The organism is Pseudomonas sp. GL_091, assembly GCF_057837725.1.
In genome coordinates this window covers 3,691,482-4,152,854 of record NZ_CM174451.1, presented here as the reverse complement: position 1 = coordinate 4,152,854, position 461,373 = coordinate 3,691,482, and the positions used below count along the sequence as shown (strand labels likewise).

Below are 461,373 nucleotides of genomic sequence, written 5' to 3'. Positions count from 1 at the left end.
GCGTTGCTGACCGGCCCGGCCCAGCGCCGGGTGCTGCAGGCCGTCAACGGTGCGGCGCGGGCGCTGGGTTTGCGTCCCGGCCAGTCCATGAGCGCGGCACAGGCCTTGAGCAAAGGCTTTGTCACGGCTGAATACGACGCCGCTGAAATCGAACACTGGCAGCAGTTTCTCGCCGCCTGGGCCTATCGCTTCAGTTCCCAGGTCAGCGTGCATTACCCCCGGGCCGTGGTGTTCGAGATCGAATCCAGCCTCGGCTTGTTCGGCGCCTGGCCGCAATTCGAAGCACTTTTGCGCCGTGAGCTCGGCGAGCTGGGGTTTCGGCACCGCATCGTGGCCGCGCCCAACCCGGTGGCGGCGCGGGTGCTGGCCAACGCCTATGACGGTCTGGTGGTCCCGGACGATCAAGCCTTGCAGCATCACCTGGGGCAAATGCCCGTCGACCGGATCGGCCTCGAAGCCTCGGTCGCCACGGCCTTGTCGCGCATGGGCTTGCGCACTTTGAGCCAGGTGCAGGCGCTGCCCCGGCATAGCTTGGCCCGGCGTTTCGAGGCCCAGGTGCTCAAGCATCTGGATGCCCTGTCGGGTTTGCGGCGGCTGGCGCTGGCGTTCTACCTGCCGCCGGACCGCTTCGATGTGCGCATCGAGCTCAATTTCGATGTGCAGTCCCATCAAGCCTTGCTGTTTCCGTTGCGCCGGTTGACCGGCGACCTGTCGGCGTTCCTCAGCGGTCGTGACAGCGGCGTACAGCGTTTCGACCTGCATCTGGAACACGCCGGGTTGCCGGATACGCTGATCAAGGTCGGCCTGCTCAGCGCCGAGCGCGATCCGGCGATGCTCTTCGAACTGGCCCGGGGGCGGCTGGAGCAAGTCCAGGTCGAGGCGCCGGTGCGCGGCTTTCGCCTGCGCGCCGAGGATTTGCCGACCTTCGTGCCCCAGCATCAGGAACTGTTCGACGATCGCCCGCAGCAGTCCTTGCCCTGGGAGCAACTGCGCGAACGCCTGCGTGCACGGCTGGGGGATGACGCGGTGCATGGCTTGCGCTTCCAGGCCGATCACCGCCCCGAGTGCGCGTGGCAGGCCCGTGCCGACAGCCAGCCTTGCGCGGTGCCGGCCGCGGTGAAACGGCCGGGCTGGCTGCTGACCGAGCCGCTGGCGGTGCATCAGGGCTCGGCGCGCATCCTCATGGGGCCGGAGCGTATCGAGTCCGGCTGGTGGGACGGTGACGATGTGCGCCGTGACTATTACCTGATCGAAACCCGCGCCGGCCAACAGGGCTGGGCCTACCGGGCGGTCGGTGAGGACGGCCCGTTGTGGTTGCAGGGCTGGTTCGCATGAGCATCGACTATGCCGAATTGCACTGCCTGTCGAACTTCAGCTTCCAGCGCGGTGCCTCCAGTGCCCTCGAGCTGTTCCAGCGCGCGAAAAAGCAGGGTTATCAAGCCCTGGCGATCACCGACGAATGCACCCTGGCGGGCATCGTTCGCGCCTGGCAAGCGGCGAAGTCCGTGGAGTTGCCGCTGATCATCGGCAGTGAAATACGCATCGAGAACGGCCCGAAACTGGTGCTGCTGGTGGAGAGCCTCGAGGGCTATCAGGCGCTGTGCCGATTGATCACCCGCGCCCGGCGGCGCACGCAGAAAGGCCAGTATCAGGTGCTGCGCGAAGACTTCAGCGAACCCTTGCCGGGATTGCTGGCGTTGTGGGTGCCGGACGCTGTCGATGCCTTTGAACAGGGCCGCTGGCTCAAACAGCTCTTCGCCGAGCGCCTGTGGCTGGCGGTGCAGTTGCATCGCGGTCAGGACGATGCCCGGCGCCTGAACGATCTGCTGACCCTGGCCAGGGAGTTGCACATTGCGGCCGTGGCCACTGGCGATGTGCACATGCACGCTCGCGGCCGGCGCGCCTTGCAGGACACCATGACCGCGATCCGTCATCACCTGCCGGTGGCCGATGCCGGGTTGCGCCTGCATCCCAACGGCGAACGCCATCTGCGCGGTCGCGATGTGTTGCAGGCGCTTTATCCGCCAGACTTGCTCGCGGAAACGCTGAACATCGCCCGGCGCTGCACCTTTGAACTTGGCCAGTTGCGTTACCAGTACCCCCGAGAACTCGTGCCGCAAGGGCACTCGGCCACCTCGTGGCTGCGTCATTTTACCGAGGAAGGCATCGAGTGGCGCTGGCCAAAAGGACCGAAAAGCGAAGTGCTGGTGCAGATCGACAAGGAGCTGCAACTGATCGCGGAGCTGGGCTATGAAAGCTATTTCCTGACGGTCCACGACATCGTCCGCTTTGCGCGCACCCAGCACATTCTGTGTCAGGGGCGTGGCTCGGCCGCCAACTCGGCGGTGTGCTTTGCCCTGGGCATCACCGAAATCGACCCGGATCGCACCACACTGTTGTTCGAGCGTTTTCTCTCCAAAGAGCGCAATGAGCCGCCGGACATCGACGTCGATTTTGAACATGAACGCCGCGAAGAAGTCTTGCAGTACGTGTTCCAGCGCTATGGTCGGGCCCGCGCCGCGCTGACGGCGGTAGTCAGCACTTACCATGCGGCCGGCGCGGTGCGTGATGTGGCCAAGGCCTTGGGCTTGCCGCCGGACCAGATCAACGCCCTGGCCGATTGTTGCGGGCACTGGAGCGATGAAACGCCTCCCGTTGAACGCCTGCGTGAAGGTGGTTTCGACCCCGAAAGCCCGGTGCTGCACCGGGTGCTGAGCCTGACAGGACAACTGATCGGCTTCCCCCGGCATTTGTCCCAGCACCCCGGCGGTTTCGTGATTTCCGAGCAGCCGCTGGACAGTCTGGTACCGGTGGAAAATGCCGCCATGGCCGAGCGCACCATCATCCAGTGGGACAAGGATGACCTTGACGCGGTCGGTTTGCTCAAGGTCGATATCCTGGCGCTGGGCATGCTCAGCGCGATTCGCCGATGTTTCGATCTGCTGCGCCGGCACCGGGGCCTGGACCTGAGTCTGGCGACCATTCCGTCCGAAGATGCGGCCACCTACGAAATGATCGGTCGGGCCGACACCATCGGCGTGTTCCAGATCGAGTCCCGGGCGCAGATGTCGATGCTGCCCAGGCTCAGGCCGAAGACGTTTTACGATCTGGTGATCGAGGTCGCCATCGTTCGGCCGGGGCCGATCCAGGGCGGCATGGTGCACCCGTACCTGCGGCGACGGAACAAGGAAGAGCCGGAGGCCTATCCGTCGCCGGAACTGGAAGTGGTGCTCAAGCGCACCCTCGGCGTGCCGCTGTTTCAGGAACAGGTGATGCAGATCGCTATCGTCGCCGCCGACTACAGCCCCGGCGAGGCCGACCAGCTACGTCGCTCCATGGCCGCGTGGAAACGCCACGGCGGGCTAGAACCGCACAAGGAACGGCTGGCCGCCGGGATGAAGAAAAACGGCTACACCGCCGAGTTCGCCGCGCAGATTTTCGAGCAGATCAAGGGCTTTGGCAGCTACGGCTTTCCCGAGTCCCACGCGGCCAGTTTTGCCTTGCTGACGTACGCCAGCTGCTGGTTGAAATGCCACGAGCCGGCGGCCTTCGCCTGTGCGCTGATCAACAGTTGGCCGATGGGGTTCTACAGCCCGGACCAGATTCTGCAGGACGTTCGGCGTCATCATTTGCAGGTTCGTCCGGTGGACGTGCGTGCCAGTGACTGGGATTGCAGCCTGGAGCCGATCGCCGGTGCGCAACCGGCGATTCGCTTGGGGCTACGCATGATCAAGGGCTTTCGCGAGGACGATGCCCGACGCATCGAGGCGGCACGCTCCAAAGGCGCGTTTGCCGACATCGCCGACCTCGGCGAACGGGCGCAACTCGATGCCCGCGCCCAAGAGCAGTTGGCCGATGCCGGCGCGTTGCGTGGCCTGGCCGGCGACCGGCATCGGGCACGCTGGGAAGTGGCCGGGGTACAAAAGCAGCTGGGCCTGTTTGCCGGCCTGCCGAGCCAGGAGGAGGACGTGGTGTCGTTGCCAAAGCCCACCGTGGGCGAGGACCTGCAAGCCGATTACGCCAGTGTCGGCACCACCCTCGGGCCACATCCGTTGGCCCTGTTGCGTGGTGAGTTGAAGGCGCGGCGCTGCCGCAGTTCGAAGGAGTTGCTGGACGTCGAGCACGGGCGGCCGGTCAGCATCGCCGGGCTGGTCACCGGCCGACAACGCCCGGCCACCGCCAGCGGCGTGACGTTCGTCACCCTTGAGGACGAGTTCGGCAACGTCAACGTGGTTGTGTGGCGCGACTTGGCCGAGCGCCAGCGCCAGGTGTTGGTCGGCTCGCAGTTGCTTAAGGTCGATGGGCGCTGGGAGAAGGAGGGCGAGGTCCGGCATCTGATTGCCGGACGCTTGAGTGACCTGAGCCCGTTGCTCGATGGCATCAGTGTACGGAGCCGGGACTTTCATTGAGTCACAGGGCTTCAGGCAGCTGAGCACCGGCAGCAAAGTCGGTGAGTAACTGTCCCGTTGCCACAGGGCGTTCGATCATGGGCAAGTGGTTGCAACCTTCAAGGGTGACAACCTGCCCGGCCCGATCATCGGGCAGACCGTTTTGCAGTGTCTCCAGGGCGGAGATATCGATCACCTTATCCTCGCGGCAGCCGATGCCAAGTACCGGCATAGTGAGCTGCGCCAGCCGATGATCCAGCGCGAGCCATTGGGACGGTGGACGGATCTGCGCCAGGGTGGACTCGATAAAGCTGCGTTGGCGCTGATTGCTCGCAATCGCATTTTCCACTTCCTGGTCGGACATCAGGGGAGGATTGAGATAGACAAGTCGGGCAGTGCGTTCTACGCCGGCACGGTCATCGTAGATAAACGGGTTGTCACCACCATTCAATGACCGGACGAAATCGTTTTCGATAAAGCTCAATCCCAACGGGCTGACCAGCGCAAGACGTGCAATACGCTCCGGCCTTTGGGCGGCAAACACGCCGGCAATGGCGCCCCCCATGGAATGGCCGACCAGATTGATTTCACGCAGGTCGAGCGCAAGCAAAAAATCATTGAGCCGTGCGGCTTGTGCATCAATGTCATAACTTTCGCCGGCAAGGCGCGTCGAATCACCCCAACCGGGAAGATCGGGAATGATCACGTGAAAGCGTGCGCCGAGGTCCTCGCCCAGCGTGCGCCAGGCATCCTTGTTTGAAGAAAAACCATGTACCAGCAACAGGACCGGACCGTTTTTTGCGCCCTCGTAATACGACCAGGTCGTGTCGCCTGCCAGGATCGATCGGGTCATCAAGGGGGTATCGGTTTGGTTGGCCGCCTGGGCGGTGCCCAGCAAGGCGAACGTGGCGGTGGCGACTGTTGTGGTGAGCAAGCGGGTGAGTCGACTGCTTCGGGTCTGATGGCGAGGCGTCAATCTTTCAAGAGCATCCATGTCATTGAGATCCTGATGACGGTTGTCGGTTTTTAGTCGTGCCAATGATTTGGCTGGTGAACTGAGAAGCAAGAGGGGGGATTTGAAGGGGGAGAGACTACGGCGGCAATGCTGGCACCTGAAAAATGTGCGACCTCAGATTTCAGATGCCAACGCAGGCAATCAGGCTAGTTCTTGGCCAGCGGCCAAAACCGCTCCCCACCCCCCGGCGCATCCGTCCAGGCCTGCAACGAACGCGTCGGCAAGTCGAAGTAATCCCGCGTGCGCGCATAGCCATGCCCGCCCATGCGTCCGATCGCATCCAGCCCCAACTGATCGATGTACAGGGTTTTTGGATCGATCAGTTCGTCCCGCACATGGGCCATCAGCACTTCACCAAAGATGATCTCCCGGGATTGGCCGATGGATAGCGCCATCATCCGCCGGCACTCCAGCGCCACCGGGGCTTCGCCGATGCGCGGGCATTTGACCGTGGTGCCGGGGATGGCGGTGAGGCCGGCGGCGGTCAGTTCATCGAAACCGGGGGCGAAAGGCACGGCGCAGACGTTCATGGCTTCCACCAGGGCATCGCTGACGATGTTCACGGTGAACTCCTGGTTGAGCTGAATGTTGCGGGTGGTGTCCTTGGGGCTTTGGTCGCCGTAGTTTTCCACGCCCAGCGCGAGGATTGGTGGATCGGCGGAAAGCGCATTGAAAAAGCTGAACGGCGCAGCGTTGATCCGGCCTTCGCCGTCGACGGTGGTGACCAGGGCAATCGGCCGTGGCACGACGCTGCCGATCAGAATCTTGTATTTGTCCCGTGGGCTCAATGTGCTGAAGTCGAAGCTTTGCATGGGCAGGGATCTCTAGAGAAGTGGATCAAACGCGCTCAGTGGCGCGTGGGCGCTGTAGTCGTCGGCGAACGGGATGGCTGGCTGGAACAGGCTCTTCCAGTCCGGCTGGCCGAAGGCCCGGTCGCTGTGGCTGCGCATCAGTTTTTCGAATTGGCGTTGGGCCTGGCGTTGCAGGGCGGGGTAGTCGACGCCCTCGACCTGGCCGTCCTGCATCACGCAACGGCCGTCGATGTAGCTGGCGATGCAGTCGTCACCGCGACCGGCCAGCACCAGATTCTTCAGCGGATCGAACAGCGGCCCCAGGTGCATCCCGCGCAGGTTGAACACCGTGATGTCGGCCTTGCAGCCCGGTGCGAGGCGACCGATATCGTCGCGGCCCAGTGCCTTGGCGCCGCCAAGGGTCGCAGCGTTGTACATGTCCAGCGTGCTGGTCAGCTCGTTGCCACCCTCCATCAGGCGAGCGATGTTCAAGCCCTGGCGCATGTTGTCCAGCAAGTCCGCCGGCCAGGTGTCGGTGCCCAGGGCGAAGTTGATGCCTTTGGCCCGATAGCGCCCAAACGAATTCAGTGCCTCGCCGTCCCGGGCAAACACCACCGGGCAATGCACCAGGCTGGCGCCGCCATCCACCAATCGCTGAAGGTCTGCATCGCCGTGGGTGTAAATGCCGTGGGGCAACAGACTGCGCGGGTTCAAAAGCCCAAGCTGTTGCAGCCAGCCCAGTGGCGAGGTGCCGCGCAGTTGCTCGACCATCGCCACCTCGCCGAGGCCCTGGCAGCAATGCAAACGCATTGGCGCGTTCAGTTCCTGGCTCAGTGCGGCGGTGCGTTGCAGCAACGCCGGGGTGCAGGTCTGGATGCGATCGGGCAGCAGCGCGCCGCGAATCAGGCCGTTGTGCACACCGTCGAAATCCCGGAAAAACCGTTCGGCGGCATCGAGGCCGGCCATACCCCGGTTTTCGTCCCAGTGGTGCGCCAGGGTTCCATCGGCCTGCCAGTAGCTCATGCCGCTCATGTAGCAAGGGCCGAGGTAAGTGCGCAGCCCCAGTTCGGCAGCCACGCCTGCCACCGCCGCAAATTCGTCGTAGGTCTCGGCCCACTCGCGGTAATACATCGAGGTGATCGGCATGGCCGTGGTGATGCCGTTGCGGATCAACTGCGTGAAGGCGTAGCGGTATTTGAAGACTTCTTCTTCGGGGCTGTAGCTTTCCCGCGATCCACGCGCCAGATACTGCGCCGACCACATCCGGCCCATGGCGCGCTCGTCGCCGTTGTCCAGGGTCAGCACCGTGGAATCGAGATCGCCGAGGGCGTCCAGATCGATGAAGCCGGGGCCGATCAGCGCGTTGCCGTAATCAATCCATTGATCCACCGGGCCCGGATAACCGCGTCCGACAAACTCAATGCACGAGCCGGCAAACACCACTTCGCCATCGCGCCACAGCACATGCTGCGTGCCGTCGAAACCGACCACACAACTGGCCCGCAAGCCGATACGCTTCACAGACGGCTTTCCAGCAAACGGCCACCCGCAGCAATCAACCGGCCCGTGCGATAGACCTGACGCAGCGGCCGCGAAACCACCGCCTCACCCACCGTTTGCACCGGCATCAACAGGAAGTCTGCCGGCTGGCCGATTTCCAGGCGATTGGCTTCGCAACCCAGCGCCTGGGCGCCGTTGACGGTCGCCGCCTCGAACGCCGCCGCCAGTTCTTCGTCCTTGCTCAAATCGAAACGGAACGCCAGCAGCATCGCCCGCTCCAGCATGTCGCCGTTACCCATGGGCGACCAGGCATCACGAATGCCGTCCGAGCCCAGGCACACATTCACGCCGGTTTCGCGCAGAGCCAGGAACGGCGGCACCGCACAGTCGGCAGGGGCTGAGCTCATCAGTGAAATGCCCAATGTGGCCAGACGCTCGGCCACCGGTTTGACCTGGTTCCACGGCAACATCCCCAGGCAGTACGCATGGCTGATCATTACCCGGCCTTGCCGGCCGAAGCGCTCGGTGTAGTCGGCGATCAGGGCGATCTGCCACAGACCCAGCTCGCCCTTGTCGTGCAGGTGAATGTCGACACCCCGGTCGAACTCGCTGGCCAGTTTGAACACGAAATCCAGTTGCGCGATGGGGTCGTTGTCGATGCCGCACGGGTCCAGGCCGCCGACGTTCTCCACACCGAGGGCCATGGCTTCGCGCATCAGTTCGGCGGTGCCGGGGCGACTGATCAAACCAGTCTGCGGGAACACCACAAGTTGCAGGTCGATCAGGTCGCGGTAGGTTTCACGCAGTTGCTGCATGGCCTCGACATGCCGCAGGCCGAATTCCGGGTCGATGTCGACGTGGCAACGCATGGTCAGCGAGCCGCGTGCGATGCAGTTTTCCAGCAGGGCGCCGGCTCGTTGTGCAATCGGTGTGGTGACTTCGCGCAGGATGCGGCGTTCGTTGGCGATGTAGTCCTTGAGGGTCAGGCCGGCGCTGTTGGGGCGCCAGGGTTGGCCCCAGAGGGTTTTGTCCAGGTGCACGTGGCTTTCCACCAGTGTGGGGGTGAGCAACTGGTTCTGGCCGTCGATGTCGGAGGTGAGCAGTTCAGTGTTCGACGCGGGGCGACGTTGGGTGAGGCGGCCGTTTTCGATCAGCAGGTCTTCGGCGGGGGCGCCGTAGGGGCGCACGTTGCGCAGCCAGCGGGGTTGGGTCATACAAACCTCAAGTTCAGTGTTGTGTGAGAGGGCCTCATCGCGAGCAGGCTCGCTCCCACAGTGGATCTTGGGCGTTCACAAAATCCCTGTGGGAGCGGGCTTGCTCGCGATGGCCGCAACTCGGTTTCAAGTCAGCCGATCAACCCTTGAGCTTGGCCCAAATGCGGTCCTGCAGCTCCCGCGCCTTGTTGCTGCATTCCTTTTCCGGACGCAGGCGCGAGGCGAATTCGTCGGGCATGTTGATGGCGTCCATCACTCGCCATTTGGCATCGATCAGCTTGTCGCTCTGGATGCCGTTGTCGTAGGCGATGGCGTTGGACACGGCGGCGGCGTTTTCCGGTTTCATCATCCAGTCGATGAAGATCTTCGCGTTGCCGGGGTGCGGTGCGCTTTTCGGCACGGCGAAGTTGTCCTGGAACATTGCCAGGCCTTCCTTCGGATACACGTACTTGATGGTGCTCTTCTGCAAGGTGGCCCGCGCTGTAGAACCGTTCCAGTTCTGCATCATGATCACTTCACCGGAGGCCATGCGGTCGACGGTGTTGTCCGAGCTGTACATCTTCAGGAAGGGTTTCTGTTTTTGCAGCAGTTCGAGGATGCGCTTGGCGTCCTGGGGGTTTTCGCTGCACTCGTCGACATTCAGATAGTGACTGGCGGCGTTGATCACGCTGCTGGAGGTGTCGAGGGCGGCGAGTTGGCCTTGCAGTTCCTTGCGCGGCTCGAAGAACTCTTTCCACGAGTCGTCGAGCTTGCCGCCGGGCACTCGGGCGCTGTCATAGGAGAACCCGGTAGTGCCCCACAGGTACGGTGCCGAGAACTTGCGGCCCGGGTCGAAGCTCGGGTCGCGGAACGCCGGTTTGACGTACTGGAAGTTGGGCAGGGCCGAGGCGTCGATTTCCAGCAGCAGGTCCTGGTTGATCAGGGTGCGCATGATCGATTGCGACGGCACGATCACGTCATACGCCGCGCCGCCGGCCTGCAACTTGGCCAGCAGGGTTTCGTTGCTGTCGTAGCCGTCCATGGTAACCTTGATGCCGGTCTCCTTTTCGAACTTGGCCAGCAGCTCGACCGGGTAGTAGTCGGTCCAGTTGTAGAAGAACAGTTCCTTGGGCTCGGCGGCCTGGGCGCCGAACGCGGTGAAGCAACTCAGGGCCAGACTGGCTACAGCGAAACACATGCTTTTTGTTTTCATGCTTTGCTCCAGGATCATTGGTTTTTGCCGCGCTGTCCCAGCCAGAAGGCCAGCACCACCAGCACGATGGAAATCACCAGCATCAGGGTCGAAATCGCGTTGATCTCCGGCGTCACACCAGCCTTGATCGCCGAGAAGATGTACACCGGCAGGGTTGTCGAACCGGGGCCCGCGACAAAGAAGGTCATGATGAAATCGTCGAGGCTGACCACGAACGCCAGCACCGAACCGGACAACACCGCCGGCCACAGCAGCGGCAAGGTCACCCGGCGGAACACCTGCCACGGGTTGGCGTACAGGTCGTTCGCCGCTTCCAGCAGGCTCTTGTCCAGGTCATTGAGCCGTGCTCGGATCGGCAGGTAGGCGAAGGGAATGCAGAAACCGATGTGGGCAACGATCACCGTCAGCAGACCGAGCTTGATCCCCAGCGCCATGAACAGCAGCAGGGTGGCCACGGCCGTGACGATCTCCGGCAGGATCAACGGCAGGTTGATCCCGCCCTCGACCATTTTCTGCCCGTAGAACGGCCGGTACGTCGCCAGCGCCGCGAGCAGGGCAATCGCGGTGGCGCAGACCGTGGCGATGCTGGCGACGATGATCGAGTTCAGCGCCGCGGTCTGGATCGACGGGTTGGCCAGGATTCGTCCGTACCAGGCGAACGAGAACTCGGTCCACACCGTCGCCGAGCGGTTGGCGTTGAAGCTGTAGGCGATCAGCACGAAAATCGGCAGGTACAGATAGGCCAGCATCAACAGGCTGACTTCACGGGTCAGGGGCAGTTTCTTCAGGTGCAGGGCGATCATGCTTGGGCTCCTGGGCGTTGGGTCTTGGCGGCATTGCGGCTATAGAGGGCGTAGAGCACCAGGGACAGCAACATGATCCCCAGTAACAGGAACGACAGCGAACTGCCCAGCGGCCAGTTGCGCGCGGTGCCGAACTGCTGCTGGATCAGGTTGCCGATCATCAGCGTCTTGCCGCCCCCGAGGATCGCCGGGGTAATGAAGGCGCCCAGGCTTGGCACGAACACCAGCAAGGCACCGGCAATCACCCCCGGCATCGACAGCGGCAGGATGATCCGGCGCAATGCGTGCCAGCGGTTGGCGCCCAGGTCGTAGGCGGCTTCCACCAGGCGCCAGTCGAGTTTTTCCAGGGTCGAGTAGATCGGCAGGATCATGAACGGCAGGAAGCTGTAGACCAGGCCGACGCTGACCGCGAAGTCGTTGTAGAGCAGGGTGATGCCACCGGCTTGCGGGAACAGCGCGTTGAGGCTCTGGGCGACCCAGCCGTGTTCACGCAGGATGATCAGCCACGCGTAGTTGCGGATCAGCAGGTTGGTCCAGAACGGGATGGTGATCAGCAACACCATCAGGTTGCGCCGCCGGGGTGTCAGGCTCGACATCCACAACGCCACCGGGAAGCCGAACAGGAAACACAGGACCGTGGTGCCACCGGCCTGGAACACCGAACGCAGCAACGCCTGGGCGTAGACCCAGTTCAGTTCCAGTTCACCGTCGAAACCTTCTTGGAAAAACAGCTGCACGTAACTTTGCAATTGCCAGTTGGCCTGCCAGTCGACGCCACCGTAGACGTTGCGCGGCAGCAGGCTGATGTAGCCCATGATGCCCAGCGGAATGGCGATCAGGGCCAGCAGGGTCAGAACCACCGGGCTGAGCAACAGCGCACGGTTGAGGGCTGGGGAAGTGCTGCTGACGCTCATCTCAGGCCTCCATCAACAGGCAGGCGTGGGGCGGCAGGTTGACCGCGACACGATCGCCCACCACCCGCCCGTGGTTCAGGCCCTCGTTGTTCTCGCGCAGCATGACCTTGATGTCGTTGTTCAGGCGGCATTGATAGAGCGTGGCCGTGCCGACATACAGCACGGCTTCGATCACACCGCGCAGATGATGCGGCTGCGTCGGCTCCACCAGTTGCGAACGCTCGGGGCGGAACGCCAGTTGCACCTTGTTGCCGTCAAAGCCCTGGGCCGGGCAGGGGATTTCCACGGGCATGCCGTTGGGCACGAAGAGATTTTCGTTCTGTTGACCACGTTTGATATGGCCGGGGAGGAAGTTGATGTCGCCGATGAATTGCGCAACGAACTGATGCTGCGGCCGTTCGTAGATTTCATTGGGCGTGCCGATTTGCAGGATCTTGCCGGCGGACATCACGGCAATGCGATCGGACAGGGTCAGGGCTTCTTCCTGATCGTGAGTGACGAAAATGAAGGTGATCCCGGCTTCTTTCTGCACGCGCTTGAGTTCGACCTGCATTTCCTTGCGCAGCTTGAGGTCCAGGGCCGACAGCGGTTCGTCCAGCAGCAGCACTTTGGGTTTCGGCGCCAGGGCTCGGGCCAGAGCCACCCGTTGCTGTTGACCGCCGGACAGTTCGGCCGGTTTGCGCTTGGCCAGGTGCTGCATTTGCACCAGCGCGAGCATCTCATTGACGCGCTGAGGGATGAGTTTGCGATCAAGGCCCTGCATCTCGAGGCCGAAGGCGATATTCTGCGCAACACTCATGTGCGGAAACAGCGCGTAACTCTGGAACACCGTGTTGACCCGACGCTTGAACGGCGGCAAATCGTTGACCGGCTCGCCCGCAAGGCGGATCTCACCGTCGCTGACATGCTCGAAGCCGGCGATGGTGCGCAGCAAGGTGGTTTTGCCGCAGCCGGAGGGGCCGAGCAGGGTGAAGAATTCGTTGTCGGCAATGTCGACAGAAACATTGTCGAGGGCTGGAGCAAGCCCTGGATCGTCTGAATATCGTTTTGAGACGTTTCGCACTTCAATTGCAACTGGATGACCCATAATGGTGCATTCCTCTAATTATTGTATGCAAAATCTGGATGCAATTTAGAAATACCCGGATTAATCTGCCCGTGCAAGCCCCTTTTTCAATGGCTGTTTATTCGCCAGGGTGGGTTGCACAGGGCGCAAGGAGTTGATGAATGACGGAAAAGAAACTGGAAACCACGGTCGACCGCGTCTACCAAGGGGTTTACGAAGCGATCAGCAAACGCTCGTTGCGTCCGGGCATGAAGCTTGGCGAAGCCTCTTTGGCCGAGCTGTTTAATGTCAGCCGCACGTCCGTTCGGGCCGCGCTCAAGCAATTGGAGGCCGACGGACTGGTCACCACCGAGCCCAATAAAGGTGCGTCGGTGTCGTTGCCGAGTGACGAAGAGATCCGTTCGCTGTTCGAAACCCGGCGATTGATCGAGATCGGTATCGTCAGCGAGCTGTGTCGTCGGCGTGATACCGCGGTGACCCAGGATCTGCGCGATCACTTGCTGCTGGAAGATGAAGCGCATCAGAGCGGTGATCACGAACGGCTGATTCACCTGCTCGGCGAGTTCCACATCAAATTGGCCCGCAGCCTGAACAACCCGGTGCTGCTCGACTGGTTCCAGAAGCTGATTTCCCGGGCATCGCTGTATGCCGCCGCGCTGGATGACGACAGCCACGAGGTCTGCCGCGACGACGAACACCTGCGGCTGATCGAGTACATCGAAGCGGGCAACCAGAACGCGGCCATCGAGTTGACCTGCATGCATTTGAATGGCATCGAGAAGGCCATTCTGGATGTCGCGGCCACGCTGAAAAGCAGTTACAACCCGCTAAAGCACTTGATCGAGGTCTAGACCCCTCTGAACAACAAACTGTAGGAGCGAGCCGGCTCCGGGCGGCGTTCCGACGATAACAACGGTACAGTCGACATGGATGTTGTCTGACGCACCGCTATCGCAAGCAGGCTCACTCCTACAAGGGTTCTGCAAAGGCCCGCAAGAATCAGCTATACCTCTATGAAGCGAATAGCGTGCAGGATGCTCGAAACAAACGGGTGCAAATGACCGGGATAGAGCCAAGCCATGCAGTTTCTAGAGGATAGCCACGGGTGCTCCGGGTGGAACGGCGAAATGGCCGGGCGCATTCGTGCGTTCGACTGGAGCCTGACCGAGCTTGGCCCGCTCGATTCATGGTCCAAGAGCCTGAGCAGCGCGGTGCAGTTGATGCTCGCGTCCCCGCTGCCGATGGTGATGCTCTGGGGGCAGTCCGGGTACATGATTTACAACGACGCCTACTCGAAGTTTGCTGGTGGGCGTCATCCGTACTTGCTGGGTTCTACAGTGGAGCTGGGTTGGCCAGAAGTCGCCGAATTCAATCGCCACGTAGTCGACACCTGCCTGGCGGGCAGCACCTTGTCCTATCGCAACAAAGAACTGGTGCTGCTGCGTGATGGGGTTCCGGAAGATGTCTGGATGGACCTCTACTACAGCCCGGTGGCTGACGATGACGGACGTCCGGCCGGGGTCATGTCCATGGTGGTGGAAACCACGGAGCGGGTGATATCCGAGCAACGCCGACAAGTGGCTGAAGACGCCTACCGCGCCGACAACGAACGGGTACGCCTGGCGCTGAACGCCGGTGCCTTGCTCGGTTCCTTTGTCTGGGACATCAAGACCAACGTGCTGTCGGGTGATGAGCGATTCGCTCGCGCGTTCTCTTATCCACCCGGGCAAGACTTGGGTAACCTGTCACAGGAGATCGTCGAAGGGCGGATCCATCCGGACGACCGTAGCTGGGTCCAGGAGCGGGTTACGCTGTCGGTCGAGACTGGCGAGCCCTACAACGTCGAGTACCGGATCCAGCGTCCCGACGGCAGTTACTTCTGGGTGCTCGCCAGCGGTTGCTGCGAATTCGATGAGCAAGGGGAGGCATTTCGTTTCCCCGGCGTGCTGATCGATATTCACGAACGCAAGATCGCCGAAGAATCCCTGCTCAAATTCACCCGCAACCTGGAGCAGCGGGTGGCCGATGAGGTCGAGGCGCGGCTGGCGGCGGAAGAGCAACTGCGCCAGTCACAGAAACTCGAAGCCATCGGTGGCCTCACTGGCGGTGTGGCCCATGACTTCAACAACCTGTTGCAAGTGATCGCTGGCAACCTGCACCTGTTGGCACGCCATGAGCCGAATAACCCCAATGTGCAGCGCCGGGTATCGGCGTCGATTGCCGCGGTCGAGCGCGGTGCCAAACTGTCCTCGCAACTGCTTGCATTCGCCCGTCGCCAACCGTTGTCGCCCGCGGTCTTCACGTTGCGGCAGATTTTCGATGGCCTGGCGGAACTGTTGCAGCGTGCCTTGGGTGAAACCCTTCAGGTGCACATGGCAGCGCCTGAGGATTCCTGGAATGTGTTTGTCGATCGCAATCAACTGGAAAACGCCATTCTCAACCTGGCGATCAATGCCCGGGACGCCATGCAGGGTGAGGGGACCATTGATCTTTGCGCGGACAACATCGTCCTGGGTCGCCAATTTTGCGCCGGGAAGGGCATTGCCGCCGGGGACTATGTGCGGGTGTCCGTGACGGACACCGGCGTTGGCATGCCGCCGCAGGTGCTGGCCCAGGCGTTCGAGCCGTTCTTCACCACCAAGGCCGACGGGCAGGGCACCGGATTGGGCCTGAGCATGGTGTTTGGCTTCGTCAAGCAGAGTGGCGGTCATATCGAAATCGCCAGCGACGTGGGGCAGGGGACTCGGGTGCAGTTGTACTTCCCGCGCACCTTGCGCGCGGCACCCAGCGAAACGCCGGGCCCTGATGTGCCGCAACGGGGCGGGCACGAACGCATCCTGGTGGTCGAAGACAATGAGGCCGTGCGGGTGTCGGCGGTGGAGTTGTTGCGCGAGGAGGGTTATCAAGTCCTGACGGCGACCAACGGTGACGTCGCCATGCAAATGTTACTGGAAGGGGCGACCGTGGACCTGATATTCACCGACGTGGTCATGCCCGGCCTGATCAAGAGTTCGGACCTGGCGGCCTGGGCGAAAGTGCAAGAACCATCGGTGGCCGTGTTGTTCACCTCGGGGCATACCCGCGACATCATCTCGCGTAATCACCAGCTCAGCCCCGACACTCACCTGTTGAGCAAACCCTACAATCCCGAAGCACTCAGGCAGATGGTGCGCATGGTGCTTAACGGCTGAAACCAGTGGAGGCGCCGGTGCAGGCAACGGTTTTATCGCCTGTGCGACAGGACGACGAACGGACACCGCTGGTCTGACAGGTGGTCGACAGAACGGGCAAACCGAGGCCATTCTGATAGTTGGTGAACGCAATTGATCGCGTTTCGCTGCCGATCAACAAACGGAGGTGTTCCATGCCGGTGCCCCATGACCTTTATCAGGATCTGAAACGCTCAAAGGAAGAAATCCAGCAGAAACGCACCAAGGATCCGTTACTGGATTCACTGCTTAACAAGTATTCCCAGGCGGATGCCGAAGTGGTGAAAGCAGAGGAGGCCAAGTCCAACGATGACACCGTAAGGAAGCTCAAGGAGACACGTTTGCTGGTCAAGGACAAGATCGTCAAGCAACTGGGCTCGACATCCTGACCCAGCATGCTGCCACCGACGACCGGTGGCTGAACAGTTGGAATGGCACAAAAAACGGCACCTCGAATGCCCAGAGACCGATGTTACGGCTCTCAACGAGGTGCCTCATGACCCGGCCCGAATATCCCAGTGAACTGAACGCTGTCTCTGTGGGAGCGAGCCTGCTCGCGATAGCGGAGGGTCAGTCACCAGTGTTGTTGAATGTGCCTCAGTCATCGCGAGCAGGCTCGCTCCCACATTGGGTCTTCAGTGTATTCAGATAGTGGTACTGCTCATTGCAATGCCTTGCTCAACGGCAATCGCACCATGTTCTGCGCTTTCAGCGAACCGAAATACAACCAGTCCCCATACTCGCGCACCGTGGTGATCGGTGAGTAGTTGTCGCTACTGCCGTCCTGCAGGTTGGCAATCACTTTGCCCTCAAGGTCCAGACCCAGGGCAAACCCGCGCTTTTCCACGGGTTTGGGCAAGACAGTCATGGCCCGCACGATCATCTTGCGCACCAATGGATGTGCGGCCGTGCCATCGAGCAAGGCGTTTCGGGGGGCATACAGGGCCACCCAGAAGCGGTCGTGGCCATTGAACGACAGGTTGTCCGGCAGCCCCGGCAGGTTGTCGATGAACAGGTCATGGGTGCCGGCCTTCGGACCGCTGAGCCAATAACGGCTGATACGGTAGGCACCGGTTTCATTGACCAGTACATAGGCATCGTCCGGTCCCAGGGTCACGCCGTTGGCAAACTCCAGCTTATCCAGCACAACCGAGGTCTTGCCGGTCTGGAAGTCGTAGCGCAGCAGTCGACCGTCGCCGCCGTGCTCGATCACGGCCTCTGCGTCGTGGCCATAGCCGAAGCGGCTCGAAGCATCGCTGAAATAAGCGTAGTGACCGGGCTTGTCGATGGCCACATCGTCGATAAAACCGAAAGGAACGCCGCCGGCTTCTGTGGTCAAGGCCACCAGACGCCCCTGGGCGTCGAGGGACAACAAGCCTTTGACGGCATCGGCGATCACCAGCAGACCATTGGGATGCCGGGCCAGGCCCAGTGGCCGGCCACCGGTAACGGCCAGGACTTTGGTGGTCTTGCCGTCCAGGCTCGTGCGGATCAGGCGTCCGTCGTGCAGGCCGGTGATGAGCGTGTCGTTTTCCAGCAACAAGGCTTCCGGCCCGTCGATGTCGGCGGCACCGACGCGTTCCACGTCCTTGAGCCGCTGATTGTCGGCGTAGATTCCGCTGGTGAGGGACGGCGCAGGTTGTGGTGTCCAGGCCACCGGTCGCACCTTGGTCGGCATCAGCAGCAGGAAGGCGCCGATGGCGACGATGGCCAGCAACAGACATTTGGAGGTTCTGCTCACGCGCCGACCCCCGTCGCCGCCAGATACTTCTGCGCCATGTCGCGCAACGCCAGCATCGACACCGCGGATTCCCGATCGATGCGCCGCTTGAGCAGCAACCGGTTGGCAATCCGCATCGCCAGGCCGCTGAATTGATACTCCAGGGTGCGGACGAAGCGTGTGTCCTCGCCTGTGGCATCGCATTCATAGGTCACCACCAGCGACAGGCCATGATCACCCCGGGCCTCAGCGCTCCAGCGCCGTCCGGGCAGGTACTCCGTCACCACCCATCTCAAGTGCCCGTCGCGGCCGCCGGCACGGATGTCTTCCTCGAAACGTGCGCCGGCATGCAACGGGCCTTTTGGCCCATCGATGCGCAGCGACGACGGATGCCATTGCGGCCAAAGGGTCACGGCGCTGGCGTAGGCAAGTACCTGGACCGGGTTTCCGGCAATGACAATCTGATGCTGCATGCGGGTCATGGGCGTTCTCGTCGGGTTGAGCGGCTCAGGTTCCGGTTCCCAATAGAGGGTGCCGAACAGGTAGTCCATCAGCGGGAAAACGATGTTGAAATTACGCTCCTGCATCAGTTCGCGGCGGTGATGCAGTTCGTGCAGCCGGCGCATCTGGCGGATCCACGGCAGCCGTGTGAGCGTGTTGCGCGACGGCAGATGCTCGCAGGCATGAAACACTTCATAAGTCAGGTAACCGAGGACAAGAAGGCCGCCGACCAATCCGGCGACGTTGGTATTGATATGCTTGAGCAGCCACCAGAGGGGCAGGGCGACGGCGAGGGTGTGCAGCACGATCAGCCACGCCGGAAACAGGATCACCCGCCAGTCGCGGGCGCTGTCGTAGGTCATGTGGCCGGGGGTGAAAAAGCTGTGGTGGTCGACTGCGTGACGGGCATAAAACAGCCGGGCGAAAGTCTTTTTATGATGCCCCAGGTGGCGATGCACCATGTACACACCGAGGTTGAACAACAGCAGCGTGACGGGCACCGCCAGCCATTCTGCTGGCCGCACCTGATGTACGGTGCTCCAGAAGACGCTGATCGCCAGTGCCCCGAACATCAGGACAAACGCGCCGTGCAGCCAGGGGTTGTAGAGCGGATGAATGTCGGCGCGGTAACGGCTGCGGAATCCTTCGGTGGTCTGCCTCACTGCAATCACCTGTCGTTTTTGTTATCTCTTTCAGATTAGCCGATCCCGGTGATTTGACGGGCCGAACCTTGAGGACACAACGGCCATGCTCCGGTGCAAACCGGTCTCAGGTCAGCGGGTCCCAGCGTTGCGACCAGTCTTCGTCGGAGTCGATGACCTTGCGCAGCAGGTCGAAGGCGCGTTGCAGCGTCGGCGAGTCACGATCGCGTGAGTAGACCAGATAGGTCGGGTAGCTGAATTCCGGAGCCTTGGGCACCCGTTCCAGGGCGCCGTTTTCCAGATAACTCTGCACGACGCGGGTGCGGAAGTAGCCACTGCCGCCGTTTTCAAGAAGGTACTGCAAGCCCAGCGGGCCAAGATTGAAACTCAGCGCAGCCTTGGCTTTTTCCGGCAGGGCAGCGTCGTGCTGGCGTCGGAATTCGCTGCCCCAATCGATGTACACATAGGGATCGGGCTTACCGGCCAGGCGCACGAGAATCAGCTTTTCTTCAAGAATCTGCTCGACCTGCAAACGCGGCCAATACTCGGGCTGATACACCAGCGCTGCATCCAGAACGCCCAACTCCAGTTGCCGCAGCAGGTTTTCGCCGTCGCGGATTTCCATGCGCAGGGCGTGGCTGGGGATATTCTTGCGGATTTCGCCGGCCCAGCCGAGCATCAGCGGGTTGCACAGGCTCACCTCGCCACCGATGTGCAGCACATCGTGAAAACCCTCGGGCAACGGCAAATCACGCCGCGCGGCTTCCCAGGTCTGCACCAGCTGATTGGCGTACACCACGAACGCTTCGCCGTTGGGCGTCAGGCGGGCGCCGGCTCGATTGCGCACGAACAGGGTGCTGCCCAGCTGGCTCTCGAGTTTTTGCACCCGTGCGGTGATCGCGGTCTGGGTGACATGGAGTTTTTCCGCGGCGGCAGCCAGGCTGCCATGGCGGACGATTTCGAGGAAGGTGCGGGCGAGGTCGATGTCCATGGGGCGGCCGGTGTGGGAAGTTCAGGCATTGTAAGAGCGGATACCTCACTGGCACCACTCATGCCCTGTGGCGAGGGGGCTTGTCGGAATGCCGCACCACCCCGTTCGGCTGCGAAGCAGTCGTCGATCCGAAGCCCCGCTATGTTTGAGCGGGTCTAAAGGGCCGCTTCGCGCCCCAACGGGGCGATGCGGCGACCCGACAAGCCCCCTCGCCACAAGGGACAGCGACAAGCAGGCAAAAACGACGAATCCCGCCACTAAGGGCGGGATTCGTTTGCAGCAGGCACGCTCCCGAAGATCGGAAGCCCAGTGCTTACGACGGGAACAGTTCGGACAGTTTCATCGCCAGCATCATGTCGCCTTCAGCGCGCAGTTTGCCGCCCATGAACGCTTGCATGCCGTCAGTCGAACCGTCGACGATGCCTTCCAGGGTTTCGCCGTCCATCACCAGGGTCACCTGGGCGTCCGGGTTCTCACCTTCCTGCAGTTCGCAGGTGCTGTTCTTGACGATCAGCGAGAAGTTCTTGGTGTCGTCGATGCGGAAACCGAAGACCAGGTCCAGACCGGCAGCAGCGGCTGGGTTGAACTTGGCTTTCATTGCTTGTACGGCGTCTGCTACGGAGGTCATGGTTCGATCCTTTCTTGGGTAATAAGAGCTGGGTGATTACAGCCAGGGTCACAATAGTCCGGACTCAGCGAAACGTGATGAGTTCCGGGGCCTTCAACAGTTGCAGGTGCGCATGACCGTTGAAGGAAGCCAGGGACACCTCGCGACCACGAAACTTAAGCTGGTTGAGCGAGGTGTTGACGATTTGCCAGTTCAATTCAAAGGCCTGCCGGGCAGGCATTTGCGTAATCAGGTGGAGCAGGGCGGTGATGGTGCCGCCGGATGTGAACACGGCGATTTTCTGGGTGTTGTCGGCCTGGTCGAGGATGCGATGCAAGCCGGCCTGCACCCGCTCGACAAACCCCAGCCAGCTTTCCAGGTCCGGTGTGTCATAGGTGCCGGCCAGCCAGCGTTCGATGATCAGGGCGAAGATACGCTGGAACTCACCACGGTTTTGCGCGGCGTTGCGCAGGATGTTCAGGGCTTCGGGTTCGTCCGGCAGCATGGCCGGCAATAGCGCGCGGATCACCGCATCGGCGTCGAACTCGTTGAAGGCGGAGTCGGTTTCCAGCAGCGGCACCGGCAGGCCCACCGCGGCGAATTGCTCCAGCGCGCTGTTGGCCGTGTGCTGCTGGCGGCGCAGGTCTCCCGCCAGGCAGCGGTCGAAGCTGATCCCGAGTTCGGCCAGGTGGCGGCCAAGGATTTCAGCCTGACGAATGCCGGTCGGCGACAGGACGTCGTAGTCATCTGCACCAAAGGAGGCCTGGCCATGTCGAATCAAATAGATGCTGCCCACGTCCGCGTCTTCCCGGTACGTTGAAGGTTTGGCGAGGTTATGAGGATGGCGGTGTGCTGTCAATGAAAAAACATACGCTTGTTTGAAATGCCCGTTACAGGCCGGGTGCCAGAGGTTTCATGGCTGGTCGCAAGGTCGGCGCATGGGTATGCTGGAGGTATCCCGCGCGCGTTCAAGCCGCGTATCGTTTGAGGAGTCCCTGTGGAGTTTTTTTCCGAGTACGCCATATTTCTGGCCAAGACCGTGACCCTGGTGATCGCCATTCTGGTGGTCCTGGCCAGTTTTGCGGCCTTGCGCAGCAAGGGGCGGCGCAAGTCGTCCGGCCAGTTGCAGGTCAGTAAGCTCAATGATTTCTACAAAGGGCTACGCGAGCGCCTGGAGCAGACCTTGCTCGACAAGGACCAGCTCAAGGCGCTGCGCAAGACCCAGGCTAAAACCGACAAGAAACAGAAGAAAAACCCCGAGGCCAAGTCCCGGGTGTTCGTGCTGGATTTCAACGGCGATATCAAGGCTTCGGCCACCGAAAGCCTGCGCCACGAAATCACTGCCTTGCTGACCCTGGCCACACCGAAGGACGAAGTGGTGCTACGCCTGGAAAGCGGCGGCGGCATGGTTCACAGCTATGGCCTGGCCTCCTCGCAACTGGCGCGTATCCGTGAGGCCGGCGTGCCCTTGACCGTGTGCATCGACAAGGTCGCGGCCAGCGGTGGCTACATGATGGCGTGCATCGGCCAGAAAATCATCAGCGCTCCGTTCGCGATTCTCGGCTCGATTGGTGTGGTGGCGCAGTTGCCCAACGTCAATCGCTTGCTGAAAAAGCACGACATCGACTTCGAAGTGCTGACCGCCGGTGAATACAAACGCACCCTGACCGTGTTTGGCGAAAACACCGAGAAGGGCCGGGAGAAGTTCCAGCAAGACCTGGACATCACCCATCAACTGTTCAAGAACTTCGTGTCGCGCTATCGCCCACAACTGGCGATCGATGAAGTGGCCACCGGCGAAATCTGGCTTGGTGTCGCGGCGCTGGACAAACAACTGGTCGACGAACTCAAGACCAGCGATGAATACCTCGCCGAGCGCGCCAGCAAGTCCGAGCTCTATCACTTGCATTACACCGAACGCAAAAGCCTGCCGGAGCGCATTGGCATGGCCGCCAGCGGTTCAGTCGATCGCGTGCTGCTGAGCTGGTGGAGCCGCTTGACCCAGCAGCGCTTCTGGTAACGCGCCAGGAGATATTGCAAAACATCCAGCCGGGGCATTTGCCCCGGCATTTTTTTGCCTGCGAATGCTTGCCCGATGTCCTCCACGGCCCGGCGAAATCTCTGTCGGCAGCAGGCGACCGTTCCTGCTTTCGGCAACGCGGTGGCTGGTTATGTTGGTGTTCCAAAAACAGTTGCCATGGAATGCACATGATTGACCATCAGACACCGCTTCATTCCGAACCTGCGCCGCTGCGCGAAACATTGAAATCTGTGGTGAGCACGGCTTTACCGCAGTCTCCCGAGCAGTTCGGTGCGCAGTTGATCAAGGAAAAATGGGGGCAAGACATCGACCCGCAAAACGCCCTGTTGGTCACCCTGGATTACCGCTACCGCGGGCACCCGCCGCAGGACGGCATCGAGCAAGGCCTGGTGGCAAGCACACAAACCCTGGTGCAGGCGTTGCTGGCGAACTACCAGACCGTCGGTGACGGGCGTTTTGCCGAAAGCCTATTGGGCTTGTTCACACCGCCTGATGTCGGCCCGTCCATTCGCATCGTGGAGCATGTCGATGAATTCGCCGACCACGGCAATGGCAATCACCATACCTATGAAGGTATCTATCGCCAGACCACGCCCCAGGTGTATGGGCCGGCAACGCAAATTGACCTCAGGCCAGCGGCGTTCAAACAGTGGGTGTGGGAACTGGATCTGCAATCCCGCTATCAGGCTTACCTGGATCGCGCCTGGCCCTCCGATAAGCGAATCGCCCTGGCGCAGCCTTACGACCTGAGAACCTCGGCCAAGGCCGCCTTTATCATGAGCGCCTGCCTGCAACATCAGGAGGGCAGTTTGAGTCGGGAAGGCCTGGCCCTGGCCATGCAGGCCGCCGGCTTGCCAGCGGAGCAGGCCTGGAGTGCGTTGACCATCGATCAGGTACAGGCGCCCACTCGCGTCAGCGCGCCGATCGAGGTCGGTCGGCTGACGATCTATCGCTACACCTCGGACGATATCTGGTGTTACCACCACCGTCACAGCGGCCGGGTCTTGTTGAATATTCCCGGCAACTCCTCACCCTTGCATGAATTCGCCGACTTGCAGCACCTGCGCCGATGGATCGTGGCCCAAGGCAGGGTTGCCGCCACACGGCAAGCGCTGGTCGCGCATTTTGCCGAGGACGATCGTGAGGACGGCACCTTCCATGCGGGCGTGTTGACGGCGTTGGAGGGCATGGTGGTTTACCCGAAGGAGCACTGGCTGAAAAAGAACGCGGGGTTCTTCAACAACGACGGTTTCTGGGACCCGCAGGACTACATCGACCTTGAGCGTGCGCCGACCGACACCGATCCGTTCGCGCAACTGGTGCTGACCATGAAGCAGGCCTCCATGGCCAGCGTCAAAACCATCCACAACGATGCCCAGGTCAATCGTGACAACCTGAGCGCGGTGGTGGAACCGCTTGTGCAGTGGATCAACCGGCTGGGGCCTTTGGCATTGTTCATCCCGGGAGGTGAGGGCGTCCTGGTGCTGGCCGGGCTGATCGACGCCGGTTATGGCCTCGATCAGGCCATCAACGGTAAAACACCGGAGCAGCGCTCCGAGGGCGTGACGCGCACGGTGTTCGGCTTGCTCAATGCGCTCCCGCTGGCCGGGGCGGTGGCGGCACTCAAGGGCGAAGAGAAAATCGCCGGAACGCAGCACGAGCCGGGGGAGCCCTGGAACGAGCCGCATCCCGAAATGCCGGCCGAGCCCACACCCGGATCGGTTTCGGCACCGGTATCGACACGAGTGGAGTTGATGCGTGGCGTTTGCGCACCGCTTGCTGCCTTCAGTGATGAGGTATTGGCGCAGATCGCCCGGATCAGCACGGTCGATGACGATATGTTGCGCCTGATGCAGACTGGCCGCGCGCCGACACCGTCGCTTGCCGACACCATCACTCGCTTCAAGCTCGATCAGGAACTCGAGGCCGTCGCCGATCCGCAAGCACGGGCCGGATTGTTCAACGCCCGCTATCAGGCGCTCCAACACTCGGACCAGGATTGGATACGCCTGTTTCAGCGCGAATACCAAGGTTTGCCGAAAAGTGCCATAGAGCAGATCCTCGACCGTTCGGGGGTCGACATCGATCGGCCCGTCGATGCTGACGAGACGCTGCAACTGTTCAAGCGCCTGGACAACAAGGCACGCGAATATCAGCAGCATGTACGACTCAATCGGGCCTATGAGGGCCTGTACTTGCGCTCGGTCAGCCATCCCGATTCCGATATCCTGGCGTTGCACTCCCTGGAGCGCCTGCCCGGTTGGCCGAAAGGCTTGCGCATCGAAGTGCTCGACGGGTCAATCAGTGGCCGGGTCCTGGACCGTTGCGGCCCGTTCGATTCCGCGGATTGCCGGCGCTTGATCAAGGTCGGTGATCTCTATCGGTATACGACGGTGGCGGCTACCGACAGTAAAGGTTCGGATCTGTTTGCCGCGCTGGTCGATCTATTGTCAAGGGAGGAGCGCGCGGCGATGTCGCTAAGCTCGCCCGACGCGGCCAGCCAGTTGCGCCTGCGCATTGGCGGGCATGCCTTGTCTCGCTCCGAGCTGATACATGGCTTGAATCGAATGGATTCGCGGTTGTCCTTCGAAGCCAGGGGGTTGCGCGGCGGCGGTTTTCCGAACACGCCACAGGGCGCTGTGCTGGCTCACGAAATCATGCGCTTGCAGGTCAAGGATCTGTATCCGGATTTCACCGAAGCCCAGGTGGACGAGTTGCTCCTGACGGCAGGTGAGCGGGCGCAAGCGCTGGTGGATCGCCTGATTCTCGAGATGCAGCAATTGCATGCCGATCTGCGCCACTGGGTCGACCAGGCCGTGCTGGATGTCGATGACATGGACGTGGATTTTCTCGCTGTGGGCGATGATGATGCCGCGGGCATGAGTCCTCAGCAGGTGGCGGCGTACAATGTCGAACTGATGCAAACCGTGATCGATTACGAGCGTGAAACGCGAATTGAACTGGGCGACGAGCTGATGAGCATCTGGCAAAAATGCCCGCCCCAGAGCAATAGAGTCATGTCTGGCGAGGTGTTCTGCGGTTACAGGCTGGATCTGGGGTACGAGGACTTCCATCGCTTGCCGACAATGAGCGTTCGCTTCAATGAAGTCGTCGAGCTATCGATGCAGGGGCTGCACCTTATCGAGCGCGAGAGCCTTAACGATTTTCTCGAAAGTTTTCCCAATCTGCACTCCCTGAACCTGGAGCGTGTCGACCTGCGTCGGCTCAATGCAGACGATCTGCTGGAGGGGGTATTGCCTGCACCGGTTCGGCAAATGACTCGACTCACAACGCTCAACCTGAGTTCAACCTTTCTTCAGCTTCAGGAGAACACGGCTTCGCAATTTCGTGATCTGGTGAGCTTGCAAGCGCTGGATCTGAGTGACAACCCTTTGACTGTCCCGCCCGTGGTATTGGGGTTGGATGAGTTGCGTGTATTGAACCTGAGAAACACCGAGATCAGCCATTGCCCGATTGGCATAGCCGATCAGCCGTACCTCACCTCGCTCGATTTACGTGGCAACCGGATCAGCCGGGTTCCCTACGCGATACTGAGTCAGGCGGTCTCCCGGGACCGGGTGAAACTGTGGGGTAATCCGCTGACGGATGAAGAGACGTTATTGCGCCTGGTCGATCATCGAGAGCGCACCGGTATCAATCTGTGGCTGAGTGAGCCGGGTGCCGATTACGGCAGTGCGACGCCCTGGCTGGAGGAGGGCGAAGAAAGCGTGCGCGAGGCGCGGCAACAGATCTGGCAACGATTGGCCGTCAAGCCATCGGGCAGTACGTTGCTCCGGGTCATGGACGGATTGCGCCTGACGGCGGATTTTAAGGTTGGCTATCGGTCGCTACAGGCACGCGTTTGGCGCTTGCTCCACGAGGCGGATACGTCAGAAGAGTTGTGGGGTTGGTTGCGGCAGTGCGTCGAAACGCGGATGGCCGATGCGCAGAATCCGTTCCGGTTGTTCGTGGTGCTGGAGGATCGAGTCCGGCTGTACCGCGATTGGGTCGCCATGGGGCGGCCGATGCCGCTGGCCGATTATCCGGTATTTTAGCGGGCAGGGTAAAACGCCTTGAACCCCGGGCCGGGGTTCAAGGCGTGACGGTCAGCGGCGACGGAACAGCGGTAGCGGTTCGTCGGTAGCTGCCTGATAGGACACCGAGAAGTCCTTGAGGCCTTCAAGGGCTTCGTGCGGGTCTTTGTCGGCGCGAATGGCGAACGCGTCGAAACCACAGCGATGCATGTAGAACAACTGGTCACGCAGCACGTCGCCAATGGCCCGCAATTCGCCCTTGAAACCGTAACGGTCACGCAGCAGGCGGGCGTTGGAGTAGTTGCGGCCGTCGGTGAATGCCGGGAAGTTCAGGGCAATGACCTGGAACTGCGCCACGTCTTCGCCGATTTCCTCGGCTTCTTCATCGGCGTCCAGCCAGATGCCCAGGCCGCCATCGCGGGCCAGGAGCATACGGCTGTGTTCGCGCCACAGCTGCAACGGCACGATGAGGTCGTCGCAGTTGCTGATCTCGTCGATGTTGAAATCCTTGGGCAGCAGGTGCCAGGTCTCGTCGACGACCTCGTTGTTCTTAATGATTCGCTGCATAGACACGCTCCTTGAAGAGGTCGATGCCAATACGCTGATAGGTGTCGATGAAGCGCTCGTCTTCGGTACGTTGTTCGATGTACACGTCGATCAGCTTTTCGATCACGTCAGGCATGGCTTCCTGGGCAAAGGACGGGCCGAGGATCTTGCCCAGGCTGGCGTCACGGCTGGCGCTGCCGCCGAGGGAAACCTGATAGAACTCTTCGCCTTTCTTGTCCACCCCCAGGATGCCGATGTGGCCGACGTGGTGGTGACCACAGGCGTTCATGCAGCCGGAGATGTTCAGGTCCAGTTCGCCGATGTCGAACAGGTAGTCCAGGTCGTCGAAACGGCGCTGGATCGATTCGGCGATCGGGATCGACTTGGCGTTGGCCAGGGAGCAGAAGTCGCCGCCCGGGCAGCAGATGATGTCGGTCAGCAGGCCGATGTTCGGCGTGGCGAAGCCTTGCTCGCGCAGCTCGCCCCACATGGCGAACAGTTTGTCCTGCTCGACGTCGGCCAGGATGATGTTCTGCTCGTGGGAGGTGCGCAGTTGACCGAAGCTGTAACGGTCGGCCAGATCGGCCACGGCGTCGAGCTGTTTGTCAGTGATGTCGCCCGGTGCAACGCCAGTAGGCTTCAGGGACAAGGTCACGGCCACATAGCCCGGCTTTTTGTGGGCCAGGGTGTTGCGCACGCGCCAGCGGGCAAAGCCCGGGTGCTGCTGGTCGAGCTCGGCCAGTGCGGCTGCCTGGTTGTCCAGTGCCTTGTAGTCCGGGTCGACGAAATGCTTGGCGACGCGCTGCACTTCGGCTTCGGTCAATGTGGTCTGGCCACCGCGAAGGTGCTCCATTTCCGCATCGACTTTTTGCGCGAAGACTTCAGGCGTCAGCGCTTTGACCAGGATCTTGATCCGCGCCTTGTACTTGTTGTCGCGACGGCCATAGCGGTTGTAGACCCGCAGGATGGCGTCGAGGTAGCTCAACAGGTCTTGCCACGGCAGGAATTCATTGATGAATGCACCGACCACCGGCGTACGGCCCAGGCCACCGCCGACCAACACACGGAAGCCCAGTTCGCCAGCGGCGTTGTGCACCGGCTCAAGGCCAATGTCGTGGACTTCGATGGCGGCACGGTCGGAAGTCGAACCGTTGACGGCGATCTTGAATTTGCGCGGCAGGTAGGCGAATTCCGGGTGGAACGTGGTCCACTGGCGGACAATCTCGCACCATGGGCGCGGGTCGATCAGCTCGTCGGCGGCGACACCGGCAAACTGGTCGGTGGTGACGTTGCGCAGGCAGTTGCCGCTGGTCTGGATCGCGTGCATCTGCACGGTGGCCAGCTCAGCGAGAATGTCCGGAATGTCTTCCACGGCCGGCCAGTTGAACTGCACGTTCTGCCGGGTACTGATGTGGGCGTAGCCCTTGTCGTAGTCGCGGGCAATTTTGGCCATCATTCGCGTCTGGCGCGAAGTCAGTTGGCCGTAAGGCACGGCGACTCGCAACATCGGCGCGAAACGCTGGATATAAAGGCCATTTTGCAGGCGCAGGGGGCGGAATTCTTCTTCGCTCAGCTCGCCTGCCAGATAGCGTCGGGTCTGATCACGGAACTGCTTGACGCGGTCCTCGATGATCCGCTGATCGTATTCGTCGTATACGTACATATAAGTCCTGTTCTCAGGCTTGGGCCGGTCGGAAACAGCGGCGTTTTTTGGCTTGCTGGCGTCCGATAAAACCTCGGCAATTCTGCGCGCACGGCCGCGCACTCCCAACGGAGCCGGGGCAAGATACCAGTTTGCAGTTATGCGTAAAAGTGATGTTTGAGCATATGTAAAGAACCAAATCGCCTAATGAGAATCGTTGTTGCAAAGACCCTGTTTGTGATGCGGGCAATCGTCGTCTTTACTCTGCTCGAGTCTTTATGCAATCACCGATAAAACCGACAAGAGGCGATGCAATGAGCAACCCAACCAAAGCACGGAAAAGCGATAGCACCGTTGATGCATGGGCAATTTTGTTCCTGATCATTCTGGTCGTGGGGACGGCGGTTTTCTGGGTCAGTCATCAATAAGCGACCCCGTCCGGGCCCGGTTCCGACGATTGTCTGACAAAAACCGGAAAAGTCGCCGTTTTACGGACGTTCGCTGGCTATAATGCACGGCGAATTTCCGGGGGCTCGGACGACCAATGTTGAAGTTTCTGTGTAGCGTATTACTGGCGCTGGGCATGGTCGTGGGACCCTGTGCCCAGGCGGCGTCAGTGCTGTTCCTGAACCCGGGAACCCCCACGGAAGCTTTTTGGGTGAGTTACTCGCAGTTCATGCAGGCCGCGGCGACCGACCTGGGGATGGACTTGCGCATTCAGTATTCCGACCGAGTCTCCGAAAACACCCTCCGCCAGGCTCGCGAAGCCCTTCAGGGCTACCATCGTCCCGACTACCTGGTCTTCGTCAACGAGCAATACATCGCCCCCGAAATCCTGCGGCTGGCCAAAGACAGCGGTGTGAAGCTGTTCATGGTCAACAATGCCCTGACCCCGGATCAGACGAAACTGATCGGTGCCCAACCTGACAAGTACCCCGATTTGCTCGGCAGCCTGGTGCCCAATGACGAGGAGGGCGGCTACCTGATGCTCAAGGAGTTGATCCGACAGCACGGCCCGGTGGCCCCCGGCCAGAGCATCGATTTGCTGGCTTTTTCCGGATTGAAGATCACCCCGTCCGCGCAGTTTCGCGAGAAGGGCTTGCGGCGTGCCTTGGCCGAGCATCCGGAAGTGCGTTTGCGGCAGTTGGTGTACGGCGGTTGGACCCGGCAACGCGCCTACGAGCAGGCCAGGTTGTTGTTCAAACGCTACCCGCAGACGTCGCTGGTCTGGGCCGCGAATGACGAAATGGCGTTCGGTGTGATGCAGGCGTATGTCGAAGCGGGAGGTGTGCCAGGCAAAGGCGCGTTGTTCGGCGCGATCAACACTTCACCCGCGGCGTTGCAGGCACTGCTGGACCATCGCCTGAGTGTGTTGCTGGGCGGGCACTTCAGTCTGGGTGGTTGGGCGCTGGTGCAATTGCATGATTACGATGAAGGCGTGGACTTCAGCCAGTACGGCGGCCGTGACCAACAGATTCGGTCGTTGCAACTGATCGATCGGACGCAGGCCAAACGGCTGCTGGCGATGGGCGCAGCGCAGGACTTCGGCGTGGACTTTCGCAAACTCTCGGCCAAGGGACGTCCCACGTCCTGGCGCTACCCGTTCACCCTGCAAACCCTGATGCACTGAGTCGCATCAAACCCCGGCCAGAAGCAGCACCAGCTTGACGATGCCGAACAGCATCAATGCAAACACCGCCGTGAACACAATCCCGAGAATCACGAAATGACTCGGCTTGCCGTGAGTGAAATCACGGGCCCGGTTCTTCCCGCTCTGCACCCCGAACGCTGCCGCCATGACGCTGTGCAGCATTTGCCAGAAGGTCGGCGGCTTGTTGTCGGCCGGATCGTTCATAAATCTCTCGCCTGAAAGTGGGTCCCCACAGCATAGCCAATCTGCCGATTCGTGCCGTAGCTGCCTGAAACAGTTTGTCTTGCCTTTTCGAACTTGCGGTAACTATGTACCGCAGGTGTTCAGGCCTGAGGTGGTGTCCTGTCGCTCCATTTACCAGGAGAGACAGTATGACCCTTTCATCCCGCACTTCGCCCCCGACGTCGAAGGTGCAGTCGCCTATTGAAGGTTCAGTGTTGAAGCCGTTGCTGCCAGGGAAAAGCAGCATGCACAGTGAATCGCTTGAACAAATGACTCCCGATTGGTTGGTCAGCGCCACATCCGCAAGGCGCGCCGCGATCAAAGATACCGCAACACGTCTGCCTGACTGGTACGTGCACGCATCCGGTGCGCAACAGCAGGCACTGAGGGCAAGTTTCAACGCCAGTTTTATCTCGCATACCCGGCTGGACCAGACAATGTCCGCGCTGCACGACGCCGAAACATTCGCCGGGCCGATATTGGCCAAGGCTCTCAAGGACAGGTTCTCGATCGACGTCGACGTGAACAAGACCTGGGTGTGCCTGCGGCGCCCCCTGGAGGTTGGCGTACTCGATATCGAAGTCTCGTCTTTCGAGGTGTTGAAGCTTTCCTTGCTCCAGGCGGCATTGCACAACTTCGAGGCATCGGAGTGTGAAGAAGGGGCCTTCCACCGTGGTTCCGGGTTCGTCGTCGAAACGCCGACCCCCGGTACATTCCAGGATGTTGCGCTGGGCATGACAGTCAGGCAGTTCTTGTCGCTGTGCCGAACGCTGGACATCGGCGCGCAGTATCAAACCTGCGTGAACGGGTTCTTCCAGCCAACCGATACGCGGGCGGAAGCCAGCCTGCGCGAGCAATTCATCGACAGCCAGAAAACCGCAATGAGGGCGGCAGCCGACCTGGCGTTGTTGAAAAAGGACATCGAAGCGCAAGACTACGTGATGATTCTTTCGGTCATTGGCGGGGAAGTCCATCCCCGGCTGGGCGACAGACAGGTCTGGTTCCGCGACCTCACCTTGATGAAGCGCCGGATAACCGGCTGTGTGGTGTTCAGCATCAGCGAGCAGTATCGCTACACCAGCGATTTCATCGTCTACATTCCCCATGATCCCGAACATCCGCTCAAGCGCTACACCTCGGCGCAGTTGCGGGACGAATTCAAGCGCCAGTTCACGGCCGGCAATTCACAGTCTGCTAGCGATGGCAGGCCGACCGCACACCAGCGTTTTTTCAGTCAGTTCGTGGCTTACGCCGACCGCCCTTACTACTTCAGCCAGTTCACCCGCAAGGCGGACGCTCCAAGCGATCCGTTGCACTCCATCTGGGTCAAGGTCGCCCGGTACATTCCGCCGGTCTCCACGTTCGTTGGTATCAAAGAGCTGCCCCCTGAAACCCAGGGCAAGCGCGAACCGGTGGAAGATCCTTACCTCGATCCATTGGGCACGACGCGTAAAGGCGTAGCCGGAATCTGGTCCGCCAACACCGATCTGTGGACTTATCTCTACGAGCAAAACCGCGCCAAGGTCATCGCCGATGCGCTTAGTCATGCCGTCCCGACCGCTGAGGTCGATGCGAAGGTTCGGGCGGCAAAGCTCAATCACCTGCTGGAAATCGGCATGCTGGGCTTGAACATGGTGTCGATGTTCGTTCCGGTGCTGGGCGAGATCATGCTGACGGTAATGGCCGGGCAATTGCTGTACGAATCGTTCGAAGGGGTTATCGAATGGAGTGAGGGTGATCGCGTTGCTGCCAAGGCACACCTGATCGATGTGGCGGAAAACCTGGCGTTGATCGCGGTGATGGCGGGGGCCGGCAAAGTGCTCGGCAAGATCGCGCCGGTTGCACCGGAGCCCGTGATCGAAGGGCTGGACGCCATCAAGCGCCCCGATGGCGCGACACGGCTGTGGAAACCCGACCTGAAGGCCTATGAGTGCAACGTTGAGCTGGGCGATGACATCGCCCCCAATGCCCTGGGACAGTTTCGTGCGAACCGCAAGACTTACATCCGCCAGGCCGGCAAGGTGTATGAGATCACCTTTGATTCAACGCTGAAAAAATGGCGCATCAAGCATCCGTCCGATGTCGGGGCCTGGCGGCCGATTCTCGAACACAACGGCCACGGTGCCTGGCGCCATACGCTGGAGCGTCCTCTTGAGTGGGAGCGCCTGACCCTGTTGCGGCGCATGGGGCATGCGACCGAGGCCCTGACTGACGAGCAACTGCTCACCATCGCCGATGCCAGCGGTACCAGTGACAATGCCCTGCGCAAGATGCACCTCGATCATCTGCCTCCACCTCCTGGGCTGGCTGAGTTGTTGGCGGCGTTCGAGGTTGGCCCGGGGAACACCGAGGCGGTCAAGGGGCCGGTGGCGATGCTGCGGCGTGCTTGCCCGGGGCTGAGTGAATCCGCTGCCAACAGGGTGTTGCTCGATGCCAATGCCGAGGAACTGGCGCGATGGCAAACGACGCGGCGGATTCCCTTGAACATGCTTGAAGAGGGCCGCTGGTATGCACGGCAAGGGCGCGTCAACCGCGCCTTTGCCGGGTTGCTTCTGGAGCGTATGGCGTCGGCGGGCAGCCGATGGCTCGCACTGCATTCCCTGGAAAAGCTGCCGGGCTGGTCCGACAGCGTGCGCCTGGAAGTCCGCGACGGTTACGTCGAGGGGCCGCTGATCGATGGCATTGGCAGTCAGACAGCCGACACGCGCAAATATGTGGTCAAGAAAGGACCGGCTTACCAGGCGTTTGATGAGCGCGGCGAGGAGCTCAACGGCATTCCTCGAAATGGTGACAACTTTTACCCGTCGATCATGCACGCCTTGCCCGATTCGGCGCGCCAGGCGCTGGGTGTTCCCCATGTGGCTCAGGGTAGTCATCTGCGCACGGCAATCATCGACTATGCCGTCGCCCATCGCGGCGAGCTGGCGCAACGTTTGGATACACGCACTGGCAAGCGTGCGACGTTCAAGCCTCCGGTTCGGGTCAACGAACGGTTGGTGGGGTACTACGCCAGCGGGCGTGGGCAAGGGATCAATCCTTCGCTGGCGACGCGGGTTCGGGATGTCTATCCGGCGCTGACCGAACAGCAGGCCAACGGATTTGTCCTGGCGCAGTTGCGTGCGGGAAAAACCGATGCGCAGATTTACGGTTTGTTGCAGGCCCGCCTGCGAGAGTGGGAGACGCTTGAGGCGACGCTCGATCAATGGGTAGGCGAGCCATCGTCGAGCTCTGCCTTGGAGCGCATGCTGGGCGGCAAGGCCTCGGTCGCGCAGAGTCTCAAGGATAGCTGGCGCAACTCGCCGTTGGCCGCAGAGCAGGCGCGCTTCACGTTGCTTGACCTGACCTGTGATGAAGCACTTCCTTCGTTGTCGGCGGATTTCTCCCATGTGCGTGATCTGTACGTCCGGGGCCGGTGTATCACGGACGCCAATGCCGATGCGCTGTTGGCCAATTTCCCCGGGTTGAGAAAACTACGGATCAACGCCACGGGCAACCAGTTCAGCAATGTGCCCGAGGTCATCGGCACGATGCCGGAACTTAGGGATCTGAGCCTGTATTCAGCCGCGCCCTACGCCGTCGACATGCCGTCGAGGCTGAGCGCGCTGACCAGGCTTGAGGACCTTACTGTCTATTGTTCGGGGTTCACGCCGATTGCGCTGGATGTCAGCCAGTTGCGCAATCTGCGCCGGCTGGATGTGCTGGCACTTCCGATGTTTGAATGGCCCGCCGGGATTCTTGAACTGCCGCACCTTGAGCGATTGAATCTCAAGGGCACCGGAATCCGAACCTTGCCTGACGGCATTTTCAACGGGCATGAAAAGCTCTGGTCCGGACTGTCGCTGGATTGGTCGAATGTCCTTCGTGAAAATTTCCGGCCAGCGTATGAGTACGCCAAAAGGCAATCCCCACACCTTGTTGATCTCGAGGAAATGGTCAGGGATTACAGCAAGGGTGAGTTGAGACGCCTTGGCGAGGGCATCAACGAGAATCACGATGCCTTGTTCAGTCGGTTTGTCGAGCAGTGGCAGGACGCCGAGGCGAGGTACGGGGCGATCGAAGCCTTGAGTGAGCAACACCATGTACTCAATCGCAACCTCAATGACTGGTCCTATCGTGCCCTTAAACTGCCAACCGCGATCAATGAAGTGACAGGTCGGACATTAGCGGCCAATTCCCTGAGAGCGTGCTGGCGCAACGGCGTATTCAAGCGTTACGGCGCTACAGCCAATGCCTCGGTGCTCGACTTGCCTAATCTGGGACTGAGTAGTTTTCCCGAGCTGCCGGCCGGCGCTTTCCCAGAGGTGAAAACGCTGTATTTGAGGGGGAGTAAAGCGCCTGCAGAGCAGATTCGCGATTTCATCAACGGGTTTTCCGACCTTCAAACACTCGACTTGCGTAGTTGCGGCCTGACCGAAATCCCCATCGGTCCCAACGATCTCGGAAAACTGACTCAGTTGGATCTCTCCAGTAACGGGATTGTTGTCGATTCAGGGATTCAACAAGGTCTCGATGGGTTGCAGACGCTCGAATATCTGGACCTTTGCAGCAACCCCCTGAACACCCTGGACGTCAGCGCAATGACTCGCCTCAAGGCCTTGAACCTGCGCGCGACAGAGCTGCGGGAGTGGCCGGCAGGTGCTCAGGATCTGCCGGAGTTGACCTGGCTGGATTTGCGCGACAGCAAGATTTCCGAGCTGCCGGTGGCGGTGCTGGAAAATGAGATATTGCTCAAAACCAATCTCGGCGGTTCGCCCTTGACCCCTCAGGCTGGTGCGATGCTCAAGACCGCCTGGCAGCGAATAGAAGTTGCCAGGGTGCTGCCAGAGGGTGCCCTGCAGCGGTTCGCCATGGAGCCGATACCGCTTGGTTTCCCGCCGTCCGAGAGTGGGTTTTCCATTGCGCAGCATTTGCTGGCGCTGCCTGAGGTTGCGGCGGGAGACGGCGCCGAGGTTCTCACAAAGCGCCTGCAACGTTTGAAGCCGACACTGGCGGATGATGAAGCCTTGCAAGCGCTGGAACAGATGCGCGAGCGCGGGGCGACCGAGGTGCAAATCAGCGAGCGCCTTGCCGGTTGGGAACAGACCTTTGATGCGCTTACGCATCAGTTGAATGGCTGGATCTTTACCCGGGGAGTGCGCGGCACAGGCTGGATGACGTCCTCAAGCATTCGCAGGGTGGGCGCCTTGCGCATCCTCGAATGCTGGCGCGAAGGCCTGACCGGCGTGGAGGGGGTTGCCAATGCCGCATTGGATCTGAGCGGCCTGCAACTGGGCGATCTCCCCACGTTGCCGGCAACGTTCGAGCACGTCGGTACGTTGAAACTGACCGGTGTAAAACTGACCCGGACAGGCTCCGACGGGTTCCTCGACGCCTTTACCCGGCTCAAAACCCTGGAACTCAATGGCAATGGGCTGGAGGCAATACCCGAGCCGGTCCAGCACATGGGGACGCTCGAGCGACTGGAACTGTCTTCGAACCGGCTGGACGATGCCGGGCACCTCTACGCCTCGTTGAGCAATCTGGAACGTCTGAAGCGGCTTGACCTGGGCTACAACGAACTGGACTCCTTCGATCTCGACGTTTTCGACGCGCTGGTGACACTCGATCTGCGCAATAACAATCTGACGCAATGGCCGGGCGGCGTGCTGGATGCCGCCCATCTCAGAGTCCTGAATCTAAGTGGTAACGACATCACATCGGTTCCAGCGCAGGCTCTGGATGGCAATCACAACGTCCTGATGATCGGCATCGATCTGAGCGACAACAACCTGGCGCTTGAGAGCCTCGAACGCTTGAGGGCTTACCGTGACTCGGGAGCACGCGACACCGTGCTGGGGCTCTCGCGCGCTGAACTCGACGAGCTGCTTGATGATGCTCACGACGAAGGCGACAGTGACAGCGTCGAGTCGGATGAAGAACTGCCTGACGTTGAGCCTGATTCCGAGCAAAAGGCCCCTTGGCTGGCCAATGCGCCCCCGGAGGAAGTGGCCGGTAAAAGCGAAATCTGGAATCGGCTGGCGGCTGAGCCGGACAATGCTGCGTTCTTTCATTTACTCTCGCGATTGCAGGACACCCGGGAGTTTCGGGTGGCCAATGCCGACTTGACGCGACGGGTCTGGACAGTGATGGAAGCCGCGGCCAGCAACAGCGAACTTCGGGAAGTCCTGTTCGCCAGTTCGAGTACCCATGGCACCTGCGTCGACGGGCGAATCCTCACGTTCAGCGGGCTGGAAAGCAAAGTGTTCACCCACAATGCCTTGCTCGACATTCCGCCTGGAGGCCTGAGTGTGAAGGGCGAAGCACTGCTGAAACTGTCCAGGCAGCTGTTTCGACTGGACAAGATCGATGATCTGGCGACCAAAGCCGCGGCTCATACCGGCGAGGATGAGGCCGAGGTGCGCCTGGGCTATCGAATCGGCCTGACGGAGGGCTGGGATGACGGCCTGATCCTGCCGGGTCAGCCGAAACACATGACGTATGCCTCGGGCGTCACGCGGCAACAACTGGCTGACGCCCGCGTGGAAGTCGTCAATGCGGAGCGGTCCGACGGGTTTTTCGAAGACTTGATCCAGCGCGACTATTGGGTGAGTTATCTCAAGGAGAAATACCCTGAAGTCTTTCGGGCACTCGATGAAGTGGAGAGTCAGGGAGGGGAGGATGATGGGGTTGAGAGCGCCGATGATGCCGCATTCATGAGTCAGCTTTTCGAACTGGCGGCGGCGCGCAACGCGAAGATGATCGAGTTGTCCCGCAAGGAGGTCTCGGAGCTGGCAGGTGAAGAACCGCAGCTCTGGACATCGACAGTCTGACGGCTGCCTTGACCGGCTCGGCCGCCGGATTACTACTGTAGGAGCGAGCTTGCTCGCGATGGACTCAAGAGCGCTGTGTTTAATCAGTAAACACGCGTTATCGTTAACGACCATCGCGAGCAAGCTCGCTCCCACAGTGGGTCACTCAGTTGTCGTAACCCAGGTTCGGCGCCAGCCAGCGTTCGGTCACGCTCAACTCCTGGCCTTTACGCGAGGTGTAGCTCTGCACCTGGTCCTTGTCGACCTTGCCCACGGCAAAGTATTGCGCCTGCGGGTGAGCGAAGTACCAGCCGCTGACCGCTGCCGCCGGGAACATCGCGTAGTGCTCGGTGAGGAACACGCCGCTGCGGCCTGCGCGCATTTCCTGGGCCTCTGGATCGAGCAGGGCGAACAGCTGGGCTTTCTCGGTGTGGTCCGGGCAGGCCGGGTAGCCCGGTGCCGGACGGATGCCGCTGTACTGTTCCTTGATCAGTGCCGCGTTATCCAGCGCTTCATCCTTGGCATAACCCCAGTAGTCTTTACGCACCTGCTGGTGCAGCCACTCGGCGCAGGCCTCGGCCAGGCGGTCGGCCAGGGCCTTGACCATGATCGAGTTGTAATCGTCGCCGGCGTCCTGGTAAGCCCTGGCCACTTCTTCGGCGCCGATCCCTGCGGTGGTGATGAATCCACCCACGTAGTCAGTCACTTCACTGCCCTTGGGCGCGACGAAGTCGGCCAGGGAGAAGTTCGGCTTGCCGTCGGTCTTGATGATCTGCTGGCGCAAGTGATGCAGCTTGGCCATTGGCTTGCCGTCATCGCCATAGAGCTCGATGTCGTCGTCATGCACCTGGTTGGCCGGCCAGAAACCGAACACCGCGCGGGCGCTGATCAGCTTCTCGTCGATCAGTTTGCTGAGCATTTCCCGGGCATCGTTGTACAGCGAGGTGGCAGCTTCGCCGACCACTTCGTCCTGGAGGATGCGCGGGAACTTGCCGGCCAGGTCCCAGGAGATGAAGAACGGCGTCCAGTCGATGTACTCGGCCAGAACGTTGAGGTCGATGTTGTCCAGCACCCGGGTGCCGGTGAAAGTCGGTTTGACCGGCGTGTAGCTCGCCCAGTCGAATTGCGGCTTCTTGGCGATGGCCGCGCCATAGCTCAGGCGCTCGGTGCGGGCGCTGCGGTTGGCGGTGCGCTCGCGAACCTCGATGTAGTCCTGGCGGGTTTTTTCGACGAAACCGGCCTTGAGCTCCTTGGACAGCAACTGCGTCGCTACGCCCACGGCGCGGGAGGCGTCGGTGACGTAGATCACCGCATCGTTGCTGTACTTGGGCTCGATCTTCACCGCCGTGTGCGCCTTGGAGGTGGTGGCGCCACCGATCATCAACGGCAGGTGGAAGTCCTGGCGCTGCATTTCGCGGGCGACGTGGACCATCTCATCCAGCGACGGGGTGATCAGGCCGGACAGGCCGATGATGTCGCACTTCTGTTCCTTGGCCACCTGGAGGATTTTCTCCGCCGGGACCATCACGCCGAGGTCGACGATGTCATAGCCGTTGCAGCCCAGCACCACGCCAACGATGTTCTTGCCGATGTCGTGCACGTCGCCTTTGACGGTCGCCATCAGGATCTTGCCCTTGGCTTGCGGCTTGTCGCCTTTTTCCAGTTCGATGAACGGGATCAGGTGGGCCACGGCCTGCTTCATCACGCGGGCGGATTTCACCACTTGCGGCAGGAACATTTTGCCGGCGCCGAACAGGTCGCCGACGATGTTCATGCCGGCCATCAGCGGACCTTCGATCACTTCGATCGGGCGAGCGAAGGACTGGCGCGATTCTTCGGTGTCTTCGACGATGTGGGTGGTGATGCCCTTGACCAGTGCGTGCTCCAGACGCTTGTTGACGTCCCAGTTGCGCCACTCTTCGGTCTCGGCTTCCTTGACGCTGCCGTCGCCCTTGTACTTGTCGGCGATGGCGAGGAGGGCGTCGGTGCCTTCCGGGGTTCGGTTGAGGATCACGTCTTCCACGGCGTCGCGCAGTTCCACCGGGATCTGATCGTAGATCTCAAGCTGACCGGCGTTGACGATACCCATGGTCAGACCGGCGCGGATCGCGTACAGCAGGAACACCGAGTGAATCGCCTCGCGCACCGGGTTGTTGCCGCGGAACGAGAACGACACGTTGGACACGCCACCGGAGGTTAGCGCATACGGCAGCTCGTCGCGGATGTAGGCACAGGCGTTGATGAAATCGACGGCGTAGTTGTTGTGTTCTTCGATACCGGTGGCGACGGCGAAGATGTTCGGGTCGAAGATGATGTCTTCCGGCGGGAAGTCCACTTCGTTGACCAGAATGTCGTAGGAGCGTTTGCAGATTTCCTTCTTGCGCGCTTCGGTGTCGGCCTGGCCGGCTTCGTCGAAGGCCATCACCACTACCGCGGCACCGTAGCGCTTGCACAGCTTGGCGTGATGGATGAACTGCTCGACGCCTTCTTTCATGCTGATCGAGTTGACGATGCCCTTGCCCTGGATGCACTTGAGGCCGGCTTCGATCACTTCCCACTTGGAGGAGTCGATCATGATCGGTACGCGGGAGATGTCCGGTTCGCCGGCAATCAGATTGAGGAAGGTCACCATGGCCTTCTTCGAATCGAGCATCCCTTCGTCCATGTTGATATCGATCACCTGGGCGCCGGCTTCGACCTGCTGCAGGGCGACTTCCAGGGCTTCGGTGTAGTTGTCTTCGCGGATCAGGCGGGCGAATTTGGCGGAACCGGTGATGTTGGTGCGCTCGCCGACGTTGACGAACAGCGAGTTGCGATCGATGGTGAATGGCTCGAGGCCCGAGAGGCGGCACGCCTTCGGGATGTCCGGGATTTCCCGCGGCGCATAACCGGCCACGGCCTTGGCTATGGCCTCGATGTGGCCCGGCGTGGTGCCGCAGCAGCCGCCGACGATGTTGAGGAAGCCGCTTTGGGCGAATTCTTCGATGACCTTGGCGGTTTCCGACGGCAACTCGTCGTACTCGCCAAATTCGTTCGGCAGGCCGGCGTTCGGGTGCGCGGAAACGTGGGTGTTGGCCTTGTTCGACAGTTCTTCGAGGTACGGGCGCAATTCGCGGGCACCGAGGGCGCAGTTCAAGCCGACGGAAATCGGTTTGGCGTGGGCCACGGAGTTCCAGAACGCTTCGGTGGTCTGGCCCGACAGCGTGCGGCCCGAGGCGTCGGTGATGGTGCCGGAAATCATGATCGGAAGTTCGATGCCCAGTTCTTCGAATACGCCTTGTACGGCGAAGATCGCGGCCTTGGCGTTGAGGGTGTCGAAGATGGTTTCGATCAGGATCAGGTCGGCACCGCCTTCGATCAGGCCTTTGGTGGACTCGGTGTAGTTCTCCACCAGCTCATCGAAGGTCACGTTGCGGTAGCCGGGGTTGTTCACGTCCGGGGACAACGAGCAGGTGCGACTTGTAGGACCGAGCACGCCGGCAACGAAGCGCGGCTTGTCCGGGGTTTCCAGGGTCTTGGCGTCGGCGACCTTGCGCGCCAGGCGTGCGCCTTCTACGTTTAACTCATACGCCAGGCCCTGCATGCCGTAGTCGGCGAGGGATATCTGGGTGGCGTTGAAGGTGTTGGTTTCCAGAATGTCGGCGCCGGCGTCCAGGTAGGCTTTTTCAATGCCGCCAATCACGTCCGGGCGAGTCAGTACCAACAAATCGTTGTTGCCTTTGACATCGCTCGGCCAGTCAGCGAAGCGTTTGCCACGGTAATCCTGCTCTTCGAGCTTGTAGCTCTGGATCATCGTGCCCATACCGCCATCGAGAATCAGGATGCGCTCTTTGAGGGCGTGCTTGAGAGCTTGAAGGCGTACGCTGCGATCGGACATTTGGACTACTCGGTAAGACCATGACGAAGGGCCGGGATGATAGCAAACCTGTGCGCTTTTAGAGCATGACTCGATTTTGCATGAATATCGTTCATGTTGGTAAGGATGACAGACCGGTAGAATCGCGGCGTTTTTTCAGGATTCAGGACCAGGGACATGTCGTATCGCTTCGTCATCAGCACATTGTTGTTGTTTTTAAGCTGGGGCGCTCTGGCGCAAAGTCCGGCGATTTCCTCTGCCATTTCATACAGCCGCGACATTCAACCGATCTTCACTGAAAAGTGCGTGGCCTGCCACGCCTGCAACGACGCCGCCTGTCAGCTCAACCTGGGCAGCGGCGAGGGCGCGGCACGGGGCGCGACGAAAATCCCGGTCTACGACGGTGACCGCCGCCAGGCCGTTGCGCCGACCCGACTGTTCTATGACGCCTCCGGCAAACAGGCCTGGCAGCAAAAAGGCTTTTATTCGGTACTCGATGCCCAGGGCAGCCAGGCTGCACTGATGGCGCGGATGCTGGAGCTTGGCCACAAAACTCCGTTGCAACCCAACGCGAAGCTGCCGGAGGACATCGTCCTGGGCCTGAACCGGGAAAATATGTGCGCCATGCCCGAGGGGTTCGACGGCTACGCCGCCAAGCATCCGAAGGAGGGTATGCCGCTGGCAGTGACCGGCCTGACCGACCAGCAGTACCAGACGCTGCAACGCTGGCTGGCGGCAGGCGCGCCGATCGATCAGCAGGCGCTGGCGCCCAGCGCCAGGGAAGCCTTGGAGGTGGTGCAATGGGAAAACCTGCTCAATTCGCCGGGCGCCCGGGAAAGTCTGGTGGGGCGCTGGCTGTTCGAGCACTGGTTCCTCGCCCATCTCTACTTCAAGGATGGCGAGCCTGGGCATTTCTTCCAGTGGGTGCGTTCGCGCACCCCGACCGGCCAGCCGATCGACCTGATCAACACCCGTCGCCCGAACGATGATCCGGGCACGCAGTTTTATTACCGCTTGTGGCCGGTGCAGGGCGTGATCGTGCACAAGACCCACATCACCTATCCGTTGAGTTCGGCGAAGCTGGCGCGGGTCAAGAGCCTGTTCTACAGCGGCAACTGGCAGGTCGACGCATTGCCGGGCTATGGACCGCAGAGCCGGGCCAACCCGTTCGCCACCTTCGAAGCGATTCCGGCCCAGGCGCGCTATCAGTTCATGCTCGATAACGCCGAGTACTTCGTGCGCACCTTTATCCGTGGGCCAGTGTGTCGTGGTCAGATCGCCACGGACGTGATCCGCGATAATTTCTGGGCGCTGTTCCAGGCGCCCGAGCACGACCTGTATGTCACCGATCCGAACTATCGCGGGCAGGCCACGCCGTTGCTGGCCATGCCGGGGCAAAATGACGACGTCGGCAGTGTCCTCAGCTTGTGGCACGACTACCGCGACAAGCGTAATGAATACGAAGCCTTGCGCCGGGACAGCTATGCCGACGAACCTGCACCGAGCTGGTCGACCCTGTGGGCCGGCAACGACAATGCGTTGCTGAGTATCTTCCGCCATTTCGACAGCGCTTCGGTGACCAAAGGCCTGATCGGCGACGTGCCGCAAACGATATGGCTGTTCGACTATCCGCTGCTGGAGCGCACCTACTATCAACTGGCGGTGAACTTCGATGTGTTCGGCAACGTGTCCCACCAGGCCCAGACGCGCCTGTATTTCGACCTGATCCGCAACGGTGCCGAGCAGAACTTCCTGCGCCTGATGCCCGCCGATTCGCGAGATGGCTACCTCGACGACTGGTATCAGAACAGTGGCAAATTCAAGATGTGGCTCGACTACGAGACCATCGATGACGACAAGCCGACCGCGCTGAAACTTAACCCGCAGGACCCCAAACGCGACTTCGCCCAGCAATTGCTGGCCCGTTATGGTGATCTCAATGCCAGGCCCGACCCGATCAACCGCTGCGACGGGGCTTACTGTTCGCGGCCGAACATCGATCCGGACCTGCAAAGTGCCGAGCAGACGCTAAGCCGACTGACCTCGCGTCCGGCCGCCGGGTTGAAAGTGATTGATCAACTGCCGGAAGCGACCATGCTGCGCATTGAAACCCGTAGCGGCAAACGCGAGGTCTACAGCCTGCTGCGCAACCGTGCCCACAGCAACGTCGCGTTTTTGCTCGGTGAATCACTGCGCTACCAACCGGGGCTCGACACCCTGACCATTTTCCCCGGCGTGCTCAGCAGCTACCCGAACTTCATGTTCAACATCCCGGCCGAGCAAGTGCTTGCGTTTGTGGATGCGATGGAAAATTCCAAGGACACCGACAGCTTCGAGAAAATCGTCCAACGTTGGGGAATACGTCGCAGCCATCCGCAATTCTGGCCTTATTTCCATGACCTGAGCCGCTACATCCACGAAACCGATCCGGTGGAAGAGGGTGTGCTGGACATGAACCGCTACGAGAACCTCTGAATAATCGCCGATCCCCTGTAGGAGCGAGCTTGGTCCGGGCGGCGTTCCGACGATGCTCTCAAGTGCGCCGCGCAAATCCGGGAGTGCGCGTTATCGTTGGCGACCATCGCGAGCAAGCTCGCTCCTACAGAAAATCAGGGGATTGTCGAAATCTTTCCCGACAAAAATACTAGGACTTTGTCCGGCGCGTTGATTGGCGTAAACTGCGCCCAAGCCTGCGAGGAGTTTCCATGACCGCTATTACCATCACTGACGCCGCCCACGATTACCTGGCTGATCTGCTCTCCAAGCAGAACACCCCGGGCATCGGCATCCGCGTCTTCATCACCCAGCCTGGCACCCAGTACGCCGAAACCTGCATTGCCTACTGCAAGCCGGGCGAAGAAAAACCCGAAGACACCGCGCTGGGGCTCAAAAGCTTCACCGCGTACATCGATCACTTCAGCGAAGCCTTCCTGGACGATGCCGTTGTCGACTACGCCACCGACCGCATGGGCGGCCAGCTGACCATCAAGGCGCCAAACGCCAAGGTACCGATGGTCAACGCCGACAGCCCGGTCAACGAGCGCATCAACTACTACCTGCAAACCGAGATCAACCCGGGGCTGGCCAGCCACGGCGGTCAGGTCAGCCTGATCGACGTGGTCGAAGACGGCATCGCCGTCTTGCAGTTCGGCGGTGGTTGCCAGGGCTGCGGCCAGGCCGACGTGACGCTGAAGGAAGGCATCGAGCGCACTTTGCTCGAGCGCATTCCGGAGCTCAAGGGCGTTCGCGACGTGACCGACCACACGCAGAAAGAAAACGCCTACTACTAAGGCGTTCGCTGCGAAACGAAAAAACGGCGCCCCGTGAGCGCCGTTTTTTTATGGGGAAATTTCGTTGGCCCCTTCGCGAGCAAGTCGAAGAGGGCCTCAGGGCCTGTAGAGATGCGCATACCCCGCGCGATACAGCGATGACTCACTGAAGTGGTCGCTGCCCAGCACCCGACCCACCAGAATCAACGCCGTACGACGAAAGCCCTTGGCTTCAACCTTCCCGGCAATATCCTCAAGCGTGCCCACCACCCAATCCTGATCCGGCCAGCTCGCGCGGTGAACCACCGCAATCGGGCAATCGGCGCCGTAATGGGGTAGCAGTTCTTCAACGATCTTCGCCAGGTGATTGACCCCCAAATGAATCGCCATGGTCGCGCCGTGCTGCGCCAGGCTGGAGAATTCCTCTCCGGGTGGCATGGCGGTTTTGTCGGCGTAGCGCGTCAGGATCACGCTCTGCGAAACGTTCGGCAGCGTCAGTTCTGCTCCTAAAAGCGCTGCGCAAGCGGCTGTGGCAGTCACGCCGGGTACGATTTCGAACGCAATGCCCAGCTCACGCAGATAGCGAATCTGCTCGCCAATGGCGCCATACAGGCTTGGATCGCCGGAGTGCACCCGAGCCACATCCTGACCTTTGGCGTGGGCGGTCTTGATCAGGTCGATGATCTGTTCCAGGTGCAGTTCGGCACTGTTGACCACCTGCTCGGCACAATGACCTTCCAGTACGGCGGCAGGTACCAGGGAACCGGCATAAATGATCACCGGACAGCTGCGAATCAGCCGCTGGCCTTTGACGGTAATCAGTTCGGGGTCGCCGGGACCTGCGCCAATGAAGTAGACGGTCATCGTCGGTTCCTGTGGGGAAAAAAGGGGCTGAACAGGGCTTCAGATGAAGAATGTTCATGATCAACGGTGGGGATTATCGGGGTTTTTATGCCGCGCCGGCCAATGCCAGTGTTGCCTGGGCGTATTTTTGTCGTGGAATCAGCAGTTTTGCCGGGGCCTGGGCCAGTTGTTCCGCCAGGGCCAGTGCGGCGCTTTCCGCCACGCCGTAGCAACCGGTGCGTTCAAACGCTATTTGCGATTGATGACTGAGTTGCGGTTCATAAGCGGCCAGTTGTTCACTGCTGAAATACATCAATTCCAGGCCAAGCTGCTGAGCCAGTTCGATTAACGCAGGTTCGTCGCGCTTCGAATCGATGCTGGCCAGCGCCTTGATTTCATGACGAGCAATCTGGTGTGCCTCCAACGCCTGATCGAGCAGCGCCAGCAACGTGCTGACGGGGCAGCCCCGTTGGCAGCCCAGGCCGACCACCAGGGTCGGCGCTGTGCTGACGTCAGTCATGCGTGGTATTGGCCATCGCTTTTGCGACGGAACAACCAGGCGCTGATCAGGCCCAGGGCCAGCCAGAACGCCACGTTGGTCAGTTGCGAAGCGATTTTGAACTGGGCTTCCAGCGCCTCTGGAGCAAGCATCGAATGCACTTCCGGTTGCGGTGCGCCAATCACATGGGGAACGGCGAGTATCGCCGCGCCGAGGACTTTCATCAGCCAGTGACGGCTGAACACGATCAGCGCGATACCGACGGCGGTGGAGGCGGCGGTACCGATCCACCACAGTTGCCGTTGTGCCAGGTCCGCTGCGGCAGTGCCGGGCAATTCAGGTGGCAGGCCGAGGGTCGGCGCGAGCACGAACGTCGCATAACCGGCCAGGCCCCAGAGCAGGCCTTGCGAGGTTTTGGTCGGCGCACGCAAGGTGTACAGGCCGGCCAGCATCAGGGCGAAACCGACGGCCACCACCAGGTTACCGCCGGTGGTCGACAGCACGCGCTGCCAGCCGTCTTCCGGTTCCCAGGCTTGTGCATCGTGGGTGTGGGCAGCCATGGCGCCATCGGCGTGTTGGTGAACTTCAGTCGCGACCGGTTCGGCTTTTTCGTAGGTTTCGGCCTGCAAAATCAGCGGGGCGACCCAGAAGCTTTGCAGCAGGGTCAGCAGCAGGGCGGCCAGCAGCCCGGTGAAACCTGCGGTTTGCGCAATACGCTTGATCATGTCGACAGCTCTCAATGGCACGGGAATGCGGAGCTGTGACGGGTATCGTGGGCGGCATTGTGCACCGCTTCGATGTGCGAGAAACCGGCGAAATACACAAGGCTTGCGCCCAGGATCGACGCGCAGACAGCAGCGGCCAGACGTTGGGTCAAGGTTGAGGTGGTGCTCGCGGATGTGTGTTCGGCGCTGCTGATGATCGACATGGCGTTTCCCTCTGGTCTGTCAGCGGGGAATAAGAGCGCATGCAAACCCCCGCACGACCTGGCGCGCAGAGGTTCAAACAGCGCCCGCCCACCGCGGGTTTGTTGGTTCAGTGATCGTACTTGTCACTTTGTGTTACGGGCCGGTCTCCGGGCTCACGAGGGGCAAAGGCTTGCGCCTGAACCTGAAAGCATCACCTTCCCATGCCGCAGTGGCACAGTGGATCTGATGCTTCGCTCGCTTACCGTTGCGGGGGCAGCACCGGACTGACATGGCTTAAGAGTAAAGCACATGATTCACCGGTTTCCCGTTTCACCCTGTGAAGGGCACCCGTAACAAGGTGTGTAGGAGAGCATGGGCGGGGGTTGGGCGTCAATTGGCAAGGGTTCTCACTTGAAATTTACACAAGCCCCCTTGCCACAGGGATCGCAAGCATTGACCCGCCCCAATACCATGCGTAGCCTTGCGCTTTCGAGGTTCTTCGGCGTTTGCCGAAGCTAAGAAGGGAACGCGGTCGATGCCGCGGCTGCCCCCGCAACTGTGAACGGTGATGTTCGTTGCCACGCCACTGCTGACTCAATCCATGAGGCCGGCGGGAAGGCGCAGCGAATGCCAGGCTCAAGGCCGGCACACCGTCAGCCAGGAGACCTGCCTCGTCACAGATTCTCACTTTCAACCGGGCGGGGTGATCCGGTGGCGAACTCCTCAGGCACGCGCCTCCGCGTTGCCGGTCGTCGTCCCGTATGCCCGCCACATTAGCCATAGGGCATCCGATGAAAACACTGGCCAAACTCCCCGTCACCATCGTCACCGGCTTTCTCGGCTCGGGCAAGACCACGCTGCTGCGGCACATGCTCGACAACGCCCAGGGTCGCCGCATCGCGGTGATCGTCAACGAATTCGGTGAGTTGGGTATTGATGGCGAAATCCTCAAGCAATGCTCCATCGGTTGCACCGAAGAAGAAGCCAACGGCCGTGTCTATGAATTGGCCAACGGCTGCCTGTGCTGCACCGTCCAGGAAGAATTCTTCCCGGTGATGCGCGAACTGGTGGCCCGTCGTGGCGATCTTGATCACATTCTCATCGAAACCTCGGGCCTGGCGCTGCCCAAGCCGCTGGTCCAGGCCTTCCAGTGGCCGGAAATCCGCAGTGCCTGCACGGTGGACGCGGTGATCACCGTGGTCGACAGCCCGGCCGTGGCCGCCGGCACCTTCGCCGCGTTCCCGGATCAGGTCGACGCCCAACGCAAACTCGACCCGAACCTGGACCACGAATCGCCGCTGCACGAACTGTTCGCCGACCAACTGGCCAGCGCTGACCTTGTGATCCTCAACAAAGCCGACCTGATCAACCCGGCGGACCTGGCCCGCGTGCGCCTGGAAGTCGCCGAGGAATTGCCGCCAGCGGTGAAAATCATCGAGGCCAGCAGTGGTCGCCTGCCGCTGGACGTGCTGATCGGCCTGGGTGCCGGCTCCGAAGAACACATCGACAGCCGTCACAGCCACCACGACCATCATCATGATGGCGACGACGATCATGATGACCACGATCACGACGCCTTCGATTCGATCTCCATCGAACTGCCGCAAGCCGACGAAAGCCTGCTGCTGGATGCGCTGACCCAACTGGTGGTCCAGCACGGCATCCTGCGGGTCAAGGGTTTTGCGGCGATCCCGAACAAACCAATGCGCCTGCTGATCCAGGGCGTGGGCACGCGTTTCGACAAGCACTTCGACCGCCAGTGGGGCGCCGAAGAAGCACGCGTAACCCGCCTGGTGCTGATCGGCCAGGAACTGGACGCCACTGTTCTCGAAGCGCAATTGCGCGCCGCGCTCAGCGAGTAATCCATGCACCTGCTCAGGACCCAGCCCGGCGGTTTTGTGTCGGATGACAACATTGCCGACCTTGGACAAACCCCCGCCGAACTGGTGATCCTGTGCAGCGGCGATTCCAGCCTCGCGCTGCTCGCCGAAGCGGCGCAGCAATTGCCCGACGATTACCCGAGCGTGCGCCTGGCCAACCCGATGCAGGTGCAGAACCATGCCTCGGTCGATTTGTACGTCGATGAAGTGCTGCGTCACGCCAGGGTGATCCTGATTTCGTTGCACGGTGGCATCGCCTATTGGCGTTACGGCATCGAGCGCCTGGTCGAGCTGTCGCAGCGCGGCGTGCAGGTGATTCTGGTGCCGGGTGATGATCGCCCGGACCCGGAACTCAGTGACCTGAGCACCGTCGGTGCCGAAGATCGTGATCGGCTCTGGCAGTTTCTGCGCCAGGGCGGCATGGGCAACGCCCTGGATTTCTTCCGCTGCCTGGCCAACCGCTGGCTGGCCCGTGATTACACCTGGGGCGAGCCGCAAACCCTGCCACGCACGGCGATTTACCATCCGCACAAACATTCTGCCGCGCTGAGCGACTGGCAAGCCGACTGGCAAGTGGGGCAACCGGTGGCGGCGGTGCTGTTTTACCGCTCGCATTTGCAGGCGGCGAACACCGCTTTCATTGATGTTTTTTGCCAGCGCTTGCAGGCGGCGGGGTTGAATCCGTTGCCGATTGCGCTGGCCAGCTTGAAAGAACCCGGTTGTCTTTGCGTGGTCGAGGACTGGCTGGATGAGGCCAGCGTCTCGGTGATTCTGAATACCACCGGCTTCGCCCAATCCAGTCCTGAAGCACCGCATCTGCGCCCGTTTCGCCGCAATATTCCGGTGATCCAGGCGATTTGCGCCCAAGACAACGAACCGGGTTGGCGCGCCAGCGAACAGGGCCTCGGCCCCCGTGACCTGGCGATGCACATAGCCTTGCCTGAACTGGACGGACGCATCATCAGCCGCCCGATCAGTTTCAAGGACCTGGCGTGGCGCAGTGAGCGCAGTCAGTCGGATGTGGTCTGCTACCGGGCCCAACCGGAGCGTATGGATTTCGTTGCCGAACTGGCGCGGCGCTGGGTCGATCTGGCGCAGGTGCCCAATGCGGAAAAACGCATTGCCTTGATTCTCGCCAATTACCCGACCCGCGACGGTCGCATCGGCAATGGCGTCGGCCTCGATACCCCGGCAGCGGCGCTGAATATCCTGCGGGCGCTGCATGCCGAAGGTTATCCATTGCCGGCTGAATTGCCAGGCAGTGGCACCGCGCTGATCCAGCAATTGCTGGGCGGCGTCAGCAACGATCTCGAGACCCTCGACCTGCGTCCGTGCCAGCAAAGCCTGGGGATGGATGACTATCTGGCGATGTTCAACGCCCTGCCCGAAGCCAATCGCGTGGCGGTGCTCGAACGTTGGGGCGCGCCGGAAAACGACCCGATGTGTCGCAGCGGAAGGATGATGATCGCCGGCCTGCGTTTTGGCCTGACCTTCGTCGGCATTCAACCTGCGCGGGGTTATCAGGTCGACCCGAGCGCGGTGTATCACGACCCGGACCTGGTGCCGCCCCACGGCTACCTGGCGTTTTACTTCTGGCTGCGTAACACCTACGGCGCCCACGGCGTGATCCACGTCGGCAAACACGGCAACCTCGAATGGCTGCCGGGCAAAGGCGTGGGGCTCTCGGAACATTGCTGGCCAGATGCTTTACTCGGGCCGCTGCCGAACATCTATCCGTTCATCGTCAACGACCCGGGCGAGGGCGCCCAGGCCAAGCGGCGTACCCAGGCGGTGATCATCGATCACTTGATGCCCCCGCTGACCCGCGCCGAAACCTACGGCCCGCTGCGTAACCTCGAACTGTTGGCCGATGAATATTACGAAGCGCAGTTGCTCGATCCACGTCGCGCCCGAGAGTTGCAGCGCGACATCCTGCAACTGGTGCGTGACACCCACATCGACCGTGAACTGCAACTGGACGAACAACTCGACAGCGATGCCGACGCAGCGATCTGGTTACCGCGGCTCGACACATACCTGTGCGACTTGAAGGAGTCGCAGATCCGCGACGGCCTGCACGTGTTCGGCGAATCGCCCACCGGGCGCTTGCGCATCGATACCTTGCTGGCGCTGTTGCGCATTCCACGGGGTGATGGCCGGGGCGCGCAGTCGAGTCTGCTGCGGGCACTGGCCAAGGCCTTCGTGTTGGGCTTCGACCCACTCGATTGTGCGCTGGCCGAACCGTGGACAGGGCCGCGCCCCGAGGCTCTTGTGGACATCAGCGAAGAGACCTGGCGTACGGCGGGCGATACCCGCGAACGCTTGGAGTTGTTCGCCGCGCAGTTGATTTCGGACGCGTTGAATAGCCCCTGTAGGAGCGAGCCTGCTCGCGATGGTGTGTCAGCCACATTGATGTCAACTGACACACCATCGCGAGCAGGCTCGCTCCTACAGGAGGCGGACTGGATCGAGGTGCAAGCCATCATCGATGGCTTGCGTGAGGTAGTCGCTCCGCGTCTGGACGCCTGCGGTCCGGCGGAAATGCGCGGATTGCTCGATGCCCTGAGCGGTCGCTTCGTCCCGGCCGGTCCCAGCGGCGCGCCGAGTCGTGGTCGCCTGGACGTGCTGCCCACCGGTCGCAACTTCTATTCGGTGGACGTGCGCAACCTGCCGACCACCACGGCGTGGCGTATCGGTTTCCAGTCGGCCAACCTGATCCTCGAACGGCACCTGCAAGACCACGGCGATCATTTGCGCCAGCTCGGTCTGTCGGTGTGGGGCACCGCGACCATGCGTACCGGCGGCGATGACATCGCCCAGGCCATGGCGCTGATGGGCGTGCGCCCGGTCTGGGCGACCGGCAGCCAGCGGGTCGATGATTTCGAGATTCTGCCGTTGAGTTTGCTCGACCGTCCGCGGGTGGATGTGACCTTGCGTGTGTCCGGATTCTTCCGTGATGCCTTTGCCAATCTGATTCGCTTGTTCGACGCGGCGGTGCAAGCGGTGGCTGACCTCGATGAGCCGGACGACCTCAACCCGTTGGCGGCCAAGGTGCGCGCCGAGCATGCAGCCTTGCTGCAGGCGGGGATAGATGAAGATGCTGCGCGACGTCAGGCCGGCTGGCGGATTTTCGGGGCCAAACCCGGTGCCTACGGCGCGGGTGTGCAGGGCGCCATCGATGGTCGCCTGTGGCAGAGCCGAGAGGACTTGGCCGAGGTTTACCTTAACTGGGGCGGCTACGCTTACGGCGGTTCCGACGAAGGCACCGCCGCCCGCGAACAGTTCAGTCAGCGCCTGAGCCAGGTACAGGCGGTGCTGCAAAACCAGGATAACCGCGAGCATGATTTGCTCGACTCCAACGATTACTACCAGTTCCAGGGCGGTATGCTCGCGGCGGTGGAAAGCCTGAAAGGCGAGGCGGCGGCCAGCTATCATGGCGACCACAGCCAGCCGGACCTGCCGAAGATTCGTACCTTGAAGGAAGAGCTGAACCGGGTGATCCGCTCCCGGGCGGCCAACCCGAAGTGGCTCGAAGGCGTTAAACGTCACGGCTACAAAGGTGCGTTCGAAATGGCCGCGACAGTCGACAATCTGTTTGCCTTCGATGCCACCACGCAGTTGATCGACGATCACCAGTACGCGTTGCTGGCCGATGCCTACTTGCTCGACCCGGACACCCGGGATTTTGTCCGCGAACACAATCCCCATGCCTTGCGCGACATGACCGAGCGCATGCTCGAGGCGCAACAGCGCGGGATGTGGAAGGAGCCAGGCGAGTACCGCGAGGCGCTGGAGAATCTGTTGCTGGATATAGAAGAAGACGGCTAATCACCGCAAAACCCTGTGGGAGCGGGCTTGCCCGCTCCCACAGGGATTGGGGCGCCTGTGAGATCACCGACCATGACCGAGATAAAACAATGACCGACACCCCGCATTTCCCGCTCTCCGCCGTGGTCGGCGCCGACGATTTGAAGCTGGCCCTGTACCTGACCGCCATCGACCCGAAAATCGGCGGTGTCCTGATCGAAGGCCCGCGGGGCATGGCCAAGTCGACTCTGGCCCGTGGTCTGGCGGACCTGCTGGCCAGCGGTCAGTTCGTCACCTTGCCGTTGGGCGCCACCGAGGAGCGCCTGGTCGGCACCCTCGATCTTGACGCGGCACTAGGCGAAGGTCGCGCACAGTTTTCCCCCGGCGTACTGGCCAAGGCTGACGGTGGCGTGCTCTATGTCGACGAGGTCAACCTGTTGCCCGATCACCTCGTTGACCTGCTGCTCGATGTGGCCGCCAGCGGCACCAATCTGGTGGAACGCGACGGCATTTCCCATCGGCATTCGGCGAAGTTCGTGCTGATTGGCACCATGAACCCGGAAGAGGGCGAACTGCGTCCGCAATTGCTCGACCGTTTCGGCTTGAACGTCGCCCTCGGTGGCCACACCGCGCCGGCCGAGCGCGGCCAGATCATTCGCCGTCGCCTGGATTTCGACAGCGATCCGCAAGGTTTTTGCGCCGAATGGGAATCTGCGCAGGCGTCTCTGCGCGAACGTTGCCAGAACGCACGCAATCTACTGGCAAACATTCCCCTCGACGACCAGGCGTTGGCACACATCACCGAACGCTGCTTTGCCGCTGGCGTCGATGGTTTGCGCGCCGACCTGGTCTGGCTGCGCGCCGCCCGGGCGCACGCCGCCTGGCGCGGGGTGAACGCGATCGCCGAGGCAGATATCGACGCCGTTGCCGAGTTCGCCTTGCGCCATCGTCGTCGCGAGCATTGCGCACCGGCGCCTCAGCCATCCCAGGCTGCGCAACCTTCTGCGCCGCAGAACGCCAACCCGAGCGAAGGGCAGGGCCAGTGGGGCGAATTGCCTGCCCAAGCGCTGGCGGTCGGCGCACGACGTGAAGTGCCGAGCTGGCCAAAAAAGCCCTAGGCATTCGCCCTCGCTCCGACGTGGGGGCGAATGCCAGACCCCGAACCGGGCGGCTGGACCACGGTAAACAGGGCAAGCGTCACACGGCACGCAGCGGCTCGGTCAACTGGCCAGGCACATTGCTCAATGGCCGACCGCGTCAGCGCGACGACCTGTTGTTTCACCTGCGCACTCGCTCGCCCCATGAACTGTGGCTGGTGATCGTTGATGCCTCCGCATCGACCCGCCGTCATCAGGCATTGAGCGATGCCAAGGGCTTGCTGGCACAGTTGTTCGACGATGCCTATCGCCAGCGTGCGCGACTGGCGTTGCTCACGGCCAGCGGTGCTGCACCCAAGTGGCAGGTGCAGGGATTGAAGGCGTCGAGCGGGTTGCGCCAGTGGCTCGATGGCCTTGGCGCCGGCGGCGGCACGCCGTTGCTGGCAGCTTTGAACGAAGCGGGGCACTGGCTTGCCGTACGGCAGAAGCGTTTTCCGGCAGAGCAGCAGCGCTTGTTGCTGGTGACCGATGGCCGGCTGAAGGACTGGCCGTTGTTGCCCGTGCTGGAGTGTCCGGGGTTGCTGATCGACATCGAGCGTGGGCCGATCCGGCTCGGGCGCAGCAGGGTGTTGGCGGCGCAGTTGCAGGCCGAGTATCGGCATATTGACGAGTTGCTTCCTGGCTGAATTCTCCTTTGCCCGGGCCGGCCTCTTCGTGAGCAAGCCCGCTCCCACAGGGGGGAACGCATTCCAAATGTGGGAGCGGCGGTGCGGCGATCCGACTTGCTCGCGAAGGCGACGGGTCATTCAACATCAATTCCGGATTACTTACCCATCGCCTGCCGATACTGCCGGGTACGCTTGCCAATGTATAAGCGGTCGAGAATCAACGCCCACAACGCCGAGACTTCAGGCTGGGGCCTGCGCCCACGGCTCAAGCGATGCAGCTGGAATTTGACCACCGCCATGCTCGCCAGCGCCGCCAGTGGCTTACGCTTCCAGCGGATTGGCGGCAGTTGCGGATGGCTGTCCTGACCTTCGCGCCAGTGCTTGACCAGGTGTGGTTCCACGGCCAGCGCGGTGCCAATGCCGGCCATGGCAAGGCCGCTGTCGAGCACCTGTTCGACGATTGCCAAACGGCGGATCCCGCCGGTCACCATCACCGGCATCCGCGCCACGCTGGCCAGTTCACCGGCCATTTCCAGAAAGTACGCCTCCCGTGCCAGGGTCCGGCCGTCGCGCGCCTCGCCTTGCATGGCCGGTGCTTCGTAACTGCCGCCGGAGAGTTCTAGCAGGTCAATCGGTTGTTCGTTCAGCCACTGGATCACTTGCCGTGCATCGTCGGCATCGAAACCACCGCGCTGGAAATCCGCAGAATTGAGTTTTACCGACACACAAAATTGCGGCGACACTGCCTGGCGAACTGCCTCGACGACGGACAACAGCAGGCGCGCACGATTTTCCAGGGAGCCGCCCCATTGATCGGTGCGCCGATTGGTGAGCGGCGAGAGGAACTGGCTGATCAGGTAACCGTGGGCGGCGTGGATCTGCACACCGGTAAAACCGGCTTTCTCGGCCAGTGCGGCGCTGGTGGCGAAGCGTCGGATCACCTCCTGGATGTCGTCCTCGCTCATGGGTTTGGGTTCGGCGAACATCTTCGAAAACTGGCCCAGATCCAGCGCAACCGCCGACGGCGCCAAGGCTTGTTGGCCGAGGTTGGCCATGGTCTGGCGGCCAGGATGGTTGAGCTGTACCCAGAAGTGCGCACCGCCGGCGCGGCCGACACTGGCCCACTGGCGGAAGCGCTCCAGGTGGCGCTCGTCCTCCAGCGCTACACCACCGGGGCCGGTCATGGCGCGACGGTCGATCATTACATTGCCGGTCAGCAGCAAGCCGGCTTCGCCCTCGGCCCAGGCCTGATACAGGCGCAACAGCGCCTGGTCGGGTACCTGATCGGTGTTGGCGAGGTTCTCTTCCATGGCTGCTTTGGCAATGCGATTACCGATGGTCTGGCCGTTGGGCAAATTCAACGTTTGGAAGGGCGACATGCTTGACTCCTCATAGTGATGAGCAGAGGCTAAGCTTAAAGTTAACTTTAATGTCAAGCAGGTAAATGAGACCACAATGAAGATCGGTGAGTTGGCACAGTTGAGCGGGTTGACCGCATCGCGCATCCGTTTTTACGAGTCTCAGGGGTTGATCCGCCAGGTCGAGCGCTCTGCCAACGGTTATCGGCGTTACTCGCAACAGGCGCTGCAGACCCTGCAAATCATCCAGTGCGCGCAACAGGCCGGTTTCAGCCTGGAAGAACTCAAGCAGTTACTTCCGGATAATGTGACGGGCACGTTCAAGCACGATGAGTTGATGGCCGGCCTGCATCGCAAGATCGAGCAGATCGAAGAGATGCAACGGCACCTGGCCCATAGCAAGGCTCAGTTGCTGGGTTGGATCGATACTATCCAGGACCGGCCCGAAGGGATGAGTTGCGATGAAAATGCCGAGCGGGTGATGACGTCATTCAAGCACTAGGTCAGCCAGGCGCAGGGGAATCAGCGTACCGACTTTCCAGGCGCCCGGTTGTGAACCAGATACCCGCCCTTTGTAGCAAACGGTAGCGATCAGGGTTCCGTGCGTTTGGTGACGGTTTTCCCTGTTTTTACGCATCCTCCTGATTCAAAACAAATTTCAATCTCCCTCACATTCCCTCCACATCCTGTGGCACACTTTCTGCTGTCTATTCCGCTGTTACATACCATGTTCCGGTATAGCGGAATACACATCACCCTGGAGTGCTTGCCATGCATCGCCGACCTTCCTTGTTCACAGCGTGTGTTTTTCTGTTCGCAGCCTCTGCTGCTGCCATGGGCGTGGCCCAGGCGGCGGACAGCAAGCTCGACAGCGTTCTGGCCCGCGGCAAACTGATTGTAGGCACCGGCAGCACCAATGCGCCGTGGCACTTCCAGGGCGCGGATGGCAAGTTGCAAGGCTTTGATATTGATATCGGGCGCATGGTGGCCAAGGGCTTGTTCAACGATCCGAGCAAAGTCGAGTTCGTGGTGCAGTCGTCTGACGCACGTATCCCCAACCTGCTGACCGACAAGGTCGACATGAGCTGCCAGTTCATCACCGTGACGGCCAGCCGCGCGCAGCAAGTGGCGTTCACCCTGCCGTATTACCGCGAAGGTGTCGGCCTGCTGCTGCCGGCGAACAGCAAGTACAAGGAAATCGATGACATGAAAGCCGCCGGTGACAGTCTCACCGTGGCGGTGCTGCAAAACGTCTACGCCGAAGAACTGGTGCACCAGGCGCTGCCCAAGGCCAAGGTCGATCAGTACGACAGCGTGGACCTGATGTACCAGGCCGTGAACTCCGGCCGCGCCGACGCGGCAGCCACCGACCAGTCTTCGGTGAAGTACCTGATGGTGCAGAACCCGGGCCGTTATCGCAGCCCGGCCTACGCCTGGAGCCCGCAGACCTATGCGTGCGCGGTCAAGCGCGGCGATCAGGACTGGCTGAACTTCGTCAATACCACCCTGCATGAGGCCATGACCGGTGTTGAGTTCCCGACTTACGCGGCGTCGTTCAAGCAATGGTTCGGTGTGGATCTGCCAACGCCGGCGATTGGCTTTCCAGTCGAATTCAAATGATCCCGTGAGAGTGGGGCGCCCAAATGCGCCCCGCTCAAGGTACTGCTGACCATGAACTATCAGTTGAACTTTGCCGCCGTGTGGCGCGATTTCGACACCTTGCTGGCGGGGCTCGGCATGGGTCTTGAACTGGCCCTGGTGTCGATCGCCATCGGCTGCGTGATCGGCCTGATGATGGCGTTTGCCTTGCTGTCGAAGCATCGCGCATTGCGGGTGCTGGCGTCGGTGTATGTCACGGTGATTCGCAACACGCCGATCCTGGTGTTGATCCTGTTGATCTACTTTGCGTTGCCGAGCCTGGGGATCCGGCTGGACAAGATCCCCTCGTTCATCATCACCCTGTCGCTGTATGCCGGGGCGTACCTGACTGAAGTGTTCCGCGGCGGCTTGTTGAGCATTCCCAAGGGCCTGCGTGAAGCAGGGTTGGCCATTGGTCTGGGCGAGTGGCAGGTCAAGGCCTACGTCACCGTGCCGGTGATGCTGCGCAATGTGTTGCCGGCGCTGTCGAACAACTTCATTTCGCTGTTCAAGGACACTTCGCTGGCGGCCGCGATTGCCGTACCTGAGCTGACCTATTACGCGCGCAAGATCAATGTCGAGAGCTACCGGGTGATTGAAACCTGGCTGGTGACCACGGCGTTGTATGTGGCGGCCTGTTACCTCATTGCCATGATGCTGCGTTACCTCGAACAACGTCTGGCGATTCGCCGATAGGAGGCCCCCATGTACGAATCTCCCAGTTGGTTGCATGAGTTGTGGGTGGCGCGGGAAGTGCTGTGGCAGGGCTTTCTGACCAGCGTGCAGGTGTCGGTGCTGGCGATTCTGCTCGGCACGCTGGTTGGCGTCGTCACCGGGTTGGTGCTGACCTACGGCAAATTCTGGATGCGCGCGCCGTTTCGTTTTTATGTCGATGTGATTCGCGGCACGCCGGTGTTCGTGCTGGTGCTGGCGTGCTTCTACATGGCGCCGGCACTCGGCTGGCAGATCAGCGCGTTCCAGGCCGGTGCACTGGGTTTGACGCTGTTCTGCGGCTCCCATGTCGCCGAGATCGTGCGCGGTGCATTGCAGGCATTGCCGCTCGGGCAGATGGAGGCGAGCAAGGCCATCGGCCTGACGTTCTACCAGGCCCTCGGGTACGTGCTGTTGCCCCAGGCATTGCGGCAGATCCTGCCGACCTGGGTCAACTCGTCCACCGAGATCGTCAAGGCCTCGACCCTGTTGTCGGTGATCGGCGTGGCGGAATTACTGCTCAGTACCCAGCAGATTATTGCCCGGACGTTCATGACCCTGGAGTTTTACCTGTTCGCCGGTTTCCTGTTCTTCGTCATCAACTACGGCATCGAGTTACTCGGCCGGCACATTGAAAAGCGGGTGGCTTTGCCATGACTCAGACTCCAACCAATGCACAAAACGGCCAACCGCTGCTGGACATTCGCGGCTTGCACAAGCGTTACGACCAGCTCGAAGTGCTCAAGGGCGTCGACCTGAGCATGCGGCGCGGCAACGTAGTGACGTTGATCGGCTCCAGCGGCTCGGGCAAGACCACGCTGCTGCGCTGCGTGAACATGCTCGAAGAATTCCAGGGCGGGCAGATCCTGCTTGACGGTGAATCCATCGGTTATGACGAGGTCAACGGCAAACGCATTCGCCACCCGGAAAAAGTCATCGCTCGCCATCGCGCCATGACCGGCATGGCGTTCCAGCAGTTCAACCTGTTCCCGCACCTGACTGCATTGCAGAACGTCACCTTGGGTCTGCTCAAGGTCAAGAAGCTGCACAAGGACGAGGCGGTGGCCCTGGCCGAGAAATGGCTGGAGCGCGTTGGCCTGCTGGAACGTCGCGATCACTTTCCCGGTCAGTTGTCCGGCGGTCAGCAGCAGCGCGTGGCAATCGCCCGGGCGATTGCGATGAACCCGAGCCTGATGCTGTTCGACGAAGTGACCTCGGCCCTCGATCCGGAACTGGTCGGCGAAGTGTTGAGCGTGATCAAAGGCCTGGCCGAAGACGGCATGACCATGCTGCTGGTGACCCACGAAATGCGCTTTGCATTCGAGGTCTCGGACAAGATCGTTTTCATGAATCAGGGGCGTATCGAAGAGCAGGGGCCACCCAAGGACCTGTTCGAACGCCCGCAATCGCCACGACTGGCGGAATTTCTCAAAAGCACCCGTTTCTGAAGTTACAAAAGAATTTCACTTATCAATCAGGAGAAACATTCATGAGCATTACTCGTTACGGCACCGGCAGCACCGCCGCTGGCGGTCAGCCTCGCCCTTTCGCCCGCGCCGTTGAAGCCGATGGCTGGTTGCACGTTTCCGGTCAGGTGCCGGCGGTGGACGGCGAGATCATTACTGGCGGCATTGTCGAACAGACCCACCAGACCATGAAGAACCTGATCGCGATTCTCGAAGAGGCAGGTTTCGGCCTGGAAGACGTGGTGCGTGCTGGCGTGTGGCTGGAGGATCCGCGGGATTTCACGAGTTTCAACAAGGTGTTCTCCGAGTACTTCAAGCCTGAACACGCCCCGGCGCGGGCCTGCGTACAGGCGAACATGATGGTCGACTGCAAGGTCGAGATCGACTGCGTTGCGTACAAGAAAAAGGCTTGAACCGAGGTGACTTCATCGCGAGCAGGCGGCCTAACAGTCGCCGCCGCACTCTCGGTAAACTCCCGGCATTATGAATGGGAAACACTGACATGACCGAAGACACCATCAAGCGCCGGGCACGCGGTCTGGACCGGGCGTTCGATATCCTCGATTTCCTCAAGGAGATCGGCCAGCCCCTGCGCCCGAACGACATCGCCAACGGCATCGGCAGCCCCAAATCCACGGTTTACGAACTGGTGGCCTCGCTGCTGGAACGACGGATCCTGGAGCCGGTGGGCAAGGACGGTCATGTCTACCTCGGTCGTCAGTTGTATTTTCTCGGGCAAGCACACCTGCGCCATTTCGACCTGACCCGCGAGGCCGATCACGCCTTGCAGGAAATCGTCAGCCAGACCCATGAAACCGCGCAGATGTGCCTGCTCAACGGGCGCAAGTACACCGTTGCGCTGATGAAGGAGGGGGAGCGGCATTTCCGCATTTCCTCGGACATCGGCGAAAACGCGCCCATCCCCTGGACTGCCTCCGGGCGCCTGCTGCTGGCACATCTGAGCGACCAGGCAATCGTCGACCTGATCGACCACGACGACTTCATCCTGCCCGATGGCGAACGCTTGCCTCTGGAGCAATTTCTCAAGGAAATCCGTCAGGCCGGTATCGATGGTTTCTTTTCCTTCGATAGCGTCGCCGACACCTTTACCCATTGCTTCGCCGCCCCGGTCAAAGACCCCGGCGGCGTGGCCATCGCGACCCTGTGCATCGTCGCCCCACGGGCCGATGCGAAGAAAAACTACAACGACTACCGCCGGGTGCTGATCGAAAGCGCCAACAGCCTGGCCCGTCGCATCAACGAATAACAGCGGCTGCCTGCGGCCGCGTGAACGAGGAGTTCGACCATGTCTTCTGCCCCCAATACTGCCGCCGTGGAAAAAGGCACCGCGCCCGTTGGCGCCAGCCTGGTGAGTGACGTCAGCCTGCCTGTGCTGGTACTGCACCGCGAGGCGCTGGAACACAACATTCGCTGGATGCAGGCGTTCGTCAGCGACAGCGGAGCCGAACTGGCGCCCCATGGCAAAACCAGCATGACCCCGGCGCTGTTCCGGCGCCAACTGGACGCCGGTGCCTGGGGCATCACCCTGGCCAGTGCCACGCAAACCCGTGCGGCCTATGCCCATGGTGTACGCCGGGTGTTGATGGCCAACCAGTTGGTCGGCACGCCGAACATGGCGTTGATCGCCGACCTGCTGGCCGACCCGACGTTCGATTTCTATTGCATGGTCGATCACCCGGATAACGTCGCCGACCTCGGCGCCTATTTCGCCTCCCGCGGCGTGCGCCTGAACGTCATGATCGAATACGGTGTGGTCGGTGGTCGTTGCGGTTGCCGTAGCGAGCAGCAAGTGCTCGATCTGGCCAAGGCCATCGCCGCGCAACCGGCGCTGGCCCTGACCGGGATCGAAGGCTACGAAGGCGTGATCCATGGCGATCACGCGGTGACCGGCATTCGCGATTTCGCCGCATCACTGGTGCGCCTGGCGGTGCAGTTGCAGGACAGCGGTGCCTTCACCATTGCCAAGCCGATCATCACCGCGTCGGGTTCGGCCTGGTATGACCTGATTGCCGAGTCCTTCGAAGCACAAAACGCCGCCGGGCGTTTCCTCAGCGTGCTGCGTCCCGGCAGTTACGTGGCTCACGACCATGGTATCTACAAAGAGGCGCAGTGCTGCGTGCTCGACCGTCGCAGCGACCTGCACGAAGGCCTGCGTCCGGCGCTGGAAGTGTGGGCGCACGTGCAGTCGTTGCCGGAACCAGGGTTTGCGGTGATTGCCCTGGGCAAACGCGACGTGGCCTACGACGCCGGTTTGCCGGTGCCGTTGCTGCGTTACAAGGCGGGCGCCGTACCGGCCAAAGGCGATGATGTGAGCGCCTGCAAAGTGACTGCGGTGATGGACCAGCATGCGTTCATGACCGTGGCGCCGGGGGTTGATCTGCGGGTGGGCGACATCATTTCGTTCGGTACTTCGCACCCGTGCCTGACGTTCGACAAGTGGCGTGTCGGCTGTCTGGTGGATGAGGAACTGAACGTCATCGAGACCATGGAAACCTGTTTCTAAAAGGTTTTGAGACCGCGGCGCGGCCATCGCGGGCTTGCCCGCGATGAGGTCCGACCAGACAACACAGAAACACCAGAGACCCCACAACAATGAACACTATCAACACCCTGGGCCCCAATACTCCACGCATCGCCCTGATCGGCGAGTGCATGATCGAGTTGCAGCATCGCGCCGACGGCAGCCTGCAACAAAGCTTCGGCGGCGACACCTTGAATACGGCGGTGTACCTGTCCCGGGAACTGGGAGCGGACGGCTCCGTGGACTACGTCACCGCCCTGGGCGATGACAGTTTCAGCGACGCGATGTGCCAGAGTTGGGCGGCGGAAAATATCGGGCTCGGCATGGTTCAGCGCCTGCCCGGTCGTCTGCCGGGTTTGTATTGCATCCAGACTGACGCCGCCGGTGAGCGACGCTTTCTGTACTGGCGCAACGAAGCGGCAGTCCGCGATTGCTTCACCACCCCGGCCGCGGCGCCGATCCTCGCTGCGCTGCCGGATTACGATGTGCTGTACTTCAGCGGCATCACCCTGGCGGTACTCGGTGCGCAAGGTCGGGAAAAACTGCTGGAAACCCTGATCGAAGCCCGCCAGCGCGATGCGCGGATCGTGTTCGACAACAACTACCGGCCACGGCTGTGGGCATCGGTCGAGGACGCTCGGGCGGCGTATCGCCGTGTGCTACCGCAGGTTGATCTGGCGTTGCTGACGGTGGATGACGAGCAGGCGTTGTTTGGTTATGCCGATTGTGACGCGGTGTTTGCTGCGTATGAGCAGATCGGTACGCCGGAAGTGGTGCTCAAGCGCGGCGCCCAAGCGTGCCTGATTCGTTGTGATGGCGAGTCATTCGAGGTGCCGGCGCAGAAGGTCGAGCGGGTGGTGGACACCACGGCGGCGGGGGATTCGTTCAGCGCGGCGTATCTGGCTTCGCGGCTCAAGGGCGGCAGCCCATCGCAAGCTGCCGAGGCCGGGCATCGGTTGGCGAGCCGGGTGATTCAGGTGCCGGGGGCACTGATCCCACGGTAAGCGGTGAATGGCCGCTGGCTGCGCCATCGGATCGCGAGCAAGCTCGCTCCTACATTTTATTTGTGCACGACGCAGATCCCCTGTAGGAGCGAGCCTGCTCGCGATTGCGCACTAAAGCCAATCGATCAATCCCGGTAAAACACCTGCACCAGGTGATACCCGAACTTGCTCTTGATCGGCCCATGCACCACCCGCAGCGGTTTCTTGAAGATCACCGCATCGATCACGCCGACCATCTGCCCCGGCCGCACTTCGCCGAGATCGCCGCCGCGCTTGCCCGATGGGCAGGTCGAGTACTTCTTGGCCAGCACGTCAAACGCTTCACCCTTGGCGATGCGTTGTTTGAGCTGCTCGGCTTCTTCCGAGGTTTTCACCAGAATATGGCGGGCTTGAGCTTTCATGTGGCGGTACCTTGCAACGGTGGTGGCTATGTGGGTGGCAGCGGGGGCGCGCGATTATGCCTCAACTCAGTCCGGTTGACTGATCATCGTGCGAATCTTGTTGGCCAGCAGGTCGATGGAAAACGGCTTGGCCACCATGTCCATGCCTTCTTCGAGGAAACCCTGGCGCTCGGCGGCGATCTCGGCGTAACCGGTCATGAACAGCACTTTCAGTTCGGGACGATGCTGACGGGCGATTTCCGCCAGTTGGCGGCCGTTCATGCCCGGCAACCCGACGTCGGTCACCAGCAGGTCCACCCGCAGGTCCGACTCCAGCACGGGCAGTGCGCCCTTGGCATCTTCAGCTTCATGGGCGCGGTAACCGAGCTCCTTGAGCAGGTCCAGTACCAGCATGCGCACCGCCGCATCGTCCTCGACCAGCATCACGGTTTCGCCGGCAATCGCCGCCGGTGCCTCGCCGATGACGGGCGACAGGACTTTTTCCGGCTCGGTCGAATGCAGGCGCGGCAGGTACAAGCGCACGCTGGTGCCCCGTCCGGGCAGGCTGAACAGACTGACATGGCCCCCCGTTTGCTGGGCGAAACCGTAAATCATCGACAAGCCCAAACCGGTGCCCTGGCCGATGGGCTTGGTGGTGAAGAACGGGTCGAATGCCTTGGCCAGCACCGAGGGCGTCATGCCGGTGCCGTTGTCGCTGACGGCAATCATCACGTAGTCGCCGGCCTTGACCGGTTCCAGGGTCGTGATGTCGTTGCCGTCGAGGTACACATTGGCCGTTTCGATCTGCAACTCGCCGCCATCGGGCATGGCGTCCCGGGCATTGATCACCAGGTTGAGCAAGGCGTTTTCCAGCTGGCTGACATCGGTGCTGACCCGCCAGATGTTCTCGGCCAGTTGCAGGTTGAGCTCGATATGGTCGCCCTTGGTACGCCTGAACAAGTCCACGAGCGAGTGAATCAACTCGTTGGGGTTAAGCGGCTTGCGGTTGAGCGACTGACGCCGGGAGAACGCCAGCAAGCGATGGGTGAGGGCGGCGGCACGGTTGGCCGAGGACACGGCCGCTTCGGTAAACCTGCCTATCTCGCTGGCGCGGCCGTCGGCAATGTAGCGTTGCATCAGGTCGAGGCTGCCGATGATGCCGGTGAGCATGTTGTTGAAGTCATGGGCGATGCCGCCGGTAAGTTGGCCGACCGCATCCATTTTCTGCGCATGGCGCAAGGCGTCTTCGGCACGCTCACGCTCGAACATCTCGTTTTGCAGACGTTCGTTGGCCTCGGCCAGTTGACCGGTGCGGGCGGCAACCCGTTCCTCAAGGGTTTCGTTGAGGTTGCGCAGGGCTTCTTCGGTCTTTTTGCGTTCGGTTTCGTCGATCACGAAGATGTAGAAACCGTTCACCGCGCCATCCGCGCCGTGGCGTGGCAGGTAATTCATCAAGGCCTGGCGGATGCTGCCGTCGCGGTGTGGCGTGCTGATGCTGAAGCAGCAGGGCCGGCCGGACAGCGCCTCAGTGATGTGCGGGGCGCGCAGCGCATAGGCTTCTTCGCCGAGCACTTCAAGAATGGTTCGTCCGTAAAGCTCTTGCGGCGTCAGCCCGTACCAGTCGAGGTACGCCGCATTGTTCAGGCGAAAGCGTTCTTCGCGGTCGACGTAGCTGATCAGGATCGGCATGGCGTTGATGATCAGTTGCAGCTCGGTCTGGCTCTGGCGCAGGGCCTGTTCGGTGTGTTTGCGTTCGGTCAGGTCCAGGGCGGCGCCGAGGAAACGCATCGGCCGGCCGTGGTGATCCTTGTAGCAGCGACCGCGGGCAAACACCCAGCGCATCTGGCCGTCGGTTTGCAGCAGGCGATATTCCTCGGCGTATTCGCTGCCGTGGGTGATGCAATGCTTGATGCTGCGGGCGATCAGGGCGCGGTCTTCGGGGTGTACGCCGTGCAGGTACTCACTGATCGGCAATTGACTGGCCATGGCCGGGTCGATGCCGTGCAACTGGGCAAAATGCGCATCGGCGATGAAACGGTCCTCGCTGATGTCCCAGTCCCAGGTACCGACCGCATCGGTGGCGGCGAGGGCCAGTTGCAGGCGCTCCTCGGTTTCACGCTGGGCCTTGAGGCTGGCCGCCGAGCGCTGTTCGAGTTCGAGGGCGATGCGCCGGCGTTCGTTGGTTTCGATGGCGGTGACCAGGATCCCGGCCACCTCGGCACCCTCGTCGCGGATCGGGCTGTAGGTCAGGTCGAGCCAGAAGTCGGATTCCCGGTCCCCGCGTTGCAGGGTAAAGCGCTGCTCGCTGTAGGTTCGTACCTGACCTTGCAGGACGGCGCTGTAGATCGGATCGGTGAAGTCTTTCAACTCTGGCCAGATCAAGTGTGCCGGCTGTCCGAAAGCGTGTGGATGTTTGCTGCCGGCGAGCAGGGCGAAGCCGTCGTTGTAGATCTGCGTCAGTTGCGGGCCCCATAGCAGCAGCATCGGCATCGGTGAGTGAATGACGATGTCCACAGCGGTTCGCAGGCTTTGTGGCCAAGTGCTGGCAGCGCCCAGCGGGCTGCTTGCCCAGTCGATTCGGGCGATCAAGGCCTGGGCATCGCTGGCGGTCGGTGTTGCGTTCATCTGGGAGTCCTGCGCCAATTCGCTATAGCTGGCGTCTATTCTTGCACAGGTGGTCGATTGTGGAGGACCCGTCAGGGTGAGCGGTTAAGCGACACAGAACCTTGTGGGAGCGAAAGCGTCAGCAGCCATTACCGCAGCAACGGATATGTACTCCGAACACTGAACACAACCACCCACACCAAAACCGCAATCACCCCACCTGATACCCAATCATTCAGGACAAGCACGCATCCCCTCGGTTAACAAAAGATAACGTGGCGTCGATTGTCAGACATTAAAAAACACCGATAGGATAAGCCAGCTTCCGAAGGGGCTCTGGATTGCGGGTTTCAGGACTATGCTCTGAAACAGCCGGTCCAGACATGCACCCTTGCGGCGCCCAGAAAGGTTGAACGACCTAACAATAATAATGGGGGAAGGTCTATGAGTGAGCCTGTCATGGGTGTGGGTATCTGCCGCCCGCCGGCATTACGCAAATTCGCGTTGCTGGCTACAGCGCTCTCGCTGTTGGGCTCTGCCATGCTGTCGGCACCCGCGCTGGCCGCGGCGGCGCCAGCATCCGACGTTGTTTATTCCATTGAATCTGCCAAGGCTGCCAAAAGCCTGATGCTCGATGTCGTCCACGCCGGCAAGCGCCTGGTGGCGGTCGGGGATCGTGGGCACATCCTGTATTCCGATGACCAGGGCGCTACCTGGACCCAGGCCAAGGTCCCGACCAGGGCCCTGCTGACGTCGGTGTTTTTCGTCGATGACAAGCACGGCTGGGCCGTCGGCCATGACGCGCAGATCCTCGCCAGCGAGGACGGCGGCGCGACCTGGACCAAGCAATTCGAAGATCTGAAACGCGAATCGCCGCTGCTCGATGTCTGGTTCAAGGACGTCGACAGCGGCTTTGCCGTGGGCGCTTACGGCTCGTTGATGGAAACCACCGATGGTGGCAAGCATTGGGAAGACGCCAGCGACCGCCTCGATAACGAAGACCAGTACCACCTGAACGCGATTGCCGCGGTCAAGGACGCCGGGCTGTTCATCGTCGGCGAGCAGGGCAGCATGTTCCGCTCCGCGGACTGGGGCCAGACCTGGGAGAAACTCGAAGGTCCGTACGAAGGCTCGCTGTTCGGCGTGATCGGCACGGCGCAGCCCAATACGCTGCTGGCCTACGGACTGCGCGGCAATCTTTACCGTTCCACGGATTTCGGCACCACCTGGGAGCAAGTCGAGCTCAAGGCTGAACGTGGCGACCTGGAGTTCGGGCTGTCCGGCGGCACGCTGCTCGACGATGGTTCCATCGTGATCGTCGGCAACGGCGGCTCGGTGATTCGCAGCAGCGACAATGGCGAAACCTTCAAGGTGGTCAACCGTCCGGACCGTATTTCGGTCTCGGCAGTGACTGCGGCAGGCAATGGCAATTTGGTTCTGGCCGGGCAGGGCGGCGTTCGCGTCACTTCGCCGAACGGTACCGAGTCGGGCAAATGAGCCGGGTTAATAATAAGAAGGCGGAGCTATGACTTCCTTGAGTACTCATCACCAGGACAAGGCGACGTTCCTCGAGCGCCTGATCTTCAATAACCGTCCGGCAGTGATCTTCATCTGCCTGATGGTCAGCATTTTCCTGTTCTGGCAGGCCACGCTGATCCGCCCGTCCACCAGTTTCGAAAAAATGATCCCGCTGGAGCATCCCTTCATCCAGAAGATGATGGAGCACCGCAACGATCTGGCGAACCTGGGCAATACCGTGCGGATCTCGGTGGAAGCCACAGATGGCGACATCTTCTCCAAGGAGTACATGGAGACCCTGCGTCAGATCAACGACGAGGTGTTCTACATCTCCGGTGTCGACCGTTCCGGCCTCAAGTCGCTGTGGAGCCCGAGCGTTCGCTGGACCGAAGTGACGGAAGAGGGCTTCGCCGGCGGTGAGGTGATTCCGCAAAGCTACAACGGCTCCCAGGCCAGCCTCGATTTGCTGCGCAACAACGTGCTCAAGTCCGGTCAGGTCGGGCGGTTGGTGTCCAACGATTTCAAGTCGAGCATCGTCGACATTCCGTTGCTGGAGTCCTACCCGGACCCGCAGGACCAGGGCAAGCTGCTGGCGCTGGACTATCGCCAGTTCTCCCACGAGCTTGAAGACAAAATCCGCACCAAGTTCGAAGCACAGAACCCGAACGTGAAGATCCACATCGTCGGCTTCGCCAAGAAAGTCGGTGACCTGATCGATGGCCTGGTGATGGTGGTGATGTTCTTCGGCATCGCCTTCGTCATCACCCTGATCCTCCTGCTGTGGTTCACCAACTGCCTGCGCAGTACCGTCGCCGTGTTGAGCACGACGCTGGTGGCAGTGGTCTGGCAACTGGGGTTGATGCACTTCTTCGGCTTCGGGCTCGACCCCTATTCGATGCTGGTGCCGTTCCTGATCTTCGCCATCGGTATTTCCCACGGCGTGCAGAAGATCAACGGGATCGCCCTGCAATCGAGTGAAGCGGACAACGCCCTGACGGCGGCGCGCCGTACGTTCCGTCAATTGTTCCTGCCGGGGATGATCGCGATCCTCGCCGATGCCGTGGGTTTCATCACACTGCTGATCATCGATATCGGTGTGATCCGTGAACTGGCCATCGGCGCGTCCATCGGCGTGGCGGTGATCGTGTTCACCAACCTGATCCTGCTGCCGGTGGCGATTTCCTATGTCGGCATCAGCAAGCGTGCTGTCGAGCGCAGCAAGAAAGATGCGGTGCGCGAACACCCGTTCTGGCGCCTGCTGGCGAATTTCGCCAGCGCCAAAGTTGCACCGGTTTCCATTCTGCTGGCGCTGATCGCCTTTGGCGGCGGCCTCTGGTACAGCCAGAACCTGAAAATCGGCGACCTCGACCAGGGTGCCCCGGAGCTGCGTCCGGACTCGCGCTACAACAAGGACAACAACTTCATCATCAACAACTACTCCACCAGTTCCGATGTGCTGGTGGTGATGGTCAAGACCAAGTCCGAAGGCTGCTCGCGTTACGAAGCCATGGCGCCGATCGACGAGCTGATGTGGAAGATGCAGAACACCGAGGGCGTGCAGTCGGCGATTTCTCTGGTGACGGTGTCCAAGCAAATGATCAAGGGCATGAACGAGGGCAACCTGAAATGGGAAACCCTGTCGCGCAACCCTGATGTGCTGAACAACTCCATCGCCCGCGCTGACGGCCTGTACAACAACAGCTGTTCCCTGGCGCCGGTGCTGGTGTTCCTCAACGATCACAAGGCCGAGACCCTGGATCGCGCGGTGCATGCGGTGCAGGATTTCGCCAAGGAAAACAACAAGGAAGGCCTGGAGTTCATCCTCGCGGCCGGTAACGCCGGGATCGAGGCGGCCACCAACGAGGTGATCAAGAAGTCCGAACTGACCATCCTGGTCCTGGTGTACATCTGTGTGGCGGTCATGTGCTTGATCACCTTCCGTTCGTGGGCGGCGACCTTGTGCATCGTGCTGCCCCTGGTGCTGACCTCGGTACTCGGCAACGCCCTGATGGCCTTCATGGGCATCGGCGTGAAAGTGGCGACCCTGCCGGTCGTGGCGCTCGGAGTGGGGATTGGCGTGGACTACGGCATCTACATCTACAGCCGCCTGGAAAGCTTCCTGCGTGCCGGCCTGCCGCTGCAAGAGGCGTATTACCAGACACTGAAGTCCACCGGTAAGGCGGTGCTGTTCACCGGTCTGTGCCTGGCTATCGGCGTGTGCACCTGGATCTTCTCGGCCATCAAGTTCCAGGCCGACATGGGGCTGATGCTGACGTTCATGCTGCTGTGGAACATGTTCGGTGCGTTGTGGCTGTTGCCGGCACTGGCGCGGTTCCTGATCAAGCCGGAGAAACTGGCGGGGCAGAAGGGCAATTCGTTGTTTGCCCACTGACCGTTTCATTGCCCTGACACCGAAAGCCGCGACCTGAAAAGGCGCGGCTTTCGACGTTTCTGGCGGCGTACTTCGCAGTTGGTGACTCGACTACCGAACGGGCAACAGGTCCAAGAACAGCCTTTGATCCCGTGGTGGGGTAATGGGGCTGTAGAGGTCGCGGATGATCACCTTGTTATCCGGCCCGGCCTGGGCAATCAGATCCTTGAGGGTCATGAAGCGATGTTCGGGACGTTTGAGGTGGGCGATGGTGTAGGTCGAGGGCGCGCTGTTCGCCTGGGCGTAGTGGAAATGGGCGTACCACAGCACCGTGTCCGAGTTTTTCTCCCGAATGGCGAATTCCGTCAGATAGTCTTTGGCGGCCGTCCGCTTGAGTGCCTGTACCAGCCCGATGTCCACCGCCTGGCGATCGCGAAGGTACTCGATACTTTCCTGTCGGGGACGTTGTGCCTTGTATCCCTCGATGCAATGTTGCTGGCCTTTGAGCCGGGTTTCGCTGGCGGTGTTGCGCAATGATTCAAGCACGTTGTCGATTTGCGGGTTGTCTGGCTGGGCGTGCTCCAGTTCGCTGGCCAGGGTTTCGATCCGTTCGGCCTGGTGTTCCAGCATATCGCTCCAGTCGCGGGGGTTGAGTTCATCCCGCCGTTGCGGATCACTGAGCTTTCTTTTCTGAAACTCGATTGAACGCTCAATGGCCGGGATTTCGTCGATCAGTCGCTGCCCCTCCGTGCGTAGCGCCGCAACAGTACGCGGTTGCGCTGGGTGCACAGGCCGCACCGGCGCGGCTTCGACAATTTCGACCCATCCCTGATTGGGGTGCTCCATGAACCGTCCACTGACCTGGAGGGTGACCGGGTTTCGCGTGACGATTGTCGGAAACGGCATACCTGCGCTCGCCGGTTCCAGCTCCCCCACCAGGGCGCCGTTGTCCCGCGACTTGAACACCCGTTTGGTCTTCGACGGTGCTTTGACGGGTTTGAAGGCGACGGGCAATACCGGCAGAAATTCGTCCTCGCGCAACAGATCGGCCAGTTCGGTCTCGGCATTGTCCCGTGCGATCTCCAGACGCTCCATCAGCAGCGACATATAGCGGGGGCGGATCAAGGGGGACTCAAGCTCCAGCAGTGAGGTGTTGATTTGCAGGCGCCTTTTGTAGTGCTTGATCAGGTTGATCAGGACGTCTTTGCGTTCCTGTGAGGTAAAACCATCCGTGCTCAGCAGCTCCAGATGGGAGTCCTCGAGCGCCGACATGGCGCCCAGACGGTCTTCATGAACCTTGAGAAAGTACTGCTCCTGCGGGGTTTTCGCTTCGACGGTGGTATCAATGCTCAAGATGTTAAGTATGTCGAGCGACTCGAGGATGGCGGTGACTCGGTTGGAAAACCTGCGGTCAGGATGGCTTTTGAGGTATTTCAGGCGTTGTGCCGGCCCGGTCTTGAAACCCTGCGCAAGCTCTGTCAAAACCCCATCCTGCGTGATGATTGCCTGGGTATGTCGTTCGGAGGCGGCAAAAAGGGTTTGCAGAAGGTCGTACATGCGCTGGGCGGTTTCGATGTCATTGCTGTTGTGTTGCAACTCGATCAGCGACTCGCCTTGCTCGGAAACGAAGCTGGCCAGGTAGAGGGTCGCCAGCCGATAGATCCTCAGTCCGTAGGAGGACAGGATCGCCGTGTACTCGCCGGTCGCTTTTGCCTCGTATTCGAAGCGCATGTCAACGTCCTTGAGTTGTCGATAGGCCTGGATCAAATCGCGACGGGCCTGGATCAACTGATCGACAATGACCTGATCACTTTCCTGCAATACCTGGAAGTTCAGCCGGCTGCGCGATCGCGCAATGGCCTTGAGCCGATGGTCGCCCTGGAGGGCCTGATCCTCGGGCGATGCGCGAAGACGCATACGGGCGGTTTCCAGTTCGTTGTCGGCGCTGGCGTACACGATTCTTGCGGCTTCCAGTTGCCGGTCCATATCCTTTGCCTGTGTTGCCAGCGTCGATACGGTCCCACCGATTCGGTTGGCCTCAACGGTGGCTTGCTCACGTTTCTTGTCTATTTCCGCCAGTTTGGCTTTGAGTCGATTCTTGGGGCCTCCGCCCTGCAGCTTCAGACCCGTGTCCAGCGACCATCTGCCTTGTCCGTCGGTCTTGAGCTTGAAGCCGGGATGGAGCGGCTTTTCGGGGTGAATGATGTAAACGTCGCCGAACCCTGGAACGATACTGACCTTGAACAGCAATCCTCCCAGTGAGGCATGCCATTGATGGTCGATACGGTACAGCCCCTTGAACATGCCGATTTCAACGGGGGCGGGAACCGGGACGGGCCAGGCGACCTTGAGTTCGAGCAATGCATTCAACAGGCGCTGGCTTGAGGAATCCCTGGCGGTGGAGTGAATGAAATCGATCCGGGTGTGATCAGCGGCTGGAGGTTCTGCGGGCAAGCCGACCACGTCTTGCTCGATGACGGCGGTCGCAGGAGCGACATCCTGGGGTGGACGACGCAGGCGGGCGAGGCGTGGTGGCGGCTCTGCCGGCCGGGGTGCCGGTGTCGAAAGCCCGGGCGGATGGGGTTGGGGAGAAACATGCAACAGGATCAACCCGACATTGAGCAGCAGATCGACCCAGGCCAGTTCCCTGGCTGTCGGATCATTGCTGTGCAGCGCCGTCACATCGCTTTTCAGGGCGACAGCCAGTTGCAGCATCCAGCCGGCCAGCATCGCCGGGCCACGAAGCACTGGCAGGAGCAAGGCGTTGAACAGCAACCAGCCGCCCTCGCGCACGATGGCCCAGCGGTTTTCGGCGTTGGAAACCGATTCTCTGTCAGCCAGGTCGATGAGCGCCCGTGCGTTGCTGGCGTAGAGGTACTGCGTCAGATTCCCGGTGGCCAGCGCCTGTACCAGCGAACCAGATACTTCTTCGGTGCTGGAGCCCTGAGCCAACTGTGCCGGCTCCGGTTTCTCCCAACGGACGGTGTCGTCTCCCGGGCCGAAACGAAGGATGTGGGGGCTGTTGAACCCGTCATTGCTGTAGATCGGCCGGGCCCTGTCCGGCAGCCAGCTCAGTACGCTGTCTTGCAGGGGACCGGCTTGTGCAATGGCGTTGAACAATGCTTCACGGCTGGAGAATTGCTGCAAAGCGTCCTGGTATACGGGCCGATACAGGATGTGCGGGCCGATGCCGGTGTCCCGCGGTTCAATGATGAACATGTTGTCGACGACATCGGCGGCCGCGCCGGCCTTGCGTGTAAAGGCAAGCGCGCGGACGACGATGTCCTGGCCGTCGACGACGCGCTCGGGTGCTTGGGTGTGCAAGACGGCCTTTATAAGTCGGTATCCCTGGAAACTCAGTCCGTGCTCGCCGCGGATTGTGTGTTCCAGCGCCTGAAGCGGCAGGTGTACCTTGAGCGCCTGGCCAAACCGGACTTCGCGACGTTGCGATTCGCTGTTGTCATCGAGCAGCAGGGTTTTGAGGGTGTGTGGGTAACGTTCGCCGATGTTCACCCGGCTGATCAGCCCTTCGGTACTGCTAAACAGACCCTTTTCACCCAGGATGTAGTCGGTGGTCAGCCACGACGGGACGGCTTTGCCGGTCTTGTCCGTGATGGCCATGCTGCCCGAGGGCGTGGCGCTGAGGTTCTGGATGGCCAGTTCGGTCAGCGTCATGGGGACGCGGGTGATGAAGCCGCTGCCCAGATCACCGGCCGCCACCCGGAAATCGAGCACCAGATCGCCAGGTTCGCAATCGGAATCGGGATGGTCCAGGCGTATCTGATCACGCAAGGCGTTGTTGGTGAAATCATGCAGGTTTTCGATGCCGTCGAGGAAGGACTTGCCGCCGGTCTGTCGTTGCCATTGCGCCTGCTCGACCAGCAATTGACGATATTCGGCACGCTCGCTGTCGCTGGCGTCCTTGAGCCATTGGGGCAGGGTCGCGCGTATTTTTTCGACAGATTGCTGGCCAGGTGCCGGAGCATGGCTGAAGTAAGGGGCCGGGTCGGTACTGGCCGCGAAGCGTTCTTCCAGGGCGCGAACCCCCTGGTCGGCGGGAAGCCGGATGGCGTCCAGGTTCTCCAACTGACGCTCCAGCAGCAACGCGGCCTGAGTATCGAAGATGTTTCCATCGGGCTCAGAACGCTTGATGACGACTTTGTCGGCGATGAACTGGCGCTCCACCTCACGCCCCCAGACCTGATTGAACGCTTCCATGCTCGGGTACGACTCCAGACGGCCTGAAACGCGGTACAAAAAGATCCGGCTTCCTTGCACCACGAGCAGGTCCGGCGTGGTGAAGGACGTGCTTTCGCCGTTGTGGATCAAGCAGGTTTCCAGGCAATAGGCATGCACAAAGCCGTCAGGGTGGGGGATGACCTGGCGCTCACGACGGTCGGGATGTCGAGCCAGTTCGTAGAGTGCGGCCCTGTCATCTTTTTGAGCTGCGGGAAGAAGGCTCGCCGCACTGTTCAGACCGCTTGCCAGCAGGTCACCCAACCATTGCCAGTGGCTGACCTTCGTGTCGTGCGCCTGGTTCCAGTAGGCCGTCAGGGCATCCTGAAACTGTGTGCCCAGGGTCAAGGTCAATGACTGGATTTTTTCCTGGATAACGCCCATGTCGGGACGTTTTGGCCCTTGCGCGTCATAAGTCAGGTGCGAGGGCGCGCGGTTGGTGAGGAAGTGTACGCGTCCGTCAATTTCTGCCGTGAGATTCAGGGATGTGTTGTTGCCCAGATAGTCCAGGGCCACGTCGATCAATAGCTTGAGGTCCCATCCCCCGGTCTGGTTGGGTATGGCCAGCCGGGTGACATCCAGGTCCAGGGCCAGAGGCGGGTAGTGCTCCAGAATACTGGCGTGAAGCATTTGTCCGGCGACCTGGCGCAACGTCGGTCGGCTGGCGAATCGACGGGCGACCGCTTGAGCGGGAGCGTCGCTGGTAGTGGGGCGTGTGGGTTGTCCCTGAGTTTCGTCTGGCGGGACGGCGGATTGATTCTGCATAGCGGATACCGTTCTGTAGCGAAAGAAGTGTGGTTTCGCTGCCAGAATGGCGAGTTTGTCGCAGGCGAGTGCGGTATCCCGCTACCACCTGGGTACTCGAGAATTGTGTCGGATCGTGCCTGGTGACCGGCCGATGCGTCGCTCAGGACAGCTCGGAGCCGAGTACGACACTCAGCGCGCTGCGGGCATCGTCCAGTTGCACCAGCGTCGCATGCCGCGCGCCAAGGGCATCGCGGTTTTCGATGGCGGTCAGGATTGCCTTGTGCCGGGGCAGTGCCAGTTCATGCAGGTTCGGCCGCTGGTTCGAATGCTTCAAGGCTTCGGCAATGGCCACCGAGAGCATGTTGCACAGGTTGGCCAGCAGGTCGTTGTGCGTTGCATCGGCGATGCGACTGTGGAAGTCCAGGTCCGGCTGCAACAGCGCCTCCGGCGTCGGCGCGGCTTCCATGCGCTGGTAGGCCTCACCGATGGAGGCAATGTCCGCTTCCGTGGCGAATTGCGCGGCGAGGGCGGCAGCGGCCGGTTCGATGATGCTGCGCACGCTGGTCAGCAGGTCGAAAAACTGATTCTGCGGACTGCTTTGCATCAACCAGTGCAGCACGTCCGGATCGAGCATGTGCCAGTCCTTGCGCGGCTTGACCACGGTGCCGACCCGCGGACGGGAATACACCAGGCCCTTGGCAACCAGTACCCGGGTGGCTTCACGCAGCACCGGCCGGCTGACCGCATACTCTTCGCACAACAGCGCTTCGGCGGGCAGTTTGTCGTCCGGCAGGAAACGTCCCGAGACGATCTGCATGCCCAGCTCCTGGACGATGCGCGAGTGCATGCTTTTGCGATCGGAGGGTTTGCGGTAATCCATGGGAAACGGCGCGGTCCTGTGCGAATAGGCGTCGCGCATGATAGCAGGCGCGGGAGGGATGGTCGCCAGAGCTGGGTTTTGATACTGGCGCAGAACGATTGTAGGAGCGAGCTCGCTCCTACAGAGGTGGTGGTGCATGAGCTATCATTGGCGCTTTCCCATTCAAAGATTGACTGCCATGACTTCCGCAACCGACACCCTGCTCAACGTCCTCGAACACTGCGATATGGTGGAAATCGACGGCTTGCACGCTTTCGAATTCTCCCTCGATGAATTCGACAACCTGCATATCGAATGCATGGATGGCCGCGCAGCCAAACATTGGGAGTTCACGCCGGTGCAGATCCAGGCGGCGACCTTCGATCCAACCCTGCAAAGCTGGCTGATCACCGGCGATTCCGGCGAGCACCGGCTGGTGTGCATGACCGCATTCCGCGGTGACAACGATGACGGTGAAGACGCGAATGACGATGCGTAACATCTGGCCACTGTTGGTGGCCGGCAGCATCGGCGCCATGGGCGTCCAGGTCGCATCCGCCGATGACTATCAGCTGCTGGTGGGCTCCTACACCGCCGGTCAAAGCCAGGGCATCTACCGCCTGGCTTTCGACAGCAGCACCGGGCAGATCGATGCCAGCCCCCTGCAAGTGATCAAGAGCGAAAACCCGTCGTGGCTGACCCTGTCGAAGGACCGGCGACACCTGTTCGTGGTCAACGAAAACGGCCCGGGCCAGACCGATCCGGTCGGGCGCGTCAGCAGTTTCGCGATCGATCCCAAGACCCATGCGCTGAGCCTGGTCAGCCAGGTACAAAGCCTGGGCAACGAGCCGACCCATTCCAGTCTCAGCGCCGATGGCAGCCATTTGTTTGTCAGCAATTACTCGGTGGCCGCAGACCCGGGCGGCACCCTGGCGGTATTGCCGGTGGCGGCCGATGGCAAGCTCAAACCGGTGGTGCAGATGAGCAGCCACCCGGCGAGCCGGGTCAATCCCGAGCGCCAGGCCTCGGCCCATGTGCATTCGACCATCCCGTCGCCGGACGGCAAGTACGTGTTCGTCAATGACCTGGGCGCCGACAAGGTGTTTGCCTACCGCTTCGACCCCAAGGCCAACCCGGAGTTGCCGTTGACCCCGGCCACCCCGGCATTCGTGCAACTGCCGCCGGGCAGCGGGCCGCGCCACTTGCTGTTCAGTGCCGATGGCAAACATGCCTGGCTGACCATGGAAATGAGCGCGCAAGTGGCGGTGTTCGACTACCACGACGGCCAACTCGAACAGACGCAGATGGTCGATCTGGCTGCCGGGCAACCGGTTTCGGACAAGGCGGCGGCGGCGTTGCATGCCTCGGCTGACGGCAAGTTCCTCTACGTCAGCAACCGTGGTACGGCCAATCAACTGCTGGTGTTTGCCATCGAGCCGGCGACCGGCCACCTCAGTGAGCTGCAACGGCGGGCGGTAGAGGGCGATCATCCGCGGGAATTCAGCCTCGATCCGAGCGGCAGATTCCTGTTGATCGCCAACCAGAAGAGCAACCAGATTGTCGTCGTCGAACGCGACGCCAGGACCGGTCTGCTTGGCAAAACCGTGCAAAAACTGCCGATGGACGCCCCGAGCGACCTCAGGTTTTTGCTGCGTCAATAAGCTGCAGGCCCCGGTTGATGGGGCCTGCCTGCTTTTATCAATGACGCTGATATCTGGTACTGCTACAAAGCATTTCAAGGCACGAACCCTCGAGGGTTAAGTTTGCTTCACGGCCCCACCGGGCAAGCAAGCCAACTGAATCCGAGGAATACCGCCATGAACTTCAACATCTTCTCTGTCATTGCCGCTTCCGCCATTTCTGCCACCGTTGCGCTGCCAGCCAGTGCCAACGTTGAAATCAGCGACAAAAAAGCCCACACCCAGAGCTACACCCAGAAATACCTGCAACAGAGCGCCAACTTCTACGCCGCACTGGATCACAAAACCCAGGCCTGAACGTTCACCCCTGCCTTTATGCAGGAGCGAAGTCACTGATGATCGAAGACCCTGATGTTGAAACACGGGTGTTGAAAACGATCAGAGTGATGTCGCTCCTGCATAACGCATTTGCGACAGTATCAGTTTGCCATCAATGTCGCGCTTGATATCATATGGCCATACGTCTAAATTGACGCTGATTTTTTGACTCCTCCTCACGGCAAGGATCGGCAGCATGGTGACGCGTCTGGCATTGGTTCTTTTGTTTCTCTATTCCACCCCCATTCTGTCGGCAGCCGACCCTGTTCCGGGTGAGCCGGAGGCTGCGCGCGAGCGCTTGATAAGTTTTATTGAAGACTGAAATAGTCTGGCTTAATGATCAATGAGGTTGATGGTCACTATGGATAGCCCTGAGTGGTTACCCAGGCTTTTTTGATCGATTCTGTGGGCATTGAAACATGCCTGCGGAGAACATCATGGCCAGCACAATTCTCACTTCTGCCAAGCACGGCGCCTATGTGGCGATCGGTCTTTACCTTGCCATGGTGCTGGTGGTCAGCCTTTCAGCGCAGTCGCAATCCACCTTCGAAGCGCCAATCCAGGTTGCTTATCCCGGCATCCAGTTTGAACACCGTGGGCAAAACGCGAGCGTTGATCAGGCGGAACTCGCGGGAGTCATCGGCGCATGAAAGGGCACAGACTCTGGGTCATCGCCTTCCTGGCGTTCATGACCAACGGATCCTCCCTGTTGGGGATCGGCCAGGGCTCGGCGGGCTCGGTGGCTCGGGCCATCGAAGCCAACCACAACATTGCCCGCAGCATCGAAAGCGCCAATGCCCAGGGGATGCTGGCCGGCAATCCGCCGATCAGGAGTGAAGGGGTGGTTTTCGGGCCGTTCCAGGTGGATTGCTCGGCGATCGGGATGTGCGGGGTGTTGGCCTGAAGCCCCCTCGCCACAGTGTCGGTGTTCTTACTTGCGCATCACACCGGTAAACAGCGATCCGGCCGGATGAGGTCACGTTGCGCGTCAGGATTCACGACGATTCCGATCACGTATCGGTTAGGTAATCATGTCGTCTGTCAGCTTGGTGTGCAGAACACACGTCAACGCGTAGATGGAAAACGATCGCTCGGCCGAGGTCAACATACCGGTCTGGATGTCGAGCGTTGCTTCCAGCCGGCTGAAGACTTGCTCCCAATCGCGTGTATTCAGTTCAACCCTGTCGAGGGCCGTAACCTCTTCAGGCGGCGCGCCAATCACATTGCAGATTGTGTGAATGACAAGTTGGCGAATCAAGTGGGGTGTCATGAGTGTGGTCACTTTTTAATTGATCATCAGTTATCGAAAGGCTGCAGTGCTTGCATGGCCCGTTGAGTCTCGCTCCTTCTTCCACCAGGAGGGTGCGGAGCCCGGCTCGAACAAAGGTGTCTGCAGCAACCGCACCTGCTGCTCCACTACCAATGATGACCACGTCGAAAGGATCATCCAACAGGGTGTTTGAGCGCAGCCCATGCACATGGGAATTACCGAGCGGGCGGCCTTCGACATGCTGCTCTAAGGAAGAAGTCATTGTTATATGTCATCCTCTGACGTGGTTACGCGGAGGCGTGCGATGAAGTTATCGCGCTTTTCTATTGAGTGAATAATCCGCGCTTTACATCAAATCAACTGTAGTCGCGTAGTTGCCCACTCATTGGAGTAGTTCGGTCCTGGCAAGCATTGCACTTGGATAATTGCTGGAGAGAAACTAATTGCCATCGGCAAGAGATGCCCTCTGTTCGTCCATGTCGAATTACCGTAGCAGAGAAGCTGAGCTCTGAAAATTTAAAATTTCAAAAATTATTTATGTAAGAATTAACTGTAATACGCTTCCTAGAGCTTTGTAGTGCTTTTCAGATATTGCATTTTGCATAAAAAATTGTTGCCGGAGCAGCAGCCTTAGTCGCATTTATATTCGCAGTGTTCACGCTTTGTTCGGTACGACGCACAAGAGAAACCGTAGTATCCCGTAGTCGTGTTGACTGGGGGAGTATCGATAAGCGTCATCTTGTAGCAACGCTATTGCATACCTTGAGAGGGTTTTATGCGTGACTTGCAACTGCAGTTCGAAGATGAATGCTATTCGGATTTGATTGGTGTTCGATGCCTGAATGAAATCATTTCGAATTTGTGTGAGATCAGGGCCTCAAACTATCACTTGATTAGCGATAGAACAGTCAGTCAATTGCATGCGGGCGTATTGTACGAGCAGCTTTCAACTCAAGCTCTTGCCAACCTATGGGGCGGAGGGTCGTGTACCGAATGGTGAAGTTGTCGGCCTCGGAATGATCGTGGCGGCGGAAGTTGCCAGTCGCCTAGGGCGACTGAGTGAAGCAGATCAGAATCTTCATCATCGGCTGCTTAGACTGCTGGCCCAACTCCATGCCGCACCACCCCAATCATCGGATCTTGCGTGCTAAATCATGACTACAGACGAAGAACAACTCTACGGACCCAAAGCGGATCGGCTCCTGCGCATCCGGAAGATCGAATCCCTGGGGAATCTTGTCCTGCCTATCTTTCCGATTGCCCCATTGCCAACCGCAGTGGCGGGCGGCCTGGCACAGGCGGATGAAGCGGTATCGATCTACGCAGCCGCTTTGGAGGAGGCTTTTCCGCTGCTGACGCGAAGCGTGGAGGACGTTTGTGGTTCAGCGCCCTGGATCGTGCGTAGTGCAGGTAACGAGGACCTGACGGATCACGTCAATGCCGGCGGCTACGAAAGCCTGATATGTCCCGAGCCACAAGCGCTGATACGGTGCATTGCCACTGTGGCCATGAGTGGATCGACCGAGCATGCACGACGCCAACTTGCGCTCTCGGGGCGTTACGATCATGTCGAGGCAATTCCATGCTTTGTGCAGCAGCTACTGAAGATCGATGTCTGTGGCGATGTCGGTCACGATCATTCGCCGTATCTGGACACAGCAGTTCTTGATCACATGGAGGCGGTATGTAATGAGCTGATGCAGACGTTCGACTTCATTGCGATCGATTGCGAATGGGGCCTAGAGACGACACTTGGCTTCGTGTCCGCGACCACCGTCATGCCGCGAAACCCACAACTGATGAACGTCGCGCATACGATCGGTTTCGGTTTCGCCAGCGCTCAGAATACCGGCTCGCTGGCGACGGCCTTGGTGCTGCGTCCTGCTTGCTCAGACCTTAGGTTATGGCGCGGACGCCATCTGCGCGCGACGACGGTGCAGCGGTTGCATCTGCTGCAGGCGCGGCCGGCGTATTCTGATGATGCCTTTCGCGATCGTGATGTGTTGACCGATGCATGCCGTGAAACATTGATCGGTCGCTACGATGCCGTGGAAGCCGGCTTGTTGATGCTGGGTGCACAAACCTCGGGCCGCGCATTGGTGGCACCTGATCTCATGAGCGCTTGGCGTCGATATCTTGCGCTCAACGCGCGCGAGCAGGCCGACGTGGCGGTGGTATTAGTGGACGAAGGCAGTGCGGAGGAACACGCGGGTATCATGTTCCGCCAGCAGAAAACTACATGCGTCAGAATGGACACTCGACGCATGCCAGCCGGAGCAGACTGCGTTGTATTTGACCGCGGCACCTGCATTCTCGGTGACTCGACGCTGCTGCGTTCAATTCAGAGTGAGCGTCGCCGAGAGTTGGTGTTGCCCGACGACTGCGCTCTTGTTTTCACCGATGAGGTGCTGGCACCTGGCGGCGAGCTGACGCGAGACTGCGTCGAAGTCCTTTCCCAGCTGCGTCGTTTGCCGGTCGCGCGCGAAGTCAAGGAGCGGCTGTTCGCACGTAGCGAGCAGCCGATGTCGGCGAGGTGGATGCAACGCGACGACGGAGTAGTGGAGTCACCCTCACTGCTCGCGGCAATCTGGCGGTCAAAGAATCCAGGGTATGCCGGCGAATGCTGCGTGCTCACTGAGTTTGCGAGGGACTACGAACGTGCGTTCCAGGTGTCACAGAATGAGCCGCAGCGTGAACTGCGCACACTGTTCGCGCTGTCGTCCGTGACACGCACGTTGGTCGCGAGTGGTGACCTTCGAATTGTCCTGGCACTGCTCGACTGTGAAGCGGCGACGTCCTGGTTACCATCGCAAACGTTGCGGCGCCTGGTCGATTCGGCTGCCGCGCAATTGAAGGCGCTTCAGCGCGACAACGCCGTGTTGATTCTTGAAAGCGTGGCCTTCGTCAGGACGGAATGTGCGCGACTGCCGGTTTATGAGCCGGACGACGCCGTCTCCTACCTCGATGCATTGGCACACGATCTTGAAGATGGCTTGTTTGTCGAGTCGATGGTATCCATCCGTTCTTTGGAGTTGCCGATCGCAAGTGGGATCCTGCTTGCGCGGCAGGCTCTCGATGTTCCCGCCGTCCTCGAACCGGTGGACGCGTTCCGACAGTCAGTAGCGTCGTTTAGAGGTATGGTGTCGGGTGGCAGCACGACCGCGCGGCTTCCTCTGCAACTCAACGATACTTATTTGACACTCCGGGGTGCGCTGTACGAAGCCGGTCTGGAAAACGTCGCTGAGCAGATCAGAGGATCGCTGGTCGAAATGTATGACGCCTCATTGAAAGGGCTGCTATGGCGCGCAGTGGAGGAGGGCGACGCTGGCAGCTACCGCCGCTACCTCATAGTGATGCAATGGTGGATCGAATTCCTGAACATCGGATCGCTGTCTGAGCGCGATGCCGCAGTGCTTCAGCGCTTTCAAATTTGGCTGCGTCAATGGACTGATGACGAGATGCCCGAGTCATTCGAGATACAGGACCGCAATTGGCGATTCGAGTTTGACGCCATTGTGGTTTCCCATGGAACACCGCAGCGGTACGAGAATCCGCACGTTCTCCACAATCTCCTTCATCAATACTCCCTGGCGGGGCTGCGGCTTGACGCTCTGGGGCTACCACGGCGCGTACAAGCGCTAGAACACTTCTGTTCGACGTTCAGCAGTCGCTCGACGAAGGTTCTGCGTTTCGAGCGAGAGTTGCTCGAGATTCAGATTCCGATGGGAACGCACAAGGCGAGCTACGTGTTCACGCCGGGGCAGATCTCGGTAGAGTGGACGGAGCCGCCTGATTGCCCTGGGGGCGAAATCGCGCGGATCCTGGCATTTGAGGTATTTCTAGATCGATTCCAAATTTGGATGTTCCCAGCACTGACGGTCCGGCGCGAGCAAGTGCTGGGTACCTGGACACTGTTCATCCGCCTCAACGCGCAAGGATCAGATCCCTGGGATTACGAGCATCTCTGGCACTTTGTGGTCGCCACGCGCTTGCTATTCGACGCCTCTTACGATTTCTCGTATGTCGCCAACGAAGCCGTGGACGGTTTCGCCGAACGTTTCGACGGATTGGAATGGAAGGAGATACTTACCACACTGATACGGTATCGAGCGGTGATCGAGGACAGGGCGCAGTACGTCGCCTTGCACGCCCTGCCAATGTCGTCGACGGTCGCCGCGATGGCGTGCAGCCGAATCGTTCGCGGTCTGCTGTTACGTTGTCTGCGCAGGGGATTCGATTATTGTCGGGCCTTGATTGACGGGTATGCGCACTGGCTGAATGAGGAGGCCGAGGACAATGGACTGTGGTCCGATCGCTATGAGTCGCTCCGGCAGGCCAGCCTTTTCCTGGCAGCCAAGTGGCCAAAGGAGGCGCTTTCGGAACTCGCCGGGCGGGGCGTCTTCAATGTCGGCGATGACCTGATCGCAGCCTGCCTATTCAAGCGCTCGGACCTGGCGGATGACTTGCGGCAAGTCGCGGCGGCGGGATCAATGCTATCGGGAATGCCGGGGATGATCGTGCGGCATGCCCCCGAAATTGCTATAGCGGCCCATGGCGCATCGCTCTTGGCTGCGCAACTGGTCGGCACCGGAATGCGATTTCGCCGCGCGAAACATCTTTTGGTCGCTCGATTCGGCGACTGCCTTGATCAGGATATATTGACGGGACTCCTACAGGACTTGGACACTGTTCCGTGGGGATGTACCGCTGACGCCGAGCAGGCCATCCAGACGCAGATTTTGATGAGCGGACCCGTCTGTCGATTTGAACTAGAAAAAGGCATCGATTGGACGACGTTAGATTCGTGGCAGACTCTGGTGCAGAGGCGTCCCGTTTCCTTGGGGTCGACCGAGTGTTGAGTTATCGTGCGGACCCGAGAGCCTGTGCCCGGAATTCGTCTTGGTCTGAAAAGAAGCTAGAGAGAGTACGCGTCTGGCAAGACAATAATCGACTGAAAGCCACACGTCAGAATTGCTTCATTGACATCAAACCTAGGTTTTTCGCGTGGAAATAGAAAGGCAGGAGAGCTAAGCGGTATTCGTCGCCTTCCTGGCGTTCATGACCAACGGATCCTCCCTGTTGGGGATCGGCCAGGGCTCGGCGGGCTCGGTGGCACGGGCCATCGAAGCCAATCACAACATTGCCCGCAGCATCGAAAACGCCAATGCCCAGGGCATGCTGGCCGGCAATCCGCCGATCAGGAATGAAGGCGTGGTTTTCGGGCCGTTCCAGGTGGATTGCTCGGCGATCGGGATGTGTGAGGTGTTGGCCTGAAGCCTGCTGGCAACAGGTTCTTTTGTGTCGGTGTTCTTACTTGCGCATCACACCGGTAAACAAATCCGACTCCAGAAACCGCTGCAACCAGTCCCGCAAGCGCCGATACGGCGTCTGCGCGAACCAGTCGCGGTCGACGTGGGCGAACTGGCGCACGAAGGGTATCAACGCCACATCCGCCAGGCTTGGATGATTGGCCAGCAAGTAGTGGCGTCCCTCCAGCAACCCATCCAGCCTTTGCAAAAACACCTCGCCTTCGCCGCGATAAACCTCCATCGGCTGCTCGAGATAACGCTCGGCGTACTTGTAGCGATTCAAGTGCACCTTGAACACCTGATCGTTCTGTTCGATCAACGGAGCGATTTGCGCCGCTGCCACAGGATCATCCTTGAGCAACCAGTCTTGCGGATCGTTCTGTGCCAGTGCCCAGCGCATGATGTCGAGGCTTTCGTCGATCACCCGGCCATCGGCGCTCAGCACCGGCACCGTGCCTTTGCCCGACAGCGCGAGCATCTCGGCGGGCTTGGCCTTCAGGCTGACTTCGACAATGTCCACGGCCACGCCCGAGTAACGCAGGGCCATGCGTGCGCGCATGGCGTACGGGCAGCGGCGGAAGGAATACAGGGTGTTCATTTCACCTCCAGGGTGCTCAGGCCGTTGCCCTGGCGCTGGACCTGAATCTGCACCGGAATCCGTTCATGCATTTCCTGTACGTGGGAAATCACCGCGACCTTGCGGCCCTGGGCCTGCAAGCCGTCGAGGGCGTCCATGGCCAGTTGCAGGGATTCGGGATCGAGGCTGCCGAAGCCTTCGTCGATGAACAGCGACTCGATTTTCAATGTACTCGACGCCATCGATGCCAGGCCGAGGGCCAGCGCCAGCGAGACCAGGAAGGTCTCGCCACCGGACAGCGAATGCACCGAGCGCAGTTCGTCGCCCATTTCAGTGTCCATCACCAGCAAGCCGAGCATGCTGCCGCCGCGCTTGAGGCGATAGCGGCGCACCAGTTGGCGCAATTGCACGTTGGCGTGGTGCACCAACAGGTCGAGGTTGTAGGCCTGGGCGATCTTGCGGAAAGTGTCGCCGGTGGCGGAGCCGATCAACGCATTCAGGCGCGCCCAGCGTTGATACTCGTTGTAGGCGTCGGCAATCTGCTGCGCCAGGGCCTGATTGGCGTTCTGCCGGCGCTGGTCCTCGGCCTGCTCGGCGCGCAGTTCGGCGCAGTGTTGCTCGCTGGTGGCGGCGAGGTTTTGCAGGTCGATCAGCGCACTGGCCAATTGCTCGACATCGAGGTTACCGTTCTGTTGAGCCTGATGATTGAGCAGGTGTTTGTTGCGCTCCTGAACCAGCACGCTGGTCTGTTCGATGGCTTTTTCGCTGTGCTGCAAGCGCTGGCGCAGTTCGCTGACCTGGGTGTCGTCGACGCGCAGCAAGTCTTCGAGGCCGCCGTCATCCAGTTCGGGATGGCGGGCACGCCAGTCGCCGATCTTGCCGGCGAGCTCACGTTCTTCGCCTTCCAGCGCGTGTAAGCGCTCCTGCTGGGCCTTGAGCTCGGCGGCGAGTTGTACTGACTGCGTGACGACGCTTTGCAGCGTCTGCGCGGTGCTGGTTTCGGCACTGCGTGCCTGTTCCACGGCCTGTTCCAGTTGCTGCTGCCAGTGCTCGGCGCTGCTGTGTTCGCCGAGTAATTGCCCGCGTGTGTGCTGGCTCGCCTGTTGCTGCTCGGTCAGCCCAGTGAACTGCTGTTCGGCGGCCTGCAATTGCTGCACGCGGCTGAGCTGGCGGTCCTGTTCCTTCTCCAGGTTTTGCTGGCGCTGTTGCTGCTCGGCCAGTTCTTCCTTTTGTTGTTCGAGTTGCGCCAGGCGCTCGGCGATCTGCCGGTCGAGCTGCATGAAGGTCGCGGCCGGTTCGACGCGCAGCGCTTGCAGGGTTTCGGCCGGCAGCAGGTTGGCGAATGCGCTGAGTTCTTCGTCCAGGCGCTGGCGGTCGTTGCCCAGTTCGCGCTGTTGATTGCTCAGGTGCTGGGCCGCTTGCTGGTGCGCGGTTTCGGCATGGCGCAGTTGCTGGGTCAGGCGTGCGGCATCCTGTTGCAGGGTCAGCAGCGCGCTCTGCCGTTGCTCGTCCTGGCTGATGCTCTGGTTGAGCTGACTGTTTTGCTGGATGAGCCAGGCGTCGCGTTTGGCGGCATCCTGATTCAGCAGTTGGGTCGCCAGCGGATGCGCTTCCAGACTTGGGGCGAGGGCCTGCTGCTGGGTCGCCAGTTGCTCCTGCTGTTGCAGCAGTTCCTTTTGCTGGGCGATCAGCCCGCCGACTTCGGCGCGCAAGTCGGTGAGTTTCTCCTTGAGCAGGTCGACGGCCTTTTGCGCGTTGGCCTGCTCGCTTTCATCAAAACGCCCGAGGCTCTGCAGCAGGGCTTCCGGCTGATGATAGGGATGCTCGTTGCTGCCGCAGACCGGGCATGGCTGATCGTCCTGCAATTGCGCGCGCAGCTCTTCGACACTGGCACTGCGCGCCAGACGCTGGCGCTCCAGCAGTTCGCGAGTGACGTTGAGGGTCTGTTCGGCAACGCTCAGATCAGCCTTGGCCTTGACTCCGTCCTGGGTCAGGCGCTCACGTTCCTGCTGCGCGGTGAGCTGGCGCTGTTGCAGCTCGGCGCCGCGCTTGTCCAGGTCGTGCTGGCTGGCCCACAGGCGCGCAAGGTCTTCGACGGCGCGCAGTTGCTTGCGGTTGTCCTGCAACAGGCTGCCCAGAATGCCGATCTGCTCGGCGACAGCGTCCGGTTCGGCGCCGGCCTCCTTGAACAGCACCTCCAGTTGCTGCTTGTGCGCGGTGAGTGCCAGGTCGGTACTCGCGGCGTTTTGTTCGAGGCTGACCAGTTCGGCCTGACCCTGATTCAGTCGATTGCCGATCAGCATCAACTGTTGCAGGCGATCACGGTAGGCATTCCAGGCATCGCTCAACGGAGCCAGATGCGTGCTTTGCTCCAGCCCGGTGGCGATGCGCTGCAAGTCCCCGGTGCCACGGGCTTGCTGATCGAGCAAGGTCTGAATCGTGCCCTGGCCCTGAGTGCAGGCCTGTTGCGCTTGTTGCCTGACTTCGGCGCTGAGGGCGGCATCCTTGGCCAGGCGGGCGAGGGTGCTTTGCGCTTCGAAGGCCTGACGCAGCAACGGCGTGCTGTCGGCTTGTCGCTGTTGGGTTTCGCTCAAGGCGATCCGGACGGCGCTAAGCTGTTGCTCAAGCTGCGTCTGGCGCTCGCCGAGTTCGCCGTGCTGCTGTGTCTGCAAGGCAATTTGCGCCGCCAAGGGTGTCAGCAGCGCATCGACCTCGGCTTTACGGGCGAACTGGTGCCGTTGCGGGGCCAGCTGTTCGAGGCGGGTGAACCTCAAGCGCTCACTGGTCAGGGCTTCCCAGTGGGTCTGCGCCGATTGCAGTTGTTCGCTGGCGGCCAGATGCTCGTCCTGCAAGCGACGCAGGTCCTTGAGCCAGGTGTCCTGCAGTTCAAGTTGTTTGAGCTGCACCTGTCGGGTCTTGAGTTGTTGCTGCGCTTCGTTGAAGCGCTCATCCAGTTCCGCGCGGGATTCCGGCGACAGCGGCGTAACCCCGTTGGCCTGATCCTGCAGCAGCTTGTGCGCCTCGCGGGCCTCCTTGGTCTTGTCGAAGGCCCGACGACCGAGGCGAGTGTAGAGCGCTGTGTCGGTGAGTTTTTCCAGCAGTTCGCTGCGATCGTTGTCGTCGGCCTTGAGGAACGCGCTGAACTCGCTTTGCGCCAACATCACCGCGCGGGTGAACTGTTCGAAATTCAGGCCCAGTGCGGCTTCGAGCTGAGTCTTGTATTCGCCTTTCTGGCTGGCGAGCAATTGATCCTGATCGATGTCACGCAAGCTCTGGCGGCTGGCCTGCAGCTTGCCGGCGGCCTTGTCCCGGGCGCGATTGGCTTCCCAGCGGGCGCGGTATCGACGGCCGTCAACACCGACGAAATCCACTTCCGCATAGCCTTCACCCGTGCCGCGACGCAGCAGGGTACGCGGGTCGCCGGTAGCGATTTCGCCGTCGGCGTCCGGCACCTTGGCGTCGCGGCCGGTGTTGTTCAGGCGCGGTACGGCGCCAAACAGCGCCAGACACAGGGCATCGAGCAGGGTACTTTTACCGGCGCCAGTGGGGCCGGTGATGGCGAACAGTCCGGCACTGGCCAGGGGTTCGGCGGTGAAGTCGATTTCAAACGGCCCGGCCAGCGAGGCGAGGTTTTTCAGGCGGATCGCGAGGATTTTCATGGTTGTTCGCTCTCCATCTGCACGTCCTGCAACAGCTCGGCAAAGTCCTTGAGGGTCTGCTCGTCGACCTCGCTGCCGTAGTTGTCCTGCCAGGCCCGGCTGAACAGTTCCTGAGGCGTGAGCTGGTCCAGTTCGATCAGTGTGCTGCCTTCGTCGGCACCGTCACGGCCGCCGTTGCCGGCGTACTCGGCGGCGATGCGCACCAGGCGCACGGCCTTGCCTTGCAGGGCGGTTTCTACTTGATTGCGCAGGTCGGGCTGCGGTTCATCGAGGCGCACCCGCACCTCCAGCCATGGCTGGCGCTGGATGTCGGCCAACAGGTCGATGTTCGGCAGGTCCGCCAGTTGCAGCAGGATCTCGCTCAATGGCGCAGGGCCGATGCGTTGCAGGTTGACCGCGCGGGGGATCAGTTTCGGTTCGACGCTGACCAGGGTTTCGCCGTCGAGCTTGATGTCGAGAATCTGGTGCTGATAGCTGATCTCGGAGAACGACAGCGGAATCGGCGAGCCGCTGTAGCGAATGCGCTCCTCGTCGTTGACCTTCTGCGGCTTGTGCAAGTGGCCGAGAGCGACGTAGCTGATGCTCGGCCCGAACAGGTTGGCGGGCAGGGCTTCGGCGTTGCCGATGATCAGGCTGCGCTCAGAGTCTTCCGACACCGAGCCGCCGGCCATGTGCGCGTGACTGATGGCGATCAGTGCCTGGCCCGGCTGGCGCTTGGCGTTGGCCGCTTCGATCAGCCACTCGTGCACCTGACCGATCCCGCGCAGGTAGTTGTCACCCAAATGCGCGCCGGTGACTTCCGCCGGGCGCAGGAATGGCAGCGCCAGGCACCAGCCGGCGACTTCGCCACTGGCATCCGGCAAGGGCAGCAACAGGCGCTCGGCGTCTAGTTGCCCGTCATCCAGCCACAGCACGCGGCCCAGCGCATGGGTGCGCAAGCGGCGCATCAACGGTGCGGGCAATTCGATCCGCGAGCCGGAGTCGTGGTTGCCGGCGATCATCACGATGGTCAGCAACGGCTGCTGTTCGTGGGCGCTGACGATGAAGTCGTAAAGGCGTTCCTGGGCTTTGACCGGCGGGTTGACCGTGTCGAAGATATCGCCGGCGATCAACAGTACATCCGGTTGATCCAGTTTCAACTGGCGCAACAGCCAGTCGAGAAAACAGCCGTGCTCGAAATCGCGATCCTGGCCGTGCAGGTTCTGCCCGAGGTGCCAGTCGGAGGTGTGAAACAAGCGCAAGGCGGACTCCGCTACAAAATAGGTAATGGCCGCGGGAAAAATGAAGGCGGCGAAAGGGGGGAGAGTTTACTGGCAAAAGGTCGGGAATGCAGAAGGCAAAAAAAACAGCCTGCGACATCTCCTACAGGGTATGCGCATATCCAATGTAGGAACTGCCGCAGGCTGCGATCTTTCGATCTTGTTGTTGGTAGAGGTGCGCGCCTGGTCAAGATACATTGGCCCTCGGGAGGTTTGCTGTTGAGGGTGACACAAGACCTCTCTGCGTCGATCAGGGCCGGCATGCTGTTCGAAGGTCATTTTCAAATGTGGGCTGGCGCCGTGTTTACGGTCATCGCCCATCCGCCGGGTGCTGTTGCGCATCATCAGGGAGTGGTGCACTGCCCATCGGGTCGATTATTCAAGGAAGTGTCATGACGCAACGGTTACTTCAGCTTGATCAAGTGTCGTTCAACCTGCCCGACGGGCGCGTTCAGTTCGATCACTTGAACCACACCTTCAGTACCTGGGCCACGGGCATCGTGGGCGCCAATGGCTGTGGCAAATCCTTGCTCGGCCGACTCCTCTCGGGCGAGCAACTGCCCACCAGCGGCATTGTCCGTCGCGAAGGGCGGGTTTACGCCGTGCCCCAACTCCTCGAGCCCGAACGTTATCCCAGCGTCGCCGCGCTGGCCGGTGTCGACCATATTCTGGCGGCGCTTGCGCGCATTGCCCAAGGCAGCGTCGATGATGACGACCATGCGCTGGCGGTCGACCAATGGGATTGCGCCACACGCCTTGAGGCGGAACTGCAGCAGATCGGCCTCGGTCACTTGAGTGCCGACGCGCGCACCGACGCACTCAGTGGTGGCGAACGGCAACGGGTGGCGCTGTTGGGGGCGTGGCTATCCAGGGCCGACTGGCTGATTCTCGATGAGCCCAGCAACCACCTGGATATTGATCAGCAACACAAGCTTGCGCAGCAGATCGAGCGCTGGCCCAACGGTCTGGTGTTGATCAGCCACGACCGGGGCCTTCTGGAGCACGTGAGCGAAATTGTCGAGCTTTCACCCCTGGGGCTGGCGGCTTATGGCGGCAACTACAGTCAATATGCCGCGGCGCGCGAGCAGGAGCAGCAGGCGTTCCAGTCGGCATTACAAGGTGAGCGGTCGCAGGCCAAACGTGAGCAACGCGAGATGATCGTACAAATGGAGCGTCAGCAACGGCGTAATGCCCGCGGTGACCGTCAGGCTCGAGAGGGTAGCCAGACCAAACTCATCACCAATGCCCAGAAAGAGCGCAGCGAAAACAGTCAGGGAAGATTGCGCCTCAATCAACAAGTGGCCCGGGAACAGCAGCAACAACGGATCGCTGAGGCCCGTGTGCGGTGCGCGCCGGACATTCAACGCATGATGTTGTCTCCGGAAAGCGTAGTACCCAATGGCAAGCTGATTGTGCAGCTCAACGACGTCATTCTCCCGTTCGGTTACGCGGCACCGATCAATCTGACGTTGACGGGGCCTATGCGCATGGCAATCCTGGGCGCCAATGGCAGCGGCAAGTCGACTCTGTTGCGAGTGATCGCCGGCCAACTGCCGGTGCGCGAAGGCGAACTCATCCGCAGTTGCCATGTCGGCTGGCTGGATCAACACGCCGGATTGCAGTACCCCGAACGCACGGCGGTGCAATGGCTCTACGAGAGCAATCCAGAGTTGCCCGAAGCCGAGGCGCGAACCCGCTTGGCGCAGATGGGGATTGATGCTGACCGTGCGATGCTCAAGACTTGCCAGTTGAGTGGCGGCGAACGTCTGAAAATAGCGCTCGCTGCGCAGTTGTATGCACGGCGGCCACCGCAATTGCTGTTGCTGGACGAACCGGATAACCATTTGGATCTGCCCAGTAGAATCGCGCTGGAGCACATGCTAAATCAATACCAAGGGGCATTGATCGTGGTTTCTCACGATTGCGCTTTTTTACACGCTATCCATCTAGATGCTGAGTTTCATCTCAAAAGCTAAAAACAATCACTTCGGATAAAGCGGCGGCAGCCCACTGTCACCGACCGGGTCCTGCACCCGTTCGGCAATCGGGATCGCCTTGATCGCCCGCCACAACTCGTCACCCTGCCAGTACTGGCCGGTTTCGCTGTACAGCGCGCCGTTCAGGCCGTCGAGGGCGTTGGACAGTGGCACGAAGCGGGCGGCCATGTCGGCCAGGGTTTCCGGCTGTTGGCGGGCCCAGGCGTCGAGGGCCTGGCGGGTGGCGTGGGAGTCGTTGGCCTGGCAGGCGCGCTTGAGGTCGTCGAGTACGGTGCGCGGGCTCGGGCCGGTTTGAGCGGCACGCGCCACCGCCGGTTGCCAGCGGCCACGCCACCACAGGCCGAAGCCGAGCAGGGTGGTGCAGGCCAGAATCAAGGTGCTGAGCTTCCAGCGCCAGAGTGCTTCGCTGTCGGCGCTGGCATCGATCGGTGAGGCGCCGGACGGGGTGTCGACCACCAGGCTCGGATTAGCCGCCACGTGCAGCGTGCGGGCAGGCAGGCTGCTGTGTTCCAGATGGTCCTCGAAGGTGTTCCACCAGACCACGTCGACGGTGGGCAACTCGATGGTGCCGGTCCGCGTCGGCACCAGGGCCTCGCGGTCTTCACGACTGCCGACCAGGCCGCGCTCGCTGTTCTGGTTGCCGAGCACCGGTTGATCCGGGTAGCGGCGCAGGCCGCCGACATCGGTGCCGGGTAGCGGTGGCAGTTGGGTGCTGGACAAGCCTTCGGCCTTCACCGTCAGGCTGCGGGTCAGTGAATCGCCGACCTGGGCATGATCCGGTTCCGGGTTCCAGCTTTCGCTCAGGGTCAGGCTGCGCGCAGGCAGCCAGGGGGCATCGGCCGGATAGGTGATGGGTTTGGCCTTGACCGTCAACAGCAGTTCGGTCGAGGTGACGCGCATCAGCTTGCCGGCTTTGGGCCCCTGGGTGGTGTCCTGTACCGGTTGTGCGTCGACCAGCGCGGCGTTGAAGACCTGCGCTGGAATGATCAGTTCGCCACTGTGTTGCGGGTAGATCGCATAACGCATTTCGATCACGCCATGGCGCTGGCCATCGATGTCTTTTTCGTAGGTGCGTGATTCGCCCAGTTGTTCGATGCGTGCGTCAGGTATCTGCAACGGCGGCAGGCTGCTGTCGTCGTACAGCGACACCGAATGGTAGATGCGCAGGGTCAGGATCGCCTGAGCCTGAACGTAGACGCTGGTTTGATCGAGGCTGGCATCAATGAACACCGGGGCCCGCTTGTCCGGGTTGTCCGGTGTATCGCTCTCGACCACTTGCAGGGTAATCGGCTGGCTCTGCAGTTCGCCCAGTTGCAGTGACGGAATCACCACGCTGCCGTTTTGCCGGGGCAGGAGGGTGACGATCCAGCGGGTGGTGGCCTGGTTTTCACCGCTCAGGGTGTTCAACTGGTTGACCTGGCGTGTGCCGCGCACTTCGAACAACGGCTCCAGCGCCGCCAGGTCAGGTTTGCCGAACTGAGTGACATCAGTGGATTCCAGGGTCAGCTCGACCGTCTCGCCCGAGCTCAGGCGACTGCGATCAACACTGGCGACCAGTTCTGCTGCCTGTGCCTGAACCGTGCAGAACACCAGGCCATGCAGCAGCGCGAGCAATAAAATGGTGAAGCGGGTCATCGAGTTTCTTCCTGATCCTGATGTTGTTGCTGTTCGTACCAGAATTTGCGCCTGAGCAGTTCACCGGGGTCATCGGGGATCTGTCGCAGCCACTGCTCCAGTGCCTGGCGCTGTTCACCTTCGATGCTGTCGGTGGCCGGGCGCAAGGGTGGTGTGGTGTGTTGTTCGTCACCCAGTTCGCTGCCCGGTACTTCGTTGGCCCCCGGTTTCGGCGGTGTGGTGGGTGATTGTTCCTCTCCCGGGCGGGTCGGTTGCCCCTCGGTTTTCGGTTCGCCGCTGCTCGAGGGCTGGGCGGCGGCACCGGGCGGTGGCTCCTGGGATTCGGCTTCGGGCCGGGCGTTGCTGGCTGCGTCTGGCTCAGGAGGGGGAGTGTTTTTCTCCTTGAGCAGGCGTTCGACCAGCGCCTTGTTGGTCAGTGCCGGACGCAAATCCGGTTGACGCTCCAGTGCCTGCTCGTAAGCGTCCAGGGCTGCCTCCAGCTCACCGCTTTTGGCCAGGGCATTGCCCCGATTGTAGTGGGCATGGGCATTGTCGCCTTCAGCAAACCGCTCGGCGGCGCCTGCGTAGTCGCCGGCCTCATAGAGCGCCACGCCTTGCCACTGATGGTCTTCGAAGCGTCGGGAAGCCTCTGCCGGACGCTTCTGTTTGAGTAAATGCACGCCTTGTTGATCAGGTCGCAGCCACAGGTCCGCGAGGTCGAAGGCGTAGCTCGGTTGAGGCAGCGCCAATAGCAGCGGCAGGCACAGCAGCCAACCGCGACGTCCCGCGCAGGCCGCGAGCAGCAACAGTGGCAGCAGCAACCAGTACCCCTGATCGGCCCAGGTGTCCAGGCGCAAGGTCTGACCGTCATTGCGCAAGTTGCGTGGACCGTCGAGCAGGCCAAGGGCGTGCAGGTCGCTATCGTCCAGGCGCGCCTGGCGATAGCGCCCATCCAGGTCGTTGGCAAAACTTTTCAAGCCAGGCTCGTCGAGGCGCGGCACGAGAATGGCGCCTTGTTCATCCTTGAGGAAGCTGCCGTCTTCCTGGGTGATCGGCGAGCCTTCGGCGGTGCCGATGCCGAGCATCAGGAATTGAGTCGATTTGCCGTTCAGCGCGCGACGGATGCCCAGCCGCTCTGGTTCGGTCAGGGACGAACCAATCAGCAGAATCCGGCCGTCGCCCAAAGCAGCCTGTTCGAGCAGCGCCAGGGCCTTGAGTACCGCCAGATCGGCGCGATGACCGGCCTCTGGCATCAATGACGGTTTCAGTGCATCCAACAGGTTGCGGCTGGTGGAAAGATCATCTGACAGCGGTACCAGCGTGTGGGCACTGCCGGCGTAGACGACGATGGCGGTTTGCGCGTCGCTGCGGATCTGCAGCAGGTCAAGCACCTTGCGTCGTGCCTGTTCGAGTCGGTTGGGCATGACGTCGGTGGCGAGCATTTCCGGGGTCAGCTCGAGAATCACCACCAGCGGGTCGGCGGGCTTTTGACTGGTCTGTTCTACACGCTGCCAGCTCGGACCCAGCAGGGCGAGTACGGTCAACAGCCACGCGAGACCGAGGGCGATCCAGGGCAATTTACTGTCACGTCCACTGCCACCGCTGAGCAGTGCCGTGTGGAAGGCCGGTGGCAGAATCATTTGCCAGCGCCCAGCGCGCTTCTTGCGGTGCCAGAGTTGCCAGAGCAACCAGCCAAGCACCGGCAGCAACAGCAGCCACCAGGGGCGGAACCAGTAGGGCCACAGCGCACTCATCGGCGTCTCCGCAGGCGCAGGCGTTTAAGACGCTGGCGCCAGTCGGGCAGCAATTGCGTTTGCAAGTACAGATCCTTGGTAAACAGGCGTTGCAACGGGTTGTCCGGCCAGAGTACGGGGGCCACCAGCAGCATGCTCAACCACAGCGCCAGGGCCAGCGGCCAGTGATACAAGGCTTGAGCCGGGCGAGCCTGGGTTGGCTGCTGGGCCACGGGCTCCAGTTGATCGAGGGTTTTCTTGATTGCCTGCAGTTCCTTGCCGTCGCGAGCACGGAAGTACTGGCCACCCGTGGCCTCGGCGATTGCCTTGAGGGAAGGCTCGTCAAGGTCCAGGCTCGGATTGACACCGAGAAAGCCGACCGTGCCGCTTTGCTCCGGATCGGCACCGATGCCGATCGGGTAGATTTTCACGCCTTCCTTGGCCGCCAGCCGCGCCGCAGTGAGCGGGTCGATTTCACCGCCATTGTTGGCGCCGTCGGTGACCAGTATCAGCACGCGGCTTGTTGCCGGACGCGAGCGCAGGCGCTTGAGGGCCAGGCCGATAGCATCGCCGATGGCGGTGTTTTTGCCGGCAATGCCGATGCGCGCTTCGTCGAGCCAGACGCGCACGGTGTGCCGGTCGAAAGTCAGCGGTGCTTGCAGGTAGGCCTGGCTACCGAACAGGATCAGGCCGACCCGGTCACCTTCGCGGCTTTCGAGAAAGTCTCCGAGCAGATGCTGGACCAACGCCAGTCGGCTCACATCTTCGTCCTGCCACTGCATGTCAGGGAAGTCCATGGAGCCGGAAACGTCCACTGCCACCAGCAGATCGCGGCCGCTGGCGGCAATCGGCAAGGGTTCGCCGAGCCACTGCGGGCGCGCCGCCGCGACCAGCAGCAACAGCCATAGCAGTATGAACGGTGCCTGCTGGCGCCATGCCGGCAGGTTGGCCCGGGCGCGACGCCCGGCGAGGCCTTCCAGGTCGCTGAGGAAGCTGACCTTGAGCGCCGGTTCGCCACTGTCGGCCACCGGCAATACGATGCGCATCAGCCACGGCAGCGGCAACAGGGCAAAAATCCACGGCCAGGCGAACTCAAACATGCTTGCGAATCCATGTGTCGACGGCCTGGGTCAGGCCGGCGATGGCCTTGTCGTCGAGTTTGCATTCGGGTTTGTAGGCGCCTTCCACAAGCACCATCCAGCGGGTCAGCCCGGCTGCCGGGCAGCGATTGTCGAGGAACGCCAGCCACTTGCGCCCGTTGAGGGTGTGGCTCTGACTGTAGGGATAGTGGTTGCGGCACAGGCGCTTGAGCAAGCCGTTGAGTTGCTGCAGCCAGGCACCGGCTGGCGCACCGTCGTAGGGTTTGGGCATCAAGGCCAGCTCCGCCAGGGCGGCCAGGCGCACCGGGTCAAGCGGCTGTTCAGCACGTACCACGGGGCGCTTGTCCGGAATAAAGCGACGCAGCTGCCACAGGCCCAAACCGAGCAGTGGCACCAACAGAAGCAGCAACCACCAACCCGGTGCCGGAGGCCAGAATTCCACCGGTGGCGGGGAGATCAGTGGTTGCAGTTGATCAAGGCTGCTCATCGACCCTTCCCCGGTTTCTGTGGGTTCAGGTATTCGCGCAATTGCTCGACCATCTCGCTCTGAGTGCTCAAAGGCATCATAAGCACCCGTAGTTTCTGCGCGAGCAGCTCCCAGTGCGCGATGCGTGCTTCGGCCTGGGCCCGGTAAGTCTGGCGCAGGTCGAAATTCAGCGTGTCGAGTTCCAGTTGCGCGCCACGCTCGGCGAAACGTAAAAGGCCAGCGGCGGGCAGGGCATGATCCAGCGGATCGGACACCGGCAGCAGCAGCAGGTCGCAATGACGCGATAACAGGCTCAGCTGTTGCTCGGCGCTTTCTGATAGCGCGCGTTCATCGCAAATCACGATCACCAGACTGCCCGGACGTGACACCTCCCGCGCTCGGCGCAAGGCAATGCCAAAGGCATCGCGGTCCGGCTCGCCTTCGGTGGTTAGCGACTGGTTGACCCGCACCAGCCGGTTGAGCAACTGCAGCAGGCTTTGCTTGCTGCGCCGGGGCTTGATTTCGTAATGCACATTGTCGCCATACACCAGCCCGCCAACCCGGTCGTTATGGCCCAGCGCGGCCCAACCGATCAGGCTCGCGGCCTGGGCGGCGAGCACCGACTTGAACATCAGGCCCGAGCCGAAAAAGAGCCGGCGGCTTTGTTCGACCATGATGAAAATCGGTCGCTCTCGTTCTTCGTGGAACAGCTTGGTGTGGGGCTCCTGGGTGCGCGCAGTCACGCGCCAGTCAATGGTGCGCACATCGTCACCGGCCTGATAGACCCGCACCTGATCGAAGTCGACGCCACGCCCGCGCAATTTGGAATGGTGCAGGCCGATCAGCGGGCTGCGCTGGCTCGGCGTGGAAAACAGCTGCACTTCGCGCACGCGATGGCGCATCTCGATCAGGTCGGCGAGGCTGACACGGATGCCCGGCTCGGGCGGCAGGCTGGCGTTCATCGGGGTCAAGCGACGGCTACGACGTCGAGAATCCGCTGGACCACTCGGTCCTGATCGATGCCAGCGGCTTCGGCTTCAAAGGACAGAATGATGCGATGGCGCAGCACGTCGAACAGCACGGCCTGGATATCTTCCGGGCTGACGAAATCACGTCCGGCCAGCCAGGCGTGAGCGCGGGCGCAGCGGTCCAGGGCAATCGAACCGCGCGGGCTGGCGCCGTAGGCGATCCACTCGGCCATCTCCGGATCGAACTTGGCCGGGGTGCGGGTGGCCATGACCAGCTGCACCAGGTACTCCTCCACAGCGTCGGCCATGTACAAACCGAGGATTTCCTTGCGTGCGACAAAAATCGTCTGTTGAGTAACCAGACGTTCAGGCTTCGCTTCGCCGTTCAGGGCTTCTCCACGGGCTTGCTGCAGAATCCGGCGCTCAACAGTGGCATCGGGAAAGCCGATTTTCACGTGCATCAGGAACCGGTCAAGTTGGGCTTCTGGCAGCGGATAGGTACCTTCCTGCTCGATGGGGTTTTGCGTGGCCATCACCAGGAACAGCGGCGACAGCTCATAGGTGCTGCGCCCGACGCTGACTTGTCGCTCGCCCATGGCTTCGAGCAAGGCCGACTGAACCTTGGCCGGTGCGCGGTTGATTTCGTCCGCCAGTACCAGGTTGTGGAAGATCGGGCCTTGCTGGAACACGAAACTGCCGGTTTCCGGGCGGTAGATTTCCGTACCGGTAATGTCGGCCGGCAACAGGTCAGGGGTGAACTGGATGCGGTGGAACTGGGCTTCGATGCCTTCGGCGAGTTCTTTGATGGCCTTGGTCTTGGCCAGGCCAGGGGCGCCTTCGACCAGCATGTGGCCGTCGGCAAGCAGGGCGATGAGCAAGCGCTCGATGAGTTTTTCCTGGCCGAGAATCTGCGTTGAAAGAAAGGTTCGCAGCGCTAATAGCGCTTCACGATGTTCCATCGATGACTGTTCCTGCAAAAGGGTGGCCGAGGACGTTCGAAGTACGCCAGGGCTGGGGGCGTTACTTTAATCCATCGCGGGGGGCGGCGACTAACGGCATTTTGCGCAAAATGCGGGAAATGATTGGGGCAATTGCTGGATTTTTGTAGCAGGGGAGTGATTGGGTGGCTGTGCCGGCCCCATCGCGAGCAGGCTCACTCCTACATTGACGGTGTACGACGATCTATTGTAGGAGTGAGCCTGCTCGCGATGAGGGCAGATCAATCACCTCAAATCTGGCTGATAAAGGTGCCAGTGTCTTTAAGAATGTTCTGCAAGGTCTCTACCAATTCGTCCAGATCCGTCATGTCGGCATCAAAGGTGATCTCCAGCACATCATCCCCATTCAGCGCATCGGCATCGGCAGCAGCAATTTCGATCTTCAGCAGGGAAGGGCTGAGCGTGACTTTCACGCCCTCAAGGGTCGAAGGCTCGCCGTCCAGAGTGATTTCCAGCTCGTCTTCATCCGGGTAGCGGCTCATCAGGAACATGTCGCCCTGGTCGCTGTGGCAGCAGAGCATGGCCATGTTGTCTTCTTCGTCGTCGCAAGGGTTGACGATCAAGAGGGCGGTTTTCATTTTCATGGGAAATTCCTGGCTCGACGGGCGTGGTAAACGCAACAAAGGGCGATTCTGCCAGCCCGCGCACATTTCTGCTCGTCCGAGTGTCGATGACCGGGTCGTGGACGGCCAGAGTGTTACTGGTCATTTCTGGTACGCATGTCCCGTAAAACCGGACGGAAAACCGTCATTTTCCTGTGCGAATGCTAGTGTTGTTCGATGCGCATGCCTTGAGCTGCGTACCGATGACCGAATATGTCGCAGCACCGCAAGCACGGGCCTTGCCGCACTGGTTAAGCTGCGCAACGGATGAGCACCCGTAAAGACATTGCGCTGCACGCAGTCCAGTCGTTTTTGCAGATGCCCATTCACGGAAGGTGAATGTGACCTGAGTGTCTCGTCCAGCTTCACCCACCTGTCACCCTGTTTCCTCTGCCCGAGAATCAGGAACAGGGTGACGGGTAGCCCCGAACAGGGGTTTTGCACGCGACGCTTCCATCAATAACAAGCCCAAGCGGAGTACCACAGATGGCGTTCTTCACCGCAGCCAGCAAAGCCGACTTCCAGCACCAACTGCAAGCGGCACTGGCGCAGCACATCAGTGAACAGGCACTGCCACAAGTGGCGCTGTTCGCTGAACAATTCTTCGGCATCATTTCCCTTGACGAGCTGACCCAGCGTCGGTTGTCCGACCTTGCTGGCTGCACCCTTTCTGCGTGGCGCCTGCTTGAGCGCTTCGATCACGCGCAGCCGCAAGTGCGCGTCTACAACCCCGATTACGAACGCCACGGCTGGCAGTCGACCCACACCGCGGTCGAAGTGCTGCACCACGACCTGCCATTCCTGGTGGACTCGGTGCGTACCGAGCTGAACCGCCGCGGCTACAGCATCCATACCCTGCAAACCACCGTGCTGAGCGTGCGTCGTGGCAGCAAGGGCGAGTTGCTGGAAATCCTGCCCAAAGGCACCCAGGGCGACGACATTCAGCAAGAGTCGCTGATGTACCTGGAGATCGACCGCTGCGCCAACACCGCCGAGCTCAATGTGCTGAGCAAAGAGCTGGAGCAGGTACTCGGTGAAGTCCGCGTGGCCGTCGGCGATTTTGAGCCGATGAAGGCCAAGGTCCAGGACATCCTGACCATGCTGGACAACAGCCAGTTCGCCGTCGATGGCGACGAGAAGAACGAAATCAAGAGCTTCCTGGAATGGCTGGTGGGCAACCACTTCACCTTCCTCGGCTACGAAGAGTTCGTGGTCAGCGATGAAGCCGATGGCGGCCATATCGTCTACGACAAGGACTCCTTCCTCGGCCTGACCAAACTGCTGCGTGCCGGCCTGACCTACGATGACCTGCGCATCGAAGACTACGCCGTGAACTACCTGCGCGAACCGACCCTGCTGTCGTTCGCCAAGGCTTCGCACCCAAGCCGTGTACACCGTCCGGCTTATCCGGATTTCGTGTCGATCCGTGAAGTTGACGCCAACGGCAAGGTCATCAAGGAATGTCGTTTCATGGGCCTGTACACCTCATCGGTGTATGGCGAGAGCGTGCGGGTGATCCCGTACATCCGCCGCAAGGTCGAGGAAATCGAACACCGTTCCGGCTTCCAGGCCAAGGCTCACCTGGGCAAGGAACTGGCGCAGGTGCTCGAAGTGCTGCCGCGCGACGACCTGTTCCAGACCCCGGTGGACGAGCTGTTCAGCACCGTGATGTCGATCGTGCAGATCCAGGAACGCAACAAGATTCGCGTGTTCCTGCGCAAAGACCCGTACGGCCGTTTCTGCTACTGCCTGGCCTACGTACCGCGTGACATCTATTCCACCGAAGTGCGCCAGAAGATCCAGCAAGTGCTGATGGATCGCCTGAAAGCGACCGATTGCGAGTTCTGGACCTTCTTCTCCGAGTCCGTGCTGGCCCGCGTGCAGCTGATCCTGCGCGTCGATCCGAAAAACCGCCTCGACATCGACCCGCTGCTGCTTGAAAAAGAAGTGGTGCAGGCCTGCCGCAGCTGGCAGGACGACTACGCCGCCCTGACCATTGAAAGCTTCGGTGAAGCCCACGGCACCAACGTGCTGGCTGACTTCCCGAAAGGCTTCCCGGCCGGTTACCGCGAGCGTTTCGCAGCCCACTCGGCTGTGGTCGACATGCAGCACCTGCTGAGCCTCAACGAAAAAAATCCGCTGGTGATGAGCTTCTACCAGCCGCTGGGCCAGGTTTCCGGCCAGCGCATGCTGCACTGCAAGCTGTACCACGCCGATACCCCGCTGGCGCTGTCCGACGTCCTGCCGATCCTGGAAAACCTCGGCCTGCGCGTGCTGGGTGAGTTCCCGTATCGCCTGCGCCACAACAGTGGCCGCGAATTCTGGATTCACGATTTCGCGTTCACCGCCGCCGAAGGCCTGGAACTCGACATCCAGCAACTCAACGACACGCTGCAGGACGCCTTTGTCCACATCGTGCGTGGCGAAGCCGAGAACGACGCGTTCAACCGTCTGGTACTGACCGCCGGCCTGCCATGGCGCGACGTTGCACTGTTGCGTGCCTACGCCCGTTACATGAAGCAGATCCGTCTGGGCTTCGACCTGGGCTACATCGCCAGCACCCTGAACAATCACACCGACATCGCTCGCGAGCTGACCCGGTTGTTCAAGACCCGTTTCTACCTGGCGCGCAAGCTGACCGGCGACGATCTGGACGACAAGCAGCAACGCCTGGAACACGCGATTCACAGCGCCCTGGACGACGTCCAGGTACTGAACGAAGACCGCATCCTGCGTCGCTACCTGGACCTGATCAAGGCCACCCTGCGCACCAACTTCTACCAGACCGATGCCAACGGCAATAACAAGTCGTACTTCAGCTTCAAGTTCAACCCGCACTTGATTCCCGAGCTGCCGAAGCCGGTACCGAAGTTCGAAATCTTCGTTTACTCGCCGCGCGTCGAAGGCGTGCACCTGCGCTTCGGCAACGTGGCTCGTGGTGGCCTGCGCTGGTCCGACCGTGAAGAAGACTTCCGTACCGAAGTCCTGGGCCTGGTAAAAGCCCAGCAAGTGAAGAACTCGGTGATCGTGCCGGTGGGTGCGAAGGGCGGCTTCCTGCCGCGTCGCCTGCCACTGGGCGGCAGCCGTGACGAGATCGCGGCCGAGGGCATCGCCTGCTACCGCATCTTCATTTCGGGCCTGTTGGACATCACCGACAACCTGAAAGACGGCGCCCTGGTGCCACCGGCCAACGTCGTGCGTCATGACCAGGATGACCCGTACCTGGTAGTGGCGGCGGACAAGGGCACTGCGACCTTCTCCGACATCGCCAACGGCATCGCCATCGACTACGGCTTCTGGCTGGGCGACGCGTTTGCGTCCGGCGGTTCGGCCGGTTACGACCACAAGAAAATGGGCATCACCGCCAAGGGCGCGTGGGTCGGCGTACAGCGCCACTTCCGCGAGCGCGGCATCAATGTCCAGGAAGACAGCATCACCGTGGTCGGTGTCGGCGACATGGCCGGTGACGTGTTCGGTAACGGCTTGCTGATGTCCGACAAGCTGCAACTGGTCGCAGCGTTCAACCACCTGCACATCTTCATCGACCCGAACCCTGAGCCGGCATCGAGCTTTGCCGAGCGTCAGCGCCTGTTCGACTTGCCTCGTTCGGCCTGGTCAGACTACGACACTAGCCTCATGTCCGAAGGTGGCGGGATCTTCTCCCGTAGCGCGAAGAGCATTGCGATTTCCCCGCAAATGCAGGAACGCTTCGACATCAAGGCCGACAAGCTGACCCCGACCGAACTGCTGAACGCCTTGCTCAAGGCACCGGTGGATCTGCTGTGGAACGGCGGTATCGGTACTTACGTCAAGGCCAGCAGCGAAACCCACGCCGATGTCGGCGACAAGGCCAACGATGCACTGCGCGTGAACGGCAACGAACTGCGCTGCAAAGTCGTGGGCGAGGGCGGTAACCTGGGCATGACCCAACTGGGTCGCGTCGAATTCGGCCTCAATGGCGGCGGTTCCAACACCGACTTCATCGACAACGCCGGTGGTGTGGACTGCTCCGACCACGAAGTGAACATCAAGATCCTGCTGAACGAAGTGGTTCAGGCCGGCGACATGACCGACAAGCAACGTAACCAGTTGCTGGCGAGCATGACCGACGAAGTCGGTGGTCTGGTGCTGGGCAACAACTACAAGCAGACTCAGGCCCTGTCCCTGGCAGCTCGTCGCGCCTTGCCGCGGATTGCCGAATACAAGCGCCTGATGAACGACCTGGAAGGCCGTGGCAAGCTGGATCGCGCCATCGAGTTCCTGCCGGCCGAAGATGCAATCAACGAGCGCATCGCGGCTGGCCATGGCCTGACCCGTGCCGAGCTGTCGGTGCTGATTTCGTACAGCAAGATCGACCTCAAGGAGCAGCTGCTGGGCTCCCTGGTGCCGGACGACGACTACCTGACCCGCGACATGGAAACCGCTTTCCCGCCAACGCTGGTGAGCAAGTTCTCCGCGGCCATGCGTCGTCACCGTCTGAAGCGCGAAATCGTCAGCACCCAGATCGCCAACGATCTGGTCAACCACATGGGCATCACTTTCGTTCAACGACTCAAAGAGTCGACCGGCATGAGCCCGGCGAACGTGGCCGGCGCCTACGTGATCGTGCGCGACATTTTCCACCTCCCGCACTGGTTCCGTCAGATCGAGAACCTGGACTACCAGGTCTCCGCCGACGTGCAACTGGAACTGATGGACGAGCTGATGCGCCTGGGCCGTCGCGCTACGCGCTGGTTCCTGCGTGCCCGCCGCAATGAGCAGAATGCTGCCCGTGACGTCGCCCACTTCGGTCCGCACCTGAAGGAGTTGGGCCTCAAGCTCGACGAGCTGCTCAGTGGCGAGATCCACGAAAACTGGCAGGCCCGTTACCAGGCATACGTCGCAGCCGGTGTTCCGGAGCTGCTGGCGCGCATGGTGGCTGGCACCTCGCACCTGTACACCCTGCTGCCGATCATCGAGGCCTCCGACGTGACCGGCCAGGACCCTGCGGACGTGGCTAAGGCTTACTTCGCCGTGGGCAGCGCGCTGGACATCACCTGGTACATCCAACAGATCAGCGCTCTGCCGGTTGAAAACAACTGGCAGGCCCTGGCCCGTGAAGCGTTCCGTGATGACGTCGACTGGCAGCAACGCGCGATCACCATCTCGGTCCTGCAACAGGGCGACGGCACCCAGGACGTGGAAACACGGCTCTCCCTGTGGATGGCACAGCACGAGAGCATGATCGAACGCTGGCGCGTCATGCTGGTGGAAATTCGTGCCGCCAGCGGCACCGACTACGCCATGTACGCGGTGGCCAACCGCGAACTGCTGGACCTGGCGTTGAGCGGTCAAGCGGTAGTGCCTGCCGCTGTCGCCGCCGAGCTGGAACCGGCTGCCTGATCAGGCGCTGAATGAAAAAGCCCCGCATCGAGAGATGCGGGGTTTTTTTTTGCGTTCATTGTTACTTCATGCGCAGAAAATACAGTTCGCGTTCTGAGTGATCGGCCCAGGTTTCAGAGCACAAGCGCTAGCTCCCTCGCCACGGGTTTCTCTCTGAGTGAAGACACGTTTAAGTGAACAGCATTACCGTGAGCACGGGGCCTTTTTGAGTTTCTGTGGTGACTGCTCGCGATAGGGCCTTCAGTTTCAATAAAGTTTTTGGCCTGATTCTTTATCAAGCATCGACACGTTACTTGTCGGGCTGGTCAATAAATTACTGAGCGACTGGTCAAACTTTTGCAGCGCCCTGACTTGTACATTTTGTTGTTCATTAATGTCCGCAACTATCTCTTCACTGCGTTTATAGTCGGCCCAAACCGGACTAAGTGCTTTGGCGTCATGCCCTTGTGCAGTACCGATGTAGTTAAAGTTCTTGTCGTAAAAATCCGCACTGACATCTGCCTGGATGTCTGAACTGCGCGAGGTCATCAGTTGGCTGCGGGTGTCGATTACCGCCATCAAATCCGGTTTCGCCGCCCTGAGGCTCTGCATGTCCGGGTATACCGTGACCGAGCCGAATTGCCGCTGCAGGGAGGCCTTGACCCAATCCACGGCCATGTCCGGCCTGGAGGTGGCTACATAGGCGTCATGAATCGGCTGCACCAGCAGGCTCTGGCCGAAACCGGTGCCGGCGTTGGCCTGGTAGTCGTGAAGATAGGCGCGGTTGGCCTGGGTATTCTGGCTGTAGACAATGCCCAGCGAGACATGGCTGCCGTTGGTAATGCTGGTGGCACCGCTACGGCCTACCGGTTCGGTGAAGATACCGTTCAGCGAAGAGACCGCCGTCGGCGCAGTGGGAATCGAGCAGCCGGTTAAAACAACAGCCATGGTCAACGTACTGGCAAGCGCAAGTTTCATGGTGTTTCTCCAGTGAAACAACTTTAGTCGAAAGTTAAAGTTGCCGGTGTTATACCGGCGGTGAGTCAAGACTAAACCCTGGATGATTTATTTAAATAGCCAATGTCCGCACTTGTCAGGCGACCAATAGTTTTGTTTGGTTTAAAAGTCTTCGGTTAATTGCGTGAGGAAATAAAAAGGCCCGAATCCGCGATTCGAGCCTTTTTATTTATAGCTGTACGTTCAGCCATCAGTGTTCCAATGGGATCAACACTTTCTCGTCCGGGGCCAAAACCATGAATACCAGCAACTTGGCTGGCGTGGTTGCGCTGGCGTTTTTCGACACCATGTGTTCCGAACCCGCCGGCTCATACCAGAACTCTCCGGGCTTGTAGGTTTTCGCTGGCTGGCCCTTCACCTGGGAGGTGATTTCTCCGGAAATGACATAGGCCATGGTGGTGCCCTCGTGTTTGTGGGCGATGGACGACTGGCCGGGTTGGTAATCGACTTCGATCATCAGCGCTTTTCGGCCAGGGACGTTCTTCAGCATTTCGTCCTGCAAGACGGTGACCTTTTCCGATGGGGCATGGGCAAAGGCCGATGCGGACGCAATCAGGGTCAGGGCAGCGAGGGGGGCAGCACAGAAGCGCAACATGTTCATGGTTCTTTACCTGCGGTGGTTGGTTGTTGCAAACCACAGTAGTGCGCAAGCAGTAGAGGTTAAACAGCCAATATTCTGGAAGGCGAGGGGACCAATTGCAGAAGGGCCAATGGAGAAAAAATGATGGTGAGGGAGCAAGCTCCCTCACGACAGGAAATGGTTAAACGATCGGAAAACTGTTGAAGTCCACGGCATTGGCCAGTTGGCTATCGATCAGGCTGATGAAGCCCTGGACTTCAGGACAGTTGAAATGCGATCGCATGGCCGCTTCCGATTGCCAGTGGGCGCTGACGGTCCAGCGATTGGTGTCCTCGGGGCAGCGGTCGACCATATAGGATTCGCAGCCGGGAAGTTCGCGCAGGGTTTCGACAATCTTCTGCAGTTGCTTGCCCAGTTCATCCGAGCGGCCGGCGACGGCCTGCACCTGTACGGTATTGATCACTTCATGGGACATTGCTCACACTCCTGAATCAGGCCGGACGAATCCTGCTCATTGAGGGATAACGCCTATGCAGGATAGGCCCGGCCCCCGGGACCGCCAATAGCCAATCGCCGGATAAAGCCGCAGGCCAATCCGTCAGGCCACCTGCTGCAGGATGTCGCGCAAACGGTCCAGGGCGATGTCGATGTCGAGGGTTTCGATGGCGCCAAAACCGAAGAAAAGCCCGGCCCTGGGCACTTGCTGATAGAAAAAGCTGTCGATGGCATAGAGCCCGACTTCGACTTTTTTCGCCAGTTCGATCACCAATGGAATATCCATCGACACTTTACACATCACCACCATGTGGAATCCGGCAGTGGACGGCACCGCCTCCAGCCAGGGCGAAAGATCGCCCGCCATGCGCGTCAGGATCCGTTCGCGACGCCCGGCATAGACCGTATGGCAGCGCCGGATGTGCTTGAGCAGGCAGCCTTCGGCGATGAACTTGGCCAGCGCCCATTGCGACAGGGTCGAGGTGTGCAGGTCGGTGAGCTGTTTGGCGCGTACCACGGCCTCGAGGATCGCCGGCGGCAGGATGGCATAGCCGAGGCGCAGTTCCGGCAACAGGGTTTTGGAGAACGTCCCGACGTACGCGACGATCCCCCGTTCATCCATGCTTTGCAGGGAATCGGTAGGGCGGCCTTCATAGCGGAATTCGCTGTCGTAGTCGTCCTCGATGATGATCGCACCCAGCTCATGGGCCTTGGCCAGCAGTGCTTCCCGACGCGCCTGGCTCATCGGCATGCCCAGCGGGAACTGGTGCGAAGGGGTGACGTAGATCAGGCGAGTACCGCGAGGAATCTGCTCCACCACAATGCCTTCGGCGTCCACCGGCACGCCAATTACCGTGGCGCCGTGGCTGCCGAACAGCAGGCGCGCCGGCGGGTAGCCGGGGTCCTCCATGGCGACCAGGCTGCCCGGACTGATCAGCACCCGGGCAATCAGGTCCAACGCCTGTTGCGCGCCGTTGCACACCACCACATCTTCATCCTGACAATTGACCCCGCGAGAGAACGCGATGTGCTGCGCAATGGCGTTGCGCAGGGCCGGCAAACCCTCGGGCAGGCTGTAGAGACCCTTGGAACCGGCCATCTGGCGCAGCGCATGAGAGGTGCAGCGCCGCCAGTCATCCTGGGGAAACTGGCCCTTGCTGGTGGCGCCACCAATGAAGTCGTAGCGCAGCGAGCCTTCCAGGGTCGGATGACGCAGAAACACCGGCAGGTTGCGCCAGGACTCGATCACCTCGAAGCCGCCAAGCTCGGTGTGGCTCTGTTTACGCTGCACCTTCGACGAGCGCGCGTTGACGTATGTGCCTTTGCCGACCACCCCGGTGAGGAAGTTTTCGTAGGTCAGCTGGGCGTAGGTATCGGAAATGGTCTTGCGCGAAATACCCAGTTGTTCGGCCAGCAAACGGCTGGGCGGCAGCTGCGTCCCGGCGGTCAGGCGTCCGGACTCGATGGCGCTGCGCAGTTGGTTGTACAGCTGGCCGGCCAGGTCCTTGCGGCCGTTGATGACAACATGTAGTTCCATACCGGCGAGGCTCCGGGGCTGTTGAGGCGCGTGTGCGTCGCGCAAGATTACCCTTATCCGCTTGTGGTACAGAAGTTGTGCAGTGGAAAAACCGTCCATTGGTCTGGTGGCGGTGGTCCCCGGGGAATTCGCCTGATTGGATCTGTCATGCCCCCGCGCCAGCGACTACCGTGAAGATCACCTCACGGCTGCACGAGATCGCTCCATGAACCCCCGTCTGGATTACTACAGCGCGTCCCCCAAGGCGATGAAAGCCATGATCGCCATGGAGGCCCTGACCAGCAGCCTGAGCATCGAGCAGGGCCTGCTGCACCTGATCAAGATCCGTGCTTCGCAGCTCAATGGCTGTGCCTTTTGCACCGACATGCACTCGGTGGATGCACGGCGCCTGGGCGAAAGCGATCGGCGTCTGTATTCCATTGTGGTCTGGCGCGACAGCAACTTTTTCAATCCCCGGGAAAGAGCCGCGCTGGCCTGGACCGAGGCGGTCACCTTGCTCTCCGAAAGCCATGTGCCGGACGATGTCTACGCCCAAACCCGGGAGCAGTTCAGTGAAAGCGAAATGGTCGACCTGACCATCGCTGTCACCACCATCAACAGCTGGAATCGCCTGGCCGTGAGCTTTCGGCAAACACCCAGCGCCTGAGTCATTGTCACAGCAGGTTCATGAACGTTCTGCAGGATGCAACTGTCAGTGTCAGGTCGACAGGGAGTCTTCGATGTCAGTCATGGAAATCTGCGCCCAACAAGGTGCTGCCGAATATCGCGTAGCCATCGATAAAAACGCGTCCTGGCGCCAGTTGGCGGCGGCAATCGACCCCGAACTGGCGCTGTGTTTCACCGTCAGCGCCCGTTGCGGTTGTTTCATGCAGGCCGCCCGCAGTCTCAACATCAAGGCCACCCGCCTGCGCAGGCAACTGGTGCTGCTGGAAACGCAGCTGCAGTGTTCGCTGTTCAACCCTTCCGACAATGGTTTCAGCCTCAGCCGCGATGGCTTGCACTTGCACGCACAATTGATCGCCCTGGCCCATGAGCGCGATTTGCCAGTGATCGAGCAGCCGTTGATTCGCCTGGCCGTGGCGGATTCGATCCTGCATGACATTCTCGGACGTGACCTGGTTGCACTGCTGCGGCGCAACGCCAGCGTGCGCCTGGACATCATCACGCTCGACAGCGAGTTGGCCTTGCAGGCGGTCAGCGCCGACGTGGTGGTGTGGCTGGGTGAGACCGGATCACCGTTACCGGGGCCGAGCTTTGCCACCACCGAACCCCGGCGTCTGACGCAACTGGAATACCTGCCGCATATTGCCAAGCGCTACTCGCGGGTCGCTTCCAGGCCGGAATGCCTGGATGAACTGGCCGATTTTCTCCTGGTGCAATGGCGACAGGACAGTCAGGTTGAAAGCTTCCGGCCTTGGAACGCACTGGTGGATCAACGCCTGGCGGGGGCAGTGCAACTGCAATCCTACGGGCTGATGCTGGAGATGATCCGATGCAGCGCCTGCATCGGCCTGCTGCCGCACTACATGAGCCACTTCGACCGCGGGCTGATTGCCTTGCCGGGCTTGTTTGACCAGCCGATGCGGCGTCAGGTGTGGATGGCGGTCAACGCCCATTCCGGGGACGACGCGCAGGTGCGGATGATCGTCGAACTGATCGAAAACACCTTCAGCGAGCGCCGGGAGTGGTTCGAAGGCTGAGTACTCACACATTGGTTCTCGCCACACCCGAAGGTAGCGTTATAGAGTGAACGGCCATGTCTGCTTCAAGGATGATTCACCCATGCCAACCACCGAACCCGTCATCACCCTCGAACGCTTCAACGAATCCCATGTCGAAGGCATTACGGCGCTGTACAACGATCCGGCAATCGCCCGTCAAACCCTGCAATTGCCGTTTCAGTCCACCGAACTCTGGCGCAGTCGCCTGGCGCTGGATAACGAACGCTTGGTGAAAGTGGTGGCCCTGCATCAAGGTACGGTCGTCGGCAACATTGGCCTGGAGCAGTTCTCACGCATTCGTCGCAGCCATGCCGGTAGTTTCGGCATGGGCGTTGCGGTGGCGTGGCAGGGCAAGGGCGTGGGTTCGAAACTGCTCGTGACGGCGCTGGATATCGCCGACAACTGGATGAATCTGCAGCGCATCGAGCTTTCGGTGTATGCCGACAACGAAGCGGCCATTGCCCTGTACCGCAAGTTCGGCTTCGAAACCGAGGGCCTGTTCCGTGATTACGCCGTGCGCGACGGCGTGCTGGTGGATACCTTGAGCATGGCGCGCCTGCGCCGCACGCCCAAGGCCGGTTGAGTCAGTCGCCCAGGGCGAACGCCACCGCAGCCTGCGCATGCAGCTCGGTGGTGTCGAGCAAGGGCAGGGCACTGTGTTCGGGTTTGATCAGCAAGCCAATTTCCGTGCAACCAAGGATGATCGCCTGGGCGCCGCGCTGTGCCAGTGATGCGATGACCTGCTGATACACCCGGCGAGAGGCTTCGCTGATGACGCCGACGCACAACTCGTCGTAGATGATCCGGTGCACGGCCTGGCGCTCCTCGGTCTCCGGTACCAGCACGGTCAAGCCCCGGGCGGCGAGGCGTTCTTTGAGGAAGCCCTGTTCCATGGTGAACGCGGTGCCCAGCAAGCCCACCTTCAATGCACCGGCCTCGACCGCGGCCTGAGCGGCCGGATCGGCGATGTGCAGGAAGGGAATGTCGATGGCTGCCTGAATCTGCCCGGCGACCTTGTGCATGGTGTTGGTGCACAACACCACGCAATCGGCGCCGCCCGCCTGCAAGCGCTGCGCGGCATCCACCAGGATCAGCGCCGCATCGTCCCAGCGACCGGCGTGCTGGGCCTGTTCGACTGGGCCGAAATCGACGCTGTACATGAGCAATTTCGCCGAACGCAACGGCCCGAGGCGCTCGCGAACCTGCTGGTTGATCAGGCGGTAATACTCGGCGCTGGACTCCCAGCTCATGCCGCCGATCAGGCCGATGGTGCGCATATCGTGCTCCGTTTGTCAGGTGAAGTGCGCACCTACAGTGCCCGCGATTACGCGACGGTGCAAACTGTCGTCAGGTTTTAGTCGTACGCAGCGTGCGGGCATCTGCCATGCTCCAGGTCCGCAACACCGGTCTATTCAGGGAACACCGCTATGGACGATGTACAGCAACTGGGCGAAATGCTTCGCCACTACGCCGAAAGCGAAGCGCACAAAAAGCAAGTGTTCGAGTCGCAATCGGCCGAGTGGGCGAAGCGCATTGGTGCGCTGTTCGATCAGATCCAGCAGTGGCTGGAACCGGTGAAGGCACCTAACCTGCTCGAAGTGAACCGCGAAGTGTATGTCGCGTCGGGGCCGAGTGTTCCGGTGGAGACCTCTGCATTCAAGACCGAAAAGCTGAGCATCCTGATCGCTGGCAAACCGGTGGAATTCGTGCCGGAGGTGATGGGTGTCGGCGGGCAGATTTCCGTGGCGGTGATGGGCTTTACAGCAGCACGTTATGGCAGCGTGTCACTGGTGTGCCTGCCGCCATCCACTGGCTGGCAGTGGCGCAAGACCAATGGCTTGAAAGACCCGGACACTTTTGAGTTCGATGCAAACTTCCTGGCGCAACAACTGCAAAGCCTGATTCCCCGGGAGCGTACCTGAAATCTCGACATACAACCCTGTGGGCGCGAGCTTGCTCCCACAGAAATCGGTGCTACATCAAATATCCAGGGTTCCCCAATCCGGTTTCGCCTCTTCCGGCGGCAGTGTTCTAACGGTTTTCCCGGTCGCCAATTCCACCCGCCGCGCCACTTCCGGGTCATCCGCAAACGGGATCAGGCTCGCATCGTCCAGGCTCTCGGCGGTCTGGTGGCGCAGACAATACTCGATGGCGAACCACAAAAATGCCACACACAGAATGTTCAATATGACTTCAATCATCAGGCTAACCGCGCCTCGCGTTCGGCCATCGCCACGTCCGTTACCCGCACCGTGCGCCACACGTTGTAGGCCATTAGCAGCATGCCACTGAGGAAGAACACCCCGCCGGCAAAGCGCACGACGAATCCCGGATGGCTGGCCTGCAAGGCTTCGACGAAGGAGTAGGTCAGCGTGCCGTCATCGTTGATCGCGCGCCACATCAGGCCCTGGGTGATGCCGTTGACCCACATCGAGGCGATGTACAGCACGGTGCCGATGGTTGCCAGCCAAAAGTGCAGGTTGATCAGCGGCGTGCTGTGCATCTGATCGCGTCCGAATACCTTCGGCACCATGTGATAGGTCGCACCGAAGGTAATCATCGCCACCCAGCCCAGCGCCCCGGCGTGCACGTGGCCGATGGTCCAGTCGGTATAGTGGGAGAGAGCGTTGACGGTCTTGATCGCCATCATCGGCCCTTCGAAGGTCGACATGCCGTAGAAGGCCAGGGACAGCACCAGGAAACGCAGGATCGGGTCGGTGCGCAACTTATGCCAGGCACCGGACAGGGTCATCATACCGTTGATCATCCCGCCCCAACTCGGCGCCAGCAGGATCAGCGACATGGCCATGCCCAGCGACTGCGCCCAGTCCGGCAGCGCGGTGTAGTGCAAGTGGTGCGGGCCGGCCCAGATGTACAGGGTGATCAGCGCCCAGAAGTGCACAATCGACAGGCGATAGGAATACACCGGCCGGCCCGCCTGTTTCGGCACGAAGTAATACATCATCCCGAGGAAACCGGTGGTCAGGAAAAAGCCCACGGCGTTGTGCCCGTACCACCATTGCACCATCGCATCGGTGGCCCCGGAATACACCGGATAGGACTTGAACCAGTCGACTGGAATCGACAGGTGATTGACCACGTGCAGCATGGCGATGACCACAATGAATGCACCGAAGAACCAGTTGCCGACGTAGATGTGTCTGGTCTTGCGTTGCACTACGGTAGTGAAAAACACCACGGCGTATGCAATCCAGACCACGGTCATCCACACCGCGCCGGTGAATTCGATTTCGGCGTATTCCTTGGTGGTGGTGTAGCCCAGCGGCAGGGTGATCAACATCACCACAATCACCGACTGCCAGCCCCAGAACGTGAAGGCGGCGAGTGTGTCCGAGAACAGCCGCACCTGGCAGGTACGCTGCACCGCGTAATAGCTGGCGGCGAATTGCGCGCTGCCGGCGAAACCGAAAATCACCAGGCTGGTGTGCAGCGGGCGCAAGCGGCCGAAGGTGGTCCACGGCAGGTCCAGGTTCATCTGCGGCCACACCAGTTGCGAGGCGATCCACACGCCCATCGCCATCCCCACGACACCCCAGATCACGGTCGCCACGATGAATTGGCGGACGACCTTGTAGTTATAGGCCTGTCCGATAGTTGTTGTGCTCATGATCGATGCTTCCACGGTTGCAATGACGTGCACTGTAAAAACCGTGGCGAAAACAAAACAGGCTCAGGAATATTTCATTTGTGCGGATCAGATAAGTTGCGCTGCTGCGGCGATCTTGAGCGCTCTGATACGGTTTTTAACGATTCAGGTGAATCTGTAACACGCTGAACCGCTGGCGCATAGTCGCTCTTATGAACGAGCCACAGAGCCCGATGCCCCGCAATCCTGATGAGGTAGCTATGTATCAATACGATGATTACGATCGGGCACTGGTGCTCGAACGGGTTGCGCAGTTTCGCGATCAGGTCGAGCGCTTCATGGCCGGTGAGCTGAACGAAGAAGAGTTCCTGCCGTTGCGCCTGCAGAACGGCCTGTACATGCAAAAGCACGCCTACATGCTGCGGGTGGCGATTCCCTACGGCACGCTGAGTGCACGGCAGATGCGTACGTTGGCGAGCATCGCCCGGGATTACGATCGCGGGTACGGCCATTTCACCACCCGGCAGAACATGCAGTTCAACTGGATCGAACTGGCTCAGGTGCCGGACATCCTCGAACGCCTGGCCGAGGTGGAAATGCATGCGATCCAGACCTCCGGCAACTGCGTGCGCAACATCACCACCGAAGCCTTTGCCGGGGTTGCGGCCGACGAAATGATTGACCCGCGACCGTTGGCGGAAATTCTGCGGCAGTGGTCGACCATCAACCCGGAATTCCTGTTCCTGCCGCGCAAGTTCAAGATCGCCATCTGCTCGGCCGAGCAGGACCGCGCGGCGATCATGATGCATGACATCGGCCTTTATCTTTACCCAGGTTGCGAAGGACACATGCTCTTGCGAGTCATGGTGGGCGGCGGCCTGGGGCGCACGCCGATCCTCGGCTTGCAGATCCGCGAAGGCTTGCCGTGGCAGCACCTGCTGTCTTACGTAGAGGCGGTGCTGCGGGTGTATAACCGCCATGGCCGGCGGGACAACAAGTACAAGGCGCGAATCAAGATTCTGGTCAAAGCCTTGGGCATCGAGGCCTTCGCCCGGGAAGTGGAGCAAGAGTGGCAGTACCTCAAGGACGGCCCGGCGCAACTGACCCTTGACGAGTTCGAGCGTGTGGCCAATGCGTTCGTCGCACCGCCATATCGTGATCTGTCCGACACCCATCTCGATTTCGGCACGCACCTGGCCGAAAACCCGGCGTTCGCTCGTTGGGTGCAGCGTAACGTGCAGCCGCACAAAATATCGGGCTATGCCAGCGTGGTGTTGTCGACCAAGCCCGGCAGCGCTGCGCCACCGGGCGATGTCACTACCGGACAGATGGAGGTGGTGGCCGAGTGGTCCGAACGCTTCGGCTTCGGTGAAATCCGCATTGCCCATGAGCAGAATATCGTCCTTCCTGACGTGTCCAAGGCCGATCTGTTCACCCTGTGGCGCCTGGCCTGCGGACACAATCTGGGCAGTGCCAACGCCGGATTGCTCACCGACATCATCGCCTGCCCTGGTGGCGACTTCTGCGCGCTGGCCAACGCCAAGTCGATCCCCATCGCCAAGGCTATTGCCGCACGCTTCGAAGACCTCGACTACCTGCACGACCTCGGCGACATCAGCCTCAATATCTCCGGCTGCATGAATGCCTGCGGTCACCATCACATCGGCAACATCGGCATTCTGGGGGTCGATAAGAACGGCGCCGAGTGGTACCAGATCACCCTCGGCGGCGCCCAGGGCAAGCACAGCGCGTTGGGCAAGGTCATTGGCCCGTCCTTCAGCGCCGCCGAAGTGCCCGAGGTGATCGAGCGCATCATCGACACCTTCGTGCGTTATCGCGAGAGCGAAGAACTGTTCGTCGACGCCTTCCAACGGATCGGGCTAGAGCCGTTCAAGGAGGCGGTCTATGCGAAAGTGCTGGAGGTGTCGGCATGAACAATCTGTTGCGGTTGGAAGAGGGCATGGCGCGGATTGTCGCGGATGATCCGTGGAAGCTCGTGCGCGACCCGCAAGCACCGCTGCCCGTGGGTGCCGCGATTCTGCCGCTGAGCCGTTGGCTGGAAAAGCCATCGCAAAGCGGCGTGTGGCTGGGGCCGGACGATGAAGTGGAAAGCCTTCAGCCATGGTTTGCCCAACTGCCCTTGATCGCCCTGGATTTTCCGAGCTTTCGCGATGGCCGTGGGTACAGCCAGGCGTATCTGCTGCGCACGCGATTGGGCTGGGCCGGCGAGTTGCGCGCCATCGGCGATGTCTTGCGCGATCAACTCAGCCACATGCGCCAATGCGGTTTCGACAGCTTTGCCGTGCGTGAAGACAAATCCGCAGAAGATGCATTGAAGGGATTGGCGGGGATGAGCGTGTTGTACGGGCGTTCGGTGATTGAGCCGCGGCCGTTGTTCAGGCGCCGCTGAATTCGGTCCCTGTAGGAGCGAGCTTGCTCCGGGCGGCGCTCCGACGATGGACGTCAACGAAAACGCGTTTTTTTGGATAAACGCGTCGCCTGTAACGCCATCGCGAGCAAGCTCGCTCCTACAAGAATCTCCCGTCACTTCAATGCCGGATCCCCCATGTTCATTTTCTTCCAGCCCTGCAGCAGCACTTGCGCCATGGGTTCGTGCCCGTTATCCAGGTAGTACTGGATCAACGACAAGCGGGCATTGCGGTTGGCCGGTTGTTCTTTCAACAGCCGTTCCAGTTCTGCACACGCCTCGTCAATCTTTCCGCTGTCATGCAGGGCTACCGCCAGCACATAGCCGAACTGTCCGCTCTGCGGCTCCAGTTGCGCGGCCTTGCGCAAGTACGGCATGGCTTGAGCGGCCTGGCCCGCACGAATCAGCGCCAGGCCCTGGGTGTGTTGCAGCAGACCTGAGTCGGGGTGGTCCTTGAGGCTTTGCGCCAGCAGGGCATGGGCTTCCTGACTGCGACCGTTGGCCTCCAGCCATTGCACCAGGGTGACCAGCGCCGGGTAGAAGTCCGGATCACGCTGCAGGGCGGTACGCAGCAAAGCTTCGACTTCTGCGCTGCGGCCATCGGCCTGATAGAGCATGGCCAGGTTCAGGTTGGCCTCGGCACGCTCGGCCAGGCTTTTTTGCACCGCTTCGTACTCGGCAATGGCGGCATTCCAGGCGTCCTGGGCGCTGCCCAGGCCATTGCGTGCCACGCTGAGCAGGTCCCGGGCGACGGCGATGCGCACGGCCCGCACCGGGTCGCTCAGCAACGGCGTCAGCAATGGCGCACGCTCCGCTGGCGGCAGGAACGCACTGACCGCTCGCACCGCGCTTTCGCGGACTTGTGGCGCCGGATTGCTCAGGTCCTTGGTGGCCAGTTTCAACGCCTGTTCGCTCGGGTAGGCCGGCAGTTCGGCCAGCAGCGTCGCCCGCTGAATCGCCGGCAGGTTGCTGCGTTGCAGTTGCTCGAACAATGCCTGTGCGGCGCCGGCCTGACCGCTACGAATCAGCCACAGGCTTTCGTCGTAGCGAGGGGCTTGTATCGCGCTGGCGTTGGCGGTGTTCCACAGCTTGAACTGCTCGGTGACCTTGTCGCCGGCCTTGCCTTGGTGGCAGGTCAGGCAGGCGTCAGGCGTCCCCAGTTTTTTCGCCCGCCCGGGGTTGGGGATGCTGAAACTGTGGTCACGCCGAAAGTCGTTGCCCATGTAGAACTTGCCGGGCATGTGGCAATCCACGCACTGCGAACCCGGTTGGCCCATGGTGTGGCGAGTGTGTTCGATGGAATCGTAGTTCTTCGCTTGCAGGCCTTTGCCGTCGACACCTTCCACAGTGGTTTTGCCGGCGGTGTTGTGACATTGCAGGCAAACCCCATTGCCAGGCGCCTTTAACTGCGTGCTGTGCGGGTTGTGGCAGTTGCTGCAACGCACGCCCTTGTCGGACATTTTGCTCTGGGCAAATGAGCCGTGTTCGAACACTTCGTCCTTGATCTTGCCGTCCAGCGCGTACAGCTCGCGGGTCAGAACGCTCGGCAGGTAGTCGTCCATCAGCCGTTTGCCGACCGTGTAACCGTCGTCCAGTGGCGCACGACGCGAGTGGCAGCGGGCGCAGGTTTCGATTTCGACGGTGGCGTTCTTGTCCTTGAGATCGACGGCAAATCCGGCATGGATCAGGTCGGTTTTCTTCGCCGTCCATTCCAGATGATTGGACGCCGGTCCATGGCAGGCCTGGCAGCCGACGCCGAGGCTATTCCAGTTGCTGTCGAAGGTGTTTTTCGCCGCATCGAAATTGCGCTTGTAACCGGTGGTGTGGCACTCGACGCACATGAAGTTGGCGTTCTGGCTCGGTTTGCTCCAGTGCAGCGGGTTCTTGAAGGTCACGCCCTGGCCCGGATAGAGGTGAAACCAGCGGTGCTTCTCGGTATCCCAGGCCACGGCGAGGGCCTGGAGCCGGCCTTCGCCGACCTCGATCAGGTATTGCTGCAAGGGGGCGATGCCGAAGGTGTAGGCGACCTTGAAATCGGCATTCTTGCCATCGATTCCCGGCGTGTTGACCCAGAATTCGTCGCCTTTGCGCGAGAACACCGTGGTCTCTTTTTCGGCCTTGAAGGTGACGTTATTGAAGTCGCCGAGCAGGGTGTCTGTGTTGGCTTGCTGCATCGCCAGTTGGTGATGGGAGCCTTGCCAATCCTTGACCTGCTCGCCGTGGCAGCCCTGGCATTGTTGCTCATCGACCATTTTCGCTGGCGCGACAGCGACCGGTTGCGGTTTGGCCGGTTGCACGACAGGGGCGCTGACGGGGACTGGCTTGAGCGGCGTCGGTGTACTGCCCAGCAAAAACCAGCCGATGCCCGCCACGGCCAGCAGCAGGATGCCGATGGTGACAGGGAACAGGTAACGGTTGATCAGGGTCGGTTGCGAATCAGGGTTTGGGGTTGCAGCTTTATTTTTATGGTTCGGCATTGCGACTTCCATGGTCCAGGTGCGATTGCCGTCAGGGCTCGTACAGGCTGGGTGCAGCTTTGCCGGATGGCCGGCGTGTGTCAAATGGCAGATGCTGTGAAGCTGATGGCCCTTTCGCGAGCAGGCTCGCTCCCACACTGGATCTGTGAGCGCCACAAGTCCCCTGTGGGAGCGAGCCTGCTCGCGATGGCGGCCGCCAAGGCGTCACATCACTCCCCGACAAACCACCGGTAATACGGATTCCCGGAATCCCCGCGCATCACCTCGCGCATATCCCTGGCCCAAGCGTCTCGGTTTCCGTCGTAGGCATGCAGGCTCGCCCGATAGAACTGCATCAGGCGTTGTTGCTGGGTGTTCATGCGCTCGATGAACCCGGCGTCTGCGTTCAACACGGCTGGCGGCTGGTGCAAGTCGAGCAGGGCGGGCAACACGCGGCTGATCTCTTTTGAGCGAACCCACGGCGCGTATTCGATCCTGGGCTGATCGTCCGTCACCGGTTGCGCATCGCCAGCGAAGCGTTCAAGCCCCGCACGGTCAGCCACCCAGGTGGCGAGCAACGCCGCGGCCGAACCGACGCCGACATCCTGCAAGGTGCTGCGAACGCTGTCCTGCTGGAAGCGCGCGTTGATCTTCGCCGCATCCAGTTCAATCGGCTCCATCGAGCCCACCAGCAACATCTCGTGGAATTCGCTGGTCCACAGGGTCGCGTAAGGGAACACGTCGAGGAGGCTGCGCACCAATGAGCGCGAGTCGTCAATGTTCTGCGTCGGCAGCGGCAGCCATTGGGCGACCAGGCCTTGATTGTGCAAACGGCTGGCGGCCAGTTGGTAGAAGTCCCGGGAATACAGGTTGACCACGCCGGCAGCGGAGGGCGGTGGTGGTTCGAGGGTGATCAGGTCGTAGCGCTGCGGGTTGCGCAGCAGTTCCTGGCGACCGTCACGCAAGCGCACATCGACGCCCGGATCGGCCGCGGCATTGAAATTGCCCTTGAACAAAGGTGCTGCCTTGATCACCGAAGGCAGCAGTTCGGCGACCACGCGATGTTCCAGGCCGGGGTAGCGGGTCAGGGCGCCCGCGGTGATGCCGGTACCGAAACCGATCACCAGTGCCGAGCGAGGCTCACCGTTGTGGATCAACAGGGGCAGCAGCGCCTGGATCCGCATGTAGCGCAGGGACGGCATGGCGTCGCCGGTATTGGACACGCCCTGAATGTACAAGCGCTGGAATGCTCTTTCGCCCTTGCCCTGGGATACCACGGCGACGGTCCCGCCACGGCCTTCTTCGTAGAACGTCAGCGTGCCGTTGCGCGCGCCCGGCAGCAAGCTTGCGAGCTTGTTGACCGGCGTGAACAGGGCGAGTGCCAGGGACACCAGGCCAATGGCAACCACCGCCTGACGCCGGCCTTTCTTGACCCCATGGCCCTTGCGCACAGCGAGGTAGGCGATACCGGCGGCGATCATCGCCAGCAGGCCCAGGGTTCGTACCAGACCCAGCATCGGGATGAGGACAAAGCCGCAGAGCATTACGCCGACAATCCCGCCAAGGGTATTGAACGCGACGACTTCGCCGACATTACGTCCCACCTGGTCGCCGCCGACGCTCAAACGCAGGGCCAACGGGAACGCCGCCCCCAGCAACAGGGTCGGTACAAACACGATGCTCAAGGCGGCCACGGCAAAGCGCGTGCTCATGCCCGCCAGCTCACTGCCGCCCAGTGACAATACCCAGCCTTCCGCCAGGGTTTGTGCAAGCACCAGCCAGCGTCCGAGCAACGCCACTTCCAGCAGGGCAATGGCACCGGCTGCGGCAATCAACAAACCGAACACCCCCCAGGGATCGCGCAGGCGATCGACCCGACGGGCCAGCAGCATGCTGCCCAGGAACAACCCGGTGAGGTAAGTCGCCAGCACCACGGCAAAGGCGTAGGTGCGGGTGCTCATGAATTGCACGATCGATTGCGACCACACCACTTCGTAGCCCAGGGCTACGCCGCCGGCAATGGAGTAAAGCCAAAGGGCCAGTCGGTCGGGGGCTTTGTCAGTGTGATGTTTCACCGGGGCATCGACGGGTGCCACGCGCTGGCGCTGGAACCACAAGGCCCCTGCAGCGGCCAGCAGGTTCAGCATGGCGGCGGCCAGCGCGCTGCCGCGTACACCGAGGGTGGCAATCAGCAAGAACGCAGCGAGCAGGGTGCCGGCAATGGCCCCGGCGGTGTTCGCCGCATACAGCTGCCCGCCGGCCTTGCCCAGGTGTTGCGGGTCAGTGGCCAGGGAGCGAACCAGCACCGGCAGGGTGCCGCCCATCAACAGCGCGGGAATACCCACCAGCGCGAACGGCAGCACCCAGGCCAGCAAACCCACGTGTTCTTCCAGCCAGGCAAAGGGGCTGGCCGCCAGGCTCATGGCGAACGTCGCGCCGACGCCGAGTATCGCCACCAGCACTTCCAGCCCGGCGTACAGCAAAACCGGTTGCTGCATCCGGTCCGCCCAGCGGCCGAACAGCAAGCCACCCAGGGCCAGCCCGGCAAAGAACGCGCTGATCCCGGTGGTGATGGCATAGACCTCGACGCCCACCACCAACGACAGCTGCTTGATCCACAGCACCTGGTACACCAGCGCGGCGGCGCCGGAGACAAACAGCAGCAGGGCGGGGATCAACAGCGCCGGGGAGGCGACTTGAGGGGCAGGTATGGCCGACGACTTGCTGGCGACACGTGAGGTCATTGCGGATTGCCTTGTTCCGGTACGTAAAAACAATGACTGCTGGGTCTGAGTCAGTCAGATAATTTCAAAACTTACAAACCTATTGTGGCGAGGGGGCTTGCCCCCGTTCGGCTGCGAAGCAGTCGCAAACCAGACGATTTGATTTGCCTGAAACAACGCAGGGGGCTGCTTCGCAACCCAGCGGGGGCAAGCCCCCTCGCCACAGAGTCCAGTGTTCGCCATGAATAAGTCCGCTCGCCAATGAAGGCGAGCGGTGGTCCAGCGGTCTTACTGTGCAGCTTTCATTTTTTCAGCGATTTTGGCGTCTACCGCAGCACGGATCTGGTCGATGCTGAAGCTGGCCGGTTTCTGGCTAGGTGGATAGTCGATGAAGGTTTGCAGGAATGCCGCCGATTTGCCCACGGCAACCGCAGCCAGGTAGACGTTCTTGGTTTGCCAATCGTAATACTGATCGGAAACCACGTCGGCACGTTCATACGGGTCCATGCGCAGGTTGAAGATCTTCGGTACGCGCAGGCATACGAACGGTTCACTCCAGACCTTGAAACCACCCGGTGCGCGCTGCTCGCAGAACACCGCTTTCCAGTTGTCGAAACGCATGGAAACCAGCATGCCGTCGTCGTTGAAGTAGTAGAACTCCTTGCGCTCGCCTTTAGGCTGTTGGCCGGTCAGGTAAGGCATTTGGTTGTAGCCGTCCAGGTGAACCTTGAAATTGTTGCCGCCAGACGTTGGAGCCCAGCCCTTGAGCAGTTTGTCCTTCACCTCGGCATCACCTGCCGCCGCGAGCAAGGTCGGGAACCAGTCCAGGCCCGAGAACATCTCGTTGGACACTTCACCCGGCTTGATCTTGCCAGGCCAGCGAATCATCGCCGGAACCCGGTAGGCACCTTCCCAGTTGGAGTTCTTCTCGTTACGGAACGGCGTGGTCGCCGCGTCCGGCCAGGAGAACTGGTTCGGGCCGTTGTCGGTGGTGTAGACGACGATGGTGTTGTCGGTGATCTTCAGGTCGTCGAGGGTTTTCAGCAGTTTGCCGACGTCGCCGTCGTGCTCGATCATGCCGTCGGCGTAATCGTTGCCGGGCATGCCACTCTGGCCCTTCATCGACTCGCGCACGTGGGTGAACAAGTGCATGCGGGTGGTGTTCATCCAGACGAAGAACGGTTTGTCCGCCTTGGCCTGTTTCTCGATGAACGCTTGTGCGGCGGCAGTGGTTTCGTCGTCGATGGTTTCCATGCGCTTGGTGTTCAGCGGGCCGGTATCTTCGATCTTGCCGTCAGCGAAGCTATGGATCACGCCACGCGGGGTGTTGGCCTTGACGAAGGCAGCGTCGTCCTTGGGCCAGTAAGGGCGCTCGGGTTCTTCTTCGGCGTTGAGGTGATACAGGTTGCCGAAGAACTCGTCGAAACCGTGGTTGGTCGGCAGGTATTCATCCTTGTCGCCCAAGTGGTTCTTGCCGAACTGGCCGGTGGCGTAGCCCTGGGACTTGAGTGCCTGGGCAATGGTGATGTCACGCTTTTGCAAACCCACCGGAGCACCGGGGATGCCGACTTTCGACAAGCCGGTGCGCAATGGTGTCTGGCCAGTGATAAACGATGACCGTCCGGCCGTGCAGCTGTTCTCCGCGTAATAGTCGGTGAACATCATGCCTTCTTTGGCGATGCGGTCGATGTTCGGAGTCTTGTAGCCGACCACGCCCATGGAATAGGCGCTGATGTTGGTCTGGCCGATATCGTCGCCGAAGATCACGAGAATGTTGGGTTTTTCGGCGGCCCCGGCAGTTGCCGAAATCGCCATGACCGACGCTGCCACAAAGGCGAGTTTCGGTATCCACTTACGTATGCGAGTCATCTGACTGGCTCCTTATGCTCACTTGCGTCGCGTACTGCGACAAACGTTTTTTGCGGTCCTGCATTACGTCTTTTTATTGCACTTGCTCAGGTGTGGCGGCATCGAACGGGTAGATCCGACGCCATTCGGACGCCATGTCGACGACCGTCCAGCCGCGTTTTTTTGCTTCGTCCAGGGCTTTGTCCAGACGACCGATCTGTGACTGCCGGTCGTATGCCCATTCGCGTTTGGCGTCGGTGTGATGCACCAGGCCCATGAAGCGTTTGCCGGGACCGGCAGCGGTCCACTGGAGCATTTGCAGGTCACCGTCGGAGTTACCGAAGGCGAGGATTGGCCGACGACCGATCACCGCGTCGATGCTGACCGGTTTGCCCGGGCCATCGTCGTTGTGCGCCAGTTTCGGCGTGCGCAGGATCGAGGCCTTGCCATTCTCGTAGTCAAACGTTGTGACGAATGTGGTGCCGATCACCTGCTCGGGTGGAATGCCGTAGACCTTCTCGGCGAAGGCGCGCATGAACCCGGTGTCGCCACCGGAGACGATGTAGGTCTTGAAGTCCTGGCCGCGCAGGTAGTCGAGCATTTCCAGCATCGGCTGGAAGATCATCTCGGTGTACGGCTTGCCGGTTTTCGGATGGCGGGCTTGGCTCAGCCAGGTCTTGGCGTAGTCATCGAAGGCTTCGGTGGTCATGCCGGTGTGGGTGGCACCGAAAATTTTCATCATGCCCTCAAGGCCACTCGCAGCCAGGGCCTTGTGATCGTTTTCCAGCACCGCCTGGAAAGGCTGGGTGGTTTTCCATTCCGGGTGCTGCGATGCGGTGCGCTTGACTTCTTCCAGGGCGAACAGCAACTCGAAGTACATCGGCTGCTCGCTCCACAAGGTGCCGTCATTGTCGAACACGGCAATGCGGTCCTCGGGCTTGACGAAGTCCTTGCTGCTTTGATCGGTGACCGTCTGCACGAATTCGATGATCTGCTTTTTCGACGGCCCGTCGTTCCACGAGGGCAGCGGCTCGGCCGCCTGCACCAGCAGCGGCAGGCTCAAGGCCAGGGTCAGCAGGAAACCGAAGGCGCGATGATGGCGTAGCGATATCGAATTCGTCATGGGAAGTCCTTCTCGTGAACGGGGTTGAGCGGATGCAGTGCACAAGAGACTGATTCTCTGTTGCGACCGGCCTGACTATGCAGCGTAGACAAGGATTCCCCGATTTGGCGCAAGGCTTGTTCTTTGTCCGGTTCGCGGCCATAACAGGCCCGCAGGAAGGTTTGCAGGCGCGGGCCGAGGCCGGTCAGTTTCAGGCCGTGGCGGCTGCGCCGGGTCCACAGGTACAGGGCGCTGAGTTGCGCCGGTTTGCCCTCGATTTGTGCCGGGATCTGCCGCCACGCGTAGTCGGCGGACTCGAGCCAGGCGGCGTGCCGGGCGCGGCGTCGGGCTTGCCAGTTGAGGTGCGCGCGGTGTACGAGCGGGCGACTGAACCAGCCGAGTGCCACCACCGCCAACACCAGTGCCGATAGTCCGAACCAGTGCCCGGAAAGGTGCAGGCGATTCTGCTGGCCGAGTTTTTTCAGGTCCTCGGTGATTGAAAACACCGGCTTGTAGGCGCTGTTGGTCGCTGCGTCGAAGGTCACGGCAGGCACTGTGACCGTGCGGGTTTGCTGACTGCTGGCATCCCACCATTTCAGTTCGACGGGTGGCAGGCTGTAGTGACCTTCGGTGTCGATTCGATAAGTCACGCTGTCTATGCGCTGGCCGCCATTGAAGTTGCCCCGACCGTCATCCAGATTGCGGATTTGCGGGGCTTTCGGGTAGCGGCTCAGGCCCTTGATGTCGTCCAGCGTCGGTGTCGGCAGTGACATGGCCAGGGCACCGTCGGCCTGCAAGATCAGTTCCCGGGTGATGCTGTCGCCGACCTTCAGCGGTGTGGCCGAGTTGACGGTCTTCTGGGTAAACCGCAGGCCTTGGGCCACCAGTACCGCCTCACCGGGCTGAAACCCCGGTGGTTGCGCGGCGTTGAAATGCAAAGGCTGGCTTTGGGCGCTTAGTGCGTGGCTGGCCTGACCCGGTGTGGCTTGTACCGTCAGTGCCGGAATGTCGAAGCCCTGGGCCAGGTTCGGGGTGATCAGGTAGCTGTAGCGCATGCCGCTGAAGGATTGGCCATCGAAGGTCTGGTTGATGTGCTGGGCATGGCCGTCCGGTGGCATCACCAATGCGCCTGGCAGTTTCAGGTCGGGCAGGGTGGGGGCGCTGGTGAACCAGGAGTCGGTGAAGACATCGAGTTGCAACTCGACCAGGCTGCCGACCATGACGGGGGTGGCGGGTTGCAGGGTGGCCTGGACTTTCAGCTGAGGGTCGGCGGCGAATGTGTTGAGGCTGATCAGGCCGATGAGCAGGGCGCCGAGTGTTGTGGTGATTGATCTGGCCCTTTCGCGGGCAAGCCCGCTCCCACAGGGGATTTGTGGTGCGCCTGGATCAAATGTAGGAGCGAGCTTGCTCGCGATGGCAGCAACTCGGTCTTGAAGACAGCTCATGGCTTGGCCCCCGCCTGATCCTGCAAGCTGAATTTATGCTTGAGGAATTTCGCCGGGGATGTGGTGAGGTTCTGCAACCATTGCTCATCCGAGGCCGCTTGCTGGGTCTCGACCTTTTTGCTTTGGCCTTTACCCGGCGCCTTGTCCATCTTGATTTCGTCGGGTTTGACCTCTGGCGTGTTTTTCTCGGCGCTTTCGGTGTCTTTCTGCAAGGCAATGGCCAGGGCCAGGTTGGCCGTGGCTTGCGGGAACTGCGGTTGCAACTTCAGCGCCTGGGTATAGGCCGCGATGGCCTGATCGAACTTGAAGCGCCGCACATAGATGTTGCCCAGGTAGAAATACGCCTGCGGTGTATCGAGCCGCGCGAAGCTGGCCAGTGCCAGGTCGAAATCGGCCGCGTGGTAGGCGGCAACGCCTTTCCAGTACGGATCGACAAACAGCGCCGCCGCCTGAGGGTAGAGCTCATGTTCGAAGGCCCAGCGCCCTTGCTGGTCGCGGGTGAAAAAGGCATCGGTCAGCGCGTTGGCCTGCGCCGGCGCCGGTTGCAGGCCCAGGCCCAGGCCCACCGCCAGCAGCAGTCCGGCCATCCAGTTCAGGCTCCAGCCCTTGCGTACGCTGAAGAAAGCGATCAGCAACAGCGGCCAGCACAGCCAGTAACCGGCGTCTTTCCAGTGCAGTTCGCGCTGTTCGTCACTGGCTGACTGGAAGTGCTGCTCGGCGTGCAGTTCGATCCAGTCCAGATCGTCATCGTTGAGGGTCAGGCTGCCCAACGGTGCATCCAGGGTTGAGGCAAGCTGCTTGAGGGCGTCCTGATCAAAACTGCCCATTTGCGGGCGGCCGTTGCTGTCGGTGCGTGGCTGGTCGCTGGCATCGCGGATGATCCCGCCGTCGCTGCTGCCAGCGGCCAATATCAGCACTTGCAGCGCACTGTCCGCCAGTTGCTTGTCCAGCCCGGCCAGTGCCGAGGTGTCGGCGCCATCGGTGATCAGCAGCAGGGTGCCGGGGGTTTTCTCGGCGGCGAGCAGGCGCTTGGCCTGATCGATGACCGCGCTGACATTTTTCCCCGGTTTGTTGATCAGGTCGGTGCTCAGGGCCTGAATGAACGTATCAAGCAGCGCCGGGTCGTCGGTGGCGGGCAACACCAGGTGCGCGCTGCCGGCGTAGGCAATCAAGGCATTGCGCGAACCGGAGCGGCGCTGGATCAAGTCGTGGAGCTTGTGCTTGACCGCTTCCAGGCGACTGGGGGGAACGTCGCTGGCGTCCATGGAGGGGGAGAGGTCGACGGCGATGATCAGCGGCGCACGGTTTTCCAGAAAGTCCGGTCGATCCTGCTCCCAGGTCGGCCCGGCGGCGGCAATGGCGCCCAGTACCAGCAGCGCAGACACCAGATGCACCGGACGCAGGCGTTGCCGGTCTTGCGGGGTGATCAGCAGATGCGGCAGCAGGTGCGCGGCGATGTTGCTACGCAAGCGCCGTTGCAGGTCCTGGTTGCGCCGCCACAGCAATGGCAGCAATGCGCCGAACAGCGCGAGCAACAGCCACAGAAGGCGTAGGAAGTGGAAGTCGCTGAGGTTGATGTCCATGTCAGGCCTCCTGCCGTTGACGGGCGAGCATCAGCCTTGGAAGCAGCAGGGCACCCAGGTGATAAAGCGCGAGCAGGGCGATGGCCGCGCCCAGCGGCCACCAGAACAGATCGCGTTTGGGCTGGTGGCTGAGGGTTTTCACCTGATGCGGAGTCAGTTTGTCGAGGGTGCTGTAGACCTGATCCAGGGCGTTGCGGTCTTCGGCGCGGAAGAAGCGTCCGCCCGTGGCGTGGGCAATCTCCTGCAAACCTTGCAGGTTGACCTTGGCTTCGCCCTCGGCATTCGGGTCGCCGATGCCGATGGTGTGAATCACCACGCCTTTGGCCGCAGCCATGGCGGCCGCGTGATCCGGGGTGATGGCGCTGCTGGTGTCGTTGCCGTCGGTGAGCAGGATCAGCACTTTTTCCTGTTCATGGGCCTGATCCAGCAGTTTCAGGCTCAGGCCGATGGCGTCGCCGATGGCCGTGTTGGGACCGGCCATGCCGATGCCGGTGTCATCCAGCAGCAGTGACAGGCTAGCGTGGTCGAGGGTCAACGGCGCCTGCGGATAAGCGCCGGTGCCGAACACGATCAGTCCGATCCGATCGTCTTTACGTTTGTCGATGAACCCGTGCACCACTTCCTTGACCGCGGCCAGGCGATTGATCTTCTGACCGTTGGCGTCGGTGAAGTCGGTGGTTTCCATCGACTGGGAAATGTCGATGGCCAGCATCAGGTCCCGCACCGGCTGCTGGCGCTCGATGGGTTTTTCCACCAACACCGGCCGGCTCGCCGCTACCAGCAGCAGCGTCCAGACCAGCAGGTTCAGGAGCAATTGCCAGCGGTTGCTGCGGGTGCCGGCCTGGCTCGGGGCCTGGCCGACAGCCCGGCTCATCGCCGCGAAAAACGGTACACGCACGGCGCTGCGCGCCTCGCGGTAATCGGGCAGGTAGCGATAGCCGATCCACGGCAGCGGCAACAGGATAAGCAACCAGGGGTAATCAAACTGCCACATGATGACGCTCCACCCAGGTTTTGCAGGTGCTGAACAGCTGCTGGCGCTGTTCGGTGGGCATGGCCCGTAATGTTGCGTCGGGGGCGTAGGCCAGCAGCGAGAGTTGTTGGCTGAAGTCGGATGGCAGGGGTTGTTTACTGTGCCGCTGCAAAAACGCCTGCCAGTCCTCGTTCCCCAACGCCGCTGGATTCCCCTGTGGGAGCGGGCTTGCTCGCGAAGGCGTCCGGTCAGTCGACATCAATTTTGAATGTAATGGCCTCTTCGCGAGCAAGCCCGCTCCCACAGGTTTCGCGTTCGGCATAGAGATCGCGACCCGCTTGAGCAATTCGGGAAGCTCACGCAACGCGCTCAGGTCATTACTGCGCTGCTGCAATTCCTCCAACCGCACCAACGCCTCGCGCCGATAACGATCGCGCCGCCATTGCCAGTATCGCCGCGCACCAAGCACTACCAGCGTAACGATCAACAGCGCCAGCAACGCCCACCAACCCCAGGTTTGCGGTGCATAACTGACCGGCGCCGGAAGTGCCATTTCCTTGAGTTGGTCGATGCTCGGGATAGCGGGGTTCATCGGCGCCCTCCGGCAAACTTGCCCAGTTCGGCACGCAGTTGTTCGTGGGCTTCTGTGGCAGTACTGAACATCATCAACGGCACCTGGCTGCGGCGCAGTAAGGTCGCGACGTCCTTGAGCCGCCCGCTGAGAAAATCCCCGAGCGGCTGATGCACCTGTTGCCGATCCACCGCCAGCTCCACCTGCAATTGCCCTTGGGTGACCAGCACGCGGCCATTTTTCGGCAGGTTAAGCGCCAGCGGGTCGTAGACCTGCATGGCAATCACATCGTTGTGCGCCGCCAGTTGCCGCATCAGCTGCAAGGTGCGTTCGCCGGCCCCGGCGAAGTCGCTGACGATGCAGATCAAGTGATCGTGACCGGCCACGGCCAGGCAGTGTTGCAGGACCTTGTCGAGCTGGTCTTCGCCTTCGGCGTCCGGGTTGGCGGCATTGAGTGCCTGGTTCTGCCGGGCGATGCGGCTGCACAGCGCTTCGATCCGTTTGCGGCTGCGCAGCGGGGCGATGCTGTCGATGCGTTGATCGTTGAAGACCAGTCCACCGACGCGGTCGCCGGCGTTGAACACCATCCACGCCGCCAGGGCACCGAGCTCGGCGGCGACGGCGGATTTGAAGCTGCGTTGCGAGCCAAAGAACATCGACATGCGCTGGTCTACGAGGATCAGGGCCGGGCGGTCGCGCTCTTCGGTGAAAGTCCGTACCACCGGTTTGCCGGTGCGCAGGGAGGCGCGCCAGTCGAGGTGACGCAAATCGTCCCCCGGCTGATAGCGGCGCAGTTCATCGAAGTTCAGGCCCCGGCCACGCAAACGCGAAGCGTGGTTGCCGGCCAGGATGCTGCCCTGGGGCTGACGCGCCAGAAAACTCAGGTCGCGGGCCTTGAACTCCAGGGCCATCAATTGCGCCAGAGAGACATACACCAGGCCATCGATGTTCACGCGGGAATCGCCACTTTATCAAGCAGACGGTCGAGCACCTGATCGGCGCTGACGCCGTCGGCCACCGCGTCGTAGCTCAGTTGCAGACGATGGCGCAGCACCGGGTGCACCACGGCGCGGACGTTGTCCGGCGACACGAAGTCCTGCCCCTGCAACCAGGCATCGGCACGGGCGCAGCGATCCAGCCCGATGCCGCCACGCGGGCTGGCGCCGATGTTGATCCAGCGGCCGAGGTCGGCGTCGTAATCGGCCGGGTGGCGAGTGGCGTTGATCAGGTCGATCAGGTAGCGGTCGATGGCCGGCGAGACGTGCACGACACTGACTTCACGGCGCGCGGCGAACACCACATCCTGGGACAGGGAGAAGCCCTGCACGGCAGTGGTCTTGGCGCCGAGGGCCTGTTCTTCTTCGCGCAGCAGGCGCAGCACCTGGCTTTCGTTTTCCGCGCTCGGGTAATCGAGCAGCACTTTCATCAGGAAGCGGTCCATCTGCGCTTCCGGCAGCGGATACGTGCCTTCCTGTTCGATCGGGTTCTGGGTGGCGACCACGATGAACAGTTCAGGCAGCGCATGGCTGTTGCCGGCCACGGTGATCTGGCGTTCTTCCATGGCTTCGAGCAACGCCGCCTGGACCTTGGCCGGCGCACGGTTGATTTCGTCGGCGAGGATCAGGTTGCCGAACAGGGGGCCTGGCTGGAAGCGGATTTCGTTCTTGCCTTCGACCTGATGCAGCACCTCGGCGCCGGTGATGTCCGACGGCAGCAAGTCCGGGGTGAACTGGATGCGGCTCATCTTTGCATCCAGGTGTCTGGCCAGTGACTTGACCGTGCGGGTCTTGGCCAGGCCGGGCAGGCTTTCGAGGAGCAAATGCCCGTTGGCCAGCAAGCCGACGAGCATCTGCCGGATCACCTGGTCCTGGCCGAGCACCGCTTCGGCGATGCTGGCTTGCAGGGCATTGAGGTCGTTAAGTGCGCTCATGGGGTCTCCTAGAAAAACGCCAGGGTCATGTTGACGCTTAAACCATTGCCTTCAGGGCGGTTCTTGGTATCGAACTCTGGCACCCAGCGCGCATTGAAGTTGGCCTGGGCGTCGGCGAACTTGCCACTCCAGCCCACTGTCGGGCCGGCACCCACCGAACGTCCGCGGAAGCCGCTGTCGGCACCCGACCCCGAGTCATCGGTGATTTGCTGGATGTAACCGGCTGCGATACCGGCGTTCCAGCCATTGCCAAAGCCGTGGGTCCACAGCGCATCGAGGGTGTAGATGTTGCCGTTGCGATAATCGGTGGCGTCGTTCTCGGTGTAGAACTCCAGGCCGCTCGACAGCGTGAATTCGCCGCCCTTGCCGTCCAGATGAGTGAACGCCACGGTAGGCATGAAGGTGTAATTGTTCTGCCCGGGGTTGGCCAGGCGATCGTCGTTGTACGCGCCGGTCGGCACGTAGATCGGCAGCGAGAACGCGATGTGGTTGAGTTCGTCGAAGTGGTAGCCAGCGGCAATCGGTGTCACCAGCATGTCGGCGAACTGGGTGCCGGTGTCCGAAGAACCGAGGGTTCTGCCGCGAGGGCCGGTGACGCTCGCGGTGATGTCGGTGTACTGCACCGGCACGCCGATGGCCGAGGCGTAATTCCAGCGCCCCTTGCCGGTGTCCCAGACATGGGTGAAGTTGGCCATGGTGTAGGACACTTTCATGTCCAGCCCGGTACTCAGGGCACCCACGATCGGCACCTGGGCGTTGCCCTTGAGATCGCCGTCATACCAGATGCTGGTCAGGGACATGACCCAACCCGGCTCCGGGGGCACGATCCCGGCATTGGAGAACACTTGCTGGCCGGTAATCGGCCGTCCGACGCCACCCTCGGCCGCCAGTACCAACGGACTGCCGCTGACCATGCACAGCGCCAACAGGGGGCGCACTACGAAAGGCCTGATCATGACTGACTCCACTTATTGTTTTTGAGTGACGGGGTTCAACAGCGGCATTTTCCATTCGCCGTTGCTGACTTCCGGTTTTGGCAAATACAGGCGCAATATCCCGTAGAACGGTCCATTCGGAGCGGGCAGCCAATTGCTTTGCAGGTCTTTGGCCGGCGCCTTGTGCTGCACGTACAGCGTCAGGCCGCCATCGGCATCGAGCTTGAGGTCAGGCAGCATGCGCGAGTTGATCAGGTAGCGGTTGAGCGGGTTGGCCACCAGCAGCTTGTTCTTGCCGTCGTACATAGTCAGGGACCAGAACGCATCGGCCGGGGGCAGGGCGCCCTTGTCGAAATGCAGGGTGTAGTCATTTTTCGAGGCGTCGACCGGTTTGCCGTCCTTGTCGACGAAGTAACCGATGTAGTTCGCCTCTTCGGCGGAGTTGCCGAAAATCCCCATGTTGGCGCCGGCATAGCGGTACAGGTAATTGCCCTTGAGGTGATCGCGGGTGCCGAAGAAATCACCGCTGGTGATCTCGTGGGTATCGACTTTGGTTTTCTTGAATTCGGCAAACCCGGCCTTGGCATCGCTGATGCCGTCCTCCAGCGCTTTACGCTGCTCGGCGCTGAGTGTGTTCACGTTGAAAGGCTTGCCGGCCTCGATACCGATTTTGGCGAAGCGCGCCAACAGGTCCTTTTCCACGTCCTGGGCCGGGGCGAACGCCAGCATGAAATTCAGGTAGCGGAACAGGTCCGGGGTTTCGCTCATGGTCGGCGTGGGTTTTGGCCAGTCGATCTTTGGTGCGGCGGCCGGCGCTTTGTGTTTGTCGTAATGACTCAGGGTTTCAACCTTGTAACCCTTCTGGATCTGCTTGACCTTGGCCAGATCCTTCTCATCGAACAGTTGTGTGCGGTACAGCGCATAGGCGATGTTGCTTTCACTGCGCAGCAAACGGTCGATGTTCAGCGGTTGCTGGCCCTGCCAGTTGGGCCCGGCGATCATGAAATGCCCGCCATTGTTGCCAGTGCTGCGGGTGCCCAGGTACGCAAAGTTCTGCGTATAGGCGTCGATCAGTTGCACCGAGTAATAACGATGCTCTTCGATCGGCGGCAGGGTCAGTACCAGTGGCTCGGCGCGCAAGTCCATCCAGACAAAGGAGTAGGGCGTGTCGGCGTTCGGCGTGACAAACGCGGTGTCCTTGGCGGTGAAGGCCTTGGCGGTGTTGCCGATCTGGTTGAACGGCGCCTTGAAGTTCGGGCTCTTCTTGTCCACGGCCTGGGTGTAGAGCGTCTTGTACATCTCCACTACCGGGAAGCCGTACAAATAGGCTTCCTTGGCAATGGCCCGGGCTTCGTCGGGTGTGGCCGTAAAATCAGCCCAGGTGCTGGTACTCAGGGCAATCAGGCTGAAGCTGGTTGCGCGAAGGGCAACGTTCATGGATTGGTCCTTATGGCCTGTGCTGCGGGTGCGGCAGTCGTTCGGTGAACACATTGAGGGCGTCGCGGGCGCTCAATCCGGATGGAGTGGAGCGCAGGAAAGAAAGGCGTGTCAGCCAAATACCTTGCGGCGGGCGACAGGTTGGAGGGGGTGTCGGGGTGTGCCCGGGTATAAAAGAATGGCGTATGCAGACTCGCCAAAAGATAGGCGCGCATCTCCATATTTTTCGACATGATTCCCCCGATTCCCTGGTGGCTCATTGGGTACTCGGCCTTATTTTTGGCCGTTACTCCGTAATACCTTTCTGAACGAGCCGTAGGACACGTCAGATAGAGTTAAGCATCTAAACATGAGTTGGCCAGTCGAATGAGTTAATTCTTTCGTTTTGTGTGCAGGTTCTCGTTGTTTTTTGTGTACTAAGAAGTTAATACGAAACAAGGGGTTGCCGTCTGGAGGTGATAAGTCGGGGGAGGATGGGGGCTGTGGGTGCAGGCAATATTCCGGTGGGACCGAGCGCGCTTGCGCATGCGGTTAGCAACCAATAAACAGGGGCGACTGATCGGCATTATCCCGAGCAGGCTCGCCCCTGCCGGGGGTTCAGTTTTTCTTTGCCTGCTCCCACACACGCTCTTCTTGCTCGCGCAGTTCCGGCGTGAACTCGGCACCAAAATCTTCGGCTTCAAACACCTGACGAATCTCGATCTCGGCCTCGGTGCCCGGCATCGGTTTAGGGCAGCGCTTGACCCATTCGATGGCTTCTTCCCTGGACTTCACTTTCCACAACCAGAAACCGGCAATCAGTTCCTTGGTTTCGATGAAGGGACCGTCGATTACCGTGTGTTTGTCACCGGAAAATTTTACCCGTGCGCCCTTGCTGCTCGGGTGCAGGCCTTCGCCCGCGAGCATGATGCCGGCCTTGACCAGTTCTTCGTTGTAGTTGCCCATGGCCGTCAGCAGTTCCTGGCTGGGCATCACGCCGGCTTCGGAATCCTGACTGGCCTTGATGATGATCATGAATCGCATGGTTTCGTCTCCGTTGCAGTTGAGTGGCTCGATTTATAGTCGAACGACGCTGGAGCAATTCGACAGAGTGTTAACAAAAGTTTTCGTCGATGACGAGTCCCGTGCCTTTCGTCATGAACATCAGGTGGCGGCGGGTGAGGGCGTACTCTGTACTTTTGCCGACTTGTTCGGCGAACACACGAACCCTGTGGGCGCAGGCTTGCTCCCACAGATTTGTAGGTTGTATCCAGTTTTGTGCCTTGTTACATGACAATTTATGTTTGACCGTAGGTCGTAGGACAATTTCATGGTTAACTTCGGCCTCGTCAAAATTCTCCACCACAACGTTCAGAAGGACTCCGTTCATGGCTCAAGTCACTCTTAAAGGCAACCCGGTTCAAGTCAACGGTCAACTGCCTCAAGCCGGTTCCAAGGCGCCAGCCTTTTCCCTGGTTGCCGGCAATCTGTCCGACGTCACCCTGAAAGACTTTGCCGGCAAGCGCAAAGTACTGAACATCTTCCCAAGCATCGACACTCCGACCTGCGCCACCTCCGTGCGCCAGTTCAACGCCAAGGCCGGCAGCGTCGACAACACTGTCGTACTGTGCATCTCCGCTGACCTGCCGTTCGCCCAAGCCCGCTTCTGCGGCGCCGAAGGCCTGGAGAACGTACAGAACCTGTCGACCCTGCGCGGTGCCGAGTTCATCCAGAACTATGGCGTTGCCATCGCCGAAGGCCCGCTCAAAGGCCTGACCGCCCGTGCCGTGGTGGTTCTGGACGAAAACGACAACGTGCTGCACAGCGAACTGGTTGGCGAAATCGCTGACGAGCCGAACTACGAAGCGGCACTTGCTGTTCTGAAATAAGCGTAGCTTTACACTTATTAACGGCCTGGCTCTGTCCAGGCCGTTTTCATTTGTGCTTCAGTGTCTTACACAAAACTCCTGTTACGTAAGCCAAAGGTAAATTGCCGGTAAAGGCGCTTTGCTTAAAACTCGCCAGTGCTTATCGTTCAGCCTCATGTAAAAAAGCCCACGCGCCCAATGGTTGATCACTCAATGCAATCCTCCGCTTCCCGTAGTCCTCGTCGCTGGCTGTTCGGCCTGCTTGTCCTGTTGGTCATCGCCGCCCTGTGCTGGAAATTCTGGCCCGGCAGCGCTGCACCCAAAGAGGCTGCGGGGCAGAAAGCCGTCGCCGGGCAAACCGGCAGGTCAGGCGGGATGCGACCTGGATTCGGTGGCGCGTCCGGACCGGTACCGGTGCGAGTGGCGCCGGCGGTCAAGGGGGATTTCCCGCTGTATTTCAAGGCGCTGGGCACGGTCACGGCGCTGAACACCATCAATGTCCGCAGCCGCGTCGGCGGTGAGCTGGTCAAGATCTATTTCGAAGAAGGGCAGATGGTCAAGGCCGGCGACCTGCTGGCCGAAATCGACCCACGCCCATACCAGAACGCCTTGCTCCAGGCCGAAGGCACCTTGCTGCAGAATCAGGCGCAGCTGAAAAACGCCCAGGTCGACGTCGAGCGCTATCGCGGCCTGTACCGCGAAGACAGTATTGCCAAACAGACCCTGGACACCGCCGAAGCGCTGGTCGGTCAGTTCCAGGGCACGGTCAAGACCAATCAGGCGGCGGTCAACGACGCCAAGCTCAACCTCGAATTCACCCGGATCCGCGCACCGATCACCGGTCGCGTCGGCCTGCGTCAACTGGACGTCGGCAACCTGGTAGCGGCCAACGACACCACCGCATTGGCGATCATCACCCAGACCCAACCGATAAGCGTGGCCTTCACCCTCCCGGAAAACAGCCTCGACACGGTGCTGGCCCGTTATCGCAGCGGCGCCAAACTGCCGGCTGAAGCCTGGGATCGCGGTGATACCAAATTGCAAGCCACTGGCGTGCTGCAGAGCCTGGACAACCAGATCGACGTCACCACCGGCACCCTGAAATTCAAGGCCCGTTACGAGAACCGCGATCAGTCGCTGTTCCCCAACCAGTTCGTCAATGTGCGCCTGTTGGCCGACACCCTCAAAGACGTAGTACTGGCGCCTTCCGCCGCGATCCAGTTCGGTACGAACGGCACGTTCGCCTATGCCCTGGACGGTGACAAGAAGGTCAAGATCCGTCAGTTGAAAATCGGCGCCAGTGACGGCGTGAACACCGTGGTCACCGAAGGCCTGTCGGCGGGCGAGCGGGTCGTGTTGGAGGGTACCGACCGCCTGAAGGACGGCAGCGACGTGGAGGTGGTCAATGACAGCCAGGACGTGCCGACGACACCAACCGAACACCTGCAAGGCAAGTCGGCGACCAACGCGGCTGAGCCTGCGACCACTGACAAGGCGAAAAAGGACGGCGCATGAATCTCTCGCGGCTGTTCATCCTTCGCCCGGTAGCCACCACCCTGAGCATGCTGGCGATTATCCTGGCCGGCGTGATCGCCTATCGGCTGCTGCCGGTGTCGGCATTGCCCCAGGTCGATTACCCGACCATTCGCGTCATGACCCTGTACCCCGGCGCCAGCCCGGATGTCATGACCAGCGCGGTGACCGCGCCGCTTGAGCGGCAGTTCGGGCAGATGCCCGGCCTGACGCAAATGGCCTCCACCAGTTCCGGCGGCGCGTCGGTGCTGACCCTGCGTTTCAGCCTCGACATCAATATGGACGTGGCCGAGCAGCAGGTGCAGGCAGCGATCAACGCCGCCACCAACCTGTTGCCCAAGGACCTGCCGGCGCCGCCGGTGTACAACAAGGTCAACCCGGCCGATACGCCGGTGCTGACCTTGGCCATCACCTCCAAGACCATGCTGTTGCCCAAGCTCAATGACTTGGTCGATACGCGCATGGCGCAGAAAATCGCCCAGATCAGCGGCGTCGGCATGGTCAGCATTGCCGGTGGCCAACGCCAGGCAGTGCGGATCAAGGTCAACCCCGAGGCCCTGGCCGCCAATGGCCTGAACCTGTCGGACGTGCGCACCCTGATCGGCGCCTCCAACGTCAACCAGCCCAAGGGCAACTTCGACGGCCCGACCCGGGTCTCGATGCTCGATGCCAACGATCAACTGACGTCGCCCAAGGACTACGCCAACCTGATCCTGGCCTACGCCAACGGCGCACCGTTGCGACTCAAGGACGTCGCAGAAATTGTCGACGGTGCCGAGAACGAGCGGCTCGCTGCGTGGGCCAACGAGAACCAGGCCGTACTGCTGAACATCCAGCGTCAGCCCGGTGCCAACGTCATCGAGGTGGTGGACCGGATCAAGGCCCTGCTGCCGAGCATCACCGATAACCTGCCGGCCGGTCTCGACGTGGTGGTGCTGACCGACCGCACCCAGACCATCCGCGCCTCGGTCAAGGACGTGCAGCACGAATTGCTGATCGCCATCGCCCTGGTGGTCATGGTCACCTTCCTGTTCCTGCGTCGCGCCAGTGCCACGATCATTCCATCGGTGGCCGTACCGCTGTCGCTGATCGGTACGTTCGGCGTGATGTACCTGGCCGGGTTCTCGGTCAACAACCTGACCCTGATGGCCCTGACCATCGCCACCGGTTTCGTGGTGGACGATGCGATCGTCATGCTGGAGAACATTGCGCGCTTTATCGAGGAGGGCGACAGCCCGCTGAACGCGGCGCTCAAGGGCGCCAAGCAGATCGGTTTCACCCTGATCTCCCTGACGTTGTCGCTGATCGCCGTGCTGATCCCGCTGCTGTTCATGGCGGATGTGGTCGGGCGGCTATTCCGCGAGTTCGCCATTACGCTCGCGGTGGCGATCCTGATTTCCCTGGTGGTTTCCCTGACCCTGACGCCGATGATGTGCGCGCGGTTGCTCAAGCGTGAACCCAAGGAAGCAGAGCAGGGCCGCTTCTACCGTGCCAGCGGCGCATTCATCGACTGGATGATCGCCGCCTACGGACGCAAGTTGCAGTGGGTGCTCAAGCACCAGCCGCTGACCTTGATGGTGGCCATTGGCACTTTGGCGCTGACGGTATTCCTGTACATGGTGGTGCCCAAGGGCTTCTTCCCGGTGCAGGACACCGGCGTTATCCAGGGCATTTCCGAAGCGCCGCAATCGATTTCCTTCGCCGCGATGAGCGAGCGCCAGCAGGAACTGGCCAAGGTCATCCTGGCCGATCCGGCGGTCGAGAGCCTGTCCTCCTACATTGGCGTGGATGGCGACAACTCGACCCTCAACAGCGGTCGGTTGCTGATCAACCTCAAGTCGCACCACGACCGCGACCTGAGCGCCACGCAAGTGATTGCCCGCCTGCAACCGGAACTGGACAAGCTGGTCGGCATCCGCCTGTTCATGCAGCCGGTGCAGGACCTGACCATCGAAGACCGGGTCAGCCGCACACAGTACCAGTTCAGCATGTCGTCGCCGGATTCGGAGTTGCTCAGCCTGTGGAGCGGGCGTCTGGTGGAGGCCCTGGCCGTCCGGCCGGAATTGACCGATGTTGCCAGCGATTTGCAGGACAAGGGCTTGCAGGTCTACCTGGTGATCGACCGCGATGCGGCGTCGCGGGTTGGTGTATCGGTGTCGAACATCACCGATGCGCTGTACGACGCCTTCGGTCAGCGGCAGATTTCCACGATCTACACCCAGGCCAGTCAGTACCGCGTGGTGCTGCAATCGCAGTCCGGCGAGAAGATCGGTCCGGATGCGTTGAACCAGATTCACGTCAAGACCACCGATGGCGGGCAGGTGCGCCTGTCCAGCCTGGCGCGCATCGAAGAGCGCCAGGCGCAACTGGCGATCACCCACATCGGCCAGTTCCCGGCGGTGATGATGTCCTTCAACCTGGCGCCCGGCGTAGCGCTGGGGCATGCGGTTGAGATTATCGAGCAGGTGCAGAAGGACATCGGCATGCCGATTGGCGTGCAGACCCAGTTCCAGGGCGCGGCCGAAGCTTTCCAGGCGTCGTTGTCGAGCACCTTGCTGCTGATCCTGGCGGCGGTGGTGACCATGTACATCGTGCTGGGCGTGCTCTACGAGAGCTACATCCACCCGATCACCATTCTCTCGACCTTGCCGTCGGCGGCGGTGGGCGCCTTGCTGGCGTTGATCCTCAGCGGCAACGACCTGGGCATGATCGCGATCATCGGCATCATTCTGCTGATCGGCATCGTGAAGAAGAACGCGATCATGATGATCGACTTCGCCCTCGACGCCGAGCGCAACCAGGGCATGGACCCGCAGACGGCGATCTATCAGGCGGCCTTGCTGCGTTTCCGGCCGATCCTGATGACCACCCTGGCCGCGCTGTTCGGTGCCGTGCCGTTGATGCTGGCCACCGGTTCCGGCGCGGAACTGCGCCAGCCGCTGGGGTTGGTGATGGTCGGCGGCCTGTTATTGAGCCAGATTCTGACGTTGTTCACTACGCCTGTGATTTACCTGTATTTCGACCGTCTCGGTCGGCGCTGGGGCCGCAAGCCTGAGTCCGTGGAAGCGGTAGAGCAGCCATGAACCTTTCGGGACCTTTCATCAAGCGCCCGGTGGCGACCATGTTGCTGAGCCTGGCGATCATGCTGCTGGGCGGCGTGAGCTTCGGTTTGCTGCCCGTGTCGCCGCTGCCGCAAATGGACTTTCCGGTGATCGTGGTCCAGGCCAGCCTGCCCGGGGCCAGCCCCGAGGTGATGGCGTCGACGGTGGCCACACCGCTGGAACGCTCCTTCGGCAGCATTGCCGGGGTCAACACCATGAGCAGTCGCTCCAGCCAGGGTTCGACCCGGGTGATCCTGCAATTCGACCTGGACCGCGACATCAACGGCGCGGCGCGGGAAGTGCAGGCGGCCATCAACGCCTCACGCACCCTGCTGCCGAGCGGGATGCGCAGCATGCCCACCTACAAGAAGGTCAACCCGTCCCAGGCGCCGATCATGGTGCTGTCGCTGACGTCGGATGTGCTGGAAAAAGGCCAGCTCTATGACCTGGCCTCGACGATCCTGTCCCAGAGCCTGTCCCAGGTGCAGGGCGTTGGCGAGGTGCAGATCGGCGGCAGTTCGCTGCCGGCAGTACGTATCGAGCTCGAACCGCAGTCGCTGAACCAGTACGGCGTGGCCCTGGACGATGTGCGCAACACTATCGCCAATGCCAACGTGCGCCGGCCCAAGGGCTCGGTGGAAGACGATCAACGGCTGTGGCAGGTCCAGGCCAATGATCAGCTGGAAAAAGCCAAGGACTACGAGTCGCTGATCATCCACTACAACGGCGGCGCAGCCCTGCGCCTGAAGGATGTGGCCAAGGTCAGCGATGGCGTCGAGGACCGCTACAACAGCGGTTTCTTCAACGATGACGCGGCGGTACTGCTGGTGATCAACCGACAGGCCGGCGCCAACATCATCGAGACGGTCAACGAGATCAAGGCGCAGTTGCCGGCGTTGCAGGCGGTGCTGCCGGCCAGCGTCAAGCTGAACCTGGCCATGGACCGTTCGCCGGTGATCAAGGCCACGTTGCACGAAGCGGAAATGACCCTGCTGATCGCCGTGGCGCTGGTGATCCTGGTGGTGTTCCTGTTCCTCGGTAACTTCCGCGCCTCACTGATCCCGACCCTGGCGGTGCCGGTGTCGCTGGTCGGCACCTTTGCCGTGATGTACCTCTACGGCTTTTCGCTGAACAACCTGTCGCTGATGGCGCTGATCCTGGCCACCGGGCTGGTGGTGGACGATGCCATCGTGGTGCTGGAGAACATTTCCCGGCACATCGACGAAGGGGTGCGGCCGATGCGGGCCGCGTACCTCGGTGCCCAGGAAGTCGGCTTTACTTTGTTATCGATGAACGTGTCGCTGGTGGCGGTGTTCCTGTCGATCCTGTTCATGGGCGGGATCATTGAAAGCCTGTTCCGCGAATTCTCCATCACCCTGGCGGCGGCCATCGTGGTTTCGCTGGTGGTGTCGTTGACGCTGACCCCGATGCTCTGCGCCCGCTGGCTCAAGCCGCACACGCCGGGGCAGGAGAACCGCCTGCAGCGCTGGAGCCGACGGGCCAACGACTGGATGGTCGGCAAATACGCCACCAGCCTCGACTGGGTGCTGCGCCACAAGCGCCTGACCCTACTCAGTCTGTTCGTTACAATCGGCGTTAACATTGCGCTGTATGTAGTTGTTCCTAAAACATTTTTACCGCAGCAGGATACCGGCCAGCTGATCGGTTTCGTGCGCGGCGACGACGGCCTGTCCTTCAGTGTGATGCAGCCGAAGATGGAGATTTTCCGCCGCGCGGTGTTGAAGGACGAGGCGGTAGAAAGCGTCGCCGGGTTCATTGGCGGTAACAACGGCACCAACAACGCCTTCATGCTGGTGCGCCTGAAGCCGATCAAGGAGCGCAGCATTTCCGCACAGAAAGTCATCGAACGCCTGCGCAAGGAAATGCCCAAGGTGCCCGGGGCACAACTGATGCTCATGGCAGACCAGGACCTGCAATTCGGTGGCGGTCGCGAGCAGACCACCTCGCAGTACTCGTACATCCTGCAGAGCGGGGATCTGGGGGCATTGCGCCAGTGGTATCCGAAAGTCGTCACCGCGCTCAGGGCCTTGCCGGAGCTGACGGCGATTGATGCGCGGGAAGGCCGGGGCGCCCGGCAAGTGACCCTGATCGTCGACCGTGACCAGGCCAAGCGCCTGGGTGTCGACATGGACATGGTCACGGCGGTGCTGAACAACGCCTACAGCCAGCGGCAGATTTCGACCATCTACGACAGCCTCAACCAGTATCAGGTGGTGATGGAGGTCAATCCGAAGTACGCCCAGGACCCGATCACCCTGAAGCAAGTCCAGGTGATCACCGCTGATGGCGCGCGGATCCCGCTGTCGACCATTGCCCATTACGAAAACAGCCTCGAAAACGACCGGGTCAGCCACGAAGGCCAGTTTGCTTCAGAAAGCATTGCCTTCGACATGGCCGAAGGCGTGACGGTGGAGCAGGGCAGTGCCGCCATTGAACGAGCGATTGCCAAGGTCGGCCTGCCGGAAGACGTGATCGCGAAAATGGCCGGCACAGCCAACGCTTTCGCGGCGACTCAAAAAAGTCAGCCGTGGATGATTCTGGGGGCACTGGTGGCGGTGTATCTGGTATTGGGTGTGTTGTATGAAAGCTACATTCACCCGCTGACGATTCTCTCGACCTTGCCATCTGCCGGCGTCGGGGCGTTGCTGTCGATCTATGCGCTGGGCGGCGAGTTCAGCCTGATTTCGTTGCTGGGGCTGTTTCTGCTGATTGGCGTGGTGAAGAAAAACGCGATTCTGATGATCGACCTGGCGTTACAACTGGAACGAAACCAGGGCATGGCACCGCTGGAGTCGATTCGCAGCGCCTGCCTGCAACGTTTGCGTCCTATCCTGATGACCACCCTGGCGGCGATCCTCGGTGCCTTGCCGTTACTGCTGAGCCGCGCCGAAGGGGCGGAAATGCGCCAGCCGCTGGGCCTGACCATCATCGGCGGGCTGATCTTCAGCCAGGTCCTGACGCTTTACACCACCCCGGTGGTTTACCTCTATCTCGACAAACTGCGCCATCGCTTCAATAAATGGCGTGGGGTGCGTACCGATGCTGCTCTGGAAACTCCGCTATGACTGAACGTTCGCTTTTCAACCTGGCTGCACCGCTGATCACGGCTCGAGGCTCGCGTGTGTTGAGCCTGTCACTGTGCGTGGCGATGCTCAGTGCCTGCGCCGTCGGCCCGGATTACCAGCGCCCGCAAACCGCCGAGCCGGTGCAGTACAAGGCCGCAGAGGGTTGGCGTCAGGCCAACCCGAGCGATGCCCTGGCGCGTGGTGCGTGGTGGGAGTTGTATGGCGACCGGCAGCTCAACGACCTGATCGAAAAACTCAATAAGTCCAACCAGACCGTCGCCCAGTCCGAAGCGCAGTACCGTCAGGCCCAGGCCTTGGTGCGCAGCGCACGCGGGGCGTTTTTCCCGACGGTGGACCTGAACGTCAGCAAGAACCGTTCAAGCCAGGGCACCGGCAGCAGCAACTCCAGCCTGAGCAGTTCGTCCAGCGGTATTCGCGACACGTACTCGGCCCAGGCGGGCGTCAGTTGGGAAGCGGACGTATGGGGCAAGCTGCGCCGTGGCCTCGAAGCCGACACCGCCAATGCCCAGGCAAGCTTTGCCGACTTGGCTGCGATGCGCCTGAGTCAACAGTCGGAGCTGGTGCAAAATTACCTGCAACTGCGGGTGATCGATGGCCAGAAGCGCCTGCTCCAGGACACGGTCGAGGCTTATCAGCGTTCGTTGAAGATGACCGAGAACCAGTACCGCGCAGGCGTTTCGGGCAAGGACGCGGTGGCCCAGGCCCAGACACAGCTCAAAGGCACCGAAGCCGATATGGTCGACCTGATCTGGCAACGCGCCCAGTTCGAGAACGCCATCGCCGTGCTGATCGGCCTGCCGCCGGCGGAGTTCAGCCTGGCGGAAAGCCAGGACATTCCGCAGTTGCCGCAAGTACCGCCGGCCCTGCCTTCGCAGTTGCTGGAGCGCCGCCCGGACATCGCTTCCGCCGAGCGTTCGGTGATGGCTGCCAACGCCAACATTGGTGTGGCCAAGGCCGCCTATTACCCCGACCTGACATTGAACATGAACGGCGGTTACAGCAGCAGCACCTATTCCAACTGGATCAGCCTGCCGAACCGCTTCTGGTCGGTCGGACCGCAATTGGCCATGACCCTGTTCGACGGCGGCCAGCGCTCGGCGGAAGTCGATCGCAGTGAAGCGGCCTATGACGAAACGGTGGCCAAGTACCGGCAGACCGTGCTGGACGGATTCCGCGAAGTGGAAAACTTCCTGGTGCAACTCAAGGTGCTTGAAGACGAAGCCGTCGTGCGCCAACAGGCACTGGACGCGGCCCGGGAATCATTGCGCCTGACCCAGAACCAGTACAAGGCCGGATTGATTGCGTACATTGATGTGGTGGTGACCCAGGCCGCGGCGCTGAGCAATGAGCGCAGCAACCTGGACCTGTTGCAAAGCCGCTTGATTGCCAGCTTGCAGTTGATTGCCGCGTTGGGAGGTGGCTGGGATGGGCAGCTAGAGGTGAGCGAAAATCGATAGCGCAATCTAACGCACGCTGCAATCCCTGTGGGAGCGAGCTCGCTCCCACAGGTTTTGTGGCGCCAGCAGCTTCAAGCGAGTTAATGTAAAACCTTAAAACAAGCGTTTCATCGGACTGATGGCCCTTTGCTCATTTTGTGGGTGCGTTCTCATTTGGAATCAGTACAATCGCCGCATTTGCCCCCACCCGAGCATGAAAGCCATTAACAAGGGGGCATTCGCGAGAAGTCCCCATGCTCATCGGTAGCTACTCCCCCACCCTGGTCATCATTTCGCTCTGTGTAGCGATTCTCGCCTCATACACCGCACTCGACCTGACCGGACGCATTGCCACCGCCAAAGGCCGCGCCGTGCATGTGTGGACCGCGGGCGGGGCCATTGCCATGGGCATCGGCATCTGGTCGATGCACTTTATCGGCATGCTCGCGTTCAAGTTGCCGATCGACCTGGGGTACGACGGCACGATCACCCTGTTGTCGCTGCTGATCGGCGTGCTCTCCAGCGGTTTTGCGCTGTGGCTGGTCAGCCAGCCGCAATTGCCGGCCTGGCAACTGGCCTTTGGCGCGTTGGTCATGGGCGCCGGCATCAGCGCGATGCACTACACCGGCATGGCCGCGATGCGCATGCAACCGGGCATCGACTACGACCCGACGCTGTTCGGCGCCTCGCTACTGATCGCTGTCGGTGCTTCGGGCGCTGCACTGTCGATCGCTTTCCATCTGCGCCAGCACACGCCTTATGTCCGTCTGATCCGTGGCGGCGCCGCCGTGATCATGGGCATCGCCATCGTCGGCATGCACTACACCGGGATGGCCGCCGCACGCTTTGCCGACGGCAGCTTTTGTGGGGCAGCGGCCAATGGATTGAGCGGCAATGGCCTGGACAACCTGGTGCTGATCACCACGCTGGCGGTGCTGAGCATTGCCTTGCTGACCTCGATCCTCGATGCACGTCTGGAGGCGCGCACCGCGAGCCTGGCCGAGTCGCTGACCGAGGCCAACCGTGAACTGACCCAACTGGCCCTGCACGACACCCTCACCGGGTTGCCGAACCGGATGTTGCTCGCCGATCGAATCGATCAGGCCATGTCGCGGGTCCGGGAAGAAGGGGGGTGCTTTGCCCTGATGTTCATCGATCTGGACGGCTTCAAACCGGTCAACGATGCCTTTGGCCACCATATGGGTGACCTGCTGTTGCGTGAAGTGGCCTTGCGCCTGCGCGAAGACTTGCGCAGCCCGGACACCCTGGCGCGGATCGGCGGCGATGAGTTCGTGTTGCTGGTGCAATTGAGCGAACAGATCGACGCCTTGAACCTCGCGGCCCATCAGGTCGGGTTGATCGCGCGTGCGTTCCGGGTGGCCGAACATGATTTGCATATTTCCGCCAGCGTCGGCATCGCGCTCTACCCGGGTAACGGGCAGTCCGCCCACGAATTGCTGATGAACGCCGACGCGGCGATGTATCACGCCAAGGGCGCGGGTAAAAACGGCTACAGCTTTTTCGATGTCTCGATGAACAGTAACGCCCGCAAACAGCTGCAATTGCTGCAGGACCTGCGCAATGCCGTGGAACATCAGCAATTCAGTCTGTATTACCAGCCCAAGTTCGACGCCGCCAATGGCCGGCCTGTGGGCGCCGAAGCCTTGTTGCGCTGGGAGCACCCGACGCAAGGGATGCTGTTGCCGGACAAGTTCATCGAACTGGCGGAAAAAACCGGGCTGATCATCCCAATCGGCGAGTGGGTGCTCAACGAAGCCTGCCGCCAGATGCGCGAATGGTACGTGTTGGGCTATACCGATTGGCGCATCGCGGTGAACCTTTCAGCCATCCAGTTCTGTCATTCCGGGTTGGTGCAGAGCGTCGCCAAGGCCTTGGCCACGCACCATCTGCCGGCCAACAGCCTGACCCTGGAAATCACTGAAACCACGGCCATGAGCGATGCCGATGCGAGCATGACGGTGCTTCAGGAACTGTCGGAAATGGGCGTCGACCTGTCCATCGACGATTTTGGCACTGGCTATTCGAGTTTGATGTACCTCAAGCGCCTGCCGGCCAACGAGCTGAAGATCGACCGCGGTTTTGTCCGCGACCTGGAACACGACAGTGATGACGCCGCCATCGTTTCGGCCATCGTCGCCCTCGGCCAGGCGCTGGGGCTGCGCATCGTCGCCGAAGGGGTGGAGACGGGTGTGCAGCAGGACTTCCTGACTCAACTCGGCTGCGATTCGTTGCAGGGTTACCTGCTGGGGCATCCGCTGCCGGCCGCAGGTTTCATGGTGGAAATCCATCGGGGGGAGCAATTGGTCGAGAAGCTGAAGGCCAGTGCCGAGCGCGAGATGTCGATGACATGACAGCTGACGTGAAGCCATGCAAAAACCGCCAATGGCGGTTATTCTAGCCCCCGACCGCTTAAGCTTTGATTGGGGGAAAGCTCGCATGGACAAAGTCATCGTCATCACCGGCGGTAGCCGCGGCATTGGTGCCGCCACCGCTCTGTTGGCCGCCGCGCAGGGCTATCGGATCTGCATCAACTACCAGGCGGACGAACAGGCTGCACTCGGCGTGCTGGAGCAAGTCCGCGCCCTCGGCGCGCAAGCCATTGCAGTACGGGCCGACGTCAGCATCGAAGACGAAGTGATCGCGCTGTTCAATCGGGTGGACAGTGAACTGGGACGGGTCACCGCGCTGGTGAACAACGCCGGCACCGTCGGGCAAAAGTCCCGGGTCGACGAGATGTCCGAGTTTCGCATTCTCAAAATCATGAAAACCAACGTCCTGGCGCCGATCCTCTGCGCCAAGCACGCAATCCTGCGCATGTCGCCCAAGCACGGCGGGCAGGGCGGCAGCATCGTCAACGTATCGTCTGTCGCCTCGCGTTTGGGATCGCCCAATGAATACGTCGACTACGCGGCCTCCAAAGGCGCGCTGGACACCTTCACCATAGGCTTGTCCAAGGAAGTGGCGGGTGAGGGGATTCGGGTCAACGCCGTGCGCCCCGGCTTCATCTATACCGATTTCCATGCCTTGAGCGGTGACCCGGACCGGGTCAGCAAACTGGAGTCGGCGATTCCGATGGCGCGGGGTGGGCGTCCGGATGAAGTGGCGGAGGCGATTGTCTGGTTGTTGTCGGACAAGGCTTCTTATGCGACGGGGACTTTTGTTGATCTTGGTGGTGGGCGTTAACGCTTCAGTTTTGTGTTGTTGAATATGGCCTCATCGCGAGCAGGCTCGCTCCCACATCTATGGTTACCCCCTTTTCTGCAATACTGTTGTTGATGTCGTGTTTGGCTTGCTTTCATCTATCCGGCGTCTGAGTTGGGGTTGTCGCCCCGCGCCTCGATGAGAATCGATGCCCAACGACCCTAATTAGTGGAACGGCCTTTCAGCCGTGTGAGAGCCCAGGGTTGTCGTCAGGCCGGTTGGCCGTTCACGTCATCAGTTATCCAGCATCGCAAAACCAGGTGGGTGGTGCTTGGGTGACAGCGGGGTCAGGCGTTCATCGCGGCTGGCCCCGCATCGAATTCAGTGTGGTGTGCCGCTATCGCCCAGGCGATTCTTGCCAGTTTGTTGGCCAGCGCACAAACCACTAGATTGGAGTGATGTCCCGACGCCAATAACCGGCGGACCCAGTCCGCCAAAGCGCCTTTCTGTCGCTCCAGTTGTATCAAGTAAACACGAGCGCACTGGACGAGCAGGCGTCGCTGGTTGCGATCACCGCGCTTACTGATGCCCAGCAGGACAGACCTCCCGCCCGTGGAATGCTGCTTGGGGACCAGTCCGATGGAAGCTGCATAGCCTCGGCCGCATTTGAACTGCTTGCCATCGCCCAGCTCGGCAGCCAGGACGGTGGAGGTGATCGGGCCGACACACGGCAGAGTCATCAAACGAGTCGCCAGATCATCTTCAGCGGCCTGGCATTCCACGTCCTTATCCAGCGACTTGATCTCCTCCTCCACATGCTTGAGATGTCGATACAGTCTCATCAGATTTTTTTTGTAGGGCTCAGAAATTGAACTCGCCTCAAGCAGCTCCGGTAGAGCGTTGATCGACTTGAAGCCCGGGGCCAGGCTCACGCCAACCTCCAGAAGCGCGGCGTGAATCCGATTGACGGTTGCGGTGCGATCCTTGATGAACGAGTCTCGGGTGGAGTTCAGCATGGCTAGCACTTGCTGGGCCTGAGTTTTTACCGGCACAAAACGCATCGTCGGACGAGTCGCTGCTTCGCAGATCGCCTCGGCATCAGCGAAGTCATTTTTGTTGCTTTTCACGTAAGGGCGTACGAGATGAGGTGCGATGAGCCTGGGCGCATGTCCCAGCCTGATGGCCTCCTGTGCCATGAAGTGGGCGCCGCCACAGGCTTCCATCACGATGGTGCAGGGCTCGAGATTTGCCAGGTGCTGCATGAGCGTTACCCGATTGAATTTTTTTCGGTACAGCTCGTGACCACGATCATCCTGTGCATGTAGATGAAAGGTGTGTTTTCCCAAGTCGATGGCGGCAATAGCTACTTTGTTCATGGCAACGATCTCCGATGAGCCCCCTGCGAAAGCTTAGTGGGCGATCACAGGGGGCAGCGGGGGTAGCCATTTCATTAGTGGATCTCCAGTGTTCACAGATATTGTGTACACCGATAAACCCTTGTGGGAGCGAGCCTGCTCGCGAAGGCCATAGAGTAGGCAACATCCAACCATCAGAACGACCGCACAATCCGCCCCAACGTCTCCATCGCCTGCTCCGAAGCCTCGTCCCACGGGCTGCCGTAATTCAACCGAATACAATTCCTGAACCGCTGCGTCGGTGAAAAGATCGGCCCCGGTGCAATGCTGATGCCTTGCGCCAACGCCATCTGAAACAACTTCAACGAATCCATCTGCTCCGGCAATTCCAGCCACAAAAAGTACCCGCCCGCCGGTTGGCTGACCCGTGTCTGCGTCGGAAAGTAGCGGGCGATGGCGGCGAGCATGGCGCTTTGCTGGTCTTCCAGCGCGTGGCGCAATTTACGCAGGTGCCGGTCGTAGCCCCCGTGTTGCAGATAATCGGCGATAGCCGCTTGGGCCGGCATCGAGGCACAGAGTGAGGTCATGAGTTTCAGCCGTTCGATTTTCTGCGCGTAACGCCCGGCGGCGACCCAGCCGATGCGGTAGCCGGGGGCCAGGCTCTTGGCGAACGAGCCGCAATGCATCACCAGGCCTTCGGTATCGAATGCCTTGCCAGGTTTCGGTGCTTGTTGACCGTAATACAGTTCGGCGTAGACATCGTCTTCGATCAGCGGCACCTGGTGGCGACGCAATAGCTCCACCAGTTCTTGCTTTTTTGCCTCGGGCATAGTTGCGCCCATAGGGTTCTGAAAACTGGTCATGCACCAGCAGGCCTTGATCGGGTGCCGCTCCAGCGTCTGTGCGAGCACGCCGAGGTCGATGCCGTCGCGCGGGTGCACGGGGATTTCCACGGCTTTGAGCTTCAGGCGTTCGAGCACTTGCAGGCAGGCGTAGAATGCCGGGGCTTCGATGGCCACCAGGTCGCCAGGCTCCGTCACCGCTTGCAGGCACAGGTTGAGGGCTTCCAGTGCGCCGTTGGTGATCAGCAGTTCCTCCATGGGCAGCATCAGCCCGCCGACCATGTAGCGCAGGGCAATTTGCCGGCGCAGCTGCGGGTTGCCCGGCGACATGTCGGTGACCACCATGCGCGGGTCCATCTCGCGGCTGGCGCTGGCCAGGGAGCGGGACAAGCGTTGCAGGGGAAACAGCGTCGGGCTGGGAAACGCCGAGCCGAAGGGCACGGTGTTCGGGTCCTTGATCGAGTCGAGCACCGAGAACACCAGTTCGCTGACATCGACTTCCGTGGACTCATTGACCTGGCTACTGATGACCGGCTCGGAAAACGGCCGTGGTGCATGGGCGTTGACGAAATAGCCGGAACGCGGACGGGCGCGGATCAGTCCACGTCGCTCCAGCAGGTAATAGGCCTGGAACACCGTCGACGGGCTGACGCCGTAGGTCTGGCTGGCGTAGCGCACCGACGGCACCCGCTGGCCCGGGCCGAGGACGCCGGAGCGGATCAGTTCTGCGATGTCGTCGGCGAATTTTTCGTAGCGTTTCATCAGTAGCCCGATAGAGGTCATTCAGAAGATCGAGGTGACTTCATCGCGAGCAGGTCGAATCGTCGCACCGTCGCTCCCACAGGTATTGCGCTGTTTTTTGTGGGAGCGAGCCTGCTCGCGAATGGCAGCACCGCAGTGTAAAGGCTCAGCGATTCATCGGCGCAACAAACCGGCTCTTCGCCACGCTATAGACGCCAGGCTCATCGCTGTCGACCACCTTGAAGCCGATGCTCTGTGAACTGCTGGCCGGACGCTCCGTGAGCATCGCCACCGACACCGGCACATCGACAATCTCGCCCGGCGCCAGGCTGAATTCGGTCCTGCCCTGCAACTGGAAACCATCGGCATCCACCAGGCTCAATTGATAGTCCTGACGCTGCTGGGTTTTGTTGATCACCTTCAGACTGTAGATGTTTTCGATCTGTCCCTGGCTGTTCTCGCGAAACAGGCCCCGGTCCTTGCTGACGTCGAGCGACACCATCGGCCGTTCCACCAGCGCCACCACCAGGGCTGCGATCATCACCAGCAGCACGGCGGTGTAGCCGATCAGGCGTGGACGCAACAGGTGGGTCTTGCCACCCTGCAACTGATGCTCGGAGGTATAGCTGATCAATCCCCGGGCGTAGCCCATTTTGTCCATGATCGAGTCGCAGGCGTCGATGCACGCGGCGCAACCAATGCACTCCATCTGCAAGCCATCGCGGATATCGATGCCGGTCGGGCAGACTTGTACGCAGAGCTGGCAATCGATGCAATCGCCCAAACCCACTTCGGCGGGCTTGACCTCGCGTTTGCGCGGGCCACGGTTTTCGCCTCGGGCCACGTCGTAGGAAATGGTCAGGGTGTCTTTATCGAACATCACGCTCTGGAACCGCGCGTAGGGGCACATGTGCATGCACACCGCTTCACGCAGCCAACCGGCATTAATGTACGTGGCGCCGGTAAAAAACAGCACCCAGAACAGGCTGACGCCGCTCATTTGCAAGGACAGCAGCTCTTCGGCCAACGGCCGGATTGGCGTGAAGTAGCCGACGAACGTCAGGCCGGTCAGCAGGCTGATGGCCAGCCACAAGGTGTGCTTGGCCGAGCGACGCATCAGCTTGTTCAGGCCCCACGGCGCGGCTTGCAACTTGATCCGCTGGTTGCGTTCGCCCTCGGTGATCTTCTCGCACCACATGAAGATCCAGGTCCACGAACTTTGCGGGCAGGTGTAGCCGCACCAGACCCGACCCGCGAACACGGTGATCGCAAACAAGCCGAACGCGGCAATGATCAACAGCGCCGAGAGCAGGATGAAATCCTGCGGCCAGAAAGTTGCGCCGAAGATATGGAATTTGCTTTCGGAAAGATCCCAGAGCACCGCCTGGCGGCCACCCCAGTTCAACCACGCGGTGCCGAAAAACAGCAAAAACAGAAAACCCGCGCCGCTGATGCGCAGGTTGCGGAACAGCCCGGTGAAGCTGCGGGTGTGGATCAGGCTGTCGCTGGATTTGGCCTTCGTCTTCAGACGCGAAGGCTCGAATGTTTCTACGGTTCGGACGGGGATTCTCTCGCTCATGGTCTTTCGCTCATCAGCCTCCATCAGGCATGAGCACTATGAGCGGCGATCTGTTTGCATAACAGACTCAGGTATTGCATTAAAAAGCGGATCAGATGGCCGTGCTTGCACCGCCTGCGACAACTTGAAGCAGCCGCCGCACAAAGCTGCAAACGCCTATGCAAAACAGCGGCGGCAGGTGTTGATCAACGTCAGTCAAATCACCGAATCACTGTTGGTGGCTTTCAAGTCCCGGCGACCATCCACCTCGCCTGCCTGCCAGGGATTCACCCTGTCTGCGGAGGTTGTTTCACAACCTGATTCCTGCTCGCAGCTCTGCGCTTGTGAGAGCTCGTGCTGGCTGTAGTCAATATCACTCTGCAACAGATGATTCTCCAGATCCCTGATGATTGAGCTTCTGGTTGATGGTTCTGAGGGGGTACGCTCGGCTTCGAAGCAAAGAAATTCGTAGTTGAATATTTTCAAAGGAAGGCCAGCCGTCGATTGGTCGTTCACGGTTGAGCGCGTGGTGCTCTGCGCTAGCTCGGTTTGTGAATTCGCTGACGCTGGGAAAATTCGTTTTCATGGCTGGCCACGCTCAAGGCTGACGGAGTGATGGCTATATAAGGCGGAGGGTGTAAGTTTCGTAAAGTGTCGGACGGGCAGGATTGCTGCTTTAGGATCGGTACTACGCGTTCTTGGGAAGAGTCATTCATTTTTTATAATCGTCCCTGCTTTCGACGCCGGAACGATCAACTGTCTTCATTGCGGATTCACAATCACCGGAAGCATTGTCGTTGGCGGTTCTTCCCTTGGCGGCGGGGTCGTGCCGGGAATGGATTGTTCATTGTTCAAGCCTCCAGTGGCACATGGCGTGAGTCGTGCTTAAGTAGGTGGACTGGTTGGTTGACCGCGGCGCGAAGGACTTGATTCCGGAAATTGCCGATGAAACTTTCCCGGCGGCTGTCGCTCGGAACCTAAGTGAGTGCGTCCCGGGGCGGATAGCCCGGCGGGATGGCGACCAGACACAAGCGCGTCCATGGGGCGTAAGGAGAGAGGCTCGATGACGGCTGAAAAACCGACTGAGTTGAGCTACAACCCGCACATGCCGCTGTCGCAGGCGTTGTTGCTGCCGCGTATCGTCATTGAAAACATCATGCCGACCCTTGAAGGCGGGCAGTTCGCCGTCAAGGCCGTGGTGGGGCAGGACGTGGTGGTGACGGCCAAGGTCTTCGCCGACGGCCATGACAAGCTGGCGGTTCGCGTGCGTTGGCGGGCCGAAGACGAGGACGTCTGGCAAAGCGCTGCCATGAACGACCTGGGCAACAACGGTTGGCAAGGGCAGTTCCGTGTCGACAGCCAGGGCCCTTATCTGTTCTGTATCGAAGCCTGGATTGATCAGTTCGCCAGTTTTTGCCATGAGCTGGAAAAGAAGCATGCGGCGGCGGTGCCCGTCAGCCTGGAACTGCAGGAAGGGCGGATTCATGTCCAGCAAGCCGCCGAACGCAGCGAAGGGCCACTCAGCGAACAACTGGCGGCCTTGCACCATGAACTGTCAGGATTGCTTGAAACCGAGCAGATCGCACTGTTTTTGCACCCGCGTAGCGCCGACCTCATGGCCCGCGTCGATCATCGAGCCTATCTGAGCCTGAGCCCGGAGTACCCGGTGGATGTGGAGCGCGAACTGGCGCAGTTCGCCAGTTGGTATGAATTGTTCCCGCGTTCGATCACCGACAGTCCGACCCGCCACGGCACCTTCAATGACGTGCATTCGCGGCTGGCGATGATCCAGGACATGGGTTTCGACGTGCTGTATTTCCCGCCGATCCACCCGATCGGGCGCAGCTACCGCAAAGGCCCGAACAACTCGCTGACGGCGGGCCCCGATGATCCGGGCAGCCCCTATGCGATTGGTAGCGAGGAGGGCGGGCACGAGGCGATTCACTCGCAATTGGGCAGCCGTGAAGACTTCCGTCGACTGGTGGCGGCCGCCGCGGCCCATGGCCTGGAAATCGCCCTGGATTTTGCCATCCAGTGCTCCCAGGACCATCCATGGCTCAAGCAACACCCCGGCTGGTTCAACTGGCGGCCGGACGGCACGATCAAATACGCGGAAAACCCGCCGAAGAAATACCAGGACATCGTCAACGTCGACTTCTATACCCCGGAGGCAATTCCGAGCCTGTGGGTGGAACTGCGTGACATCGTAGTGGGCTGGGTCGAGGAGGGCGTGAAGATCTTCCGCGTCGATAATCCGCACACCAAGCCGTTGCCGTTCTGGCAGTGGCTGATCGCCGATGTACGGGCGCTGTACCCCGAGGTGATCTTCCTCGCCGAAGCCTTTACCACCCCGGCAATGATGGCGCGCCTGGGCAAGGTCGGTTATTCCCAGAGCTACACCTATTTCACCTGGCGCAATACCAAGGCCGAACTGGCGACTTATTTCACCGAACTCAACGAGTCGCCCTGGCGCGAATGCTACCGGCCGAATTTTTTCGTCAATACACCGGACATCAACCCGGCCTTCCTCCATGAATCCGGGCGCCCCGGGTTCCTCATCCGCGCCGTACTGGCGACCATGGGCTCGGGCCTGTGGGGCATGTACTCGGGTTTCGAGTTGTGCGAGTCGGCGCCGGTACCGGGCAAGGAGGAATACCTCGATTCCGAGAAGTACGAGATCCGTCCACGGGATTTCAATGCGCCGGGCAACATCATTGCCGAGATCGCCCAACTCAACCGCATCCGCCGGCAGAACCTGGCGTTGCACACCCATCTGGGTCTGAAGGTCTACAACGCCTGGAACGACAACATCCTGTACTTCGGCAAACGCAGCTTTGACGGCAGCAATTTCATTTTGGTGGCGGTCAGCCTCGACCCGCACAACGTGCAGGAGGCGAACTTCGAGTTGCCGTTGTGGGAAATGGGCTTGCCGGACTACGCCAGCACCCAGGGCGAAGACCTGATGAATGGCCATCGCTGGACCTGGCATGGCAAGCAGCAATTCATGCGGATCGACCCGGCGTATCAGCCGTTCGGGATTTGGAGGATTACCGCGTAGACATAGAGGTGCCCGCTGTTGTGGCGAGGGGGTTTGCCCCCGTTGGGTCGCGAAGCGGCCCCCGCTTTTTCTTTCAGCGAAACCGAGTCTCTGGATTGACGACTGCTTCGCAGCCGAACGGGGGCAAGCCCCCTCGCCACAGGAGAGCCCCGCTCCAAAGGGGATTCTCATTCTGTGGCCAAAGTTGAATTCACCAGGAGTTTCACATGGCGAAGAAACCCAAGGCAGCCACGTTCATCAAGGACCCGCTCTGGTACAAGGACGCGGTGATCTATCAAGTTCACGTCAAATCGTATTTCGACTCCAACAACGACGGAATTGGCGACTTTCCCGGCCTGATCGCCAAGCTCGATTACATCGCCGACCTGGGCGTCAATACCATCTGGCTGTTGCCGTTCTATCCCTCGCCACGGCGCGACGACGGTTATGACATCGCCGAATATCGCGGCGTACACAGCGACTACGGCACCATGGCCGATGCCAGGCGGTTCATTGCCGAGGCGCACAAACGCGGCCTGCGGGTGATCACCGAGCTGGTCATCAACCACACCTCCGACCAGCACCCGTGGTTCCAGCGGGCGCGCAAGGCCAAACCCGGATCGGCGGCGCGGGACTTCTACGTGTGGTCCGATGACGATCAGAAATACGACGGCACCCGCATCATTTTCCTCGACACCGAGAAGTCCAACTGGACCTGGGACCCGGTCGCCGGCCAATACTTCTGGCACCGTTTCTACTCCCACCAGCCGGACCTGAACTTCGATAACCCGCAAGTGATGAAGGCGGTGCTGTCGGTGATGCGTTACTGGCTCGACATGGGCATCGACGGCTTGCGCCTGGACGCGATCCCCTACCTGATCGAACGCGACGGCACCAACAACGAGAACCTGCCGGAAACCCACGACGTCCTGAAAAGGATCCGCGCGGAAATCGACGCCAACTATCCCGACCGCATGCTGCTGGCCGAGGCCAATCAATGGCCGGAGGACACACAGCTGTACTTCGGCGATACCGATAAAAAAGGCCTGAACGGCGACGAATGCCACATGGCCTTTCACTTCCCGTTGATGCCGCGCATGTACATGGCGCTGGCCCAGGAAGATCGCTTCCCGATTACCGACATTCTGCGCCAGACCCCGGATATCCCCGCCAACTGCCAATGGGCAATCTTCCTGCGCAACCATGATGAGCTGACCCTGGAGATGGTCACCGACAAGGAACGCGACTACCTGTGGAATTACTACGCCGCCGACCGCCGGGCGCGGATCAACCTGGGGATTCGCCGCCGTCTGGCGCCATTGGTGGAGCGCGACCGCCGCCGGGTCGAGCTGCTCAACAGCCTGCTGCTGTCCATGCCCGGCACGCCGACCCTGTATTACGGCGATGAGATCGGCATGGGCGACAACATCTACCTCGGCGACCGCGACGGTGTGCGTACGCCGATGCAATGGTCCATCGACCGCAACGGCGGTTTCTCCCGGGCCGACCCGGCGAGCCTGGTGCTGCCGCCGATCATGGACCCGCAATATGGCTACCTGTCGGTCAACGTCGAAACCCAGGCTGGCGACCCCCATTCGCTGTTGAACTGGACCCGGCGCATGCTCGCCGTGCGCAAGCAATCCAAGGCCTTCGGGCGCGGTACGTTGAAGATGTTGTCGCCGAGCAACCGGCGGATTCTGGCCTACACCCGTGAATACACCGGGGTGGACGGCAAGCACGAAGTCATTCTGTGCGTGGCCAACGTGTCGCGCAGCGCCCAGGCCGCCGAGCTGGATTTGTCGGCCTACGTCGGCATGGTGCCGGTGGAAATGCTTGGAGGTAACGCATTTCCGCCCATCGGCCAGCTGAATTTCCTTTTGACGTTGGCGCCCTACGGCTTTTACTGGTTCGGTCTCGCCGCGGAAAACCAGATGCCGAGCTGGCACGTGGAGCCCGCACAAAGCCTGCCGGACTTCACCACGCTGGTGCTGAAAAAACGCATGGAGGAACTGCTCGAAGCGCCGTCACGCACCACGCTGGAGCAAAGCATCCTGCCGAGTTGGTTACAGAACCGCCGCTGGTTCGCGGGCAAGGACGCCGCCATCGAACAGGTCGATCTGGCTTATGGCGTGCGGTTCGGCGATCCGCAGCATCCGGTGCTGTTCAGCGAAATCAACGTCAGCAGCGGTGGCCAGAGCAGCCGCTACCAGTTGCCGTTCGGCTTTATCTCGGAAGATCAGGTCGGTACTCCGTTGCCGCAGCAATTGGCGTTGTCGCGGGTACGGCGCGGACGCCAGGTCGGCCTGATCACCGATGCCTTCAGCCTGGACACCTTTGTGCATGCCGTCTTGCAGGGCATTCAATCCGGCACCGTATTGGCATCCAGCGACGGCGACATTCGCTTCGAGTCCACCGCGGAGCTGGAAAAACTCGGCCTCAATGCCGAGTCGCCGGTGCGCTACCTGTCTGCGGAACAGTCCAACAGCTCGGTGGTGATCGGCAACAGCCTGGTGCTCAAGCTGATCCGCAAGATTGCCTCAGGCGTGCATCCGGAACTGGAAATGAGCGCGTACTTGACGCAAGTCGGGTTCAGCAATATTTCGCCATTGCTGGGGGCCGTGGTGCGCCGGGACGGGGCGGGTGAAGACAATTTGCTGATGATCGCTCAAGGCTATCTGAGCAATCAGGGCGACGCCTGGGAATGGACGCAGAACAACCTCGAACGGGCGCTGCGCGATGAGCTGGCCGACGCTGTGTCCGAGCAGGAACAACATTACAACGCGCTCGGCGAACTGAAAGATTTCGCCGCTATGCTCGGTCAGCGCCTGGGGGAAATGCATCAGGTGCTGGCGGCGCCGAGTGCCAACCCGGACTTCTTGCCCCAGGTCACCACGCAGAAGGAGGCGCTGGCCTCGGCAAGGGATGTCGCGGCGCAAATCGAGCACGGGCTGAATTTGCTCAAGCAGCATAAAAATCAACTGAACCCGGCGGACCAGACCCTGGTCAGCCGTTTGCTGGACAACAGGAAAACCATCCTCGGCCATGTACAGGCACTGGGCAAAAAGACCGCGGGCGGCTTGCGCATTCGTGTGCACGGCGACCTGCATCTTGGGCAGGTGCTGGTGATCAAGGGCGATGCCTACCTGATCGACTTCGAGGGCGAACCGGCGCGGCCTTTGCATGAACGACGAGGCAAACACAGCCCGTACAAGGATGTCAGCGGCGTGCTGCGTTCCTTCGACTATGCGGCGGCGATGGCGATCAATGTGCAGAACGTCGATAACACCGCGGCGGCCGATGTCGCGCGCTTGCGGGTCACCGATCGCTACTTGAGCGAGGCGCGGCAAGCATTTGTCGACGCTTATCGGCTGGCGGCAGCTAGTCTTGCCCATGCATGGCAAGATCCCGAAGGCGAGGATGCAGCACTGGCGTTGTTCGGTCTGGAGAAGGCGGCGTATGAAGTGGCCTATGAGGCGGAAAATCGCCCCGCCTGGTTGCCCGTGCCGTTGCACGGTTTATATGGATTATTGAGTGGGCTTAAACCCTTTTCCGATCTTGATGGAGAGTAGTCATGAGTGTCTCGAACAAGGAACAGGGTCATCACAAAGAAGCGCTGCTGCCCAGCGCGCGGGATATCGATGCATTGGTGCGCGCCGAACATATCGATCCTTTCGCCATTCTCGGCCCTCACGCTGATGGTGCCGGTGGGCAATTCATCCGCGCGTATCTGCCGGGCGCCCTGAGTGTGCAGGTGTTGGCCAGGGAGTCCGGCGAAGAGCTCGGTCACCTTGAAGCCACGCAGACGCCGGGGTTGTTCGTCGGGCATTTCCAGCATGCGCAAGCGTATCTGCTGCGCACCCATTGGGCCGGCGGCGAGCAAACCGCAGAAGATCCCTACAGCTTCGGCCCCTTGCTGGGCGAAATGGATTTGTACCTGTTTGCCGAAGGCAATCACCGTGACCTCAGCGGGTGCCTGGGCGCGCAACTGAAAACCGTGGACGGTGTCGACGGCGTGCGTTTCGCCGTGTGGGCACCGAATGCCCGGCGGGTGTCGGTGGTCGGCGACTTCAACGTCTGGGACGGGCGCCGGCACCCGATGCGCCTGCGTCATCCCACCGGAGTCTGGGAATTGTTCATCCCGCGCCTGCAAGCCGGGGACACCTACAAATACGAGATTCTCGGCGCCCATGGCATCCTGCCGTTGAAGGCCGATCCCGTGGCGCTGGCCACCAGCCTGCCACCGGACACCGCTTCGAAAGTCGCCTCACCCTTGAACATCGACTGGCAGGACCAGGACTGGATGTTGTCCCGAGGCGACCGCCACCGGGTGACGGCGCCCTTGTCGATCTACGAATTGCACGCCGGCTCGTGGCAATGTGAGCTGGACGACCTGGGTGAAGTGGCCCGCCAGTACACCTGGCCTGAACTGACCGAACGGCTGATTCCCTATGTCAAAGACCTGGGTTTCACCCACATCGAACTGATGCCGATCATGGAGCACCCGTTCGGCGGTTCGTGGGGTTATCAGTTGCTGTCGCAATTCGCGCCGAGTGCGCGGTATGGCACGCCGGACGAGTTCGCTGCGTTCATCAACGCCTGCCACCAGGCCGAGCTTGGGGTGATTCTCGATTGGGTGCCGGCGCATTTCCCCACCGATACCCACGGCCTGGCCCAGTTCGACGGCACGGCGCTGTATGAGTACGGCAACCCGCAGGAAGGGTTCCACCAGGACTGGGACACGCTGATCTACAACCTGGGTCGCACTGAAGTGCATGGCTACATGCTGGCGTCGGCGCTGCACTGGCTCAAGCATTTCCATGTCGACGGCCTGCGGGTCGATGCGGTGGCCTCGATGCTGTACCGCGACTACTCGCGCAAGGCCGGCGAATGGGTGCCGAACCGCCATGGCGGGCGGGAAAACCTGGAAGCCATCGACTTCCTGCGTCATCTCAATGACGTGGTGGCCCTCGAAGCGCCCGGAGCCTTGGTGATCGCCGAAGAATCCACCGCGTGGCCGGGTGTCAGCCAGGGCACGCAACAGGGCGGGCTGGGCTTTGCCTACAAATGGAACATGGGCTGGATGCACGATTCGCTGCATTACATCCAGCAGGACCCGGTGTACCGCGCCCATCACCACAACGAGCTGAGTTTCGGCCTGGTGTATGCGTGGTCCGAGCGCTTCATCCTGCCGATCTCCCACGACGAAGTGGTGCACGGCAAACACTCGCTGATCGACAAGATGCCCGGCGACCGCTGGCAGAAATTCGCCAACCTGCGGGCCTACCTGAGTTTCATGTGGGCGCATCCGGGCAAGAAGTTGCTGTTCATGGGCTGCGAGTTCGGCCAGTGGCGCGAGTGGAACCATGACCAGCAACTGGACTGGTACCTGTTGCAATACCCCGAGCACAAGGGGGTGCAGAAACTGGTGGCCGACCTCAACCGCTTGTACCGCGAAGAGCCGGCGCTGCATGAGCAGGACGATGTGCCGCAGGGTTTCCAATGGCTGATCGGCGATGACGCGATCAACAGCGTTTATGCGTGGTTGCGCTGGAGCAAGGACGGTAAGCCGCTACTGGTGGTGGCCAACTTTACGCCGGTGCCACGCGAGGCTTATCGCGTAGGGGTGCCGTTTGCCGGGCAGTGGAGCGAGGTGCTCAACAGCGATTCGTCGATCTATGCCGGTTCCAACTACGGCAATAGTGGCGGGGTGCTGGCCGAGGAAACACCGAGCCATGGGCAGGCGTTGTCGTTGGTGTTGAATTTGCCGCCGTTGGCGGTGTTGATGTTAAGACCGGAGGAATAACAGACGCGTGGCCAAAAGGGCGCTGGAATATGACGAACGGGTCGCACTAAGGCAGTAAAGCCCGGTACTCCCGTTTCATTATAATAATCAGCGCCTTTTCAGTTATTTTAATGAGGCATGGCAGTTCGGCTGCCAGTGTGGCCCCGGACTTATTTGAGCTCAATAACAAACTGTTTGTTGTTGGTTTCTCTTCTGCCGACTGCAGTTACCGTAAAGTCTGCATGAGGAGTGAATAAATAGCCCTGTACCTCTGACGCAGAATAGCTGGAGATTACGTTTGAGGCACTAAATCCTTTCATGATGAAAATAGCCGAATTTTCTTTGTCCATAATTTTTTCGGCGAATTTTTTTCTCTTAGTACCGAAAGAAAACTCTTCGAGTAAATTACGGATCCGTCTTGCTGGGCCGCTATGTATGCCTCTAAGCCTGACTCTGTTATGCTCTGGTCTCGATAGTAAGTATTCATTGTTTAGTTGTTTAGTTGTTTAGTTGTTTAGTTGTTTAGTTGTTTAGTTGGTAGAGTTTATAGCTTACCTGTATGGCGCGTTCTGTATCGAAGGCTGCTGCGGAGGCCTCGATATTCTTTTTCATTTCGCGTCCGGCTGCGCCTGAAAACAGCTGATCTCCGTGAGTGGATTCTAGTTGGCGGATTACTTCTTTTTCTTTAATTGATATTTCTCTTCCCGCTTTCATTGCAGTGTTAATTTTGTTTGAACCTTCGGTTGTTGCATAGAGCGCCTTGAATTCAAGCATGTATTTATATTCTTGCGATGGTTTGCGAATTTCTTTTTAGGTATTGCGATTGCTAAACTGCCCATCTGTGCCGTTGCGTCTTCAAGTGGCGGGCTCATTTCCTTTCGAACCCTTCGTATCGCTCTTTCAATCACATCTGCGGGATGTTTATCCTTCTTAGCTATTTCTGCCATGATGCTCAGGGCGATCTCAGGATTTTCATAGTATTTTTCTTGAAAGCCTTTGGAGGCCATGATTGTTCGTGCCAGATCCCCGTGTGGTGTCAAGCCATTTGGATCATGAAGAGCAATGGGGTTATTCCTGACCATTCGATAGAAGTTGAGGCCGTCAATTCCCCACGCCGGATCCGGATTAATCCACCGCTGCAACCACGGCGCGTAATACCTGAACCCGGTTACCGCCGGCGTCGTAGTGATACGTCTGGCTGTAATTGGCAACCTGTTTGGGGTCGAGGGGCAGGGGCTGCAGGCCGGGCAGGGCCGGACCACCGTGGCCGGTCCTGGCCTCCCATCCCGTGGCTTCGATCAACTGATTGAGGGTGTCGTAACGATAGGTCTTGATCGGCTCGATGCGCTGGTTGTTGAAATAGCGGATCGGTTGGGCGGCGTCTTCGATGCTCATCACATTACCGACCGCGTCGTAGCGGTATTTCAGGTCCTGCAGTGGCGTGCCGTTGGTTTTGTGTGCGCTGAGCCGGGTGAGGCGACCATCCGCAGAATCGTAGCAGTGGCGGGTGACGACACCGTTGCTGGCGGTTTGCGAAACGATCTGGCCGGCGGCGTTGTAGTGGAGATCGCTGACCAGCGTCCTCTCACGCTGATCATCACCGCTCAGGGTAAGGCGGGCGTTTTTCCGCTCGGCAGCGACGGTGTAGGCGAAGCTTTGAAGGTTATCCAGTGCATCGATTTGGTGTCGCAGTTCCGTGGTGGGCGCGTAGGTGTGGGAAGTAGTTGCACCCTCGCCGGGTTCAAGCAAGGCCACGCTATCGGCCAGTCGGGCGGGAGGGTGTCGCGCAAAAAATGCCGCGTCTGTTGCAGCACCGCGCCACTGATGCCGAGTTCGCGCAGGTGCAACGTCCCGGCCGGGTCGTCGTGGCGAATCAACTGACCGCACAGATTGTGCGAGACAGCATCGGCACCGACTCCCGCATAACTAAAACGCTCAAGCACATGCTCGGCGACATCTTCGCCACGTTCATGCACGGCCACCGACCGCAGCAGTTCATCGAACTCAGTCTGGGAATGGCTGCCACGCCCGTCCCAAGCCTCGACGCGTTGCCCGGCAGCACCGTGCAACGCCACCCGCCAACCTGCATCCACGCTGTCACTCGACAACTGTGCGCCAGACAAACTGAACACCTGGCGGAGGTTCGCCGGCACCGACGTATCGCTCTGTGCCAAAGCAAACAGATACGGATCGCGGCTAGCCACTGGCCGGCCGGCGGCATCGAAGCGTTGATGCGTGACCCGCGCTTCGAGCGGATCGACTGCCTGCCGTCGGTGGTATTGCACCGCCCTGACCGCCAGGCCTCGCGGATCCATGACGGCAAGGGGCGGCGTGCCCCGATGTGGATGTTCCAGGACCCTGGTCAGCATCAAAAGTCCAGCCTTATTCCGAGTGTCGCCTTGCGTCCGTTCAGTGTATTGCTGTCCAGTTGGGTCTCGTAGCCAGCCTCGCCATACAGGCTCAAAGCGTTCGAAACCTGCACGGTCATACCCATGCTCAGGTCCATGCTCGTGGACTTCTGCTGCGTGTCGATCGCCGTGAAGTTGTTGAAGGTCACCCGGTCGGTACCGGACAAGGTATGCCACACATTGGTTCGCACGTAGGGCAGCAGGGGCATGCCGGCCAGCTGATAGGTGCCGCGCAGTCGGGCACCGAGTCGAGCGGTCACGCTGTTGTCGGCATCGAAGTCGACATCGGAGATGCCATCGTTCTGGCCGTCCAGGGCGCTGTGCTGGTTGATCAGTTGCACTTGCGGCTCAAGAACCCAGGACTGGAAAACCTGCAGTGGATAACCGGCCTCGACGGACAACGTCATGGCGTGGCCGCGGGTGTTGAGCTTGACTGCGCGAATGGACTCGCTGTTGATGTCCAGACCCGTCCACATCAGCACGCTGTCGATATACCAGCCGTAGGGATCGATGAGTGTCCAGTACAGGCCCACGCTATTGCCGCGCAGCGTACTCTTGCCGGCGTCACGGTGCTCGAATCCGCGATTGAAGCCGTCGATGTCGCCTTCTATCCGGCTGTGACCGACAAAGAAACCGACCTTTTGCGTCTGTTCATTGGCGGTGGTCCAGCCGTACAGGTCGCTGCCGACCTGATAACCCGTCATCGAACCGTCCAGACGCGGGTTGACCGTGCCAGCAAAGGTCTGGCGGCTGTTGCTGGCATAAAACCGACCCCAACCGGCCGCCATTGTGCCTGACTGATGCTGTTGGTTCTGATCGCCCTGGCGCTCATGGAAGGTGCCAAGGGCGGCCAGGGTCATCTGCTTGACCGCAGGCAAGAGTGCGGAATACACCGGGACTTCCGGACGAAAGAGTGGAATTGGCGGCTTGCCGGGTTCGGTTCCCGGCAAATCCGGTAAAGTCGGCAGAATTGTGCCACCCGGATCGAGGATGACGCCTGGTAGGGGCACATGAGGGTCTTCCGGGTTGGGCAGGGGCACGTGAGGGTCTTCCGGGTTGGGCAGTGGCACGTGAGGGTCTTCCGGGTTGGGCAAGGGCACGTGAGGATCTTCCGGGTTGGGAAGTGGCACGGGAGGGTCCTCCGGTCCTGGCAGTGGAGGCGCCACGACGGCGGAACGCAAGTACCAGTTCTGGGCTGTGCCAGGGGTGACGCCACCCTTGAACAGATAGTAATCATAGGCTCCGGCGGAAACGGGCCCGGAGGAGGTGAATGCCCGGTCACTGCCCGTGGCGCCATTGAGTGCTTGCACCACCAGGATGCCGTTTTGCCGTGTCAGATCGCCAGGACCGGCGAGGTTAACGATGTCGAGTTTGGTGGAACCTTGCAGCGTACCTCGCTCCACCACCAGTTTGTCGCTGGCAGCATCGTCGCTGGCCAAAACACTCTGCAGGCGCAGTTGCCCATTGTCGCCAAAGTAATTGCCCTGGACCGTAAGTCGGTTGGTCGCAGTGGTGTTTCCGCTGGTCATGTCGATCAGCCCCTTGTTGTTCAAGGTCGCTAACTGTCCGGCGCTGAACGGTGTGATGCTGCCCTGGTCGACCAACAACACACTACCGCCGTGAACATTGAACGTACCGGTGGCGGAAACGCTATCGCCCAGGACGAAATCTCCATTCAGGTTGAAGCGCGAGCCGTTATCCAGATTCACGGTTTCCCAATGGGGGTAGCGTCCCGGGCTGGCGGATTGGCTGTTATCGAACGTCAGGCTATCGTTGCCAGGCCCCCCATCGATGCCCGGTGTCGACGACAGACTGGTTTCGCTGAGATTGTGCAGCAACGCTTGATCGTCGCCCCCGCCCATCAGGATGGCCGAGTGAATCAGCCCGCCGGTATCCCAGGTGAAAATGTCATTGCCGCTGCCACCACGAACCTGGCCATTGATCTCGCCTGCGCTGACCGTGATCGAGTTACCGCCGCCACTGACAATAACGTTTCCACCAACCGTACCGCCCTTGATGTTGACTGAGTTGTTGTCGGTCCCGGCGTCGAGGTCGCCGACGATTCGCCCGCCAAGCATTTCGAATGAGTTAAGGTCCAGATTCATCGCGACCCGGCCAATGCTACCCCCGCTCATGAGGGCCTGTTCACTGTCTTCAACGCTACCGGTAATGGCACCGGTGCTCATCGTAAAGGTGTCATGGCCAGCGCCTTGGGACAGGGAGGTGATGTTGCCTCCGCTTATTGTGAAACTGTCGTTGCCAGCGCCCTGGATGAAGGTGGTGGCTGAACCGGCGCTGACCTGCACGATGTTGTCGCCATCGCCTTGGCGGACTGCACCGCTGATGGCGCCATTGAAGAGCTGCAAGATGTTTGCGCCGTCACCCATGTCCACAGCGCCAATGATGCTGCCTGAACTCATTTGCAGAAGATCATTGCCAGCGCCAAAGGTGACATTGCCATTGATGGTGCCGGTACCGCCTTGCGGAAATGTCAGGCGGTTACTGCCGCTCGGGTCCGAGAGCCCGGAGCTGGTACCGCTGCTGCAAGTAAAGTTGTCATTGCCGGCAGTGGGTACGAGTGTGCAGTCGGCGTGACAAATGAGTGGCCAGCCAGCCATGACCATTAACAACAGGGTGCCAGTGCCCAGGTACTTGAGAGACGAAAGTGCCTTACTCATGATCCATCCTCGCTTGATGGGACGTGCCGTGCCCGCTCCTGCGGGGCAGACCATGGCTATGTCGAAAGCGATACGGATCAGGGACTGCTGATTTCCTGCATCGGAAAACATCGGGCAATGCGACCAGTTGGCATGGTTTTATCGACTGCACATCACAATGCACAGTGCTGTTTCCACGGTATCAACAGGTTGGTCGATGCGCTACTGTCAGAAATAACAGGTATTCACGGCGATTGCGGCGGAGCGTCTACAGAGGAAACACCGAGCCATCAGCAGACGTCCACCCCATCACTGCATCTTTTGAGATCTGTCCCTCACCAGCGCATCCGCACACCCAGGCTGCCAATCAACCCGTTCAGGTCGTTGTCGTCCACGTCGCTGCTGTAGTCGGCGCTGATGTACAGGCTCACGGTTGGAGTGACTCTTGCGACCAGGCCCAGACCCAGTTCGACGGTCGAGGAACTACGGCTACTGCTGATCTTGTCGACCTGATCGAGGGTGACGGTGTTGCCGGTGTACACCGTGTGCCACAAGTTGGTCCGTACGTAAGGTTCGACCGGCAAGCCGTTGATGTCGTAATTGCCTTTCAAGCGCGCGCCAACCCGGCCGCTCCACGAGGTCAGATCAGTTGAAGACGCGTTGCCGGATCCGGCATACGGGGTGTCCAGGCTGATGCGCTGATTGATCAATTGCGCCTGGGGTTCAATCACCCAGTTCTCGCCCAGGCCGATGGGGAAGCCACCCTCGACCGACAGCGTCATCGCGCTGCCCTCAGTGGCTTGTCGGGTCCCTTGTCCGTTGCGGCTGAAGCCGCTGACCCGGCCACCGCTGGCGGTCAGGTCGACGTACCAGCCTTGTGGTCCGGTCAGGCTCCAGTAGGCACCGAGGCTTTGCCCCTGGAGGTTGAGCGTGTCGCTGTTGGGGTGGGACATTGCCGGGGCGATCTGCGCGCCGTTGTGGTTGAGCTGGAGCTGGCTCATGCCGCCGACCAGGCCGATCCTTTGCGTATGGCCGCTGGCGTTTTGCACGGTCAATATCGCCGGGCCTTTGAGTGCGTTGGTGCCGGGGACGGCCAGCCCTTGGGAAAGGTAATCGGTTTGTGCCTGGCGAGAGGGCTGGCCGTAGAGTTGGTCCCAGGTCGTGGGCGCGGCGTCTTCGGTGGTCAGGTTCGAACTGCGTAGATCGGGATGAGCGCTGAATTGACCAGGATAGGTTGCTGCGAGGGTGGGCAGACTGATTGTCGGAATGTCCTGGCGATACCACGGGGCTGTTTCTTGCTCATCAGTGGCGGCTTGTACTTGCATGGTAGAACACAGCAGCAGTGAACTCGACACCGTGCAAAAAGCGACTTTGATCTCCTGTTGGGTGAGTGAAACTTTCATGGCGGTCTACCTTGCAGTCGCAGGCGGTATCTCGCTCTGGCGTCTCTCCTACCCCGAATGAGGGGCGACCGAATGGATTAGGGGGCGTCACGGGCTGCCCGTTTTTACGGGCGCCCGAGGCCGGTCCTGGTGGTGATTCCGGGGGTAGTAATCTGAAGTCAAGAAGACCGAAACGGTCGAGTCAAGAAGATGGCCGATAAGTGGTAACGGTTTAAGTGACTGATTTATGACGTGCCCATAAGTGCTTGTTTGTTCGAAGGATCGTCAAAAAAAAACCTCGGGCTAGAGCGGCTTTCGAGCATTACCACTTCACCCGGACCCCCACGTTACCGAACGTTCCCCGTTGTTGGTTACTGTCGATATTGCTGGTGTAGTCGAGTCCGGCGTACACGCTGACCGAGGCCGCAACGCTCAGCACCATGCCGATACCCAGGTCGGCGGACGAGGTTCGTTGTTGGGTTTCGACCTGATCGAGATGGTCAAAGGTGACCGTATCGGTACCAGTGAAAGTGTGCCAGATGTTGGCCCGCAGATAGGGTTCCAGCGGACGGCCGCCGACCTCGTAGCGACCCTTGAAGCGTGCGCCGACACGGCCGGTCCAGGCACTGTCGGAATCGAACGAGATATGGGAGATGCCGTCGTCCTGACTGTCGAGTTTGACCTTCTGATAAATCGCCTGGACCTGGGGTTCGACCACCCAGTTACCGGTCACCGCGATCGGGTATCCGACTTCTGCCGATAACGTCGTTACGTGGCCGTCATTGTCGATTTTCAGTCCACTTTCGGAGCGATTGTCGCCGTTGAGCCAGGTGTACATGGCCACGGTATCGAGATACGCGCCGGCGGGATCGGTCAGGGTCCAGTAAACGCCAAGGCTGTCGCCTTTCAACTCGACGTTGCCGGAGCGTTTGCCTTCGAAGCCCTGATTGAAACCGTCGACATCGCCTTGCAGGCGGCTGTGGCCGATGAAGAAACCGCTGCGCTGGGTTTGCCCACCCGCCAACTCTGAGCTGAACAGATCATTGCCGACCTGAAAGCCATTGAGCGAGCCATCCAGTCTTGGCGTGACGGTGCCGGCCCAGGTCTGCTCGAGGTTCTTGCCGTAGACCCGCCCCCAACCGGCGCTCAAGGCACCGGTTTGCGTCAGCAGGCGCTGATCGCCCTGACGGTCATGAAAAGTGCCCAATGCTGTCAGGCTCAACTGTGCTGCTGCGGGCGGCACCACCGACCAGGCAGGCACCGCCTCGCGATACAGGGGGATTGGTGCTGCGCCGGGTACGGCGGCCGGTAACACCGGGGCTTCGACCGTCACGACGGCTTCAGCTCCCTGAACCGCGGTGGCCACAACCACCGGCGCGGCCACCGGCACTGCCACGATGGGCACCAGCGTCGGCGGCAAGGCGGGATCAGGGTTGGCGACGGCAACCACTGGCGGCGCCACCACCGAGGAGCGCAAATACCAACTGTTTTCGCTGCCCGGTGTGATACCGCCTTTGAACAGGCGGTAATCGAAGGCGCCAACCGACACCGGGGCTTTGAGGGCGAACGCGGTGTTGTCGCTGACCGCCGTGCCTTGGGCCTGAACCAGCTGGATACCGTTTTGCCGGGTCTGGGCACCCGCGCCGCCAACGTTGGTGACGCTGATCAGGGTGCTGCCGGTCAGCGTTCCGTTGTTGACCACCAGCTTGTCGCTGGGAGAACTGTCATCGCCCACGGCGCTTTGCAACAGCAACTGGCCGCCGTTACCCACGTAATTGCCTTCAACCGTCAGGCTGTCATCGGTGCGCGAGTTGCCACCGGTGAGGTCGATGACCCCGCTGTTGTTCAGGGTAACGAGCCGATCTGCGGTCAATGGCGCGATGCTGCCTTGCACCGACGTCAGTGTGCTGCTGCCATCGACATTGAACACACCCGTGCCGCTGGTGCTGTCACCCAGTTGCAAGTTGCCATCCAGATCGAACCGCGAGCCGTTGACCAGGTTGACGGTTTCCCAGTTGATGTAGCGGGCGGCGCCGGAAGAGGTAGTGTGATCGAAGGTCAGCAGGTCATTGCCGACGCCGCCATTGATGCTCGGGGTGAGGGCGAGGGTGCTTTCGCTGAGGTTGCGCAGGGTGGCGCTGTCGTTGCCGGCCTCCAGCCGTATTTGCGAGCGGATGATCCCGCCGCCGTCCCACACCAGGGTGTCATCGCCGTTGCCGGCGCGGATCTCGCCACCGATTTCCCCGTCGGTGACCGTGATGCTGTCGTTGCCGTTGCTGACACTGATGTTGCCACCGATACGACCCCCGGAAACGATGATGGTATCGGTGCCCAGACCGGTCACCAGGTTGCCGAGGATCTGCCCGCCGGACAAATCGAAAATATTGTTATCGAGCTTCATGTCGACCCGACCGATGGTGCCGCCGGTCATCCTGGCGACGTCGCCGTCCTCGAAGGCACCAACGATGGTGCCGCCGGTCATCAGGAAGGTATCGTGGCCGTCGCCTTGGGCCAGGGACTGAAGGGTCCCGCCAGACATGACGAAATTATCGATGCCATTGCCCTGGCTGACCGCCCCGGTGACTTGCCCGGCGCTGATCGTGAAACTATCCGCCCCGTCGCCCTGATTCACAGAGCCGGCCACGGTGCCGGACGCCATGTTCACTGTGTCGGCGCCGGCGCCGAAGGTCACGTTACCGTTGATCTTGCCGGTGCCAGTGGCGGGGAAGGTCAGGGTGTTATTGCCCGACAAATCGGTCAACGGCCCACTGGTGGCGCTGTCGCAGACGAAGTTGTCGTTGCCGGCGGTGGGTGTGAGTGTGCAGGCGGCGTAGGCTGCCAGGGGCCAATTCGCACATAACCAGATTGAGAACAGGCAGGCGCCGAAGCGGTATTTGGGCAGATCTGTCGAAAACTCCATGCTTGCCTCCGCGATGGGATCAACGTCCATTCCTTTGGTCGCCAGGAATGGCCAGGACCGACTGCGCCTACCGGCATCGGCAGGGCATCATCAACGTAGCAGGCACTGCTTCAATGTGGCTACTGTCAGAAATAACAGGTGGGGGGTGTTTTCACAGCACCAGACGCCTGATGGTCGTGGTTCAGAGATGCACTTCAACCGCCAACGGCAAATGGTCAGAAAGGTGCGTCCACGGCTTGTGCCCAAGTATTTGCGGCTCATGGCTGCTGGCGTTGCGCAGGTAAACGCGGTCCAGGCGCAACAAGGGAAATCGCGCGGGGTAGGTTTTGGCCGGACGACCATGGTGGCGTTCGAAGGCTTCGTGCAAGTAATCGCGGCGGGCCAGGGCGGCATTGCCCTGCATCTGCCAGTCGTTGAAGTCGCCGGCAATGATCACCGGCGCATCATCCGGCAGGGACTCGAGGAGCTGGCAGAGCAACTGCAACTGCAGCTGACGATGACTTTCCAGCAGGCTGAGGTGCACGCAGATGGCATGCACTTCGCTATGCCCCGGCACGTCCAGCACGCAATGCAGTAAGCCACGGCGTTCGGGGCCGGTAATGGAAACATCCAGGTTTCGATACTCGCGGATCGGGTATTTCGACAGCAGGGCATTGCCATGATGACCGTCGGGATAGACGGCATTGCGCCCATAGGCGAAGTCGCTCCACATGCTGTCGGCAAGGAATTCATATTGCGAGGTTTGTGGCCAATCGTTGTAGCGGGAGGAGTGGCGGTCGTGCTCACCGACGACTTCTTGCAGAAACACCAGGTCTGCCGATGTACTGCGCACCGCTTCACGCAGCTCGGGGAGGACGAAACGCCGGTTGAGTGCGGTAAACCCCTTATGGGTGTTGACCGTCAGCACGCGAAGCCGATGAATCGCCGGGGGGGTATTCAACGGCGTTGATTCGGCTGCCTGCCGTTTTGAATGACTGGCCACATGCACTCCTCTGATTCAGGGCTGCTTATGTATGCGACTGATGCGACAGCAGGCAGTTCAGTCTGGTGGGTTGCGCTTTCAAACCAAGACAATTTCATAAGGCAAACGGATACGCTCCAGCAGCGTCCGGGGCAGCAACGGCGCAAGGCCGATGGCCGGTTCGCCGTCGAGTTGGCTGGCGTAGGCGTGGGTGGCGTGGCTCTTGCGGGCGACGGTCCAGGTATCCAGGCGCACCTTGCGGGCACGGTGCCAGGGAATCAGCTCCCGGTCCCGTGCCGGCCAGTGCCAGGCCCAGAACGGTACGTCGTTGTAGGTTGCCCCTACGTTGGCTGCCGCCCTGGCGCTGGCGCGGCCAACGGTGTCGTGGTCGACGTTGCCGTCCTCGCGCCAGGTGCTGAACACCACATCACCGGGGCGCAGGTAGCGCGTGATGAATTGGGCGATCTGATCTTCGTGCTCCACCAGCGCATTGTCCGTAAACCCGCCACGAATCCACTTCAGGCTGTGCATCGGCAAATCGAGTCGGCGGATGGCTTCCACGCTTTCCTGGGGACGAAATACGCTGAGGCGTTTTTCCGACCACTGCCGAGAGCCCGGATGGCTGGCGCTGCCGTCGGTGATCGAGATCAATTGCAGGGGGTGGCCCAGGTTGCTGAGCAATTGCAGCAGGCCGCCGCAGGTCACGACTTCATCGCCGGGGTGCGGGGCAATGAGCACCGCGCGTGCGCCGGTGGGCACCAGGGATTGGGTGCTGATGACCGGGATGCTGTCCAGTTGCGGGGCGCTGTTCCAGATCTGTGATGGCAGGCTGGCTTCGCTCAGGGAAACGGATTTCATGGTGGATACGTCCTTGTTCTGCATCGCCTTCAGTCGTGCACGGGACAAGCCCGGCAGACCCGTGAGGGCTCGTTGATAGCGGTGCGACAAGCCAAACCCTGGATTGCCGCGAATCGAGTATTGCTCATGTAACGCTATTCGTCGCGTCGCGAGCTTATCCAGAATGATTTTTCCGCTCTGCGGTGATGCAGCCATGAATCCCTGAAGTCTCCTTTACTCTTCTTCCTCATGCTGCAACTCGAACAGCAGCAACGAGCGGCCGGTGACCGAGTACTCGTGGCCAAACTCGAAGCGTTCCTGGCCACGGATCGACGGTTGGTTGGTGTCGATCATGCAGGTCCAGAAACCGCCGTCAGGCACTTCCGGTAGCCGGAAATTGACGATGTCGTGATGCGCGTTGACCACCAGCATCAACGTTGCGTCGATGCCTTTGCGGCGAATGCCGGTTTCCTGGGCGCGGCCATCGAGCAGCATGCCCAGGCAACGATTGTGCGCATCGTGCCAATGCCTGGTGGTCATTTCCGTGCCGTCCGGCGCCACCCAGGTCACGTCCTTGACGCCGATTTCCTCGTTGTAATTACCCACCAGGAAACGCCCGCGCCGCAGGACCGGATACGTCAGGCGCAACTTGATCAGGCGTTTGACGAACTTGAGCAGGGCCTTGCCGTCTTCGCTGAGGTCCCAGTTGACCCAGCCGATCTCGCTGTCCTGGCAGTACGCATTGTTGTTGCCGTCCTGGGTGCGGGCGAACTCGTCGCCGGCCACCAGCATCGGCGTGCCCTGGGCCAGCAGCAGGGTGGCGAAGAAATTGCGCATCTGCCGATGGCGCAGCGCGTTGATGTCGGGGTCGTCGGTGGGGCCTTCGACGCCGTGGTTCCACGACAGGTTGTTGTTGCTGCCGTCCTGATTGTCTTCGTCGTTGGCTTCGTTGTGCTTGTCGTTGTACGACACCAGGTCATTGAGGGTGAAGCCGTCATGGGCGGTGACGAAGTTCACCGATGAGTAGGGGCGGCGTCCACGTTGATTGAACATTTCGCCCGAAGCGGTCAGGCGGCTGGCAAAGTCCGCCAGTTGACCGTCGTCGCCTTTCCAGAAGGCGCGCACGGTGTCGCGGAACTTGTCGTTCCACTCGACCCAGCCCGGAGGAAAGTTGCCGACCTGATAACCACCGGGGCCACAGTCCCAGGGTTCGGCGATCAGTTTGACCTGGCGCAGCACCGGGTCCTGGCGGCAGGCCACGAGGAAACTGTGGCGTTCGTCGAAACCGTCGTGGTAACGCCCCAGAATGGTCGCCAGGTCGAAGCGGAAGCCGTCCACGTGCATTTCCGAGGCCCAATAGCGCAAGGAGTCGGTGACCATTTGCAGCACGCACGGGTGGCTCAGGTCGAGGGTGTTGCCGGTGCCGGAATCGTTGATATAGAAACGCTTGTCATCGGGCTTGAGGCGGTAGTAGGACGCATTGTCGATGCCGCGCATGGACAGGGTCGGGCCTTGCTCGTTGCCCTCGGCGGTGTGGTTGTAGACCACGTCGAGGATCACCTCCAGATTGGCTTCGTGCAGGTGCGCGACCATTTCCTTGAATTCGGCGATCTTGCCGCTGGCCAGGTAACGCGGGTCGGGGGCGAAGAACGCAATGCTGTTGTAGCCCCAATAGTTGGTCATGCCCTTGTGCAGCAGATGCTGGTCGTTGACGAACGCGTGGATCGGCAGCAACTCCACAGTCGACACGCCGAGCTTGCGGATGTGCTCCACCACATCATCGACCATCAACCCGGCAAAGGTGCCGCGCAGGTTTTCGGGGACGGCGGGGTGGCGCATGCTGAAGCCGCGCACATGGGTCTCATAGATGATCGTCTTGTCCCACGGCACGCTGACACGATGGTCGTGGCCCCAGGTGTGCGCCGGGTCGATGACCTTGCATTTGGGCACGAAGGGCGCGCTGTCCCGTTCATCGAAGCTGAGGTCGGCGTCGGGGTGGCCGATGGTGTAGCCGAACAGCGCTTCGGACCATTTCAGCTTGCCGACCAGTTGTTTGGCGTAGGGGTCGATCAGCAGTTTGTTGGGGTTGAAGCGATGGCCGTTGGCCGGGTCATACGGACCGTACACGCGATAGCCGTAGATCAACCCCGGATGGGCGTCGGGCAGGTAGCCGTGGTAGATCTCGTCGGTGTATTCGGGCAGTTCGATGCGTTCGAGTTCAACCTCGCCGGCGTCGTCGAACAGGCACAGTTCAACCTTGGTGGCGTGAGCGGAAAACAGCGCGAAGTTGACGCCCAGTCCATCCCAGGTGGCACCCAGCGGAAAGGGCAGGCCTTCGCGGATTCGTGTAGTTTCGGCACGAGGGGCTGGCGCGGCGGCTTTCTTCGGACTGGGCATAGGTACTCCTGGGTAAAAATACTCGCTGATCAGCACCGCAACCTGTGGGAGCGGGCTTGCTCGCGAAAGCGGTATGTCAGACAAAATTGATGTCGACGGACACTCCCTCTTCGCGAGCAAGCCCGCTCCCACAGGTATGTTTTTGGGCACGCGATCGCGTCACGAGCCCAATCAGGTCAAACGCCGTGCGCTTCAAACCGCTGGCGGTTTTCGCGCAGCCCGGGGCTTTTTCTCGACAGCTTTTTCTCCCGGCGGGATCACCTTCGAAGCCGCCGCCGGTTTGGCCTTGGTTTTTGGCGCGGCGACCTTGGCATCGCCAGCCTTGCCATTGGCCGTTTTGCTGACCGGGGTTTTGCTCGTGGCTGCCTTGGCCGGTTTTTTCGGGGCCAGGGCTTCGGCTTCCGCCAGTTTGCACGCCATCTCCCAGTGGCGGGCTTCCTGGCCTTCGGGTTTTCCTTCGGATTCCCAGATCTGATAGGCGAATTCGCGGATGCGTTTATCGTCGGTGCTCATCGTAATGCTCCTGAACTGAACTCAAGTGTGGGCAGTTTGAAAAATGAGATTGACCGGGAAATCCCCCAGCGCGGTGCTGATCAGCAGCTCCCTGTGTTTTGTGACTGTGATGCCGGAAAAAAGTCCCTGCAGATATTCGTCAGGGACAGTGAACGGCAACTTGACACGAGTATCGCCCCACCGCGGCGCGTGGACCCGTGGTTCGGCACCGTTTTCCAGCAGTTCGGCACAACGTATCGGCACAATCACGATGGCGCGTTTTCCCTCCTGTTCACGGACAAAACCCAGCACTCGATGGGCCTCGCTGCCCACCACTTCCAGGGCCTGGTAGGTGCCACGCCGAAACAGCTCGGCATGTTCGGCACGCAGGTTCAAGGTACGCGCGATCAAGGCTTGCTTGATGCGCCCGTCACGCCAGTTCGCCAGCAGGTCAGGCAGATCAACCGGTTGTTGCATCGCCTGCTGGCGGCACGAGTAATCCACCGGTCGACGGTTGTCCGGATCGACCAGGCTGAAGTCCCAGAAATCGTTGCCCTGATACAGATCCGGTACGCCGGGCACGGTCATGCGCAGCAAGGTTTGCGCCAAACCGTTGAGTGCGCCGGGGGCGGCAATCGAGCGGGCAGCCTTGGCCAGGGCGGTACGCAACAGTTCGCCTTCGGGGCTCAGCAACAGGCGCTGGATGAAGTCCTCGCTCGCTTGCTCGTAAGGGTCATTGGGTGCGCTCCAGCTGCTTTGCAGTTTGGCTTCGCGCAGGGCCTTGCGCTGCCACTGGCAGAGGCGTTGTGCGTAGTCCTCGAGGGCCGGCGGATGATCGATAGACAACTCCAGCGGCCAACTGCCGAGGATCGCCTGGTACAGAATCAATTCATCCCCCGTCGATGGCATCTGATCGTCGTTGCGCATGGGCCGGGCGAGGGCGCGCCACACGCCGATCTGGTCGGCGTACCAGCCGCTGCGCTCGCTCAGTACCGCCAGCCGCGCGCGCGAATCTTCCCCGCGTTTGTGGTCGTGGGTGGCGCTGGCCAGCAGATTGTCCGGGAAGGTGTCGAGGCGCTCGATGCAGGCCTGATGAAAGTCGGCGAGCGGTGCGCTGAACTGCTCGGTGTTGAAGCCAACGTCATTGCGCGAGAGCAGGACGGCCGAACGATAGAACGCGGTGTCTTCCACCGCTTTCGCCGCTGCGGGCGAGGTCAGTTGCTGGAAACGTACACAGGCGTGCTTCAGACGTTTACGCTCGCGACCGGCCGGGCGCTGCCGCCAGGGTTCACCGCCGAGCCAGCCGGCCAGGCAGTCGAGCACCGGCCAGTCGCCTTCGCCGAGGGTCTGGCGGGCGCCGTCCAAGGCCTGGCGGAAAAACATCTCGTCCTGGTCCGAGCGGCCAAGGGGGCCGATGTAAGTGCGGTACACCGGGAAATGCACGATCAGCGCCTGCAAGGCCCGGCGAATGGCACCGAGGGTCAGGTCGCGGGTCATGAGGTTGTCCCGGGCCACTTGCAGCAAGGCCTGGGCGACGCTTTCGAAATCTCCGGCCAGGGAACCACTGAGGATTTGCTGGCGGGCCAGTTGTGCTTCCTGGCAGAAGTCGGGGGGCCGCTCGCTGTGACGGTGCCAGAGTTCAGCCAGTGTCTGCGCGCCCCGTGGATCGTGTTGCAGCAGTGACAACTGGTTCATGAATTCGTAACCGGTAGTGCCGTCCACCGACCAGTCGCGATGCAGGGTTTCGCCTTCGCCGAGGATCTTTTCGACATGGATGGGCAGGTGGTGGCCCGCCGAAAGGCTGTCGACCCGGCGGCGTAGTTTGCGGCAGTAGCCCCGCGGGTCGGCGAGGCCGTCGATGTGGTCGATGCGCAACCCGTCGATCAGCCCTTCAGCCACCAGTTGGAAGATCTTCGCGTGGGTGGCTTCGAACACGGCGGGACGCTCGACCCGCAGTCCGCCGAGTTCATTGATATCAAAGAAGCGCCGCCAGTTGATGTCATCGGCGGCGGTGCGCCAACTGGCCAGGCGATAGCTCTGGTGCTCCAGCAGGTTGTGCAGGCGCTGGAAGCCTTCGCCGGTCAGTGAGTCGTAGTTTTTCAGGTGTTGCTCGATGGCTTGGGCAAGGGCCGGATCGCTGACCAGGTCGCGAAGTTCTGCTTTTAGCGGCAGGGCCAGGCTGTGGGCGTCGGTCTGGTAGCTCAGGGTGCTGAAGCGATCGGCCAGGTTTTTCAGTTGTTCGGCCTGTTGCGTATCGAGCGGTGCATCGGTCCTGAGCAGCTCCCCGTAATCGCTGGGGCAAATCGGAAAACGGTGTTCGTAGTGCTCGACATGGAAGGTGCCGTGCCAGGCATCGAAGCGCAAGGGCAGGGTGCCGTCCTGCAACGCGACGCCGTAGTCGCTGCCCAGAAACGGCAGGAGCAACTGGCCTTCCATCAACGGGTCGGGTGAGTGCCACTGGATATCGAAAAACTCGCCGTAAGGGCTCAGGCGCCCCCACTCCAGCAAATCCAGCCACCAGGGATTGTCACTGCCGCCAACCGCCATGTGGTTGGAGACGACGTCGAGGATCAACCCCATGTTGTGCCCGTGCAAGACACTGACCAGACTACGCAGCGCCGCCTCACCGCCCAGTTCCGGATTGACCCTGGTCGGGTCCACCACGTCATAGCCATGCATCGACCCGGCGCGGGCGCGAAGCAGCGGGGAGGCGTAGACATGGCTGATGCCGAGACGGGCGAAATACGGCACCAGTGGCACCGCATCTTCGAGCGTGAAGCCTTTGTGAAATTGCAGGCGCAAGGTGGCGCGCAGTGGACGGGTCGGCACTTGGGTCATCGATCACGCTCGGCCGCCTGGAGTCGCGCACAGGCGAGCAATTCCAGGCGTCGCGCGGCATCCGCTCCATCGAGCAGGGCTTCGCTGTAACCGGGCAAGCGCCGCGACCAGTTGGGGTGGGTGTCGATGGTGCCGGGCAGGTTGGCTTGCTGTTCGACGCCAAGGGCATCTTCCAGCGGCAGCAACACCAACGGTGCCCGGGTATGACCGAGAAAACGCACGCTGGCATCGAGCACCTGGTCGGTTTCGTGTGACTCTTCGCGAAAGTTCTGCGGGTCCTGGCTCAACGCCCGGCGCAGGCCTTCGCGCTCGCGCTCGCGGTGCTGGCGCCATTCGATTTCAGCGCTGGCGTCAACCATGCCGAGCCGGGCGTTCCAGTCGATATCGCGACCATGCCACCAGCCGTTGAGGGTGGGCAGGTCATGGGTGCTGGTGGTGGCCAGGGCGTTGTCCGGCCAGTCGAGGATCGGCTTGAAGTGCGTGTTGTCCTGTTCGAACAGCAACACCCGCATGCCGAGTATCGAACGGGCGATGAGTTTTTCCCGCAGGCCATCCTGCACGGTGCCGAGGTCTTCGCCGAGGACGATGGCCTGGTGACGATGGGATTCCAGGGTCAGCAAACGCAGCAGATCGTCCACCGGGTAATACAGGTAGGCGCCGTCGGCCGGCGGCGAGCCATTGGGGATTACCCACAAACGTTGCAAGCCCATGACGTGATCGATGCGCAAGCCACCGGAGTGGGCGAAGTTGGCCCGCAACATTTCGATGAAGGCCCGGAAACCATTGCGCACCAGACCTTCAGGGGAGAACGCGGAAATCCCCCAGCCCTGGCCAGTGCGGTTGAGAATGTCCGGCGGTGCACCGACGGTGAGGGACGCGAGCAGTTCGTCCTGACGGCTCCAGGCCTGGCTGCCGCCGCCATCGGCGCCAACGGCCAGATCGGCGATCAGGCCGATACTCATGCCGCTGGCGCGGGCGGCGGTTTGCGCGCGCTCCAGACAGCGCGTGATCAGCCACTGACAGAAGGCGAAGAAGCCGATGCGCCCGGCATTCTCTTCGGCGAATGCCGCCAGTTCGGCGCTGCGCGGGTTGCGCCAGGGTTCGGGCCACTGCCGCCAGTCGAGGTGTTCACCGTGGGCAGCGCGCGCCTCCTGGATGGCTTCGAAGCGACAGTGGTTTTCCAGCGCTTCGCCAGCGGCGTGACGAAAACTGCTGAAGTCTTCGTGCAACGGGTGTTCGCCGTGGACGAAACCCTCGTACAGCGACTGCAGCAACCGATGCTTGGCATCGGCGGCGGCCGGCCAGTCAATCAGCGGACGCTCTTCCAGCGCCTTGAGTTCAATGGCCAGTCCGGTTGCATCAATGGCGGTGCGCAGTGCGCGTTCGCCGAGAATGGTGCCGGGGGCGCAGTAAAGGCTGTTGAGAAACAAACGGCTGGACGGCGAATAAGGGCTGTAGCGTTGGGTGTCACTGGAAAACATCGCATGCAAGGGGCTGATCGCCAGCGCCTCGGCACCACGCTCACCGGCCACCCGGGCAAGGTCTTCCAGCGCCTGGGTGTCACCAAACCCGCCATCGCCGGGGCGGCGCAATCCATACAACTGCACGCTCAGGCCCCAGGCACGAGGGATGGGGTTGTCCACGGCATCGGCCACGCTGTAGCAACGGGTGGGGGCTACGGCCAGGGTGAAGCTTTGTCCGTCGATGCTGACCTGTTGATAGCCGACCGGTACCAGCCCCGGCAGCACCGCGTTGGCGTCCAGTTTCAGGTTGAGCCGCGAACCGTCCTCCAGGTGGATTTCGCAAGGAGTTCCAGGCTCGAAAAAACGCGCGAGGTCCAGGCCAGTCCCCACATCGGCGGTGATCAATGGCGGCAAGTGATGGGTCTGTTGCGCCGCTTGCAATTCCAGCAGGCTGGCGTCGATTTCCTGGGCACTGCCGGCCGGGTGGCCAAGGCCGGTCAGCACGTTACGCAACACTGATGGCGCGACTTTTTGCGGGCGGCCGTTGGCGTCGATCCAGTCGACTGCGAGACCGGCACGGCTGGCCAGGATTTCCAGTTGCGCATCACTCATGGACGCTCTCCAAACGAGGTAGCAAAGGGGGCTGCGGCGGCGAGGCTGACGAGCGCGCAATACGGGGCAAGGGTGTTTGGGTCCGGCAGGTCGGGGCTCTGTGGCGGGTATTCGAACAACCGCATGGCACTGGTCTGTGAGGTGTGGACTACGGGCCTGGCGCCGAGGTTCAGGTCAATGCGCAGTTGGCTGCCATCGCCCAAACGCCAGGATGCACTGACCGCGCCTTCGCCCAGCACATCGGCTCCCAGTGCCTGGGCGCCCGGCAGGCGCGGGATGATGTGCTGGTGACGGATCTGCAACAGTCGGCAATACAGGTCGTGCATCTCGCATTGGCCGGTTGATGGCAGGACCGGGCGCGACGCTGCAAACGTCTGCGGATCATTCGGGTCCGGAATGTGTTCACGCTGGCTAGGGTCGGCAAAGGCGCTGAATGCTGCGAATTCGTTGCGCCGGCCGTCGCGAACCTGCTTGGCCAATTCACCGTGATGGCTGGTGAAAAACAGGAAGGGTTGCTCGACGGCAAACTCGTCGCCCATGAACAGCAGCGGAATCATCGGCGACAACAGCAGCAACACCGTGGCGGCCCGCAGCGCTTGCGGGTGGGCGAGTTGATGCAGGCGCTCGCCGAATGCCCGGTTGCCGATCTGGTCATGGTTCTGCAAAAACAGGATGAATGCACTGGGCGGCAGATGCCCGCTGGGGTCACCCCGCGCCACTCCATGGCGGTTGAGATGGCCCTGGAACACGAAACCCTGGCTCAGGCAGCGCGCCAGTTGTTCGGTGGGGTTTTGTGCGTAGTCGGCGTAATAGGCGTCGGTTTCGCCGGTCAGCAACACATGCAGGGCATTGTGGCCGTCATCGTTCCACTGTGCGTCGTAGCCCTGTTCGAGCAGGCTGGCCTGGTTGTGTTCGTTCTCCACCATTAGCCACACATGCCGCGCCGGTCCCGTCTGCTGGTGCACCCGTCGTGCCAGTTCCTGGAGGAAATTCGGGTCTTCGATGGCGTGCACCGCGTCCAGGCGCAAACCGTCGAAACGGTATTCCAGCAGCCACATCAAGGCGTTTTCGATGAAAAAGTCCCGTACTTCACAACGGCGGAAGTCGATGGCTGCGCCCCACGGCGTGTGTTTGTCTTCGCGAAAGAAACCCTTGGCATATCGATGCAGGTAATTGCCGTCCGGGCCGAAGTGGTTGTAGACCACGTCGAGAATTACCGCCAGCCCATGGCCGTGGGCGGTGTCGATCAAGTGCTTGAGCTGCTCGGGAGAGCCGTATGAAGCCTGGGGCGCGTAGGGCAGGACGCCGTCATAACCCCAATTGCGCTCACCGGGAAACTGCGCGATGGGCATCAGTTCGATCGCGGTGACACCCAGTTCGACCAGGCGTGCCAGATGCTGCTCGACGGCGCTGAAGCCGCCGAGCGCACCGATATGCAATTCGTAGATCACCGCTTCGTTCCACGGCCGTCCCAGCCAGGCACTGTGTTGCCAGGCATAGGCCAGCGGATCGACCACCACACTGTGTCGGTCGATGTCTCCGGCCTGAGCGCGGGAGGCCGGGTCGGGCACTTCCAGTTCGCCGTCGATGCTGTAGCGGTAACGCGTGCCCGCCGCGCATCGGATGTTGCTCACGAACCAGCCGTCGGCCTGGGGCAGCAACGGCAAGGACTGTCCATTTTCCAGTTCGACACTGACGTAAAACGCATCTGGCGCCCACAACGCAAATCGCGTGTGCTCTGCGTCCAGCATGATTGCGCCGTGGGGCCAGGTCTCAAGGGTCCGTAACGGCATCTTGAAAGCCTCTTACTGTTTGTTCGATTTCCCCAATGCTTTAGCCACAAGCTGCTCGTAGAGCTCGGCGTAGGGTTCGACCGCCTTGCACCAGTTGAACGGCGCTGCCATGGCCCGGCAGCGCATGGCGTGCAGCAGGTCGGGAAAGGCGAACACCTTGAACGCGCGGCTCAGGGCTTCCTGGTAGCTCTGCACCGTGGATTCATCGAACAGGAAACCGGTCACGCCGTTTTCGATGGTGTCGGCCAGGCCACCGGTGTTGCGTGCCACCGGCAACGAGCCGAAGCGCTGGGCGTACATCTGGCTCAGGCCGCATGGCTCGTAACGCGAAGGCATCAGCAGGAAGTCGCTGCCGGCGAACATGCGCCGGGCGTCGGTTTCGTTGAAGCCGATGCGCACGCCGATCTGCCCGGGGAAACGCAGGGCCAGTTCGCGCATCGACTGTTCTTCTTCCGGCTCGCCACGGCCGATGATCGCGATCTGCCCGCCGTTTTTGACGATGTACTCGGACACCGCTTCGGTCAGGTCCAGGCCTTTCTGGTAGACCAGGCGCGAAACTACGGCGAACAGCGGCCCTTCGGAATCTTCCAGGCCGAACAGCTCGCGGACGTGGGCGGCGTTCACGGCCTTGCCATCCCAGTCGCCGATGTTGAACGGGCAGAACAGGTGCGGATCAGTCGCCGCATCCCAGCTTTCATCGATGCCGTTGGGAATGCCGCTGAGCAGGCCTTGCTGGGTCTTGGCGGCGAGGAAGCCGTCGAGACCGCAGCCGAAGTCCGGGGTGGTGATTTCCTGGGCGTAGGTCGCGCTGACCGTGGTGATGTGGCTCGAATAGGCCATGCCGGCCTTGAGGAACGACATCTTGCCGTAAAACTCCATGCCTTCCTGTTGCAGCGCGTGATGGGGAATGCCCAGTTCGGGGCACGAGCCCAGGCTGGTCACGCCTTGATAGGCCAGGTTGTGAATGGTGAACAGTGTTGGCGTGCGTTGCCCACGCCAGTGCATGTAGGCCGGGGCCAGGCCGGCGGGCCAGTCGTGGGCGTGCACCAGGTCCGGGCACCAGTGGATCTGCGCGAGGTTGGCGGCGATGTCGGCAGCCGCCAGGCCGAGGCGGGCGAAACGGATATGGTTGTCCGGCCAGTCGCGGCCGTTGTTGGCGCCGTAGGGTGAACCTTCGCGCTCGTAGAGTTCGGGGCAGATCAGTACGTAAATGACCAGACCATCGGGCATGTCCATGCGCCCGATCTTGCACGGTGGCAACGCAGCATGACCGCCAAGCTCACCGATGATATGGATGGGGTTCTCGCTGTGCAGCACCTGTGGGTAACCCGGGATCAACACCCGCACGTCGTGCAGATGGGCCATGGCCCGTGGCAGCGCCGCGGAAACGTCACCCAGGCCACCGGTTTTCACCAGGTCGGCTATTTCGGAGGTGACGAACAAGACTTTTTTACGGTTCGGATTGTGCTTGGCTGCCGGGGTCAGGGTCCTGGTGCCAGGAGCGCTGACGGGTTGGGTGTTTGCGGCAGTTACGGCGCTCGATTCGCCGACTTGATGAGCACGCTCTCCCTGTATTTCCAAAGCCGTACTGATCATATGAATCTCCCGTGTTGTTGATCTAATTCTTAGGTCTGGCAAACGGTGTTCCAAGGCCAATTCCCGTGGCCGGCGCAAACGCGCTACGCATCAGTGAGCAAGCGCTGCCCAATGCGTCGAAGCAAAAGGGGTGAATGAGCCATTGCAAAGATTGCACCAGTCGCAACGCACCTTCTTTTCAGAGGACCGATCGGGATTGGAAAAAGTTTCGACTATTTTTCCACTTTGTGACCGATCGGTTTCGTCTAGAGAAAATGAGTCTAGGCCAGAACTTAGAGCGGTAAAGGGCAGATGGCAAAATTGTTCGACAATCGGTTTGTAGCGGTACGGACGTGCCTGATCGAGGTGCAAACGCCCCGACGAAGTGCATGTTTTTTTGCGTTTTGGCCTCAAAAAGTCACTGGGCAGTCACATAAATGTGCGACGCGATTCAGCATGTACGCACCGTTGTGGTGCGCGTCGTGAGTCCCGCATTTGGCCGAACCGCTGCCTTACTGCCCACCTTGATGCCTTGTTATAGTTCGGGCCTCATTTTTGCCCGCAAAAGGATCACTGGCATGTCTCAGTACAGCGCGTTCAACGTCGAACTGGCCGATAAAATCGCCCATGTGCAGGTCAACCGCCCGGAGAAGATCAACTCGATGAACGCGGCGTTCTGGAGCGAGATCGTCGAGATCTTCCAGTGGATCGACGACACCGATGAAGTGCGCGTGGTGGTCCTCAGCGGGGCAGGCAAGCATTTCTCATCGGGTATCGACCTGATGATGCTGGCCGGTGTGGCCAATGAACTGGGCAAGGACGTGGGCCGCAATGCGCGCCTGTTGCGGCGCAAGATCCTCACCCTGCAAGCGTCGTTCAATGCTGTCGATAACTGCCGCAAACCGGTGCTTGCGGCCATTCAGGGTTACTGCCTGGGTGGCGCCATCGACCTGATTGCCGCGTGCGACATGCGTTATGCCGCCGAGGACGCACAGTTTTCGATCAAGGAAATCGACATCGGCATGGCCGCCGACGTCGGCACGCTGCAACGCTTGCCGCGAATCATCGGTGACGGCATGCTGCGTGAACTGGCTTACACTGGTCGCACATTCGGTGCCGACGAAGCGCGGAGCATGGGCCTGGTCAATCGCGTCTACAGTGACAACGCCAGCCTGCTCGACGGCGTCATGGGCATTGCCTACACAATCGCCAGCAAGTCGCCGATCGCCGTCACCGGTACCAAGGAGATGATCGGTTACATGCGTGACCATCGCATCGATGACGGCCTCGAATACATCGCCACCTGGAACGCCGCCATGCTGCAATCCACCGATCTGCGCGTGGCCATGGCCGCCCATATGAGCAAACAGAAACCCGAATTTCTGGATTGATTAACCATGATTCCTCGCTGGACCACCGCAGTACTGGACACCGATCAACCCGGCGGCTGGGCCGTCGCGCGCAGCCCCGAAGGCTTTTTGTTCGATGACAATGGCGCACTGTTCCCGCGCGAATGGCTGAAGCGCCAGGACCTGTCGATTATTGCCGAACATGGCATCGGTCATCTCGATGGCGAGCCGGTCTATCTGCTGGAGCTGCGCAGTCACAGCGAAGTGCCGGGTTGCAACTGGAAAGGCCTGCGGGCGTTCATGCTCGAAGGCGATCACACGGTCTACAAGGTGCTCGGTTACGCCGCGCAGATCGGCACTTGGGCCCGCGAGCACCGCTTTTGCGGTAACTGCGGTCAGGCCATGACCCAGGTGCCGCGCGAACGGGCGATGTATTGCCAGCCGTGCGATCTGCGCAGCTACCCTCGGATTTCGCCGAGCATGATCGTACTGGTGACTCGAGGCGATGAAGTGCTGTTGGCACGCTCACCGCGTTTTGTCAGCGGTGTCTACAGTACATTGGCCGGGTTTGCCGAGCCGGGCGAATCGGCCGAGGACTGCCTGATTCGCGAGGTTCGTGAAGAGGTGAGCATCGAGGTCAGGAACATCCAGTACCTGGGCAGCCAGTGCTGGCCGTTCCCGCACTCGATGATGCTCGGTTTTCACGCCGAATATGCCAGTGGCGAGATCGTCTGTCAGGAAGACGAGATCGAGGACGCCCAGTGGTTCAACGTGCACGAGCTGCCGCCGTTGCCGGCGTCACGCTCGATTGCCCGTTACCTGATCGACGTCTACGTGGCGCGGCGCTTAGGCCACGCTGAACCAGTGCTGCCAGGCTAGGCGCACGGTCAGGCCCAGCACCACGGTGATGAATACCGGACGAATGAATTTCGCGCCGCCGCTGATGGCGGTGCGGGCGCCGAAGAACGCGCCGACCATCAACGACGAGCCCATGCACAGGCCGATGATCCAGTCCACCTGACCGGAAAAGATGAAGATCGACAGCGCCGCCACGTTGCTGACGAAGTTCATGCTGCGCGCCACGCCGCTGGCTTTTACCAGGTCGACGGGGTAGAGCAGCAGGCTGCTCACGGTCCAGAATGCACCCGTGCCCGGACCGGCCACGCCGTCATAGAAGCCGAGGCTGAAGCCTTGGGTCGACTGCCACGTTTTCTTGATCGGTGCGTCGCTGTCCAGCGGCGCTTTCGGCGTGCCGCCAAACAACAGGTAAACGCCACAGGCGAAGACGATCACCGGCAGCATTTTGTTCAGCCATTCCGCCGGCAGGTAATGCGCGACCACGGCACCGGTCAGCGCGCCGACCAGGGTGCCGACGATGGCGTGCACCCATTGCGCGGGGTGGAACAACTTGCGTCGGTAGAAGGTGAAACTGGCAACCGCCGAGCCGAAGGTCGAACTGAGCTTGTTGGTGCCCAGCACCAGGTGCGGCGGCAGGCCGGCGGTCAACAGGGCCGGAGTGGTCAACAGCCCACCGCCACCGGCGATGGCGTCGATGAAACCGGCAACAAAAGCGACAAGGGCCAGGATGGCCAGGGTGGAGAGGTCAACGCTGAGTTCGAAAGGCATGGGATCGGCTTATTCGGCGGGTGCAGAAAGAGGCTGCGGGGAAGGGGCGTCATCTTAACGGTCTGAAGCATACAAAACCATTGTGGGAGCGAGCCTGCTCGCGATAGCGTCCTGACAGACAACAATGATGTTGAATGTGCAGTCGTCATCGCGAGCAGGCTCGCTCCCACATTTTGCTCAGTGTTTACAGGCCAAGATCCGACAGCCCCGGATGATCGTCAGGCCGACGCCCCAGCGGCCAGTGGAACTTGCGCTCGCTTTCCTTGATCGGCATGTCGTTGATGCTGGCGAATCGGTGGGCCATCAGGCCGTCTTCGTTGAACTCCCAGTTTTCGTTGCCGTAGGAGCGAAACCAGTTACCCGAGTCGTCGTGCCATTCATAGGCATAACGCACGGCAATGCGGTTGCCGGTGAACGCCCAGAGTTCCTTGATCAGCCGATAATCCAGTTCCTTGGCCCATTTGCGGGTCAGGAAACCCTTGGCTTCTTCGCGGTTGTGGGCGAACTCGGCGCGATTGCGCCATTGGGTGTCCAGGGTGTAGGCCAGGGACACGCGCTCGGGGTCGCGGGAGTTCCAGCCGTCTTCCGCCAGGCGAACTTTTTCAATGGCCGATTCACGGGTGAAAGGGGGTAATGGCGGACGAACTTCGGCATTAGGCATTTAAAGTCTCCGTATCAAGTTAAAGTTCAAACGTTATGTCGAGCTTGATCAAGTTGCTACAGGTCCAATAACTTTCGCGCCATGCATTGCGCATTATCGGCGGCACTGTGATCACCCATTACAAACGCCACGGTAATGGCACCATCGATCAGGATCAGCAGCTGTCTGGCCAGCAGCTGCGGATCCTCGGCGCCATGTTCGGTACACAGCTCGCACACGTAGTCGAGCAGCTTCTGTTTATGCTCTTTGGCGACCAGGCGCACCGGGTCCTGCGGGTCGCTGGTTTCGCCACTGGTGTTGATGAAAGCGCAGCCGCGGAAACCTTCGGAGGCGAACCACGATTTGAGTACGGTAAACAGGTTGAGCAGTCGCTCGGCCGGGGTTTGTGCCTGGCCGACTGTGCCTCTGTACCAGTGCATCCAGCGCTGGTCGCGGCGTTGCAGGGCCGCCACCACCAGTTCGTCCTTGTTGGCGAAGTAGCGGTAGATGCTTTTTCTGGAGACGCCGGCGGTTTTCACCAGAAGATCCATGCCAGTGGCGGCTATGCCACTTTTGTAGATCAACTTTTCGGTGACATCCAGAATAATGTCGCGTGTGTCATTGCTAGTGATTTCGTTCATGTAGCAAACAGTAGAACGAACGTTCTCCATGGTCAATAGATGTTTTTGTAGTGCCTGATAAGTGGTCTTCGCGAGCAGGCTCGCTCCCACAGGGGAAATGCATTTCAATGTAGGAGCGAGCCTGCTCGCGAAGGGGACATTACAGACGGTAACAAGACCCGAACCTTTGCATGGTGTAAGCTCTCGGGTTCTTCGGATTCGACCCATTGCGAGCCCTATGCCGTCGCTTTTCAAACGCTCCCTGCTGCCCAAGTTGCGCAGTTTTCCGCTGATGGCCGATGCCGTTAGCGTCCTTTCCGGCGCTGCCGAATTCCGTCATTGCCTGCTGGAGAAAATCGCCAGCGCGACCCGGCGCATTTACATCGTTGCGCTGTACCTGCAACAGGATGAAGCCGGCCAGGAAATTCTCGATGCCTTGCACGCGGCCAAGCTGGCGCGTCCGGAACTGGACGTGGTGGTGGTCGTCGACTGGCTGCGCGCTCAGCGCGGCTTGATCGGTGCCGGCAAGCAACCGGGCAACTCCGCCTGGTATCAGGAAATGACCCGCACCCATGCCAGCGAAGTACCGATCTACGGCGTCCCGGTACAAACCCGCGAATTGTTCGGTGTGTTGCACCTCAAAGGCTTCGTGATCGATGACTGCGTGATCTACAGCGGCGCGAGCCTGAACAACGTCTATCTGCACAAGTTCGACAAGTACCGCTACGACCGCTATCACCTGCTGCACAATCGTGAACTGGCCGATTCGATGCAGCACCTGGTGCAGCACGGCCTGGTGGCGTCCAAGGCGGTGCACCGCCTCGACCTGCCGAACCTGCCGACCACCCGCAGCCTGCGCAATGACATCGGCGACCTGCGCAGCCGCCTCAAGCACGCGGCGTACGACACCACGCGGGGCACCACCGACAGGAGCGGTTTGTCCGTTAGCCCGCTGCTCGGCGTCGGCAAGAACAATCCGCTGAACCGGGTGATCTGCGAACTGATCGCCAGCGCCCAACAGCAACTGACCATTTGCACCCCGTACTTCAACTTGCCGCTGGCGATTATCCGCGAGATCAATCGCGCGCTGGCCCGCGGGGTGAAGATCGACATTGTGGTTGGCGACAAGACGGCCAACGACTTCTACATTCCGCCGAGCGAACCGTTCCGGGTCATTTCGGCGCTGCCATACCTGTACGAAATCAGCTTGCGCCGGTTTGCCAAGCGCCATCAGCGCAACATCGACAGTGGACAGTTGAACCTGCACCTGTGGCGTGATGGTGACAACACCTATCACCTCAAGGGCATGTGGATCGACCGGCGCTATACCTTGCTGACCGGCAACAACCTCAACCCGCGGGCGTTTCGACTCGATCTGGAAAACGCCTTGTTGGTTGATGATCCCCATGGCGAACTGCTGGAGCCGCGTCGCAAAGAGCTGGCAGAGATCTTCCAGCACACCCGGCGAATCGAGCACTTCCAGAACCTGGAAACCCTGGCCGAATACCCGGCGGGCGTGGCCAAGTTCCTCAAGCGCGTGAGTCGCGTGAGGATCGAGCGGCTGCTCTATCGCATTCTGTAAAGTCGGTGGATCTCAGGAAAGCCATCGCGAGCAAGCTCACTGCCACAGGGTTATTCGATCAGCGTTCAGCGGGTGGTTTCAGCTAATATGCCCCCCACTCGAACAAGAACAGGGCTTGCCGCGATCCATGTCGGAAAAAGACACCATCTCCATTCAACTGGTGCGTGAAGCACTGTTGCAAAGCTGCGCGCCAGGAATCGCCACGGATGAGGTGTTGAGCAAGGTCGGCATCGACCCGCAACTGTTGGGCAGCACCGACGCCCGTGTTCCGGCCACGGCTTATGCGCGCCTGTGGCGGTTGCTGGCACGGCGTGGGGATGATGAGTTCTTTGGCATGGACCCACGCAAACTGAAATCCGGCAGCTTTGCGTTTCTGTGTCGCAGCGCCATGCTCCAGCCCAACGTGGCGACGGGAGTGGCCAGCGGCCTGACGTTTCTGTCGTTGATCCTCGAACACCTGCCGGCGCAGTTGGTGCGTCAGCAAAGCCTGGCGGAAATCGTCCTGCTGGAGGACGACAAAAGCCCGCGCCGGGCCTTCACCTATTTCACCTACTGGATGATCGTGCACGGTGTTGCCTGCTGGCTGGCAGGACGGCGGATTCCGATCCTGGCCATCGAACTGCGCTGTTCGAAGCCGGATTTCTGCGATGACTATCAGGTGATGTTTTCCGAGAACCTGCGCTTCGACCGCCCACGCACGCGGATGATTTTCTCCGCCGATTGCCTGGACCTGCCCATCAAGCGCAGCCCTGAAGAACTCGAGCGATTCCTGGCCCGTGCGCCGGCGAACATTCTGGTGAAGTACCGCGATCCGCAGAGCCTGGCCAGTCGCATCAAACACGATCTGCGCCACCTGCCGGCTGAACACTGGCCGGAAACCGAAGCCCTGGCGCAACGTCTGTGCATGTCGGCTTCAACCTTGCGCCGCCGACTGGCCGAAGAAGGGCAAACCTATCAAGGCCTCAAGGACGGCGTGCGCAAGGAACTGGCGATTGTCTGGCTGGCCGAACCCACGATCAGCTTCAGCGAAATCGCCACGCGGCTGGGGTTCGCTGACGTCAGTTCGTTCTACAAGGCGTTTCGCAAGTGGTCGGGGTCAAATCCGGGGCATTACCGCAGCCTGATTCTCAATGACACCGAGTAAGTTCAGCGGCGCAATGACCATTTCTTCCCTGGCTGTTAACGGCTGCCAGTGATCGGCCCTGGCAGATTGAGCGTGCCACTGTCGACGAAACGCATCGTGTTGAACAGGCCACCCGAGAGCTTGCCGTGCAGGATATAAGGCATGTTGTTGAGCGTTTTCATTTGGCTGATGCCATAGGTCTGGCGGACCATCGAAAACGCCGAAACGCTGACCGGTACGCTCACGACGACGTCGGAAAAACGCCCGATCGTGCCCCTCTCATCGGTGACGCCGGAGGCGAAGGGTTGGCCGTTGATGTCCAGATCCAAAGCAACGCCACTGTAGGTGAGGGTGGTGTCATTGGGGTTTTGCACGCGGATTCTCACGGCAAAGCGCACTTCCATGCCCTCGCCTTGCAGGGGCTCGACACCCACGACGTTGATTTTCAACGGGTCTCGATTGGGCAGGGAGGAACAGGCGCTCAGGCAGAGCAGGAGGGAAATCAGGACCGCGTGGAGGCTGCGCATGGACGTGCTCTCATCTGAATAGGGCTGAACCGCCAGCGGCTCAGCCCTTGAGCCGGTCTAGCGGTTCGACTGTGCGACCATCGCAGCCTTTGCGGGTTCATCCCTGGCGGTCACATCGGGGTTCTGCATCACCTGAAGCACGGAGGCCTCCGGATCGAATTCGTCTTCTTCCAGTTCGATGAATTCCTCGGGCAGGAAGATATTAAGAACGATAGCGCACAGCGCGCCGACGGTGATGGGCGATTCGAAAATGTTGTGCAGTGCCTTGGGCAGCTCACGCAAGACTTCCGGCACGGCGGCCACGCCCAGGCCCATGCCGACGGAAATCGCCACGATCAGCATGTTGCGCCGATGCAGGCCGGCCTCGGCGAGGATCTTGATCCCGGCCACCGCGACGGTGCCGAACATCACCAGTTCCGCGCCCCCCAGCACCGGTTTCGGCATCAGTTGCAGTACCGCGCCAATCATCGGGAACAGGCCAAGCACCACCAGCAATCCGGCAATGAAAAACGCCACGTAGCGGCTGGCCACGCCGGTGAGCTGGATCACCCCGTTGTTCTGGGCGAAGGTCACCATCGGCATGCTGTTGAACACCGCCGCCATGGCCGAGTTGAGGCCATCGGCGAGCAGGCCGGACTTGATCCGGCGAATGTACACCGGGCCTTTGACCGGTTGCCGGGAGATCATCGAGTTGGCCGTGAGGTCGCCCGCGGCCTCAAGTGGCGACACGAGGAAAATCACCGCCACCGGAATGAACGCCACCCAATCGAAGGAGAACCCGTACTTGAAGGGTACCGGTACACTCATCAGCGGGACTTGGGGCAGGCTGTTGAAATCCACCTGGCCCATGAGCCATGCCACCCCGTAGCCCAGGGTCAGGCCGATGACAATCGCCCCCAGGCGCAGAAACGGCACGTCCACCCGGTTCAACACCACGATGGTTCCCAGCACCAGCGCCGCCAGGGCCAGGTGACTGGCCGCCCCCAGATCCGGGGCGCCGAAGCCTCCGGCAATGTCGGTCATCGCCACCTTGATCAGCGACAAACCCATCAGCGTGATGATCGTCCCGGTCACCACCGGGGTGATCAGCATGCGCAGTTTGCCGATGAACTGGCTCAACACCACTTCAATGAACGCGGCAAAAAAACACACACCGAAGATGGTCGAGAGAATCTCGTCGGTGCCACCGCCCCGGGCCTTGACCATGAAACCGGCACTGAGAATCACACTGATGAACGAGAAACTGGTGCCTTGCAGGCACAACAGGCCCGAGCCCACCGGGCCAAAGCGCCGCGCCTGGACGAAGGTGCCCAGGCCGGAGACGAACAGCGCCATGCTGATCAGGTAGGGAATTTCGCTTTGCAGGCCCAGGGCGCTGCCCATGATCAGCGTCGGGGTGATGATGCCGACGAAACTTGCCAGCACATGTTGCAGGGCGGCGAAGACGGTGGCGGTCAGATGCGGGCGGTCATCAAGGCCGTAAATAAGGTCGCTGTGGCGTGGAGCGGGGGCTTTTTCGGAGGCGGTCATGGTGGTTTGCGTGCCAGAAGGCGGGCCGGGTCAGAAAATGGAGGCGCAGGATGCCAGAACCGCCCGGCCACGGCAAAAGAACCTCCAAAACAGCGACTTACAGTCGTGAGGCGAGCACCTCGCCAACGCTGCGGCGTTTGGCGTGCAGTTGGCTGGCCTGGATCAACTGTTCAAGGTCTTCGGGCGTGACGTCATAGAACGCTTCCATGTCGGCCAACGCCAGTTTCAGGTCTTCGGCGGTGATGGCCTGACGGTCGACCGGCGGGTGATCGGCAGGAATCCTGGCCACCGGTTCGCTGGCACTCTTGGGGTAACGAACGCGGGTCAGGTTGTTGTAGGCCAGGGCGCAGAACAGCATCGTCGCTGCGCTGAGCATCACCGGTTCAATGGCTCTCCAGTCCATGGCAATGGTTGCCGGATCGGCCAGCACCAGGGTCAGGGCCAATGCACCGGCCGGTGGATGCAGGCACCGCAGCCAGCACATCAGGATCAACGCCATGCCTGCCGCCAGACAAGCGCTCCCGAGGGTTCGGCCCAACACATGGGCCACCAGCAACGCAATCACCGCGGCGCTCAAGTAGCCGCCCAGAATCGACCAGGGTTGCGCGAGCGCGCCCGAAGACACGGCAAACAACAGTACCGCCGACGCCCCCAGCGGGCCGATCAGGTGCTGGGCCACCTCAATGCCGAAAACCTGGCTACAGAGCCACACGCTCATCAGTGTCCCCAAGGCCATGCCGATGGCGGCGCGGCTCCATTCGGTGGGGCGGGTGTTGATGGCGGCGGGCAACCAGCGAGCAAGCATTCCGAGAAAACTCCGGCAAGAAAAATTCGAGTCAAAAAAAGGGCTTAGCTGGGAAACCCAGAAAGCCCTTGAAGATGTTCCAACTGTTGGGGGAGGAACGCGCACAGTGTGCCGTTCAATCCATCTACTGACAAATTCATATTAATGAGCTTTTAGTGCATTAATTTTGCTGTAAGTTGCCCCGTCGGCCGCTGATGTAGCACAGCAAACCACCCAAGGCAGCGAGTGCACTCAAGGCATAAAACATCGTCGGCGCCGGGGTGTGCATCAACATGAAGCCGCAAATCACCGGGCTCAACGCACCGCCAAGTGCAGCAAGGTTTTGCGCGCCGTAGTAACTACCGCGCAGTTCTTCCGGAGCCAGGGTGTCGACGAAGAGAAACTCGGCCGGGTAAATGATGATTTCACCGAGGGTGAAGATAAACATCGCCACGCACCAGCTCACCAGGCTGTCCGCCAGGCTGAAGCCGATCAGCCCGAGGATGAACAGGCCGGTGCCGGCCACGATCCATTGGCGCAGTTGCTCGCGCTTGAGAAAACGCCCGATCTGGTATTGCAACAAGATCACACTGATGGCGTTGCAGGCGAGCAGGGCGGCCATGATTTCCATTGTGTGCTGGGGGTTGCTGGTTACCAGCAAATACTGCGACAGGTAAAAGGTAAATCGCCCGTGCACCACGGTGCTGAGCAGGCAGCCACCGGTGAACAGGATCAGGGTGCGGTCGTTTTTCAGGGTGATCAGGGTTTTGAGGAAACTCTGCGCCTGGCCGCTGACAGGCGAGCGCGCCGGGTCCTTCGCAATCCCGGTCATCAGGAAAATACTGAAAAAAGCGATGGCCGCAGCCACCAGGAACGGTGCACTCGTAAAGGCTCCGGCAATCAGCACACCCAGCATCGGCCCGACGGCGTAGCCAATGTTGGTCAGGGTATAGCTCAGGGAAAACGCTTTGGCGCGCTGGCCCACCGCCAGGTTGTCGCTGAGGATCGCTTTAGAACCGATCAGGAACAGCGATGACGCGGTTTCGGTGACGATCAAGGTGAGCGTGGTCAGGTAGAGGTTTTCAGCAAAGGTCAGCAACACCAGGCCGACAGCGCTGGACGCCATCGAGAGAATCAGCAACCGGCGTTTTTCGAAGCGATCGATGATGTAGCCGCCATACAGGGAGAGCAGGGTGGCGATGAACACCGCAATGCCCAGCAGCAAGCCAACGTCCTGTTGGTTGAGGCCAAGCTTGTCGCTGACGAACAGCGTGAGCAACGGGCTGGTGATGGCGCGGCTGACGACGATGGTCAGCGAGCAGACCAGCAGGCGGCGGATGAGGGGGGAGTAGCTGGTCACGGCGTGAATGTCCTTATTCGCTTGGGCCGGCATCAGCCCGATCGTGAGCGCTACTCTAGCAGTCGGACACTCGGTCGTTGCTACGGGATTTGCTTGAGGTGCAGCAGCACGAAATCATTCTTGTCGAACCGCCCGCTCAACACGGGTGGCAATGCACCTATAGCCGTGCCTTGCAGTGTCTTGTAAACGTTCAGGTCCATCATTAGCCACGCCGGGCCTTTGAGGGTTTCAAGTTCCTGGGGCGAGTCGGTGAACTCCGGTTGCAGGCCTTGATTGATGTTGACCATGAACTTGATGGCTTTGGCATCCTTGCCCATCGCGTGCATCACCAGTGGTGCGGGGTCTTTTTGCACGAGTTCAAACGCTTCGTGGCTGAAGGTCCGGGTGTCGTAAAGCTGTCGCTGGATCGGCTCGAACTGCAGGATGTATAACGACCACAGTGCCAGGACCGCGCAAAGGGAGAGAATCTGTGCGCGCCAGCGGGGCTGCTTGAACGCAGCCACGGCGATTGCTTGCAGCACGCCGAGAATGATGAACAACGAAGTGAGGTGAGCCACGTCTTCGGGGAATCTTCGCTGTATCACCAGCAAGGTCACGATCAGCAGCCCCGGGATCAGCAGCCAAAGCCCCTGCATCAATACGCGCAACCAACTGAACAGTCGACCTTGCACGGCGTAAAACGGATAAGCCGCAATGATCGCCGCCATGGGCAGCATCGGCAGCAGGTAGCGGGCCTTTTTCGCCTGCGGGACGGAAAGGCCGACCATCACGATCAACCCGGCGGCTGCGCAATACAGCGTCAGGCGCAATGCCGGGCCTGACTGTAGTCGGCCAGAAGCGGCGAGCGCCATCAGCGCCAGCACTGCCAGCGGCCAGGCCAGTGCGTAGTTGCCTACCGAACTGGTGAAGTAATACAACACCTCGTTGGAGCCTTCGCTACCGTCCATGCGTCCCATGAACTGCATGCGAATCACGTCCTGCAAGAAGGCCGGGCCGCCACTGATGTCCGCCAGCCACAACAAAAGCCCGACGCACACCGCCAGCAACACGGAGGCCAGCAATCCGAAGACCAGCATTCGTCGCCATTGGCGATTCACCAGGAAATAGCTGCACAGCATCCCCGTAGGAATGACCAGGCCGATGGGCCCGCGAATCCAGAAGCCCAGCATCAGCAAGGCAAAGATCAGAACCCAACGGCGCGGCGCAGCGAAGTGATCGGCGGCATAGCCCAGGTAGAACACGCTGAACGCGACAGCCGCCAGCATCAGGTCGAGGGAAACGGCGCGGGTTTCGGTGATGAAGGTGTTGGTCAAAAGCATCAGGGCGATGCTCAGCAGCGCCCAACGCGTGGAATAGGGCGCCAGCAAGCGGTACATCAAGGTGACGATGACCGCTGCGGCGATGGCGCTCGGCAGCCATGCGGTCAGGCTGGTGACCTGGCCGAACGGCAGTGAAAGCAGCCAGATGAATACCGTTGATAGTCCCGAATAGTCTGCATAGGGCTGACCATAGGTCGTCGGAAAAAACGACGGCCCATTGCGCAGCATCTCCTGGGCGAACAGCACGAAGCGCGAATCGAAGCCGATGGCCGCATGCTGGTACATCCCGGCGCAGAACAACAACAGCGCCAACAGACCCAGCGCGAGGGACTGTTGGCGGATGTGAGGGATCATGAGGTTCAGGCGACCACTGACTCGGTTGACCATTGCTGGTAAGGAATTGGCAATTTGCGCGACTCGCCGCGGCCGATCGGAAAGTAGGTGAAACCGATGCGTGCCAGACGGTCTGCGTCGTACAGGTTGCGGCCGTCGAAGATCACCGGTGCGTTGAGCCGCTGCTGGATCAGCTCGAAGTCCGGCGCCTTGAACTGTTGCCATTCGGTGCAGATGATCAGCGCATCGGCACCGGACAAGACCGACTCAGGCGTTCCCATGAGCATCAGTTTCGATTCGTCGGGATACAGTTTCTGGGTTTCCTGCATGGCTTCCGGATCGAAGGCACGGACATTCGCCCCGGCGGCCCACAACGATTCCAGCAATATCCGGCTCGGTGCATCGCGCATGTCGTCGGTGTTTGGCTTGAACGCCAGTCCCCACAAAGCGAAGGTCTTGCCTCGCAAGTCGCCCTTGTAGAATGCGTTGATGCGCTCGAACAGCTTGTGTTTCTGCCGCTCGTTGATGGCTTCCACCGCTTGCAGCAGGTCGCTGGAGCAATGGGCTTCTTCGGCGCTGTGGATCAGGGCGCGCATGTCCTTGGGGAAGCATGAGCCACCGTAGCCGCAACCGGGGTAGATGAAGTGGTAACCGATACGCGAGTCGGCGCCGATGCCCAGGCGTACCGATTCGATGTCGGCACCCAGGTGTTCGGCCAGTTCGGCGATCTGGTTGATGAAGCTGATCTTGGTCGCCAGCATGCAGTTGGCGGCGTACTTGGTCAGTTCAGCGCTGCGCAGGTCCATGAACATGATGCGTTCATGGTTGCGGTTGAAGGGCGAGTACAGGTCGCGCATGACGTCGCGCACTTCATCGCGTTCACAGCCGACGACGATACGGTCCGGACGTCGGCAGTCGGCCACGGCCGAACCTTCTTTCAAAAATTCCGGGTTGGAGACGATATCGAATTGCAATACACGCCCGGCATTGAGCAGGCATTTGTCGATGTGTGCACGCAGGGCATCGCCGGTGCCGACCGGGACGGTGGATTTTTCCACCAGGATCGCCGGTTGCTCGCGATGCCGTGCTACCGCGTCGCCTACCGACATCACGTAGCGCAAGTCCGCCGAGCCGTCGTCCCGGGACGGAGTACCGACTGCGATGAACAGCACCTGTCCGTGCTGGACGGCGAATTTTTCGTCGCTGGTGAACTGCAACCGCTTGGCGTCAAGGCCTTCGCGTACCAGGCTGGCCAGCCCTGGTTCGAAGATACTCACGTGGCCCTGTTTGAGCAGTTCGACTTTTTTCTCGTCAACGTCCATGCAGACCACGTCGTGACCGACTTCCGCCAGTACCGCTGCCTGCACCAGGCCAACATAACCGCTACCAAACACACTGATTTTCATGGGGCACTCCTAGATTCGGGCGCACGAGCAGGTCGAGAATTGATGGTAATGACGCCGAGGATGACTAATGCCACGCCAAGGCTCTTTGTAAGGCTGAACGCTTCGTTGAACAGCGGCAGGCTGGCGGCCAGCAGGTACACCAGCGCGTAGCTGATGCTCAGCAACGAGTAGGCCCGGCCCAGGGGCAGGTCCCGCAGGGCGGCGAGCCAGCAGAGCATCGACAAGGCGTAGGCGAAGATGGCCAGGAGGACCACGGCAACCGCTGTCAGGTCGATGGGGGCGCTGAGCCATTGTTCGGGTTGTGGCAGGTGACTCATGCTCCAGCGCATGCCCAGCTGGGCGGCGCTGACCAGCAACACGCTGCCCAGTGCGAAGGTAATGCCGCGACTCAGGTTCATGCGTGTTGCCCCAGCAATGCCACGCCGCCGATCACCAGCGCCACACCCAGCCAGTGGCGGCGGTCGATGGTTTCGTGGAACACGAAACGCGCCACCAGGGTGATCAGCACGAAGTTCAGGCTCAGCATCGGATAGGCAATCCCGACTTCCAGGCGTTGCAGCACCAGCAACCACACCAGCAGGCCCAGCCCTAGAGAAGCCAGGGCCAGCCAAAGCCAAGGCGAACGCAGTTTGTCCGTCCACCCGGAAGGTTTGCCGCGCCAGCTTTCTACCGCATATTTCTGGGCGATCTGGCCCAGGCAGGTCAGCAGACAGGCCACCAGTAGCAATAGCAGGCTCATGGTGTCGCCTGAGGAATAATCAAAATCACCAGATTGCCTTGTTCATACCGCTTGCCCTCTTTGGGCAACTGTTCAAGTTCGTGCAGCTCTTCTTCGCCCTTGACCCGCATGACCACACCGACCGAGCCTTGCTGGCGGGCGTCGTGCATCCACTGTTGCACCTGATCGGTGTTGACGCGCTGCTTAAGCGAATCAGGATAGGCAAGGCCATATTTCAATTCGCCTATCGTGTTGAAAAAAGCCACTTCCGGCCGTTTCACCCGCCAGGACAACGCCGACGCGGCACCCAGGTCGTTGCTCAACAACTTGGCACTTTGGCCGAGCTCCTGGGCGTGATCGAGGATGAATTGGTCAGGCGTTTTATTGGCGACTACGGAGTTGGGCAGTCCGGCAGGCAACAAACCGACGAGCAACAAACTGCCAAAAGCCGGGGCAGCCCAGCACTGCAACGGGCGGAAGGCCTGCAGCAGGTTGGCCATGATCCAGCCGATCAAGCCGATGAACACCAACACCAGGTTGTGCAGTTCATGATCGTAGATCGGCTTTTTCAATTGCAGATAAACCAGGGCCAGCAGGGTGACCACACCCACCACCAGGTTCAGCAGGCCGTTGATGCCCGGGACGCGACCTTGCTCCAGCTTCAATCGGTCAGCCAGTGCATGGCCGAGCAGCAATGCCAGGGGTAACAGGCACGGCAGGATGTAGGCCGGCAACTTGCCCTTGCTCAGACTGAAGAAAAACAACGGCATCCACAGCCACAGCAGCAGGAACGCGATATTGGACTGGCGTCGGGTCTGCCAGGCTTGCTTCAGCGCCGGCGGCAGCAATGCAACCCACGGCATGCTGAAAGCTACCAGCAATGGCAGGTAATACCACCATGGCGCGTCATGCTGGGCATCGTCCCCGGCAAAACGGCGGATGTGTTCGTGCCAGAAGAAAAAACGCCAGTAGTCGGGCTCCTGGGCGTGCACTGCCAGCGCCCATGGCAGGCTGACGACGATGGCGACCACGACCGCCACAGGGCCGTAGACCAGTAGTTCACGCCAGCGTTTTTGCCAGATCATCCAGGGCAGGGCGATCAGCACCGGCAGCAACCAGGCCAGGAAGCCCTTGGTCATGAAGCCCATGCCGCAAGCCAGACCCAGCACCGCCCACGCGATCAGGCGTTGCCCAAGGCTCGTGCTGTCGAGCGCGAACCATAGCGCCACCAGGCTCAGATTGACCCAGAAGGTGAATTGCGGATCGAGGTTGGCATACCCCGCCGAAGCGGCAATGACCGTGAAGCTCATGTACAGCAGCGCGCAGGCGAAACTTTTGCGTGGTTCGTTCCACATCCGGCGGGCGACCAGGTAGCACAGCAGCACGCTCAAACCGGTACTCAGGGCCGAGGCGAAGCGCACCCCGAACAGGTTCTGGCCAAACAGCGCCTGACCGATGGCGATCATCCAGTAGCCGGCCGCGGGTTTTTCGAAATAGCGCACGTCCATGAAATGCGGCGACACCCAGTTGCCGCTCAGGAGCATGCCCTGGCTGATCTGGGCGTAGCGGGTTTCATCAGGAATCCATAAGCCATGACTGCCCAGTGGCAGCAGGTACGCCAGCGCCACCATGACCAGCAATAACGGCAAAGCCCAGCGCTTGCTCATGCCCCTTGTACTCCCAGCCAGCCTTCGCGACCTTCGAGTGCACCGCGTACCACGCGGCCGATCGGTAAACTGTCAGGTGCCTTGGGCAGCAAGTCGCCCAAGGGTTGAAAATGTATAGCCCGCTGACGCGCATCGCTCAGCAGTTGACGGAAATCGTTGGCCATCAGAATCCCTTCTACCTCGGCATGGATCGTGTAGACATTGAGTTTTTCCGGTGTGAACCGGTCCAGGATGAACGTGTTGAAATCCTTGGCGGCGACGGTCGGCCCCACCACTTCGTCGAAGGTCGGCAGGTCCACCGGGATTTGCGGTGCGCCCAGGCGACCATCGGCCAATAGCGGCTGGAACAGGCTCAGGCCGCGACAATCGCTGTTATAGCGAAAGCCGAAACCCTGCTTGGCTTCGATCACACGCTCGTCGGCACGCCAGCCGGCAGACGCCGAACAGGTGATCTTTTCCCCGAGAATGTCGCTGAGGGTGTCCACGCCACGGCGTATCTGTTCGACCAGTTGTGCGTCGCTCCAGCGCCCGGCATTGGCTTGCCAGCCGTGGTGATCCCAAGCGTGCAGGCCAACCTCATGCCCGGCATCCCGGGCCTGGCGCATCAAGTGCCCCAGGTCGCGGCCGATCGGTTTTCCAGGCCATGCGGTGCCGGCCAGCAGGATGTCCCAGCCATACAGGCCGGCTGCGTTGGAGCGGAGCATTTTCCAGAGAAACTGTGGACGGATGAGGCGCCACAAGTGGCGCCCCATGTTGTCCGGCCCGACACTGAAGAAGAACGTCGCCTTGACCTGTGCCTCATCAAGGATTTCCAGCAGCCGGGGCACCCCTTCACGGGTGCCCCGGTAGGTGTCGACATCGATCCGCAGTCCCGCCTGCATCAGCGCTTGTCCGCGATTTCGAGCATGGCCTCGCGCAGGAAGAAGTCCAGGGTGTTGCCGATGGTTTCGCTCATCTCCACGGTTGGCGTCCAGTCCAGCAGACGCTTGGCGTTGGCGATGCTTGGCTTGCGGTGCGAAACGTCCTGGTAACCGGTGCCGTAGAACGCCTTGCTTTCGATGTCGCGGAAACCGGCGAACGGAGGGAAGTTGGCGCGCAGCGGGTGAGCTTCGAACTGACGCAGCAGCTCTTCGCCCAACTGGCGGATGCTGGCTTCGTTGTCCGGGTTGCCGATGTTGATGATCTGGCCGTTGCAGACATCGTTGTCGTTGTCGATGATGCGCGCCAGGGCTTCAACACCGTCGGCGATGTCGGTGAAGCAGCGTTTTTGCTCGCCGCCGTCGAACAGGCGAATCGGCGTACCTTCCACCAGGTTCAGGATCAACTGGGTAATGGCGCGGGAGCTGCCGATACGGGCCGAATCCAGGCGGTCCAGGCGTGGACCCATCCAGTTGAACGGACGGAACAGGGTGAAGTTCAGGCCCTTCTGGCCATAAGCCCAGATCACGCGGTCCAGCAGTTGCTTGGAGACCGAGTAGATCCAGCGTTGCTTGTTGATCGGGCCGACCACCAGGTTGGAGTTGTCTTCGTCGAAGTTGTTGTCCTGGCACATGCCATAGACTTCCGACGTCGAGGGGAAGATCACGCGTTTGTTGTACTTGACGCAGTAGCGAACCAGTTTCAGGTTCTCTTCGAAGTCCAGTTCGAATACACGCAGCGGGTTACGGGTGTATTCGATTGGCGTCGCGATGGCCACCAGCGGCAGCACCACGTCGCACTTCTTGATGTGGTACTCGATCCACTCGGAGTGGATGCTGATGTCGCCTTCGACGAAGTGGAAATTCGGGTGGCTGCGCAGGCGGTCGATGGCGTCCGAACCGATATCCAGACCGTAGACTTCGTAGCGGTCGTCGCGCAGCAGGCGCTCGGACAAGTGGTTGCCGATGAAACCGTTGACGCCGAGGATCAGCACGCGGGTGCGACGCGGGGCACGACCGGATTCGGCACCGCGCAGCACGGAACCGTCCACCAGGCCCAGCTCGTTGGCCAGTTGCGGGCCGCTCAGGTACAGACCGTTGTCGTTGCGCTGGCCGGCGTTGATGATCAGCGAGTCTTCACCGCAGGCGATGCGCAGCGGGTCAACGCTGATGACGCGGCCCGGCGCCAGGCCTTCGTTGCCCTTGGCGACTTCGGCGCTCCAGACAATCAGCTTGTGCTCGCCCACCGCGCAGAAGGCGCCCGGGTACGGCTGGGTCACGGCGCGGACCAGGTTGAACAGTTCTTCGGCCGGTTTGGCCCAGACCAGTTTGCCGTCGGCCGGGGTGCGACGGCCGAACACCGTGGCCTTGGATTCGTCTTGCGGTGTTTCGCCGGCTTTGCCTTGCAGCAGCGCCGGTAAGGTGTCACGCAGCAGGTCAGAGGCCGCCAGGCGCAGTTTGCCGTGCAGGCTCAGCGCCGTGTCGCTGCGCTCGATCGCGACCTTTTGCTGGGCAACGATGGCGCCCGCATCGGCGCGCTTGACCATGCGGTGCAGGGTCACGCCGGTTTCCGTTTCGCCGTTGACCAGCACCCAGTTGGCCGGCGCGCGACCACGGTAGCGCGGCAGCAGGGAACCGTGCAGGTTGAACGCGCCATTGCGCGCCGTGGCCAGCAGCGGTTCGCTCAGCAGGTTGCGGTAGTAGAAGGAGAAAATGTAGTCGGGATCGAGCTTGGCGATACGCTCGATCCACAACGGATGGTTGGCATCTTCCGGTGCATGCACGGCAATGCCGTGACGGGCGCAAAGCTGTGCGACGGAACCGTAGAACGCATTCTCCTTTGGATCGTCGGCGTGTGTGAACACCGCAGCGATCTCAAAACCGGAGGAGAGCAGGGATTCGATGCCGGCGCAGCCAATATCGTGATAGGCGAAGACAACAGCTTTTGCACTCATGAAGGAACCTGATCTGAAGAAGTGGAAGTAAGGCCGTCGACGGTAACAACGGAAGCGGGGGATTCGGGCTGGCTACGCAGCACCTTTTCAATGAAGAAGCGCGGACGTGCGCGCACGTCGCTGTACATGCGGCCCAGGTATTCACCCAGCAGGCCCATGCCGATGAATTGACCACCGGTGAAGACGAACAGCACGGCGAACAGTACGAAGGTACCGCCACCGGCCCAGCCAGCGCCGAACACCAGGCGCAGCAGGATCAGTGCGATAGCGAACAGCACACCCAGGGCCGCCATGCCGACGCCGACGATGCTCAGCAGTCGCAGCGGCGTGGTGGTCATGCAGGTGACCAGGTCGAACATCAGGTTGATCAGGCGCATGGGGCTGTACTTGGAATCGCCGTGTTCACGCTCGGCGTGGGTCACGAGGATTTCCGTGGTATGGCGGGCAAAGCTGTTGGCCAGGATCGGAATGAAGGTGCTGCGCTCACGGCAGGCGAGCATGGCGTCGACAATGGTGCGTCGGTAGGCGCGCAGCATGCAGCCGTAATCGCTCATGGCCACGCCGGTGGAGCGTTGCACCGCGAGGTTGATCAGCTTCGATGGCCAGCGGCGCAAGGCCGAGTCCTGGCGGTTGTTGCGCACCGTCGCGACGACGTCATAGCCAAGTTCGGCCTGCGCTACCAGCCGCGGGATTTCTTCGGGCGGGTTTTGCAGGTCGGCGTCGAGGGTGATGACGACGTCGCCCTTGCACTGTTCGAAACCGGCCATGATCGCCGCGTGCTGGCCGTAATTGCGGTTGAGGATCACCGCCACCACCGGGCTGCCTTCGCGGGAGGCGGCGTCTTCCAGGATCTGCGCGGAGTCATCACGGCTGCCATCGTCGACCAGCACGATTTCATAGGCCTGGTGCAACTGCTGGCAAGCCGCTTCAGTGCGCCGGAGCAACTCAGGCAGGCTTTCCTGTTCGTTGTAGACCGGAATGACGATCGAAACGAAGTTGATTGGGTAAGGTCTCAAAGGCTTCTGTCCATACAGTTTTCGATGGCACCGACGACGCGCTCGACATCATCGGTGGTCATGTCGGGGAATAACGGGATCGAACACAGCCTCGCCGAATTCCATTCGGTGTTGGGCAGGTACAGGTTGGGGTAACGCTGGCGGTAGTAAGTGTGCAGGTGCGTTGCAATGAAGTGAATACCTGTGCCGACATTCTGTTCCTGGAGGGCTTTCATGAACGCTTCGCGATCCAGCCCGCAGCGCTCGGCATCGATACGCAGGATGAACAGGTGCCAGGCGTGTTTTTGCGAATAGGCGGGGACGGCCAGCGGCTGCACCGGCAAGCCTTCCAGGCGCTGCAGGTAGGTCTGGGCCAGTTGAGTGCGCCTGGCGTTGATCTCGTCCAGGCGTTCCAGTTGCACCAGCGCGATGGCCGCGTTGATGTCGGCCAGGTTGTACTTGAAGCCGGGTTCGACCACTTGGGCCTGGGGCTTGCGGCCGTGGGTCAGGCGGTCGTAGGCATCAACCCCCAGCCCGTGAAACTTGAGCATGCGGACCCGCGAGGCCAGGGCTTCATCGTCGCTGACGAACATGGCGCCTTCGGCGCAGGTCATATTCTTGATCGCGTGGAACGAAAAGATCGCCGTGCCTTTGGAGCCAACGTGACGACCTTTGTAGAAAGTGCCTGCCGCGTGGGCGGCGTCTTCGATTACGGCAATGCCGTGTTTGTCGGCCAAGGCGTAGAGCGGATCGAGATCGAATGCCGCACCGGCGTAATGCACCGGGATGATGGCTTTGGTGCGCGGGGTGATCGCGGCTTCGATAGTGGCCACGTCGGTCATCAGCGTGTCGCGGTCGACGTCGACAAACACCGGCGTGGCACCCAGCAGGGTGATCATGTTGGCGGTGGAAACCCAGGTCTGCGACGGCGTAATGACTTCATCGCCGGGACCGATGCCCAACGCCAGCAGGGTGATATGCATCCCGCCGGTGGCCGAGGAAAGTGCCACGGCATGTCGGCAACCGACGTAGTTGGCGAAGTGTTCTTCCAGTGCCTGGTTCTTCGGTCCGGTAGTGATCCAGCCGGAGCGCAATACTTGCTCTACGGCAGCGATTTCTTCGTCGCCGATGCTGGGACGGGAGAAAGGGAGAAACGCCTGACTCATGGGCACCTCAGGGGCTGAAAACGAAAATAGCCTTTGAGGCTAAAAGGGATCCAAAAATCATCATAGACGCTAAATCAGAATCTACATCAAATCAACTAGTTACTGGATGGAAGCAAAAAACTGCGTCAGTTGACTTTTTCCGCGATGGCCGGCAGGTTGGGCATCCGTCTGGGCAGCGCCGAGTTTATAGAAGGTTATGCCCGATTTTGTGAAAGGAACATGAAAAAACGGTTGGGGAATCATTTTATCTGAAGGCTATTAAGCCGCTGTTCAGACTTCTTCCGCTTATCGCGTTTTTCAGGAAAAGTCCTACAAGTGTATTGTCTTTTACATCGTCGTTATTTCACTTCTTAGTTGTTTCATTGAACTGTTTACATTCAAGGCTGTTTCGTTTGATTGACTTACCTGTTACTGACTCACGCTCACCCCTCACCAATCCGCTGACCCTGTATCTGGCGCGACTGGCGCCATCCAGCCAGCTGACCATGCGTTATGTGCTGCAGGATGCCGCCGACCGCCTGGGCTTCGAAGACCAAGATATCGAGGAAATACCCTGGCACAACCTGCAGCCCGAAAACGTGATCGCGCTGGTGGCCACCTTGCGTTCGGATGGCTATGCGCCGAACACGTCTTCGCTCTATGTCAACGCGGTGCGCGGGGTGATGAACGAAGCGTGGCGCATGAGCCTGATCTCTCAGGAGCATCTGTTGAAGATGCGTACGGTGAAGGGCATGGCCGGTACACGGCTGTCCCAGGGGCGCAATCTCAGGCGCACGCTGATTCAGGAACTGATGGCGGTCTGCGCCGCCGATCCGCGGCCGCAAGGCCTGCGGGATGCAGCGATCATCGGGATTTTGTACGGTTCGGGAATGCGCAAGTCCGAATCGGTGAACCTGGAGCTGAACCAGGTCGATTTCACCGAGCGCAGCCTGCGGGTGACTGCCAAGGGCAACAAGCAGTTGATCAAGTACGCGCCGGCCTGGGCCTTCGCCAAGCTTGAAGCCTGGCTTGAGCTGCGCCGTTCGCTGCTCAAGGACGGCGAGTCGGACGACCCGTTTCTGTTCAACCGCATCCGCCGTGGCAGCCATATCACCCGTGAGCGCATCACCAAACACGCGATTTACTACATCGCCCGGCAACGGGGCGCGCAGGTCGGGGTGAAAATCATGCCCCACGACTTCCGGCGTTCATTCATAACCCGGGTGATCGAAGAGCATGACTTGTCGATTGCGCAGAAGCTGGCGCACCACAGCAACATCCAGACCACGGCCAACTACGATGTGCGCGATGACAACGAGCGGCGTCGGGCGGTGGATCGATTCGACCTGTGAGCGATCACATCTCGCTCAGTACATGGGCATGACCAATGGTCGAGACCTGAACCGAACTGCCGGCGGGTGGTGCATACATGCCTGAGCTGCGCACCAGCAGTGATCGGCCCGATTGCTCGTTGCGGGTCAATGGCTGGAGCTCCACCGTCAGCGTGCAGGTGTTGCCGCTGAAATCCCGATCGGTGACCACGGCCCGGCACCCGCTGGCTTCCGGGTCACTGGGGAGGATGCTGGCTAGTTGAAGTTGTTCGGGTCGCAGCATGATCTGCGCCGAGCTGTTGTTGCGGTGGTTGTTGACCGGGATCCGCCCCAGGTCGCAATGGGCCCAACCGGCCTCGATGCGGGCGGGCATCACCACGGCATCCCCCAGAAACAGGGCGGTCTGTTCGTCTTCGGGATAGCGGTAAAGGTCCAGCGGGTGCCCTGACTGTACCAATCGGCCATGACGCATCACCGCCAACTGGTCGGCGAACGACAGGGCTTCACTCTGGTCATGGGTGACCAGGATGGTGGTGACGCCCGCGTCTTCCAGCAGTCGCGCAACCATCTTGCGCATCGCCGCGCGCAATCCGGTATCGAGTGCCGAGAACGGCTCGTCCAGCAGCATCAGCCGTGGCTGTTGCGCCAACGCCCGGGCCAGGGCCACGCGCTGTTGCTGACCACCGGATAATTCATGGGGCCAGCGCTCGGCCATCTTCGCGTCCAGCGCCACGCTGTCCATGAGCTCGGCGACGCGCTGCTGTTTTTCAGTGCCCTTGGTGGGCAAACCGAAGCCGATGTTCGCCGCCACGGTCATGTGCGGGAACAGTGCGCCGTCCTGCGGCACGTAGCCGATCAGGCGTTGATGGGCCGGCACTTCGTGGGTGCCGTCGACCAGGGTCTGGCCATTGAGCGATAGACGCCCGGAATCGGGGAATTCGAAGCCGGCAATCATCCGCAGCAACGTGGTTTTACCCGAGCCGGACGGGCCGACGATGACCGTGCGACTGCCGCTCGGCACCGACAGGCTGACGTTGTCCAGGGCGCAATGGGCGCCATAGGACTTGTAGAGGGCATTCAATTCAAGAGTGTTCATCGGCCAGCCGTTTTTTTCGATTGGTGATAAAGAAGTCCGGTCAGCGGCAGCGACAGCACAACCATCAATAAGGCGTAGGGCGCAGCGGCCGCGTAATCGATTTCGCTGGTCATGGCCCAGAACCCGGTCGCCAGGGTGCGCGTGCCGTTCGGGGCCAGCAACAGGGTAGCGGTCAATTCATTGGTGATCGCCAGGAACACCAGCGCCGCGCCAGCGGCTGCTCCCGGGGCAGCCAGGCGCAAGGTGATCAGCCACAGTGCCCGGGCCGGCGAGCGGCCAAGGCTGCGGGCAATGTTTTCCAGTTCCACCGGGGCCTGGGCAATGCCTGCGCGCAGGCTCACCAGGGCACGAGGCAAGAACATCAACAGGTAAGCCAGCAGCACGGTGAAGGTGGTCTGGTAGATCGGCCGGGCAAAATGGATCGTGACGGTCACCAGTGCCAGCGCCACGATAATTCCCGGCAAGGAACTGGTGATGTAGTTGCAGCTTTCCAGTACCCGTTGCAGTCGACCGGGATAGCGGATCGACAGCCAGGCAATCGGGATCGCCGCGCAGGTGGTCAGCGCCGCGCCAGCGATACCCAGTAGCAGGGTTTGCTCCAGAGCGGGCAGCAATTCAGCCATGTCCCAGACTTCCACACCGCCGGCGATGAGCCATTTGCCCAAGGTGATCAAGGGCACGCCCAGGGCCAGGGCGCAGGTCACGATTTGCAGCATCAGTGAGAGTAGGGTGGATGCCGGTTTCAGGCACACGACCCGTTGCTCCCGGGCGCTCCCCGAACCGACTCGAGCGTAACGTGCTGAGCCCCGTGCCGCGGATTCGGCCGTCAACATCGCCAGGCAACACAGCGCCAGCACACTGGCCAGCATGTGCGCTGCCGCACCGTTGAAGGTCGATTTGAACTGATCGAAGATCGCGGTGGTAAAGGTGTCGAAGCGGATCATGGCGTACAGGCCATATTCGGCCAGCAGGTGCAGGCCGACCAGCAAGGCGCCGCCGCAGATCGCCAGGCGCAATTGCGGCAACACCACGCGGAAAAACACTTTCCAGGGTTTGAGTCCCATGGATTCGGCGACGTCTTCGATGGCCGGATCGAGCCGGCGCAAAGTGGCCGCTACCGGCAAATACAGGAACGGGAAGTAGGCGATGACCGAGACCAGGACACCGGCAAACAAGCCGTGAATCGGTGGCACCAGGCTGACCCAGGCGTAGCTGTGAACGAACGCAGGCACCGCCAGCGGTGCGGTGGCCAGCAACGACCACCAGCGCCGTCCGGGCAAATTCGTGCGTTCAGTCAGCCAGGCCAATGTCACCCCCAGCGCCACGCACAAGGGAATCGTCAGCAGCACCAGCAACACGGTGTTGACCAGCAGTTCACCGACACGAGGGCGGAACACCAGGGCCACAACGGTTGACCAGCCTGTCTGCAGGGACACGCCAATAACGTAAGCGATCGGTAGCAGTGCCAGTAATGAAACCAGCACCGACAGACCGATCACCCATACACCGCCACGTCCCGCAAAGACTCCGCGGGATCGTCGACGCAAATGTGCGGGTGTCGCCTCAGCGACCCCCGCAGGCAGGGTTTCTGGCATCAATTTAGAGCAGTCCGGCCTGTGTCATCAGCTCTACGGCTTTTTTGCTGTCGAGCTTGGAAGCATCGACAGTCGGCGCATCGAGTTGCTGCAGAGGCACCAGTTTAGGGTTGGATTCAGCGTTCTTGCCTACGGCGTACTCAAACGACTTGCCGTTCTTCAGGACGGCCTGGCCATCCTTGCCGGTAATGTATTTGAGAAACGCCTGGGCTTGTTCTTTATGTTTGCTGGAAGCGAGGACGCCGCCGCCGGAGATGCTAACAAAAGCGCCCGGATCTTTGTGCTTGAAATAGTGCAGGGTGGTGTTTTTGCTGTTCTCGCCGGTCTTGGACTGATCCACCAGGCTGTAATAGTGGTAGATCACGCCGCTGTCGATCTGCCCGGCATTCACTGCTTTAAGTACCGAGCTGTTGCCACGGTAGTTGGTGTAGTTGGTTTTCATCGCTTTCAGCCAATCCAGCGTGGCGGCTTCACCCTTTTGTTCGAGGATGGCAGCGACGATGGCCTGGAAGTCAGCACCGCCTGGCGATGCAGCCCAGCGACCCTTCCAGCTCGGCGAAGCCAGGTCCATGATCGATTTTGGCAGCTCGGCTTCCGGCAGTTTGCTCGGGTTATAGACGAACACCGTGGAGCGCGCGGCAATCCCGACCCATTTGCCGTGGGCCGGGCGGTAGGCGGAGTCGACCTGCTCCAGTGTGGTTTTGTCGACCGGCGTAAACAGCCCGGCGTTGTCGACCAGCACCATGGCCGGGGAGTTTTCGGTCAGGAATACGTCCGCCGGAGAAGCCACGCCTTCCTGCACGATCTGGTTACCCATCTCGGTGTCATCGCCGTTGCGCAAGGTGACGGGAATACCGGTTTCCTGAGTGAAGCCCTCGACCCAGGCCTTGGTCAGGCCTTCGTGTTGCGCGTTGTACACCACGATACCGACGGAGTCGGCTGCGTAGACCTGGCCAGCGCTCAGCAAAGCGGTGGCCAGCAGGGCCTTTTTCAAGAACGAAGGGATGTTGGGAATCATTCTGCGGGCTGCTCCTGGTGCATTTTTTTGAAATTCATGCGCATTCAAACGCCAGTTAACCAATGCGAATCATTTGCATGTTTTGAATGGCAGGGAATGTAGAGATCCAAATGAGAAAATAACGTAAAAAAAACCGTAAATACATGTAATTTTCATTCAGATTAGCAGCGCTGCGCCCACTGTGGTTCGTCTCGCCGATCAAATAAGGCGAAAACGAAAAAACCGAGAGGCCGCTTTGGCCACCCGGTTTTTTTTTGGTCTGCCTGTCAGGGCTGGATTTGCGGGAAGATCAGGACCTGCAGGTTGCCGCGCTGATAGCGCTTGCCGTCGGTGGGCAGCGCCTCGACTTCCTGAACCTCATCGACGCTGTTGACCCTCATCACCACCCCGACCGAGCCCTTCTTACGCGCCTCGGTCATCCATTGCCCGACGTCTTCCCGGGTCACTTTGCGCGAGGCCGTGGCCGGATCCGAAAGGCCGTACTTCAGCTCGCCGATAACATTGTAGAGCGCTACTTCCGGTCGTTTGGTCAGCCACGACAAGGCCGAGGCTGCACCCAGGTCGTTGCTCAGCAGCGAGGTGGTCTGGTTCAAGCTGTCCAGGTGTTCGGCGATAAACCGGTCAGGCATCTTGCTGTCGACGATCTGCCCCGGCATGGCGGCGGGAAGCAGCGCCACCAGCAGCCAGATGCCGAGGGCCGGCATCGCCCATAACGTCAATGGCCGCAGGATTTGCAGGGCGTTGGCGATGATCCAGCCCAGCAGCACGATGAACGCCAGGGACAGGCTGAACATCTCGGTGTTCTCGAAAATCTCTTTGCTCAATTGCAGGTACAGCAAAGCAATCAGGGCCACCGTGGCGATGACGACGTTGAGCCATCCGTTGAAGCGAATCGTCCGTTCCCGTGCCTGTTGCAGCAGGCGGGTCAGCGCATGACCCATCAGCAGCGCCAGCGGTAACAGGCACGGCATGATATAGGTCGGCAACTTGCCGCTGCTCATGCTGAAAATCGCCAATGGCAACAACATCCAGAGCAGGAGAAAACCGCCGACGGGCTGACGCTTGTCGTTCCAGGCCTGGATGAATGTCGTTGGCAACAACGCGGCCCAGGGCAAGGCGGAAACGACCAGCATCGGCAGGTAGAACCACCACGGACGGGCGTGTTGCGCATTGTCGGCGGCGAAGCGGCGTACGTGTTCGTTCCAGAAGAAGAAATTCCAGAAATCCGGTTCCTGATGATCAATGGCCAATGCCCAGGGCAGGCAGGCTGCCGCGGCGACCACAACAGCCAGTGGTCCGTAACGCAACAGTTCGCCAATTCGACGTTGCCAGACCATGTAGGGAAGGGCGATCACCGCCGGCAGCAGCCAGGCCAGAAAACCCTTGGTCATGAAGCCCATGCCACAGGCGATGCCCAGGACCACCCAGGCACCCAGCCGGGCACGCGTGGTGCGGCTGTCGATGGCAAACCACAGGGAAACCAGGCTCAGGTTGACCCAGAGGGTGAACTGCGGGTCGAGGTTGGCGTACCCGGCCTGACCGGCAATCAGCCCGAAGCTCATGTAGAGCAGCGCGCAGGCGAAGCTTTTGCGCGGATCGCCCCAGAACCGGCGGGCAATCAGGTAGGTCAGCCACACGCTCAGCCCGGTACTCAGCGCTGACGCGATGCGCACCCCGAACAGATTGTCACCAAACACCGCTTGGCCGATGGCAATCATCCAGTACCCGGCAATCGGTTTTTCGAAATAACGCAGGCCCATGAAATGCGGCGAGACCCAGTTCCCGCCCTGCAGCATTTCCTGGCTGATCTGGGCATAACGGGTTTCATCGGGAATCCACAGACCGTGGCTCATCAGCGGCAGCAAGTAGAACGCGATGAACGCCAGTACCAGGGCGAACAGCATCCAGGGCTCGTTGGCAGGTGCCGTTGGGGCGTGCAGGCGGGAAGAATGGCCAACAAAATCTGGCAATGGCTGATTTGACGTCATGACTCGACCTTGCGCTGAGAAAGGCTGCTCGAAGAGTGGTATGCAACTTGTCAGAGAGAAAACCGGAATGATATTGAACTCAGAGAAGTTCAATCACACTTCTCCCGTTTTGTTCAGGGTTCATTCAGTCCGGTTTGAAACAACTTAGTGCCGAGGTTCTCGATCCGTAGTGACTTCAGTTTTTTTCTTGTAACAGAGTGTTCCAGTCTTCGGCATTCACAATGCCGAGCACTTGCAGTTGACCATTGCCATCGATGCGGACAAACAGCGCGCTGGCATACTCGGCGTCCTTCGCCGAATGCTTGAAGCCGGTCTGCTTTTCAAAATCCGCGATGCAACCGCTATGGGTTACCAGCACCAGGTTGCGCTGGGCCACCTTGTGCGCCACGACGTCATTACGCAGGGTCGTGCCACAGGTCGCCAGCCACTCCTGGGTCCGTGGGTCGCTGTTGAACATGTAATGCGCGGTCTGCACGGTGCGCGTCACCGGGCTGGTGAGGATGTCGGTTTGCGTCAGACCCAGGCGTGCCAGGCCTTGCCCGACACCGGCGGCCGCTTCACTGCCAACACGGGTAATGCCGTCGGCCGGGCCCAGGCAAGGATTGCTGGAACGGTCGCACCGCTCGGCATGACGGACCAGTACCGCAATCTCGCCGGCACTCCATTGTTGCAGCAGTTGTGCCCGGGCTTGCGCGCCCTCATGGGCCAGATTGATCGGGGATTTCGGCCACAGGATAAGGCCGGTGACCACTGCGGCGACGGTCAGGGCACCCAGGGCCACTACCGGTTTGAAGAGTCGCGACGACGGTTTACGCGAGACGGAGTTGATCAAGTTTGTCCACCAATTGGAGCGCCAGGGAACGTGCCGTTAAAAAACCTGAAACAGCACAAAGATTTCCGCCGAGACTAAGTTCAGAGAATTTACTGCTGCACAAAGTAAATCTGCGCAGGTGTCGGAGCGGTGAAAGGAATGTGAAAAAATTGCTGAGAAGGTTCGGTCGGGCAATGAGTTGGTTATTGGGAATTGTTATCCTTTGTTCCTGTGTGGAATGGCAGCGGGAAACTAACGCGGTTAACGGGACTGGATTCAACGGCGAACTTGTCGCCGTTGATTCGATGGGGATGGGGGAAACCGAAGTCAAGAGGACGGGCAACCAGCCCGTGTTCCGGCAGCAGCCTGGCTGATCAGCGCGGCCAGGCGCTTGATGTTGTTTTGCTGGGCAAGCACCAGATCATCGATGTTCGCGCCTGAAGGGGTTTGCAAGGTACTACGGCAAATGACCCGTGCAGGTTCGCTTTCGCCGGCACCGCGCAGGCGCCATTTCACGTCCATCAATGCGTATTGACCGGGGACCGAGTCAAAGCGCTGCACATCGACCCGCACCGAATACCTGCCTTGTACAGGATGGTCGCTCAGTTGATCGGCCAGCGCACTGCGCAATTCATCCACGAAGGTCGCGCCCCACCAATGTGTTTCCAGGATCGCCAGGCCACTGTTGCCCTGGCGAATGACGATCTGCGCGCGATCGACCTGGGGCGGCACGCTGATACTCTCGATCTGAATCACCCCGGTAGTGGTCCTGGAGTGATCACCCACCTGGGCCGGGGTCAGGGTGTGGAATTGAATCGGGTCACTGCGGCAAGCGGCGAGCAGCAACAGTGTGGTGACCAATGTGAACTTCAGCGGAAAAGCCATGGGTGTTGCTCCTGTGCTCAATTGCGCGGTGGCCCTTGCAGATCCATGGGTGCGGCATTGTTCGGACGGCCGCGAAGCAGCGATTCCGGATGCCGTCCCAGGTAATCCGAAAGATCACGCAAGGATCTCGACGTGCGTCCCAGTTCATCCAGGGTCTGCCCCAGTTTTTCCCGTTGCGGCGAATCCTCGGCCAAGGTCGAACTGGCGGATTGCAGGGTCGAATTGGCCGTTTCCAGCGTCTTGCTGACGTCCGACAAGGTGGTTTGCACGACAGGCAAAATCTTGCCGTTGAATTGCATCATGCCTTTGCGCAGTTCGACGAGATTGCCATCGAGATTGCCGGCGATACGCTCGATCGGCAGTTTGTTGATCTTGTCGACCATGGATTCGAGTTTTTCCTGCAATTGCTCGAGGCTGCCCGCAATGGTCGGGATCATGACCGGGCGCGCGTTTGCATCGAAGGCGACTTTGTCGGCCTTGGGGTAAAAGTCCAGGGCAATGTACAGCTGGCCGGTCAGGAAGTTGCCGGTGCGGGCCTGGGCACGCAGGCCGTTTTCGATGAAGGTGCCGATCAGGCGTACGCCAGCGGCTTCGTTATTAGGGTCATGATTGAGCGCCTTGAGCATTTTGATGTGGGCCTGGCCCAGGCGTTGCGGGTAGATCACGATGCCGACGTTGATTGGAAAGGAACGTTTTTTCTCGTCGTAATCCAGATTGACCGCCACCACCTTGCCGATTTCCACACCGAGGAACTCCACCGGGGCATCGACCTTGAGCCCGCGCAGTGCCTGGTCGAAGCGCATGGCCAGGTACTGCGGCTTGCCGTTTGGCGGGGCGAGGGCGGTCTGTTGGTCTTCGAACAGTTCGTAGGCGTACTCTGCGGCAGCAGGTTTATCGTCTGGGCTGTAGTCTGGCGCGCGGAAGGCAATGCCGCCCACCAGCAAGGCAGACAAGGATTCGGTCTTGACCGCAAAACCGTTGGCGCCGACGTTCACGTCAATGCCGCTGGCGTTCCAGAAACGGGTGTTTTCCGTGACGTACTTGTCATTGGGTGCATGGATGAACAGTTCTATGTTCACACCCTTTCCATCCGGGTCCAGCGCGTAGGCCACCACCTGGCCCACCGGGATCTTGCGGTAGTAGACCGGAGAGCCGATATCCAGCGACCCCAGGTCCTGGGTGAACAGGGTGAAACGCTTGCCCGGCTCGCCGTAGGTGATGGGCGGCGGGTTCTCCAGCCCCGTGAAGTTTTTTGCCCGGCCGTTGGCCTGGCCGATATCGGCACCGATGTAATCGCCCGACAGCAGTGTATCGATACCGGACACACCGCCCGCGCCAATGCGCGGCCGCACGACCCAGAACTGCGAATCTTCGCGGGTAAAGCTTTCGGCCTGCTTTTCCAGTTTGATGGTGGCGTTGACACTCTTCTGGTCATTGGCCAGCTCCACATCGGAGACATGACCAATCACGACATTGCGGTATTTGACCTCGGTCTTGTTCGCGGTCAGGCCGTCCCCGGTCTTGAACGTGATAACGATGGTCGGGCCTTGCTGCAACATGCTGTGAACCACCAGCGAAATACCCACCAGCACCGCGACGATCGGGACGATCCAGACCAGCGAAACGCTGAAGCGGCGGGTCTTGATCGGCGCCTGCCCGGGGGCTTGCGGCCCGTCAGTGGCTTGTGACTTCATCCGTGACCTCCTCATTGTGTGGGTTTTCCCGTTCTTTATCCCAGATCATGCGTGGATCGAAACTCATTGCCGACAGCATGGTAAACACCACCACCAGACCAAAAAACAGAATGCCCGGGCGCGGTTCGATATCGGCCAGGGCCTGGAATTTCACCAACGAGGCCACCAGGGCGACCACGATCACATCGAGCATCGACCAGTAGCCGATGACCTCGACGAAGCGGTACAGCGTCGACCGCTCTTTACGTGCCCACTCGCTGTCGCGTTGCACGGTGACCAGCAGCAATGTGATGGCGACGAACTTGATGCCCGGCACCGCGATACTGGCAATGAAAATGATCAGGGCGATGTCCCAGGCGCCGGCTTCCCAGAACTCCAGCACGCCGCTCATGATCGTGCTATCGGAGCCATGGCCGACCATTTCGGTGTTCATCACTGGCAACAGGTTGGCCGGGATGTAGAACACCAGGGCGGCAATCATGAAGGCCCAGGTGCGGGTCAGCGAATTGGTTTTGCGCCGGTGCAGCGGTGCACCGCATCGCTCGCATTCGTGGGGTTCGCCAGTCATGTCGCAGGCCAGCCCGCAGGTGTGACACAGGCACAGGTTGAGCTCGTCGGCGTACGGAGGCGTGCTCATACGATGTCCCATAGTTCGCGGATATCGCGCCCGGCGATGCGGATCATCATCAGGCTCAGCGCAGCCAGGGCAAACAACCCGATGCCGGGCAGCACATCGAGCAGTCCGGCGAGTTTGATCACCGCGACCATGGCACCCAGCAGGCAGACTTCGAGCATGCTCCAGGGCCTCAGGGTTTCCAGCCAGCGCATGCAGAACCTGAATCCGGGCGAGCGTCGCCCGCTGAGGGCGAAGCCCAGCACCCAGATCAGCAGCAGCAACTGGAAAATCGGTGCGATGATCATGGCGATTGCCGCCACCATGGCGATGAACGTGATCGGCCCCAGGCTCAGGGCCAGCACCGAGTCCCAGAGCGTTGCGCTGTTCTTCACGCCTTTGAGGTTGATGCTCATTACCGGATAGAAATTGGCGAACAGCCATAGCATCAACGCTGTGAAGGTCAACGCAAGACGCTGTTCCACCGTGAGACCGTTATAGCGCTGAAGCACGCCGCCGCAGCGCGTACACAGGGTTTTTTGATGTTTGGCGAGCGTTACTTTTTGGTACACGCTGTCGCAGTGCTCGCAGATGATCAGCTGATCAGTAGTTGCCATGGGTCAAGCTCAACAGAAGGCAGGAAGTTCAGAGCACTCCCTCAATATAGAAGTGACTCGCAATTGAGCAAATCGAAAGTCGCAACCTGAACACTATCCGCCGCCGGGGGGGGACTCGACCCACGGAATTACATGGGGAGCAAGCGACGAACGACTTCGAATTCCACTGCCTGCAATGCGCGTTTTAAAAATAACCGTACTAGGCTGACTCGGGTGCCTTGAGTAGCAACGGGAGTTCCATTGTTTGGGTCGTTGAACGCCTGGAACTAACCAGAGGGCATGGTTTGGGGGTAACTCACCAGGGTCCGGTCACGGATTACTTGAAAACAGGTAGCCGGCCACAAGGATCCGTCCCGATAAAGGAAGGTCGCCATGAAAAGACTCTCGCATCGCTCAAGGTTCTACATTGCAGGTTCATTACTGATAGCGCTTAACGGTATGGCCCAGGCTGCACAAACAGAAAAGCCCAATATCCTGTTCATCGTGTCCGACGATACCGGCTACGGCGACCTGGGTCCGTATGGTGGCGGTGTCGGCCGGGGCATGCCGACACCCAGCATCGACGAACTGGCCGCTGAGGGCACAACCTTTTACTCGTTCTACGCGCAACCAAGCTGCACGCCAGGGCGAGCCGCCATGCAGACCGGGCGCATCCCCAATCGCAGCGGCATGACCACCGTGGCCTTCCAGGGCCAGGGCGGTGGTTTGCCTGCCGCCGAATGGACACTGGCCTCGGTGCTCAAGACCGGCGGTTACGAGACCTACTTCACCGGCAAGTGGCACCTGGGTGAGGCCGACTATGCGTTGCCCAATGCCCAGGGCTATGACGTGATGAAGTACGTCGGCCTCTATCACCTCAATGCCTACACCTACGCCGACCCGACATGGTTCCCCGACATGGACCCGGAAACCCGGGAAATGTTTACCAAGGTGACCAAGGGCGCACTCTCGGGCAAGGCGGGAGAAAAGGCCGTCGAAGAGTTCAAGATCAACGGCCAGTATGTTGATACGCCGGTCATCGATGGCAAACCCGGTGTAGTCGGGATTCCCTACTTTGACGGTTATGTCGAAAAAGCCGCACTGGAATTCCTCGACACCGCCGCCAAATCCGACAAGCCGTTCTTCATCAACGTCAACTTCATGAAAGTGCACCAGCCGAACCTGCCAGCACCGGAGTTCGTTCACAAGTCGATCTCCAAGTCCAAGTACGCCGACTCGGTGGTCGAACTGGATACGCGCATCGGCCATATCATGGACAAGCTCAAGGCGCTGGGCCTGGATAAGAACACGCTGGTGGTCTACACCACCGATAACGGCGCCTGGCAGGACGTTTATCCGGACGCCGGTTACACGCCATTCCGTGGCACCAAGGGCACCGTGCGCGAGGGCGGTAACCGGGTCCCTGCGATCATGACCTGGCCTGGAAAAATCAAGCCCAATGCCAAGAACCACGACATTCTCGGCGGGCTCGACTTGATGGCGACCTTCGCCTCGGTGGCCGGCATCAAGTTGCCGGAGAAAGATCGCGAAGGTCAGCCGATCTATTTCGACAGCTACGACATGACCCCGGTGATAACCGGCACTGGCCCCGACCCACGTAAAGAGTGGTTCTATTTCACCGAAAACGAGTTGTCGCCGGGGGCGGCCCGCGTAGGCAACTACAAGGCCGTGTTCAACCTGCGTGGCGACAACGGTGTGCCGACCGGTGGCCTGGCCGTGGACACCAACCTGGGCTGGAAAGGTGAGTCGAAGTACGTGGCGGTCGTACCACAAGTCTTTGACTTGCTGCAAGATCCACAGGAGCGCTACGACATCTTCATGAGTAACGTCACCGAGCGCACCTGGACCATGGTGCCGATCAGCCAGGCGATCAACAAGCTGATGCAGACCTACATCAAATACCCGCCACGCAAGCTGCAAAGCATGGGCTATGACGGGCCGATCGAGTTGTCCAAATACCAGAAATTCCAGTCGGTACGCGAAGAAATGCAGAAGGAGGGCATTAACATTCAGATGCCTCAATAGATGTGCCGCGGCGATCTCTTGAGGTCGCCGCAACCCCTCCTGACCTGCCGGGACGCCTGAAGCGAGAGACAACTCGCCTCAGGCGCCCGGTGGTCAACCCAGCACTTCCCGCATCCGATACCAGAACATGCCAAGGGCCAGCAAGGGTGAACGCAGGGCGCGTCCGCCGGGGAAGGTCATGTGCGGTACGGCGCTGAACACGTCGAAGCCTTTGCTGTGGCCGGCATGGATCGCTTCGCCCAACAACTTCGCGCACCAGTGGGTCACGTTCAGTCCATGACCGGAGTAACCCTGGGCGTAGAACACGTTCGGGTGCAGGCTCAGGCGCCCGACCTGGGGAAAGCGGTTGGCCGAAATGCCGATCTTGCCGCCCCACTGATAGTCGATGCGCACATCGGCCAGTTGCGGGAACACCTTGAGCATTTGCGGGCGCATGTAGGCGCTGATGTCCGAAGGATCGCGCCCGGAGTAATGGCAGGCACCGCCGAACAGCAAGCGACGGTCGGCCGAGAGCCGGTAGTAGTCCAGGCCGACCTTCTGGTCGCACAGCGCGACGTTGTGCGGGATCAGTTTTGCAGCGGCCTCTTCCGACAAGGGTTCGGTGGCGATGATGTAGCTACCCGCCGGGAGCACCTTGCCGCTGAGTTTCGGCTCCAGCTCTTCCAGGTGCGCATTGCAGGCCAGCACCAGCGTGCCGGCGCGCACCGTGCCACCGGCGCAACGGACCTGCACCGTGCTGCCATGGATCAACTCCAGCACCGGGCTCTGCTCGAAAATCCGGACCCCAAGGGACTCGGCAAGTTGCGCCTCGCCAAGGACCAGGTTCAGCGGATGCAAATGCCCCGAGCCCATGTCCACCAGGCCACCGGCATACACACCGGAGTTCACCACCTGTTCGCGGATTTGCTCCTGCGCGACCAGTCGGGTTTCAAAGGCATAACCGGACTCGATCAGTTCCGCCTGCTCGGCCTTGAACGCTTTGAACTGGGCCGGGGTATTGGCCAGCTCACAAAAGCCCCAGCTCAGGTCGCAATCGATGTCGTGCTCGCGCACGCGCTTGGCCACGACTTGCACCGATTCGACCCCGGCGTGTTCCAGGTATTGCACGCCATCGGCGCCGATGTGCCTGGCGAACCCACTGACGTCGTGGCCGATGCCACGAATCAACTGGCCACCGTTGCGCCCGCTGGCGCCCCAGCCAACTCGCCGGGCCTCCAGCAGGACCACCGAGAGCCCACGCTGGGCCAGCTCGATGGCGGTGTTGATGCCGGTGAAACCCGCGCCGACCACGCAGACATCGGCCGTAAGGTCCGAGGCCAGCGCGGGACGCTGCCTAATGCCCTTGGCGGACGCTGCGTAATAGGAGTGGGTGTGTTCCTTGGTGTACTGATTCATTTGTTGGACTTCACTTTGCTCCACGAACGGGTCATCAGGCGCATGATCGACTGCGGCGGTGTGGTGGAGATGTAGAGTTTGTCGAGGACTTCCTGGGACGGATAAACCTCGGGGTTGCTGACCAGCTCAGGGTCCATGTACTGCTTGGCGGCCGGGTTCGGGTTGGCATAGCCGACCGAAGCGCTGACCTTGGCAATCACTTGCGGGTCCAGCAGGTAGTTGATGAAGGCGTGGGCTTCCTTCGGGTTGCTGGCGTCGGCGGGGATGGCCAGCAGGTCGAACCACAGGTTGGCGCCTTCCTTGGGAATGGCGTAGGCGATGTTCACGCCGTTCTTGGCTTCCTTGGCGCGGTTGGCGGCCTGGAACACGTCGCCCGAGTAACCGAACGCCACGCAGATGTCGCCGTTGGCCAGGTCTGAGACGTACTTGGAAGAGTGGAAGTAGGTGATGTAGGGGCGGATCTGCAGCAGCTTGGCTTCGGCCTTTTTGTAGTCCTCGACACTTTCGCTGCGCGGGTCCATGCCCATGTAGTTGAGCATCGCCGGGAACACTTCGTCCGCCGAGTCCATCATCGACACGCCGCAGGCGCTGAGCTTCTTGATGTTTTCCGGTTCGAACAGCACGGCCCAGGAATCGATGTGATCGATGCCCAGCACTTGCTTGACCTTGTCGACGTTATAGCCGATGCCGTTGGTGCCCCACAGGTACGGTACCGAGTGCGAGTTGCCCGGATCGTTTTTCTCCAGCAGCGTCAGCAGTTTCGGGTCGAGGTTCTTGAAACTCGGCAGTTGCTCGCGATCGAGCTTGAGGAACGCACCCGCCTTCACCTGACGGGCGAGGAAGTGGTTGGACGGCACCACCACGTCATACCCGGTGCGACCGGCAAGCAGTTTGCCTTCCAGGGTTTCGTTGGAATCGAATACGTCGTAGATCACCTTGATCCCGGTTTTGGCCTGGAAGTCGACGAGGGTGGTATCGCCGATGTAGTCGGTCCAGTTGTAGACGCTGACCTGGGGTTGGGCCTGGGCAACGGCACTGAACAGAACCGCCAGCGCGGCCGGGACCACGGATTTCAAAAGACGCATATCGATACCTTCTTGGAATTATTGGGTTATTCCGATGTTTCTTTGGTGTTCTGGCGGCCGTCTTCGCGAGCAGGCTCGCTCCCACATTTGAAATACAATCCCCTGTGGGAGCGACGGTGCGGCGACCCGACCTGCTCGCGAAAGCGGTGCATTGGATTAAACGCTGAGCATCAGGAACTCACGCTCCCAGGAACTGATCACCCGTTTGAAGTTCTCGTGCTCGGCGCGTTTGACCGCGACATAGCCGCGCACGAACTTGTCGCCCAGATAACGGCCAATGTTTTCGCACTCTTCCATTTGCGTCAGTGCGTCCTCGATGGTGATCGGCAGGCGCAGGTTGCGACGCTCATAGGCGCGGCCCTGTACCGCAGCGCTCGGCTCGATGCGCTCGACCATGCCCAGGTAACCGCACAACAGACTGGCGGCAATGGCTAGGTACGGGTTCGCATCGGCACCCGGCAAGCGGTTTTCCACGCGCATGGCGTCCGGGCTTGAGGTCGGCACGCGCAGGCCGACGGTGCGGTTTTCTTCGCCCCATTCGACGTTCACCGGTGCCGAGGTATCCGGCAGGAAGCGGCGGAACGAGTTGACGTTGGGCGCGAACATCGGCAGCACTTTCGGGATGTACTTCTGCAGGCCGCCAATGTGATGCAGGAACAGTTCGCTCATGTTGCCGTCGGCATCGGCAAAGATCGGCTGGCCGGTGGCAATGTCCACCACGCTCTGGTGAAGGTGCATGGCGCTGCCCGGCTCGTCGCCGACCGGCTTGGCCATGAAGGTGGCCGCCACGTTGTGCTTGAGCGCCGCTTCACGCATGGTGCGCTTGAACACGGTGATCTGGTCGGCCAGGTCCAGGGCGTTGCCGTGACGGAAGTTGATTTCCATCTGCGCCGGGCCGTCTTCATGGATCAGCGTGTCGAGGTCCAGACCTTGCAGTTCGCACCAGTCGTAGACGTCTTCGAACAGCGGATCGAATTCGTTGGCCGCGTCGATGGAGAACGACTGACGACCGCTTTCGGCACGGCCCGAACGGCCCATCGGCGCCTTGAGCGGCAAGTCCGGGTCTTCGCAGCGCTGGGTCAGGTAGAACTCCATTTCCGGCGCGACAATCGGCCGCCAGCCTTTGTCGGTGTACAACTGCAGGACTTTCTTCAGCACGTTGCGCGGCGACAGTTCGATCGGGTTGCCGAATTTGTCGAAGGTGTCGTGGATCACGATGGCGGTCGGCTCGATGGCCCATGGCACTACGTAGACGGCGTCGGCGTCCGGCTTGCAGACCATGTCGATGTCGGCCGGGTCGAGCAGGTCGTAGTAGATGTCGTCGTCGACAAAGTCCCCGGTTACCGTTTGCAGAAGGACACTTTCCGGCAGGCGCATGCCTCGCTCATGCAGGAACTTGTTGGTCGGTGCAATTTTGCCGCGTGCAATGCCGGTCAGGTCGCTGACGACGCACTCGACTTCGGTAATCTTGTGATCTTTCAGCCAAGTGAACAGCTGATCGAAAGGGACATTCATAAAGACCTCGTTATTGGTTTTATTAACGCCAGGAGAGACCGGTTTCATCCGCCGGACACTTCCCCTGTAGCGCGTTGACGACTATCTTGTGCGAGCCTTGCGGTTCCATCTATCCACTTTAAGCAGCACGAAGCGCACCAAAAGAGTGCGTAAGGTCGCCCCATGACAGGTTCCAATTCCCTCCAGGTCCAAGCGTTCAACACCGCCGATGTCGCCGAGCAAATCCGCGCCACGCCGGGCTGGGTCCAGCAATACCAGCAGATGTCGCCGGGGCATTTCGCAGGGCTGGTGCGTTATCTGGATCTGCAGGGCGTGGAGATTTACGAAGAGTCGATGAACACCCGGGTCGAGCAGAATTTCAGCGCGCCCCAGGGCTCGTTGTCGTTCTGTTTCGATCGTGGCGACAACGCGCTGTACGTGTTGAATGGCGAGAGTCGCAACATCTGGATCACCCCGGAGAACTACCAGGAAATCGCCGTGGTGTTCGGGCCGGAGTTTGTAAAGCGCCACAGCCTCGACATCGCCAGGCTCGAAGGGTTGTTCATGGCGCCGCTGAACTCCCGGCAGAACGCGCTGTTCTGCCGTTGGCTCAGCGGGACCTTGACGCGGCTGTCGCAGACCTTCGATCCACCGAGCCGCGAAGCGCTGACCCAACAGTTGCTGGAAGATTGCCTGTTCATCCTCGACAACGCGTGTGTCGGCCTCGACCAGAGTGCGTTGCAGCGCCGGGCCGGGGAGCGGGCGATCATGAAGCGGGTAGGGGAGTGGGCGGCGGACACGCCGGAAGAACACCTCAACCTGCTGGAGTTGTCCCAGGTTGCCGGGGTTTCACTGCGCCAGTTGCAGCATGCGTTCAAGACCTACACGGGCATGTCGCCGACCCAATGGCTGCGCCTGCGCCGACTCAATAGCGCCCGCCGCGAACTGCTGAGCCGCACGCCCACGCAAACCACCGTGGCTGAAGTCGCCATGCATTGGTCGTTCTGGCATCTGGGGCGGTTTTCCAGCAGCTACCGCGCGTTGTTCAACGAGTTGCCGAGTGACACCCTCAAGCGTGCGAGTGTCACGCCGTCCCCAGGTCGCGGCCGGCGTTAGAACGTCGGCGGCGTAATCACCCAGATCACCACCGCATCGACATCGCCGGGGTTGCCGTAGCGGTGCGGTTCCTGGCTGGAAAAGCTGAAGCTGTCGCCTTCATTGAGCTGGAAATGGCGCTCGCCGACCCACAACTCGAAACTCCCCGAGAGCAAGTAGCCGGCTTCTTCACCGTCGTGGCTGTAGCTTTGCTGGCTGTAGGTGCCGGGCGGGAAACGCGAGTGGAGCATTTCCAGTTGGCGGTTGGCTTGCGGCGTCAGCAACTGGTCGACGATGCCGTCTTCGTAATGCACGTTCAGGCGGCTGTTCTTGCGCACCACGACGCCATCGTCTTCGGGCGCGGTGACCGCTTCACTGGCGAAGAACCACTGGATGGTGACGCCGAGACTACGGGCAATGTTGAACAGCGCCGGAATCGACGGGTAGGCGAGGTTGCGTTCCAGCTGGCTGATGTAGCCGGCGGTGAGTTCGCTCTGTTGCGCCAGTTCCGCCAGGGTCATGCCCCGGCGCTTGCGCAGGCCGCGAATGCGCGTGCCGAGAAAATGCGGTTCGGCACTGCCTGAGGCGGGCTGGGTCTTGCTGTTGTTGCTCATGGAAAGTTCCGAACCGAGGGCTGCACTTCGCCCCTTGTAGGCGCGAGATTGCTCGCGATGGACTTCAGAACACCGCGTCTTATCCAGAAAACACGCGTCATCGTTAGCGACCATCGCGAGCAAGCTCGCTCCTACAGAGAGCGATCATTTGAATGTAAAGCCCCGGAGTATAAACAGCCTTAAAGCTCCCACGCGACTTTCAGGCCTTCATAAATCGCTTCTTCGACGGTACGCGGCGCCAGGCAGTCGCCGATGCGGCGAAACTCCACCAGCCCTTGCAGTTCAGCGCCCAGGGTATCCACCGGTTGATGGCCCTGGCACAGCACCAGCGTATCGATGTTCTCCATCAGCATCGGTTCGCCACTGGCGGTGTGCTGCAAGTACACCGTGTTGTCATCGCAGCCATACAGCCGCGCGTACGGTGTGATCGGCACGCCCAGCTTGTGCAGCTCGCCGGCCAGTTGATCGCGCACGTACAGTGGCAGGTTTTCTCCGCAATGGGTGCCGTTGACCGCCAGTTGCACCTGATGCCCGGCACGGACCAGACGTTCGGCGATGCCGGGGCCGATCCAGTCGCAGCGCCAGTCGACCACCACCACCGAACGGCCGATCCGTACTTCATCGCGCAGCACTTGCCAGGCGTCCACCACCTGCAATTCACCGCCGCGCTCGAAGGGTGGCCAGTAGGGCTCGGCACCGGTAGCGACGATCACCATGTCCGGTTTTTCCTGCTCCACCAGTGCCCGGTCGACCCGGGTATTGCGCACCACGCGCACACCGGCGAGTTCCATTTCTCGCTGCAGGTTGGTGCTGGCACCGCCGAACTCGCTGCGCCGAGGCAGCAGTTGCGCGAGCAACACCTGACCGCCCAGTTGCGAACTGGCTTCGTACAGCGTCACCTCATGGCCACGTTGGGCCGCGACGGTGGCGGCTTTCATCCCGGCCGGACCACCGCCGGCGATCATGATGCGTTTGCGCTGTGGCGCTTGTCGGCGTTCGCCGAAGATCAGTTCGCGCCCGGTTTCCGGGTGCTGGATGCAAGAAATCGGCAAGCCCTTGTGGAAGTGGCCGATGCACGCCTGGTTGCAGGCAATGCACGCCCGCACGTCTTCGACGCGGCCGGTGTCGGTCTTGTTGGGCATTTGCGGATCGCAGATCAGCGCGCGGGTCATGCCGCACACATCGGCCTGGCCGCGAGCCAGGATCAGCTCGGCTTCCTGGGGCTGGTTGATGCGCCCGGTGACGAACAACGGAATGTTCAGACTGGCCTTGAACGTCCCGGCTTCCCTGGCCAGGTACGCCGCTTCGATCGCCATGGGCGGCACGATATGCACCGCGCCACCCAGGGATGCCGAAGTGCCGGCGACGATGTGCACGTAATCAAGCTGCGCTTGCAGTGACTGCACGGCGGCCAGGGATTCGTCCTCGGTCAGGCCTTCAGGGTCGCGCTCGTCGGCAGAGATGCGCAGGCCGATGATGAACTGCTCGTCGGTCGCCGCACGCACGGCTTCGATGACCTCGCGCAGAAAACGCAAACGCTGTTCCAGCCCGCCGTTGTAGCCATCGGTACGCCGGTTGACCCGCGGATTGATGAACTGCGCTGGCAGGTAACCGTGGCTGGCCACGACCTCGACGCCATCGATGCCTGCCTGATGCAGGCGTCGGGCGGCAGCGGCATAACCGGCGACGATCTCGTCGATCATGGCCTGGTCCAGCGCACGGGGCATCACCCGGAAGCGTTCGTTGGGCACCGACGATGCGGAGTAGGCCACCGCCAGCAGGCCATCGCTGGACTCCATGATCTCCCGCCCCGGATGGAACACCTGGGACAACACCACGGTGCCGTGGGCGTGGCAGGTTTGCGCCAGTTTGCGGTAGCCCTCGATGCACGCATCGTCGGTGGCCATCAGCACGTGGGAGGTGTAGCGCGCACTGTCATGCACGCCGGCCACTTGCAGCACGATCAGCCCGGCACCGCCTTCGGCACGCGCCCGGTGATAGGCGATCAATTGTTCATTGACCAGGTTGTCGGTGGGCATCGAGGTGTCGTGCCCGCTGGACATGATGCGGTTCTTCAGGCGCTTGCCACGGATCTCCAGGGGTTCGAACAGGTGCGCGAAGGCGGGTGTCGAGGTCGGCATGGGGCGGGTACTCCTGACAGGCTGACCTGTGTAGGAGCGAGCTTGCTCGCGATGGACGTCAACGATAACGCTGGGTACCTGACACCCCGCGGCGTTCTCAGGTCCATCGCGAGCAAGCTCGCTCCTACAGAGGCATTAGGTTTTCGGTTGTTATTATTTCCCTATAGAAATTTACCTTCAGTAAAAAATCAACTTGTTTTTTTACTGCGCCTTGCAGTAGTTTCGTCTCGAGCCCGCTCCAGGGCCAAACCTCACAACAATAAAAAAGGGCTGCGCGGGCCTTGGGTCCGGTGGCACCTGCAAGAGGAACCACTGATGAAATCGCACATGCTCAAGCACGGTTTTTATCCCTTGGTGTTGTCCGTGGCCATGGGCCTGGGCAGCGCCCAGGCAGCATCGGACATGGTGGTGGTCGGATACGGCGGAGCCGGACAAAAAGCCCAGGACGTGGCGTTCTTTCAACCCTTCGCCGCCGTGGATCAAAGCAAGGTGATCCAGAGCGAATACAACGGCGAAATGGCCAGGATCAAAGTGATGGTCGACACCGGCAACGTCGACTGGGACGTGGTGCAGATCGAAGGACCGGACCTGATGCGCGGCTGCGAGGAAGGCATGTACGAGCGCCTGGACTGGGCCCGCCTGGGCCACGCCGACCAGTTGATCCCCGAAGCGGTGCAGGAATGCGGGTCTGCGGCGCTGGTGTGGAGCGTGGCGATTGCCTACGACACCGACAAACTGGCCCAGGCCCCGACCTCGTGGGCAGACTTTTGGGACGTGAAGAAAACCCCCGGCAAGCGTGGGCTGCGTAAACGCGCGGTGTACAACCTGGAGTTCGCCTTGCTGGCGGACGGGGTCAAGACCGAAGACGTCTACAAGGTGCTCGGCACTCCGCAGGGCGTGGACCGGGCATTCGCCAAACTCACTGAACTCAAGCCTTACATCCAGTGGTGGGAGGCGGGCGCACAACCGCCGCAATGGCTGACCGCCGGCGATGTGGTGATGACCTCGACCTACAGCGGACGCATCGCCGACGCCGCGCAGAAAGGCAGCCACCTCGGCCTGGTCTGGCCCGGCAGCCTGTACGGCATGGATTACTGGGCGATCATCAAAGGCTCCCGGCACGTGGATCAGGCCACGCGCTTTATCGCCTTCGCCAACCAGCCGGACGCCCAGGTCAACTACGTGCAGCAGATTCCCTACGGCCCGACCAACACCCAGGCCGCCGCACGGCTGGACGACAAACTGGCGCAATGGGTGCCCACGGCGCTGCAGAACCTCAAGGGTGCACTGTCGATGAACGTCGGTTTCTGGGTCGATCATGGCGAAGAGCTCGAAGAGCGCTTCAACGCCTGGGCCAGCAAATAAACGCGGACGGCTGGACGTGTCCAAGCGTCCAGCCTTACTGTCTGCCCCAGCCGATCAGCCTGGAGAACCACAAGAATGAACAACATCGCCACCCACCTGGCACCCGAACGCAGCGCCACCGAGCAGCGCCTGCGTGAGGAACTGGCGGCCTGTTACCGCTTGATTGCGCACTTTCGCATGACCGATTTGATCTTCACCCACATCTCGGTGCGCATTCCGGGGCCGGAGCATCACTTTCTGATCAACCCTTACGGGTTGATGTTCGATGAAATCACTGCGTCCAACCTGGTCAAGATCGACCTCGATGGCCACGCCGTGGAGCCGTCGCCGTACCCGGTGAATCCGGCCGGTTTCGTGATCCACAGCGCCATCCACGGCGCCCGCGAAGATGCGCAATGCGTGTTGCACACCCATACCAAATCCGGGTGCGCGGTGGCAGCGTTGAAGTGCGGGCTATTGCCGGTGAACCAGATTTCCATGGAGTTTTATGGCCGGGTCGCGTACCACGACTACGAAGGCGTGGCGCTGGACCTGAGCGAGCAGCAACGCTTGGTGGCGGACCTGGGCGACAAGCCGATATTGATGCTGCGCAACCACGGATTGCTGACCGTTGGCGAGACGGTGAGCCAGGCGTTCCTGCGCATGTACTACCTGGAAAAAGCCTGTGAAATCCAGTTGGCCGCCCAAGCCGCTGGTGAAGTTGTTCTGCCGTCGCACGAGGTCTGCGCGCATACCGAACGGCAGTTCAATGATCCGGGGCGGCCGTTGGAGGAGGGGGAGCTTGTTGACCCGGATGCCATGCAACTGGCCTGGGCGGCGTTGTTGCGATTGTTGGATCGAGTGGCGCCGGGGTACCGGAACTGATCGGAATCCTGGGTTGTTTGTGCCTGCCTGCTCGCGATGGGCGCGCCACGGTCTATCAGACTGGCAACTGACTGGAGAAATAGCCCGCTCTTGCTGTACAGTCGTTCAGCCCAACGCTTACCCGCGCAGGCCTAAACGATTGAACCAAGGAGCGTGTCGCCCATGAATCAGGAAGCCCGTTTTTCCCGCATGGAACCGGAGTTGCGCAAAGCCAACCTGATCGAGGCGACGCTGGTGTGCCTCAAGCGTCACGGCTTCCAGGGCGCGTCGATCCGCAAGATATCCGCCGAGGCCGGGGTCTCGGTGGGGCTGATCAGCCATCACTATTCCGGCAAGGACGAACTGGTGGCCGAGGCCTACATGGCGATCACCGGGCGGGTCATGACCTTGCTGCGCGACGCCATGGAGCAAGCCGCGCCGAATGCCCGGGAGCGCTTGTCGGCGTTTTTCCGCGGCTCGTTTTCCGCCGAGCTGCTCGATCCGCAACTGATCGATGCGTGGCTGGCGTTCTGGGGCGCGGTGAAAACCGCCGAGGCCATCAACCAGGCCCACGATCATTCCTATGGCGAGTATCGCGGCATCCTGCGCAAGGTGCTGGCGGAACTGGCCCGGGAGGAAGGCTGGGAAAATTTCGATGCCGACCTTGCCGCCATCAGCCTCAGCGCCTTGCTCGACGGCTTGTGGCTGGAGTCCGGGCTGAACCCCGGCACCTTCACCCCGGAGCAGGGCATCCAGATTTGCGAGGCCTGGGTCGATGGTTTGCAGGCCGGCGGACGCCAGCGCTTCTGCGTGCAGACGAGCGACTGTTGATCAGTCGTTCAGCAATCGATACTCTCTGGCGCCGATGCAGGAAAACACTCTAATAAGAAACTGGCCTCAGGGCCTATGCCGGACACCAAGCGATGACTCCTCGGGTATTGATCGTCGATGACGATCCGCTGATTCGCGATCTGCTGCACGCCTACCTGTCCCAGGAAGGCTACGACGTCCATTGCGCCGCCACGGCGGAACTGGCGGAAACCTTCCTCGCCAGCCAGAGCGTCGACCTGGTGATGCTCGACATCCGCCTGCCGGGCAAGGACGGCCTGACCCTGACCCGCGAACTGCGGGTGCGTTCGGAAGTCGGGATCATCCTGATCACCGGGCGCAACGATGAGATCGACCGTATTGTCGGCCTCGAATGCGGCGCCGATGACTACGTGATCAAACCCCTCAATCCAAGGGAACTGGTGTCCCGGGCGAAAAACCTGATTCGCCGGGTACGACATGCGCAAACGCCAGCGCCGGCCGTCGCGGCGGCCAAGCCGGTCAAGCAGTTCGCCGACTGGGCGCTGGACACCGACCGCCGTCGTCTGATCGACCCGTCCGGCAGCGAAACCCTGCTGACCCACGGCGAATACCAATTGCTCAGTGTGTTCCTGCGCAACAGCGGCCACACCCTCAGCCGCGATCAGTTGATGGACCAGATCCGCAACCGCGAATGGGTGCCCAACGACCGCTCCATCGACGTGCTGGTCGGGCGCCTGCGCCGCAAGTTGCATGACGATCCGGCCGAACCCCAATTGATCATCACCATTCACGGCGCCGGTTACCTGTTCACCGCCAGCGTGGCGGCCTGAAGCTGATGGCGCGATGGCTTTGCCTGCTGGCGGTGCTGGTGGCCGGCCATGCCGTCGCGGCGGACAAGGTTCGCTATTGCGATTACCCGGTGTACCCGCCGATCTCCTGGAGCGATGGCAAACAAGTGCGCGGGCTGGCACCGAACGTGGTGAAAAACCTGTTCGGCCAGTTGGGTTACGAGGTCGAGATGGTCGTGCTGGGCAACTGGAAACGCTGCCTGCTGGACGCTGCCGAAGGCCGGGTCGATGTGGTGCTGGCCTACAGCACCGCGCAACGGGAGCAAAGCATGCTGTTCTCGACGGTGCCGGTCTTGCGTGAAGAAGTGGCATTGTTCATCAACCGCCAGCATCCGGTGAAATTCGATCAACTGGACGACCTGGCCCATTACCGTGGCGGCCTGTTGTTTGGCGAGAGTTACGGTGTGGAGTTCGATCGCATGGTCGCGCGCAACAACAATATCGAATGGGTTTCCGACAGCCACCAGAACTTCGGCAAGCTGATTCGCGGGCGCATCGATTTCATCACCCAGGAGCGGCGCACCGGCCAGCTGTATGTGGAAAACCTGCCCGGCGGCCAGGACATCGTTGCCTTGCCCAAAGCCTTGAGCGTGGATTATCTGCGGGTTGCGGTGTCGCGGCGCTCGCCCTTGGCCGCTCGCATGCCCGAGATCAATGCGCAGTTGCAGCGCATGGTCGATGCCGGAGACATCGAGCGCTGGCTCAACGAAAGCGAAGTGACCTACCGCGACATGATCAACCTGCCGGCGGATGCGCAATGATTCGCGCCCGTCCCGGTGGACTGTTGCGGCGCCTGTTGCTGTTCATCCTGTTGTTCAGCCTGTGCTTCACCGTGCTGGCCAGCAGCGTGCAACTGTACATCGAGTATCGACGGGAAATGCGCGACATAGATTCGCGCATGGAGCTGATCCGCGCTGGCTACCTGGCCAGCCTGGAACGCAGCCTCTGGGACTTGAACCAGGAACAGTTGAACGTGCAGTTGCGCGGGCTGGTGGACTTCTCCGACGTCGCGCGGGTGCACTTGACCAGCGCCGATTTCGACCTGGTACAGGGTAATCCGCACCCCACGGGACCGCTGCGCATCGAGCGCTTTGCCCTGGACTATCAGCCGCCGTCCGGCCCGTTGCGCCACCTTGGCGAGCTGGAAGTGAGTACGGATCTGGGGGCGGTGTACCAGCGTCTCTATGCCACCGGTTTGACCAGCCTGCTGTGGATGGCGGTGTTCCTCTGCGGTCTGGCCGTTGCCTTGTCGGGGCTGTTTTATCGACTGGTGACCCGGCACCTGAAAGTCATGGCCGAGTTTGCCCGGCGCATCGCGGCCGGTGAATGGCATGAGCCCCTGCACCTGGACAAGCGTCGCGGCAGCGACGAAATCGACACCGTGGCCCATGCGCTGGACGACATGCGCCGGGCGATCCTGCGGGACATCGAACGCCGGGAAACCGATCGCCTGGCCCTGCAGGACAACCGTGACGAACTGCTGAAAATGGTCGAGCGCCGCACCGCCAGCCTGATGCGCGCCAAAGATGAGGCGGAAGCGGCCAACCTCGCCAAGTCGCGGTTCCTGGCGACCATGAGCCACGAACTGCGCACGCCCCTCAATGGCATTCTCGGCATGGCCGAATTGCTGCGCGGCGCGCGCCTGGATGCCCAGGACGGCAAACGCCTGGATGCCTTGCACAAGGCCGGCGAAGGCTTGCTGACGATCCTCAACGAAGTGCTGTATTTCGCCAAGCTGGAGGAGGGCGTCAGCCATCCCGAACCGGTGGATTTCTCATTGCGCCAGTTGCTCGACGAGGTGCTGACACTGTTGGAGCCGCGAGCGCTGAACAACGACACGATCCTCAGTTGCCGCATCGATCAGCGGGTTGCCGAGCATCACCACGGCGCCGAGCAGTTCCTGCGTCAGGTGCTGAGCAACCTGCTGGCCAACGCGATCAAGTTCACCGAAGGTGGCGAAGTCAGCGTCGAGGTGGCGCTGCTCAGCGAAACCGGTGAACAAACCGGGCAGCGCCTGCGGGTCAGTGTCACGGACGACGGCATCGGCATTGCCCCGGCGATGCAAGCGAAGATTTTCGAGCGTTTCACCCAGGCCAGCGAAGAAGTCGCGCAACGTTTTGGTGGCACCGGGTTGGGGTTGGCGATCTGCAAACATCTGGTGGAGCAGATGGGCGGCTGCATTGGCGTGGACAGTGAAGAGGGTCGCGGCAGTTGCTTCTGGTTCGAGCTGTCCTTGCAGCCGGCCAGCGGCGTGGCCGAGGCCCCGCCGGTTCGCGCGGCGGGGCCGGCACTGAACATCCTGGTGGTCGAAGACGTGGCGCTCAATCGCGAAGTGGCCAAGGGCTTGCTGCAACGGGACGGCCACCGGGTGTGGCTCGCCGAAGAAGCGGATCAGGCGCTGCAACACTGCGCGGCGCAGGTGTTCGACTTGATGCTGCTGGACGTGCATCTGCCGGGCATCAGCGGTGTCGAGCTGTGCCGGCAGATCCGCCACAGCGACGGGCCGAACCGCCATACGCGCATTTTCGCCCTGACCGCCAGCGTGCAACCGGCACTGGTGCGCGGTTATCTGGAGGCCGGCATGGACGGTGTCCTGGCCAAGCCGCTGAAGCTGGAAAACCTGCGCCAGGTACTGGAAGGGCATGCGCCTGTGGCCGAGTCGCTGCCGAGCGATGAGGCAATGGACTGGCCGCTGTTGCAGACCCATCGCAGCCTGCTCGGTGCGCAAAAGGTCCAGGGCCTGCTGGCGGTATTGCGTGACTCGATCCTGCAGCACCGTGACGCGCTGCATGAAGCCATGGCCGCCGACGACTGCACTGAGGTCGCGCAACTGGCTCACCGCCTGGCCGGTAGCTGCGATTCCCTGGGTTTTCGGGCCTTGGCCACAACGTTAAGGACGCTGGAGACCTTGGCGCTGGCAAGCGATGAATCGGCGATCCAGCGCATGAGCCCCGCGCTCGATGAGCAATTGCAGCACTCACTCGACACCCTCGAAGGCCTGTTGCAGAGCTGACGTACAAGTTTGTTACGACTTTGTACAACTTCGATCTTTACGGTCAACGCGAACTTACATGGCTTTCCAATAATCGACGCAACCGCCGCAGCGCGGTCTTCGAAGCTTATTGGAGATAATAATAATGAATTGCCGTAAAGCTGATCCCTCCCTGCGCCGTGACGTCCTGTCGCGCGCTGTACACCTCACTGACTGCTGAGGTGCCGACATGAACGAAAATACTGATCGTAAAGGCATACAGCTGACCCGCGCCCTGAAGAGCCGGCACATTTTCATGCTGTCGTTGGGCGGCGTCATCGGCACCGGGTTGTTCATGGGCTCCGGCGTGACCATCAATCAGGGCGGCCCGGTGGGGGCGATCCTGGCTTACCTGGTCGCTGGTTTCCTGATGTACCTGGTGATGGTCTGCCTGGGCGAACTGTCGGTGCAGATGCCGGTGTCCGGTTCATTCCAGACCCATGCCACCAAATTCATCGGTCCGGCCACCGGGTTCATGATCGGCTGGGTGTACTGGATGAGCTGGGCCACCACCGTGGGCCTGGAGTTCACCGCCGCCGGTATGCTGATGACCCGCTGGTTCCCGACCGTGCCGATCTGGTACTGGTCGACGCTGTTCGTGGTGGTGCTGTTCGCTATCAATGCCATGGCGACCCGTGCCTTTGGTGAAGCCGAATACTGGTTCTCGGGGATCAAGGTCGCGGCGATTCTCGGTTTCATCGTGGTCGGCGTGCTGGTGATCTTCGGCGTGATGCCCCTGAGCAGTGGCGCACCGGCACCGATGGCGACCAACCTGATCGGCGATTCGTTGTTCCCCAACGGTCTGTCGGCGGTGTTCGCGGTGATGATGACCGTGGTCTACGCGTTCCAGGGTTGCGAGATCATGGGCGTGGCCGCCGGTGAAACCGACCAGCCGGAAAAGAGCATTCCCCGCGCCGTACGCAACGTGGTGTTCCGCGTGCTGATTTTCTATGTGCTGGCGATTATCGTGCTGTCGGCCATCGTGCCGTGGCAGCAGGCGGGCCTGATGGAAAGCCCGTTCGTGCAGGTGTTCGACATGGTCGGCATTCCCTACGCTGCCGACCTGATGAATTTCGTGATCCTCACCGCGATCCTGTCGGTGGGCAACTCCGGCCTGTACGCCTCGACGCGCATCCTGTGGGCGATGTCGAAAACCGGCATGGCGCCGAAAAGCCTGTCTCCTTTGAGCAAGCGCGGCGTGCCGCTGCGCGCCTTGAGCATCACCCTGTGCTTCGCGCTGGTGTCGCTGATGACCAGCTTCGTCGCCGCCGACACCTTGTTCATGGTGCTGATGGCGGTGAGCGGCATGTCCGGCACCGTGACCTGGATTGTCATCGCGCTGGCGCAGTACAAGTTCCGCAAGGCGTACTTGCGTGACGGCGGCAAACTCAGCGATCTGAAATACCGCGCGCCGTGGTTCCCGGTATTGCCGCTGATGTGCATCACGCTGTGCTGCTCGCTGTTCGTGTTCCTGGCCCTGGATGAAACCCAGCGTCCGTCGCTGTATTGGGGCTTTGGCTTCATTGCGCTGTGCTATGGCGCGTACTTCCTGATCCATCGCAAGCGTCAGGGCGTGTTGGCGCCGAGCTTGCCGACTGCCTGATCCCTTGAACTGAACACTTACCCCTGTAGGAGCGAGCTTGCTCGCGATGGACTCAACAGCGCCGCGTTCATCCAGCCAGAACGCGTCACCGTTAACGACCATCGCGAGCAGGCTCGCTCCTACATTGGCTTAGTGGAGGGCCAGAAAGATCTGCGACGGCCTCCTGTCGTCAGTTGTTCGAAGTTGTAACAGCGCGCACGACTTACGCTCCTGCCTTTAGAAATAATTAAATAAAACCAATGTGTTATCGATTTTTTGAGCTTGTTACAGCCCATTTCTCCGCCGATTGCCGCCTTACTGAACACTCGTTTAGTATGGCCTCAAGTCGCATCACCTCAGACCAATCACAATAATTCGAGGATTCCCATGACCACTCAATCGTCGCTGCTCAGCCAGGTCGAAGCAGGCGTTGCCTGGATCACCCTCAATCGCACTGCCCAGCGCAATGCGCTGGACATTCCGACGCTGAAAAACCTGCATGCCTTGCTCGACGGTTTCAACGCCGATCCAGCGGTGCGTGTGGTGGTGCTCACCGGCAGCGGCCGCAGTTTCTGCGCCGGCGCCGACCTCGATGAATGGGCCGATGCCGAAGCCCGGGGCGCCCTGGAAACCTACGGCTGGACCGAAACCGCCCACGCCTTGATGACCCGCCTGCACAGCCTGGAAAAACCCACCATCGCCGCCATCAACGGCACCGCCGTCGGCGCCGGGATGGACCTGACCCTGTGCTGCGACCTGCGCATCGCCGGGCAATCGGCACGCTTCAAGGCCGGCTACACCAGCATGGCGTATTCGCCGGATGCCGGCGCCAGTTGGCATCTGCCGCGTTTGATCGGCAGTGAACAGGCCAAGCGCCTGCTGTTCCTCGACGAGTTGTGGGGCGCCGACCGTGCCCTCGACGCTGGTCTGGTCGGCGATGTCTGTGCCGACGATCAACTGCTGACGGTCACCAGCGAATTGGCCGCACGCCTGGCCGCCGGCCCGACCTTCGCCTTCGCCCAGACCAAAAAACTCATGCGTGAAGGCGCCGAACGCAGCCTGGCCGAGCAACTGCAAGCCGAACTCGCCGCCGGCCTGCTCTGCGGTCGCAGTGAAGACGGCAACGAAGCCCTGCGCGCCGCCATGGAAAAACGCCCGGCACGCTTCATCGGTCGTTGATTCCCCACACTTCTTTCAGCACACGAACAACAGGTAGCAGCATGAATTTCCAACTGACCCAAGAACAAGAAATGTTGGTGGACTCGGTACGCAGCTTCGTCGAGAAGGAACTGCTGCCCTATGAAGAGCAAGTCGACCGCGCCGACGAGGTCTCCCCGGAACTGGCGGCGCAGATTCGCGGCAAGGCGATCGCCGCCGGCTTCTACGCCTTCAACATGCCCGAAGAAGTGGGCGGTGGTGGCCTGGACTACCTGTCCCAGGCACTGATCGAACGCGAGCTGTCCAAGGTGTCCTGGGCGCTGCACGTGTTTGTCGCACGGCCATCGAAAATCCTCATGGCCTGCACCGGCGACCAGATCAACGACTACCTGTTGCCGTGCATCCAGGGTGAAAAGATCGACTGCTTTGCCCTGACCGAACCGGGCGCCGGCTCAGACGCCAATGCGATCAAGACCCGCGCCGTGCGTGACGGCGACGACTTCGTTCTCAACGGCAGCAAGCATTTCATCAGCCACGCTGGCCATGCCGATTTCGCCATTGTCTTCGCCGTGACCGACACCTACGAACACAACGGCAAAAAGCGTAACGCCGTGACTTCGTTCCTGGTCGACCGCAACACCCCGGGCATGACCATCCGCCGTGGGCCCAAGTGCGTGAGCAACCGTGGTTATCACACCTTCGAAATGTTTTTCGACGACTGCCGCGTGCCGGCCAGCAAAGTGTTGGGCGAAGTCGGCAAGGGTTGGGACGTGGCCAACGCCTGGCTGACCGCCGGGCGCGTGATGGTCGCGGCCAACTGCGTCGGTCAGGCCCAGCGCGCACTGGACGTGTCCTTGCAATGGGCGGCGGACCGCAAGCAATTCGGCCAGCCCATCGGCACCTACCAGGGCGTGTCGTTCAAATTGGCCGACATGGCCACGCAAATCCGCGCTGCCGAACTGCTGACCCTGCACACCGCCTGGAAAATGGACCAGGGCACCATGACCGATGGCGAGGCCGGCATGGCCAAGCTGTTCGCCAGTGAAGTGCTGGGACGCACCGCCGATGAAGCGGTGCAGATCTTCGGTGGCATGGGCCTGATGGACGAAGGTCCGGTGGAGCGCATCTGGCGCAACGCGCGGATCGAACGGATCTGGGAAGGCACTTCGGAAATCCAGCGCCACATCATTTCCCGCGAGCTGCTGCGGCCGCTGCTGCGCTGATCGGCCCGGAGAATCCCATGTCCCACACCATTCGTGACAACCTCAAACGCATGCTCGCGCCGCAACACGTGGCGTTCGTCGGCGGCCGCAGCATGGCCCGCGCCCTCAAGCGCTGTGCCGAGGGCGGCTACCAAGGGCAAATGTGGCTGGTCAATCCGCAGCACGACAGCCTTGAAGGTGTGCCGTGCGTGCGCAGCGTGGCCGAGCTGCCATGCGGCCCGGACGCGGTATTCATCGCCACCAACCGCGAACTGACGCTGACCTGCGTCGCCGAACTGGCCGCCATCGGCGCGGGCGGTGCCATCTGCTACGCCTCCGGCTTCGCCGAGACCGGCGCCGAAGGCCAGGCCCTGCAACAGCAACTGCTCAAGGCCGCTGGTGACATGGCCTTGCTCGGCCCCAACTGCTACGGCCTGCTCGACTACCTGCACAGCTCCGCGCTGTGGCCGGTGGCCCATGGCGGCAAAGCGGTGGAGAAGGGCGTGGCGGTGCTGACCCAGAGCGGCAACTTCGCCTACAACCTGTCCATGAGCGACCGCTCGCTGCCGGTGGCCTACATGGCCTCGGTGGGCAATCAGGCGCAACTGGGCGTCGCCGAACTGATGGACGTGTTGCTCGACGAGCCGCGCGTCACCGCCATCGGCCTGCACCTGGAAGGCCTGAAGAACGTGCCGGGTTTTGCCCGCGCCGCGCACAAGGCGCTGCAGAAGGGCATTCCAATCATCGCCCTGAAAACCGGCGTGTCGCAGATCGGCGCCGAACTGGCCTTGAGTCACACCAGTTCGCTATCTGGCTCCGATGCGCTGTATGACGCGCTGTTCGACCGTCTCGGGGTGATTCGCGTCAGCGGCCCGGTGAGTTTTGTCGAAACCCTCAAGGCCGCCGCCTGCGGCAACCTGCCGGCGGGCAACAGCCTGATCGCGCTGGCCTGTTCCGGTGGTGATGCCGGGCTGATTGCCGACTACGCCGAACGCAACGACCTGGGCCTGCCAAAACTCGATCAAGGACAGGTCGGCGAACTCGCGCAAGTGCTGCCGACCTACGCCAACCTGGTCAACCCGCTGGATTTCACCACGGCGATCTGGGGCGACGGCGAAGCCTTGAACCGCATGCTCGACAGTGCGTTACGCACCGAAGCCGATGCGGCGATGCTGGTGCTCGACTACCCGTCGGAGTTCACTGGCGAGCGCAAGGAATGCGACCTGCTGCTGGAGTTGTACTGCGCGGCACTGAAACGTCACGGCAAGACCGGTTTTGTCACCTCGGCCTTCCCCGAATTGCTGCCGGCCCATGCCCGCGAGCGTCTGCACGCACAAGGTGTTGCGGCACTGCAAGGCGTTGAAGATGGCCTGGCCGCGTGGGGCCGCATTGCCGGTTATCAGCGCAACCGCCAGGCCTTGTTGGCTTTGGGCGAATCGGCACTGGTACCGCTGTGCCCACACGCGTTGGAAAGTGAGGGGCGTTTGCTCAATGAATGGGACTCCAAACAGGCCTTGAGAGTCTTTGGCCTACCGACGCCAAACGGCGTATTGAGCACTCCGGACAAGGCCCTGAAGGACGCCGAAGCGTTGGGCTATCCGCTGGTACTCAAAGCGGTCAGCGCTCAACTGCCACACAAGACCGAGGCTGGCGCCGTGGCGCTGAACCTCAAGGACGGCGCGGCATTGAGTGCCGCACTGGAGAAGATGCGCGCCAGCATTGCCGCTTACGCCCCGGGCGTACCGTTCGACCAGTTATTGCTGGAGCCGATGGCCAAGACGCCACTGGCTGAGCTGATCGTCGGGATCAAGCGCGAAAACGATTTCGGCCTCGCCTTGGTGATCGGTGCCGGCGGCATTCTGGTGGAGTTGCTCAAGGACAGTCGCAGCCTGTTGCTGCCGACCACCGACGGCGCGATCCGCAACGCCTTGCTCAGCCTGCGTAGTGCGCCGTTGCTGCAAGGTTTCCGTGGTCGCGAGTCTGCGGACCTGGACGCCTTGGTGACCGCCATCCGCGCCGTGGCCGACTACGCCTGCGAGAACGCCGGACACCTGCTGGAACTCGATGTGAACCCATTGTTGGTCGGTGCCCAAGGCACGACTGCGGTCGATGCGTTGATTCGCCTCGGCCACGAGTGAGGACATGAATATGCAAAGCAAAACATTGACCGGTGGCCAGGCCTTGGTGCGTCTGTTGGCCAACTACGGCGTCGATACCGTGTTCGGCATCCCCGGCGTACACACCCTGGAGCTGTATCGCGGCTTGCCCGGCAGTGGCATCCGCCACGTCTTGACCCGTCATGAACAAGGCGCCAGTTTCATGGCCGACGGTTATGCCCGGGTCAGCGGCAAACCCGGCGTGTGCTTCGTCATCACCGGCCCCGGCGTGACCAACGCCGCCACCGGCATTGGCCAGGCCTACGCCGACTCGATTCCAATGCTGGTGATTTCCAGCGTCAACCACAGTGCCAGCCTGGGCAAGGGCTGGGGCAGCCTGCACGAGTGCCAGGATCAGCGTGCGATGACCGCACCGATCACGGCGTTTTCCGCCGTGGCGCTGACCGCCGAAGACCTGCCGGAACTGATCGCCCGTGCCTACGCGGTGTTCGACAGCGAGCGTCCGCGCCCGGTGCACATTTCGGTGCCGCTGGACGTGCTGTCGGCGCCGATTGCCCGTGACTGGAGCAATGAGGTGGTGCGTCGCCCGGGTCGTGGCCCGGCATCCGCCACTGCCATCGATCAAGCCGTGGCCAGACTCAAGGCTGCCAAGCGTCCGATGATCATCGCCGGTGGCGGTGCGCTGAATGCCGTTGCGCAATTGCGGGAAATCAGCACCCGACTGGCCGCGCCACTGTTCACCAGCGTCGCTGGTAAAGGCCTGCTGCCGCCGGACGCGCCGCTCAACGCTGGCTCATCCCTGTGTGTGGAGCCGGGCTGGAACCTGATCGCCGAGGCCGACGTGGTGCTGGCGGTCGGCACCGAAATGGCCGACACCGACTTCTGGCGCGAACGCCTGCCGCTCAATGGCGAACTGCTGCGGGTGGACATCGACCCACGCAAGTTCAACGACTTCTACCCATGCGCCGTGGCGTTGCATGGCGACGCACAACAAACCCTCAGTGGTTTGCTTGAGCGTCTGCCGTCTGATGTGCGCGATGCCAGTGCTGCGATTGCCTCGGTCGCCGCCCTGCGTGAAGCGGTCAAGGCCAGCCATGGCCCGTTGCAGTCGATCCATCAATCGATTCTCGACCGTATCGCCGCCGAGCTGCCGGACAACGCGTTCATCAGCACCGACATGACCCAGCTTGCGTATACGGGTAACTACGCCTTTGACAGCCTGGCCATCCGCAGCTGGTTGCACCCGACCGGCTACGGCACCTTGGGTTATGGCCTGCCGGCCGGGATCGGCGCCAAGTTCGGCGCGCCGCAGCGGCCGGGTCTGGTGCTGGTGGGCGACGGTGGTTTCCTCTACACAGCCCAGGAACTGGCTACGGCTGTTGAAGAGCTGGACAGCCCGCTGGTGGTGCTGCTGTGGAACAACGACGCGCTGGGGCAGATTCGCGATGACATGCTCGGCCTCGACATCGAGCCTATCGGCGTGTTGCCACGCAACCCGGATTTCGCCGCCCTCGCTCGTGCGTTCGGCTGCACCGTGACCCAGCCGCAAAGCCTGGCCGAGTTGCAGGCCGACTTGCGCCAAGGCTTCAAGCGTAACGGCGTGACCCTGATCGAACTCAAGCATGCCTGTGCGCATTGATCTGCATTTTAAGGGGATGAAGCCATGCGCTTTTCCGATCTGACTCAACGTATCGCCGGCGACGGCGCCGCCGCGTGGGACATCCACTACCGCGCCCTGGCAAAGCGCGAGCAGGGTGAAGACATTCTGCTGTTGTCCGTGGGCGATCCGGATTTCGACACGCCACAGCCTATCGTGCAGGGCGCCATCGACAGCCTGCTGCGCGGCAACACTCACTATGCCGAGGTGCGCGGCAAGCGTGCCCTGCGTGAAGCCATCGCCAGGCGTCATCAACAGCGCAGCGGCCAATCCGTTTCGGCGGATCAGGTCACCGTGCTGGCCGGGGCGCAATGTGCGCTGTTCAGCGTGGCCCAATGCGTGCTCAATCCGGGTGACGAAGTGATCGTTGCCGAACCGATGTACGTCACCTACGAAGCGGTATTCGGTGCTTGCGGCGCCGTGGTGGTGCCGGTGCCAGTGCGCTCGGAAAACGGTTTCCGTGTGCTGCCCGAAGATGTCGCCGCGCGCATCACCCCGCGCACCCGGGCACTGGCACTGAACAGCCCGCACAACCCATCCGGCGCGAGCCTGCCGCGCAGCACCTGGGCTGCTTTGGCTGAGTTGTGCATCGGCCACGACCTGTGGCTGATTTCCGATGAGGTCTACAGCGAATTGCTGTTCGAAGGTGAGCACGTCAGCCCGGCGAGCCTGCCGGGCATGGCCGAGCGCACCGCGACCCTCAACAGCCTGTCGAAATCCCACGCCATGACCGGCTGGCGTGTCGGCTGGGTGGTGGCGCCGCCATCCCTGGCCGCGCACCTGGAAAACCTCGCGTTGTGCATGCTCTACGGCTCGCCGGATTTCATTCAGGACGCTGCCGTGGTGGCCCTGGAAAGCAACCTGCCGGAACTCGAAGCCATGCGCGAAGCCTATCGCCAGCGTCGCGACCTGGTGTGCGACAGCCTGGCCGATTGCCCCGGTGTGCGGCCGTTGAAACCCGATGGCGGGATGTTCGTGATGCTCGATATCCGCCAGACCGGGCTCAGCGCCCAGGCGTTTGCCGATCGTCTGCTGGATCGCCACGGCGTGTCGGTCTTGGCGGGCGAGGCCTTTGGTCCGAGCGCGGCGGGGCATATTCGCCTTGGTCTGGTGGTCGGCGCCGAACCGCTGCGCGATGCCTGCCAGCGCATTGCCCGTTGTGCTCAAGAACTGATGGAGGCAAAGGTTTATGCTTAATCACAAGACACTGTTTATTGATGGTCGCTGGCGAAACCCGTCGGGGCAGGGCATCGCCGAGGTGATCAACCCGGCCACCGAGCAAGTGTGCGGCAGTGTTCCGCTGGGTGATGAACTTGATGTCGAAAACGCCGTGGCGGCTGCACGCCGGGCGTTCGATACATGGTCGCGTACACCGTCCAGCGTGCGTGCCGGTTATATCCGTGCACTGGCCGATCAACTGCGCAATCGTGCCGATGAGATGGCCGCGGTCATCACCACTGAATTGGGCATGCCGGTGCAATGGTGCCGCTCGGTGCAGGTCGACGGACCGATCATCGGCCTTGAGCAGTACGTCGAACTGGCTCATCTCATGGACGAAGTGCGCGAAATCGGCAACTCGCTGGTGATCCGCGAGGCCGTGGGCGTCTGCGCGTTCATCAATCCGTGGAATTACCCGCTGCACCAGTTGATCGGCAAACTGGCCCCGGCACTGGCCGCCGGTTGCACGGTGGTGGTCAAGCCGAGTCAGGAAACCCCGCTGCATGCCTTCTTGCTGGCGCAGATGATCGAAGACATCGGTCTGCCGGCCGGTGTGTTCAACCTGGTCAGCGGGCCGGGCTCGAAAGTCGGCGAAGCGCTGGCCAAGCACCCGGACGTGGACATGGTGTCGTTCACCGGTTCCACCGGCGCCGGCGTTCGCGTTGCGCAAGCGGCGGCGCCTTCGGTGAAACGGGTGTGCCTGGAACTGGGCGGCAAGTCGCCATTGCTGATCGCCGAGGATGCGGATCTGGCAGCGGCGGTACGCTACGGCGTGCAGGACGTGATGATCAACTCCGGCCAGACCTGCACGGCGCTGACCCGCATGCTGCTGCCGGCCAGCCGTTACGCCGAGGCCGTGGAACTGGCGTTGGCGGAAACCTTGAGCCTGCGCATGGGTGATCCCCTTGATCCGCAAAGCTTCCTCGGCCCGATGTGTTCGGCCGGGCAAAAACGCACCGTGCTCGACTACATCAAGGTCGGCCAACAGGAAGGCGCACGATTGCTGTGCGGCGGTGACATGCCGGGGCGCGGCTTCTATGTCAGCCCGACGCTGTTCGCCGATGTCGACAACCGCATGCGCATCGCCCAGGAAGAAATCTTCGGCCCGGTGCTGTGCCTGATTCCCTACGCCGATGAGGCGCAGGCGATCCAGATCGCCAACGACTCGCCGTTCGGCCTGTCCAGCGGGGTCTGGGCCGGCAGTGCCGAGCGCGCCTTGCACCTGGGGCGGCAGATGCGCGCCGGACAGTGCTTCCTCAACGGCGCGGCGTTCAATTATCAGGCGCCGTTCGGCGGCTACAAACAATCGGGTAACGGTCGCGAATGGGGTGAGGAGGGGCTGAACGAGTTCGTCGAAGTGAAGGCGATCCAGGTGTGACGGTTGGCGACTCAAACTGTTCATCACCCACGATGTTGCTACTCCACACCTTCAATCGATACGCTGGAACAAATCTAAGGAACCACCATGAAAGTACTGATCGTCCACGCTCACCCGGAGCCGCAATCCTTCACCGCCGCCCTGCGTGACCAGGCCGTCACCACCCTCGAAGCCCAGGGCCATGAAGTGCAGGTCAGCGACCTGTACAAAATGAACTGGAACCCGGTGGCCAGCGACGCGGACTTCTCGAGTCGGGAAAATCCCGAGTACCTGGTCTATGCCCTGGAGCAACGCCTGGGCGTGAAGAGCCAGTCACTGGCGCCGGACATCCAGGCGGAGCTGGACAAACTGCTGTGGGCCGACCTGCTGATCCTCAACTTTCCGATCTTCTGGTTCTCTGCCCCGGCGATGCTCAAGGGCTGGATCGACCGGGTGCTGGTGTCGGGCATCTGCTATGGCGGCAAGCGCTTCTACGATCAGGGCGGTCTGGCCGGCAAGAAGGCGCTGGTGACAGTGACCCTGGGTGGTCGTGAGCACATGTTTGGCGAAGGCGCGATTCATGGACCGCTGGAGGACATGCTGCGACCGATCTTGCGTGGCACGTTGGCGTACGTAGGGTTCGATGTGCTGGAACCGTTCGTGGCCTGGCATGTGCCGTACATCAGTGAAGAGGCGCGCCAGCAATTTCTGGTTGATTACAGCCAGCGTCTGCAACATCTGAGCGACGATCAGCCGCTGGTGTTTCCGAAGTTGGCGGAGTTTGATGACAAGCTCTATCCACTGACCACCAATGCCTGATTAACACCACATCCCCCTGTAGGAGCGAGCTTGCTCGCGATGACTGACTACCAGCCAATATAGATGTCGACTGACAGTCCGCTATCGTCGGAACGCCGCCCGGAGCAAGCTCGCTCCCACAGGGGCCGTGTATTGGTTGCCTGAATCGAGGTGTGTTTAAGAGTTGTTTAGCGGCTGTCAGCGTTACTTCCCGCAAGCTACAACGGCTTGCGTCATTGCCTACAGCTACGCCAGAATCCGCCGGCTTGTGCGTCTTGGGGGCGGGTTCTATCGTTGGCCGGTCGCTGCAAAACAGCAGCGATCGGGTTTGGTAGCCCGATTATCCAGTCGCAGTGCGCCACGCTTTGCAGAGTTTTTATTTCTGCTCAATGGTGGCCATGCGCAGGGCATCTTCGGATGCGCCGGGTCCTGGATGCCGGTCTACCAACCCGCGTATGGCCGCCACCCATCGTTTGGTAGCGAAGGTTGATGGCTCCTCATCTACATCCAGGAGTTTCATCCATGTTCAAAGTCACACCCAACCCGCCGGACACCGATCCGACATCCCCGTACGAAAGCCTCGACTCCCAAAAACTCCACGAAGCCGCCGAGCGCGCCCTCGATCATTACCTCAACCCCGGCCCCGGCATCATGGCCACGCCGCGTAAACCCGGCAGCATGTTCGTCGTCAATCCCGAACTCTGTACCGAAACCCTGTTGGTGCATGCCTGCGAGTCGCTGGCATCGGCCCATGTCATGGCCACCGATCTGGTGGATCATCTGCAAGGAACCAGCCGCAATGCGCTGCTCGGCATTGCGCAGGTGATCATGCTCGGTGAACTGGCGGTGAACCGGGCGCTGGATCAGCTCGATCCACCGCAATAACCACCCATCCCAAGATCACCGATAGACCTGTAGGAGCGAGCACGCTCGCGATGGACGTCAACGATGACGCTGGGTGCCTGATGCCCCGCGGCGCCCTCGAGTCCATCGCGAGCACGCTCGCTCCTACAGGGGAGGGGAGGGCATATCCCGGTTCAACAACGCCTGCATTGTTCTGAATACGCGAACACTGATGTCGCCGAGAATGGAATTGTTGGTGCAGTGGTGGACTTGTAGCCTCCATTACGCCGAACACCACGATCCGCCAACGATCGAGTGGAGCCTGGGCCAGGGCTCATCAAGACGTCATACCTTGCTTTCGGCCACATGCCCCTTCGGGGGATTGGCGCCTAATAAAAATAAGGAAGGCAGGTATGAGTATTCGTGCATGGGGCTGTGCAGCAGCCCTGTTCGCACCCGTTCTGGGTGCCAACGTTTTGTTCCCCTCAATGGCTTGCGCCGCAGACGATCCCATGGGGTCGCTGGTGCGCAGTGTGTTCGGCGACAGCCTTGAGCGCGAACATGGGATCAAGGTCTACGGCTGGGCTCAGGCCGGTGTGATCTATAACAACAACGGCACGGATGACGTCAGCAAGCAAAGCTTCTTCAATACCGACGAAGGTGTGAACCTCAACCAGTTCGCCCTGGCCGTGGAGAAAAAACCCAAGAGCAATGTTATCGGCCGCGTGGGACCGTTTCCCGGCGCGATGCCGCAAGAAGCTGACTGGGGTTTCAACGTCACGGCGCTGTACGGCAAGGACGCGCGCTTCTTCAAGACCTACGGCTGGGACGAAGACCTGAGCGCCAACCGCAACAACAAAGCCGAAGATCCGGCGTTGACCATTGCCCAGGCGTACGCTGATTTTTACTTCCCGGTACTCGGCGGATCGGATCTGATGATCGGGATTTTCCACACGCCGCTGGAAAACGAAATCGGTTTCGCCTTGCCATCCCCAGCACCGACTGACTTTTACTCGCACACTTACTCATTCATGCACGGCCCGGCCAAACATGCCGGTGCGCTGTACTCGTTCAAACTGCCTTCGAAACCTGGCGAAAGCATGCTCGGCTTCGAGCTGGGCGTGGTTCAGGGCTGGAACAACCTGCAAGACCCCAATCACTCGCCGGACGTGATCGCCAACGTACGCTGGCGCTCGGCGGACTTCGGCACCTGGGTCGACTGGGAAAACATCTACGGCAATGGCGCTGGCGACAGTTTCGCCGAATGCAGTTGTGGCTCGCCGCTGCCGGCGGGCACCAAGGATGACGACTACAAGCGCCTGGCGTCTTACCTGACGCTTTCTCAGGTCATCGATCCGAACAATCGCGTGGCGCTGGAGCTGAACTACGGCAAGCAAGAGCAGGGCGCTTTCGCCGGGTTTGCCAACAAAAACGACGCCACCTGGTACGGCACCGACATTAACTGGTACCACAAACTCAGTGAAAACCTGATGTGGAACAGCCGCGCGGAGTGGTTCTACACCGACGCACCGGTGCACGTGATGATGGCCAATATTGACCCGCACACCGGCATTCCCGATCCGACCTGGGGCAGTTTCTACGGCGTGACCACTAACCTGGCCTGGACGCCGACACCTAACGTGCGTCTGCGCCCGGAACTGCGCTACGACCTCCATTCGGGCCCCGGCCGCGATGCCTATGCCGACGGCGAAAAGGATTCGCAAGTGGTCGCGTCATTCGACGTCAGTTTCTTCTTCTAAACGGATTTCTCTGGTTTACCCCTGACCCTGCGTGATGGCCCGGCCACACGTGGCGACCCTGTTCGTCCAGGCTTTTGGAGTACTTTCATGACAGACAACAACGATAAAAACCTGTTTGGCCGCGACTTCTCCCGCCGTGATTTCCTGCGCAGTACCGGTGTTGCTGCCGGTGGCGTGGCACTGGCCAGCCTGCCGTTCAACTTTGCCATTGGCAGCGAGCGGGTGATCAAGCTCGGTTATGTCAGCCCGCAGACCGGACCGTTGGCGCCCTTTGCGGCAGCCGACAACTACATCATCGAGTCGCTCAGGCAAGTCTTGAAGAACTCGATCACCGTGGCCGGCAAGGCCTATCGCCTGGAGGTCATCGTCAAGGACAGCCAGTCCAACCCCAACCGCGCGGCGGAAGTGGCGAGCGAGCTGATTCTCTCGGACCAGGTCGATCTGATGCTGGTGTCGTCGACCCCGGAAACCACCAACCCGGTGTCCGACCAATGCGAAATCAACGAAATCCCGTGCATCTCCACGGTGGCGCCCTGGCAGCCGTGGTTCTTTACTCGTGGCGGCAAGCCGGAGCAGGGTTTTGAGTGGACTTACCACTTTTTCTGGGGCCTGGAGGATGTGATCGGTACTTACAGCGCCATGTGGGGGGCGATGCCGTCCAACAAAATCGTCGGCGGCCTGTTTCCCAATGACGGCGATGGCAATGCCTGGGGCGACCAGAAGCTCGGTTTCCCGCCGGTACTGGCGCAAAAGGGCTTTCAACTGGTAGACCCCGGCCGCTTTCAGAGCCTGACCGACGATTTTTCCGCGCAGATTGCCGCGTTCAAAAAGGCCGATGTCGAGATCGTGACCGGCGTGGTCATCCCGCCGGACCTGAGCACATTCTGGACCCAGGCCCGGCAGCAAGGCTTCAATCCGAAAGCCGTGTCGGTGGGCAAGGCATTGTTGTTCCCGACGGCAGTCGAGGCATTGGGCAAGGCCGGCAACAACCTGTCGACCGAAATCTGGTGGAGCCCGACGCATCCGTTCAGTTCGTCATTGACCGGCGCCAGCGCCGGGCAACTGGCCCAAGGCTTTACCCAGGCGACCGGCAAGCAGTGGACGCAACCGTTGGGCTTCGTGCATGCCCTGTTCGAGTTGGCCGTGGACATCCTCAAGCGCACCGAAGAAATCGGCAACGCCCAGGCAGTCCGCGATGCCTTGCTCAAGACCAACCTCAACACCGTGGTCGGCCCGATCAACTGGAATGGCGGACCGGTGAAGAACGTCGCCAAGACGCCTCTGGTCAGCGGCCAGTGGCGCTTGGGCAAGGACAACAAATACGACCTGATCGTGACCAGCAATGCCACCGCACCAGCGATTCCGTTGGGCGGCGAAATGCAGGCCATTACGTATTGATCGCGCAACAGGACACGGGTGCACCATGCAACAACCACTTCTGCAAATGACCGATGTGCACAAAAGCTACGGCTCGGTGAAGGTCACGGATGCCATCGACCTGACCCTGCAACCCGGTGAAGCACTGGGCATCATCGGCCCCAACGGCGCGGGCAAAAGCACGCTGTTCAACCTGATTGCCGGTGGTGTGGCGGCGGACAAAGGCACGATTCATTTCGAAGGCCGCAACGTCACCCGCGAACCGGTGTTCAAACGCTGTCAGCAAGGCATCGGCCGCTCCCATCAGATTCCGCACCCGTTCGTGAAAATGACCGTGTTCGAGAACCTGTTGGTGGGCGCGACCTTCGGTGCGCGATTGCGTGACATGGAAGCCAGTCAATGGTGTGCGCAAACCCTGGAACTGACCGGCCTGATGCGCAAGGCCAACGTGCTGGCCGGCTCACTGACCCTGCTCGACCGCAAGCGCCTGGAAATGGCCCGGGCCTTGTCGACCCAACCGCGTCTGTTGTTGCTCGACGAAATTGCCGGAGGCCTGACGGAGCCGGAATGCCTGGCGCTGGTGGAAACCATTCAGGGCATCCACAAGTCCGGCGTCGCCATCATCTGGATCGAGCACATCGTGCATGCCTTGCTGGCGGTGGTCAGTCGCCTGACGGTGATCAACTTCGGCGCCAAACTGGCCGAAGGCGAGCCGCGCAGTGTCATGGCCGACCCTCGGGTCCAGGACATCTACATGGGCATCGGGAGCTGACACATGCTGACCATTGAAAAACTCTGTGCCGGTTACGGCGACTTTCAAGCGTTGTTCGACATCAGCCTGACCCTTGATGCCGGTGAAACCGTGGCGATCATCGGTTCCAACGGCGCGGGCAAATCAACATTCCTGCGCTCTCTCGCCGGGCTGATCAAAAATCAGCCGGGCGCCATCCACTTCAAGGGCCAGGCCATTGGTGACCTGGCGGCCAATCAGGTGTTGGAGCGGGGCATCGCGCTGGTGCCGGAAGGCCGCAAGCTGTTTCCCTCGCTGACGGTCGAAGAAAACCTGCTGATCGGAGCCTACAGCAAACGCCCCGGTCCCTGGACCCTGGGGCGGATCTATCAGCTGTTTCCAGTGCTGGAAAAACTGCGCAAGCGTCCCGGCACTGCGCTGTCCGGCGGCCAGCAGCAAATGGTTGCGATTGGCCGGGGCCTGATGGCCAACCCGCATTTGCTGTTGTGCGATGAAATCAGCCTGGGCCTGGCACCGACGACGATCAAGGACATCTACGCTGCGCTGCCCTCGATCAAGGCCGACGGCACCACGGTGATTCTCGTCGAGCAAGACATCAATCAGGCACTGAGTGTGTGTGACCGCTTCTATTGCTTCCAGGAAGGGCGCGTGTCCCTGACCGGTCGGCCTGGGGATGCGGACAAAGCACAAATCAAAGCCGCGTATTTCGGGATCTAGTGATGGAATGGCTCAATACTTTGCTTCAAGGCATGTTGCTCGGCGGCCTGTACGCGATGTTCGCGGTGGGGTTGTCGTTGATGTTCGGCATCATGCGCCTGGTCAATATCGCCCACGGCGACTTCATCGTCCTGGCGTCATACCTGGCGCTGCTGGTGGTCAATCATCTGGGTTTCAGCCCGCTCGCGAGCTTGCTGATCGTGGTGCCGCTGATGTTCTGTTTCGGCTACCTGTTGCAACGGCTGTTGCTCAACCGGACGTTGGGCCAGGAAATCCTGCCGCCGTTGCTGGTGACCTTTGGCCTGTCGATCATCGTGCAGAACGTGCTGCTGGAATTCTTCAGTGCCGACAGCCAAAAGCTGGCTCAAGGCGATCTGGAGGTGGCCAGCGTCGGCATTGGCAGCCTGAGCGTCGGTGTGATGCCGCTGATCGTGTTCTGCAGTGCGCTGCTGATCATCGGCGGCCTGCAATTGCTGTTCTACAAGACATCGTTGGGCCGGGCGTTTCGCGCGACCTCCGATGACCAGCACACCGCGCGGCTGATGGGCGTCAACAATGCGCACATCTTCGGCCTGGCCATGGCGCTGGCGATGGCCGTGGTGTCGATTGCCGGGGTGTTTCTGGCGATTCGCACCAGCTTCGACCCCACCGTGGGGCCGGCGCGGCTGTTGTACGGTTTCGAAGCGGTGATCATCGGTGGCCTGGGCAGCCTGTGGGGCACGCTGGCCGGCGGGGTGATTCTCGGCGTTGCGCAAGCCCTGGGGGCAAAGATCGATCCCGGCTGGCAAATCCTCGCCGGTCATCTTGTGTTTCTGCTGATCCTGGTCGTGCGCCCGCGTGGCCTGTTTCCCCGGAGTGTCGACTGATGAATGCCTTGAACAACCCCGTGCTCGGTTATCGCGTACAACGCACGACCACCAGCAGCACCATTGGCCTGTCGTTGCTGGGCCTGTGTGTATTGATCTTGTTCAGTGCACCCTTGTGGGCCGACCGGGCGAGCCTGCGCCTGGTGGTGGAGTTCGCCTATTACCTGGCGTTGGCGCAAATGTGGAACTTGCTGGCGGGCTACGCCGGCATGGTCTCGGTAGGGCAGCAGGCCTTCGTCGGTCTGGGCGGCTATCTGCTGTTTATGCTGGCGAGCCAATTCGGTGTGCCGCCCTTGATCGCGGTGCTGCTTGCAGGCGTGTTGGTGGCGTTGCTGGCGATTCCCACGGCGCTGATCGTGTTTCGTTTGCGTGGCGCCTATTTCGCCATCGGTACCTGGGTGGTGGCGGAGGTCTTCCGTTTGGGCCTGGCGCAGATGAGCACCCTGGGTGGCGGTTCCGGGCAAAGCCTGCCGGCGGCGATTGTGCGGCAAATCGGCAATGACCGGGACGGACGCGAAACGCTGATCTATTTCACCGCGCTGGCCATCGCCATTGCCGCCGTGGCAGTGGTGTTTTTTCTGCTGCGCTCGCGTCAGGGCCTGGCACTGGCATCGATTCGTGATTCTGAACCAGCGTCTGGCAGCCTCGGGGTGGATACGTTCCGCACCAAGCTGATGGTCTATGTACTGGCCGCCGGTTGCACGGGTGTGGTCGGGGCGCTGATCTTCCTGCAAAAACTGCGCATATCCCCGGACGCCGCGTTCAACCTGCAGGACTGGACTGCCGTGGTGATTTTTATCGTGATCATCGGCGGTATCGGCACCCTGGAAGGACCGTTGATTGGCACGCTGATTTACTTCGTGTTGCGCGGTTGCCTGGCGCAGTACGGTGCGGTGTACATGATCATCCTCGGCGTGGTCGCGGTGGTGATGATGCTCAAGGCCCCGCAAGGGGTGTGGGGACTGATCAGCGAACGCCTGGGCTGGCAGGTTTTCCCGATGCAGCGGCGCCTGACGGTTCACAGCAAGAAGTAATGCAAGACCAGCGACAGGCGAGTACCGCCAGGGACGGCGGTTTTCAATGACTGACTCTGTACGCGTTTTTCTCCGTCCCTGCTGTTTGCAAATCACGAACACACAAGTCGCTGACTTCGCAATTGTTGCGTAGTAGGCCGCGCCTTATCGTTCGTCCGTAGCTCGATGGCATGCCGATCATTGCGCACAAAAAACAATAACAATATCCGGAGTACGTTCATGAGAGCTGGACACAGTCTCGCGATGAATATGGCAGGTCTCGGGCTATGTGCCTTGGGCACTTGCTTTTATCCAACCGACAAGGTGCAAGCGTCGGGCATTCCTTTTGCGAGCAACAGGCCGCAAAGCTTCCAGTTCAGTTCGGACTTCACCGAGCCCTATAACTCGGTCGGTCAGGAGTTCGAATACAACGATGACCGCAAACGCTTTGACGATCATGGCAACAAGGTCACCGGCAGCAAGACTGACACCTACGTTGGCCTGACGTCGTTACTCCACTACTGGAAGATGGACGGGCTGCCCAATACCGGTTTCATCGCCAGTATCACCCTCCCGGAAATTGCGATTCGCGGCAACGGCACGCGGGTCAGCGGGTTCGGCGATCCTCTGGTTGGTGGCCTGGTCTGGTACAACCCGACACCGCTGCGCACCATCGGCATGCAGGCCTATGTGCAACTGCCCACCGGTGCGGACTCGGTCAGCAGCGACACCTATGCCCTGTGGCCTTCGCTGTTCTACAACGAATGGCTGGGCAAGGTGAACATCGACCTGCTGGTGGGCGCCATCATCCGCGGCGAAGGCCCGCATCACACCGACCCTGGCGACACTGGGCATGCCAACCTGCGCCTGGGCTACAACATCGTTGATCGTCCGACGTACCAGATCACGCCCTTCGTCAGTGCTGACTACCAGAAAACTTTCAGCACCAAGGATCGCGACAACAACGATATCGACTTCTCTGACTCCAACGAAACCGCGCTGGGCGCCGGCGTGCTGTTTCAACTCAAACCCGGCGTGCAGAAGGTGTTCAACCAGAAAATGTGGGACCAGGTGTCCATCCACTATTCCAAAGGCGTGGAAGGGCGCAACACCACGGTCACGGACGGCTTGTTTGTGCAGTTCTGGCACTACTGGTGAGTCATCGACGCCTGCCTGCGTCCTGTGGCCTGCCGTTCCGTGGTGTTGAGGCCGTTACTTTTTCCGGAGAATAAAAATGAATGAAGAAAAGCAAAAACATGAACTGTCGCGACGCAACTTCATCAAGGCCAGCGCCGCCGGTACCGCTGTCGCCGCACTGTCGGGCGTGGCCGGGCGGGCGATGGCCAGTGATGAGCTGCCCTTTGATCGGGAGCACGACATTGTCGTGGTCGGCGGTGGCGGCAGTGGCTTGCCGACCGCGTTGTTCTCCCGTTGGCTGGACAACGACGTGGTCATCCTGGAAAAGGCCGGCAGCCCTGGAGGCACCGCGGCCAAAGCAGCGTTCTGGTACTGGGTGCCGAATAACAAGCCGATGCGCGACGCCGGCATGGTCGATGAAAAAGCCGATTACATGCGCTATGTCGCTCGTCTGACACGCCCGCAATCCTATGACGCTTCCTTGCCAAAACTCGGCCTGTCGGATTGGGAGTACGAGATGTGCGAAGCCATCTACGAGAGCGCCTCGCCCGCCGCCGAACTGTTGGCCGAACGCGACGCACTGCCTTACCGGCATTGCCCGGACGTGCCCGATTACTGGTCCGAATTGACCGAAGACAAAGCCAAGAAGGGCCGCGTACTGGTGCCCAAGGAAGCGCGGCCGAGCATGTCCGACGGCGGTCGTGTGGCGATCCGCACGCTGACCGCTGCCGCCAAGCGTGACGGGGTGCAGATCCGCACCGGTGAACGGGTGGTGAAAGTGATCATGAACGGCAAGGGCGAGGCCACGGGCGTCGAAGTCGAAACCGAAGAGGGCACGCGTGAACGGGTCAAGGCTCGCAAAGCCGTGATTTTCGCCACAGGCGGTTTCACTCACGATCCGGAACTGCGCCGCAACTTCCTCAACGCTCCGGTCTACGGCGGCTGCGCGGCGCTGACCAACGAAGGCGATTTCATCCGCATCTCAAGCGACTTGGGCGTGCAATTGCGCAACATGAACTACGCATGGTCCTGTCCGATTCTGTTGGAAAAAGCCTTGGCCAAGGACGGTTCGATGTCCGGCATCTTCACCATGAACGGTGATTCGATGTTGATGGTGAACAAGTACGGCAAGCGAATCGTCAATGAAAAAACCGTTTACAACGAAATGGTGCCGACCTTCTTCCAGTGGGATGGCGACAAAGCCGAATACCCGAACCTGGTGATGTTTTCGATCTGGGACCAGCAGGCCCAGGACAACTGCAGCAGCGACGAATACGGTTCGCCCATCGTGCCCAAGGGCGGCAATGACCGCCATGTGGTCCGTGGCGAGACCCTGGAAGAACTGGCTACCAATATTGCTGCGCGACTCGATAAGCATGCATCGGATATTGGCGGTATGAAGCTCAGTGCGGATTTCAATCTCAACCTCAAGGCCACGCTCAAGCGCTTCAACGAGCTGGCGAAGAAGGGCAAGGATCTGGACTTCCATCGTGGTGAGCTGGCGATCCAGGGCGTCTTCACCGGCCCGGTCAAACCCGACCGCACCGGTAACCTGACGATGTACCCGTTGGCCGCGAAAGGTCCGTATTACGCGGCGTTGATTACTGGCGGCAACCTCGACACCAAGGGTGGTCCGAAGACCAACTCCGTCGGGCAGGTGCTCAATAACGCCAATGCGCCGATCCCGGGTTTGTACGGTGTCGGCAACTGCGTGGCGTCAGCCTCCGGTCGTGCCTACTGGGCTGGCGGTTCGACACTCGGCCCGATTATCGCCTTTGCCTATCGCGCAGCGAACCAGGCGCACAAAGAGGCGAGCCGCAGCTGAATCAAGCCCGGGCCGCCTTCACATGCGGCCCGTTGATGCCTTAATCGGTGATTGCATGAGAACAACACTATGAGTCATTTCCCGCGAAAAGCCCCGGTATTGTTGATGCTGGCAGCCAGTTTCGGCCTGGCTGGCGTTGCTCAGGCCGACGATCTTGAACTCGCGCAAAAACTGGCGACCAACCATTGCGCGGTCTGCCACACCTTCGACAAGGGCGGGCCGCCGGGGCAGGGGCCGAACCTGTTCGGGCTGATCGGTCGCAAGGCCGCCAGCGAGTCGAACTTCACCTACAGCGACGGCTACAGCAAAGCCATGTCCGGCAAGGTCTGGGACGAGCAAACGCTTGAAGCCTGGCTGACCGATACCCAGGCCGTCGCGCCGGGCAGCGCCATGGTCTATTCCCAGGGCGACCCGGCCAAACGCCAGAAGATCATCACGTACATCAAGTCGCTGCACTGACAGCCACCTTTACCTCATTCCAAAAGCACTGCGGAGACAGCCATGATCAGCACCCTGACGATGACCGACGAGCAACGCAAATCCGTTGCCCTTGAATACCTCAAAGCCTTCGACAACGGCGGCATCACCTCCACCGGTGGCAGCATTCTCGACCTGTTCGCCGACGACGCGCAGGTACTGTTTCCGAAGTGGGGGCTGGCCACCGGTCGTGAACAGATCGGCCAGATGTTCACGGACCTGGGTAGCCGCTTGAAATCGATCACCCACGACTACGCACACTTCAACTGGATCCTCACCGGCAGCGACACGCTCGTCTGCGAAGGCACCAGTTTCGGCGAGCATGTGGACGGGCCGTGGCGCGCCGGTGTACCGACCCCGGCGGGCGCCGGTTATTGGGCTGACGTATTCGAAATTCGCGACTTCAAGATCCAGCGCTGCTTCATCTACCTGGACCCTGACTACGGCAACAAGGACGCTGCGCGCTACCCGTGGCTCAATCGCTGATCCCTGGTTTGATGGTTGAAGGCGGCAAGGCATGGTTGACGCAGATATTCAGGTGTTCAACCGACCTGTGGCGAGGGGGTTTACCCCCGTTCGGCGGCGCAGCCGTCGTAAACCCGGACAACGCGGTACGTTTGAAATACCGCAATGCCTGGGTTTGGGGCCGCTACGCGACCCAACGGGGGTAAACCCCCTCACCACAATGGATCTACGGTGCCCTTGCTGCCCGGACACGGCAGGCACAGGGATCTGGAGTGCGAGGTGCCGACAGGCTAACCTCGCTGTTCCTATAAGAACAAAAGCATCCAGAGAACCTGCCCATGGATCGTTTACTCAGTGTCGAAGCCTTTGTGCGGGTGGCCGAAACCGGCAACTTCGCCAAGGCGGCCCAGCAACTGGGCGTGACCCGCTCGGTGATCACCCATCGCATCCAGCAACTGGAACAGTTCATCAATGCACCGTTGTTCCATCGCAGCACCCGTCATGTGCGGCTCTCCGAAGTAGGCGAGACCTACTACAAGGAATGTGCGGACATGGTTGCGGGTTTCAACTCGCTGACCGAGCACATGCGCGAGCTGCGGGCCAAACCCACCGGCAAATTGCGCGTGCAGATGTTGCCCGGGTTCGCCATCGGTCACTTCGGCCGCATGCTGGCCGAGTTCACGCGGTTGTACCCGGACATCGAAGTGGACGTGATCGTCAACGACCGGGTGGTCGACCCCATCGAAGAAGGCTTCGATGTGGCGTTCCAGATGTTCCCGCCGATGGCCGAAACCCTGATCGAGCGCAAGCTGTTCAGCGTGCGCCGATTGTTCTGCATGTCGCCTGATTACGCCGACGAGTTCGGCGTGCCCAGCCATCCCCAGGAGTTGTTGCAACACAAGATAGCCTTGTACGAAGGCTATCCGTCGCGCAACCGCTGGATCTTCACCCGTGACGACGAGCAAGTGGAACTGAGCCTGCCGGGCCAGGTGCGCTCCAACTCCGTGCATTTGCTGCGCGATTACGCGCAGACCGGTGTGTGCATTGTCTGCCTGCCGACCCTGGTGGCCAGCGATGACTTGCTCAGCGGCCGGCTGATTCCGGTGTTGCCGGAGTATGCGTTGTCCTCTTTCAACTTCTCGGCGGTGTATCCCGCCACCCAGCGCCGGGCCTTGAAAGTGCGTACGTTGATCGACTTTCTGGTGGACAACTTCGGCGATGAGCCATGCTGGGACAAGCCCTTGCTTGAGCGTGGCTGGGTGCGCTGAGCGGTACATGGCCCGCCTGTCAACGATAACGCGGGTATTCTGATTAAACGCGGTGTGCCTGATTTTTTCGCGAGCAAGCTCACTCCTACAGTGTTTGCGTTTCGCAAACACTGTTGTCGCCGGTCCTCTAATTGTTCGCAGAGCGGGTGCGACGTACTGTTGGCTCACTGTTACTACAACAACAAAACGGTGAAAACCATGAGTAGCGCTGCAATCGAAACGGTCTTCGGCTCGCTGGACAACTACACCAAAGGCTCGGTGGAAATCATCAGCGGCCAGGCCAGCCACTACGCCTTTTCCAACATTTTCGAAGTGGCCGATCATTCCAGCCCTTATGAAAAGGTCGTGGTCGGTTTCAACCTCGGCTTCGTCGTCGAAACCCTGCGCGCCGAAGGCCAGTCGCCCTGGTACACCGCCGCGCACGACGAGTTCGCCATTGTCATGGACGGTGAAGTTCGCGTGGACTTCCTCAAGCTCGATGCGCCGTTGAAAACCGGCGAGGGCACGCACCTGGCCGGTGAAATGCCGGCGGGCAAACCGATGGGCTACGTGTTGCTCAAGCGCGGTCATCAGTGCCTGTTGCCGCTCGGCAGCGCCTATCGCTTCGAAGCCAGCCGCCCGGGCGTGATTCTGCAGCAGACCATCAAAGGCCCGTTGTCGATCGAGAAATGGGCAGACATCTGCTTCAAGTGATCTGCCGTATCTGACCGCCCAATCCAAAAGAACAAGAGGAATCCCGCCATGGCCATGCTTGAAACCGCTGCCGACACCGCACATATTGCCGACGATGAAGTCCAGGCCAGCGCCCCCCACGCCGTCACCGGCTACTGCTCATTCAAACTCGGCGCCTTCGAACTGTCGCGTGACGAATATTTCGCTCGCATCACCTGGCCGGCCAAAGGCCAGACCCGCTCGCACCTGATTCCGGTCGATGCTTTCCTGCGCGCCATGATGCGCGACGTGGCCTGGGGCTTTTTCTACGGCTGGGTCAACTTTGACCACGTCATCGGCACCCGCAATTACTACGGCAAGGTCGACCTGTACGCCGGCACCTTCAACGGCACGCTCAAGGCGGCCGGGGTCAATTACACCGAAAACTTCGAAACGCCGCTGATCATGGCCACCTTCAAGGCCATCCTGCGCGACTGGACCAACGCCACCTTCGACCCCTTCGCCGCCCCGGAAGAAACCGGTAGCGCATTCGGTCGCAAGAACGGCAACAACATCGAAGCCATCGAGCGCTCCCGCATCGCCACCAAACGCATGCCGGGCCTGAAGGATGACTCGCCGCTGCGTGACGACCTGCCGGTCAACCGCCAGTTCATCGACGTGCCGCAGGACGAACCTGAAGTCTACGCCGCCGAAGGCTTCGAAGATGAACTGCATGCCTTCAACCTGTTCAAGTACCTGTCGCGCTCCGACGTGACCTGGAACCCGTCGGTGACCTCGGTATGCAAGGCCAGCCTGTTCTGCCCGACCACCGAGGAATTCATCCTGCCGGTGTTCCACGGCAACGACCGTATCGAGTGGTTCTTGCAGATGTCCGACGAGATCATCTGGGACGTCGGCGACAAGGACGATGGCAATCCCCGTGCGCGCATCACCATGCGTGCCGGCGACATCTGCGCCATGCCCGCCGACATCCGTCACCAGGGTTACTCGACCAAGCGCTCGATGCTGATGGTCTGGGAAAACGCCACGCCGAACCTGCCGCAACGCTACGAAAGCGGCGAGCTCAAGCCGTATCCGATCGAGTTCTAGGACTTCGTGTCCGGCCCGGCATCGCGCCGGGCAATGCGCTCAAGAATCACTTCGTCAAACACTGCGCCAGCCGCGCGGTGCGAGGAAACCATTATGCAAAATCAGCTCTATATCGATGGCCGTTTCGTGGACGCGGTCGCTGGCGGCACCATTGACGTGGTATCGCCCCACGACGGTTCTTTGATCACCCGCATCGCTGCCGCCGAAGCCGCTGACATCGACCTCGCTGTCGCCGCCGCCAAACGTGCGTTCCCGGCCTGGTCTGCCTTGGGCGCCGCCGAACGCGGACGCCTGTTGCTTAAACTGGCAGACAAGATCGAGGAGTGCGGCGAAGAACTGGCGCAGCTCGAATCCCTCAATACCGGGCACCCGATCCGCGACTCCCGTGGTCTCGACGTGCCGCGCACGGCGGCGTGCTTCCGTTATTTTGGCGGCATGGCCGACAAGATCGAAGGTTCGGTGATTCCGGTCGAAGCGGGTTTCCTCAACTATGTGCAACGCAAGCCGATTGGCGTGGTGGGGCAGATCGTGCCGTGGAACTTCCCGCTGATGTTCACCAGCTGGAAAATGGGTCCGGCGCTGGCAGCGGGCAACACCATCGTGATCAAGCCTTCGGAAATCACCCCGTTGTCGACCTTGCGCATTGTCGAGTTGATGACCGAAGTCGGCTTCCCCAAAGGTGTGGTCAATGTGGTGCCGGGCTACGGCCATACCGCCGGGCAAGCGCTGGCCGAACACCTCGATGTGGGCAAGATTGCCTTTACCGGTTCGACCGCCACCGGGCGCCGGATTGTCGAAGCCTCCCAAAGCAACCTCAAGCGCATTCAGCTGGAACTGGGCGGCAAGGGCGCCAATATCGTGTTCGAGGACGCCAACCTGGACGCAGCGGTCAACGGCGCGGCCTGGGCGATCTTTCACAACCAGGGCCAGGCCTGCATCGCCGGCTCGCGGCTGATTCTGCACAAAGACATCGCCGACCAATTCCTTGAACGCTTCATCGCCCTGGCCAAATCTATCCGATTGGGCGACCCGTTGGACCCGGACACCGAAATGGGCCCGCTGACTTCGGCGCTGCACCGCGACCGGGTGATGACGTATATCGACATCGCCATCGAGCAGGGCGGCAAGGTTCTCGCCGGCGGCAAGGCACCGGACGACCGGGCGTTGGCCAATGGATTTTACATCGAGCCGACGGTGGTCGAGGCCAAGCCCGGTGACCGCGTTTGCCGGGAAGAAGTGTTCGGCCCGTTCGTGACTGTGGTGCGCTTTGGCACCGACGAAGAAGCCCTGGCCATCGCCAACGACTCCGAATACGGACTGGGCAGTGGCCTGTGGACGCAGAACCTGAGCCGCGCGCACAAAATGGCTGACGCGATTCACGCCGGCATGTGCTGGATCAACTGCTACAAACGGGTCAACCCGGGCAGTCCGTTTGGCGGTGTCGGTCAGTCCGGCTATGGCCGGGAAATGGGTTTCGAAGCGATCCACGATTACACCGAAGCCCGTTCGGTCTGGGTCAACGTCGACGCCAACATTCCTGCGTATTACAAGCGCTGAGGCCAGCCATGAATCCTTTTGTTTACCAAAGCCTGCCGACCCGTGTGGTGTTCGGCTGGGGCAAGCTATCGGCGCTGGCGGAAGAAATCGAGCGGCTGGGCGCCCGGCGTGCGCTGATCCTCACCACACCGGAACAGCATGGGCTCGGTGAACAGGTCGCCGCATTGCTCGGTGATCGTGCCGCCGGCGTTTATTCTAAGGCCGTGATGCACGTTCCGCTGGAGGTGGCGCAAGCGGCGCGCCTTGAGGCGGCACGGTTGGACGCCGATTGCTGCGTGGCCATCGGCGGTGGCTCGACCATCGGCCTGGGCAAGGCGATTGCGATGGATTCCGGCCTGCCCATCGTGGCGGTGCCGACCACCTATGCCGGTTCCGAGATGACGCCGATCTATGGCTTGACCGAAAACCGCCTGAAAAAAACCGGGCGTGATATCCGGGTTTTGCCCAAGACCGTGATTTACGACCCGCAATTGACCTTGACCCTGCCATCGCAAATCTCCGCGTGCTCGGGCATGAACGCCATGGCCCACGCAGTCGAGGCGCTGTACGCCCAGGACACCAACCCGATCATTGGTTTCATGGCCGAAGAGTCGATTCGCTCGCTGGCGCAGGCCTTGCCGGGCGTGGTCCACCATCCCGATGACCCCGAGGCGCGCAGCCAGGCGTTGTATGGCGCGTGGCTGGCGGGCATTTGCCTGGGCTCGGTCGGCATGGCCTTGCACCACAAGCTCTGCCACACCTTGGGCGGCACGTTCAATCTGCCCCATGCTCAGGCGCACGCCATCGTCTTGCCCCACGCCGCGCATTACAACCGCGAAGCGGCGGCGGGGCCATTGCAGCGGGCTGCACGGGCATTGGGTGGAAGCGAGGCGAGCGAGGTCGGTGCCTTGCTGTACGCACTGAACCAGAAGCTGGGCATTCCACTGGCCCTGGCAGACATCGGCTTCCCGGCAAACGGCCCGGCCGAAGCCGCGCAAATCGCCTGCGCCAGCCCTTACTACAATCCGCGGCCGTTTGAACAAGGCCCGATTGAGGCGTTGTTGAACCGGGCTCTGACAGGTCAGGCCCCAGCCTGATCTGCCAGCCACTCTTATCCTCGTCGGAATAACAACAATGACCGATCAAGACAAAGCCATGGAGTCACTGATCTCCCAACAGGCAGTGAACAGCTTCAACGACGCGCCCAACGCGCGTTACAGACAGATCATGCAAAGCCTGGTGCGCCATCTGCATGCGTTTGTCAGCGAGGTTGAATTGACTGAACAGGAGTGGTTCGAAGGCATTGGTTTCCTGACCGACACCGGGCACAAATGCGATGGCCTGGTGCGCCAGGAATTCATTCTGCTGTCGGACACCCTTGGCGTTTCGATGCTGGTCGATGCGATCAACCATCGGCACAGCGCGATGGCGACCGAGACCACGGTGTTCGGGCCGTTTTATATCGATGGCATGCCGGATCGCGAATTCGGCGAAAACATGGCTTTCACCGCCGGCGAGACGGCGCTGGTGCGCGGGCGCGTGGTCGATATTCACGGCAATGCACTGGCCGGTGCGGTGCTGGACGTCTGGCAGACCGCTGAAAACGGCATGTATTCCGGCCAGGACACCGAACAGCCTTTCGGCAACTTGCGCGGGCGCTATCGCACCGACGCAGATGGCTGCTTCGCGATTCGCACCATTGTCCCGGTGGCTTACCCGATACCGACCGATGGCCCGGTGGGGCGCATGCTCGACGCTGCCAACCGCCATGCATGGCGGCCAGCGCACCTGCATTTCATGATTGATGCACCGGGCTATCGCAAACTGGTCACGCACCTGTTCAATCACGATGATCCGTACCTGGCGTCCGACGCCGTGTTCGGGGTGAAACAGTCGTTGCAGGTGATCTATGAAGACCTGAGCACCCACGACGATGTGTCCGCCAGGCTAGGCATGGAAGTGCCGTTCAAACGTGCGTGTTATGAATTTGTCATGGAATCCGCGTGAATCATGGGCCAGTTCTTTGCGGTATTTGCCACTGATCATTCGGACAGTCAGGCGCTGCGCCAGCGTCTGCGGCCCAGTCACCAGGCGCATTTGCGTGCCACTGGGGACCATCGGGTCGTCGTGCGCCTCGGCGGCCCGATCCTTGACGATGCCGGCGCGGCGATGACTGGCACGTTGCTGGTCATCGAGGCGGGCAGCCTGCCGGAGGTGGAAGCGTTCATGCAGGACGACCCCTACGTGCAGGCGGGCCTGTTCGCCAGCATTCAGATTCGCCCATGGCACTGGAGCCTGGGCAACCCTGAACTGCGTGGTTTTCCATGACCGGCATTACCTTGTGCCGACTCGACGACATTGCCGACGGCGGGGCGTTGGGATTGCCGCAGCACCAGCAATTGCATCCTGCCGGGCTGGTTGCGGTGCGTCAGGGCGAACAGGTGTGGGTGTACGTCAACCGCTGCCCGCATTTCTCGGTGCCGCTGGACTTCAATCCGCAGCAGTTCTGCACTTATGGCGGCAAGGTCCTGATGTGCGCCCATCACAGCGCGATGTTTCGTTATGACGACGGGCACTGCATCGACGGCCCGTGTAAAGGCGCGCAACTGGAGGCCGTGCCGGTGCGTTGGGCCGACGACCGACTGGTCATGGAGATCGAGCCCACCGCCGGTCAGTAACCGGGTGGCTGACGGGGGCTGATCTAAACTCCTGTTGGGGGTGAACCACGTTCATCCGGAGGTCATCATGAAAAAATTGTCACCCATCAGTCTGTGTCTCGCCTTGTCGGTTTTGAGTGCCCCGCTATGGGCGCAATCGGTGGTGCCGATGAAAGGGCAAAGTTCGCAACAAACCCAGGCAGATATGTCCGAATGCCAGAGCATCGCCAACAGTCAGGCTGCATCGACGTCTTCGACGCCATCGGGCGGGCGGGTCAAAGGGGCGGCGGCGGGGGCTGCTGCCGGCGCCGTGGCGTCTGGTGTGCGCAGTAATCAGCACGAAGCGTTTGATGATCGTGTCGACAGTGACGTGAAACAGAACGTCCGCCAGGATCGCGCCAAGGAAACTGCCGCGGCCGGTATGGTCGTCGGTGGTTCGCGCCAGCGTCAGGAGCGCCGGGAGCAATCGAAAACCACGCAGGCGAACACCACGACGGCTTACACCAGCTGTTTGCAGGGCAAGGGTTATCAGGTCAATCCTTGAGTCAGGTACAGATCACACTGTAGGAGCGAGCTTGCTCGCGATGGTCGTCAACGATAACGCTGGTTGGCAGGTGCCCCGCGGTGCTCTCCGGTTTATCGCGAGCAAGCTCGCTCCTACAGGATCCTCGAGCTCGCTGTTTCAAGGAAACAGACGGGAAAGAAACTGCCTGTAGCTCCAATCTGACAACCGTTCATCGGTGAACTACGCTGCGATACGTACCCTCGATCTGAATTTCGTGACGTAAGGATCCGACACATGCGGAGCAGGCTGCTCGCTGTAATGATTACTGTTTTCGGTATGTTTTGGTCGGTGCAATTGTGGGCCGAAGACGCACCGAAGGTGGTCGATGCTCCCGTTGAATTGAAAGTGGCCAACCGCAGCATCATGGTGTTTCGCGCGACCATCCTCGGTGAAGCCCCGGCCTCGCGGGTCAAACGGGCGAAAGCGGTGATCGCTGAGGCGCTGGATGATACGGACGACCTTAATGTCACCATCGACCCGATCATGAAAAGCTACTTGGTGCTGCTGGGTAGCCGGCGCGCCTTTATCGTTTCGCCCAAGGACTTCGACGAGACCGAATACGACTCGGTACAGCAGGCCGCCGAAGCCGCGGCTGGCAAGCTGCGCCAGGTCGTGGCCGAAACCCGGGAAGCCCGCAGCCTGCAATTGATTCTGCGCTCTGTAGTCGCCGCGTTGATTGCTACCGGCGTTTACATCGGGCTGCTATTCGGCATGTCGTACCTGCGGCGCAGAGTGCTGAAGAAATTGCCCGAACTGATGCATCGGCACACCCAGGCCCTGAAAGTCGGAAAGGTTCCGCTGGTCGACGCCAATTACCTGTATCCGCTAGCCAGCCGCCTGCTCGAACTGGTGCGCTGGATCGTCGTGTTGCTGCTGACGTACGAATGGCTGGGCTTTGTCCTGTCGCGCTTTCCCTATACCCGTCCCTGGGGTGAAAGCCTCAACAACTATCTGCTGGAGCTCGGCGGTTATCTGCTGCAGGGGATCGTCGGTGCCATACCCGGGCTGGGCGTGGCGCTGGCGATCTTCTTTATCGCCCGCGGTGCAACCGCATTCATGCGGCGGATACTGCGGCGCATGGCTGTACCGGGAACCCTGAGCTGGCTGAACCATGAAACCCTGCAACCGACCCAACGCCTGACGTCCCTGGCGATCTGGCTGTTTGCCCTGGCCATGGCCTATCCGTACCTGCCGGGTGCCGGCACGGATGCATTCAAAGGCTTGTCGGTGTTGATCGGCCTGATGATTTCCCTGGGCGCCACCAGCGTGGTGGGCCAGGCGGCGGCGGGGTTGATCCTGACCTACACCCGAACCCTGCGCCCCGGCGAATTCGTGCGCATTGGCGACTACGAAGGCACGGTGACCGAACTGGGTATGTTTACCACCAGCATTCGCACCGGCCTGGGAGAGGTGCTGACCCTGCCCAACTCGATGATCACCGGCACCGTCACCAAGAACTACTCGCGGGTGGTACAAGGCCCCGGCTACGTGGTCGACACCGTCGTGACCATCGGCTACGACACGCCGTGGCGGCAGGTGGAGGCGATGTTGCTGGAGGCCGCAAGACGCACGCCGGGGGTTCTCGAAGTGCCGCCGGCCCAGGTGTTCCAGACGGCATTGTCGGACTTCTACCCGGAATACCGGCTGGTGGCCCAGGCCATTCCCAGTCAGCCTCGGCCGCGCGCCGTGCTGCTGAGCATGCTGCACGCCAACATCCAGGATGTGTTCAACGAGTACGGCGTGCAGATCATGTCGCCGCACTATCTGGGCGATCCGCAACAGGAGAAATGGGTGCCCAGGGACAAGTGGTACCCGGCCCCCGCGCAAGAACCGAAGGAGTCCTGATTACGCCTGAAAGGGAGTTCGCACCATGATCGAGTGCTGAGCGACCGCAAGGCCGCTCAGTTGTAGCGGTGTCAGAAAAGCATATAGGCGGATGCGGTCGTCTGATTCAGGTTGATCTCTCCGACCTCCAGAACTTCGTATTCAGCGCGCAGGCCGATGTTGCGGAAGACATCGACCTCCAGGCCGACACCGTAGGTCAGGTCAACCCCGGTATCGTCGTCGGTGGCATTGCCGTCGGCGTCCCAGGCGTGAGCACCGACACTGCCGAATACCCGCATCCGATCGCCCAGCGGAAAGCCGACATGGGCGGCAGCCTGAGCCGATTTGCCTTCGAAATCGACATCCTTGTCCTTGAATTGACCGAGATCGACGTAGGCCCCCTCGAAGGCCAGGTAGCTGTTGACGCGATACCCGGCATAAACCTTGTAGCTGGTGTCGTCGTCGTCCAGTCTGGATTCGTCGGTCTGAATGCTGCTTACGCCAGCTCCAAGATATAAGCCTTTGTCATCAGCGAGCGCTTGAAAAGACAGCAACGATAGCAGTGAAGCGAAGCCAAGGTTTCGAAGTCGCATGTGTGGTGGAGTCCTTGTACAGGTTTGTCAGGTGTTAGGGTTCGGCGAGCATTTGAGGGGCCATGAGGGGTTAATAGAAGTCATTGATTGATATTTTTGGGTCGTACGGCGGGATGTTTGCCGGGCATTGAAAGTAGCGTCTTGCCAGCGCTTGAACAGGCAGCGCTTTGCAGAACAACCAGCCTTGCGCCAATACAACCCCCTCCGAAACCAGATGCGGCAGTTGCTCCTGAGTCTCGACACCTTCGGCCACGACCTTGAGTCTTAGCGACTTGGCCAACCGGGCAATGTGTCGCCACAAGGCATCCTCGGCAGCGATCTTGTCGTCTGCGATGAATGAGCGATCTATTTTCAGAATGTCGAAAGGCACCGAATCCAGGAGCGAGAGGTTGGAATAGCCGATACCGAAGTCGTCCACGGCAATGCGATGACCACACGCACGAAGTCGTCGCAATTGCATGGCGGCAGGCTTCTGATCGAGCAAGGTCCTTTCGGTGATTTCAAAAGTCATGGCGGACGCGGGCATGTTGTAGGTTGCCAGCAGGTCGGCCACATAGTCTGGAAGGGTTGGGTCCTGAATATCCTGGGCGCAAAGATTGACCGTAATGTAGAAGTCCTTGCACGCCCAAAGGTAGGTGCTGTAATCCTGCGCCACTTGTCGAATCACCGAGCGCGTAAGTTCGCGGATCAAGCCAGACTTCTGCACCACTGGAATGAAAACATCCGCAGGCACGTGGGTGCCGTTGTCGCTCCAGTGAGAAAGTGATTCGGCGCCAACCAGATAGCCCGTCGTCAAGTTAACGATAGGCTGGTAGTGAACACCCAGTGTGTTGGCTTTCATGGCATTACGAAGCCGTACGGCGATAGAGGTGTAATACCGTTGGGCACACCTTGCGAGCAAGAGCAGCGCTGCGAACACGCACACAAGGCCAATGAATAATTTGAATTTGAGACTTGTCAGGTAACTCAACGGAAGAGAAATGACGGCGATCAATTCATTTCGGTTGCCCGCAAAGGCGATCAGGACCTTGTCTACCGAGGTAACCAGTTCTTCAAGGTGGAACGGCTTCTGCACCGTCAGCGGCTGAGGGCCCGTGGAGGCAATGGGCACTGCGCCGCCGGGGCCGATGAGGTCCAGTTGCAGGTCCTCGGGAAACTTCAAATTGTCGAGCAGGATCTTCTTGTTTGCCCAGACGTAGGTTGACTGTTCCGACACAATGATAAAGTCGCTGTCCGCAGAAACTGCGTGAGCGGAATCGACCCAATAGCTTCGTTTTCCAACGGAGAACTTACGCTTCTCGTTACCGGTTGGTATCGACTGGAGTTCTTGTCCGTAGGAGGAACAGATCTTGCCGTTGGGCAACTGGATTGCCGCTTGATCAACAAATCGCAGGTTTTTAACCAGGTCAGCCAGTTGTGAGTATTGCTCGACGGAGCATTCCTGACCCGAACGATCAAGATCGCCGAGGGTTTCCAGTACTTTGTCGATCTGCGCATTAGGCTCCACCTGAGCAGCACGCAGATCGGCATATACGTTATTCAACTTCCGTGCGATGAATTGCTCAGCCAGTCCTCCAGCACAGAACCATGCGGCCCAGCCCGTCGCAGCAATCAGGCATACAGTGACTGCTTGCCTTCCAAGTAACGCTTTATATGCGGAAATCATCGAAAAACCCCGAGGTATCAATATTTCACTGTGCACCTTGCAGTCGCGGATTAAACGTCTTCAGTACCAGTCAATGACCCAGGCCAATAAGATGCCGCTTGCATAGACGGCAATGCACAGGGCGATTTTCTGTGTGAGCGGCAGTGTGTTTATTCGATGTTGCATGCTTATCTCCTTGAGTGGGCAAATAAGCAATGGTGGGTAGCTGTGGTCAAACAAAGGAAATTATTAATCATCATTTGCAGGGCATTGATAAACGCCCGTTAACGATAATTCTTATCGCCAGCGACCTGATTGTAAACGGATGAGGTCGTGTTCCTGGGCTTGGCTGAGTTACGCCTGGCCGTTTCTGACGGAGTCTCTCCGTAAGCAATTTGATACGCCTTGGAAAACCGACCCAGATGGTGAAAGTTCCAGAACATTGCGGTTTCTGTCACGGTGGGCCATGTTTTATTGATCAGGTCGCGACGGGCACTGGCGAGTCTCAAGTTTCTGATGTACGCGATTGGCGACATCCCGAACGTTTCAATAAAGCCAAAATGCAGGGTGCGAGTGGTGGTTTCAAGTTGCCTTACGAGCGTTTTTATAGAGAGCGTTTTTTTTGTGTTTTCATGGATGTACTGTATGGCTTGGATCGCCACCTTTCTTCTTGTCGGGACTTTGCGCCTGAAGCCGCCAGCGGGCGTCAATGACTGCAATAGAGAAGCAAGTACCGCACTTTCAATCGCTGAGCCCTCTGCTGCGCTGCGTTGTGCTGAAGCAGCGTCGTTGATGTTGACACAGCAAGCACTGATGGCTTGAATGGCCGATTGAATGAATTGAAAGTTTTCAGCCTGATAGCTGTGGTTTGTCCGGTTTGCAAGGATATCTATGACAGAGTGATCTTGGCGGCATCGGTCATAGTGCTCCAGTGTCGTGGTGATGGTGAAAAGTGTTTCATTCGGTTCGCAGGTGTAATGCACCGATTCATCGCTGTGCAATACGATGACTTCGTCAGGCCGTAATTTGTGATTGTTTACAACGGGGCGGCCAATCGGGGCCTGGGAGATGGCGAATGTCACGAATCCGGCAGGGACAGAACTGACCAGGGTCACGGATGAGTCGAACTCAAGGCGACTGCACTGCAGTTCGGGGCTGTGAAAGAGTTTGTGTTGCCGAATGCGCGCCTCATGCTCAATCGGGATAAGGCTCATTTCCCAATTGCCTATTGTTCTATTCAGTTGGCTCGGCAAGGCAGAAGACAAATGAAAGATCTCGTCGGGCGGTGCGATACTCATGAAATTGAAGGCTCATCTGTTAAATGATTAGGGTCAAGCCTGACGGGCAGTCATGGAGAAGGTACGCGATTCGGCGTCCTGTCGGTCGGTGAGATCGACCCATTGCCATTGGCTTTGAACGGGTTGTCAGAGTCCCCGGATCAGTTCCAGCTCCGCCGAAAATGCGTACTTGCTGTCAAACGGTGAATCGTCCATGTGTTGAACGTTGCGCGGGTCAATTTTCGAACTGAAGATCTGCGATTGGGGTTTCATCGGGTCAATGGCTGCAGCTGTAAAGGAGTAAAAGTCGTCAATACGATAACCGGTTTTTACCTGATAGCTGGTTTTCACTGCACTTGGGACCTTCTTGTTGGTTTCGACACTCGTCAATTTGGCACTGTAGACACCCTTGTCGTCGGCCATGGCCTTGAGAGAAAGCAATAAACCAAACGACACGGTGACGAAGTTTTTCAGTAGCATCGAGGCGATTTCCTTATTAACAGTTTATTCAGGCAGAGCAGAATGTCAGCTGCATCTCTGCCACGACTTGGGCTGCAAATAATCTCACTTCGATGGTGCCTGCCAAAGTCAATAACTCATATTTACGAGGTCGCCAGAAGGGGCCGATCACCGCTTGCCCCGAAAAACACCACGCACCTCAAAAAAATATGCGCGAGTTGGCGTAACGCCTGCCGGTATCACTTTGTGAAGGGGTAGGGAGAGTAAAATCACTGTCCTGCTCGTCCGCATGATACTCATTCTCGCTATGAATTTTCAGATGCGATAGTTTCTGGCGATCATCCGCGCTTGTTTCAATTTCATAATATTCAATGGTCGTGCTTTCGACGGAGTGCTCGTCGTGCGCTAGCGAATAAAGTGGCATGGCGGAGAAAAATAAAACCGCCAGGAATCCGAAAGTCGTCGATTTATGGATTCGCAGGATATGCATGGCTTTCACTTGATTCTCCTGTATAGGGCATTGTCCCGGACGAGAATCAAGCAAGCTCGATTCCAAAGATTATCGGCGAGGGATTTTTCGCAGGAGAGGCGTTTGATTCAAATCAATAAGTGTTATTTTTGTTTGAAAAACTCTTTGAGATGAACCTGTGCCAAGCGGGAGTTGAGTCAGTTCGGGAGGCCGATTAATGGTTCATGCAGCGCAAGCGGCCAAGTTCATGTACGTAAAAGCACACGGCGTTTTTATCCGGCGTCGGAATCAATTCGTAGTTTAGGATGGCGCCTTCTTGCAAGACATATTGACGTCTGAAGAACAGGTCAGGGGTCTTTTCAATGGCAAAAAGTTCATTGTCCTGGCTGAGTTTGATGTTGCTGACTTTAATCTCGACGTGGGTTTTGCTTTCGCCGATTATATTGGCTGAAATGGTCGCATTGCGGATTTTTCCATTCAGGCTTTCCAGCGTGGTTCCAGTGAGTCGGCCATGCCCGATAGTGAGGTACTCTTCGGTGTTCAGTTGATCAAGGTCTTCCAGCCATTGTCGGGCTTTTGTTTGATAACTGGTATTTTCCATGTAGTGCGAAGGAGAGTAAGCAAGAGAGAAAATGCACAGTGCATTGACCAAGGCTATGATCGGCCAGTGAACGGCTTGCGGAATTTCAAACTTCATAGGGTGACTTCCAAACATTGACGAATCATCAAGGCGAGGTCTCTTTCGCTGCTGTTTAATTGCAGATTTGCAGTGCTTAGATCCGGGCGAATGCACGAAACGGAATAATTGGCTTTATACAGGTTGATCCAGACCTGGCCCTTCAGGTTTGCCGGTAGCTGTTCAGTTTGTTTGACCGACAGATCCATCAGCGCTTGAGCCTCGGCAAGATCGCTGCCCACGGCGTGTATGACCAGCCCATTCTTGTCGACACTGGAAATTTCAATTTTTGGCGCGTCGAAGTCGAACTGAAAAATAGTAAAGGCAACGACTGCCAGCGTAACGACATAAGCGATCAGTTGGGCCTTTGTAATACGGGTGGATTTAATGGTTTTAGCTGAAGGTGCCAGCGGTTCATCACCACCCGGTGGCGGTAGTTGCTCAGTGATGGGCACGGGTGGCTGCGCTGTTTCCCCTCGGGGTTCCGGTACATCTGCTTCTGCATCGACGACACATTGCCGGTTGAAGCAATATCCTCGTCGAGGAACAGTCATCAGGATCTCGTGATCCCGACTGTCATTGAGAATATTGCGTAGTGAGAAAACCGTTTGGTTCAAACTGCCGGAAGCAACCACGCGGTCATTCCAGGTGTAGTCGATGATTTCATCGCGGCTTTTAGTGACACCTGGCTCCATGAGCAGCAGGTCCAACAGACGCGACTCAGCTCTACCTAGCGTGGAATTTTGTACATCTCCATGGGGTGTCGTAATGGAAAGCATGGCGCTGTCCGGGTCGAATACCGCCACGGCGCCATTTTTCAACTTGAAGGTGTAGCTCATAGAAATCTTCCGTTCAGGCGGTGCTGGCCTGAGTATAGGGGCCGGATTTGGCTCGGTACATTCTGGTCTGGGAAGTGAACGAAGATGAGGCCAGGCGGAAGGTGCACTGTATGTCGCATTTACAATGCCGGACTGGCTCGTTTCAGAGGCGTGCCGTGCGGCAAACAGCCCGGCCTGTCAGAGGTGTCAGTTGAATCAAACAAGGGAAAAGCATTGCTGGATGACCCACGGTTTTTGATTTGGACACCGTGAATAATGCTTGGAATGAATTATCTGCGCTATCCGAAAACTGCAAGCTCGGGCAGGTGGGTTTGCGCGGAGCCACGCCTGGATGAACTAACTTCGCTGTTGCGACAGGTCTCAATTGCAACCTGAACTATCAGGATACAATTCAATGATTGTGTTTTTTGTGCGCCATGTTTGTGAAAGATTATTTTTGATTCTTATTAGCTTTGAATCAGGGTCGTTACCGCTTTAAATGGATCTCGAGGAGCGTTGACACAAATCACGTTCATGGTTTGCTCGTCGGGGCTTGAGCGATCCTCACCTCTCGTTCAACGGCTTTGCCCCGGGTCCTTTCATGAAGGGCCCGGGGCTTTTTTTGTTTTGGAGGGGGGGCAGGCGATGTCTGGAGGGGAGAAGGGCACGCAAGTCGCTGTCTGGCGCTACAAGCATTCCTGAGCGGCACGCTCGAAGCTCGATGGCTTGAAGGTCGAGGCCAGCAATTGGCGCTCGTAAAGGTACACATTGCCTCCATCCTGTGCCCTATGGGTTTCCAGCACAGTGTCTACGGCAACTTTGCTCGAAACGACAACCCGGTAGCTGCGTTCGCTCCCTGACACGACAGGGCTCATCTCTTTGTCCTTTAACTTCGGTACGAGGCAGTCGACATATTGCTCGGGCGATTTGTCCGTTTGTAAAGTTAAAGTCGGGTCGTTCGCGGAGGAGACACAGCCGGCCAGAAGCCAGGACGCGAGCATCACGATAGGGACACATACAAGTCGCATCGGTGGAGCCCTCAAGTTCGATTCGATTCGGTTTGGTTCGTTGAGTCATGGCCAGGAAGGTCGATAGCCGCTGCAGGTCGTCGCCGCCAATCAGGGCAAAACATCGTAACCGCGTTGTTGCAGACAACTGCTGTAGACGGAGTTGTTGGCGGTGATGCTTTGTTCGCTCGCACTCAGGTTCTGCCTGCGCTCCTGACGTTGCCTGGAGCCCCCCACGACAGCGCCGGCAGCTGCGGCACTGCGTGCCCGGTTCTGGCGATAGTCTTGCTTGGTATCGTCGTCGATCTGGTCGTAGAGGTTTTCATGTTGGCGGCCCCGAACTTCTGCCGCGGTCGCCCCGGCTACCGCGGCGGTTGCGGCACCCTTGGCCCGACCGCCGGAAGGCACGGTGCTTTGTAAAGGATGTTGCGCGTTGGCCTGGGACTGGCAGGTACTGGTGTCCTGCTGGATGGTCTGGGAAGTCTGGCCTTTGAGGGGTACCACCGTCGCCGCCTCGGCGCTGGTGCTCAAGAGCATCACAAGAATCGCCAAGGCACAGGTGCTCAAGAACACCATAAGGACCGCTAAGGTTTCAGCCAGTATTTTCATCATTGAGCCTCACGTCAGGCGTTGGCACGGCTAACGGTTTGTCAGAGGGGAAACGCGGCGTGGCGCTACTTTGAAACCCCATGCCGGTCTGCTTGCGATGGGGTTTACCTGAGCGTCAACGCTTGAGGAGGAGGGCCTGCATATCGTCTGTCATGCCTTTGAGTGCAACCTTGAAGTCATTGGCAACAATCGGCTGCTCGGCATTCTTGACGGTCTCGCCGAATACCTTGCGCACGATCTTCGCGACCGGCATACCGGTTTTGGCGTCGATCAGGTTGGCTTCGATGTACATCTCGGCGGTCTGATCCCGATGCCCGGTGGCTGCTTGTGTCGCCCCAACAATGGCCCCGATTGGAACAGCCTCATACCAGTGCATGCCTTCGTTGTTGGCGCTGACGTGAGTGATCGCCGCTTGCAGGATCAGCGACCGCGAATCGGTCGGCGCCAGCTGCGGATAAGGGACGATCGCATAGCGACGGGCAAAGGCGGTCTTGACGCTGTTGCTGGCCATCAATTGCAGGTCTTGCAGGGTCTTCAGGCTGACGCGTGCAGTCGGCTGCGGCGATGGATACAGTTCCATCTGCCGGAACACCACAGTGGAGTACGCGCGAGGATCGAACCCTGGCGATACCCAGCGCAATACTTTCTGCTCACTCGGCGTAGTTTGCTCCTCCAGGCCCTGGTAATTGCCCAGGAAGCCCGAGTATTGCTCTTGCTGCGCGACTTTCGAGACACAGCCGACCTGAAATACACAGCTCAAAGCAATACCCGCAATCCATTTGTTCGACATGCCCATGTGTTTGGTTCTCAAGTGATGAAAGTTGTCATTCGGGTTCCGACCTGGCTCCAGGCATTGGTCTGGGCGCCTCGTATTCGGGCACTGGTACTCGCCAGTCGGTTACGCAAAGCAGGTGCTTGCACGCCGGTCAATGCGGGCCGAATGCTGCCTGTAGCAGCGGGATAATCCGAATCAATAACTCTCAAAAACTGTTAAACACGGGGCCCGGGAAAATTGCACATCGATCACAGTTGCCTACGCTAACCCTTTGCAACGCCGGTTTTGGCGTCTACAGGTGAGTGAGATGGATTTGAAAGAAGGATGGATGTGTACCGCGTCGGCACTCGTCGTTGCGTTGGGCTTCATCCCGCTGGCCCAGGCCGAAGATTCGGCAGAGTTGGCGAAGAAAGCCCTCAACCCGGTCGCGGCGATGTACAGCCTGCCGGTGCAGTACAACTGGGACCAGAAGATGGGGCCGACCGGGGAGGGCATGCACAGCGTCACCAATATCCAGCCCGTGCTGCCGTTTGCCTTGAACGAAGACTGGAACCTCATTTCCCGGACCATTCTGCCGGTCATCGACCAGCACGGCCTGGCCCCCAATGGCGCGGCGGACAAATCCGGCACCGGCGATATCACCCAGAGTTTTTTCTTCTCGCCGACCAAGCCCACGGACAGTGGCTGGGTACTCGGTGGCGGCCCCGCGTTGTTGATACCGACCGGCAGTGATGAGTTGCTCGGTAGCGAGCAATGGGGCCTCGGCCCGACGGCGGTGGCGTTGAAACAGTCCAATGGCTGGACCCGAGGCATTCTGGCCAATCATATCTGGGGCCTGGACGGCAGCCCTCCGGACGACAAGGAAAAGGTCAACCAGACCTTCCTGCAACCCTTCCTCTCGTACACCACCCATACGCTCACGACCTATGGGGTGAACACCGAGTCGACCTACAATTGGCAATCGCGCGAATGGTCGGTACCGGTCAACCTGACGATCACCCAACTGCTGAGGATCGGCGGTCAACCGCTGACGGTGCAGGCCGGCCCGCGCTACTGGCTCGACAGCCCGGAGGATGGCCCGCAAGGTTGGGGCTTTCGCGCCGCCGTGACGCTCCTGTTTCCACGCTGATACGCCGTTTCGGACGGCCTGGAGGATACACCCCATGGACCGATTCACCGGCGGTTGTTTGTGCGGCAAGGTGCGCCTTGTTGCGTCGGGGCGCCCGTTCCGGGTTGGCGTTTGTCACTGTCTTGACTGCCGCAAGCATCATGGGGCGCTGTTTCACGCGTCCGCGATATTTCATCAGGATGCCGTGACAATCGAGGGCGAGACCCGTGACTACGCCGGGCGGCATTTCTGTCTGCACTGCGGTTCGTCGGTGTTCTCACGCAGTGCAGACGAAATCGAAGTGAACCTCGGATCCCTGGATGCCCCTGACCAACTGACACCAACCTACGAGAGCTGGATCGTGCGCCGCGAGGCCTGGTTGCCGGCGTTTGCGCTCACCCGACACTACGAACGCGATCGCGACAGTACGGGGCGTTTTGAGGAGTAACGGTCACATATTCATATGCCGTAATAAGCGGCTATGACAATGAGCGCGAGAAAACACACCAACTGAACGCTAAAGAAAGTAAACCGAACCGCCACGAACGCATTGGTTTGCTCATGGGATACGTGAACCAGAGACTGGCACACGCGAGCGATCAGGACGAGCGTGGACAAGTAGTTCACTGCAGCTCCGTTGACATCAAGGGCTGAAATCACGAATACGATGACGGCAAAGACAGGCAGGTTTTCCACACAGTTGGCATGTGCCCTTGTCCCGCGCCGATACCAATCCTCGCCTTCGAGCCGATCGCTTCGGAAAGAGGCGATCGGAACACTGGAGAACAGGATTCCTACCCAGCGATAAACCCCGACGGTTGCCATCAACAGCAGCAAGGTCCAGGTCGCAAACCCAAGCAGCATCCACATCGGTATCGTCATGGCCGCCATCCTCGATAGTTCATTTTCAGCACGTCATCCCACAGCCGCGCGGCCGACAAACAGTCGGTCGCGCGCTGTCGGTCAATTGCTCATGATGGGTGCCAGTGCAGTCTGAATCCGCGACATCTGTGTCGGCGTTGTCATCTGCGTCAGCAAACGGCCGAAGTGAGGATGCTGCACGCCCGAGATAATGTATTGCCAGCGGTAGGCGCTCAGCACGCAGGCTTTGATTTGCGCGGTCTCATCGACACTGAACGATCGTGAAACATTACCAATGAAGTAGTCGGCATCGGCTGCCGATTGTGCCTGCAGGATTGCGTCGACTGCCGCTACCAGCGCAATCAGATCGTTCACTGCCTGGTCGCGCTCGGCGGGCGAGAGTTTCGCGTGCTCGTCCCGCCACTCCAGTTCATCGAGTACGACGTGGCGGCTTTCATCCTTCCAGTGAAACTTGAAGACATCCTTGAACAACGGGCACAACTCCTCGCGCGGGGCGATGCTTTGCACGTAGTGCGCCTGAACAAACAGCTCGATATGACAGGTCAGCGCCAGCACCGACCAGGTGCTGGCGGCGAGTACCGCGCGCGCCACCTCGTTTGGATCGGCAACTTGACGATATCCCGCGGGCAATTTCGAACTCATCATGGTATCCATGCGCCGGAACAACTCCTGGTGCTTGATCTCGTCGTTGGAAAAACGCACCAGCGCTTCAAGCGCCAGTTGATCGTCAAATACATGGGCCCGACCCTGATCGAGCATCTTGGCGCTGATGAAACGCTCGACCAGACCGAAGATGTACGCATAGGTCCGGCCCTGGATTTGACTGAGCAGGCGTGCCTCGGCCGCGGCGAGAAAAGTCAGGCGGTCGACCTGCGAGAGTCCGTCGGGCAGGAATTTGCGCGAGAAGTCGAAACTGCGGTCCTGGAGCAGATCGCGATCGATCTGCCATTCGGCCTTTTTCGATGACCTGACCATTTGCGCATAACGGGCGGTGTTGCCTGACGCTGAGCCGGGTAGGGTAACGACGCTGTTCATATGGATCTCCTGCTGCCCTGGTTGAGTTGGAATGGGGCAATTTCGGTTGACGTCGGAGCCAATGAGCCTCTGGGGACAATCCCGATCGCTGAGTCCGCGTTGGTGCTAATCTAGGCGTCGCAGTTCAGGCGGTGAATGACCGGTGCGCCTGAATACCTGCTCCGGACTCCGGAAAGGAGGGCGGTCAAGTGTTGGATGCGCTTTCTGATGTCTTGCGTGTGATTCGGCTGTCTGGAGGCGTCTTCCTCGAGGCGGAACTCACTGCGCCCTGGTGCATCAACGGCAGAATCTCGGCGGATGATTGCAAACCGTTCCTGGCTGCACCTCGACACATCATTGCGTCGCACTTTGTCGCCGCGGGGCGCATGCAAATTCAAATCGACGGTGGTGCCGCCATCGAAGTAGGGGCAGGCGAACTCGTTCTGCTTCCTCGCAACGACGCTCATTCCTTTGGCAGTGACCTGAGCCTTGCGCCCATGCCGGCCAGAGAAGTCATTGAGCCGCCAGAAGTCGGCGGCATTTCACGGATCAAGTACGGCGGGGGGGGCGAGGCCACGCAGCTGTTGTGTGGATTCCTCGGTTCGGAAACACCCTTCAGTCCGTTGCTTTCGTCGCTGCCTTCCTTATTGAAACTGGACCTGCGCGCGACGGCTTCGGGCACCTGGATCGAAAGCTCATTCCGTTTTGCTGTCAGTGAGATCGCGGCGGGCCGCGTCGGCTCGACAACGGTCATCGCCAAGCTATCCGAACTGTTATTCGTCGAGGCCGTCGGCCAGTATGTCGCCAGCCTTCCCGCTGAGCGGCGCGGGTGGCTGGCGGGTTTGCGCGATCCGCATATCGGGCGCGCACTGGCGCTACTGCATGCTCGTCCAACCGAGGGCTGGACGGCAGAAGCCCTGGCGCTTGAGGTGGGCATGTCGCGCTCGGTATTCGCCGAGCGCTTCACGGCATTGGTCGGGCAGCCACCGATGCAATACCTGACGCTGTGGCGCATGCACGTGGCGGCTCAACACCTGCGCGAAGGTCGCGGCAATGTGGCGCAAATCGGCTTTGCCGTTGGCTACGACTCCGAAGCCGCGTTCAGTCGCGCATTCAAACGCCAATTCGGCACTTCCCCCGGCACCTGGCGCAGACAATCGGCATGAGAGGGGGGAGCTGTAGCCGCCTACCCTGAGCGTCGGATATTGAACTGTAACGGCCCGAGGCTTGACGTCCGGACGGAGCGCTTCTGTCGGCCATCAATCAAATTGAGACGATCGTTCTGAGTCATGTCAATGATTTGTATCGGAATGATATGTATTTACTTACAAAAGATAATCGTTATTATTCGCGCCATAATTCACACAAAGGTGTCCATGGTGGCTCGATCGCGCATTTACCCAGCCTCTCTGTCGTTGCTGGGCGTTCTGGTTGTACCTGATTTACAGGCAGAAACGCAGCCTGCTCTAACCCTGCCGGCAACCGCTGTGAACAGTGAGTACAGCGAGCAGAGCTACATGTCGACCGAGAGCAGGAGCGCGCTGAAGATCGATGCCCCGCTACGGGATATCCCGCAAACCGTCAACGTGGTTCCCCAGAGCGTCATCAAGGATCAGGGGGCTCAGTCGATGGAGGACGTGCTGAAGAATGTCCCAGGTATCGGCCTGTCCAATGGTGACGGCCAGCGCGACCAGGTCACCATCCGTGGTTTCAGTGCCATTGGCGACATGTACATCGACGGCATTCGCGACGATGCACTGTACTTCCGGGATCTGTCCAACGTCGAGCGGGTGGAGGTGATCAAGGGGCCGGCTGCGGTGCTCTATGGCCGAGGCTCTTCGGGGGGGCTGATCAACAGCATCAGCAAGACACCCAACTTCGCCCCCAGGCAGGAGGTCGGCGTCAGTGTCGACAGCGAGGGCAAAAAACGCACTCAGTTCGATGCCGGTTGGGCCGATCAGCAGCAAGGTGATAAAGCCTTTCGTGTGACCGGTGCGCTGGAGAACAGCGACACCTTCCGGGATGACGGCTACATCGACCGCAAGGCCATCGCGCCTTCGGCCTACTTCAAGCTTTCGGATGATCTGGAACTGGATCTGGGCGCTACCTATCTGTATGACAAGCGCCTGATCGATTTCGGCATCCCGGCACGAGGCGACCGACCGGTCGATGTGGACCGCGACAAGCGCTTCGGTGCCGCCGACCCGGATGATGACTACACCCGCAGCGAAGTGTTTTCGTTCACGGCGGGTGTCGACTACCGGATCAACGACGATTTCAGCCTGAGCAACACCAGTCGTTACTACCACTACGACCTGGATCGCAACAACACACTCGCGGACTCCAGCCCGACCCGTTTCGTCACTGCTCCCAATGGTGAACTGCTGGTAAAACTCAACCGCGGCAACGTGCAGCGCAAGGAAGACGGCTGGTTCAACCAGACCGAACTCAAGCAGCGCGCCGTGCTCGCCGGGATGAACCATAACCTGCTCTATGGAGTGGAGCTGGGGCGCCAGGTGAAGGACCAGTCCGTATTCAGCCAATCCAATGTGGCCAGGGTGCCGGTGTACCGCGATGCCTTGGTCGACGTGCCGTTCCAGGCCAACCGGCAAACCGCCAAGGGTACCAATACCCAGGACACTGCCGGCTTCTATATACAGGACCTGATCGAACTGGCGCCACAGTGGAAGGCTCTGCTGGGTGTGCGTTACGACGTGTTCGACCAGGAATACGCCGATGACCTGACGCACAGCGAGCTGTCGCGCACCGATACGACCTGGAGCCCGCGAGTCGGTCTGGTCTACCAGCCTGATCAAGTGCAGTCCTATTACGTCTCGGTGAGCCGTTCCTACCAACCCTCCGCCGAGATGTTCGCCCTGAGTACGACGAACCAGGATCTGGAACCAGAGGAGACCACCAACTTCGAGATCGGCGGCAAGTGGGACCTGCTCGACAATCGCCTGGCGTTGACGGCGGCGCTGTTCCGCCTGGAACGCACCAATATGAAAACCAGCGATCCGGCGAACCCGACCAAACTGGTGCTTGCGGGTGAGCAGCGCACCGATGGCCTTGAGCTGACCGCCAGCGGGCAGTTGAGTGACAAATGGCAGGTCTATGCCGGTTACGCCTATCTGGATGCCGAGGTCACCAAGTCCAACAGCTTTACCAACGGTGTCGCCAATGAAGGCCAGGTACCCACCTTGACGCCGCGCCACAGCGCCAACCTGTGGTTGGTGCGTTCGCTGACGCAAACCTGGCGTGTGGGCTTGGGGGCCAACTATGTCGATGACCGCTATACCGCGCTGGATAACAATGTGGTCATGCCGGCTTACACAACAGTGGACACCGCGCTGCTGTACAACCAGCCGAAATGGGACATGGCCCTGCGTCTGCGCAATGTCTTCGACAAGGACTATTACGCTTCGGCGCATGGTTCGGTGGATCTGATCACGCCCGGTGCCCCACGGACGCTGGAGCTGAGCAGCAACTATCGCTTCTGAGTACAGACCTGAAGAACAGGCGTCCGGCATTGTCGGGCGTTTGTTTGGGGCACTTTCAAAAAGCGCTGTTCATGATCAGGATCCGGCAACAGGCATGTGTCGTATTTCCCGAAGAGCCGATAACGATTAAGCGCAATGCGGTCGTATGTCCAATCTCGAAGTTTGCGAGGGAAGATGCGCAACAGATTCACGGGGCGCCAGAGTGCGGGAAACTGGGCGATGATTTCGAAAAATGCTTCCGAACGCGCCCAGTAGTGTCGGTCGCGGATCACCGCCATGGTGTCGAATTGATCCATGGGCAAACCAGCCCACGCGAGCAGAGCCTGCCCCTCGGGTGACTGAACCGCCGCCAACCGCAGGCGCCGCTGGCGGTCATGGCGAATCAACAACCTCACCCAGCCATTGCATAGCTTGCAGACACCGTCAAACAAGACCACCGTCTCTCCTGGTTTGAGCAGTGGCGCGGGTGACGGGCGGATGTGCGAGGCTGGCATAAGCGTGGGTCCAAGGGAGCCTGGTTATCCCGGAACACTGGATTTGTGTAAACGGGATTTCGGTTAAAACGGCAAATGCAGCACCTTGGGCGCTGCATTTGAGGCTTGAGACCGCACATTATTGTCGGCCTGGGGACGCGCTACTCAGATCAGCTTTTGGCGCGATCGGTCGCCTTGGCTTTGCTTTCAGCTACAGCGCCTTCAGCCTTCTGTTTCTGTGCAACCTGGAAGGCTTTCATCGAGACTGTCCGGGCCGACTCCATGCGAGCGAAGGTCCGGTCACCGCCACCTGTGGCCATGGCCAGAGAAGAAGCGGTCAGGGTGGCGACTACGAAGAGAACTTTCATGGATTTCATTTGGGTATCCTCAAGTGAGATTTTGTTAACAGCTAAAAGAATCGGAATTTATTTACTGAAGCTGAACTTCCTTGTTCAACCTTGCTTCACCATCCAGCCAGGGCGGCGTTGCCTGGTGACCAGGTGCCTTGCTCCGTACGCGCTTCGGTGTCTTTGTTTTTTGCCCAGGCAGTGAGCAGTACCATCATCGCGAATCCACCAACGATGAGAACCGGATAGGCTGCCAGCAACTCCACCAGCGAGTACTTCCAGGCCAGCGGACGACCAACACCGAGCATGGCGGCATAGAACCACGACACGCCAGAGAGGGCGCCGGAGAACAGCGCGAGCATGCGCAGGTTGAAGGAAAGTTTCAGTAACGAACCGGCTTTTTTCAGCGCCGGCAATACAGCGTTATGCAACAGGAAACCGTTAAAGGTTAACAGCACAACGATGCCGATCTTGGCTTGCAGTTTGGGATTGAGGAAATACTCCATCCCCTTGCCGGCATAATCGATCCCGATAATACCAATGCCCGTAATCCAGAGCGCTACAAGTGCAAGCGATACGGTTTTTTGAAGGCTTTCCATGTGCGCGTCATCGTGGTGACCTGACGCATCGCCTTTCAGGAGTTGCTTGACCATTGCAATGTCACTGGTCAAAACCAGCCCGATTGCCACACAGCAAGCGATAAGATGGAAATATACAACGCCCAAACGCAAATATTCCACGGTGGACGAAGAAAGCATACTAAGTTCCATGGTTACCTCTTGGTTATAATAGTGAATCAACATGGCTCTCAGTACGGCTTAGTTGGTATTTGCCGTTGCTGATTGCAATCAAGATCCAGGAATTTCTATTAATTAATCTTGCGGCGTTACGCTGGCAAGACAATAGCGGGTTTCTCGAATGAACTTTTAGTCATTCGATCACGTCCATTTTCAGGTAACAAAAAACCTCAATCGCACTGGGTGCATAGGAGGTTTAACTTCCGCTTCTGGGGTCAGGTGAGGGGGCAGAGCCCGTGTCATCTGTTGCGTATTCTGAACGAAAAAACCCGGTTCCGTTCATTTTTTGATCAGTTGTTCTGACCAACGGCAGTGAAATGGCTAGTCGCTCATTGCCCGCCAGGATAGCGCCAGCCAGCACTATTACTGGCTTTGCGGCGAGTTGGGAGGCAGCTGAGAGCCCCGCCGATTTTTTCGTCTTTTTTTGCGGATTCCATGGAAAAAACGAGGGGAATACAAGCTGGTCGGCCATAAAAAAGCACCTGGTCGGGCTTACAAACCAGGTCAAGGCACTGCCATTTTCCCCCCTGAAAAAGTCAGATTCTCCACATGTGGGGGTCCCCACGGAGAAAGACCGATCCCGGGAATCGCGGAGTCGTTACTCAAGCAACTGATCAATCAATACCGCATTGGTATAGATCAAGCTGCCATCGCTCGCACGGTGCCCGACCAGATGAAACTGACCGCGTTCGTCGTGCAAATAGACACGCATTTGACAGTCGGACAAGGGGGCGTATCCCTCGGGCATGATCAAGTCCATCGAGTCCATATCGACATCGACCATGGCTTCACGCTCGTGGGTCTTCTGCAAGCGCTCTTCGGCCTCCTCCAGACGGACATGCAGAGGTCCGTCGACGTAGAAATGGACTTCCCCCATCGGGGTGGACTTTTGGGCGCCGCTGGTTTTGCACCAGCCTTCGATCGTCAGGGCACTCATGACGAAACCTCCCATGTGGATTGTTGGACTCTGTAGCTATCGTCTCTGCTCAATGCCATCACTTATGTTTGATGACTACACCAGGGCAGGGTTCGTCTTTTGGGGCCGCTTCTGGCCGATCTCTGCCGTCCGTCATCAGAAATTCAGTATAGCCGGTCGCCGGGCCTCGCTTGCCGACCTCGCGGTACAAGCCGATGGCTCTATACTTCTTACTGACTTTGCCGCCCGGATGAGTGGTAGTTGTCTGCCCTGCTTGGACGTCAGTGGCGATGCTTTTGCATAACCAATGAACAACAGGAATAGGATGAAGAGGAAATGGCAATAGCAATTATCCTGATACTAATCGTTATTGCATCCGTGCTATTCCACATACTGGCGCCTTGGCAGGCGACACCGGCAGCATCCAACTGGGGGTCCATAGACACCACCCTGTTCATCACCCTGATCATCAGCGGAATATTTTTCATTGCCATCACGGTATTCATGGCGGTAGCGGTGATGCGCTATCGCCACAAGGAAGGTTCCAGGGCGGCCTACCAGCCAGAAAATAAAAAACTGGAATTATGGTTGATTGTCGTTACCTCGCTAGGTATTGCCGGGATGTTGGCGCCAGGTCTGGTTGTTTACAACGACTTCATCCGGGTGCCGAAGAATGCTTACGACCTTGAAGTGGTCGCCCAGCAGTGGCAGTGGGCCTTTCGTTTTCCCGGCCAGGACGGGAAGTTGGGCAAGTCGGATATCAAGTTTGTTGATTCCGCCAATCCCCTCGGTGTTGATCCCAAGGATCCTGCAGGGCAGGACGATGTGCTTGTAATGAATAATGAAGTTCGCCTTCCGCTCGATCGGCCGGTGAAAGTCTTGTTGCGCGCTAAAGATGTTCTGCACGATTTCTATGTACCGCAAATTCGCAGCAAGATGGATATGGTGCCAGGGATGGTGTCGTACTTTTGGTTTACGCCGACTAAAACCGGAAAATACGAAGTCCTTTGCGCTGAATATTGTGGCGTAGGTCATTACAACATGCGCGGCCATATGATCGTGGAAGAGCAGGGCGTCTTCGATCAATGGCTCAAAGGCCAGCCGACTTTTGCGCAGACATTGACGACAGCTGCCAAACCCGGTCGAGACAGCGTGCTGGAAAAAGGCCGCCAGTTGGTCGAACAACTCGGCTGCAAGGCCTGCCATAGCCAGGATGGCGGTGCCAGTCTCGGACCAGGATGGAAGGGGTTGTACGGCCGCACTGAACAGCTTGCCGATGGCACCAGTGTGCAGGTCGACGAGGCCTACCTGAAAGAGTCGATTCTCGATCCGAAGGCCCGACTGGTACAGGGCTACCCGCCGGTCATGGTGGCCTATACTCTCAAAGACGATGAGCTGGGTGCTGTCATCGCCCTGATCAAATCACTGGGTGCTGCGGGGCAAGTCGATGAACCTTCGACCGGCGCAGCGTCGAGCCCGGGTGAAGACCTGGTGGCGCAGGGACAGCGACTGGCCGGGTCGCTTGGTTGTCTGGCCTGCCACAGCGTCGATGGCAACAAGGGCGTCGGCCCCAGCTGGCAGGGCCTGTATGGCAAGACGGAAACCTTTGCCGACGATACGAGCGTAAAGGTCGATGAGGGCTATCTCAAAGATTCGGTTCTTCATCCCAATGCCAAAATCGTCAAGGGCTATGCGGCCGTCATGCCGGCATTGGCTCCGAGTGACGAGGAGCTGAATGCACTGATCGCTTTTATCAAATCCAAAGCGAATGCTGACGCTGATGCTAACAAGGCGGAGCCAGGGAAGTAGCCGTGAAACAGCCAGGAATACACTGAAACTTCGGCAGGAGGATGACGTGATGGCCTATGCGGAGCAAGCCGAAACAGAAGCACTGCACGAGCCCAAAAGCTTCCTGACCAAATATATCTGGAGTCAGGACCACAAGGTCATAGCCATTCAATATTCCTTGACGGCTTTATTCGTGGGTCTTATCGCCGTGGTGTTGTCCGGCTTGATGCGTATGCAGATAGGCTTCCCCGGTAGTTTGGCGTTCATGGACGCCAGTACTTATTATCAGGCGATGACCATGCACGGCATGATCATGGTCATTTACTTGCTGACGGCCTTGTTTCTAGGCGGCTTCGGCAACTATCTGATCCCGCTGATGGTGGGCGCCCGCGACATGGTCTTCCCCTACGTCAACATGCTCAGCTACTGGTTTTACCTGGTGGCGGTACTGGTGTTGCTCAGCAGTTTTTTTGTCCCTGGCGGCCCCACCGGTTCGGGCTGGACGCTCTATCCGCCACAGTCCATTTCCCAGGGGACACCGGGGGTCGAGTGGGGCATCGTCCTGATGCTCGTCTCACTGGCGATTTTCATTGTCGCGGCCACCATGGGCGGGTTGAACTACGTCACCACGGTGTTGCAGGCGCGCACGCACGGCATGACCTTGTTTCGCATGCCACTCTCCGTATGGGGCATCTTCATGGCCTCGATCATGGCCCTGCTGGCCTTCCCGGCGTTGTTTGTCAGTGCGGTGATGATGCTGTTCGACAAGCTGTTGGGCACCAGCTTCTTCATGCCGGCGATGATCTCGCTGGGGCAGCAACTCGATCACCAGGGTGGCAGCCCGATATTGTTCCAGCACCTGTTCTGGTTCTTCGGCCACCCGGAGGTCTACATCGTTGCTCTCCCTGCGTTTGGCCTGGTCTCCGACTTGATCAGTACCCATGCACGTAAAAACATCTTCGGCTACCGAATGATGGTGTGGGCCATTATTGCGATTGGCGTACTCAGCTTTGTGGTCTGGGCGCACCATATGTATGTCAGCGGAATGAACCCGTACTTCGGCTTTTTCTTCGCCGTCACCACTTTGATCATCGCGGTGCCGACTGCGCTGAAAGTCTACAACTGGGTGCTGACCCTGTGGCAGGGCGACATCCATCTGACCGTGCCGATGCTGTTTGCCCTGGCCTTTATCGTCACCTTCCTGGTCGGCGGTCTGACCGGGTTGTTTCTCGGTAATGTGATCGTGGATATACCGCTCTCGGACACCTATTTCGTCGTGGCCCATTTTCATATGGTCATGGGGGTTGCACCGGTCCTGGTGGTGTTCGGCGGCATTTATCACTGGTTCCCGAAAATCACCGGGCGCATGTGGAACGACACCCTGGGCAAGCTGCATTTCTGGATTACCTTTCTGGGCACCTACGCCATCTTCTTCCCCATGCATTACCTGGGTTTCCAGGGCATGCCACGTCGCTACTACGCCTATGAAAACTACGCGTTCATCCCGCAGTCGGCGCAAGAGTTGAATGCTTTCATTACGGTGGTCGCATTGACCGTCGGCGTGTCCCAATTGCTGTTCGTGTTCAACCTGGCCTGGAGTACATTCAAGGGCAAGCCGGCAGGCAGTAATCCCTGGGGCGCGGCCAGCCTGGAATGGCAAACGCCGGACACCCCGCCGAAACACGGTAACTGGGGAGAGAAACTGCCGGTCGTGCATCGCTGGGCCTATGACTACAGTGTGCCGGGGATAGAGCAGGATTTCGTGCCGCAAACAGTTTCCGCCGAGGAGCTGGAGCACATGCGGCAACTCAGTGCCGGAACTAAAATAGCGGACGTCAAGACATGAACAGGCTGCTATTGAGAAACGCCGACGGCGCTGACCCCGGCGGCAGTTGGAGTCGCGACCCTGAGGGAATTCAGGCCGGCGAGGGTGCCGATAGAAGGCAAACCGCAAGGCTAGGCCTGCGCTTGTTTCTGGTGGTGGTGAGTTCGTTATTCTTCCTCTTCCTGATCGCCTTTGTCGCCCGTTCACAAATGGCCGACTGGCTACCCTTGACAGAGCCTTTGGCGCCGCTAGGCAATCTCCGGCCGCTCTGGTTGAATTCGGCCTTTCTGGTATTGAGTTGCATCGCACTGCAGTGCTCGCGTATGGCCGCCCGAAAGGCTCGGCTGGGCGCAACTGTCATTGGTTTTGCATTGGGGGGTGTCTTTGCCATTGCCTTTCTGGCGGGGCAACTCTGGGTCTGGCAGCAGTTTGTCGCCTGGGGCTACTTTGTCGCCAGCAATCCAGCCAACAGTTTCTTCTACCTGTTGACCGGTCTGCATGGGCTGCACCTGCTGGGTGGGCTGATCGCCTGGTGCTGGATCGTCGCTAAATTCCTGCGTCATGTGCCACTGGCACAACTTGGCGCCAGCGTAGAGCTCTGTGCCATCTATTGGCATTACTTGCTGGGGCTTTGGTTCGTGCTGTTCGCGCTGCTGGCCAGCACGCCGCAAACCTATGAAGCCATCGCCAGATTCTGCGGCCTGAGGTGAACAGCCATGGCATTGCACCCACAAGCCCAAGCCCAAGCCGAGATCAGTTCATCCAATCCACCAGGCTTGCCGCCAGCACCGGGATGGCAGGGCATCGCCAGCGATTGGTCCTCGGATAAAGAGGCCTTCAAGCAGGTGCCTTGGGGCAAGGCGATGATGTGGATATTCCTGCTCAGCGATACTTTTATATTCACCTGTTTTCTGACCGGCTACATGTCGGTACGCATGACCATCACCAGCGCCTGGCCGAACCCCAGTGAAGTGTTCGCATTGACGATCGGCGGCAGGGAAATCCCGCTTATTCTGATCGCCATCATGACCTTTGTGCTGATCAGTAGCAGCGGCACCATGGCCATGGCCGTCAATTTCGCCTATCGCCGTAATCGCGCGAAAACCACGGTGCTGATGCTGGCGACCGCTGCCCTGGGGGTGACTTTCGTCAGCATGCAGGCATTCGAATGGAGCAAGCTCATCGCCGAAGGGGTGCGTCCCTGGGGCAACCCCATGGGGGCGGCGCAATTTGGTGCCTGCTTTTTCATGATTACCGGGTTTCACGGACTGCATGTGTCAATCGGCGCCATCTACCTCAGCATCGTGGCGCTGAAAGTATGGCGCGGAGATTATGAGCGCTCCGGAAACTACCAGAACGTCGAGATAGCCGGGCTTTACTGGCACTTCGTGGATCTGGTGTGGGTATTTATTTTTGCATTCTTCTATTTATGGTAGAGGAGCACGAGTGATGGCACATGCTCAGGGTCAGCAACATCCAATCAGTCTGTACCTTAAGATCTGGGGGCTGTTATTCGTCCTCAGCACGATGTCGTACCTTGTCGACTATTTCCACTTCCATGGCTACCTTCGGTGGTCCCTGATTATCACTTTCATGCTGTTGAAGGCAGGTTTGATTGTCTCCATCTTCATGCATATGGCATGGGAGCGCCTGGCCATGGTCTACGCCATACTGGTGCCACCTTTGTGTTTACTGGTGCTCATCGGGCTGATGGCCACCGAGGCAGACTATGTTTTCCTCAGCCGGGTCATTTCCTTTGGCCAATAAGCAGCTTTCGGATGGCCTTGATTCTCCAGGCGCTAACCCGATATCACTCGCTTGAATTGATGCCATTTGTGCTGCCAGGCCACTGTCCAGTGGGGGGCTGCCGCTCCCGTGCCAGCGATCTTCAGTTTTGGATGATGTTTGATTACCTGGTCCAATACCGATTCTTGATTCGGTTCAACATCCACGAAAAAGATATGTTTGCCCTCGGTTACCACCTGCTTGAAATTGCGGAAGTGAGTGTTCGGCACCTGGAACCCAAAAAAACCGCCTTCCCAGATGCAGAAGCCCAATACAACAATGGCAAGGAAGATGAAGGGCATCCAGCCTGCGGCGGATTCGGTCCAGCCCATCCAATAGGCACCACCCAGGACCAGCGCCGCGAGTGGCACACCGATCACCGCACCAATCTCACCAGAGTGAACAGCATCCTGTTCCATTAACGAGTTGACCTCGTGGAGGTGATGTTGTTCTACATCAGCAACTTGTTCACTGAGCACATGAATCTGTTCGGAATTGATGCCGCTGGCTTCCAATTCATATTCAACGGTTTCGAGATCGTTGAGATTGTCGCTGATGTAATAGTGTCGATTCATGCCACACCTCCAAACTCGTGTTTGCTGTAGACCTCCTCTGTCCGGCAGCAGTGATTATCTGTACCCTGGGGAACGTTGCACACTTCATGCAATCTGAAAAAAAGTATAGCACTCACCACCATTTGGATCGGTCGCTAGTTGATTTGCACAATGACCGGACCCTCCGTTACGATCGGCGGGTTCGCGTGGATGTTCGAGGTATTTTTCTGAATCCAGTCACGCGCGACTTTCAGGCTCGCATCACTGCCGGCCTTGTCCGCGCAAACAGTGATCGACGTACCACCATCACCCGTATTCAGCAGCGTGTAGCTTACGAGGCCAGGCACTGTCCGCAGGGTTGCTTCGATGTCGACCTTGCGCTCTTCTAAAAGCTCGAAAAGCTGCTTTGCTCCAGTACCCAGGTAGGTTCTTATCACCGCATACATAGTCGTCTCCTTTGGGAGTAACTTCTTGATGCCAATCCAGATCCGTTGATGGCCGCAATCACTCAGGTTTCAGTTCGCCCTGATTTATTAAGCTTAGCCAAACGCCGGCGACAATCGAAATGCAACGACCACCGGCCACGTTTGGCCGATTTCTGCTTGTCAGCAACGGCAGGCAGAAATCAGCCCCATTGCAAACAACAAAATAGCCCGGCGCTAACTGAACCTCGAACATTGACGCAACTGCGCCGGACTCACTCCAAGGCGTTGCTTGAAGGTGGTCGCCATGTGCGCCTGGGAGTTGAAACCGCAGGCGTAGGCGATCTCCGTCAGCGTGGCAGTCGAATCGCGCATCAGGGCACGGGCCTTGGCGAGGCGTCGGTCGATCAGGTAACTGTGCGGGCTTTTGCCGGTGGCGTTTTTGAAGGCCCGCATGAAATACCCTTCGGACAACCCAAGCAGGCCCGCCATCGCCGGTACGCTCAACGGGCCATCGAGGCCTGCATCAATGAACTCATCGAGCAAGCGCATCCGGCTGCCGGTTATCGATCCATGGGGTGCTGTCGACACCGCTTCGCTATCTGTCGCCCGCTCGGACAATGCCAGTGCCCAGGCTTCCCAATCGTCCTCCACAGAGGCCAGCAACAGCGCGGCGCGCATTCGCCGTGCGAGGGCAGTGGCCTGCTGGTCGATGCGATTGTTGAAGGCACGATCCCCCACCAACGCCAAACCGTCGGTGCGTATCACCCGCAGGTATTCACCGCCCTGGGGTGATTCGGACAACACGTCACATCCGGCGGGGACAAACGCCAGGCTGTTGGGCACGGCATCGAAGGGGCGTATTCGGTCACTGCCGATGGCGTGCAGGCCTCGCTGGCTGTCGAAGGCGTAGCCGATTCCGACCTGGGTCGCGACATATCGGGTCGCGTAAGCGCAGCCGGGGAGCAATTCGATCGCCCAGGGACCGGCCTCGATACGGCGGACCGGTTCGGACAGGAGTGGCGGCGGCAGGCGATTTCGATGACTCATGAACAGCATAGTAGTGAAGAGTGGGGGCAAAAGTCAGGTCAGTTTTCTGAAAGCCGGAACACTGCGCCCGTGTTCAGACTGGGCAAAATCTCAGGGGGGACAACTCATGCACAGACTGACTCGCGACGACATCGAACAGGCCGCTCGCAGCGTTTACCAGGTCATGCCGGCCACCGCCCAGTACCCTTGGCCCTTGCTGGCTCAGCGGTTGGGTTGCACGGTGTGGGTCAAGCACGAAAACCACACGCCTACCGGTGCTTTCAAGGTGCGCGGCGGTATCACCTTCATGCACTGGCTCAAACGCGAGCACCCGGCCGCGAAGGGCATTGTCAGCGCTACCCGCGGCAACCATGGCCAGAGCCTGGCGCTGGCGGCTGGCGCACTGGGTTTGAGGGCGTTGATCGTCGTGCCGCAAGGTAACTCGGTAGAAAAGAACAACGCCATGCGCGGCTTTGGCGCTGAAGTGGTCGAGTATGGCCGCGATTTCGATGATGCCCGTGAAGAGGCTGCCCGCCTTGCGCGAGTACATGACCTGTTCCTGGTTCCGCCGTTTCACACCGAGCTGGTCAAAGGCGTCGCCACTTATGCGCTGGAGCTGTTCAACGCCGCGCCAGACCTGGATACCGTTTATGTGCCGATTGGCTGTGGATCGGGGATTTGCGGGGTGATCGCCGCCCGCGACGCGCTGGGTCTGCAAACAGAGGTGGTTGGCGTGGTTTCCAGTGAGGCTCTGGCCGCAAAGTTATCGTTTGACGCTGGAGCAATACGCGAAACCGCCTCTGCCAACACCTTTGCCGACGGCCTTGCCGTGCGCAAGCCAATTCCTGAAGCCTTTGCCGTCTACGCGGCAGGTGCAGCGCGGATCGTAGCGGTCAGCGATGACCAGATCGCCGAGGCCATGCGTGTGTATTACACCGATACCCATAACCTTGCTGAAGGGGCCGGTGCGTCGGCTTTGGCAGCGCTGATCTCGGAGCGTGAAGCCATGTCGGGAAGAAGGGTAGGGGTGATTCTGTCCGGTGGCAACGTCGACAGATCGGTGTATGCGCGAGTGATTGCGTGAAGGGGACCTTGAGAACGACTGCTGATCGGGCGAAACAGTTGCTCCTGGCCCAGTGGATCAGCGAGCTGCCGGCTTGAGTCCGGTCCGGGGTTTGTACGAGTCTTCGCTTATGTGGACGATTGATCCGGTTTTTTTCCGGACCCACCATTGCCTTTGGCCAGGCGGGCACTGCGGCGCAGTTCCTGTGGCGTGTGCCCTATGACTCGCACGAAGCTGCGAAGCATGTGATCGGCATCGCCGAATCCGAAGCACCTGGCGATCTCTTCGAAAGTCTGGTGCCCGTCCTCGACCAGTGGCCGCGCTGACTCGATACGCAGGCGCTCGATAGCTTTCGCCGGCGTCACCCCGACCGATGCTGCGAACACGCGACCAAACTGGCGTACGCTCATATGCGCAACGTCTGCCAGGCGTTCGACAGACAGATCATCACGCAGATGATCGCGCACATAGCTCAACACCGTGCGGATCCGATCCGAGCCAGGGTCGAAATCCAGCAGCGAAGAGAACTGATACTGGCCACCGGGTCGCCGATAGTAGACAACCAGCATGCGCGCGACGGAGCGTGACACCTCCTTGCCCAGGTCCTGCTCGATCATCGCCAGGGCCATGTCGATGCCAGCCGACATACCGGCGGACGTCCAGACATTCCCGTCTTCGGTCCAGATTCGATCTCCGTCCACGCGCAGTGACGGATAGCGTGCTTGCAATTGCGGCGCGTAGTTCCAGTGCGTGGTCGCGACACGACCGTCGAGCAGGCCGCTCTCGGCCAGCAGGAAGGCGCCAGTGCAGACGCTGGCAGTGCGGCGAGCGCGCGGGGACATCTGCCGTATCGCCGCTGCCATCGGCAGCATCCTGTCATCGATCGGAGCGGTGGGGGCGCCGACGATGATCAGCGTGTCGAGGTGGTCGACCACCTGCAAGTCTTCGGTAGCGACTTGCAGCCCGCTCGAAGCGCCGATCAATCCGCCTTCAAGGGAGGCGACTGTGAATCGATAGCCAGAAGGGCGCGCACGATTGGCGTTGGAGAAGGCTTCGAGCGGTCCACTCAGATCGAGCAATACGAAGCCCGGATAGACCAGGAAACATATGTGACGCTGCATGCACGGAACATCCACTGTCTGAATGGGGCCATGGTACGCGCTTGCTGTCTGGAAGGTCACGGGTGGCATTGAGCCCACCCGTCTCATGCAAGGTGAGGAGCTTGTCGGCCGAAATCCAGGGATATATGTCCATTTCGTGCCGTCTTCTCGCCGTACCGTAAATGCACCACCCCCACACTGCGGACGTGCAACATGACCCTCAACCGAATTCATCCCGCCAGACTCATCTCCTGCGCCACCTTGCTGGGGGCTATCCTGATGGCGCCCGGCATAGGCTTCGCCGCCGAGAACCCCTACGCCGATCCAGCCAAACCCGCGCTCCCGGCCTCCACCTTTCAATGGGATTCCAGTCGAACCGCGCTGGTCGTGATCGACCCGCAGATCGACTTCATGAGCCCTGAGGGAGCGGGCTGGTCGGTCTTCGGCCAGAGCGTTACCGAGCAGAATCTGGTGCCGAATCTGACCCGGCTTTTCACGGCGTTCAAGCAGGCCGGAGCGACCGTCGCCATCTCGCCACACTACTACTATCCCCAAGATCATCAGTGGAAGTTTGAGGCGCCAGCGGAGACCGTTCAGCACAAGCTGGGTATGTTCGACCGCAAGGGCGCTTTGACGCTCGATGGATTCCGCAATTCAGGTGCCGATTTCATGAAGGAGTTCAAACCCTTCATCGAAGACGGCAAGACCCTCGTCGCCTCACCGCACAAGCTGTATGGCCCGCAAAGCAACGACCTGATGCTGCAGCTGCGCAAGCAGCGGATCGACAAAATCATCTTGGCGGGCATGGCTTCCAACCTGTGCGTCGAATCGCACCTTCGCGAGTTTCTGGAGCGCGGTTTCGAGGTGGTTGTCGTACGTGATGCCGTCGCCGGCCCGAAGCTGCCTGACGGCGATGGATACGGTAGCGCGCTGGTCAACTTCCGCTACATCGCCAACGGCCTGATGACGACCGATGAGGTCGTGAAAAAGCTGGAAGGGCGCTGACCTTGGGCATGACCCATTTCCTGACCAGACAGGGGAGTCCTTGCGGCTCCCGTGTCACTGACTGACGCGGAGTCACACATGAGCGATAGCGAAAATTCAGGGCTTGTCAGCCCGCACCGAAGGGATTTTCTGGTGCTCGGCCTGAGTGCCACGGCCCTCGTTGCCTTGTCCACGGCACCCGGCCTTGCACTCGCGTCCTTCAACTCTCCTGACACCCATAGCGGAAACATGACCATGAGCAAAGTGACGACCCAAGATGGCGTTGAAATCTTCTACAAGGACTGGGGCCCGAAGAACGCCCAGCCCATCGTGTTCCACCATGGGTGGCCGCTCAGCGCTGACGATTGGGACAGCCAGGCGCTGTTCTTCGTTGGCCAGGGCTATCGCGTCATTGCACACGATCGTCGCGGCCACGGCCGCTCGTCTCAAGTAAGCGATGGCCACGACATGGACCACTACGCGGCGGACGTCGCCGCGTTGGTACAGCAACTGAACCTGCGTAACGCTGTGCATATCGGCCATTCGACCGGCGGCGGGGAGGCCACGCGCTATGTCGCCAGGCATGGCCAGTTGCACAAACGCGTGGCCAAACTGATCCTGATTGGTGCGGTACCGCCGGTCATGGTCAAGAGCCCGGCAAACCCGGGTGGTCTTCCAATCGAGGTGTTCGATGACATGCGCAAGCAACTGGCGGCCAACCGGTCTCAGTTCTATCTGGATGTTGCCAGTGGCCCGTTCTACGGTTTCAACCGCCCGGGTGCCGCAGTTTCGCCGGGCATGATCCAGAATTGGTGGCGCCAAGGCATGTCCGGCGCGGCAAATGCCCACTATGAGTGCATCAAGGCCTTCTCCGAAACCGACTTCACGGATGACCTGCGGGCGATCACCGTACCCACTTTGGTCATGCACGGTGATGACGACCAGGTGGTTCCCATTGCCGACTCCGCGCTGCTGTCGAGCAAGCTGCTGAAAAACGGATCCCTGAAGGTGTATGAGAAGTACCCGCACGGGATGTGCACGACGCACGCCGATGTGGTCAATCAGGATTTGTTGAAGTTCATTCGCGGCTGATCCGGTCGAGCCATGGCTCTGCTGCTCGCAGGGCCATGGCTGGGCTCATGGTTCGGCCCCATCACTCTTCTTCTATGAGTGCATGGATCCGCCCTGATTTTTCCGCAGCTATCAGCGCGGCATGGTCTTTCGCATTTTGATTGGCATAGGCGATGGAAAACTTGCCGATGGCCTGGTCGAAGGAATCCAGCTTGCCCAGGTAGCCACTGATGAGCGCCGCATCCCCGGATTTGGCGTGGGCACGGGCGAGGGTATGACCACACCACTCGGCGTACATCTTCATCCGTGCGGCGGAAACGCCTTCGATGGGCGCTGACATTTTCATGTCTCGCAACTGGCGTACAAAGAAATGCCGGCCATTTTGCCCGCGTGTCCAGCCCAGAAAGATGTCGCTGGAGGACTGCATCAGTCGCTGCCCCGTGACAACACGCTGCCCCTGGTTCTCGTAGTCGCTGTTGCCCGCATAGGGCGCCAATACCGAGGGGCAGGCTTCCTTGAATTGCAGGAGCAAGGGGTGGTTTTCCGCAGAAAAGAACAGGCCGACGAAACAATAGGTCCCCACGCTCCCGATCCCGACAGCCTTGACGGCAATGTCTTCGAGACGGTAGCGATCGAAGAGCACGCGCCGTTCATGGGGCAGTGACAAACGATAATCATGCAGTGCGATACGGACTCGCTGCTTGAAGCCCTTTTCATACACATGAAAAAGCAAGGGCGGTTGATCGATCAGTCGCCGCCGCCCGCCGACTTCACTGCTGATCTTGGGGTAGAGGTAATCACCGAGACGCATCCTGGCCTTTGCGATCACTTGTTCGCGAATTTTCTTGATCTCGGCATTGGGCGCCATATCGATGATCGCTTGGGCATCCAGGCGGTCATACCAGACCTCCAGCGGGCCCATTTTCGAAAATTTGCGCAGGCCTTCGCGGTAAGCACAAGCGCATTTGACGGCAATGTCCCGTGCGTCTTTATCGTTGAGTCGGTTATCGCGCGCGGCCACGGCAAAACTGATCGCCAGGCGTTTGACATCCCATTCCCAGGGGGCTGGGAGCGTTTCGTCGAAATCGTTGATGTCAAAAATCAGATTGCGCTCAGGTGTCGCGAACAACCCGAAGTTCATCAGGTGGCAATCCCCGCAGGCCTGCACCTTTACGCCAGTGGTTGGGGTCGTGGCCAGGTCATGCGCCATCAAACCTGCAGAGCCACGTAAAAAGGTGAATGGACTGCGCAGCATGCGCCCGTAGCGCAGCGGCACCAGGTTGGGCAGTCGATAGCGGTTGGACTCTTCGAGAAGTTTGATAGGGTCGCGGTGTTTGCTCGGTGGTTTCCATTCGGCATGAGCCGAATGCGGCTGGCGTTCGCGTAGTTGCTCACCTGCGAACAGGCGCTCCTTGCGCGAGAGAAAGACCGAATCGTCACCGGTGTCGTCCGATGGCTTTGCCAAGCCGTCGGCAGATTTGCTTTTGCGGGGGGGCATGTCCACTCCTTTGCTCAACGAAGTCTGACTCGCTCGGGCACAGGATTTGGTAATGCGACTGTTCCATCAGCCCCCGGGGCGCGCGTGCACTGGCATCCTGGAAAGTGTCGAAGCTGTTTTTCAAGCGTAGCAGTTCCGATCCTGGATGCTGTATTGCCAGTACTGAATGTGCGCTCGATTCGAAGTGGTTTGCGGATGACTGCAGGCGACTCGAACTTGCCGGTGACAGGCAGGAAATTGAACCACTGGTCGGGTCTGGCGGCGAAAGTTCAGCGCAATAGCGGTTTTTTTTTCGGCATACGACCGGAAACGATTCAGCTGCGTAGCGACGCGGGTTTCAGCCAAAGAGGCAGGGATCCCCAGGTACCGGAAATAGTACCGCTTGTCGATGTTTCTGCTTAAAAAATGAACGATCGGGATATGCTGGGCTCTGATTTCCCAGCAGGCGGATCCTTAGGGTCCCGCTGCACTCACTAGTAAAATGGACGTATACCTCATCTGCATTGAATGGAATGCGCATGGGGATTTTTTTTACCTGAGACCTGGAGTGATAGTATGCCGTCATCACTGACTCGCGGGGCGAGTCGCTCTCTCTTGTAATACCAAATTATTTAGTTGCTTCAATCTTTGCCAACTTGACCTTGCAAGTGCGAATAAATAATTCGCATGCCTAGGGCATGGTCAATTTGCACTGCTGCTATAAGTGGAGATGTAGTCTTGGATATTAATACAATGATCGGCCTGATCGGCCAGAAAGAATCCATGGAGTTTTTGCGTTTAGGCGTTGTGTACGTTCATCTGTTGGCTTGCTGCGTAGCGATTGGCCTGGTGTTTGCCAGCGATGCCGCCATGGTCAAGGATTTATTGAAAGGTCGCGTGTCGTCGGGGCACGACAATGAACATATGGCCAGTCTGCAGAAGTCTGTTGCCAATGCGTTGATATTCTTGTGGGTGACTGGCGCTGCGATTATAGGTATTGATTACCTTGATAAAGGCATGAACTATTTTGCCAATCCAAAACTTCAAGCCAAAGTCATTATTGTATTGTTGCTGACGTTCAACGGCATGTTGTTGCACCGCTATGTATTGCCTGCAATGTTGAAGGCCAGTTCGTTGCTTGATCTTAAGGTCAATGTACGAATGTTTGCCCTGTTCTCTGGCGCACTGTCGGGCGTGTCCTGGTTGTATGCCGCCATGCTCGGTGTCGGTCGACCGCTGGCCTGGAAGTATTCGCTCACCGAGTTGCTGATGGCCTATCCGGTGTTGATCGTGCTCGGCTTTGCGATGATGGTGGCGCTGACCGAGTGGGCGCGTAAACGCAACGAAGCAGCGCCAGCTCATGAGACTTCGTGGCTGTTTGCGGGTATTCCAGCGCTGCGCTGAGCTGACGAAAATCCAGGGAAAGACGGGTGAAACCGTCTGAACCGTTCAAACATCAGACCCCCTCCTTGTGAGGGGGTTTTTTGTGTTTGTGGGTATCAGCAAGTCAAAGAAAACCGGCTCGGTTGGCCGGTTTTTTTTCGAGTGAAATACGCCCATTTCATTTCAGCGCCAACGCGTTGATCGTCATGCGTGAAGCGATCCGAAGCGCGTAACCAGAGGTCCCCCCAGGGCCGGACGGTGGAATCCGATCATCCTTTCGGCAAGGGCGAGGGCAGCGGGGTTGACCTCGCATCTACCGCTCATCGCCAAGGCATAAAATAGGCTTTGACATCATTGGGGCTTTGGTTGAATATTCATATATCGCATGCGATCTAATCGAAAGCGACATGAAACAACAACAACCCTTGCCGTTTGGAGACTCAGCCATGAACACCGGAAGCCGCCGCATAATGTTTATCTCGACCGCTCACGCTTCCCATGGCCAAAACGGCAACAACTGGATCATTGCACACGCCAATTGATGAACATTGTCTTTTTAAACGTCATAAATATCGCGTGCGATATAATCGCACGAAACGTTAAGTCCTGAGGAAGTCCCCATGAGCAAGATCGAAAAAGTACTGGCAACCGGCAAAACCCACACCACTCACAGCGGTGTCGGCGGTCACAACGGCAACCTCGATATCGAACTGTCGTCACCGGGTTCCGCCCAGCTGGCCCACGTCTTTGCCGCCACACAGCCGCACCCGAAAGCCGAGCAATTGTTTGCCGGGGCCTGGTCAGCCTGCTACACCGCGGCAGTGGGGCTGGTGGCCCAGGAACGCAATATCGTGTTGCCGGGGGATATGGCCGTCGACATCGAAGTGGACCTGGGCCAGACTGGTCCGGCCTATTTCCTTCAGGCCCGACTGACCCTGCGAGTGCCAGGGCTGGCACACGATGTCGCGACCGAACTGGCGCACATTGCCGATTCCATCTGCCCTTACTCCAAAGCCACACGCGGCAATATCGACGTTGCCCTGAACGTGATTACGGCGTGATGCGCGGACGCATCACTAATATCGCATGCGATTAAAGCGTATAAGAACATAAATGACTGTAACCCTGAGGGAATCATCATGAGCAAGATCGAAAAAGTACTGGCCAGCGGCAAAACCCACACCACCCATAACAGCGCAGGCAACACCTCGCGCGGCCATAACGGCAACCTCGATATCGTGCTGTCGTCCCCCGGCAGTGACACACCGGCACACGTGCTCACCGCCGTCCAGCCACACCCGAAAGCCGAGCAACTGTTCGCCGGAGCGTGGTCGGCCTGCTACATCGCAGCGGTGGGGCTCGCCGCCCAACAGATGAAGGTGACACTGCCGACAGATACGGCCGTCGACATTGAAGTGGACCTGGGCCAGACCGGCGCGGCTTACTTCCTCCAGGCCCGACTGACCTTGCGCGTACCGGGGCTGGACCAAGGGGTGGCGACTGAGTTGGCCCACAACGCCGATGCAATCTGCCCGTACTCCAAGGCCACACGCGGCAACATTGATGTCGACATCAACGTCCTGACGGCATAAACCACTGCATGGCCGGCTCACCGGGAACATTCCGGGTGAGCCGGCCGTCGGTGTTTTTACGCACTTCCGATACCATCGCGTACGACGTATAGTTTCAGTCTCGCCAGATTGACCCAAGAGAACGCCCATGAAAAACACCGACAAGACATCCGCCCTGGATCTCAAACTCTCCGAGTTCCTGTGTTTTGCGGTCTATTCCACCAACCTGGCCTTCGGCAAGGCCTACAAGCCGATGCTCGAACGGCTCGGCCTGACCTATACGCAATACATCACCCTGGTTGCGTTGTGGGAGGAAGACAACCAGACCGTTGGCAGCCTCGGTGAAAAGCTGTTTCTCGAATCCAATACCCTCACGCCGATCCTGAAGAAACTGGAAGCGATGGGTTATCTGCTGCGCCAGCGCGACCCGGAAGACGAACGCCAGGTGCGGATCAGCCTCACCAAAGAGGGGCGAAAACTGCGCGAAGGCCTCACCGAAGACGGCTTTCCGCAAACCGGTCTTGACCCTGACGACTTCGTGCAGATGCAGAAGGCCATTGTGAAGTTACGGGGCAGTCTCATCCGGTCGACGAAAGACAGGGAGTAAGTCGTAGCGAGTAAAGTGAGTGGCCCCGGATTTGCGAGGTGCACCAAGTAACGGATCAGATCTGAGTGGCTCATTAAACCCGGGGGGCAATTTGGCTATCCAATGTTGTGCGGCAGTTGTACGGCAGGACTGCCCCTCTGGTCTTGACACCCCCCCGATTTCGGAGCGAACTCCCCCCACTAATGGGCGCGATTCCCCGGCAGAATTCGCGTTTCCATTAGCTCAAGAATTTCAAGTTCTGAGCAATGTTTGCCGGGCTCTCAGGTCGGCCGATAAGTTTTGTTACATCGATGGCAAGGTAATTGCTGAGTGAGCGTATCCCGACCATGAAAGGTGCAGAGTCGGGAAACTGTGGAGCTGTAAGTACCCCCATTGAGTGATTGCATGTAACCAATACCCCTGGCTGCTCAATAGAAGTGCTGCAGTCCTCCTCTGCAACCGTCCAGGGGAAATGCTTATGAGCCACTCCAGATATACGTGTGCGCGGGTAGCGCTGCACGGGTTGTGCTTTCTAGCCTGCCTGCTGACGGTAACGCTGATGGCGGCAGACGAACCTCAGGGCAATGACAATCAAAGTAACGATAAGTGGGTGGAGCCAGCACGCTCCAGGCTCATGCATGTGATTGGCGGGATGCCGTTCTTTCCGCATCGGGCCAACACCACCGGCAACCTGATCTTGAATGTGAAGGACTTTGACAATGCCCAGGTCTGTGGCGCTTGCCATACGGAGATCTACAAGCAGTGGCGCTCATCGATGATGTCCCAGGCCTGGGATGAACCCATCTATCGGGCCTTGCTCAAGCGTGCGAGTTCGGCCACCGAGGGCAAGGTCGATAACTTCTGCACCGGCTGCCATACCCCGATCGGTCTCACGACAGGGCAGATCAATTCGCAAGTCAATCGCTCCTCGATTGAAGACAGTGCGAAGAATCATCCGATGCCCGGGGTCGATTGTGAGACCTGCCACAACATCAGTGCCCGCACGGGTCTCGATAACGGCGCCTATGTCCTGAGTCCGCGAGCACACGGCAAACCGACCAAGTTCGGCCCGCGCAGGGATGCCGTTTCGCCTTATCACGACACCGTATATTCCGCTCTGCACACCCGCTCCGACTTTTGCGGCACCTGCCACAACGTCACGCACCCCTTCAGCAGCGTGGCGGTGGAGCGCACCTATGACGAATGGCAGGAGAGTGCCTACAGCCTCAACAATGTGACCTGCCAGAGCTGCCACATGCCGGGTTTTGCGGGCAAGGCCGCGATCATGGGGCCAGACCGCGAGGAGGTTGCCTCACATTGGTTCAGCGGAGCCAATGCCATGATGCTCAAGCATCTCGGTCAGGAAGAGGGCGCGCAACGCGCGCGCGACATGCTTGCGGGAGCGGCGCAAATAACGTTCCAGCAACCGCCGGCAGCCATCACGCCCGGGCAATACACCTCGGTAGCGGTCAAAGTTACCAATGTCGGCGCCGGGCACAAACTGCCTACCGGCTTTCCCGAGGGGCGGGAGATGTGGATCGATTTCCGGGTGCTCGATGCCAGAGGTCGCGAGCTCTATCGGCTGGGCTCGATCAAGGACGGCAAGACCGAGGTCAACACGCGAAACTTCAAAGTGCACATAGGCGACAAGGACGGCAATCCATTGGACGTCGAGGTCTGGAATGCCACGCAGATTCTTTCGGACAACCGCATTCTGCCCAAGGGCTACGATATCGGGGAGTTCTCCTTCCTGGTGCCGGCCGATGCCGTCGGGCCGATCACCATGACTGCCGCACTGAACTACTGGCCGTTTTCGCAGAAGCTGGCCGACTACCTGCTCGGCAAGGATAAAGTGCAGGTGGAAATCACCCAGATGGCCAAAGTGACGCAGAGCGTACCTCTGTCGACCAGCCTGTCAACTGTCGGGTCAAATACTGCACACTTTTGACGGCATTGGTCAAAACGCTTGAGCACCGCGCAAAGCGAATGTCGACATGCATGAGCGGATCAACAGTGGTGAGTCCCGGTTTGATCACCGAGAAACTCACACCCCTGTGCCGGTCATCGAAATGGCGAGCCAGAGGTGTCGGGTTTTCATACGGATCTTCCTTGCTTGGGTGTTGAGAAATGAAACGTGAGAAACCACAGCGCCAGGGCAGTCGTACTGATCAACGCGCCCAGCAGGCTGACTGCGAGCCAGCCCCATAGCGCATAAACCTGCGTCGCGGCCGCAGCTCCCAGCGCGCTGCCCACCGAGTAAAAGCACATGTAGGCACCGACCATGCGACTTTGCGCGTCGGGTCGTGCCGCAAAAATAAGGCTCTGGTTGGTGACGTGTACGGCTTGCACCGCGAAGTCGAGCAAGAGCACTCCGCAAGCCAGCGCGATCAGTGACGTCTGTGCAAACGCGATAGGCAGCCAGGACAGCGTCAGGATCACCAGCGAAATGCCGGTCACGCGTTGCCCCCAACCTTGATCGGCCCAGCGTCCGGATCTTCTGGCTGCCAGGGCACCGGCGACGCCAGCCAGGCCAAACAGGCCGATGAGCGTGTGTGAAAGCGACAGAGGAGGGGCGCTCAATGGCAGGACCATGGAGGTCCACAGCACGGAAAAAGCGGCAAAGATCAGTAAGGCCAGCAGGCCCCTGATTCGCAAGACCGGTTCGGTCATGAACAGCGTGAACAGCGACCGGATGAGTGCCGGGTAGGTGTATCGACTGCGTGCAGACACTGCGGGAGGAGTCACTTTCCAGAGCACCGCCGCGAGGGTCAGCATCAATCCCGAGGAAACGAAATACACCGCGCGCCAGCCCGCCAGATCTGCGATCAACCCAGAGGTAAACCGCGCCAGAAGAATGCCCAGGACAATGCCGCTGGTGACGGTTCCCACGGCCTGGCCACGTTGTGACGGCGTTGCCAGCGCGGCGGTATAGGCCACCAGCACTTGAACCACCACTGCCAGCAAACCCACAGCGATCATGGCTCCCAACAGGGTCAGCCATTGCTGTGCTGCACCGACTCCCGCCAACGCAATCGCAGACAGCAGCACTTGCGAAAGAATCAGCCCTTTACGGTTTACCAAGTCGCCCAATGGGACGATGAACAGCAACCCCAGTGCGTAACCGACCTGAGTCGCCGTCACCACAAACCCGATCATTGAAGAGGCGACACCCAGGCTCTGTGCCATTGAATCGAGTAAGGGTTGCGCGAAGTAAACGTTGGCGACTGCCAGCGCGCAGGTGACAGAAAATAACAACGTGAGTGATGGCGAAAGCCCCGAGGCCTGCGTGACGAAAGGATGGGTGGTTGAGTCGGCATCTGCTGTCACGTGAGCCTCCGTGGCGTTAAACTGGTTTCAATTAAAAACTGGATTCGATTGTTGCTGAATCAGGTTTCAAAATGCAACCACATTGCTCGAGATTGAACGACAGACGTGGCAGTCCTTATCCAAAAGGTAAATACGATGGTCGAAGACGCTTCATCGCAAAGCAGCGAATGCCCGGTGGCAAGAACACTGGAAGTCATTGGGGATCGATGGTCGCTGATGATCATCCGCGACGCGTTTGACGGTATTCGCCGATTCAGCGAGTTTCAGAAGAGCCTGGGGGTGGCCAAAAATATTCTGGCATCGCGCCTCAAGACGTTGGTTGAGGTCGGTGTATTCGACGTTCGACCGGCGTCGGATGGAAGCGCCTACAAGGAGTACGTCCTGACGGAGAAGGGACGAGAGATCTTTCCGGTGGTGGTCAGCATGAGGCAGTGGGGCGAACGTTTCCTGTTCAAGCGGGAAGAGACGCGTTCTGTGTTGTTGGACAATGAGTTCGGCCAGTTCCTGGTGCCGATTGAAGTTCGCTCGTCGAGCGGTCAAAAACTTGGACCTTCCGACTGCCACAGGGTGAGAGTGGTTGCAGGCGAGTCGTGAATCGATCAAAGGGTTTGTGTGACAGGAGCGAGTCGGGGTCCAGACCTGTGCCGCGCAGGCGAGGGCCAGAACCCATTCGACGAGCGGATCAGGCAATGCTGGTGGGGTCGGCGGGGCTTCCACCCCATTCGAGGAAACGGAGCTTGTGAACCTCGCCCTCGCTGTCTTCGTAGACCAGGGTCACCGGTACCACGCCGGTCTTGTCGGATGTATCGGTGCGCTGCAGTACCCGTTTCACATCGATTTCCATACCGTAGTGGTATTCGACGGCTGAGACATGCGCGCCGGGTTCTTGCAGGCTGTTCTGGTCGAAGACACTGGGTGCGAGACTGGAAATCACCGCACTGACAATTGTGGCCATGCTCATAAGGCTTTACCTCTACTGGATTTCACTTGACAGGGACCTAATGTGACACGCGATGAAAGTGAAGTTCACTTCACCGCGACGAACGTGCCTGCCTGAAAAGCCTGTAGTGGCTGCAAACTTCCGGCAATTCCCCGCGCTTGACGCCTCTCGACCATTCGTCCTTTAACCCCCGTATTTGTTGGTCAAAGTCCATTTTTGAAGGAGGTCATGACATGTCATGACGGATTTTTCGCGCGGTGGTTGTGACGCTACATGGACCGAAAACGCCTGCTGTCGAGCCGGAGTTGCATGTACCCAAGCGCAGGAGAGCGACTGTTGGTCGGATGAAAGATGGGGCCGGGTTTTATGAGGCTGGCTGTTTATTGAAGTGTTTAGAGGCGTTTTAAAACAATGGGTTGGAGTCTGAAAAATCAGAATCTTGTCATGACGAATGCTTGTTGACGCTCGAATTTAGTCCGACCTAAGTCTTACTTCCGAACGCCTGGAGCCCGGGACATGCGACTGGCGACCGGCGTCATCCCCGGTTCCCTGCTATTAATCAATAAGTGTTCGAGTGCTGATCCTTTCAGGAGCGCGTCATGAGTCCATCCATTCGCATCGGCATTGCCGATGATCATCCGATGTTGCGTGAGGGCGTTGCCAATACGTTGAGAAAACGGGCGGATCTTCAGGTCGTGGAGCAGGGCGCCAATGCGCAGGATGCCATGGATATTGCCCAGCGGGTGCGTCCGGATGTGATGCTGATGGACGTCAATATGCCGGGCGATGTGTTCGCCGCGGTGCGGTTCATTTCCACTCAGCTGTCGGATGTGAAGGTGCTGATGCTGACGGTTTCAGAATCCGAAGATGACGCCTATTTGGCACTGGAGGCTGGCGCGCGCGGGTATGTGTTGAAAGGTGTCAGCGGACCGGAACTGGTCCTGGCAATCAGGTCGGTTGCCAAGGGTGAGACGTATATCACCCCCGAGTTTGCCAACAAACTGCTGAGTAACAACAAGAAGCACGAAGCGCAAATTCAAACGTTTGATCTGACCCATCGCGAGGAGGAGGTCATTCGTGAGGTTTCAAAGGGGCTGACCAATAGGGAGGTTGCGTCAAAGCTGATGATCAGCGAAAAAACCGTCAAGCACCACATGGGCTGCGTAATGCAGAAACTGCACGCCCGAAATCGTGTCGAAGCGGTCACGGCCCTACGGCATTACAGGGAGCGCGAAGCTGTCGGGCGACTTCACATCGGCGCAGCAAAAACACAAATGGATGCCGGAACGCCCCCTATAGTTTGAACTGTGCATTGACCGACGTACCGGAGGCGCAGGAGTCGATGCTGAACAACCCGCCCAGAGATTCAATGCGATAACGCAAACCGGCGAGCCCCAATCGGGTTCTGCCGGATGCCTCTTGCAGCATGGCGTCCGCCGCCATGCCTGGACCACTGTCCCTGACGCTGATGTTCAATACTTCATCAATGTATTGCGCCTGGATGACCTGACCCTCGCCGTTGGCATGCCGGTAAGCGTTGTTGAGGGCTTCTTGCACAAAACGGTACAAACAGAGTTTGAGCGGCAGTGGCGCGGCCTTCGGTAGCAGCCCCAGGGTTAATGTGACCTTGGTGCCAGTGCGTTGCTCGTGCCGTTGCGCCACCAGTTGCAACTCTTCCACCAGGCTCATTTCATTGATTTCCGGAAGTGCCAGACCTCGCGATAAATCGCGGACCTCACGCAATGCGTCGGTGGCGGCGCCACGAATGGTTTCCAGCGACTCTTGATCGACAGCGGAGCAGTTTTCGGCCAGGTCGTCGAGCCGGATCAGGATCAAGGTCAATAACTGCGCCGGCCCATCGTGCAGGTCTGCACCAATGCGCCTCAAGGTGAGTTCGTTGACATGGGAAAACTCCTGGGTAGCCGTCGCCATCTTGCGCTGGAGTTCGGCATTGCTGATGTGCAGACGGGTTTGCTCCTGCAGGCGTAAGCGCAGTGCCACTTGTTGCCGCTGGATGATCTTGTCACTGCGTCGCACGATGAAGAAGAGCAGCGTCAGCATTGCCAGCGTCGCGGTGCCTACGTCCACCCATACCAGCTGCCGGACGCGATTGATCTCGCGCTTGAGGCTGTCGGCCTTTTCATAAAACTCGCCTACCGCGATGATCTCTCCGGTGCGTGAGTCCCGCAGGGGTGCGTAGATCTCATAGAGCGGCAAGTTGAGCTTGCGCTCGAACTCGTTCTCATCCTCGTCCAGGTCTTTAAGGTCGGTGACCACATTGCCCTTGAGTGCCTCGGTGATCTCATCGAGTGGGAATTTTCGGTCGGTGATGGCTTTGTTCGTGCCGTAGATCACCGTGCCATCCGCTCGCCAGATCTTGATCGAGACAATGTGCTGTTTGAGCGAACGACTGTCCGCGAGGCGGTCCAGGGACTGGACACTTGCTGCCGAGAGGGCGTTGTCCCGGCTCATCTCCTGCACGTAGGGCTCCAGAAACGTATCCATGTACTGCGCGGCAGCTTCTGCTGCGCTATGTACAGCGGCGTTTTCTATCCGTTCGCTCACCAGATTGCCGACGAAGAACATGGTCAGCCCCAGGATCACCGAGGCGGCAATGACAAACTGGGTCGAGTGGCTCAGGTTGCGTGCCTGGCCCCTGATCCGTGTGCCCCAGACTCCATTGCCAGCCACTTCGGAAACAGGGGGTGGCTCAACCAAAGCCTCAGTCTCCTGCGCGATAAAAGTCTCGTTTTTTGATTCGACTTGCGCATCTTTTCCCATCGATTTGGTCCCCGATCATCGTGACAAGTCGGTTGGAAACCCTGCAACTCAACGGATATCTGGAAATTGGCTGTGGGCGCCACGCCTATGACTGACAGTAGTTCACTGTATAGCGATCCGACAGCTTCACTGCCACGGATGCTCAACCAGAGCATCGTCAGTGCTGCTTGATGGCGGCGCCGGTGCGGCGGTAACCGAGAGACTCCGGTTACCGTCGCGCTGCGTTGTGTTGCGACGGGTACCCCCACCTATGTTCAGGCTTGCGCGGTGCTGACCTTGCCAGTGATCGTGGCGTTTTTGCGGACCGCTTGATACAGCAGGCTGGACACCATGAACCCGACAATGGCCAAGACGCTCATCAACGAGAACACGTAGTTGTAGCCCTGTTGACCCGGGAAGTGGTCAAGGATTGCGCCATAGATGACGTAGGCGAACATGCCCGGCGCATAGCCGATCAGGCAACCGATCCCGAAGGCTGAACCGGTGATGTGCTGGGGAATGCCGACTTCACCCATGGGTGCCCAGAACACGCCGCGCATGGAAAAGACAATCAGCGCGAAGGAGAGGGTGGCCGCCATGCCTGCGTAGATGAAATCCGGGCTTTTCGGAATGAGCATGATGACGCCCATCAGCGGCAACAACGCCAGGAATGCCCACTTCAGATAGCGGCTGGAACTCTTGAACTGTTTGTCGGCAATGAAGCCGCCAGCGGGGCCGCCCAGGATCTTGAGGAAGTACTGGTTGATGATGCCGTAGGCGCCTACCAGGGCCACGGGCAGTTCGTACATTTCCTTGAGGTAGGGAATGAAATAGGTCAGGCCGCAGTACACGATGTAGACCATGAACACGTTGAGGCTGACCAGCCAGATGCCCGGCACCTTGATGGCCTCGAGCAGGTTCGACAATCCGTTCTTCGGCTTGACGGTTGACTGGGTATTGCCGCTCTTGAGCAGCAGCCAGGTCAGGGTACCGGCAAGAATGTCGATGACCGAGTAGAAGAGGATCGCAGACTTCAGACCGTTTTCACCGGAGCCCATGGCGACGAAGACGCCCAGCGCAGAGAAGGCGACCAGGGTGTCGATGACGCCACGCCCGCCTTCGAGCAGGCCGAACAGGCGACCCTGTTCCTTATCGTCGCCCAGGTTGCGGATGGCTTTGAGCAGCGAAGGCCAGAAGAGGCAGTCGGCACACACGGCCAGCAGGCAGAACACAACCAGCAGGTTGCTGAAGGGCGGAAAGGTCGCCAGGTAGAGCCCGAGGCCGCCGGTACCGATCAGGCCGAGGGGGATCAGCTTGCGCGTGTCGTACCGGTCGGCGAGCATGCCGCCCACCACGAACAGCGCGGTGGCGATGATGGCGTTAGCGCTCAGCAGCACGCCGATTTCAGTGTGGGACAGCCCCATGAATTCTTGCATGGGGATATAAAAGGCGTCTTTGAGATTCGCCAGCTTGTAGATGGTGCCGCCACCGAGGATGAGAATCAGGAATCTGAGCCATTTGGCCTTGTCTTGGGATGTCATTATTGTTCTCCAGGCGTAATTGGGTAGGCAGTGCCGATGGGCACGTCAGGTTCAGGCGTTAGGGCATTGGGCCAGGGTCAACTCGGCCAGGGTGCGGAACTCGGCCAGCAGGCCTCGTACGTAGGCGACCTGGTTGTTTGCCCAACGGTGCTCATCGGCCAGCATTCGCTCCAGCGAGAAGCCTTCCGGCAGCGCTGTTTCACTCATTTCCCGGTATGCAATGAATGGGTCGGCGGCTTCGTCGAGCTGGCGGAACGCCGGGGCGACGTAGTGGTTTTCCTGCTCGAGAATGAAGGCGATCACCTGCGGGGTTGATTCGCCGAGCATCAGTAGTTCGAACAGCATGCGTGCGCTGGGCAGGTCGTCTTCGTCACAACCTTGCAGCACGCCGTAATGCCCGAAGCCGTTTTGCTCAGGCACGATGCGCACACCCTTGAGGTGGGTCTGGCGTATGTGCGGGGCCAGGGCGCGAAGTGCCGCCAGGGGTTGCTCACAGGCGTTGATCATGTTGCCGAAGTCGAACAGGGCGTGCAGGCGAGGGTGGTTCAGCCGGCTCAGCAGTTGCGCGATTTCGCCACTCTTGAGTTCCTCATGCTGCTCGAAGTCGAAGAACAGGTCGTGCTCTTCTGCCTGCTGCGCGAGGTAGTGCAGGTCTGACTCGATTATGTCCATGACCCGGGACAGCGCCCCTTCGTAGCGTGAGTAGACACGGATGTTGCGGGTGCCCAGCGCCCTGGCAATGGCGATCACTTGATCGACATCTTTTTTCAGCGTGCTGCTGATTTCCAGATGCACATCCAGCCCGAGTGCGTTGGCCTTGGCAGCGAACGCCTGAAGTTGCGCGGCGGTCATTTGACTCAGGCTGTTTTCCTCACCGTCGAGCAGGTGCAGGCTCAGGCCCTGCAGTTCGTGGCGATAGGCGAAGTCCAGCAGGTCGCCAGGGGTGACACGGCCGTGGGTCAGGTTGGTCAGCAAGGGGTAGGCATGGGCAAACAGGCGCAGTTGCGCCAGTCGGTCGAGCAACTGGCGGGCCATTGCTTCGGTCAGTAGGGGGGGAGCCTCGGCCTCGACAGCCTTATGGCTGAGCAAGGCGTTGAATCGTTCCTGGATCTTATTGTTCATTCGAGTCGTTCCTGGTTCAGACACCGGGTCTACCGGCGCAGCCTTTATCGCGCCAGTCAGGAACTCTCGATAGATCCATTATCAGTTAAATCATAAGACCACTTGCCTTGCTTCAAGCGGCGGGCTGCAGGTAGCCCATTTTGTCCAAGGCCTGGGCCAGCGCTTCGACGCGCGCTTCGGCCTGGTCCTCGGGGGTGCTGGCAAAGCCGATCAGCAGCGCCGGCGGCAAGACATGTTCGAGGCAGTAGTCACTCAGGGGATAGGTATGAATGCCATGCTGGCCGAGTTCCCTGGACAGGGCGTCGTCATCGAGATGCGCGGGTAACCAGGCGATCAGGTGCATGCCGGCTTCCACCGGCGTGATCCTGAAGAAAGTCCCCAGGCGTTTCTGCAGGTGTTCGACCAGTGCCTGCTGGCGAGCCTGGTACAGTGCGCGCATTCGACGAATATGGCCGAGAAAGTGGCCTTCGCGCATGAAGTCTGCCGTGACTGCCTGTAGCAGCGTGGGCGGGCTGCGATCCATGACCGCCCGCAGGGTGCAGAAGGGTTCGATCAAGGCGTTCGGCAGTATCACGTAACCCAGTCGTAGCGAGGGGAAGAGCACCTTGCTGAAGGTTCCGGCGTAGATGACCCGGGCCCATTGGTCCATGGCATAGAGTGCCGGCAGGGGGCGGCCGTTGTAGCGAAACTCGCTGTCGCAGTCGTCCTCAATGATCCAGCTTTGATTCTGGGCGGCCCAGTCGATGAGTTCCTGGCGTCGCCCATAACTCATGGTGACGCCCAAGGGATGCTGACGAGAAGGTGTGGTAAACACCAGGCGGGCGTCAGGACACAGAGCCAGGCCTTGCTGGACATCGATACCCTGTTCATCGATACGCAACGGCACGACCTGACCACCTTGGGCCTGGAGCGCAATGCGCGCCGCGATATGCCCCGGATCCTCCATCCAGAAACTGTCCTGCGGATTGAGCAACAGCATGCCCAGCAGGTTGAAGGCTTGCTGGGCGCCGGACACGATGACCACCTGATCGGCACTGCAATCAATGCCACGGGCATCGAAGACGTACTCGGCAATCGCCTCACGCAGGGCCAGCAATCCCTGTAGTTCGCCGTAGCCGAGCATGGCCTTGGTCGGCTTGTGCAGGTGCCGGTTCAACAGGCGCTTCCAGACCGATTGCGGGAAGGCATCGTAGGCGCTGTGGCTGGGCAGGAACGAGGTCGGGCTCCCGGTCGCCCAGTCGGCATAGGAAACGCCGCGGAAATGATCGCTGCGCAACGACAGCATGGACTGGCTCAGGTCGGACAGGCGAGGAGGCTGGCGCTTGTGCTCATCGTCATCGATACCGCGGCTTTCCCACTCATGGCCGACATAGGTCCCGGCCCCGGTCCGCGACGTCAGAAAACCTTCGGCAATCAGTTGATCGAACGCATTGAGAATGCTGATTCGCGACAGCTGCAGTTCCTTGCTCAGGGTCCGGGTGGACGGCAGGCGCACGCCTCCCTGAATCCTGCCACTGAGAATCTGTTTGCGAATCTGCAAGTAGAGTTGGCGGTACAAGGGGATGGAGCTGGCACGGTCCAGCTCGATACCTGACAACAGCAAACCTGCGGAGGATTTCATTTTTTGTTCGTCTGGATGAAGTGAGTTTGGCCTGAATTGCTGTCAGGCAGCCGGGGGCGAAAGGGTATCGAGCGGTACTGGATATGTCATCCGGTCCGCTTCTTCGACGAGCACTGGCGAATAGAATCCAACCGCCGCCCGGCACTAACGTATCTTGTCATGGTCAATAAACCCCGCACGACCCTCAGTGGTCGAACTGCCCGGAACCGACCGGCCCCGAATCGGTAACTTGATCAAGGACAGTGAAAGCATGCTCGCCGCCACATAATCAGCAACGCCCTCCACCCGGTTCCGTGAATGGGACTCGCCGTACGTTTATCCCTCTATTCCTTTCGAAGATTTAACCCATGTACCTACGCAAAATTGCAGTTGGGCTGTCGGCCCTTGTTTTGCTCTCGACCGGGGCGCAAGCCCGCAGTCTGCTGGATCTGCTCAAGCCGCCTGCCGCGCAACATGAACAAGCATCCCGCTCAGGCTCGATCAGCCAGAACGCGGCCCTGGAACTCTATTCAAGCAAACAGAAACAGGCCTCGTTTGACGGCTGCGCAGACCTGTTCCCGGCTGCGAAACCGATCAACACAGCCACAGTGCCTGCATCGATGAAACCCCTGGCGCTGTGTTCCGACAACTTTGCGGTGCTGTACTCGCAAACCAGCAAGACCCCGCTGGTGGTGGTCGAACGCCTGAATGCGGCCCAGTTGCAGGATGCCAAAGGGGAAGAGCGCACCAACCAGTTCTACCCGGACCCACGCATTCCCAAGAGTGGGCGCGCCGAGTTGAGCGACTACCGCAGCCAGCACCCGGCGGTGGACCGTGGCCATCAATCCCCGGCAGCCGATGCCCCGAGCCCCAAGGCAATGGCCCAGTCCTTTGCGCTGTCGAACATGGTGCCGCAAGACCCGACCAACAACCGCAAGATCTGGAGCAAGGTCGAGTCTGATGTCCGCAAGTTTGCCAAGCGCGCCGATGGCAACGTGTTTGTCTTTACCGGCCCGCTCTTTGACCCGGGTCACTCGACCATCGGCGATAACCAGGTCTGGGTCCCGACGCGCCTGTTCAAGCTGGTGTACGACGCATCGTCCAAACGTGCCTGGGCCTACGTGCTGCCTAACGCAGAAACCCGGATCGAGAAGCCGATGGACTATGAGACGTTCGTGAAGAGTACCGGGCTCAACTTGCTCGGGAACCTGCCCGTGACAGGTTCCGCCGGGCGCACCTGATGGCTGGATGAGCAGCCCCCCAAAGGTTGGAGGCAACCGTTGGGGTGCTTCATTCACAGTCAAGCGTTGTGCGTGATTGCCGGGGATTAATGCCTTTGGATTAATCCTCGTTAAATAATTCGGCAGGAAGTAACTAATTGTAAAAATGAACTATACCCAATAGGGCAATCGCTCCTGACCCCGGGACATGATGCCTCTGAAGTCGGTCGTCCCAGGAACTTCAACGTCAAACAGACCGAGAGATTCTGGTTATGAACGCCTTGAAAATCGCTGCCAGCGATGCGGTACGAGATTGCTTTCGTAATTCCCGTGAAATCGTCCGGCTCGACCAGACTGACTTTACCGATGTCGCTGTCGCCGTACTCTGCGTTGATGACTTGGCCGCCGGGGTGCTGGATGCCATCAAGCGCACCGGCTTCGACATCCCGATCTTCCTGGTGGCCTCTCAGGGTCGCAGCAATCGCTCCCTGGCGATCTACAAGCAACTGCAGGATGTCATCTTGCAGGTCAATGGCGTCTTCGACTTATCCAGCAATAATGCCGAGTACCACGGCAACCAACTGGAGACAGCCGCCAAGGCCTATGAAGCAAGCCTGCTGCCACCGTTCTTCGACTCGCTCAAACACTACACCGAAGCGGCCAACGCCACCTTTGCCTGCCCCGGTCACCAGGGCGGCCAGTTCTTTCGCAAGCACCCGGCCGGTCGGCAGTTTTTCGACTTCTTCGGCGAGACGCTGTTTCGCGCCGACATGTGCAACGCCGACGTCAAGCTCGGCGACCTGCTGATCCACGAAGGCCCGGCGCTGCTGGCGCAGAAACACGCCGCGCAAGTGTTCAATGCGGACAAGACCTACTTCGTGCTCAACGGCACCTCGGCCTCGAACAAGGTGGTGACCAACGCCCTGTTGACCCCCGGCGACCTGGTGCTGTTCGACCGCAACAACCACAAGTCCAATCACCAGGGCGCGTTGCTGCAGGCCGGTGCCACGCCGGTCTATCTGGAAACCGCGCGCAACCCGTACGGCTTTATCGGCGGTATCGACGCCCACTGTTTCGAAGAAGACTACCTGCGCGAACTGATTGCCGAGGTCGCCCCGGACAAGGCGCAACAGCCGCGGCCATTCCGCCTGGCGATCATTCAACTGGGCACCTACGACGGCACCATCTACAACGCCCGCCAGGTGGTCGACCGCATCGGCAAGCTGTGTGACTACATCCTGTTCGACTCGGCGTGGGTCGGCTACGAACAGTTCATTCCGATGATGAAAGACTGCTCGCCGCTGTTGCTCGACCTCAACGAGAACGACCCGGGCATCTTCGTCACCCAGTCGGTGCACAAACAGCAGGCCGGTTTTTCCCAGGCCTCCCAGGTGCACAAGAAGGACCGCCACATCAAAGGCCAGGCGCGCTATTGCAATCATCACCGGCTCAACAACGCGTTCATGGCCCAGGCGTCCACCAGCCCGTTCTACCCGTTGTTCGCCTCGCTGGATGTGAATGCGCGCATTCACTCAGGCCGCAGCGGCCTGCGCCTGTGGGAAGACTGCGTGAAGTTCGGTATCGAAGCGCGCAAGTTGATCCTCGAAGCCTGCACCATGGTCCGCCCATTCGTGCCCCACACCATTGAAGGGCGTGCGTGGGAAGACTATCCGACGGAAGAAATCGCCAACGACATCCGCTTCTTCGAGTTCCATCCCAAGGACCGCTGGCACGCCTTTGCCGGCTACGCCGAGAAGCAGTACTTCATCGACCCGTGCAAATTGCTGTTCACCACGCCGGGCATCGACCCGGTGGACGGCAGCTACACCGACTTCGGCATTCACGCCGGCATCCTGGCCAACTTCCTGCGCGAGAACGGCATCGTCCCGGAAAAGTGCGACCTCAACTCGATCCTGTTCCTGCTCACGCCGGCCGAAGACTGGGCGAAGATGACCCACCTGGCCGCGCAAATCGCCCGCTTCGAACGCTTCATCAGCGATGACGCACCGATGAGCCGGGTGCTGCCGGCCATCTACGCGCAGCATCAGGAACGCTATCGCAACTACACCATTCGCCAGCTCTGCCAGGAAATGCACGACCTGTATCGCAGCCACAATGTGCAGCAGTTGCAGAGGGACATGTTCCGCAAGGAACACTTCCCGAAAAAGGCCATGAACCCGCAGCAAGCGCAAATCGAGTACATCCGCGGCAACGTCGAACTGGTGGCCCTGGCGGAGGCCGACGGGCGCATTGCCGCCGAGGGTGCGTTGCCTTATCCGCCGGGGGTGCTGTGCGTGGTACCGGGGGAGATCTGGGGTGGCGCGGTGCTCAAGTACTTCCTGGCCCTGGAAGAAGGCATCAACCGCTTGCCCGGTTTCACGCCGGAGTTGCAAGGGGTGTACCTGAAGCAGGAAGGCGGTCGTACCCGGGCGTATGGGTACGTGATCAAGGCCTGATGCTGTAGTGCTCACAAGCGCCAACCTACAAAGTTCATGTGGTCAAGCAGTAAGCGTTAGCCCCTGTCCGGCCGCGTGCTGTACGTCGCCAGACCCAGGTTCAAAACTCTGCAAAAGGCAAGGAGTTTGCGATGGCTGATTCAAGCAAGAAAATGGGCCTGATGGGGCTCACGACGCTGGTAACGGTCAACATGATGGGCTCGGGCATCATCATGTTGCCCACCAACATGGCTCAACTGGGTGCCGTCTCGCTGCTGTCATGGATCTTCACTGCGGTTGGTTCGATGGCCATCGCCTACTGCTTTGCCCAGTGTGGCGTCTTCTGCTCACGCTCCGGCGGCTTGTCCGCCTACACCGAAGAAGCCCATTCAAAGTCGGGCTTTTTCCTCTGCTCGTACCTGTACTTCCTGTCACTGGCCATCGCCAACGTGGCCGTGGCCATTTCGGCGGTGGGCTACATGACGGCCTTCGTGCCCTGGCTGGGCACGGGTGCGATTCCACTGTGCGTCGGCACGATCGCGCTGATCTGGCTGACTACCTTTGCCAACTTCGGTGGACCGGGCATCACCGGTAAGATCGGCGCTTTCACGGTGTGGGGCGTGATCATTCCGGTAGCCGGCCTGAGCATCATCGGCTGGTTCTGGTTCAAGCCCGATGTGCTGGCCGCCGCCTGGAACCCCAACAGCCTGGCGATTTCCGAAGCCATCAGCAAAGCCATACCCCTGACCCTGTGGGCCTTCCTGGGCATGGAGTCGGCGGCACAGGCCACCGATGCCGTGGAAGACCCCAAGCGCAACGTGCCGTTGGCCTGCCTGTTCGGTACCCTGGGTGCCGCCGTGGTCTATGTGCTGTCGACCACTGTCATCCAGGGCATCATTCCTAACGCGGAACTGGCCAAATCCTCGGCGCCCTTCGCATTGGTCTACGCCACGATTTTCAGCCCGATGGTCGGCAATATCGTCATGGCCCTGGCGGTCATGGCCTGTGTCGGTTCGCTGCTGGGCTGGCAATTTACCCTGGCGCAAACCGCGAAGATGACGGCTGACCAGAACCTGTTCCTCAAGCTGTTCAGCAAGGTCAACTCCATGAATGCACCCGTCGTCGGCATGATTGTCTGCGGCGTGCTGCAGACCCTCATGGCCCTGTCGACCATCTCGCCCGATGCCGCCGCCCAGTTCAGCAAGCTGGTCAGCCTGGCGGCGGTCACCAACCTGATCCCCTATATCACTGCGCTGACAGGGCTGCTGGTGATCATGCACAAGGCCGGGGTCTCGTCAGCGATTCACACGCGTAACGTGGTGGTCTTGCTGATAGCAGTCACGTACTCCTTGTACGCCCTGTATGCCTGCGGCAAGGACGCAGTGATGGGCGGCACCCTGGTGCTCGCTTTCGGCTACCTGCTCTATGGATTCCTCGCCAAGCGCTTCACCGAAGCGCCAGCGGCCAACCAGGCCAGGGCCGCAAACCCTTAGGCGTGGCCAACAGGACTGCACAGACATCTGCATACGGGGAAACCGGACATGAACGTACCATTTGCCACAACCACCAGACTGCTGCTTGCCTTCGCACTCTCGACGCTGCCGCTAGTGGCCGGCGCCAACACCCTTGAACGCGTGCGCAGCAGCCAAACTTTGACCTTGGGCTACTTGCCTGACCTGGCCCCTTTCAGCAAGCAGGAAGGCGATAAGGCCAGCGGTTATGCCATCGACCTGTGCCTGAAAGTCGCCGACAAGCTCAAGAGCGAACTGGGTCTGCCCGACCTGCAAGTGCGCTACCAGCCCGTCAAGATTTCGGACGAGGTCAACGCCGTGAGCCAGGGTAAAGTCGATATCCTCTGCACGCCGACACCGCCCACCCTGGAGCGGCGCAAGATGATCAGTTACTCCATACCGATCTACACCGCCGGCCTCTCGGTCGTGGTGCGCAAAGATGCTGGCGAACCGCTGCTCAATGTGCTCAATGGCAAGGTCGCCAATACCGGCCCGACCTGGCGTGCCAGCATCAACAACGGTCTGGCCAACCAAACCTACGCGACCCTGGAGGGGGGCGTGACCGAAGACTGGATTCGCGAGCAGATGCGCATGCTCAACGTGATCGCTTCGCTGGTGACCGTGGACAACAACGACGAGGGCGTCAAGCTGGTGGCCGAGGGCAAGGCCGATGCCTTCTTCTCCGAACGCATGCTGCTGCGCAACGAAGTCACCAAGGAGGGCGCGGCCAAGAACCTGATGCTCCTGGACCGCATCTTCGAGTACTCGCCGGTGGCGATGATCGTGGAGCGCAACGACGAAGACTTCCGCTTGCTGGTCGATATGGCGCTGAGTGAAGCCTATCACTCGGGCTTTATAGAAAAGGCCTACGACCAGTACCTGGGCGGAACCAACGCTACCGTGAAAAAACTGTTCAGGGTGTATGCGTTGCCTTAGCTGCATCGGGCCTTCCGCGGACGTAATGCAACTGTAGGAGCGAGCTTGCTCGCGATGGGCGTTAACGAAAACGCGTGTTCATTGACTGAACGCAGCGCTCTTGAGTCCATCGCGAGCAAGCTCGCTCCTACACAGCGTCAATTGGCGAGGACCATGGCGAAGTAGCCGAGGACCGTCAGCAAGACTCCCGAGACTGCAAACGCTACCGGAAAACCCACCCACGGCACGTTGCTGCCGATCTCCGCCGCGGCCTCCAGGCACGGCCCGGAATGACTGCGGGCACCGGCCATGCCGCCCATCAGTACCGCCGGATTGATCTTCATCAAGTGATAGCCGACCACCCAGACGGCGAACGGCGGCAGCATGCAGCCGACGAAGCCCACCAGGAATATCTGCACGGCGAGCGTACCCGTCAGTTGAGCGAGGAGGGTGGCACCGGCATTGATCCCGACAATGGCAACGAACACCAGCAGGCCCATGTCCTCAAGGATGTTACGCGCCGCGTTCGGCGTATTTCCGAAGAAGCGCAGGCGCGAGGACAGTGACGAGACGATGATTCCCGACACCATCAGGCCGCCAGCGCTCCCCAAGCCGACAGAGGCGCCAAAGGCGGGGAACTGGATCAAACCGATCAGCAGCCCCAGGGTCATTCCGACAAACAGCGTCAACAAATCGGTCATGCTGCTGGGCCGGGCGATGACGCCAAACAACTCGCCCGCGCGTTGCACGGCGCTGGACAGTCCGGTGACGAACAGCACATCGCGGCGTTGCAACCGGGTCTCAGGCCCGACGGGCAGTGGAACACCGCCGCGCTGGATGCGAGTCAACTGCAGCTGCCCCGCCAGGTCCAGTCCGCGGAACTCCTTGAGCGGCTTGCCGATGACAGCGTTCTCGGTCACCAGGATCTCCGCGTGGTCAAGGGGTACGGCGAGCGCCTTGGCGTCATCGACTTCCGGGCCGATCAGACCGATGTTGGCAGTGAGACCTGTACGTGTGCCTCCAAGGGTAATCACATCCCCCAACTGCAACTGGATATCAGGATCGGCCCCTATCGACTCATCGTCGTGATGCACATTGACGATGCGATATTCCGGGTATCGAGCGAGAAATTCGCGGATGCTGAGGCCGGCAGTCGAGCGGTTTTCCAGGCGATAAGCGCGCAATCCGAAGGCCTTGTCAGCGGTGATGCCGTCGTCATCGAGGTCGTGCATCCCATGCTGTTCCTCATAGGCACGGGCCGCCGCTTTCGCATCGACACCCCACCAGCGCGGCATGTATTTGCACATCAATACGATGCCGACGGTGCCCCAGATGTAAGTAATGCCATAGGACAGGGTAATCATCGCCGACACCCCCTCGACCGTGTCGCCCGGAGCGAGGTGGACGGCGCCCGAGGCAACCGCCTGTTCGGCTGAGCCGATGGCCGAGGACATGGTCGTGGCCCCGGCGAGGATTCCGCCGGCCGCGCCGGTCGGCAAGTTGAAAAGACGGGTGCCCAAGACCACCACGACCAGACTGACCAAACTGCATATGACTGCAAGAATGGTGAACTTCAGCCCGTCATCCTTCAGGCTATTGAGAAAGGAGGGACCGACGCGCAAACCGACCCCGTACATGAACAGGTAGTAGAAGAGGTTCATGGTGAAGGTGTCGAGCTTGAATGTGATGCCATACAGGGAGGCGGCAATGGCGATGCCACAGCCGACCACTATGGCACCACCCACGGTGCCCAACCCATAACCCTTGATGGTGAAACGCCCGATCAGCACCGCCAGGCTCACCACCAGGAACAGCAACATGTAGGGGTTGGCATTGAGAAACGCAAAGAGTGCCTGCACGGGGTGATTCTCCCTTTTCCGTTTAGCTATTGCCTGAATTCAGGAAATCCTCAGGCAGTAGCGTAGCGTGTGAATCCGGGCAGGGTTGGCCTGCAACACGCCTCCTGATCTATCAGGTCGACGAGCCTCCTCAAGGGGACCTGTTACAGTTACTCAGTGCTTCCCCGCATTCGCTGCGATCGCTGCGATCGCTGCGCTAGTTGGATTTGCCACTACCGGCATTGCCCGGAATTACAATCCGTTGCATGAGTGACATCCTGTCGCGAAAAAAAGCCGGTAATTGTGCAAGGGCTTGAAGGCCAGTCAAATAAATTTGAAATGCACGTCGATGCTCGACAGAATCACGCCCTGTCTGGCCAAAGGTGCCGGACGTTCGTGGTGAAAAGGGGTTGCAGTTGAACGAACAGACTTTGTCCATGCGCCTGGAGCGCGTGGCGGCGCAGGTGCCAGCCGGTGCGCGCCTGGCCGATATCGGTTCGGATCACGGCTACCTGCCGGTGGCGTTGATGCGCCGTGACGCCATCGTCGCGGCGGTGGCCGGCGAGGTGGCCTTGACGCCGTTCCACTCGGCCGAACGCACCGTGCGCGAAAACGGCCTGGACCAGCAGATCACCGTGCGCCTGGCCAACGGCCTGGCGGCGATCGAGCCGGGAGACGGGATCACGGCGATCAGCATCTGCGGGATGGGCGGCGAAACGATCCGCGACATCCTCGACAGCGGCAAGGCATGCCTGAGCGGTCAGGAACGCCTGATCCTGCAGCCCAACGGCGGCGAGCAGCCACTGCGTCAATGGCTGATGGAAAATGGCTACCGCATCCTCTGCGAGGAAGTGCTGCGGGAAAACCGCTTCGACTACGAAGTCATCGTCGCCGAGCGCGCCGAGTCGGTGGAGTACACCGCCGAGCAGCTGTACTTCGGCCCGTTGCAGATGCAGGCCCGCAGCCCGGCGTTCCTGGTCAAGTGGCAGCGCAAGCTGCGCCAGAAGCAGAAGACCCTGGCCCAATTTTCCCGGGCGCAGCAGGCCGTGCCCGAGGAGAAGGTGCAGGACATCACGCGCCAGGCCCGGTGGATCACCGAGCTGTTGGCTTGAGCACCGTCCCGGCTCGTTTGGTGTTTCAGGCCGCAGCGCTTGCCCCTATGCCTTTTTCCCCCGACGCAACGTCATGCAGGGAAATCCTTGAAGTTTCCGGCAATGCCAGTCCGCCCGCCAGCGCGAGCAATGCAATCGCGATCAGATAGAACGCCGGCGACAAGTTGCTGCCGGTCGTGCTGATCAGCCACGTTGCCACCAGCGGTGCGGTGCCGCCGAAAAGGGTATACGCCATGTTGTAGGTGATGGCCGAGGCGGTGTATCGAGTACGGGTAGGGAAGGTTTCCGAGAGCAAGGCCGCCGTTACCACGCCACACAACACCGCGCCAATCGCCAGGAGCATGACGCCGATGATGGACGCGGCGAACGAGCCGGAGCTGGCCATCAGGAACGATGGATACACGACCAAAATCAACAGCGCGCAAGCCGTCATCACCGTAATGCGACGCCCGACCCGGTCCGAATACAGCCCGGCCAGCGGGCAGATCGCTGCAGCGAACAGCAATGCAATCAGTGACACCAGCAACGCTGTTGCGCGACTCAGGCCACCGGCGACTTGCAAGTAGGTCGCGAAATAGGTGGTGAACATATAAAACGAGAGTGCCGTGAGTGACACAAAAGCACCCAGGCAACAGATCGCCGCACCATGGTTGCGCAAGGTTTCCTTGAGCGGTGAGTGTGCGACTGCGTGTTCTTCGGTCACCGCCTGGAATGCCGGTGTCTCATCGAGCTTCCAGCGCAGGTAAAGACCCACCAGGCCCAGCGGTGCGGCAATCAGGAAGGGCAGGCGCCAACCCCAGCTACCCATTGCTTCAGCCGATAATGACGCCTCGAGTGCGTAGGCCACCACGGCTGCCGCGGCGAAGGCGGAAAATGTCGATACCGGAATGAAGCTGCCGTACCAGGCGCGTTTATCACGCGGTGCATGCTCCATCAGGTAGGCACAGGCACCAGCGTATTCTCCCCCGGCGGAAAAGCCTTGGGCGCAGCGGATCAGGGACAGAAGAATCGGCGCCATGACCCCGATTGCCGCATAAGTGGGCAGCAGACCGATCAAGGTCGTCGCACCGGCCATCAGCAGAATCGTCATCGCAAGGGTTCGCTTGCGGCCGATCCTGTCCCCCAGCATGCCGAAGAAAATCCCTCCAAGAGGCCGAAACGCAAAGGCCACGGCGAATACCGCAAAGGTCTTGAGCAGCGCGGCGCTGGCATCGCCGCTGGGGAAAAATTGCTGGGCGATGGTCGTGGCCAAAAAGCCATAGACAGCGAAGTCGAACCACTCGACGAAATTGCCGATGCCGGCGGCCACAATCACTTTTCTTAGCGTTGCTGGGCTGACTTGTTCTGTCGTTGCGCTTGTCATGCTTGACCTCGGCAGTTCGTGAGTATGCTATCGATTATCGGGGCAGGCACAGCGGCGGCTCACTTCAAAAGTGTCACCCACATAGTCAGTACCGACTTCATGTCGTTGAATCAGGCATGATTCGCGCCAGATTGGCCGATAGTCGCGGGTTGCCAAGGGCGCTATTGACCGAGGGTGAAAAAAGGGCGGTGTTTTTCTCGAATTTGTAAAACGCTGACGGTATTGTCGGTCGCCGGGATCAGATCTATTTAAAGGGATGAAGATGACATTGACTGTCGAAAGCCTGGTCAGGATCGCAATGGCCAATCCAGTAAACGCAGAAATCTCCACTCGCTTGCCTGAGCTCGGCTTGAACCAATGCATGCTCACGGCCGGTTGCTTGTTCCAGGCCGTGTGGAATCACCAGTCACAGCTACCGCCAGAGTGGGGAGTGAAGGACTACGACGTCTTTTACTTCGATGAAGATCTGTCTTGGGAAGCAGAGAATGAGGTCATCCAATCAGGTGAGCGTCTGTTCAGGGACCTCGACGTGAACATTGAGATCAAGAATCAGGCTCGCGTTCACCTGTGGTACAGCCAGCGGTTTGGCGGGGACTATCCTCAGCTTCAATCGGCCAGGGACGGGGTTGATCGCTACCTGATTGCCGGTACCTGCATTGGATTGGATGTTGCAACTGGCGAGGTTTATGCGCCCAACGGCCTGGCCGACACAGAGCACGGGCTACTTCGAATCAATCCAAAGAATCCCAGGCCAGACCTGTTCGATCAGAAGGCCAAAAGTTATCAGGCTCGCTGGCCCTGGCTCAGGATCGTAGAGCCCCCACTGCCGGTAGTGCCACGACTCTGAGAAGAGTGGAGAGATCAAAAAAACATGACATGGCTGTAACCGAGCGTGGGGGCATATCCGGATTTGCAAGCTAACGCTTTAAAAAGCACGAACTTGATCGTCTGGCGATACCGTTCAGTTTTTCTTCTTGATCAGTTTATTAATGTAGTACTTCAGGCTTAAACGATCTTTGGGCCTTGGTTTGTAGTGGGTTTTGTTTCTTTGTGCCGGATCGATCGCCAGGGTTCCCGCGGTGTAGTAATAAAGCGCGATAGACCTGCGGGTGATGTGCTCTGGAGTCGTCAAAGGCTCTGGGTGCCCATGATTGCTGTCCTTGTCTGTGTTGAAAATGACGCAGCGATTATAAATGGGCAGGACTTTTTTAAGGCAGGTCTTCATGCCGACATCCCAAAGTTCCAGGTTGCCGCCGTATTCCTCTTGCCAGTCTTCATTCAGATAAATGATGATATTCAGTCTGCGCTCAACATTAAGTTTTTTGTTGAGCCTGAAGTCCGAGTGTACCCCCAGGAAACCACCGCTTTTCGTTTCATGCAGGCCGCCACCGGTAAAGTAGGGGTCGGGTATCAAACCTTCGATGCCTGTGAGCTTTTCAAGAAACTGCAGCATGGGGGCCGAGTTAAAGGCGTTGAAAACAGTCTTCAAATAGGGGTCGCATTCGTTGGGGCTGATTTGACGTTTTAGTTGACCCTTATAGCCACGCTCGTAGTGCATTTCGTTGTTGGTTGGCTCGACCGGGAAGTGCGAGCAGATGCTCGCAATCAGGTCTTCGTGCAAGAAGTTGTCGATGACTATGTGCGGAAATGGCGTAGCCTGAACATAGCTACCGGTCAACGAGGCACCAAAGGCGCTGGCGGCATTTTGGTCGAAATCAAGCTCCGGGGACAGGGTGATAGGTAGTGCTTGAGTGATGGGTGCCATTACCGCTCCAATGACTTGATATAAAGACTTATGGGTGACTTAAAACAGCGTTGAACGCACTGCTCGTTGTGTCTATTCGTCGCTTGGTTTTTTTCTGTCATCCTTGTTCAGGCGCTTAAGGATGTTGTTGTACATTTTGGTTCGTCTATGAGTTTTATCATAGCCGCCAGCCGCTGCGACAGTGCCGGCCTGAATGTGATCCAGATAACTGAAAATTTTACGCGGCGATAACATCTCAACGACATAGCCAAGCTCGGTCATGCGGTCCTGTAGAGTATAGCCGGGCACTCGATCATCCATCGAAAAATGCATATTGTGCTGCTTGACAAGTTTGCAGTTCCACAATGTACAGAAGCTTTTCAAGTACACTTCTTTGTACGGTTTTGGTTCTCTGGAACGCAATCCCATGGAGATTTTCAGGCGTCTGAAATGGTGTTTGAATAGTCGTGAGCTATAGCGCCAAAGTGTTCTCGTGGCGCCACGGTTTATTTGCTCAACACAACCGACGGCCACGACTTTCGGGTTTTTCAAGCATTTATTCAGCATCATCGGAAAAACATTTTTATCGAAAACAAATGTATCAGTATGCATCAAGAATAAATAATCGGTATCAATTCGCTCCAGAACCAGGTCAAGTGCTTTGCCATGCGCGATATGGCCTGCTTCTGGCTCAGAAACAGAGCGCTCGATCAGATTGATCCAGTCAAGCGTTCGTAAATACTCAGTGCTTTCATCGGCGGAATAGTTGTCAACCACCCATACCGGGACGCTGTTGCTGCCAAAATGCTGGTGCAATAAGTCCAGGCATATCTTGGTGATTTCTGGTGTTTTGTAATTTACTATAACTATGCTGAAGGCTTTGGGGCTTTCGGCCAGTAAATCAGGGTTGTTCATTGTTCATGTGCTCAATATTGTAATACTTAATTGTGGAAATAATTTAACCTGCATACAGCTTTTGCTTGTTTTTCGCGCAAAATCTTGCGTGATGATAGAGCACAATTTGTTAAGTCGCTTTGTCATGCATAATAACCATGTCTGACTCAGACCTGATGGAGAGCAGTAGAAGCGGACTTCATCGTATAAGGATCTGCTCTATAGGTAAACATCCGTGGCCTGATTCGTTACATCCGCAGGCGGGTCAGGCGAGCGTCTTGGTACGGTGTGAACTGAGCTTGCGTAAGGCATTGCACGCCGCGTACATGGGCCGGTTGAGCGTGTGTGGGTACGTGGCTGGGCCAGAAAGCTGAAACAGGGGCGAGTAAGGTTGTCGCCTGGTTTTGTGATGGGTTGCAGGGACACTTTCGCCATTGGATCAAAGCAAATACAGGACAGCAATGGACCACATCCAGCCGATGCCGAGGGTGAAAAACAGGTAGATAACCAAAAACATCAAAGGGTGATGCCACATGGCACTGATCTCCCAAAACCCACTGTTTTTACATGGGTGCCTGGTAAATTGGGTACCGAGAAACTCATGGAGTGGAATCAGCAATAATCAAGCCATTTGAGTAAAGGAAGCCTGGCCACCAGCCCCGGGCCTCCAGCGCTGCAAGCTGCCTCCTTCAGACGAAAACCGACACTGAATCCACCCCCAAAAAAGTGAGATTCCCCACATGTGGGGGCGTGCGTTCGGATGTCACCCCGCGGGCGCTTGAGACCCAAGCCAGTGCCAGGGGCGATCAACGCCTGTTTGCAGCGTTATGCACTGAGTGCGCACCAGAGGAGTCTGGTTCAATGTTCCAAGCTGATATCATTCAACAACGTACAAACCGAGTAGAAAAACATGAATCGTCGTAAAAAAATAAATCAGATACTAAAGGCTAACGCCAAGAAGGCTAGTGCCAAACTGGCACCGAAAAGCAAGTCAAAATACATCAGTAAGGCGGACCGATTGATGCTGGCTACTGAATCATGTGACGACTCAATCACATCCTCTGAAAGCTGAGTTGTTAGCTTCAGCACCACCGGAATCTACAGTTTTGATTGGGCTATACATTCCGATGGTACGTACCGCGAGGACGCGGCCTGACAATTCATTCAAGCTGAAGTCGCTTCGCGGCGCTGAATCGAACCTGGGGCCTAGCGAATGCCGGTACCCGCCATGGACTCTGGCACCCACTGCGCCGTTGATAGCGGCTCGATGTAGCGGATGCCGCCATGAGGGCCCACCACGCCATTGATGTTGTAGGTGCCTCGCGACAGGTCGTACGTCATGAAAGGTGTGGCGTCCGGGACCTGCTGGTCATAGCTCTGGCTGAAGAACGCGAAGGAGCCACGGTACAGCTGGCCACTGGTGTCGTACTGATCGGAGGCCACCGCGGCCCAAGTGTCTTCATCCAGGTAAAAGCGGCGCTTCTGGTAGATGTGCGTTGCTCCGGGCTTGAGGTTGCCCTCCACGACGTAGACCCGGTGCTTTTCCCAGCGTACGAAGTCCGGCGCAATGAAATTGGGGGTGGTCAGCGATTTGGCTTCGCGAGCGTAGGTCAGTTTGTAAGTGTTGTAGGGCACGATCATTTCCTGCTTGCCCACCAGCGTCCAGTCGTACAACTCGAGTGCACGGGCGGTACCGGGGTTGGGTGTGTCGTAGGCCAGGATCGAAATCTGTTTGACGCGGCGTTGGGCAGGCATGTACTGCCAGGCGCGGCCAGGAAACTGCGCCGGGTTAGTGGCGTTCTTGAGCATGATCGACTCGCCGGCTCGGCGCGCAGGTCCGGTATAGGACAGTTTCAACTGATAATAAATGTCGGAGCTGTTGATCGGCTTCGACATGTTCTCGTAAATCGGGAAGGAGACAAATGCCTCGCCGGTGACCGCCAGGCTCGGTACGCCCGCCGTGTCGACGCTCCAGGAGTCGTACTTGGAATGGATATTGACGCCCTGGTAGCGCAGCAGGAAGTTCCACATCGCTTCGGCGCCGGATTGCGGAATCGGGAACGGCACCCCGGGCATCACATTGTCGATGGCGATCCCGCCATTGAGGGACCGGGCGGCAGTAGCATTTCTGCGGCTGTTGTCCAGCACCGCCTGCGGGAGCGATGCCGTGCGGTGGGTCGGATACACGTCGATGCGAAAGCCGGGGTAGCGCCTGGCCAATGCCACGGTGGTGGCGGTCAGCAGACCTTTGTACGAATCGACGTTCTTGCCGTTGATCACCAGCAGCGGTTTTTCGTGGGCAAAGGGATCAGGGCGCATGCTGTCGCCGGTCTTGAAACTGGAGGGGGCAGTGGTCAGGCCACCGCTGTAGGGCGGAATGGAGCCATCGGCATTACCGGCCTTTTCGGCACCCACCCACGTCAGGCTGGTGCCCAGCCGGGCGGCTTCCTGACTCGATACATAGGCTTGTGCATCGATGGCCAGCGCCATGAGGGGGACAGCAGCCAGAAAACTTTTCACGAATTTCATATTGTTATTCTCCTGCCTGGCGTACCAGGCAACTCGTGACTCAGGCGCAACAGTCGCAACCGTCGGTTCAATCGCCAGAGACTTTTTCAGAACTACCATTTAAAAGCTCCCCCATCGGGGGCGCTTTTCATTTGACGACAGATCCTTGGCTATTGATGACAGAACCAGCGCCCGCCGAGGGCGGGTTCGTTCATGGCGGTGTGGTTCGAACACGGGCCTCACGAGATGCCACTGCGGCCGGGCAGACGCAGCGGACATATCGAGCCGAATAGTGCAGAAACGGGCGAGCGCGGGGAGGGCGGCACATGCCAGGCGAATCAGTCGAGCAGTGACACCAGCCGTGGTTCGATTGACCGGGCATGCAGATCAAGCAATGCCAGCGTGACAGGCAGCTTGAAGCGTCGGCGTCCGGCGCTGCCCGGATTCAGGAACAGCCGTTCTGCGCGCCATTCAATGCACGGTTTGTGCGAATGGCCGGTGATCACCAGGTCGATACGGCTATCAAGATTGCTCGCCACATCAGCGATGTCATGCACCAGCAGAACTCTCCAGCCGTTGAGCTCCAGGCGCAGACAATCGGGTAACTCGCGCGCCCAAGGTACGTCCAGGTCATTGTTGCCACGCACTGCATCCAGCGGCGCGATTGCGGCCAATTGGTCGAGGATCTGCGCGCAACCGATGTCGCCCGCGTGAAGGATGCGATCACAGCCTTGCAGGGCGGCAATCGCTTCGGGGCGGAGCAAACCGTGGGTGTCGGAGATGACGCCGACTTTCATCGCGGCCGGCTCGAGCGGCATTCAGGTTGCAGAAAATCGGCAAGTAACGCGTTCAAGCGGATGTCTCCTGTGCTGAGCTTTGTTGAACGAAGCGGTCAATCAACCACCTCGCAGCCGGCCCCGGTGGCAAGTCCGTGCGGTAAATGACGTCGAAGGCGTAAATGCCGCTCTTGTATTCCGGAATGTTCAGTTGCACGAGTCGGCCGCTCTCCAGGTCTTCCTGGACCATCGGGGCTGGCATGTTCCCCCAACCGATGCCTTCACGCAGCAGCATGTGCTTGGCGCCCAGGTCCGCCAGACGCCAGGTGCGGTTACTGAGCACGGCGAAATCCTTGTCCTTGGTCAGGACCGATCGATCGGACAGCACCAGTTGCGTGAACTCTCGCCCGGCGCCCGGAACATTCGAGTCGCTTGATGCCAGAGGATGATTCGGGGCCGCCACTGGAATCAACTCGACACTGCCGACACCCATTCTTTCGATACCGTCGATGCCCTCGTTCATGGGGCCACTGACGCCGATGATCGCGCCGCGGTTGACCACCAGTTCAGTGACCGCGCCGAGGGCTTCCATATGCAAGTGCAGGGCAACCGTAGGGAACTCTTCGCGAAAGGATTTCAGTGCATCCACCACGCGTTCGGGGGGCAGCATGACATCGAGCACCACGTGAACTTCGGCTTCGAGCCCCTGAAGCAGGCCTTTGACCTTGGCGCGTAATCCATGAACACCGTTGGCGATAGTCCTGGCTTCGGCCAACACCGTGCGGCCGGCATCGGTGAGTTGGGGTTTGCGGGTCGTCTGGCGGTCGAACAGCGACACACCGAGCTGCATTTCAAGGTTGGCGATCGAGTAGCTGACGACCGAAGTGGCGCGATGAAGTTTTCTGGCGGCCGCCGCAAAACTGCCGACTTCCACGACCGTCAGGAACACGCGCAGCTGATCGAATGTCGGTGTTCCGGGGTCAGAGATCATGCCTGTTTCCTTGAATCAGGTGTCGCTGGGCCAATTGCACGATTGAACTCCTTTACCGGTGATGTGGGTTTGCTTTTCTAATTTATCGAATCTAATGATCTAAATTAGTCAGCTATTCAGGTTAGCTGACGAAGAGCAACATTTCCTCACCAGGGCGGTTCCTGTCGAATCGCACCCAATTGAAGGAAATACCCCATGACGACTTCTGCAAACATCGCTCAAACAACCACCTCTGAACAGAGCCGTTCCGACGTGACCCAAGCCTCGGCCTCGTTGATCGGCCGCGTACTGCTCAGCGCCATTTTCATCCTTTCCGGTTTTTCGAAACTCGCCGCTCCGGCCATGATGGTCGGCTACATCAGCTCTGTCGGGCTTCCGCTTCCTCAATTGGCACTGGCAGTGGCGATCATTGTAGAGATCGGCGGTGGCCTGGCGTTGATCGCCGGTTACCGCACCCGCACCGTCGCCGCCGTACTGGCTGTGTTCAGCGTGTTCACCGCACTGGCGTTCCATAACGCACTGGGCGATCAGAACCAGTTCATCCACTTCTTCAAGAACATCGCGATGGCCGGTGGCCTGTTGCAGGTCGTCGCTTTCGGTGCCGGTCGCTTCAGCCTCGACGCCCGCCGTCGTTGATACCCTCGCGCTGCGCAGGGCCAGCTCCCTCGCAGCGCAATATTTTCTCCCTCTTTTTTCAATAGTCGAGACCTCCATGAAAGCCCTACGCGTGTACGAATACGGCAGTCCTGAAGTTTTACGCCTGGAAGAGATTGCAGACCCAGTCGCGGGTGTTGGTGAAGTGCTGATTGATGTCGCCGCAGCCGGGGTGAATCCGATTGACTGGAAAATCCTGTCCGGTGCCATGAAGGCATTCATTCCGTTGCCGCTGCCTTTTACCCCGGGCGTCGAAGTGGCCGGCACCGTCGTCGCGCTGGGCAAGGGCGTCACTGAGTTCAACATCGGTGATGAAGTGTTCGGCTTCATCAACATCGTCGGTGGTTATGCGACCAAAGCGGTTGCCCAGGTGTCCAAGCTGGCGCTCAAACCAAAATCCCTCAGTGCCTTGCAGTCCGGTGCTGTCCCCGCAACGGCCCTGACGGCGTGGCAGGCGCTGACCGAGCACGCTGGCGTGCAACGTCGCCAGAAGGTGTTGATCCACGCCGCGGCCGGTGGCGTGGGCAGCATGGCGGTGCAGATTGCCAAGTACCTGGGCGCTGAAGTCTACGCAACGGCCTCTGCACACCATCATGCCTACCTGAAGGAAATCGGAGCGGACTACACCATCGACTACACGACTCAGGATTTCGAGGAACTGGTGTCCGGCCTCGATGTGGTACTGGATCTGGTGGGTGGCGAAACACAAACCCGTTCGTTTGCAGTACTGAAAAGAAACGGTGTGCTGGTATCGCCGGTGAGTGCTCCAAACATGTCGCGGGCCAACGACTACGGCGTGACGCCCGCCAACTTTGCCACCCGCTCGGATGGCCGGCAGCTCTCACTCATCGCCGAGCTGTTCGACAAGGGACACCTCACGGTCGACGTTGAGGCATACCCCTTGAGCGAGGCGAAAGTCGCAATCGAGAAAAGCATGGGCCGTCACTTACGGGGCAGGCTTGTCCTCGATACCACGAAGTAAGTGGTTGCCAGTGATTGTCCGTAGAGTTGGGCGTCGATACTGGAGACGCCCATCAGCCGCTGTGTTGTGTTGCGACCGTTATTCTTGTACCCGATCAACAGCTCGCCTCACCTGGCTCAACAGGTGATCGACATCCTCGGCGGTGGTGGCGAACGAGGTGACAAAGCGTACGACATTCGGTCCCCAGCGATCATGGTAGAACCCGAACCCGGCCTTTAGCAGCGCTTCGATTATTGCCGAGTCCAGCCGACAGAACAGGATATTCGCCTCGGTGCCGCCGAGCACGTCAACGCCGCTCAAGCCTTCAAGTCCCTGGGCCAGGCGCTGGGCGGCAGCGTTGGCCTTGCGTGCATTGCGCAGCCAGAGATCGTCGGTCAGGTACGCATCGATCTGCGCCGACAGGAAACGCATCTTGGAAAAGAGATGGCCAGCACGCTTGCGGCGGTAACTCATCTCGGTGGCGAGGGAGGTGTTGAACAGGACGATGGCTTCCGCTGCCAGCGCGCCATTCTTGGTGGCACCAAACGACAGGGCATCCACGCCGGCCTTCCACGTCATCTCGGCCGGGGAGCAGCCAAGCGACACCAGGGCGTTGGCAAAGCGCGACCCATCCATATGCAATCCAAGGGAAGAGGACTTGCAGACGTCACCAATGGCTGCGATTTCATCCAGGGTGTAGATGCTGCCGACTTCAGTGGCCTGGGTGATGCTGACGCAGGCGGGTTGGGTCGTATGCACGTCGCCGACTTTCTCGCGAGTCCGCTCGCGCAGTCGGACGATATCCAGCTTGGCTGCCGGGCCGTCGACGGTCATCAGCTTCGCGCCGTTGGAAAAGAACTCGGGCGCGCCGCATTCATCGTTGTTGATATGACTGGCCGGATGGCAGTAGATGTTGCCCCAGGGTGGCGTCATCGTGCTCAGGCACAAGCCGTTGGCGGCAGTGCCGGTGGGCACGAGAAAGACCTCCACGTCGCGCTCGAAGATCTCGCAGAACTTGCGCTGGACCTGCGCCGTCAGCTCGTCGGTGCCATAGGGGCTCGCCTGGCCCGTGCTGTGTTTGACGATGGCTTGTGCCACCTCCGGCGATGCGCCAGCGATGTTGTCACTTGAAAAACCCAGCGCGGGCAGTCTGCTTGTTTCACCGTTCATCATCCAGTTCTCGGCTGCGCAGGCGAAGGCGTTTCGCCCGGATTGGCGCATCCTATGGAAAGGGAAGGTTGTTGCGCTTGTAAAAAATTGACGGTCGTTTGATGGCCGACGGCCTAAGTCCTGTAGCGCGAGGGCGCGACGCCGAAGGCCTGTCGAAAGGCGCGATTGAAATGGCTTTGATCGTAAAAGCCGACGGCGTGGGCGACATCGATGATCGGTTGCGCGCTGCGCGATAGCAGGCCACAGGCCCGTTCGAGACGCAGGCGAAGCAGCCATGCGTGCGGCGTCATGCCGATGGTCCGCTTGAACTGCTTGAGGAAAGGGAAGCGGCCCAACCCGCACAGGCCAGCGAGATCATCGAGGGTGATTCGCTGATCGATGTGGCTGAAACAATAGTCCCTGACGCGAGACCATTGCAGGGGCGATAGCGTGCCGGTAATCGTTTCGGGCCTGGTCGCCCGTGACTGGCTCAACAGGTGTTCAAGCAGGGTGATCCATTGCGTCTGCACCGCCAGGCTGCCGGGTCCAACGACCTGCTGCATCGCGTCGTGCAACCCGCGCAGGTTGGCGGCGAGCCCCACGTCTTCCAGCAACACACCGGTCAACTCAAGCTCTCTCGGTTGACCGCTGATCTCCTCGGTCAGGCTCGCGACCAGCGCCTGGGACAGACGGAATGTCTTGAGCGTATAAGCGTCGCCGCCCTCGGGCACACCATCGTGGATTTCACCCGGCGGCATCAGGGCAATCCTTCCCGGACCTAAAAGAAACGACTCGCCTTTGGATCGATGGCGCTGGATGCCTTCGGTGACAAAACCAACGTGGAAATCGAGGTGGTAATGGCGATCGAAACCGGTGTCTACAAAGCGTGCGGACCCCAGCACCAGGCCTGGTACTTCGGACACGTGATGGTACTTGGCATGCTCAGTCATGGGACCCGTTCAACAATCGGCGAGGAGGGCGAGGCACTCCAAGTTTAGGTCCACAGGAGGCATAGATCCATGGGTTGACAGCAATGGGCGCGATTACTGATACACCGGCGGTACGTCTACCGCATTCATTTTCTGGATCACCAAATCGATGAACGCCGATACCGCGAGTGGCAGTTGCCGGCGGCTCGGATACAGCACATTCAGGCCGTAGCCTTTGGGCTGGTATTGCGGCAATACCGGGACGAGCGCGCCGGCCTGAACGTCGAGCCAGGCCATCACGGGTGGCAGCAGTGCGATGCCGAGGCCGGCCACGGCGGCCCTGCGCAGTGCCTGTGCGGTATTGCCACTGAAGCGCCCGGCAACTTGTACTTCCTCCTCACCCGTCGGACCGACCAAGCGCCATGTGGCGTGGCTGGCGGGTTGCGCGGAGATCACACAATCGTGGTTCACCAGGTCCTGCAACGTGCGGGGTGAGCCGTGCGCGGCGATGTAGGCGGGGCTTGCGACCATTCCGACGCTGCGCGGGTCAAGGATCTGACGGCCGACAAAACCGGAATCGCGCAAGGAGCCGCCGCGAAAAGCGACGTCGATCTGCTCTGCAATCAAGTCTGCCTTCGCATCGCTGAGTACAAAGTCGAGCCGCACGCGGGGATGCGCAGCGAGAAATTCGCTCACCCACGCCATCTGGAAGAAATCGAAGAAATCCGCTGGTGCCGCCACACGCACCAGGCCACTGGGCTCGTTGCTGCCCGTCACCAACGCCTGTCCGGCTTCGAGCAGGCCGTCGACTGCACCTGCGCAGCGCTCGTGGAAGTCCTGACCAGCACTGGTGAGTGTGAGCTTGCGGGTGGAGCGTTGCAGCAGCCGAGTGCCGAGGTGTGCTTCGAGCTGCTGGATGCGGCGACTCACGGTATTGGGCGGCATGCCCAGGCGTCGTGCCGCCTCGGCAAAGCTGCCGCAGCGGACTACCTGCACGAACATGGCGATGTCATTGAGGTCGAGCATGGCCGGTCATTCCTTGCGTCGGTGGACGAGTGCAATCCAATTGTATCGACTAATCAAGCAATCGGTCCCGCTCTATTGTTTGAGGTATCGGGCCGCGAGGCTTCCCACTTCGAGTGATCATGATGAACCTTATGCAACCACCTCACATCGCGATGGACCCCGGCTCTGCACGCGAAACCGGAACTCACCGCGCAATCGGCTATCGCACCACAGGCAGCGGGCATGGCGCTATTGTCCGGTTGATGAGTCCTTCGGACCTTGGCCACCTGATCAAGCCGTTCGTTTTCCTGGATCTGTTTGAAGGTGAGAGCTCATTCATCAACGGCATGCCCATGCACCCGCACTCGGGCATCGCCACCGTTACGGTCATTACCGAAGGCAATTTGCGCTTCGAAGATGCTGATTCGGGTACCGGGATGATTGACTATGGCGGTGTTGAATGGATGCGCGCGGGAGGCGGAGTCTGGCACGGCAAGGAAATGTCGGTCGGTACATCGAAGCGGATTCAGGGTTTTCAACTGTGGGTTGCACTACCACCTGCGTTGGAAAACGCCAGTGTCGACAGCCAGTACCTGGAGTCGGGCGTGATGCCTGAAGTGGGGCCGGCGCGGTTGATTCTCGGCACGTACCAGGGTGTCCAGAGCCCGGTGCGTGCTCCCGCTGGCATGAATTACCTGCTGGTCACGCTACGCGCCGGGGAATCCTGGACCTATGTTCCACCCAATGGGCACGAGTCATTGTGGTTGAGTGTCAGCCGGGGCGCTCTTTTCGCACCTGGCCTGGTCAACGCAGGAGAAATGGCCATCTTCGAACCAGGCAATGGCGCCGTCACGCTCAAAGCCCTGCACAAAGATACGGTCTTCGTGATCGGTTCAGCCGCACCTCATCCCTACGAACTGGCGCTGGGAAACTATTCGGTGCACACCAACCCGCAAGCCTTACGTGCGGGAGAGGCGAAAATTGCCGAGATTGGCGTTCGCTTGCGTGAGTACCTGAAAAAGCCCAACGGGTCAGTCAGCGTACCGGTATTCAAATAACCCATGAACCATGGTGGCGCGCCATCCGAGTCAGGATTGCGCGCCTGTGCCACTTCGCAGTCGCCGCCCCTAACTTTGTGGCACCACCCGCGCTTCGTTTCCGGCACCCTCGACATAAACGTTCATGCCTTTTCTCAGCGCCGGGTTGATCGGCTGGGTCACCTGAACCAGTACACCGCTGTGGGTGCGAACGATGATCTGCTGTGCGTCCACGGGCTGATCATATTTTTTCTTTTCGACGTAGTTGCCGCCTGCCGCACCAGCCAGTGCACCGGCGACCATCGCCACATCCCGGCCGGTACCCTGGCCGATCAGGCTTCCCAGGGCCAGACCGCCAATACCCCCCATTATGGCGCCGACACCGCTATCGTGATTGGTCTGCATCTGGGTCTGTGTAATCTGCTCGATTTTCCCCGAGCGAATTTCCATCTCGCCAGCGCCTCCGCTCCCGGCGCCCACTGCGGCACAGCCGCCAAGCACCAGACCAAGAAGCGAAATCGTCAGCCAGGAAGCGATTGTTTTCATCGTCGAACTCCATTTTCAGAGGAAGTGGATCATGCAAACGCATCCATTGACGTTAGACGAAAAAGTCCGGTGCATGCGCTTGGTTGGCTGCGCACAGCGCGTAAGGTTGGTGAATCAGAACGCCAGGCGGGGGATGGCCGAGGTTCAGGCGCTGCTGACACAGTGATTTCCGGATATCAAACAGGTCCGGAATGAGCGATTAGCCTGGGAACTGATCCCCAAACATAGGGTACCCGCCGGCGGAACCTTCGCGCGTCGCCTCGTCCTGAATCACATCCCAGTGTTCGACCATCACGCCGTCCTCAAGGCGCAGGATATCGACCACGACCCAGTTCGCCGGCTGGCCGAGGCCAGTGAAGCGACCGTGCAACATGACGAAGTCGCCTTCAGCGACTGCCAGTTGGCATTCGTAACGCAAATCGGGCGCTCCTGCGGCGACCAGTTCGAACAGCCCCTCGCGACCAGGGGGCACATGGGCACTGTGCTGGATATAGGAGGGCGCCCAGAAGCGTTCGGCCGCAGCCAGATCCTTGCGATTGAACAGGGTTGCGAAGCCTTCGAGGACGATGGCCTTGTTCTCGGCGGGTGTACGTGAAATCATGGTCTGATCCTGCGTGCAATGTAAAAGGTCGGCGGCTGTAGGGCCGCCCAATATCGCCTTGTGGTCTCAGCCGAACGCCGGTCCGTTTGCAATCATGTCGTTGAACCCGTTGACCCAGGCATGCTCGTTCGGGCCAGGATTGGCGCGCATGGCTTCGGCCGGAGCGACGAGGATTTCGTCGGCACCGCTTTCGAACTGTTGCATCGCTTCTGTGATGAACTGGTCGAGGGGAATGGCGCGCTCTTCCTCGCTGCTGTCGAGCAACTCGGTGCGTACCCAGGGTGGTGCGATCTCGACCAGTTGGACGCCGTGTTCGCGCAGCAGATAGCGCTGCGACAAGGTGTAGGAGTGCAACGCTGCCTTGGTCGCCGAGTAGACCGCCGTCACGGCCATGGGTACGAAGCCGAGTACCGAGGAGACGTTGACGATGACCGCATCCGGCTTGGCCTTCAGATGCTCGACCAGCGCCGAGCTCATGCGGATCGGACCCAGCAGGTTGGTGGTGACGGTCGAGACGGCAAGCTCATCGTCCACCGGACCTTCTGCATGATCGAGCAGCATGATGCCGGCATTGTTGATCAGCACGTTGAGCTCAGGATAATTGGCGATGAGGTGCTGCGCTGCTGCCTGGATGCTGGCCGTGTCGTTGATGTCGAGCTCGATGGCGGCCATGCCGGGGTTGGCGTCGAGCGTCTGCTGCAGTCGCTCCTTGCGGCGTCCGGAGATGATCACTTGATTGCCCAGCTTGTGGAAGGCTTCGGCCAGGCCTTGACCGATGCCGGAGCCGCCGCCAGTGATGAAGATCGTGTTGCCAGTCATGCGCATGAGGGATTTCCTTGAACGAAAAAGTCAGGGCGTCCGCCACGCTGCCAGGTCGATCAGCTCGACCGCTGCGTCGCGGGGTATGGCGCTAAATTGGCAGCTTCGGCAGGATCGGAGTAGACGCTGTGGCTGGCTATCTTCTATGCGTCGGATGCATAAGCACCGCCGGCATCGTCAAGCAGGCTGGCGACAAGATGTTCGATCAGGGCGCGGCCGGCCCTGCGGGTTCGCGAGCCGTGGGGGAAGTAGGCATGCACAGGTACGGATTCGGTTTTCCAATCGGTGAGCAGCGCGACGAGTTCACCGCTTTCAAGCTCCCGCCGGCACGCCCAGGCGGTTGTCGAGGTGATCCCCAAGCCGGCAGTTGCCGCTGCGACAGCGCCTTCGTTTTCGTCGGTCGAGAAGTGCGCCTCGAGCTGAATGGTCCTGGTCTCGCCATCGCGTTTAAACATCCACCCGCTCGGGACCGTCGAGGCTGGACCGGCGATGATTCGATGTGATTGCAGGTCCTCAGGCGTAGTGGGTTCCCCAGCGGCGCGCAAGTAGGATGGTGAGGCGAGAATGTATCGGGAGATCGTCATGATCTGACGGCTTGTTGCACTGGAATCCACCAGCCGTCCCAACCTTATCGCTACATCGATATTTTCGCGCACCAGATCCTGCCAATGATCGGCAAGCAGGACCTGGATATGCAGGTTGGGGTGTATCGCCGCGAACGGCGCTATACGCGGAATGATTTCCCTTACAGCGATGCTCGTTGGCATGCTGATCCGCACGACCCCGCGCAGCTCCTGGCCCCCGCGAACGCTTTGCTCGGCTTCTTCCACCGCGGCGAGGATAGGTTCCATGCGAGCCAGAAAGTCTGCCCCTGCCTCGGTCGGTACGACGGCACGTGTCGATCTCGCCAGCAGCAGGGTGCCGAGATCGGTTTCGAGCTCGGCGACAATCCTGGAGACCTGGGATTGAGAAAGACCCACTTCGCGTGCCGCAGCCGAAAAGCTGCCCAGTCGCGCCACCCTTGTGAAAAGCCTGTAGGAGAAAAGGTCCTTCATGCGTTGGCACCTTCCTTCAGCCGGTACGCACCTTGACCCCGTTGGCAGAGGCGACCGTGAAATGCGGCAGTTTGGGTGAGTGTTTTTTTGAAGGGGAGGCAACTGGGGCACTATGACCCCAGCTACCAATGGTGCAAATAATCACGCAACTTCAGTATGGAAAGGATAGTCCGTGTAGCCCACTTCCGTGCCACCGAAGAACGACTCGCGGTCGTACGGGTTCAGTGGCCAGCCATTGCGCAGGCGCTCTGGCAAGTCAGGGTTGGCGATGAAGTGGCGGCCGAACGCGACCAGGTCAGCATCGCCGGCCTCAAGGATTGCATTGGCCGATTCTCCGGAGAAACCGCCCGCGGCGATTAGGGTGCCCTTGTAGTGCTGGCGGATGAGTTGGGATGCCACCGGATTCTGATCCCGGCGCTCGTCTTCGGCGACACCCAGGATGCGCGGCTCGATCAGGTGCAGATAGGCGAGGTCCAGCTTGTTCAGCTCGCGTGCGACATAGGTGAACAGGCCAATGGGATCGCTGTCGGACATGTCGCCGAAATTGCCGCTCGGCCCCAGACGCACCGCCACCCGATTGCTGCCCCAGACGGAGATCACCGCCTCTACCGCTTCGAGCAGGAACCGGCTGCGGTTCTCGAACGAGCCACCGTAGATATCCGTACGTTTGTTGCTGCCGTCCTGGAGGAATTGATCGAACAGGTAGCCGTTGGCCGAGTGCAGCTCCACGCCATCGAATCCGGCTGCGATACCGCGTTCGGCCGCGGCGCGGAAGCTTTCCACAAGCCCGCGGATTTCCGCGATGGTCAGTTCGCGCGGCGGGCTGCCGGGGGTCCAGCCGGTCTCGGTGAAGGCGAGGCCGCCGTGGTCCACGACGGAGGGGGCCACCGGTTGGGCGCCGCCTGGCTGCAGGAGGCTATTGGACTGGCGCCCCGCATGATAGAGCTGCAGAAAGATTTTGCCGCCCTTGGCATGAACCGCATCGGTCACGAGCTTCCAGCCGGCGATCTGGCTGTCGTCATACAGACCGGGAGCACCGAGGTATCCATTACCATTGGCGGCGGCGATAGTCGCTTCGCCGATCAGAAGGCCACCGGCGGTGGTACGTTGGGCGTAATATTCGGCCATCAACTGGCCAGGGATGGCGCCCGGCTCGGCACGCATACGGGTAAGTGGCGCCAGAACGACGCGATGGGAAATCTGGTGTGGGCCTATCTGGATGCTCGTATGCAGTTTGGACATGACAACGATACCTATCAGTGGTGGGATGGGTGCAATGTAGGCGTAAAATTCGCGGAGAAAAATGTCCCGCGATGCCGAACATTTCGGATGTTTTTTCCGTAATCCCGCCTTGTTGGTGGGGTTCTATCGGAGCAGGCAGGAAAAGTGATGGAAAGTCTGAATGGCATCTCGATGTTCGTGCAGGTTGCCGAAACGCGCAGCTTTACCGAGTCCGCCCGCCAGTTGGGGGTGTCATCCTCGACCGTGGGCAAAACCATTGCGCGGATGGAGGAGCGCTTGCATGTGCGGCTGTTTCATCGCAGCACACGCAGCATCACGCTGACGGCCGAGGGGACCCTGTTCCTTGAGCGCTGCCGCCGCATCCTCAGCGAGGTCACCGCTGCCGAGTCCGAGCTGTCAGGCCTGGCTGGCAGTCCCCGTGGGCGACTTCGCGTGGGCACTCCGCTACTGGGCGACCTGATGATGCCGGCCTTTGACGGGTTCATGGAGCAGTATCCGGAAGTCGAACTGGATATCGATTTTTGCGACCGCATGGTCGATGTGATCGAGGAGGGGTTCGACGCGGTGATTCGCACCGGCGAGCAAACCGATTCTCGTTTGACCGCGCGTCGCCTGGGTTCCTGCGCACATGTGCTGGTGGCGTCGCCGACGTATCTCAAGCGGCATGGTGTACCCACTTATCCGCGTGAACTGGAACGCCATTCATGCCTGCAGCACAAGTTCCCCGCGACGGGAAAGCTGGAGCGTTGGCCACTGCGGCTCGAAGCCTCCGAGGCTGAATTGGTGCTGCCCGCCACGATGACGTCGAACACGATCGAGCCTCTTGCCTACTCCGCAATCCAGGGCAGGGGGATTGCTTTTCTGCCTGCTTTCCTTGTGCGCGAAGCGTTGGAAAGCGGCCAGCTGGTCACAGTGCTGGACGACTACATAGACCGCCAGGTCGTCTTCTGGATGCTGTGGCCAGCCAACCGTTATGCCTCGCCCAAGTTGCGCGTATTCATCGACTACATGAGTGCGCACTTGCGCATCTGATCGTTTACGCCTGCAGCTTCAGGCGCACGCCGTCGCGGTTGGAGATTTCGATGGCATCGATCAATTCGTGCATGCGCATGGCATCCGCCATGGTAGGTGCAACGTGGGTGCCATCGCGCACATCCCTGGCGTAGGCGGCATACAGGTTGGCCAGTTCCTGCTGGCTGCCGCCCAGGTCATTCTCCGGCAGCCAGTTGTAACTCGACGGCACCGTGAGTGTATGCATGGGTTGCGAGTCGCCCTGGGCCGCTTCGATGGTATTGAAGTGGTCGCCAAAACTGGTGGTGTTCCAGATCTTGAGATCGCCCTGGGTGCCGGTCAGGTCCAGCTGTATGCCATGGTTGTTGCGTTTCCCGGCTTCGATATGGACCGTCAGCACAGCCCCGTTGGAGAAGGTACCGTTGACCAGAATCTGGTCGGCCGTTGTGTGTTTCAGTACCTCGCCTGTCTCGATCAGCGTCACTTCCGGGAACTGGTTTACAGTCAGCGCGCTGATGCTCTGCGGATGGCCCAGCATGCTGAACACAGCATCGAAATAGTGACCGCCATAAATGGAAAGCAGGCTGGAGAAGTTCTCCGGCGGGATGGTGAAGTACAGGGCGGCGATGCGTTCGCGCTGGAAATATTCGACGCTGATATGCAACCGTACTGAACGCAGTTCCCCGATGTAGCCATCCTTTAACAGATCGCGTACGTAGCGATAGTCCGGGTTCAGTCGACGCTGCAGTCCGACGATATGCCGAACGCCAGCCTTCTCGGCAAGCGCCATCAGTTCCTGCGACACGGCCTTGCTGGGCGTCAGCGGCCATTCACAGTACACATCTTTGCCGGCGGCGATGGCTGCCCGTACGGTGGCCTCGTGCTGTGGTGCCGTGTTGAGCACGATCACCAGATCCACTTCCGGATGGTTGACCAGAGCCTCCACGGAATCGAGGGCAAAGCGGATGCCGTGGCGCAGTGCCAACCCGGCGGCTTTTTCCGGACTGCGACTGTGGACTGCCGTCAGCTCATAGTCGGGAAGCAACTGGAGGGCGGGCAAGTGGCCGTACTCGGCCCAATTACCGACGCCAATGAGACCCACTCGAATTTTTGATGACAGGGTCATGGAAGCTCCTGAGCCTGGTTTGAAGGGAAAGGTTGCGTTGTCGGGCGGGACAAGAAGCCCGGTCACCCAGTGTAGGAAGAGATGCAGTCGGGAAAAATGCGCCAGAGATCCGAACACTTCGGACGCTGGTGTCCGCAATACTGCGCATCAGGGCTGCACTATGTCTCGCAGAGAGGCCGGTTGTTTCGCTTTCAGGATCTCTCCTGTTTTGAGAAGCAAACCGGCCATACGCGGTTCTGATGCAAACGTTAAACGGTCACCACGATCTTTCCGATCTGCTGGTTGGTTTCAAGAAAGCGGTGCGCTTCTTGGATGCTATCCAGTGTAAAGGTCTTGGCAATGATCGGCCGCAGCGCGCCCGATTCGAATCCATTCAGGATGAACGCCTTGGCCCGCGACAAGGTCGCCGGGTCGGAAACGATTTCAGAATAGAGGTAGCCCTTGAGGGTCAGGCTTTTACCCAAGACGGTGAACAATGGGAATGGCGTGGGCTCCGGGCTCAACGCACCATACTCGAGCAGGATACCGCCCTTGGCCATGCTTTGGGTGAGAGGTACGAAGGAGGGGCCGCCTATGGGATCGAAAACGACACGGGCACCCAATCCGCCGGTCAGCGCCATTGTCGCTTCAACAATATCCTCTTCCTCGCTGACAATGACGTGTGCAGCACCTGCATCCAGCAACGCTTGTTTCTTTGCCCGGGTGCGGGTAATGGCGACTGCGGTGGCGCCCACCATTCTGGCAATCTGAAAGGCAGCCAAGCCGACGCTGCTGGAAGCTGCGGTAACCAGAACACAATCACCTTTTTGCAGTTTTGCCTGCTCGACCAATGCACCCCACGCTGTAACGTACTGCATCCAGGAGGCCGCGGCCTGTTCAAAAGACAGGTTTTCGGGATGCTTGACAGTGAGGTTGGCGGGCACGTTCGCCAATTCGCCATAAGTGCCCCAGCGTGCAATGTCCAGTGGCGGAATGACGCTGACAACATCGCCTGCCTTGAAGTCAGTGACGCCGGTACCGACCGCGACGACAACGCCGGCGGCTTCATACCCCAGACGACTTGGAAATTCCGCCTCTTGCAGGTAGGCATTGTTGCGGAACATGACTTCCGCCCGGTTCAGCCCTATGGCTTTTACTTCAATTTGCACCTCGTCCGATCCTGGAGCAGGCACATCGACTGCTTCCAGCTTCAAGACGCTTGCGTCACCGTACTCATGGATTCTGACAATGCGGGCCATCGTTACCTCTGTTGTAATCAAGGGGCCGGGGTGAATGCCGACCTGATTTGAGTGAAAGCCGGGACCCAGGGAATGCTCGGCTTTATGAGCGTGCCTGAGTCATGGCAATCGAATATAGGCTTTGGCCCCCTCTCGGATAAAGGACTAGGATGGCGCAACACTAGAAACAATGGGTTTCCAATGGATCGTCTCACCCAGATGGCCACATTCGTCAAAGCGGTACAACTCGGTTCCTTCAGTGCGGCGGCGGAAGATCTCAATCTATCCCCGCAACTGGTAGGTAAACAGGTGAAAATGCTCGAGCAGCATTTGGGGGTGTCGCTGCTTAACCGAACGACTCGCAAACAAAGCCTCACCGAATTTGGTCGCGCGTTCTATCCACGAGCAAAGATGATCCTTGCCGATATGGACGCTGCAGAAAGCATGGCCGCCGTGACGCGGGGGGTTCCAAGCGGTCGACTGAGAATTAACGCACCCGTCACATACGGTATGCGTACGTTGTCGCCGCGCCTGCTGGAGTACATGGTCAAGTATCCGCAGGTCTCGGTGGACCTGACGTTATCAAACGAGATCGTAGACCTCGTTGAAGACGGCTATGACGTAGTGTTTCGGGTAGGTGAGCTTTCGGACAGCGGTTTGAAAGCGTTGCCATTGAGACCCTACCAGATGGTGCTCTGTGCTGCGCCGTCCTATCTGGCGCGCCGGCCTCGCATTACTACACCCTGGGATCTGCAACAGCACGAATGCCTGGGCTTTGCGTATTCCGACGGGCGCTCGCACTGGAGTTTCGACGGGAAAGAAGGGCGTATAGACGTGCCAATTACAAGCAGATTGACGATTAATCAGGGCGATCCGCTACTCGCAGCCGCCGTCGCTGGATTGGGTGTGATGCTTCAGCCATTGGAACTGGTCAAGGATGCACTGAGGGATGGGACGTTGGTCAGTCTATTGTCTCACTACGAGGTGCCGGTCTCACCCATGAACCTTCTATATGCGCCTGACCGTCGGTTGACTCCCAAGCTGCGAAGCTTTCTGGACTTTGCCAGTGCTGCGTTTGGCCCAAACCCATGATCGACCTGCACCTTCGAGCCCTTGAACCTGATATCGCTTACTCCCTTTCGAGCAAGTGCTCGAGGAACAATCCCGCCGCGACCGACAACGCCTCTCGCGACCTCACGCACACGCTGAGTTCGCGGGTGGCCCACGGCTCATCCAGCCTGATCGCCTTCGCACCGTCCATTTTGTAAATCGCCGCGCTCCCCTCGGGCATGATGCCTATGCCCAGGCCGGCCTGAACCATCAGGCATAGCGCGTCGTAGCTGGAGACTTCCATGCGGATTTTCAGCGAACGCCCCAGGTCGTTGGCCGCCTTGATCAACTGAAAGTTGAGATGAGTACCACTGCGCAAGGCAATGTATTCGTGATCCAGGGTTTCGCTGAATTTGACGGAGCCGCATGTCGCCAGCGGATGCCCAAGGGGAACCAATAACACCAGACGATCGGTACGAAACGGGAAAACCTCGATATCGGCACCGTGCGGAAGACGGGTGAAGATGCCAATGTCTGTGCGATTTTCGGACACCGCCTTGGTGATGGCCAGGCTTTGCTTTTCTTCGAGGCTGATGTTGATCAGTGGGTACAGTTCCATGAACGACTTGATCAGGCTCGGGAGGAATTGGGTGATGGCGGAAATATTGGCCAGGACATGCACCGAGCCACGGCGGCCGTGGGAGTAGTCACGCATCTGCACCACGATTTCATTGAGGTTGTTCAATGCACTGCGCGCCATAAACAGTAGCGACAGACCGGCATCGGTCGGGGCGATGCCTTTGTTGGTGCGGTTGAGCAGTTTCGAGTCGAGCAATTCTTCCAGCTCGCTGAGCCGTTTGCTGACCGCCGCCGCGGCGATGTGTTCGCGCTTGGCGGCGGCAGCAATGGTGCCTTCTTCAACGACACTGACAAAGAGTCGCAACGAGACCGGGTCGAGTTTCATGGGAAGTACCGGTTTGGCCTGAATGGCCAGCATAGTACTTCCTCCGGCATTGGCTCAGAACGCCCCGGACAACAGATGACCGGCGTTGGGCACTTGCGCCTTGAGGCCAAGGGTTTTCAACATTTGGTAAACGGTGGCGATCGATGCCGACAGCACCGGTTTGTCGAGACGATCCTGGACAAGCTGGATCGCGGGTAGCGACGGCATTTGCACGCAGCAGGACAACACCACGCCATCGGCCTGGCCTATGTTCAGCTTGTCGGCGTGAGCCAGCAGATTCATCGGGTCCAGACGCCCGACTTCGAGATTGTCGGAAACCTCCAGGCTGATGGAGTCGACCACTTCGATTCCGGCCGCTTCGATGTAGTCGATGACCTGCCGGGTCAGCGGCTTCATGTACGGCGTGATGATCGAGACTTTCTTGTAGTCGAGCATGTGCAGGCTATCGATCAGCGCACCGGCGGAGCTGAGTACAGGTGCGGTCGATTGATTGGAGGCCACGGTTTTACTCAGGCGATCCTGCGAGACTTGGTGATAGCCCGCGCCCTGGCACATGATCGCCACCAGGCAGGCATAGGCCATGACATCCACTCGCGCATCGCTCAGTTCCAGCGCGCAACGGTCGCTGTCGATGTCCATCTTTTTCAGCTCTTCGGGGCTGACGTGCATCATGCGCATGCGTGAGGAGTGAAAGGTAAAATGCTCTTCGGGAAACAGTTCGTAGCGCGAAGTCAGCATGGCCGGAATTTCGGTTTCCATCGTCGTGTTGGAGCTGGGGACGATTTGGCCGATGCGAAAATTTTTCATGGGTTTTTCCTTTGAACGGTCGGGTCAGTTGCCGCTGGTGAGTTGAACGCCTTTGGTTTCCTGCAGCGTGAACACCATGACGGCGGCGATGACGTAGGAAACGGAGGCAAGGGAAATGGTGGCGGTGAAGCCGATGAGCGGGATCAGCACCGGGACCAGCTTGATGCCGGCGATGGCGCCGACCCGGCCGAAGTTGAAACAGAAACCCGACGCGGTAGAACGGATGCTGGTCGGGAACAACTCCGAGTACCAGGCGCCGAACCCGCTGAAATAACCGGTGAAGAAGCCCAGCAGTGCGGCCAGCGAACCGAGGGCGATGACGTTCTGGGTGGTGAACAGCAGCTTGCCGTCGGTCAATGGCATCAAGGTCGCCGAGTAGGCAAACACCGGCACCATGATCGCCATGCCGCCAAAAAACACCGCGAACGACAAGCGACGACCGATGCTTTCGGCCAGGTAACCGTAGGTCAGGTAACCGAGGGTGGCGCCGATGCCGATCCAGATGACAAACACCGGAGCCTGATCGATACGCACGTTCAGAATGCTCTGCAGGTAAGCCGGCATGAAGGTGGTGATGATCCAGTAGCCGTACATGCCCAGTACCGAAATGCTCAGGCCCAGCAAGGTCACTTTCAGATACTGCGGACGGAAGATTTCCATCAGCCGGCCCTTGTCGGCGTTACGGCGCATGAACTCGCGGTTGGCCAGCCACACCGGCGATTCCTTGACGAACAACCAGATGAACACCAGGGTGAAATACGCCGGGATCGAGGCATAGATGAACAGGCTTCTCCAGGATTCAGGATTCCCGCCATCGAGGAAACTCCAGGCGAAAATCGCTGCCAGCAGACCACCACCCGACCAGCCGGTCTGCATCACCGCAAAGGCCTTGGCGCGACCGGCCGCAGGCCAGATCTCCGACACCAGTGCCGCCGCGGCGGACCACAAGCCACCGACGGCGATGCCCACGCAGAAGCGGAATACATTGAGCTGCCACAGGCTGTCGGCAAAAGCACAGAGCAAGGTGCCGGTGCCATAGACGAACACCGACAGCATCATGGTTTTCTTGCGGCCAATCTTGTCGGAAATGTTGCCGAGGAAGAAACCACCGATGCCGGTGGCCAGCAGAAACCAGGCAACCGTGGAGACCACATCGCCCAGACCGACGGCGAAGGTCTTGGCGACCGCCAGGAGGACAAAGCCAAAGATGGTGGCATCCAGCGCGTCAAACAGCCAGGCGGCCCAGGAGCCCCCCAACGTCACGTAACGCTGGTTGGCGGTCAGTTGACCGACTCCGTCGACGACAGAAGCTTGCGCCGTGGAACTGACGGCTAGGGTTTTCATGGTTCAACCTCGCGTGTTTGCGTTTTTATTCTTGGAGCCCGTGTGCCGAAAGGTGATCGGCACCGGAGTGGTCATATGCGACCGATGTTAGGAGAGGTAAAAGCGGTTCGTATATCAGCCATTCACGAGCCTGCCATCGCGGGTGGCGATGACAGTGGGGAGGTGCAGGAGCACCTGCTTTGCCTTTTGCACCGGCAGTGCTGTTGTGGGCATCACACGACTTGTTTTTTTCTGCGCGGCGAAATCAGTGTTAAAAAATGTTATTGGTAAAAAATACTTCACATAATCTGATCACTGGTAGATGATCTCCATCAGCCGGTATGACAATCTGATAACACGACAAAAACAGGATTGCCTTGATGTTCGATGAGATCCCGACTCACGTCCTGAATCACAGCGCCCCTCGGCAGGCTTATCCGCGTGGTGCTGATTCTGTCTACCGCTGCCTTATTCACAACGCGGCCAACGTCTGCGCCTTGCAGGCGTGGCAGCAGTCGCTGCTTTTCTCTGGAGTACCCCATGAATAACAAGAATGTCGGTGTGGTCGGTCTGGGCGCGATGGGGCTGGGCATTGCCCGCTCGTTGTTGCGCAGCGGGTTTAATGTGCATGCCTGTGATGTGCGTACTGCCGTAACAGAGCAGTTCGCCGGGGAGGGCGGTGTGGCTTGCCTGTCACCTTCGCACATGGCCGCTGAGTGTGACGTGATCATTACCGTGGTGGTCAACGCCGAGCAGACCGAGACCGTATTGTTTGGTGAGGGTGCTGCCGTGGCCTCTCTGCGGCCGGGCAGCCTGGTGATCGGCTGCGCCACAGTCGCTCCGACTTACGCGGTGGACCTGGGCCAGCGCCTGGCCGCGTTGGGCCTGCTGTATCTGGATGCACCGATTTCCGGTGGCGCCGCCAAGGCTGCCGCTGGCGAGATGACCATGATGACCTCGGGCCCGGCCGACGCCTATGTCAAGGCTGAGTCGATCCTGGCTGGCATGGCCGGCAAGGTGTATCGCCTGGGCGACGTCCATGGCCTGGGTTCCAAGGTCAAGATCATCAATCAACTGCTGGCCGGGGTACATATTGCCGCCTCTGCCGAAGCCATGGCGCTGGGCCTGCGTGAAGGGGTCGATGCCGATGCTCTGTATGAGGTGATCACCCACAGCGCCGGTAATTCCTGGATGTTCGAAAACCGCGTTCCGCACATTCTCAAGGCTGACTACACGCCGTTGTCCGCGGTGGATATTTTCGTCAAGGACCTGGGCCTGGTGCTGGATACCGCCCGGGCCAGCAAATTCCCGCTGCCGCTGTCGGCCACCGCCCACCAGATGTTCATGCAGGCGTCCAGTGCAGGCTTCGGTCGTGAGGATGACTCGGCGGTGATCAAGATTTTCCCGGGCATCGAATTGCCGACTGCCAAGCCTGAGCCTGTTTGAGGAACACCCCATGACTACCTCCACCGCACGCCCGCTGCTGGGCTGCATCGCCGACGATTTCACCGGCGCCACGGACCTTGCCAACATGCTGGTACGCGGCGGTATGCGCACCGTGCAAAGCATTGGCATTCCGAGCGCGGAAGTGGCTGCCGGGCTTGATGCCGATGCGATCGTCATTGCCCTGAAGTCGCGTACCACGCCGGTCGCCGAAGCAGTCGAGCAGTCCCTCGCCGCGCTGGCCTGGCTGCGCGAACAAGGCTGCGAGCAGATCTTTTTCAAATATTGCTCGACGTTCGACTCCACCGCGGCCGGCAATATCGGCCAGGTCAGCGAAGCGCTGCTGGCCGCACTGGGTAGCGACTTTACCCTTGCGTGCCCGGCGTTCCCGGAAAATGGCCGGACGATCTTTCGCGGCCACCTGTTTGTGCAGGATCAACTGCTCAGCGAGTCGGGCATGCAGAACCACCCGTTGACGCCGATGACCGATGCCAACCTGGTGCGCGTGCTGCAATCGCAGACCCGCCTGGATGTCGGCCTGTTGCGCTACGACACGATTGCCCGTGGCGCTGAGCAGGTGCGGGCGCGAATCGCCGAGCTAAGGGCGCAAGGTGTCGGCATGGCCATCGCTGATGCCTTGTCGGACAGCGATCTGTACACCCTGGGTACCGCCTGCGCCGATCTGCCGTTGTTGACGGGTGGTTCGGGGTTGGCCCTGGGCCTTCCGGAAAACTTCCGTCGCGCCGGCAAGTTGCGCGACCTCGACGCCTCGAAACTTCCGGCGGTGTCCGGCGGGGAAGTGGTGTTGGCCGGCAGTGCTTCGATCGCCACCAATGGGCAAGTGGCCGCCTGGCTTGAAGCTGGCCGGCCAGCTTTACGGATTGATCCGTTGGCCTTGGCGGCGGGGAAACCGGTGGTGGCGCAAGCCTTGGCCTTCGCCCGTGATAACGAGCAAACCGTGTTGATCTACGCCACCAGCTCACCGGATGAGGTCAAGTCGGTGCAACAGCAACTGGGCGTCGAGCAGGCCGGTAGCCTGGTGGAAAACGCCTTTGGCGAAATTGCCCAAGGTCTGCACCAGAGCGGTGTGCGCCGCTTCGTGATTGCCGGCGGAGAAACCTCGGGTGCTGTGGTCCAGGCGTTGGGTGTGCAGTTGCTACAGATCGGCGCGCAGATTGATCCGGGTGTACCGGCGACCGTCAGCAGTACCGAGGAACCTTTGGCGCTGGCACTCAAGTCGGGCAACTTCGGTGGCCGGGATTTCTTCAGTAAAGCCTTGAACCAACTCGCCCAGGCCGGGGGTGCGCAATGAGTAACGAGAACGCCCTGCGCGAAGAAATCTGTGAGGTTGGCCGCAGCCTTTACCAGCGCGGATACACCGTCGGCAGCGCCGGCAATATCAGCGCACGCCTGGATGACGGCTGGTTGATCACGCCGACGGATGTCTGCCTCGGGCGCCTCGAACCGGCAACCATCGCCAAGGTCAACCTGGCGGGTGAATGGGTGTCCGGTGACAAGCCTTCAAAGACTCTGGCGCTGCATCGCCAGGTCTACGACCGCAACCCGAATGTCGGCGGCGTGGTGCATACCCACTCCACCCATCTGGTGGCGTTGACGCTCGCAGGTGTCTGGCAGGCGAACGACATTCTGCCGCCGCTGACGCCGTATCAGGTCATGAAAGTCGGGCATATCCCGTTGATCGCCTACCAGCGACCCGGCTCGCCGAAGGTTGCCGAACAGGTCGCGCTGCTGGCCAATAGCGTTCGCGGCGTGATGCTCGAACGGCTGGGTCCGGTGGTCTGGGAGAGTTCGGTCTCCAGGGCCAGCTACGCCCTGGAAGAGCTCGAGGAAACCGCGCGGCTCTGGCTGATGAGCAATCCCAAGCCTGAACCGCTGGATCAGGTGGCGCTGGACGAGCTGCGAGAGACATTCGGTGCGCACTGGTAGAGCGCTGATTTTTTAACACGATAGAACATGACAGATAGATAACGCAGGCCCTGTCCGGGAGACGCTCAGCGACTCTCGATGGCCCCGGCTTGCCTAAAAATACAATAACAAGAGGAACTCCAGGCATGACTCGCCTTCACTGTGGCATTTTCAGAAGAATCCTTTCGTTCACCCGGTGTGGAGGGCTTCTGAAATGAGCCCGTTAATCCTGATGATTACCGCTGGGGCAGGCATCGCTCTGTTGTTGTTCCTGGTGCTCAAGTACAAGTTCCAGCCCTTCGTGGCCTTGATGCTGGTGAGCATTCTGGTGGCGCTGGTGGCCGGGGTGAAACCGGCCGACCTGGTCGCGACCATCGAAGGCGGCATGGGCAAGACCCTGGGCCATATCGCGATCATCATTGCCCTGGGCGCGATGATCGGGCGGATCATCGAGCTTTCCGGCGGTGCCGAGGCGCTGGCCAAGACGCTGATCACCCGCTTCGGCAACCGGCGTACGCCCCTGGCATTGACGATTGCCGGCTTCATGGTCGGGGTGCCGGTATTCTTCGAGGTCGGTGTGATCATCCTCATGCCGCTGGCCTATGGTATTGCCCGGCGTGCGCGCAAGCCGCTGTTGGTGTTTGCGTTGCCGATGTGTGCTGCGTTGTTGACCGTACACGCCTTTCTGCCGCCGCACCCGGGTGCAGTGGCCGCTGCCAGCCAATTGGGCGCGGACCTGGGCCGCGTGCTGATGTTCGGGTTGCCGATCACCGCGTTCCTTTGCTATGTCGGTTACCGCGTGGCCGGGCGCATGACCCGTCGGGCGTACCCGATGACCGACGATATTCGGGCCGAGGTCTATGGTCCGCATGTCACCAACGAGGATCTGGCCGCCTGGTCCAATGGCAACGACATCAGCGCTGATCGAGCGGCTGAAGCCGTATCACACATGGGCCTGGAAGAGTCGACCAGCAGCATCGTTTCCAAATTGCCGCCGGCCCCCGCACCGGGTTTTGGCCTGATCGTCAGCCTGATCCTGTTGCCGATCATTCTGATTCTGCTGGGGACTCTGTCTACCTCGTTGCTGCCTGCCGAATCGACGCTGCGCGGCATCATGACCGTGCTCGGTGCGCCGCTGGTGGCGCTACTGATCGACACCTTGCTGTGTGCCTGGCTGCTGGGTTCGCGCCGGGGCTGGAGCCGCACTCAGGTGTCTGACGTAATCGGTTCGGCCTTGCCCGGTGTCGCCATGGTGATTCTGATTGCCGGTGCCGGCGGTGTGTTCGGCAAGGTGCTGGTGGACACCGGAATCGGTGCCGTGGTCTCCGACATGCTGCGCACCACCGGTCTGCCGGTGCTGGCCCTGGGCTTTCTGCTGACCATGCTGCTACGCGCGGTGCAGGGTTCGACCACGGTGGCGCTGGTGACCACTGCCGGCATCATCAGCCCGCTGATTGCGACCCTCGATCTCACCCCGAACCACATGGCCCTGTTGTGCCTGGCCATGGGCGGTGGCGGGTTGGCCATGTCCCATATCAATGACGCCGGTTACTGGATCTTCACCAAGCTGTCAGGCCTGAACGTGGCCGACGGTCTGCGCACCTGGACGGTGATGACCACTTTGCTCGGTACCTTGGGTTTCTGTATTACCCTGCTGATCTGGCCCTTTGTCTAACCCTTTATCTCAGGAGCTACCATGCCTCGTTTTGCTGCCAACCTCAGCATGCTCTACCCGGAACATGAGTTTCTGGATCGCTTCGCCGCCGCTGCCTCTGACGGCTTCGAAGCGGTGGAGTATCTGTTTCCCTACGACTACAGCGCTGAAGAACTCAAGCAACGCTTGAGCGACAACGGCCTGGTGCAGGCACTGTTCAACGCGCCGCCCGGTGATTGGGCTGCGGGGGAGCGGGGCACGGTGTCGTTGCCGGGCCGGGAGAGTGAATTTCGTAGCGGGTTTGATCGCGCCCTGGAATACGCCGGTGTGCTGGGCAACTCACGCATCCATGTGATGGCCGGGTTGTTGCCGTCGGAAAGCGATCGCCCGCGGCATCACGGCGTGTACCTGGAGAACCTCGCCTACGCCACCGCCCAGGCGGCCAAGGCAGGCGTCACCGTATTGCTCGAACCGATCAATACGCGAGACATGCCAGGTTTTTTCCTCAACCGCCAGGATCAGGCCCAGGCCATCTGCAAGGAGGTGGGCGCCAGTAACCTGAAGGTTCAGTTCGACTGCTACCACTGCCAAATCGTCGAGGGCGACCTGGCGACCAAACTGCGTCGCGACTTCGATGGTATCGGCCATATCCAGATCGCCGGCGTGCCTGACCGGCATGAACCGGACCTGGGGGAAGTCAATTATCCCTATCTGTTCGAGCTGATTGACCAATTGGGTTATGACGGCTGGGTAGGGTGCGAATATCGGCCACGAGGCAATACGTCTGCCGGCTTGCAGTGGTTGCGCGACTGGAAGGCGCGCTAAGAAACTTGTAGGAGCGAGCTTGCTCCTACAAATCAGGCCAGGAGCCCGTTGTTTCACGCCGGTGTACTGTCAGCCGGCAGCAACAGTTCGACACCCTGCTTGCGGATGCCATCGGCCGCGGCAGAGGTCAATGCGTCGTCACTGAGGATGATGTCGAACTGCTCGAGCCCGGCAATCCTGTACATGCTGAAGGTGCCGTATTTCGAACTGCTGGCCACCAGCACCACTTGCGAAGCCGATTGCATCGCGGCTTGCTTGACCTCAACCTTCAGCGCCGAAGGGGTGGTGAGGCCGCGACGCAAATCCCATGAACTGGTGGATATGAACGCGATATCGGTGACGATCTGACGCAAGGTGGCAACCGCCAGACTACCCACGCACGATTGATTGGAGTGATCCAGTTGCCCGCCGGTATGAATCACCGTGACATGGGGGGCTTCGATCAGTGCCTGGACAATACCGAAGTCATTAGTCACCACGGTCATGCCGGACAGCGCCTTGATATAGGGGACGATTTCCAGCGTGCTGGTTCCCGCATCCAGGTAAATCGTCATGTCGGCATGCAGCAGCCGGGCGGCGAGCCTGGCCATGGCCTGCTTCTGCGGCAACTCGACCACCGCCTTGATCTGATGGCTGGGCTCACTGTGCAGCTGGCTGGCGATCCGCACCCCACCCGTTACCGAGTAAGCACGACCTTCCTGCTCCAGCAACGCAATGTCGCGGCGTATGGTCATGTGCGAACAGTCGAACATTTCCATCAATTGATGAACGCTCAGCACCTGATGCTTGCGCAACTGTCGCAGCATCAATTCACGGCGCTGTTCAGGGATCATCGGTGCGCCGCTTTCGGCGGCGATGTCCTTTTGACTAGGCATTCGGGCTCCAGAATGAAGAAATCCGCAGACAAGGAAGGCGGGCAACCATAGTAGCGAATCTGCAGCTGGATCAGTAGCGGGATGAGATCTCGAGCCCATTACCCCTACGTAAAACGCTTGTTTCTACCTGTTCATAACCAGAGCTATTAGCTCCCTGGCTACGAACTCCGCGCTTCGCCGGATACACAGGTCTCACCCATTCAGGCGCCCGCTCATTGATGACGCGCGGCACCTGAATCGTTGGCTACATTACAAAGCGATCAATCATTCAACACGCAGTACGGATGCTATTGACTCTCCGGCTTCAAGACGTTCCAGCAGACCGGGTTCTGCACGATCACTGGCCAGTGCCTGGTCGATGACTGCGGCAAGTGCCTGACCGCCAAGAATCAGTAATCCGTTGCTCAATCGGACTGGGGCTGGAGGATATCGCCATTGCCAATGAGCTTTATCAGTTGCATATGAAGAACAACTGAGTAGAGGTTTAGAAGTCGTTCTACCTATTTCAGCGTAATAATAAGCCGGGGGATGGAAACATCCCCCGGCTTATATTCGGGAGGGTGCCATGGCAGCTGTTACCGATACGCTGAAGCTGTTTCTCGCTGGCGACGTCATGACCGCCCGCGGCATCGACGCAGTACTGCCGCATCCTGGCGATCCGCGGCTTTACGAAGCTTACGTCAAGAATGCCGGCGATTACGTCCGGCTGGCAGAACGGGTCAATGGTTCGATTCCCCGCCCAGTCGATTTCACCTATGTCTGGGGCGATGCGCTGGATGAGTTCGAACTTCGCCAGCCACACGCACGCATCATCAATCTGGAAACTGCGGTGTCCCGCCGCGGACGACCGGAGCCAAAGGGCATCAATTACCGCATGAGCCCGGAGAACTTCCCGGTCATCAGCGCAGCCGGCATCGACTGCTGCGTGCTGGCCAACAACCATGTGCTGGACTGGGGGGCAGCCGGCCTGGCCGATACGCTGGAGACCCTGGCGAGCAATGGTATGTGCAGCGCCGGCGCCGGGCACAACCTGCAATCTGCCGAAGCGCCCGCCGTGTTGCTGCAGCCTGGCGGGCGGCGCTTGCTGGTGTTTGGCCTCGGCGCACCCGACAGCGGCATTGCGTCGGACTGGGCCGCCACGGATAAGGGCCCGGGCGTCGCGCGGCTGGAGGATCTGTCGATGCAAAGCCTGCGCCCTGTGGCCAAACGGATTCTCGAGGGCAAAAAACCGCGGGATCTGGTGGTCGCCTCCATTCACTGGGGCGGCAACTGGGGGTTCGATATCCCGCGCGAGCAAGTCCGGTTCGCCCATGCCTTGATCGACGAGGCCGGGGTTGACGTGGTGCACGGGCATTCCTCGCACCACGTCAAAGGCATCGAGGTGTACCGCGAACGCCTGATTCTCTATGGCTGCGGTGACCTTCTGAACGATTACGAAGGCATCGATGGCTACACAGCCTTTCGCGGCGACCTGGGGTTTCTATACTTTGCCTCGCTGGACCCGGGCGGGCACCTGCAGTCGCTGGACTTGATACCCACCCGCTTGCGGCGCTTTCGCCTCTGTCGCGCCGAAGGAGATGACCGTCAATGGCTGCGCGACACCCTCTCTCGCGAGTGTGCACGCTTGGGCAGCAGCATCCAGCCGGGCGCGCAAAATGCCTTCGAGTTGCGTTGGTGAGCCCCCTTGGCGACTCCGCGTTATCGTTAACGTCCATCGCGAGCAGGCTCGCTCCCACAGGGGCGCAGCGTTTAGCCTGCGCACCTTCTTTTTTTCTCCTTATCTGGACTTCAATACTTTCGGATTGGAGTTACCCCAGATCGTGTACAAGTCCGCCAACAATGCGCCGTTGATGGTCTCAAGCTCCGTCTGGGTAATCTCGTCATCACCTTGCTTGCCGTACAGAACGACCTCATCACGCCGATACAGGTGATGCCCATCCGGATGGCGCTGTAAAAAAGGCTTAAACGACTGAGGGATTGTCCGGGGTTGCGCCTGGCAGCCGAAGGGGCCGCCAGGTGAACGCTTTGAAATGTCGAGTGGTATTACGCCCGACGCTTTATATCGGCTGTTACTGAAGGCAGCAGCAGCGAGAACAGGTTCTTGGGATCCTGCAGCTCTGGCACCAGCTGGATGTCGCTGCCAATGTTGAGCGTTCGTGCAACATCCAGCACATAGCGCAAGGCGGAGTAGTCCTCGATGGCGAAGCCGACCGAGTCGAACAAGGTGACTTCCTCGGCATGCTGGCGACCTTGAGTCTGACCATTGATGACTTTCCAGAACTCGATAACCGGTGAGTCGGCGGGCATCTGTTGAATTTCGCCTTCAATGCGGCTTTGCGGTTCGTACTCAACCATGACCCGCGCACGCTCGACGATGTCCCGGTGCAGTTCGGTCTTGCCGGGGCAGTCGCCGCCCACGGCGTTGAGGTGCATCCCGGGCTCGATCATCTCAGGGGTTAAAATCGTTGCGTAGGCCTTGTCGGCCGTGACCGTGGTCACGATATCGGCGCCACGCACCGCTTGCGCGACGCTATTGGCAACGCTCACCTGTATGGCGGGGTAGGCCCGCAGGTTGGCTACCAGCTTCGCTGTCGCGGCAGGATCGATGTCGTAGAGACTGATTTCAGTAATGCCGAGCAGTGTATGAAATGCCAGGGCCTGGAATTCGCTCTGTGAGCCGTTGCCAATGAGTGCCATTCGGCGACTGTCCGGTCGGGCGAGGTAGCGGGCCGCGAGTGCGGAAGTGGCAGCGGTGCGAATGGCGGTCGTCAGCGTCATTTCACTCAGCAAAACAGGCTTGCCGGTATCGACGTCTCCCAGCGCACCAAAGGCCATGACCGTCAGCATGCCATTGTGGGTGTTCTTCGGATGTCCGTTGACATACTTGAAAGCGTAGAGCGCTGCATCAGACACGGGCATCAGCTCGATGACGCCCTCGGGTGAGTGGTTCGCCAGGCGCGCGCACTTTTCGAAATCCGGCCAGCGTAAGTAGTCTTGACGGATGTACTCGGCCATTTCGATCAGGCAACGAGGCAAGCCTTTTTCCTGGACGAGACGGCTCAGATCATTGACGTCAATGTAACGGGTCATATTGGGTTCCTTTGGGCGTTTTTTGGTGTGCCGGTCTGGACTACCTTGCGCTTTGGCGGCTGAGACTCAGGAGGCGGTCCATGTGTTTGCAACGGACCTATTGTCGAGGCAATGGCGAGAAGATTTCGGCCAATACCGACCCTGGACACAGCGAGAGAAGTCGAAAAACAGGCAGCGCACAGCGGAATCGGCCGGGTGACACTGACCAGTCGCATCTCGCTCGCGCAGCTCAAGCGCGATGCGCTTCACGACGCATCGTCATGCAGGTGAAGTAGAAGGCCGCGAAGACCATCACACTTCCTGTGCCGCTCCCTTTAAGTGGAGAAACAGTGACTTACGGCAGCCGACAGAATCGGCTGTGAAGACCCTTCGATCAGCACAGGCACGCTGTTTGAACGGGGGGTTACGACACCTGCACCCTCCCGGCAATTGGCATTCTGACGGTCCGTTTCAAGCGCTTGTCGATCGCTGCTTGAGATGGAGTGCAACTCCGACGACTGGCTGCTTCCAGTCGAGAACAACAACAAAAACGGCTGCGGTGAAGACCGCATCGACTCTCTGCCCCTGTCAAAAAGTGTGGTCCGACGCAGGCGCCGGATCGCGATAAATCCAAATAATCCGGGACTCAAGAAAATGAACATCAAATGGCTGACTTTGCCGGCACTCGCGTTGCTGTGCTGCACCACGGGCGCCAGTGCCAAGGAATGGAAGGAGCTGCGATTTGGCGTCAATCCAAGCTACCCACCCTTTGAATCCACTACGGCCGATGGTGGGGTCCAGGGCTTCGGCGTGGATCTGGGCAATGCAATATGTGCCGAGCTGAAGTTGACCTGCGTGTGGGTCAGCAATGATTTCGACGGGCTGATTCCGGGGCTCAAGGCCGGCAAGTTCGATGCCATCGAATCTTCGATGACCGTTACCGACGCGCGCAAAAAACAGATCGACTTTACCGATCGCCTGTACGCCGGACCGACCGCCATCGTTACCCGCAAAGACTCCGGACTGCTGCCTACCGCCGAGTCGCTGCGCGGCAAAACCATCGGTTACATGCAGGGCACGATTCAGGAAACCTACGCCAAGGCCAAACTGGCGCCGGGCGGGGTGAAACTGCGGGCCTATCAGAATCAGGATCAGGTGTATGCCGACCTGGTATTTGACCGTCTCGATGCGTCGATCCAGGACAAGCTGCAAGCGCAGATGAGTTTCCTGACCTCGCCACAAGGGGCGGACTTCCACAACAGTGAAGGCATCAGCGACCCGTTGGTGCCGGCAGAGATCGCCATTGGTGTGCGCAAGGACAACGAAGAGCTCAAAGGCATGCTCAACACCGCCATCAAGGCCCTGCACGACAAGGGCATCTACGCGCAGATCCAGCAGAAACACTTCGGTGATCTGGACCTCTACAACAACTGATCCTCGCGCCCCGGTCGCTGTGTTGCAGCGACCGGGGCGCATCAAGACAGGTGACTGGCGTGAACTCCTTCCTGAATGTTCTGGGGGTCGACCTTTCGGCCCTGCAAGGCTATGGCCCTTTGTTGCTGCACGGCACCTGGGTCACCCTCAAACTGTCGGCGCTCGCGCTTTTGGTGAGCATGGCGCTGGGGCTGCTCGGCGCGGCAGCCAAGCTGTCGCCGCTGAAGCTGTTGAATCTGCCGGCGACCTTTTACACCACGCTGATCCGTGGCGTGCCCGACCTGGTGTTGATGCTGCTGATTTTCTACAGCCTGCAAGGCTGGCTCAGCGCCCTGACCGAGTCCATGGGCTGGCCCTACATGGAAATCGACCCATTCGTGGCCGGCATCATCACCCTTGGTTTTATCTACGGGGCGTATTTCACCGAGACCTTTCGCGGGGCGATTCTGAGTGTGCCACGCGGGCAACAGGAAGCCGCGGCGTGCTTTGGCTTGAACCGTTGGCAGCGCTTCCGTTTCGTGGTGTTCCCGCAAATGATGCGTTTCGCCTTGCCGAGCCTGGGCAACAACTGGCTGGTGCTGCTCAAGGCTACGGCGCTGGTATCGATCATCGGTTTGTCGGACCTGGTCAAGGTCGCGCAGGAGGCCGGCAAAAGCACGTTCAATATGCTTGATTTCCTGTTGCTGGCCGCAGCGCTTTACCTGCTGATCACCAGCGCTTCGAACTATGTCTTGCGCGTGCTGGAACGGCGCTACAACCAGGGTGTACGGGGGATGGCGCGATGATCGAGTTGATTGCCGAATACTGGAGACCCTTTCTGTTCAGCGACGGCGAGACCCTCACCGGGTTGGCCATGACCCTGTGGTTGCTGGTGGCGAGTATTGCCATGGGCTTTTTCCTGTCGTTGCCCCTGGCGATCTTGCGCGTCTCGCGCTGGGGCGTTTTGCGTTGGCCGGTTCAGCTGTTCACCTACATCTTTCGCGGCACGCCGTTGTATATCCAGTTGCTGATTTGCTACAGCGGGATCTACGGCATTGCTGTGGTCCGTTCGCAGCCATTGCTCGAAGCGTTTTTCCGCGACGCCATGAATTGCACCTTGCTGGCGTTCACTCTCAACACCTGCGCCTACACCGTGGAAATCTTCGCCGGAGCGATCCGCAGCATTCCCTACGGTGAAATCGAAGCGGCCCATGCCTATGGCCTCAGTGGCTGGCGCCTGTATCTGCAACTGATCCTGCCTTCGGCGCTGCGCCGTGCGCTGCCGTACTACAGCAACGAAGTGATCCTGATGTTGCACGCGACTTCGGTGGCTTTCACCGCAACGATTCCGGACATCCTGAAAATCGCCCGGGATGCCAATGCGGCGACCTTCATGACGTTTCAGGCCTTCGGCATTGCCGGTCTGCTGTACCTCGTGCTGTCGTTCGGACTGGTCGGCGCGTTCCGCCTGGCGGAGAAACGCTGGCTGAGCTTTCTCGGCCCGACCCACTGACTTCCATTCTTTATCCAGAGCGGCGCCGATAAGTGAGCCGCTCCAGGAGTATTCGCATGTACAAACTCACGGTTGAAAATCTGTATAAACGTTTTGGTGACAATGAAGTGCTCAAGGGCGTCTCGTTGAACGCACGGGCAGGGGACGTGGTGAGCATGATCGGCGCCAGCGGTTCGGGTAAAAGCACCATGCTGCGCTGCATCAACTTTCTGGAGCGTGCGGACGAAGGCGCCATTGCTCTGGATGGCGAGCGAGTCCTCACCCGTCAAGGCGTCGGTGGCATGCGTGTCGCCAACCCGAAGCAATTGCAGCGCTTGCGTACGCGACTGGCGATGGTGTTCCAGCATTTCAACCTGTGGAGCCACCTGACCGTGCTGGAGAACATCGTGCTGGCGCCGTGTCGAGTCCTGGGCATGAGTCGCAAGGCCGCCGAGGAGAGCGCGCGGGCGTATCTGGACAAGGTCGGCTTGCCGCAACGGGTGGCCGATCAGTACCCGGCGTTTCTGTCGGGCGGGCAGCAACAACGGGTGGCGATTGCCCGGGCCCTGGCGGTGGAACCCGAAATCCTGTTGTTCGACGAGCCAACCTCGGCGCTCGACCCGGAACTGGTGGGTGAAGTGCTGAAGGTGATTCAGGCGCTGGCCGAAGAGGGCCGGACCATGTTGATGGTGACCCACGAAATGGGGTTTGCCCGGCAGGTCTCAAGCCAGGTGTTGTTCTTGCATCAGGGCCGTGTGGAGGAGCAGGGTGATGCTACGATACTCGACCGGCCAAACAGTGAACGTTTGCAGCAATTTCTATCGGGTCGTTTGAAATGAGGCAAGGCGCACATGGCGGATATCCGCGATCTGTCGATCGTGCTTGATCGTATCGATCAGGCAATCATTGAAGTGCTGCGCCACGAAGGGCGCATCACCTATCAAAAGCTGTCCGAACGCGTGCACCTGACCCCCAGGCCTTGCCTGGAACGGGTGCGCAAGCTGGAACAGCTTGGGGTCATTCGCGGCTATGGTGCGATTCTCGATGAGAAGAAACTGACGCCGGGCTTGTCTTTGCTGGTGCTGGTGGCGTTGTCGAACCAGAGCGGACGCGCGGCGCAAAAGGCCTTCGAAGCCAAGGTCCGCGCCTGCCCGCAGGTGCTGGAATGTCGCCTGATCAGCGGCGCGTTCGACTACAGCCTGCGCATGCGCTGCCGTGACATGGAGCATTACCGGGTGTTAACCGAAGTCTGGTTTGACGACCCGGATTTGCACATCGACAAACTGGTCAGCCACCCGGAGCTGGCGATGGTCAAGACCACCATGGAATAAGACAAGAATCGCTGCCCAAAGCAGCGATTTTTTTTGTTTTTCAGCCCGGCCGAATCGGCTGGGCAACCAGCAATCTTCAGCCGTTTTCATCAGTGCAAAAGCCGTTATCAACCGGGTTTTTCCCACCTCGAAACAGACAATGAGCCTCTCTCGACCCTCATTGAGTCTGTGCCCATGCAAACCACCAACACGGTATTAATGATTCGCCCGACACGTTTCTCCTTCAATCAGGACACGGCGGCGAACAACCGTTTCCAGCGTCCGGCAACCGTTGCCGAAGACGTACAACTCAAGGCCCTTGCCGAGTTCGATGGCTATGTTGACGCATTGCGTCGGCACGACGTTGAAGTCCTGGTGCACAACGATCGCGAAGCGCCGCATACCCCGGACTCGATCTTCCCCAACAACTGGTGGAGCAGCCACCCGGATGGCACCTTGGTCCTGTATCCGATGCAGGGCCACAACCGGCGTCTGGAGCGGGACAAAGGTGTACTCGATGGGTTGCTGGGTGAATACCGGGTCGAGCAGTTGCTGGACCTGTCCAGCCTCGAAGAGCATGAGGTTTTCCTGGAGGGCACCGGCAGCATGGTCCTGGATCGGCAACAGCGGATCTGCTACGCCGGGTATTCCACGCGCACCCACGCCCGGGCACTGGATCAGTTGGTCAGTCATCTGGGCTATGAACTGTGTGCGTTCAACGCGGTGGACCGCCAGGGCGTGGCGATTTATCACACCAACGTCATGATGAGCGTCGGCACCCGCCTGGCGGTGGCCTGCCTGGCGTCTGTGGCCCATCCGGGCGAAAGTGCGGCGCTGCGTAACCGACTCGAAACCAGCGGTAAACAGGTCATCGCCTTGAACTGGGCGCAGCTGGAATCCTTTGCCGGCAACATGCTGGAAGTGCACAACGCAGCGGGCGAACCGCTGCTGGTGATGTCGCGTACAGCCTGGCAATCCCTGGACGCCGATCAGCGTCGCTTGATCGAAACTCACACCACGCCGTTGCCGGTGAACATCGACACCATCGAGCGCATCGGTGGCGGCAGCGCGCGCTGCATGTTGGCCGAAGTGTTCCTGCCCAAGCATTCGTCCACCCAGGAACAAGTGCGATGATCGTTCGCCCGGCAACGCCTGAAGATCTGCCGGCTCTGCTGGCCTTGGCCCATAGTGCCGGCACCGGATTGACCACCTTGCCGGCTGATGCATCACGACTGCGCCAGCGCCTGGAATGGGCGGCCAAAACCTTCGCCGGCGAAGCCGAGCGTGCCGATGCCGACTACCTGTTTGTGCTGGAGAACGAACATAAAAAAACGGTGGGTATCTGTGCCCTGGCGGGTGCTGTCGGCCTGCGGGAACCTTGGTACAACTACCGCTTGGGCCTGTTCGTCGCTGCGTCGAAAAACCTGGGTATCAATCAACAGCTGCCAACGTTGTTTCTAGGCAACGACATGACCGGCCATTCCGAGCTGTGTTCACTGTTTTTACACGCCGACCACCGCAGTGGTCTGAATGGTCGTTTGTTGTCGAAGGCGCGCTTCCTGTTTCTGGCGGAATTTCGCGATCGCTTCGGTGACAAGGTCATTGCGGAAATGCGCGGTTACTCGGATGAAGAGGGCGTTTCACCGTTCTGGGAAGGCCTGGGACGGCACTTCTTCAAGATGGATTTTGCCGACGCCGACTACCTCACAGGGCTGGGCAACAAGACCTTCATCGCGGAACTGATGCCCAAGTTTCCGCTGCCAACCTGCCTGTTGCCGGAGGGCGCGCGAGCGGTCATCGGAAGGGTTCACCCAAACACCGAACCGGCGTTGGGTATGCTCAAGGCAGAAGGCTTCGAGCATCGTGACTACATCGACATCTTCGACGGTGGTCCGCTGATCGAATGCGCCACCGGGGATATTCGTGCGGTGCGCGATAGTCAGGTGCTGCAACTGAGCATTGGCACACCGGGGGAGCAAGCGGCGACTTACCTGATTCATAACCGTCAGTTTGCCGATTGCCGGATCACTGCGGCAGCGGCGCGAATTGCAGCCGGTACGCTGATTGTCGACGCTCAAGTCACCAAGGCGTTGGGCTTGAGTGCGGGGGCTTCGGTGCGGGCGGTGAGTCTGGCAGTGCCTGCCTTGCAACAATCAGCGGCTTAGGTAACTAACTCTCGCGCTCGTTCCTGCGGACATGACTGCATCTGTTTCGCGGGCACCCGTGGAATGTTTCGCACCGGCGATCGACTGCGCCCGTGAAACGAGGAGCCACTGGCGGGCTCCTCGTTGATGAACCCGCGAGTGTTACTGAGCTTCGCGGGTGGTTTGGCCATTGACCAGGCGAGAGATGCCCAGGTTGTCGGGATAGTTCTGGAAGCACACCGGGCGCAGGAAACGATCGATCGCCAGGGTGCCCACCGACGTTCCGCGCGCATCCGAAGTAGCCGGGTACGGCCCGCTATGCACCATCGAATCACAGACTTCCACACCGGTCGGATAACCGTTGAGCAGGATCCGTCCGACTTTCTGTTCCAGCAGCGCCGTCAGTTCGACGAACCGTTCAAAGTCCGCCGTCTGCCCTGGTGCGGACTGCCGGCGAGGTGCTCGATGCCCGGATGAGCGAGCAGCTTTTGCAGACCCTTGCCGTGCTGCTCGCTCATGCTGCGCTCGCCCGAAGCGATGCGCAGCATGAGCTTGAAGATAGCCTCACCGCACTCTTCGATGGTCAGGGTGTCTTCGGCAATCTTGCCAGCGTTGCCGAACACGCCGAGTTCATCAAGCTGCGCGGCGCCGACTTCCTGATGGCGGACGCGCCACGAGTGAGCGATATCGTGATGTCCAGTGGCTAAAACAGCGCAATGCTATAAGTCACGATCAACCGATTCTGATCCTGGTTGCGGGACGCTTCGCTGTTCGACTTGCCATTGCGCCAACTGAATCCAACCCCTTTAAGCGCACCGGACTGGAGTACGTAGTCCAGGCTGATATCTCGCTCCCATTCTTTCTGCTCATCACCGGATGTCGTCTTGATATTGTCCCCGCTGAGGTACATGACCGACGCTTTCAAACCCGGGACCCCCAAGGCTGCGAAGTCATACGCATACTGACCGAAGGCTGTGCGCTCGCCCGCGCGGGTGAAAGTCTGGATCAGGCGATCGGTATACAGGTAAAGACTGGCCCCACCGGCGCCTTTGTCCGGCAAATTGCCCTGATTGAGCTGAGTGAAATTACTACCGCTTGAAACGCTTTGGTAACCCGCGGTAATCGCATGGGCACCCAAGGAGTAAATCAGCGCGGCACTCCAGGTTCGGTTGTCGATCTCGCCATCGCTGTCTTGGGTATAGCCACTGATCCTGTAGCCCGAGGTACCCGAGCTGTTTTTACCGGACGAGTCGGTCTTGAAGTAACGCAGGTCGGTTTTCAGGGATTGATTGTCCGAGATCGCCAGTGTGTGGATCAGGCCGAAAAACTGCTGGGTGTAATAGTCGTCCAGGTTGGCGTAGTAATACTGGACGGTCAGGTCCTTGGTGATTTTCCAGTCGCCGCCGGCGAAGTCGAACGCGTTGCTTTCACGGGTACCGCCCGTGGCGGCCAGGCCGGTTTGATCGCTTGAACCCCGCCCCGTGGCGTGTTCAATCCGGCCACCCGTCAGGGTCAGATCCTTGAACTCGCTCGAAGTGATTTGCCCGCCATCGAATGTCTGCGGCAGCAGGCGTCCGTCGTTGGCCACCAGGATCGGCAGCTTCGGCATCAGCGTGCCCAGGCGCAGCTCGGATTTCGAGACCTTGACCTTGCCGGTCATCCCCAACCGGCTCCACTCATCGACGGCGCTGTTGTCGCTGTCCGAAGGAATCATCGAGCTGCCGACATGCCGTCCTTTGCCGCTGTCCAGGGTAACGCCCATCAAACCCAGCGCATCGACGCCAAAACCCACCACGCCATCGGTGTAGCCCGACTTGTAGTCGAGCATGAAGCCCTGAGCCCATTCTTCGGTTTTCGAGGGGGCGGCCGAGCCGTCGCGGTTGTCATTGTTGAAGTAGAAATTGCGCATGCCCAGCGTGGCTTTGCTGTCACTCAGGAAGTCGGCCTGTGCCTGGGTGCTGAGTGCAATGGCACCCAGAGCCAGGGTTACGACCGTATTCTTGTTGCTCATATGAAGCGCCCCTTGTTTTTGTAGTTGGAATTGAGCAGGGTGACTCCCGCCATCACAGATGCGCTGTCGGCGGGAGCCTGCTGTTGGAGTCAGATACCCAGTACGTTGGCACCGATGCACGGGTCAATCCCGCGTTCCAGACGACGCTGGTGCAAGATCACAGTGATCTCCATCGAACCGGTGGTGACTTCGAAATCCAGAATGTGGCCGCCATAGGCCTGGAACGTGGCGTCGCCGGCGACACCGTGCATGTGGATCGAAGGCTGATCATTCTTCCAAGCCACAGAGCCGGTGATGCTGGCCATCTCGACGTTGCTGAAGGTCTTGGCGTCGAAGTCCTTTTTGTCCTTGTTCCAGAAACCGAACTTCACGTTGCCGAAACCGATCCCGCTGATCGAGGCACTGGGGATATTCTCGGCTATCGCCAGTTTGGTCAGTTCCTTGAACGCGTTGTCACCCGTGCGCAACACCATGAGGTAACCGGTGGGGGTCTTGGTGTAGCGCGGTGTGGCTTCAGTGGCACATTGCATGGGCGCTGTCGTCGCGGTGGGGGTGGTGTCGGCAACGGCCAGTTGAGTGCCTGCGGTATTGATCATCACGGCGGCAGTAACGGCCAGCATCAGTCTGCAAAAGCTTTGTTTCGGGTGACGTTGAACGTGCATGAGACTTCCTCTGTTTTTATTGTGGGTGCAGCGGTTTTCGGGACAAGCGAATCCGATGCCTGTTGTTTACAGGCACGGAAGTTGTTGCTATCAGTGGGCGTTAGTTGAAGCCGGTGACTTACAGCGCTTCGCGGTGGCTGACGCCGTCAACCAGGCGGGCGATGCCCAGCGGGTTGGCGTTTTTCAGGGCATCTGGCAGCAGGTTGTCGGGGCAGTTCTGGTAGCACACGGGGCGCAGGAAGCGATCGATCGCCAGGGTGCCGACCGACGTGCCGCGCGCATCCGACGTTGCCGGGTACGGTCCGCCGTGGACCATCGCGTCGCAGACCTCCACGCCCGTGGGGTAACCGTTGAACAATACGCGCCCGACTTTCTGTTCCAGCAGGGCCAGCACTTCGCTGACACTGCCGGGTTCCGTGTCTTCAATCATCAGGGTGGCGGTCAACTGCCCGCGCAGCCCGTGCAAGGCCTGCATCAACTCGGCGAGGTCGGCGACTTCGACGACGATAGTGGTCGGGCCGAATACTTCTTCCTGCAGCAATTCATCACCGTTGATCAACAGGCTGACGTCGGCCTTGAACACTTGTGGCTGTGCCTGATTACCCTGTTGATCGGTGCCGGCCAGGTGCGTTATGCCGGGGTGAGCGCGCAGGTTGTCCAGGCCGTGGCAGTAGCTTTTCAGGGCACCGCTGTTGAGCATGGTTTGTGCGGGTTGTTCGTTCATCAAACCGGCAAAACGCTCAAGGAAAGCGCTGAACTCCGGCGAGCGAATGCCCAGTACCAAACCGGGATTGGTGCAGAACTGACCCGCACCCAGTACCACCGAAGCGCTCAGCTCGGTGGCAATCTTGTCGCCGCGTGCCTTCAACGCTTCGGGCAACAGCAATACCGGGTTGATGCTGCTCATCTCGGCGAACACCGGGATCGGCTGCGGGCGTGCCGCTGCCATGTCACACAAGGCCCGACCGCCGCGCAACGAACCGGTGAAACCGACCGCCTGAATCGCCGGGTGCTTGACCAGTGCTTCACCGACACTGCCGTAAAGCAGGCTGAAGACACCCTCAGGCATGCCGGTTTTTCGCGCAGCGCGAGTGATCGCATCGGCGACGTAATCGGCGGTCGCCATGTGCCCGCTGTGGGCCTTGAACACTACAGGGCAACCGGCGGCGAGAGCGGAGGCGGTATCGCCGCCCGCGGTAGAAAAAGCCAGCGGGAAGTTGCTGGCACCGAACACCGCGACCGGTCCGAGCCCGGTGCGATACTGGCGCAGGTCCGGGCGGGGCAGCGGTTGCCGGTCCGGCAGCACACGGTCGATGCGCGCGCCGTAGAAATCGCCGCGCCGCAGCATCGTGGCGAACAGGCGCATCTGGCCGCTGGTGCGGGCCCGCTCACCCTGGATGCGCGCGGCGGGCAGGGCGGTTTCCCGGCACACGAGGCTGATGAACGGTTCATCCAGCGCCTCCAGTTCCGTGGCTATGGCGTCGAGAAAACCGGCGCGACGTGCGGCAGAAAGGTTGCGAAAGGTCGGGTAAGCCGTGGCGGCTGCTTGCGCGGCCGCGTTCACTTCTTCCGTTGTCGCTTGATGAAAGCGATACGGCAGTGCTTCCCCGGTGCTGGCATCGTGGCTATGCAGGGTGGTCGTGCCGTTTGCCGAGCGTGTGCCGGCGATGTAGTTGTGGCCTGAAACTTCAAACATGTTGGACTCCTGATGAGCGGTGCAAACGGGTTCAAGTGAGCCGGTAGATGCGTCGGGCGTTGTCATGAAACAGGGCCAGCCGCTCAGCGAGGGGGCGGTCGCGAACAATGGCTTTGAACCCGTCGAGGACTTCGCTGAGGCTGTTCACCACGCCATCGACCGGGTAATTACTGGCGAACGCGCAACGGCTGACATCGACAATCGAAATCGCGTCGTTCACCACCCTCCGGTTCGCTTCGACTGGCCATGCCTTGCCGGGGATACAGATGCCGGAAATCTTCAAGGCAACGTTCGGCTCCCGTGCCAGCAGCGCAAGGTTGGTACGCCACCCGGCCAAGCCTGCTTCGGACCGATCCGCAGGCAGCGCGGTGTGATTGACCACGATGGTCACGTCGGGAAAGTCCCGGGCCAGCTCGGCGGCTTCTGGCAGATGCCACCAGGGCGCCTGCAATTCGAAGTGCAGGCCGTTTTTCGCCAGTTGTGCGTAGCCCTCACGCCAGCGCGGGTCACGCATGGAGCCTGGTTCTGCAAAATCTACACGCCAAGCCTCGCGGCGGGTCACCGTCGGTTTGTGGCGGATGCCGCGCACCAACGGGTGATTTGCGTACAGGCGCAACAGGTCGAAAGCGTCTTCACGGTCCAGCCAGGCCTGCGCAACCATCGCCGCCACGCTGGGTTCGTTCTGCGCCAGTGATTCGACAAACATCACTTCATCCGCCGGTGTTGCCGGATCCCATTCACCTTCAATGACGACGGTCTGCACCACGCGATGCTTGCTGGCCAGTCGGCGATAGTCGGCCGGCAGAAAGTTGCGGCAAATGGACGAGTAATCGCCATAGCGGAACGGTCGCAACGGGCGATCGTTCAGCCACGGGTAGTAATGGGTTTCGATGTCGAAATAGTGTTGGTGCGCGTCGACGATGGGCAGGTCCGCGTCGTCGCCACTGGCCAGAAAGCGTGTGCGCCAGTCGATGCTCGATAACTCATCCATGCGGTTGCTCCAGGCGATAAAAGCGTTGCGCGTTGCCGGCGAACACCGCTTCCTGCACGGCACGGCCCAACGGTGCGAGCATGTCGGCTACGCCACTGGCAATCGTGTCGTAGGAAGCACGCAAGCCCGCCACCGGAAAGTTGCTGGCGAACATGCAACGTTCGGGGCCGAAAATCTCCAGCGCGGTCAGCACCACCACTCGGTTGTCGGCGTAGTTCCAGGGCGAATCCTTCAGGCCGAACTCCGACAACTTGATGTGCACGTTGGGCTGCAAGGCAAGTGCTTCCAGGCCTTTGCGCCAGCGTGCCATGCCTTGCGGGCTGCGATCCCAGGCGAAGCCGGTGTGATTGAGCGCAATGCGGATTTGCGGAAACAACGCCGCCACCTCGGCCGCCTCGACCAGGTGCCACGGCGGCACGCGCAAGTCCCACGACAGATCGTGATCAGCCAGTCGCGCAAATCCTTCCAGCCATTTCGGGTCCTGCATGGTGCCTTTGGCCCCGATAATCGACACGTCTGGCGACGCCGAGGTCAGCGGTTTCGAACGTATGCCTTTGACCAGTGGCCGCGCAGCCTGGGCGGCGAGAATCTCGGCGCTGTCTTCGCGATCGAACCAGACGTGGGCGACGATGGCGCTCGGGAAGCCATAACGGGCGTTCACCTGTTCCAGCCACTGGGTTTCGGCGACTTGCTCATCGCGTGCGCGCTCGGCTTCGACATGCACGGTGCCGACCAACCGTTGCTTTTCGGTCAGAGCGAGAAAGGTTGCCGGCAGGAAATCACGGCACAGGCTGTGATAGTCGCCAAGAAAGAAGTCCTCGTGATAGTCGTCCTGCAACCACGGATAACGACCGTTGCCCAGGTCCCACAAGTGATGGTGGGCATCGATAATCGGCAGCGCGTCTTCGCCGGCAAGATTCGGCAAACCGTTGCGTTTGTGCAGCGTGATCATGACGTCGTCCCTTGTTCAGCGCGCCGCAGTCAATTGGGAAGGGCTGAGCACGCCATCTTCGACGTCGCCCGCAGCCGCTGCTTCGGCTTTGGCCTGGACGCGGCTGCGCAGTTTGGCCACGTTCACCACTACGCGGGTGTGCGCCGCGGTAGCCACCAGTTCAACGTCATCGCGCACTTCGACGTTGAAGGTGACACTGCGACCTTCGATGCGCGTGACCGTGGCAACGATGCTCACCGACATTCCCAGCAGCGTGGCGCCGACGTGGCGTATATCGACCGCCGCCCCCACAGTGTTCTCGCCTTCATCGAGGAAGGTCAGCAGGTAATCGAGGCAGGTCTGCTCGATGTCATCGACCAGGCGCGGCGTGGCGTAGATGCGCAAGTCTTCGCCGAGAAACGAGATGGTGCGCTCCTTGTCGACGGTCAGTGGGCGTTCGGTGGCGGAGCCTGCATGCATTGTGGAGAAATTCATGGAAAACCTCTTGGTCAAGTCAAAGGGCAATTCAGGCAGTAGGCAGGAAGCCGATGGAAACCCACGGCACGGCGATCAGCACCGCCAGTGCCACCACCAGCGCGCCGAGGTACGGCCAGACCCGACGCATGGCACCGCTGGGGTCGACCTTGGCGATGGCGCACGCGGCGTAGAACCCCACGCCAAACGGCGGGGCGAACAAGCCCAGGCCCATGGCGAAGATCGCGACCATGGCGTAGTGCACGTCGTTGATGCCCATGGCTTTGGCGATCGGGAACAGCAGCGGTCCAAACAGGACGATGGCCGGGATGCCTTCCAAAAAGCTGCCGAGCAGGATGAACGCCACGGCGGAGATCATCAGAAAGCCCAGCGCGCCGCCCGGCACGGTCGACATCACTTGCGCCAGTTGGTGGGAGAAGCCTGACTGGGTCAGCGCCCATGCCATGGCGGTGGCGCTGCCGATGATGATCAGGATCGCACCGGACAACGACGCGGTGCTGACCAGGATCGGATACAAGCGGCGCCAATCGAAGCAGCGATAGCACAGCAGACCGACGATGAAGGTGTACGCCACGCCAATGGCGGCGACTTCGGTCGCGGTAGCGACGCCTTCAACCACGGCAGTGCGGATCACGAAGGGCAGGGCCAGGGCCGGCAACGCGACCAGCAGCGAGTGGCCGATTTCCTTGCCCGTGGCGCGTTTACCAGTAGAAGCGTCTTTCTTGCGGTTTTTCCACCAGACCACCGCCGCCATGGCAATTGCACCCACGACTGCCGGCATGAAGCCGCCGGTGAACAGTGCGGAAATCGACACACCGGTTACCGAACCGATGGTGATCAGCACCAGGCTTGGCGGAATGGTTTCCGACATCGCCCCGGAGGCGTTGAGCATCGCCACCAGCTCGTTTTCATCTTCGCCGCGTTTCTTCATTTCCGGAAACAGCGCCGGGGCGATGGCGGCCATGTCGGCAGCCTTGGACCCGGAAATACCGGAGATCAGGTAGATGGCACCTATCAGTACATACGACAGACCGCCGCGCACATGCCCGATCAACGAGCACAGGAAGCGAATCATCGCCCGCGCCATGCCCATGGCTTCGATCAGCGCGCCCAGGAACACGAACAGCGGGATGGCCAGCAGGATCAGGCTCGCCATGCCTTCGTCCATCCGCCCGACCACCAGGGTCAGCGGTGTGCTGGTCATGGTCGACAGGTACGCCACCGTTGCCAGGCCGAACGCGACCATGATCGGCACGCCGATGACGATCATCGTCATCACGCCGATCATGAAGAAGATCACCAGGTTCCAATTGCCCATCAGCAGCATCGTGCCTTGCGCCACCCACAACAGCGCGGCGAGAGAGGCGAGCATCGCCACTGACACCGAGAAATCGATCAGCCGGGCGCTGGTCAACAGCCGCGCGACACAGGTCATCAGCATCAGGCTCAGGCCAACCGCGATGGCTGACACGCGAAAGGCGTTGGGGATTTCCAGGGCCGCGGTGGTGATGATCCACTCGTCGCTGACGTACTCCCAGGCCGGAGTGAACAGCAGCCCGATGAACGTGATGACGATGACTGCGCCCAAGGTGTCGACGAATGCGCGTTTTTCTACCGGCAAACGCCCGATGAACGAGGTCAGGCGCATGTGCTCGCCGCGGCGCATCGCCACCACCGAACCGAGCATCGCCAGCCACAGGAACAGCAGCGACGCCAGTTCATCCCCCCAGACGATCGGCTGGTTGAGTACATAGCGCGAGAACACATTGCAGAACAACAACGTGACTTCGATTACCACCAGCAGCGCCGCGCTGCCTTCAGTCAGCCAGCGCAGACCAGTGTCCAGCGCGCGTCCCAGGCGAAACGTGGCGTGGTGTGGGCTGAGTCCTTCAGCAGGTGCGACATCCGTCATTGGAATTTGATTTTTCATGACTGTGTCTCCGGCTTAGGACAGTTGACCCGCGTACTGCTCGAGCAAGCTCCAGGCTTCAGGGCCGTACTTTTCCTTCCATTGGGTGTAGAAGCCTTTCGATTGCAGGTCAGCCCTGAACAGTGCACGGTCGACTTTGTTGAAGGTGATGCCGTGGGCAGTCAGGGATGGCTCCAGGCTGGAGTTGAGATCGATCACCTGTTGGCGCTGTACCAGAGCGGCGGCGTTGATCTGCCGGGAGACGATTTCCTGCACATCGGCAGGCAGTTTTGGAAAGGTCTTGCCCGACGCAACGATCCAGAAACCGCCCCAGATGTGGTCGGTCATCGAGCAGTATTTCTGCACTTCATAGAAACGCGCGGACTCAACCACCACCAGCGGGTTTTCCTGGCCATCGACGACCTTGGTCTGCAAGGCCGAGTAGGTTTCGTTGATGCTGATGCCAGTCGGCGAGGCGCCCAGGGCACTGAACATCGACGTCCACAGTGGGCTGACCAGGACGCGCAGCTTGAAGCCGGCGAGGTCTTGCGGGGTGTTGATCGGCCGCGTCGAACTGGTGATCTGGCGGAAGCCGTTGTTCCAGACTTTTTCCATCGGGATCAGGCCGACTTTCTCGGTCCTGGCGCGTACGTACTCGCCCAGTTTGCCGTCCAGCGCGGCCCATACACTGTCGTAGTCCTTGAAGGCGAACGGCATGCTTTCGATCGACATGGCCGGCACCAGCGTCGAAAGAATCGCGCCGGGCAACGGAATGAAATCGATCGCCCCGGCGCGCACCTGGGACAGCATGTCAGTGTCGCCACCCATGGCGCCGTTGGCGTAGACCTGCAAGTCCACGGCGCCATTGGTTTCGACCTTGATGGCTTGCGAGGCGGCTTTCATCTGTTTATTCAGCGGGTGGGTGTCGGGCAGGCTGCTGGTGTAGCGCAACACAATGGGTTTGGTCGCGGCGAAGGCGCCGGAAGGCAGCAGGTTGGCGGCAAAAGCACCACCCACGGTGACGCCGGCAGACACCAGGAAGGATCGGCGGCTAACGGACTCGGTCAAGATACGGCTCATGATGTTCACCTATTGTTTTTGTTGTAGTTGTTCTAAAAAAGCAGCGGATCCTTGTAGGAGCGAGCTTGCTCGCGATGGACTGGAGAGCGCCGCGTTTATTCAGGCAACACGCGTTATCGTTAACGTCCATCGCGAGCAAGCTCGCTCCTACAAAGTTGCGGTTCATCTCAGGACGCGAGTGCCACCACCGCCTGGGTTCGGATCAGCTCGTCGATTTCATCTTCCGCGTAACCGCTTTCCTTCAGCACTTCGCGGGTGTGTTCGCCAAGCAGTGGCGCAGGGCGGCTGGTCGGTGGCGCGGCGTTGTCCATGTCGGAGAAGTGAATCGGCAACCCCATGCCGCGCACCCGGCCTTGCGTGGGGTGTTCAGTCTCGACGACCATGCCGCGCGCCTTGGTTTGCGGGTGGGCCAGGGCGGCGGCGATGTCGAGGACAGGTCCGGCAGGCAGTCCGAGGCTGTCGAACAACACCATCCATTCATCGGTGGTGCGCGCCACCAGCACTTCGTTGAGAATTTCCACCAAAGCCAGGCGGTGCTCCATGCGCAACGCGTTACTGGCAAAACGCGGATCGGCCTTGAGCTGCGGAACGGCCAGCGCCTCGACCAGTCGCTCGTAGTTGGCCTGGTTGGCGGCGCCGATATTGATCCAGCCATCGGCGGTGCGGAACACCTGATATGGCGCACTGGTGGAGTTGGCTGAACCCATTTTCGGCAGGATGGTGCCATCGGCGAAATACGCCGCTGCCGGCCAGTACATCTGTTGCAGGCCGGCTTCGAACAGCGAGGTATCGACCATCTGCCCCAGGCCGGTTTTCTGTTTGGCGGCGTAGGCGGCGCAGATGCCGAGGGCGGCGAGGATGCCCGAGTTGATATCGGCTACTGGCGAACCGGCCTTGACCGGCTCGCGTCCGGCTTCACCGGTCATGCTCATCATGCCGCTCATGCCCTGGGCAATCAGATCGAATCCGCCTTTTTCGCCGAACGGTCCGCTGCGACCGTAGCCGGAGATCGCGCAATAGATCAGGCCCGGATTGAGGGTTTTCAGGGTTTCATAGCCCAGGCCGAATTTTTCCATGGTGCCGGCGCGGTAGTTTTCCGTGACCACGTCGGCGTCCATCAGCAGGCGCCGCAATACGTCACGGCCGCCGTCGGTTTTCAGGTTAAGGCCGATCCCGCGTTTGTTGCGGTTGACCACCATGAACGAGGCGGATTCACCGCTGGCCATGATCGGCGAGAAGCGGCGCGAGTCATCGCCATCCGGGACTTTCTCGACTTTCACCACGTCCGCGCCCATGTCGGCCAGCATCATGCCGCACACCGGTCCGGACATGATGTGAGCCAGTTCTACAACGCGCATGCCTGTCAGCGGTCCCATGTTATTTGCCCTCGAATTGTGGTTTGGCTTTCGCGATAAAAGCGTTCAGGCCGATCTGAAAGTCCTGGGTGTCGTAGCAGCAATAACTGCTGTCGATCTGCTCAACGGTGGGTGCGACGCCGGCTTCCAGTTGTCGTGCAGCCTGGCGGTGCCAGCGAGCGACAAGCGGCGCGCCGTTGGCGATGCGCTTAGCCGTGGCGAGGGTTTGCGACTCGACTTCGACGTCGGCCACGACACGGGTCACAAGGTTTTTCACGTAGGCGTCGTTGGCGTCGAGGATGCGGCCCTCCAGGAGAATTTCCAGGGTGGTCGAGCGCCCGGCCAGCGCCACCAGGCCGGCCATTTCGTCATAGGACATGACCAGCCCGAGCTTGCCGACCGGCGCGCCAAAGCGGCTGGAGGTGCCGCAGATGCGCAGGTCACAGAGCGCGGCGATTTCCAGGCCGCCGCCGACGCACACTCCGTGGATCATCGCGATCACCGGGTGCGGACAGTCGGCGACCGCACGCATCGCCGCCGAGGTGACTTCGGCATACACCCGGGCTTGTGCCTGGTTGGCACGCACGCTTGGAAACTCGCCGACATCGGCGCCGGCGGCAAAGGCCTGTTCGCCGGCGCCACGCAGTACCACACAACGCACGCTGAGGTCGGCGGACAGTTCGGTCATGACGTCACCCAGGTCCTGCCACATGGACAGGGTCAGGGCATTCATTTTCCCCGGGTGGCTGAGGGTGACGATGGCAATGGCGTCTTGCCGTTCGATAAGGACGGTGGGTTTCATGATTGTTCCGCTGGCGTCGGCCGGGCCGACGACGCGGATGCCTCCTGATTTATTGTTGTTGGATAGCGGCTGCTTACAGCGATTGTTCGAGCATCGACAGGTAGTCTGCAGAGGACGCTTCGCGGGGGTTGGTCTTGTGGCTGTGATCGTGCAGCGCGCCTTCGACGATGCCGGCAAACAGGCTCTCGTTCACTCCGATCTCGCTCAGTCGGGTCGGCAGGCCCAAGCGTCGGGTCATGTCTTCGATGGCCGCGCCGATACTGGCGTCTGCCTCAAGGCCCATGGCATGGCGCAATCGTTCGAGCTTGCGCTCGTCGCGCACGGTCGGGGCATCGGCGTTGAAGTGCACCACCGCCGGCAGGAAGATCGCGTTCAAGGTGCCATGGTGCAGCTTCGGATTGATCCCGCCCAGTGCGTGGGACAGGCTGTGCACACAGCCCAGGCCTTTTTGAAAGGCGAGGGCGCCCTGCATGGAGGCGCTCATCATGTTCATCCGCGCTTCGCGATCACCGGGCTCGGCAGTTGCGCGTTCGATGTGTTCCCAGGCACGCCACAGGCCGTCGAGGGCGATGCCGTCGGCGGCGGGGTTGAAGGCCGGCGCCATGAAGGTTTCGATGCAATGTGCGATGGCGTCCATGCCGGTGGCGGCGGTGAGCATGGCCGGCAGGCCCAGGGTCAATTCCGGATCGCAGATCGCCACGCGGGGCACGACATATGGCGATATGACACCGACTTTGCGACCATCGTCGAGAATCAGGATGGCGCCGCGACCCACTTCGCTGCCGGTGCCCGCGGTGGTCGGAATCGCGATCAATGGCGCTGTGGCCGGGGTGATGCGATCCAGTCCGCCTTCGATCACCGCAAAGCTTTGTAAAGGACCGTCGTGAGTGGCGCAGACCGCCACGCCCTTGGCCAGATCGATGGAGGAACCACCGCCGACGGCGATGATGCCGTTGCATTCACCGAGGTGGTATTGCGCCACGGCTTCACGCACGGCGTGTTCGTTCGGGTTGGGTGGGGTGGCGTCGAAAATCGTCGGGGCACGCTCAGCGCCGAGGGCTTTGATGACTTTGTCGACGATGCCGGCATTGCGCACGCCGAGGTCGGTAACGATCAGCGGCCGGGTGATGCCGGCGCGCTCGGCTTCGGCGGCCAGGTGTTGCAGGCTGTCGTAGCCGAACTGGATCTTGGTGACGTAATTGATCAGGGACATGATTCACCGCGAGTTATACAGGATTGTTATTGTTGCAACCGGTCTACGGCAGGAGGACTTTCGTTCTCAGGTCAAACCCATTGCATTGCCTGGTTGTGGGGTGGACTATAGGTCCGTCGTGGCGAGCCTCGATACTGACAACTTTCGATACCTCTATAACTTTTAGTTAGCCCTGATGACGCCCTCACTGAACTCGATCATGTCCCGCCTGCACATCAAGCAGCTGCGCCTGTTGATAGCCCTTGATGTGCACGGCTCCTTGCTGGGCGCGGCCAAACAGGTCGCGCTGACACAACCTGGTGCCAGCAAAGCGCTGCAAGAAATTGAAACCACCTTCGGCACTTCGCTATTCACTCGCACTAACCGCGGGCTTGAACCCACTGATGCCGGACGCTCTGTCATTCGGTACGCCCGGTTGATCCAGACCGACCTCGCGCACCTGCGCGAAGAGATCATCGGCATCATGAGCGGCGAGGGCGGGCGCGTGTCGGTCGGCACCATCATGGGCGCCGTGCCGCTATTGACCACGGCGATCAGCCGGGTGATTGCCGATCACCCGAAGCTGTCCATCGAGATCGTCGAAGACACCAGCGCCGCGCTGCTCAGCCAGCTTGACGCGGGGCGCCTGGATCTGGCGATCTGTCGTACTACCATCAGCACCACTCCCTATCTGTATGAGAGCTCGATGCTCGTCGAGGAAACCCTGGCGGTGATCGCCAGCACCCAGCATCCGTTTGCCTATGCCCGGCAGCTGTCGCTCAAGGACCTGGTGGATTACCGCTGGGTGGTCTATCGCGCCAACATGCCGATGCGCTTGCTGCTGGAACGAGAGTTTCACGAGGCCGACCTGCGTTTTCCGGTGCACCTGCTGGAGACGACATCGGCGTTCGCCACCTTGTCGCTGCTTCAGGAAAACCCGACCCTCGTCGCGCTGGTCTCGACCGACGTGGCGAAGTTCTGCTCCGGCTACGGCTTTACCACCACGCTGCCGCTGCCTATCACCTCGCGCAGCGAACCGTATGAGTTGGTTTCGCGCAAAAACGTGCCGGACTCACCCGCCGCCAGACTGCTGCGTGAGGCGTTGTTGAACCCGGTGTGAACCCAAGGCCAGGTTTGGGATATTGACTGGCTTTGGAATCGCGCATTCGTGCAATTCAGGCAAATATGATTTGCGCCAGACGCGGTGTTTGTAGCGGATGAGCGTCGCGATACTTCGCCGGGATTTGCCTGTCCCATAATTGGCCCATGGATGGCCATTGCGAGGTTAGAACAATGAATGTGCCCAACCGGTTTGCGCTCTTGATCACGACTGCAACGCTACTCAGCGCCTGTGGGGAGTCTTCCAAGTTGCCGTCTCAGGCCAGCGTCGGCCCGGCCCCGCAGTTGCCGGAACCCACCACCTCGCTGATCCCCACATTAAAGGTCTCCAAGGCCATCGGCTGGAAGGGCAATGCCATGCCCACCGCTCCTGCCGGTTTCAAGGTAACCGCGCTGGCCGAGAATCTCGATCACCCGCGCTGGTTGTACACGTTGCCCAATGGCGATGTGCTGGTCGCCGAGAGCAACCACCCGCCGATGCCGGAAGGCGCCACGGATGGCGGCACCGGACCGATCGCCTGGGCAAAACGCACCGTCATGGGGTTTGTGATGGAGCGGGTGGGGGCGGATGCGCCGAGCGCCAATCGGATTACCTTGTTGCGCGATGCCGACGGTGATGGCCGCGCCGAAGTGCACAAGGTGTTCATGACCGGACTGACGTCGCCTTTTGGCATGGCCTTGGTGGGCAATGAGTTGTTTATTGCCAATGCCGACGCCCTGGTCAAGGTGCCTTACAGCACGGGTCAAGCCGAGGTGAATGCAACGCCGGTGAAAGTCACCGAACTGCCCTCAGGCATTAATCACCACTGGACAAAGAATGTGCTCGCCAACCCCGAGGGAACGAAGCTTTACGTCACAGTGGGTTCCAACAGCAATGTCGGTGAAAACGGCCTTGATGCGGAAGAAGGTCGCGCAGCGATCTGGGAAGTCGACGTAAAAAGCGGAAGTAAACGTCTATTTGCCAGCGGTTTGCGCAACCCGAATGGGCTAGCCTGGGAGCCCGGTACAACCCAGCTATGGACCGTGGTCAATGAGCGCGACGAAATCGGCAGCGACCTTGTGCCTGATTACCTGACTTCAGTAAAGGACGGGGCGTTTTACGGCTGGCCGTGGAGCTACTATGGCTCCCACATCGACACCCGGGTGGCACCGCCGCGCCCGGATAAAGTAGCCGAGGCCATCGCACCGGACTACGCGTTGGGAACTCACGTTGCCCCCTTGGGCCTGACGTTCTCTGATTCGCGCGGTATGCCAGCCAGCTTTGCCCATGGCGTTTTCGTCGGTGAGCATGGCTCATGGAACCGTAACCCGCAGGCCGGTTACAAGGTGGTGTTCATTCCGTTCAGGGACGGAAAACCTTCGGGGATGCCGGTGGATTTCCTGACCGATTTCCTCAACACTGATGGCGAAGCACAAGGGCGTCCAGTGGGTGTAGTGCTTGATCAGGGTGGCGCGTTGTTGGTGGCCGATGACGTCGGGAACAAGGTCTGGCGCATCGCAGCCGAGAAACCTGGGCAATGAAGAAGCGGCTTTAATAACAGGCGTGTTGCTTGGACAATCCCAGGATGGCTCCATCAAGTAGCAAAAGTCGACCACGTCAGTTGTCAACTGAGCAGAGGTTTATAAAGTAAGCGTTAATCACTTTTCAGGGCGTTCACCCGCGATTCGGCGAGCACACAGAGCATCTCAAACATCAACGTTGCTGCATTCAACGCGGTAAATCCAGTTGGATCCAGGTCTGGTGCAACCTCGACTACGTCGCCACCGACAAGATTCAAACCCCTTAACCCCTTGATCAATCGCAGTGCCTCACGCATTGAAATACCGCCCGCTTCGGGAGTGCCGGTTCCTGGCGCAAAGGCAGGATCCAGGCCATCGACGTCGAAAGAAATATAGGTTTTGCCATTGCCGACTATGCGTTTGATTTCCTCCAGAACTCCACTGACGCCTAAATCATCGAACTCATCAATGAAAATGACGCGCATGCCGCATTCCAGGCTGTAGTTTGCTGTGCCGGAGTGTTCGGAGCCTCTAATACCGATCTGAATTGTGCGCTTCGGATCTAGCAGACCATCCTCTACCGCTCTTCTGAAGGGGGCGCCATGGAAAAACTTCGAGCCATACAGACTGTCCATGGTGTCGGTATGGGCATCAATATGAATCATGCCAATGGGGCCATCTTTTGCGATCGCCTTGAAAATAGGGTACGTGATGGAGTGATCACCCCCTACGGTCAACGGCATGATGTTGCGTTTCACAATCTCATGATAAAACTGCTCAATGTAAGTATGCGCTGTATCGAGCGAATACATTCGCTCGATAAAAACATCGCCCAGATCCTTGACCCGGCACAACTCGAATGGGGCAATACCGGTCGTATGGTTTTTTGTTCTCATCAAACACGATTGTTGGCGCACACCTCGCGGCCCCAAGCGAGCGCCCGGTTTGAATGAAGTACCGCCATCAAAGGGCACGCCGATCATGCCAATGTCGACGTCGTCCAGACTGGAAGCCAGTGGGGCGCGCATAAATGTCGCAATCTCGGAAAAGCGCGGACGCTTTTGCGGATCATAGTCTGTGCCATCGGCAAAATTTTCGCGGCGAGTGTCATCAAACATACGATCTCCAATCACAGTTAGATCTCAATAACAGGCCGATTCGCACGGAATTGTACGAGCGGACAGTGGCGGCGCGCCCTATGGCACGGTTGTGCGTCACGATTGAATGGATTCTCGCTTGACCAGCACTGGAGCACCATTTCAGGGAAGAAAAAACTTTGTTCAGGAAATGATAAACATAATTTTATGGATGATCGCGCCACCTTGCGTGAAGATGGACATAACCCGGCAGAACCGGTATCAATCACTAAAGTTTCCGGTGATTCGACGATGAAAGAACCTCTCTACAAGCTGCGATTACTGCGTATTTTTGTATGCGTTGCACAAAACAAGGGCTTCTCGGCTGCTCAGCAAGCGCTGAAGATGTCAACTTCGGCGATCAGCACTTACATGAGTCAGCTTGAAAGCCAACTGGGCATGCCGTTATGCAATCGCGGTCGCTCGGGCTTCAGCCTTACCAGTAAGGGGCAGTTGATCTATGAGGAAGCAGTGGAACTTTTTTCACGGATTGACAACTTCGAGCACTATGTTCTTGAACTGAAAGGCGATCTGCGCGGTACATTGTCGCTCGGTATTCTTGACTCGATGCTCAGCGATCAAAAAATCAACATCGTTGAAATAATCGGCGAGTTCACTCAGCAGAATCCACTTGTACATATCAACTTAAAGATACTCAGCCCCTTTGAATTACAGCGCGAAGTTATCGAGGGCAAACTTGATTTGGCCATAGGCTCTTTGCCGACAAAAATGAGTGGGCTCAAATATGTTCATCTCTACATAGAGCAACATTGGCTCTACTGTAGCGATCGTCATCCCTTATTCAGCAATTCAGAATTGACAGTTTCGACGATAACCCACCAGAGGCTGGTTGACCGAGGCTACTGGTCTAACACTGAAGCGCTGCGTCATGGCTTTACGGATAGGTCCGCAACCGTTGACAGCATGGAAGCGGAGCTGATTCTGGTATTGTCCGGGAGTTACATTGGCTATATTCCAGATCATCTGGCGCAACGATGGGTCGATGAAAAACGCTTGAGAGTTCTTTTGCCTGATATTTTTGGTTATCAGGCAGAATTTTCGCTTATCGTTAAAAATGGACGAGCCCGAGAACCCTTGATCCAGGCATTGAGAAAATGCATAAGCGAGAATTTCAAATCGCTCCAGGGTGTTGACGACCGCCTTGTAACAGATCTCCGTGATCATTGATGTCTCAGTTACAACGGGTCATCACGATTGCGCAATCAACCACTCGATGAAACTGTTAACGTCATCACGGTCGCGATTACCTTCGCTACAAACACAGTAATAGTTCTGCAATGCAGGCACAGTCAGGGCCAGGGGTTGTACCAAACGTCCATCGTCAAGGTCGCGGGCGGACACTACCTCGTCGCTGAGTGCCACGCCATAACCGTCACGGGCTGCTTGCAGAACCATGCCGAAGTCATCGAAGTAAATATCCGAATCCCCCGATTGCACGCTGCGTGCCTCCGACAGCCAGCGCCGCCATTGCGCGCCATCGTCTTCATGTAGCAAGCGATAATGGGCCAGGTCGGCAACACTGCGAATGGCCTTTGGCCCACGCAATAGCTGAGGGCTGCACACCGGCGTCATGCGGATCCCGTGCAGCATTCGCCACCAGAAGCCAGGCCAGGGTGGAACGCCATAAACCACGGCCAGATCGGCTCGTCGCCAGTCGACTTTGTTGAAGTGGCTCGCACTGATGACGTTCAATTTGATGTGCGGATTCTCATCCATGAAAGCGAAGAGCCGGGTGGCGAGCCATGTCACACCGTGCACGCTCGGAATAGAAAGGGTCAGTTCGATTTTCTGCCGTTCACCCTGATGTGCACTGGATAACTGCCGCACCCCATCTTCTATTTCACCGATCGCGCTGGCAACTCGTTGTTGGAGCAAGCGGCCGTTGTCGGTCAAGACTAATCGTCGACCGCGTTTTTCGAACAACTCTTTACCAAGTCCGCTTTGCAGAACCCTTAATTGCTGGCTGATAGCGCCAGTGGTGACGTGAAGTTCAACCGCTGCGGCAGCAATGTTGCCCAGTCTCGCAACACATTCGAAAACCCGAAAACTATGCAGAGGAGGAAGTGCCATCGTCACGCCTATATTTTAGTAATACTAAAGAATAATCCTGTAAAAAGTTTAGCTTGTTTGCTGTCTTTGTCGCCAGCACCATTGCCCTGCGCTATCGAGTACATCCTCCAAACCACAAAAAAAAGAGAAATGTCATGAAGCATGCAGCAGCAGTTTTTCTGAGTGTGAGTCTGATCAGCAGCTTGGCCACCGCGGCTGATACGAGCAGCACGAAGCCTTCGTTCATCCAGGGCGACACGCTAAAGGTTTGTACTGCCGGCGAATTTCCACCGATGGAGTTCTACGCCAAGCCCGGTGACACGCAGATGGTTGGTTTCGAGGTGGATGTGATGACTGCGCTCGCCAAGCACTGGGGGGTGAACCTCCAGTTGGTCGTGGGCGATTTCAAAGGTCTGCTGCCATCACTCGACTCAGAGCGCTGTGATGTGGTTGCCAGCGGCATGACCATTACCACCGAACGTCTGAAGCGCTACGACGGCGTTGGCTACTTCAAGTCCGCCAAGGTCATGGTCACGTCGATGCGAGATGAGCAAACCCGGACGCCGGAAGATCTGAGCGGCAAGGTTATCGCAATCGAAGCCGGCACCACCTATGAGGCTACGGTGAGCGCACTCAACAAGCAGTTGGTAGAGAGTGGTCGTAAGCCCATCAGCGTGCAGACGTACCCCTCGGCCTCTGCGGTCATTCAGCAGGTGCTGGTAGGGCGAGCAACAGCGACCATCACCCAGGACACAACCGCTGCCTATCGCAGCAGCCAGGTACCCGGCCAACTGCAGATTACCTATACCTACCCCGACTCAGACCTTTTTGGGCTTTACCTGCGCAAGAACGCTGCTGATCTACAGCAACTCAACAGAGCACTGGGTGCTTTGCAGCAAAGTGGTGAACTCAAAGCGCTGCTCGCCAAATGGAATCTGCCGAGCCTGTCGACAGACGTCCAACTGGCCCAGCAATAATGGTGAGCGTCATGGTGTTTGATTCCTCGTTGTTCCTGGATGCGGTTTTTGGCTGGCCTCTGGCCAAAGGGGCGATGCTGACCTTGGTGTTGTCGGTTGGTGTGATGGCGCTGTCGATGGGCATATCGCTGTTCACAGGCTCGTTAGCGACCTCGTCACGGCTTGGTATCCGCTGGTCGATGGCCAGTTATGTCTGGCTGTTTCGCGGTGCTCCGGCATTGCTGGTTCTACTGTTTATCTGGAATGGGCTACCCCAACTGTTCCCCAGTTTTCGAGGCGGCTGGTTCACACCTTTCCTTGCTGCATTCGTGGCCCTGACACTGATCCAGATAGCCTATCTGACCGAGATCTTTCGCAGCGCTTTCGCCGCCGTAGGTAGCGGCCAGCGAGAGGGGGCCGCGGCGTTGGGTCTACATCGCTGGCAAGTCTTCATGCTGGTGGTTTTGCCACAAGCCCTTCGCGTCGCATTACCCGCCTTGGTCAACGAGTTCATCTCACTGCTCAAGGCCACTTCCCTGGCGACCATCATCTCCCTCAATGAATTGATGACCACCACCCAGTTTGCGATCGCCACCAGCTTCCAGTTCCTGGAGTGGTACAGCGCGGCGCTGGTCTATTACATGGTTCTGGTATCGGTATTGACGGGCCTGCAGATGCGAGTCGAGCGCGCTCTTTCCAGTGGTTACCGCTAAGGGCGGTTTGGGCAAAAAACAGGAGACACAATCGTGAAACTGTCCATTGAGACGCCAGTTGAACTGGCTGAGGCTCGGCCTACGGCTGTGCAAATCCGCGGTCTTGGCAAATGGTACGGTGCCTTTCAGGTACTCAGAAACATTGATCTGGATGTCCATCAGGGCGAGCGCGTAGTGATATGCGGGCCGTCGGGCTCCGGCAAGTCGAGCCTGATTCGCTGCATCAATCGGCTGGAGGAGCACCAGGAAGGACGCATCGTGGTCGACGGCGTGGAGCTTACTGGCCAGCTCAAGCGCATCGATCGGGTGCGAAGTGAGGTGGGCATGGTGTTCCAGCACTTCAATCTGTTTCCCCACCTCACCATCCTCGAGAACTGCACCCTGGCTCCACGTTGGGTACGCAAGATGCCCCGTCGGGAAGCCGAGGAACTGGCCATGCATTATCTGGAGCGGGTGCGTATCCCGGACAAGGCCCACTGTTACCCCGCAAAACTGTCGGGTGGCCAGCAGCAGCGCGTCGCTATTGCACGAGCCTTGTGCATGAACCCGCGGGTCATGCTGTTCGACGAACCTACCTCGGCCCTGGACCCGGAAATGATCAAAGAGGTGCTCGACACCATGGTTCAGCTGGCTGAAGAGGGCATGACCATGGTTTGCGTGACCCACGAGATGGGATTCGCTCGCAAGGTGGCCGACAAGGTCATCTTCATGGACGCAGGACAGATCGTCGAATGTGGCTCGCCGGAGCAAATCTTTACCCAGCCGAGCCATGAGCGCACCCAGCGTTTTCTTGGCCAACTACTGCATTGAGGTGTCGCATGGGGGATGACTGGTACGAAAAACAGGACATGGGCAATGGCGTCACCCGCTTGCGCGAACCTCATGTGCATCGCTACTTTGCGGCCAACCTTTTTCACGTGCGAGGACGCGATGCCGACCTGGTGATTGACTTCGGCATGGGGTTGGCGCCGCTGCGACCTGCGCTGGACCTGGAGCTGGACAAGTCGCTCATTGCGGTGGCGACCCATATCCATGCCGACCATGTCGGCGGCTTCCATGAGTTCGAAAATCGCCTTGGGCATGCAGCCGAGGCAGCGGCTTTCGGCCGGATGGCTGATCAAGACACCCTGGCGAATGTATTTCGCGGTTTGCCTGGCGCGGTAACACAAGCGCCGTGCTTGCACTGGTCCCCTGAACACCACCACATAGCACCGGCCCCGTTGACCCAGACTGTAGACGAGGGGGACATCATCGACCTGGGAGACAAGCGGCTGCGGGTGCTTCATTTACCCGGTCACTCCCATGGTTCCATCGGTCTGCTCGACGAAATGGCCGGTCTGCTGTTCAGTGGCGATGTCATCTATGTCGGTGGATTGGTCGATGATCTACCTTGCTCGAATCAGGCTCTTTATCGTCAGACCATGCAACGTTTGATCGATCTGGACGTGAGCTGCGTTTACGGCGGGCATGGAACGACCATGCCCGCAGAGCAAATGAAAGCCATTGCCAGGCAGTACCTGCACGGTACATCGGCCAAGGCGGTGATCTGAGCGGTCTGGTTATCGAGAGCGCTACAGACGCCGCACCCCAATGTGTTTTTTGGGCACGTCAGCCAACGTGGCCAGTCACCTGGGCGCATAGCCTTGTCAGCTGTTCGGCCAGATCGATCACGCGCCGTGGTGCGTCGGGGCGCAGGTGTAGCGCGATTTCCAGTGCCGCCAGTTCGGGGAAGGACTCGGCTACGCCCAACCGTCGGTGGCCGGGCAGGGCAAGTCGCGAGGGGAGCACGCTGACGCCGAGACCATCGGCGACCGCTGAGCGCACGCTCGCCAGGCTTGCGCTGCTGTAGCCGATGCTCCAGCGTCGGCCCGCGCTCTCGAGCGCGTGGATCATCTCATCGCGATACAAGCCGCCAACCGGAAACACCACCAGTGGCAGCGGGTCGCGCTCGTACGTCGGCTCACTGAGGCTGTCGAACCAGGCGAGCGGTTCGGGCCAGGCGGCGTGCCCCACAACCTGTCCCGGGCGCTGTTTGACCAGCACCAGGTCGTAGTCGCCTGCACAAAACTGTTGCCATAACGTGTTGCTGAGCCCACTGCTGATCTCAAGCCTTATCGACGGGTGCGCGCGTGCGAAGGCGCCAAGCGTCGGCGTCAGCAAGTCTGACGCAAAGTCTTCTGGCACACCGATGTGCACTTCGCCCTGTGCGTGGCCTTTGCGTAACTCTTCCACCACTTCTTCCATCAGCCCCAGGATCCGGCGCGCATAGCCGAGCAAGCGCTCGCCGTTCTCGGTGGTGACGACGTAGCGCCCGCTGCGATTGAGCAGTTCGCAGCCGAGTTGCTCCTCAAGGCGCTTCAACTGTTGGCTGATGGTCGACTGGCTCAGGTGCACGCGCTCACCGGCGCGGGTGAAGCTGCCGCTCTCTACCACCGCGACGAAACTCTTGAGCAGCAACGGATCGATCAGTGTCGAAGTCATTACGTTTCCCACTAGTTGTCATTCGAACATTTCATTTCCGAATAATAGCACCGGCTCTTAATCTTGCGGAACGGCGGCTGATACGGCCCGTTGACCAGAATTCGCAAGGTAAATGTGATGGCAAGTGAAATGACGCTGATGCAGACGATGCTGCCGAGCCCACACCCGCAGCGGCGGGAAAGAAGTGCGCGCCATGACTGACCGCACAGCGGCTTGCATCGCTACGGGCGTGTCGCGCGCGGGTGAGGTCTCACTGGCCGCACTGGTGCTCCTGGTACTACTGGGCTTGAATTTGCGGCCATTCCTGACTTCGGTCGGGCCGGTACTCGATCTGGTGCGCGCCGACATTGGCCTCGATTTTCGTGCTGCCGCGATGCTGACCACCTTGCCTTTCGTGCTGATGGGCCTGATTGCCTTCATTGGCATCGGTGTCGCACGTCGCTTCGGCGAGCGGCGGGCGCTGGCCGGCGCATTGTTGCTCTTGATGCTCGGGTGCGCGTCACGCGCCGTGGTCAAGGACGGAGCGCAGTTGATCATTGGCGCCGGTATCGCCGGCACCGGCGTGGCGGTGATCCAGGCCTTGATACCGGGTGTCGCCAAACGTTGGTTTCCTGAACGGATAGCGATGGTGATGGGGCTCTACTCGGCGGCATTGGTCGGCGGCGGGGCGCTTGGCTCGCTGGCAAGCACGTGGCTGAATGCATATGGCGGCTGGAGGTTGGGGCTTTCCATCTGGGCGTTGCCAGCGCTTGCTGTGTTCCTGCTTTGGCTGGTGTGGGCGCCAGGCACTGCGCCGATAGCCGCTGGCGGACCTGCACCGGTCAAAACCTGCAGCTTCTTCAAGAATCGGCGTGCGTGGCAGTTGGCTGCCTACTTTGGACTCACCAACAGCGGCTACTCAAGTCTGGTGGCCTGGCTGCCTTCCTTCTACCAACAGCAGAACATGGGCCTGCAGGCCTCGGGCAACTTGCTTGCGTGGTTGGCGATATTCCAGGCGACCGCAGCGTTCGCGATGCCGATGCTTGCCCGCCGCAGCACTGACCGGCGTGGTGCGTTATGGCTGACGATCGCGTTGCAGGCCGCGGGTTTCGCCGGCTTCGCGGTGGCGCCCAACGCCGCGCCCTGGTTGTGGGTCGCACTGGTCGGTTTCGGCCTCGGCGGGTTCTTCTCGCTCAGCCTGATTGTCAGCCTCGACCATTTGTCCGGCGCGCAAGCGGCCGGCACCTTGGCGGCTTTTGTTCAAGGTATCGGTTTCTTGCTCGCATCGAGCGCACCCTGGCTGATCGGCTGGCTGCGCGACGCCGGCGGAAGTTTCATCACCGGCTGGTGGATGCACCTAGGGGTACTCGCAGCGATGGCGGTGCTGACGCTCAAGTTCTCCCCGGCGAGTTACCGACACAGCATGCAAGCGTTGTGACCGAGGTTAAACAAAACAAAAACCCTAAACAGAACTGGCCACTTTTAAACCCCCAGTACCACTGTGCCTACGGAGATTGATATGAAGAAGCTTGCTGTTTCAGTTGTTCTGGCCTTGGCTGCCAGCGGTGTCCATGCGAAAGACTTGCAAGTCATTCGCTTTGGCGTTGACCCTACTTACGCCCCGTTCGAGTCGAAGGCGCCCGATGGCACGCTTGTGGGTTTCGATATCGATCTTGGCAATGCGATCTGCGAAAAGCTGAAGGTCAAATGTGTATGGGTCGAGAACTCTTTCGACGGCATCATCCCGGCGCTGAAAGCCAAGAAGTTCGACGGCATTCTTTCGTCCATGAGTGTGACTGAGAAACGTCAGGCGCAGATCGCCTTCTCCGACAAGATCAGTAATGTCCTGCCGCGTCTCCTTGCGAAAAAAGGCTCGGATCTCCTGCCAATGCCCGAATCCCTTCAAGGCAAGCGGGTAGGGATCGAGCAGGGCTCGACGTCGGAAACCTATGCCCGGGCTTATTGGGCGCCCAAGGGCGTCACCATCATGACCTACCAGAACCAGGACATGGTTTACCAGGACTTGATGGCCGGCCGCCTGGATGCAGCGCTGCAATCTTCCGTCCAGGCCGACCTGGGCTTTCTGAAAACCGAGAACGGACGTGATTTCGCCTTTGCCGGCCCGGAGTTGCGCGACCCGAAAACCCTCGGCGTGGGTGCGGGGATCGGTTTGCGCAAGGATGACAATGAACTTCGCGAGCAGATCAACGGGGCGCTGGCCGAGATTATCAAGGATGGCACTTACCAGACGATCTCCAACAAGTACTTTTCCTTTGATGTGTACAACTGATTGATCTTGATGCGCCAGCAGCGGGCCAGTCCCTGTGTTAGTGCAGGCAAATTTTTGCGGCATTCAAAAACAAGAAAAACATGATTGAACAAGACAGGCAGTATTGGCTGAGCTGTCGTGTTCAAGGAGAAAGTAATGTCCTTGGTAGACTATGGGCCGCTGATAGCGAGCGGCACCTGGATGACACTGAAGTTGGCCATATTATCGCTGCTGACCTCAATACTGATTGGTCTGGCAGGCGCCAGTTCCAAGTTGTCAGGCAATCGGTGGCTGCGCAATATCGCCACCCTCTATACCACGCTGATACGCAGTGTTCCGGATCTGGTGACCATGCTGTTGCTTTTCTACAGCATTCAGATAGTCCTCAACCAGGTCACCGAAGGGCTTGGAATGGATCAAATCGATATTGATCCCTTCCTCGCGGGTGTAGCGACGCTCGGGTTTATCTACGGTGCTTACTTTACCGAGACCTTCCGCGGTGCTTTCCAGGCGGTCCCCCGCGGTCAGACAGAGGCAGCCATGGCCTATGGCCTTAGCCCATGGCAGGCGTTCTATCGTGTTTTATTCCCGCAAATGATGCGTTTTGCCCTGCCTGGCATTGCCAACAACTGGCAGGTCATGATCAAGGCGACTGCACTGGTGTCCATCATCGGTCTGTCCGATATCGTCAGGGTCACCCAGGATGCCGGAAAGAGCTCCATGCAGCTGTTTTATTTCACCGTGATCGGTGCACTGATCTATCTCGTCATTACCACTGTCTCAAACGGCATCTTGATATGGCTTAAACATCATTACTCCGTCGGCATTCGGGAGGCTGAACTGTGATCGCTATTATCCAGGAGTATTGGCAAGCGTATTTGTGGTCGGACGGCGCCAGCTTTTCCGGTCTGGCAATCACCTTGTGGCTGTTGGTGCTGTCGGTTGCGATCGGATTCGTGCTGTCGGTGCCGCTGGCCGTGGCTCGCGTGTCAAAAAACCGCTTTATCCGGATTCCGGTCTGGTTTTACACCTATGTGTTTCGTGGCACGCCGCTCTATATACAACTGCTGATCATCTACACCGGTGTCTACAGCCTGAGCGTGGTGCGCGAGCACGAGTTCCTCGACATGTTCTTTCGCGAAGGCTTCAATTGCACGGTGCTGGCGTTCGCGCTCAATACCTGCGCCTACACCACTGAAGTCTTCGCTGGCGCGATCAAGTCGGTGCCGTACGGCGAGGTAGAGGCGGCCCGGGCCTTCGGCATGTCGAAGTTCACCTTGTACCGTCGCATCATCCTGCCCTCGGCGCTGCGTCGCGCACTGCCGTACTACAGCAACGAGGTGATCATGATGCTGCATTCAACCTCGGTGGCGTTTACCGCCACGGTTCCCGACCTCCTGAAGGTCGCCCGAGACGTCAACTCGGCGACCTATGCGTCGTTTGAGGCCTTCTTCATCGCCGCGCTGTTGTACGCGGTGATTGCACTGTCGCTTGTCTGGCTATTTCGTCGCGGTGAAACCCGCTGGCTGGCCTTCCTGAAACCCCAGGCCGCCTGAAGGCCGCATACGCAGGGTCAACACCATGTACAAACTGACCGTAGACGATCTGTACAAGAATTATGGCAACCACGAAGTGTTAAAGGGCGTTTCGGTCAAGGCCAAGGCAGGCGATGTGATCAGCATCATCGGCTCCTCAGGTTCGGGCAAGAGCACCTTCTTGCGCTGCATCAACTTCCTCGAGCAGCCGTGCGCCGGGCGAATTACGGTGAACGCCGAGGAAATCCGCACCGAGAAGGACAAGAACGGTGGGCTGCGGGTGGCCAACCAGAAGCAGCTGCAAAGCATGCGCACCAAGCTGTCCATGGTGTTTCAGCACTTCAACCTGTGGGCGCACATGTCAGTGCTGGAAAACGTTATCGAGGCGCCGATGCATGCGCTTGGCCTCAGCCGCGATGAGGCGGTGGCCCGCGCCCGCAAGTACCTGGCCAAAGTCGGTCTGCCGGCCAGTATGGAAGCAAAGTACCCGTCGCACTTGTCCGGAGGCCAGCAGCAACGCGTGGCGATCGCCCGGGCCCTGGCGATGGAGCCAGAGGTGATGCTGTTCGACGAGCCGACCTCGGCGCTCGACCCCGAGCTGGTCGGCGAGGTGCTGAAGGTGATGCAGGCCCTGGCCGAAGAAGGGCGGACCATGGTGGTGGTGACGCACGAGATGGCCTTTGCCCGCGAGGTGTCCAACCACGTGATCTTCCTGCACCAGGGCAAAATCGAGGAAGAAGGCAACCCGGAGCAACTGTTCAAGCACACCAGGAGTGAGCGCCTCAAGCAGTTCCTTGCCGGCAACTTGAAGTAACCCTTTTGGTGACTCCGTAAACAGTGCCCCCGTTGGCTATCTGGCGACAGGGGCTCGCTCAAACAGTGGTGAGGTTCCAATGCTCAAATCGTTCTGGCTGCGTAATGTCCGTCCCTATGGCGGCGAAATTGAAGACATGCAGATTATTGATGGTCGTATCGGCGATCGTCAGCCAGCCAGTGGCAGTCCAGTCGCTGACTCTGACCTTGACGGGCAAGGTCAATTACTCGTTCCGTCACTGGTAGAAAGCCATATCCATCTGGACAAGACCCTGTGGGGGCAACCCTGGCGGCCGCACAGTGCAGGCCCAAACCTCAAAGCGCGCATAGCGAATGAGCGCCAGATCCTGCGCGAGCTCACATCGCCCATTGCCGAGCGAGCGGGTGCTTTGCTGGAGCAATGTATCGCTCGCGGCTCGCTGATGTTGCGCTGTCATGTGGACGCCGATCCCGAGTTGGGTATCGAGCATGTGCAAGCCATGTTGGAGCTGCGCGAAAGCTACGCCGACCTGGTTGATATCGAGTTCGTCACCTTCCCTCAGGTGGGCCTGGTCAACCGCCCAGGTGTTGAGGCATTGATGCGAGAAGCCCTGGAGCTGGGGGTCGAGGTAGTAGGGGGCTTGGACCCCTGCGGCATAGACAATGATCCCATCGCGCACCTCTCAATCCTGTTTGAGCTCGCGGACAAGTTTGATCGCGGTATCGATATCCACCTGCATGACGGTGGGGAGTTGGGGCTCTGGCAGATTGCTCGCATCATCGATTTCACCGAGCGCTATCATCGTCAGGGGCGAGTCATGATCAGCCATGCCTTTTGCCTGGGCATGAAAAACTGGGCTCAGGTGCTTCCGTTGGCTGAACGCTTGGCTGCCAATCGAATTTCACTCATGACCACGGCGCCTTCCGATATCGCCATACCACCCTTTACTGAACTGCTCTCGGCGGGGGTAAACGTCTGCCTCGGTTCCGATGGCATTCGCGACGCATGGACCCCGATGGGCAACGGCGACATGCTCGAACGCGCGATGCTGCTCGCCATGCGCTGCGGCATGCGAACCGACCCTGAAATCGGCACGGCGTTCGAAGCCGCCGCCAGCAACGGCGCCCTGGCACTTGGGCGAAGCGATTACGGATTGGCAACGGGGCAATCCGCCAACCTGTTGTTGCTTCCTGCAGAGACGCTGGGTGAAGCCGTCGTGGCTCGTCCACTGGCGCGCACGGTGATCAGCCGCGGAGTCGTCGTGGCGAAAAATGGCCATCTGCTGCGGAGCCGCTTGTGACTCAACACACACTCAACAAAGTGGACCTGCTGATCGAGCACGGCGTGGTCATCACCGTGGACGAGCAACGTCGCGTCATTAACGACGGCGCAGTGGCCGTGCTCGGCAACCGCATCGTAGCGGTGGAGCGCACGGATGAACTGCGGGCTCGCTTCACTGCTGAAAAAGTCATCGATGCACGCAACAAGGCGGTGCTCCCAGGCTTGATCGACAGCCACGCCCATGCCGGCCACGCCATGCTGAAAACCATCGGCGGCGGGGAGGGTGATGCCTGGATGGAGGCTTGCCAGACCATCTACACCTTGGCCTCCGGAGTCGGGTTCTGGGAGGTCGATGCCAGGTTGTCGGCACTGGAGCGGCTGAAATGCGGCACCACTACCGGCGTGTCGCTATTGGGCGGGGGCGATTCGATCATGCGGGTCGACGACCCGGTTTACGCGCAACGCCACGCCCGGGCGATTGCCGAAATCGGTACCCGCTCGGTGGTGGCCGTTGGTCCGTCACGGGCGCCAGCGCCACGCACTTATCTGGACTGGTCGACCGAACCACCCACTCGGCGCGACGTCAGTTTTGAGACCATGTTCGAGACCTGCGAAGAAATCGCCAGGAGCTGCGACGGTATGGGGAACGGCCGGGTACGCATTGCCATTACGTTGCCGGTGTATGCGCCACAATACGAGCCCGGCCATCGGGAACTGGCACCGCTGTTCCGCCAGCAAGCACAGGATTACCTGGCTCTGGCCCAGCGCTATGGCCTCACGTTCACCCAGGATGGCCATCGCGCCGGTACGCTTACGCTTGCGCACCGCGAACTGGGCTTGCTCGGCCCCACATCCTTCATGTCGCACTGCATTGACCTGACCGAGGAAGACATCGCCCTGTGCCGCGAGACACAGACCAGGATCGTGCACAACCCGAGCGCCATCATGTCGATCCTGGGGCGCTGCCCGGTACCGGAACTGATCGAGGCCGGTGTAACCGTCGCCCTCGGCTCCGACGGCGCCGCCCCGGACCGCGGTTACGACATGTTCCGCCACATGTTCCAGTGCATGCACTACCACCGCCGCCATTTTCGCGACCCGGACATCCTGCCCCAGGGCAAAGTGCTGGAAATGGTCACTATCGACGCCGCCAAGGCACTGTCGATGGAACATGAGATTGGCTCGCTGGAAGTCGGCAAGAAAGCCGACATCATTCTGATCGACCTGTTCAAACCGCACCTGATGCCGATGAACATGCCGGTCCACCGTGTCACTTGCTTCGCCAATGGCGGGGACGTGTGTACCACCATCGTCGATGGCCAGGTCCTGATGGAAGACTACGTCGTACGTGCCGTCGACGAGGCTGCAGTGCTGGCCGCGGTGCAAGAGGAGTCGGAACGCATGCTGGACCGTAGTGGCTTGCGTCATCTGACAGAAGAATCGAAAAACCTCTGGCGAGCGGCACGGTATCACGCGGCAGCCAGCCATTGAATGTGCCAAAGAGCAGGGCTTGAACCTGCCAATGTCCCCCTGGTTAAAGGAGCGTCTGTGGGAAATGGCCGAGAACACCCGTGGGATTCTCGCGGTGGAATGGCTGGCGGCCGTTCAGGGCCTGGACCTGCGCGACGGCCTGAAAACCTCGCCGAAACTGGAAAAGGCTCGGGCCATCCTGCGTAACCACTTACCACTCAGGCGGGGAATTGGGCTAACCAGTGCCTGGCAATCTCTTCGCGTCGGCAGATCCACACCGCGTCGTGGCCTTGCACGTAATCGAGAAAGCGCGCCAGCGCCATCGCACGACCAGGATGGCCACTGATCCGCCCATGCAGGCCGACGCTCATCATCTTCGGGTGTTGCGCGCCCTCCTGCCACAGCAGGTCAAAAGCATCCTTGAGCAACAGGAAGAAGTCTTCACCGCAGGCGAAACCATTCGGCAGCAGATAGCGGGCGTCGTTGTTGACCAGTGTGTAAGGGATTACCAGGTGGGCGGGCGAGCCTGGGAGCCAATAGGGCAGATCATCGTTGTAGGCGTCTGAGCTATAGAGAAACCCACCTTCCTCACGCAACAGGCGGCGGGTGTTCTGGCTGACCCTTCCTGTGTACCAACCTGTGGGGCGTTTACCGCAGATCTGCTCGATCACGTCGAGGGTGAGGCGGATATGGCGCCGCTCCTGGTCTTCAGGCATGTCGCGATAGTCCAGCCAACGGTAGCCATGCCCGGCAATCTCATGCCCGGCAGCGCATAGCGCATGGCCAATCGCCGGGGTGAGTTCCAGTGCCCGGCCGACGGCGAAGGCGGTCAGCGGCAGGCCTCGGGCGCTGAACAGCTCCAGAATGCGCCACACACCTGCGCGCGATCCGTATTCGTACATGCCCTCGACGCTCAAGTCCGCTTCCCCCACACGCGGCGGGCGGCCCGGTAGCTCGTGAAGCCAGGCCTCCGACTGCGCATCGCCATTGAGGATGCATGACTCCGCGCCTTCTTCGATGTTGAGTACGAACTGGACCGCGACGCGCGCTTCACCGGGCCATCGCGGGTGGGGTGGGCAGCCGCCATACCCGATAAGGTCGCGAGCGGACATCAGCCCAGCTCGAAGGTCGTGACGCCGAACACACGTTCGTGCGCGATCGCCGGAGGAGGGCCGAGGTACATGCGTGCGCAGCCGAAAACCTCGATCATGCCCTGTTGGTGCACGAGCGCCATCGCGGCGGGGTTATTCTCCGGGGCATCGAGAAACAGCGGGCCACCCTCGGCAAATTCCGCCAGGCGCGCGTAGAGGGCATTGGCTGCCAGGGCGTCATCGGCGAACAAGGGGCCGATCTTGTAGCCTTCCCGGCAGCGCCTTACTACGCCATAGCCGCTTAACCTGCCTTCGCGCTGGCAACCTACGGCGAGTGCATCGGCTTGGGCGATCCACCCGCTCAGGAAGATTGCGCGCGCGGCGGGGAAGCAGGTGCGGTCGTAATCGACAACCTGATCGAACGGGAAGTTGGCCAACGGGACGATGTCCTGGTCGTCTACCTGCGAGGTCGTCGGGCGTTCGGTGATCCTGGAACGAAAACGCATGTTTCGATGGGAGAAGACGAAACCACCCTTGGCGTAGTAGTCCTGCATCGTGAAGACGCCGTCCATACCGATGCTCGCGCCTGGGCGCAGGCGGGCGAGGAGTCGCTCACGGCGTGCATGCCAGAGGGTATTGCCCAGACCTTGACCGCGATATTCAGGCCGGACGATGAAAAACCCCATGAAACCGAATTCGCCATTGTAGGAAGTGATGGCGCCGCCGCCGATCAATTCGCCGCCCCGGGACGCCGCGATGAAGGCGGCAGGGTCCGTAGCCCAGAACAGCTCGGCATCGTGAAAGCCGGGATTCCAACCCTCACGGGCAGCCCAATCGACGAGTTCGTCCAGCTCGGGACGGGTCATGTTGCGTATGACCAGCTGATTCGACACCGCGAAGTTCTCCTCAGTCGCTAATTGAACCCTTTCGGTATAGCTTCAACCCGAGTATTGATCCAGGTCGTCACGTCACCTGCAGAACATGTTCGTCGCCATTGAACTGTCCTGAGCGCGAGGCCCGGTTGATGTCAGCGAGGGTGGAACATGCACCTGCAGGAACCGGGCCTGCCCGCGATGCAGACGACGCGACGTATCAGACAGACCGAGCCGCACCAATGTCAGTTTGCTTGAGCGAGGGGCACCAGCCCGACGCTTGTGAAGCTCGAGGAGTTGTGTAGCGTTTTGGGGGTTCATCCTGTCAGCCTAATAGCGGCGTGTTACATGCGGAAGGAAAACATCACGGATCTCAAAGCGTTTCTAGCTCAAGTGCGGAAAGATTTGAAAGCCATTGATTCTTGAAAAGCCATTGAGCGCAGGTTCTGTAGCTCATCAGAGCTTCGTGACATTTCGCTCGTGGCGAGAAGCCGGAAGGTATTTGGCGCCTCATCGCCGCGAAGGAAGCATTGGCCTGGCCCGATAGAATTGGATTTTGCAGGTGCGAGCCTAAACCTGGGATGCACCGGAGCCAAATTTGCATTTTTACTTCCTGTTTTTCTTGCGACATTGAAAAATAGAAACTTTAAAGCTTGAAACTTTTTATTTGCAAATCTACTTCCTTTAAAAAATATCCATTGTATTTATTTTGAGAACGTTTGGCTATAAAACGCTCATCCTTAGTGCGTATCTTTCTACTAGTTATAAGTTAAAGTTATGCAAAATGGCTTTTTATGTCTAAATAATATATTTGCTAGTGGTTTTTCGCCCATACTCCTACTGTAATTTTGAAACTCTGTAGCTCATGTGTAATTTTAAAACTTTGTAGCATGATGGATTTCATGGAAAAATCTAAGGGCTAGAGCATGGATCCACTTTCTCATCCTTCAAGACCAGCCGGCGCACCAGAATTTATCGTATTCAGTCATAAGCAGAATGAGAAAGTTAGCTTGTTCTGTCGGCCTACGTTGTGGCGCTTTGCCGAGGTAGAGTTTGACCCTTGGGTGAAAGAGGTGAGCGTCAACCAACGCGTGATCTATCTCGACGGGGGAAGCGTTCCAGTGGCCCTCGCTTTCGAAAGCAGGCACGCTTCCGTCCTTGTATTCTCCAAGCTAAGCCTGGGTACTTGCTCGCCGAGTCAGATTCAACAATATGCCGACGATAATGGTTTCCTGTGCGAAGTTTTAGATTCCCAGTATTTAAAATACGATCACACGCGTTACGAAAATTATCTGCTGATGCTTTCATATATAAACAAACATAGGGATTCACTTACGGAGCGAAATCTACGCGGCACGTTGAAGTGCCTTCCTCGCCAAGACCTATCGCTGAGCGATGCCATTCAGGCAGTCGAACAGGAATTTTCAGAGACGGGTGCAGCGTTAGTGTTTGAATTGATCAGAAGAGGACGTTTGACCGTCAAAAATTTAGTCTCGACTAAGTTAAGTGGCGCCTCCCTGTTGAGCCATGGAGACGTACTGGATGAGTGAACAGCGCTTTTCGAGATCAGAGCGTGTACGTGAAGGCTATGACTGTGATCACTGGGCCTCAATTGATTTAATGGTTTTGCCGGACAGCATTCGAGGCCAGACAGAGAACCGGATCAAAGCGATCCGAGCCTTCTTAAAGGAGGGCGCCTCGCTTGATGAAATCCAAATAAAGTACGGCATACCCCGTTCGACACTCTACCGTGCGATAGAACGATGCGAAGCGCTTGATAAGAGCGGAAGTCCGGTTGGCTGGGGAGCTGCTATTCCCTACATGCGCACCGGTGAAAAAAAGTACCATCGGACAGCTCCCGCTGGCTCGTCATCCCAGCAGGGGTACTCGGGAGCGTTTACTCAACTAGTCGAACAACACCGAGGTTTGGCGGAGTGGTTGAAGGCGCAAGCAAGTAAATATAAACCCAGAAAATCGGGCGGCGACTACTTCATAGCAATCCATAAAGCGTTCGTGCGAGAGTGTATTGAGTGTGGCGTGAAAGAGGATGAGTATCCACGAAATCAGAAAACTAAAGGCATTAGCGGCCTCAGAAAATGGCTGCAGGATAAGCATAAGGAGTTACGGGCGGAGCAAGAATTGCGATCCTACGCGTCCAATGAAAATGCCCGGGATATCGACCCCTCTGATATTTTAGAACAAGTTGAAGCAGATGGGCACAAGTTGGACATACGGTTGGTCATTCGTGATGTGGATGCTTACGGAGAGCCGGTAGAGTATGAAATTCTCAGGGTCTGGCTGATTGGTCTGATTGAGAAGTACTCACGGTGTGTACTGGGTTACTCATTGGCGTTAGGGCATAACTATGATCAGGTGGATCTGCTTACGGCAATCTACCGCGCCTTGAGTCCGCACACGCGTCCACCTGTTCGTATACCTGACACCCATTATCACGAACAGGGGGGATTCCCCTCAGAAGCGGCCGGGGCTTGGCAGACCTGGTCCACATTAAAACTGGACAACGCGTGGGCCCATAAAGCAAAGCATGTAATTGAGGTGTTGACGGATAGGTTGGGTTGCGTGGTGGAGTTTGGCAGGCCGCATACCCCAAATGACCGCCCTATCGTAGAGCGTTTTTTTCTCTACTTGGTGCAGAATTTCTCTCATCGCGTAATCGGCACTACGGGCAGTGAGTCTAAAGATGAAATAAAAGCGCGCTTATCACCAAAATCAAAAAATCCGCTAAAGATGCTGTTGTCGCTCGATGAGTTGGAAAGTGCATTAGATATAGTAATCTCTGATTATAACGGCCGGCCCAATTCGGCCATTCAGAACCATGCCCCCCTGGATCTCTACCTGTTGCGCTTGTCCGCTAGAGCGCTACCACCGAACACGCTGCCTATCCGCTTCCAGCATGAGGCGGCTTTTACGAAAGTTCGTGAGATAAAGACAGTAAAGACCAATGCGAAATATGGAGGGGCTTACATCAATTTTGCCTACCAAAAATATCGAAATCCAGACGTGCTGCGCAGTAACTCCGTCGGGCAGAAGATGATCATCGAATATTCGCGTAAGGATGTATCTTCGATCAATTTGTTGGATGAGTTTGGGAAGCTCGTTGGTGTGCTGACACCGCCGCCGCCTTACTCCACCACGGCGCACAGCTACAAATTGCAAACGGATATATCAAAAGCCGTTAAAGATGGTCAGTTTCGATTTTCGGACAATGAATCATTCATCGAAGCAGTTCGAAGGTTTCAGCTGAAAGGCAACACAATAAGCCGGGCGAGTGCCACAAGTTTCTACAAGCATGTGGGGGGCGTTTCATCAAGGCCGCCCGTTGAAGAAACCACGCTGCCTGTGGAGCCTGAACCACAACATGACCGCGTAAAGCTCTCCAAAGTGTTCACTTTCTAATAAGGAGGCTGCAAATGGACATTCAGGATACCCGGCCCATCGAGGTTGAGCTCCACCCCGTTTGTAATCAGCGTTATTTAATACCGACCTTCTCAATTGGAGAGACCTACGCATTGGTGCTTAAGGTTATCCGGCGCAGAGACTCGGGTTTAGTGATTTGGGGGCATACTCGCTACGGCAAGACGTGGGCGATGATGTACTGCCAGCAATGCCTGGTCCAGGATTTTCCGGATTTCCCGGTGGTCATTTACAACGCAAAGCGAGAGGTGTTCGCCACCAAAGGTAATTTTTACAACTCATTGCTGGCGGTCGTTGGCCACAAGCAATCGAGTGACAACGTCAGCATTTCAAAAAAACATCTGCGGCTCGTGAATTTTATGGAGCAAGCAGCACTCAAGGATCCGCGGCAAGTCTTCATTCTCTTCGTGGATGAAGCGCAGCGACTCCAGCAGCCGCATTATGACTGGATCAAAGACATCTACAATGACCTGAGGTTGAAAGGGGTGACTCTATTGCCAATTCTGGTCGGTCAACAGCAGTTGTTGGACCAGAAAAAAGCACTCCTCAAGTCCGGTGTGGAAGGTGAAGCCATCGTCAATAGATTCATGCTTTATGAGCATCCTTTTCGCGGCATACGCGAGAAAGAAGACTTCGGGACCTGCCTCGGCTTTTTTGACAGCACCCCCTATCCGGCCACCACCTCCTGGACCTTTACCAAATTCTTTTTACCGCAGGCCTATGCCAATGGTTTTCGGCTAGCGCATGTCAAGGACATCTTGTGGGATGCTTTCTGTGATAGCTATCAGGAGTTAAAGCTAAAAAGCAAGATGGAGATACCCATGCAATATTTCAGCAAGACCATTGAGATTATTCTGCGTGACAGTGTGGACCTGGATCAGCCGGAGTACACCATCACCAGAGAGTTCAGCTTGCGGTCAATCCGTGAATCGTGGTTTTTAGCCGCAACGCTCAACACGAAGACTGCTGACCAGAATGCCTGACGATGATCATTGTCCCTGATGCGAAAACGCTCAGCGTTGTACCTAGGTACTGCCCTGTAGCTCCTCGGTACATGGTCTACGAGTCTGCCTATTCTATTCTTAGCCGGTTTGCGCTCTACAACGTCATCCGTGGCGATGCTGTGGTCAAGATCTTCGCCCCGGCAAAGAATCCGGAAGGGGGTAGGCGTAGCCGATGGTTAAACCTTGCCCATAGCGCGTCCGTTAATCCTGTGGCGCTCCAAGAATGCTTCAGCCTGGATGGCGCACAGCGAGATGCTCTTTTTTTAGTCCCATCAGCACTGCCATTCAGTGAACACGTCGCCACCACGCTAAGAGTGTGTCCAGTGTGCCTGGCGCGCGGCGTGCATTATTCCATCTTCCAGTACCTGCTCATCCAGCAGTGTCCAATCCATCAAGTCGAGTTGACTCAAACCTGCCGAACTTGTGGTGGGTCCATGGATTATTCACTGAACAGCAGGTTGTTCCAGAAGCAATACGCTTGCCATCATTGTGGTCGACTCCTGTGGTACAAAGAAAGCAGAAGTGGATGGTCGTACCTAAATAGATCTGGGCTCAATCGCTTGACGTTGGCGCATCGAATATTTGAGCGTGGCAGGGACCGACGGGTCTATTTTGATATCAGTCAGCCTACCAATGTGTATTTCGATAATACTGTGCATTTTTCCGCTGCCACCCACGATTTTGTCGTGCGCCAACGGGCACTGTTTAAAGAAGTTCAAAGCTGGGTTACTACAGGACGGGGCAGGCTTGGCGCTGGCTTTTACCGGACAACCAACATCGGCCGTCGTGTAACCCTTGAGGAGGCGCTGAGCGATGAGACGGTCGCCGCGCTTGTTCCTGCGCTGAAAAGTATCTTTCGGCAGATAAGAAAGCGCGTGTTGCCGGGCATCCGGCTGAGCAACCGGCGCTTGGCCGGAATGTGGAGAAACATTGAGGGGAGTGAAATTCCTCGGTCAGGGTATCGGCTGGCCGGCTATCTTGACTGGCTCTGCTTTTGGTATGACGTACAGGCGCCCGCGGATTTGCGTTCGAAAGCGCGGCCCTCTCTCACCAGGAAGCTTAGAGCCTGGCTTGACTCCAAGCGGGCACACGAAGTGTTTACACTATTAAAAGGAAAGCCCGAAATGCACTGGCTGATAATGAAGATATTCGCGCATGAGGTCGCTTACTTCATGGTCAGGCAACTGCAATCGTTCTCAGCCCCCGAGCCCGGTGCCGGCGCGACCGAATCAAACGGGGTCGTCTATCACCGTACCGTCGGCCCTGCTGCATGGGCAGTGGTGGTGCTGGCCACTGACGCAACTTGTACATTTCATTTTTGCGCCCGTTGCGCGCTCATTGAAATGGGACGGCCGTATATGACTGCTGCAGAGCAGCGTGCGGCGGTCGCATCGCTGTCGCATTAGTTCCCCGCAGTCTAAGGAAACTAGTGCCTCCTTCACCAGCGGGTCAGTTGTCGTTATCGTCTTCGGTAATAAAGACCCAACCGTTGCGGAAATTGGCACGCGACAGCGAATCGGGTATGCCGGAAGGGCTTGTATCTTTCGCAGCGTCCGAAGCCATTCTGGAGTTACGGATCGCATCGTCCCAATCTACGTAGCAATATTGGTCATCCCGCGCTGTCGATGGCCCATGCGTCAGCCCGTTGTCACCCTCAGGCGAAAACTGGAGATTGACAACTTTTGTGAGTGCTTCATCGCGGGCACTTACTACCGTTCGTTCACTGACAAACCCTTTCGGAAAGGGGGCTGCGTCGTGACAGTAAAGGTCGACTGCCCGATCGCAGTTTACACTCGTCACCATGAGCGCAAAGCGATAGCGGCGCTCCAAGACGGTGTCTATCTCATGAGCGTCCATCGTGAACTCAACCTGAGCATCCCCCATGCTGAACAAGTGGTCATGATTGCAGCGGTACGCGGCCAGGTGATGATGCTGACCGAGCAGCACTTGCAGGAGCATGACCGTACCGCCAGTCAGGTGGGCTTTTTGTCTATTACCGAATTGGAGGTACCAGAAATCAACGCCTTCGGAAATCAAATCAGCACAGCGAGTTTTGGCGAGGTCGGAGGTGGTGCACCCCGTTTCCTGCAATACGCGCAGCATGGCCAGATCTCTCACCCAGTGGTCTAGACCCCGGCAGGTGTCGTGTACCAGTTCCAGGCCTTCGGCTGAGTACAGCTTTGCATGCGCTGTGAGCTCAGTCGTACGGACAAAGTGGGCGGCTTGACGGTAGAGTTTCTTCATCTGGGAACGCAGGGGGTCCAGATTTATGCCGAAGCGATGTTCCTGCCAATGCATGACGGCGGCGATTCTGGAAGCGGCCTGGCGATTGCTCAGTCGACCCAAGCCCTTCAGTTTACGATTGATGAGCACGTCGTCGATGTGTATTGGCAGGTAGTAGTTCCTAGGCTCTGTCGGCTCACCCGGTCCGGGGTAGACACTGATATGTGAAAGATAAAAATACATATAGGCCTCTACTGGTAGCAGGCTATCACTGAGTGATTTGTACTGTGTGTGGCGTAACCATAAGTCAACATGCTGCAGATAGCGCGCCACTTTGCGCTGCCTGCGTAACGGGATGGTGTGCAGTAGAAAATCGGTGATTTCCTGACCCAGCCCGGGGAGGAAATAGATTTTTTGCATTATTGCCATGGGCTGCTCCGATAGGCATTCATCACGGATGAATCGTGCACGAGGGTTCCAGTACCGCGGCCTCTCTCGGCGCTGATCACGCGCAGCGCCTTGATCCAGGCCCTCCTGGAAGCACCGCGCCTGGTGCGCAGCCGCCGCTTGGCAGATCCCAAGAGTCCCTATAAACAACCCATGGAGGAGGCGTCCCACAACGGCCATGCCGCGCCGCCCCTGGTCATTTGATTGAGTGCACTGACGCTCGGTAGGGTTCCCTGCTCGGTGCCCGACGCCGCTCTGCTTGCAGCCTAGCAAACATCCTAGCGAGCATTCACTGCAAGAGGTTGCGCTACCTGCAAGCGGCTCGGCCATTTGCCCGTCGGCGCGGTAGAGCTCAAGTGCGCCTACTTCGAGTAGCCATGCGTCGATCGCATGGCAGCCCGACGCATGGACTGGGTGGCGCTAGGATGTCTGGTCGCTCTGTGCCACCACCGACGCCCCCTCATCAGGCTGCGCAGCCGCTACCGATGGATCTGAGAGTAATTGGCAGGCCCGACTGCCCAGCAGCGAACCGGCCTGGAAGTAGCCCATCACCGTGCTGACACTGCGGTGCTCGGTCATCGCCATGACCTCGCCCAGCGGCACGCCCTGGCGTCCGGCCTCGGTAACAAACCCTGAGCGCAAGCTGTGCGCCGCCCAATCGCCGTCCAGTCCGGCCAATTTCGCCCGGCGCTGCACGATGCGCGCGACTTGATCGGCCGACAATCCCGTGGCTCCGACCTTGTTGCCTTTATACAGCCGGCGAAACAGCGGGCCGGCGTCGGCCGGCGCGGCCTTCAGCCAGGCCGTGAGCGCCTGCGCTGCGGGGCCGCGCAGCGGCTTCTCCCGGCGCACGCCGCCGGTGTCGGTCTTGGTCGCGCCGAGGGTATACAGCCAAGTGTCGGCGTCCAGTTGGCGCACATCGCCCACTTGCAGGCCGATCACTTCCGAGCGCCGTCTCCCGCCACCGCTCCAGGCCAGCAGGAGGAGGGCGCGGTCGCGAATGCCGCGCAGACTGTCGTCACAGGTGGCGAGCAGCGCTTGTAACGACTCGAGCACGATCGCGGTTTTCTTGCGCACGTTCATGCCCTGGCGTGACTGGGCCTTGCGCGCCTCACGCAACAGGGACTTCAGTGCCGGCGCCTCGGTCGGACTGTCCCACTTGTTGAGCCGGTGCCATTTCCCCAGCACGGCCAGGCGGTGACTAACGGTGTTGAACGCCAATGGCCCCGGTTTGTTTTTGATCCGCGCCTTGACCAGGGTCGCATCTATTCCGGGCGGCAACAGGTGTGTCCAACCGCCATGCTCCAGTGGTCGAGCCAGATGATCGAGGACAAACTGAATCGCCACAGCGGCCGGCAGCGGGGCATCGCCCAGCGCTTGGCCGTAGCGCAGCTGCAGCCAGGCCGACCAGTAGGTGAGGGCGCTGCGGTAGCTGCGCACGGTATTGGCCGCGGTGCCGGCGGCAATAAACGCCGCCGCGGCCTCCTGGGCGTTGAGCGCCAGGGCCTGCGGGTCGAGGGGCGTTGCGTCGACCAGCGCTAACTGATCGGTAGTATTGAGTATGTTCATCGGACTGAAATTTCCGTCTTCGAAAATAACGTCGGATAACATTCCCTTATCAGACCTAATATAGCTGGAGATGAACCATGGCAGTAGGGGTGCCTGAAAACGACCTATTTGCCGCCGCGGATGAGGTATTGGCGCGGCGCGAACGGCCGTCGGTGGAACGGGTGCGCCTGGAGTTGGGGCGCGGCAGCCCGGCGCGTGTTGGCGGCCTGCTTGATCAGTGGTGGATGCGCCTGGCCGAGCGCCTGAACGGCGAGACCCGCCTGCCCGGGCTGCCGACGGAAGTGGCGCAGGCCTTTGTCGCCATCTGCCAGCAGGCGATTCACCTGGCGCGGGGCGTCGCCGAACAACGTTAGGTATTGATCGCAGAACGCGAACGGGTGGCGACGGTCGAGGGCCAGGCGCGTCAGGACGCGGCGCAATGTCGCCAGCAGGCGGCCGAGTCCTTGGCTGGGCGTCAGTCAGCCGAGTTGCGCCTGGCCGATTTGTAGCTGCTATTGTCCCAACGCCAGACGCAGATCGAGGACCTGCAACAGCAGCGTGAGAGCTTGCTGCACGAGCGCCGCGAAGTTCAGCAGCACAACTAGACTTTGCAGCAGGATCTACAGTCGCTGCGACTCAAGGCCGAGCAGGAGCGCGTCGTCCAGGAGAGCTACGTGCGCGGCGTCGAAGATCGTGCGCACCGCGAGGTCGACCGCGCGCGGGAGGAGGGCAAGGCTACAGTCGTCCAGCTCAAGGAGGTCGTACGCCACGTCGAGCAATTGCAACGGCGGTTGGAGTCAACTCAAAACGAGCTCAGTCAATCTCGGCAATCGGCAATCGGCAATCGGCAGCAGCACAGCACGCTCGTGCCGAAACGCTGGAGCAACAATGACGCAGGTGCGTCAGCTCCCAACGCCAAAAGTAATCCGAGCACCAGAAAACCCAAGCCGAAGAGCGCCCCCTCACAGATGATGGTGTCACTGCGATCAATACCACATTTGCTGTTCGGCAAATTGCACCAACTACGAACTGCCAACTGCCAACTGCCAACTGCCAGGTGTCAGTAGGCTGCATACGCATATTTCATTGAAATAACTCAAAGGACGTCTTGCCGAGGTGCCTATCCTGACGGATGGCGAGCCTTCCACTAAAGGATAAATTCAGTACCGCGCAGACGAGCAGGTATGCGTTGATGACCGACCGCCGTAGTGCCGACGCCAGCGCCGGCAAAGCCGAGCTGAAGATGGGCAGTCTGCTGCCAGAAGTCTCCACCAACCTCATGGCCGGCCTGATCGAAACCCTCGCGGCCGAACCCTATAACGGGCATGCCGGCCTGCCAGACGTTGCAGAACGGCGCTTGCTGAAAGTGGACGACCTGTTCCCGATAGCAGAGATGCTGGAATACCTGGGCTTCGCTGAACTAGAGGGCGCCGACATCACCCTGACTGAGGCCGGCAAGCTATTCGCTGACTACGGCACTCAGGAGCGCAAAACCCTCTTTGCCGAACATCCGGTCAAACAAGTGCCACTGGCTGCGCGCATTCGGCAGGTATTACAGGAACGAAACGGACACCGCGCGCCACGGGTGCGCTTTGAGCAAGAACTGGAAGATTCACTCACTGAGGCGTTTGTGGAGAAAACATTGGAGAGCGTGATCACTTGGGGGCGATACGCTGAAATTTTCTCATATGACGACCACTCCGAGACCTTCAGCCTGGAAGATGTTGAAGGCAGCCTGTAGCACTCTCATGCCATTTGCGCTATGCGTAATGGCATGCACCAGTCGAATGCGCATCGCCGGCGCTGGCGGGCACAATGACAGGATGGTATCGAAGAGGAGAGGGAAGTGCTGGCCAAATGGTTGGGCGCTGCTGCATTAGATGGCGCGCCACCAGTTGCCATACGCGGAGGGAACCAGCGAATAACGAAGCAAGGCGCTGCGTGGGCCCCTTGCAAGCGCTATCCGCTGGTCTGTCGCACCTCCAGAAGAAGGGTGCTTCAGTCTTTTTAACCCCCCTGTTTTATGGGGGGATGTCACCGTGCGAGCCGCCGGACGCTAATCGAGCTTGGGGGTGTACCAGCTATATATACTAACGCTCCAATTCCTTGCCATTTGACTCAGAGATAAATAGCAGAGCAAAAGTGGAGATGACGGTTGCTCCCATAACGTACAGTGCCGGTGTGGCCGCATCGCCGGTGACGCTCATCAACCAGGTAACAATAAATTGAGTTGAACCACCAAAAACTGTAACGCTTACGGCGTAGGCAATCGATAATCCTAACGCACGAGCCCGGCTGGGAAAAAGTTCAGGAATGGCACTGAAGGTCGCCGCACCGCTAATAGCCGTCATGGCCGCCAAAAGTGCGCTCACGCAGAGCAAATTCAGCAAGCTTGTATGATTGATCAACAACCAGAATGCCGGATAGATAGACAACACCAGGATCACTCGAGGCCAAAGCATCACGGGCTTACGACCATAGCGATCGGACAGCCATCCACCCAATAGCGCGAAGATCAACATCATCGATCCTGTGGTGACCGTGGCGGCCATCCCAATAGCAGGCGGTAGCTTTAACGTAGTGATGGCGTACGTCGTCATATAGTTGGTCACATAAGTTGCTACCGTCGTTCCCATGAGAATTATCAACGCTATTATAATAGGTTTAGCGTAGCGACCGATTTTGATTTTCGCTTCGACTCCCGAGCTATTACCATCCACAGGGGTCAATGTTTCTGGCATATGCTTGCGTAGATAGAGCGCGATAGGTATTAGTAATACTCCGAATACGAAGGGGACGCGCCAGCCCCAGCTTTGCATATCTTCTGGCGATAGTGAGAGGGTTAGCAGCAGGCCAATTATACCTGCCAGCAGCACTCCGACGCCCTGGCTAGCGAACTGCCAGCTACCGTAGAGGCCGCGTTTCTCGGCAGGTGCAATCTCAATCAGGTAAGCGGTAGAAGGACCGACCTCACCGCCAAGGGCCAATCCTTGTATCAAGCGACAAACTACAACGATGATGGGGGCGGCAACACCGATGCTCTCATAGGACGGTGTGAGGGCAAGGCCAAGTGTGCCAACGGTGATTAGCATAATTGTCAGCAGCATCGCCGGTCTACGGCCAGCACGGTCTGCGAATGCACCAATTAGTACACCACCGATGGGCCGCGTGATGAATCCAACACCAAACACCGCCAATGACATTAATAAACTTGCTAATGGAGATGATGCTGGGAAAAATGCCTTGCCGATGTAAATTGCAAAGAAAGCATACGTCAAGAAATCGTAGAACTCGAGTGCGTTTCCTGCCACTGTTGCAGTCACAATTCGAGCGGAAACGCGTTCGGTCGGCGCGGTAATTACGACCCCGTCAGGGGGGCGTATCGACGCTTGGTATGAAATGGTCATGGATGTTGTTCTTCTTTTTGTGTGTAGTTTGACTGTTTTTTTTGCGGTGCGGTAACGTGCGGCGGATTGGCCTTTTAAAGGCGGAGACTAATCGGCAGTCAGTAACTCATCGGCTAAATAAGTTTCAACCAGCCGCGTCCAGTAAGCCGCGCCAACTAGGACGTTATCATCGTTGAAATCAAAATTCGGATTGTGCAACATGCAAGCACTCGCGCTATCGCCATTGCCTATCAGCAAATAGCAGCCGGGACGCTTCTCAAGCATGAAGGCAAAGTCCTCGCTAGTTGTAAGGGCGGGAGCTTGTAGCGTGACTTTGTCATCCCCCAACAGCTCGATTCCTACACGGCGCGCAAACTCGGTTTCCGCGCGGTTATTCACCAGTACCGAGTAGCCATGTTGGTAGTCGATCTCTGCGGTAACACCAAAACTCTGGGCCTGAGCATGGGCTAGTTCGGTGATGCGTCGTTCGAGCAAGTTCCGAACGTCATTGTCCAGAGCGCGCACGCTAAGCTCCAGTCTTGCGCTCTGCGGGATTACATTGTTTGCGTGCCCTGCCTGCAACACTCCTATTGTAACGACCGCAGTCTGAAGGGGCTCGACATTACGGGCGACAATGGTCTGAAGAGCCATTACCAAACTGGCCGCGGCAACGACAGGGTCCGTAGCCTTGTGTGGCATGGCGCCATGGCCACCATGGCCGTGAAGTGTTATGGAAGCTTTGTCGGACGAGGCCATCATCGCTCCCTCCCTGAACACCAGCTGGCCTTGAGGCCAGCCTGGCATCGTGTGCATGGCAAAGATCGCATCGCATGGATATCTGTCGAACAGCCCGTCTTTTATCATGCGCGTCGCCCCGCTCTCGGGCGGCCCGAATTCCTCGGCGGGTTGAAAAATCAGGTTTAATGTTCCCGAAAAACACTTCCTCTCAGCCAACACTTTTGCTGCTCCCAGCAGCATTGCAGTGTGGCCGTCGTGTCCGCAGGCATGCATCACTCCTGCGTTACGACTTGCATAATCAAGTCTCGTTTCTTCTTCGATCGGTAGGGCATCCATGTCAGCGCGCAAGCCGATGGTGTGCGTACCGTTACCAATTTTCAATCGCCCTACAACCCCGGTTCCACCGATACCGCGCTCGACCTGATAGCCCCATGACTGGAGCTTTTCGGCGACCAAGTCGCTGGTTCGGTGCTCCTCAAAAGACAGTTCCGGATTGTGGTGGATATCACGTCGAATGCTCATGAATTCTTCGACGTGAGGACGCACAGCTTGCAGGGTAGCTGCATGAGCGTTGGCTGTTTTACTCGAGATCACATTGAATCCTTATAGTAAGGGGTGACATTGCCGGGAGGGGGCAACCAGCCAAGCCATGTTCTGCGAGCCAGGATTCCCTCTGCCGAGGTGGTGAAAATATTACTAAAAAAAAGTTCAGTCAATGAATAAATGTTCATTTGATTATGAGGTGCTGATGCCAGGCGATCACTTCCCGTCAGAGCTTGCACGAGGTGAAAAGGTCTGCAGTCAGCATGCGTACTGCCAGCGGATGCATCGTGAACTCGACGATTTTGCGCTGTCCTGGCTGATCGTCCTTGGCCGCTGACGAGACGTAAGTGCTTGACCGTATTTAATTTTGTTCTGGTACGAATAGCGACTACCGAGTACAGGCGGGATTTGGGTGGAGCAGGACAGTTGTGAAGGTTACGGCTCGTGAAAGGCTGCAAGCACCCAAGAGGACCTGATTGAGCCCAGTAAAATCCGCCCTCGTTCGGACATGGATAATGGATTGATCGCGATGAAAGAAAGTATTGTCAGTGAATATTTTTTTAGCCTAGTATCGCCTCAGGCCATATCCCATGGCGTAGCGTTCCTAGGAGTCTGGATTTGCAAACCATCAATATCTCTCTAGCTTCGGCGGCAATTGGCCCCTATTTCCAAGCCATGGCGTAGGGTGAGCGGCTTTTCATTTCGGGGCAGCTTCCACTCTATCCATCTGTCGCCAGGAGTTTGCCAAAAGTCATTTTGATGAAAATTTTAATTTTCAGATGGTGCACTAGTTTTTCTTCAAATGATTGAATTGATTCTTGCTCTTGTCGGTAATGATTTTATTCGGTTTTCGTTAGTGCGTCTTTGTCTGACTCTCTGGGCTAGGTCAATATTTAGAGGCTGAGCTCGCTGGCTTTTTTTGTAAGTAATAAGGCAGGTGAGAACTCTTGTGGGTGTGGCAAAGCAGAGTTTTTTGGCTGCGGATTCAGTTTTTGACTTAATAACAAGGATAATAAAATGTTGAAAGTTAGTTTCTTTTTTGTCGTTGTAGGGCTGGCAGTTACAGCTCAGGTTGCGGCTAATGAACAAGATGAGGCCAAAGGCTTTGTGGACGGTAGCAGTCTGAAGCTTTTACTGCGCAATGCTTACATCAACCGAGACTATAAGAACGGCAACCCGGACAAAGCCGAATGGGGCGAAGGTGCCATCAGTACTTACTCGTCCGGCTTCACCCAAGGCACCGTCGGTGTGGGGGTAGATGCTTTCGGTCTGTACGCATTACGTCTGGATGGCGGTAAAGGCCGCAGCGGTGCCGGAGGTATCGACTTCTTTAAGCAAGGCGACAGCGGCAACGCGGCTCATGACCTGTCCAAGGCCGGTGGTGCAGTCAAATTTCGTGTGTCGAGTACGGTCTTGACTTACGGCGATCAGATGCCCATTTTTCCTGTATTAAGTTATTCTAATTCGAGGGTTCTACCGGAAAGCTATACGGGTACTCTCATTACTTCGAGGGAAATCAAGGGGCTGGAGCTGAACGCCGCTCGCTTCACTGCCGAATCGCGTAAAAGTGCTGAGGGGCGTGATAGCGGCAGGCTGAAGTCGATCGATGTCTTGGGTGGTATCTATCAGTTTAGCGAGCAGTTCAAGGGCGCGCTGTACGCTTCCGATATCGAAGACGTGCTGAAAAAACAATATGTGAATTTAAATTATATTTTTCCGCTGGCCAGCGATCAGACCTTCACCTTGAATTTCAATGGCTATCGCACAAAACTGGATAGTTCATACGCTCAACAAAACAAGGCAGGTGGAGAGGATAATGATATCTGGAGCCTCGCCGCTATATACAAAAACGGCCCGCACTTGTTCACTGTGGCTCATCAGCGGAGCTCTGGCGATAGCAATTTGGGATATCGGTACGCAGGATACCAGAGTGTCGGGGGTGTTGGAGATGGCGGTAATACCATCTATCTTGCCAACTGTTATTTCTCCAGCTTCAACGCGAAAGACGAGCAAAGCTGGCAGCTGGGCTACGGTGTGGATTTCGCTCCATTCGGCATTCCGGGTCTCGGCTACAACTTGGCGTACGTAAGGGGGACAAACATTACGACGGCGAATAGTTCTGGCGGAACCGAACGTGAAATTTTCAATCAGTTCAAGTATGTGGTGCAGAGTGGGCCGGCTAAAGACTTGAGTGTAAGATTACGTAGTTCGATTTTGCGTGTGTCGCAGAAATCTGCCGACTACAACATCAGCGGTAATGAGCTGCGCGTTTTTGTAGATTATCCGATTGACGTGTTTTAATTAGCGTTGAGGGGATAATCTCCATAGTCCTCCCACTCGGGTCAAGGTACGGGCAGGCAAACCCTCCAGGAACATTGGAGGGACTGCTCATGCTGAGATCGCGAAGTTAAATCTCCTGCAAATGGCGTGAGCAAGCTCATTTGGCGCCACGTCATCAGCCGAACCGAAATCCGCCGGAGATTTTTTCCTTCAGAAAGCTGACCAATGCACTCACCGATTTGGGCACATGGGGCGAGTAGGGCCGGATGAGGTAGATCTCATCGGCAAAGGCCCCCTTGAGCGTCCAGTCCTTGAGCACCTGTATCAACGTACCGTTGGCGAGTGCGGCATGGGCGCTGAAGTCGGGGAGCAGGGCGATGCCCAGATGGTTGATGGCCGAGTCACGCAAGGCTTCGCTGTTGTTGGTGGCAAAGCTGCCGGAGATCGGCACGGTGAGCCGCTCGACCTTTCTGGTGCCGCGTTTGGGCCGTTCGAAGGTCCAGGCGGGCTGATCGGTTCCGCGGGGGTAGTAAAGACAGTTATGGGAAGTCAGATCCCCGGGGTCGCGCGGTTCGCCCTGGCGTTGCAGATATTGCTCCGTGGCCACCAGTACCGAAGAAGTGTCGCAGAGCTTCCAGGCCACATGGGTTTCGGGCACCTGGAAGCCGTGCCTCACCGCCAGGTCGTAGACTTCGGCAGCCAGCGAACTCAAGGCATCGGAAACATCCAACTGGATGCGCACCTGGGGATATTGCTGGAGGAACTCGGAAAGATGGGGCACCATTTGTTGCCTGGCAAATGCAACGGGTGCGGTCAAGCGCACCAGGCCGCATCATCGTCGCCGAACACGGCAAGGTCTTTACCGACGCCCAGGGCGAAGTCGACCGAGGCATCGACATTCTCGAGTTCGCCTGCGGCATTCCGAACCTGCTCAAGGGCGAACATTCCGACCATGTCTCCCGTGGCATGGACAACTGGACGATGCGTCAGCCCCTGGGTGTGGTGGCGGGCAACACGCCGTTCAACTTCCCGGTGATGGTGCCCATGTGGATGTACCCCATCGCCATTGCGGCCGGGAACACCTTTATTCTCAAGCCAAGCCCGACCGATCCTAGCGCGTCGCTGTTCATGGCCGAGCTGCTGCATGAAGCCGGGCTGCCAAAGGGTGTGTTCAACGTTGTGCAAGGCGACTAGGAATCAGTCGATGCCCTGATCGAGCACCCGGACGTCAAGACGGTCAGCTTCGTCGGCACCACGCCGATTGCCCAATACATCTACGAGACCGGCGCTCGCCACGGCAAGCGCGTGCAAGGCCTGGGCGGTGCGAAGAACCACATGGTGGTGATGCCCGATGCTGATATCGAGCGTAACGTCGATGCCTTGATGGGCGCCACCTACGGCAGTGCGGGCGAGCGCTGCATGGCGATTTCGGTGGCGGTGCTGGTGGGTGATGTGGGTGACAAGGTCATCGCCGCATTGAGCCAGCGCGCACGGGAACTGGGGATCACTGACGGGCGCGACCTGAAGGCCGAGATGGGGCCCATTGTGTCTCGGGCAGCGCTTGAGCGTATCAGCGGTTACATCGCGCAAGGCGTAGAGGCGGGCGCGCAACTGCTGCTCGATGGTCGTGACTACACGCCGACCGAGCCTGGCCTGGAGAATGGCTTCTGGTTGGGGGCAACATTGTTCGACCACGTGACCGCAGACATGAGCATTTATACGCGTAGAGATTTTCGGCCCGGTCCTGGCCTGCGTGCGGGTGAGCGACTTCGGCGAGGCCGTGAAGCTGGTGAACGATCACGAGTTCGGCAATGGCGTCAGCTGCTTCACTCGCGATGGCAACATCGCGCGTGAGTTCGCCTGGCGTATCGAAGTGGGCATGGTCGGCATCAACGTACCGATTCCGGTGCCTATAGCCTGGCACGGCTTCGGTGGCTGCAAGAAGAGCTTGTTCGGCGACATGCATGCCTACGGTACCGAGGGCGTGCGCTTTTACACCAGCAGAAATCGATCATGCAGCGCTGGTCGGAGAGCATCGAACAGGGCGCCGAGTTCGCGATGCCGGTCTCCAAGTAACTGACCGGTATCCCCCGTCAGGGACGGCTTGCCTGGATCATCCTTTTGCGCCCGCTGTGGGGCGCATTTTGATCGCCGCGCAGGCCGTTCGTGTTGTTGCCTTGAACCCGATACACCGTCATTGACGAGCAATACGAAAAAGCCCGATCGTTCGTTGGTAGAACGGAAAAGCCCGGCGCGGGGCCGAACTCTCATTCATTTTTGTGCTGGCTGATTCGTCAGATTGTCTGACGGTACCGGGATAAATCAAAAGCTCTTCATTCCCTCGCCTGAATGAAGAGCCAGGTGATCATCAGCGCACAAACTACGCGCCTGAGTAGCGGGCGGCTTCACCTTTTGCCGGCCAGTCATCCTCGTCAGCTTTTTCGCCACCTTCAGCCTGCTGCGTGGGTTCGTCTGAGCCGCTTTCCCATTCGCCAGAGGCGGGTTCAACAGGGTCGGAAGCAGACGGCTGTCCTTCGTTCTCGAGCTGTTCTCGAGCGAGCAGCCAATAATGTTCTTCAGCGCCATCCGGACGAGCATCCCTTTCCCACAATTCATAAGCTCTTTGCCGGATTTTCGATTCGTCAATCATGGTCATTCCTCCTGTGATCGAGCGTTCCCATTTCTCAGAATGCGTGGCAATGCTCCATAGCTTAGGGGCTACACCAGGTGGTAAAGGTTCAAAAAAACCCGCCAGAGATTGGCGGGTTTCAGGTGGGGCCGTTTCACACAGGCTCAACGGTCCCGAAGCAACACAGTCTTGCTTCGTCCGGAATGGCGTGACGGTAATCTTCCAGGTTTGTGAAAGAAAGTATTGCCGGTAAACAAAATTTCAGTCTAAGATTCGCTCAAGCCATCTTCCCCCTTGGCATGAGTGTTTTCAGGAGTCCGGATTTTGCAAACCATCAATACCCCTTTGGCCCCAGCAGCAATTGGTCCTTATTCACAAGCGAAGGCTCACGGTAACCTGCTTTTCATTTCCGGGCAGATTCCCCTGGACCCTGTGACCAATGAGGTCGTGGGCAATGAGATTCAAGATCAGGCGCTCCAGGTGATGAAGAACATGGAGGCCATCCTCACGGAAGCAGGCATCAGCTACGCCAGCGTGATCAAGACCACGTGCTTCCTCAGCGATATGTCCGACTTCGCAGTTTTCAATGCGCTTTACGAACAGTACTTTGTTTCAAAGCCCGCCCGATCCTGTATCGCTGCAAAGGCGTTGCCAAAAGGTGTGCTCGTTGAGATCGAGGCAATTGCCGTTCTTGATTGAGAGCAGCCGCAATTAGTAGCCGCTTAAATTATAAATACAATATAAAAACAGGTGAACGTATGCGTAATAGTTCTGATGCGCCCGTTACACAGCAGTCGATGACATTAACTAAAGCGGCGGCAGGGTTTTTCTTGCCGCTGGGGTGTGTCATCTCGCTGGTGATGAATGATGTCCCCATCGTCATGGCATTAATGGCGGCTGTGTGTATCAGCAGTTTGTTCAGTGTGTACTTGGGCTATAAGTGGGCCGATATTCAGACGTCCGCCTTGCAAGGGGTAAACCGGGTTTTTCCGGCGACCTTCATGATGATTCTTGTCGGGATCATGATAGCGGTGTGGATTGAGGCCGGCAGTGTTCCTACCCTGTTGTACTACGGTATAAAACTGATTAACCCTGCCTACTTTCTTCCGCTGACTTTTCTGGTTTGTCTTCTGACGTGCCTGACCACCGGTACGTCCTGGGGGACAGCAGGCACTGTCGGGCTGGCATTGATGGGCGTATCCGAAGGTTTGGGAATTCCTCTGGGTATTACTGCCGGTGCGATTATTTCCGGTGCCTTGGTCGGGGAGAAACTTTCACCCATTTCGTCAACGACAATTCTGACGGCTGCGAGTACCGGTACCAATCTCATTGATCATATTTTATCGATGATGAATACCACGATACCTGCCACCGTGATTAGCTTGGTGTTGTTTACCTACTTGGGCCATGTGCACGCCGCTACTTCATCCGATATCCATACCGTCTTGATGTTGACCGATGGTTTGAAAGAACATTTCACCATTAATCCGCTGTTGCTCGCACCGCCCCTGTTTGTACTGGTGTTCAGTGCACTACGTAAGCCTGCGATTCCGGTATTCGTCGGTGGCATCGTGCTGGGGATCGTCTGTGCGCTGGTGTTCCAGGGCTCCGGTTTTTCCCATGTGCTTTCCAGTGGCATGAATGGCTTTGTCAGCAAGACCGGTCTTGAAGCGGTGGATAAGCTGCTAACCAGGGGCGGTGCGCTCAGCATGGCATTCACCGTTTACCTGTGCCTGTGTGCGGGCATTATCAGCGGGATTCTGGATCGTCAGGGCATCCTGTCAGTCTTGATGAACGGCCTGCTGCGACATGCCACCAGCATCGGCGGGCTGATTTTGTCGACGACCGTTGCGTGCCTTGCCTTGATGTTGGGCGGTGCGGGTCAGTACTGCACACTCACGTTGCCGGGCGTGGCATTCCGTCAAGCGTTCGAGGATCGGGATGTACACTCCAGCGTACTGTCCAGAACCATGGAAGACAGCGGAACCATGGTGGGAGCAGTGATCCCCTGGGACGTTTCCGCGGTGTTCTATGCTTCGGTGCTGGGTGTCAGCATGCTTGATTATGGCCCCTACACGTTCATCGCCTACATGACCCCTGTGATTTCAGTTATCTGCGGCTATCTGGGAATTGGTGTGTTTCGTCGCGAGCAAAAAATCCGTCCCTTGGTATTGCGCGCAGCAGCTGTTTAAAAAGAGACGTGAAAAATGAACAAGCACTACGATTTTGCGACACCGATTAATCCTACTGGCCTGAGTCGCTCGAAATGGGAATTTGAGTTCGAGCGAAAGGGGCGTGACACATTGTTGGCATTTGGCACTGCGGACATGGATTTTGCCAGCCCGCCGGAAGTGGTGTCAGCGTTAGTCGAGACCGCTCAAAAAGGCCACTTTGGCTACCCGTATAAGCAACACGCTTACTATGAGGCGGTGGTGGGCTACTTGGATCGTAACTTCAAGTGGCCTATCAAACCCGAGTGGATCCAGTGTTCGACGGGGGTGTATGCCTCTATGCAACCGGTGATGGACGCGTTGAGCGAGCCCGGTGATGAAGTGATATTCCAGCCACCGGTGCATCACATTTTTGCCGAGCTGATCAGTGCGAACAAGCGCGTGGCAGTTGCCAACCCGTTGTTCTTTGATGGTGAGACCTATCGCTTCGATTTTGAACAGCTTGAGCGGGTGATCACGGAAAAGACCAGGATCCTGTTGTTGTGTAACCCCCATAATCCCGTCGGGCGGGTTTGGAGCATTGAAGAACTCAGCCGATTGCACGACATCTGCAGTCGCCACGGTATCCGTGTCATCTCGGATGAGATCTACAACGGCCTGCTTTATGGTGGGGTGCGTTTTACGCCGATGGCAGCGGTCTCTGCCAGTGCGTCCTTGAATACGGTCACGCTCCTGTCTGCCAGCAAGACGTTCAATCTTACGGGGCTCAAGCATTCGCTTATCGTGACCGAGAGCGAGGCTATCAGGCAGCGCGTCGCCGAGGAGCAACGGCGCAGCAATATGTATTACGGGGGATCGATATTTGGTCAAGTCGCCACCGAAACCGCGTTCAGGGAATGCGATCTCTGGCGCTCGGAGCTCATGGAGCATGTGAGCGCCAATTTCGAGTGTCTGTACGAGTTCTTCGGCAAACACTTTCCCGACCTGTACGTTTGCCGGCCGGAGTCAACCTATTTTGCCTGGATTGATTGTTCCGGATGGAAGTTGACGCGTAGCCAGTTGCAGGATTTCTTTGAGGAGCGTGCCAATATTGTCGTGACCTCTGGCCACCTGCTGGGCCAGGGAGGCGAGGGCCACGTTCGGATTAACCTGGCCTGTCCGCAAGCTACCTTGACTGAGGGCTTGAATCGTATACTGTCGGCATTTCAAGCCTATTAATTTTACTGCGCGGAGTCTGTAACTAGGTTATGTCGACGAATAAAAAAACAAAAGCAGGTACGGGTCAAGTTAAGTTGACAGCCGCTGACCTGGTTATTTTACAGTCTCACGCGAAAGTTCTGGATGGGCTTGCTGAATACCTGGGTGGTGGCTATGAGTTTGTGCTGCATAGTTTGGAAAATCTCGATTCATCCGTGATCAAGATTATTAACGGTCATCATACAGGCCGAATGGCCGGTGCTCCGATTACCGACCTAGCGCTGGGCATGCTGGCGAAAATCAATGATGAAGAGGGGGCTGAAGGGATCAGCTATTTTGGGAAAACCCGAAAGGGAGAACCTTTGAAGTCCACGACCATCATTATCCGGGGCACCCATAATCTCCCCATTGGATTATTGTGCATCAACTTTCACTTGAATACACCTCTGCAGGACATACTCGCTAATTTCGTGCAGGTGGGCACAGCGATCAGCAATGGCGTTTCTGAAAATTTTGCAGTGGATGTACAAGATACGATCATGACGGCGCTGGAGGCGGCGAAGAAGAGAATCGCTGAAATGACGCTGGCGTCGCCCACTGCTTACAATAAAACGCTTATAGCCATTCTTGAGGAACAAGGTGTTTTCAAGTTGAAAGGGGCCGTGATCGCGGTGGCAGAAGTGTTAGGCGTTTCGAAGAATACGGTATATATGCACATTCGTGCATTGCAGGAAAACGATTCTCAGGGCACTGGAGCTTAAATCGCAGCGGCGTGTAGTGGGCTGGCTTATCCCGATACAGGATAAGCCAGCCTTCGGTTTTTTCAGTGAGTCGTTGTGGTAGTTGTGTTACTTCCTGATTGTTCCAGTGGTGTTTAAACAATATTGATTGCTTTCATTGTTTCGATGAAGGCTGCGCAGCGCTGTTCCCGCTATTCGTGTTTCTACAGCACCTCTACAACAGGTAGAGAAGTGCGGTGGAGTGGTTGTTTGCGCGCGCATGGGTTGAAAAATGTCAACTTAATAATAAGGAAAATAAAATGTTGAAGAAGCAGGCTTGTTTGGTTGCGGCAGGGTTCGTCATTGCGGCGCACGCGGTGGCGGGTGATCAAGAGGGGGCTAAAGGCTTTGTTGAGGACAGCCATCTCAACGTGTTACTGCGCAATGCCTATATCAACCGTGACTACAAAAATGGCAATCCGGATAAGGCTGAATGGGGCCAGGCGGCCATCGGTACATTTTCGTCCGGCTTCACTCAAGGCACAGTCGGTGTGGGCGTGGACGCCTTCGGCCTGTATGCACTTCGACTGGATGGCGGCAAAGGTCGCAGCGGCGCGGGCGGCATCGACTTCTTCAAAAAAGGCGACAGTGGGGAGGCGGCGGACACCCTGTCAAAGGGCGGGGCGGCGATCAAATTCCGCGTCTCCAGCACGGTACTGGTCGTTGGGGACCAGATGCCGAGTCTCCCTGTTCTGAACTACAACAACTCAAGGCTGCTTCCAGAAAGCTATACAGGCACCTTGATCACCTCCAGGGAGATCCAGGGGCTTGAGCTGAATGCCGGGCGGTTCACTGCCGAATCGCGCAAGAGCGCGCAAGGTCGTGACAGCGGTGGCTTGAAGGCGATCGATGTGTTGGGCGGCAGCTACCAATTCACTGAACGATTCAAGGCTGCGCTTTACGCTTCCGACGTGGAAGACGTGCTGAAGAAACAATACGTGAACCTGAATTACGGTTTTGCGCTGAACCCCAATCAGTCCTTGGCCTTCGACTTCAACGGCTACCGCACGAAACTGGAGGATTCCTACGGCCGCCAAAGCGGCGTCGACGGTGACGACAACAAGATCTGGAGTTTGTCCGCCACCTTTGCTACAGGCCCGCATTCGTTCACGGTCGCACACCAACGTAGTACCGGCGACAGCAACCTGGGTTATCCCTATGGCGGCTATCAGAGTGGTGGTGGGGTAGGGGATGGTGGCAATACCGTCGCGTTGGCTAACTCCTATTGGTCGGATTTCAACGGCGAGGACGAGCGCAGCTGGCAGTTAGCCTATGGGCTTGATTTTGCCCCGTTCGGTGTCGCGGGCCTTACTTACAATGTGGCTTATGTGAGGGGCGATAATATTTCGACAGCCAATAGTTCGGACGGTAGCGAGCGCGAAATTTTCAATCAGTTCAAGTACGTGGTGCAAAGCGGGCCGGCAAAAAACCTGAGTGTAAAGCTACGTAGCTCGATCTTGCGCGTATCGAACAAGTCTTCTGACTACAACAGCAGTGGCAACGAGTTACGCGTATTTGTGGATTATCCGATACAAATCTTTTGATGGGGCCAGGGTGCTTTCATCTGTTTGATGGCGGTTAGCGAGACCGACGGCCATGTGTTTGGCGCATCCATGCACGTGGCTGTTGTGCTCTTTAGTCCAATGAACATTGTCACTTTAACTGGCGACGAGGAACGATCGTGATGCGCCTTCCTGTAACGATGAATCCCATAAAGGCGATCGTGGGTGAGTCGGTCTTGGCCTGTCTCATCGCCACGATGTGTGCACTGCTGATTGATGTGCCTGTGTGGGCGATGTTTATCGGCTGGATTACTTTTTTTACCCGTGGACATTCCGCGTGCGAGGGGATAGTTAATTGGGGCTGCGTTCTGGGAGGGCTGATACTCGGTATTACGGCCGGGTTGGCGAGTGAGGCCATGGCCTCCATCTTGGGCACGTTGACCGTCATCCCCGTAGCGTTAGTAGTGACGCTGGTGGTTTTGTCTCTGAAATGGCTGCCAGTTTTCAATAACGTACTGGGCTACTTTCTGGGTACTGTTTGCTACTTCGCGTCACGACTGCCGCCCTCGCTCTCTACGTTGGTAGACCTGGCCATCGCCTTGTCACTGGGCGTTATCGGAGGCTTTCTTGCCAGTTTGATGAACCGTTACTGGAGTGACGCAGGCACGCGCAGGGTTCTTCGGCGACCCTGAGAGCCTTTGAAGAAGCACACCGCCCGTCCAGGCAATGTGTACATGCAATCTGTCATCTTTGTTCATCGCGAATTTCAGGTCACAGCACGGGTTGTGGCGCATGCCGGTGGCTTGCGCGAACTGAAGCCTTTTGACACGCCCGCTTTCTGACAGTCCCCGCCTGTGCGGGCGTTGCGAAAGCGGGCTTGGTCGCTCGAGGCTTTTAAGCCAGATTACTCCTCGCGCTTCACGACCAAGGTCAAAATGTCATAACTGGCTACCAGTTCTCCCAGTTGATTGGTCACTTCCACGTCCCAGGCCACCACACCTTGAGGAATGCCTTGGGGGCTCTTCTTGCCCTGGTCGATTTTGCGCTTGCAGGTCAGGCGGGCCTGGATGGTGTCGCCGATGCCGACCGGGTTGATAAAGCGCAGGGTGTCGAGGCCGTAGTTGGCCAGTACCGGACCGGGTGCGGGGGAAACGAACAGGCCGGCGGCGGCTGACAGCACGAAGTAACCGTGGGCGATGCGCTTGCCAAATTGTGATTCCTTGGCAGCGATGTCGTCGAAGTGTATGTAGAAGTGATCGCCGGACAGGCAACCGAAGTTCACCAGATCGGCCTCGGTCACGGTGCGACGATGGGTCAGCAGCGATTCGCCAATCTGCAGGTTCTGGAAGAACCGACGGAACGGATGCACTTCGGTTTCGATCATTTTGGCGCCACGCACGTGTTCGCCGGTAACCGCCGCCAACATGCTTGGCGAGCCTTGCACCGCTGCGCGTTGCAGGTAGTGCTTCACCGCTCGCAGACCGCCGAGTTCCTCTCCACCGCCGGCACGACCCGGGCCGCCGTGTTTGAGTTGTGGCAGGGGCCAGCCGTGGCCGGTGGATTCGGCAGCGCATTCGCGGTCGAGCACCAGCAAACGCCCGTGCCAGGCAGCGGCTACCGGGATCGCTTTGGCGGCGATTCGTGGGTCGCTGTTCCAGCGCCGCTTCCTGGCCTATCTGCAGCAGAACATGACCGCGGGGATGTCGGTGAAATGACCCAGGCCTCATCGCGTAGAGCCTTGAGCTCCCTCACGAAGGGGCAATGACAGGGTCGGTTCGCTTTACCTCTTCAGTCCCGGAGTCAGTCAGCACGCCAGCAGGACCGATCACTCTTCTCCCAGGGATCTAATCCCTGCTATTTCCTTCGCCCTTTAACACTACATCCTTCATGCGGATTGGCTGCTTTGTCAGGTATAGGCATTCCCTATACAAGGCACTGGGAACACCCTGTTCATCCCTCCGTTGAAAGAGCGCAACAATGCGCCACGGGCTCCGATCACACTAGTTTCAACGGGCCGAACACTCAGCAGAAGATCGCAGCCAAGACTCGATCCTGCTGTTCCGGCCGCAGAGTTGCAGTGGGTTGATGGCGCCCGTCCACCACTCTGCCACGTATTACAATAATTTCAGAGGCGTGCACCATGAACGGTATTTCTACAGCAGCACCCGGCATTATCGAAGGGCACGCGGGCAGCGACCCGCAGTCGACACCGGTAGCCAAGGCAAAGAGCAATCCGCTGAACAAGGCGGTGCTGGGCGTCACCCTTGGCAACATGGTGGAATGGTTCGACTTCGCCCTATACTCGTCGATGGCAGTGATGATCGGTGACATCTTCTTCCACAGTGAAAGTCGCACGACCCAACTGATCGCCATCTACGCCACCTTCGCCGCAGGCTTTCTGATGCGGCCACTGGGCAGCCTGGTGTTCGGCCCCATCGGCGACCGTTACGGACGTCGTGCGGCGCTGACGCTAAGCATCGCCTTGATGGCGGTGGCAACCTTTTGCATCGCGCTGATCCCCTCATACGAAAGCATTGGCATCATGGCGCCGGTGCTGCTGGTGGCCATGCGCATGCTCCAGGGACTGTCCACTGGCGGTGAGTATGGTGGCTCGGTGATCTTCATTGCCGAACACGCCCCGGACAAGAGCCGCAGTTTTCTCACCAGTTGGCTGGAGGTCGGGATACTTTCCGGCTTCCTGCTCGGTGGCGCCGTGGTCAGTGCGTTGATGCTCGCGTTGGGTGAAGAAACCATGCGGGCCTGGGGCTGGCGGATTCCCTTCGTCATCGGTGGCCTGCTGGGCATGATCGCCCTGTACCTGCGCTTGAACCTGGAAGAAACCCCGATTTTCAAGGAGATGCAGGAGAACGAACTCAAGCAGGTGGCAAACAAGCGCAGCATCACGTCCATGCTCGTTGAAGAGTGGCCACAGCTGGTCAAGTGCATGGGCCTGGTTGCCATTTATAACGTCTGCTACTACGTCGTGCTGGGCTACATCCCGGGCTATCTGACCAACGAGTTGGGCTACTCCAGCAGTTTTGGCAGTGTGCTGGGGATGGTGGGTACCCTGAGCATGTTGTTGCTGGTGCCATTCTCCGGACTGCTCGCCGATAAAGTGGGACGCAACCGGCTGATCGCACTGGGTTGCATCCTGCTGATCGTCTTCTCGATCCCGGCCTTCACCATGTTGCAGACCCACAACGTGGTGCTGGTCTACATCGCGGTGCTGGGCCTGCTGGTCGCCCAATTGCTGTTCGAAGGGGCGATGGGTGCGACGCTGGTGTCGCTGTTCAAGGCACCTGTGCGTTTCAGTGCTCTGGCACTGAGCTACAACCTGTCTGTGTCGCTGTTCGGCGGTACCGCTCCGCTGATCAATACCTGGCTGATCGGTGAGACCGGCAACACGATGATCCCGGCGTACTACCTGATCGCCGCCGCCGTCGTGGGGCTGATCGCGGTGCTGATGGTCGAAGACCGCACCGGCAAACCGATGCCCTGAGCATCGTCACTCTCCCAACCGGCGACCCGTTTCGCCGGTTTTTTCTCCCCCCGGAATGTCCATCCATGAAGCTTTGCTGGATTCACCCCACGGGCCGTAATTTGGCCCTCGAACCGTTGTGGAATACCATCCATGACACGGTCGGCGGCGCTCTGGCGCAAGGCACGCAGCTCGATTTCCGCTTCCTTGACAACAGCGGTGGCTTCACCCGTTCGCTCTACGCCGAACATCTGAACTCGGTATTGATGGTGGAGGCCGCGATCAAGGCCCAGGCCGACGGTTACGACGGCGTCTTCCTCGGTTGCTGGAATGATCCGCTATGGGAAACCCGGGAAATGCTCGACATTCCCGTGGCCTCGGTGGGCGAGCAGTCGATGCTGGCGGCGCTCGCCATGGGGCAGCGCTTTGCGGTGATCACGGTGTCGGAGAAAACCGCAGTGGCTATCGAACGAGACATCATTGGCTATGGCCTGACTGAGCGTTGCATTCGCCAACCGGTGCGCTCGATCCAGCCGTTTTCGGATATTCAGTTGTTGCTGGAAGCCACGCACTCACCGGCCGAGCGTTTTATTCCGAGGCTGGAAGCCGTGGCGCGGCAATGCATTGCCGAAGGCGCGGATGTGATTCTGGTGGGGTGTGCCTACTACGGCCCGCTGCTGCGCCGTGCCGGTTATCGGCAGGTGCAGGGCACGGATGTGCCAGTGGTGGATTCGTCGACGGTAGCGCTCAAGTACCTTGAGGCGATGGTGGGCATTGCCCAGTGCACGGGGTTGGTGAAAAGCACTGCGAACCTGTTCGCCGGCGTTGCGCCGGCGTCCATTGCCCAGGCGCGGAAGGCGTTGGGGTTGTTGTCGGATAGCGATTAGAGGCTGCGATCTCTTCTAAGGGTTATTGACCGTTGGCGGTGAAACCGGGCCGCGGGATTTTGCCCATCAGCATGCACGACAGGCCGCCGTTCACTTCGACTTCGCTGCCAGTGATGTAGGAAGAGCGTTCACTGAGCAGGAACAGCACCGCGTTGGCAATGTCCTCGGGGGTGCCGATGCGGCGGGTGGCGGTGAAGCCTTCGCGAGCTTCAGTGATACCCGGGTGATCGTAGTAGGCCGCGGTCAGGGCGGTGCGGATCATCCCCGGTGCCACGCAGTTACTGCGCACCCCATGCGGGCCCCATTCCACGGCCAGTTGTTGAGAGAGTGCCGACACTGCAGCCTTGCTCGGCGTATAGGCGCCACTATAGGGTTGGGGATTGTGTGCGGCGATCGAGCTGATGTGCACGATGCTGCCCCTGCCTGCATCGCGCATCTGCCGGCCGAATTCGCGGGCGCACAGCAAGTAGCCGTTGAGGTTGACCGACAACAGCGCATTCCAGTCGGCCAGTTCAATATCCGCCAGGTTGGCCGAGCGCAGAATACCGGCGGCATTCACCAATGCATCACAGACACCGAACTCGCGGGCAACGGATTTGGCCGCTGCCTTGACCTGGGATTCGTCGGCAATGTCGCAGCCCACGCTGAGCCGGCGTCCGGGAAGGTGTGACAGCGATTGCTGCAGGGTTTCGCAGCCCTGGGCATTGCGGTCGAGCAGGGCGACGTCGGCGCCCAGTTCCGCCAGGGCGGTGGCGATAGCGGCACCAATCCCGCTGGCAGCGCCGTTGACGACGCACACTTTTCCGACAAGGCCGAGCCAGTCGTTGTCGTTGACATTCAAGGGCGTGGTGGAAGTTGTCATTGTGGATCTCCAGGTGGTCACAGAGGGTTGCGGTCGGATCGCGCCTGGCACGCGCAGCATGCCAGGCTGATCGTTAGATACTGGTGCTGAGTGTCTTGATGTCGTGGAGCAAAATGCGTTCGTTATCCGAATAGTCCACCGGGCAATCGATCACGTGCACTCCGGGAATCTTCAGGCACTCGGCGACTAGCGGGGCGAAACTTGCCGCGCTTTCCACCCGGTGGCCGTGGGCGCCATAGCTCTGGGCGTAGCGCACGAAGTCCGGGTTGCCGTAATCCAGGCCGAAGTCATTGAAGCCCATCTGCTGCTGTTTCCAGCGGATCATGCCGTAGCCGTCGTCGCGCAGAATGATCACCACCAGGTTCATGTTCAGGCGCACGGCGGTTTCGATTTCCTGGCTGTTCATCATGAACCCGCCGTCGCCGCAGACCGCCACGATCGGCGTGTCGGGGTACACCAGGCGGGCGGCCATGGCCGAGGGCAAGCCGGCGCCCATGGTCGCCAGGGCGTTGTCCAGCAGCACGGTGTTGGGCATGTAGGCCTTGTAGTTGCGGGCGAACCAGATTTTGTAGATGCCGTTGTCCAACGCCACGATGCCGTCCGATGGCAGCACCGAACGCAAGTCCGCCACCAGGCGCTGTGGGTATACCGGGAAGCGCGCATCGTCGCTGCCTTCGGCGACATGGGCCTCATTGGCTTCGCGGATGGTCAGCAGGCGTTCGAAGTCCCAGGTGGGTTGCACTTCGATGCTTTCCTTGATCTGCCAGATGGCATTGGCAATGTCGCCCACCACTTCGATCTGCGGGAAGTACACCGGGTCAACCTCGGCGGAACGGAAGCTGATGTGCACCACCTCGGTACCACCGCGGACCATGAAGAAGGGCGGCTTCTCGATGACGTCGTGGCCGATGTTGACGATCAGGTCGGCGGACTCCAGGGCACGATGGACGAAGTCGCCGGCCGACAGCGCTGCATTACCGAGGAAGCGCGGATGACGCTCGTCCACCACGCCCTTGCCCATCTGGGTGGTGATGAACGGGATGCCGGTTTTCTCGATCAGTTGACGCAAGACCCGTGCGGTCATCTTGCGGTTGGCACCTGCACCGATCACCAGCACCGGGCTGCGTGCCGTTTCGAGCTTGGCCACGGCGGCGCTGATCGCCTTGTGTTCGGCCACCGGGCGGCGGCTCAGGCTTGGTGAAATGGGTGTGCTTTCGGTGAACTCGGCGGCAATGTCTTCGGGGAGTTCCAAGTGCACCGAGCCCGGCTTCTCTTCCTCGGCCAGACGAATCGCTTCGCGGATGCGCGAGGGGATGTTATCTGCAGACGCCAGCTGGTGGGTGTATTTGGTCAGCGGCGCCATCATTGCGCACACGTCGAGAATCTGGAAACGACCCTGTTTGGATTTCTTGATGGGCTTTTGGCCGGTGATCATCATCATCGGCATGCCACCCAGATAAGCATAAGCACTGGCCGTCACCAGATTGGTCGCGCCCGGGCCGAGGGTCGACAGGCACACCCCGGTCTTGCCGGTCAGGCGGCCATAGGTGGCGGCCATGAAGCCTGCGGGTTGCTCGTGGCGAGTCAGGATCAACTTGATGGACGAACGCGACAGGGAGTCCAGCAGATCAAGGTTTTCTTCACCAGGAATACCGAACACGTATTCCACCCCCTCGTTTTCGAGGCACTTCACAACTAACTCGGCAGCTTTGATCATGATGGGCTCAGCCTTTTACAGGTCAAAAAAAGGCCGCGACAGGGGTCGCGGCCTCTGTGGTGGTGCGTGAACGTTTAGTCAGCAACGATGGCGTAGGTTTCGATCTCGACCTTCTGCCAAGGTCGCAGCATCGAGTCCACCTGGATTAGGCTGCTGGCCGGGCGAATGCCGTCGAACACTTCGCTGTGGGCCTTGGCCACAATCGCGGCGTCGTTGATATCGCGCAGGTACACCACGGTGCGCACCACGTCTTCAACGCTCATCTCGGCTTCGGCCAGGACTTTTTTCACGGTGGCGAGAATCGCTTGCGCCTGTTCATAGGCATTGCTGTGTTCGTATTCGGGCGATGCGCACGTGCCGGAAATGTGCAGGTGGTTGCCCACGCGTACGGCACGGGAGTAACCGAACACGGATTCGTACTGGCCGCCCGAAGAAATGTTTTGCCGCGATGCAGTTTTGCTGGTCATGTCGTGTCTCATTTAGGGAGGGGTTTACCGGTGGAATCCTTGACGAACAGGATCGATATCAGGCCGACCACGGCACCGGCGATTAGGTACCAGGCCGGGATCATCTGATTGCCGGTGGTGGAGATCAGCCAAGTGTTGATCAGCGGGGCGGTGCCGCCAAAGAGCGACACGGCAATGTTGTAGCTGATGGCTAGGGCGCTGTAGCGCACGCGAGCACTGAACAGTGACGTCAGGGTCGCCGGCATCGCGCCTTCAAAGAACAACTGGGCCAGGGTCAGGGTTAACAAGGCGGCGAACAAAAAGCCGACTTGCCCGGTATGCAGCAGCAGGAAGCAAGGAAACGCCATCACGATCAGCAGCACACAGCCGCAGATGATCATGCGGTTACGCCCGATCCGATCAGCCAGATGGCCGGACACCGGGATCAGCACAAGCATGAACAAGGTGGCTGCCAAACCCAGGGAAAGGCTGAAGCTGTTGCTGTAGCCGAGCACGTTTTCCAGGTAGCCGGGGATGTAGCCCAGCACGATGTAGTAAGTGACGTTGAACACGGTCACCAGGCCCATGCACTTGAGCAACTGTGGCCACTCGTTGACCATCAGGCTGAAGAGGCTGGTCTTCTCGCCAGGGGAGGCTTTCTGCAGGGCTTCGTTCTTCTGGATTTCCTTGAACACCGGCGTTTCTTCGAGGCCCAGGCGCAGGTACAGTGCAATCAGACCGAGAAGACCGCCGATAGCGAAAGGTACACGCCAGCCCCATTCGCTCATGGCTTGTTCACCCAGCGCGAGGGTAAACAGACTCACCACGGCCCCCCCGAGAAGGAAGCCGGAGATGTTGCCGAATTCGAGCCAGCTGGTGAAAAAGCCGCGGCGTTTATCCGGGGCGTGCTCAGCGATGAAGGTGCAGGAACCGCCGTATTCGCCACCGGTGGAAAGGCCCTGCAGCAACCTCATCAGAATCAGCAGAATGGGTGCAAACACGCCGATGCTGGCATAGCCAGGAATGAAGGCAATGGCGAAGGTCGCGATGGCCATCAGCGAAATGCTCAGAGACAGCGCGGTGCGTCGGCCGTATTTGTCGCCGATGGGCCCGAAGATCAGGCTCCCTAGCGGACGGATCAGAAAGCCGGCGGCGAAGGTGGCGTAGATCGCCATCAATTGAGTGGTGGGGTTGTCATCATGGAAAAAGGTTTTGCCAATGATGCCCGCCAGCGAGGAATACAGCGCAAAGTCGAACCATTCGACCATGTTGCCGAGGGTCACGCCGATGACCGCTTTGGACAGGCGCTTGCGCGATTGCTCGGCAGGGGCGCGGTTGCTGGAAAAACCGGGAACCGCGGTAGCGTTTAATTCGCCCATGATATTGCCCTCTTTAATATTTGTAGTGAGGCAGCAGTCAATAGGGGGGCAGGCCCACGTCTGGCGCGTGGGGCCTGCGCTCAGGTCAGCGCATGAACACACCACCGGCGATGCACAGCGATTCGCCCGTGATGTAGGAAGGTTTGGCGCTCAGCTGCCAGACCCAGTCGGCGATTTCTTCCACGCGTGCCGCGCGTTTCAACGGGATGGACTCGATGGCGGCTTCGATTCGACCGCCGGCACGGGTCCCTTCTGTGTCGACCCAACCTGGAGCCAAGGCGTTCACGACGATATTGTGGTCGGCCAGTTCGATGGCCAGCGAGCGGGTCATTGCCACCACGGCAGCTTTCGAAGCGCTGTATAGCAGCTGGTTCTTCGACACGGTAAAGGCATCGACCGAAGCGAAGAACACGATGGCTCCGCCGCCGGCCGCTTTCAGGTGGCGAGTGCCGATGCGGGCGATATTCAATGAGCCTAGTACGTTTATGTCGAAGATTTTCCGGTACAGCGACTCGCTGTAGCTTTCCAGCGACGAGGTGGGGAAGATGCCCGCCGCATTGACGATGGCACGCAGCGGTGCTTTGCCGTCCAGGGCCGCATCGATGGCGCTGGTCAGCGCTTCTTCGCGGGTAATGTCGCCGACGACCGGCGAGAACACGGCGCTGGCAGCTTGCTTGCTGGGCGTCACGTCGACGGCGACGACATGCCAGCCTTCATCCTGAAAACGTTGTGCAACGGCTTGGCCCATGCCGGAAGAGGTACCGGTAACGATGACGCTGGAGTGAGGTGCATTGTTCATAGTAGTCATCCGATCAGGCGAGTTCAGGGAGGGAAGGGCAAGGCAGCAGGGCGAGTTCCATGACATCCAATTGGCTTTGGGTGTCCTGGTAGTTGCTCAGCCATTCGCGTTTGACGATATCGATGCGCGACTCGGCCGGTTGCAGCTTGGCGAACTTGGCGGCCAGGCCTTTCATGCCGGCAGCACGCAGTTTGAGGAAGCGCATGACCAGCTTGGTCTGGTCGCAGTACACCGGCCATTGCGGGCCTCGCGGTGCGCCGAGCCCGATGTAGAACAGGCCTTCCAGGTTGGTCGGCAGGGTCATCGCCGCGGTGCGCAGTGGAGTGCCGTCGCGCCATTGCAACAGGCCTTCATCCATGAATGGCAGACGCGTATTGAAGCCGGTGGCCCAGACGATGGTGTCGTAGTCGACCTGGCTGCCGTCGGTAAAGGTGACGGTCTTGCCATCGATGTGCTCGATGCCCGGCGCGACCTTGATGCGGCCATGCTGGATCCAGTACAGCAGCAGGGTGTTGACCACCGGTGGCTGCGCGTCCAGGTCATAGGTGTCCGGCGCGGGCATGCCGGGGTAATTCTTGTGGGAACCAACGGTGGCCATGATCAGCATGTTCATGACCATGTTCTGCTGCTCGGGCGGGAGTTGTCCGAGAAATGGCAGCTCGCCACGGGGTACGCCGAAAATGGTCTTGGGCTGGAACAGTTGGCCACGGCGGATGACGATGGTGGTGTCCAGGCGCGCCTGGGCGGCATCCACGGCGAGGTCGCAGCCGGAGTTGCCGAAGCCGACGACCAATACTTTGCCTTTCACCTGTTGGACGTTGCGGTACTCACCGGAATGGATCGACACACCGGTAAAGCGCTGACCGACTTCCGGGACCTTGCAATCCCATAAGTGACCGTTGGCAACCAGTACACCTGCGTAGTGCTTGCTGGTGCCGTCGGTGAGGGTCACTTGCCAACCGGCTTCGCCGTTTTCGCCCAGTGGAACCAGGCTGCGCACTTCGGTGTTGAACGAGATTTTCTCACGCAGGCCGAAGGTGTCGGTGTAGGCGTTCATGTACGCCTTGACCTGATCGCGGCTCGGATAAACCGGGTAGTCCGCAGGCATGGGGAACCCGTCGAAGCAGGAGCTGCTTTTCGGGGTGATCAGATGCAGGGCATCGTAGTCGGTGTTCCAGTGACCGCCGATGTTCCCGGACTTTTCAAAGCAGTCCACATGGAAACCGGCGTCGGTCATGGTCTTCAGTGCAGCGAGGCCAGCGGCCCCGGCGCCAATGATGCAATAGTGGTTGGACATTATGACTCCCCATTCCTCGAACGTTGGAAGCGCCTGTTTTTGGCGTCCGTGGTTTGAGTATCCGTCCAGGCAACGGACGGATGAATGGGCTAAGCCATGTGTGTCCTATAGGCATGCCCTATAGCTAGAGCGACTCCAGGTGCGCATACAGGCTTTGGATCCGGCTCAGGTGGCTGCGCATCAGGTTGATCAGCACGCGCGTCGGCGGAGAGATGGGTGTGTCGTGGCGGTGGATGAAGCCAAACACTTCGAAGATGGGCGGGTTGATCGGCACCCAGCCCAGGCGGTCGTTGAAGCCCAGCTGGTGGAGGATCGGGCGGGTGGCAATCACATCGCCCAACCCGCGCGCCGCCAGTTCGAACCCGGTGATCTGGTGCTCGACCTCGATGATCGGGTCCAGCACCTCGCCGCCCTTGGCTGCCAACTGTGCCAATAGTCGGCGAATGGGATCGCCGGTCCTCCAGCGCGCCTCGGTAAGGATCAGTGGCGCTACGGCCAGATCACTGATGGATTTTGGGCCCTTGAGCCGCTCAGGGTCCGCGCTGATGTAGCCCACCTGGGCCGACCACACCGGTTCGCTGACCGTCAGGTTCTGCTGCTTGATCGGCAGCATGACCAGGCCCGCTTCAATCTCGCCCTGGCTGACCAGCTCGGCGATTTCAGAAGAGTTATAGCCGACGATTTTGATGCGCATGTTCGGGTGCTGTGTGCGGAACTGCTCGATCAGGTCGGTGAGAAAGTAGTGATGCGCCGTGCCGAAGGTGCCAAAGCTGGCCACGCCACCCGACAGTTCACGCACGGCCTGTACGGCCTCGTAACCTTGTCTGGCAGAGGTCACCATGCCTTGGGCAAAGGGTTGTAGGCGACGTCCGGCCTCGGTCAGCATCAGTCGCCGATTGGTGCGAATAAATACATGGGTACCCAGATGCTCTTCCAGCCTGAGTATCTGCTCCGAGAGCGATGGCTGGGAGATGTGAAGACTTTCCGCTGCCTTGGAAAAAGTGCCGTGCTCGATCGCGGCGAGAAAGTAATTGAGTTGTTGCAGTGTCATATGACTGGACCATCACGGATTTTCACTCAACATGACACATATCGAACGTATCGCGAAGCTGGCCTTTTCGGTTGCTTTGTAAGTCGCTCAGGTTAAGTCGCCATCCTCGCCCGCGATGCAGCTCGAGCGACAACCATGCTGTGCACCAATCGGATGACATTCAGTTCCAGGGACCCTATGTCGTTCCTTCCCGTTTAGAAGAACCGACTTCCAATCAATTTCCGAAGGCGCATAAAGCGGTTCTGCAACTGCGTGCGTCAGAATATCCTAAGCGTAGAACCTTGAACCCCGAGAACCTCGGTAACCTCGACGCTGCGATAGAAACCAATGACACCAGGCTCCACCAGCTCTCGTAGTTTTGCCAGTATTCTGGCCACATCCCAAACAATCGTTTTGTTATGCCTGTTTTGACCAATATAGGAGAAGCCTTGATTGGGGAACGGGCATATGGCTCTATGAAATGTATTAATCCACCTAAGGGGTCAGCGATAGAGTGTCGCTTGCACCATGCCGAAGTCGGCTTGAGCATCGCGATAAAAGAGTTGGGTCGCAAGTGCTGTTGCGGTATCTGCCGAGGGCACAATGGCCTACGAAAATCGGTGCACCCAGAACCGTGCCCCTACCCATGTGACCTCATCCGACCTTAGGGTTTTTCAGCCACTGTCAACGCATGCGCTTGAGGAATAGCTGATGATGTGAACGGCCGACCTGCCGCCAAGTCCCCAAAGGAATCTGCCGGATCGATGTAGCGCATGGCTGACTTCATGTCCTTCCAGCCGACGTAGGTCATCAGCGCTTTAATGTCCCAGCCATTCGCCGCCGCCCAGGTGGCAAACCCACGCCGCATGGAGTGACTGCTATAAAGATCAGCCGAAACTCCTGTCTGCTCGAAGATGCGGCGAAGTAGGGGTATCAAGCTGTTCGAATTGATGCCTGCCTCGGCGAGATTGCCCCAGCGATCCAACTTCCTGAACACCGGCCCACGCGCAATGCCGGCCGCGGTAATCCAGTTGATATAGGCTTGAACTGGGCATAGTTTTTTTAAGGCTGGGGTGTGGAATGTCGTCCCCATGTGTTGTCGATCGCCCTTTGTGTACGGCAGATAGAAAGTGATGCCTATCCCTGACTCCGCTTGGGTGTGCTCGACTTGCAAACGAGCCAGTTCGTCACCCCGGAACCCCCGCCAGAACCCAATCAGCACCAGAGCGATGTCTCGCCTATGCCTGATCACACTTCCAAATTCGCCGCGCTCAGCCGCGAGAGCCGCCTTTCGCTCAAGCCACCCCACCGCTTGTTCCAGATGATGTAGAAGGAGGGGGGCGGCCTGTTTCTCTTGGGCAGGATGCAATGTCCGAATGCCCTTGATCATTTGCTTAACGGTCGGCGTTTTGGTGGGATCGGGGAATCCCTGGGTGATGTGCCACTGAGCCAGGGCGGCCAGGCGCTGCTTCAGCGTGCTGATGGTGTGCTGGTCGGCGTACTCGGCGAGGTAACGCACGATGCCATCGCCAGTCGTGGGGAGAAAGCCGCCCCAGGTCACTTCGAAGTGTTCCACCGCCGCACGGTAGCTACGCCGAGTGTTCTCCCGGGTGCCGGCCTGCAGGTAACGATCCGCCTTGTTCATCTCGACCCCTCTACGCCAAACGTACCTTTTCCGACGCTGGAAAAGGCGAAAAACGGCTCTATGATGCGATAACGCTCGATTATTTTATCAAAGATCTCTGTTCATATTATTCTTTTTTAAATAGAAAAGTGCTATGTATATACGTGGTATGTAGAACAGTACGAAATCGTAGGAGCAAAAAATGGCGCGCGGCGGAATCAACAAGGCAATTGTCCTGGAGGCTAGGAAGGCACTGCTCGCTCGGGGAGAGAATCCGAGCATCGACGCCGTACGCATCGAACTGGGTAATACCGGCTCGAAGACGACCATTCACCGTTATTTGAAGGAAATTGAAGATTTTGATCCCAGGCCGCGGGCATCCCGAGAACGATTAAGTGATGAGCTCACCGAGCTTGTGGCTGGCTTGTTAGAGCGAATGACGGAGGAGGGAGGTCAGGCTCTCGCGCACGCCCAGGCGGGTTTCGACGAGCGTCGCCTCGAGCTGGAGCAAAAGTTCGACGGTTTGAATGCCGAGCTCGCCTTATTGCAACGTCAGTTCAATAGTCAGAAGGTGGCATTGGAGGCTCAAACGGATGAGCTTCAGATTTGTCAGACAAGCCTGCAAGCCGAGCTCACCCGCAATGCGCGCCTTAGCCAAAATTGCAGTGATCTCGAACTGCGCGTGCAGGAGAAGGATGAGCAGATCCGTTCTCTGGAAGAAAAGCACCTGCATTCACGCGATGCGCTGGAACATTACCGCAACGCGGTCAAGGAGCAGCGGGAGCAGGAACAACAGCGCCACGAAGGGCAGGTGCAACAAGTTCAGGTTGAGCTACGACAGCTCCAGCAGACTTTAATGCTTAAGCAGGATGAACTGACTCGACTCAACAGAGATAACGAGCGCCTACTGAGTGAGGCTCGCCAGCAGAGCAAAGCGGTCGCGTCGCAGGAAGACTCGGTGCTTCGATTGGCCGGTGAGATTACTGCAATGAAGACAGCGGTTGCCAAGGCAGACGGAGCGAAGGAAGCGTTTCAAGAGCAGCTCAGTGTGTCGCGCACCGAATCTAAGCGACTGGAGGAGGGCCTGGCGCAGGCAAGCGCGCAATTGGCCGAAGCCCAAAGATTGTCGGAACAATATTCTGCGGAGCTCACTCAGCTACGGCAAACCACGGATCATCCACGCACTGACAAAGAAAGCTCCACAAGATAAGGCCAGAGGAGAGTTAGATTGATCAAATTTGACGCGGTGTGTAGCGGTTCTGTTGCAAGCACTTCTGACCTGAAATATGCGCATGAGCGCCTGAATCAGATGGTTTACTCGGACGATTGTTCGGGGCCACTGAAGCGCGCCGGGCGACTCAAGTCTCAAGCGAAGAAGGTGGCGCCCAAAATGAGCAGGGGGAGTCTTGATGCGTATAAGGGTAAAGAAACGCCGCTGTGAATTTCTAGGTATTGTTTTGAGTTGCATACTAAGTACACATTCCGCGTTCGCTTGCACAGCGCTGTAACTGTAAGCGACCATCACATATCAGCGATGGCAATTGGGCATAAATTGCGACGGCGACAGGCCGTACTGGGGCGATTTCCGCCAGTGACGTCAGGCCTGGATCCCCCATCCTAGAGAGATCGTTCGGGTCAGCCACCAAATGAAAGGCGTTCCACGCCCAGCCCGCAAGCCTCGTGAAAATTCTCTTACATCGACTTGATCGAAACCACTTTCACAAATCGGAATTTTTTCTTGGCCGCCCTAGTAGCTTCTTGCTCGGCTAGGAGGGTACTTAGCGTATCGGCCTCATGGACCATCTCGTGCGTCTCGCCTTCAAATTCATTGCCCACTCGAAGCGTGACTCTCAGCCTGGGTGTAAATGTTTTCGCGACTTTCTTTTTCTCTGCCACTTTCGCCGGCTGCGTGATCACGATATCCGAGACAGGCTTTTGCACTGGAGGCTCACTGCATTGCGGGGCTTGCTCGCTACCACCGAACAGCGCCCGGCGCATTTCTTCTTCAGTTAAATCTGGATTCATGCCAATTCTCAGAGGGGTGTTATGGGTTGCTAGTGCGATTCTATCAGCATGGCGAATTTATCCAGTCGAGAGTCCCGTCTGCTCAGGTCTAATCCCCTGCAACCACGGCTGGAGGATTTAGGTTCGCTATTTATCGATACGGCTACTTGAGGTCGAACCACTGCTAACTGGGGCGACGGATAGTACTCGTAACTTTTGACGTGTTCATATCAGCCGCGACTTTTCTTCAGGGAGAACCTCCATATCGAAGGACCACTTCCCAAAACAGACATTCGAGAAAGGCAGAAATTGGCTAATTTTTGCCTGTCGCCACTGCTATCGTTGGGTCGAAAGGTGCCTGTCAGCAGGGGCTGCAACCGCCTCAAGCAAACACTGTGGCGTCAATGTTGCTGCATCAAACGGTTCAATAGGTCCGGCTCGCAAGTTGTATGCTGACGTCTTGATTCAAGACATAGGTAGAGGGCAGCAATGAAGATCACGGGAAGAGTCGAGATCGAGACCGTCATTGACGTCTTGTGTGATGCATGCAGCAGTTCCACACGTTCTGAGAATGGCGGACTTCAATATGCCAGCCTCCACGCTCACTGGGGTTATGGCACCAGACATGACGGCGAGCGGTATGAGTTGCATCTCTGTGAGGACTGCTTCTTCAAGACCATTGCTTACCTTAAGCAGGAACGGCGGACCGAGAATTTGTTCAGCGACAAAGCTGCTGACGCCCCTGATGATTTTGGCTTGGTCGCAAGGGACAATTTCTTCGGAGACGAGGGGAGTCGTTAGGCCGTCCATTGTTTATCTGTCTTCGTACCGCTCCCGAACAACAAGCACTTAGGGAAAGCGTCTGCTCTTGGCCCAGAGTGTGTAAAAACGCGTCGCCAAAATTGAAGTGTGCGCATCTACGTTAAATCTGAAATTTATCGGCACATCAGCAGATGTGGATTTTGCGTAGAAGCGCGATTTTCAGTCTGGTTTTGAGTACCTGTCGCGCTGAAAAACATTTTTACACAGCCTCGGCCGATTGCGGTCTGTCACGAAGGCTGCAATCGACTCTGAGCGAGCACGCGTTATCGCCAGCTTAGCGTGTTTTTAAGGCCCGCACTGAATGCTGTGTTCAGTAAAAATAATGTTAGGCGATGGGCTTCACGTCGTAACCAAATCAGTTACAGACAATGTGAGAAAGCCACGCTTACGAGAGCGTTGCACTGTAGTGTTTTATACTGTTTTTTGCTGAGCAATGACCGCTTCCGCGACCTGTATGGAAGCGCTCGCTTCTTTGAGCGGAACTTCACCTACTGAGAGGGAGCGCTCGATCAATAACTCGCTGCCCCTGTCTTTTAACAGCGCTTGTAACCGCTTAAACTCGCTACACCAAATAGTTTCAATATCTCGATCCCGGGTTTTGTCACGGTCACCGCTGAGAGCTACTGCACGAACCTGCAGACGACCATTGTCAGCCTTGCCGCCGACTTCTACGCCATAGCCGGGAGTGGCTACTTTACGCAGCACGACCTTACCAGTTTCCGCCCAAGCGGTCGCCATGCCTTCGCGTACTTCGTAGCCGAGGCTGGCCAATCCACTTAGCACGGCTTCGCGGCGGGCCAGGGCCGCCTCGGCCTGCAAATGGGTTGCGATAAAGGCTTCACACTGCTCGGTCAGTCCCGCAATCGTCTCTAGGTTGGTGACAGTAGTACAGGTGCTGATTTGACTTAACAGCGCGGTATAGTCAGTACCTGCCTGTGTTTCCATTTCGCTGGCCAAGTCCTGTAGCCGTTCGAGGCTCTCTCGCTTGTTTTTGAAAGTACGAGTGGATGAGACCAAGTCGAGGACGAGACTGTCGAGCAGCAGATTACGCCGTTGCGATTCGGGTTCCGCCTCGGCTCTTTCCTGCGCCTGAAGGAATGACGCGGCGCTGTCGGTACCCTGCAGCAGCTGCAGTTCAGCGATGTGTCGGTTTATGCGTTGCAGGCGTATATCGGGCAAGGTTTCAGGGTGTCGGGCAGCCATCCATTCGCTCAAGGAGTTCGGAGTGTCATCGACCTTGAGTTGCTGTGCCAAAGCTCGCTGGGTTTCGCTGAGCGTCTCTTTCTGATCGGCCTTGGCCAATTGGGCGAAACCCGCAGCCAGCAGACGCTCGCCATCTTCCTTGATGATGCCGTTGGCCAATTGCGTGAGAGAACGCAACAGGTCTTGATCGGCGCCTTCGGAGCGCGCTTGCAATGCCTCGAGCAATGTTGCGGCGTTCTCCTTAAGGCGTCGTTCGCGTTGGCGTCGCTGAGCGGCACGAATAATCGCGCGTTCTTCGCGATCCTCCAGGTCTCGGCGTAGGTGCTCGATCTCGGCCGGTACGGCCTTCTGCAGCTCAGCAAAGCGCTCTTGCGCCAACAGGGCGCGCAGGCGATCGCGTCGGGCGAAGGTGGCGACGCGCTCCTGTTCGTTCAGCTCTCCGACCTTACTGGCTTGCGCCTGCCAACGTGCCAAGACCAGCTCCAGGCGTTGTAGGTGGCCTTCGCAGATGGCGATGATTTCTTCTCGGGTGACAATGCGAACGACCTTCGGACCACTCATAGGCAGGTTTCCGTATCGGCTGTAGTTGGCGTCTGTTGTGACGGGGGCGCGGCCTGCATGGCCTGTTCAATGGCTTCACGCAGGCGTGCACGCTCGCTTTCACCATTGTGATACCAAGCCTGTGACGAGACTCGGTGAATATGAGGGATGGCACGGTGCAGTACGGTCGGACGCCAGATTTCCCGGGCGCGGGCGCGCTCTAGTAGTGCGTGGCACGGGGCATCGCATTCGATGCCGATGCCGTATAGGCCCGTGCTTGCGTTCTCGATGGCGAAGTCGAGACCGAAGGCGTCGCCCTCGCTGGCAGGGGCGGCCAGCCAGCCCAGGGAGTGAATAAACTCGCCGACCAGTCTGACGAAACCATCACGGCGTTGGCCTTGTTCTCGTTGCTGGCCGTTTCGGTCTGTCTGCAGGCGCTCAAGCAGTTTACCGCTACTACCGAACTCACCCGCGGAGAGCGCGCGCGCGTACTCCAGATAGCCTTGCAAATAGTCACGCGGGCTGATCGGCGCGCGGTGTGTGTTGAGCATGTCGGAGATATCGGCGATCGGCATCGAGGTGATCATCACCACCTTGCGTCGTGCACGGGTCACCGCCACATTGAGGCGACGCTCGCCGCCGGTCTGTCCGAGTACACCAAAGCTGCGACGGAAGGTGCCTTGACTGTTGCGACCGAAAGTCGAAGAGAAGACGATGACGTCGCGCTCATCGCCCTGTACGTTTTCCACGTTTTTGACGAACACCGACATATCCTCGCCGTCCTCACTGCGTTCGCGCTCTTCGGTGTAGGCAGCACGGAAAAGTTCGTCCTGTTCCGCACGCTGCTCCAAGTGCTCCTCGATTAACTCTGCCTGCTTTCGGTTGAACGTGACCACGCCGACCGAGGGACGCAGATCGTAGGGTTGCTGCCAGAGTTCATTGAGATACTCGACGACACGTTCGGCTTCCTCGGCGTTACTCTGGTTCTGGTATAGCCCCCCGACCTCGATCAGCTCCAGAGGCTTGATACGCAGGATGTTCGCTTGCGGATGACGGACCGGGACGTTAAGACGGTTGCCGTAGAATGATGCATTGGAGAAGCCGATCAACTCGCGGTAGGCCGAACGGTAGTGGATCTGCAATGTGGTGTTGGGCAGGGCGGTGCGCGCCAATTGCAGCAAGTCAGGGCAGTCCTTGATCTCGCGACGGTTCCAGGTGTCTTCGAAGGCTTCGCGTTGTTCCTCGTCAGCGTCAGCGTCAGGCTCGTCGCCATCGAATGTTTCGGCTTCGTCGCTTTCGATGCGGCTGGAGAAAAAAGCAGTCGGCGGCATCTGTTTCTCATCGCCGCTGACCACGGTGATCTGACCTCTAAACAGGGTCGGCAAGGCGAATTCCACAGGCATCTGCGAAGCTTCGTCGTAGATTACGGTATCGAACAGGCCGGCCTTAAGCGGCAGCACACGGCTGGCCACGTCCGGGTTCATCAACCATACCGGACGTAAGCTCATTAGGCCGAGGTGGCTGCCCAGTTCGATGAATTCGCGCAGGCGCCGCGAGCGCTTGCCCGTTAGTCGGGTGACGTCCTCCCACTGTTTGTGATTGCCCAGGCGAGTAAGGTCGATGCCGTTGGCGAGTAACTCTCGGTTGAGCACACGCATCTGCGCGTCGGCTTGAGCGAGGCTGGCCACCTTTGTCCGAGCCTCATCCTGACTGAACAGCAGTTCGGGGTGGGCCTGCTCAAGTCGATGTTTCCAACCTAGTCGCGCTTCGCGATTAAGCAACCGTCTTACGGCGGCCTCCAGTTGCTCGGGTGCGATGCCGTCCAATTGCTCCTGGCGCTGTCTCAGCAGTGCGAGTAGCTCCAGATCCGGCTCGGCCAGCTGACTAGCGCGGCCACGGAATGACTGATAGGCGGCGAGAAACGGCTGCGCCTCATGCAGGCGATCAAGCGTCAATTGATTGTTCAGGTTGTGCGCGATGGCGTGTTGCAGTTGTTGCACCAGCTCATCGCCCAGCCAATCACCGAGCACTTTGAGCTGGTCAAGGCTGGACTGGCGGACCCCGTGGCGCATCAACGAGGCGTCAAGATTATTGAGAAGCGCCTCGAGGTGCTGCTTGTCTCCAGCCAGGACGGCCTCGTCGGCTTCCTCAGGGCGCGGCGATTGCGCTATGGCGTGGGCCAGCGCCTGGATCTCTAGTAGGTGGCGGATGTCGCTCTTCACTGCGCTGACCAACTCCAGGCAGGCTTGCTGGCTCACGGTCTCCAGCTCAAGTACCTGATGCAGTGTCGCCAACTCGGCGCGCAGAGGACGCCACTGAATTTCCAGGTGGATCGCGGCATGCAGAGTCGGGAGGACATCAGCAGCGAGACTTTGCTCTTGCTCTTGAAGAAAGTTGCGCAAGCGCTTGCGCCGCAGCAGATGCAACGGGTTGATGTTCGCCAGCCAGGTTCGGGTAGCCATGACTTTGGCGCAGTCGTGCTCCAAATGCCTGAGTGTCTTGCTCTCAACCAGACTCAGCGCTGGCGATAGCGTGGCTGCGAAGTGGCCCTGGTCCAGCTGACCGAGCTGCTGATCGAGCTGGCGTAATTCGCCGAGAATCGACTCACCTCTCGGCGCCTGGCCGACTTCGCGGCTGCGGAACAATGGCAGCCAGCGCGCCAAGCGTAGGCGTTGCTCTTCTTTCAAATCGAGCAGAGTAGCGACATGGGACGCTATCCAACTACGGTACGGCGTCGGATCGTCAATTTCGAAGCTGGCCGAATGCGTCTGCAGCGTTGCCTGACGGTTAATTTCGGCCTGGGTGAAACTGTTCAGGTTGTCAGTGAAGGCCTGCAAGGTCGCACGGTCGGCGGCGAATGGCTTCAACTGCTTCAACAGGCTGCCTTCGAAGCGAGAGGGTAGCCACAGACGTATCAGAGGGGCGCAGTTTTCCTCTAAACGCGTCAGGCTGGCGAGGTCCAGTGTTACCAAGCGTTGACGTAAGGCCGGGAACTCGATTGGCTCAGGACCTGCCTCCAATTCAATCAGCTCGCCCAGCAGTTGGCGATAACTGAGGCCGGTGCTTTCATCTAGACGGTGCAAGCTCTGGTGGAAGCGGTCGAGTTCACCCTCTAGGGCTTCGATACGGGCAGCGATCTGCTCGCGTTGTCGCTGCCAACTTGGCGGCCGAGTGCCGTCAGCGAACAAACGCTCCAGCTGTTCGCGGATGCTACGGATAACCGGTTCGCGGTCGCGGTTGACGTCATTGAGCATAACGATGCGTTGGCCCAGACCTTCAGCCACTAGGCGTTTGTACACCACTTCTAGCGCGGCATGCTTCTGGCAAACAACAAGCAGGCTGCGCTGACGGCCGATGGCGTCGGCGACCATATTGACGATGGTCTGGCTCTTACCTGTACCTGGCGGCCCCTCAACAAGTAGCCCTGGACTATGTCGTGCCTGGATCACCGCCGCTTCCTGGGACGGGTCGCTGGCAACAGTGAAGAACCGCTGCAACTCGTTTGGTGATGTCTCAGGCACAGCTGCATCGGCTACTTTGAGGCGCAATGCAGTTTCCAGGCCGGTGCCGACAGGCGACAGATTCTTCAGCTGGCGCAAGTCTTCGCCGATCGCCTGCCCCATGAAAGTCACATGAAAAAGTACCGCAGCGCAGCTCAGTTCATCTTGGTAAGGAGCAATTTCCACGGTACTGGGCGGTAAACTGCCGAGCGCCCGCGAGCGGATGTTAGCGAGCATACGGAAGGCATCCATCACATCCGCCGCGCGGATCGACGAGCGACCTAGTAGTTCATCGGCGGTCTTACGCCAACGCTTGAAGGTTTCGGCACCGAGCACGCTTTCCAAGGCAGGGTTGAGCCGAGTTTCTTCACGCTCGCTGTCAAACGCCAGGGCGGCGTGCCCACGGCTGCCCAGTTCAAGCTGCAGCTTAACCGGCCACAGCAACAACGGGATGATCCGCGTACGCGTGGTACCGCGTGCATCGCGGTTGAGCAGGAATGGGAAACCCAAATAAAGGCCATCAATACCGGTGTCGCGTTTGTACAGCGCGCTCTGCCGGTACAGGGCATGCAGGCGTGATTCCAGTTGGTTGTTGAGCTGGAAGCTTTCCGGGTCCAGGTTCACCGCATTGGCATTGCGTTGCAACAGATGGTCGAGCAAGGCCGCAGCCGGACTGCGTTCGCTGTTCAGTTCGTTGACGTCAACGCGGGCGGTGGTCTTGCCAATGCTCATGCGCACCAACGGACCGCGCATCACGGCGGTCACTACCTTCTTCTCGAAGAACTCGAGGATCTGCGACACATACTGCTGTTTCTGTGGCTCCAGCCACTGGTTGGACGGAATGGCTAGCAGTACCAACATCTGAGCCAATGGCATGCGCCGCTCCAGACGGAACTGCTCGGCCCATTGGTCCACTGTCGCCACGCCGGAGCGGGCGAAACCGCGAATGCGCTCATCGACACTACGGTACAACTCCAGACGTGAATGCAGCAGCAGTTCACCCGCAGTCTCAGTATCGAACCAGCTGACGTCGGCGGTCTTGGCCAGTTCGGCGGCCTCCTCGATGATCGAGCTGGCTGAACGGAACTGGCTAATCGCGGCACTGAGCAGCACAATTAGATCCTCTTCCGCGATTACCCGGCGCTCTGAAAGTGACTGCAGCCCCGGGTGATCGGTGTCGGGAAGTAGTCGTTGGCGCTCCTGCCACTGCGTCGCCAACTTGGCACGCGAGGTCGATAGCAAGTAAATCCGTAACGGCTCCTCGACCAGCTCGATATGTTGATGCAAGGCACGCTGACGGACGATTTCCACGCGGGTCTTCAGGCGCGACAGCCAATGGTCAGTCTGTAGCTGCTCGAGCAGATCTGGAACCGAACCGCTGATCAGGCGATAGCCTTCCAGGGGGTGTTCCAGCAACCATCCCGGGGTCACGATCTCGCCGCGATGAATTAAGGGGATTTCTGGATTGAGAGCCTTCAGTGCCAGCATCAGGCGGAAGTCATCCTCGATGCCTTCGTGTTGAACGATCTGACGCAAACCTGCGACCAGGGAAGGCGCCAAGCTGACCTGCTCGGCCCAGGTCACTATTACCCCACGAAGCAGGTGGTCGAGGGCCTGTTGCCAGTTGTCCGTCTGTGCCGCTGCTAGGGCGAATACGCCGGGCAAGTGATAGCGGCGCGGTCCTAACTGCAGCGTAGCGCCTTCGCCCTCATCATTCTGTTGAACGGAGGAGGGCGGTGCCTCTACCGCAATACCGTTAAGCCAGGCCTCGACCTGCGGCCATTGCCAGCGCTGGTGGCGGTCGCGTGCCAACAGCCCACGCAGCAGCAAATGGAGTTGCGGGTCGAGGTCGTCGGGGATCGGCACGCCGTTTGCCAGTACGTGGATCAGGAAGGCATTGGCATTGATGCCACTGAAGCAGGCACCCTGCGTCAGTTGCTCGAGCAGAATCATGCCCATGCTCCACCAGTCTGAGGCGGCTGCAACGCCACCTGCAATGGCCTCTGGCGCCATGTAACGACTGGTTTCTAGGGGCGAGACGATATCCAGGTCGAACTCCGACAGGCGTGCCGAGCCGAAGCCGCTGATCACCAGGTCCAGCGGTTCGCGGGAGCGAACGAGAAGGCTGGCGGGGCGCAGGTCGCGATGGCGCAGGCCGGCCTCATTGAACACATGTAGCGCCTGGCCCAATTCGCTGACTACGTGACGTACGCTGGCGTTATCGCGAATGACGCTGCCAAGGTCAGCCAGGGTCCCACTGCTAAGTTCCTCAATAACTTCGTAGGCGCGATCATTCCAGCGACCGGTGACGATGATCTCGGGTACATGCTCGCGAGGCAACCGGCGTATCACATCGTAGATCACCGGATCCGGCTCAGAGCCGGATCGATACAAGGTCAATACCGCTTGTTGCGCGGTTTCGTTGTGCTCGACGAGGTAGCGCTCACGAACGCCGTCGGTGTTGCTGATTTCTCGAACCAAGCGCCAGCCATCGATCAGGGTTTCCGTGACTGCTTCTGATTCGCCGCTGTCTGGCACGGAAGCGGAAGGTACCGATTGCGCGAGCTCGCCGCCACATTCGTGGCACATCAGGTCGCCTAGGTCCATCGGGTGACCATTTTCACAAAGCAAGGCCGTTGCGTTGTCCGGTGCTGGGCTCACTCTAGCGATGGTCTCCTGAGTCGTAATGGCCTGGGGGCGCCATCCTTCAGGGTGGATGGGTTCTCCAGCGAGATCCCAGCCACAGGCCATCTCGAAGATGGATCCCTCGCAGAACATCTCCTGAAGCGAGCGCTCGGTGTTGCAATTGGGGCAGAAACGAATCATGGGGTACTCCATTCAGCGGCGTCGCGATGCGTGAGCGCTGATCTGTAATTGATGGCCCTGGTCCTGCAGTAGGTCGCGCAAACGCAGCAAATCACCGCGCCGAGGAATACCGGCCATCCACACGCTGCCCGTCTCGTCGAACATTAGGTCGAGTGCCTTGTCGGTGGTCATCAGTAGGCGTTCAAAGTCGCCCAAGCGCGCCCGACCCAAGGGGGTAAGCAGATTAAGGCGTTGGTTGTCACTTCCGCGCAGAGCCATAGTTTGGCTGAGGGCTTCGTCGTAGGGGTCGCTGATCAACGCATCGATCAGGCCGTTGGCCTGGCGCAGTTGGTCGTCGAGTTGTTCCAGGGAATAACCGCTGTAAACGAGAATATCGACCTGACTAAGACGACGCAGGCCTTGGAGCAGGCGGATCAAGGCATCAAACTGATCGAACGGTTCGCCGCCTGAAATCGTGATGCCGTCTGCCACGTCCAGCCAGGGCGTAATCTGATCCAGCAGTTGTGCCGTCGACAGTCGACGCTGCCCTGGCCCCCATGTATCGGCAGAAATACAGCCAGGACAGCGGATGCTGCAGCCTTGAAACCAGATGCCCAGGCGTCGGCCGGGGCCCAGGGTAGTGATCGGGAAATGCACGCGCGACAGGCTCAAGTCCATGCTCAATGACGTTCCATCATCAGTCCACTACTAGTCAACTCGGTGATCGTGAAATGTTCACCTGGCTGCGCATCCTGGTCGAACAACGCTCGCGACAATGGGTTGAGCAGGCGTGCTTCCAACTGGTTGCGGATACCCCGTCCACCGTTGGATAGGTCCTGCAAGCAAAGGCTGTGCAGGGTTTGGCGTGCCTCGGCTGTCAATTCGATAAACAGCTCCTGCCCCTGGAGGTCGCTAAAGGTAGCGTTGACCATCTGCTCGAAGATTTGTACGGCGACATCCTCGCGGATAAAGTCGAAGACGATGATGTTCTCGCCAATACGATTGAGAATTTCCGGTCGGTTAAGCACCAGCTTGAAATGCCGGTCGATCTCGCTATGCACCTTGCTCTGAACCTGCTCGAAGGCCTCGCCAGGCAGCACGTTAGCCACTCGTTCGCCGTTGTCGCCTTGACGGTAGATGCCCAGGTTGGAGGTGAACACAATCAGTGCTTCAGAGAAGTACACCCGATCTCCGCGGCCGGAGGTGAGTACACCGTCATCAAGGATCTGCAGGAATTTGTCGAGGATACGGGGGTGGGCTTTTTCAATTTCATCGAATAGCACCACGCTGAACGGTTTCTCCCTAATCGCATTGGTCAACTCGCCGCCGACGTCATAGCCAACGTAGCCGGGCGGTGCGCCGATCAAGCGCTGATCGGCATGTTCAGCACTAAATTCTGACATGTCGAAGCGTATATAGGCGCTTTCGTCGCCAAACAGCAGACTGGTGATGGTCTTGGCCAATTCAGTTTTGCCCACCCCGGTCGGGCCGGCGAGGAAGGCCACGCCCCTGGGCCGATTGCCCTTGCGGCTGGCGCCGACACCGGTCATCGCGCGCTTGACGATGTCGAGCATGTGAGTCACGGCATGCTCTTGGCCTTTGACCCGCTGGTGAACGATGGTGTCTGCCTGGCGAATTCGCCGACGATCAATTTTTAGCCAAGGGTCTTCGGTAACACCGATCTTATAGCGACGCACGGCATCGGCGATCTTTTCCATAGGTACACTCTCTACCCGTGCCAACTGCGCGATGGCACTGAGATCGAGCAACAACAGCCCCTCAGTGTTTTGTACAAACGCTTCAACAGCCTGGGTAGTGGTTTCTTCGCTGACGCCCTGACTACCTGTGAGCGCTTTGAGCAGAGCGGGCGCGAGTGCTCGGCGGACAATCTGATCAGGTTTGGACACCGGGATATGGCGAAGGCGTGGGTTGTCGACCAAAAACCAATCAGGTAGATCACCTTCCTTTTCCACTAGCCAGATCAGAGAGTTAAAGAACGGTTTACGCAACTCAGTCGCAGGACGGCTACGGGCCTGATGGGATTGCACCAGAGCTTGGGTGAACAGTTGGTGTTCAGCGGCGTTGAGTGAATCGTTGCGCATTACTAGGCGCGAAGCGAAGTCAACCAACAGCGCGACGGGCTCGCCGGTTCGGCCCACCAGGCGCGGTAAGGTGGCGCTTAACAGATCGATGCCTGCTGGCGCGACCCCGTCAATTAGGGTCAAACCAAGTTCCTGCATGAATGTCTGGCCAGTTGCAGGATCAGTACCGGGCTTACCAATGGACCGGAAACCGGATACCGGGTCCCAGACAAGCACGTGGGCATAGCCTGCATCGAGCAGGGCATTAAAAAGGGTCTGATTGAAGCTCTGCGCGGTTACTGTCCCAGGTGTCACTTCGCTTGCTTGCAGATCGCGAATGTTGCCTGACAGTACGAATTGGCTCTTCAGCGGCAGGAAGCGCAACAGGTCGCGCAGCCAACGTGGGCTTTCAAATATCTTAGTCCCTGACATATTTCAGCTCGTAACGTTCGGCGGATACACGCAGGGTATTGCTCACTGCAGGTATTTTCCAGCCCAACTCAACCAAAGCTTTGGGAAATGATAGGGGTTCAACCAGATTGATCGCCGTGTTCGTCCTCGGAGAATCGACGCTGGATAGAAGGGCGATCAATATTCTTGCTTGAGCAAGATGGATTTTCGAAGGCGATCCCAAGTCAAAAAACCGCAATGGGAAGCGGGCTTGGGTTCTTACCGGTTTTCGACAAATCGAGGCAGTTCTGACGAGTAGAGCAAAGTTCAGGACGAGGACGACGTGTTGTGCTTCGGTTTCAGGACTATCACGCCATCTACCATCTCGATAGTCAACTCGTCCCCAAGGCCCAAACCTAATCTCACAAGCAATTCTGGTGGCAGATCAACGATGACGTCTCCAGTTCCATCCGCGGTTTCCTGGCATTTGACTGTCCAGCGTTCGTTTTCGCTCATGATTGTTTGACTCTCATTCCATCGTAGGGGACGTTTCATTATGCTCATGCTGAGCTCTACTCAGACGGATATTACCGGCCGGTCATGGACGGTCACTGCCTGTCGCGAAAGGTGCACGGCAAATGCCGAACAAGAGGGTGCTCTATGTTTGCTGAAATTCTGCGTGAGAATGCCTATGGTGCCTACCGGGTACAGTTGGAAGCACTTCTCCAAATCCCCACGGACGCTTCAGATCGGGACATCCACGAACTGATCGAAGCTGGTTTCTCGGCTGGTAATGTCAAAGCCCTTTGCGACTTTGGCAGAATGAGTCCGCTAGAGCGCGACCAGATAATTTCGCCCAAAGCTCTCAAAACCAGGCTGGCGCGCGGCCAGCGATTGACGGTGGACGAGAGCGGTCGCCTGTTTCGTGTTGCACACATCATCGCCATGGCCCAGACGCTCTTCGGGGACGACGAAAAGGCCAAGCACTGGCTCTCCAAGTCCAAGGATTGCTTTTCGGGTAAAAGCCCAATTGCGATGCTTTCAACCATCCAGGGTACCCGCCGGGTTGAGGAGATGCTGATTCAGTTAGCAGAAGGGTTGGCATTCTGATTCTATGGCGCATTAGCACTTTGCAGATAGACAGGCCGCGGGGAGAGGCTGGTCAACGGCAGGTGACATATCGCCGGAAAACCAGTCGCCTACCTGGCCGGCACGCCATCGGGGCCATGCTGGAGATTCTCGTATACCTTGAGATTGACTAGTGGGCTTCCCCGGAAACCTCAAGTTGCTCAAGGTCGATATACCTGACTCAGTACGAGACGCCAGACAACGCTCCGCAATAATTCGACATCACCGGCTCCGAGCTAAGAGTTTTGGTCCGTATTGATCTCACGCCGAATACGTTCAAACAGCGAGTCTAAATCTGTATCCGGATCGAGGAGCAAAAAACTCTCAAGGAGGAGGGTAAGCGGGTGCACCCCCAATCTGTCGGCAAGCTCCGATGCCTTTTCCAATGTAACGTTCTTAAGGCCGCGCTCAAGCGTACTGAGATATGTCCTGCTACTGACGATTCCAAAATCTTCTTGGGTCAAGCCCCGGCGAAGCCGTGTGTTACGTAACGCAATGGCGAACGCTTCCTTCAGTTCCATTTTGCTTAATCCACAAAAGGAACGATGAAGCCTTTTTGAACTCTATAGAGCTACAATCTATAGTGTTCATTTTGAGAGAGATTTATGCCCGCACTTCAGATTAGCGCCCGTCAGTTATCTGCGACGAGTAATGAGCACAGTCCTTCAACCATGCTTATGGTCGCGGTGGCGAACGTTGCTCAGCCGGAGCAGGGCATAGAGATAATCAAACGCTTCTCCGGCCAACAACTGATCGACCTGTTCAACGAAATGGATCGGCCTGATTCAGATAAGGCCATCGTTGGTGTCCTGCTGGCAATACCTCCAAAACTTAACGGATCTTCGCGATGGATCGCTGAGAATGTCTTTGATTTTGGCCGAGTCGAGCTAAGGTTAGCGGATGACGCTTGCTTAGATACATACGCCTACCGGCTTGCTTCAAAAGCTGTATTCAGAGACAACGACAAGGTCGACCCAGCAGATATCCTGGGCTGGAGATCACTCTATAAAACGTCCAATGCGGATGGTGACGTTGATCCAGAGCTTGTCGCCCATCAAACCTGGTTGTCTATCGTCATCACTCGAATGGTCAACGCAGTAAATCTACCTGATGAGGAGGATGCCCCTGAGTAGTTGTCGGCTCTCCATTGGTACCGTAGCTCAATACCAAAGGAGACCTTTTTGCAGATCAAACCGGGGAGGAGGGTACGGATACTTCTGGCTTTCAAACTTATCGACCTCCACGCTAATCATCGCTGCCAGCGATAGGCCACGACGAGCGCGACGACGAAGCCCCCTTACCCAACAGTGTTCACGAGAGACGGCCATGAAAGGAAGACGTAAAGTCAAAACGTCTAAGTGGTTTTTAAAGGCTCAATTTGAGGCCGAAGCTCAGCGCATGATGGCAAATAGATCTAATGAAGCTGCACATAGATTTCTTGATACGGCCTCGCAATTCGGAATAGAACATGAACCTACTGGGCGCCTTGCGGGTGGCTAGCATAACCCTAATCCTCAAGGTGACCGCGGCTCCACACGCCTATTTTCGACGCATTACATGTGGTCAGATAATGCCCCCTGGATGCATAGACAAATCTGAATTGCCTAGCTGACAGCCTAACCCTCATCAAGCGCCCCAGTATTTCTTCCGATATTGAGAGCCCCATGCACAAATCAGATCTTCCAATGCTACTCACTCAGACTATCGAGGTCGTTATCCGCGCGGGACAGCTACTTATTGAAGAATGGGCGAGGGTAAATGGACCACGAGGGAAGGGCGATAAGGCCATAGTAGACATAGAAATCGAACGCGTTCTACGCCAGCAACTTCTAGGACTTTTTTCTTGTGACTTCTGGGGCGAGGAAACCGGACATAGCCTCACGGGACATTCCTGGTGTTGGGTCGTCGATCCTAACGACGGTACGAGTGATTTTCTCAAAGGTCTCAAAGGGTCTGCCATTTCTGTCGGCCTTCTGCATAAGCAAATTCCGGTATTGGGGGTGGTCTACGCACCAGTCACTGTTGAGGGCTCGCCTGATTGCATCGCCTGGTCCGAGGGACTACCCGATTTGTTACGCAACGGACAGCCAGTAACAAGTAAGCTTTCTGGACTGGCGTTGTCGAGCAGCTCCTACGTGATGGTGAGTGCGGCCGCGATCTTGAAGCCAGAGATCAATTGTGAGCTGTGCACCCCCAGCAGTTTTGTTGCGATGCCCTCAATTGCCTATAGGCTTGCAAAAGTCGCTGCAGGAGATGGAGTCTGCGGAGTTTCTCTGTACGCGGTTTCCGCACATGACGTCGTTGCAGGACACGCATTGTTGCGAGGTGCAGGTGGCATTTTGCTCGATGAAAATGGCGAGTCAATTTTCTATGTAACTGAAGCAAGCATGCAGACGGTCTCAAAACGCTGCTTCGGGGGATCAGAAATCGCGTGTCGAACATTGTTGGCTCGAGATTGGAATCGTATTTTCACAGTGGTTGGGAGCAAAGCTTAAACCGCAATAATTAACTTCGGCGTTTATAATCAAGTCATAGCGATATTGGCGCCTGAAGTGTTAGGCATTTCGCCCGCTGTACACCAGCAACGCTTTATGCAGCAGAAGCGTTGAAGGTAACTAGGAAGCATCCCATGACAATTGATCCCGATAAAGATGTCAAAGCTACCGCGATCGAGGCATTCAGGCGGGCCGAGAGGGCAGCTCCTGCGGGTAAACCACTGAAGGAAGATGGAATGGACGTGCGTCCTCGTCCAGGGGTGGCGGCAGCAGGAAGCGATGAGAAGCGTCGGACTATCGAAGAAAGAGAAGAGGAGATGGTTGCCCTTGCCAAAGCTCATATTCTGACGTGCGGTGACTTCCTTCTAGTTCAGGACTTGGCTAACCATCTGGGTATTCACGTTGAGCTCCTAAGCCCCGCGCTCAAGGAGTGGGAAGCGGACCATCGAATTTTCTCGATCGAACACGATGGCTGCAGGTCTTTTCCAGTTTACGCGTTCCCATCGCAAGGCGGCGCCAGCCCGATCCCCGGCCTTAGAAATGTATTGTCTGTTCTCTGTCCCATGAAAGATGGTTGGGGAGTTTCATTCTGGTTTATCTCAGCCAACGGATGGCTTGGAGGCAAGCGCCCACAGGACCTCCTTTCCACCGAGCCAAACCGCGTGGTTGCAGCTGCACATGAAGAAGCTAGTGGTGTCATGCATGGCTAGGCCCGTGAGGGCCTTGCCATAGGAGGTCACGAAGTCCGGTGGTATCCAGTTGCCGGAATCGCAGGAACTAAATTTCTTTGACGGTAAATTCTTCGCCGTTTCTAAATCCGTCACGGGTCCAAGGAACTACGGAAGTAAATTTCCGAAACGCGGAACAAATTCCCAGTTTCGCATGATTAGTTCCTCAGATTTCGAAGAATTACTTCGGGGTACTACAGCTACATCGAAACCAGCCTCCACTCGGAGTCGGCGAGTATGCGCTACACCGCTGGGTTGAGCAGGTTCAGCAGAAGCGCCAGGGCGTTACCCCGCAGAGCAAAGCGCTGACAGCGGAACAGCAGAAAACCCAAGTGCTGGCAGCCCGGATTGCCCATCTTGAACGGGAAAAATCGATATTAAAAAGGCTACCGAGCTCTTGATGTCGGATAATAACGAGCGAACGCGCTGATCAATCAGCTGAGCGTCCATGAGCCGATTGATTGGCCGTGCAAAGTGTTTGATATCACCCGCTCAAGCTACTACGCCCACCGCCTCAGGCGCCGAAAGCCTGATGTCGAACGGCCGGTTTCGCAGCCGTATAAGGTAGCTGTTCTCGCAAAGTCGCAGTGCTGCCGGCTGCCGTAGTGAGTTACTCTCGACTAAAAGTCCATCTTTTGTGACGCATCCGACGGAAATTACATGGATTCCGTCCTAGGGCGACGAAGATTCCACGTTTTCTGTCTTAGTGGGATTCTGGACACTAAAAAATGGGCAAATAGTCCAAGAATTCTGTCGGTGCGGGCTTTTGTTGCGGTGTGGCAGCAGGCGATCCACCTGGCGCAAGGCGTCACCGAACAGGCGGTCGCGGAGCAACGTCAGGTGCTGATCGCAGAACGCGAGCGGGTGGCCGCGGTCGAGGATCAGGCACGTCAGGACGCGGCACTATTTCGCCAGCAAGCGGCGGAGGCCTTGGCTGGGCGTCAGGCAGCTGAGTTGCGCCTGGCAGATTTGGAGTTGCTACTGTCCCAGCGTCAGACGCAAATCGAGGACTTGCAGCAGCAGCGTGAGATCTTGCTGCATGAACGCCGCGAAGCTCATGACCATAACCAGGCATTGCAGCAGGACCTGGAGTCATTGCGGTTCAAGGCCGAGCAGGAGAGGGTTGCGCAGGAAGTCTATATACGCGGGGTCGAAGATCGTGCGCACCGCGAGGTCGACCGCGCGCGCGAGGAGGGCAAGGCGATGTCGACCCAGCTGAAAGAGGCTGGTCGGCACGTCGAGCAGTTGCAACGGCGACTGGAGTCGATCCAAATTGAACTCAGTGAAACTCAGCAACGTGCCGTGGCACAGCAGACCCGTGCTGAAACGCTGGAGCAACATTTGATGCAGATGCGTCAGGCTCCCGTCGTCAAGCGTACTCCCAGGATCAGAAAACCCAAGCTGAAGAGCGACTCCTAACAGGTGATGGCGTCACTACGGTCGATACCATGACTTGTGATGGAACCTCGCTATGAATGTTAATGGCTGGTTCCGGCTTCTGGTCATCTGGCCTTGTTCGACCCAAGGCTGAATAGTGGTAATAGGCAGAAAACGGCCCAGAGTGTGTAAAAACGCCTTCGCGAACCCTTGCTATGATTTCTGAGGATTTCATCGCAGGGATCGCCCATGAAGCGCTTTATCCAAGGTGAACATCGAGGCCAAGGCACCTTACTTCCCGAGAGCCTCGACGACTACGTCAGCGATACCAACCCGGTGCGCGTAGTCGACGTCTTTGTCGATGAACTCGACCTGGTCAATCTAGGTTTTGAAGGTGTCATTCCAGCCGATACTGGCCGGTCGGCTTATCACGCCGCGATCTTGCTATAGGTCTACATCTACGGCTATCTCAACCGCATCCAGTCAAGCCGACGTTTGGAGCGAGAGGCCCAACGCAACGTCGAGCTGATGTGGTTGACCGGGCGTTTGATGCCAGACTTCAAGACCATCGCCAACTTCCAAAAAGACAACAGCAAGGCCATCCGAGGTGTCTGTCGCCAGTTCGTTGTGCTGTGTCAGCAGTTGGAACTGTTTGGAGAACATCTGGTCGCCATCGATGGCAGTAAATTCAAAGCAGTCAACAACCGCGACCGCAATTTCACCAGCGCCAAACTGAAGCGGCGAATGGAAGAAATAGAATCGAGCTTGTCACGATGCAGATATCACCGCCTATGTGCCCAAGCCGATGACCTCTGGAGCCAAGGCTGACGGGCGTTTCAATAACGATGCCTTCATCTATGACGCGGCAAAAAACGAATACATTTGCCCGGCTGGCGAGGCGCTGATCTGGCACTACTCCTACGTTGAAAAAGGCCTGAAGTTGCATCGTTACTGGAGTTCGAAATGCCAGGGCTGCGCGTTGAAATTGCAGTGCACACCGAGCACTGAAAATAGTTTCTTAGCAAAGCAATGAAAAGTCCTCATACCTGCAATGAGCCATAAGCGTTAGTCCTACCTCGATCCCCTCCTTATTGTTGTCTTCAGCACGGTGACAGTGCCGTACTCAGAAAAATAAGAGAGGAAAAAATGCAGATCGAAGCAGCAGTCTGGAACGAATGGTATCCAGTCGCGGTAGTCGAGGATCTAAAGGATGGCTTTCAGCATCGCACGAGCGTTCTGGGCTGCGAGATCGATTACGGTCGTGATGCCGAAGGTACGTTCATTGCGCATCTTGCCGACGGAAGTGGCAAGCCGTGCCGTACACAAACTCGTTACCACACCCACTGGGTGTCGCTAGGCACGCCCGACGACGGTTTTTTCGAGCTACCTGAATTCGATGAGGCCGACAGGCGCATTCTTGGTTCAGGGTCGATGAAGGTGCATGTATCGGGACTGAGGGTGATCGAGAATTTCCTCGATATGGCGCACTTCCCATACGTTCACACAGGTTTATTGGGCGAGGAGCCGCACACAGACGTTGCTCCTTACCAGGTTGAACACGACGTCGAGCACGATGAAATCTATGCAAACGGCTGCAAGTTCTACCAGCCGATGGCTGCAGCTACCGCGACGAATGGAATCGAGGCTGAATATGTCTACCGTGTGACGCGTCCCTTCGCCTCCATCCTCTACAAAACCAGCCCACCGCAGCCGACACGCCGAGACGCGATATGTCTCTTCGTGCAACCACTCGATGAGGAATGGTGTATCGCGCATGTAGTGCTGGTTTATATCGACGAGACCACCAGCGATCGCGATTTGCGACTGTTCCAGCAGAACATCTTTGGCCAGGACTTGATGATCCTGACCAATCATGTGCCGCGAACCTTACCTCTCGATCCGAAGTTGGAGGTACCGACGCGCGCCGATGCAATGTCGGCGGCTTACCGCCGCTGGCTGCGTGAAAAGGGCGTCATCTACGGTACCTACCGCTCGGCCTGAACACGCTGACCATCGAAGAGGAGCACACCATGAACATGCTAGATCAGACTTGGTACCCGGTGGCACGTGCCGATGAGCTAACGATGCGCCATGTCTTTCAAGGCCAATTGCACGGCGTCGAGCTCGCACTGTGGCGATCCGATAATGGCCGCGTGAATGCCTGGGAAAACCGCTGCCCACACCGCAGCGTACGATTCACACTCGGCGTGAACACGGGCGAAAAGCTGCGTTGTCAGTACCACGGCTGGCAGTACCGAAGCGGCGACGGTCGCTGCACCCTTATTCCCGCCATGAGCGAAGTAGCCCCCCCGCCAAGCCTTTGTGCACGCACGTTTGCAGCGACACAAGTGAACGGTTTCGTGTGGGTCAACCTGGCCGCTGAGGACAAAGCCTCGGCTGAAATGACGTTCCTGCCATCATTTGAACCACTACCGCTCGCTTTGCGCAGCCTTACCTTCAACGCGAGCCTCGACACGGTGGCGGCCGGGCTGGCGCGCTATGCCGACGCTGACAGGGACGCCTTGGCGGATACCTGTCAGGTGCAACGAAACGACGTCGAGGTTAGCCTCACATGGCAGACTCCAGAGGGCGAGCGCCAGGTTCGTTTCTGGCTACAGCCAGCGGATGAGTTCAAGACCATCGTGCATGGTTCGGCCAATCTTTTGGGCATGGACGAGCCCGAGGCTCTGCGCTGGCATAACGGCCTACTGACAACACTTCGTCGCCATGTGGAAAGTCGTGAATCGCCCCAGGCTCGCCTCCCGTCAGCCAGGCCAGTGATCAGTCCTCGCCTGATCCCTGTCGTTCAAAGCACTGCTCAAGACTCCCAACTCGATGGTCGAACCCTCATCCGGACGATTGTCGCCGAGCGCTGGAATACCGCCGAAGAAATCGCTGGTTTCAAGCTGGCACTTCCGGATGGCGAACACCTCGACTTCGAGGCCGGCGCGCATCTCGATGTGCATACGCCCAACGGTCTTGTGCGCCAGTATTCGCTTGTCAACGCACCGGATGAACGCGATCACCTGGTGATCGGCGTGAAGCTGGAACCGGCGTCACGCGGCGGGTCGCGCTCGCTGCACGAGTCGCTGCAGGTCGGCGACAGCTTGACCGTGTCTGCTCCGAAAAACCATTTCAAGCTGGTGCCGGATGTGGGCGGCGTGCTGATCGCAGGCGGCATCGGCATCACTCCGATCTTGGCGATGTGCACTGCGTTGCAACATGCAGGTCTGCCCTATGCACTCCACTATTTCACCCGTAGTAAAGAGCATGTCGCCTTTACCGAGCGCCTCGCCGGGTTGGACGGCTTGAAGCTGCATACAGGCCTCGCCGTCGATGCGACGCGCGACGCGGTCGATCGAGCGCTACGCGAGATGGGTTCAGATGGCCATGTCTACGTGTGCGGGCCGCGTCCGCTGATTGATTTGGTGTGTGAACGCGCGTCGTCCATCGGCATCGCCAGTGCACATGTCCACTTCGAACTGTTCGCCAATGAAGTGTCGCACGACACGGATCAGCCTTTCCGCGTTCGGCTGCAAGCCAGTGGCACCGAATTCGTCGTGCCGGCCGGCGTCAGCCTCGCCGACGCACTGAAGGCACACGGCATAGCAGTCGACACCTCATGCGAACAGGGCGTGTGCGGCACCTGTCGTATCGCAGTGGTCGACGGCGACCCTGAGCATCGTGACGTCTACCTGAATGAAGATGAAAAGCAGAGTCGTCGCTGCCTGATGCCATGTGTATCGCGCAGTCGCTCCGAACTCTTGGTTCTCGACCTGTAAGGGAGTGTGAAAATGATCACGCTGTACGACTACGAACTGTCAGGCAACTGCTACAAGTTGCGCCTCTTCATGAACATGCTCGGTCTCGACTACCAGAAAGTCGGCATCGAGTTCTTCCCGGGCAAGGAACACAAGAGCGATGACTTCCTCGCGCTCAACCCGCTTGGCCAACTGCCAGTGCTCGATGATGACGGCTTTGTGCTGCGCGACGCACAGGCGATCCTGAGCTATTTGGCTGCACGCTACGACGCGAGTGATCAGTGGTATCCGACCGGCAACGCGCAAAGCCTGGGCGAGGTCAATATGTGGCTGGCGTTCGCTGACGGCATCACCGGCACCGCGTCGGCGGCTCGCCTGCATGACTTGCTGCGTTATGAACTCGATGCCGACAAGGCTCGCGCCGGCGCCCACCTGCTGTTCAGGGTGCTCGACGAGCAACTGTGGTTCTCCGAACGTGAGAACGCCGGTTGGATCTGTCGCGGGGATCACCCGACCATCGCCGACATCGCCTGCTTTCCCTACGTGATGCTGTCCGACGAGGGCGGTATCTCGCTGATCGACTATCCCGCGCTTAGAAGGTGGACTGACCGTATCAAACGCCTGCCCGGCTTTATCGTGATGTCGGGAGTCTTCGAAACATCCTTGTAATAAACAATAAAAAAAGTCGCATCGACGACAGAGGAAGAAGAAATGAATACCAAGCGCTATATCCCAAGCGACTCGCGTGCCCCGGTCGACGAAGTACCGCCTGCCGGGCAGTTGACCATACTCGGTATGCAACATGTCATGGTGATGTATGCCGGCGCGGTGGCGGTCCCCTTGATTATCGGCATGGCATTGAACCTGCCCAAGGAACAGGTCGCGTATCTGATTAGCGTTGACTTGTTTGTTTCGGGCCTGATCACACTTGTTCAGGCAATCGGCATCCGCTGGTTCGGTATCAAGTTGCCAATCATGATGGGCGTTTCATTTACTGGGGTCGGGCCGATGATTGCAATCGGTACCAATCCCGAGTTAGGCCTGTTGGGTATTTATGGTTCGATGATCGTGTCCGGCATCATTGGCATCTTGTTGGCGCCGTTGATGGCCAGGTTATTGCGTTTCTTTCCGCCAGTTGTGATCGGTACAGAAATTCTGGTGGTGGGCCTGTGTCTGATGGGCGTCAGCGCCAACTGGGCCGCCGGCGGGATTGGCAATCCGGATTTTGGCGATCCGCAATTCATCGGCATGTCGTTTCTCGTGCTCGCCTTTATCTTGGTGATCACCAAATACTTCAGCGGCTTCCTGCGCAATATCGCGGTGCTGTTGGGGCTGGTGTTCGGCATGATCGTGGCGACCTCCACGGGGGCAGTCGACTTCTCTTCTGTGCACAGCGCTGACTGGTTTGGTCTGGTGTTGCCCTTTCATTTCGGGATGCCGAAGTTCGACTTCTGGGCGATTGCGGCGATGTCCATCGTGATGTTGGTGACCTTCATCGAAGCGACCGGAATGTTCGTTGCGGTGGGCGAGATAGTTGGCAAGCCGATCGATAAAAAGATGATGGTCAACGGCTTTCGCGCGGATGGCTTGGGCACATTGGTGGGCGCGATCTTCAACATCTTCCCCTATACGTCGTATGCAGAGAACGTCGGCTTGGTCAGTATTACCGGTGTGCGCAGTCGCTGGGTTTGTGCGATGGGCGGGGTGATCCTGATGTTGCTGGGGCTGTTCCCGAAAATGTCCGCACTGGTCGCCTCGGTGCCGCCGTATGTACTGGGCGGGGCGGGCCTGATCATGTTCGGCATGATCGCCGCTTGCGGTGTTCGCATGTTGGCCAAGGTCGACTTCGTGGACAATCAATTCAACGCTTACATTATTGCGATCAGCGTCAGTGTTGGCATGTTACCGGTGATCAATCCTGACTTTTTTGAAAAATTCCCTCCGCAACTAGCTCCGTTGTTGCATAGCAGTATTTTGTTGGCCGCTCTTACCGCCGTGGTGCTGAACATTTTTTTCAATGTCATGAGCGGCTCCCGTAAAGAAAAGGTAGTGATTTCCGCAGTGGAAAGTACGCAATAGCTGCCTGCCCGCTCGAACTTGCATCAACTATTACCCTTTGCTGAGTATTAATAATGAAAACAAAAGCCGCAGTCGCCTGGAAAGCCGGCAGCCCACTGACAATCGAGACCGTTGACCTCGCAGGCCCGAAAGAGGGTGAAGTCCTGGTTGAACTCAAGGCCACCGGCATCTGCCACACAGACTACTACACACTGTCAGGCGCCGACCCTGAAGGCATATTTCCGGCCATCCTCGGTCACGAGGGGGCCGGCGTGGTGGTCGACGTGGGTCCTGGCGTGAAGTCGCTGAAAAAGGGTGACCACGTGATCCCGCTGTATACGCCCGAATGCCGTCAGTGCAAGTTCTGCCTGTCGCAGAAGACCAACCTGTGCCAGGCGATCCGTTCGACACAGGGGCGCGGGCTGATGCCGGACGCAACCAGCCGCTTCTCGCTCGACGGCACGCCGATCCTGCATTACATGGGCACATCGACATTTTCGAACTACACCGTAGTACCGGAGATCGCGCTAGCGAAAATCCGCGAAGACGCGCCGTTCGATACGGTCTGCTACATCGGTTGCGGCGTGACGACCGGTTTGGGGGCGGTGATCTTCACCGCCAAAGTCGAAGCGGGGGCCAACGTGGTGGTCTTCGGCCTGGGCGGTATTGGTCTCAATGTGATCCAGGGTGCCAAGCTGGTCGGTGCCGGCAAAATCATCGGGGTCGACATCAACCCGGCACGCGAGCAAATGGCGCGCAAGTACGGAATGACCCACTTCATTAACCCGAAGGAGGTCGAAAACGTCGTCGACGCGATCATCCAACTCACCGACGGTGGAGCCGACTACGCGTTCGAGTGCATCGGTAATGTCCACACCATGCGCCAGTCGCTTGAGTGCTGCCACAAGGGCTGGGGCCAGTCGATTCTGATTGGCGTCGCCGCCGCCGGCGAGGAGATCAGCACCCGGCCATTTCAGCTCGTCACGGGCCGGGAGTGGAAGGGCTCGGCCTTCGGCGGAGCACGTGGGCGCACCGACGTGCCGAAGATCGTCGACTGGTACATGGAAAACCGCATCAGCATTGACGACATGATCACGCACCGTCTGACGCTCGAGCAGATCAATGATGGCTTCGACCTGATGAAGCGTGGTGAATCCATCCGTTCCGTAATCGTGTACTAAGTTTGGGGTGACCCTTGGCGGGTGACGGTCTCCACAGCGTCGCCCGCTTTTTTTTTGAGATAACATGGAAACCCTGACCCGGCGCTGCTGTTTTTTTGGCCTCTAGGACTATTATCAGCACGACTCGCGCGCCATCAGCGCAAGCGCTAATGGACGAGAGGAAACACCTGGTGCAAAACGTTGATCTGAAGTCACTGCAAGTGTTCGCAACCCTGCTCAAGGAGTGCAACGTTACGCGTGCTTCGCAGATACTCAACATGTCGCAGTCGGCGGTCAGTCACACGCTCACCCGGTTACGCGACCTGTTCCATGATCCGCTGTTTGTCCCGATGGGCCGAGGCATGGCGCCGACCGCACGTGCGCTTGAGTTGGCCAAACCGTTGCAGCAGACCCTCGAAGCCCTGGAAATCCTTGTGCGCCCGGCAAAAGGCTTCGACCCTGCGAGCTTCAATGGCGTGTTTCGCATCGCCACGACCGACTACATCAGCTTCATTCTGCTGCCGTCCCTGGTTCAACGTTTGATTGAGATTGCCCCCAGGGTCGAGTTGGATATCCGACCACTAAAACCGCAGGACGACCTGATTGCTCTGAAAGACGGAGATATCGATCTGGTGTTATGGAATGAAGAGAAGGCCCCGCCGAATTACTACAGCAGGAAAATGTTTACGGATCGGTTGAAGTCAATCGTGCGAATCGGTCACCCGGATATTGATGGTGCCATTTCGCTTGAACAGTTCTGTGCGGGAAAGCATTTGCGCGTCAGCAGCAACTACGGCGCGGTGAAAGAAGCGGTGAATGGAGTCTATGAAACGCTCGGTATTCATGCGCATACCTCTGTGACTGTGCCGCACTTTCTATTAGCCCCCATCCTGGTCTCGCAGTCTGATTTGATCGGCATGATCGCCGAATTGACCGCGCGCCGCATCGCCAGCATTGTGCCTTTGCAAGTACTCGAACCGCCGGTAGACGTCGCGGACTTCATCGTGTCACAGGTGTGGCACGAGCGTTGCCATGCTGACCCGGCGCACCGCTGGATGCGGAGTCAAATTGCCGCGGTAGCCGAAACAATCCGTGAGGAGCAACTGAGTGACGCCTTTGAATTGCCCACCGTGGATGAACGCTGAGAGCGTTTTTGACTAGGGCTGTGTAGGCATTTGCTATCCATCGTTGCTCGACCTGCAGGGGAGGGCAGTACGCGAGTTAACTCCATAATTCCAGTCGTTGAAAAAATGACGGGGCATCAATGGGACGCAAATAACAGGTACACCATGCCTTGAGCTGGATGAGCCTGATCCACCCAAGCAGGAGATTTGTTGTTCCCGCATGTTCGGCAAATGCCTCACAGAGATCGCGCCGATCATGGAGGCGGCCGCCAGCTACATGACACGAGCGACGGAGAAGCTTCGTGCGCAGCAGTCGCTATGCAAGAAGATCAGGGTCAGCATTCGTACCGGCATGTTCAATCCCGAGGAAGCAAAGTACACCAATGGTGTGTTGGTTGAATTGCCGTATCCAACTGACGATGTGCGGCTGATGACGAAGGCGGCGGTGGAGGCTGTTGCCCGAGTGTTTCGACCAGGTTTCAAGTACAGCAAAGCGGAGGTACTCCTGCTCAACCTTTGCCAAAAAGGTGAGTATACCGATGACCTGTTTTCTATCTCACAACCGGTCGCTACTGAAAAAGTCATGACCGTGCTGGACTCCATCAATGAGAGATGGGGCTGGGGAACACTGCGCTTGCCTAGTGTGCCGACCAATCCTGATTGGGGGATGCGCCGGGAGATGATGAGCCAGAGCTTCACGACGCGGGTTGATCAGCTATGGACGGTGTACGGTAAATAGTGGGGCGAACACGGCGGAGCAACAACATCAAGTGGCTGAGGATATAAATCGACATATCATTCAGATCCACTCCGATGCGCAACTTGTAGAAGAGCTCGCGCAATCCGCTCGCAGTGACTCTGGTAACTTGGCGCAATTGTCTGGCGAGTTGAACGGCTTGGTGGGGCGCTTCAGAACCAAAGCCTCGCAGAGGTTACCGCGATATCTTCATGAAGGTGTATAAACCTAAAAAGGGCCCTCGAAGGGCCCTTTTTTCTCAAACCAACATCACTTGGTCAGCCAGGACTCAACGGTCGCGGAGCCATGCTCAGCTTTCCATTCCTTCAAGGTCTTGTGGTTGCCGCCTTTGGTTTCGACGACTTCGCCGGTATGAGGGTTTTTGTAGACCTTTACCTGGCGCGGCTTACGGGTACCGGCTTTGGACTCAACGGCTGGAGCGCGACGGCCAGATTGCGGATCAAGTAGGTTGATCACGTCTTTCAGGCTGTAACTATATTCACCTAGCAATGCTCGTAGCTTGGTCTCGAATTCGATTTCTTTCTTCAGGCCAACATCACCTTTCAGAGCTTCGAGCGCTTGGAGTTGATCGGCGAGGTGTTTTTCGAGCTGGCGGAATTCGGCGAGTTTGGACATGACGGATCTCTTTTCAGTAGTTACCTAACAGTATATTCAAATCGGTCATCGCAATAGGGACTGCTTGCAACAACTGAGATTGAAGCGGAGCAGCCGAAAATTATGGCTCAGCCCGGCCTCTGGAAAGTAGCCTAGTCCCATCTAAGTGGCGAAGTCGCGCGCAGCATTAGGACGCGGTACCCGTTGTGCGAGCGTTCATGCTGATGCCAGACCCTTTCCCATTGTATGGCTGCGTTTACAGAAACTCATTTCGAATATCGATACTCGACCGCTCGCCAATGTGCCGATAATTTTCCGTGAGCCATGCCTCGGCCTCGCTCCGTCCGTTGTCGCGCAACTTGCAAAGGAAATTCCAGTCCGCGTTGTACTTGCTGGATACGCTGAGCGCGCACATCGCCGCGTCGGACTTAATGGAGTGGATAATCATCTCCTTCATCTCATTGCGATCAATCTTGCCTTGCTGAATTAGGTCGGTGACAAAGGCGATCGTGCGCATTTCGCGCATTAGCGACGAGTTGAAACTGATTTCACTGATGCGATTGAGGATTTCGGCGGCTGTAATGGGCACTCCCGGGCGGACGAGTGGGTTGATGTGGACAATCACCACGTCGCGCGTATGGCAGTGGTAGATCAACGGGAAAATGGCCGGGTTGCCCATGTAACCGCCATCCCAGTAGTACTGCCCATCGATTGTGATCGCTTGGAACAAGGTCGGCACACAGGCCGAAGCAAGCACCGCTTCGGGGCAGACGTCCTCGCCCGTGAAAATGCGTATTTTCCCCGACTCCACATTGGTCGCGCATAAATAGAGGTGGAACGGGCATTGGCTTCGTAATGCTGCGAAATCTACCTGCTCATCCAGCACATCTCGCAATGGACTCAAGTTGCGGCTATTGAACTGGTACGGCGAGAATATCCGAAGAGCCATGTCCGCGAACGTATACATGGGTGAATAGTCCAGACCGAAGCTGTGTGTCCCTTTTAGCCATGGCATCCAGCGCAATGGGTTATGACGCTCGGCGGACTGCGCCACGGCGTACCAGAAATCATGCAGCGCCTGGCGCGCGCCGGCCTCGCCACCTTGCAACATACCGTAGGCCAGCACGACGGCATTCATCGCGCCGGCACTGGTTGCACTAACCCCTTCAATGATTAGCCTGCCGTCTTCAAGTAACCGATCGAGAACGCCCCAGGTGAATGCACCGTGCATTCCGCCACCCTGCAAAGCCAGCGCCACCGCCTTTCGCTCGTCACTGCTCCGAGGCTTTCCATTCTTTGTGGTCATTCTTGGACTCCTCGTCGGTGCTGAACCGAATTGGAACATGTTGCGACGCTTCGCCCCGTCACGCGCTCGCCGACGAAATACCGATGCTCCTTTCAGCACCTTGCATTATCGTTCGTTCACCCCCCGCTTGATGCCCATGCATCGAGCAGCGCCTTGGCTTGTAGTAAATCAACGCTGTCGAAGCCTTCGGTGAAGAAACCGTAAATGTCGGCCAGCATTTTCCTGGCCGCCTCCCTGTCTTGTGTTTCCAATAGCTGAGCAAGGCACACTGTGGCTCGTAGCTCGAGTGACTTTGCCCCTTGTTGCCGAGCGACCGAGATTGCCTTGTGAAAGCATGCTTGTGCTTCCTGCCGCACGGTAGAATCCTGTCTGCCTTCGCCTGGACATTGGAGAGTAAGAATTCCCTTAAGCCGGTACAGCTCTGCTTCGAAAAAGTGCTCGCCTGTTCTGTTCACCATAGCGAGAGCCTCGGTCACGGCATCCAATCCAGCCTGCGGTTGCCCTACGCGCCCATGAGTTGCGGCTAGTAGGGCCAGAAAATAAGAGCATCCAAGCTCTGCTCCGGCTGCTTGGTAAGTGGCGATACCTTTGGTTATCTGAGCAATTCCCTCGTCAATGTTTCCATGCTCGGCGCGGGCCCAGCCTTGAAGAATATTTCCCCATGTCAAATAAAACGGAAACCCTCGTTCG

The 461,373-nt window shown here is 59.5% G+C and carries 379 protein-coding genes, 13 pseudogenes and 2 riboswitches (2 of these 394 running past the window's edge); of the genes and pseudogenes, 191 read left to right on the top strand and 201 right to left on the bottom strand.

Annotation, left to right across the window (positions count from 1 at the left end; genetic code table 11):
- Positions 1 to 1,335, top strand: partial view of a Y-family DNA polymerase gene (locus tag AC3ITY_RS18770; protein ID WP_489304332.1) — the 3' portion only. Its footprint begins 81 nt before the window's first position; only the last 1,335 of its 1,416 coding nucleotides appear in the window; its start codon lies beyond the left edge, outside the window; it ends in the stop codon at positions 1,333 to 1,335.
- Positions 1,311 to 4,409, top strand: a complete 3,099-nt coding sequence (locus AC3ITY_RS18765; protein ID WP_489304331.1) for an error-prone DNA polymerase — start codon at positions 1,311 to 1,313, stop codon at positions 4,407 to 4,409. Before AC3ITY_RS18770 ends, AC3ITY_RS18765 begins: the two co-directional genes overlap by 25 nt.
- 1 nt (position 4,410) lies before the next feature.
- On the opposite strand, the gene AC3ITY_RS18760 is transcribed toward AC3ITY_RS18765, so the two are convergent.
- The 8 genes from AC3ITY_RS18760 to AC3ITY_RS18725 form a co-directional block, all read right to left on the bottom strand.
- The gene (locus AC3ITY_RS18760; protein ID WP_489304330.1) at positions 4,411 to 5,382 is read right to left on the bottom strand and encodes an alpha/beta fold hydrolase; all 972 of its coding nucleotides are present in this window, start codon (positions 5,380 to 5,382) and stop codon (positions 4,411 to 4,413) included.
- 167 nt (positions 5,383 to 5,549) lie between these two features.
- Positions 5,550 to 6,215, bottom strand: a complete 666-nt coding sequence (locus AC3ITY_RS18755; RefSeq protein WP_489304329.1) for a flavin reductase family protein — start codon at positions 6,213 to 6,215, stop codon at positions 5,550 to 5,552.
- A gap of 12 nt (positions 6,216 to 6,227) precedes the next feature.
- Positions 6,228 to 7,715, bottom strand: a complete 1,488-nt coding sequence (locus AC3ITY_RS18750) for an amidohydrolase family protein (RefSeq protein ID WP_489304328.1) — start codon at positions 7,713 to 7,715, stop codon at positions 6,228 to 6,230.
- Complete coding sequence (locus AC3ITY_RS18745) at positions 7,712 to 8,908, bottom strand: amidohydrolase family protein (protein WP_489304327.1); 1,197 nt, start codon at positions 8,906 to 8,908, stop codon at positions 7,712 to 7,714. Before AC3ITY_RS18745 ends, AC3ITY_RS18750 begins: the two co-directional genes overlap by 4 nt.
- Positions 8,909 to 9,047: 139 nt before the next feature.
- Positions 9,048 to 10,100, bottom strand: coding sequence for an extracellular solute-binding protein (locus AC3ITY_RS18740; RefSeq protein WP_489304326.1), 1,053 nt, complete (start codon positions 10,098 to 10,100; stop codon positions 9,048 to 9,050).
- Between the two features lie 14 nt (positions 10,101 to 10,114).
- Entirely contained in the window at positions 10,115 to 10,903 is a 789-nt protein-coding gene (locus AC3ITY_RS18735; RefSeq protein WP_429389040.1) for an ABC transporter permease, read from the bottom strand.
- Entirely contained in the window at positions 10,900 to 11,817 is a 918-nt protein-coding gene (locus AC3ITY_RS18730; RefSeq protein WP_007973317.1) for an ABC transporter permease, read from the bottom strand. Before AC3ITY_RS18730 ends, AC3ITY_RS18735 begins: the two co-directional genes overlap by 4 nt.
- Before the next feature lies 1 nt (position 11,818).
- The gene (locus tag AC3ITY_RS18725; protein WP_489304325.1) at positions 11,819 to 12,904 is read right to left on the bottom strand and encodes an ABC transporter ATP-binding protein; all 1,086 of its coding nucleotides are present in this window, start codon (positions 12,902 to 12,904) and stop codon (positions 11,819 to 11,821) included.
- Between the two features lie 140 nt (positions 12,905 to 13,044).
- Between AC3ITY_RS18725 and AC3ITY_RS18720 the strand changes: the two genes are divergently transcribed.
- Positions 13,045 to 13,734, top strand: coding sequence for a GntR family transcriptional regulator (locus AC3ITY_RS18720; protein WP_489304324.1), 690 nt, complete (start codon positions 13,045 to 13,047; stop codon positions 13,732 to 13,734).
- 228 nt (positions 13,735 to 13,962) lie between these two features.
- Positions 13,963 to 16,074: a hybrid sensor histidine kinase/response regulator gene (locus AC3ITY_RS18715; protein ID WP_489304323.1), complete on the top strand. Its 2,112-nt coding sequence runs from the start codon at positions 13,963 to 13,965 to the stop codon at positions 16,072 to 16,074.
- Here AC3ITY_RS18715 and AC3ITY_RS18710 read toward each other — a convergent pair.
- Entirely contained in the window at positions 16,064 to 16,249 is a 186-nt protein-coding gene (locus tag AC3ITY_RS18710) for a hypothetical protein (RefSeq protein ID WP_489304322.1), read from the bottom strand. The two genes, AC3ITY_RS18715 and AC3ITY_RS18710, sit on opposite strands and share 11 nt — an antisense overlap.
- Between AC3ITY_RS18710 and AC3ITY_RS18705 the strand changes: the two genes are divergently transcribed.
- On the top strand, positions 16,248 to 16,481 hold the full coding sequence (locus AC3ITY_RS18705; RefSeq protein WP_458369605.1) for a DUF465 domain-containing protein: 234 nt from the start codon (positions 16,248 to 16,250) through the stop codon (positions 16,479 to 16,481). The two genes, AC3ITY_RS18710 and AC3ITY_RS18705, sit on opposite strands and share 2 nt — an antisense overlap.
- Positions 16,482 to 16,753: 272 nt before the next feature.
- Here the strand turns inward: AC3ITY_RS18705 and AC3ITY_RS18700 are convergent, their stop codons facing one another.
- The 5 genes from AC3ITY_RS18700 to AC3ITY_RS18680 form a co-directional block, all read right to left on the bottom strand.
- Positions 16,754 to 17,833: an SMP-30/gluconolactonase/LRE family protein gene (locus tag AC3ITY_RS18700; protein ID WP_489304321.1), complete on the bottom strand. Its 1,080-nt coding sequence runs from the start codon at positions 17,831 to 17,833 to the stop codon at positions 16,754 to 16,756.
- Positions 17,830 to 18,975: a sterol desaturase/SRPBCC family protein gene (locus tag AC3ITY_RS18695; protein ID WP_489304320.1), complete on the bottom strand. Its 1,146-nt coding sequence runs from the start codon at positions 18,973 to 18,975 to the stop codon at positions 17,830 to 17,832. The genes AC3ITY_RS18700 and AC3ITY_RS18695 overlap by 4 nt, the downstream gene beginning before the upstream one ends.
- A 106-nt stretch (positions 18,976 to 19,081) precedes the next feature.
- Complete coding sequence (locus AC3ITY_RS18690; RefSeq protein WP_489304319.1) at positions 19,082 to 19,945, bottom strand: LysR family transcriptional regulator; 864 nt, start codon at positions 19,943 to 19,945, stop codon at positions 19,082 to 19,084.
- Positions 19,946 to 20,258: 313 nt separating this feature from the next.
- Entirely contained in the window at positions 20,259 to 20,573 is a 315-nt protein-coding gene (locus AC3ITY_RS18685) for an SCP2 sterol-binding domain-containing protein (protein ID WP_007976511.1), read from the bottom strand.
- A gap of 64 nt (positions 20,574 to 20,637) precedes the next feature.
- Positions 20,638 to 21,348 (bottom strand): histidine phosphatase family protein, encoded by a 711-nt coding sequence (locus tag AC3ITY_RS18680; protein ID WP_489304318.1) that lies wholly within the window; start codon positions 21,346 to 21,348, stop codon positions 20,638 to 20,640.
- Positions 21,349 to 21,549: 201 nt separating this feature from the next.
- Here AC3ITY_RS18680 and sohB point away from each other — a divergent pair, with 201 nt between their 5' ends.
- Positions 21,550 to 22,572 (top strand): protease SohB, encoded by a 1,023-nt coding sequence (gene sohB / locus AC3ITY_RS18675; RefSeq protein ID WP_489304317.1) that lies wholly within the window; start codon positions 21,550 to 21,552, stop codon positions 22,570 to 22,572.
- A gap of 188 nt (positions 22,573 to 22,760) precedes the next feature.
- Entirely contained in the window at positions 22,761 to 26,648 is a 3,888-nt protein-coding gene (locus tag AC3ITY_RS18670) for a dermonecrotic toxin domain-containing protein (protein ID WP_489304316.1), read from the top strand.
- 51 nt (positions 26,649 to 26,699) lie between these two features.
- On the opposite strand, the gene AC3ITY_RS18665 is transcribed toward AC3ITY_RS18670, so the two are convergent.
- Both AC3ITY_RS18665 and AC3ITY_RS18660 read right to left on the bottom strand, forming a co-directional pair.
- Entirely contained in the window at positions 26,700 to 27,194 is a 495-nt protein-coding gene (locus tag AC3ITY_RS18665; protein WP_150723618.1) for a DUF934 domain-containing protein, read from the bottom strand.
- Positions 27,178 to 28,836: a nitrite/sulfite reductase gene (locus AC3ITY_RS18660; RefSeq protein ID WP_489304315.1), complete on the bottom strand. Its 1,659-nt coding sequence runs from the start codon at positions 28,834 to 28,836 to the stop codon at positions 27,178 to 27,180. The genes AC3ITY_RS18665 and AC3ITY_RS18660 overlap by 17 nt, the downstream gene beginning before the upstream one ends.
- Positions 28,837 to 29,359: 523 nt before the next feature.
- Between AC3ITY_RS18660 and AC3ITY_RS18655 the strand changes: the two genes are divergently transcribed.
- On the top strand, positions 29,360 to 30,445 hold the full coding sequence (locus AC3ITY_RS18655; protein ID WP_489304314.1) for an ABC transporter substrate-binding protein: 1,086 nt from the start codon (positions 29,360 to 29,362) through the stop codon (positions 30,443 to 30,445).
- A 6-nt stretch (positions 30,446 to 30,451) separates the two neighbouring features.
- On the opposite strand, the gene AC3ITY_RS18650 is transcribed toward AC3ITY_RS18655, so the two are convergent.
- Positions 30,452 to 30,670, bottom strand: a complete 219-nt coding sequence (locus AC3ITY_RS18650; RefSeq protein ID WP_489304313.1) for a DUF2970 domain-containing protein — start codon at positions 30,668 to 30,670, stop codon at positions 30,452 to 30,454.
- Positions 30,671 to 30,933: 263 nt separating this feature from the next.
- Here AC3ITY_RS18650 and AC3ITY_RS18645 point away from each other — a divergent pair, with 263 nt between their 5' ends.
- Complete coding sequence (locus AC3ITY_RS18645) at positions 30,934 to 37,497, top strand: NEL-type E3 ubiquitin ligase domain-containing protein (protein WP_489304312.1); 6,564 nt, start codon at positions 30,934 to 30,936, stop codon at positions 37,495 to 37,497.
- 145 nt (positions 37,498 to 37,642) lie between these two features.
- Here AC3ITY_RS18645 and metH read toward each other — a convergent pair whose 3' ends face one another.
- Positions 37,643 to 41,353, bottom strand: coding sequence for a methionine synthase (gene metH, locus AC3ITY_RS18640; RefSeq protein ID WP_489304311.1), 3,711 nt, complete (start codon positions 41,351 to 41,353; stop codon positions 37,643 to 37,645).
- A gap of 156 nt (positions 41,354 to 41,509) precedes the next feature.
- On the opposite strand from metH, the gene AC3ITY_RS18635 reads away from it, so the two are divergent.
- Together AC3ITY_RS18635 and nfuA are read left to right on the top strand one after the other, a co-directional pair.
- Positions 41,510 to 43,807, top strand: a complete 2,298-nt coding sequence (locus tag AC3ITY_RS18635) for a fatty acid cis/trans isomerase (RefSeq protein WP_489304310.1) — start codon at positions 41,510 to 41,512, stop codon at positions 43,805 to 43,807.
- 230 nt (positions 43,808 to 44,037) lie between these two features.
- Positions 44,038 to 44,622, top strand: coding sequence for a Fe-S biogenesis protein NfuA (nfuA, locus tag AC3ITY_RS18630; protein ID WP_007912592.1), 585 nt, complete (start codon positions 44,038 to 44,040; stop codon positions 44,620 to 44,622).
- Between the two features lie 96 nt (positions 44,623 to 44,718).
- Here nfuA and cobM read toward each other — a convergent pair whose 3' ends face one another.
- The 4 genes from cobM to AC3ITY_RS18610 form a co-directional block, all read right to left on the bottom strand.
- A complete protein-coding gene (cobM, locus tag AC3ITY_RS18625; RefSeq protein WP_489304309.1) occupies positions 44,719 to 45,465 on the bottom strand; it encodes a precorrin-4 C(11)-methyltransferase in 747 nt (248 codons plus the stop codon).
- Positions 45,466 to 45,550: 85 nt separating this feature from the next.
- Positions 45,551 to 45,964 (bottom strand): cobalamin biosynthesis protein, encoded by a 414-nt coding sequence (locus AC3ITY_RS18620; protein ID WP_102671349.1) that lies wholly within the window; start codon positions 45,962 to 45,964, stop codon positions 45,551 to 45,553.
- Entirely contained in the window at positions 45,961 to 46,668 is a 708-nt protein-coding gene (locus AC3ITY_RS18615) for a CbtA family protein (protein ID WP_489304308.1), read from the bottom strand. The genes AC3ITY_RS18620 and AC3ITY_RS18615 overlap by 4 nt, the downstream gene beginning before the upstream one ends.
- Positions 46,669 to 46,679: 11 nt before the next feature.
- Positions 46,680 to 46,871: a CbtB domain-containing protein gene (locus AC3ITY_RS18610; protein WP_489304307.1), complete on the bottom strand. Its 192-nt coding sequence runs from the start codon at positions 46,869 to 46,871 to the stop codon at positions 46,680 to 46,682.
- A 121-nt stretch (positions 46,872 to 46,992) separates the two neighbouring features.
- Positions 46,993 to 47,218: riboswitch (cobalamin riboswitch) on the bottom strand.
- A gap of 108 nt (positions 47,219 to 47,326) precedes the next feature.
- Positions 47,327 to 47,539: riboswitch (cobalamin riboswitch) on the top strand.
- A gap of 103 nt (positions 47,540 to 47,642) precedes the next feature.
- On the opposite strand from AC3ITY_RS18610, the gene cobW reads away from it, so the two are divergent.
- The 4 genes from cobW to AC3ITY_RS18590 all read left to right on the top strand — a co-directional run bounded on the left by cobW (position 47,643) and on the right by AC3ITY_RS18590 (position 54,321).
- Positions 47,643 to 48,713 (top strand): cobalamin biosynthesis protein CobW, encoded by a 1,071-nt coding sequence (cobW, locus tag AC3ITY_RS18605; protein ID WP_489304306.1) that lies wholly within the window; start codon positions 47,643 to 47,645, stop codon positions 48,711 to 48,713.
- A 3-nt stretch (positions 48,714 to 48,716) separates the two neighbouring features.
- Positions 48,717 to 52,559, top strand: a complete 3,843-nt coding sequence (gene cobN / locus AC3ITY_RS18600) for a cobaltochelatase subunit CobN (protein WP_489304305.1) — start codon at positions 48,717 to 48,719, stop codon at positions 52,557 to 52,559.
- An 89-nt stretch (positions 52,560 to 52,648) separates the two neighbouring features.
- Positions 52,649 to 53,656, top strand: coding sequence for a magnesium chelatase ATPase subunit I (locus tag AC3ITY_RS18595; RefSeq protein WP_489304304.1), 1,008 nt, complete (start codon positions 52,649 to 52,651; stop codon positions 53,654 to 53,656).
- Between the two features lie 119 nt (positions 53,657 to 53,775).
- Positions 53,776 to 54,321 carry a vWA domain-containing protein gene (locus AC3ITY_RS18590; protein ID WP_489310929.1) on the top strand — a complete coding sequence of 182 codons (546 nt, stop codon included), beginning with the start codon at positions 53,776 to 53,778 and terminating at the stop codon, positions 54,319 to 54,321.
- Positions 54,322 to 54,458: 137 nt separating this feature from the next.
- Here the strand turns inward: AC3ITY_RS18590 and AC3ITY_RS18585 are convergent, their stop codons facing one another.
- Positions 54,459 to 55,682, bottom strand: coding sequence for an NADH:flavin oxidoreductase/NADH oxidase family protein (locus AC3ITY_RS18585; RefSeq protein ID WP_489304303.1), 1,224 nt, complete (start codon positions 55,680 to 55,682; stop codon positions 54,459 to 54,461).
- Positions 55,683 to 55,758: 76 nt separating this feature from the next.
- Between AC3ITY_RS18585 and AC3ITY_RS18580 the strand changes: the two genes are divergently transcribed.
- From AC3ITY_RS18580 to AC3ITY_RS18540, 9 genes are all read left to right on the top strand, one after another.
- The gene (locus tag AC3ITY_RS18580; protein ID WP_489304302.1) at positions 55,759 to 56,163 is read left to right on the top strand and encodes a MerR family transcriptional regulator; all 405 of its coding nucleotides are present in this window, start codon (positions 55,759 to 55,761) and stop codon (positions 56,161 to 56,163) included.
- A gap of 269 nt (positions 56,164 to 56,432) precedes the next feature.
- Complete coding sequence (locus AC3ITY_RS18575) at positions 56,433 to 57,281, top strand: transporter substrate-binding protein (RefSeq protein ID WP_477756633.1); 849 nt, start codon at positions 56,433 to 56,435, stop codon at positions 57,279 to 57,281.
- A gap of 51 nt (positions 57,282 to 57,332) precedes the next feature.
- Positions 57,333 to 57,995, top strand: a complete 663-nt coding sequence (locus tag AC3ITY_RS18570; RefSeq protein WP_032829783.1) for an amino acid ABC transporter permease — start codon at positions 57,333 to 57,335, stop codon at positions 57,993 to 57,995.
- Positions 57,996 to 58,004: 9 nt separating this feature from the next.
- The gene (locus tag AC3ITY_RS18565) at positions 58,005 to 58,667 is read left to right on the top strand and encodes an amino acid ABC transporter permease (RefSeq protein ID WP_150723636.1); all 663 of its coding nucleotides are present in this window, start codon (positions 58,005 to 58,007) and stop codon (positions 58,665 to 58,667) included.
- Positions 58,664 to 59,458: an amino acid ABC transporter ATP-binding protein gene (locus AC3ITY_RS18560; RefSeq protein WP_489304301.1), complete on the top strand. Its 795-nt coding sequence runs from the start codon at positions 58,664 to 58,666 to the stop codon at positions 59,456 to 59,458. Before AC3ITY_RS18565 ends, AC3ITY_RS18560 begins: the two co-directional genes overlap by 4 nt.
- Positions 59,459 to 59,499: 41 nt before the next feature.
- Positions 59,500 to 59,889, top strand: coding sequence for a RidA family protein (locus AC3ITY_RS18555; RefSeq protein ID WP_477774133.1), 390 nt, complete (start codon positions 59,500 to 59,502; stop codon positions 59,887 to 59,889).
- 89 nt (positions 59,890 to 59,978) lie between these two features.
- The gene (locus AC3ITY_RS18550) at positions 59,979 to 60,743 is read left to right on the top strand and encodes an IclR family transcriptional regulator (RefSeq protein ID WP_489304300.1); all 765 of its coding nucleotides are present in this window, start codon (positions 59,979 to 59,981) and stop codon (positions 60,741 to 60,743) included.
- Between the two features lie 39 nt (positions 60,744 to 60,782).
- Complete coding sequence (locus AC3ITY_RS18545) at positions 60,783 to 62,000, top strand: amino acid deaminase (protein WP_489304299.1); 1,218 nt, start codon at positions 60,783 to 60,785, stop codon at positions 61,998 to 62,000.
- 89 nt (positions 62,001 to 62,089) lie between these two features.
- Positions 62,090 to 63,022, top strand: a complete 933-nt coding sequence (locus tag AC3ITY_RS18540) for a sugar kinase (protein ID WP_489304298.1) — start codon at positions 62,090 to 62,092, stop codon at positions 63,020 to 63,022.
- Positions 63,023 to 63,147: 125 nt separating this feature from the next.
- Here AC3ITY_RS18540 and AC3ITY_RS18535 read toward each other — a convergent pair whose 3' ends face one another.
- Both AC3ITY_RS18535 and AC3ITY_RS18530 read right to left on the bottom strand, forming a co-directional pair.
- A complete protein-coding gene (locus AC3ITY_RS18535) occupies positions 63,148 to 63,423 on the bottom strand; it encodes a peptidylprolyl isomerase (RefSeq protein ID WP_007898282.1) in 276 nt (91 codons plus the stop codon).
- A 66-nt stretch (positions 63,424 to 63,489) separates the two neighbouring features.
- Positions 63,490 to 66,027 (bottom strand): PAS domain-containing hybrid sensor histidine kinase/response regulator, encoded by a 2,538-nt coding sequence (locus AC3ITY_RS18530; protein WP_489304297.1) that lies wholly within the window; start codon positions 66,025 to 66,027, stop codon positions 63,490 to 63,492.
- 423 nt (positions 66,028 to 66,450) lie between these two features.
- On the opposite strand from AC3ITY_RS18530, the gene AC3ITY_RS18525 reads away from it, so the two are divergent.
- Positions 66,451 to 67,503, top strand: coding sequence for a WD40/YVTN/BNR-like repeat-containing protein (locus AC3ITY_RS18525; RefSeq protein WP_223460968.1), 1,053 nt, complete (start codon positions 66,451 to 66,453; stop codon positions 67,501 to 67,503).
- Between the two features lie 28 nt (positions 67,504 to 67,531).
- The gene (locus tag AC3ITY_RS18520; protein ID WP_489304296.1) at positions 67,532 to 69,916 is read left to right on the top strand and encodes an efflux RND transporter permease subunit; all 2,385 of its coding nucleotides are present in this window, start codon (positions 67,532 to 67,534) and stop codon (positions 69,914 to 69,916) included.
- 90 nt (positions 69,917 to 70,006) lie between these two features.
- On the opposite strand, the gene AC3ITY_RS18515 is transcribed toward AC3ITY_RS18520, so the two are convergent.
- Entirely contained in the window at positions 70,007 to 74,896 is a 4,890-nt protein-coding gene (locus AC3ITY_RS18515; RefSeq protein ID WP_489304295.1) for a dermonecrotic toxin domain-containing protein, read from the bottom strand.
- Between the two features lie 142 nt (positions 74,897 to 75,038).
- Positions 75,039 to 75,758 (bottom strand): FadR/GntR family transcriptional regulator, encoded by a 720-nt coding sequence (locus AC3ITY_RS18510; protein ID WP_489310927.1) that lies wholly within the window; start codon positions 75,756 to 75,758, stop codon positions 75,039 to 75,041.
- A 178-nt stretch (positions 75,759 to 75,936) separates the two neighbouring features.
- On the opposite strand from AC3ITY_RS18510, the gene AC3ITY_RS18505 reads away from it, so the two are divergent.
- The 6 genes from AC3ITY_RS18505 to AC3ITY_RS18480 all read left to right on the top strand — a co-directional run bounded on the left by AC3ITY_RS18505 (position 75,937) and on the right by AC3ITY_RS18480 (position 78,659).
- Positions 75,937 to 76,236, top strand: coding sequence for a DUF5629 family protein (locus tag AC3ITY_RS18505; RefSeq protein ID WP_489304294.1), 300 nt, complete (start codon positions 75,937 to 75,939; stop codon positions 76,234 to 76,236).
- Positions 76,229 to 77,398, top strand: coding sequence for a lactonase family protein (locus AC3ITY_RS18500; protein WP_489310925.1), 1,170 nt, complete (start codon positions 76,229 to 76,231; stop codon positions 77,396 to 77,398). The genes AC3ITY_RS18505 and AC3ITY_RS18500 overlap by 8 nt, the downstream gene beginning before the upstream one ends.
- A gap of 156 nt (positions 77,399 to 77,554) precedes the next feature.
- Positions 77,555 to 77,734 (top strand): hypothetical protein, encoded by a 180-nt coding sequence (locus AC3ITY_RS18495; RefSeq protein ID WP_007979950.1) that lies wholly within the window; start codon positions 77,555 to 77,557, stop codon positions 77,732 to 77,734.
- 217 nt (positions 77,735 to 77,951) lie between these two features.
- Positions 77,952 to 78,077, top strand: coding sequence for a hypothetical protein (locus AC3ITY_RS18490; RefSeq protein WP_259674415.1), 126 nt, complete (start codon positions 77,952 to 77,954; stop codon positions 78,075 to 78,077).
- 115 nt (positions 78,078 to 78,192) lie between these two features.
- The gene (locus AC3ITY_RS18485) at positions 78,193 to 78,405 is read left to right on the top strand and encodes a hypothetical protein (protein ID WP_489304293.1); all 213 of its coding nucleotides are present in this window, start codon (positions 78,193 to 78,195) and stop codon (positions 78,403 to 78,405) included.
- On the top strand, positions 78,402 to 78,659 hold the full coding sequence (locus tag AC3ITY_RS18480) for a hypothetical protein (RefSeq protein WP_489304292.1): 258 nt from the start codon (positions 78,402 to 78,404) through the stop codon (positions 78,657 to 78,659). The genes AC3ITY_RS18485 and AC3ITY_RS18480 overlap by 4 nt, the downstream gene beginning before the upstream one ends.
- Positions 78,660 to 78,776: 117 nt before the next feature.
- Here AC3ITY_RS18480 and AC3ITY_RS18475 read toward each other — a convergent pair whose 3' ends face one another.
- Complete coding sequence (locus tag AC3ITY_RS18475; RefSeq protein WP_489304291.1) at positions 78,777 to 79,025, bottom strand: DUF6137 domain-containing protein; 249 nt, start codon at positions 79,023 to 79,025, stop codon at positions 78,777 to 78,779.
- A complete protein-coding gene (locus AC3ITY_RS18470) occupies positions 78,958 to 79,287 on the bottom strand; it encodes an FAD-binding protein (protein ID WP_489304290.1) in 330 nt (109 codons plus the stop codon). Before AC3ITY_RS18470 ends, AC3ITY_RS18475 begins: the two co-directional genes overlap by 68 nt.
- A gap of 892 nt (positions 79,288 to 80,179) precedes the next feature.
- Here AC3ITY_RS18470 and AC3ITY_RS18465 point away from each other — a divergent pair.
- Complete coding sequence (locus AC3ITY_RS18465) at positions 80,180 to 83,884, top strand: hypothetical protein (protein ID WP_489304289.1); 3,705 nt, start codon at positions 80,180 to 80,182, stop codon at positions 83,882 to 83,884.
- A 199-nt stretch (positions 83,885 to 84,083) separates the two neighbouring features.
- Positions 84,084 to 84,299, top strand: coding sequence for a hypothetical protein (locus AC3ITY_RS18460; RefSeq protein ID WP_489304288.1), 216 nt, complete (start codon positions 84,084 to 84,086; stop codon positions 84,297 to 84,299).
- A 36-nt stretch (positions 84,300 to 84,335) separates the two neighbouring features.
- Here AC3ITY_RS18460 and AC3ITY_RS18455 read toward each other — a convergent pair whose 3' ends face one another.
- Genes AC3ITY_RS18455 through AC3ITY_RS18445 form a run of 3 tightly spaced genes read right to left on the bottom strand, consistent with a single transcriptional unit; the run spans position 84,336 to position 89,811 of the window.
- A complete protein-coding gene (locus AC3ITY_RS18455; protein WP_489304287.1) occupies positions 84,336 to 84,932 on the bottom strand; it encodes a glutathione S-transferase in 597 nt (198 codons plus the stop codon).
- Positions 84,929 to 88,570 (bottom strand): AAA family ATPase, encoded by a 3,642-nt coding sequence (locus tag AC3ITY_RS18450; protein ID WP_489304286.1) that lies wholly within the window; start codon positions 88,568 to 88,570, stop codon positions 84,929 to 84,931. Before AC3ITY_RS18450 ends, AC3ITY_RS18455 begins: the two co-directional genes overlap by 4 nt.
- Positions 88,567 to 89,811 carry an exonuclease SbcCD subunit D C-terminal domain-containing protein gene (locus AC3ITY_RS18445; protein ID WP_489304285.1) on the bottom strand — a complete coding sequence of 415 codons (1,245 nt, stop codon included), beginning with the start codon at positions 89,809 to 89,811 and terminating at the stop codon, positions 88,567 to 88,569. The genes AC3ITY_RS18450 and AC3ITY_RS18445 overlap by 4 nt, the downstream gene beginning before the upstream one ends.
- Before the next feature lie 410 nt (positions 89,812 to 90,221).
- On the opposite strand from AC3ITY_RS18445, the gene AC3ITY_RS18440 reads away from it, so the two are divergent.
- Positions 90,222 to 91,805, top strand: a complete 1,584-nt coding sequence (locus tag AC3ITY_RS18440; protein WP_489304284.1) for an ATP-binding cassette domain-containing protein — start codon at positions 90,222 to 90,224, stop codon at positions 91,803 to 91,805.
- A gap of 6 nt (positions 91,806 to 91,811) precedes the next feature.
- Here AC3ITY_RS18440 and AC3ITY_RS18435 read toward each other — a convergent pair whose 3' ends face one another.
- The 7 genes from AC3ITY_RS18435 to AC3ITY_RS18405 form a co-directional block, all read right to left on the bottom strand.
- Positions 91,812 to 93,461, bottom strand: coding sequence for a BatD family protein (locus AC3ITY_RS18435; protein WP_489304283.1), 1,650 nt, complete (start codon positions 93,459 to 93,461; stop codon positions 91,812 to 91,814).
- A complete protein-coding gene (locus tag AC3ITY_RS18430; RefSeq protein WP_489304282.1) occupies positions 93,458 to 95,194 on the bottom strand; it encodes a VWA domain-containing protein in 1,737 nt (578 codons plus the stop codon). Before AC3ITY_RS18430 ends, AC3ITY_RS18435 begins: the two co-directional genes overlap by 4 nt.
- Positions 95,191 to 96,273: a vWA domain-containing protein gene (locus AC3ITY_RS18425; protein ID WP_489304281.1), complete on the bottom strand. Its 1,083-nt coding sequence runs from the start codon at positions 96,271 to 96,273 to the stop codon at positions 95,191 to 95,193. Before AC3ITY_RS18425 ends, AC3ITY_RS18430 begins: the two co-directional genes overlap by 4 nt.
- Positions 96,266 to 96,760 carry a DUF4381 domain-containing protein gene (locus AC3ITY_RS18420; RefSeq protein WP_489304280.1) on the bottom strand — a complete coding sequence of 165 codons (495 nt, stop codon included), beginning with the start codon at positions 96,758 to 96,760 and terminating at the stop codon, positions 96,266 to 96,268. Before AC3ITY_RS18420 ends, AC3ITY_RS18425 begins: the two co-directional genes overlap by 8 nt.
- The gene (locus AC3ITY_RS18415) at positions 96,757 to 97,701 is read right to left on the bottom strand and encodes a DUF58 domain-containing protein (RefSeq protein ID WP_489304279.1); all 945 of its coding nucleotides are present in this window, start codon (positions 97,699 to 97,701) and stop codon (positions 96,757 to 96,759) included. The genes AC3ITY_RS18420 and AC3ITY_RS18415 overlap by 4 nt, the downstream gene beginning before the upstream one ends.
- 5 nt (positions 97,702 to 97,706) lie before the next feature.
- Positions 97,707 to 98,666 (bottom strand): AAA family ATPase, encoded by a 960-nt coding sequence (locus AC3ITY_RS18410; protein ID WP_489304278.1) that lies wholly within the window; start codon positions 98,664 to 98,666, stop codon positions 97,707 to 97,709.
- Positions 98,667 to 98,935: 269 nt separating this feature from the next.
- A complete protein-coding gene (locus AC3ITY_RS18405; RefSeq protein ID WP_489304277.1) occupies positions 98,936 to 99,289 on the bottom strand; it encodes a hypothetical protein in 354 nt (117 codons plus the stop codon).
- A 504-nt stretch (positions 99,290 to 99,793) separates the two neighbouring features.
- Between AC3ITY_RS18405 and AC3ITY_RS18400 the strand changes: the two genes are divergently transcribed.
- The gene (locus AC3ITY_RS18400) at positions 99,794 to 104,689 is read left to right on the top strand and encodes an NAD-glutamate dehydrogenase (RefSeq protein WP_489304276.1); all 4,896 of its coding nucleotides are present in this window, start codon (positions 99,794 to 99,796) and stop codon (positions 104,687 to 104,689) included.
- Between the two features lie 246 nt (positions 104,690 to 104,935).
- On the opposite strand, the gene AC3ITY_RS18395 is transcribed toward AC3ITY_RS18400, so the two are convergent.
- The 4 genes from AC3ITY_RS18395 to pdxR (AC3ITY_RS18380) all read right to left on the bottom strand — a co-directional run bounded on the left by AC3ITY_RS18395 (position 104,936) and on the right by pdxR (AC3ITY_RS18380) (position 108,297).
- A complete protein-coding gene (locus AC3ITY_RS18395; protein ID WP_489304275.1) occupies positions 104,936 to 105,646 on the bottom strand; it encodes an ATPase in 711 nt (236 codons plus the stop codon).
- Between the two features lie 229 nt (positions 105,647 to 105,875).
- Complete coding sequence (locus AC3ITY_RS18390; protein ID WP_489304274.1) at positions 105,876 to 106,286, bottom strand: cupin domain-containing protein; 411 nt, start codon at positions 106,284 to 106,286, stop codon at positions 105,876 to 105,878.
- A gap of 160 nt (positions 106,287 to 106,446) precedes the next feature.
- Positions 106,447 to 106,740, bottom strand: coding sequence for an antibiotic biosynthesis monooxygenase family protein (locus tag AC3ITY_RS18385; RefSeq protein ID WP_414918838.1), 294 nt, complete (start codon positions 106,738 to 106,740; stop codon positions 106,447 to 106,449).
- Positions 106,741 to 106,863: 123 nt separating this feature from the next.
- Positions 106,864 to 108,297 (bottom strand): MocR-like pyridoxine biosynthesis transcription factor PdxR, encoded by a 1,434-nt coding sequence (gene pdxR / locus AC3ITY_RS18380; RefSeq protein WP_489304273.1) that lies wholly within the window; start codon positions 108,295 to 108,297, stop codon positions 106,864 to 106,866.
- A gap of 205 nt (positions 108,298 to 108,502) precedes the next feature.
- Here pdxR (AC3ITY_RS18380) and AC3ITY_RS18375 point away from each other — a divergent pair, with 205 nt between their 5' ends.
- The 3 genes from AC3ITY_RS18375 to AC3ITY_RS18365 all read left to right on the top strand — a co-directional run bounded on the left by AC3ITY_RS18375 (position 108,503) and on the right by AC3ITY_RS18365 (position 110,601).
- Positions 108,503 to 108,943, top strand: a complete 441-nt coding sequence (locus tag AC3ITY_RS18375; protein WP_489304272.1) for a carboxymuconolactone decarboxylase family protein — start codon at positions 108,503 to 108,505, stop codon at positions 108,941 to 108,943.
- Between the two features lie 73 nt (positions 108,944 to 109,016).
- Positions 109,017 to 109,997 carry a LysR substrate-binding domain-containing protein gene (locus tag AC3ITY_RS18370; protein WP_489304271.1) on the top strand — a complete coding sequence of 327 codons (981 nt, stop codon included), beginning with the start codon at positions 109,017 to 109,019 and terminating at the stop codon, positions 109,995 to 109,997.
- Between the two features lie 82 nt (positions 109,998 to 110,079).
- Positions 110,080 to 110,601, top strand: coding sequence for a GNAT family N-acetyltransferase (locus AC3ITY_RS18365; RefSeq protein WP_489304270.1), 522 nt, complete (start codon positions 110,080 to 110,082; stop codon positions 110,599 to 110,601).
- 1 nt (position 110,602) lies between these two features.
- Here AC3ITY_RS18365 and AC3ITY_RS18360 read toward each other — a convergent pair whose 3' ends face one another.
- Positions 110,603 to 111,295 carry an aspartate/glutamate racemase family protein gene (locus AC3ITY_RS18360; protein WP_489304269.1) on the bottom strand — a complete coding sequence of 231 codons (693 nt, stop codon included), beginning with the start codon at positions 111,293 to 111,295 and terminating at the stop codon, positions 110,603 to 110,605.
- A 150-nt stretch (positions 111,296 to 111,445) separates the two neighbouring features.
- Here AC3ITY_RS18360 and AC3ITY_RS18355 point away from each other — a divergent pair, with 150 nt between their 5' ends.
- Positions 111,446 to 111,940 carry a hypothetical protein gene (locus tag AC3ITY_RS18355; RefSeq protein ID WP_489304268.1) on the top strand — a complete coding sequence of 165 codons (495 nt, stop codon included), beginning with the start codon at positions 111,446 to 111,448 and terminating at the stop codon, positions 111,938 to 111,940.
- Positions 111,941 to 111,997: 57 nt separating this feature from the next.
- Here AC3ITY_RS18355 and AC3ITY_RS18350 read toward each other — a convergent pair whose 3' ends face one another.
- Together AC3ITY_RS18350 and ccoN are read right to left on the bottom strand one after the other, a co-directional pair.
- Positions 111,998 to 112,219 carry a cbb3-type cytochrome c oxidase subunit 3 gene (locus tag AC3ITY_RS18350; protein ID WP_489304267.1) on the bottom strand — a complete coding sequence of 74 codons (222 nt, stop codon included), beginning with the start codon at positions 112,217 to 112,219 and terminating at the stop codon, positions 111,998 to 112,000.
- Entirely contained in the window at positions 112,219 to 113,646 is a 1,428-nt protein-coding gene (ccoN, locus tag AC3ITY_RS18345) for a cytochrome-c oxidase, cbb3-type subunit I (RefSeq protein WP_223448730.1), read from the bottom strand. Before ccoN ends, AC3ITY_RS18350 begins: the two co-directional genes overlap by 1 nt.
- A 239-nt stretch (positions 113,647 to 113,885) precedes the next feature.
- On the opposite strand from ccoN, the gene AC3ITY_RS18340 reads away from it, so the two are divergent.
- Together AC3ITY_RS18340 and AC3ITY_RS18335 are read left to right on the top strand one after the other, a co-directional pair.
- Entirely contained in the window at positions 113,886 to 115,559 is a 1,674-nt protein-coding gene (locus AC3ITY_RS18340) for a nitrite/sulfite reductase (protein WP_489304266.1), read from the top strand.
- Positions 115,556 to 116,035: a DUF934 domain-containing protein gene (locus tag AC3ITY_RS18335; RefSeq protein ID WP_489304265.1), complete on the top strand. Its 480-nt coding sequence runs from the start codon at positions 115,556 to 115,558 to the stop codon at positions 116,033 to 116,035. Before AC3ITY_RS18340 ends, AC3ITY_RS18335 begins: the two co-directional genes overlap by 4 nt.
- A 134-nt stretch (positions 116,036 to 116,169) precedes the next feature.
- Here the strand turns inward: AC3ITY_RS18335 and AC3ITY_RS18330 are convergent, their stop codons facing one another.
- The 14 genes from AC3ITY_RS18330 to AC3ITY_RS18265 form a co-directional block, all read right to left on the bottom strand.
- Positions 116,170 to 118,530, bottom strand: a complete 2,361-nt coding sequence (locus AC3ITY_RS18330; RefSeq protein ID WP_489304264.1) for a tetratricopeptide repeat protein — start codon at positions 118,528 to 118,530, stop codon at positions 116,170 to 116,172.
- Between the two features lie 209 nt (positions 118,531 to 118,739).
- On the bottom strand, positions 118,740 to 121,253 hold the full coding sequence (locus AC3ITY_RS18325; RefSeq protein WP_489304263.1) for a spermidine synthase: 2,514 nt from the start codon (positions 121,251 to 121,253) through the stop codon (positions 118,740 to 118,742).
- 267 nt (positions 121,254 to 121,520) lie between these two features.
- On the bottom strand, positions 121,521 to 123,101 hold the full coding sequence (locus tag AC3ITY_RS18320) for an arylsulfatase (protein ID WP_489304262.1): 1,581 nt from the start codon (positions 123,099 to 123,101) through the stop codon (positions 121,521 to 121,523).
- Positions 123,102 to 123,174: 73 nt separating this feature from the next.
- Positions 123,175 to 124,203 (bottom strand): HAD family hydrolase, encoded by a 1,029-nt coding sequence (locus AC3ITY_RS18315; protein ID WP_489304261.1) that lies wholly within the window; start codon positions 124,201 to 124,203, stop codon positions 123,175 to 123,177.
- The gene (locus tag AC3ITY_RS18310) at positions 124,200 to 125,627 is read right to left on the bottom strand and encodes a BatD family protein (RefSeq protein WP_489304260.1); all 1,428 of its coding nucleotides are present in this window, start codon (positions 125,625 to 125,627) and stop codon (positions 124,200 to 124,202) included. The genes AC3ITY_RS18315 and AC3ITY_RS18310 overlap by 4 nt, the downstream gene beginning before the upstream one ends.
- The gene (locus AC3ITY_RS18305) at positions 125,624 to 127,210 is read right to left on the bottom strand and encodes a VWA domain-containing protein (RefSeq protein ID WP_489304259.1); all 1,587 of its coding nucleotides are present in this window, start codon (positions 127,208 to 127,210) and stop codon (positions 125,624 to 125,626) included. Before AC3ITY_RS18305 ends, AC3ITY_RS18310 begins: the two co-directional genes overlap by 4 nt.
- Before the next feature lies 1 nt (position 127,211).
- Positions 127,212 to 128,204, bottom strand: a complete 993-nt coding sequence (locus tag AC3ITY_RS18300) for a vWA domain-containing protein (RefSeq protein ID WP_489304258.1) — start codon at positions 128,202 to 128,204, stop codon at positions 127,212 to 127,214.
- Positions 128,191 to 128,775, bottom strand: coding sequence for a DUF4381 domain-containing protein (locus AC3ITY_RS18295; protein ID WP_489304257.1), 585 nt, complete (start codon positions 128,773 to 128,775; stop codon positions 128,191 to 128,193). The genes AC3ITY_RS18300 and AC3ITY_RS18295 overlap by 14 nt, the downstream gene beginning before the upstream one ends.
- Positions 128,772 to 129,707, bottom strand: a complete 936-nt coding sequence (locus tag AC3ITY_RS18290; protein WP_489304256.1) for a DUF58 domain-containing protein — start codon at positions 129,705 to 129,707, stop codon at positions 128,772 to 128,774. The genes AC3ITY_RS18295 and AC3ITY_RS18290 overlap by 4 nt, the downstream gene beginning before the upstream one ends.
- Complete coding sequence (locus tag AC3ITY_RS18285) at positions 129,704 to 130,684, bottom strand: AAA family ATPase (RefSeq protein WP_489304255.1); 981 nt, start codon at positions 130,682 to 130,684, stop codon at positions 129,704 to 129,706. Before AC3ITY_RS18285 ends, AC3ITY_RS18290 begins: the two co-directional genes overlap by 4 nt.
- Before the next feature lie 8 nt (positions 130,685 to 130,692).
- The gene (locus AC3ITY_RS18280) at positions 130,693 to 131,640 is read right to left on the bottom strand and encodes a SphA family protein (RefSeq protein WP_489304254.1); all 948 of its coding nucleotides are present in this window, start codon (positions 131,638 to 131,640) and stop codon (positions 130,693 to 130,695) included.
- A gap of 12 nt (positions 131,641 to 131,652) precedes the next feature.
- Positions 131,653 to 133,056 carry a DUF1254 domain-containing protein gene (locus AC3ITY_RS18275; RefSeq protein ID WP_489304253.1) on the bottom strand — a complete coding sequence of 468 codons (1,404 nt, stop codon included), beginning with the start codon at positions 133,054 to 133,056 and terminating at the stop codon, positions 131,653 to 131,655.
- Positions 133,057 to 133,653: 597 nt separating this feature from the next.
- Complete coding sequence (locus tag AC3ITY_RS18270; protein ID WP_489304252.1) at positions 133,654 to 134,079, bottom strand: YciI family protein; 426 nt, start codon at positions 134,077 to 134,079, stop codon at positions 133,654 to 133,656.
- A 70-nt stretch (positions 134,080 to 134,149) separates the two neighbouring features.
- The gene (locus tag AC3ITY_RS18265; protein ID WP_489304251.1) at positions 134,150 to 134,425 is read right to left on the bottom strand and encodes a hypothetical protein; all 276 of its coding nucleotides are present in this window, start codon (positions 134,423 to 134,425) and stop codon (positions 134,150 to 134,152) included.
- Between AC3ITY_RS18265 and tpx the strand changes: the two genes are divergently transcribed.
- From tpx to AC3ITY_RS18230, 7 genes are all read left to right on the top strand, one after another.
- Positions 134,424 to 134,924, top strand: a complete 501-nt coding sequence (gene tpx, locus AC3ITY_RS18260; RefSeq protein ID WP_477774448.1) for a thiol peroxidase — start codon at positions 134,424 to 134,426, stop codon at positions 134,922 to 134,924. The genes AC3ITY_RS18265 and tpx overlap by 2 nt on opposite strands.
- A gap of 177 nt (positions 134,925 to 135,101) precedes the next feature.
- Entirely contained in the window at positions 135,102 to 136,418 is a 1,317-nt protein-coding gene (locus tag AC3ITY_RS18255; protein ID WP_489304250.1) for an MdtA/MuxA family multidrug efflux RND transporter periplasmic adaptor subunit, read from the top strand.
- Complete coding sequence (locus AC3ITY_RS18250; protein ID WP_489304249.1) at positions 136,415 to 139,519, top strand: MdtB/MuxB family multidrug efflux RND transporter permease subunit; 3,105 nt, start codon at positions 136,415 to 136,417, stop codon at positions 139,517 to 139,519. The genes AC3ITY_RS18255 and AC3ITY_RS18250 overlap by 4 nt, the downstream gene beginning before the upstream one ends.
- On the top strand, positions 139,516 to 142,623 hold the full coding sequence (locus AC3ITY_RS18245; protein ID WP_489304248.1) for an efflux RND transporter permease subunit: 3,108 nt from the start codon (positions 139,516 to 139,518) through the stop codon (positions 142,621 to 142,623). The genes AC3ITY_RS18250 and AC3ITY_RS18245 overlap by 4 nt, the downstream gene beginning before the upstream one ends.
- Positions 142,620 to 144,101: an efflux transporter outer membrane subunit gene (locus tag AC3ITY_RS18240; RefSeq protein ID WP_489304247.1), complete on the top strand. Its 1,482-nt coding sequence runs from the start codon at positions 142,620 to 142,622 to the stop codon at positions 144,099 to 144,101. Before AC3ITY_RS18245 ends, AC3ITY_RS18240 begins: the two co-directional genes overlap by 4 nt.
- Positions 144,102 to 144,334: 233 nt before the next feature.
- Positions 144,335 to 146,452 carry a putative bifunctional diguanylate cyclase/phosphodiesterase gene (locus AC3ITY_RS18235; RefSeq protein WP_489304246.1) on the top strand — a complete coding sequence of 706 codons (2,118 nt, stop codon included), beginning with the start codon at positions 144,335 to 144,337 and terminating at the stop codon, positions 146,450 to 146,452.
- Positions 146,453 to 146,537: 85 nt separating this feature from the next.
- Positions 146,538 to 147,284: an SDR family oxidoreductase gene (locus AC3ITY_RS18230; protein WP_489304244.1), complete on the top strand. Its 747-nt coding sequence runs from the start codon at positions 146,538 to 146,540 to the stop codon at positions 147,282 to 147,284.
- 305 nt (positions 147,285 to 147,589) lie between these two features.
- Here AC3ITY_RS18230 and AC3ITY_RS18225 read toward each other — a convergent pair whose 3' ends face one another.
- From AC3ITY_RS18225 to AC3ITY_RS18210, 4 genes are all read right to left on the bottom strand, one after another.
- Positions 147,590 to 148,618, bottom strand: a complete 1,029-nt coding sequence (locus AC3ITY_RS18225) for an IS110 family RNA-guided transposase (RefSeq protein WP_223460745.1) — start codon at positions 148,616 to 148,618, stop codon at positions 147,590 to 147,592.
- Positions 148,619 to 148,791: 173 nt separating this feature from the next.
- Positions 148,792 to 150,201, bottom strand: coding sequence for a GntR family transcriptional regulator MpaR (gene mapR / locus AC3ITY_RS18220; protein WP_489304241.1), 1,410 nt, complete (start codon positions 150,199 to 150,201; stop codon positions 148,792 to 148,794).
- 145 nt (positions 150,202 to 150,346) lie between these two features.
- The gene (gene ccoG, locus AC3ITY_RS18215) at positions 150,347 to 151,759 is read right to left on the bottom strand and encodes a cytochrome c oxidase accessory protein CcoG (protein ID WP_489304239.1); all 1,413 of its coding nucleotides are present in this window, start codon (positions 151,757 to 151,759) and stop codon (positions 150,347 to 150,349) included.
- 195 nt (positions 151,760 to 151,954) lie between these two features.
- Positions 151,955 to 152,254 carry a hypothetical protein gene (locus tag AC3ITY_RS18210; protein WP_489304237.1) on the bottom strand — a complete coding sequence of 100 codons (300 nt, stop codon included), beginning with the start codon at positions 152,252 to 152,254 and terminating at the stop codon, positions 151,955 to 151,957.
- Positions 152,255 to 152,801: 547 nt separating this feature from the next.
- Between AC3ITY_RS18210 and AC3ITY_RS18205 the strand changes: the two genes are divergently transcribed.
- The 3 genes from AC3ITY_RS18205 to glgB all read left to right on the top strand — a co-directional run bounded on the left by AC3ITY_RS18205 (position 152,802) and on the right by glgB (position 160,578).
- Positions 152,802 to 154,796, top strand: a complete 1,995-nt coding sequence (locus AC3ITY_RS18205) for an alpha-1,4-glucan--maltose-1-phosphate maltosyltransferase (protein ID WP_489304235.1) — start codon at positions 152,802 to 152,804, stop codon at positions 154,794 to 154,796.
- Between the two features lie 206 nt (positions 154,797 to 155,002).
- The gene (gene treS, locus AC3ITY_RS18200) at positions 155,003 to 158,344 is read left to right on the top strand and encodes a maltose alpha-D-glucosyltransferase (RefSeq protein ID WP_489304233.1); all 3,342 of its coding nucleotides are present in this window, start codon (positions 155,003 to 155,005) and stop codon (positions 158,342 to 158,344) included.
- Positions 158,345 to 158,346: 2 nt separating this feature from the next.
- Positions 158,347 to 160,578 carry a 1,4-alpha-glucan branching protein GlgB gene (glgB, locus tag AC3ITY_RS18195; protein WP_489304231.1) on the top strand — a complete coding sequence of 744 codons (2,232 nt, stop codon included), beginning with the start codon at positions 158,347 to 158,349 and terminating at the stop codon, positions 160,576 to 160,578.
- Positions 160,579 to 160,727: 149 nt separating this feature from the next.
- On the opposite strand, the gene AC3ITY_RS18190 is transcribed toward glgB, so the two are convergent.
- From AC3ITY_RS18190 to AC3ITY_RS18175, 4 genes are all read right to left on the bottom strand, one after another.
- The gene (locus AC3ITY_RS18190; RefSeq protein WP_489304229.1) at positions 160,728 to 160,907 is read right to left on the bottom strand and encodes a hypothetical protein; all 180 of its coding nucleotides are present in this window, start codon (positions 160,905 to 160,907) and stop codon (positions 160,728 to 160,730) included.
- A 172-nt stretch (positions 160,908 to 161,079) separates the two neighbouring features.
- Positions 161,080 to 161,331: a hypothetical protein gene (locus AC3ITY_RS18185; protein WP_489304227.1), complete on the bottom strand. Its 252-nt coding sequence runs from the start codon at positions 161,329 to 161,331 to the stop codon at positions 161,080 to 161,082.
- A complete protein-coding gene (locus tag AC3ITY_RS18180; protein WP_489304225.1) occupies positions 161,268 to 161,699 on the bottom strand; it encodes an RHS repeat-associated core domain-containing protein in 432 nt (143 codons plus the stop codon). The genes AC3ITY_RS18185 and AC3ITY_RS18180 overlap by 64 nt, the downstream gene beginning before the upstream one ends.
- Positions 161,683 to 162,312, bottom strand: a complete 630-nt coding sequence (locus AC3ITY_RS18175; RefSeq protein ID WP_489304223.1) for a hypothetical protein — start codon at positions 162,310 to 162,312, stop codon at positions 161,683 to 161,685. The genes AC3ITY_RS18180 and AC3ITY_RS18175 overlap by 17 nt, the downstream gene beginning before the upstream one ends.
- A 38-nt stretch (positions 162,313 to 162,350) precedes the next feature.
- Between AC3ITY_RS18175 and AC3ITY_RS18170 the strand changes: the two genes are divergently transcribed.
- The gene (locus tag AC3ITY_RS18170) at positions 162,351 to 162,998 is read left to right on the top strand and encodes a hypothetical protein (RefSeq protein WP_489304221.1); all 648 of its coding nucleotides are present in this window, start codon (positions 162,351 to 162,353) and stop codon (positions 162,996 to 162,998) included.
- On the opposite strand, the gene AC3ITY_RS18165 is transcribed toward AC3ITY_RS18170, so the two are convergent.
- The 11 genes from AC3ITY_RS18165 to glgA all read right to left on the bottom strand — a co-directional run bounded on the left by AC3ITY_RS18165 (position 162,926) and on the right by glgA (position 182,913).
- Positions 162,926 to 165,643, bottom strand: coding sequence for an autotransporter family protein (locus tag AC3ITY_RS18165; RefSeq protein WP_489304219.1), 2,718 nt, complete (start codon positions 165,641 to 165,643; stop codon positions 162,926 to 162,928). The genes AC3ITY_RS18170 and AC3ITY_RS18165 overlap by 73 nt on opposite strands.
- A gap of 314 nt (positions 165,644 to 165,957) precedes the next feature.
- Positions 165,958 to 167,025 (bottom strand): autotransporter domain-containing protein, encoded by a 1,068-nt coding sequence (locus AC3ITY_RS18160; RefSeq protein WP_489304217.1) that lies wholly within the window; start codon positions 167,023 to 167,025, stop codon positions 165,958 to 165,960.
- Between the two features lie 301 nt (positions 167,026 to 167,326).
- Positions 167,327 to 169,924 carry an autotransporter family protein gene (locus AC3ITY_RS18155; RefSeq protein ID WP_489304215.1) on the bottom strand — a complete coding sequence of 866 codons (2,598 nt, stop codon included), beginning with the start codon at positions 169,922 to 169,924 and terminating at the stop codon, positions 167,327 to 167,329.
- A 181-nt stretch (positions 169,925 to 170,105) separates the two neighbouring features.
- Positions 170,106 to 170,906 carry an endonuclease/exonuclease/phosphatase family protein gene (locus AC3ITY_RS18150; protein WP_489304213.1) on the bottom strand — a complete coding sequence of 267 codons (801 nt, stop codon included), beginning with the start codon at positions 170,904 to 170,906 and terminating at the stop codon, positions 170,106 to 170,108.
- A gap of 78 nt (positions 170,907 to 170,984) precedes the next feature.
- Positions 170,985 to 171,743, bottom strand: coding sequence for a PIG-L deacetylase family protein (locus AC3ITY_RS18145; protein ID WP_489310923.1), 759 nt, complete (start codon positions 171,741 to 171,743; stop codon positions 170,985 to 170,987).
- A 213-nt stretch (positions 171,744 to 171,956) separates the two neighbouring features.
- Positions 171,957 to 174,119, bottom strand: a complete 2,163-nt coding sequence (gene glgX / locus AC3ITY_RS18140) for a glycogen debranching protein GlgX (RefSeq protein WP_489304211.1) — start codon at positions 174,117 to 174,119, stop codon at positions 171,957 to 171,959.
- Between the two features lie 192 nt (positions 174,120 to 174,311).
- On the bottom strand, positions 174,312 to 174,632 hold the full coding sequence (locus AC3ITY_RS18135; RefSeq protein WP_489304209.1) for a DUF2934 domain-containing protein: 321 nt from the start codon (positions 174,630 to 174,632) through the stop codon (positions 174,312 to 174,314).
- Between the two features lie 21 nt (positions 174,633 to 174,653).
- Positions 174,654 to 177,449, bottom strand: a complete 2,796-nt coding sequence (locus AC3ITY_RS18130; protein ID WP_489304207.1) for a malto-oligosyltrehalose synthase — start codon at positions 177,447 to 177,449, stop codon at positions 174,654 to 174,656.
- On the bottom strand, positions 177,446 to 179,524 hold the full coding sequence (malQ, locus tag AC3ITY_RS18125; RefSeq protein ID WP_489304205.1) for a 4-alpha-glucanotransferase: 2,079 nt from the start codon (positions 179,522 to 179,524) through the stop codon (positions 177,446 to 177,448). The genes AC3ITY_RS18130 and malQ overlap by 4 nt, the downstream gene beginning before the upstream one ends.
- Complete coding sequence (gene treZ, locus AC3ITY_RS18120; RefSeq protein WP_489304203.1) at positions 179,521 to 181,317, bottom strand: malto-oligosyltrehalose trehalohydrolase; 1,797 nt, start codon at positions 181,315 to 181,317, stop codon at positions 179,521 to 179,523. Before treZ ends, malQ begins: the two co-directional genes overlap by 4 nt.
- 12 nt (positions 181,318 to 181,329) lie before the next feature.
- A complete protein-coding gene (glgA, locus tag AC3ITY_RS18115) occupies positions 181,330 to 182,913 on the bottom strand; it encodes a glycogen synthase GlgA (RefSeq protein ID WP_489304201.1) in 1,584 nt (527 codons plus the stop codon).
- 557 nt (positions 182,914 to 183,470) lie between these two features.
- Here glgA and AC3ITY_RS18110 point away from each other — a divergent pair.
- Positions 183,471 to 184,283 carry a crotonase/enoyl-CoA hydratase family protein gene (locus AC3ITY_RS18110; protein ID WP_489304199.1) on the top strand — a complete coding sequence of 271 codons (813 nt, stop codon included), beginning with the start codon at positions 183,471 to 183,473 and terminating at the stop codon, positions 184,281 to 184,283.
- Between the two features lie 6 nt (positions 184,284 to 184,289).
- Complete coding sequence (gene nudC, locus AC3ITY_RS18105) at positions 184,290 to 185,120, top strand: NAD(+) diphosphatase (RefSeq protein ID WP_489304197.1); 831 nt, start codon at positions 184,290 to 184,292, stop codon at positions 185,118 to 185,120.
- On the opposite strand, the gene AC3ITY_RS18100 is transcribed toward nudC, so the two are convergent.
- The 3 genes from AC3ITY_RS18100 to AC3ITY_RS18090 form a co-directional block, all read right to left on the bottom strand.
- Complete coding sequence (locus AC3ITY_RS18100; RefSeq protein ID WP_477774426.1) at positions 185,088 to 185,867, bottom strand: TSUP family transporter; 780 nt, start codon at positions 185,865 to 185,867, stop codon at positions 185,088 to 185,090. The genes nudC and AC3ITY_RS18100 overlap by 33 nt on opposite strands.
- 184 nt (positions 185,868 to 186,051) lie before the next feature.
- On the bottom strand, positions 186,052 to 186,528 hold the full coding sequence (locus AC3ITY_RS18095; RefSeq protein WP_489304194.1) for a nuclear transport factor 2 family protein: 477 nt from the start codon (positions 186,526 to 186,528) through the stop codon (positions 186,052 to 186,054).
- A 56-nt stretch (positions 186,529 to 186,584) separates the two neighbouring features.
- Positions 186,585 to 187,148 carry a TetR/AcrR family transcriptional regulator gene (locus tag AC3ITY_RS18090; protein ID WP_489304192.1) on the bottom strand — a complete coding sequence of 188 codons (564 nt, stop codon included), beginning with the start codon at positions 187,146 to 187,148 and terminating at the stop codon, positions 186,585 to 186,587.
- Positions 187,149 to 187,365: 217 nt separating this feature from the next.
- Here AC3ITY_RS18090 and pssA point away from each other — a divergent pair, with 217 nt between their 5' ends.
- Both pssA and AC3ITY_RS18080 read left to right on the top strand, forming a co-directional pair.
- Entirely contained in the window at positions 187,366 to 188,709 is a 1,344-nt protein-coding gene (gene pssA / locus AC3ITY_RS18085) for a CDP-diacylglycerol--serine O-phosphatidyltransferase (RefSeq protein ID WP_489304190.1), read from the top strand.
- 127 nt (positions 188,710 to 188,836) lie between these two features.
- The gene (locus AC3ITY_RS18080) at positions 188,837 to 189,853 is read left to right on the top strand and encodes an AraC family transcriptional regulator (RefSeq protein ID WP_489310921.1); all 1,017 of its coding nucleotides are present in this window, start codon (positions 188,837 to 188,839) and stop codon (positions 189,851 to 189,853) included.
- A gap of 35 nt (positions 189,854 to 189,888) precedes the next feature.
- Here AC3ITY_RS18080 and AC3ITY_RS18075 read toward each other — a convergent pair whose 3' ends face one another.
- From AC3ITY_RS18075 to arnB, 13 genes are all read right to left on the bottom strand, one after another.
- Positions 189,889 to 190,359, bottom strand: coding sequence for an LEA/WHy family protein (locus AC3ITY_RS18075; RefSeq protein ID WP_489304188.1), 471 nt, complete (start codon positions 190,357 to 190,359; stop codon positions 189,889 to 189,891).
- A 57-nt stretch (positions 190,360 to 190,416) separates the two neighbouring features.
- Positions 190,417 to 191,889: a nucleobase:cation symporter-2 family protein gene (locus AC3ITY_RS18070; RefSeq protein WP_489304186.1), complete on the bottom strand. Its 1,473-nt coding sequence runs from the start codon at positions 191,887 to 191,889 to the stop codon at positions 190,417 to 190,419.
- A gap of 97 nt (positions 191,890 to 191,986) precedes the next feature.
- The gene (locus AC3ITY_RS18065; protein ID WP_489304184.1) at positions 191,987 to 192,694 is read right to left on the bottom strand and encodes an HPP family protein; all 708 of its coding nucleotides are present in this window, start codon (positions 192,692 to 192,694) and stop codon (positions 191,987 to 191,989) included.
- 160 nt (positions 192,695 to 192,854) lie between these two features.
- Entirely contained in the window at positions 192,855 to 194,066 is a 1,212-nt protein-coding gene (locus AC3ITY_RS18060; protein WP_489304182.1) for an MFS transporter, read from the bottom strand.
- A 47-nt stretch (positions 194,067 to 194,113) separates the two neighbouring features.
- A complete protein-coding gene (locus tag AC3ITY_RS18055; protein ID WP_489304180.1) occupies positions 194,114 to 195,706 on the bottom strand; it encodes an ArnT family glycosyltransferase in 1,593 nt (530 codons plus the stop codon).
- Positions 195,707 to 195,711: 5 nt separating this feature from the next.
- On the bottom strand, positions 195,712 to 197,091 hold the full coding sequence (locus tag AC3ITY_RS18050) for a UDP-glucose dehydrogenase family protein (protein ID WP_489304178.1): 1,380 nt from the start codon (positions 197,089 to 197,091) through the stop codon (positions 195,712 to 195,714).
- On the bottom strand, positions 197,088 to 197,489 hold the full coding sequence (gene arnF / locus AC3ITY_RS18045; protein WP_223461151.1) for a 4-amino-4-deoxy-L-arabinose-phosphoundecaprenol flippase subunit ArnF: 402 nt from the start codon (positions 197,487 to 197,489) through the stop codon (positions 197,088 to 197,090). Before arnF ends, AC3ITY_RS18050 begins: the two co-directional genes overlap by 4 nt.
- Positions 197,486 to 197,830 (bottom strand): 4-amino-4-deoxy-L-arabinose-phosphoundecaprenol flippase subunit ArnE, encoded by a 345-nt coding sequence (arnE, locus tag AC3ITY_RS18040; protein WP_223461153.1) that lies wholly within the window; start codon positions 197,828 to 197,830, stop codon positions 197,486 to 197,488. Before arnE ends, arnF begins: the two co-directional genes overlap by 4 nt.
- Positions 197,827 to 199,476 carry a lipid IV(A) 4-amino-4-deoxy-L-arabinosyltransferase gene (arnT, locus tag AC3ITY_RS18035; RefSeq protein WP_489304175.1) on the bottom strand — a complete coding sequence of 550 codons (1,650 nt, stop codon included), beginning with the start codon at positions 199,474 to 199,476 and terminating at the stop codon, positions 197,827 to 197,829. The genes arnE and arnT (AC3ITY_RS18035) overlap by 4 nt, the downstream gene beginning before the upstream one ends.
- Positions 199,473 to 200,357, bottom strand: a complete 885-nt coding sequence (gene arnD, locus AC3ITY_RS18030; RefSeq protein ID WP_489304173.1) for a 4-deoxy-4-formamido-L-arabinose-phosphoundecaprenol deformylase — start codon at positions 200,355 to 200,357, stop codon at positions 199,473 to 199,475. The genes arnT (AC3ITY_RS18035) and arnD overlap by 4 nt, the downstream gene beginning before the upstream one ends.
- Positions 200,357 to 202,348, bottom strand: coding sequence for a bifunctional UDP-4-amino-4-deoxy-L-arabinose formyltransferase/UDP-glucuronic acid oxidase ArnA (gene arnA / locus AC3ITY_RS18025; RefSeq protein WP_489304171.1), 1,992 nt, complete (start codon positions 202,346 to 202,348; stop codon positions 200,357 to 200,359). The genes arnD and arnA overlap by 1 nt, the downstream gene beginning before the upstream one ends.
- Positions 202,345 to 203,364 (bottom strand): undecaprenyl-phosphate 4-deoxy-4-formamido-L-arabinose transferase, encoded by a 1,020-nt coding sequence (arnC, locus tag AC3ITY_RS18020; protein ID WP_489304169.1) that lies wholly within the window; start codon positions 203,362 to 203,364, stop codon positions 202,345 to 202,347. The genes arnA and arnC overlap by 4 nt, the downstream gene beginning before the upstream one ends.
- Positions 203,361 to 204,509: a UDP-4-amino-4-deoxy-L-arabinose aminotransferase gene (gene arnB / locus AC3ITY_RS18015; protein WP_489304167.1), complete on the bottom strand. Its 1,149-nt coding sequence runs from the start codon at positions 204,507 to 204,509 to the stop codon at positions 203,361 to 203,363. The genes arnC and arnB overlap by 4 nt, the downstream gene beginning before the upstream one ends.
- Positions 204,510 to 204,901: 392 nt before the next feature.
- On the opposite strand from arnB, the gene AC3ITY_RS18010 reads away from it, so the two are divergent.
- Complete coding sequence (locus AC3ITY_RS18010; RefSeq protein ID WP_489304165.1) at positions 204,902 to 205,840, top strand: site-specific integrase; 939 nt, start codon at positions 204,902 to 204,904, stop codon at positions 205,838 to 205,840.
- A gap of 4 nt (positions 205,841 to 205,844) precedes the next feature.
- Here AC3ITY_RS18010 and AC3ITY_RS18005 read toward each other — a convergent pair whose 3' ends face one another.
- From AC3ITY_RS18005 to AC3ITY_RS17965, 9 genes are all read right to left on the bottom strand, one after another.
- Positions 205,845 to 206,915 (bottom strand): ABC transporter ATP-binding protein, encoded by a 1,071-nt coding sequence (locus AC3ITY_RS18005; RefSeq protein WP_223461167.1) that lies wholly within the window; start codon positions 206,913 to 206,915, stop codon positions 205,845 to 205,847.
- Complete coding sequence (locus AC3ITY_RS18000) at positions 206,912 to 208,510, bottom strand: ABC transporter permease (RefSeq protein ID WP_223461169.1); 1,599 nt, start codon at positions 208,508 to 208,510, stop codon at positions 206,912 to 206,914. The genes AC3ITY_RS18005 and AC3ITY_RS18000 overlap by 4 nt, the downstream gene beginning before the upstream one ends.
- Before the next feature lie 4 nt (positions 208,511 to 208,514).
- A complete protein-coding gene (locus AC3ITY_RS17995; protein ID WP_489304162.1) occupies positions 208,515 to 209,528 on the bottom strand; it encodes an iron ABC transporter substrate-binding protein in 1,014 nt (337 codons plus the stop codon).
- A 266-nt stretch (positions 209,529 to 209,794) separates the two neighbouring features.
- Complete coding sequence (gene arnT / locus AC3ITY_RS17990) at positions 209,795 to 211,432, bottom strand: lipid IV(A) 4-amino-4-deoxy-L-arabinosyltransferase (protein WP_489304160.1); 1,638 nt, start codon at positions 211,430 to 211,432, stop codon at positions 209,795 to 209,797.
- A gap of 259 nt (positions 211,433 to 211,691) precedes the next feature.
- Complete coding sequence (pmrG, locus tag AC3ITY_RS17985; protein WP_489304158.1) at positions 211,692 to 212,348, bottom strand: lipopolysaccharide core heptose(II)-phosphate phosphatase PmrG; 657 nt, start codon at positions 212,346 to 212,348, stop codon at positions 211,692 to 211,694.
- A gap of 306 nt (positions 212,349 to 212,654) precedes the next feature.
- Positions 212,655 to 213,212, bottom strand: coding sequence for a PqiC family protein (locus AC3ITY_RS17980; RefSeq protein ID WP_489304156.1), 558 nt, complete (start codon positions 213,210 to 213,212; stop codon positions 212,655 to 212,657).
- Between the two features lie 17 nt (positions 213,213 to 213,229).
- Positions 213,230 to 214,906 carry a PqiB family protein gene (locus tag AC3ITY_RS17975; RefSeq protein ID WP_489304154.1) on the bottom strand — a complete coding sequence of 559 codons (1,677 nt, stop codon included), beginning with the start codon at positions 214,904 to 214,906 and terminating at the stop codon, positions 213,230 to 213,232.
- Positions 214,887 to 215,543, bottom strand: a complete 657-nt coding sequence (locus AC3ITY_RS17970; RefSeq protein ID WP_489304152.1) for a paraquat-inducible protein A — start codon at positions 215,541 to 215,543, stop codon at positions 214,887 to 214,889. The genes AC3ITY_RS17975 and AC3ITY_RS17970 overlap by 20 nt, the downstream gene beginning before the upstream one ends.
- A complete protein-coding gene (locus AC3ITY_RS17965) occupies positions 215,540 to 216,136 on the bottom strand; it encodes a paraquat-inducible protein A (RefSeq protein WP_489304150.1) in 597 nt (198 codons plus the stop codon). Before AC3ITY_RS17965 ends, AC3ITY_RS17970 begins: the two co-directional genes overlap by 4 nt.
- Before the next feature lie 372 nt (positions 216,137 to 216,508).
- Between AC3ITY_RS17965 and AC3ITY_RS17960 the strand changes: the two genes are divergently transcribed.
- Complete coding sequence (locus tag AC3ITY_RS17960) at positions 216,509 to 218,161, top strand: arylsulfatase (RefSeq protein ID WP_489304148.1); 1,653 nt, start codon at positions 216,509 to 216,511, stop codon at positions 218,159 to 218,161.
- 93 nt (positions 218,162 to 218,254) lie between these two features.
- Here the strand turns inward: AC3ITY_RS17960 and AC3ITY_RS17955 are convergent, their stop codons facing one another.
- The 3 genes from AC3ITY_RS17955 to AC3ITY_RS17945 form a co-directional block, all read right to left on the bottom strand.
- Entirely contained in the window at positions 218,255 to 219,556 is a 1,302-nt protein-coding gene (locus AC3ITY_RS17955; RefSeq protein WP_489304146.1) for an NAD(P)/FAD-dependent oxidoreductase, read from the bottom strand.
- A complete protein-coding gene (locus AC3ITY_RS17950) occupies positions 219,553 to 220,641 on the bottom strand; it encodes a polyamine ABC transporter substrate-binding protein (RefSeq protein ID WP_489304144.1) in 1,089 nt (362 codons plus the stop codon). Before AC3ITY_RS17950 ends, AC3ITY_RS17955 begins: the two co-directional genes overlap by 4 nt.
- A gap of 156 nt (positions 220,642 to 220,797) precedes the next feature.
- A complete protein-coding gene (locus AC3ITY_RS17945) occupies positions 220,798 to 222,156 on the bottom strand; it encodes a glutamine synthetase family protein (protein ID WP_489304142.1) in 1,359 nt (452 codons plus the stop codon).
- 162 nt (positions 222,157 to 222,318) lie between these two features.
- Between AC3ITY_RS17945 and AC3ITY_RS17940 the strand changes: the two genes are divergently transcribed.
- A complete protein-coding gene (locus tag AC3ITY_RS17940) occupies positions 222,319 to 223,251 on the top strand; it encodes a helix-turn-helix domain-containing protein (protein WP_489304140.1) in 933 nt (310 codons plus the stop codon).
- On the opposite strand, the gene AC3ITY_RS17935 is transcribed toward AC3ITY_RS17940, so the two are convergent.
- Positions 223,248 to 223,844 carry a cupin domain-containing protein gene (locus AC3ITY_RS17935; RefSeq protein WP_150758105.1) on the bottom strand — a complete coding sequence of 199 codons (597 nt, stop codon included), beginning with the start codon at positions 223,842 to 223,844 and terminating at the stop codon, positions 223,248 to 223,250. The genes AC3ITY_RS17940 and AC3ITY_RS17935 overlap by 4 nt on opposite strands.
- Positions 223,845 to 224,023: 179 nt before the next feature.
- Entirely contained in the window at positions 224,024 to 225,985 is a 1,962-nt protein-coding gene (locus AC3ITY_RS17930) for an oxidoreductase (protein ID WP_489304138.1), read from the bottom strand.
- 315 nt (positions 225,986 to 226,300) lie between these two features.
- Here AC3ITY_RS17930 and AC3ITY_RS17925 point away from each other — a divergent pair, with 315 nt between their 5' ends.
- The 35 genes from AC3ITY_RS17925 to AC3ITY_RS17755 all read left to right on the top strand — a co-directional run bounded on the left by AC3ITY_RS17925 (position 226,301) and on the right by AC3ITY_RS17755 (position 264,834).
- Positions 226,301 to 227,350 carry an ABC transporter substrate-binding protein gene (locus AC3ITY_RS17925; protein WP_489304136.1) on the top strand — a complete coding sequence of 350 codons (1,050 nt, stop codon included), beginning with the start codon at positions 226,301 to 226,303 and terminating at the stop codon, positions 227,348 to 227,350.
- A 75-nt stretch (positions 227,351 to 227,425) separates the two neighbouring features.
- Positions 227,426 to 228,214 (top strand): class II aldolase/adducin family protein, encoded by a 789-nt coding sequence (locus tag AC3ITY_RS17920; protein WP_489304134.1) that lies wholly within the window; start codon positions 227,426 to 227,428, stop codon positions 228,212 to 228,214.
- A gap of 162 nt (positions 228,215 to 228,376) precedes the next feature.
- Positions 228,377 to 229,024, top strand: coding sequence for a TetR family transcriptional regulator C-terminal domain-containing protein (locus AC3ITY_RS17915; protein WP_110659255.1), 648 nt, complete (start codon positions 228,377 to 228,379; stop codon positions 229,022 to 229,024).
- A gap of 92 nt (positions 229,025 to 229,116) precedes the next feature.
- Entirely contained in the window at positions 229,117 to 229,833 is a 717-nt protein-coding gene (locus AC3ITY_RS17910) for a response regulator (RefSeq protein ID WP_489304132.1), read from the top strand.
- Between the two features lie 5 nt (positions 229,834 to 229,838).
- Positions 229,839 to 230,612, top strand: a complete 774-nt coding sequence (locus AC3ITY_RS17905; protein ID WP_223461203.1) for a substrate-binding periplasmic protein — start codon at positions 229,839 to 229,841, stop codon at positions 230,610 to 230,612.
- Complete coding sequence (locus tag AC3ITY_RS17900; protein ID WP_489304129.1) at positions 230,609 to 232,864, top strand: ATP-binding protein; 2,256 nt, start codon at positions 230,609 to 230,611, stop codon at positions 232,862 to 232,864. Before AC3ITY_RS17905 ends, AC3ITY_RS17900 begins: the two co-directional genes overlap by 4 nt.
- A 208-nt stretch (positions 232,865 to 233,072) precedes the next feature.
- Entirely contained in the window at positions 233,073 to 234,485 is a 1,413-nt protein-coding gene (locus tag AC3ITY_RS17895; RefSeq protein WP_489304127.1) for an amino acid permease, read from the top strand.
- A gap of 366 nt (positions 234,486 to 234,851) precedes the next feature.
- The gene (locus AC3ITY_RS17890; protein ID WP_489304125.1) at positions 234,852 to 235,643 is read left to right on the top strand and encodes an enoyl-CoA hydratase/isomerase family protein; all 792 of its coding nucleotides are present in this window, start codon (positions 234,852 to 234,854) and stop codon (positions 235,641 to 235,643) included.
- Positions 235,644 to 235,684: 41 nt separating this feature from the next.
- Positions 235,685 to 236,845, top strand: coding sequence for an acyl-CoA dehydrogenase family protein (locus AC3ITY_RS17885; RefSeq protein WP_489304123.1), 1,161 nt, complete (start codon positions 235,685 to 235,687; stop codon positions 236,843 to 236,845).
- A gap of 17 nt (positions 236,846 to 236,862) precedes the next feature.
- Positions 236,863 to 238,962 (top strand): acetate--CoA ligase family protein, encoded by a 2,100-nt coding sequence (locus AC3ITY_RS17880; RefSeq protein WP_489304121.1) that lies wholly within the window; start codon positions 236,863 to 236,865, stop codon positions 238,960 to 238,962.
- Positions 238,963 to 238,972: 10 nt separating this feature from the next.
- The gene (locus tag AC3ITY_RS17875) at positions 238,973 to 240,580 is read left to right on the top strand and encodes a 5-guanidino-2-oxopentanoate decarboxylase (protein WP_489310919.1); all 1,608 of its coding nucleotides are present in this window, start codon (positions 238,973 to 238,975) and stop codon (positions 240,578 to 240,580) included.
- A gap of 24 nt (positions 240,581 to 240,604) precedes the next feature.
- On the top strand, positions 240,605 to 241,795 hold the full coding sequence (locus tag AC3ITY_RS17870; RefSeq protein WP_489304119.1) for a pyridoxal phosphate-dependent aminotransferase: 1,191 nt from the start codon (positions 240,605 to 240,607) through the stop codon (positions 241,793 to 241,795).
- Positions 241,788 to 243,194: an aldehyde dehydrogenase family protein gene (locus AC3ITY_RS17865; RefSeq protein ID WP_489304117.1), complete on the top strand. Its 1,407-nt coding sequence runs from the start codon at positions 241,788 to 241,790 to the stop codon at positions 243,192 to 243,194. The genes AC3ITY_RS17870 and AC3ITY_RS17865 overlap by 8 nt, the downstream gene beginning before the upstream one ends.
- 87 nt (positions 243,195 to 243,281) lie before the next feature.
- Positions 243,282 to 243,992 carry an NAD(P)H-dependent oxidoreductase gene (locus AC3ITY_RS17860; RefSeq protein ID WP_223533667.1) on the top strand — a complete coding sequence of 237 codons (711 nt, stop codon included), beginning with the start codon at positions 243,282 to 243,284 and terminating at the stop codon, positions 243,990 to 243,992.
- Positions 243,993 to 244,493: 501 nt separating this feature from the next.
- Entirely contained in the window at positions 244,494 to 244,856 is a 363-nt protein-coding gene (locus AC3ITY_RS17855) for a DUF6124 family protein (protein ID WP_489304114.1), read from the top strand.
- A 371-nt stretch (positions 244,857 to 245,227) separates the two neighbouring features.
- Entirely contained in the window at positions 245,228 to 246,574 is a 1,347-nt protein-coding gene (locus AC3ITY_RS17850) for an outer membrane beta-barrel protein (RefSeq protein WP_489304112.1), read from the top strand.
- Between the two features lie 87 nt (positions 246,575 to 246,661).
- Positions 246,662 to 247,972, top strand: coding sequence for an ABC transporter substrate-binding protein (locus AC3ITY_RS17845; RefSeq protein ID WP_223461221.1), 1,311 nt, complete (start codon positions 246,662 to 246,664; stop codon positions 247,970 to 247,972).
- 25 nt (positions 247,973 to 247,997) lie between these two features.
- Complete coding sequence (locus AC3ITY_RS17840) at positions 247,998 to 248,723, top strand: ABC transporter ATP-binding protein (RefSeq protein ID WP_489304109.1); 726 nt, start codon at positions 247,998 to 248,000, stop codon at positions 248,721 to 248,723.
- Between the two features lie 3 nt (positions 248,724 to 248,726).
- Positions 248,727 to 249,419, top strand: a complete 693-nt coding sequence (locus AC3ITY_RS17835; RefSeq protein WP_489304107.1) for an ABC transporter ATP-binding protein — start codon at positions 248,727 to 248,729, stop codon at positions 249,417 to 249,419.
- A 2-nt stretch (positions 249,420 to 249,421) separates the two neighbouring features.
- Positions 249,422 to 250,285 (top strand): branched-chain amino acid ABC transporter permease, encoded by an 864-nt coding sequence (locus tag AC3ITY_RS17830; RefSeq protein ID WP_489304105.1) that lies wholly within the window; start codon positions 249,422 to 249,424, stop codon positions 250,283 to 250,285.
- Entirely contained in the window at positions 250,285 to 251,319 is a 1,035-nt protein-coding gene (locus tag AC3ITY_RS17825; protein ID WP_489304103.1) for a branched-chain amino acid ABC transporter permease, read from the top strand. Before AC3ITY_RS17830 ends, AC3ITY_RS17825 begins: the two co-directional genes overlap by 1 nt.
- Before the next feature lie 219 nt (positions 251,320 to 251,538).
- Positions 251,539 to 252,456, top strand: a complete 918-nt coding sequence (locus tag AC3ITY_RS17820) for a transporter (RefSeq protein WP_489304101.1) — start codon at positions 251,539 to 251,541, stop codon at positions 252,454 to 252,456.
- A gap of 76 nt (positions 252,457 to 252,532) precedes the next feature.
- Positions 252,533 to 254,260, top strand: a complete 1,728-nt coding sequence (locus tag AC3ITY_RS17815) for an FAD-dependent oxidoreductase (protein ID WP_489304099.1) — start codon at positions 252,533 to 252,535, stop codon at positions 254,258 to 254,260.
- 69 nt (positions 254,261 to 254,329) lie between these two features.
- Positions 254,330 to 254,719 (top strand): c-type cytochrome, encoded by a 390-nt coding sequence (locus tag AC3ITY_RS17810; RefSeq protein WP_489304097.1) that lies wholly within the window; start codon positions 254,330 to 254,332, stop codon positions 254,717 to 254,719.
- A 42-nt stretch (positions 254,720 to 254,761) separates the two neighbouring features.
- Positions 254,762 to 255,223, top strand: a complete 462-nt coding sequence (locus AC3ITY_RS17805; RefSeq protein ID WP_489304095.1) for a nuclear transport factor 2 family protein — start codon at positions 254,762 to 254,764, stop codon at positions 255,221 to 255,223.
- 317 nt (positions 255,224 to 255,540) lie between these two features.
- Positions 255,541 to 256,470, top strand: a complete 930-nt coding sequence (locus AC3ITY_RS17800; RefSeq protein WP_477774376.1) for a LysR family transcriptional regulator — start codon at positions 255,541 to 255,543, stop codon at positions 256,468 to 256,470.
- 198 nt (positions 256,471 to 256,668) lie between these two features.
- On the top strand, positions 256,669 to 257,163 hold the full coding sequence (locus AC3ITY_RS17795) for a cupin domain-containing protein (RefSeq protein ID WP_489304092.1): 495 nt from the start codon (positions 256,669 to 256,671) through the stop codon (positions 257,161 to 257,163).
- Between the two features lie 48 nt (positions 257,164 to 257,211).
- Positions 257,212 to 258,231, top strand: a complete 1,020-nt coding sequence (locus AC3ITY_RS17790; RefSeq protein WP_489304090.1) for a hydroxyquinol 1,2-dioxygenase — start codon at positions 257,212 to 257,214, stop codon at positions 258,229 to 258,231.
- Between the two features lie 93 nt (positions 258,232 to 258,324).
- The gene (locus AC3ITY_RS17785; RefSeq protein WP_489304088.1) at positions 258,325 to 259,788 is read left to right on the top strand and encodes an aldehyde dehydrogenase family protein; all 1,464 of its coding nucleotides are present in this window, start codon (positions 258,325 to 258,327) and stop codon (positions 259,786 to 259,788) included.
- 8 nt (positions 259,789 to 259,796) lie between these two features.
- Positions 259,797 to 260,864 (top strand): maleylacetate reductase, encoded by a 1,068-nt coding sequence (locus AC3ITY_RS17780; RefSeq protein ID WP_489304086.1) that lies wholly within the window; start codon positions 259,797 to 259,799, stop codon positions 260,862 to 260,864.
- 37 nt (positions 260,865 to 260,901) lie between these two features.
- Positions 260,902 to 261,774 carry a dioxygenase family protein gene (locus tag AC3ITY_RS17775; protein WP_489304084.1) on the top strand — a complete coding sequence of 291 codons (873 nt, stop codon included), beginning with the start codon at positions 260,902 to 260,904 and terminating at the stop codon, positions 261,772 to 261,774.
- 3 nt (positions 261,775 to 261,777) lie between these two features.
- Positions 261,778 to 262,095 carry a YciI family protein gene (locus AC3ITY_RS17770; protein WP_489304082.1) on the top strand — a complete coding sequence of 106 codons (318 nt, stop codon included), beginning with the start codon at positions 261,778 to 261,780 and terminating at the stop codon, positions 262,093 to 262,095.
- Complete coding sequence (locus tag AC3ITY_RS17765; protein WP_489304080.1) at positions 262,092 to 262,445, top strand: Rieske (2Fe-2S) protein; 354 nt, start codon at positions 262,092 to 262,094, stop codon at positions 262,443 to 262,445. Before AC3ITY_RS17770 ends, AC3ITY_RS17765 begins: the two co-directional genes overlap by 4 nt.
- 67 nt (positions 262,446 to 262,512) lie before the next feature.
- Positions 262,513 to 262,968 (top strand): hypothetical protein, encoded by a 456-nt coding sequence (locus AC3ITY_RS17760; RefSeq protein WP_489304078.1) that lies wholly within the window; start codon positions 262,513 to 262,515, stop codon positions 262,966 to 262,968.
- A gap of 255 nt (positions 262,969 to 263,223) precedes the next feature.
- Entirely contained in the window at positions 263,224 to 264,834 is a 1,611-nt protein-coding gene (locus tag AC3ITY_RS17755) for a mechanosensitive ion channel family protein (protein ID WP_489304076.1), read from the top strand.
- Between the two features lie 71 nt (positions 264,835 to 264,905).
- Here AC3ITY_RS17755 and AC3ITY_RS17750 read toward each other — a convergent pair whose 3' ends face one another.
- From AC3ITY_RS17750 to AC3ITY_RS17705, 10 genes are all read right to left on the bottom strand, one after another.
- Positions 264,906 to 265,406, bottom strand: a complete 501-nt coding sequence (locus AC3ITY_RS17750; RefSeq protein ID WP_223455857.1) for an outer membrane beta-barrel protein — start codon at positions 265,404 to 265,406, stop codon at positions 264,906 to 264,908.
- A gap of 70 nt (positions 265,407 to 265,476) precedes the next feature.
- Complete coding sequence (locus tag AC3ITY_RS17745) at positions 265,477 to 267,072, bottom strand: EAL domain-containing protein (RefSeq protein ID WP_489304073.1); 1,596 nt, start codon at positions 267,070 to 267,072, stop codon at positions 265,477 to 265,479.
- A 263-nt stretch (positions 267,073 to 267,335) separates the two neighbouring features.
- Positions 267,336 to 268,349: a helix-turn-helix domain-containing protein gene (locus AC3ITY_RS17740; RefSeq protein ID WP_489304071.1), complete on the bottom strand. Its 1,014-nt coding sequence runs from the start codon at positions 268,347 to 268,349 to the stop codon at positions 267,336 to 267,338.
- Positions 268,350 to 268,475: 126 nt separating this feature from the next.
- On the bottom strand, positions 268,476 to 268,808 hold the full coding sequence (locus AC3ITY_RS17735) for a hypothetical protein (protein ID WP_489304069.1): 333 nt from the start codon (positions 268,806 to 268,808) through the stop codon (positions 268,476 to 268,478).
- 178 nt (positions 268,809 to 268,986) lie between these two features.
- The gene (locus tag AC3ITY_RS17730; protein ID WP_489310917.1) at positions 268,987 to 269,277 is read right to left on the bottom strand and encodes a hypothetical protein; all 291 of its coding nucleotides are present in this window, start codon (positions 269,275 to 269,277) and stop codon (positions 268,987 to 268,989) included.
- 193 nt (positions 269,278 to 269,470) lie between these two features.
- Positions 269,471 to 269,953 (bottom strand): hypothetical protein, encoded by a 483-nt coding sequence (locus tag AC3ITY_RS17725; protein WP_489304067.1) that lies wholly within the window; start codon positions 269,951 to 269,953, stop codon positions 269,471 to 269,473.
- The gene (locus AC3ITY_RS17720; RefSeq protein WP_489304065.1) at positions 269,950 to 270,771 is read right to left on the bottom strand and encodes a winged helix-turn-helix domain-containing protein; all 822 of its coding nucleotides are present in this window, start codon (positions 270,769 to 270,771) and stop codon (positions 269,950 to 269,952) included. Before AC3ITY_RS17720 ends, AC3ITY_RS17725 begins: the two co-directional genes overlap by 4 nt.
- A gap of 665 nt (positions 270,772 to 271,436) precedes the next feature.
- Complete coding sequence (locus AC3ITY_RS17715; protein ID WP_489304063.1) at positions 271,437 to 271,778, bottom strand: hypothetical protein; 342 nt, start codon at positions 271,776 to 271,778, stop codon at positions 271,437 to 271,439.
- 90 nt (positions 271,779 to 271,868) lie between these two features.
- Entirely contained in the window at positions 271,869 to 272,366 is a 498-nt protein-coding gene (locus tag AC3ITY_RS17710) for a hypothetical protein (protein ID WP_489310915.1), read from the bottom strand.
- Between the two features lie 115 nt (positions 272,367 to 272,481).
- On the bottom strand, positions 272,482 to 273,162 hold the full coding sequence (locus tag AC3ITY_RS17705; RefSeq protein ID WP_489304061.1) for a DUF3313 domain-containing protein: 681 nt from the start codon (positions 273,160 to 273,162) through the stop codon (positions 272,482 to 272,484).
- 286 nt (positions 273,163 to 273,448) lie between these two features.
- Here AC3ITY_RS17705 and AC3ITY_RS17700 point away from each other — a divergent pair, with 286 nt between their 5' ends.
- A complete protein-coding gene (locus tag AC3ITY_RS17700; RefSeq protein WP_489304059.1) occupies positions 273,449 to 274,270 on the top strand; it encodes a transporter in 822 nt (273 codons plus the stop codon).
- Between the two features lie 34 nt (positions 274,271 to 274,304).
- Entirely contained in the window at positions 274,305 to 274,697 is a 393-nt protein-coding gene (locus AC3ITY_RS17695; protein WP_489304057.1) for a GFA family protein, read from the top strand.
- Between the two features lie 11 nt (positions 274,698 to 274,708).
- Here the strand turns inward: AC3ITY_RS17695 and AC3ITY_RS17690 are convergent, their stop codons facing one another.
- Together AC3ITY_RS17690 and AC3ITY_RS17685 are read right to left on the bottom strand one after the other, a co-directional pair.
- Entirely contained in the window at positions 274,709 to 275,131 is a 423-nt protein-coding gene (locus AC3ITY_RS17690; protein ID WP_489304055.1) for an MAPEG family protein, read from the bottom strand.
- 81 nt (positions 275,132 to 275,212) lie between these two features.
- On the bottom strand, positions 275,213 to 276,166 hold the full coding sequence (locus AC3ITY_RS17685) for a diiron oxygenase (protein WP_489304053.1): 954 nt from the start codon (positions 276,164 to 276,166) through the stop codon (positions 275,213 to 275,215).
- A 188-nt stretch (positions 276,167 to 276,354) separates the two neighbouring features.
- Between AC3ITY_RS17685 and AC3ITY_RS17680 the strand changes: the two genes are divergently transcribed.
- Together AC3ITY_RS17680 and AC3ITY_RS17675 are read left to right on the top strand one after the other, a co-directional pair.
- On the top strand, positions 276,355 to 277,311 hold the full coding sequence (locus AC3ITY_RS17680; RefSeq protein ID WP_489304051.1) for an AraC family transcriptional regulator: 957 nt from the start codon (positions 276,355 to 276,357) through the stop codon (positions 277,309 to 277,311).
- Positions 277,312 to 277,521: 210 nt separating this feature from the next.
- Positions 277,522 to 279,645, top strand: a complete 2,124-nt coding sequence (locus AC3ITY_RS17675) for a TonB-dependent receptor (protein WP_489304049.1) — start codon at positions 277,522 to 277,524, stop codon at positions 279,643 to 279,645.
- Here AC3ITY_RS17675 and AC3ITY_RS17670 read toward each other — a convergent pair.
- The 5 genes from AC3ITY_RS17670 to AC3ITY_RS17650 form a co-directional block, all read right to left on the bottom strand.
- The gene (locus tag AC3ITY_RS17670) at positions 279,633 to 280,139 is read right to left on the bottom strand and encodes a thiol-disulfide oxidoreductase DCC family protein (protein WP_489304047.1); all 507 of its coding nucleotides are present in this window, start codon (positions 280,137 to 280,139) and stop codon (positions 279,633 to 279,635) included. The genes AC3ITY_RS17675 and AC3ITY_RS17670 overlap by 13 nt on opposite strands.
- Before the next feature lie 149 nt (positions 280,140 to 280,288).
- Complete coding sequence (locus AC3ITY_RS17665; protein ID WP_489304045.1) at positions 280,289 to 280,495, bottom strand: co-regulatory protein PtrA N-terminal domain-containing protein; 207 nt, start codon at positions 280,493 to 280,495, stop codon at positions 280,289 to 280,291.
- An 86-nt stretch (positions 280,496 to 280,581) separates the two neighbouring features.
- A complete protein-coding gene (locus AC3ITY_RS17660) occupies positions 280,582 to 281,235 on the bottom strand; it encodes a hypothetical protein (RefSeq protein WP_489304043.1) in 654 nt (217 codons plus the stop codon).
- Between the two features lie 223 nt (positions 281,236 to 281,458).
- The gene (locus AC3ITY_RS17655; protein ID WP_489304041.1) at positions 281,459 to 281,734 is read right to left on the bottom strand and encodes a hypothetical protein; all 276 of its coding nucleotides are present in this window, start codon (positions 281,732 to 281,734) and stop codon (positions 281,459 to 281,461) included.
- A gap of 126 nt (positions 281,735 to 281,860) precedes the next feature.
- The gene (locus AC3ITY_RS17650) at positions 281,861 to 282,199 is read right to left on the bottom strand and encodes a hypothetical protein (protein WP_489304039.1); all 339 of its coding nucleotides are present in this window, start codon (positions 282,197 to 282,199) and stop codon (positions 281,861 to 281,863) included.
- Between the two features lie 315 nt (positions 282,200 to 282,514).
- Between AC3ITY_RS17650 and AC3ITY_RS17645 the strand changes: the two genes are divergently transcribed.
- The 5 genes from AC3ITY_RS17645 to AC3ITY_RS17625 are packed head-to-tail and all read left to right on the top strand — an operon-like array spanning position 282,515 to position 287,558.
- Entirely contained in the window at positions 282,515 to 283,987 is a 1,473-nt protein-coding gene (locus AC3ITY_RS17645; protein ID WP_489304037.1) for a c-type cytochrome, read from the top strand.
- Positions 283,988 to 284,036: 49 nt separating this feature from the next.
- Complete coding sequence (gene ctaD, locus AC3ITY_RS17640; protein ID WP_489310913.1) at positions 284,037 to 285,812, top strand: cytochrome c oxidase subunit I; 1,776 nt, start codon at positions 284,037 to 284,039, stop codon at positions 285,810 to 285,812.
- A complete protein-coding gene (locus tag AC3ITY_RS17635) occupies positions 285,809 to 286,501 on the top strand; it encodes a cytochrome c oxidase subunit 3 (RefSeq protein WP_489304035.1) in 693 nt (230 codons plus the stop codon). The genes ctaD and AC3ITY_RS17635 overlap by 4 nt, the downstream gene beginning before the upstream one ends.
- Before the next feature lie 6 nt (positions 286,502 to 286,507).
- On the top strand, positions 286,508 to 287,227 hold the full coding sequence (locus tag AC3ITY_RS17630) for a heme-copper oxidase subunit III family protein (protein ID WP_489304033.1): 720 nt from the start codon (positions 286,508 to 286,510) through the stop codon (positions 287,225 to 287,227).
- Positions 287,228 to 287,240: 13 nt separating this feature from the next.
- Positions 287,241 to 287,558: a cytochrome C oxidase subunit IV family protein gene (locus tag AC3ITY_RS17625; RefSeq protein ID WP_223455837.1), complete on the top strand. Its 318-nt coding sequence runs from the start codon at positions 287,241 to 287,243 to the stop codon at positions 287,556 to 287,558.
- Between the two features lie 32 nt (positions 287,559 to 287,590).
- Here AC3ITY_RS17625 and AC3ITY_RS17620 read toward each other — a convergent pair whose 3' ends face one another.
- From AC3ITY_RS17620 to AC3ITY_RS17610, 3 genes are all read right to left on the bottom strand, one after another.
- On the bottom strand, positions 287,591 to 288,151 hold the full coding sequence (locus tag AC3ITY_RS17620) for a magnesium transporter (protein WP_223455836.1): 561 nt from the start codon (positions 288,149 to 288,151) through the stop codon (positions 287,591 to 287,593).
- Positions 288,152 to 288,285: 134 nt separating this feature from the next.
- Entirely contained in the window at positions 288,286 to 288,576 is a 291-nt protein-coding gene (locus AC3ITY_RS17615; RefSeq protein ID WP_223455835.1) for a hypothetical protein, read from the bottom strand.
- 213 nt (positions 288,577 to 288,789) lie between these two features.
- Positions 288,790 to 289,611, bottom strand: a complete 822-nt coding sequence (locus AC3ITY_RS17610; protein ID WP_489310911.1) for a helix-turn-helix transcriptional regulator — start codon at positions 289,609 to 289,611, stop codon at positions 288,790 to 288,792.
- A 97-nt stretch (positions 289,612 to 289,708) separates the two neighbouring features.
- On the opposite strand from AC3ITY_RS17610, the gene AC3ITY_RS17605 reads away from it, so the two are divergent.
- The gene (locus tag AC3ITY_RS17605) at positions 289,709 to 290,665 is read left to right on the top strand and encodes a threonine dehydratase (protein ID WP_489304030.1); all 957 of its coding nucleotides are present in this window, start codon (positions 289,709 to 289,711) and stop codon (positions 290,663 to 290,665) included.
- Positions 290,666 to 290,772: 107 nt separating this feature from the next.
- Here the strand turns inward: AC3ITY_RS17605 and AC3ITY_RS17600 are convergent, their stop codons facing one another.
- Positions 290,773 to 291,765 (bottom strand): GlxA family transcriptional regulator, encoded by a 993-nt coding sequence (locus tag AC3ITY_RS17600; protein WP_489304028.1) that lies wholly within the window; start codon positions 291,763 to 291,765, stop codon positions 290,773 to 290,775.
- Between the two features lie 192 nt (positions 291,766 to 291,957).
- On the opposite strand from AC3ITY_RS17600, the gene AC3ITY_RS17595 reads away from it, so the two are divergent.
- Together AC3ITY_RS17595 and AC3ITY_RS17590 are read left to right on the top strand one after the other, a co-directional pair.
- The gene (locus AC3ITY_RS17595) at positions 291,958 to 292,749 is read left to right on the top strand and encodes a cysteine hydrolase family protein (protein WP_489304026.1); all 792 of its coding nucleotides are present in this window, start codon (positions 291,958 to 291,960) and stop codon (positions 292,747 to 292,749) included.
- 234 nt (positions 292,750 to 292,983) lie between these two features.
- Complete coding sequence (locus tag AC3ITY_RS17590) at positions 292,984 to 293,820, top strand: alpha/beta fold hydrolase (RefSeq protein WP_489310909.1); 837 nt, start codon at positions 292,984 to 292,986, stop codon at positions 293,818 to 293,820.
- Positions 293,821 to 293,881: 61 nt separating this feature from the next.
- On the opposite strand, the gene AC3ITY_RS17585 is transcribed toward AC3ITY_RS17590, so the two are convergent.
- Positions 293,882 to 295,075, bottom strand: coding sequence for a DUF2252 domain-containing protein (locus AC3ITY_RS17585; RefSeq protein WP_489304024.1), 1,194 nt, complete (start codon positions 295,073 to 295,075; stop codon positions 293,882 to 293,884).
- A 954-nt stretch (positions 295,076 to 296,029) separates the two neighbouring features.
- Here AC3ITY_RS17585 and AC3ITY_RS17580 point away from each other — a divergent pair.
- The 5 genes from AC3ITY_RS17580 (at position 296,030) to AC3ITY_RS17560 (ending at position 300,764) form a co-directional block, all read left to right on the top strand.
- A complete protein-coding gene (locus AC3ITY_RS17580; RefSeq protein WP_223455862.1) occupies positions 296,030 to 296,680 on the top strand; it encodes a hypothetical protein in 651 nt (216 codons plus the stop codon).
- Between the two features lie 599 nt (positions 296,681 to 297,279).
- Positions 297,280 to 297,720 (top strand): Ohr family peroxiredoxin, encoded by a 441-nt coding sequence (locus AC3ITY_RS17575; RefSeq protein WP_489304022.1) that lies wholly within the window; start codon positions 297,280 to 297,282, stop codon positions 297,718 to 297,720.
- A gap of 78 nt (positions 297,721 to 297,798) precedes the next feature.
- Positions 297,799 to 298,251 carry an Ohr family peroxiredoxin gene (locus tag AC3ITY_RS17570; RefSeq protein WP_057714894.1) on the top strand — a complete coding sequence of 151 codons (453 nt, stop codon included), beginning with the start codon at positions 297,799 to 297,801 and terminating at the stop codon, positions 298,249 to 298,251.
- Positions 298,252 to 298,378: 127 nt separating this feature from the next.
- Positions 298,379 to 298,837: a MarR family winged helix-turn-helix transcriptional regulator gene (locus AC3ITY_RS17565; RefSeq protein ID WP_008051025.1), complete on the top strand. Its 459-nt coding sequence runs from the start codon at positions 298,379 to 298,381 to the stop codon at positions 298,835 to 298,837.
- Positions 298,838 to 299,294: 457 nt separating this feature from the next.
- Complete coding sequence (locus tag AC3ITY_RS17560) at positions 299,295 to 300,764, top strand: multiheme c-type cytochrome (RefSeq protein ID WP_489304019.1); 1,470 nt, start codon at positions 299,295 to 299,297, stop codon at positions 300,762 to 300,764.
- 146 nt (positions 300,765 to 300,910) lie between these two features.
- On the opposite strand, the gene AC3ITY_RS17555 is transcribed toward AC3ITY_RS17560, so the two are convergent.
- Positions 300,911 to 302,143 (bottom strand): MFS transporter, encoded by a 1,233-nt coding sequence (locus tag AC3ITY_RS17555; protein ID WP_489304017.1) that lies wholly within the window; start codon positions 302,141 to 302,143, stop codon positions 300,911 to 300,913.
- Between the two features lie 135 nt (positions 302,144 to 302,278).
- Here AC3ITY_RS17555 and AC3ITY_RS17550 point away from each other — a divergent pair, with 135 nt between their 5' ends.
- Positions 302,279 to 302,737 carry a winged helix-turn-helix transcriptional regulator gene (locus AC3ITY_RS17550; protein WP_489304015.1) on the top strand — a complete coding sequence of 153 codons (459 nt, stop codon included), beginning with the start codon at positions 302,279 to 302,281 and terminating at the stop codon, positions 302,735 to 302,737.
- 88 nt (positions 302,738 to 302,825) lie between these two features.
- Here AC3ITY_RS17550 and AC3ITY_RS17545 read toward each other — a convergent pair whose 3' ends face one another.
- Positions 302,826 to 303,104, bottom strand: coding sequence for a DUF2790 domain-containing protein (locus tag AC3ITY_RS17545; RefSeq protein ID WP_223455826.1), 279 nt, complete (start codon positions 303,102 to 303,104; stop codon positions 302,826 to 302,828).
- Positions 303,105 to 303,682: 578 nt separating this feature from the next.
- Here AC3ITY_RS17545 and AC3ITY_RS17540 point away from each other — a divergent pair.
- Positions 303,683 to 304,387, top strand: a complete 705-nt coding sequence (locus AC3ITY_RS17540; protein ID WP_489304012.1) for a response regulator — start codon at positions 303,683 to 303,685, stop codon at positions 304,385 to 304,387.
- On the opposite strand, the gene AC3ITY_RS17535 is transcribed toward AC3ITY_RS17540, so the two are convergent.
- The 4 genes from AC3ITY_RS17535 to pdxR (AC3ITY_RS17520) form a co-directional block, all read right to left on the bottom strand.
- On the bottom strand, positions 304,377 to 305,864 hold the full coding sequence (locus tag AC3ITY_RS17535; RefSeq protein ID WP_489303999.1) for a sensor histidine kinase: 1,488 nt from the start codon (positions 305,862 to 305,864) through the stop codon (positions 304,377 to 304,379). The genes AC3ITY_RS17540 and AC3ITY_RS17535 overlap by 11 nt on opposite strands.
- Positions 305,865 to 306,118: 254 nt before the next feature.
- Complete coding sequence (locus AC3ITY_RS17530; RefSeq protein ID WP_489303997.1) at positions 306,119 to 307,384, bottom strand: MFS transporter; 1,266 nt, start codon at positions 307,382 to 307,384, stop codon at positions 306,119 to 306,121.
- Between the two features lie 51 nt (positions 307,385 to 307,435).
- On the bottom strand, positions 307,436 to 308,506 hold the full coding sequence (locus AC3ITY_RS17525) for a sugar phosphate isomerase/epimerase family protein (protein ID WP_489303995.1): 1,071 nt from the start codon (positions 308,504 to 308,506) through the stop codon (positions 307,436 to 307,438).
- Between the two features lie 112 nt (positions 308,507 to 308,618).
- On the bottom strand, positions 308,619 to 310,127 hold the full coding sequence (gene pdxR, locus AC3ITY_RS17520; protein ID WP_489303993.1) for a MocR-like pyridoxine biosynthesis transcription factor PdxR: 1,509 nt from the start codon (positions 310,125 to 310,127) through the stop codon (positions 308,619 to 308,621).
- A gap of 347 nt (positions 310,128 to 310,474) precedes the next feature.
- Here pdxR (AC3ITY_RS17520) and AC3ITY_RS17515 point away from each other — a divergent pair, with 347 nt between their 5' ends.
- The 4 genes from AC3ITY_RS17515 to AC3ITY_RS17500 all read left to right on the top strand — a co-directional run bounded on the left by AC3ITY_RS17515 (position 310,475) and on the right by AC3ITY_RS17500 (position 316,208).
- The gene (locus AC3ITY_RS17515; protein ID WP_489303991.1) at positions 310,475 to 311,347 is read left to right on the top strand and encodes a DNA/RNA non-specific endonuclease; all 873 of its coding nucleotides are present in this window, start codon (positions 310,475 to 310,477) and stop codon (positions 311,345 to 311,347) included.
- A gap of 251 nt (positions 311,348 to 311,598) precedes the next feature.
- Complete coding sequence (gene speF / locus AC3ITY_RS17510) at positions 311,599 to 313,782, top strand: ornithine decarboxylase SpeF (protein WP_489303989.1); 2,184 nt, start codon at positions 311,599 to 311,601, stop codon at positions 313,780 to 313,782.
- Between the two features lie 131 nt (positions 313,783 to 313,913).
- Positions 313,914 to 315,254 (top strand): putrescine-ornithine antiporter, encoded by a 1,341-nt coding sequence (potE, locus tag AC3ITY_RS17505; protein WP_489303987.1) that lies wholly within the window; start codon positions 313,914 to 313,916, stop codon positions 315,252 to 315,254.
- A gap of 48 nt (positions 315,255 to 315,302) precedes the next feature.
- Entirely contained in the window at positions 315,303 to 316,208 is a 906-nt protein-coding gene (locus tag AC3ITY_RS17500; protein ID WP_489303985.1) for an amino acid ABC transporter substrate-binding protein, read from the top strand.
- Between the two features lie 137 nt (positions 316,209 to 316,345).
- Here AC3ITY_RS17500 and AC3ITY_RS17495 read toward each other — a convergent pair whose 3' ends face one another.
- Positions 316,346 to 318,046: an aspartate:alanine exchanger family transporter gene (locus AC3ITY_RS17495; protein WP_489303983.1), complete on the bottom strand. Its 1,701-nt coding sequence runs from the start codon at positions 318,044 to 318,046 to the stop codon at positions 316,346 to 316,348.
- Between the two features lie 395 nt (positions 318,047 to 318,441).
- Here AC3ITY_RS17495 and AC3ITY_RS17490 point away from each other — a divergent pair, with 395 nt between their 5' ends.
- Positions 318,442 to 319,137, top strand: a complete 696-nt coding sequence (locus tag AC3ITY_RS17490; RefSeq protein WP_489303981.1) for a tRNA (adenine(22)-N(1))-methyltransferase — start codon at positions 318,442 to 318,444, stop codon at positions 319,135 to 319,137.
- Between the two features lie 25 nt (positions 319,138 to 319,162).
- Here AC3ITY_RS17490 and AC3ITY_RS17485 read toward each other — a convergent pair whose 3' ends face one another.
- Positions 319,163 to 320,500, bottom strand: a complete 1,338-nt coding sequence (locus tag AC3ITY_RS17485) for an MFS transporter (RefSeq protein ID WP_489303979.1) — start codon at positions 320,498 to 320,500, stop codon at positions 319,163 to 319,165.
- A gap of 262 nt (positions 320,501 to 320,762) precedes the next feature.
- Between AC3ITY_RS17485 and AC3ITY_RS17480 the strand changes: the two genes are divergently transcribed.
- A complete protein-coding gene (locus AC3ITY_RS17480; RefSeq protein WP_489303977.1) occupies positions 320,763 to 321,347 on the top strand; it encodes a nucleotidyltransferase family protein in 585 nt (194 codons plus the stop codon).
- Positions 321,348 to 321,461: 114 nt separating this feature from the next.
- On the opposite strand, the gene AC3ITY_RS17475 is transcribed toward AC3ITY_RS17480, so the two are convergent.
- Both AC3ITY_RS17475 and AC3ITY_RS17470 read right to left on the bottom strand, forming a co-directional pair.
- Positions 321,462 to 322,265 carry a 2OG-Fe(II) oxygenase gene (locus tag AC3ITY_RS17475; protein ID WP_489303976.1) on the bottom strand — a complete coding sequence of 268 codons (804 nt, stop codon included), beginning with the start codon at positions 322,263 to 322,265 and terminating at the stop codon, positions 321,462 to 321,464.
- A gap of 72 nt (positions 322,266 to 322,337) precedes the next feature.
- Positions 322,338 to 323,159 (bottom strand): glycosyltransferase, encoded by an 822-nt coding sequence (locus tag AC3ITY_RS17470; protein WP_489303974.1) that lies wholly within the window; start codon positions 323,157 to 323,159, stop codon positions 322,338 to 322,340.
- Positions 323,160 to 324,048: 889 nt separating this feature from the next.
- Between AC3ITY_RS17470 and AC3ITY_RS17465 the strand changes: the two genes are divergently transcribed.
- Entirely contained in the window at positions 324,049 to 324,210 is a 162-nt protein-coding gene (locus AC3ITY_RS17465) for a DUF2986 domain-containing protein (protein ID WP_489303972.1), read from the top strand.
- Positions 324,211 to 324,344: 134 nt separating this feature from the next.
- On the opposite strand, the gene AC3ITY_RS17460 is transcribed toward AC3ITY_RS17465, so the two are convergent.
- The 3 genes from AC3ITY_RS17460 to AC3ITY_RS17450 form a co-directional block, all read right to left on the bottom strand.
- Positions 324,345 to 325,667, bottom strand: a complete 1,323-nt coding sequence (locus AC3ITY_RS17460; RefSeq protein WP_489303970.1) for a DUF1329 domain-containing protein — start codon at positions 325,665 to 325,667, stop codon at positions 324,345 to 324,347.
- 317 nt (positions 325,668 to 325,984) lie between these two features.
- Positions 325,985 to 326,443, bottom strand: a complete 459-nt coding sequence (locus AC3ITY_RS17455) for a metallophosphoesterase family protein (RefSeq protein ID WP_489303968.1) — start codon at positions 326,441 to 326,443, stop codon at positions 325,985 to 325,987.
- A 52-nt stretch (positions 326,444 to 326,495) separates the two neighbouring features.
- Complete coding sequence (locus tag AC3ITY_RS17450; protein ID WP_489303966.1) at positions 326,496 to 327,413, bottom strand: LysR family transcriptional regulator; 918 nt, start codon at positions 327,411 to 327,413, stop codon at positions 326,496 to 326,498.
- Positions 327,414 to 327,608: 195 nt separating this feature from the next.
- On the opposite strand from AC3ITY_RS17450, the gene AC3ITY_RS17445 reads away from it, so the two are divergent.
- Positions 327,609 to 328,049, top strand: a complete 441-nt coding sequence (locus AC3ITY_RS17445; protein WP_223446919.1) for a DoxX family protein — start codon at positions 327,609 to 327,611, stop codon at positions 328,047 to 328,049.
- A 76-nt stretch (positions 328,050 to 328,125) separates the two neighbouring features.
- Complete coding sequence (locus AC3ITY_RS17440) at positions 328,126 to 329,049, top strand: NADP-dependent oxidoreductase (RefSeq protein WP_489303964.1); 924 nt, start codon at positions 328,126 to 328,128, stop codon at positions 329,047 to 329,049.
- Positions 329,050 to 329,127: 78 nt separating this feature from the next.
- Here the strand turns inward: AC3ITY_RS17440 and AC3ITY_RS17435 are convergent, their stop codons facing one another.
- The 3 genes from AC3ITY_RS17435 to AC3ITY_RS17425 form a co-directional block, all read right to left on the bottom strand.
- Positions 329,128 to 330,201 carry a threonine aldolase family protein gene (locus AC3ITY_RS17435; protein ID WP_489303962.1) on the bottom strand — a complete coding sequence of 358 codons (1,074 nt, stop codon included), beginning with the start codon at positions 330,199 to 330,201 and terminating at the stop codon, positions 329,128 to 329,130.
- Positions 330,202 to 330,311: 110 nt separating this feature from the next.
- On the bottom strand, positions 330,312 to 331,127 hold the full coding sequence (locus AC3ITY_RS17430) for an AraC family transcriptional regulator (protein ID WP_489303961.1): 816 nt from the start codon (positions 331,125 to 331,127) through the stop codon (positions 330,312 to 330,314).
- A 93-nt stretch (positions 331,128 to 331,220) separates the two neighbouring features.
- Positions 331,221 to 332,132, bottom strand: a complete 912-nt coding sequence (locus AC3ITY_RS17425) for a LysR family transcriptional regulator (RefSeq protein ID WP_489303959.1) — start codon at positions 332,130 to 332,132, stop codon at positions 331,221 to 331,223.
- A 131-nt stretch (positions 332,133 to 332,263) separates the two neighbouring features.
- Here AC3ITY_RS17425 and AC3ITY_RS17420 point away from each other — a divergent pair, with 131 nt between their 5' ends.
- Positions 332,264 to 333,169, top strand: a complete 906-nt coding sequence (locus tag AC3ITY_RS17420) for a pirin family protein (protein ID WP_489303957.1) — start codon at positions 332,264 to 332,266, stop codon at positions 333,167 to 333,169.
- 69 nt (positions 333,170 to 333,238) lie between these two features.
- Here the strand turns inward: AC3ITY_RS17420 and AC3ITY_RS17415 are convergent, their stop codons facing one another.
- The 5 genes from AC3ITY_RS17415 to AC3ITY_RS17395 form a co-directional block, all read right to left on the bottom strand.
- On the bottom strand, positions 333,239 to 333,694 hold the full coding sequence (locus AC3ITY_RS17415; protein ID WP_489303955.1) for a glycine zipper 2TM domain-containing protein: 456 nt from the start codon (positions 333,692 to 333,694) through the stop codon (positions 333,239 to 333,241).
- A 199-nt stretch (positions 333,695 to 333,893) separates the two neighbouring features.
- The gene (locus tag AC3ITY_RS17410) at positions 333,894 to 334,295 is read right to left on the bottom strand and encodes a nuclear transport factor 2 family protein (protein ID WP_489303953.1); all 402 of its coding nucleotides are present in this window, start codon (positions 334,293 to 334,295) and stop codon (positions 333,894 to 333,896) included.
- A gap of 66 nt (positions 334,296 to 334,361) precedes the next feature.
- Positions 334,362 to 335,120, bottom strand: coding sequence for an SDR family oxidoreductase (locus tag AC3ITY_RS17405; RefSeq protein ID WP_489303951.1), 759 nt, complete (start codon positions 335,118 to 335,120; stop codon positions 334,362 to 334,364).
- A gap of 137 nt (positions 335,121 to 335,257) precedes the next feature.
- Complete coding sequence (locus AC3ITY_RS17400) at positions 335,258 to 336,169, bottom strand: LysR family transcriptional regulator (RefSeq protein ID WP_489303949.1); 912 nt, start codon at positions 336,167 to 336,169, stop codon at positions 335,258 to 335,260.
- A 141-nt stretch (positions 336,170 to 336,310) separates the two neighbouring features.
- A complete protein-coding gene (locus AC3ITY_RS17395) occupies positions 336,311 to 337,411 on the bottom strand; it encodes an alkene reductase (RefSeq protein WP_489303947.1) in 1,101 nt (366 codons plus the stop codon).
- 147 nt (positions 337,412 to 337,558) lie between these two features.
- On the opposite strand from AC3ITY_RS17395, the gene AC3ITY_RS17390 reads away from it, so the two are divergent.
- The gene (locus AC3ITY_RS17390) at positions 337,559 to 338,443 is read left to right on the top strand and encodes a LysR family transcriptional regulator (protein ID WP_223458422.1); all 885 of its coding nucleotides are present in this window, start codon (positions 337,559 to 337,561) and stop codon (positions 338,441 to 338,443) included.
- Between the two features lie 4 nt (positions 338,444 to 338,447).
- On the opposite strand, the gene AC3ITY_RS17385 is transcribed toward AC3ITY_RS17390, so the two are convergent.
- Both AC3ITY_RS17385 and AC3ITY_RS17380 read right to left on the bottom strand, forming a co-directional pair.
- On the bottom strand, positions 338,448 to 339,548 hold the full coding sequence (locus tag AC3ITY_RS17385; protein WP_489303944.1) for a Gfo/Idh/MocA family protein: 1,101 nt from the start codon (positions 339,546 to 339,548) through the stop codon (positions 338,448 to 338,450).
- Between the two features lie 248 nt (positions 339,549 to 339,796).
- The gene (locus tag AC3ITY_RS17380; protein WP_489303942.1) at positions 339,797 to 340,786 is read right to left on the bottom strand and encodes a zinc-dependent alcohol dehydrogenase family protein; all 990 of its coding nucleotides are present in this window, start codon (positions 340,784 to 340,786) and stop codon (positions 339,797 to 339,799) included.
- A gap of 180 nt (positions 340,787 to 340,966) precedes the next feature.
- Here AC3ITY_RS17380 and AC3ITY_RS17375 point away from each other — a divergent pair, with 180 nt between their 5' ends.
- Positions 340,967 to 341,857 carry a LysR family transcriptional regulator gene (locus AC3ITY_RS17375; RefSeq protein WP_489303940.1) on the top strand — a complete coding sequence of 297 codons (891 nt, stop codon included), beginning with the start codon at positions 340,967 to 340,969 and terminating at the stop codon, positions 341,855 to 341,857.
- Positions 341,858 to 341,894: 37 nt separating this feature from the next.
- Here AC3ITY_RS17375 and AC3ITY_RS17370 read toward each other — a convergent pair whose 3' ends face one another.
- Genes AC3ITY_RS17370 through AC3ITY_RS17360 form a run of 3 tightly spaced genes read right to left on the bottom strand, consistent with a single transcriptional unit; the run spans position 341,895 to position 344,930 of the window.
- Entirely contained in the window at positions 341,895 to 342,812 is a 918-nt protein-coding gene (locus AC3ITY_RS17370; RefSeq protein WP_489303938.1) for a LysR family transcriptional regulator, read from the bottom strand.
- A 21-nt stretch (positions 342,813 to 342,833) separates the two neighbouring features.
- A complete protein-coding gene (locus tag AC3ITY_RS17365) occupies positions 342,834 to 343,586 on the bottom strand; it encodes a maleate cis-trans isomerase family protein (RefSeq protein ID WP_477754345.1) in 753 nt (250 codons plus the stop codon).
- Between the two features lie 24 nt (positions 343,587 to 343,610).
- Positions 343,611 to 344,930 (bottom strand): MFS transporter, encoded by a 1,320-nt coding sequence (locus AC3ITY_RS17360; protein WP_489303936.1) that lies wholly within the window; start codon positions 344,928 to 344,930, stop codon positions 343,611 to 343,613.
- A gap of 359 nt (positions 344,931 to 345,289) precedes the next feature.
- On the opposite strand from AC3ITY_RS17360, the gene AC3ITY_RS17355 reads away from it, so the two are divergent.
- From AC3ITY_RS17355 to otnI, 6 genes are all read left to right on the top strand, one after another.
- Positions 345,290 to 345,457, top strand: coding sequence for a hypothetical protein (locus AC3ITY_RS17355; protein ID WP_489303934.1), 168 nt, complete (start codon positions 345,290 to 345,292; stop codon positions 345,455 to 345,457).
- A complete protein-coding gene (gene ltnD / locus AC3ITY_RS17350) occupies positions 345,450 to 346,355 on the top strand; it encodes an L-threonate dehydrogenase (RefSeq protein WP_489303932.1) in 906 nt (301 codons plus the stop codon). Before AC3ITY_RS17355 ends, ltnD begins: the two co-directional genes overlap by 8 nt.
- 10 nt (positions 346,356 to 346,365) lie before the next feature.
- A complete protein-coding gene (gene otnK / locus AC3ITY_RS17345) occupies positions 346,366 to 347,664 on the top strand; it encodes a 3-oxo-tetronate kinase (protein WP_489303930.1) in 1,299 nt (432 codons plus the stop codon).
- Positions 347,661 to 348,299: a 3-oxo-tetronate 4-phosphate decarboxylase gene (gene otnC / locus AC3ITY_RS17340; protein ID WP_489303928.1), complete on the top strand. Its 639-nt coding sequence runs from the start codon at positions 347,661 to 347,663 to the stop codon at positions 348,297 to 348,299. Before otnK ends, otnC begins: the two co-directional genes overlap by 4 nt.
- A gap of 193 nt (positions 348,300 to 348,492) precedes the next feature.
- A complete protein-coding gene (locus AC3ITY_RS17335; RefSeq protein WP_489303926.1) occupies positions 348,493 to 349,953 on the top strand; it encodes a GntT/GntP/DsdX family permease in 1,461 nt (486 codons plus the stop codon).
- Between the two features lie 21 nt (positions 349,954 to 349,974).
- Positions 349,975 to 350,757: a 2-oxo-tetronate isomerase gene (gene otnI, locus AC3ITY_RS17330; RefSeq protein WP_489303924.1), complete on the top strand. Its 783-nt coding sequence runs from the start codon at positions 349,975 to 349,977 to the stop codon at positions 350,755 to 350,757.
- A gap of 53 nt (positions 350,758 to 350,810) precedes the next feature.
- Here otnI and AC3ITY_RS17325 read toward each other — a convergent pair whose 3' ends face one another.
- The gene (locus tag AC3ITY_RS17325) at positions 350,811 to 351,632 is read right to left on the bottom strand and encodes a DeoR/GlpR family DNA-binding transcription regulator (RefSeq protein ID WP_489303922.1); all 822 of its coding nucleotides are present in this window, start codon (positions 351,630 to 351,632) and stop codon (positions 350,811 to 350,813) included.
- Positions 351,633 to 352,197: 565 nt separating this feature from the next.
- Here AC3ITY_RS17325 and AC3ITY_RS17320 point away from each other — a divergent pair.
- Positions 352,198 to 353,310, top strand: coding sequence for a CapA family protein (locus tag AC3ITY_RS17320; RefSeq protein WP_489303920.1), 1,113 nt, complete (start codon positions 352,198 to 352,200; stop codon positions 353,308 to 353,310).
- A gap of 99 nt (positions 353,311 to 353,409) precedes the next feature.
- Here the strand turns inward: AC3ITY_RS17320 and AC3ITY_RS17315 are convergent.
- Both AC3ITY_RS17315 and ocd read right to left on the bottom strand, forming a co-directional pair.
- A pseudogene (locus AC3ITY_RS17315) lies at positions 353,410 to 353,547 on the bottom strand (alanine racemase); the annotation flags it as partial.
- Between the two features lie 128 nt (positions 353,548 to 353,675).
- Positions 353,676 to 354,722: an ornithine cyclodeaminase gene (gene ocd, locus AC3ITY_RS17310; protein ID WP_489303918.1), complete on the bottom strand. Its 1,047-nt coding sequence runs from the start codon at positions 354,720 to 354,722 to the stop codon at positions 353,676 to 353,678.
- Positions 354,723 to 355,355: 633 nt separating this feature from the next.
- Between ocd and AC3ITY_RS17305 the strand changes: the two genes are divergently transcribed.
- The 7 genes from AC3ITY_RS17305 (at position 355,356) to astA (ending at position 361,081) form a co-directional block, all read left to right on the top strand.
- The gene (locus AC3ITY_RS17305) at positions 355,356 to 356,135 is read left to right on the top strand and encodes a transporter substrate-binding domain-containing protein (RefSeq protein ID WP_489303916.1); all 780 of its coding nucleotides are present in this window, start codon (positions 355,356 to 355,358) and stop codon (positions 356,133 to 356,135) included.
- Positions 356,136 to 356,194: 59 nt separating this feature from the next.
- Positions 356,195 to 356,920: an ABC transporter permease gene (locus tag AC3ITY_RS17300; RefSeq protein ID WP_223458373.1), complete on the top strand. Its 726-nt coding sequence runs from the start codon at positions 356,195 to 356,197 to the stop codon at positions 356,918 to 356,920.
- Positions 356,917 to 357,627, top strand: a complete 711-nt coding sequence (locus AC3ITY_RS17295) for an ABC transporter permease (RefSeq protein WP_489303914.1) — start codon at positions 356,917 to 356,919, stop codon at positions 357,625 to 357,627. Before AC3ITY_RS17300 ends, AC3ITY_RS17295 begins: the two co-directional genes overlap by 4 nt.
- 56 nt (positions 357,628 to 357,683) lie before the next feature.
- Complete coding sequence (locus AC3ITY_RS17290; protein ID WP_007986657.1) at positions 357,684 to 358,445, top strand: ABC transporter ATP-binding protein; 762 nt, start codon at positions 357,684 to 357,686, stop codon at positions 358,443 to 358,445.
- A 12-nt stretch (positions 358,446 to 358,457) separates the two neighbouring features.
- On the top strand, positions 358,458 to 358,937 hold the full coding sequence (locus AC3ITY_RS17285) for an Lrp/AsnC family transcriptional regulator (protein ID WP_007974731.1): 480 nt from the start codon (positions 358,458 to 358,460) through the stop codon (positions 358,935 to 358,937).
- Between the two features lie 174 nt (positions 358,938 to 359,111).
- A complete protein-coding gene (gene ctlX, locus AC3ITY_RS17280) occupies positions 359,112 to 360,050 on the top strand; it encodes a citrulline utilization hydrolase CtlX (RefSeq protein WP_489303911.1) in 939 nt (312 codons plus the stop codon).
- Positions 360,047 to 361,081 carry an arginine N-succinyltransferase gene (astA, locus tag AC3ITY_RS17275; RefSeq protein WP_489303909.1) on the top strand — a complete coding sequence of 345 codons (1,035 nt, stop codon included), beginning with the start codon at positions 360,047 to 360,049 and terminating at the stop codon, positions 361,079 to 361,081. Before ctlX ends, astA begins: the two co-directional genes overlap by 4 nt.
- A 141-nt stretch (positions 361,082 to 361,222) precedes the next feature.
- Here the strand turns inward: astA and AC3ITY_RS17270 are convergent.
- Positions 361,223 to 361,566 (bottom strand): annotated as a pseudogene (locus tag AC3ITY_RS17270) (aldehyde dehydrogenase (NADP(+))); the annotation flags it as partial.
- On the opposite strand from AC3ITY_RS17270, the gene AC3ITY_RS17265 reads away from it, so the two are divergent.
- Complete coding sequence (locus AC3ITY_RS17265; protein ID WP_489311061.1) at positions 361,534 to 361,767, top strand: hypothetical protein; 234 nt, start codon at positions 361,534 to 361,536, stop codon at positions 361,765 to 361,767. The pseudogene AC3ITY_RS17270 and the gene AC3ITY_RS17265 overlap by 33 nt on opposite strands.
- On the opposite strand, the gene AC3ITY_RS17260 is transcribed toward AC3ITY_RS17265, so the two are convergent.
- The 11 genes from AC3ITY_RS17260 to AC3ITY_RS17210 all read right to left on the bottom strand — a co-directional run bounded on the left by AC3ITY_RS17260 (position 361,764) and on the right by AC3ITY_RS17210 (position 374,205).
- Entirely contained in the window at positions 361,764 to 363,071 is a 1,308-nt protein-coding gene (locus AC3ITY_RS17260) for an OprD family porin (protein WP_489303907.1), read from the bottom strand. The two genes, AC3ITY_RS17265 and AC3ITY_RS17260, sit on opposite strands and share 4 nt — an antisense overlap.
- A gap of 89 nt (positions 363,072 to 363,160) precedes the next feature.
- A complete protein-coding gene (locus tag AC3ITY_RS17255) occupies positions 363,161 to 363,733 on the bottom strand; it encodes a PPC domain-containing DNA-binding protein (protein ID WP_489303905.1) in 573 nt (190 codons plus the stop codon).
- Positions 363,734 to 363,851: 118 nt separating this feature from the next.
- The gene (locus tag AC3ITY_RS17250; protein WP_489303903.1) at positions 363,852 to 365,429 is read right to left on the bottom strand and encodes an aldehyde dehydrogenase (NADP(+)); all 1,578 of its coding nucleotides are present in this window, start codon (positions 365,427 to 365,429) and stop codon (positions 363,852 to 363,854) included.
- A 31-nt stretch (positions 365,430 to 365,460) separates the two neighbouring features.
- On the bottom strand, positions 365,461 to 366,420 hold the full coding sequence (locus AC3ITY_RS17245; RefSeq protein WP_489303901.1) for an amidohydrolase family protein: 960 nt from the start codon (positions 366,418 to 366,420) through the stop codon (positions 365,461 to 365,463).
- Positions 366,413 to 367,372 (bottom strand): amidohydrolase family protein, encoded by a 960-nt coding sequence (locus AC3ITY_RS17240; RefSeq protein WP_489303899.1) that lies wholly within the window; start codon positions 367,370 to 367,372, stop codon positions 366,413 to 366,415. The genes AC3ITY_RS17245 and AC3ITY_RS17240 overlap by 8 nt, the downstream gene beginning before the upstream one ends.
- 15 nt (positions 367,373 to 367,387) lie before the next feature.
- A complete protein-coding gene (locus AC3ITY_RS17235; RefSeq protein WP_489303897.1) occupies positions 367,388 to 367,846 on the bottom strand; it encodes a thioesterase family protein in 459 nt (152 codons plus the stop codon).
- A 31-nt stretch (positions 367,847 to 367,877) separates the two neighbouring features.
- Entirely contained in the window at positions 367,878 to 369,776 is a 1,899-nt protein-coding gene (locus AC3ITY_RS17230; RefSeq protein ID WP_489303894.1) for a TRAP transporter large permease, read from the bottom strand.
- 15 nt (positions 369,777 to 369,791) lie between these two features.
- A complete protein-coding gene (locus tag AC3ITY_RS17225) occupies positions 369,792 to 370,835 on the bottom strand; it encodes a TRAP transporter substrate-binding protein (protein WP_489303892.1) in 1,044 nt (347 codons plus the stop codon).
- 167 nt (positions 370,836 to 371,002) lie between these two features.
- A complete protein-coding gene (locus tag AC3ITY_RS17220; protein ID WP_489303890.1) occupies positions 371,003 to 372,211 on the bottom strand; it encodes a CaiB/BaiF CoA transferase family protein in 1,209 nt (402 codons plus the stop codon).
- Between the two features lies 1 nt (position 372,212).
- Positions 372,213 to 372,992 carry an enoyl-CoA hydratase-related protein gene (locus AC3ITY_RS17215; RefSeq protein WP_489303888.1) on the bottom strand — a complete coding sequence of 260 codons (780 nt, stop codon included), beginning with the start codon at positions 372,990 to 372,992 and terminating at the stop codon, positions 372,213 to 372,215.
- Positions 372,993 to 373,065: 73 nt separating this feature from the next.
- A complete protein-coding gene (locus tag AC3ITY_RS17210; protein ID WP_489303886.1) occupies positions 373,066 to 374,205 on the bottom strand; it encodes an iron-containing alcohol dehydrogenase in 1,140 nt (379 codons plus the stop codon).
- 175 nt (positions 374,206 to 374,380) lie between these two features.
- Here AC3ITY_RS17210 and AC3ITY_RS17205 point away from each other — a divergent pair, with 175 nt between their 5' ends.
- Both AC3ITY_RS17205 and AC3ITY_RS17200 read left to right on the top strand, forming a co-directional pair.
- Positions 374,381 to 375,304, top strand: a complete 924-nt coding sequence (locus AC3ITY_RS17205) for a LysR family transcriptional regulator (protein ID WP_489303884.1) — start codon at positions 374,381 to 374,383, stop codon at positions 375,302 to 375,304.
- 173 nt (positions 375,305 to 375,477) lie between these two features.
- The gene (locus AC3ITY_RS17200; protein WP_489303882.1) at positions 375,478 to 376,824 is read left to right on the top strand and encodes a PQQ-dependent sugar dehydrogenase; all 1,347 of its coding nucleotides are present in this window, start codon (positions 375,478 to 375,480) and stop codon (positions 376,822 to 376,824) included.
- A 113-nt stretch (positions 376,825 to 376,937) separates the two neighbouring features.
- Here the strand turns inward: AC3ITY_RS17200 and speB are convergent, their stop codons facing one another.
- Positions 376,938 to 377,921 carry an agmatinase gene (speB, locus tag AC3ITY_RS17195; RefSeq protein WP_489303880.1) on the bottom strand — a complete coding sequence of 328 codons (984 nt, stop codon included), beginning with the start codon at positions 377,919 to 377,921 and terminating at the stop codon, positions 376,938 to 376,940.
- 270 nt (positions 377,922 to 378,191) lie between these two features.
- On the opposite strand from speB, the gene AC3ITY_RS17190 reads away from it, so the two are divergent.
- Positions 378,192 to 379,127 carry a LysR family transcriptional regulator gene (locus tag AC3ITY_RS17190; protein ID WP_489310907.1) on the top strand — a complete coding sequence of 312 codons (936 nt, stop codon included), beginning with the start codon at positions 378,192 to 378,194 and terminating at the stop codon, positions 379,125 to 379,127.
- A 21-nt stretch (positions 379,128 to 379,148) separates the two neighbouring features.
- Here AC3ITY_RS17190 and AC3ITY_RS17185 read toward each other — a convergent pair whose 3' ends face one another.
- A complete protein-coding gene (locus AC3ITY_RS17185) occupies positions 379,149 to 380,030 on the bottom strand; it encodes a LysR substrate-binding domain-containing protein (RefSeq protein ID WP_489303878.1) in 882 nt (293 codons plus the stop codon).
- 134 nt (positions 380,031 to 380,164) lie between these two features.
- On the opposite strand from AC3ITY_RS17185, the gene AC3ITY_RS17180 reads away from it, so the two are divergent.
- The 4 genes from AC3ITY_RS17180 to AC3ITY_RS17165 are packed head-to-tail and all read left to right on the top strand — an operon-like array spanning position 380,165 to position 383,228.
- Positions 380,165 to 380,986, top strand: coding sequence for an ABC transporter substrate-binding protein (locus tag AC3ITY_RS17180; protein WP_489303876.1), 822 nt, complete (start codon positions 380,165 to 380,167; stop codon positions 380,984 to 380,986).
- Positions 380,986 to 381,678: an amino acid ABC transporter permease gene (locus AC3ITY_RS17175; RefSeq protein WP_489303874.1), complete on the top strand. Its 693-nt coding sequence runs from the start codon at positions 380,986 to 380,988 to the stop codon at positions 381,676 to 381,678. The genes AC3ITY_RS17180 and AC3ITY_RS17175 overlap by 1 nt, the downstream gene beginning before the upstream one ends.
- A 45-nt stretch (positions 381,679 to 381,723) precedes the next feature.
- A complete protein-coding gene (locus tag AC3ITY_RS17170; RefSeq protein ID WP_489310905.1) occupies positions 381,724 to 382,488 on the top strand; it encodes an amino acid ABC transporter ATP-binding protein in 765 nt (254 codons plus the stop codon).
- 8 nt (positions 382,489 to 382,496) lie between these two features.
- Positions 382,497 to 383,228, top strand: a complete 732-nt coding sequence (locus AC3ITY_RS17165) for an MBL fold metallo-hydrolase (RefSeq protein ID WP_489303872.1) — start codon at positions 382,497 to 382,499, stop codon at positions 383,226 to 383,228.
- Between the two features lie 58 nt (positions 383,229 to 383,286).
- Here the strand turns inward: AC3ITY_RS17165 and AC3ITY_RS17160 are convergent, their stop codons facing one another.
- Positions 383,287 to 384,159, bottom strand: coding sequence for a LysR family transcriptional regulator (locus AC3ITY_RS17160; RefSeq protein ID WP_223459959.1), 873 nt, complete (start codon positions 384,157 to 384,159; stop codon positions 383,287 to 383,289).
- Positions 384,160 to 384,352: 193 nt separating this feature from the next.
- Here AC3ITY_RS17160 and AC3ITY_RS17155 point away from each other — a divergent pair, with 193 nt between their 5' ends.
- From AC3ITY_RS17155 to AC3ITY_RS17120, 8 genes and pseudogenes are all read left to right on the top strand, one after another.
- Positions 384,353 to 385,576 carry a cyanate transporter gene (locus AC3ITY_RS17155; protein WP_489303869.1) on the top strand — a complete coding sequence of 408 codons (1,224 nt, stop codon included), beginning with the start codon at positions 384,353 to 384,355 and terminating at the stop codon, positions 385,574 to 385,576.
- A gap of 81 nt (positions 385,577 to 385,657) precedes the next feature.
- Positions 385,658 to 386,428: an ABC transporter substrate-binding protein gene (locus tag AC3ITY_RS17150; RefSeq protein ID WP_489303867.1), complete on the top strand. Its 771-nt coding sequence runs from the start codon at positions 385,658 to 385,660 to the stop codon at positions 386,426 to 386,428.
- A 135-nt stretch (positions 386,429 to 386,563) separates the two neighbouring features.
- Positions 386,564 to 387,253, top strand: coding sequence for an ABC transporter permease (locus tag AC3ITY_RS17145; protein WP_489303865.1), 690 nt, complete (start codon positions 386,564 to 386,566; stop codon positions 387,251 to 387,253).
- Entirely contained in the window at positions 387,250 to 387,963 is a 714-nt protein-coding gene (locus AC3ITY_RS17140) for an ABC transporter permease (protein ID WP_489303863.1), read from the top strand. The genes AC3ITY_RS17145 and AC3ITY_RS17140 overlap by 4 nt, the downstream gene beginning before the upstream one ends.
- A gap of 25 nt (positions 387,964 to 387,988) precedes the next feature.
- A complete protein-coding gene (locus AC3ITY_RS17135) occupies positions 387,989 to 388,756 on the top strand; it encodes an ABC transporter ATP-binding protein (protein ID WP_489303861.1) in 768 nt (255 codons plus the stop codon).
- Positions 388,757 to 388,835: 79 nt separating this feature from the next.
- Complete coding sequence (locus AC3ITY_RS17130) at positions 388,836 to 390,035, top strand: amidohydrolase family protein (RefSeq protein WP_489303859.1); 1,200 nt, start codon at positions 388,836 to 388,838, stop codon at positions 390,033 to 390,035.
- Positions 390,032 to 391,507: an amidohydrolase family protein gene (locus AC3ITY_RS17125; protein WP_489303857.1), complete on the top strand. Its 1,476-nt coding sequence runs from the start codon at positions 390,032 to 390,034 to the stop codon at positions 391,505 to 391,507. The genes AC3ITY_RS17130 and AC3ITY_RS17125 overlap by 4 nt, the downstream gene beginning before the upstream one ends.
- 22 nt (positions 391,508 to 391,529) lie before the next feature.
- Positions 391,530 to 391,694 (top strand): annotated as a pseudogene (locus AC3ITY_RS17120) (aromatic amino acid lyase); the annotation flags it as partial.
- 10 nt (positions 391,695 to 391,704) lie between these two features.
- On the opposite strand, the gene puuE reads toward AC3ITY_RS17120, so the two are convergent.
- Positions 391,705 to 392,598, bottom strand: coding sequence for an allantoinase PuuE (gene puuE, locus AC3ITY_RS17115; protein WP_489303855.1), 894 nt, complete (start codon positions 392,596 to 392,598; stop codon positions 391,705 to 391,707).
- Complete coding sequence (locus tag AC3ITY_RS17110; RefSeq protein WP_489303853.1) at positions 392,598 to 393,470, bottom strand: GNAT family N-acetyltransferase; 873 nt, start codon at positions 393,468 to 393,470, stop codon at positions 392,598 to 392,600. The genes puuE and AC3ITY_RS17110 overlap by 1 nt, the downstream gene beginning before the upstream one ends.
- Positions 393,471 to 394,375: 905 nt before the next feature.
- On the opposite strand from AC3ITY_RS17110, the gene AC3ITY_RS17105 reads away from it, so the two are divergent.
- The 5 genes and pseudogenes from AC3ITY_RS17105 (at position 394,376) to AC3ITY_RS17085 (ending at position 399,294) form a co-directional block, all read left to right on the top strand.
- Complete coding sequence (locus AC3ITY_RS17105; protein WP_489303851.1) at positions 394,376 to 394,999, top strand: hypothetical protein; 624 nt, start codon at positions 394,376 to 394,378, stop codon at positions 394,997 to 394,999.
- Positions 394,992 to 396,866: a helix-turn-helix domain-containing protein gene (locus AC3ITY_RS17100; protein WP_489303849.1), complete on the top strand. Its 1,875-nt coding sequence runs from the start codon at positions 394,992 to 394,994 to the stop codon at positions 396,864 to 396,866. The genes AC3ITY_RS17105 and AC3ITY_RS17100 overlap by 8 nt, the downstream gene beginning before the upstream one ends.
- Positions 396,867 to 396,880: 14 nt before the next feature.
- On the top strand, positions 396,881 to 397,867 hold the full coding sequence (locus AC3ITY_RS17095) for an ATP-binding protein (RefSeq protein WP_489303847.1): 987 nt from the start codon (positions 396,881 to 396,883) through the stop codon (positions 397,865 to 397,867).
- A 2-nt stretch (positions 397,868 to 397,869) separates the two neighbouring features.
- Positions 397,870 to 398,280: pseudogene (locus AC3ITY_RS17090) on the top strand (TniQ family protein); the annotation flags it as partial.
- Positions 398,281 to 398,322: 42 nt separating this feature from the next.
- Complete coding sequence (locus tag AC3ITY_RS17085) at positions 398,323 to 399,294, top strand: hypothetical protein (RefSeq protein WP_489311059.1); 972 nt, start codon at positions 398,323 to 398,325, stop codon at positions 399,292 to 399,294.
- 43 nt (positions 399,295 to 399,337) lie between these two features.
- Here AC3ITY_RS17085 and AC3ITY_RS17080 read toward each other — a convergent pair whose 3' ends face one another.
- Together AC3ITY_RS17080 and AC3ITY_RS17075 are read right to left on the bottom strand one after the other, a co-directional pair.
- The gene (locus AC3ITY_RS17080) at positions 399,338 to 400,540 is read right to left on the bottom strand and encodes a hypothetical protein (RefSeq protein ID WP_489303845.1); all 1,203 of its coding nucleotides are present in this window, start codon (positions 400,538 to 400,540) and stop codon (positions 399,338 to 399,340) included.
- Positions 400,541 to 400,978: 438 nt separating this feature from the next.
- Entirely contained in the window at positions 400,979 to 402,127 is a 1,149-nt protein-coding gene (locus tag AC3ITY_RS17075) for a site-specific integrase (RefSeq protein WP_489303843.1), read from the bottom strand.
- Positions 402,128 to 402,204: 77 nt separating this feature from the next.
- Here AC3ITY_RS17075 and AC3ITY_RS17070 point away from each other — a divergent pair.
- Positions 402,205 to 403,078 (top strand): annotated as a pseudogene (locus tag AC3ITY_RS17070) (DNA-binding protein).
- Between the two features lie 211 nt (positions 403,079 to 403,289).
- Positions 403,290 to 403,847: pseudogene (locus AC3ITY_RS17065) on the top strand (AAA-associated domain-containing protein); the annotation flags it as partial.
- 349 nt (positions 403,848 to 404,196) lie between these two features.
- Here the strand turns inward: AC3ITY_RS17065 and AC3ITY_RS17060 are convergent.
- Positions 404,197 to 405,513, bottom strand: coding sequence for an MFS transporter (locus AC3ITY_RS17060; RefSeq protein WP_489303841.1), 1,317 nt, complete (start codon positions 405,511 to 405,513; stop codon positions 404,197 to 404,199).
- A gap of 87 nt (positions 405,514 to 405,600) precedes the next feature.
- Positions 405,601 to 406,752, bottom strand: a complete 1,152-nt coding sequence (locus AC3ITY_RS17055) for a M20 aminoacylase family protein (RefSeq protein ID WP_489303839.1) — start codon at positions 406,750 to 406,752, stop codon at positions 405,601 to 405,603.
- 1,038 nt (positions 406,753 to 407,790) lie between these two features.
- On the opposite strand from AC3ITY_RS17055, the gene AC3ITY_RS17050 reads away from it, so the two are divergent.
- On the top strand, positions 407,791 to 409,074 hold the full coding sequence (locus tag AC3ITY_RS17050) for an OprD family porin (RefSeq protein WP_489303837.1): 1,284 nt from the start codon (positions 407,791 to 407,793) through the stop codon (positions 409,072 to 409,074).
- 154 nt (positions 409,075 to 409,228) lie between these two features.
- Here the strand turns inward: AC3ITY_RS17050 and AC3ITY_RS17045 are convergent.
- Positions 409,229 to 409,882, bottom strand: a pseudogene (locus AC3ITY_RS17045) (substrate binding domain-containing protein); the annotation flags it as partial.
- On the opposite strand from AC3ITY_RS17045, the pseudogene AC3ITY_RS17040 reads away from it, so the two are divergent.
- Positions 409,882 to 411,129: pseudogene (locus AC3ITY_RS17040) on the top strand (CoA-acylating methylmalonate-semialdehyde dehydrogenase); the annotation flags it as partial. The pseudogenes AC3ITY_RS17045 and AC3ITY_RS17040 sit on opposite strands and share 1 nt — an antisense overlap.
- Positions 411,130 to 411,433: 304 nt before the next feature.
- Here the strand turns inward: AC3ITY_RS17040 and AC3ITY_RS17035 are convergent.
- On the bottom strand, positions 411,434 to 411,703 hold the full coding sequence (locus AC3ITY_RS17035) for a DUF2934 domain-containing protein (protein WP_489303835.1): 270 nt from the start codon (positions 411,701 to 411,703) through the stop codon (positions 411,434 to 411,436).
- 303 nt (positions 411,704 to 412,006) lie between these two features.
- On the opposite strand from AC3ITY_RS17035, the gene AC3ITY_RS17030 reads away from it, so the two are divergent.
- The 6 genes from AC3ITY_RS17030 (at position 412,007) to AC3ITY_RS17005 (ending at position 418,023) form a co-directional block, all read left to right on the top strand.
- Positions 412,007 to 412,381: a RidA family protein gene (locus AC3ITY_RS17030; protein WP_489303833.1), complete on the top strand. Its 375-nt coding sequence runs from the start codon at positions 412,007 to 412,009 to the stop codon at positions 412,379 to 412,381.
- Positions 412,382 to 412,440: 59 nt separating this feature from the next.
- Entirely contained in the window at positions 412,441 to 413,874 is a 1,434-nt protein-coding gene (gene nhaC / locus AC3ITY_RS17025) for a Na+/H+ antiporter NhaC (protein WP_489303831.1), read from the top strand.
- 15 nt (positions 413,875 to 413,889) lie between these two features.
- A complete protein-coding gene (locus AC3ITY_RS17020; RefSeq protein WP_489303829.1) occupies positions 413,890 to 415,071 on the top strand; it encodes a MalY/PatB family protein in 1,182 nt (393 codons plus the stop codon).
- Between the two features lie 29 nt (positions 415,072 to 415,100).
- A complete protein-coding gene (locus AC3ITY_RS17015; protein ID WP_489303827.1) occupies positions 415,101 to 415,811 on the top strand; it encodes a helix-turn-helix transcriptional regulator in 711 nt (236 codons plus the stop codon).
- A gap of 278 nt (positions 415,812 to 416,089) precedes the next feature.
- The gene (locus AC3ITY_RS17010) at positions 416,090 to 417,373 is read left to right on the top strand and encodes an OprD family porin (protein ID WP_489303825.1); all 1,284 of its coding nucleotides are present in this window, start codon (positions 416,090 to 416,092) and stop codon (positions 417,371 to 417,373) included.
- Positions 417,374 to 417,513: 140 nt separating this feature from the next.
- On the top strand, positions 417,514 to 418,023 hold the full coding sequence (locus AC3ITY_RS17005; protein WP_489303823.1) for a DUF1097 domain-containing protein: 510 nt from the start codon (positions 417,514 to 417,516) through the stop codon (positions 418,021 to 418,023).
- Positions 418,024 to 418,235: 212 nt separating this feature from the next.
- Here the strand turns inward: AC3ITY_RS17005 and AC3ITY_RS17000 are convergent.
- Positions 418,236 to 418,979, bottom strand: a pseudogene (locus AC3ITY_RS17000) (MaoC/PaaZ C-terminal domain-containing protein); the annotation flags it as partial.
- 492 nt (positions 418,980 to 419,471) lie between these two features.
- Between AC3ITY_RS17000 and AC3ITY_RS16995 the strand changes: the two are divergent.
- Together AC3ITY_RS16995 and AC3ITY_RS16990 are read left to right on the top strand one after the other, a co-directional pair.
- Complete coding sequence (locus AC3ITY_RS16995; protein WP_489303821.1) at positions 419,472 to 420,830, top strand: MFS transporter; 1,359 nt, start codon at positions 419,472 to 419,474, stop codon at positions 420,828 to 420,830.
- A gap of 65 nt (positions 420,831 to 420,895) precedes the next feature.
- On the top strand, positions 420,896 to 421,696 hold the full coding sequence (locus AC3ITY_RS16990; RefSeq protein ID WP_489303819.1) for an aspartate/glutamate racemase family protein: 801 nt from the start codon (positions 420,896 to 420,898) through the stop codon (positions 421,694 to 421,696).
- 22 nt (positions 421,697 to 421,718) lie between these two features.
- On the opposite strand, the gene AC3ITY_RS16985 is transcribed toward AC3ITY_RS16990, so the two are convergent.
- From AC3ITY_RS16985 to AC3ITY_RS16950, 8 genes are all read right to left on the bottom strand, one after another.
- Entirely contained in the window at positions 421,719 to 422,558 is an 840-nt protein-coding gene (locus AC3ITY_RS16985; RefSeq protein WP_489303817.1) for an SDR family NAD(P)-dependent oxidoreductase, read from the bottom strand.
- Between the two features lie 73 nt (positions 422,559 to 422,631).
- A complete protein-coding gene (locus AC3ITY_RS16980) occupies positions 422,632 to 424,275 on the bottom strand; it encodes an acetolactate synthase large subunit (protein WP_489303815.1) in 1,644 nt (547 codons plus the stop codon).
- 74 nt (positions 424,276 to 424,349) lie between these two features.
- On the bottom strand, positions 424,350 to 424,742 hold the full coding sequence (locus AC3ITY_RS16975; protein ID WP_489303813.1) for a Rid family hydrolase: 393 nt from the start codon (positions 424,740 to 424,742) through the stop codon (positions 424,350 to 424,352).
- Between the two features lie 8 nt (positions 424,743 to 424,750).
- Entirely contained in the window at positions 424,751 to 426,100 is a 1,350-nt protein-coding gene (locus AC3ITY_RS16970) for an MFS transporter (protein WP_489303811.1), read from the bottom strand.
- 85 nt (positions 426,101 to 426,185) lie between these two features.
- Positions 426,186 to 426,899, bottom strand: a complete 714-nt coding sequence (locus AC3ITY_RS16965; RefSeq protein ID WP_401358575.1) for an SDR family NAD(P)-dependent oxidoreductase — start codon at positions 426,897 to 426,899, stop codon at positions 426,186 to 426,188.
- A 13-nt stretch (positions 426,900 to 426,912) separates the two neighbouring features.
- Entirely contained in the window at positions 426,913 to 428,196 is a 1,284-nt protein-coding gene (locus tag AC3ITY_RS16960; protein ID WP_489303809.1) for a flavin-containing monooxygenase, read from the bottom strand.
- Positions 428,197 to 428,320: 124 nt separating this feature from the next.
- On the bottom strand, positions 428,321 to 429,247 hold the full coding sequence (locus tag AC3ITY_RS16955) for a LysR family transcriptional regulator (protein WP_489303807.1): 927 nt from the start codon (positions 429,245 to 429,247) through the stop codon (positions 428,321 to 428,323).
- Between the two features lie 643 nt (positions 429,248 to 429,890).
- Positions 429,891 to 430,871 (bottom strand): site-specific integrase, encoded by a 981-nt coding sequence (locus AC3ITY_RS16950; protein ID WP_489303805.1) that lies wholly within the window; start codon positions 430,869 to 430,871, stop codon positions 429,891 to 429,893.
- Between the two features lie 181 nt (positions 430,872 to 431,052).
- On the opposite strand from AC3ITY_RS16950, the gene AC3ITY_RS16945 reads away from it, so the two are divergent.
- Complete coding sequence (locus AC3ITY_RS16945) at positions 431,053 to 432,060, top strand: DNA-binding protein (protein ID WP_489303803.1); 1,008 nt, start codon at positions 431,053 to 431,055, stop codon at positions 432,058 to 432,060.
- An 18-nt stretch (positions 432,061 to 432,078) separates the two neighbouring features.
- Complete coding sequence (locus AC3ITY_RS16940; RefSeq protein WP_489303801.1) at positions 432,079 to 432,291, top strand: hypothetical protein; 213 nt, start codon at positions 432,079 to 432,081, stop codon at positions 432,289 to 432,291.
- A 251-nt stretch (positions 432,292 to 432,542) separates the two neighbouring features.
- On the opposite strand, the gene AC3ITY_RS16935 is transcribed toward AC3ITY_RS16940, so the two are convergent.
- Complete coding sequence (locus AC3ITY_RS16935; protein ID WP_169369629.1) at positions 432,543 to 432,875, bottom strand: hypothetical protein; 333 nt, start codon at positions 432,873 to 432,875, stop codon at positions 432,543 to 432,545.
- Positions 432,876 to 433,343: 468 nt separating this feature from the next.
- Here AC3ITY_RS16935 and AC3ITY_RS16930 point away from each other — a divergent pair, with 468 nt between their 5' ends.
- Positions 433,344 to 433,655 carry a hypothetical protein gene (locus tag AC3ITY_RS16930; RefSeq protein ID WP_489303799.1) on the top strand — a complete coding sequence of 104 codons (312 nt, stop codon included), beginning with the start codon at positions 433,344 to 433,346 and terminating at the stop codon, positions 433,653 to 433,655.
- A 432-nt stretch (positions 433,656 to 434,087) separates the two neighbouring features.
- Here the strand turns inward: AC3ITY_RS16930 and AC3ITY_RS16925 are convergent, their stop codons facing one another.
- The 4 genes from AC3ITY_RS16925 to AC3ITY_RS16910 are packed head-to-tail and all read right to left on the bottom strand — an operon-like array spanning position 434,088 to position 444,237.
- Complete coding sequence (locus AC3ITY_RS16925; protein WP_489303797.1) at positions 434,088 to 435,440, bottom strand: hypothetical protein; 1,353 nt, start codon at positions 435,438 to 435,440, stop codon at positions 434,088 to 434,090.
- Positions 435,437 to 441,745: an AAA domain-containing protein gene (locus AC3ITY_RS16920; protein WP_489303795.1), complete on the bottom strand. Its 6,309-nt coding sequence runs from the start codon at positions 441,743 to 441,745 to the stop codon at positions 435,437 to 435,439. Before AC3ITY_RS16920 ends, AC3ITY_RS16925 begins: the two co-directional genes overlap by 4 nt.
- A 12-nt stretch (positions 441,746 to 441,757) precedes the next feature.
- The gene (locus AC3ITY_RS16915; RefSeq protein WP_489303793.1) at positions 441,758 to 442,402 is read right to left on the bottom strand and encodes a 4Fe-4S single cluster domain-containing protein; all 645 of its coding nucleotides are present in this window, start codon (positions 442,400 to 442,402) and stop codon (positions 441,758 to 441,760) included.
- 2 nt (positions 442,403 to 442,404) lie between these two features.
- Positions 442,405 to 444,237: an AAA family ATPase gene (locus AC3ITY_RS16910; protein ID WP_489303791.1), complete on the bottom strand. Its 1,833-nt coding sequence runs from the start codon at positions 444,235 to 444,237 to the stop codon at positions 442,405 to 442,407.
- Between the two features lie 618 nt (positions 444,238 to 444,855).
- Here AC3ITY_RS16910 and AC3ITY_RS16905 point away from each other — a divergent pair.
- Complete coding sequence (locus AC3ITY_RS16905; protein ID WP_489303789.1) at positions 444,856 to 445,305, top strand: Xre family toxin-antitoxin system antitoxin; 450 nt, start codon at positions 444,856 to 444,858, stop codon at positions 445,303 to 445,305.
- A 254-nt stretch (positions 445,306 to 445,559) separates the two neighbouring features.
- Here the strand turns inward: AC3ITY_RS16905 and AC3ITY_RS16900 are convergent, their stop codons facing one another.
- Entirely contained in the window at positions 445,560 to 445,844 is a 285-nt protein-coding gene (locus tag AC3ITY_RS16900; RefSeq protein WP_489303787.1) for a helix-turn-helix domain-containing protein, read from the bottom strand.
- An 84-nt stretch (positions 445,845 to 445,928) separates the two neighbouring features.
- Between AC3ITY_RS16900 and AC3ITY_RS16895 the strand changes: the two genes are divergently transcribed.
- From AC3ITY_RS16895 to AC3ITY_RS16830, 14 genes and pseudogenes are all read left to right on the top strand, one after another.
- Complete coding sequence (locus AC3ITY_RS16895) at positions 445,929 to 446,456, top strand: hypothetical protein (RefSeq protein WP_256580467.1); 528 nt, start codon at positions 445,929 to 445,931, stop codon at positions 446,454 to 446,456.
- 531 nt (positions 446,457 to 446,987) lie between these two features.
- The gene (locus tag AC3ITY_RS16890; RefSeq protein WP_489303785.1) at positions 446,988 to 447,818 is read left to right on the top strand and encodes an inositol monophosphatase family protein; all 831 of its coding nucleotides are present in this window, start codon (positions 446,988 to 446,990) and stop codon (positions 447,816 to 447,818) included.
- A gap of 134 nt (positions 447,819 to 447,952) precedes the next feature.
- The gene (locus AC3ITY_RS16885) at positions 447,953 to 448,528 is read left to right on the top strand and encodes a hypothetical protein (protein WP_489303783.1); all 576 of its coding nucleotides are present in this window, start codon (positions 447,953 to 447,955) and stop codon (positions 448,526 to 448,528) included.
- 213 nt (positions 448,529 to 448,741) lie between these two features.
- A pseudogene (locus tag AC3ITY_RS16880) lies at positions 448,742 to 449,111 on the top strand (transposase); the annotation flags it as partial.
- Positions 449,112 to 449,206: 95 nt separating this feature from the next.
- Positions 449,207 to 449,965 (top strand): DNA-binding protein, encoded by a 759-nt coding sequence (locus AC3ITY_RS16875; RefSeq protein ID WP_489303781.1) that lies wholly within the window; start codon positions 449,207 to 449,209, stop codon positions 449,963 to 449,965.
- A gap of 207 nt (positions 449,966 to 450,172) precedes the next feature.
- Positions 450,173 to 450,932 (top strand): annotated as a pseudogene (locus AC3ITY_RS16870) (transposase); the annotation flags it as partial.
- Positions 450,933 to 451,069: 137 nt separating this feature from the next.
- A complete protein-coding gene (locus AC3ITY_RS16865) occupies positions 451,070 to 451,924 on the top strand; it encodes an aromatic ring-hydroxylating dioxygenase subunit alpha (RefSeq protein WP_489303779.1) in 855 nt (284 codons plus the stop codon).
- 29 nt (positions 451,925 to 451,953) lie between these two features.
- Positions 451,954 to 453,705: a Rieske 2Fe-2S domain-containing protein gene (locus tag AC3ITY_RS16860; protein WP_489303777.1), complete on the top strand. Its 1,752-nt coding sequence runs from the start codon at positions 451,954 to 451,956 to the stop codon at positions 453,703 to 453,705.
- Positions 453,706 to 453,717: 12 nt separating this feature from the next.
- Positions 453,718 to 454,353, top strand: coding sequence for a glutathione S-transferase family protein (locus AC3ITY_RS16855; RefSeq protein WP_489303775.1), 636 nt, complete (start codon positions 453,718 to 453,720; stop codon positions 454,351 to 454,353).
- A gap of 42 nt (positions 454,354 to 454,395) precedes the next feature.
- Entirely contained in the window at positions 454,396 to 455,763 is a 1,368-nt protein-coding gene (locus AC3ITY_RS16850) for a nucleobase:cation symporter-2 family protein (protein WP_489303773.1), read from the top strand.
- Positions 455,764 to 455,813: 50 nt separating this feature from the next.
- Positions 455,814 to 456,923, top strand: a complete 1,110-nt coding sequence (locus AC3ITY_RS16845) for an S-(hydroxymethyl)glutathione dehydrogenase/class III alcohol dehydrogenase (RefSeq protein ID WP_489310903.1) — start codon at positions 455,814 to 455,816, stop codon at positions 456,921 to 456,923.
- 170 nt (positions 456,924 to 457,093) lie between these two features.
- A complete protein-coding gene (locus tag AC3ITY_RS16840; protein WP_489303771.1) occupies positions 457,094 to 458,047 on the top strand; it encodes a LysR family transcriptional regulator in 954 nt (317 codons plus the stop codon).
- Positions 458,048 to 458,174: 127 nt separating this feature from the next.
- A pseudogene (locus AC3ITY_RS16835) lies at positions 458,175 to 458,765 on the top strand (DUF4113 domain-containing protein); the annotation flags it as partial.
- 4 nt (positions 458,766 to 458,769) lie between these two features.
- Positions 458,770 to 458,988 (top strand): annotated as a pseudogene (locus AC3ITY_RS16830) (hypothetical protein); the annotation flags it as partial.
- Between the two features lie 44 nt (positions 458,989 to 459,032).
- On the opposite strand, the gene AC3ITY_RS16825 reads toward AC3ITY_RS16830, so the two are convergent.
- The 3 genes from AC3ITY_RS16825 to AC3ITY_RS16815 form a co-directional block, all read right to left on the bottom strand.
- Positions 459,033 to 459,398 carry a histone-like nucleoid-structuring protein, MvaT/MvaU family gene (locus tag AC3ITY_RS16825; protein WP_489303769.1) on the bottom strand — a complete coding sequence of 122 codons (366 nt, stop codon included), beginning with the start codon at positions 459,396 to 459,398 and terminating at the stop codon, positions 459,033 to 459,035.
- 235 nt (positions 459,399 to 459,633) lie between these two features.
- Complete coding sequence (locus tag AC3ITY_RS16820) at positions 459,634 to 460,683, bottom strand: patatin-like phospholipase family protein (protein ID WP_489303767.1); 1,050 nt, start codon at positions 460,681 to 460,683, stop codon at positions 459,634 to 459,636.
- Positions 460,684 to 460,799: 116 nt separating this feature from the next.
- Positions 460,800 to 461,373, bottom strand: partial view of an adenylate/guanylate cyclase domain-containing protein gene (locus AC3ITY_RS16815; RefSeq protein WP_489310901.1) — the 3' end only. Its footprint extends 2,735 nt past the window's final position; the window shows 574 of its 3,309 coding nt (coding positions 2,736-3,309); its start codon lies beyond the right edge, outside the window — the gene reads right to left on this strand; the stop codon is at positions 460,800 to 460,802.

Excerpts from the sequence above, each read along its gene's own strand:
- AC3ITY_RS17425 (WP_489303959.1), bottom strand. The coding sequence starts at position 332,132 with ATGCTCGACCTCAATGACATCGCCATGTTCGTGCAGGTAGTCCGCTGC.
- AC3ITY_RS17240 (WP_489303899.1), bottom strand. The coding sequence starts at position 367,372 with ATGATCACGCTGCACAAACGCAACGGTTTGCCGAATCTTGCCGGCGAA.
- AC3ITY_RS17610 (WP_489310911.1), bottom strand. The coding sequence starts at position 289,611 with ATGCTGTTCATGAGTCATCGAAATCGCCTGCCGCCGCCACTCCTGTCC.
- AC3ITY_RS18300 (WP_489304258.1), bottom strand. The coding sequence starts at position 128,204 with ATGTGGCAGTTTGATTACCCCTGGTTGCTTATCCTGTTGCCGCTGCCG.
- AC3ITY_RS17870 (WP_489304119.1), top strand. The coding sequence starts at position 240,605 with ATGCGCTTTTCCGATCTGACTCAACGTATCGCCGGCGACGGCGCCGCC.
- otnK (WP_489303930.1), top strand. The coding sequence starts at position 346,366 with ATGACTACCTCCACCGCACGCCCGCTGCTGGGCTGCATCGCCGACGAT.
- AC3ITY_RS17260 (WP_489303907.1), bottom strand. The coding sequence starts at position 363,071 with ATGAGCAACAAGAATACGGTCGTAACCCTGGCTCTGGGTGCCATTGCA.
- AC3ITY_RS16945 (WP_489303803.1), top strand. The coding sequence starts at position 431,053 with ATGGCGCGCGGCGGAATCAACAAGGCAATTGTCCTGGAGGCTAGGAAG.
- AC3ITY_RS17675 (WP_489304049.1), top strand. The coding sequence starts at position 277,522 with ATGGTGGCTCGATCGCGCATTTACCCAGCCTCTCTGTCGTTGCTGGGC.
- AC3ITY_RS18130 (WP_489304207.1), bottom strand. The coding sequence starts at position 177,449 with ATGACCCAAGTGCCGACCCGTCCACTGCGCGCCACCTTGCGCCTGCAA.
- AC3ITY_RS18710 (WP_489304322.1), bottom strand. The coding sequence starts at position 16,249 with ATGGAACACCTCCGTTTGTTGATCGGCAGCGAAACGCGATCAATTGCG.
- AC3ITY_RS17710 (WP_489310915.1), bottom strand. The coding sequence starts at position 272,366 with ATGAAAATACTGGCTGAAACCTTAGCGGTCCTTATGGTGTTCTTGAGC.
- AC3ITY_RS18050 (WP_489304178.1), bottom strand. The coding sequence starts at position 197,091 with ATGAAAATCAGTGTGTTTGGTAGCGGTTATGTTGGCCTGGTGCAGGCA.
- AC3ITY_RS18670 (WP_489304316.1), top strand. The coding sequence starts at position 22,761 with ATGATTGACCATCAGACACCGCTTCATTCCGAACCTGCGCCGCTGCGC.
- AC3ITY_RS18645 (WP_489304312.1), top strand. The coding sequence starts at position 30,934 with ATGCACAGTGAATCGCTTGAACAAATGACTCCCGATTGGTTGGTCAGC.
- AC3ITY_RS17810 (WP_489304097.1), top strand. The coding sequence starts at position 254,330 with ATGAGTCATTTCCCGCGAAAAGCCCCGGTATTGTTGATGCTGGCAGCC.
- nudC (WP_489304197.1), top strand. The coding sequence starts at position 184,290 with ATGATTCCTCGCTGGACCACCGCAGTACTGGACACCGATCAACCCGGC.
- AC3ITY_RS17405 (WP_489303951.1), bottom strand. The coding sequence starts at position 335,120 with ATGCGCATGACTGGCAACACGATCTTCATCACTGGCGGCGGCTCCGGC.
- AC3ITY_RS17630 (WP_489304033.1), top strand. The coding sequence starts at position 286,508 with ATGGCATTGCACCCACAAGCCCAAGCCCAAGCCGAGATCAGTTCATCC.
- AC3ITY_RS16820 (WP_489303767.1), bottom strand. The coding sequence starts at position 460,683 with ATGACCACAAAGAATGGAAAGCCTCGGAGCAGTGACGAGCGAAAGGCG.
- AC3ITY_RS17760 (WP_489304078.1), top strand. The coding sequence starts at position 262,513 with ATGAAAAAATTGTCACCCATCAGTCTGTGTCTCGCCTTGTCGGTTTTG.
- AC3ITY_RS16920 (WP_489303795.1), bottom strand. The coding sequence starts at position 441,745 with ATGATTCGTTTCTGCCCCAATTGCAACACCGAGCGCTCGCTTCAGGAG.
- AC3ITY_RS17035 (WP_489303835.1), bottom strand. The coding sequence starts at position 411,703 with ATGATTGACGAATCGAAAATCCGGCAAAGAGCTTATGAATTGTGGGAA.
- AC3ITY_RS17230 (WP_489303894.1), bottom strand. The coding sequence starts at position 369,776 with ATGAAAAATCAAATTCCAATGACGGATGTCGCACCTGCTGAAGGACTC.
- AC3ITY_RS17085 (WP_489311059.1), top strand. The coding sequence starts at position 398,323 with ATGGATTATTCACTGAACAGCAGGTTGTTCCAGAAGCAATACGCTTGC.
- AC3ITY_RS17635 (WP_489304035.1), top strand. The coding sequence starts at position 285,809 with ATGAACAGGCTGCTATTGAGAAACGCCGACGGCGCTGACCCCGGCGGC.
- AC3ITY_RS18550 (WP_489304300.1), top strand. The coding sequence starts at position 59,979 with ATGACCGAAGACACCATCAAGCGCCGGGCACGCGGTCTGGACCGGGCG.
- AC3ITY_RS18455 (WP_489304287.1), bottom strand. The coding sequence starts at position 84,932 with ATGAACACCCTGTATTCCTTCCGCCGCTGCCCGTACGCCATGCGCGCA.
- AC3ITY_RS18350 (WP_489304267.1), bottom strand. The coding sequence starts at position 112,219 with ATGATTGAAGTCATATTGAACATTCTGTGTGTGGCATTTTTGTGGTTC.
- AC3ITY_RS18080 (WP_489310921.1), top strand. The coding sequence starts at position 188,837 with ATGTCGGAAAAAGACACCATCTCCATTCAACTGGTGCGTGAAGCACTG.
- AC3ITY_RS17515 (WP_489303991.1), top strand. The coding sequence starts at position 310,475 with ATGTACCTACGCAAAATTGCAGTTGGGCTGTCGGCCCTTGTTTTGCTC.
- AC3ITY_RS17860 (WP_223533667.1), top strand. The coding sequence starts at position 243,282 with ATGAAAGTACTGATCGTCCACGCTCACCCGGAGCCGCAATCCTTCACC.
- AC3ITY_RS18560 (WP_489304301.1), top strand. The coding sequence starts at position 58,664 with ATGACTCAGACTCCAACCAATGCACAAAACGGCCAACCGCTGCTGGAC.
- AC3ITY_RS17970 (WP_489304152.1), bottom strand. The coding sequence starts at position 215,543 with ATGAGCACGCCTCCGTACGCCGACGAGCTCAACCTGTGCCTGTGTCAC.
- AC3ITY_RS17895 (WP_489304127.1), top strand. The coding sequence starts at position 233,073 with ATGAACGAAAATACTGATCGTAAAGGCATACAGCTGACCCGCGCCCTG.
- AC3ITY_RS18165 (WP_489304219.1), bottom strand. The coding sequence starts at position 165,643 with ATGAGTAAGGCACTTTCGTCTCTCAAGTACCTGGGCACTGGCACCCTG.
- AC3ITY_RS17720 (WP_489304065.1), bottom strand. The coding sequence starts at position 270,771 with ATGAGCTACACCTTCAAGTTGAAAAATGGCGCCGTGGCGGTATTCGAC.
- arnD (WP_489304173.1), bottom strand. The coding sequence starts at position 200,357 with ATGCAGGCGGGACTGCGGATCGATGTCGACACCTACCGGGGCACCCGT.
- AC3ITY_RS17745 (WP_489304073.1), bottom strand. The coding sequence starts at position 267,072 with ATGATTTCCGCATATAAAGCGTTACTTGGAAGGCAAGCAGTCACTGTA.
- AC3ITY_RS16970 (WP_489303811.1), bottom strand. The coding sequence starts at position 426,100 with ATGGGCGAATTAAACGCTACCGCGGTTCCCGGTTTTTCCAGCAACCGC.
- AC3ITY_RS18535 (WP_007898282.1), bottom strand. The coding sequence starts at position 63,423 with ATGAAAGCTCAAGCCCGCCATATTCTGGTGAAAACCTCGGAAGAAGCC.
- AC3ITY_RS17250 (WP_489303903.1), bottom strand. The coding sequence starts at position 365,429 with ATGTTTGAAGTTTCAGGCCACAACTACATCGCCGGCACACGCTCGGCA.
- AC3ITY_RS17590 (WP_489310909.1), top strand. The coding sequence starts at position 292,984 with ATGAGCAAAGTGACGACCCAAGATGGCGTTGAAATCTTCTACAAGGAC.
- AC3ITY_RS17580 (WP_223455862.1), top strand. The coding sequence starts at position 296,030 with ATGATCGGCCTGATCGGCCAGAAAGAATCCATGGAGTTTTTGCGTTTA.
- AC3ITY_RS18110 (WP_489304199.1), top strand. The coding sequence starts at position 183,471 with ATGTCTCAGTACAGCGCGTTCAACGTCGAACTGGCCGATAAAATCGCC.
- AC3ITY_RS17750 (WP_223455857.1), bottom strand. The coding sequence starts at position 265,406 with ATGCGACTTCGAAACCTTGGCTTCGCTTCACTGCTATCGTTGCTGTCT.
- AC3ITY_RS17550 (WP_489304015.1), top strand. The coding sequence starts at position 302,279 with ATGGTCGAAGACGCTTCATCGCAAAGCAGCGAATGCCCGGTGGCAAGA.
- AC3ITY_RS17440 (WP_489303964.1), top strand. The coding sequence starts at position 328,126 with ATGAAAGCCCTACGCGTGTACGAATACGGCAGTCCTGAAGTTTTACGC.
- AC3ITY_RS16895 (WP_256580467.1), top strand. The coding sequence starts at position 445,929 with ATGCCCGCACTTCAGATTAGCGCCCGTCAGTTATCTGCGACGAGTAAT.
- AC3ITY_RS18705 (WP_458369605.1), top strand. The coding sequence starts at position 16,248 with ATGCCGGTGCCCCATGACCTTTATCAGGATCTGAAACGCTCAAAGGAA.
- AC3ITY_RS17655 (WP_489304041.1), bottom strand. The coding sequence starts at position 281,734 with ATGGCCGACCAGCTTGTATTCCCCTCGTTTTTTCCATGGAATCCGCAA.
- AC3ITY_RS17020 (WP_489303829.1), top strand. The coding sequence starts at position 413,890 with ATGAACAAGCACTACGATTTTGCGACACCGATTAATCCTACTGGCCTG.
- AC3ITY_RS18515 (WP_489304295.1), bottom strand. The coding sequence starts at position 74,896 with ATGCAGAATCAATCCGCCGTCCCGCCAGACGAAACTCAGGGACAACCC.
- AC3ITY_RS18400 (WP_489304276.1), top strand. The coding sequence starts at position 99,794 with ATGGCGTTCTTCACCGCAGCCAGCAAAGCCGACTTCCAGCACCAACTG.
- AC3ITY_RS18235 (WP_489304246.1), top strand. The coding sequence starts at position 144,335 with ATGCTCATCGGTAGCTACTCCCCCACCCTGGTCATCATTTCGCTCTGT.
- AC3ITY_RS17435 (WP_489303962.1), bottom strand. The coding sequence starts at position 330,201 with ATGATGAACGGTGAAACAAGCAGACTGCCCGCGCTGGGTTTTTCAAGT.
- AC3ITY_RS17650 (WP_489304039.1), bottom strand. The coding sequence starts at position 282,199 with ATGAGTGCCCTGACGATCGAAGGCTGGTGCAAAACCAGCGGCGCCCAA.
- AC3ITY_RS18760 (WP_489304330.1), bottom strand. The coding sequence starts at position 5,382 with ATGGATGCTCTTGAAAGATTGACGCCTCGCCATCAGACCCGAAGCAGT.
- AC3ITY_RS16975 (WP_489303813.1), bottom strand. The coding sequence starts at position 424,742 with ATGACCAGCAAAACTGCATCGCGGCAAAACATTTCTTCGGGCGGCCAG.
- AC3ITY_RS18320 (WP_489304262.1), bottom strand. The coding sequence starts at position 123,101 with ATGACTCGCATACGTAAGTGGATACCGAAACTCGCCTTTGTGGCAGCG.
- AC3ITY_RS17210 (WP_489303886.1), bottom strand. The coding sequence starts at position 374,205 with ATGTCCCTGATCAATTACGTCACCAAGATCCAGTTCGGCTACGACAGC.
- AC3ITY_RS17885 (WP_489304123.1), top strand. The coding sequence starts at position 235,685 with ATGAATTTCCAACTGACCCAAGAACAAGAAATGTTGGTGGACTCGGTA.
- AC3ITY_RS17775 (WP_489304084.1), top strand. The coding sequence starts at position 260,902 with ATGACCGATCAAGACAAAGCCATGGAGTCACTGATCTCCCAACAGGCA.
- AC3ITY_RS18170 (WP_489304221.1), top strand. The coding sequence starts at position 162,351 with ATGCCGCGTCTGTTGCAGCACCGCGCCACTGATGCCGAGTTCGCGCAG.
- AC3ITY_RS17835 (WP_489304107.1), top strand. The coding sequence starts at position 248,727 with ATGCTGACCATTGAAAAACTCTGTGCCGGTTACGGCGACTTTCAAGCG.
- otnC (WP_489303928.1), top strand. The coding sequence starts at position 347,661 with ATGAGTAACGAGAACGCCCTGCGCGAAGAAATCTGTGAGGTTGGCCGC.
- AC3ITY_RS17320 (WP_489303920.1), top strand. The coding sequence starts at position 352,198 with ATGGCAGCTGTTACCGATACGCTGAAGCTGTTTCTCGCTGGCGACGTC.
- AC3ITY_RS18325 (WP_489304263.1), bottom strand. The coding sequence starts at position 121,253 with ATGACCTCACGTGTCGCCAGCAAGTCGTCGGCCATACCTGCCCCTCAA.
- AC3ITY_RS17175 (WP_489303874.1), top strand. The coding sequence starts at position 380,986 with ATGGTGAGCGTCATGGTGTTTGATTCCTCGTTGTTCCTGGATGCGGTT.
- AC3ITY_RS18280 (WP_489304254.1), bottom strand. The coding sequence starts at position 131,640 with ATGATCAGGCCTTTCGTAGTGCGCCCCCTGTTGGCGCTGTGCATGGTC.
- glgX (WP_489304211.1), bottom strand. The coding sequence starts at position 174,119 with ATGCCCAGTCCGAAGAAAGCCGCCGCGCCAGCCCCTCGTGCCGAAACT.
- AC3ITY_RS17950 (WP_489304144.1), bottom strand. The coding sequence starts at position 220,641 with ATGCGTCTTTTGAAATCCGTGGTCCCGGCCGCGCTGGCGGTTCTGTTC.
- AC3ITY_RS18665 (WP_150723618.1), bottom strand. The coding sequence starts at position 27,194 with ATGCAGCGAATCATTAAGAACAACGAGGTCGTCGACGAGACCTGGCAC.
- AC3ITY_RS17565 (WP_008051025.1), top strand. The coding sequence starts at position 298,379 with ATGAAAAACACCGACAAGACATCCGCCCTGGATCTCAAACTCTCCGAG.
- AC3ITY_RS16980 (WP_489303815.1), bottom strand. The coding sequence starts at position 424,275 with ATGATCAAAGCTGCCGAGTTAGTTGTGAAGTGCCTCGAAAACGAGGGG.
- AC3ITY_RS18685 (WP_007976511.1), bottom strand. The coding sequence starts at position 20,573 with ATGACCTCCGTAGCAGACGCCGTACAAGCAATGAAAGCCAAGTTCAAC.
- AC3ITY_RS18500 (WP_489310925.1), top strand. The coding sequence starts at position 76,229 with ATGCGTAACATCTGGCCACTGTTGGTGGCCGGCAGCATCGGCGCCATG.
- potE (WP_489303987.1), top strand. The coding sequence starts at position 313,914 with ATGGCTGATTCAAGCAAGAAAATGGGCCTGATGGGGCTCACGACGCTG.
- AC3ITY_RS17670 (WP_489304047.1), bottom strand. The coding sequence starts at position 280,139 with ATGCCAGCCTCGCACATCCGCCCGTCACCCGCGCCACTGCTCAAACCA.
- AC3ITY_RS18270 (WP_489304252.1), bottom strand. The coding sequence starts at position 134,079 with ATGCGATTCATGATCATCATCAAGGCCAGTCAGGATTCCGAAGCCGGC.
- ltnD (WP_489303932.1), top strand. The coding sequence starts at position 345,450 with ATGAATAACAAGAATGTCGGTGTGGTCGGTCTGGGCGCGATGGGGCTG.
- AC3ITY_RS18225 (WP_223460745.1), bottom strand. The coding sequence starts at position 148,618 with ATGAACAAAGTAGCTATTGCCGCCATCGACTTGGGAAAACACACCTTT.
- AC3ITY_RS17295 (WP_489303914.1), top strand. The coding sequence starts at position 356,917 with ATGATCGAGTTGATTGCCGAATACTGGAGACCCTTTCTGTTCAGCGAC.
- treS (WP_489304233.1), top strand. The coding sequence starts at position 155,003 with ATGGCGAAGAAACCCAAGGCAGCCACGTTCATCAAGGACCCGCTCTGG.
- AC3ITY_RS17740 (WP_489304071.1), bottom strand. The coding sequence starts at position 268,349 with ATGAGTATCGCACCGCCCGACGAGATCTTTCATTTGTCTTCTGCCTTG.
- AC3ITY_RS16960 (WP_489303809.1), bottom strand. The coding sequence starts at position 428,196 with ATGTCCAACCACTATTGCATCATTGGCGCCGGGGCCGCTGGCCTCGCT.
- AC3ITY_RS18365 (WP_489304270.1), top strand. The coding sequence starts at position 110,080 with ATGCCAACCACCGAACCCGTCATCACCCTCGAACGCTTCAACGAATCC.
- AC3ITY_RS17535 (WP_489303999.1), bottom strand. The coding sequence starts at position 305,864 with ATGGGAAAAGATGCGCAAGTCGAATCAAAAAACGAGACTTTTATCGCG.
- ctlX (WP_489303911.1), top strand. The coding sequence starts at position 359,112 with ATGCAAACCACCAACACGGTATTAATGATTCGCCCGACACGTTTCTCC.
- AC3ITY_RS17905 (WP_223461203.1), top strand. The coding sequence starts at position 229,839 with ATGGCGCGATGGCTTTGCCTGCTGGCGGTGCTGGTGGCCGGCCATGCC.
- AC3ITY_RS17150 (WP_489303867.1), top strand. The coding sequence starts at position 385,658 with ATGAAGAAGCTTGCTGTTTCAGTTGTTCTGGCCTTGGCTGCCAGCGGT.
- AC3ITY_RS17160 (WP_223459959.1), bottom strand. The coding sequence starts at position 384,159 with ATGACTTCGACACTGATCGATCCGTTGCTGCTCAAGAGTTTCGTCGCG.
- AC3ITY_RS16865 (WP_489303779.1), top strand. The coding sequence starts at position 451,070 with ATGCAGATCGAAGCAGCAGTCTGGAACGAATGGTATCCAGTCGCGGTA.
- AC3ITY_RS17705 (WP_489304061.1), bottom strand. The coding sequence starts at position 273,162 with ATGGGCATGTCGAACAAATGGATTGCGGGTATTGCTTTGAGCTGTGTA.
- AC3ITY_RS18430 (WP_489304282.1), bottom strand. The coding sequence starts at position 95,194 with ATGAGTGCGCTGTGGCCCTACTGGTTCCGCCCCTGGTGGCTGCTGTTG.
- AC3ITY_RS17910 (WP_489304132.1), top strand. The coding sequence starts at position 229,117 with ATGACTCCTCGGGTATTGATCGTCGATGACGATCCGCTGATTCGCGAT.
- treZ (WP_489304203.1), bottom strand. The coding sequence starts at position 181,317 with ATGCCGTTACGGACCCTTGAGACCTGGCCCCACGGCGCAATCATGCTG.
- AC3ITY_RS18385 (WP_414918838.1), bottom strand. The coding sequence starts at position 106,740 with ATGTCCCATGAAGTGATCAATACCGTACAGGTGCAGGCCGTCGCCGGC.
- AC3ITY_RS16985 (WP_489303817.1), bottom strand. The coding sequence starts at position 422,558 with ATGACAACTTCCACCACGCCCTTGAATGTCAACGACAACGACTGGCTC.
- AC3ITY_RS17935 (WP_150758105.1), bottom strand. The coding sequence starts at position 223,844 with ATGAGCAACAACAGCAAGACCCAGCCCGCCTCAGGCAGTGCCGAACCG.
- AC3ITY_RS16885 (WP_489303783.1), top strand. The coding sequence starts at position 447,953 with ATGACAATTGATCCCGATAAAGATGTCAAAGCTACCGCGATCGAGGCA.
- AC3ITY_RS17850 (WP_489304112.1), top strand. The coding sequence starts at position 245,228 with ATGAGTATTCGTGCATGGGGCTGTGCAGCAGCCCTGTTCGCACCCGTT.
- AC3ITY_RS18730 (WP_007973317.1), bottom strand. The coding sequence starts at position 11,817 with ATGAGCGTCAGCAGCACTTCCCCAGCCCTCAACCGTGCGCTGTTGCTC.
- AC3ITY_RS17930 (WP_489304138.1), bottom strand. The coding sequence starts at position 225,985 with ATGCCGACCTCGACACCCGCCTTCGCGCACCTGTTCGAACCCCTGGAG.
- AC3ITY_RS18585 (WP_489304303.1), bottom strand. The coding sequence starts at position 55,682 with ATGTCGCCCTTCCAAACGTTGAATTTGCCCAACGGCCAGACCATCGGT.
- AC3ITY_RS18610 (WP_489304307.1), bottom strand. The coding sequence starts at position 46,871 with ATGTCGATCATCAGCAGCGCCGAACACACATCCGCGAGCACCACCTCA.
- AC3ITY_RS17765 (WP_489304080.1), top strand. The coding sequence starts at position 262,092 with ATGACCGGCATTACCTTGTGCCGACTCGACGACATTGCCGACGGCGGG.
- AC3ITY_RS17450 (WP_489303966.1), bottom strand. The coding sequence starts at position 327,413 with ATGATCTCTGACCCCGGAACACCGACATTCGATCAGCTGCGCGTGTTC.
- AC3ITY_RS17185 (WP_489303878.1), bottom strand. The coding sequence starts at position 380,030 with ATGGCACTTCCTCCTCTGCATAGTTTTCGGGTTTTCGAATGTGTTGCG.
- AC3ITY_RS17695 (WP_489304057.1), top strand. The coding sequence starts at position 274,305 with ATGGACCGATTCACCGGCGGTTGTTTGTGCGGCAAGGTGCGCCTTGTT.
- AC3ITY_RS17545 (WP_223455826.1), bottom strand. The coding sequence starts at position 303,104 with ATGAGCATGGCCACAATTGTCAGTGCGGTGATTTCCAGTCTCGCACCC.
- AC3ITY_RS16950 (WP_489303805.1), bottom strand. The coding sequence starts at position 430,871 with ATGAACAAGGCGGATCGTTACCTGCAGGCCGGCACCCGGGAGAACACT.
- AC3ITY_RS17010 (WP_489303825.1), top strand. The coding sequence starts at position 416,090 with ATGTTGAAGAAGCAGGCTTGTTTGGTTGCGGCAGGGTTCGTCATTGCG.
- speF (WP_489303989.1), top strand. The coding sequence starts at position 311,599 with ATGAACGCCTTGAAAATCGCTGCCAGCGATGCGGTACGAGATTGCTTT.
- AC3ITY_RS18205 (WP_489304235.1), top strand. The coding sequence starts at position 152,802 with ATGACGGCTGAAAAACCGACTGAGTTGAGCTACAACCCGCACATGCCG.
- AC3ITY_RS18635 (WP_489304310.1), top strand. The coding sequence starts at position 41,510 with ATGTCGTATCGCTTCGTCATCAGCACATTGTTGTTGTTTTTAAGCTGG.
- AC3ITY_RS18565 (WP_150723636.1), top strand. The coding sequence starts at position 58,005 with ATGTACGAATCTCCCAGTTGGTTGCATGAGTTGTGGGTGGCGCGGGAA.
- AC3ITY_RS18135 (WP_489304209.1), bottom strand. The coding sequence starts at position 174,632 with ATGAGCACCGACGATAAACGCATCCGCGAATTCGCCTATCAGATCTGG.
- AC3ITY_RS18405 (WP_489304277.1), bottom strand. The coding sequence starts at position 99,289 with ATGAAAATGAAAACCGCCCTCTTGATCGTCAACCCTTGCGACGACGAA.
- AC3ITY_RS17460 (WP_489303970.1), bottom strand. The coding sequence starts at position 325,667 with ATGAAATTCGTGAAAAGTTTTCTGGCTGCTGTCCCCCTCATGGCGCTG.
- AC3ITY_RS18375 (WP_489304272.1), top strand. The coding sequence starts at position 108,503 with ATGAACCCCCGTCTGGATTACTACAGCGCGTCCCCCAAGGCGATGAAA.
- AC3ITY_RS17325 (WP_489303922.1), bottom strand. The coding sequence starts at position 351,632 with ATGCCTAGTCAAAAGGACATCGCCGCCGAAAGCGGCGCACCGATGATC.
- AC3ITY_RS17725 (WP_489304067.1), bottom strand. The coding sequence starts at position 269,953 with ATGAAGTTTGAAATTCCGCAAGCCGTTCACTGGCCGATCATAGCCTTG.
- AC3ITY_RS18245 (WP_489304248.1), top strand. The coding sequence starts at position 139,516 with ATGAACCTTTCGGGACCTTTCATCAAGCGCCCGGTGGCGACCATGTTG.
- AC3ITY_RS18360 (WP_489304269.1), bottom strand. The coding sequence starts at position 111,295 with ATGCGCACCATCGGCCTGATCGGCGGCATGAGCTGGGAGTCCAGCGCC.
- AC3ITY_RS18100 (WP_477774426.1), bottom strand. The coding sequence starts at position 185,867 with ATGCCTTTCGAACTCAGCGTTGACCTCTCCACCCTGGCCATCCTGGCC.
- AC3ITY_RS17360 (WP_489303936.1), bottom strand. The coding sequence starts at position 344,930 with ATGAAAACCCTAGCCGTCAGTTCCACGGCGCAAGCTTCTGTCGTCGAC.
- AC3ITY_RS18490 (WP_259674415.1), top strand. The coding sequence starts at position 77,952 with ATGGTGACGCGTCTGGCATTGGTTCTTTTGTTTCTCTATTCCACCCCC.
- AC3ITY_RS17050 (WP_489303837.1), top strand. The coding sequence starts at position 407,791 with ATGTTGAAAGTTAGTTTCTTTTTTGTCGTTGTAGGGCTGGCAGTTACA.
- AC3ITY_RS17225 (WP_489303892.1), bottom strand. The coding sequence starts at position 370,835 with ATGAGCCGTATCTTGACCGAGTCCGTTAGCCGCCGATCCTTCCTGGTG.
- AC3ITY_RS17815 (WP_489304099.1), top strand. The coding sequence starts at position 252,533 with ATGAATGAAGAAAAGCAAAAACATGAACTGTCGCGACGCAACTTCATC.
- AC3ITY_RS18410 (WP_489304278.1), bottom strand. The coding sequence starts at position 98,666 with ATGGAACATCGTGAAGCGCTATTAGCGCTGCGAACCTTTCTTTCAACG.
- AC3ITY_RS17380 (WP_489303942.1), bottom strand. The coding sequence starts at position 340,786 with ATGGCCCGCATTGTCAGAATCCATGAGTACGGTGACGCAAGCGTCTTG.
- AC3ITY_RS17455 (WP_489303968.1), bottom strand. The coding sequence starts at position 326,443 with ATGAAAGTCGGCGTCATCTCCGACACCCACGGTTTGCTCCGCCCCGAA.
- AC3ITY_RS18690 (WP_489304319.1), bottom strand. The coding sequence starts at position 19,945 with ATGGACATCGACCTCGCCCGCACCTTCCTCGAAATCGTCCGCCATGGC.
- AC3ITY_RS17305 (WP_489303916.1), top strand. The coding sequence starts at position 355,356 with ATGAACATCAAATGGCTGACTTTGCCGGCACTCGCGTTGCTGTGCTGC.
- AC3ITY_RS17060 (WP_489303841.1), bottom strand. The coding sequence starts at position 405,513 with ATGACCATTTCATACCAAGCGTCGATACGCCCCCCTGACGGGGTCGTA.
- AC3ITY_RS17220 (WP_489303890.1), bottom strand. The coding sequence starts at position 372,211 with ATGGGACCGCTGACAGGCATGCGCGTTGTAGAACTGGCTCACATCATG.
- ccoG (WP_489304239.1), bottom strand. The coding sequence starts at position 151,759 with ATGAGCGAGAGAATCCCCGTCCGAACCGTAGAAACATTCGAGCCTTCG.
- glgB (WP_489304231.1), top strand. The coding sequence starts at position 158,347 with ATGAGTGTCTCGAACAAGGAACAGGGTCATCACAAAGAAGCGCTGCTG.
- arnT (WP_489304175.1), bottom strand. The coding sequence starts at position 199,476 with ATGAGCAAGCGCTGGGCTTTGCCGTTATTGCTGGTCATGGTGGCGCTG.
- glgA (WP_489304201.1), bottom strand. The coding sequence starts at position 182,913 with ATGATCAGTACGGCTTTGGAAATACAGGGAGAGCGTGCTCATCAAGTC.
- AC3ITY_RS17945 (WP_489304142.1), bottom strand. The coding sequence starts at position 222,156 with ATGAATGTCCCTTTCGATCAGCTGTTCACTTGGCTGAAAGATCACAAG.
- AC3ITY_RS18450 (WP_489304286.1), bottom strand. The coding sequence starts at position 88,570 with ATGAAAATCCTCGCGATCCGCCTGAAAAACCTCGCCTCGCTGGCCGGG.
- AC3ITY_RS17190 (WP_489310907.1), top strand. The coding sequence starts at position 378,192 with ATGAAAGAACCTCTCTACAAGCTGCGATTACTGCGTATTTTTGTATGC.
- AC3ITY_RS17475 (WP_489303976.1), bottom strand. The coding sequence starts at position 322,265 with ATGGCACCCATCACTCAAGCACTACCTATCACCCTGTCCCCGGAGCTT.
- AC3ITY_RS17615 (WP_223455835.1), bottom strand. The coding sequence starts at position 288,576 with ATGTATGCGGTGATAAGAACCTACCTGGGTACTGGAGCAAAGCAGCTT.
- arnF (WP_223461151.1), bottom strand. The coding sequence starts at position 197,489 with ATGAACCTGAGTCGCGGCATTACCTTCGCACTGGGCAGCGTGTTGCTG.
- AC3ITY_RS17530 (WP_489303997.1), bottom strand. The coding sequence starts at position 307,384 with ATGACATCCCAAGACAAGGCCAAATGGCTCAGATTCCTGATTCTCATC.
- AC3ITY_RS18530 (WP_489304297.1), bottom strand. The coding sequence starts at position 66,027 with ATGAACGCAACACCGACCGCCAGCGATGCCCAGGCCTTGATCGCCCGA.
- AC3ITY_RS17415 (WP_489303955.1), bottom strand. The coding sequence starts at position 333,694 with ATGAAAACAATCGCTTCCTGGCTGACGATTTCGCTTCTTGGTCTGGTG.
- AC3ITY_RS17540 (WP_489304012.1), top strand. The coding sequence starts at position 303,683 with ATGAGTCCATCCATTCGCATCGGCATTGCCGATGATCATCCGATGTTG.
- AC3ITY_RS17135 (WP_489303861.1), top strand. The coding sequence starts at position 387,989 with ATGTACAAACTGACCGTAGACGATCTGTACAAGAATTATGGCAACCAC.
- AC3ITY_RS18315 (WP_489304261.1), bottom strand. The coding sequence starts at position 124,203 with ATGACGAATTCGATATCGCTACGCCATCATCGCGCCTTCGGTTTCCTG.
- AC3ITY_RS18310 (WP_489304260.1), bottom strand. The coding sequence starts at position 125,627 with ATGAGCTGTCTTCAAGACCGAGTTGCTGCCATCGCGAGCAAGCTCGCT.
- AC3ITY_RS17735 (WP_489304069.1), bottom strand. The coding sequence starts at position 268,808 with ATGCTACTGAAAAACTTCGTCACCGTGTCGTTTGGTTTATTGCTTTCT.
- AC3ITY_RS18580 (WP_489304302.1), top strand. The coding sequence starts at position 55,759 with ATGAAGATCGGTGAGTTGGCACAGTTGAGCGGGTTGACCGCATCGCGC.
- AC3ITY_RS16930 (WP_489303799.1), top strand. The coding sequence starts at position 433,344 with ATGAAGATCACGGGAAGAGTCGAGATCGAGACCGTCATTGACGTCTTG.
- AC3ITY_RS17805 (WP_489304095.1), top strand. The coding sequence starts at position 254,762 with ATGATCAGCACCCTGACGATGACCGACGAGCAACGCAAATCCGTTGCC.
- AC3ITY_RS17840 (WP_489304109.1), top strand. The coding sequence starts at position 247,998 with ATGCAACAACCACTTCTGCAAATGACCGATGTGCACAAAAGCTACGGC.
- AC3ITY_RS17485 (WP_489303979.1), bottom strand. The coding sequence starts at position 320,500 with ATGACAAGCGCAACGACAGAACAAGTCAGCCCAGCAACGCTAAGAAAA.
- AC3ITY_RS16965 (WP_401358575.1), bottom strand. The coding sequence starts at position 426,899 with ATGAACAATGCACCTCACTCCAGCGTCATCGTTACCGGTACCTCTTCC.
- AC3ITY_RS18540 (WP_489304298.1), top strand. The coding sequence starts at position 62,090 with ATGAACACTATCAACACCCTGGGCCCCAATACTCCACGCATCGCCCTG.
- AC3ITY_RS17685 (WP_489304053.1), bottom strand. The coding sequence starts at position 276,166 with ATGAACAGCGTCGTTACCCTACCCGGCTCAGCGTCAGGCAACACCGCC.
- AC3ITY_RS18570 (WP_032829783.1), top strand. The coding sequence starts at position 57,333 with ATGAACTATCAGTTGAACTTTGCCGCCGTGTGGCGCGATTTCGACACC.
- AC3ITY_RS17845 (WP_223461221.1), top strand. The coding sequence starts at position 246,662 with ATGACAGACAACAACGATAAAAACCTGTTTGGCCGCGACTTCTCCCGC.
- AC3ITY_RS17975 (WP_489304154.1), bottom strand. The coding sequence starts at position 214,906 with ATGAAGTCACAAGCCACTGACGGGCCGCAAGCCCCCGGGCAGGCGCCG.
- AC3ITY_RS18340 (WP_489304266.1), top strand. The coding sequence starts at position 113,886 with ATGTATCAATACGATGATTACGATCGGGCACTGGTGCTCGAACGGGTT.
- AC3ITY_RS17600 (WP_489304028.1), bottom strand. The coding sequence starts at position 291,765 with ATGCAGCGTCACATATGTTTCCTGGTCTATCCGGGCTTCGTATTGCTC.
- AC3ITY_RS17395 (WP_489303947.1), bottom strand. The coding sequence starts at position 337,411 with ATGTCCAAACTGCATACGAGCATCCAGATAGGCCCACACCAGATTTCC.
- AC3ITY_RS17200 (WP_489303882.1), top strand. The coding sequence starts at position 375,478 with ATGAATGTGCCCAACCGGTTTGCGCTCTTGATCACGACTGCAACGCTA.
- AC3ITY_RS18465 (WP_489304289.1), top strand. The coding sequence starts at position 80,180 with ATGACTACAGACGAAGAACAACTCTACGGACCCAAAGCGGATCGGCTC.
- AC3ITY_RS17215 (WP_489303888.1), bottom strand. The coding sequence starts at position 372,992 with ATGAAACCCACCGTCCTTATCGAACGGCAAGACGCCATTGCCATCGTC.
- AC3ITY_RS16875 (WP_489303781.1), top strand. The coding sequence starts at position 449,207 with ATGGATTCCGTCCTAGGGCGACGAAGATTCCACGTTTTCTGTCTTAGT.
- AC3ITY_RS18005 (WP_223461167.1), bottom strand. The coding sequence starts at position 206,915 with ATGAACACTCTTGAATTGAATGCCCTCTACAAGTCCTATGGCGCCCAT.
- AC3ITY_RS17095 (WP_489303847.1), top strand. The coding sequence starts at position 396,881 with ATGGACATTCAGGATACCCGGCCCATCGAGGTTGAGCTCCACCCCGTT.
- AC3ITY_RS18725 (WP_489304325.1), bottom strand. The coding sequence starts at position 12,904 with ATGGGTCATCCAGTTGCAATTGAAGTGCGAAACGTCTCAAAACGATAT.
- cobM (WP_489304309.1), bottom strand. The coding sequence starts at position 45,465 with ATGACCGTCTACTTCATTGGCGCAGGTCCCGGCGACCCCGAACTGATT.
- AC3ITY_RS18285 (WP_489304255.1), bottom strand. The coding sequence starts at position 130,684 with ATGAGCGCACTTAACGACCTCAATGCCCTGCAAGCCAGCATCGCCGAA.
- AC3ITY_RS17465 (WP_489303972.1), top strand. The coding sequence starts at position 324,049 with ATGAATCGTCGTAAAAAAATAAATCAGATACTAAAGGCTAACGCCAAG.
- AC3ITY_RS17245 (WP_489303901.1), bottom strand. The coding sequence starts at position 366,420 with ATGGATGAGTTATCGAGCATCGACTGGCGCACACGCTTTCTGGCCAGT.
- puuE (WP_489303855.1), bottom strand. The coding sequence starts at position 392,598 with ATGTCCGCTCGCGACCTTATCGGGTATGGCGGCTGCCCACCCCACCCG.
- AC3ITY_RS18275 (WP_489304253.1), bottom strand. The coding sequence starts at position 133,056 with ATGAACGTTGCCCTTCGCGCAACCAGCTTCAGCCTGATTGCCCTGAGT.
- AC3ITY_RS17915 (WP_110659255.1), top strand. The coding sequence starts at position 228,377 with ATGAATCAGGAAGCCCGTTTTTCCCGCATGGAACCGGAGTTGCGCAAA.
- AC3ITY_RS17830 (WP_489304105.1), top strand. The coding sequence starts at position 249,422 with ATGGAATGGCTCAATACTTTGCTTCAAGGCATGTTGCTCGGCGGCCTG.
- AC3ITY_RS18090 (WP_489304192.1), bottom strand. The coding sequence starts at position 187,148 with ATGAACGAAATCACTAGCAATGACACACGCGACATTATTCTGGATGTC.
- AC3ITY_RS16850 (WP_489303773.1), top strand. The coding sequence starts at position 454,396 with ATGAATACCAAGCGCTATATCCCAAGCGACTCGCGTGCCCCGGTCGAC.
- AC3ITY_RS17785 (WP_489304088.1), top strand. The coding sequence starts at position 258,325 with ATGCAAAATCAGCTCTATATCGATGGCCGTTTCGTGGACGCGGTCGCT.
- AC3ITY_RS17335 (WP_489303926.1), top strand. The coding sequence starts at position 348,493 with ATGAGCCCGTTAATCCTGATGATTACCGCTGGGGCAGGCATCGCTCTG.
- AC3ITY_RS17790 (WP_489304090.1), top strand. The coding sequence starts at position 257,212 with ATGGCCATGCTTGAAACCGCTGCCGACACCGCACATATTGCCGACGAT.
- AC3ITY_RS17605 (WP_489304030.1), top strand. The coding sequence starts at position 289,709 with ATGCACAGACTGACTCGCGACGACATCGAACAGGCCGCTCGCAGCGTT.
- AC3ITY_RS18095 (WP_489304194.1), bottom strand. The coding sequence starts at position 186,528 with ATGCCTAATGCCGAAGTTCGTCCGCCATTACCCCCTTTCACCCGTGAA.
- AC3ITY_RS17575 (WP_489304022.1), top strand. The coding sequence starts at position 297,280 with ATGAGCAAGATCGAAAAAGTACTGGCAACCGGCAAAACCCACACCACT.
- AC3ITY_RS18075 (WP_489304188.1), bottom strand. The coding sequence starts at position 190,359 with ATGCGCAGCCTCCACGCGGTCCTGATTTCCCTCCTGCTCTGCCTGAGC.
- AC3ITY_RS16825 (WP_489303769.1), bottom strand. The coding sequence starts at position 459,398 with ATGTCCAAACTCGCCGAATTCCGCCAGCTCGAAAAACACCTCGCCGAT.
- arnA (WP_489304171.1), bottom strand. The coding sequence starts at position 202,348 with ATGAGTGCAAAAGCTGTTGTCTTCGCCTATCACGATATTGGCTGCGCC.
- AC3ITY_RS16900 (WP_489303787.1), bottom strand. The coding sequence starts at position 445,844 with ATGGAACTGAAGGAAGCGTTCGCCATTGCGTTACGTAACACACGGCTT.
- nhaC (WP_489303831.1), top strand. The coding sequence starts at position 412,441 with ATGCGTAATAGTTCTGATGCGCCCGTTACACAGCAGTCGATGACATTA.
- AC3ITY_RS17290 (WP_007986657.1), top strand. The coding sequence starts at position 357,684 with ATGTACAAACTCACGGTTGAAAATCTGTATAAACGTTTTGGTGACAAT.
- metH (WP_489304311.1), bottom strand. The coding sequence starts at position 41,353 with ATGTCCGATCGCAGCGTACGCCTTCAAGCTCTCAAGCACGCCCTCAAA.
- AC3ITY_RS17205 (WP_489303884.1), top strand. The coding sequence starts at position 374,381 with ATGACGCCCTCACTGAACTCGATCATGTCCCGCCTGCACATCAAGCAG.
- AC3ITY_RS17645 (WP_489304037.1), top strand. The coding sequence starts at position 282,515 with ATGGCAATAGCAATTATCCTGATACTAATCGTTATTGCATCCGTGCTA.
- AC3ITY_RS17500 (WP_489303985.1), top strand. The coding sequence starts at position 315,303 with ATGAACGTACCATTTGCCACAACCACCAGACTGCTGCTTGCCTTCGCA.
- AC3ITY_RS18330 (WP_489304264.1), bottom strand. The coding sequence starts at position 118,530 with ATGCCGAACCATAAAAATAAAGCTGCAACCCCAAACCCTGATTCGCAA.
- AC3ITY_RS17715 (WP_489304063.1), bottom strand. The coding sequence starts at position 271,778 with ATGCGACTTGTATGTGTCCCTATCGTGATGCTCGCGTCCTGGCTTCTG.
- AC3ITY_RS18355 (WP_489304268.1), top strand. The coding sequence starts at position 111,446 with ATGGACGATGTACAGCAACTGGGCGAAATGCTTCGCCACTACGCCGAA.
- AC3ITY_RS18575 (WP_477756633.1), top strand. The coding sequence starts at position 56,433 with ATGCATCGCCGACCTTCCTTGTTCACAGCGTGTGTTTTTCTGTTCGCA.
- AC3ITY_RS17960 (WP_489304148.1), top strand. The coding sequence starts at position 216,509 with ATGAAAAGACTCTCGCATCGCTCAAGGTTCTACATTGCAGGTTCATTA.
- AC3ITY_RS18145 (WP_489310923.1), bottom strand. The coding sequence starts at position 171,743 with ATGAAATCCGTTTCCCTGAGCGAAGCCAGCCTGCCATCACAGATCTGG.
- ctaD (WP_489310913.1), top strand. The coding sequence starts at position 284,037 with ATGGCCTATGCGGAGCAAGCCGAAACAGAAGCACTGCACGAGCCCAAA.
- AC3ITY_RS16860 (WP_489303777.1), top strand. The coding sequence starts at position 451,954 with ATGAACATGCTAGATCAGACTTGGTACCCGGTGGCACGTGCCGATGAG.
- AC3ITY_RS17920 (WP_489304134.1), top strand. The coding sequence starts at position 227,426 with ATGAACAACATCGCCACCCACCTGGCACCCGAACGCAGCGCCACCGAG.
- AC3ITY_RS17130 (WP_489303859.1), top strand. The coding sequence starts at position 388,836 with ATGCTCAAATCGTTCTGGCTGCGTAATGTCCGTCCCTATGGCGGCGAA.
- AC3ITY_RS17375 (WP_489303940.1), top strand. The coding sequence starts at position 340,967 with ATGGATCGTCTCACCCAGATGGCCACATTCGTCAAAGCGGTACAACTC.
- AC3ITY_RS18755 (WP_489304329.1), bottom strand. The coding sequence starts at position 6,215 with ATGCAAAGCTTCGACTTCAGCACATTGAGCCCACGGGACAAATACAAG.
- AC3ITY_RS18435 (WP_489304283.1), bottom strand. The coding sequence starts at position 93,461 with ATGACCCGCTTCACCATTTTATTGCTCGCGCTGCTGCATGGCCTGGTG.
- AC3ITY_RS18065 (WP_489304184.1), bottom strand. The coding sequence starts at position 192,694 with ATGCTTGCTCGCTGGTTGCCCGCCGCCATCAACACCCGCCCCACCGAA.
- AC3ITY_RS17980 (WP_489304156.1), bottom strand. The coding sequence starts at position 213,212 with ATGGCTTTTCCGCTGAAGTTCACATTGGTCACCACACTGTTGCTGCTC.
- AC3ITY_RS18060 (WP_489304182.1), bottom strand. The coding sequence starts at position 194,066 with ATGCCGGCCCAAGCGAATAAGGACATTCACGCCGTGACCAGCTACTCC.
- AC3ITY_RS18155 (WP_489304215.1), bottom strand. The coding sequence starts at position 169,924 with ATGGAGTTTTCGACAGATCTGCCCAAATACCGCTTCGGCGCCTGCCTG.
- mapR (WP_489304241.1), bottom strand. The coding sequence starts at position 150,201 with ATGAAACGCTACGAAAAATTCGCCGACGACATCGCAGAACTGATCCGC.
- nfuA (WP_007912592.1), top strand. The coding sequence starts at position 44,038 with ATGACCGCTATTACCATCACTGACGCCGCCCACGATTACCTGGCTGAT.
- AC3ITY_RS17620 (WP_223455836.1), bottom strand. The coding sequence starts at position 288,151 with ATGAATCGACACTATTACATCAGCGACAATCTCAACGATCTCGAAACC.
- AC3ITY_RS17165 (WP_489303872.1), top strand. The coding sequence starts at position 382,497 with ATGGGGGATGACTGGTACGAAAAACAGGACATGGGCAATGGCGTCACC.
- AC3ITY_RS18495 (WP_007979950.1), top strand. The coding sequence starts at position 77,555 with ATGAACTTCAACATCTTCTCTGTCATTGCCGCTTCCGCCATTTCTGCC.
- astA (WP_489303909.1), top strand. The coding sequence starts at position 360,047 with ATGATCGTTCGCCCGGCAACGCCTGAAGATCTGCCGGCTCTGCTGGCC.
- AC3ITY_RS18190 (WP_489304229.1), bottom strand. The coding sequence starts at position 160,907 with ATGGACAAAGAAAATTCGGCTATTTTCATCATGAAAGGATTTAGTGCC.
- AC3ITY_RS16890 (WP_489303785.1), top strand. The coding sequence starts at position 446,988 with ATGCACAAATCAGATCTTCCAATGCTACTCACTCAGACTATCGAGGTC.
- AC3ITY_RS16915 (WP_489303793.1), bottom strand. The coding sequence starts at position 442,402 with ATGGACTTGAGCCTGTCGCGCGTGCATTTCCCGATCACTACCCTGGGC.
- AC3ITY_RS17875 (WP_489310919.1), top strand. The coding sequence starts at position 238,973 with ATGCAAAGCAAAACATTGACCGGTGGCCAGGCCTTGGTGCGTCTGTTG.
- cobW (WP_489304306.1), top strand. The coding sequence starts at position 47,643 with ATGAAAACACTGGCCAAACTCCCCGTCACCATCGTCACCGGCTTTCTC.
- speB (WP_489303880.1), bottom strand. The coding sequence starts at position 377,921 with ATGTTTGATGACACTCGCCGCGAAAATTTTGCCGATGGCACAGACTAT.
- ccoN (WP_223448730.1), bottom strand. The coding sequence starts at position 113,646 with ATGAGCACAACAACTATCGGACAGGCCTATAACTACAAGGTCGTCCGC.
- AC3ITY_RS18390 (WP_489304274.1), bottom strand. The coding sequence starts at position 106,286 with ATGAACATGTTGCGCTTCTGTGCTGCCCCCCTCGCTGCCCTGACCCTG.
- AC3ITY_RS18650 (WP_489304313.1), bottom strand. The coding sequence starts at position 30,670 with ATGAACGATCCGGCCGACAACAAGCCGCCGACCTTCTGGCAAATGCTG.
- AC3ITY_RS17155 (WP_489303869.1), top strand. The coding sequence starts at position 384,353 with ATGACTGACCGCACAGCGGCTTGCATCGCTACGGGCGTGTCGCGCGCG.
- AC3ITY_RS18230 (WP_489304244.1), top strand. The coding sequence starts at position 146,538 with ATGGACAAAGTCATCGTCATCACCGGCGGTAGCCGCGGCATTGGTGCC.
- AC3ITY_RS17080 (WP_489303845.1), bottom strand. The coding sequence starts at position 400,540 with ATGGCAATAATGCAAAAAATCTATTTCCTCCCCGGGCTGGGTCAGGAA.
- AC3ITY_RS18160 (WP_489304217.1), bottom strand. The coding sequence starts at position 167,025 with ATGAAAGTTTCACTCACCCAACAGGAGATCAAAGTCGCTTTTTGCACG.
- AC3ITY_RS17890 (WP_489304125.1), top strand. The coding sequence starts at position 234,852 with ATGACCACTCAATCGTCGCTGCTCAGCCAGGTCGAAGCAGGCGTTGCC.
- AC3ITY_RS17940 (WP_489304140.1), top strand. The coding sequence starts at position 222,319 with ATGACAGGTTCCAATTCCCTCCAGGTCCAAGCGTTCAACACCGCCGAT.
- AC3ITY_RS17780 (WP_489304086.1), top strand. The coding sequence starts at position 259,797 with ATGAATCCTTTTGTTTACCAAAGCCTGCCGACCCGTGTGGTGTTCGGC.
- AC3ITY_RS18185 (WP_489304227.1), bottom strand. The coding sequence starts at position 161,331 with ATGCTTGAATTCAAGGCGCTCTATGCAACAACCGAAGGTTCAAACAAA.
- AC3ITY_RS17795 (WP_489304092.1), top strand. The coding sequence starts at position 256,669 with ATGAGTAGCGCTGCAATCGAAACGGTCTTCGGCTCGCTGGACAACTAC.
- AC3ITY_RS17265 (WP_489311061.1), top strand. The coding sequence starts at position 361,534 with ATGAGCGAGCAGCTTTTGCAGACCCTTGCCGTGCTGCTCGCTCATGCT.
- AC3ITY_RS18505 (WP_489304294.1), top strand. The coding sequence starts at position 75,937 with ATGACTTCCGCAACCGACACCCTGCTCAACGTCCTCGAACACTGCGAT.
- AC3ITY_RS18480 (WP_489304292.1), top strand. The coding sequence starts at position 78,402 with ATGAAAGGGCACAGACTCTGGGTCATCGCCTTCCTGGCGTTCATGACC.
- AC3ITY_RS17480 (WP_489303977.1), top strand. The coding sequence starts at position 320,763 with ATGACATTGACTGTCGAAAGCCTGGTCAGGATCGCAATGGCCAATCCA.
- AC3ITY_RS17690 (WP_489304055.1), bottom strand. The coding sequence starts at position 275,131 with ATGACGATACCGATGTGGATGCTGCTTGGGTTTGCGACCTGGACCTTG.
- AC3ITY_RS17005 (WP_489303823.1), top strand. The coding sequence starts at position 417,514 with ATGCGCCTTCCTGTAACGATGAATCCCATAAAGGCGATCGTGGGTGAG.
- AC3ITY_RS18425 (WP_489304281.1), bottom strand. The coding sequence starts at position 96,273 with ATGTTTGAGTTCGCCTGGCCGTGGATTTTTGCCCTGTTGCCGCTGCCG.
- AC3ITY_RS17420 (WP_489303957.1), top strand. The coding sequence starts at position 332,264 with ATGCAACCACCTCACATCGCGATGGACCCCGGCTCTGCACGCGAAACC.
- AC3ITY_RS18735 (WP_429389040.1), bottom strand. The coding sequence starts at position 10,903 with ATGATCGCCCTGCACCTGAAGAAACTGCCCCTGACCCGTGAAGTCAGC.
- AC3ITY_RS18745 (WP_489304327.1), bottom strand. The coding sequence starts at position 8,908 with ATGACCCAACCCCGCTGGCTGCGCAACGTGCGCCCCTACGGCGCCCCC.
- AC3ITY_RS17665 (WP_489304045.1), bottom strand. The coding sequence starts at position 280,495 with ATGAAATCCATGAAAGTTCTCTTCGTAGTCGCCACCCTGACCGCTTCT.
- AC3ITY_RS18265 (WP_489304251.1), bottom strand. The coding sequence starts at position 134,425 with ATGAACGGAGTCCTTCTGAACGTTGTGGTGGAGAATTTTGACGAGGCC.
- AC3ITY_RS17365 (WP_477754345.1), bottom strand. The coding sequence starts at position 343,586 with ATGAAAAATTTTCGCATCGGCCAAATCGTCCCCAGCTCCAACACGACG.
- AC3ITY_RS17955 (WP_489304146.1), bottom strand. The coding sequence starts at position 219,556 with ATGAATCAGTACACCAAGGAACACACCCACTCCTATTACGCAGCGTCC.
- AC3ITY_RS16955 (WP_489303807.1), bottom strand. The coding sequence starts at position 429,247 with ATGACACTGCAACAACTCAATTACTTTCTCGCCGCGATCGAGCACGGC.
- AC3ITY_RS17180 (WP_489303876.1), top strand. The coding sequence starts at position 380,165 with ATGAAGCATGCAGCAGCAGTTTTTCTGAGTGTGAGTCTGATCAGCAGC.
- AC3ITY_RS17700 (WP_489304059.1), top strand. The coding sequence starts at position 273,449 with ATGGATTTGAAAGAAGGATGGATGTGTACCGCGTCGGCACTCGTCGTT.
- AC3ITY_RS18240 (WP_489304247.1), top strand. The coding sequence starts at position 142,620 with ATGACTGAACGTTCGCTTTTCAACCTGGCTGCACCGCTGATCACGGCT.
- AC3ITY_RS18415 (WP_489304279.1), bottom strand. The coding sequence starts at position 97,701 with ATGAACGCCAGCCTGCCGCCCGAGCCGGGCATCCGTGTCAGCCTCGCC.
- AC3ITY_RS17995 (WP_489304162.1), bottom strand. The coding sequence starts at position 209,528 with ATGATTCCCAACATCCCTTCGTTCTTGAAAAAGGCCCTGCTGGCCACC.
- AC3ITY_RS17825 (WP_489304103.1), top strand. The coding sequence starts at position 250,285 with ATGAATGCCTTGAACAACCCCGTGCTCGGTTATCGCGTACAACGCACG.
- AC3ITY_RS17755 (WP_489304076.1), top strand. The coding sequence starts at position 263,224 with ATGCGGAGCAGGCTGCTCGCTGTAATGATTACTGTTTTCGGTATGTTT.
- AC3ITY_RS17625 (WP_223455837.1), top strand. The coding sequence starts at position 287,241 with ATGGCACATGCTCAGGGTCAGCAACATCCAATCAGTCTGTACCTTAAG.
- AC3ITY_RS18655 (WP_489304314.1), top strand. The coding sequence starts at position 29,360 with ATGTTGAAGTTTCTGTGTAGCGTATTACTGGCGCTGGGCATGGTCGTG.
- AC3ITY_RS18070 (WP_489304186.1), bottom strand. The coding sequence starts at position 191,889 with ATGACCGCCTCCGAAAAAGCCCCCGCTCCACGCCACAGCGACCTTATT.
- AC3ITY_RS18525 (WP_223460968.1), top strand. The coding sequence starts at position 66,451 with ATGAGTGAGCCTGTCATGGGTGTGGGTATCTGCCGCCCGCCGGCATTA.
- tpx (WP_477774448.1), top strand. The coding sequence starts at position 134,424 with ATGGCTCAAGTCACTCTTAAAGGCAACCCGGTTCAAGTCAACGGTCAA.
- AC3ITY_RS16910 (WP_489303791.1), bottom strand. The coding sequence starts at position 444,237 with ATGTCAGGGACTAAGATATTTGAAAGCCCACGTTGGCTGCGCGACCTG.
- AC3ITY_RS18475 (WP_489304291.1), bottom strand. The coding sequence starts at position 79,025 with ATGACACCCCACTTGATTCGCCAACTTGTCATTCACACAATCTGCAAT.
- AC3ITY_RS16995 (WP_489303821.1), top strand. The coding sequence starts at position 419,472 with ATGAACGGTATTTCTACAGCAGCACCCGGCATTATCGAAGGGCACGCG.
- cobN (WP_489304305.1), top strand. The coding sequence starts at position 48,717 with ATGCACCTGCTCAGGACCCAGCCCGGCGGTTTTGTGTCGGATGACAAC.
- AC3ITY_RS18370 (WP_489304271.1), top strand. The coding sequence starts at position 109,017 with ATGTCAGTCATGGAAATCTGCGCCCAACAAGGTGCTGCCGAATATCGC.
- AC3ITY_RS17145 (WP_489303865.1), top strand. The coding sequence starts at position 386,564 with ATGTCCTTGGTAGACTATGGGCCGCTGATAGCGAGCGGCACCTGGATG.
- AC3ITY_RS18420 (WP_489304280.1), bottom strand. The coding sequence starts at position 96,760 with ATGAGCAGCCTTGATCAACTGCAACCACTGATCTCCCCGCCACCGGTG.
- pdxR (WP_489303993.1), bottom strand. The coding sequence starts at position 310,127 with ATGAAATCCTCCGCAGGTTTGCTGTTGTCAGGTATCGAGCTGGACCGT.
- AC3ITY_RS17965 (WP_489304150.1), bottom strand. The coding sequence starts at position 216,136 with ATGGCAACTACTGATCAGCTGATCATCTGCGAGCACTGCGACAGCGTG.
- AC3ITY_RS17800 (WP_477774376.1), top strand. The coding sequence starts at position 255,541 with ATGGATCGTTTACTCAGTGTCGAAGCCTTTGTGCGGGTGGCCGAAACC.
- AC3ITY_RS17390 (WP_223458422.1), top strand. The coding sequence starts at position 337,559 with ATGGAAAGTCTGAATGGCATCTCGATGTTCGTGCAGGTTGCCGAAACG.
- AC3ITY_RS17865 (WP_489304117.1), top strand. The coding sequence starts at position 241,788 with ATGCTTAATCACAAGACACTGTTTATTGATGGTCGCTGGCGAAACCCG.
- AC3ITY_RS17925 (WP_489304136.1), top strand. The coding sequence starts at position 226,301 with ATGAAATCGCACATGCTCAAGCACGGTTTTTATCCCTTGGTGTTGTCC.
- AC3ITY_RS18740 (WP_489304326.1), bottom strand. The coding sequence starts at position 10,100 with ATGAAAACAAAAAGCATGTGTTTCGCTGTAGCCAGTCTGGCCCTGAGT.
- AC3ITY_RS18520 (WP_489304296.1), top strand. The coding sequence starts at position 67,532 with ATGACTTCCTTGAGTACTCATCACCAGGACAAGGCGACGTTCCTCGAG.
- AC3ITY_RS18715 (WP_489304323.1), top strand. The coding sequence starts at position 13,963 with ATGCAGTTTCTAGAGGATAGCCACGGGTGCTCCGGGTGGAACGGCGAA.
- AC3ITY_RS18250 (WP_489304249.1), top strand. The coding sequence starts at position 136,415 with ATGAATCTCTCGCGGCTGTTCATCCTTCGCCCGGTAGCCACCACCCTG.
- AC3ITY_RS17470 (WP_489303974.1), bottom strand. The coding sequence starts at position 323,159 with ATGAACAACCCTGATTTACTGGCCGAAAGCCCCAAAGCCTTCAGCATA.
- AC3ITY_RS18460 (WP_489304288.1), top strand. The coding sequence starts at position 84,084 with ATGACCAACGGATCCTCCCTGTTGGGGATCGGCCAGGGCTCGGCGGGC.
- AC3ITY_RS17730 (WP_489310917.1), bottom strand. The coding sequence starts at position 269,277 with ATGCATATCCTGCGAATCCATAAATCGACGACTTTCGGATTCCTGGCG.
- AC3ITY_RS17855 (WP_489304114.1), top strand. The coding sequence starts at position 244,494 with ATGTTCAAAGTCACACCCAACCCGCCGGACACCGATCCGACATCCCCG.
- AC3ITY_RS17900 (WP_489304129.1), top strand. The coding sequence starts at position 230,609 with ATGATTCGCGCCCGTCCCGGTGGACTGTTGCGGCGCCTGTTGCTGTTC.
- AC3ITY_RS17430 (WP_489303961.1), bottom strand. The coding sequence starts at position 331,127 with ATGACTGAGCATGCCAAGTACCATCACGTGTCCGAAGTACCAGGCCTG.
- AC3ITY_RS17235 (WP_489303897.1), bottom strand. The coding sequence starts at position 367,846 with ATGAATTTCTCCACAATGCATGCAGGCTCCGCCACCGAACGCCCACTG.
- AC3ITY_RS18615 (WP_489304308.1), bottom strand. The coding sequence starts at position 46,668 with ATGATCAAGCGTATTGCGCAAACCGCAGGTTTCACCGGGCTGCTGGCC.
- AC3ITY_RS17055 (WP_489303839.1), bottom strand. The coding sequence starts at position 406,752 with ATGAGCATTCGACGTGATATCCACCACAATCCGGAACTGTCTTTTGAG.
- arnB (WP_489304167.1), bottom strand. The coding sequence starts at position 204,509 with ATGAGTCAGGCGTTTCTCCCTTTCTCCCGTCCCAGCATCGGCGACGAA.
- AC3ITY_RS17285 (WP_007974731.1), top strand. The coding sequence starts at position 358,458 with ATGGCGGATATCCGCGATCTGTCGATCGTGCTTGATCGTATCGATCAG.
- AC3ITY_RS17355 (WP_489303934.1), top strand. The coding sequence starts at position 345,290 with ATGTTCGATGAGATCCCGACTCACGTCCTGAATCACAGCGCCCCTCGG.
- AC3ITY_RS18620 (WP_102671349.1), bottom strand. The coding sequence starts at position 45,964 with ATGACTGACGTCAGCACAGCGCCGACCCTGGTGGTCGGCCTGGGCTGC.
- AC3ITY_RS16905 (WP_489303789.1), top strand. The coding sequence starts at position 444,856 with ATGTTTGCTGAAATTCTGCGTGAGAATGCCTATGGTGCCTACCGGGTA.
- otnI (WP_489303924.1), top strand. The coding sequence starts at position 349,975 with ATGCCTCGTTTTGCTGCCAACCTCAGCATGCTCTACCCGGAACATGAG.
- AC3ITY_RS16935 (WP_169369629.1), bottom strand. The coding sequence starts at position 432,875 with ATGAATCCAGATTTAACTGAAGAAGAAATGCGCCGGGCGCTGTTCGGT.
- AC3ITY_RS16990 (WP_489303819.1), top strand. The coding sequence starts at position 420,896 with ATGAAGCTTTGCTGGATTCACCCCACGGGCCGTAATTTGGCCCTCGAA.
- AC3ITY_RS17105 (WP_489303851.1), top strand. The coding sequence starts at position 394,376 with ATGGATCCACTTTCTCATCCTTCAAGACCAGCCGGCGCACCAGAATTT.
- ocd (WP_489303918.1), bottom strand. The coding sequence starts at position 354,722 with ATGACCCGTTACATTGACGTCAATGATCTGAGCCGTCTCGTCCAGGAA.
- AC3ITY_RS17820 (WP_489304101.1), top strand. The coding sequence starts at position 251,539 with ATGAGAGCTGGACACAGTCTCGCGATGAATATGGCAGGTCTCGGGCTA.
- AC3ITY_RS17370 (WP_489303938.1), bottom strand. The coding sequence starts at position 342,812 with ATGCTGGCCATTCAGGCCAAACCGGTACTTCCCATGAAACTCGACCCG.
- AC3ITY_RS18485 (WP_489304293.1), top strand. The coding sequence starts at position 78,193 with ATGGCCAGCACAATTCTCACTTCTGCCAAGCACGGCGCCTATGTGGCG.
- AC3ITY_RS17255 (WP_489303905.1), bottom strand. The coding sequence starts at position 363,733 with ATGCACGTTCAACGTCACCCGAAACAAAGCTTTTGCAGACTGATGCTG.
- AC3ITY_RS17410 (WP_489303953.1), bottom strand. The coding sequence starts at position 334,295 with ATGATTTCACGTACACCCGCCGAGAACAAGGCCATCGTCCTCGAAGGC.
- pssA (WP_489304190.1), top strand. The coding sequence starts at position 187,366 with ATGCCGTCGCTTTTCAAACGCTCCCTGCTGCCCAAGTTGCGCAGTTTT.
- AC3ITY_RS18395 (WP_489304275.1), bottom strand. The coding sequence starts at position 105,646 with ATGAAACTTGCGCTTGCCAGTACGTTGACCATGGCTGTTGTTTTAACC.
- AC3ITY_RS17385 (WP_489303944.1), bottom strand. The coding sequence starts at position 339,548 with ATGACCCTGTCATCAAAAATTCGAGTGGGTCTCATTGGCGTCGGTAAT.
- AC3ITY_RS17015 (WP_489303827.1), top strand. The coding sequence starts at position 415,101 with ATGTCGACGAATAAAAAAACAAAAGCAGGTACGGGTCAAGTTAAGTTG.
- AC3ITY_RS18595 (WP_489304304.1), top strand. The coding sequence starts at position 52,649 with ATGACCGACACCCCGCATTTCCCGCTCTCCGCCGTGGTCGGCGCCGAC.
- AC3ITY_RS17770 (WP_489304082.1), top strand. The coding sequence starts at position 261,778 with ATGGGCCAGTTCTTTGCGGTATTTGCCACTGATCATTCGGACAGTCAG.
- AC3ITY_RS17075 (WP_489303843.1), bottom strand. The coding sequence starts at position 402,127 with ATGAACATACTCAATACTACCGATCAGTTAGCGCTGGTCGACGCAACG.
- AC3ITY_RS18545 (WP_489304299.1), top strand. The coding sequence starts at position 60,783 with ATGTCTTCTGCCCCCAATACTGCCGCCGTGGAAAAAGGCACCGCGCCC.
- AC3ITY_RS17400 (WP_489303949.1), bottom strand. The coding sequence starts at position 336,169 with ATGAAGGACCTTTTCTCCTACAGGCTTTTCACAAGGGTGGCGCGACTG.
- AC3ITY_RS16855 (WP_489303775.1), top strand. The coding sequence starts at position 453,718 with ATGATCACGCTGTACGACTACGAACTGTCAGGCAACTGCTACAAGTTG.
- AC3ITY_RS18440 (WP_489304284.1), top strand. The coding sequence starts at position 90,222 with ATGACGCAACGGTTACTTCAGCTTGATCAAGTGTCGTTCAACCTGCCC.
- AC3ITY_RS18255 (WP_489304250.1), top strand. The coding sequence starts at position 135,102 with ATGGTTGATCACTCAATGCAATCCTCCGCTTCCCGTAGTCCTCGTCGC.
- pdxR (WP_489304273.1), bottom strand. The coding sequence starts at position 108,297 with ATGGAACTACATGTTGTCATCAACGGCCGCAAGGACCTGGCCGGCCAG.
- AC3ITY_RS18510 (WP_489310927.1), bottom strand. The coding sequence starts at position 75,758 with ATGGATTACCGCAAACCCTCCGATCGCAAAAGCATGCACTCGCGCATC.
- AC3ITY_RS17525 (WP_489303995.1), bottom strand. The coding sequence starts at position 308,506 with ATGAACAATAAGATCCAGGAACGATTCAACGCCTTGCTCAGCCATAAG.
- AC3ITY_RS18720 (WP_489304324.1), top strand. The coding sequence starts at position 13,045 with ATGACGGAAAAGAAACTGGAAACCACGGTCGACCGCGTCTACCAAGGG.
- AC3ITY_RS18055 (WP_489304180.1), bottom strand. The coding sequence starts at position 195,706 with ATGATCCCTCACATCCGCCAACAGTCCCTCGCGCTGGGTCTGTTGGCG.
- AC3ITY_RS17880 (WP_489304121.1), top strand. The coding sequence starts at position 236,863 with ATGTCCCACACCATTCGTGACAACCTCAAACGCATGCTCGCGCCGCAA.
- AC3ITY_RS17595 (WP_489304026.1), top strand. The coding sequence starts at position 291,958 with ATGACCCTCAACCGAATTCATCCCGCCAGACTCATCTCCTGCGCCACC.
- AC3ITY_RS17570 (WP_057714894.1), top strand. The coding sequence starts at position 297,799 with ATGAGCAAGATCGAAAAAGTACTGGCCAGCGGCAAAACCCACACCACC.
- AC3ITY_RS18470 (WP_489304290.1), bottom strand. The coding sequence starts at position 79,287 with ATGACTTCTTCCTTAGAGCAGCATGTCGAAGGCCGCCCGCTCGGTAAT.
- AC3ITY_RS18305 (WP_489304259.1), bottom strand. The coding sequence starts at position 127,210 with ATGGACATCAACCTCAGCGACTTCCACTTCCTACGCCTTCTGTGGCTG.
- AC3ITY_RS18660 (WP_489304315.1), bottom strand. The coding sequence starts at position 28,836 with ATGTACGTATACGACGAATACGATCAGCGGATCATCGAGGACCGCGTC.
- AC3ITY_RS18000 (WP_223461169.1), bottom strand. The coding sequence starts at position 208,510 with ATGCCAGAAACCCTGCCTGCGGGGGTCGCTGAGGCGACACCCGCACAT.
- AC3ITY_RS17560 (WP_489304019.1), top strand. The coding sequence starts at position 299,295 with ATGAGCCACTCCAGATATACGTGTGCGCGGGTAGCGCTGCACGGGTTG.
- AC3ITY_RS18335 (WP_489304265.1), top strand. The coding sequence starts at position 115,556 with ATGAACAATCTGTTGCGGTTGGAAGAGGGCATGGCGCGGATTGTCGCG.
- arnT (WP_489304160.1), bottom strand. The coding sequence starts at position 211,432 with ATGCTGTTCGCCCTGGTACTGGCGTTCATCGCGTTCTACTTGCTGCCG.
- AC3ITY_RS17100 (WP_489303849.1), top strand. The coding sequence starts at position 394,992 with ATGAGTGAACAGCGCTTTTCGAGATCAGAGCGTGTACGTGAAGGCTAT.
- AC3ITY_RS17445 (WP_223446919.1), top strand. The coding sequence starts at position 327,609 with ATGACGACTTCTGCAAACATCGCTCAAACAACCACCTCTGAACAGAGC.
- arnE (WP_223461153.1), bottom strand. The coding sequence starts at position 197,830 with ATGAGCCTGCTATTGCTACTGGTGGCCTGTCTGCTGACCTGCCTGGGC.
- AC3ITY_RS18295 (WP_489304257.1), bottom strand. The coding sequence starts at position 128,775 with ATGAACCCCGCTATCCCGAGCATCGACCAACTCAAGGAAATGGCACTT.
- AC3ITY_RS16925 (WP_489303797.1), bottom strand. The coding sequence starts at position 435,440 with ATGAGTGGTCCGAAGGTCGTTCGCATTGTCACCCGAGAAGAAATCATC.
- malQ (WP_489304205.1), bottom strand. The coding sequence starts at position 179,524 with ATGAGTGATGCGCAACTGGAAATCCTGGCCAGCCGTGCCGGTCTCGCA.
- AC3ITY_RS18555 (WP_477774133.1), top strand. The coding sequence starts at position 59,500 with ATGAGCATTACTCGTTACGGCACCGGCAGCACCGCCGCTGGCGGTCAG.
- AC3ITY_RS17660 (WP_489304043.1), bottom strand. The coding sequence starts at position 281,235 with ATGGAACTTAGTATGCTTTCTTCGTCCACCGTGGAATATTTGCGTTTG.